The organism is Amycolatopsis lexingtonensis, assembly GCF_014873755.1.
Lineage (GTDB): Bacteria > Actinomycetota > Actinomycetes > Mycobacteriales > Pseudonocardiaceae > Amycolatopsis > Amycolatopsis lexingtonensis.
In genome coordinates, this window is sequence record NZ_JADBEG010000001.1 from 9,358,494 (window position 1) to 9,819,866 (window position 461,373).

Here is a 461,373-nt window from a genome sequence, read left to right on the forward strand (position 1 = left end):
AGTCATTCAAGACGTCGGCTTGCGGGCCGCGAGACTAGCCAGACCCCTCGGGGCCGCCCGGCCCGCGCGGCGCGGGCACCACGAACGCGATCACCCCGGCCACCAGCCCGACGAGCACGGAAAGGTGCGCGGCGGCCGGCACGGCGCTGATCAGGAACAGCCGCAGCGACCCCGAGATCAGCAGGCGCCACATCCTCGGGCTCATGATCAACAAGTACCCGGTGCCCGCCGCCGCGAACCCGGCGTCACCGTCACGATCAGGTGTAGAGGACCGGGTCGCCCCAGCCGAGTTCGGGCAGGCCGTTGGACAGCCCGCCGGCCATGCGCGCGCCCGCGAGCATCGGGTGGACCGTCGTGTCGGTGCGGTAGGCCACGAGCCGCAGCCGCAGCACTTCGGAGACGTCGGCGGTCAGCTGCGCCGGGGAGCCGAGCTTCACCGTGGCGCCCGGGTGGGCGACGCCGTCGAGGAAGACCTCGAAGTAGCCGGTCTGCTGGGAATCGCTCGCGTCGTCGAGGACGCCGACCGTCGTTTCGAACTTCCGGTACTTCCGCCCGAGGGTGTATTCGATGACGCCGCGGGGTTCGCTGCAGAACATCGAACAGCGGTAGGCGATGCCGTTGCCGTAGTGCGTGCCGTCGATGCCGACCGCGCCCAGCCGGACGTCCGGCCCCTTCGACACCGGCTTCAATTCGGTGGTCAGCAACAGTTTCCGGCCCCGCGCCAGCGGGACGAACGAGGTGCCGACGAACACCCCGGGCTCGCCGTCGGGCCCGGGGTGCTCGGCCTGTCCCGTGATCGCCCGCACCAGGCTCCGCACCCCCGGGTCGTCGACGTGGAACTGCTGGATCCGGTAGTGCGACGCCGAATACGGGGTCAGGAAGCCGGGGATCTCCTCGATCGCCCGGCCCGGCAGCACGACCGGCAGGATCCGCGCGGTGTACTCGTCGATGTCGCTGCTGAGCTGGTTGCGCAGGATGGCCCCCTCGAACTGGGAACCCCAGCCGATCTGCGGCGGCTCTTCGCCGTCGAGCCGCCGCCGGTACACCGGCGAGGCGATCGCCAGGGTGAAGTCGGCCTGCTGGAGCTGGCGCGCCGCCCACTTCGCCCAGTCGATGCGGTACCCGTCGGCCCACTGGTCCAGGTGCACTTCGAGACCGACGTGCCGGTGCAGGAACTCGGCGAACCGGCGCACGAGTGTCTTGTGGTTCTCGTCGTCGTGCGAGTACGACACGAAAACCCGGGGGCGGCGCGTCACCATCGTTCTCCGTCCGCTCGGGGGCGCCACCAGAGTCGGTGTCCCGTGAGTTCCCGTTACGCCCGCCGGGCGCGGGCCTCGCCGACGACGACCGGGTCGAGGTCCGGGTGGATCTCGTCGGCCTGGGCCCAGAACCCGGCCGCCTCCTCGGGCTCACCACGGGCCGCCGCCACGTTGCCCAGGCCCGCGTACGCGCGCGCGGCTTCGTGGGCGCTGTCGCAGGCTTCCGCCCGCGCGGCCGCTTCGCGGTAGGCCGCGGCCGCGAGGTCGTGCTCGCCGGTGTGGAAGCGGGCCCAGCCCAGGCAGTTCAGCGCCATCGTGGCGTCGAAGTCGAGGTCGAGCGCGTCGAACACGGCCAGCGTGCCGGTCACGAGCTCCGCGGCTTCGGCCGCCTCGCCGAGCGCGACGAGCACCAGCGCGATGCCGCGGTTCGTGATGGCGGCGTTGCGCTCGTTGCCCGTCTGCTCGTAGAACTCCAGCGCCGCCCGGAAACCCGCCAGCGCGGCGGCGTGGTCCCCGCGGTAGTGCACGGCCCAGGCGTGGTGCGCGAGCGCGGTCGCCTCGCCGTGGCGGTCGCCGATCGCGCGGTACTCCCGCAGGGCTTCGCGGTAGCACTCCGACGCCCCGTCGAGGTCGCCGCGGTCGACCAGCGCGACGCCGAGGTTGGCCGTCGTGGTCGCCAGCGCCCACCGGTCGCCCGCCGCCTCGGCCGCCGCGCGGGCCCAGCGGTGCGTCGCGATCCACGGGTCCCACAGCTTCGCCAGGAAGAAGTAGCCGCGCAGGAAGAACGCGAGCTGCCAGCACCGGTCGTGTTCGCCCCGCTCGCCGGCCCGGCGGCACAGCGCCACCAGGTTCGGCCACTCGGCGCGGAACCACGCGACGCCGTCGAGCGGGGCCGGCTCGGGGAGGTCGGCGGGGTAGCCGATCTCCGGGCGGTAGCGCTGCGGGGCCAGCTCCCGGTCGGCCCGCTCCGCCTCGCGGACGGCGAACGCGGCGAGCCTGCCGAACGCCCGCTCCCGCTCGCCGTCGGGCAGCGGGGTGCCGGCGGCGAACGCGCGCAGGAGGTCGTGGAAGCCGTAGCGGTCGGTCGCGGGCTGGGTGACCAGGTACGCGTCGTGCAGCCGGTCGAGCAGCCGGTCGGTCTCCCGCGGCGGCAGGCCGGCCAGCGCGCTCGCCGCGCGCACGTCGAGGTCGCTGCCCGGGTGCAGGGCCAGCAGCCCGAACAGCCGGGCCTCGGCGGTGCTGAGCTGCCGGGCAGACAGCCGGAAGGCCGCGGACAGGCTGCGTTCGCCGTCGTCGAGCTCGCCGAGCCGGCCGGCCTCGCCCGCCAGCCGCCGGTCGAGCTCGGCCAGGTCCCACGCCGGGTGCGCGCGCAGCCGGGCCGCGGCGATCCGGATGGCCAGCGGCAGCCGGCCGCACCGGTCCGCGACGCGGGCCGCGTCCTCCTCGCCGGCCCCGGTCAGCGCGGAAACCAGTTCCGCCGCGGCGCCGGCGGGCAGGACGTCGAGCGAGACGTGCCGGGCGTCGTCGAGCGCGCTCAGCCGCGACCGGGCGGTGACGAGCACCCGGCACTTCGGCTCGGCGGGCAGCAGCGGGCGGACCTGGGCGGCGCTGCCCGCGTTGTCGAGCACGAGCAGCAGGCTCCGGCCGCGCAGCCGGGAGCGGTAGACGGCGGCGCGGTCGTCGGGGTCGGCCGGGATCCGCTCCGCGGGCACGCCGAGCACGCGCAGCAGGCGGTCGTGCACCGCGGCGGCCGGCACCGGGGCGTCGGCGTGGCCGTGGAGGTCGACGAACAGGCACCCGTCCGCGAACGCCGCTTCGAGGCGGTGGGCGCAGCGGACCGCGAGCGCCGTCTTGCCGACGCCGCCCATGCCGGACACGACGCAGACACCGGCTTCGGCCTCCAGCGCGTCGCGGACCGCCCGCAGTTCGGCGGCCCGGCCGGTGAAGTCCGCGGTCGCCGGCGGCAACCCCGACGGGCGGACGTCGGGCCGGGTGCGCCGGCGGGCCGGTTCGCGCGGCAGCAGCGCGGTGAGCACCCCCGGCGCGCCGAGTTCGGCTTCGCACAGGGCGGCCAGTGCCGCGTTGGGCGCGGTGAGCCCGGTTTCGACCTTGCTCAGGTAGCCCTTGCTGTAGTGGACGCGGTCCGCCAGTTCCGTGAGGGAGAGGCCGGCGGCGCGGCGCAGGCGGCGCAGCTCGGCGCCGAACGTCGCTCGTTCGCTCATCAGCACCCACCCTCGTCGAAGGACAAGTATGGCCGTGGTGACGGTGCCGGGACACCGTCCGGGAAGGCCGGCCGGGGCGATCGCCCCGGCCGGCTCGTGGTCGTGTCGCATGCCGGCCTCAGCCGAACACGACGGTCAGCAGGGCCAGGACGAGCCCGATGGCGTGGGTCTGCATCGCTACCGCACCTCCTTTCCGTACGCGGCGACCACCGGGGTGAGCTGCTGCGGCGCGGTGGTGGGGGCCGGCTGGTGGCCCAGCGCGATCCCGGCCACCAGTGCCGCCGCGGTCAGCCGGAAAGCCAGCCGCAGGAGCAGCGAAAACGAACAGACGACCTTCATTTCGACTCCTTCGACTGGGCGTGCCGGGGCGCCACTCGGGCACCCGGGAACACCCCGTGGTCTTGTGGTTTTTCGCCGCGGAATCGGTGCGGCCCATGCAGAATGCGGCCGCCGGGAACGGTCGGACAAGGAGTTTCCCGTTTCCGCTAACGAGGGGAAAGGAAACCCCGGGATAACGATCCGTTCGTCCTGTCATGATCGACTGGACACCGGCCGCAGCGGTGACGATTATTGATCCCCGTGCGTGGAGCGGGCAGGGGAGGAACGGTGGACCTCAGTGCGGCTGACGTGGTCGGAGAGCTGAAGATTCTCCGCAAGGGGAGGGCAATTTTCACCACACCGCTCGGCGATCGGGTCGGCCCGGCGTTGCGCACCACATGTGGCATTTTGGAAGATGACGACACCGTGGAGATGCGGCGTAAACTCACGAATCGCTTGCGCCCGCTCGTCGAGACCCTGCCGGAAGACCTGAAGATCGCGCTGCTGGCGGCGTTCGCGCTGGACGAAGCCGCTCGGAAGCCGTTCTACCAGGAACGGGTGCACTGGGCCGCGGCCACGCTGGACCGGGACGACCGCACCGTCCGGCGGCGCATCGACGACGGCATCGAGCAGATCGCGGCAATGGCGGTGGCGGCGGCCCGGCCGCACTCGCCGTCCCCCTACCCGAGCCGCAGTTGGCACACCGAAGAACTGCGCGTCTCACTGGCACTCGACCAGCCGGTGGCGGAGGTGTTCGAAATCCGCCGGGTGGTCGCGGACGCCGACGAAATCAGTGAACTGGATCTCGCGCTGACGCTCACCACGACCGCCAATTCCGGCGCATCCGTGAGTGCTTCGGATCTCGAGGTCGACGTGTTCCACGGCGGTGTGCTCACCAAGCGCGAGATGGAGTCGAGCGACCGGGTCGGACTCGCGTTGCGATTGCCGGCGCCGTTGCGGCGCGGGCAGCGGCACGAGATCGCGCTGCGGTTCCGGGCGCGCTTGCGGGAACCGCATTACGTGTGCGTCCCGCGGCACCCGTGCGAGTTGTTCGACCTGCACGTGCGGTTCCGGGATCAGGTGCCGGAGCGGATCGTGATGCTGGAGAAGGCGTTCCAGAACGACACACGCGACCGGTTCCCGCGGGGAACGCCCCTGCTCGCCGACGACGCCGGTGAGGTGCACGTCCAGTTCCGGCACCTGGCACCGGGCTTCGCCTACGGCATCCGCTGGCAGCCCGGCGCCGAACCGGGCCGTGAGTGAGAACGGTTTTCCCACTCACGACCCGCGGGTCAGCCGGTCGGGGCCAGGGACGTCGGCACCTCGCCCGGCACGCCGAGCAGCTTCGCCTCGCCGAGGTTCAGGTAGTTGCCGGAATCGCCGCACGAGCCGGACTTGACCGGCTGCCAGCCGATCTTCAGCCGCAGGACGCCGGTGACGTCGAGGTCGATCGCCGTGGGCTTGTTCAGTTCCAGCACCGTCGTCTGCAGCTTGCGGCCGTCGCCGAAGACCTCGAGCTGCACCTTCAGGCCGGAGTCCGCGGAGTTGTCGTCGAGGCCGGCGGTGGCGGTGAACTTCCGGTAGCCCTTGGAGATGTTGTACTCGGCCGAGTCCGCCTCCGAGCACTCCTGGACGCCGGTGCCGACCGTGTGCAGGTACGGCTTGCCCCCGATGTTGCCGGTCTCGTGGCTGCGGTCGAAGGACCCCTCGACCGGGGTCAGCTCGCTCAGGTACTGCTCGACCGTCGGATTCCCGGCGCCGGCCGGGACCGCGGACGCGGACGAGGTGGCGGTGGTGCTCGCCGGGTCGGCGGCGGACGCGGTCACCGTCGCGGTGGGCGGCGCCTGCGTGATCGTCACCGGCGCGGGCGCCGCCGCCGGGGTGCCGCCGGAACTCGCCAGCGCCACCGTCGTGACGCCGGCGGCGGCCAGCACCGCCGCCGCGGCCGTGACGGGGATCCACTTCTTCCGCTTCTTCGGGGGTGGGCTGTACAACTGCTCGCCGAACATGTCGTCTCCGATCGGGAAGGGCGACGGGGCCGCGTGGCTCCGCGCGGTTTCGGTGGGCGGGGGCCGGTCCAGCCGCGGCCCGACGGGCGCCCCGACGAGGTCCGGCAGCATCGCGGTGAGCACGGTCGCGACCTGGCCCGCCCGCGGCCGCAGCGACGGCTCGACGGCGAGCAGCAGGCGCAGCAGGTCCCACAGCGGGGCCGGGATCTCCCCGGGCCGTCCCGGGCCTTCGCCCGCGTCGCGGACGAACCCGCCGGCGAACGGGGCGACCCCGCAGTACAGCTCGTAGAGCACGACGCCCAGCGAGTAGAGGTCGGCCGCCGGTCCCGGCCGCTCGCCGCGCACGACCTCGGGCGCCGCGTACTTCGACGCGGTCGCCAGCGACGTGTGCGTCCGCCGCGGGGCCAGGAACGCGACGCCGGTGTCGGTCAGCTTCGGCACCCGCACCGCGCCGGTGTCGTCCAGCAGCACGTTGGACGGCTTGACGTCGCCGTGCACGACCCCGGCGTCGTGCAGCACCTGCAGCGCCGCCGCGATCCCGGCGCCGATCCGGGCGATCTCGGCAGGCAGCAGCGGCCCCGACGCGCTCAGCCGGTCGCGCAGCGAACCACCGGGCACCCGGTCCAGGACCAGCGCGACGATGTCGCCCTCGACGACCAGGTCGTGCAGGGTCACCAGGTGTTCGTGCGCCAGGCCCACGAGCGGGGACTGGCTGCGCAGGAACCGCTCGACGGCGTCGGCGTCCCCGGTCACGCTCGCGTCGAGGAGCTTGACGGCGTACTCCCGGCCGCCGGGATCGGTGCCGGAGAAGACTTCGCCCGCCGGTCCGCGCCCGAGGAGCGGTCCGAGGCGGTAGCGATCGGCCAGCTGACGTTCCATGGTTATTCGCCTTTCTCGCGGCCCGGCCAGATCAGCCGTTCGACGGTGAAGAGCGCGGAGACGAGCGGCTGGGGGAGCCGCACGACGCGCTTCGCGGCCTGTGCCTTGGCCGACAGTTCGGTGGCCGCGCCCAGCGCTTCGACGATGTCGCGCGCGGCGCCGTCGACCAGCTCGGTCGCCCGCGCGCGCGGGCCGCGGCCGCTCAGCGCGAGGGCGATCCCGAGGTCGAGCCGGCTCTCGATGGTTTCCGGGTGGGTCCGCCCCAGCAGCCGGATCTGCGGCTCGAGGATGTCCTCGAGCAGTTCGGCCTGCCGCCCGAATTCGCGCAGCTGGGCGTGCGCCAGCCCCATGCCGTGCCGGATCCGGTAGCGCAGCGCGTGGTCCGCGCCGAGCACGCGCAGCACGACCTGCTCGGTCGCGGACAGCACGGCGAGCGCCCGCTTGGGCTGGCCGAGCGCCAGCAGGGCGCGGTCGGCGAACACGGTCGCGGTCAAGGTGAGCGGGTTCTCGGAGCCGTACCGCTTCGCGTAGTTCTTCTCGAGCTCCCGCAGCTCGGCCGCCGAGCGCTCCCAGCCGGCCGGGGTGGCGCGCAGGTCGCGCAGGTCGAGCGCGAGCATCGCGTCGGCGCGTACGAGTTCGGCCTCGACGCAGCGGGCGTGCCGCTCCCGGCCGGTCGCGTGGTACTCCGCGACGACGTCGCCGGCGACCTCCCGCGCCCGGCGGGGCCGGCCGGCCAACTGGAGGCTGCGCGCGTACTCGAGCCGGGTGGCCGGGGCGAGCTCGTCGCGGACCGGGCCCGGCGGCGCGTCCCGCAGCTCCGCGAGCAGGGGCTCGAGGAGGGCGACGGCGTCCCGCGGCCGCCCGCGCAGCCGCCGGGCGAGCGCGACGGCGAGCGCGGCCCGGTACCGCTCCTCGCCCTCGGCCGGGAGGTCGCCGCCGTGCCGCGCCCAGAACGTCCGGTCGGCTTCGGCGTAGTCGCCCTGGCAATCGAGGGCCTGGGCTTCGGCCAGCCCGGCGGCGTACCGCTCGGCCTCGTCGCCGGCCAGCGCCCGCGCGGCCCGCGCGTGGTCGACGGCTTCCGCGTAGAGCCCGCAGGCGAGCTCGGCCCGCGCCCCCGCGGCGAAGTCCGCCGAAGTGGCTTCGCCGGTCGCGAGGATGACCGCGTGGACCTCGCCGGCCGTGGCCGGGTCGCCTTGGGCCTCGTACGCCGCGGCCACCGGCCGGAGCAGCCGGACCCGGTGGCCGGGCGCGTGCTCGGCCAGCGCGCGGGCGTGCTGGAGCAGGTAGTCGCGGTCGCCGGGGAGCCGGCCGAGGAGCGCCTCGGCTGCCCGCTCGGCGAGCCCGGCCGGGGCGGGTTCGATCCGGGCGACCTCGACGACCAGGGCCTGCAGCCGTAGTTCGCCGTCGGCCGGGGTGGCGATACCCCGCGTGACGAGCTCGTCCACGGCCGCGGTCAGTTCCGGCGCGCCGACCGGGCCGAACACCGCGCAGGCCAGGTTCGCCGGGAACGGCACCGGCGCCAGCACCGTGCCCAGCCGGACGACGTCGCGGGCCAGCGGGCTCAGCCCGGCGAGCAGGTCGCGGACCGCCTGCGGCGCGGTGTCCGGCAGCGCGGCGAGCACGTCGTCGGTCAGTGGTCCCGGCCGGTGCCGGACCGCGAAGGCGGTGGCCCGCAGGGTGACCGGGTGCCCGCCGCAGCGGTCGGCGAAGCGGAGCACGGCCGCGCGTTCGGCGTCGTCGCCGGGGACCCGGAACTCCGAGAACAGCCGCAGGCCCTCCTCCGGGGTGAGGCCGGTGAGGTTGACGGTCGCCGCGTCCCACGGCGCGTGCCCGAACCGGCTGGTGATCAGCGTGTGCACCCGCTCGCTCGGCAGGAGCAGCCGGTCGAGGACGGCGGGCGGCAGGCCGGCCGGGACGTCGTCGACGAGCACCAGCACCCGCTCGCCCGCCGCGTCGATCCGGTCGGCGAGCAGCTCGCGCAGGCGGTCGAGGTCCAGCCCGGAGACGTCCGTGCCGAGGCGGTCCGCGGCGGACTTGGCCAGGGCGAGCGGGAACTGGGCGAGGAAGTCGTCCGGTTCGAGGTGCCCGAACGGGCCGAGCCGGACCACCCCGCCGCCGAACGCGTCGTGGAACAGGTAGGCGTACTGCTCGGCCAGCGCCGTCTTGCCGGCCCCCGGCAGGCCGCGCAGCACGGCGACCGGCCGTGAATACGGTGTCGCGCCGGGGAAAGCGGCCGCGTGCAGCGCGCTGTGGACGGCCCACAGTTCCGGGTACCGGCCGACGAGCCGGGGCGGCGGCCGCCGTCCGGGCGGGGTCGCCGCACCGGCGGGCGCGCCGAGCGGGACGGCGGCGCGCTCGACCTTCCGCCGCACCCGGCCGACGAGCGCCGGGAGCGCTTCGGCGGTCACCGGGCCGGTGAAGAACTTCGCGTCCGCCAGCTCGACCGGCGCGAGGTGGTCGGTTCCCGGTTCCGGGTTGATCACCAGCACGCGGTCGGCGGGGTCGCCGTGGCGCCGCGCGGCGACGAACGCGGCCGTCAATTCCCACTGGCACGCGTACCGCGTCGGCAGAATCCGCGAATAGTAGGCGAGCAGCACGCGCGAGCCGGCGATCGCGTCCGCGAGTTCACGGGTGATCGGCTCGAATACGCCGATCCCGGCGTCGCGGAACACGCGAAGCCCGTCGGCGCGCAGCGCGTCTTCGATCCGGTCGACCGCCGTCGCGCTGCCGGCGTCGGCACGGGTGAAACACAGGAACACGTCGAATCGGTCCGCCGTGCGGGTGCCGGACAGACCGGGATCGGGATCCGTCATCGGGGAACTCTCTCCGGTGGCGTCGGGGGACGGCATTCAGTGGGTGATCATGAGGGGGTCCTGGAGGTCGGCGGCGGTACGGGCGGTGGATCGGCAGACGACCCGATTTCGCTACCGCTCTTCGCGCGCGGGCAGGAATTGTCAAGAATTTGACCGGAAGTCCGGTGGTGTCCGGCGGGGCCGCCGACCAGGCGGTTTCTGGTTAACGGACAACTTGTGGACAAGAAGTGCGGCCGTGCAACGCCCCTGTTCAGCACCTCGATAACCGATTGTTCGGAGTGCGAATCGTAGGAGCGACAGCCGTGACACTTCTGGTCATCCTGCTCGTCGTCGTGGCGGGCGTCTACCTGTGGTCGGCGATGACCACCTGTTCGCTGACCGGTTTCGCGCCGGCCGCCACGGTGGTCAGCCAGGTCACGGGACCGGGCGCGCACGCCGACTTCGCGGCGGCGCTCGGCGCGGTGCCCGGCGTGCGGGTGCTCGAACGGGCCGACGACGCCGTGCTGGTGTCCGCGATGCCGGTGCCCGGCTCGCTGCAGCGCGGGCTGGGGCTGTTCGCCGTCGCCCGGCGCACCGAGGACGACGGCGTCGTCCTGCTCGGCCGCGGCCGCCTGCCGGTGGCGCCCGGGCTCGAAGCCGCGCTGCGGCAACTGGAACGTGACGTGCGGATGCGGGTCTTCGAAGACCCGCGGTCCGGCGGCGATCGATGACGCCCCTGGTGGCGGACGCGAGGAGGGACCCGTGGAAACCATGATCTCGGCGCCGGCGGCGCCGGAGGCAGTGGACGGCTATTCCGTGCCGGCGGACTTGCCGCGGCCGGAGGGCAAGCTGGGGAAGGAGGAGCTCGACCCCGTCGTCGCGGCCGCGCGGGCCGGCGACCCGGACGCCGTGCAGACGCTGCTGCGGCTGGTCAAGCCGACGGTCGTGCGCTACTGCCGCGCGCGGATCGGCGGGCGGGACCTGTCCTACCTCTCCGCCGACGACGTCGCGCAGGAGGTGTGCCTGGCCGTGCTGAAGGTGCTGCCCGGGTACCAGGACCGCGGGGGCTCGTTCCTGTACCTGGTGCGGGCCATCGCCGCGAACAAGGTCGCCGACGCCTTCCGGTCGGTGGCGCGGGACCGGTCGAAGCCGGTGCCGGAGCTGCCGGACCGGCCGCTCGGCGGGAACGAGCCCGAGAGCCACGTCCTGGACCTCGACCTCGGGGCCCGGCTGGGCAAGCTGCTCGCGCTGCTGCCGCCGCTGCACCAGGAGATCCTGTCGATGCGGATCGTCGTCGGGCTGTCGGCGAACGAGACTGCGGACGCGCTGGGCATCTCGCCGGGCAACGTCCGGATCACGCAGTACCGCGCGCTGACCAAGCTGCGCGGCATGATCGCCGACCGCGGGCTCTGAGCGCTACTCCAGCCATTCGGTGACGAAGTGGTCGCTTTCGTGGATGTGCACGGCCTCGTAGACACCGGGGCCGAGCACCGCGAACTTGTGCGGGGTGCCGGCCGGGACGACGAGCACGTCCCCGGCGCCGCCGTCGCGCTGCTCGTCGCCGATCGTGAACCGGGCGCGGCCGCGGATGATGACGAACGTCTCGACGTACGGGTGCCGGTGCAGGCGCGGCCCGGAGCCGACGACGTCCGTGCTCTCGCGGATCACCGAGATCCCGGACCCGACGTCGCGTCCTTCGAAGTTCTCGCTGTCGCTCACCGGTCCAGGGTAGCCCCGGCGCTCAGCCCGCGACGGCTTTGCGCAGCTGGTTCAGCGCCCGGTGCTGGGCGACGCGCACCGCGCCCGGCGTCGACCCGACCACCGCCGCCGTCTCCTCCGCGGAGAGGCCGACGGCCACGCGCAGCACCAGGATTTCGCGCTGCTTCTCCGGCAGGACCTGAAGCAGCTTCGCCATGCGCTCGCCGAGTTCCCGCCGCAGCGCGTGGTGCTCGGGATCCAGCGTCGCGTCGCCCTCGTCCGGCAGTTCGGCGACCGGCTCGGCCCGCCGCCGGGCGGCCGCCTTGCGCGCGGCCTCGACGTGGTGGCGGGCGATCCCGCAGACGAAGATCGGGAAGGGCCGCTCCGGCGGCCGGGCGGGCAGTGCCTTCAGCACCGCGAGGCAGACGTCCTGCACGACGTCGTCGGGATCCTGCCCGGTGCCGAGCCGGGCGCGGCAGTAGCGCACCACGAGCGGCCGCGCGGCGGCCAGCAACCGCTCCGGGGCCGCCGTCTCGCGGGCAGCGCCGATCGCCATGACTTCTTCTCCCCGTCGCCCGTGCCGGCGGAACGCGCACCGGCACCGGGGACTACCCGTTTTCCCCGCGCTCGGACCCGGGTGCGGGGAATTCCCCGCTCTGTCCGGGAAAACCGGGACGGGGGCGGTGATCCCTCGATCAAGTCGCCGGATGACCATCGACGAACCCTCGCGGCGATGTCTTGAATGAGTCATTCAGGACCTCCGAAGACCTGAATGACTCATTCAAGACCTTTGCCGAGCGGGTCGTGGTCGCGCCGGGGCTAGGGCTCCTGCTGCCGGAAGGCGTCCAGCACGCGACGCTCCCTTTTGGTCGGCCGTCCCGCCCCGCGGTCCCGGCGGGCGACCGGGATCGCCGTCTCCGGGGGCGGTTTCGGCGTGCGGTCCACGTAACACGTCACCGCGTCCGGGGCGCCGACGCGCTTCTGGATCACGCGGACGACGTCGAGGACCTTGGTCGTGCCGCCGATGCGCAGGCGCACTTCGTCGCCGGGGACGACGGTCGTCGCGGGCTTGGCGGGCTTGTCGTTGACGCGCACGTGCCCGCCGCGGCACGCCGCCGCGGCGTCCGGGCGGGTCTTCGTCAGCCGGACCGCCCAGAGCCAGCGGTCCACACGGGTCGACTCCACAGTCGTCCATCATGGCCCATTCAGCGGAACCCTCGCGCAACCCGGGGATGTTACCGGTGGGTATATGTCGACTTGTCTGCACCGCTGAGTTATAACCTGTTCTAATATACCTCAACGGTGAGGACTATCACATGCGTGACGAATCCATGTGGAGTACAGCTTCTGGGGCAGTTTCCCGCCGTCTATTCATTGCAGGAACCGGTTCTATCTTGGCGGGCGCCGCGCTGGCCGGTCGAGCCGGTGCCGCGACCCGGGCCAAGGCCGCCATCTCCGACGGCGCGAACGTTTCCGTGCTGGTGATCGGCACCGGCTACGGCGGCTCGGTCGCCGCGCTCCGGCTCGCGGAAGCCGGCGTCGACGTGCACATGGTCGAGATGGGCATGGCCTGGGACACCCCCGGCTCGGACGGCAAGATCTTCGCCAACACGACCAGCCCCGACCAGCGCTCGTACTGGTTGCGCACCAAGACGAAGCAGCCGCTGTCCAACTTCCTCGGGTTCCCCATCGACAAGGACATCCCGCGCTACACCGGGATCCTCGACGCCGAAGAGTTCAGCGGCATCACCGTCTACCAGGGCCGCGGGGTCGGCGGCGGCTCGCTCGTCAACGGCGGCATGGCCGTCACGCCCAAGCGGGAGAACTTCGGCGCGATCCTCCCGACGGTGAACGCGGACGAGATGTACAACACCTACTACCCGCGCGCCAACGCCGGGCTCGGCGTCGCCACCGTGCGCCCGGCCTGGTTCGACACCACCGACTGCTACCAGTACGCCCGCGTGGGCCGCAAACAGGCGCAGCGGTCCGGGTTCCCGTTCGTGTTCGTGCCCGACGTGTACGACTGGAACTACATGGAGCAGGAAGCCGCCGGCACCGTGCCGAAGTCGGCGCTGGCCGGGGAAATCCTGTACGGCAACAACTACGGCAAGAAATCCCTGCAGAAGACCTACCTCCCGCGGATCGCCGCGACCGGCCGCGTCACCATTTCCCCGCTGCACCGCGTGACGCAGGTGGTGCCCGCGTCCGGCGGCGGCTACACGGTGACGATCGAGCAGCTGACCACCGAGGGCGCGGTGTCCACCATCAAGACCGTGACGGCGGCCAAGGTGTTCTTCGCCGCCGGCAGCGTCGGGACGAGCAAGCTGCTGGTGAAGCTGAAGGCGACCGGCGCGCTGCCCAACCTCAACGGCGAAGTCGGCAAGGGCTGGGGCGACAACGGGAACGTGATGTGCGGGCGCGCCAACCACATCTGGGACCCGACCGGCAGCCTCCAGTCGTCCATCCCGTGCGGCGGCATCGACAACTGGGCCGCCGGCGGTGCCTTCGCGGAGGTCGCGCCGCTGCCGACCGGGATCGAGACGTGGGCGTCGTTCTACCTGTCGATCACGAAGAACCCGAACCGGGCGCAGTTCACCTGGAACCCCACCACGCGCGCGGTCGAGCTGAACTGGCAGACGGCGTGGAAGCAGCCGGCGATCGACATGGCGAAGACCATCTTCGACAAGATCAACGCGACCGAGGGGACGATCTACCGCACCGACCTCTTCGGCGTGTACAAGATCTGGGGCGACCATCTCACCTACCACCCGCTCGGCGGGGCGGTGCTCGGCAAGGCGACCGACAACTACGGCAGGCTCGCCGGCTACCCGGGCCTGTACGCGATCGACGGTTCCCTGATCCCTGGCAACACCAGCGTCAACCCGTTCGTCACGATCACGGCCTTGGCCGAGCGCAACATCGAAAAGATCATCGCCACCGACTTCTGACCCGGAGGTCGTGAGGGGCCGAAGCGCCCCTCACGACCGGTGGGACGGCAGGACGCAGACGACGTCGAGGCCCAGGACGTGGTTCAGGCGGCCGAAGGCCAGCCACGCGCCCAGGCTCATGCTCAGCTCGACGATCTCTTTCTGGCTGTAGCAAGCGGCCATCCGCTTCCAGAAGTCGTCGTCCAGGTTGTGGTGGTCCAGGGTGTACCGCTCGGCGTACTCCGCCGCGAGCCGTGTGCGCTCGTCGAAGCGGTCCGTCGTGCGCCACTCGAGAACCGCGTCGGCGAACTCCTCCTCGACCTTCACGCCGTCGCGCTCGGTCCGCCAGTCCAAGCAGAAGACGCAGCCGTTGATCTGCGCGATCCGCAGCCGCGCGGCCTCGAACTCCCGCAGCCCCAGCGTGGTGTGCTCGTACACCGCCAGCGAGAACTGCGAAGCGGCGATCCCGATGCCGGGCACCATCTCGCCCCACACGTAGCCGATCGGGTCTTTGCCCTCGGGGATGTCGATGTTCACGAGCGCCTCCTTCCGAGCTTGCCGGCTGCCGGGCGCAGCGGGACGTCGAGTGCGTCGTACAGGCCGGGTTCCGCCGCGGCCAGCCAGTCGATGGCGCCGACGAGCCGGCCGACGGCGGTCGCATTGCCGCCCGCGGAACGGTTTTCGCCCTCGTCGTTCGCCTCGACGGTGACTTCGATGCGCGGCCGGCCTTCGATGATCACGCGGTGGGCGCCGTCCCCGCTCGGCGGTGTCGGCCAGTCCGGCGCGCACGACGGGTGGATCCGCGTCACGTGCTCGATGACGATCCGCGGTTCGCCGTCGACGATGCCCTGCACTTCGAACCGCACCGCGCCCTGCGTGCCCTTTTCGAAGTCACCCATTGTCCGCGTGGAAACGGTTTCCTCGAGCGGCCGCCGGTCGAGCGTCTCGCGCAGTTCGTCCACCTCGACGCCGAGGCCGCGCGCGATCAGCCGGACCTGCCCGCCCCACACCATCGACGGCACGCCGGTCATCAGCATCGGCGGGTCGTAGTCCATCGGCTGGCCCATGCCGACCAGGTACCGGACCGAATCGGGCTGCTCGTAGGTCGAGTAGTCGAAGATCTCCTGGCAGCGGATGCCGTCGACGTCCGTGCCGAGCCCGCTGATCAGCAGCGGCAGCACGTCGTTGCCCCAGCCGGGGTCGACGCCGGAGACGAACAGCGAGCCGCCGCCCTCCTTGATCGCGGCGAGGACCGGGTCGCGCAGCTCCGGCGGCGCGTTGCGCTGGTCGTAGAGCGGGTAGAGCGCCGGGGTCACGACGACCGCGCCCGTCCCGACCGCCCGGACGATGTCGGCGAGCGCGTCGTCGAACCGCACGTCGCCCGAAGCGGCGTAGACGATCGCCCGCGGCCCCGCGGCCAGCACGGCGTCGATGTCATCGGTCGCGGCGACGCCGAGGTCCCCGACACCGGCCAGCGCGCCCGCGTCCTTGCCGACCTTCGCCGGGTCGTGGACGAGCACCGCGGTCAGCTCCAACGCCGGATGGGCGTCGACGGCCCGGATTGCCGCACGGCCGACGTTGCCCGTGCCCCACACCACTGTGGCGATCATTCGCCCGAGTTTTCGCCGGTTCGCGCGAGTGCGGGAAGGGATTCGTTCCGGCCAGCGGACCGGCGGGACGTTGGTAGCATGCAGTTCGTCCGGACGTCGTATCGGAGGGCCCCGCGATGACGATCGACCCGAAACCCCGCAGCCGCACGGTGACCGACGGGATCGAGGCCGCGCCCGCGCGCGGCATGCTCCGCGCCGTCGGGATGGGGGACGGCGACTGGCGCAAGCCGATCATCGGCGTCGCCAGTTCGTGGAACGAGATCACGCCGTGCAACCTGTCGCTGGACCGGCTCGCGCAGGCGTCGAAGGAAGGCGTGCACGCGGCCGGCGGCTACCCGCTGCAGTTCGGCACGATCTCCGTCTCCGACGGCATCTCCATGGGCCACGACGGCATGCACTTCTCGCTGGTTTCGCGCGAGGTCATCGCCGACTCCGTCGAGACGGTCATGCAGGCCGAGCGGCTCGACGGCTCGATCCTCCTAGCAGGCTGCGACAAGTCGCTGCCGGGCATGCTGATGGCCGCGGCGCGCCTCGACCTGGCGTCGGTGTTCCTCTACGCGGGCACCATCGCCCCCGGCTGGGTGAAGCTGACCGACGGCACCGAGAAGGACGTCAGCATCATCGACGCCTTCGAGGCGGTCGGCGCGTGCCGGGCGGGCCGGCTGGGAACCGCCGACCTGGACCGCATCGAACGCGCCATCTGCCCCGGTGAGGGTGCTTGCGGCGGCATGTACACGGCGAACACGATGGCGTCGGCGGCCGAGGCGATGGGGATGAGCATGCCGGGCTCGGCCGCGCCGCCGTCCGCGGACCGCCGCCGGGACCACTACGCGCACCTTTCGGGTGAAGCCGTGGTCGGGCTGCTCGAACGCGGCATCACCGCGCGCGACATCCTTACGCGGGAGGCGTTCGAGAACGCCATCACCGTCGTGATGGCGCTCGGCGGCTCGACCAACGCCGTGCTGCACCTGCTGGCCATCGCGCACGAGGCGAAGGTCGAGCTGACCCTCGACGACTTCAACCGCGTCGGCGACCGCGTCCCGCACCTGGGCGACCTGAAGCCGTTCGGGAAGTACGTCATGCAGGACATCGACCGCCACGGCGGCATCCCCGTGCTGATGAAGGCGTTGCTGGACGAGGGGCTGATCCACGGCGACGCGCTGACCGTCACCGGCAAGACGGTCGCGGAGAACCTCGCCGAGCTGGACCCCGACCCGATCGACGGCGAAGTCCTGCGCCGGCTGGACAACCCGCTGCACCCGACCGGCGGCATCACCATCCTGCGCGGCTCGCTCGCGCCCGAGGGCGCGGTCGTGAAGTCCGCGGGTTTCGACACCGCGAACTTCGAGGGCCCGGCGCGCGTGTTCGAACGCGAGCAGGAGGCGATGGCGGCGCTGAACGAGGGCCGGATCGAGGCGGGCGACGTCGTCGTCATCCGCTACGAGGGTCCCAAGGGTGGCCCGGGCATGCGGGAGATGCTCGCGATCACCGCGGCGATCAAGGGTGCCGGCCTCGGCCGCGACGTGCTCCTGCTGACCGACGGCCGGTTCTCCGGCGGCACCACGGGCCTGTGCATCGGCCACGTCGCCCCGGAGGCGGTCGACGGCGGCCCGATCGCGTTCGTCCGCACCGGCGACCGGATCGCCGTCGACATCAAGGCGCGCAGCATCGACCTGCTGGTCGACGCGGCCGAGCTGGCGGCCCGCCGTCAGGGCTGGGAGCCGTTGCCGAACAAGTTCCCGGAAGGCGTGCTCGGCAAGTACGTCAAGCTGGTCAAGTCGTCGTCGGACGGCGCCGTCACGAGCTGAACGAGGGCGCGCTTGTCGACCTTGCCGACCTCGGTGAGCGGCAGCGCGCCGACGAAGTCCACGCCGGCCGGGACGTAGTGCTCCTGGCCGAACGCCGCCCGCGCGTGCGCCCGGACCTCCTCGGCGCCGACCGGCCGGGTGGCCACGACGACGGCGTGCAGCAGCTGCCCGTCCGGGCCGGGGACGCCGAAGACGGCCGCGCTCGTGATCGCCGGGTGCGCCGCGATGGCGTGCTCGACGACGGTCGTGGGGACCTTCGTGCCGTGCTCGCCGACCACGACGACGTCGTCCGCGCGGTCGAGCAGGTACAGGTAGCCCTCGTCGTCGAAGCGGCCGAGGTCGCCGGTGCGCAGCCAGCCGGCGTCGACGTCCGGGCCGCCGAGGTAACCGTCCATCATGGACAGTCCGCGCACTTCGACCTCGCCGTCGGCGGTGAGGCGGGCTTCCATGCCGGGCACGATCCGGCCGACCGAGCCCAGCCGGTCCGGGCGGTCGATCAGCTCGGCGGCGGAGATGCTCGCGATCATCGGGGCTTCGGTGAGGCCGTACCCCTGGCCGACGACCGGCCCGAACACGTCGAGGGCCTGCGCGAGCCGGTGCGGCGGCAGCGGCGCGGCCCCGAGGGAGAGCGAGCGGACGCTGGTGAGGTCGGTGTGCTCGCGCGCGGGGTGGTCGAGGACCGCCGCCAGCCGGGGCGGGGTCAGCGAGAGCGTGTCGATCCGGTGCTCCTGGATCGCGGCGAGGACCGCGCCGGCGTCGAAGCCGTCGTGCACCACGACGGTGTCGCGCCGCAGCAGCGCGCCGAGCACGGTGGCGTTGCCGGTCATGTGCGTCATCGGGGCGACGAGCAGCGTGCGGCCCGGGCCATCCGGCGACGGCGCGAAGATGTACGCCATGCCGTCGTAGATGCCGCTGTGGCGGATGAGCTTGGGGGTGCCGGTGGTGCCGCCGGTGGGGAAGAGGAGGCGGACGGTTTCCGGCGGGTCGAGCGGCTCGGGCTCGCCATCGAGGTCGTCGAGGGTGCGGACGTCTTCGCCGGGCCAGTGGTCCGGCCGGTCGGTGACGACGGTGGTCACGCCCGGGTAGCGCTGCCCGTCCGGCGCGGAGGCCGGGACCAGGAGGACGGTTGCGCCGCGCAGGAGGGCGGCGAGCTGGACGAGGACGGTCTCCGGCCGGTTGCGGAGGTCGACCGCGACGACCCCGGCCCCGCCGAGGCCCGCGTGCAGCCGCCGGAGGCGGTCGCGGGCCTGGTGGTAGGTCGTGACGCCGGTCTGGATGAACAGCGGACGGTCACCGCCGTCCTCGAGTGCGGCGAGGACCTTCGTCAGGAAGAAGCTCACCCGGGGACGGTACTCAGTCCTGGTAGGAGAGTTTTTCCAGCTCGGTGTCGAAGTCGAACCAGTCGCTCTCGCTGCCGGCCGGGGTGACGTCGTAGGTCCGGTCCAGGAAGGCGGCGATCTCCTTCGCGGGCGCCTCGAGCACGGCGGCGCCGTCGGGGGAGTTCAGTTCGACGACGACCAGCGCGGGGTCGCTGCCGGGCCCGATCCGGACGTCCCCGTCGCCGCAGCGGGCGAGCAGGCCGTCGGCCAGCAGATCGCGGCCGAACAGCCACCGGACCGCGCTCGGCCCGGCGTGCAGCACCACGGCGACCGCGTAGGGATCCCGGGTGTCGTACTCCAGCTCGGCGGGCACCGGCCGCGGCCCGGCCCCGAAGGTCCGCAGGGCGAAGTCGATGCGGGCGCTGGTCACGCTGTGCGGGTCGCTCATCGGACCGCCTTTGCTACTCGTCGGTTAACTTGGGCTCGTTCCCTGGATAACGCATAGTGAGTTCAACGCCCAGCGTTCCGAAAAACTTTCACACTTCGGGGTGATCAAGAAGTGTCGGAGGTCACTGGCGGCGTGGCCTAACGGGCAGTTCCTCACGCAGTGTGATGGGCCGGTGCTGTGGTGCCCTCGGGGTCTGAGCCCGCCAAGAACTTCGCGTCCCGAGCTTTCGGAGCCGCCCCGCCGCCGGATGGGTCGGCGCCCCCGAATTGGGCCTTCCGGGTGGGAAGGACCACTGCCCACCAGTCCGCGCCGCCGTGCGGCCGCGAACTCCTGTCGAGGCCGGAGGGCGTGGTGGGTGACGTGGAGGTTGCCGGACATGGGTGAGCGTGGACGGCTACGGCTGCATCCGGGCGAAACGCCGGCGCCCGCGCCGGGTGCCGAAGAACTGCTGCGGCGGGTGGCGGCGGGGGACGAGACGGCGTTCTCGTCGCTCTACGACATCGTCGCCGGTCCGGTGCTCGGGCTGGTGACGCGCGTGCTGCGCAACCACGCGCAAGCCGAGGAAGTGGCTCAGGAGGTGCTGGTGGAGGTGTGGCGCAAGGCCGCGAGGTACGTCCCGGAGCGCGGAAGCGCGCTTTCGTGGGTGCTGACGATCGCGCACCGCCGGGCCGTCGACCGCGTGCGCTCGCACCAGGCCGGGCTCGACCGGGAAGACCGGGCCGGGCGGATGGACGTGCGGCGGCCGTTCGACGAGGTCACCGAGTCCACTTTGGCCGGGCTGGACCAGCAGCGGGTGCGGCAGTGCCTGTCCGCGCTGACCGAGCTGCAGCGCGAGTCCATCGTGCTCGCGTACTACAACGGCTACACCTACCCCGAGGTCGCCGAGGTGCTGAAGGTGGCGCCGGGGACCGTGAAGACCCGGATCCGCGACGGCCTGATCCGGCTGCGTGACTGCCTGGGGGTGGACCGATGACCGCCGAGCTGCACACGCTGACCGGGGCCTACGCGCTCGACGCCGTGTCCGATGTGGACCGGGCCGAGTTCGAACGGCACCTCGGGGAGTGCTCCGCCTGCCGCCAGGAAGTCGAGGAACTGCGCGCGACCGGCGCCCGGCTCGGCGTGGCCGCCGAAGTGGCGGCGCCGCCGGAGCTGAAGCTGGTGGTGCTCGCCGACGTGGCCCGCACGCGCCAGCTGCCGCCGAGGGTGCCCGTCGTGCGCAAGCTCAGCCGCGCCAAGACGTGGCAGCTGCGCGTCGCGCTGTTCGGCGCCGCCGCGGCAGCTGTGGTGGCGGTGGTCGTGGCCGGCGTGCAGACCACCACCGTCCCGCAGCAGAAGGCCGATCCGGTGCTGGCCGCCCCGGACGCCACGGCGATCCAGAGCTCCGGCCAGGGCAGCGCGACGCTGGTGGTTTCCCGCAGCCGCAACCAGGCCGTGCTTCTCGCGTCCGGGCTGCCCGCCCTCGACGCGGCGCACGTCTACCAGGTGTGGCTGATCGGCAAGGGCGGCGCGCACTCGGCCGGCCTGATGCAGCCGGAGTCGCCGGACCGCATGCGGCCCATGGCGACCGCCTTGCCGGCGGGCGTCGACCGGATCGGGATCACCGTCGAGCCCGCGGGCGGTTCCGCCGGCCCGACGACACCGGCGGTCACCCGGATCGACCTGACGTGACCATTAGCGGATGAAATACGTCGAAGGGTTTTCGCATGGCAGTGATCCGGATCACCCGATCGAGTGCCAATCCGCTTTCCGAGTAGTTCCGAATCCCCGTCAAGAAGAAGTTCTAAGCTGATTGTAGGAGTGATTTTCGTGACCAAGCTTCGTGTCGCCGGAATCGGCTTCGCCGCTGTCGCCGCCCTTTCGCTGACCGCGTGCAGCAGCAGCGACACGGCTTCGTCGGGCAGCTCCAGCGCCCCGGCTCCGTCGTCGTCGATGGCCGCGCCGTCTTCCAGCATGGCCTCCGGTTCGAGCGATGGCGTGACGACCAACGCCGACGTGTTCGGTCCGGCGTGTTCCCAGCTGCCGCAGGGTTCCGCGCCCGGTTCGCTGGACTCGATGGGCCCGCAGCCGGTCGCCTCGGCCGCGTCGACGAACCCGTTGCTGACCAAGCTGGTGGCGGCGGTCAAGGCCACCAACCTGGTCGACACGCTCAACAGTGCTCCGGCGATCACGGTGTTCGCGCCGGCGGACCCGGCGTTCGCCGCGCTGGGTGACGCGAAGTTCAACGAGCTGGCGGGCAAGCCGGCCGAGCTGTCGCCGATCCTGCAGTACCACGTCGTGGGCAAGCGTTACGACGCCAAGGGGCTCGCGTCCGCGGGTTCGCTGGATTCGCTCAACGCCGCCGGCGGCCCGCTGAAGATCGAGGGCTCGGGCGAGAACATGACCGTCAACGGCGCGAAGATCCTGTGCGGCAACATCCCCACGAAGAACGCCACGGTCTTCGTGATCGACAAGGTGCTGACCCCGGGCACCAACAAGTAATTCAGGAATTCCGGCCCAGTGCCGGGCCGAGGCGTTCCGCGATGTCGGTGAGGATCTGCACGTAGTCTTCGTGGTCGAAGGTGAACGGCAGGGCGAAAGCCACCTCGTCGACTTCGCGGAACGCCTTGTGCGCGTGGAGCCGTTCGGCGATTTCCGCCGACGTTCCCACGAAATCGGGGGAGAAAAGCATCCGGGCCGGGCCCTGCGGTTCCGCCGTGCGCGGCAGCCGTTTCCGCGCGTATTCTTCGTATTTCGCGCGCTGCTCCGGCGTCGCGCTGTCGGTCGGGATCACGACCAGGCCCTGCGAGACCCGGGCGGCCTCGCCGTCCGGGTGGCAGGCCCGGAACGCCTTGATGTGCGCCAGCTGGATTTCCGCGAAGTCCGTGCTGTCGCCTTCGGCCTTGACCACGCTGCTGGTCAGGAAGTTCATCGCGTGCCGGCCGGCCCACTCGGCCGAGCGCAGGCTCGCGCCGCCGTACCACATGCGGTCGCCGAGTCCGGGCGCCTGCGGCTGGACGCGGTCGGAGAACACCTCGAACCCCTGCGTGCCGCTGAAGCCGGTGGCCGGCTTGCCGCGCACGAACCCGAGCAGCCGTTCCACCCGGTCGTAAGAGAAGTCTTCGACGTCGGCGGTGTCCGGGTAGAGGGCCTGCTTGACGTCGTCCCACCGCATCGGCGGCCCGACGCTGATCCCGGGGTTGAGCCGCCCGCCCGAGAGCAGGTCGACGGTGGCGAGGTCCTCGGCGAGGCGCAGCGGGTTCTCCCAGCCGAGCGGGATGACGGCGGTGCCGAGGTGAATCCGGCTGGTCCGCTGCGACGCGGCGGCGAGCACCGCGACCGGCGACGAGATGCCGTACTGCAGGTGGCGGTGCCGCACCCAGGCGCTGTCGAACCCGAGCCGCTCGCCCAGCTCGATGATCTCGAGGGTCGACTCGTGGCCCCGGCGCGGGTCGGCGGCGTCGAACAGGCCGATGGTCAGGAAGCCGAGCTTCCGCAGTGGTCGTGACACCCCGCCGATTCTGCTCCGGTGAGCCGGGGTGTCCCACCTGGTGGACTACCGCTCGCGCAGCCGGTCCAGGCCGTCGAGGACGAGGTCCAGGCCGAACTCGAACTCCGCCTGGTCGTCGCACCAGCCCAGCGTCGAATCCGGGTCGTCGTGGGCGATCTCGCTCAGCATGGCCACCAGGTTCGGCAGCTGCGCGACCACTTCCGCCGGGACCTCGGCCGACGCGCCCGGGCCGGGGTCGAACGGCTCCTGGCTGAACCCCAGCGCCCGGCTGCCGAGCGCGTGCAGCGCGTGGTGGATCCGGTCGTGCGAGAAGCCGCCTTCGCGCATCAAGGCGACCAGGCTGTCGTAGTACTTCAGCACCGCGAGGCTCGTCGACGACCGCGTCCCGAACAGCTCGGGGGCCCAGCGGTGGCGGAGGAACACCTCGCGGGCGGCGAGGATGCGCCGCCGGGCCGTCTGCTTCCAGTCCGGGCCGCTGTCCAGGCGGGCGACCGCCTCGTTGATCTCCTGGGCCACGACGTCGACGATCCCGTCGAGCACGTCTTCCTTCTTGGCCACGTGGTAGTAGAGCGACATCGCCTCGGCGCCGAGCTCGTCCGCGAGCCGGCGCATCGTCACCGCGGGCAGGCCGTGCTCGTCGGCGAGCGCGACAGCCGTGCGCAGGACGCGCTCCCGGCTCAGCGGGACGCGGGCTTCGGTGGACACGCCCAAGATCGTACAACGTAAGGCTCCCTTGACCCGTGCGCGGTTCCGGAGCTACCTTACGGCGTAAGACTTACAACGTAAGGGAGACGCGATGAAGGCCCTCGTCCAGCGTGTGTACGGCCCGCCCGACAGTCTGACCTGGGAAGACGTGCCCGATCCGGTACCGGCGGAAGGCGAGGTCCTGGTCCGGGTGCGCGCCACCTCGGTCAACCCGTACGACTGGCACTTCCTGAGAGGCGAGCCCTACGTGGCCCGCCTGATGACCGGCGGCTTCGGGCTCCGCCGCCCACCCGCCGGCGTCCTCGGCTGCGACCTGGCCGGCCGGGTCGAGACCGCCGGGACGCGGTTCGCGCCCGGCGACGACGTCTACGCGCTGCTGCCGCGCGGCGCCCACGCCGAGTACGTCTGCGTGCCCGAAGACCTGCTGGCGCCGATGCCGGCGAACCTGTCGCACGAGCAGGCCGCGACGATGCCGATGGCGGCCGTCACCGCGCTGCTCGCGCTGCGTGGTGTGACGCCGGGACAGCGGGTCCTCGTCAACGGCGCCTCCGGGGGTGTCGGCACCTTCGCCGTCCAGTTGGCCAAGGCGCTCGGCGCGCACGTCGACGCCGTGTGCGGCGCGGCCAACGCCAACCTGGTGCGCTCGCTCGGTGCCGGGCACGTCGTCGACTACCGGACCGGGGACTTCACGCGCGGCGGCCGCCGCTACGACTTCGTGCTGGACATCGCCGGCGGCCGGTCGGTGTTCGCCTGCCGTCGGATCCTCGAGCGCGGCGGCACGTTCGTCGCCGTCGGCGGCCCGGCCGGGCGCTGGCTGCAGCCCGCGGGGCACGTCTTCGCCGCGCTGGCCGCCGGTCCGTTCGCGCGACGGCGGGTCGTGCTCGCCGACGCGGTGGCCTGCCCGGACAAGCCGGCGGTCCTGGGCGAGCTGACCGCGTTCGCCGAGTCCGGCGCGCTCACGCCGGTCATCGACCGGACCTACCCGTTCGACGACCTGCGTGCCGCGTTCGCCTACCAGGAAGCCGGGCACACCAGGGGAAAGGTCGCCGTCAGTCTCGGAGCGCGGTGATCGCGCACGTGCGCCGCGCCGTCGAGACGCGCCCGGGTCAGCGGCTGGTGGCCTGCACCGCCGAGCCCGCGGAACGCTGACCGCGGGCCCGGCGGCCGCCGTCAGCCGTGGTGCGGGCAGTTGCCCCGGTAGTCCGAAATGGACAGGCTGGTGCCCGGGATCGGGCAGAGGAACTGCTCGTAGCGGGTGTCGTTGTCGATGAACCGCTTGAGCCAGGACAGCGTGTACTTCGCGATCGTCGTGTTCGACGAGTTGGGCGCGAAGTGGCTGGCGCCGCGCAGTTCGAGGTACGCCTTGTCCAAAGTGGACGAAAGGCTGGTGTAGAACGGGATCGAGTGCGTCGCCACCGGCGCGATGGTGTCCGCCTCGGCCCCGACGACCAGGGTCGGCACGCTTACCGTCGACCAGGTCTTCGTCAGGTTCCAGGCGGTCAGCGGGACGGCGGCCTGCAACGACGGCCGGGAGCGCGCCGCTTCGAGCGTGCCGCCGCCGCCCATCGAGTGCCCGACGACGCCGAGCCTGCTGCTGTCGATGCGGGACCGGACCGCGCTCTGCTGGGTGAGGTAGTCGAGCGAGGCCAGCAGCTGCCTGCCCCGGCTGTCGGGCTGGTCGCTGGTGGTGAGGGTGTCGATGGTGAACACCACGAAGCCCTGGGACGCCAGGCGCGGGCCCAGCCAGGCCATGCTCGACTGCGTGGCGGTGAAGCCGGGCGCGATCGAGACCGCGCCGAACGTGCCGGCGGTCGTGCTCGTCGGGTAGTAGATGGTGCCGCCGCCGAAGCCGGTGACGGCCAGCCTCGAAACGGTGATGGTGCTGGTCGCGAAGCTGCCCCGGCCGGCCTCGATGCTGGCCGTGGTCGGGTCGGGCCCGCGTTCGTAGGGGTTGTCGGCGGCGGGTGCCGGCGAGGCGACCGCGGTGGTCACCGCCAGCGCGGCGGCGATGACCCCGGCGGCCTTGGCGCGCCACGGGCGGCGGCGGGAAATTTTCTCACCCGGGCCTGACGACGTCGGCGGGCTGGTGAGTACGGACATGGATCGCTCTCTTTCCCCGGGCAGGCGAAAGCGGGCCCGGAAACGGACGGGCGGACCGATGGAACCGTTGCACGGCAACGAAGAGCGTGCCGCGAGCCGGGTGCGGGGTAACCGCTTTCCGGTCGCCTTATGAAACACTTCGGCCAAATGTTCCACAACGGCCGAACGGGTGAGTGGTTGACGGACTGGGCGGTCGCTCAGTGAGTCGGACCGGCCCGCACTCACGCACGTGACAAAAAGTTGAGCGCTCGACCCAGCCGCCCGTGCGGGGTCAGGTCAGCGCAGCCGATCGGGCCGCCCGCATGTCATGAACGAGTCGTTCATGACGTCCGGCGCCGGGGTCCCGGCAAAGTCACGCGGCCGGGCCACTCTGCCGCCGGTGACCCGCTCACCCGACGTCTTGAATGACTCATTCAGGTCTTCGGAGGTCCTGAATGAGTCATTCAAGACGCTGGCGCACCGCTGCGGGCTGCACCAACGCGACCTTGCCGGGGCCCTGACGTCCGGCGCGGTGAACGACTCGTTCATGACGTGCGGGGTGGTGGCTCAGCGGGCGGCGCCCGGCTCCAAAGCGCCGCGGACGAGCGTGTCCAGCAGGGTCGTCGCCACGGTCAGCTCCACCGTGCGCGCGGCCAGCACGTCCGAGTACAGGAACGACTCGCCGAGCCGCACCACCGCGAACGCCAGGTCCGGCAGCCCGACCAGCGGCGTCAGCCCGGCCGCCTCGGCGTCGGCGCGGAACAGCTCCACGTGCTGGTCGACCAGTGCCGGCTGGACCGCCCCGCGCGGGTCGGTCAGCACCCGCAGCGCGACCGTCGACTCCGCCTCGAACAGCTTGCGCATGCCGTCGTTGGCCGCGACCTGGCGGCGGTACTCCTCCATGACCCACAGGCAGCGCAACCGGCCCTCCGGCGTGCGGACCGCGTCGCCGTGGGTGGCGCGCCAGCCGTCGAGCGACCGCTGCCAGGTGCGGTCGGACAGCAGGCGCAGCCCCGCGCCCATGAGGTCCTCGCGGTTGCCGACGCGGCGGAAGAACGTGGTGCGCGAGATCCCCAGTTCGGTCGCCATCCGGCCGAGGTCGAGGCGGGTGCCGGCGAACAGCAGCCGCGCGGCGTGCCGGACGATGTCGTCGGTCGAGACGGTCACCGGGCCCACCCTATCCCGCAGGTCGCCGCCGGTTACCTTGAAGTGCGCGGCGCCCCTTCGGTTAGCTTGGTTTCGTGCGCGTAGACATCTGGTCCGATCTCGTCTGTCCCTGGTGCTATCTCGGCAAACGCCGCTTCGAGCAGGCGGTCGCCGAACTCGGCGTCGACGTCGAGGTGGTGCACCACTCGTTCCAGCTCGACCCGTCGTTCCCGCGCGGGACTTCGCGGCCGACGCGTGAGGTGCTGGCCGAAAAGTACGGCCGCACACTGGAAGAAGCCGACGCGATGGAAGCGCAGATGGAAGAGCGCGCGGCCGCCGACGGTCTCGAGTACCACCTCGACGGCGTCCACATGGGCAACACCGTCGACGGCCACCGCCTGGTCCACCTCGCCGCCGACCGCGGCCTGGCCGACGCCGTCGTCGACCGGTTCTACCGGGCGCACTTCACCGAGCGCCGGTCGCTGTTCGACCGCGATTCGCTGGTGGAGCTGGCCGCCGAAGCGGGACTCGACGCCGAGGAGGCGCGGGCCGTGCTCGAATCCGACGCCTACGAAGCCGAAGTCGCGGCGGACGGCGAGCAGGCCCGCGCGCTCGGCGCGTCCGGCGTCCCGTTCTTCGTGGTCGACCAGCGCTTCGGCGTCTCCGGCGCCCAGTCGGCCGAGGTGTTCGCGCAGGTGCTGACGCGCGCGGCGGAGGTCAGCGGCGCCGCCGCCGGGTGAACCGCGACCGGTCGGTGGCGACCCCGGCCAGGTGCAGGGCGACGCACAGCAACCCGGCGGTGGTCAGCGTCCCGGTCGTGACGACCGGGCCGAGCCCGAACCCGGCCAGCTCCATCAGCAGGGCGAGCCCGAAGAGCACGGCGGCGAGAATGGCGAGCATGACGGCCTCGTTTCGGTGGGGATGACGCCGAATGGTCCATGCCATTGCGGCGTTCGCGGTGCCGGTGGTCCCGGCCCGCCGGCCAGTAATGCCCCGGCTCCCGCGCGCTGAAACAGAAACCGCCGCTGGGGGCGCCCCCCGTTTTCCACGCTACCGGCAGGCACCGACAATTCCGCCGGGGGAACCGGGCCGGACCCCGTCAGGACGGGGGAGCCGCCGTGCTGGAGCGCAGGACCAGTTCCGTCGGGACGCTCACCGGTTCCCCCGCCTCCGCCCCCGTCTCGATCTCCGTCAGCAACGCCGCCACCGCGTGCCGGCCGACCGCTTCGAACGACTGGCGGATCGTCGTCAGTGGGGGCCAGAAGTGCGCCGACTCCTCCATGTCGTCGAAGCCGACCACGCTCACCTCGCCCGGCACCGACCGGCCCGCCTCGTGCAGCGCCCGCAGCAGGCCCAGTGCCATCTGGTCGTTCGCCGCGAACACCGCCGTCACCGCCGGGTCGGCCGCCAGGGTCAAGCCCGCCTCGTACCCCGACGAAGGCGACCAGTCGCCGGTCAGCACCGGGGGGACGGGAGCGCCCGCGAGCTCCAATGTGGACTGCCAGGACTTCCGGCGCCGTTCGGCCGAATAGGACTGCGGCGGCCCCGCGATGTGCCACACCGTGGCGTGCCCCAGCGAAAGCAGGTGCCGGGTCGCCGTCGCGGCGCCGTCGGCCTGGTCGGTGTCGACGACCGGGTAGTCGTAGCGCGCGCTCGAGTCGATCACGACCACCGGGAGCCCGTGCGGCAGCTCGATTTCGCTCTGGTCGAGCTGGTGCTGCTCGATCAGGATGATCACGCCGTCGACCGCCTGCTCGTTCAGCTTGCTGAACGCGCCCGTCACCTCACCCTGCGTCGGCCGCGTCACCGGCATCAGGATGATCGAGAACCCCTGCGCGACGACGGCCGCCGCGATCGCGTCGAGGGTGCGGCTGTTGCCGAACGTCGGGAGCGCCGAGATGATCACGCCGATGCTGCGGAACTTGCCGTTGCGCAGCGCGCGGGCCGCGCTGTTGGGCCGGTAGCCGATCCGGCGCATCGCCGCGAGGACGCGTTCGCGGGTCGCGTCGTCCACATTGGTCTTGCCGTTCGCGACCCGGGACACCGTCTGGCCGGAGACCCCAGCCTCGCGCGCAACGTCCGCCATCGACGGTCCACGACGGGGGGATGCAGCCGGCACGGGTGTCTCCTCGGAAGCGATCTGGACATGTTTACGTCAACACGTTACCCTTCGGCGCGGAAATGTTGACGTAAACATCGGTACGAAAATCCGGAGGGACGATGACGTCCACAGCGGCACCGCCCGTCGCGGCACCGGCTCGCCCGGCGCCGTCGGCCCGCCGTCGGCGGCGCAACTGGCGTGGCTGGCTCTTCGTCGCCCCCTTCATGCTGGTGTTCGCGCTGACGTTCATCGCGCCGGTCGTCTACGCCTTCGTCCTCAGCCTCTTCCGCGACCAGGCCTTCTTCGGCGGCACGGTCTTCGTGGGCGCCGACAACTACGCGCAGGTGCTCGCCGACCCGAAGTTCTGGGAGTCCTTCCAGCGGGTGCTGGTGTTCCTCGCCGTGCAGGTGCCGATCATGCTGCTGCTCGCGCTGGTCGCGGCGCTGGCGATCGACAGCGCCCGGCTGCACGCCGCCGGGTTCTTCCGGATCGTGATCTTCCTGCCGTACGCGGTGCCCGCCGTGGTCGCCGCGCTGATGTGGGGCTTCATCTACGGCGACCACTTCGGACTCGCCGCGGACCTCAACCACCTGCTGGGCACCGACGCCGTGAAGCCGCTCTCCCAGAACTGGCTGCTCACCTCGATCGGCAACGTCGTGACCTGGGAGTTCGTCGGCTACAACATGCTCATCTTCTACTCGGCGCTGAAGGTGATCCCCAAGGAGCTGTTCGAAGCCGCCGCGATCGACGGCGCCGGGACGTTCCGCACGATCTTCTCCGTCAAGCTCCCCGCGATCCGCGGTGCCATCGTGATCGCGACGATCTTCTCGATCATCGGCAGCTTCCAGCTGTTCAACGAGCCGAACATCATGCGCAACCTGGTGCCGAACGTGATCGGCACGTTCTACACGCCGAACATGTACGCCTACAACCTCTCCTTCGCCGGCCAGCAGTACAACTACTCCGCCACGGTCGCGATCGTGATGGGCGTGATCACCGCGGTCATCGCCTACGTCGTGCAGCTGCGCGGGACCCGGAAGGGGATGTGACGTGGCGACGTTTTCGCTGACGCGGCCCAAGAAGTCGCGCACGCTCACCGCCGTCATGGCGCTGTACCTGCTCTACACCCTGGTTCCGCTGGCGTGGCTGGTGATCAACGCGACCAAGACGCAGGCGGCCCTGTTCTCGACCTCGGGCCTGTCCTTCGGCGGCCCGTTCGCGCTCTTCGACAACATCGCCCAGACGTTCACCTACAACAACGGGATCTTCTTCCGCTGGCTGGGGAACACGCTCTTGTACGTCGTGGTCGGCGCCGGCGGCGCGACGATCCTCGCCACCGCCGCGGGGTACGGGCTGGCCAAGTACCGCTTCCCCGGCCGCCGCGCGGTGTTCGCCGTCGTGCTCGGCGCGGTGGCCGTGCCCGCCACCGCGCTCGCCGTGCCGACGTTCCTGATGTTCAGCAAGCTCGGCCTGACCAACACCCCGCTGGCCATCATCATCCCGTCGCTGATCAGCCCGTTCGGCCTCTACCTGATCTGGGTCTACGCCGCCGACGCCATCCCCGACGAGCTGCTGGAAGCGGCGCGGATCGACGGCGCGGGCGAGTTCCGGATCTTCCTCACCGTGACGCTGCGCCAGCTGGTGCCCGGGATCGTCACCGTCGCGCTGTTCACCATGGTGCAGACGTGGAACAACTACTTCCTGCCGCTGATCATGCTGAGCGAGCCCAAGTGGTACCCGCTGACCGTCGGGCTCAACCAGTGGAGCGCGCAGGCGAACGGCGCCGGCGCGCAGCCGATCTTCAACCTCGTGCTCACCGGATCACTGCTCACCATCATCCCCCTCGTCCTCGCTTTCCTGCTCATGCAACGGTTCTGGCAATCCGGGCTGAGCGCGGGCAGCGTCAAGCAATAAAGCCGTCACACCGTCGTGAAGGGACACTCGATGTCACGCATCCGCAGTCGCGCCAAGGCGTTCGCAGCCGTGGTGCTGGCCGCCGCACTGGCGGCCGGTTGCTCCTCCGGGAGCTCGTCCGGACCCGCCGCCGCCACCGGCACCCAGGACTCCGTCGACGCCGCGCTCAAGGCGGGCGGGGAGATCACCTACTGGAGCTGGACGCCGTCGGCCAAGGACCAGGTCGCCGCGTTCCAGAAGGAATACCCGAACGTCAAGGTGAACTACGTCAACGCCGGCACGAACAAGGACGAGTACACCAAGCTGCAGAACGCGATCAAGGCGGGCTCCGGCGCGCCGGACGTCGCGCAGATCGAGTACTACGCCCTCCCGCAGTTCGCGCTGACCGATTCACTCGCCGACCTGAACCAGTTCGGCTTCGGCTCGTTCGAAAAGGACTACAGCGCCTCGACGTGGGCGCAAGTCAAGAACGGCAACGGGATCTACGGCCTGCCGCAGGACTCCGGCCCGATGGCGCTGTTCTACAACAAGGAAGTCTTCGACAAGAACGCCATCGCCGTGCCGAAGACGTGGGACGAGTACGTCGCCGCGGCGAAGAAGCTGCACGCCGCCGACCCCACGAAGTACATCACCTCGGACACCGGTGACCCGGGCTTCGTGCTGAGCATGATCTGGCAGGCGGGCGGGCGCCCCTTCGCCGTCGACGGCCGGAACGTGAAGGTCAACCTCGCCGACGCGGGCACCAAGAAGTGGACCGCGATGTGGGACCAGCTGATCCAGGGCAAGCAGCTCGCCCCGGTCAAGGAGTGGTCCGACGACTGGTTTCGCGCCCTCGGCGACGGCACCATCTCCTCGCTGGTCACCGGCGCCTGGATGCCGGGCAACTTCATCTCCTCGGTGCCCGGCGGGGCAGGCAAGTGGGCGGTCGCGCCGATGCCGACCTACGACGGCAAGCCGGTGACCTCGGAAAACGGTGGTAGCACGCAGTCGGTGCTCAAACAGAGCAAGAACCCGGCGCTGGCCGCGGGCTTCGTGCGCTGGCTCAACCACGCCGGCGGCGTCCAGCCGTTCATCAAGAGCGGTGGCTTCCCGTCCACGACGGCCGACCTGACCTCGCCCGCGTTCGTCGACGAGGCCGTGCCGTACTTCGGCGGCCAGAAGATCAACGAGGTGCTGACCCAGGCGTCGAAGGACGTCGCCCCGGGCTGGACCTACCTGCCGTACCAGACCTACGCCAACAGCGTCTTCAGTGACACCGCGGGCAAGGCCTACCTGAACGGCACCGGTCTCGACGCCGGGCTGGCGGCCTGGCAGCAGGCCATCGTGGACTACGGCAACCAGCAGGGCTTCACGGTCAGCGCCGGATGACCGTCCACATCGAAGGCGACGCGGGCCGGGTCATCGGTCCGGTCCCGCGCCGCCTCTTCGGCTCTTTCGTCGAGCACATGGGCCGGTCCGTGTACACCGGGTTGTACGAACCCGGGCACTCCACTGCGGACGATCGCGGCTTCCGCGGCGACGTCCTGGAGCTGGTGCGGGAACTCGGGCCGACGGTCGTCCGGTACCCCGGCGGCAACTTCGTCTCCGGCTACCGCTGGGAGGACGGCGTCGGCCCGGACCGGCCCGCCCGGCTCGACCCGGCCTGGCACAGCGTCGAGTCCAACCGCTTCGGCCTGCACGAATTCGTCGCGTGGGCCGAAGCCGCGGGTACCGAGGTGATGTACGCGGTCAACCTCGGTACCCGCGGCATCCAGGAAGCCGCCGACGTCCTGGAGTACTGCAACCACGCAGGCGGCACGGAACTGAGCGAGCGGCGGCGCGCGAACGGTGCCAACCGCCCGTTCGGCTTCAAGCTGTGGTGCCTGGGCAACGAAATGGACGGTCCGTGGCAGATCGGCCACAAGACCGCCGACGAGTACGGCCGCCTGGCCGCCGAGACCGCGCGGCTCATGCGGATGATCGACCCGGGGGTCGAACTCGTCGTCGCGGGCAGCTCGCACGCGGACATGCCGACGTTCGGCGAGTGGGAGCGCACGGTGCTGCGCCACACCGCCGGGCTCGTCGACCACATCTCGCTGCACGCCTACTACCAGGAGCTGCACGGCGACACCGACAGCTACCTGGCCAGCGGCGCCGCGCTCGACGCCTACATCGGCACGGTGGCGGGGATCATCGACGAGCTCGGGCTCGACGTCGGGATCAGCGTCGACGAGTGGAACGTCTGGGACCTGCGCCGCTGGAACGAGGTCGACCAGGCGCGGCTGGCCGAAGGCGGCTGGCGGGAGCACCCGCGGATCATCGAGGACGACTACACCGTCACCGACGCGGTCGTCGTCGGGTCGCTGCTGAGTTCGCTGCTGCGCAACGTCGACCGCGTGTCGATGGCGAACCAGGCGCAGCTGGTGAACGTCATCGCGCCGATCCGCACCGAGCCCGGCGGCCCGGCCTGGCGGCAGTCGACGTTCCACCCGTTCCAGCGGGTCGCCGCGCTGGCCGGCGGGGTGAGCCTGCGCCTGGCCGTCGAGGGCCCGCGGCTGCGCACCGCGCAGCACGGCGAAGTCGACCTCGTCGACGTCGCCGCGACGGTCGAAGAATCCGGGCGGGGCGCGGTGTTCCTGACCAACCGCGCCACGGCGTCGCCGACCGAGGTCCGCCTCCGGCTCCGCGGCGCCCGGTTCGGCGTCTACGCCGCCGAAACCCTGACCGCGCCCGCCGGCGAAACCCGGCACGCCGTCAACACCGCCGTCTCGCAACCGGTCCGGCCGGTGCCGCTCCCCGGCACCGCCGTGACGTCCGACCCAGGGGGGACCACCATCACCGTGACACTGCCACCCTTGTCCTGGACCGTGCTCCAGCTGAGCCCGGAGGCGGGCCGGCATGCCTGAGTTCGCCATCGGGGACACCGACTTCCTGCTGGACGGCCGTCCGTTCCGGATCCTTTCCGGTGCCCTGCACTACTTCCGGGTGCACCCGGACCTGTGGGCCGACCGGATCGACAAGGCCCGGCGGATGGGCCTCAACACCATCGAGACGTACGTGCCGTGGAACGCGCACGCCCCCGAGCCCGGCGTCTTCGACCTCACCGGCGGGCTCGACCTGGACCGCTTCCTGCGTCTCGTGGCCGACGCGGGGATGTACGCGATCGTCCGGCCCGGCCCGTACATCTGCGCCGAGTGGGACAACGGCGGCCTGCCGGCATGGCTGTTCCGCGACCCGGCGGTCGGGGTGCGGCGGTTCGAGCCGCGGTACCTCGCCGCCGTGCGCGAATACCTGACCCGCGTCTACGAAGTCGTGGTGCCGCACCAGATCGACCGCGGCGGACCGGTGCTGCTGGTCCAGGTCGAGAACGAGTACGGCGCGTTCGGCGACGACAAGCGCTACCTGAAAGCGCTCGCCGAGCACACGCGCGCGTCGGGGATCACCGTGCCGCTGACCACAGTGGACCAGCCGACGCCGGAGATGCTCGAAGCGGGCAGCCTGGACGGTTTGCACCGCACGGCTTCCTTCGGTTCCGGCGCGCGGGAGCGGCTGGCGATCCTGCGGGCGCACCAGCCGACCGGGCCGCTGATGTGCAGCGAGTTCTGGAACGGCTGGTTCGACAACTGGGGCGCGCACCACCACACGACTTCGGCCGCGGACTCGGCGGCCGAGCTCGACGCGCTGCTCGCGGCCGGCGCGTCGGTCAACCTGTACATGTTCCACGGCGGCACGAACTTCGGGTTCACCAACGGTGCCAACGACAAGGGCGTCTACCAGCCGATCGTGACGTCCTACGACTACGACGCGCCGCTGGACGAAGCCGGTGACCCGACGCCGAAGTACCACGCCTTCCGCGACGTGATCGCCCGCTACCACAAGGTGCCCGACAGCGTCCCGCCGCCGGCGCGCCCGGCGCCGACCCCGCACGGCGTGCTGCGCGACCCGGTCCGGCTGCTCGACGCGCCGGACCGGTGGGGCACCTGGGAATTCCACGAGGAACTGCCCGCGTTCGACGACCTGACCCCGATGCCGCAGCTGGCCTTGCTGCGCTGCGCCGTCGAGGGGGACACCCCCGGCGTGCTGACCTTCGGCGAGGTGCGCGACCGCGCGATGGTGTTCTTCGACGGCGACCCGGTCGGCACGCTCACGCGGGAGCACCACGACCGCGCGATCGCGCTGCCGCGGGCGGCGGGCGAGCTGCTGGTGCTGGTCGAGGACCAGGGCCGCGTCGACTACGGGCCGCGGATCGGCGAGGCCAAGGGGATCGTCGGCGGCGCGGAGCTGCACGGCGAGCCGCTGACCGGCTGGGACGTGCTGCCGCTCGACCTGACCGAGGTGCCCACCCTGCGGCCGTCGACGAGGACCGTCGTGTCCGGCCCGGTGGCCGGGCCGGTCCTGCTGCGCGCCGACATCGATGTCGGCGCGCCCGCCGACCTCTTCCTCGACACCGGGGAGTGGGGCAAGGGCCTGGCGTGGTTCAACGGCTTCCCGCTCGGCCGGTACTGGCGGCGCGGGCCGCAGCGGACGTTGTACGTGCCGCGCCCGGTGGTCCGGGCCGGCGGCAACGAACTCGTCGTGCTCGAACTGGGCACGATGCTCGACCCGGCGGCCCGGTTCGCGCCGCGGCCGTTGCTGGGCCACACGGAGGCCTGAGTAGTCCCCACCGCACCGAAGGGCAGTTCGACGATGAACCGCAAGCGTTTGCTCACCGTCCTTTGTGTACCCGTCGTGGCGGCCGGGATCGCCGCCGCCCCGGCGGCCGCGGCCACCGCGGTCACGGTGAAGCCCGATCCGACGTACCGGCAGCAGCCGTTCGACGGCTGGGGCGCGAGCCTGGCCTGGATGGCCGAAGCGACCGGCGGCTACCCCGACTCGATCCGGAACCGGCTGGCCGACCTGGTCTTCGGCGCCGACGGGCTGAACCTGAACATCGCCCGGTTCAACGTCGGCGGCGGCAACGCCCCCGACGTCCCGCCGTACCTGCGCGCGGGTGGCGCCGTCCCGGGCTGGTGGAAGGCGCCGGCCGGCACCACCCGCGCCGACAAGGACTGGTGGACCCCCGGTGACCCGGCCGAGTTCGACGCCGCCGCGGACCCGAACCAGCGCTGGTGGGTCGACAGGATCAAGAACCGCGTCACGAAGTGGGAGGCGTTCAGCAACTCGCCGCCCTACTTCCAGACCGTCTCCGGGTACGTCTCGGGTGGCTTCAACGCCACCGACGAGCAGCTGCGCCCGGACAAGATCGGCGACTTCACCGCGTACCTGGCCCACGTCGTGCGCACGCTCGAACGCGCGCACGGCATCGAGTTCTCGTCGGTGAACCCGCTGAACGAGCCGAACACGAACTACTGGAAGACGACCCTCGGGGCCGACGGCAACCCGACCGGCGGGCGGCAGGAAGGCGCGCACATCGGGCCGTCGGTCCAGTCGCAGCTGATCCCCGCGATGGCGGCGGCGCTGGCCGGGTCGAAGACGATCGTCTCCGCGCCCGACGAGACCAACCCGGACATCTTCGCCGCGGACTGGGCCGGCTGGTCGGCCGCGGCCCGCGCGGCGGCGGGACGGCTCAACGTGCACACCTACGGCACCGGCAACCGGCCGGTCCCGCGCGACCTGGCGAAGGGCGCCTCGAAGCCGTTGTGGATGAGTGAGGTCGGCGGCAGCTGGCTGGACCGGCAGGACTTCACGTCCATGGACCCCGGGCTCGGGATGGCCAAGCAGATCACCGACGACCTCCGCCTGCTCGAGCCGAGCGCGTGGGTGAGCTGGCAGCCGATCGAGGACTACAACAACATGAAGCCCGGCGGCGAGTCCGCGGCCGGGATGAACTGGGGCGAGATCCAGGTCCCGTTCGACTGCCCGGCTTCCGCCACGCCGCAGACGTGCCAGATCCGGACCAACACGAAGTTCAATACGATGCGGAACTTCACCCATTACATCCGGCCCGGTGACCGGCTGGTCGGCGTGGACGACACCGCGTCGACGGCCGCGATGCGCGGCGAGGACCTGGCGACGGTCGTGCACACCAACGCGAGCACCGACGAGCAGGACGTCACCCTCGACCTGTCCGGGTTCCGGAACATCCGGCGGGGCGCTTCGGTGACGCCGGTCATCACCGACGTCACGGGCGCACTGAAGCGGGGCAAGGCGGTCAAGGTGACCTCGGCGCACGCCACGCTGCGGGTGCCCGCGCGCTCGGTCACGAGCTTCCTGGTCGACGGCGTCTCCGCGACGGCGGCCGGCACCGGCCTCGGCTCCGGCAAGCCGTTCGCGTTCACCGGCGTGCAGAGCGGCAAGTCGCTCTCGGCGGAGAACGGGGCACTGCTGCAGCGCACGACCGACGCTTCGGCGCCGGCGCAGCGCTGGACCCTCACCGACCGCACCGGCCGCTACGGCAGCCGCGACCGCTTCACCATCACCAACGCGGGCACCGGCCAGGTCCTGAGCACCTCCGGCGGCGCGGTGGCGCTGGCCCCGGCGGGAACCTGCGACGCGGCCGCCCAGTGGACACTGTCCACCACGGGCGACGGCACCTGGACGTTCGTCAACGCGGCGACCGGGCAGCTGCTCGACGTCACCGGCGAGTCCCGCGCGGACGGCGCGCCGATCGGCCTGTACCGGCCGACCAACGGGCCGAACCAGCGCTGGCAGGCGGTGGCCCGCTGACCTCCGGCAACCCCAATGTGGCGTTGGTTGCGTCAGACGCACCGAACGCCACATTGGGTGCGTAGGACGCACCGAACGCCACATTGGGGTGCTTCGGGCGGACTTGCGCCTGCGCAGAATGGCCGGCACCTCGTGGTCGATCTGCGGGCCCGTCTGATCGGGCAGCGGCTCGGTCTCGGGGCTCGCGTCGCCGGTGCACAGCCAGTCCGCCTGCTCGCGCGACGTCAACTTCCCGGGCTACCCGGCGCGGCCCTCGCCAAACCGGGCGCGCTGGGCCGGTAGAGTTCACCCGGACCCGTTGAAACGCCAGCGGTGGTCTTGGTTGACGCTGCTGGCGAGCCCATCCCCGTGCTCGCCGCTCGACGCATGGGAGGGGTGGGCCTTGCCGACCACTGGCGACGGCATGGCGGAGCGGGTCGACGAGCTGAACGCCGTACTGGCCGATCTCGTCGGGGTCCTCGAATCGGTGTCCGACACACCCGGGCTGCTCGACGCGGTCTGCGGCGAGGCGGTCCGGGTGGTGCCGGACGCGGACCTGGCCAGCATCATGGTGGTCCGCGACGGCGTGACGCAGACCGCGGCCTTCACCGACGAGCGCGCCCGGCGCATCGACGACGTGCAGTACGCCGCGGGCGACGGCCCCGGCTTGCTCGCAGCGCTGACGGGCGAGGTCGTGCGGGTGTCGGTCGGCGAAACGGGCGAGCGGTGGCCCGAGTTCGTGGCCGCGGCGAAGGAAATCGGCGTGGGCAGTTACCTGGCGGTCCCGCTGCGCGTGGACGACAACCTGGTCGGCGCGGTCACACTGTTCGGGTTCGGCGCGCACGGCTACCACGAGTTCGACACGAAGGTGCTGCGCCTGTTCATGTTGTGCGTGGAAACGGTCCTGCGCCTGACCCGCCGCTACCGCGAAGCCCGGCGCCTCGCCGACGAGCTGCGCAACGCGATGGAGACGCGCGCGGTGATCGAGCAGGCGAAGGGCATGCTGATGCTGATCCACCGGGTCAGCGAAGACGCGGCGATGCAACGGCTGATCACGGAGTCCCAGCACACGAACATCAAGCTCCGCGACGTCGCGGCCCGCTTCACGCGGAGGATGAGCTCGGCCGACGGCGGCCCGCCGCGCTCCTGAACAACGTCCCGAGACCGTTCTGGACCGGCTCTTCACCGAGCCGGTCCAGGGCGTCCCAGACGGTGACGGCGGTGGCGGTCAGGACCGGTTTGCCGAGCCGCGTCTCCAGCTCGCCGAGCAGTGGCGTGGTGTGCAGGGCGGTTTCGGGCACGAGCACGACCTGCGCTTCCTCGTGATCGGCGGCTTCGGTCAGTTCGGTGATCCGTGCCGGGCCCCAAGTGGCGATCGTGCGGTCCGAACCGGCGTCGGCCGAGACGGCGTGCACCGTCGTCACGCCCGCTTCGGCGAGGAACGCGGCGAAGCTCGCGGTCAGGTCCGGGTGGTAGACGGAGGCGAGCGCGACGCGGCCGACGTCCAGCCGCTCTAGCGCGGCGAGGTAGGCGAGTGAGGTGCTGCTCGCCGGGACACCGAGGTGTCCGGCGAGGGCCGTGGCCTGGGCGCGGGCGCCGTCGAGGCCGTGGGTGAAGCTGCAGCTGGAGCAGGCCCAGCTCACGACGTCGGGCGCGGCCGGGAAGTGGTCGGCGGCCTGGGTGAGGCGCTCGGGCGCGCCGATTTCCCGCACGGCCGCGGCCGTGCCCGGTTCGCCGTCCGCACCCCACTCGGGGTAGGCGAAAGCGAGGCCGATGGCCGGGTCGAGGCGGCGGCACAGCTCGGCGAAGTCGGCTTCGCCGCAGTCGCGGGTCGGGTACAGCAGTCCGAGGTCCATGCCTCCCGGCTACCCGGATTTCGCGGACGGCCGCCGGTGCAGCAGGTCGAACCGCGACCACATGGCCTCGGCCGCCTCGATCGACTCGCTCGTGCGGACCGGGTCGACCGCCGCCAGCTGGGCGACGATCGCCTGGGCCAGCGCCATGCCCGCGGTCAGCGACGGGAAGAACGTCACGCCCTCCGCGGGCACCATCAGCACGTGCTCGGCCGCGTCCGCGAGCGCCGGGCTGGCGGCGTCCGTGATGGCGAAGACGCGCGCGCCGCGGCTCTTGGCCTCGTTCGCCGCCAGGACCGTGCTCTCGTAGAGGCGCCAGAAGCTGATCGCCACCAGCACGTCGTCGCCCGTCAGCTTCGCGGTCTGGTTGGCGAGTTCGGCGTCGCCCGCCGTCACCGCGTGCACGTCGTAACCGGCCAGGCGCGCGTTGTGCGCCATCGCGATCCCGACCGCCGCGTAGCTGCCGTCGGCGATGACCAGCGTCCGCCGCGCGGCCCCGATCGCCTGGGCGACCTCGCGCAGCACGTCCTCGTCGAACCGGCGGTTCAGCAGGGCCAGGCTGTCGAGGTCGCGGCGCAGGGACGCCGAGCCCGGCGAGCCGACGCCGCGGTGCTCCTCGGCGACCTGCGGCGCGCTCAGCGACGACATGTACCGCGCCCGCAGCTCCTGCTGCAGCGCCGGCCACCCGGCGAAGCCCAGCGCCTGCGCCGTGCGCGTCACGGTCGCGACGTTGACGCCGGCGATCTGCGCCAGCTCGGCCGTCGAGCCGAACGACGCGCGCCGGGGCTGGGAGACCAGCGCCTCCAGCACCGCGGCCGACTTCGGCCGCAGCCCCCGCGCGGGCAGCCGGTCCCGCAGCCACGCCTCGAAACCGTCGTCCGTCTCCGCCACTTCGGCGCCTCCCTCGTCCGCGTAGACCGTAACGCAGCGATGTCGCCTTGCAACAAACATTGCAAAATGCTGAAAACGCAGTATACGTTGTCCGCACTCCCCGGCGCCCGGACACGGAAGGCGTTCCCCATGACCCTGCTCGCGCGACTGGATCGGCTCCCGCTGAGCCGGCCCCACTACAAACTGCTGCTCATCGGCGGGCTCGGCTACACCTTCGACGGCATGGACTCGGCGGTCGTCGCCTTCCTGCTGCCCAGCGCCAAGGCGGCGTGGGGTCTCGACAACGGCCAGCTCGGCCTGATCGGCTCCGCGACGCCGTTCGGCTTCCTCTTCGGCGCGATCGCGGCCGGCCTGCTCGGCGACCGCATCGGCCGCAAGAAGGTCATGATGTACGCGCTGGCGTTCTACGCGCTGTTCTCCGTCATCGCGTCCTTCTCGCCCAACTACGAAGTCTTCCTGGGCGCCCGGGTCCTGGCCGGCGCCGGCGCCGGCGCGGAAAGCGCGATCATCGCGCCGTTCCTGTCCGAGTTCGTCCCGGCCAAACGGCGCGGCTGGTTCGTCGGCGCGCTCGCCGGGTTCTTCTCCTTCGGGTTCGTGGCGGCCGCGCTGATCGGGCGGTTCGTGGTGCCGTCGTTCGACGAAGGCTGGCGCGTCGCGCAGCTCGTCACCGCGCTGCCGATCGTGATGCTGCTGTGGTGGCGCCGATCCCTGCCCGAGTCGCCGCGGTTCCTGCTCGCGCAAGGACGTTCGGCCGAAGCCGAGACCGTCGTCGCCAAGATCGAACGCGACGTCGAGCGGGCGACCGGCACGGTCCTGCCGCCGGTGCCCCCGGCCGACGCGCAGCCCGCGACCGAAACGCCGAAGGTCAACCTGCTCAGTGCGCTGAAGTTCCTGTGGAGCCCCGCGATGCGGCGCCGGACGGCGGTGATCTGGACCGTCTGGTTCGTGATCACGTTCTCCTACTACGGTTTCTTCTCGTGGATCCCGACGCTGCTCGTGGAGCGCGGCATCACGGTGACCAAGAGCTTCGAGTTCTCGATCATCATCTATCTGGCCCAGGTGCCCGGGTACTTCTCGGCCGCGTGGCTGTCCGAACGGCTCGACCGCAAGCACACGATCGCGCTGTACCTGGCGGGTTCGGCCGTGAGCGCGTTCTGGCTGAGCCAGACGAGTGCACCGTGGTCGATCACCCTCGCCGGCGCGGTGCTGTCGTTCTTCCTCAACGGCACCTACGCCGGGGTGTACTCCTACACGCCCGAGGTGTTCCCGACCTGGATCCGCGCCAGCGGCACCGGCCTGTCCAGCGCGTTCGGCCGGGTCGGCAGCATCCTGGCGCCGACGATCATCGGCCTGTCCGCGGCGAGCCTCGGCTTCGCCGGCGTCTTCGGCCTGACGACGGCGGTGCTGGCGGCCGGCGTGCTCTGCGTGCTCGTCTTCGGCCTGTCCACCGCGGGCCGCTCCCTGGAAGAACTGACCGAACACGGCGCCCCGAAGGCGGTCGCGAAGGAGATGACGAAGTGAGTTTGTCCACTGTGGAGGAACGGGTGCGCGCCGAGCTGGGCGTGCGGCTGTTCACGGTGCTGGCCTGGCTCCCGGAGCAGCGGGCGCTGCGCCGGGTGCACAGCAGTCATCCCGCGGAGTACCCGGTGGGCGGCGAGAAGACGGTGGAGGTCGCGGCCGGCTGGCTCGACCGCTGCATCACCGCGCGCGAGCCGTACTTCGGCCCGGACCGCGCGGCGGTGCGCGAGGTCTTCGCCGACCACGAGCTGATCGAATCCCTCGGCTGCGGCTCGATCATCAACGTCCCGGTGGTGTCCGGCGACCGCACGCTCGGGGTGCTGAACATCCTCGACGCGGAAGGCGCGTACGACGAGAAGTCGGTCGCGGTGGCGGAATCCCTGGCGCCGCTCGCGGTGCCGGCCCTGCTGGAGGTGTCCCGGTGAACCTGGTGCTGCGCAACGCCCGCCTGCTCGACCCGCTGTCGGGCGAGTACACCGAAGGCGACCTGCGGTGCGATTCCGGCCGCATCGTCGAGACGGGTCCGGGCCTCTCCGCCCCCGGCGTGCGGTCGATCGACGTCCGCGGCGCGGTCGTGCTGCCGGGCCTGGTGGACGCGCACGTCCACGTCACAGCGTCGACGGCCGACCTGGGCTCGCTCCCGTCGACGTCACCGTCCTATGTGGCCGCGCACAGCGCCCGCACGATGAGCCGCATGCTGGACCGCGGCTTCACGACGGTCCGCGACGCGTCGGGCGCCGACTACGGCTTGGCGGACGCCCAGTCGGAAGGCCTGTTCCGCGGCCCCCGCCTGCTGTTCTGCGGCCGGGCCCTGAGCCAGACGGGCGGCCACGGCGACAGCCGCACCCGGGGAGCCAACGCGAAGGACGACCACCCCTGCTGCGCGGGCCTCGGCCGCGTGGCCGACGGCGTGGACGCGGTCCGCGCGGCCGCCCGCGACGAGCTGCGCAAGGGCGCCCACCACATCAAGGTGATGGCCTCGGGCGGCGTGGCTTCCCCGACCGACCGCATCGACTCGACCCAGTATTCGGCCGACGAGCTGAGCGCGATCGTCGAGGAGGCGTCGGCGGCGAACCGGTACGTCGCCGCGCACGCGTACACGGCCCGAGCGGTCAACCGCGCATTGGAGCTGGGCGTCCGGTCGATCGAGCACGGGAACCTGCTGGACGACCGGAGTGTCTCGCTGTTCCTGTCCCAGGACGCGTACCTCGTGCCGACGCTGGTGACGTACTGGGCGCTGAAGGAGGAGGGCCGCGAGCACGGCCTCCCGGAGTCGAGCTGGCGCAAGGTGGACGACGTCCTGGGCGCGGGGCTGGCCGCGCTGGAGCGGGCCGCGCGTGGCGGGGTGAAGATCGTTTACGGGACCGACCTGCTGGGCGGGATGCACCGGCACCAGAACCACGAGTTTCGGCTGCGGGGGGAGGTCCAGACGCCGTTGGAGGTCATCCGTTCGGCGACTTCGACGGCGGCGAATTTGGTCAATCTGACGGGGGAGATCGGCACGCTGGCGGTGGGGGCGCACGCGGACCTGCTGGTGGTGGCGGGGGATCCGCTGGAGGATGTCGGGGTTTTGGCGGAGCCGGGGAACTTCAGTTACATCGTGCAGGGCGGGGAGGTGGTCGGGGGGACCACCGCCTGACGTCCGGGTTCGGTGGTGCCCCGGTGTTTTGCCGGGGCACCCGCCGTACTACGTCAGCAGCGCCACCATTCCTCGAGCAGTTCCTCTTCGAGGTCGGGGAAGTCCTCGAACAGTTCGTCTTCGAGGTAGGGGATGGCCAAGGGGTGGTTCAACTCTTGCTCCTGCATGGTTCTGGAAATCGCGAAAGATGAATCAAGATACTCGAAGTTGACTGGGGAACCACGGTGCCAGCCACCAGGCTGACGGCTGTTCACTCAAGCACTACTCCGGGTAACAGCCGCGCACGCGTGAGCGGCTTGCGGCGTGAATAATGCCCACGATCGGGGCCCGTTGCAAGCTTGTGACAGCGGTTCACTCGTTAGTGGCGGCGTGGCCTGCCATTTCGCGGCGGACACGCCATCGCGACCGTCCGCTCATCTCCCTTGCGTGCGTCCGGGATGAGCCCGTCGACGTCCACCGTGACCTCGTCCAGCCGCGCCTGCAGCCGGTCGGCCTTGAGGTCCCGCCCGCGCCCCCGGTAGAACGCGATCGCCTCCGTCCACGCCTCGATCGCTTCGTGCGGATTGTGCAGCCCGCACAGGATTTCGCCCAACGTCTCGAGGGCCCGCGCCTGCCCACTTGCCGTATGCCCTCGCCGAGCTTGATCGACGGCGTCCCAGGCCAGCCGCAGCGATTCGCGGGCGCGGCCTTCCGTGTGCGCCAGCCGGGCGCGGACGGTGCAGAGCTTCATCGACGCCGTCAGGTCTTCGCGGTCTTCGAGGTTGGCCAGCGCCTGGCGGCAGTGCATGTGGGCGAGTTCCGGCTGCCGCTCGTGCGTGTGCAGGGAGGCCAAGGCCGTATGCGTCGCGATCAATCCCATCGTGTCCCCGAGCACAGTTCGGGCGTGCAGGGCGCGCTGGTAGTGCGGGAGGGCCTGCGCGTGCTGGTCGAGGTCCGCGAACGTGTCGCCGAGGTAGTGCTCGGCGATGCCTTCCCGGACCGGGTCGCCCGACCGGCGCGCCAGGTCGATGCACCACCGGTACAGGCTGATCGCCTCAGCGTGCTCGCCGCGGCGGTGGTGCAGGCGGCCGAGGTTGATCTTGACCGTGAGAATTCCGACGGTTTCGTCGTACTCCGTTGCGATTTCCAATGCCCGGTCGAGGTAGTGGCGGGCTTTCTCGCAGTCGCCGAGCGCCAGGTGGCGTTCCCCGAGGTCGTTGAGGGACGACGCCTCCGCGACGACGTTCCCCGTGGCGCGGGCCGCCCGGATGGCCACCTGCAACCCCTGCGTGATGGCCGACGTGCAGCCGTGGCGCTCCCAGCTGTCGGTCAGCAGGTGGGGGAGCACGATCGCGTGGTCGAGCAGGCCCCGGCGTTCGCATTCGCCGATCAACGCGGACAGGTTGTCGCGCTCGCGCAGGGCCCAGCGCACCGCGGCCGTGGCGGTGCCGAACGTGAGGGGCACGATTCCGGGCTCGGCCGGGAGCATCGGCGGGCGGCCGCGGTACGGGTGCGCGATCAGGTGGGCGCGCAACGCGGTCTGCAAGTAGTGCGAAGCCAGCCGGCGCAGCGGGCCCGGGTCGTCGTCCGGGATCAGGGTCCGCGCATACCGGTGGAAGATGTCGGGCACGCGGTAGCGATCGGGTTCGCCGGGCTGGTCGACGAGGTGCCACGCGACCAGGTTCTCCAGGGCCCGGCGGGTGGCTTCCGCCGGGTGCTCGCTGGCGGACAGCAGCGTGCCGACGTGGATTTCGGTGCCGGGGTGGTGCCCGAAGAGGCGGAAGACGTCCTGGGCGGTCGGGTCGAGCGCCTGGTACGACCCGGAAAACGTGGTGCGGAGGCCGGCGTCGTGCCCGTCGTCGCCGATGCTCAGCAGGGTTTCCGGATCGCGCAGCTGGTCGAGCATGGTGTCGAGGCTGACGCCGGCCCGCTCGGCGGCTCGCTGGGCCAGCAAGGTCAAGGCCAGCGGGAGGCCGTCGCCGAGCACCGTCAGCGCCCGCGCCGCCTCGGGCTCCTCCTCGGCGCGGCCCCGCATCCGCTTGCTGAGCAACGCGAACGACTGTTCCTCGTCGAGGTGGCCGAGCTTCGTGGTGGGGATGTCGTGGCGGCGGGCCAGCGCGGCGAGCGAGTTGCGCGAAGTGAGCAGCACCGTGCACGACTCGAGGACGTCGACGAGCTCGTCGACCTGGTCCGAGCCGCCCGCGTTGTCGAGGATGACGAGCATCGGGCTTCGGCGGGCGAGTAGTGAACGCAGCGTCGTCGCGCGGGCCGTGGCGCTGACCAGGTGGTCGACCGGGTAGTCGAGCGCGGTGAGCGTCAGGTCGACGACCTCGTCGGTCGTCCGTGCCGGTCCCGGGCCGAAGCCCCGCAGGTCGACGCAGACGATGCCGCCGGGGAAGTGGCCGGCCGAGCGGTGGGCCCAGTGCGCGGCGAGGGCCGTCTTGCCGATGCCCGGCAGCCCGCTGACGATGGCCGCGTGCGCGTGGCCGGTACCAGGCGAGAGCAGGTGCCGGTCCAGCGCGGCCAGTGCGTCGGCGCGGCCGACGAACCCGGGGAGGTGCCGCGGCAGCCCGACGCGGATCGCGCCGGCGGGCTCCGGGGTGGGCGGCGGCGCGGGTTTCGCCTTCGCGCCCGGGTAGCGCGTTCGCAGGTGTACGTGGTGCTCCTGCAGGTCCACGGCCGCGTCCCGGTCGCCGGCCGCCGAGAATTCCTTGAGCACCGCTTCGACGTAGCTACGTGCCTCGTGGGACTGGTCCAGCGCGTAGAGGGCGGTGGTCCGGAGCTTCACGAAGGTCAGCTCGCCCGCGTAGGGGTGGGGGACTTCGCTCAGCTGCTCGAGCGCCTCGCCGGGCCGGCCGGTCGTCAGCAGTTCGGCGGCGAGGAAACCGTGCGCCGGCGCCCAGTGCGCGGCCATCGTGTGCCGCCGCCAATTCCGCGCGGGTTCGGTGGTGAGGCCGGCGAGCGGTTCGTCGCGCCACAGCGCGAGGGCCGCACGCGCGATCTCGCAGGCGTTTTCGTGATCGCCGCCGACGCTGGACCGCCGCGCGCGGTGCATTTCGTCGGTGAACCGCCGGAAATCCACGAGATCGGGAGCGATATCGAGGAGGTAGCCACCGTTCAACGCGCGGACCGAAGGTGGTTCGTCGGTCTCTTCGAGGCTGTGCCGAAGTCGCGTGATCGCTTTGTACAACGCTTCTTTGGGATTGACCGGTGGTGCTCCGTCGCTCCATGCCCAGTTCAGCAAGTGGCCCTGCGAGAACCGCTTTCCCGGGTCGGTGAGCAGCGCGCCGAGCAGGTGACGCGCTTGCCGGGACCCCCAGTCCTCGGTCAGCTTCCCGTGCATCCGCACTGTTGTCTGCCCGAGAATTCCGTACGCGATCTCCATTCTCCGTTCCTTTCCCCTCTCCTCTCGCCAGCCTTGCATCGTTTTGGTTAATCGGCGACGACGGGCCGATAACGATCGATTGTGTCGGCTAAGTGGCCACGGTTTGTCCGGGCTTTGTCCGTCGCGTGGGAAGTCCCCCGGGAGTACCGGCCCGGAAGCTCTCGTCGTGGCACACACCGCGACGACGGCGAGGGGATGCGAGATGACGGGATTGTGGGTACGAGGGCCGGTCGGACTGGACGCCGGGGCGCGTGTCACCCGGCCGCGGTGCCGGGTGGTGCTGGTCGTGGTCCCTTCGGTGACCGCCGGCACGCGGCTGGTCGAGCTGGTTTCCCTGCTGGAACCGGATTTGCGCGTCCAGGTGGTCTACACCGTGCCGCACACCACGGAACGCTGGCCGGGGGCCGAAGAGTTCGTCCGCGGCCTGCACGGCCTGGTGCTGCCGTGGGAGCAGGCGCTCGCCCACCGGTTCGACCTGGTCCTGGCGGCGAGCCCTCGCCAGCTGGCCGAGGTGCACGGGCCCGTCCTCCTGGTCGGGCACGGCGCCGGGCCGGTGTCCCGCCGGTTCAGCCGGAAAGCGGGCCAGGCCACCGAACCCACCACGGGGTTCGACCGCGAGCTGCTGACCTTCCGCGGGCGCGTGCTGCCGTCGGTGCTCGGCCTGGGCACCGACGCCGAGGCGGACCTGGTGCGCGAGCGATGTCCCGAGGCATTGCCGAACGCCGTGGTGGCCGGGGACATCTGCTACGACCGGATGCGGGCGAGCCGGCACCGGCGCGACGCCTACCGCGCCGCGCTGGGGGTGCCGCCGGACCGGCGGCTCGTCGTGATCAGCACGACGTGGTTCACCGATTCGGCGTTCGGCAGGCTGCCGCGGCTGTACCGGGACGTGGTGGACGCGCTGCCGTCCGACGAGTTCACCGTCGCCGCGATCCTGCACCCGCTCGTGTGGGCGGTCCACGGACGGCGTCAGGTCAGCGCGTGGCTCTCCGACGCGGTGGCGCGAGGCCTGCTGCTGATCCCGCCGGAATCCGGGTGGCAGGCGACGATGCTCGCCGCCGACTGGGTGATCGGCGACCACGGTTCGACGACGGGCTACGCGGCGGCGATGGGCTGCCCGGTGACCTACGTGTCGATGCCGGCCGGGCAGCCGCGGGAGGGGAGCGTCGCGGCCGCGGTCCGCACGCACGCGTTGCCGCTGACCTGGGGACGGCCGCTGCCCGAGCAGCTCGATTCCGCGCGGGAACGCGTGGCCGAACTCGCCGCGGCGGCCACCGGCGCGATCACGTCCCGGCCGGACCGCGCGGCGGAAATCCTGCGGGCGGCGATGTACCGGCTGCTCGAGCTTTCGGCTCCCGCCTCGCCCGCCGTGCCCCCGCTGGTGCCGGCCCCGTGCCCGCTGCCGGCGTGGTCGGCGTGACCGGCCCGGGGGTGTGGCCGGTGCGGGTCCGGCTGGCGCGGTCGAGCGTCGCGCTCCTGGTGGCCGACGCCCGTGCGGCCGCCGAGGCCTGGCTCGGGTGCGCCGACGTCGTCCTGACCGGTGTCCACGGTTCGCGTGGTGCGGCGGCGGCCGCGATCCGTCGCGCGACCGGCCGCTACCCGGGCGCCGCCGTGGCACTGGGCTGGTCCGGCGACGGGGTGGTGGTCGCCGGGACGCGGTCAGCCGTCGTCGGCGAGTTCCCCGGCCCGCGGATCGCCGAGCTCGGCGTACAGCCGCCGGGCTTCGGCGCGGTGCTCGCGGGCGTGCTCGAGGTCGTCGTGCCGGGCCTCCAGCTCGGCGAGCGCGGCGAGGATTTCGGCGGTGTAGAACGGCGAATCGAGCGGGCGGATCACTTCCAGCGCGTCGAGTAGCCGGGTCCGGGCTTCTTCGGGACGGCCGTGGCGCTCGAGCAGCCGGGCGAGCGCCGTGACGACCCGGGCGTGCTGGTTGGCGTCACCGAGCTCTGCCATCGCCGTGGCGGCCACCGTGAGCTCCGCGGTGGCCTCCTCGTCCCGGTTCAGCTCGAGGAACAGCTCACCGCGCCGCCGGCGGGCGAGGGCCACCCCGCGCGGCAGGGCGATCTCCGTGTGCAGCTCGGCGCTGCGCTCGTACAGCTCGAGTGCGCGCTCGAAATCGCCTTCGCGCCGGGCCGCGGCGGCGAGCCGGGACACGGCGGTCGCCCGGGTCGGCCCGTGGTTCTCGCGTTCGCCGATCTCGAGCGCCACGGCGTTGTGGGCGGCCGCCTCGGTGAACCGGCCCAGCTGTTCCAGCGCGTACCCGAGCTGGCTGTGCAGTCGCGCTTCGACCAGCGGCTGACCGCACCGCCGGGTCGCGGCGATGCCCACGGCGGTGAGCGCGAGGAAGGGCTCGTAGTCGCGGTTGTAGAGGAAGTACCCCCAGGACGCCTCGCACAGCTGCCAGACCTCGGTGTCCCAGCCCCGCGCCGCGGCTTCGCGGACCACCGCCCGGATGACCTGCTGGTCGCGGCGCCACCAGTGGATCGCCTGGTCGCGGTCGGCGAAGGTCGCGGTGGCCTGCCCGGGGAGCGGGGCGAACCGCGGCCGGAACGGGTGGATGAGCTCGTCCGCGGTCACCGCGCGGTCGGTGTACCAGCGGACGTACGAGCGCAGTGCCGCCATCCGCTGGGGTTCCGGCGTTTCGCGTTCGCACCGGGCACGGGCGTCTTCGCGGACCACGTCGTGCTGGCTGACGACGTCGTCGTGCTCACTCAGCAGGTTGGCCTCGACCAGTTCGTCGGTCAGGCCGTCGAGGCTCTCGACCGGGGTGGCGAGGACGTGCGCCAGCGCGTCGAGGGCGACGTGCTCGCCGGGCAGCAGACCGCAGAGGCGGTAGAGCTCGGCCGCGGCCGGGGACAAGGAGTCGTACGACGCTTCGAACACCTTTCGCGTGCTTTCCCCCGCCGGCACGTGGCGGACTTCCCGGGCGAGGCTTCGTTCCGGGCGCGTGCGCAGGCGGGCCCCGACAACCGCGATGCGCAGCGGAAGACCGCCGCAGGCGCGCAGAAGGTCCGCGGCGGCGGCCGGATCGGCGTCGAGGCGCCCGTGCCCGGCGCGGACGTCGAGCAGGGCGCGGGCGTCCCGGTCGGCCAGCGGTTCGACCGGGACGATGTCCGCGCCGTCCAGGCTGAGGCCGCTGAGCTGGGTGCGGCTGGTGACGAGGACGAACGCCGTGGGCGCGGCCGGCAGCAGGGCGCGGACCTGCCCCGCGAAGACGACGTTGTCCAGCAGGAGTGCCAGCGAGTGCTCGCTGGTGAAGGCACGGAACAACGCGGCGCGCTGACCGGTCTGGGCGGGGATGTCTTCCGCCGGGACCCCGAGCGCGGTGAGGAAGCCGTGGAGCGCGATGTCGGGCGACTCCGGGCTTTCGTCGTCCGACGCGAAACTCGCGTAGAGGACACCGTCGGGGAAGGCGTCGCGGCGGGTGGTGAGCCAGTGGACGGCGAGCGCCGTTTTCCCGACTCCGCCGACACCGGTCAAGACGGCGATCCGCGGGTGTTCACGGCGGTGCCGCCGCAGGGAATCGAGCTGGGCGAGTTCGCGGTCCCGCCCGACCATCCCGGGTGGCGGTGGTGGCAGCTGGATCGGTCTCGGCCGAGCGGTGTGGTGGTAGCGTGCCGTGCGGCGCTTCTGCCCCGGACGCGTCATGGTCCCCCTCCCCGATGCCCGACCTTCCGGTCTACCGGGTTTGCGGCCGTGGCGGGAGGGCAGTGTGGGCAGGTACACACCACTGTGTGCTATTGCTTTCCCCCACGCGGGCGCATCGGGACGCGGTGGTGTTGCAGCAAGCGATAGATCTTGCCGTAGGAGACGCCGTGTGCGTCCGCGAGTGCGCGGACGGTTGCGCCGTCTAGGTAATCGGCGATGACTTCGTCGGCGTCGAGCTCACGTTTGATGCCGCGGCCGGTTTTGGGCAGGTCGGCGCCGTTCTGCCGCAGCAGAACCCCGGTCCAGCTCAGCGAGAGGTGGTAACGGCGGGCGATTTGCGTGACGGTCGCGCCGTTTTCCCAGTCCCGCACCATCCGGCGATTGCGTTCGCGCCGGACGGCGTCCCGGGCGGGCTTTTCCGGCGTGTCCATGCGTGCTCCCGTGACAGTCGCGTGCGTGGTGCTCGGTTCCCGCGATTGTCCCGCGTACCCGGCCTCGAATCGAGCTGCAACCGAGCGGTTCTCGTGCAGGTGCACGTGTGCTGCGCATGGGTTCAGTTTCGGCGTCGCAACGCCAGAACGTCGATCGATCAGTCGGGGAATTTCCGGCGACGCTCCACAATGGACTGCGTGAGGGCCGGCGGGCGGTGCCGCCGGCCCCCGTTGCCGGTTACCAGTTCCGCACGGCCGGTGCGTAGCCCGCCGGCTTGTCGCCCACCTTCAAACCAGGGCTCACGATCCAGTTCTGGTACTCCGGCGTGAACATCCGGTACACCGACGCCGGTGCCGCCGCGCTCGCCTCGTCCAGGAGCTTCCGCTGCTCCGCCGGGATCTCGAAGTCCAGTGCGGCCATGCTCTTGCCCAGCTGTTCCGCACTGCTCGCGCCCACGATCGCCGACGCGATGCCGGGCTGGGTCGCCACCCAGTTGATCGCCACCTGGGCCATCGTCACGCCCAGCCGGCCCGCCACCTCCTCCAGGGGCTTCAGCAGCTGCCAATCGCGTTCGGTCCACGGGGTGTCCGTGTCGCTGAACCGGCCCGAGCCGCCGTCGCGGTACTTGCCCGTCAGGAAGCCGCCCGCCAGGGGGCTCCATGCCGTGATGCCGAGGCCCAGCTGCTGCCCCATGGGGACGTGTTCGGTCTCGATCTCGCGCTGCACCAGGGAATACGGCAGCTGGAGGTTGATCATCGGCGCGAGCGAGTGCGCCTCGGCGTACGTCTGGGCGCGGGCCGCGTACCAGCTCGGGACGTCGGACAGGCCCGGGTAGCGGATCTTGCCCGCGCGGACGAGGTCGTCGAACGTGCGCACGACCTCCTCCACCGGGGTGAGGCGGTCCCACGTGTGCAGCAGGAACACGTCGACGTAGTCGGTGCCCAGCCGGCGCAGGGACGCCTCGAGGGCGCGGATCATGTGCTTGCGCCCGTTGCCGCCCGCGTTGGGGTCGGCCGGGTCGACGGTGTTGGTGAACTTGGTGGTCAAGACCACCCGGTCGCGGGCGCCCGTTTCGGCGATCAGCTTGCCGAGGATCGTTTCGCTTTCGCCGGCGGTGTAGAAGTCCGCCGTGTCGACGAAGTTGCCGCCCTCGTCGAGGTACTTGCGGAAGATCGGGCGGACTTCGTCCTCGGTCTTCCCGTAGGCGGCGTGGAACCCGCCGGTGCCGAAGTTCATCGTGCCGAGGGCGAGCCTGCTGACGCGCAGGCCCGAACGGCCGAGGAGGTAGTACTGGTCGAGAGGCATGGAAAGTGCTCCTGTGACACGGGAAAATCGTTGACCTCTCCACCGTGCTCCGGAGATTTTGGACCCGCAAGTCCACTAGTGGTGGCCGCCACCCGGCGGCACCACGAAGCTCACCGTCTTGCTGTCGAGCACCTTGTGCGTGGGGTCGGCGAGCCCGATCCAGACCTTGTGCGGGCCCGGCGGCAGCGCCTGGATGATGAGCGGTTCGCCGCTGGCGTCCGCCCAGTGCCACGGCGCGTCGTCGACGACGAGCGCTGGTGGCGGCTGCGAGGCGAGCGGGACGACCGGCGCCGGGGACCAGCCGGCCGGGGCGGCGGGCTGTGCGGCCGGGGCCGGGGGCGGTGTCGCGCTCGCCGAACAGGCGGCGGCGAGCGCGACGACGGCGGTCAGGACGGCTCCGCGGATCAAGTGCGTCATGCGTTCGACGCTAGGTTTTCAAGATCTTCTTCGCGTCCGTCGGGCGACGTCGTTGCCGTGCGTCGCCGGGCAGGCGCCCCCGATGCGGTGGGGTCGGCCGCATCGGGGGCGCGTGGACTCAGCGGCAGCGGTAGCTCGCCGCCGTGGCGGGGTCACCGTGGCCGGTGTAGCGCGAAACACGCGGGTACGCGCACAGGTCGCGGGTCGCCGTGCCGTCCGCGGTCGCCGCCGCGAGCGTCGCCGGGGCCTTGCCGTGCTCGACCCAGTCGACCAGCGCGCCCAGCGGGTTCGACGGCTGCGGGCCGAGGCCGCCGCCGCAGTGCTCGACGCCTGGCGCCAGGAACAGCCGGTAGAAGTCGTTCACCCGCTGCGAACCGCCCATCGCCCGCTCGACCTGCTGGCGGTAGTACAGCGTGCCGCCGGGCGGGATGAGCTGGTCGGCCGTGCCGACGTAGGTCAGCAGCTTGCCGCCGGAGCGGCGGAACGCCGACAGGTCAGGGTTCGCGGTGCCGATGACGCTGTCGTACTCGCGCACCGACTGCCGGAACAGGTCGGTGTACTGCGGGTACGTCAGCTTCGAGGTGTCGAAGCCCGGCTGCTTCTCCAGGAACGACTGCACCCACAGGACGGCCACGATGAAGCCGGGCGCGGTCAGCGTGCCGTCGGGACCGGGCTGCGTGCCCGCGACCCACGTGTAGTCCGCGCCCTTCGGGAGCCCGGCCCACAGCTTGCGGCCGTGCTCGTCGGTCGGCCCGGCCCAGATCTTGCGCATGACCTCGGCGTCGGCCGCGGTCACGGTGAACTCCTTGCCGTCGCAGACGACCTTCTTGCCGATCAGCCGGCGCGGGTCGTAGCCGCACTCGTCCGGGCGGTCGATGATGCCGTTGGTGACGCCGTCGCGCGCGTCGCACGCCTGGACGGCGGCCTTCTGGAACGCCGAAAGCACGCAGTTGCTGGGGAAGTCGTGTTCGTTGTTCATCACGACCTGCGGCCAGAGCGTCGCGACCGCGAACTGCGTCCACTGCACGGCCGGGGCGTTCGCGAGGATGCCGTCGAAGTCGTCGGCGTAGTTCTGGGCCTCGGAGTAGCCCTGGCGGCCGCCGGTCGAGCAGCCGGTCCAGTACGAGTACGTGATCGGCCGCTGGTAGTGGCGTTCCGTGACGGCCTTGCCGACCACGGCCTCTTCGTGCGCCGAACGGGTGGCGAAGTTCGTCAGCAGGGTCTGGTTCACCTTGCCGCCGGCGGTCAGCGCCCACGAGGTGTCCAGTCCGTTGTCGGACACGCCCGCGTTCGTGGTGACCGCGCTGTAGCCGTCCTTGACCGCCTGGACGAACGGCGCGCCGAACTCGCCGGCGGCGTAGGCGCTGCCGCCGAGGGCCTGGAGGCGCCCGGTCCAGCCGGTCTCGGGCAGCCCGACGACGACCTTGACGTGGTCGCCGCCGTCGTGGGTGAGGGTGACGGTGATCTGGCAGAAGGCGGGCGCGTCGGTCTTGCGCTCCGCCGTCACCGACTCGATCTTCGCGCCCGGCGGGGCGGGCACCGCGACGGCGGCGCAGGCCGGCACCGCCGATGCCGAGGCGGCCGGTGCGAGCTGCGTGACGGTGGTCAGCAGGAGCGGCACGGCGGCCGCGAGGAGTATGCGTCTCATCGGTCTCTCTGATCGCTTGCGTCTTTTCCCCGGGAAAGCTAGGCGCGCGGCCGCCGGCGCCGCGCCCGTCGGGTGACGCTGTCGATGTACGTCACTCGGCTGTGAACTGCGGAAACATGCTTTGGGTAAGGTCGGTTCCATGGTGCTGCGCGGACGGGAAACCGAGCTGAAGGAGCTGGGCGAGCTCGTCGACGGCCCGGAAGACCGGGCAGGGGTGCTCATCCGCGGTGAAGCGGGCATCGGCAAGTCCGCGCTGGTGACCGAGACGGCGGCCGCGGCGTCGGTCGCCGGGCTGCGGGTGCTGCGCACGACCGGCGCCGAGGGCGAGCAGAACCTCGCGTACGCCGGGCTGCACCAGCTGCTGTACCCCGTTCGCGCCGGCGCGGCCGAGCTGCCTGCGCCGCAGCGGGACGCGCTGCGGACGGCGCTGGGGCTGGCGGACGGAACCGAGCCGAGCGCCTACCTGGTCGGGCTCGCGGCGCTGACGCTGCTGGCCGAGGAGGCCGCGGCGAAGCCGTTGCTGCTGGTCGCGGAGGACGCGCAGTGGCTCGACCGCGCGAGCGCGGACGTGCTCGCGTTCGTCGCGCGGCGTATCGAAACCGAGCCGATCGTCCTGGTCGCCACGCTCCGCGACGGCGCGGAGTCCCCGCTGCTCGGCGCGGGCCTGGCGCCGATGCCGCTCGACCGGCTGGCGGCCGACGCGGCGGCGGAGCTGCTGGATTCGGTGGCCCCGCGGCTGGCGCCGGCGGTCCGGACCCGCCTGCTGGCGGAGGCGGCGGGACTCCCGCTGGCACTGACGGAGCTGCCCGCGGCGGCGGTGGATCTGGACGGGCTGGACCCGGTGCTGCCGTTGACGGAACGGTTGGAGCGCACGTTCACGGCCCGGGTTTCGGCGTTGCCCGCGGCTACGCAGACGGCGTTGCTGGTGGCGGCGCTGAACGAGACGACTTCGCTGGCAGAGACCCTCACGGCGGCAGCGATGCTCTTGGAGCTGACCGGCGCCGAACCCGAAATCCTCGCTCCCGCCGTCGAAGCCCGGCTCATCGAGCTTTCCGCCGACGTTCTCACCTTCCGCCACCCGCTCATGCGGTCCGCCATCCCCGCCGCCGCCAATGCGATCGAGCGGCGCAAAGCCCACCTCGCCCTCGTCGAAGCACTCCGGGACCAGCCGGACCGGCGCGCCTGGCACCAGGCCGCCGCCACCGCCGGGCCGGATGAAGCCGTTGCCGGGGAGCTCGAGCGCACCGCCGAGCGGGCGCGGTACCGGGGTGGGGCCGCCGCCGCCATCGCCGCGCTCGAACAGGCCGCACGGCTCAGCTGTGAGGCCGGGCCGCGCGCCGATCGGCTGCTCAAGGCGGCCGAGCTGGCCGTCGACTCTGGGCGGCGGGAGACCGCCGAACGCCTGGTGCGCGACGCCCGGCCCGCCGACGCCCGGCGCCGGGCCACCGCGAGCCGGCTGCTAAGCGAGTTCGAAGACGGCGTGCGCGAAGATCCCGCCCGCGTCGCCGAGCTGGCCGGGGTCGCCCGCGCTGTCGCGGCCGACGGGCAGCACGACGCCGCCATGCGGATCCTCTGGAGCGCCGCCATGCGCTGCTTCTGGACCGAGCCCGGACCCCAGGCGCGCCAGGCCTTGCTCGACGTCGCCGACCTGCTTCCCGTCCCGGACGACGACCCGCGGATCGTGGCCGTCACCGCGTACGTCGCTCCCTTCGAGCGTGGCGAAGCCGTCCTGAAGCACCTGCGTGCGCTGGCCGCCCGCACCGGCGCCGATCCGGAGGTCGACCGGTACCTCGGCAGTGCCGCGCTCCAGGTCGGCGCCTTCGACCTGGCCGCCCGGTTCTCCGCGGCCGCCGCACCCGGGCTCCGCGCGCAGGGACGGCTCGGGCTGCTGCCGCGCGCGCTCGCCGTGCTCGCGTGGAGCCGCGTCCGGCTCGGGGACCTGGCCGGCGCCGTGCCGGCCGCGGCGGAGGCGGCCCGGTTCGCGCAGGAGACCGGGCAGCCGTTCATGGGCGGGCTGGCCACCGCCGTCCAGGCCGAGATCGCCGCGCTGCGCGGTGACCACCGGCAGGCCGGGGCGCTGGCCGCCGAGGCCGAACGCGCCGGGCTCGCCGCCGGGGCACGGCCGGTGCTCGCCACCGTCCAGCTCGCGCGCGGGCTCACGAACCTGAGCGAGGGCCGTTTCGAAGACGCCTTCGCCGACCTGCGGCGGCTGCTCGATCCCGCCGACCCCGCCTACCAGCTGGCGTTGCGCGCGTACTGCGTCGCCGAACTGACCGAAGCCGCCGTCCGGGCCGGGCAGACCGACGCGATGCGGGACATCTTGGCCGAGCTGGAGTGCCTCGAAACGCCGTCGCCCGCGCTGCACGTCGGGCTGCGGTACGCGCGCGCCGTGCTCGACCCGTCCGACGCTCGGTTCGCCGAAGCGCTGCAGGCCGACTTGGCCGGCTGGCCCGCCGAACGCGGCCGCGTCCACCTGGCGTTCGGCGAGTGGCTGCGGCGGCAGCGGCGGGTCGTCGAATCGCGGACGCACCTGCGCACCGCCCGCGAGACGTTCGACGCCCTCGGCATGACGGCCTGGGCCGAGCGGGCCCGGCGCGAGCTGCGCAGCGCGGGCGAGTCGAGCCCGAACCGCGGCCCGGACGCCCGGGACAAGCTCACCCCGCACGAGCTGAGCATCGCGCAGCTGGCCGCGGAGGGGCTGACGAACCGGGAGATCGGGCAGCGGCTGTACCTTTCGCACCGGACCGTCGGCACGCACCTGCACCGGATCTTCCCCAAGCTCGGCGTGAGCTCCCGCGCCGACCTCGCCGGGATGCTGAAGACCCTGGAAGGGTGACTTACACCCGCTGCGTCACCTGACGGGCGCGAAGTTCACCGGGCACTCCTTAACGTCGTGAAAGTCCCACGGTCTTTCGCACAGGAGTCAAGATGATCAGCAGGAGAAGGTTCGGGCAGGCGTTCGCGGCCGGGCTCGCGGCGACGTCCTTGGCGGCCTGCTCGTCCCCGGCCGCCCCCGCCGCCCCCGCCGCGGCCACGCCCCCCGACCTGCGGGCCGGGTCCGGCGAGCACACTTCGCTCGGCGAGGTGAAGCACGCCGACGCCGGGGTGCTGAACATGGCGTACTACGAGTCCGGCCCGGCGACCGGGCAGCCGGTGGTGCTGCTGCACGGCTGGCCGTACGACCCGTACAGCTACGTCGACGTCGCGCCGATCCTGGCCGCCGCCGGCTACCGGGTGATCATCCCGTTCCTGCGCGGCTACGGCCCGACGGTGTTCAAGTCCGCGGCGACGGTCCGCAACGGCCAGCAGACGGCCGTGGCGCTCGACGTCGTCGCGCTGCTGGACGCGCTCAAGATCGACAAGGCCGTCTTCGGCGGCTACGACTGGGGCGGCCGGACCGTCGACATCATCGCCGCGCTGTGGCCGGAGCGCTGCAAGTCGATCGTCGCGGTGAGCGGGTACATCGTCACCAACCTGGCGGCGAACCAGAAACCCCTGGCGCCGCAAGCGGAACTCGGCTGGTGGTACCAGTACTACTTCGCGACCGAGCGCGGCCGCGCCGGCTACGCGGCCAACCGCCACGACTTCAACAAGCTGATCTGGAAGACCGCGTCCCCCGCCTGGCACTTCGACGACGCGACGTACGACCGCAGCGCGGCGGCGTTCGACAACCCCGACCACGTCGCCATCGTCATCCACAACTACCGCTGGCGCCTGAGCCTCGCCCCGGGCGAGCCGCAATACGAGGCGTACGAACAGAAACTGGCCGCGGGCGCGACCATCGGCGTCCCGTCGATCACGATCGGCAGCGACTTCGACGGCGCGGCCAAGGACGGCGCGGCGTACCGCGCGAAGTTCACGGGGAAGTACGAACACCGCGTCTTCGACGGCATCGGGCACAACGTGCCGCAGGAAGCGCCGAAACCGTTCGCTCAGGCGATCATGGATGCCGACCGGATGTGACGCCATCAGCGATTGAGGACGTTCCACAGTTCATTGCCCAAAACAGAGCTGACGAACAGCACTCCGGCGGCGTTGAAGAGCCGCAAGGCGTCAGCCCGCCGCCGGTGACCGGACGCGAAGAGGGCGACCAGTCCGGAGCACGCGACGAGAAAGAGCAGCAGAGCGGCATACAGCGCACCGATCCACGTGAGCACGGCGATTCCTCCCGCGTTCACGCGGGAGGCGGCAGCGCCGCGTTCGTGCGGGCGTCGAACTGCCTGCCGAGCCGACGCAGCTTGCGCTGGACCCGTACGCCGAACATCGAGGCGCGCCCGCAGGCGGCTGCGGCTTCGGCCCAGGTTAGGGTGTCGTCGGCGGCCCAGGTCTGAGCCACCTCCAGTTCGTCCCGCCGGAGCTGGGCGAGGACCCGGCCGACGCGCTCGTCGAAAGCACCGAGCCGACGTTCCACCACGACGTCCGGTGGCACTGATGTCGAGCCGCCGACCGGCTTGTTCGACTGTGCGTGGAATTCGGCGGTCTGCTCGAGCGAGCTGACGCGCCGGCCTCTGAACGGGGCATCAGTCAGCAGCCGCTCGCGTTGCATCGACAGCTGTGCGCCCCGGCGTAGTTCGTCGGCTGTCGTGGAGTCGTCGTGGCCCAAGTCCGCGAACAAAATGGCGTCACCGACGTGGTCGATCGTCTTGGCGTTCGGTTTCCGCCCCAGCCAGTCCGCGGCGAACACCGCGACAAGCGAGCGGCTCACGTCCGGCGAGTCGTGCATGATCGACCAGCGCGTTGCCCGCGCCGCGCGGGTCACGCTCCCGGCGGCTCGGATCGCTTGCTCCGGCGCTTCGTCGGTGCGAAGGCGCGCGACTCGCTTCCAATGGACCAGGAGATTGGACAACGCGTGCGTGGACCAATCGGATCGGCAACCGGGCCGCGGAGCGCCCGAGCCGTGGTCAAGCGGTTCGATCGGGACGAGGACGCGGAGAACGCGGTCGTCCGACAGGACGTTGGAGGCACGGAGGTCGTGGTGGGTCCCGACGCCGGCGTACCGGGCGAGCTGGGCGGGCACCGACAACCAGAACGGTCCTCGGTACCGGTCGAGCACCAGCCGGGTTGCTCGTCGAATCAGGTCCGCCGCGTCGGCTTCGGAAAGGCCGAGCGGGTCGTCGGCGGGGGTCTCCGGCGACACCGGGACGTTGCCCGCGCCGGGCCGGCAGCGGCAGACTCGTCCCAGCAGGCGCGGCATGAGCTGCCAAAACGCGGTGCCGGATTCGCCGTTCTCGGTTCGCATGTGCCTGGGTCCTCGTCGCGTCGCAGGGTGCCTACACCTTCTAGCCGCGTCAGGGACTTCGATTGACAAAGTTTTTCGGCTGGGGGCGTGAGCACCGCCCACGCCCCCAGCCTACTCAGCGCGTCGCGCGGTGGATGACGTCGACGACCGAGTCGGGAGCCGCGGTCGCGATCGCGTGCGGGGAGTCCACTTCGGTGATCGACGCGTGTGCGCGCCGGGCCTCGAAGCGTTCCGCCGCCGGCGGGATCGCATTGTCATGCGTCGCCACGAGCGCGTACTTCCGGATGCCCGCCGGCGCCGTGGCGAGGATCTTCTCGTCGAACGCCGCCGCCAGGATCGGGCGCTGGCCCGCCGCGGCGACGGCGGTGTCCAGAGCCGGCAGGCCCGCGGCGAACAGCGAGGGGTAGCTCGCCGCGTTCACGAACAGCTCCGGGCCGACCGTGTGCGTCGTCGACGGGCCGATCAGCGAGCCCGGGAACTGGGCGTTCAGCTGACCCGCCGTCTCACCCGCCTCCGGGATGAACGCCGCCGCGTAGACCAGCGCCTTCACCTCCCGCGTCGAGCCCGCCAGCTCGCTGATCAGCAAGCCGCCGTAGGAGTGCCCGACGAGGATCTTGGGTCCCGGCACGGAATCCAGGACTCCTTGCAGTGAGGCCACATCCGCCGCGACGCCGCGCAGCGGGACCGCCGGCACGAGCACCGGGTAGTGCTCGGCCAGCAGCCGGTGGGTCACCGGAGCCCACGCCGACGCGTCCTCGAACGCGCCGTGGACCAGCACGACCGTCGGCTTCGGGTGCGACGTCACGGCGGCGCCGGGGGTGGCGGCGGTGAGCACGCCCGCCCCGACGACCGCCGCGACGCCCAGTGCACCGAGAGCGCGCTTCATCACGCGACCGTCGCGTCGAGGGTGACCTCGATGTTGCCGCGCGTCGCCTTCGAGTACGGGCACACCTGGTGCGCGCCGTTGACGAGCTCGTCGGCGGTGGCCTGGTCGATGCCCGTCGCCTCCAGGTGCAGCACGGCGCTGAGCTTGAACTCGCCCGCCTCGGTGTCGTGGTGGAGGGTGACCTCCGCGACCACGGCGAGGTCGTTCAGCGGCACCTTCTTCATGCCCGCGACCCGGCGCACCGCGCCGACGAAGCAGGACGCCCAGCCGGCCGCGAACAGCTGCTCCGGGTTGGTGCCGTCGCCCGCGCCGCCGAAGGCCTTCGGGACGGCGAGGGTGACGTCGAGCGCGCCGTCGTCGGAGGTCGCGCGGCCGCCGTTGCGGCCCTCCGCGGTGGAGGTGGCGACGGCGGTGTAGGTCACTTCGGACATGGTGTTCCTTTCAGCGGGTGACGTCACCACGCTAGGAATCCGGGCACCCCGGCGGCGACCGTCGCGCGACGTCACCCGTGTAAGTCGCCGTTTTCCAGCCGCAGCCACCGATCCGTGCCGATCGCTTGCAGGAACCGTTCGTCGTGGCTGACGACGACGAACGCGCCCCGGAACGCCGTCAGCGCGCTCTCCAGCTGCCCGGTGCTGAGCAGGTCGAGGTTGTTCGTCGGCTCGTCGAGCAGCAGCAGCTGCGGCGCCGGTTCGGCGAACAGGACGCAGGCCAGCGTGGCGCGCAGCCGTTCGCCGCCGGAGAGCGCGCCGACCGGTAGCTGCACGCGGGAGCCGCGGAACAGGAAGCGCGCCAACAGGTTCATCCGCTGGGCCGTCGGCAACGCCGGTGCGGCGGCGGCCAGGTTCTCCGCCACCGAGCGGTCGTCGTCCAGCAGGTCGAGCCGCTGCGAGAGGAACGCGATCCGGCCGTCGGCGCGGGACACCGAACCGCCGTCGGGCTCGAGGTCGCCCCGCAGGATCCGCAGCAGGGTGGACTTCCCGGCGCCGTTGGGGCCGGTGAGCGCGATCCGCTCGGGGCCGCGGATCGCCAGGTCGACGCCGTCGCCGAAGAGATCGCGTACCCGCAGGCCCTCGCCGAGGAACAGCGTCCGGCCCGCCGGGACCACCGTCTGCGGCAGCTCCAGGCTGATCTTCTGCTCGGTGCGCAGTTCGCGCTCGGCCTGGTCGAGCTTGGCCTTCGCGGCGCCGACGCGCGCCGCGTGCGTGCCCTCCGCCTTGGCCGCCGACTCCTGGGCGTTGCGCTTCATGGTGCCGGCGAAGATCTTGGGCAGCCCGGCGTTGCCGAGGTTGCGCGACGCGGTGCTCGCCCGGCGCGCGGCCCGTTCCCGCGCCTGCTGCATCTCCCGCTTCTCGCGTTTGACTTCCTGTTCGGCACTGCGGATGTTCTTCTCGGCGACTTCGCGCGCGGCTTGGACGGCGTGCTCGTACTCGGTGAAGTTCCCGCCGTGGAACCGGATTTCGCCGCGGTGGAGCTCGGCGATCCGGTCCATCCGGTCGAGCAGCGCGCGGTCGTGGCTGACCAGGAGCAGGCAGCCGGACCAGTCGTCGAGCACGCTGTACAACTTGTGGCGCGCGACCAGGTCGAGGTTGTTCGTGGGTTCGTCGAGCAGCAGTACGTCGGGCCGCTTCAGCAGTTGCGCGGCCAGGCCGAGCGAGACGATCTGGCCGCCGGACAGCGTGCTCAGCGACCGGTCGAGGGTGACGTCGAGGCCGAGCCGGTCGAGCTGGGCGCGGGTGCGTTCCTCGATGTCCCAATCGGTGCCGATGGTGGTGAAGTGCTCCTCGGCGGCGTCTCCGGCTTCGACGGCGGCGATGGCGCGCAGAACCGGGGCGACACCGAGGACTTCGGCGACGGACGGCTCGCCGGACAACGGTAGGTCCTGCGGCAGGTAACCGAGGACGCCGTCGGCGGCGACACTGCCCGCCGACGGTCGCAGCACCCCGGCGACGAGCTTCAGCAGCGTCGTCTTGCCGGACCCGTTCGGCGCGACGAGCCCGGTGCGGCCGGCGGGGAAGGTGGCGGAGAGGTGATCGAAGACGGGAGTGTCGTCCGGCCAGGAAAAGGACAGGCCGGACAGGACGATTTCGGACACGGTGAAGACCTCGATGTGGTGCGGGGAAAAGGTGGTCGACGAAAGCGGCCCGCACCGGCTCTTGCCGGGGGCCTGCGTGCTCCGGAGCTATCCGGAGATGTCGACGTCACCTGCCACGACTGATCCTTTCGATCTTCACTTCGAAGATAGCAGGGGCGGCCCGGTGCGCTCAGGCGAGCTCGGCCGAGACGACCGCGGGCAGCGCGCGGAGCTGCTCGAGCAGCGCTTCGATCTCGTCGCCGCCGAGCAGGGCGGCGCAGACCATGCTGCTTTCGCGGACGCCGTCCTTGATGTCGACGGTCAGCTCGTGGACCAGCGTGCCGTCGAGGGCGCGGACGAGGGCGGGGATTTCTTCGGCACCGCCGGTGAAGTAGGTGGCGATGCGGCGCCGCAGCAGCATGGCCGGGCGGGTGGCGAAAGTGGTGGGACTGGACATGGCGTGATCTCCACGGGGGAAGTGCGGATGGGATCGGGGCCAGGTCCCGAAAGAGGTGCCGCGGGAATCCGCGATCGCCAAGGCTGCGCGCCGGCGACCTGGGTTCAGCCGGCGCGCCGGACTACGAGTCGCGAGGACGAGATCAGGCGCTGCACGGCGACAGGCTAACACGCCCTCGGTCCGCCCGGGCAAGCCGCGACCGGGTGAGGTGTGACGTCCGCCGGTCAGTGCCCTCCGGCGGCAGGGCTGGTTCGGTTTGGCTCGGCGCGTGGCTCGGCGCAGCTCTGCGGCTTGGTTCGCCGCGGCAGCAAAGGTCTTGAATGAGTCATTCAGGACCTCCGGCGCCCTGAATGACTCATTCAAGACACCGCGCGCGGGCGGGTCAGCTCGCCCGGATCACTCCCAGCCCCAGCGGCGTGATCTCGTGGATCTGCGACTTCCCCGACCGCGCGCTCGTGATCAACCCGCTCGCCCGCAGCACCGACGCGTGCTGGCTCGCGGTAGCCAGCGAAATCCCCGTCAACTCCGCCAGCTCGCTCGTGTTGCACCGCGTGATCGCGACCGTCATCAGCACCCGCGCCCGCGTGTGCCCGAGCAGCGCCGCCAGCGACGGGCCCGGCTCGGCGTCGCTGTCGAAGCGCGTGTGGCTGATCGAGTACACCAGCACCGGGGGCAGGCCCGGGTCCTTGTACGTCGTCGGCATGCCGTGCGCGAAGAACGTCGGGATCAGGCGCAGGCCGCGGCCGTCGAGGTGGAGTTCCTGCTCGATCGGGAAGCGCACCCGCAGCACCGGTGGGGTCCACGTGATGTCCGGGTGCAACGTCGACAGCAGCAGCTGCGGGCCGCCTCGATCCAGGCTCGACTGCAGACGGCGGCGGTCGCGGGCGACCGCGCGGCGCACCGACGGCCAGTCCGGGGCCACGCACTGGCGGTAGTAGTCGTGCAGGGCCGTGCCCAGGCGCCGCAGTTCGCGGGGTTCGCCCTCGGCGAGGCGCCGCAGCCACGGGGGGACGCGGGTGCCCTGCGCCGCCAGCTCGGCGACGTCGGCGGCCAGCACCGGCGACGGCGTTTCGAGGACCGTCGAGACGCCTTCGCCGATGGTGCGGGCGCCGGCCGGGGTCAGGAAATCGGGGCAGTAACCGTATGGGGGGACCGCCGACATGAGGAGCCGGCCGGACTCGGGGACTGCGGAGCGTGACCCCCGGCGCCAGCGGCCGAACAGCGGCTCGCCTTCCGGGCGCCGGATCCGGTAGCTGCTCATCAGCAGTTCCCACATCGGGTCGGCGTCCTCGGCGATGGTCACCCTCGCCAGGTCCGCTTCCGTGAAGTGAATTTTCAACAACGCCGACCGCTCCTCTCACGGCTGAGGATAGCCCTGGTGGAGCGGGTTTTCGCTGGCACGGGCCCGACGTCACAGAGGTTCCGGAATTCGGGTCCCGAGTGGACGTTTCGGGCTGGCGCGAAACGTTTTCAACCCGGTTGACGCTGCTCGCGCGCCGCTGGCACGTTCGGCTCGACGGAGAGTGCCTTCACCCAGCCGGGGGATGCAGTGGTGACGATCTGAACACTTTCCGTCACTGGGGCTGAACTTTACTGGGGAAGGCGGACGCCCGCATGACGAACGACGTACGCAGAGCGCGGATCCTCCGGCGCGCCGGAGGCCGCCGATGACGGTCGACGAAGTCTCCTACCGCGCAGCTCCGGTGCGGACCCGGCCGGCGCCCGTGCTGACGCTCCCGGCCTTCACGGACCTGAAGTACCGGCTGCTCGGCCCGGTTTCCGCGGTCGGCGTCGACGGGCCCGCCCGGCTCGGCGGCCCGAAGCAGCGGACCGTCCTGGCCGCCTTGCTGCTCAACGCCAACCAGGTCGTCTCCGAAGACCAGCTGATCGAGCTGCTGTGGGAAGACCGCCCGCCGGCGAGCGCGCGCGGGCAGCTGCAGGTGCGCGTCTGGGAGCTGCGCAAGCTGCTCGGCCGCGAGGTGATCGTGCGCCGCGAACCCGGGTACCTGATCGAGGTCGGGCCCGGCGAACTGGACACCGAGCTCTTCGACGACGTCGCCAAGGACGCCCGGCGGCTCATCGAGGGCGGCGAACCGCGCCGGGGCGTCGAGCGCCTGCGCGCGGTACTGGAACTCTGGCAGGGACCGCCGCTGGGCGGGGTCACCGACGTCCTCGTGCGGCGCAGCGGCCAGATCCTGGCCGAGCAGCGGATGACCGCGCTCGAGGTGCTCTTCGACGCCGAGCTCGCCACCGGACGGCACACGCACGTGGTGCGGGAACTGCGCCATTTCGTCGACGAATACCCCTTCGGCGAACGGCTGCAGGAACAGCTGATGCTCGCGCTGCAGCGGTCCGGGCGGACGCCGGAGGCGCTGGAGGTCTACACCGCGACCCGCGAACGCCTCGACGCCGAGCTGGGCGTCGAGCCCGGGGAGCGGCTGCGGGCGATGCACCTGCAGGTCCTCAAGGGCGAGGGCGACGAGCCGCCCGAAGCACCGCCCGCCGCGCCGGTGGACGAGGTAGTCGTGCCGGCGCGGCCCGCCGAGCTGCCCCGGGACGTGCGGGGCTTCGCCGGGCGGACCGAGCAGCTGGCACAGCTGGACCGGCAGCTCGCCGCGCGGGCCGGCGCCTACGCGTCGGACGTCTGGATCGTGCACGGCATCCCCGGCGTCGGGAAGACCGCGCTCGCGCTGCACTGGGCCCACCGCGTCCGCGAGCGGTTCCCGGACGGGCAGCTGTACGTGAACCTGCGCGGGTTCGACGCCGACCGCGAGCCGATGGAGCCGGCGGTCGCGCTGGCCCAGCTGCTGCGCGCGCTCGGCGCCGACCCGCGGCGGATCCCCGAGGAGGTCGACGCGCAGGCCGGGCTCTACCGCTCGCTGCTCGCCGAACGCCAGGTGCTGCTGGTGCTCGACAACGCCCGCGACGCCGAGCAGGTGCTGCCGCTGCTGCCGCCGACCGGGACCGTGCTGATCACCAGCCGCCACCGGCTCGGCAGGCTGGTCGCCGAGTTCGGCGCGTTCTCGCTCGGCCTCGGCGCGCTCACCGAGTCCGACTCGCGGGCGCTGCTCGGCGGCGTGCTCGGCGAAGGCCGGGTGGCGGCGGAGCCCGCGGCGGCCGGGGAACTGGCCGCGCTGTGCGGGCACCTGCCGCTGGCGCTGCGGATCGCGGCCGCGAACATCGCGACCGGCCCGGACACCACGGTCGCCGCGATGGCCGCGGACCTCGCCAAGGGCGACCGGCTCAAGCAGCTCGTCGTGGACGGGTCCGACGAAAGCGCCGTGACGCGGGCGTTCGCCGTCTCCTACGAGGCGCTCGCCCCGGAGCTGCGGCGGCTGTTCCGGCTGCTCGGCCTGGCTTCGTGCCCCGACTTCACCGCCCGGGGCGCCGCGGCGCTCACCGGTGACCCGGTCGACACGGTGGCGCGGCAGCTGCGGCTGCTGGCCGCGGCGCACCTGGTCGAGCAGCACGTCGCCGGCCGCTACCGGTTGCACGACCTGCTGCGGGCGTACGCGCTGCGCCAGGCCGGCGCGTACGAAGGCCCGGCCTCGCGGGCCAAGGCGTGGCGCCGGTTCGTCGAGCTGTACCTCTCCGGCGCGGACGCGGCGGAGCGGATCTTCGGCAGGCGCCACGACCCTCGGCTGCCGCGCGAACCCGCGGTGGTGCCGGCGAACCCCATCTCCTTCGCCGACTCCGCCGAGGCCGCGGCCTGGCTCGACGCCGAGCACGAGAACCTCTGCGCGGTCGTCACGCAGGCGGTGACCGACGGGCCGTACCCGATCGCCTGGTACCTCGCCGACTCCGTGCGCTCGGCGTTCTACCACCGGGGACGGCGGGTCGAGTGGGTCGACATCGCGACCACGGTCCTGGCCGCCGCGCGCCGCCTCGACGTCCCGGCGGTCGAAGCGGTCACGGCGCAGAGCATCGGGCTGGCGTTCGTCCACCGGGAACGGCACGAGCAGGCCGTCGAGTGGATGACCGAAGCGCTGCGCGTGTTCGAGCGCGTCGACTGGCCCGAGGGCAAGGCCGCCGCGCTCAACGCGTCCGCCATCTCGCTGCGGGTGGCCGGCCGGTTCGAGGAGGCGGCGTCGCAGTTCGAGCTGGCGCTGGAGCTGCAGCGCCAGTGCGGCTACCGGCTGGGCCAGGTCAGCGTGCTCAACAACCTGGCCTCGGTGCACCGGCAGCGCTGCCTGCTCGACGCGGCCCGCGCGTGCCTCGACGAGGCACTGGAACTCGCCGTCGCCGAGGGCTACCAGCTCGGTGAAGCGGTGGTGCTCGTCGGGATCGGGGTTGTCCAGCGGCTGCAGGGTGACCTGCCGGGCGCGCGGCGGTCGCTGACCCGGGCGTTCGACCTGCACAAGGCGCATTCCCACCCGTACGGCCAGGGGTCGGCGCTGTGCGGGCTGAGCCTGGTGTCGATCGACCTCGGCGAGTTCGAGCAGGGCCGCGCGCAAGCCGTGCAGGGACTGGAGATCGCCCGTCAGGAACAGAACCGCGAGACCGAGGTCGGCGCGCTCAACGCGCTGGCCAGGGCGGAGGCGGCGCTGGGGGAGACCTGCTCGGCGGTCCGCCACCAGCGGGAAGCGGTCGCGGTGGCCCGGCACTGGGGTTCGCCGTGGCACGTCGCGGAAGCGCTGAGCGGCATGGCGTCGGTCCACGGCGCGCGCGGCGACCACGAGGAGGTCCTGCTGGTCGGGGCGGAAGCGCTCGAGCTGGCCCGCGGCGGCGGCCTGCGGCTGATCGAGGTGCGCTGCCTGCTGGAGCTGGCCCGGGCGCACGCGGGTCAGGGGCGGCGCGAAGAGGCGCGCCGGCTCTGCCAGGAGGGGCTCGCGCACGCGACCGGGCTGCCGACGCTCCAGACCCGCGCCCGCGAGGTGCTGTCCCGGCTCTGACCCGCCGTGAAGGCCTCCTTCCCGGTCATAAAAGCCGGTAAGGAGGCCTTCACGGCTTTGGGGAAGCGGATTGGAAGTGGCCGCGCTTAGCGTCCGGTTCGTCCTTGCAGGCGAGAGAACTTCGGAGCTTTGATGAGATGGGGAAGAGCCATCGCCGCGGTCGGTGCCGTGGTGGCGCTCGCGGTGTCGGGGGTCGCCTCACCGGCCGCCGCCGGTGAGACGAAGTACGTCGGCGAGCTGGCGCTCACCGAGACCGGGGTGGTCCGCGGGACCGCGGCCACCGACCTGGTGACGTTCAAGGGCGTGCCCTACGCCGCCCCGCCGGTCGGGTCGCTGCGCTGGCGGGCGCCGCAGGCCGCGAAGGCGTGGGACGGCGTCCTCGACGCCACGAACTTCCGCAGCCAGTGCGCGCAGCTCGGCGGGCTCGGCGGGATCATCGAGTCCTACGAGGAGAACTGCCTCTACCTCAACGTCTTCGCGCCGAAGACGTCCGGGATCAAGCCGGTCGTCGTGTGGTTCTACGGCGGCGGTTTCCAGAACGGCACCAGCGCCACCTACGACGCCGCCCGCCTGGCCGTGCAGGGTGACGTCGTGGTCGTCACCGTCAACTACCGGGTCGGCGTGCTGGGCTTCCTCGCGCTGCCGTCCCTCGACGGCGAGACGCCCGGCGTGCAGTCCGGCAACTTCGGCATCCAGGACCAGCGCGCGTCGCTGAAGTGGGTGCAGCGCAACATCGCCGGCTTCGGCGGCAACCCCGGCAACGTCACCATCGGCGGCCAGTCCGCCGGCGCCGGCGCCGCGTGCATCCACCTCGCTTCGCCCGCCTCGGCCGGGCTGTTCCAGCGCGCGATCGGCGAGACCTACAGCTGCGGCTCCCCGCTGCTCAGCAAGGACGCCGCCGAGACCATGGGCACGACCGTGGCCACGCAGTTCGGCTGCGCCGACACCGCCGCGGCCGCGAACTGCTTGCGCGGCAAGACCGACGTCAAGGCGCTGATGCAGGCGTGGCCGCCGCTGCCGCAGGGGCCCGTGGTGGGCGGCAGTGAACAGCCGCTGCAGCCGATCGACGCGTTCCGGCAGGGCAAGTTCAACCGCGTGCCGATGCTGTGGGGCAACAACCGCGACGAGATGCGGATGATCGTCAGCATCCAGTACGACGCCTCGGGCAACCCCGTCACCGCCGAGTCCTACCCGCAGATCATCCGGAACACCTTCGGCGTGGACGCCGACCGCGTCCTGGCGAAGTACCCCGCGTCCGCCTACCCGACGCCGGGTCTGGCGCTGTCGCAGGTGCTCAGCGACGCCGGTGACGACCAGCTCGCCACCTGCCAGCACGTCACGGCGTACCGGGCCGCGATCGCCGGGCAGGCCAAGCTGTTCGTCTACCAGTTCTCCGACCGCACGGCGCCGCCGGTGGTCGACATCCCCGGCTTCGACGAGGGTGCCGAGCACGGCGCGGAACTGAACTACCTGTTCCCGAAGTTCACCGGCGCGACGCTGAACGCGGCGCAGCAAGCGCTCTCCGACCAGATGGTCAAGTACTGGTCGACGTTCGCCCGCACCGGCGACCCGAACGCCTCGGGCCTGCCCGCGTGGCCGCGGTTCAGCACGGGAACGGCGCGTGACGCGCTGTCGCTGGACCTCGCGTCCGCCGGTGGCAACCAGAAGATCGACCTGGCGACGCGCAGCCAGTGCGACTTCTGGGCGACCGTGCCGCCTCCGCCGGGCGCCTGAAACCGGTGGTACCGAAGGGGACTGTCCGCGAGGGCAGTCCCCTTCTTCGTGCCCGCGGGACACCACGGACCGCGTCGCTTCCGTCGCCGCCGGTGACTTTCAGGGCCGGGGAAGCCGGTGGAAGCGAAGCAGAAGCCGGTCCTTCTAACTTTCCCAGGTACCGCAAGAAAAACCGTGAGGAGGGTCCATGCCGGACGGGATCGCGATCGTCGGCCTGTCCTGCCGGCTGCCCTCGGCCGGGGACCCCGCCGGGTTCTGGGCCCTGCTCCGCGAAGGCCGCAGCGCGATCGGGGAACCGCCCGCCGGCCGCGCCACCTCCCCGGGCGCGCCGCCGGCGGCGTACCTCGATCGCGTCGCGGACTTCGACCCGGCGTTCTTCGGGATCTCGCCGCGGGAGGCCGCCGCGATCGATCCGCAGCAGCGGCTGATGCTCGAACTCGCTTGGGAGGCCGTGGAAAACGCCGGTCTCGTGCCGGGGCCGCGGACCGGCGTCTTCCTCGGCGCCGCGTCCGACGACTACGCCACCCTCCTCGACCGCGCGGGTGCGGACGCCGTCACCCGGCACTCCATGGCCGGGGTCCGCCGCGGCCTGATCGCCAACCGCGTCTCCTACGCGCTCGGCCTGCGCGGGCCCAGCTTCACCGTCGACTCCGGACAGTCGTCGTCGCTGGTCGCGGTGCACCAGGCGGTGGAAAGCCTGCGCCGCGGGGAATGCGCGGTCGCACTGGCCGGCGGGGTGCACCTCAACCTCGTGCCCGAGAACGCGCTCCTCGCCGAGCGCTTCGGCGGGCTGTCGCCCGACGGCACCGCCCACGTCTTCGACGCGCGGGCCAACGGGTTCGTGCGCGGTGAAGGCGGCGCGGCCGTCGTCCTCAAGCCCCTCGAGCAGGCCCTCGCCGACGGTGACCTGGTGCACGCGGTGATCCTCGGCGGCGCGGTCGGCAACGACGGCGGTGGGGCCGGGCTCACCGCGCCGGACGCCGACGGGCAGGCCGAAGTCCTGCGGCGGGCCTACGAAGGTCTCGACCCGCGGGCGGTCCAGTACGTCGAGCTGCACGGCACCGGCACCGCGGCGGGCGACCCGGTCGAAGCCGCCGCGCTGGGCCGAGTCCTCGGCCGCCCGGACGCACCGCTGGCCGTCGGGTCCGCGAAGGCGAACGTCGGCCACACCGACGCGGCGGCCGGGATCACCGGGCTGGTCAAGGTGGTCCTCGCGCTGCGGCACCGGGAACTGCCGCCCACTCCGGGGTTCGAGTCCTCGGCGATCCCGCTGGCGGAACTGGGTTTGCGGGTCCAGACGTCGTTGTCGGACTGGCCCGAACCCGGCCGCCCGCTCGTGGCCGGGGTGTCGTCGTTCGGCATGGGCGGGACCAACTGCCACATCGTCGTGCAGGAGCCGCCCGCGCGGGAGGAAGCGGCCCCGGACGTCCCGCACGCGTTGCCGTTCCTGCTCTCGGCCCGCACGCCGGAAGCGTTGCGGGAGCAAGCGGCCCGGGTACAGAAAATGTCCGAAGTGGACATCGTCGACATCGCGTTTTCCCTCGCTACCACCCGCAAGCACCACGAACACCGGGCGGTCGTCGTCGGCCGTGACCGCGCGGCGCTCGCGAGTGGCCTGCGCACCCTTTCCGGCGGTGGCAGCGCCCACGAGATCGTCCGAGGCCGGGTCGCGGAGCGGGGCGCGCTCGCGTTCCTGTTCAGCGGGCAGGGCAGCCAGCGCGCCGGGATGGGCCGGGAGCTGGCCGAAGCCTTCCCGGCGTTCGCCGACGCCTTCGCCGCGACCTGCTCGGCGTTCGACGGGTTGCTCGACCGGCCGCTGGCCGAAGTCGTCCTCGAAGACGCCGTCGACCGGACGGAGTACACCCAGGCCGGGCTGTTCGCCTTCGAAGTGGCGCTGTTCCGGCTGTTCGAGGCCGCGGGGGTGCGGCCGGACTTCGTCGCCGGGCATTCGGTCGGCGAGCTGGCCGCCGCGCACGTCGCCGGGGTGTTCTCGTTGGCCGACGCGGCCCGGCTCGTCGCCGCCCGCGGCGCGCTCATGCAGGCTCTGCCCCTCGGGGGCGCGATGGTCGCGGTGGCCGCGGGCGAAGCCGACGTCCGGCCGCTGCTGGACGAGCGCGTTTCGCTCGCCGCGGTGAACGGGCCGTCGGCCGTCGTGCTGTCCGGTGACGAAGATGCCGTCCTCGCCGCCGCGGCGGAACTGGCCGCGCGTGGGCACCGCACCAAGCGGCTCACCGTCAGCCACGCCTTCCACTCCGCCCGGATCGAACCGATGCTGGCGGAATTCGCACGGGTCGCGAGTGGACTGTCCTATGCGGACGCGGCGATCCCGGTGGTCTCGAACGTCACCGGCCGGCTCGCGACGGCCGAGCTGGGCACGCCCGAGTACTGGGTCCGGCACGCGCGCGAGGCCGTGCGCTTCGCCGACGGCGTCCGGACGCTCGAAGCCGCCGGAGTCACGGACTTCGTCGAGATCGGCCCGGCCGGGGTGCTGACCGAGCAGGTCCGCGCGACCGTCGCGGACGCCGCCGTCGTCCCGGCCCAGCGCGGCGCCCGGTCCGAGACCGCCGCGCTGCTGCGGGCGCTGGCCGCCTTGCACGTCACCGGCCGCGAGGTGGCGTGGGCGGCGATCTTCGCGCCCTGGCACGGCAACCGCGTCGAGCTGCCGACGTACCCCTTCCAGCGCGCGAGCTACTGGCTGCCGGACCGGCGGGACATCCTGACCGCCGGCCCGGTTCCCGAGCGGGTCCCCGACGGCGGAACCGGGGACCCGCTCGTTCCACTCGACCTGGTCCGCGCCGAGGTCGCGGCCGTGCTGGAGTACGCGTCCGCGGCCGACGTCGACCCCGCGCGGAACTTCCGCGACCTCGGCGTCGACTCGCTGACCGGCCTCGAGCTGCGCGACCGGCTCGCCGAGGCGACCGGCCGCGCGCTGCCGGCGACGCTGCTGTTCGAGCACCCGACCCCCGCGGCGGTGGCCGCGCACCTGGCCGGTGCCGCCGAGGCCGAGGACGGCTTCGCGGCCGCGAAGCCGTCTTCGGACGAGCCCATCGCCATCGTCGCGATGGCCTGCCGGTTCCCCGGTGACGTCCGCACGCCCGAAGACCTCTGGGAGCTGGTCGCTTCGGGGCGGGACGCGGTGTCCGCGCCGCCCGCGGACCGCGGCTGGGACAGTGACGCCGTCCGCGCGGGCGGCTTCCTCACCGGCGCGGCCGAATTCGACCCGGCGTTCTTCGGCATCAGCCCGCGCGAGGCCCTCGCGATGGACCCGCAGCAGCGGCTGGTGCTGCAGGCGGCGTGGGAGGCCTACGAACGCGCGGGCATCCGCCCGGAGACCGTCCGCGGTCACCGCGACGGCGTCTTCCTCGGCGCGACCTCGCACGAATACGGCCCGCGGCTGCACGAAGCCGAGGACGGCCACCTGCTGACCGGGACGACGCCGAGCCTGATCTCCGGCCGTGTCGCGCACGTCTTCGGGCTCGAAGGCCCGGCGATCACCGTGGACACGGCGTGCTCGTCTTCGCTGGTGGCGCTGCACCTGGCGGTGCGGTCGCTGCGCGCGGGCGAATGCGGACTGGCGCTCGCGGGCGGGGTCACGGTGCTGTCCGGGCCGGGGATGTTCGTCGAGTTCGCCAAGCAGGGCGGCCTGTCCGCCGACGGCCGCTGCCGGGCGTTCTCGGCCGACGCGGGCGGCACCGGCTGGGCGGAAGGCGCCGGCGTGGTGCTGCTGGAGCGGCTGTCCGACGCGCGGCGCCACGGCCACCCGGTCCTGGCACTGGTCCGCGGCACGGCGGTGAACTCCGACGGCGCGTCCAACGGCCTGACCGCCCCGAGCGGCCCGGCCCAGCGCCGGGTGATCCGCGCGGCACTGGCGGACGCGGGGCTGGCGGCGTCCGATGTGGACGTCGTCGAGGCACACGGGACGGGCACGGTACTGGGCGACCCGATCGAGGCTTCGGCGGTGCTGGCCACCTACGGTCAGGATCGTGCCGAGCCGGTGCTGCTCGGGTCGTTGAAGTCGAACATCGGCCACGCCCAGGCGGCGGCCGGGATCGGCGGCGTGCTCAAGCTGGTGCTGGCCATGCGGCACGGGGTCGTGCCGCAGACGCTGCACGTCGGCGAGCCCACGCCGCACGTGGACTGGACCTCGGGTTCGGTCCGGCTGGCGACGGAGCCGGTCGCTTGGCCCGCGGGGAAGCGGGTCAGGCGAGCGGCTGTGTCGTCGTTCGGCATCAGCGGCACGAACGCCCACGCGGTCCTGGAGGCGGCCCCCGAGGAGCGCCCCAATGTGGCGTTGGTTGCGTCTGACGCACCGAACGCCACATTGGGTGCGCTGGACGCACCGAACGCCACATTGGGGCGCTCGGGCTCGGCCTGGGTGCTCAGCGCGAAGACCCCGGACGCGCTGCGGCGGCAGGCCCGGGAACTGCGGGAGCACCTCCTCACGCACCCCGACCTGCCGCTCGACGGCGTGGCGGCCACCCTCGCCGCCCGCACTCGCTTCGAGTATCGCGCCGGGGTCGTCAGCGGTGATCTCGACGCGCTCGAAGCGCTGGCCGAGCACGGGACCGGTGCGGTCCGGGTGCCGAGCGGCAAGCTCGCCTTCCTCTGCACCGGCCAAGGTTCCCAGCGCGCCCGCATGGCCGAGCCGCTGTACGACGCCGACCCGGTCTTCGCCGCCGCCCTCGACGAGGTCTTCGCCGCCCTCGACCCGCACCTGGACCGTCCACTCAAGACGGTCGTCTTCGCCGACGACACCACCCTCCTCGACCGCACCGCCTACACCCAGCCCGCGCTCTTCGCCGTCGAAGTCGCGCTGTTCCGGCTGTTCGCGCACCACGGCGTCCGGCCGGACTTCGTCGCCGGACATTCGATCGGCGAACTCGCCGCCGCGCACGTGGCCGGGATCCTCGACCTCGCCGACGCGGCCCGGCTCGTCGCCGCCCGGGGTGCGCTGATGGACGCCCTGCCCGCCGGCGGGGTGATGGCCGCCATCGAAGCGACCGAAGACGAGATCCGTCCTTTCGCGGTCGCCTTGGCCGCGGTCAACGGCCCGATGGCCGTTGTCGTCGCGGGGGACGAAACCGCCGTCGCGGCGGTCGAAACGCACTTCTCCGCGCAGGGACGGCGGACCCGGCGGCTCACCGTCAGCCACGCCTTCCACTCCCCGGCCATGGACGGCATGCTCGACGCCTTCCGCGAGGTCGCCGAGTCGGTCACGTACCACCCGGCGCGCATCCCGCTGGTCGTCGACGGCGACCCCGGCACCGCGGACTTCTGGGTCCGGCACGTCCGTGACACCGTCCGCTTCGCCGACACCGTCGCGCGGCTGGCCGAAGCCGGCGTCACCACCTTCGCCGAACTCGGCCCCGACGCCGTGCTGACCGCGATGGGCCGGGACTGCCTGCCCGACGGGACTTTCCTCCCGACCCTGCGTGCCGGGCGGGTCGACGTCCACGCGACTCTGGCTGTGCTCGGCGGCAGTGTTCCCGCTCAGTCCACAGTAGACCTGCCGACGTATCCCTTCGAGCGGCAGCGGTTCTGGCTGCCGCCACGCTCACTGCGTGCCGACGCCGCGGCCGCGGGCCTCACCCCGACCGGCCACCCGCTGCTCGGCGGCGGCGCCGAGGTCGCCGGTACCGACGGGGTCCTGTTCACCGGCCTCCTCTCGGTCCGCACCCAGCCGTGGCTGGCCGACCACGTCGTGCTCGGCGCGAACCTCCTGCCGGGTAGCGCTTTCGTGGAACTCGCGCTGCTCGCCGCCGGGCAGGCGGGCTGCGACCGGCTCGACGAGCTCGTCCAGGAAACGCCGTTGGTCCTGCCCGCGGACGGCCGTGTTCAGCTCCAGGTTTCGCTCGGTGCGCCCGACGAGACCGGGCGCCGGGCGGTGGCCGTCTCGTCGCGGCCCGACCAGCCGTCGGTGACCGCGGGCTGGACCCGCAACGCCGCCGGGTATGTCTCCACCGGCGGGGCCGTGCCCGCGCCGGAACCGGTCTGGCCGCCGGAGGGCGCCGAGCCGGTCGGCCTCGACGGCCGGTACGACCGCATCGCCGACGCGGGCTTCGGTTACGGGCCCGAATTCCGGTGCCTGCGCGCGGTCTGGCGGCGGGGCGAGGAGCTGTTCGCCGAGGTTGCGCTACCGGAGCACCGCGTCGCCGAGGCCGCGGACTACGGCCTGCACCCCGCGCTCCTCGACGGCGCGTTGCACGTCGTCGCGTTCGGTGACCCCGAAGGCGTCGAGGCGGGCCGGATCCCGTTCTCCTGGCACGACGTCCGCCTGCACGCCACCGGTGCGAGCACGATCCGCGTCCGGTACACCGCGGCGGGCGGAATGTCTATCGTGGACACTTCGGGTGCTCCCGTCGCCGAGGTCGGCGCGCTGGTCCTGCGGCCCGTCGCCTCGGACCAGCTGACGGCCACCGTCTCCCGCGACGACCTCTACCGCGTCGCGTGGACGCCGGTCCCCGCCCCGGCCACGACGGCCACCTGCCTGCGCACCACCGGCCTCGACCTGACCGGCGAGGTCCCCGACTTCGTGGCGGTGCGGCCCGAACCCGGCACAAGCGCGGTGCCGGACCGGGTTCGCGCCGCCACGAACCACGCGCTCGGCCTGATCCGCGGCTGGCTCGCCGACCCTCGGTTCGAAAGCGCGCAGCTCGTCTTCGTGACCAGCGAACTCGCCCACGCCGGCGTGCGCGGGCTGGTCCGTTCGGCCCAGACCGAGCACCCCGGCCGGTTCGTGCTCCTGGACACCGACACCGACCTGACGCCGTCGGAAATCGCTGCCGCCGCGGCCACCGGCGAGCCGGAACTGGCGTACCGCGACGGTGTCGTGCTCGTCCCGCGGCTGGCCCGGGCCACGGTGCCGGATGCTTTCCCGGCACCGCCCGCCACCGTCCTCGTCACCGGCGCGACCGGTGGTCTCGGCCGCGCGCTGGCCCGGCGGCTCGCCGGGCAGGGCGTCGGGCACCTGCTGCTCGTCAGCCGCCGCGGTCCCGCCGCCGGGGGTGCCGAAGAGCTGGTGGCCGAGCTGGAAGCGCTCGGTCCGAAGGTGACCCTCGCCGCTTGCGACGTCGCCGACCGCGACGCGCTGGCCGCGTTGCTGGCCGAACACGCGGTGACCGCGGTCGTCCACGCCGCCGGCGTCCTCGCCGACGGTCCGATCGAGACACTCACCGCGAAGCAGCTCGACGATGTACTGCGTGCGAAGGTCGACGCGGCCTGGAACCTGCACGAGCTGACCGGCGACCTGACCGAATTCGTGGTGTTCTCCTCGGTTTCCGGGCTGCTCGGCACGGCGGGCCAGGCGAACTACGCGGCCGCCAACGCCTTCCTCGACGCGCTCGCCGCGCACCGGCGTGCCGAAGGGCTCCCGGCCACCGCGCTGGCGTGGGGCCTGTGGGAGACGGCCGACGGCATGGGCGGCGGGCTCGCTGCCGCCGACCGCACCCGGATGTCCCGCGCCGGCGTGGGCACTTTATCCACTGTAGACGCACTCGACCTGTTCGACACCGCCCGCGGCGCCGGAGACGCACTGCTGGTGCCGCTGCGGATCGACGAAGCCGGGTTGCGTGCCGCGGGCGCGGTGCCGTCGCTGCTGCGGGGCGTCGTCCGCCCGCGGGCCGGCCGGGCCGCCACCCCGGCCGCGGTGACCGCCGACGGGCTCGCCGGCGTCGTCCGCGCCGAGGTCGCGGCCGTGCTCGGGCTGGGGAACCCGGCCGCGGTGGAGCCGGGCCGCGCGTTCAAGGAGATCGGCTTCGACTCGCTCACCTCGGTCGAGCTGCGCAACCGCCTGGCCACCGCGACCGGCCTGCGGCTGCCCGCCACGCTCCTGTTCGACCACCCGACCCCGGCCGCGGTGATCGACCGCCTGCACGCGGAACTGGCCGGCACCGGCGAAGCCGCGGAGACCGCCGCGCCGGCCGCCGTCGCGGGCGACCCGATCGTCATCGTCGGGATGGCCTGCCGCTTCCCCGGCGGCGTGACCAGCCCCGACGAGCTGTGGCAGCTGGTCGTCGAAGGCCGGGACGCGATCAGCGAGTTCCCGGTCGACCGCGGCTGGGATACCGAGGCGCTGTACGACGCCGACCCCGACCGCCCCGGCCGCACGTACACCACGCGCGGCGGGTTCCTGCACGACGCGGGCCAGTTCGACGCCGAGTTCTTCGGCATCAGCCCGCGCGAGGCCACGGCGATGGATCCGCAGCAGCGCCTCCTGCTCGAAACCTCCTGGGAGGCCTTCGAAAACGCCGGGATCGACCCGCTGGGCCTGCGCGGCAGCCGGACCGGCGTCTTCGCGGGCGCGATGTACCACGACTACACCGCGCGCCTGGCCCCGCTGCCCGAGGAAGCCGAAGGCTACTCGTTCACCGGCGGTTCCGGCAGCGTCGTTTCCGGCCGCGTCGCTTACACCTTCGGTTTCGAAGGCCCGGCCGTCACGGTCGACACCGCGTGTTCGTCCTCGCTGGTCGCGCTGCACCTCGCCGCGCAGGCCCTGCGGCAGGGCGAATGCGGGCTGGCGCTCGCGGGCGGCGTCGCGGTGATGGCGACGCCGGGCTCGTTCGTGGAGTTCAGCCGCCAGCGCGCGCTCGCCCCGGACGGCCGCTGCAAGCCGTTCGCGGCCGCCGCCGACGGCACCGCCTGGGCCGAGGGCGCCGGGATGCTGCTGCTGGAGCGCCTGTCCGATGCCCGCCGCAACGGGCACCCCGTGCTCGCCGTCCTGCGCGGGTCCGCGATCAACTCCGACGGTGCTTCGAACGGCCTCACCGCCCCGAACGGGCCGTCGCAGCAACGCGTGATCCGCGCCGCGCTCGCGACTGCGGGCCTGACCCCGTCCGATGTGGACACCGTCGAGGCGCACGGCACAGGCACCCCGCTCGGCGACCCGATCGAGGCGCAGGCCCTCCTCGAAACGTACGGCCAGGGCCGGGAAACGCCGTTGTGGCTGGGCTCGCTCAAGTCGAACGTCGGGCACACGCAGGCCGCCGCCGGGGTCGGCGCGGTCGTCAAGATGGTGCAGGCCATGCGGCACGGCGTCCTGCCGGCGACGCTGCACGTCGACGAGCCGTCGCCGCACGTCGACTGGACGGCGGGCGCGGTCGAGCTGCTCACCGAGAACCGCGCCTGGCCCGAGATCACCCGCCCGCGCCGCGCGGCGGTGTCGTCGTTCGGCATCAGCGGCACGAACGCCCACGTCATCCTCGAGGCCCCGGAGCGCCCCAATGTGGCGTTCGGTGCGTCAGACGCACCCAATGCGGCGTTCGGTGCGTTGGATGCACCCAACGCCACATTGGGGCGCTTGGTCCCGTGGGTGCTCTCTGCCCGGAGTGAGGCCGCGCTGCGTGAGCAGGCACGTCGGCTGCTCCCGCTGGCGGACGGTGATCCCGCTGCGGTTGCGCGGGCGCTGCTCAAGCGGTCGGCGTTCGACCACCGTGCCGTCGTCACCGGCGACTTGAAAGCCGGGCTGACCGCGCTGGCCGAGCGCGGCAGCGGTGCCGGTGTGGCCCGCCCGAACCGCCGGGTCGTGTTCGTCTTCCCGGGGCAGGGTTCGCAGTGGGCCGGAATGGGACAGGAGCTGCTCGCGGCCGAGCCCGTGTTCGCCGAGCGGATGGCCGAATGCGCCACCGCCCTGAAATCCTTTGTGGACTGGAACCTCCTGGAAGTCCTCGACGACGCCGAAGCGCTGCAGCGGGTCGACGTGGTCCAGCCCGCGCTGTGGGCGATGATGGTGTCGCTCGCCGCCGTCTGGCGGGCGCACGGGGCCGAACCCGCCGCCGTCGTGGGGCACTCGCAGGGGGAGATCGCCGCCGCCGTCGTCGCGGGCGGACTGTCCCTTGAAGACGGTGCCCGTGTGGTCGCGTTGCGCAGCAAGGCGTTGCTGGCGCTGTCCGGACGCGGCGGCATGGTGTCCGTGGCCGCTCCGGCGGACCGGACGCGGGAACTGATCGCCCCGTGGCCCGGGCTCGCGGTCGCCGTGGTCAACGGCGGCGCCTCGACCGTGGTGTCCGGCGACGCCGACGCGCTCGAGGAGCTTCTGGCCTCGGACATCCCGGCCAAGCGGATCGCCGTCGACTACGCCTCCCACTCGGCGCACGTCGAAGGCCTCGAAGACGAGCTGGCCCGCGTGCTGGCCCCCGTACGGCCGCGGTCGGGCGAGATCCCGTTCCACTCCACCGTGACCGGCGAACTCGCCGACACCGCCGACCTCGATGCCGGGTACTGGTACCGGAACCTGCGCCGACCGGTCGAATTCGCGCGGACCACCGAAAAGCTCGTCGAAGCGGGCCACGACGTCTTCATCGAGTGCAGCCCGCACCCGGTCCTCGTCAGCGCCCTCGCCGAGACCACCACCGCGCTCGGCACGCTCAAGCGCAACGACGGCGGCCCGGTCCGCGTGCTCGCCGCGCTCGGCGAGGCGCACGTCCACGGCGTGCCGGTCGACTGGGCGCTGCCCGAGGGCACCCGCGCCGCCCTGCCCACCTACCCCTTCCAGCGCGAACGGTTCTGGCTCGACGCGACCGAAGCCCAGGCGGGCGTCGACGGGCTCGGGCTCGACGCGGGCGGGCATCCGCTGCTGGCCGCGTCGGCCCGGCTCGCCGACCCGGACGTCCGGCTGTTCACCGGACGGCTGTCGCTGGCGGCGATGCCGTGGCTCGCCGACCACGCCGTCCTCGATACGCCGCTGCTGCCCGGCACCGCGTTCCTCGACCTCGCCCTGCACGCGGCTCGCGAAACCGGGGCCGCCGTGGTGGATCTGACCGTCGAGGCGCCGCTCGTGCTGCCGCGGCACGGCGCCGTGCTCGTCCAGGTGACCGTCAGCGAAGACGCCGTGAAGATCTTCGCCCGCACCGAAGACGGGTCCTGGACCCGGCACGCGTCGGGCACGCTCGCGCCGGTCACTGCCGGGGTCCGGCCGCCGCTGACCTGGCCACCCGCCGGGACCGAGCTCGACGTCGAGAAGTTCTACGTCGCCGCGGCCGAAGACGGCTTCGACTACGGCCCCGCGTTCCAAGGCCTGGCCAGGGCTTGGCAGTCCGGTGACGACGTCTACGCCGAGATCAGCCCGGCCGAGCCCGGCGCCTTCGTGGTGCACCCGGCGCTTCTCGACGCCGCGGCCCAGGCCGTCCGGCTCGGGGACTTCTTCGCCGACGACGCTCCCCGTCTGCCGTTCGCGTGGTCCGGGGTCACCGCCCACGCGTCCGGGGCGCGGGCGCTGCGGGCCCGGCTCTCCCCGGCCGGCCCCGACGCCGTGTCGCTCGTGGTCGACGACGAGGACGGCCGCCCGGTGCTCACCGCGGAAGCGCTTACCCTGCGCCCGTTTTCGCCCGCCCAGCTCGCAGCCGGTTCGGACTCGCTGTACCGGCTCGCGTGGCAGCCGATCGATCTCGGCGCACCGGCGGAGGGCGACGTCGTGGTGTCCGTAGAGACCGGCGACGTCCGTGAAGTCCTCTTGCGACACCTGGATCTCGTGCGCGAATGGCTGGACCGGGCCGAGGACGGCCGGCTCGTGGTGCTGACCCGCGGCGCCACCGAGGACGATCTCGCCGGTGCCGCGCTGTGGGGCCTCTTGCGGTCGGCGCAGGCGGAGCACCCGGGCCGGATCGTGCTGGCCGACGTCGACGACGACCCGCGTTCGCTGGACGCCCTGCCCGCCGCGCTCGGGACCGGCGAGGGCCAGCTCGCCCTGCGGGCCGGCGCCGCGTACGTCCCGGCGCTCGCCCGGGCGGACGTCCGCGCCGCCACCGGCCCGCTGCTCGACGCAGATGGCACGGTGCTCGTTACCGGGGCGCTCGGCACGCTCGGGCGGCTCGTCGCGCGGCACCTCGTGCTCGCCCACGGCGCCCGCCACCTGCTGCTGCTCAGCCGGCGCGGGATGGCCGCCGAGGGCGCGGCCGAGCTCGTCGCCGAGCTGGCCGAGCTGGGCGCGGCCGCCGAAGTCGTCGCCGCGGACGCCGCCGACCGGGCCCGGCTCGCCGAGGTGCTCGCCGCCGTCCCGGCCGAGCGCCCGCTGACGTCGGTGGTGCACGCCGCCGGTGTCCTGGCCGACGCGACCTTCACCGCGCTCACCGCCGAGCAGCTCGACACCGTGCTGCGGCCGAAGATCGACGCGGCCCGGCACCTGCACGAGCTGACCGAAGGCCTCGCACTACGCAGTTTCGTCCTGTTCTCGTCGGTCGCGGGCACCCTCGGCACGGCGGGGCAGGCGAACTACGCGGCCGCGAACGCCTACCTCGACGCGCTCGCCCGCCACCGCCGTGCACGCGGGCTGCCCGCGTTGTCCCTGGGCTGGGGCCTGTGGGCCGAGACGAGCACGATGACCGGCGGGCTGGACCGCACCGACCTGGGCCGGCTGGGCCGCACGGGCGTGCGGCCGCTGTCGAACCGGCAGGGCCTCGACCTGTTCGACGCGGCCTGGGCGGCCGGGGACGCGGTCCTGTACCCGGTCCGGCTGGAGACGTCGGCGGCCCGGCTCGGCGAGGTACCGCCATTGCTGCGCGGGCTCGTCCGCACGACGGCCACGCCGGCGAAAACTCGGGTCGACCTGGCCGACGTGCCCGCGGCCGAGCTGCCGAAGGTGCTGCTCGACCTGGTCCGCGGCGAGGTCGCCGCGGTGCTCGGGCACCAGGGGACGGCCGCGATCGACCCCGCCCAGCCGTTCGCCGAGATCGGGTTCGACTCGCTGACCGCGGTCGAGCTTCGCAACCGGCTCACCGCCGCGACCGGGGTGCGGCTGCCCGCGACGCTGGTGTTCGACCACCCGACGCCGTCGGCCGTCGCCGCGCATCTCGAAGCCGGGCTGGTCACCGAGCCGGCCCGCCCGGTGGCGCTCGACCACGTCGACCGCCTCGAGAGCGCGCTCGCCGACGTCGACGAGTCCGTGCTGGCCACGGTCATGGCTCGGCTCGACGCCCTCGGCGCGCGGCTGCGGCGGCCCGACCCCGAACCCGACGACCCGGCGCAGCACCTGCGCACCGCTTCGGCCGACGAACTACTCGACTTCATCTCCAAGGAGCTGGGCAACCATGGCTGAGCACGACGACCGCGTGCTGGAGAACCTCCGCTGGGTCACCCTCGAACTGCACCAGGCCCGCGAGAAGCTGCGCGCCGCCGAGGAGCCGATCGCCGTCGTCGGCACCGGCTGCCGGTACCCCGGCGGCGTCACGACGCCCGAGGACCTCTGGCGGCTGCTCGACGGCGGCGTCGACGCCATCACCGAGTTCCCCGGCGATCGCGGCTGGGACGTCGAAAGCCTGCACCGGCCGGACGAACCGGGGCACTCCAGCACCCGGCACGGCGGGTTCCTCGCCGAGCCGGGCGCGTTCGACGCCGGGTTCTTCGGCATGTCCCCGGCCGCGGCCGAGGTCACCGACCCGCAGCACCGGCTCCTGCTCGAACTGTCCTGGGAGGCCATCGAGCGCGCCGGCATCGACCCGCGGTCGCTGCGCGGCAGCCGGACCGGCGTGTTCGCCGGGACGATGTACGCCGACTACGGCACCGGCGCGGCCGACGCCGACCTCGCCGGCCGCGTGCTGATGGGCACGTCCGGCTCGCTGGCCTCGGGCCGGATCGCCTACACCTTCGGTTTCGAGGGCCCGGCGCTGACGCTGGACACCGCCTGCTCGTCGTCGCTGGTCGCGGTGCACCTGGCGGTGCAGGCGCTGCGCCGCGGCGAGTGCACGCTCGCGCTCGCGGGCGGGGCGACGGTGCTCGCGACGCCGTCGGTGTTCGTCGAATTCTCGCGCCAGCGCGGGCTTTCCGCCGACGGGCGCTGTAAGGCGTTCGGCGCTGGTGCCGACGGCACCGGCTTCGCCGAGGGCGCCGGAGTCCTGTTGCTGGAACGGCTTTCCGACGCGCGCCGCCTCGGGCACCCGGTGCTGGCCGTGGTGCGCGGCTCGGCGGTGAACTCCGACGGCGCGTCCAACGGGCTGACCGCGCCGAACGGTCCCGCGCAGCAGCGGGTCATCGCCCAGGCCCTCGCCGACGCGCGGCTCACGCCGTCCGATGTGGACGCCGTCGAGGCGCACGGGACCGGCACCGCGCTGGGCGACCCGATCGAGGCGCAGGCGGTGCTCGCGGCGTACGGGAAGGATCGTGCGGAGCCGCTGTGGCTCGGGTCGGTCAAGTCGAACCTCGGCCACACCCAGGCCGCGGCCGGCGTCGCCGGGCTGCTGAAGATGATCCTGGCGCTGCGGCACGGCGTGCTCCCGAAGACGCTGCACGCCGACGAGCCGTCGCCGCACGTGGACTGGACGGCGGGGGCGGTTTCGTTGCTGACGTCGCCTCAGCCGTGGCCCGCCGGGGACCGGCCGCGCCGGGCCGGCGTGTCGTCGTTCGGGGTCAGCGGGACCAACGCGCACGTGATCCTGGAAGAGGCGCCCGCGGCGGAACCGGCGGCCCCTTCTCCTGACGTCCCCATGGCGCCGTGGGTGTTGTCCGCCCGGAGCGCCTCGGCGTTGCGCGGTCAGGCTGCACGGCTGCTGTCCATAGTGGACGAGAAACCGCTCGACGTCGCTCATTCGCTGCTGACTTCGCGCAGCCGGTTCGAGCACCGCGCGGTCGTGCTCGGCTCCGATCGTCGTCGCGGGCTGGCGGCGCTGGCCGCGGGTGAAGAGGCGTCCACTGTGGTCACCGGAATCGCAGATGCCGGTCCGGACGCGGTGTTCGTCTTCCCCGGCCAGGGTTCGCAGTGGGCCGGGATGGGCTGCGAGCTGCTGGAAACGTCGCCGGTGTTCGCCGCCCGGCTCGCCGAGTGCGCGGCCGCGCTGCTGCCGTTCACCGACTTCGACCTGCTGCGCGTGCTGCGCCGCGGGGACGAGCTGGACCGCGTCGACGTCGTCCAGCCCGCGCTGTGGGCCGTGATGGTGTCGCTGGCGGCGCTGTGGCAAGCCCACGGTGTCCGGCCCGCGGCGGTTCTCGGGCACAGCCAGGGCGAGATCGCGGCCGCCTGCGTCGCGGGCGCACTGTCCCTTTCGGACGGTGCGCGCGTGGTGGCGCTGCGCAGCCGGGCGCTGGCCGTGTTGTCGGGTCAGGGCGGCATGGTTTCGGTCCGGCTGCCGCTCGCCGAGGTCGAAGAACTCTTGACGCCGGGCCTTTCGATCGCCGCGGTCAACGGGGCCGCGTCGGTCGTCGTGTCCGGCGAACCGTCCGCATTGGACGAACTCGTCGAGAAGTGCGGTGAGTTCGCGAAGCGGATCCCGGTGGACTACGCGTCCCACTCCGCGCAGGTCGACTCGCTGCGGGAGCGGCTGCTCGCCGACCTCGCGCCGATCCGGCCGTGCCCGGCCGAGGTCCCGTTCGTCTCGACGGTGACCGCGTCGGTGTTCGACACCACCGGGCTGGACGCGGAGTACTGGTTCACGAACCTGCGCCAGCCGGTGCTGTTCGACCCGGCGCTGCGGGCCGCGCTGGCCGAGGGCTGGAGCGCGTTCGTCGAGCTCAGCCCGCACCCGGTGCTCACGCTGGGGATGCAGCAGACGGCGCCGGGCGCGGTCGTCGCCGGTGCGCTGCGCCGCGGCGACGGCGGCCTCGGCCGGGTCCGGCTGGCACTGGCCGAGCTGGCCGTCCGCGGCATCGACGTCGACTGGGGCTTGCCCGCCGGACGCCGGATCGACCTGCCCACGTACGCGTTCGACCACCGCACCTACTGGCTCACCTCCCAGGCGGCACTTTCACGTGAAAGTGACACGGAGGAACCCACTCCGGATCACTTTCACGTGAAAGTGGCGGGTTTGAGCGGGGCTGAGCAGCGGCGGACGCTGGTGAAGCTGGTGCGCTCCGCCGCGGCGGCTGTGCTCGGTCATGGCTCGGGCGACGACGTCGAGCCGGCCGGGTCGTTCCGCGAACTGGGCTTCGACTCGGCGGCGGGCGTCCAGCTGCGCAACCGCCTCGCCGCGGCGACCGGGCTGGAGCTGCCGGTGACGGTGGTGTTCGACCACCCGACCGCCGCCGCGCTGGCCGACTACCTGCTGGCCGAGCTGTCGGGCACGCCGTCGGAGGGCCTCGACCGCCACCTCGACGCGCTCGAGTCCGGCCTGCGCGACCTCGACGGCGCCGCGCGGGCGCACGTGCTGACCCGGCTCCGGACGCTCGTCGCGGCCGGGCCGGACACCGGCACGGAGCTGTCGGGCGCCACCGCCGACGAGATGTTCGCGCTGCTCGACGAAGAACTGGGTGCCGCCAAGTGACGAACGAACAGAAGCTCCTCGACTACCTCAAGCGCGCCACCGGCGACCTGCGCGAGGCCCGTGGCCGGGTCCGCGAACTCGAGGACCGCGCGCACGAGCCGATCGCCGTCGTCGGGATGAGCTGCCGGTACCCCGGCGGCGTCACCTCGCCCGAGGAGCTGTGGGCGCTGGTCGACGAGGGCCGCGACGCCGTCAGCGAGTTCCCCGAGGACCGTGGCTGGGACCTTTCGAAGCTCTACGACCCGTCGTTGGCGCCCGGCACGAGTTACGTCCGGCACGGCGGTTTCCTCGACGACGTCGCCGGGTTCGACGCCGCGCTGTTCGACCTCAGTCCGCGCGAAGCCACGGCGATGGACCCGCAGCAGCGCCTGCTGCTCGAAGCCGCGTGGGAGGCGTTCGAGCGGGCCGGTATCGCGCCGGATTCCGTGCGGGGCAGCCGGACCGGCGTGTTCGCCGGCACCAACGGCCAGGACTACGGGCCCCGGCTGCACGAAGCTCCCGCCGACGTCGAAGGGCACCTGCTGACCGGGCTCGCCGCGAGTGTCCTTTCCGGACGGATCGCTTACGCGTTCGGCCTCGAAGGCCCGGCGCTCACGGTGGACACGGCGTGTTCGGCATCGCTGGTCGCGGTGCACCTGGCGATCCGGTCGCTGCGGGCGGGGGAGAGCACGCTCGCGCTGGCGGCCGGCGTGTCGGTGATGAGCACGCCCGGCGGGTTCGTCGAGTTCAGCCGTCAGCGCGGGCTCGCCCCGGACGGCCGCTGCAAGTCCTTCGGCGCCGGCGCGGACGGCACCGGCTGGGCCGAGGGCGTCGGCGTCCTCGTGCTGGAACGCCTGTCGGACGCCGAGGCCAACGGCCACACCGTGCTGGCCGTGCTGGCGGGCTCGGCGGTCAACTCCGACGGCGCGTCCAACGGCCTCACCGCGCCCAGCGGTCCCGCGCAGCAGCGGGTCATCCGGGCGGCGCTGGCCGACGCGCGGCTCGTGCCGTCCGATGTGGACGCGGTCGAGGCGCACGGCACCGGCACCGTGCTCGGCGACCCGATCGAGGCGGGGGCACTGCTCGCGACCTACGGCCAGGACCGGGCGACGCCGCTGTGGCTGGGGTCGCTGAAGTCCAACATCGGGCACGCCCAGGCCGCGGCCGGGATCGGCGGGATCATCAAGACGGTCCTCGCCCTCCGCGCGGGGAAGCTCCCTCGCACGCTGCACGCGGACGAGCGCTCGCCGCACGTCGACTGGACGTCCGGTTCGGTCTCGCTGCTCACGTCGCCTCAGCCGTGGCCCGCGGGGGACCGCCCGCGCCGGGCCGGGGTTTCGTCGTTCGGGGTCAGCGGGACGAACGCGCACGTCATCGTCGAGGAGCGCCCCAAAGTGGCGTTCGGTGCGTCCAGCGCACCCAATGTGGCGTTCGGTGCGTCTGACGCAACCAACGCCACATTGGGGCGCTTGGGGCCGTGGCTGCTGTCGGGCAAGTCGGTCGAGGGGCTGCGGGCGCAGGCCGTCAAGCTGAGCGAGGTCGAACCGAGCGTCGACGTCGCGTTTTCGCTGGCCACGACCCGCGCGCAGCTCGAGCACCGAGCCGTGGTCGTGGGTGACCTGAGCGCCGGGCTGGCCGCGCTGGCCGAGGGGCTGCCCGCCGCCGGGCTCGTCCAGGGCCAGGCCCGTGCCGAGACCAAGCTCGCCTTCCTCTGCACCGGCCAGGGCGCCCAGCGGCCGGGCATGGGCCGCGAGCTGTACGCCGCCTTCCCGGTGTTCGCCGCCGCGTTCGACGCCGTCTGCGCGGAGATCGACGCGCGCTGGGACGGCGCGCCGCCGCTCAAGGACGTCGTCTTCGCCGAGGTCGACACGCTGCTCGACCGCACCGACTACGCGCAGGCCGGGCTGTTCGCGGTCGAGGTCGCGCTGGCCCGGCTCGTCGAGTCGTGGGGCATCCGGCCGGACGTCGTGGCCGGTCACTCGCTCGGCGAGATCACCGCCGCCCACCTGGCCGGGGTGCTCTCGCTCGCCGACGCGGCGACGCTGGTCGCCGCCCGCGGCCGGCTGATGGCGGCGGTGCCCGCGGGCGGGGCCATGGCCGCGATCGAGGCAAGTGAAGCCGAACTCACGCTGACGCCGGACGTCGACCTCGCCGCCGTCAACGGTCCCTCGGCCGTCGTCGTCTCCGGCCCGGAAGACGCCGTCGCGGAAGTCGTGGCGCACTGGGCCGCGCAGGGCCGCCGGACCCGGCGGCTCACGACGAGCCACGCGTTCCACTCCGCCGCGATGGACCCGGTCCTCGAACCGCTGGCGGAGACCGCGCGGGCACTGGACTTCCGGCCGTCGCTCGTGCCGCTGGTGTCCACCCGCACCGGGCAGGTCGCCGACGTGTCCACTGTGGAACACTGGGTCGCCCAGGTCCGGGAGCCGGTCCGGTTCGCCGACGCCGTCGAGACCCTGGCCGGCCAGGAGGTCACGGCCTACCTGGAACTCGGCCCCGACGGCGTGCTCACCGCGATCGCGCGCGGCCTCATCGACGCCGTGACCGCGGTCGCGCTGCGCCCGGACCGCGACGAGGCGGCCACCCTGCTGACGGCGGTCGCGACGCTGCACACCCACGGCGTCCCGGTCGACTGGGCCGCGTTCTTCGCCGGTGCGCGGCGCACCGACCTCCCGACCTACGCCTTCCAGCACGAGCGCTACTGGCTCACCGCGGACGGCCGCGCCCCGGCTCGCGTCCGCCCGGAAGTGCCCGTGCGGGGCGGAAACCTGACCGACCTGGTCCGCGCGCAGGCCGCCGCGGTGCTGGGCCACGCCGAGCCGCTCGACGCCGACCGCGCGTTCGCCGACCTCGGCTTCGACTCGCTGACCGCCGTGGAACTCAGCTCCCGGCTGGGCACGGCGACCGGGCTGACGCTGCCCGCCACGCTCGTCTTCGACCAGCCGACCCCGGCCGCGCTCGCCGCGTGGCTCGCGGGCGAGACGGCCACCGGAGCCGTCACCGCGCACGCCGGTTCGGCCGACCCGATCGTCGTCGTCGGCATGGGCTGCCGCTACCCGGGCGGCGTCGCGTCCCCGGCCCAGTTGTGGGACCTCGTGCTCGGCGGCACCGACGCGATCAGCGCGTTCCCCGCGGATCGCGGCTGGGACGTCGACGGGCTGCACGATCCGGAACCCGGACGGCCGGGCAAGACCTACGTCCGGCACGGCGGTTTCCTCGACGACGCCGCCGGGTTCGACGCCGCGTTCTTCGGGCTCAGCCCCCGCGAAGCCCTGGCGATGGACCCGCAGCAGCGGCTGCTGCTCGAAGTCGCCTGGGAGACGTTCGAGCACGCGGGCATCGACCCGCGCGCGGTCCGGGGCGACGCCGTCGGCGTGTTCGCCGGGACCGCGTCCCAGGACTACGGCCCGCCGCTGCACGAGGCCCCCGAGCAGGTCGGCGGCAACCTCGGCACCGGTACCGCGGCCAGCGTCCTTTCCGGACGGATCGCCTACACCTTCGGCTTCGAGGGCCCGACCCTGACGGTCGACACGGCTTGTTCGTCCTCTTTGGTCGCGCTGCACCTCGCGGCGCAGTCGCTGCGTGCGGGCGAATGCACGCTCGCCCTCGCCGGCGGCGTCACGGTCATGTCCAGCCCCGGCGCGTTCGTCGAGTTCAGCCGGCAGCGCGGGCTCGCCCCGGACGGCCGGATCAAGTCCTTTTCGGACGCCGCGGACGGCACGGCCTGGGCCGAGGGGGCCGGGATGCTGCTGCTGGAACGCCTTTCGGACGCGCGACGGCTCGGGCACCCGGTGCTGGCCGTGGTCGCCGGGTCGGCGGTGAACTCCGACGGCGCGTCCAACGGCTTGACCGCGCCGAACGGGCCATCGCAGCAGCGGGTGATCCGGCAGGCGCTGGCCAACGCCGGACTGTCCGCTTCGGACGTCGATGCCGTCGAGGCCCACGGCACCGGCACGGTGCTGGGTGACCCGATCGAGGCGCAGGCCGTCCTCGCCACCTACGGCCAGGACCGGCCGTCGCCGCTGTGGCTGGGGTCGCTGAAGTCCAACATCGGGCACGCGCAGGCCGCGTCCGGCGTCGGCGGCATCATCAAGATGATCGAGGCGATGCGCCACGGCGTCCTGCCGCGGACGCTGCACCTCGACACACCGTCGTCCAAAGTGGATTGGACGGCGGGTGCGGTCGCGCTGCTGACCGACACCACGCCGTGGCCGGAGACCGACGTCCGGCGCGCCGCCGTTTCGTCGTTCGGCGTCAGCGGCACGAACGCCCACGTGATCCTCGAACAACCGTTGGACGTTCCCCTCCCGGCCGAGTCCGCCGGACCGGCGCCGTGGTTGCTGTCGGCGCGCACCGAAACGGCGTTGCGTGCGCAGGCCGAACGCTTGCTCTCGGTCGACGCCGACCCGGTGGAAGTCGCGCGGGTTCTCGCTTCCGGGCGGACGGCGTTCGCGCACCGCGCGGTTGTCATGCCGGAGGACCGCGCCGCCGGACTTGCTGCGGTCCGCGACGGCCGGGGCGCGATCACCGGGGTCGCCGAACACGGCCGGACGGCGTTCCTGTTCACCGGCCAGGGTTCCCAGCGGGCCGGGATGGGCCGCGAGCTGTACGAGACGTACCCGGTGTTCGCGGCCGCGTTCGACGCCGCGTGTCCCGACCCACGGGTGCGGGAGGTCGTCTTCTCGGGCGGCCCCGAACTCGACGGCACCGAGTACGCGCAGCAGGGCATCTTCGCGGTCGAGGTTGCGCTGGTGCGGCTTCTCGAGACGTGGGGTGTCCGGCCGGACGCCGTGCTGGGCCACTCGGTCGGTGAGATCGCCGCCGCCCACGTCGCCGGGATCTTGACGCTCGAAGACGCGGTCACGCTGGTCGCGGCGCGGGGGCGGTTGATGCAGGCGCTGCCCGAAGGCGGGGTGATGATCGCGGTGCAGGCGTCCGAAGAGGACGTTCTGCCGCTGCCGGACGGCGTGTCGCTGGCCGCGGTCAACGGTCCGGACGCGGTCGTGCTGTCCGGGGAAGCGGCCGCGGTCGCGGAGGTGGCCGCGCGGTTCGCCAAGACCAAGCGGCTCGCCACGAGCCACGCGTTCCACTCGCCGCTGATTGCACCGATGCTGCCGGACTTCCGCGCGACACTGGAAACGCTTTCCCTCGCCGCGCCGGAGTTGCCGTTCATCCCCACCGGTGGGACCGGCCCGGAAACGGCGGATTACTGGGTCGGGCAAGTCGAAGCCACCGTCCGGTTCGCCGACGGGGTCGAGGCCTTGCGTGCCGACGGCGTCACGACGTTCGTCGAGATCGGGCCGGATGCCGTGCTGTCGGCGTTGGTCGAGGGTGCGGTGCCGGTGCTGCGCGCGGCCCGGTCCGAACCGGAGACGCTGCTCACCGCGCTGGCCCGCTTGCACGTCCGTGGCGTAAGTCCACAGTGGACGTCAGTGCTCGGTTCGGCGACCACGCGGGTCGACCTCCCGACGTACCCGTTTGAGCGCGAGCGCTACTGGCTCGCCCCGGGGACACCTCCGGCGGCCGACCCGGCGGGTGCCCGGTTCTGGGCCGCCGTCCGCGACGGCGACGGCACCGGGCTGGCCGAAACCCTCGGCGTCGAGCGCTCCAAAGTGGACGCCGTGCTGCCCGCGCTGGCCCGCTGGCGCGGCGAGGCCGACGGCGGCACCACGGACTGGCGCTACCGCGTGGTCTGGCAGCCGGTCGACACCGCGGCCGCGCTCGAGGGCTGGTGGCTCGCGGTCGTCCCCGAAGGCAGCGACGTGCGGCTACCGGAAGGCGTCACGGTGCTGGAGGTGCCCGCCGGGATCGGCCGCGCGGACCTCGCGGCCCGGCTGCCGGAGACCGACGGCGTGCTGTCGTACCTCACCGACGCCGCCGACGTCCTCGTGCTCGTCCAGGCGCTCGGGGACGCGGGCCGGGAAGCGCCGTTGTGGTGCGTCACGCGCAACGCCGTCCAGGTCGAGCCGGGCGAACCGGTGGACCCCGCCGCGGCCGGGATCTGGGGGCTCGGCCGCGTCGTGGGGCTCGAGCACCCGCGCCGCTGGGGCGGGTGCGTCGACCTCGGCGGCGACGCCGACCTGGTCCTCGGCGGGCTCGAAGACCAGATCGCGGTCCGGCCGTCCGGGGTGTTCGGCCGACGGCTCGTGCGGGCGACCGGGCGGAAGGTCCGCGAGTGGCGCCCGCGCGGCACGGTGCTGATCACCGGCGGCACCGGCGCGCTCGGCGGCCACGTGGCCCGGCGCCTGGCGGCTGACGGCGCCGAGCACCTGGTGCTGACCGGCCGTCGCGGCGTGGCCGCACCCGGGCTCGTCGAGGACCTGACCGCGCTCGGCGCACGGGTGACGGTCCGGGCGTGCGACGTCGCCGACCGGGACGCGCTGGCCGCGCTGCTGGCCGAGTTCCCGCCGTCCGCGGTGCTCCACGCCGCCGGTGCGGCCGACCCCGAGTACCTGGCCGACACGTCCGTGGCCGAGTTCGAGCGGGTCCGCTCGGCGAAGGTGCGGGGCGCGGCCCACCTCGACGAGCTGCTCGGCGACACCCCGCTCGACGCGTTCGTGCTGTTCTCGTCGATCGCGGCCACCTGGGGCAGCGGCGGCCAGGGCGCGTACTCCGCGGCGAACGCGGCGCTCGACGGCGTCGCCGAATCGCGCCGGGCCCGCGGCCTGACCGCGACGTCGATCGCCTGGGGCCCGTGGGCCGGCCCGGGCCTGGCCGAGGGCGAGGCCGGCGTCCAGATGGCGCGCCGCGGGGTGCCCGGCCTGCCGCCCGAGCGAGCGGTCGCGGAGCTGATCGCGGCGGTGGAGCGGGACGAGCCGTCGGTCGTCGTCGCGGACGTCGACTGGACGCGGTTCGTGCCGGCGTTCACCGCCCAGCGCCCGAGCCCCCTGCTCGGCGAGCTGCCGGAAGTCCGCGAGGTGCTAGCGCTCGAGCCGGCGTCCGGCGGCGCGGTCGCGGAGATCCTCGGCACCGCCGCGGGCCCCGAGCTGGACCGGCTGCTGCTCGACATCGTGCGCGGCGAGATCGCCGTGGTGCTCGGGCACGCGACCCCGGAGTCGGTCGACGTCCGCCAGCCGCTGCGCGACCTCGGCCTCGACTCGCTGGCGTCGGTCGAGCTGCGCAACGGCCTGTCCCGCGCGACCGGGCTCAGCCTGCCCAGCACGCTGGTCTTCGACCATCCCACGGCGGAGGCGCTGGCCGCGCACCTGCGCACCCGCGTCGAGCCGGCGACCGACGGTCTCGCCGAGGAGCTGGACCGCCTCGAAGCCGGCCTCACGTCGGCGGGCGCGGAGGACCGCGGCCGGGCTTTGGCCCGGCTGGAGGTGCTGCTCGCCCAGTGGCGCGAGGACCGCGAGTCGATCGCGGAGCGCCTGGACTCGGCCGACGACGACGAGATGTTCCGGCTGCTCGACACCGAATTCGGCATCTCGTGACGGCCGCACCGACCGGCTGCCCCGCCGCCGCGCGCCGACGCGTCCTGAATGAGTCATTCAGGGCGCTGGAGGTCCTGAATGACTCATTCAAGACCGCTGCGGGCGCTTGGTTCCGAGGGCGTTCGGCAGGCGTGGCGTCCCCGAGTCGGCTCGCCCGCCGCTGTCCCGCTGCCGCCGCGGCTGTCCTGAATGAGTCATTCAGGGCGCTGGAGGTCCTGAATGACTCATTCAAGACGTCCGGCCGGCCGCATCCCCCGACCCCCTGTTTCCCGAGGACCACCCATGTCGAGTGAAGACAAGCTCCGCTACTTCCTCAAGCGCGTGACGGCCGACCTGCACGACGTCCGCGCGCGGCTTCGCGAGGCCGAGGAGAAGGCGGGCGAGCCGATCGCGATCGTCGGCACCGCCTGCCGGTATCCCGGTGGGGCGAACACGCCCGAACGGCTGTGGGAGCTGGTCGCCGCGGGGACCGACGCGATCGCCGGCTTCCCCGCCGACCGCGGCTGGGACACCGCGCGGCTCTACCGGCCCGGGGACCCGCAGCCCGGGCACAGCTACGTCCGCGAGGGCGGGTTCCTGCCGGAAGCCGCGGACTTCGACCCCGAGTTCTTCGGGATCTCGCCGCGCGAAGCCGTCGCGATGGACCCGCAGCAGCGGCTGCTGCTCGAAGTCGCGCACGAGGCGTTCGAGCGCGCCGGCCTGCCGGTCGACGGGCTGCGCGGCAGCCGCACCGGCGTGTTCGTCGGGGGCATGGCCCAGATCTCGGGGCCGTCCGAAGAGCAGATCGAAGCCCTGTCCGGCTACCTCCTGACCGGCAGCGCGGCCAGCGTCTTCTCCGGCCGGATCGCCTACACCTTCGGTCTCGAAGGCCCGGCGGTCACCGTGGACACGGCGTGCTCGTCGTCGCTCGTCGCGATGCACCTCGCCGCGCAGGCGTTGCGCGCGGGCGAGTGTTCCCTCGCCCTCGCCGGCGGGGTCACCGTGATGACCACGCCCGAGGGATTCGTCGAGTTCAGCCAGCAGAGCGGGCTCGCCACCGACGGTCGTTGCAAGGCCTTCGCCGAAGCCGCCGACGGCACCGCGTGGGGCGAGGGCGCCGGGATGCTCGTGCTGGAACGGCTTTCCGACGCCCGCCGCCACGGCCACCCGGTGCTCGCGGTGCTGCGCGGCTCCGCGGTCAACTCCGACGGCGCGTCGAACGGCCTCACCGCCCCGAACGGGCCGTCGCAGCAGCGGGTGATCCGGGCAGCGCTGGCGAACGCGCGACTGGCACCATCCGATGTGGACGTCGTCGAGGCGCACGGCACCGGCACGACTCTGGGTGACCCGATCGAGGCCGAGGCGCTGCTGGCGACGTACGGCCAGGACCGGGACCGTCCACTGTGGCTGGGATCGCTGAAGTCCAACATCGGGCACACACAGGCCGCCGCCGGAGTCGGCGGCGTGATCAAGATGATCGAAGCGATGCGCCACGGCGTCCTGCCCCGGACGTTGCACGTCGACGCGCCGTCGTCGCATGTGGACTGGGCGGCCGGGCACGTCCGGCTGCTCACCGAAGCCGTGCCGTGGCCGGAGACCGGTGCGCCGCGGCGGGCCGGGGTGTCGTCGTTCGGGGTCAGTGGCACCAACGCGCACGTGATCATCGAGGCGGTCCCGGCCGAGGCGGACGAGCCGTCGTCGCCGCTGCCCGTGGTGCCGTGGGTGCTGTCGGCCAAGACCGGCCCGGCACTGCGCGACCTCGCATGGGCGTTGCGTTCCTGCGCGGACGACCCGGTCGACGTCGGCCGCGCGCTGGCCACCACGCGGTCGGTGCGCGAACACCGGTCCGTCGTCCTCGACGCCGCCGGACTCGACGCCGTCGCCGACGGTGTGAGCGAGCCCGCCAACCCGGGTGACGTCGTCTTCGTTTTCCCGGGACAGGGTTCGCAGTGGACCGGGATGGGCCGGGAACTCCTCGACGCCTCACCGGTGTTCGCCGCGCGGATGGCCGAGTGCGCCACCGCCTTGTCGCCTTTCGTGGATTGGGACTTGCTGGAGGCCCTCGACGGCGATCTGGAGCGGGTCGACGTCGTGCAGCCGGTGCTGTGGGCGGTGATGGTCTCGCTGGCCGAGGTCTGGCGCTCATACGGCGTCGAGCCTGCAGCCGTGGTGGGTCATTCGCAGGGTGAGATCGCCGCTGCGGTTGTCGCAGGCGGACTGTCCCTTGAGGACGGTGCGCGCGTGGTCGCCCTCCGGAGCAAGGCGATCCTGCGACTGTCCGGACTCGGTGGAATGGTGTCGCTGGCCACGTCGGTGGAGCTGGCCCGTGAGCTGATCGCGCCGTGGGGCGGGCGGATCTCGGTTGCCGCGGTGAACGGCCCGTCGTCGGTCGTGGTGTCCGGTGAGACCGCCGCGCTCGATGAGCTGCTGGCTTCGGTGGACGTGCGGGCGCGGCGGATCGCCGTCGATTACGCGTCTCACTCGGCGCAGGTCGAGTTGCTGGCCGAAGAGCTGGCGTCCGTGCTCGCCGAGGTGAAGCCGCGTTCGGGCCGGATCCCGTTCGTCTCCGCGGTGACCGGGGAAGTCCTGGATACGGCCGGGCTGGACGCGGCCTATTGGTACCGCAACTTGCGGGAACCCGTCCGGTTCGACCAGGCCGTCTCGACCCTGCTCGGTCTGCGGGCGACCGTCTTCGTCGAGTGCAGTGCCCACCCGGTGCTCACCGTCGGCGTCGAGGAGACCATCGACCAGGCCGGGGTGGCCGCCGCCGCGGTCGGCACCCTGCGTCGTGGCGACGGCGGCCTGACCAGGCTCTTCACCTCGCTGGGCGAGGCGTTCGCCCGCGGCGCCGACGTCGACTGGGCCGGGCTGTTCGCCGGTACCGGCACCCGCCGCGTCACCCTGCCCACCTACCCGTTCCAGCGCGACCGCTACTGGTCCGAGCCCGCGGCCCCGCGCCGCCGCACGGCCCTCGACGACCTGCGTTACGAGGTCACCTGGCGGCTCGTCCCCGCTGACAAGTCCACTGTGGATGGCATCTGGGTCGTGTGCGGTCCGGACGACGATCTCGCCGACCGCATCGCCCAGGGCCTCACCCGGCACGGCGCCGAGGTGATCCGCACGACCGAACTCGGTGACACCACTGGTGTTCGAGGCGTCATCGCCGTCGCCCCGGCCGGGCGGACTCCGAGCCACCCGGACGTTCCCGCCGGATTCGCCGCCGCGCTGGCACTGGTTCAAGCCGACGTTCCCTTGTGGATAGTCACCCGCGGCGCGGTCTCGACCGGTGCCGCCGACCCGGTCACCGACCCCGAGCAGGCCCTCGTCTGGGGCCTCGGCCAGGTCGTCCGCCAGGAGCAGCCGAGCCGCTGGGGCGGCGTCGCCGACCTGACCGCCGACGCGGACGACGCCACCGTCGACCTGTTCCTCGGCGCGCTGACCGGCCCCGAAGACGAACTCGCCGTCCGGCCCGACGGTGTCTTCGCCCGCAGGCTGACCCGCCCCGCCGCCACGACCGCCCGGCGCACCTGGCGCCCGGACGGCACCACGCTGATCACCGGCGGCACGGGTGCGCTCGGCGCCCACGTCGCCCGCCGGCTGGCCGCCCAGGGCGCTCCGCACCTGCTGCTCGTCAGCCGCAGCGGCCGCGACGCCGAAGGGGCCGCGGACCTGGAAGCCGAACTGACCGGCCTTGGTGCGCGGGTCACCGTCGCCGCGTGCGACGCCGCCGACCGCGACGCGCTCGGTGCGCTGCTCGGCGCCCTGCCCACGGACGCGCCGCTGCGCGCGGTGGTCCACACCGCCGCCGTGCTCGACGACGCCGTCCTCGACGAACTCACCCTCGACCAGGCTGCCCGCGTGCTGCGGGTCAAGGCCGAGGCGGCGATCGCGCTGCACGAGCTGACCCGGGACCTGGACCTCGACGCGTTCGTGCTGTTCTCGTCCCTCGCCGGCACCTACGGCGGCGCCGGTCAAGGGAACTACGCGCCGGGAAACGCTTTCCTCGACGCGTTCGCGCGCTACCGCCGCGGCCTCGGGCTGCCCGCGACGTCGATCGGCTGGGGGCACTGGGCGGGCGGCGGCATGGCCGACGGCGGCCTCGAGACGCGGCTGCGGCAGCGCGGGGTCCCGCCGATGCCGCCGGAGCTGGCCCTCGACGGCCTGCAGCGCGTCCTCGACCTCGACGACACGGCCGTCGTCGTCGCCGACGTCGACTGGACGGCCGCGCAGGACCCCGGCCGGCTGCTCGCCGACCTGCTCCCGCGTACCGGCAACGAGACCGTCGAACCCGGCTTGGCGGGCCTGGCGCCGGCGGAGCGGGACCGGCGGCTGCTCGAGATCGTGCGCACGCAGATCGCCGCCGTGCTCGGGTTCGCCGAGCCGGACCGGATCGACCCGGCCCGCGCCCTGCGTGACCTCGGGTTCGACTCGCTGACCGCGGTGGAGCTGCGCAACAAGCTCGGCGCCGCGGTCGGCCTGAAGCTGCCCGCCACGCTCGTCTTCGACCACCCGAGCCCGGCCGCGCTGGTCAGCCACCTCGCGTCGCACTTCGGTGCCGCGGTGACGAGCGCGGACGTCGTCGAGCGCGGTGCGGCCGACGAGCCGATCGCGATCGTGGCGATGAGCTGCCGGTTCCCCGGTGGTGTCGGTTCGCCGGAAGACCTGTGGGAACTCCTGGCCGCCGGCCGGGACACGGTCGCGCCGTTCCCGGCCGACCGCGGCTGGGACGTCGACGCCGTGTACGACCCCGATCCCGAGACCCCGGGCCGGTCCTACGTCCGGCATGGGTCCTTTGTGGACGACGTGACCGGCTTCGACGCCGCGTTCTTCGGGATCAGCCCGCGCGAGGCCCTCGCGATGGACCCGCAGCAGCGGATGCTCCTGGAGACGGCGTGGGAGGCGTTCGAACGCGCCGGGATCGACCCGGCGTCGTTGCGCGGCAGCCGGGTCGGCGTGTTCGCCGGCACCAACGGCCAGGACTACAGCACCCTGCTGATGAACGCCCGCGACCAGGTCGAGGGCTACCTCGGGACCGGCAGTTCGGCGAGCGTCTTCTCCGGCCGCGTCGCGTACGCGCTGGGGCTGGAGGGCCCGGCGGTCACCGTGGACACGGCGTGTTCGTCGTCGCTGGTGGCGCTGCACCTGGCGGCGCAGGCACTGCGTTCGGGCGAGTGCTCGCTGGCGCTGGCCGGCGGGGTGACGGTGATGTCCACGCCGATCGGGTTCGTCGAGTTCTCACGGCAGCGCGGCCTGGCCGCCGACGGCCGCTGCAAGCCGTTCGCGGCGGCCGCCGACGGCACGGCGTGGGGCGAAGGCGCCGGAATCCTGCTGGTGGAACGGCTTTCCGACGCCCAGCGGCTCGGCCACCCCGTGCTCGCCGTGCTGCGCGGTTCCGCGGTGAACTCCGACGGCGCGTCGAACGGCCTGACCGCGCCGAACGGGCCGTCGCAGCAGCGGGTGATCCGGGCGGCACTGGCTGCCGCGGGCCTGACAGCGTCCGATGTGGACGCCGTCGAGGCGCATGGGACCGGCACCCGGCTGGGAGACCCCATTGAGGCACAGGCACTTCTGGCTACCTATGGACAAGATCGGGCGAAGCCGGTGTGGCTCGGTTCGGTGAAGTCGAACCTCGGGCACACGCAGGCTGCCGCCGGGGTTGCCGGGGTGATCAAGGTCGTCGAGGCGCTGCGGAACGGGATGCTGCCGCGGACGTTGCACGTCGATTCGCCGTCGTCCCAAGTGGACTGGTCGGCCGGTTCGGTGCGGCTGCTGACCGAGTCCGTTGCCTGGCCCGCCGGGGATCGGGTGCGGCGGGCGGGGGTTTCGTCGTTCGGGATCAGTGGGACCAACGCGCACATCGTGCTGGAGGAGTCTCCCGTTGCGGCGGCGCCGGCCGAGACGTTCTCCGGGAGCGTGGTGCCGTGGCTGGTTTCCGCGCGAACCGAGGAGGGGTTGCGGGCGCAGGCCGGTCGGCTGCTGGAATTCCTCGAGACCGGGCCTGCTCTCGTCGGGACCGCGCGGACGCTGGCCACGGGCCGGGCGTCGCTCGAGTGCCGTGCCGTCGTGCTCGCCGCCGATCTCGACGGGTTCCGTCGTGGGCTGACCGGGCTTGCCGAGGGACGCACTGTCGCTGAGGTGGTCCGGCCCGGACTGGGCGGCAAGGTCGCTTTCCTGTTCTCCGGTCAGGGTTCGCAGCGCGTCGGGATGGGGCAGGAGCTGTATGCGGCTTTCCCCGTCTACGCGGCCGCTTTCGATGCGGTGTGCGAGTTGTTGGATCCGCGGCTTCGGGATTTCCTCGGCTCGTCCGAGACCGAGTTCGCGCAGCAGGGCATCTTCGCGGTGGAAGTGGCGTTGTTCCGGCTCCTGGAGTCGTGGGGTGTCCGGCCGGATGCTGTAGTCGGGCATTCGGTGGGGGAGATCGCGGCGGCGCACGTCGCCGGGATTCTGTCTTTGGAAGACGCTTGCGCGCTGGTCTCGGCGCGGGGTCGGCTGATGCAGGCGTTGCCTTCGGGTGGCGCGATGATCGCGGTCCAGGCGTCCGAAGTGGACATCGAGCTGCCTTCCGGTGTTTCCCTGGCGGCGGTGAACGGGCGGGATTCGGTGGTGCTGTCCGGTGTGGAATCCTCGGTGACCGAGTATGCGGCGAAGTTTGCGAAGACGAAGCGGCTTAAAACGAGTCACGCGTTCCATTCGGCGTTGATGGAGCCGATGCTGGCGGAGTTCGCGGCGGCGATCGACGGTCTCGTGTGCGCTGAGCCGTCGATTCCTTTTGTGTCCACTGTGGATGAGTCTGTGCCTTCGCCGGAGTACTGGGTGCGGCAGGTGCGGGAGCCGGTCCGGTTCGCCGATGCTGTCGAGCGGCTGCGGGCTTCGGGTGTCACCGGGTTCGTCGAGCTGGGTCCGGACGCCGTGCTGACGCCGATGGTCGAAGGGGCGATCCCCACCCTCGCCGCCGGGCGGCTGGAAGAGGCCGGTGTCCTGGCCGCGGTGGCGCACCTCGCCGTCGACTGGGCGCGGGTGCTCGGCCCCGGTCCGGTGCGCACGGACCTGCCGACGTACGCGTTCCAGCACGAGCGGTTCTGGCTGGACGCGGCCGACGAACCCGATGCGCTCAGGCACCCCCTGCTCAGCGCGGCGGTGGAGCTGCCTGAATCCGGCGGCCACGTGCTGACCGGTGTTCTGTCGACGCGGAAGTCGCCGTGGCTGGCCGGCCACGCGGTGCACGGCACGGTCATCCTGCCTGGCACGGCGTTCGTCGAGCTTGCCCTCCGTGCGGGCGCCGAGGCCGGGTGCGAAACCTTGGAGGAGCTGACGATCGCGGCGCCGTTGACGCTGACGGAACCGGCCCGCGTCCAGGTGACGATCGGCGCGGCCGACTCCGGCCGGAGGACGGTGACCGTCCATTCGCAACGCGACTCCGGCGAGTGGACGCGGCACGCGACCGGCGTCCTGTCCGACGCGGCGGTGGTGGCTGAGGACCTCGGCGAGTGGCCGCCTGATGCGTCCGAAGTGGACGTAACGGACCTGTACCAGGGCTTCGAGGACCGCGGGTTTGCTTATGGACCGTCGTTCCGGGGCCTGCGGGCGGCGTGGGTCCACGAGGATTCGGTGTTCGCCGAGGTGGCGTTGCCCGCTGCTGACCACGACGCGGCGGGCCGGTTCGGCCTGCATCCGGCTCTGCTGGACGCCGCGTTGCACGGCTTGGGGCTGGGCGGCCTCCTCCCCGACGACGGCCAGGGTCGCCTCCCGTTCACGTGGTCCGGTGTGGCCCGCCACAGCTCGGGTGCGGCGTCGCTTCGCGTTCGGTTGACGCCGATCGAGCCGGGCACGGTTTCGCTGACCGTCGCCGATGGCGAGGGTCGGCCGGTCCTCACAGTGGCATCGCTGGTGCTGCGTCCGGTGCTTCCGCAGGTCAGTGACGCGATGTTCCGGCTGGAGTGGCGTGAAGCCGAGCCGGGTGCTGCCGCGGTTTCGTCGGTGTTCCTGCCGGTCGAGGCCGGTGACGTCCGCACGACGACGGCTCAGGTGCTCGCGGCGATCCGGTCGTGGCTGTCGGACGATCGCGACGGCGAGCTGGTGTTCGTGACCCGCGGAGCAGTGGCAGCAGCCGACGGCGACGAGGTGCCGAACCCCGCCGCGGCGGCGGCTTGGGGCCTGGTCCGCGTGGCGCGCTCGGAACACCCGGGCCGGTTCCGCCTGGTGGACCTGGACGACGGTTCGCCGGCGCCGCTGCTGCCGGAGGGCGAGCCGGAACTGGCGGTGCGGGCGGGCCGAATCCTGGTGCCCCGCATCGCACGCGGCACGGCGGGCGGGCTCGAGCTGCCGCAGGGTGACTGGCAGCTGGAGGTGACGGAGCCAGGCACGGTGGACGGCATCGCGGCCAGCTCTGAACAGGCGGCACCGCTCGGCCCAGGCGAAGTGCGCGTAGCCGTCCGGGCCGCGGGGATCAACTTCCGCGACCTCCTCAACGTCCTGGGCCGCTACCCCGGCGGCCCCGTCCCCCTCGGCCAGGAAGCCGCGGGCGTCGTCACCGACACCGGCGAAGGCGTCACGCTCGCCCCCGGCGACCGCGTCTTCGGACTCTTCCCCGGCACCTTCGCCGCCCACGCGACCACCGACCACCGCCTCCTCAAGCCGGTCCCCGCCGGCTGGACGTTCGCGCAAGCCGCGACCACGCCCGTCGCCTTCCTCACCGCCTACTACGGGCTCGTCGAGCTGGCCGAACTCAAGCCCGGTGAGTCCGTGCTCGTCCACGCGGCCGCCGGTGGGGTCGGGATGGCCGCCGTTCAGCTCGCGCGGTACCTCGGGGCCGAGGTGTACGGCACCGCGAGCCCCGGCAAGCACGCCGCCGTCGATATCGATCCCGCCCACCTCGCCTCCTCGCGCACCCTCGAGTTCGCCGAGCGCTTCCCCCGCGTGGACGTTGTCCTCAACTCGCTGACCGGGGAGTTCATCGACGCCTCCCAGAAGCTCCTCGCCGACGGCGGCCGGTTCCTCGAGATGGGCAAGACCGACCTCCGCGAGGCGCCCGGCTACCGGGCCTTCGACCTCGCCGAAGCCGGGGCTGATCGGCTCGGACGGATGTTCACCGAGGTCCTCGACCTCTTCGCGGCCGGTCACCTGCGGCCGCTGCCGGTGCGGGCGTGGGACATCCGGCACGCACCGGACGCCCTGCGCTACCTGAGCCAGGCCAAGCACGTCGGGAAGCTCGCCCTGACCGTCCCGCGGGCCCTCGATCCGGACGGCACCGTCCTGATCACCGGCGGCACCGGCGCGCTCGGGGCCGCGCTGGCCCGGCACCTCGTCCGCAACGGCGCGAAGCACGTCGTCCTCGCGAGCCGACGGGGGATCGAGGCGCCCGGGGCCAAGGAACTCGAAGCCGAGCTGCCCGAGGTGACGGTCGCCACCTGCGACGTCGCTGATCGGGAGGCCGTGGCCGAGCTGGTCAAGAGGCTGCCGCTCACCGCGGTCGTGCACGCCGCCGGGGTGCTGGCCGACGCCACCGTCGACCGGCTCACAGAGGACGATCTCGCCGAAGTCCTGGCGCCCAAGGCCGACGGGGCGCGGCACCTGCACGAGCTGACCCGCGACGCCGACCTCGCCGCCTTCGTGCTGTTCTCCTCGGTCTCCGGGCTCGCGGGCACCGCCGGGCAGGGCGCGTACGCGGCTGCCAACGCCTATCTCGACGCGCTGGCCGCACACCGCCGGGCCGAAGGGCTACCGGGTACGTCGATCGCTTGGGGTGCTTGGGAAACCGGGATGGCCGGTGAACTCACCGAAGCCGACCGGGCCCGGATGAGCCGGTCCGGATTGCTGCCGCTGTCCACTGAGGACGGGATGGGGCTCTTCGACGCGGCGGTCGGGGACGCGGCGAGCCTGCTCGTCCCGATGAGGCTCGACCCGGCGGCCCTGCGCGGCGACGACGTCCCGGCGCTGCTGCGCGGGCTCGTCCGGGCTCGGCCGCAGCGCCCGGCGGCGCCTTCCGACGCCGCCGGGCTGGTGCGGCGGCTGGGCGGGCGGACGCCGGCCGAGCAGGACGGGATCGTGCTCGACCTGGTGCGTGAGGCGATGGCCGCCGTGCTCGGGCACGCCGACGCCACCGGCGTCGACCCCGGGCGCGGGTTCCTGGAGGTCGGCTTCGACTCGCTGACCGCGGTCGAGCTGCGCAACCGGCTCGCCACCGCGACCGGGCTGCGGCTGCCCTCGACGCTGGTGTTCGACCACGCTTCACCCGCCGAGCTCGCGGCACACCTGCGCGGCGAACTCACCGGCACCGAGCCGGACGCGGACCGGCTGCTGTCCGAAGTGGACAGCCTGGAAACGCGCCTGCTGGCCGCCGAATTGGACGACGCCGCGCGGGCGGCCGTGCACGGCAGGCTCCAGACGTTGCTGGCCAAGTGGTCCGGCACCGCGGGAGCCGCCACCGTCCCGGACAGCCTCGCCACGGCGTCCGCGGACGACCTCTTCGACTTCATCGACAACGCACTGGGGAGCTGACGGTGTCCAACGAGGACCGGCTGGTCGAGTACCTCCGGCGGGTGACCGCCGAACTGCAGCAGACGCGCACGCGCCTGCAGGAGGTCGAGTCCGGCGAACCCGAGCCGATCGCCGTCGTCGGCATGAGCTGCCGGTACCCCGGCGGCGTGGCGTCGCCCGACGACCTGTGGGACCTCGTGCGGGACGGCCGCGACGCCGTCGCGCCGTTCCCCGCCGACCGCGGCTGGGACTTGGCCGCACTGTCCGATCCGGACGGTCGCGGTACCAGCCACGCGAACGCCGGCGGCTTCCTCGACGACGTCGCCGGGTTCGACGCGGACTTCTTCGGCATCTCGCCGCGGGCCGCGCTCGCGATGGACCCGCAGCAGCGGCTCCTGCTGGAGTCGGCGTGGGCGCTGTTCGAGGACGCCGGGGTCGACCCGGCGGCCCTGCGCGGCGGCCGCACCGGCGTGTTCGTCGGCGCGTCCTCTTCCGGCTACGGTAGTGGCTGGTCGGTCGCCCCCGAGGGCCTCGAAGGTCACCTGCTGACCGGCAACGCGGGAAGCGTGATCTCCGGCCGGCTCGCCTACCAGTTCGGCTTGGAGGGTCCGGCCGTCACCGTCGACACGGCGTGCTCGTCGTCGCTGGTCGCGTTGCACCTCGCCGCACAGGCCCTGCGTGCGGGTGAGTGTTCGCTCGCGCTCGCCGGCGGTGTCATGGTGCTGGCCTCGCCGACGCTGTTCGTCGAGTTCAGCCGCCAGCGCGGGCTGGCCGCGGACGGGCGCTGCAAGTCCTTCGCCGCCGCCGCGGACGGCACCGGCTGGGCCGAAGGCGTCGGCCTGCTCCTGCTGGAGCGGCTGTCCGACGCCCGCCGCAACGGCCACGAAGTCCTCGCCGTCGTCCGCGGTTCCGCGGTCAACCAGGACGGCGCGAGCAGCGGCCTCACCGCCCCCAACGGTCCTTCGCAGCAGCGGGTGATCCGCGACGCGCTGGCCGGGGCCCGGCTCGCGCCGTCCGATGTGGACGCGGTCGAAGCGCACGGCACCGGGACCCGGCTCGGTGACCCGATCGAGGCGCAGGCCGTGCTGGCCACCTACGGCCGCGACCGGCCGCACCCGCTGTGGCTGGGCTCGCTGAAGTCGAACATCGGGCACGCCCAGTCCGCCGCCGGGGTGGGCGGCGTGATCAAGATGATCCAGGCCCTGCGCCACGGCGTGCTGCCGAAGACCCTGCACGTCGACGAGCCGACGCCGCACGTCGACTGGGCGGCGGGGAACGTCCGGCTGCTCACCGAGACCCAGCCGTGGCCCGAGACCGGGCGGCCGCGCCGCGCGGGGGTGTCGTCGTTCGGGATGAGCGGCACGAACGCCCACGTGATCCTGGAGCAAGCCCCGGACGCCGTACCGGCCGCGCTGACAACCCTGCCGGTCACGCCGGTGCTGTTGTCCGCGCGGACCGCGTCCGCCTTGCGCGAGCAGGCCACACAACTGTCCACCGTGGATGTCGAGCTGTCCGAGCTGGCGGCCGCGCTGGCCACCCGCGGCGGACTGGACCACCGCGCCGCCGTCGTCGCTGCGGACCGGGACGCGATGCTGACCGCATTGCGCGAGTTCGACGTCATCCAGGGCGAACCCGGCGGCAAGACCGCGTTCCTGTTCACCGGGCAGGGGTCGCAGCGGGCCGGGATGGGCCGTGAGCTGTACGAGGCTTTCCCCGCCTACGCAACCGCGTTCGACGCCGTGTGCGCCCACCTCGACCCGCGCGTGCGGGAACTGTCGGGGTCGGCGGAGACCGAACTCGCCCAGCAGGCCATCTTTGCGCTGGAAGTCGCGTTGTACCGCCTGTTGAAGTCGTGGGGCGTGCGGCCCGACCTGCTCCTCGGGCACTCGGTCGGCGAGATCGCGGCCGCGCACGTCGCCGGCGTGCTCACGCTCGAAGACGCCTGTGCGCTCGTCACGGCGCGGGGCCGGTTGATGCAGTCCCTGCCGGAAGGCGGCGCGATGATCGCCGTCCAGGCATCCGAAAAGGACATTCAGCTGCCGGAGGGTGTTTCGCTGGCCGCGGTGAACGGCCCGGACTCGGTTGTGCTGTCCGGGGAAGAAACCGCGGTCACCGAGTACGCGGCGAAGTTCGCGAAGACCAAGCGGCTCAAGACCAGTCACGCCTTCCACTCGGCGCTGATGGAGCCGATGCTCGCCGAGTTCCGCACGGTCCTCGACCGGCTCTCGTTCGCCACACCGGCGATCCCGCTGGTGTCCACTGTGGAGCAGGACGCGGCGTGGGACGCGGACTACTGGGTCCGCCAGGTGCGGCAGCCGGTCCGGTTCCACGACGGCGTCGAGCGGCTGCGCGCCCAGGGCGTCACCGTCTTCGCCGAGCTGGGCCCGGCCGCGGTCCTCGCCCCGCTCACCGACGGTGCCGTCCCGCTGCTGCGCGCCGACCGGCCCGAGGCCGCCACGCTGATCCGCGGCCTGAGCACCCTGCACGTCCGCGGGACCGCCGTCGACTGGCCGGCGTTCTTCGGCGGCGCGCGGCGCCTCCCGCTGCCGCACTACCCCTTCGAGCACACGCGGTTCTGGCTGGACGCACCCGCCGCGACCGGCGACGTCACCGCCGCCGGGCTCACCCACCCCGACCACCCGCTGCTCGGGGCCGCGCTGGCGCTGGCCGACGGCGACGGTTTCCTGTGCACCGGCCTGCTTTCGCCGCGTTCGCACCCGTGGCTCGCCGATCACGTGGTGCTCGGTTCGACGCTGGTGCCGGGGACGGCGTTCGTGGAGCTCGCCCTGCGCGCGGCCGAGCAGGCCGGGTGCGACGGCATCGGCGAGCTCACCCTCGAAACGCCGCTGACCCTCCCGGACGCCGGCGTCGAGATCCAGATCACCGTCAGCGCCACCCGCGCCCTGCGGATCTACTCGCGCCCGGCGGGCGCGGCGTTCGACGAACCCTGGACCCGGCACGCGTCCGGCACGCTGACCAGTGGAAACCGGCTCGCCGCCGTCGCGGCCGAGTGGCCGCCCGCGGACGCCGAACCTGTCGACGTCGACGACCTCTACGCCCGGTTCGGCGATCGCGGGTTCGGCTACGGCCCGGCGTTCCAGGGCCTGCGCGCGGCCTGGCGGCGTGGCGGCGACGTCTTCGCCGAGGTGGCACTGCCGCTGGACAACGCGGGGAAGTTCGCGCTGCACCCGGCGTTGCTCGACAGCGCGCTGCACGCGATGGCGCTGGGCGTCCTCCCGGACACCGGCGCGGGCCGCGTGCCGTTCAGCTGGACCGGCGTGACGGTGTCCGGCCGCGGCCGCTCGGCCCTGCGGGTCCGGCTTTCGGCCACTGGCCCCGAGACGATCACGCTGGTGGCGACCGACGAAGCCGGGGAACCGGTCGTCGCGGTCGAGGCGCTGACCGTGCGGCCGGTGGCGGTGCCGCGGCAGTCGCTGTTCGCCCTCGATTGGCCGCAGCTGCCGCCGGGTGGCACGGCCGAGGACATCCGGCCGGTGTTCCTGACCGTCGACGCCGGTACGGATCCCGCCGCGGTGCACGCGGCCACCGCGCGGGTGCTCGCCGAGCTACAGGACTGGCTCGCCGCGGACCCCGCGCCCGACGAGCGCCTGGTCGTCGTGACGCGGGGCGAGGGCACCGACCTCGCGGGCGCGGCCGTGGGCGGTCTGGTCCGGGCCGCGCAGGCCGAGCACCCCGACCGGTTCCTGCTGGTGGAAACTGATGACGTCGAAGGGCTCACCCGGTTCCCGGCCGGGGAACCGCAGTTCGCGGTCCGCAACGGCCGGGTGTTCGTGCCTCGCCTGACCCGCGCCGCCGCTCCGGCGGCCGAGTTTCCCTCCTGGGACACGGTTCTCATCACGGGTGGCACCGGCGCGCTCGGCACCGCGCTCGCCCGGCACCTCCTCGAACGCGGGGTCGGCCGGGTCGTCGTCGCCGGTCGCCGTGGTCCGGACGCACCCGGGGCGGCGGCTCTCACTGGGCTGGGTGCCGAGGTCGTGGCCTGCGACTTCACCGACCGGGATGCCGTTTCGGCGCTGCTCGGCTCGCTGCCCGGCCTCGACGCGGTGGTGCACGCGGCCGGGGTGCTCGACGACGGCATCCTCACTTCGCTTACGCCGGAACGCTTCGAGGCCGTGCTGCGGCCGAAGGTGGATGCGGCTTGGCTGCTGCACGAACTCGCTCCGGACGCGCACCTCGTCCTGTTCTCCTCGGTGGCCGGTGTTTTCGGCGCGGCCGGGCAGGCGAACTACGCCGCCGCCAACGCCTACCTGGACGCACTGGCCGAGCACCGGAGGTCCGCGGGGCTGCCGGGCACTTCGATGGCGTGGGGTGCCTGGGAAACCGGCATGGCCGACGGACGTGACGGACTGTCCATCGAGGACGGTCTCGCGTTGTTCGACGCCGCACTGGCGGCGGACCGGGCGGTCAGCCTGCCCGTGCAGCTTGATCTCGCCGCCTTCCGCGGTGGGCCGGTGCCGGCGTTGCTGCGCGGCCTCGTCCGCACCCCGGCCCGCCGGGCCCGACCGGTTTCGTCGTTCGGTGACCGGCTGGCCGCCGCGCCCGCGGCCGAGCGCGAGACGCTGCTGCTGGACCTGGTCCGGACCGAAGCCGCGGCCGTGCTCGGGCACGAACCGGGCGCGCGCGTGGCCGCCACGCGCGCGTTCAGCGACCTCGGCTTCGACTCGCTGACCGCGGTCGAGCTGCGCAACCGGCTCGCCGAGGCGACCGGGCTCCGGCTGTCCTCGACGCTGGTCTTCGACCACCCCGGCGCCGACGCGCTGGCCGCGTACCTCGGTGCGGAGCTGCTGGGCACCTCGGTGTCCGAGGTCGCGGCGACCGTCGTCCGGGCCGACGAGCCCATCGCGATCGTGGGCATGAGCTGCCGGTACCCCGGTGGCGTCGGCTCGCCGGACGACCTGTGGCAGCTGGTCGCCCAGGGCCGGGACGGCATCGGGGAGTTCCCGGGCGACCGCGGCTGGAGCGTCGAACACAGCACCGAACCGGAGCGCCCGGGCACGACCTACACCCGCGAGGGCGGCTTCCTCTACGACGCCGCGGAGTTCGACGCGGCGCTCTTCGGGATCTCGCCGCGCGAGGCCGTGGCGATGGACCCGCAGCAGCGGTTGCTGCTGGAGACGTCGTGGGAAGCGTTCGAGCACGCGGGTATCGCGCCGGATGCGCTGCGCGGCAGCCGGACCGGCGTCTTCGCGGGCCTGATGTACCACGACTACGGCGCCCGGCTGACGACCGCGCCGGCGGACGTCGAGGGCTTCCTCGGCATCGGCAACTCCGGCAGTGTCCTTTCCGGACGTGTCGCCTACTCGTTCGGCCTGGAAGGCCCGGCGGTCACCGTGGACACGGCGTGTTCGTCGTCGCTGGTGGCCCTGCACCTGGCCGCGCAGGCGCTGCGGTCGGGTGAGTGCTCGCTGGCGCTGGCCGGTGGTGTCACGGTGATGGCGACCCCGGCGACGTTCGTCGAGTTCTCCCGCCAGCGCGGACTCGCGGCCGACGGGCGGTGCAAGTCGTTCGCCGCCGCGGCCGACGGCACCGGGTGGGGCGAAGGCGCCGGCGTGCTCGTCTTGGAACGCCTGTCCGACGCCCGGCGCAACGGGCACCGGGTGCTCGCCGTGGTCCGCGGCTCGGCAGTCAACTCCGATGGCGCTTCGAACGGCCTGACCGCGCCGAACGGGCCGTCGCAGCAGCGGGTGATCCGGGCGGCACTGGCGACTGCGGGGCTGACGCCGTCCGATGTGGACGCCGTCGAGGCGCACGGAACCGGTACCCGCCTTGGTGACCCCATCGAGGCGCAGGCGGTGCTGGCCACCTACGGGCGGGACCGGGCGGAGCCGTTGTGGCTCGGGTCGATCAAGTCGAACATCGGGCACACGCAGGCGGCCGCGGGGGTCGCCGGGGTGATCAAGATGGTGCAGGCCCTCCGGCACGGGATGCTGCCGAAGACGCTGCACGTCGACGAGCCGACCCCGCACGTCGAGTGGACCGACGGTGACGTCCGGCTGCTCACGGATTCCGTCCCGTGGCCCGCATCCGGCCGCGTGCGGCGCGCCGGGGTGTCGTCGTTCGGGATCAGCGGCACGAACGCGCACGTGATCCTGGAGGAGTACCCCAATGTGGCGTTGGGTGCGTCAGACGCACCGAACGCCACATTGGGTGCGTCCAGCGCACCCAACGCCACATTGGGGCGCTTGGGGCTGGCCGTGCCGTGGGTGCTCTCGGCCAAGTCGCCGTCCGCTCTTCGTGAGCAGGCACGGCGGTTGCTCGCGGCGCCGGAACAGCCGGTGGCTGCCGTCGGTAGGACATTGGCTACCGGGCGCGCGACGCTGGACCACCGCGCCGCCGTCGTCGGAGCGGACCGGGGCGAGCTGCTGCGTGGCCTCGAAGCCGTGGCGGCGGGATCGTCCGCACCGGGCACCTATGTCGGACAGGCTGCGAGTGGCAAGCTCGCGTTCCTGTTCACCGGCCAGGGTTCGCAGCGGCCGGGGATGGGTCGCGAGCTGTACGAGACGTTCCCGGTGTACGCGGCGGCGTTCGACGCGGCTTGTGCGTACCTGGATCCGCGGGTCAAGGAACTTTCGGGCGCGCCGGACACCGATCTTGCCCAGCAAGGCATCTTCGCGCTCGAAGTCGCACTGTTCCGCCTGCTGGAGTCGTGGGGTGTCCGGCCGGACGTCGTGATCGGGCACTCGGTGGGGGAGATCGCGGCCGCGCATGTGGCCGGGGTGTTGAGCCTGGAAGATGCGGCCACGCTGGTTGCCGCGCGGGGGCGGTTGATGCAGGCGCTGCCTGAGGGTGGCGTGATGATCGCGGTTCAGGCGTCCGAAAAGGACATCGAGCTGCCGGATGGTGTTTCGCTGGCGGCGGTGAATGGGCCGGATTCGGTGGTGCTGTCCGGTGAGGAAGCCGCGGTGGTCGAGTACGCGGCGAAGTTTGAAACGACCAAGCGGCTCAACACGAGTCACGCGTTCCACTCCGCCTTGATGGAGCCGATGCTCGACGAGTTCGCGGCCGCGATCGACGGGCTCACCGTCGCCGAGCCGGTCATCCCGTGGGTGTCCACTGTGGAAAGTGGCCCGGACTATTGGGTCCGTCAGGTCCGGGAGTGTGTGCGCTTCGCCGACGCGGTCGCGGCCACGGACGCGGGGACGTTCGTCGAGATCGGTCCGGACGCCGTGTTGAGCGCCATGGTCGATGGTGCCATTCCGGTGCTGCGCAACGGTCACGGCGAAGTGCGGACCACGATGGCCGCCCTCGCGCGGCTGCACGTGCAGGGGGTTTCGCCCCGGTGGTCGGCGGTGTTCGGCGAGTCGACGCCGGTCGATCTGCCCGCCTACGCCTTCGAGCACACCCGCTACTGGCTCGACGCGGGTCCCGCCGCCGGTGACGTGACCGCGCTCGGGCAGTCCGCACCCGGCCACCCGCTGCTGGGAGCGGCCGTCGAGCTGCCGGACGCGGGGACGGTGTTCACCGGCTCGCTGTCGGCCCGCACCACGCCGTGGCTGGCCGAGCACGAGGTCCTGGGCACGCCGTTGCTGCCGGGCGCGGCGTTCGCCGAACTGGCGTTGCGTGCGGGCGCGGAACTGGGCTGCCCGGTCGTCGAGGAACTGACGCTGGGCGCGCCGCTCGTCCTGCGCGGCGATGTCGCCCTGCGGGTGACGGTCGGCGCTGATCGCGGGGTCACCATCCACTCGCGACCGTCCGATGCGGACACTTGGACACTGCACGCCACCGGCAAGGTGAGCGCCGCGGCCCCCGAAGCGGAAGACCTCACCGAGTGGCCACCCGAGGGAGCGGTGGCCGTGGACGACCTCTACGACCGCGCTGCCGAGCAGGGCTTCGGTTACGGCCCCGCTTTCCAGGGTTTGCGAGCCGCCTGGCGCGACGGCGAGACGGTGTACGCCGAGGTCGCACTGCCGGAGGGCTACGCATCGGAGGAGTACGGACTCCACCCGGCCCTGCTCGACGCCGCCCTGCACGGACTCGGTCTCGGCGGCTTCGTCGACGGCCCGCACCTGCCGTTCTCCTGGACGGGCGTCTCCCTGACGGCGTCCGGCGCGGCCGCTCTGCGCGTGCGCGTCCGGCGTGCGGGCCAGGACGCGGTCGCGCTGACCCTCGCCGACGAGACCGGCCGGGCGGTGGCGAGCGTCCGTTCGCTCGCGCTGCGCCCGGTGTCCGCGGCGCAGGTCACGCCCGCGCAGTCGGTGTACCGCCTCGACTGGGTTCCGGCCGACGTCATCGAGCCGACGCCTGTCGTCGCCGTCGAGTGGGAATCCTGCGGGCTGGCCGACGCCGTGACGAACGCCCTCGAGCTGGTGCGGAACTGGCTCGCCGACGAGCGGTCCGCCACGGCCCGCCTGGTTGTCGTCACCCGGGGTGCCGTGGCGACGCGGCCGGGGGAGGACGTCACCGACCTCACCGCCGCCGCGGCTCGTGGCCTGCTGCGGACCGCGCAGCAGGAGCACCCGGGCCGGTTCGTGCTGGCCGATCTCGGGCCGGACGACGACCTCCCCGCGTTGCCCGACGAGCCGGAAGCCGCCGTCCGGGACGGCCGCGTCCTCGTGCCGCGGCTGGCTCGCGCCGAGGCCGCCGGTGAGCCCGTGACGATCGCCGAGCCAGACGGGACCGTCCTGATCACCGGCGGTACCGGCGCGCTCGGCGCGGCCGTCGCGCGGCGGCTCGCGGCGCAGGGGGCAGGGCACCTCGTGCTCACTTCGCGCCGCGGTCTCGACGCCCCGGGGGCGAAGGACCTCGTGGCCGAACTGGAAGCCGGCGGTGCCAAGGTCACCGTCGCCGCGTGCGACGTCGCCGACCGCGACGCGCTGGCCGAGCTGGTGCGAGAACTGCCGCCGACCGCGGTCGTGCACGCCGCCGGCGTCCTCGACGACGGCCTCCTCGACGCCCAGGACGCGGCCCGCCTCGCCGCCGTGCTCGGCCCGAAGGCCGACGCCGCCCGGCACCTGCACGAGCTGGTCCCCGACGCGCACCTGGTGCTCTTCTCCTCGGTCGCCGGCGCGTTCGGCAGCGCGGGGCAGGCCGGGTACGCGGCCGCGAACGCCTACCTCGACGCGCTCGCCGCCCACCGCGCGGCGCACGGGCTGCCCGGCCGGGCGCTTGCCTGGGGCCCGTGGCTCGACGGTGGCATGGCCGCCGAACTCGCCGCGGCCGAGCGCCGCCGCATCGAACGCAGTGGCCTGCGCCCGATCGACACCGAAACCGGGCTGGCCCTGTTCGACACGGCGTTCGCCCACGCCGAACCCGTGCTGTGGCCGGTGCTGCTCGACCACGCGGGCCTGCGCGCCCAGGGCGAGCACCTCCCGGCGATCCTGCGCGGGCTCGTCCGGGTGCCGGTCCGGCGGGCCGCCTCGGCGCCGCGCACGGAGAACCTGCTCGAAGTCGTCCGCGCGGAGGCCTCGGCCGTGCTCGGGCACGCGTCGGCTGCCGCGGTCGAACCCGGCCAGGCGTTCTCCGACCTGGGGTTCGACTCGCTGACCGCGGTCGAGCTGCGCAACCGGCTCGACACCGTCACCGGGCTCCGGCTCGCCGCGACCGTCGTGTTCGACTACGCCACCCCCGCCGCGCTGGCGGCACACCTCGAAGCCGAGCTGACCGGCGAACGCGCCGACACCTCGGCCCCGGTGCTCGCCGCCGTCGACGAGCCGATCGCGATCGTCGGCATGAGCTGCCGCTACCCCGGCGGCATCGCCTCGCCGGACGACCTCTGGCGGCTGGTCCTCGACGGCCGCGACGGCATCGGGGAGTTCCCGGCCGACCGCGGCTGGGACGTCGACTACGACCCCGACCCCGAGCGCACGGGCACGACCTACACCCGCGAGGGCGGTTTCCTCTACGACGCGGCGGAATTCGACGCGGCGTTCTTCGGGATCAGCCCCCGCGAGGCGCTTGCGATGGACCCGCAGCAGCGGCTGCTGCTGGAGACGTCGTGGGAGGCGTTCGAGAGCGCCGGGATCGACCCGGGTGTGCTGCGCGGCAGCCGCACCGGGGTGTTCGCCGGCCAGATGTACCACGACTACGGCGCCCGCTTGACGAGCGTGCCCGAGGGCGTCGAAGGGTTCGTCGGCATCGGCAACTCCGGCAGTGTCCTTTCCGGACGCGTGGCCTACTCCTTCGGGCTCGAAGGCCCGGCGGTCACCGTGGACACGGCGTGCTCGTCGTCGCTGGTCACCCTGCACCTCGCCGCGCAGGCGCTGCGTTCCGGGGAGTGCTCGCTCGCGCTGGCCGGCGGTGTCACGGTGATGGCGACCCCGGCGACGTTCGTCGAGTTCAGCCGTCAGCGCGGGCTGGCGCCCGACGGCCGCTGCAAGCCGTTCGCGGCGGCCGCCGACGGCACCGGCTGGTCGGAGGGTGTCGGCGTGCTCGTCCTGGAACGCCTGTCCGACGCCCGGCGCAACGGCCACCGGGTGCTCGCCGTCGTCCGCGGTTCCGCGGTCAACTCCGATGGCGCGTCGAACGGTCTGACCGCGCCGAACGGGCCGTCGCAGCAGCGCGTGATCCGGGCCGCGCTGGCGGCCGCGGGACTCGAACCGTCCGATGTGGACGTCGTCGAGGCGCACGGAACCGGGACCCGGCTCGGGGATCCCATCGAGGCCCAAGCGGTGCTCGCCACTTACGGGCAGGATCGGGAAACGCCGTTGTGGCTCGGCTCGATCAAGTCCAACCTCGGGCACACCCAAGCCGCCGCGGGCGTCGCGGGCGTGATCAAGATGGTCCAGGCTCTTCGCCACGGCGTGCTGCCGAAGACGCTGCACGTCGACGAGCCGACCCCGCACGTCGACTGGACCACCGGTGCCGTCCGGCTGCTCACCGAGCCGGTCGAGGGGCCGGTCCGGCGCGCCGCGGTGTCGTCGTTCGGGATCAGCGGCACCAACGCCCACGTCATCCTCGAAGCCGCTCCGGCGCCCGCCGAGGCGGCCGTCCCGGCGCACCCGTGCCCGCCCGTCGTGCTCACCGCCAAGTCGCCGGCCGCCCTGCGCGCCCAGGCGACGCGGCTGCGGGCGCACCTGGCCGGCCACCCGCTCCCGGCAGTGGCGCATGCGCTGGTCACCACGCGGACGCAGCACGCCCACCGCGCCGTCGTCGTCGGGGACGTCCCGGCCGGGCTGGCCGCGCTCGGCCGCGGCGAACCCGGCGTCGTCACCGGTTCCGTGGTGCCGGACGGCCGGACCGCGTTCCTCTTCACCGGCCAGGGTTCGCAGCGGCCGGGAATGGGCCGTGAGCTGTACGACGCGTTCCCGGTGTACGCGGCGGCGTTCGACGCGGTCTGCGCGTACCTGGACCCGCGGGTCGAGGAACTTCCGGGCGCGGCAGACACCGATCTCGCCCAGCAGGGCATCTTCGCGCTCGAGGTGGCGTTGTTCCGCCTGCTGGAGTCGTGGGGCGTTCACCCGGACGTCGTCGTGGGGCATTCGGTGGGGGAGATCGCGGCGGCACACGTCGCCGGGATTCTCACCTTGGAAGACGCGGCCACGCTGGTCGCGGCGCGGGGCCGGTTGATGCAGGCATTGCCCGAGGGTGGCGTGATGATCGCGGTCCAGGCGTCCGAAAAGGACATTCAACTGCCGGATGGTGTGTCGCTGGCCGCGGTGAACGGCCCGGACTCGGTCGTGCTCTCCGGCGAGGAAGCCGCGGTCACCGAGTACGCGGCGAAGTTCGAGAAGACCAAGCGGCTCAACACGAGTCACGCGTTCCACTCCGCACTGATGGAGCCGATGCTCGACGAGTTCCGCGCAATCGTCGAGGGACTGGCTTTCGCTGAGCCGGTGATCCCGATCGTGTCCACAGTGGAGGAGGGCGATCCAGCCACGGCCGAGCACTGGGTCCGTCAGGTCCGCGAGCCGGTCCGGTTCCACGACGCCCTGCGCGCCACCGGTGCCACGGACTTCCTGGAGCTGGGGCCGGACGGCGTGCTGTCCGCGCTGGTCGACGACGGCGAGGCCGTCCCGGCGATGCGGGCCGGTCATCCGGAGGTGGAAACCCTGCTCACGGCGCTGGCCCGGCGGTACGTCCGGGGTGGCGCGGTCGACTGGGTCGCCGGCTTCGGGCCCGGTGGCGGGCACGTCGACCTGCCGTCGTACGCCTTCCAGCGCGAGCGGTTCTGGCTGGCCGCCGCGCCGTCCGGCGACGTCACCTCGGCGGGCCTGGCCGCGACCGGCCACCCGCTGCTGGCAGCGGTCGTGCCGCTGGCGGAGGAGGACGGCGTCCTCGGCACGGCGCGGCTCTCGCCGCGGACGCACCCGTGGCTGGCCGACCACACCGTCGGCGGGACCACGCTGCTGCCGGGCACCGCGCTGCTGGAACTCGTCCTGCGGACCGCGGCCGAAGCCGGCTGCGACGTCGTCACGGAACTGACCCTGGAAGCGCCGCTCGTGCTGCCGGACCAGGGGGTTCAGGTGCAGGTCACGGTCGGCGCCCCCGATGCCGGGGCGCGGCCGGTGCGGGTCCACGCCCGCCGGGACGCCACCGAGCCGTGGACCCGGCACGCCGAAGGCACGGTCACCGAAGGCGCGAAACCGTTGGTGGCTTTGACGGAGTGGCCGCCCGCCGGGGCCGAGCCGGTCGCGGTCGACGACGTCTACCCGCGGTTCGCCGACGCCGGATTCGGCTACGGGCCGGCGTTCCAGGGCCTGCGGGCCGCTTGGGCGCGTGACGAAGAACTGTTCGCGGAGGTCGGGCTGTCCGACGTCCCGGCGGGGTTCCTGCTGCACCCGGCGCTGTTCGACGCGGCCCTGCACGCGGCGGCGCTGCGCGGCGACGGCACGGCTCAGCTGCCCTTCGCGTGGACCGGCGTGCACCTCGCGGCGACCGGGGCCACGAGCCTGCGGGTCCGGCTGACCCCGGTGCCCGAAGGGTTCGCGCTCGCGCTGGCCGACGGGACGGGCGCGCCGGTGGGCGTCGTCGACGCGCTGGCCCTGCGGCCGTTCTCGGCCGAAGGACTCGGCGTGCGTGACGCGATGTTCCGCGTCGACTGGGTCCCGGCCACCGGCACGCCGCTCACGCGTTGTGCGGTGCTCGGCGATGACCCCGACCTGGTCGCCGCGCTGGAGCGGTCCGGTGTCGAAGTCGTGGCGCAGGATTCGGCCGAAGTGGCGTACCTGCCCGTGCCGCGGGGTGCGGGTGCGGTTCCGGACGTGGTGCGGGAGATCGTCACGAGCGTGCTGGCCACCGTGCGGGAGTGGGTGGCCGGGGACGGGCCGCGGCTGGTCGTCGTGACCCGGGGCGCGGTCGCCACGCGGCCCGGCGAGGACGTGCCGGACCTGGCCGCGGCCGCGGTGTGGGGCCTGCTGCGGTCCGCGCAGGCCGAGCACCCGGACCGGTTCGCGCTGCTCGACCTCGACGGCCCGGCCGCCGTGCCGGTCCTGACCGAGGAACCGCAGGCGGCGGTCCGCGAAGGCGCTCTCCTGGTGCCGCGGCTGGCCCGGGTCCGTCCGACGGACGGTGCGGCCCCGGCGGTCGCGGGGAAGGTGCTGGTCACCGGCGGGACGGGGGCGCTCGGCGCGGCCGTCGCCCGCCACCTGGCCACGCGGGGTGCCGGGCACCTGGTGCTGGTCAGCCGCCGCGGCGAGGCCGCGCCGGGAGCGGCCGAACTGGCCGCTGACCTGCGCGCACTCGGCGCGGACGTCACGCTCGCCGCGTGCGACCTCGCCGACCGGGACGCGGTGGCCGCGCTGCTCGCCGAGCATCCGGTCACGGCGGTGGTGCACGCCGCCGGCGTGCTCGCGGACGGCGTCGTCGAGACCCTCACGCCGAAGCAGGTCGAGACCGTGCTGCAGGCCAAGGCCGACGCCGCCTGGCACCTGCACGAACTGGCCGGCGACGTCACCGAGTTCGTGCTGTTCTCCTCGGCCGCGGGCACCCTCGGCACGCCGGGGCAGGCCAACTACGCGGCCGCGAACGCGTTCCTCGACGCGCTCGCCGCCCACCGCCGCGCGGCGGGCCGGCCCGCGCAGTCCCTCGCTTGGGGGCTGTGGGCCGGCGGCATGGGCGACGGCGAACGCCGGGGCGGCGTCACCGCACTGTCCACTGAGGACGGACTTGCGCTGTTCGACGCGGCCCGCGCGGACGGCTCGGCGACGCTGGTCCCGATGCGGCTCGACCTCACCGTGCGGGGCGAAGTGCCCGCGCTGCTGCGGGGTCTCGTCCGGCCCCCGGCCAGGACAGCCGCACCCGCGCAGCTGCGGGAACGGCTGGCCGCGGTGCCTGCGGCCGGGCGGCTCGACGTGCTCGTCGGGTTCGTCCGCGCCCAGGTGGCGGCCGTGCTCGGGCACGCCGACCCGGACGCCGTCCCGGCCCGGCAGGCGTTCCGCGACCTCGGCTTCGACTCGCTCACCGCGGTCGAGCTGCGCAACCGGATCGGCGCCGAAACCGGCCTGCGGCTGCCGCCGACGCTGGTGTTCAGCTACCCGGACGCGACCGCGCTCGCCACGCACCTGGAAGCCGAGCTGCACGTCGAACCCGACCTCGCCGCCGTGCTCGCGGCGATCCCGGTGGACCGGCTGCGCGAAGCCGGGCTGCTCGACGCGCTGCTGCGGCTGGCCGGCCCGGACACCGGGCCCGCCGAACCCGCCGAAGCCTCGATCGACGCCATGGACGTGGACGACCTCGTCTCCCTGGCCCTCGATCTTCCCTGACCAGAACGAAACCGCGGAGACCGACCACCATGGCCACAGCACCGGACAAGATCGTCGAAGCCCTGCGCGCGTCGCTCAAGGAGAGCGACCGGCTGCGGGAACTCAACCGGCGGCTCGAAGCGGCGGCGGGCGAGCCGATCGCCGTCATCGGGATGAGCTGCCGCTACCCCGGCGGCGCCGGGTCCCCCGAGGAACTTTGGGACCTCGTCGCCCGCGGCGGCGACGCCGTCACCGGCTTCCCCGCCCGCCGCGGCTGGGACCTCGAGGGGCTCTACGACCCGGACCCGGACGAGCCGGGCAAGGTCTACACCCGCGAAGGCGGTTTCCTGCACGACGCCGACCACTTCGACCCGGCGTTCTTCGGGATCAGCCCGCGCGACGCCCTCGCCATCGACCCGCAGCAGCGGCTGCTGCTGGAGGTGTCGCACGAGGCGTTCGAGCGGGCCGGGCTGACCGCGGACGCGCTGCGCGGCAGCCGCACCGGCGTGTTCGCCGGCGTGATGTACAACGACTACGCGGGCCGGATGTACCAGGTCCCGGAGGGCTTCGAGGGCCTGCTCGGCAACGGCAGCGCGGGCAGCGTCGCCTCCGGGCGGCTCGCCTACACCTTCGGGCTCGAAGGGCCCGCGGTCACCGTCGACACGGCGTGCTCGTCGTCCCTCGTCGCCGTCCACCTCGCCGCGCAAGCCCTGCGGCAGGGGGATTGCAGCCTCGCGCTCGCCGGGGGTGTGGCCGTGATGGCGACGCCGTCCGCGCTGATCGAGTTCAGCCGGCAGCGGGCTCTCGCACCGGACGGCCGCTGCAAGGCGTTCGCGGCGGCCGCCGACGGCACCAGCTGGGCCGAGGGTGCCGGAGTCCTGCTCCTGGAACGGCTTTCCGACGCCGAGCGGCTCGGCCACCCGATCCTGGCCGTCGTCCGCGGTACCGCGGTGAACCAGGACGGCGCGTCCAACGGCATGACCGCGCCCAACGGCCTCGCGCAGCAGCGCGTGATCCGCGCGGCGCTGGTCAACGCGGGACTCACGGCGTCCGAAGTGGACGCCGTCGAGGCGCACGGCACCGGGACGTCCCTGGGTGACCCGATCGAAGCCGAGGCGCTGCTGGCGACGTACGGCCAGGACCGGGAGCGGCCGCTGTGGCTGGGGTCGCTGAAGTCGAACATCGGGCACACGCAGGCCGCCGCCGGGGTCGGCGGGATGATCAAGATGATCCAGGCGATGCGGCACGGCGTGCTGCCGAAGACGCTGCACGTCGACGCGCCGTCGCCGCACGTCGACTGGACGGCCGGGGCGGTCGAGCTGCTCACCGAGCCGGTGGCGTGGCCGGAGACCGGCGCGGTCCGGCGAGCGGGTGTCTCGTCGTTCGGCGTGAGCGGTACGAACGCGCACGTCATCCTGGAGTCGCCAAAGCGCCCCAATGTGGCGTTGGGTGCATCTGACGCACCGAACGCCACATTGGGTGCGCTGGACGCACCGAACGCCACATTGGGGCGCTTGGTGCCTTGGGTGCTCTCCGCGCGCAGTGAACCGGCGTTGCGGGCGCAGGCGCGGAACTTGCTGAGCCTGGTGGACGGCGACCCGGCCGCTGTCGGGGCCGCGCTCGTGCGGACGCGGCAGGTGTACGAGCACCGGGCCGTCGTCGCCGGGGACCTGCGGGCCGGGCTGACCGAGCTGGCCGAGCAGGGCGTCGGGGCCGAAGTCGCGCGGGGGACGCGGCGGGCCGTGTTCGTCTTCCCCGGGCAGGGTTCGCAGTGGGCGGGGATGGGGCGCGAGCTGCTGGCCACCGAACCGGTGTTCGCCGCCCGGATGGCGGAGTGCGCGGCCGCCTTGAAGCCTTTTGTGGATTGGGACCTGTTCGACGTCCTCGACGGTGACCTCGAACGCGTCGACGTCGTGCAGCCCGCCCTGTGGGCCGTGATGGTTTCGCTCGCCGAAGTCTGGCGCTCTCAAGGCGTCGAGCCCGCCGCCGTGATCGGGCACTCCCAGGGAGAGATCGCGGCCGCGGTGGTCGCGGGTGGACTGTCGCTTGAGGACGGTGCCCGCGTCGTTGCGCTGCGGAGCAAGGCGATCCTGCGGTTGTCGGGTCTCGGGGGCATGGTGTCGCTCACCGTTCCCGTGGAGCGCGCGCGTGAGCTGATCGCGCCGTGGGACGAGCAGCTGTCGATCGCCGCGGTCAACGGGCCGTCCTCGGTGGTGGTCTCCGGTGACGCGGGCGCCCTCGACGAGCTGCTGGCCCAGGACCTCCCGGCCAAGCGGATCGCCGTCGACTACGCGTCCCACTCCGCCCACGTCGAGGCCATCGAGGCCGAGCTGCTCGAAGTGCTGGCCCCGATCCGCCCGCGCACCGGCGAGGTCCCGTTCCACTCCACCGTCACCGGCGAACTGCTCGACACCGCCGCGCTCGACGCCGCCTACTGGTACCGCAACCTGCGTCAGACCGTCCACTTCGACCGGACCGTGCGCGGCTTCGGCGGCAAGCCGGTGTTCGTCGAGTGCAGCCCGCACCCGGTGCTCGTCCCCGGCCTCGACGAAGCGGGCGTCGGCACCCTCCGCCGCGGCGACGGCGGCCGCGTCCGGCTGCTCACCTCGCTCGGCACCGCCTTCGGCCACGGCGTCGACGTCGACTGGGCGCGCGAGTTCGACGGCGTCGACGCGACCGGCGTCGAGCTGCCCACCTACCCGTTCCAGCGCACGCCGTTCTGGCTCGACGCCCCGGCGGTCACCGGCGACGTCGCCGGGCTCGGCTCGGCCGGGCACCCGCTGCTCGGCGCGGTCGTCGCGCTCGCCGACGGGGACGGCTACCTCTTCACCGGCCGGCTTTCGGTGCGGTCGCACCCGTGGCTGGCCGACCACGTCGTCCGCGGCTCGGTCGTGCTGCCCGGCACCGCGCTGCTCGAACTCGCCGCGCGAGCCGCGCAGGAGACCGGTACCCGGGTCGTCGAGGACCTCGTCATGGAGGCGCCGCTGGTGCTGCCCGAGCAGGGCGCCCTCGAGGTCCAGGTCTCGGTCGGCGCGCCCGACGGCACCGGACGGCGCCCGGTCGGCGTCTTCAGCCGGGCCGGCGACGACGGCTGGGCCCGGCACGCGAGCGGCGTGCTCGGCGGCCCCGAACCGGCGGGCACGGACCTGCTGACCTGGCCGCCCACCGGCGCCGAAGCCCTCGACGTCGACGGCCTCCACGACCGGTTCGCCGCCCAGGGCTTCGCCTACGGCCCGGCGTTCCGCGGGCTGCGCGCGGCCTGGCAGCTCGGTGAAGAGATCTACGCCGAAGTCGCGCTCCCGGCCGACCTCGCGCCCGAGGCGGCCCGGTTCGGGCTGCACCCCGCCCTGCTCGACTCGGCCCTGCAGGCCGCGGCCCTCGGTGGCGGCGAGCGAGCGCTGATGCCGTTCGCGTGGTCCGGTGCGGTTCTGCGTTCGGGCGGTCCGGCCACCCTGCGCGTCCGGCTCCGGCCCGCCGGTGACGACGCCGTGGCCCTCGACATCGCGGACGGCGCCGGGATCGCCGTGGCCACCGTGTCGTCCCTGGTCCTGCGGCCCCTCGCCGCACAGCAACTCGTCGCCGACTCGCTGTTCCGTCCGGAGTGGACGCCGGTCGCGGTGCCGTCCGATGTGGACGCCGACCTGACGCTGGTGCACGTCACCGGCGATCCGGCCGACGTCGGCGGGAGCGTCCGGCGCGTCCTGGCCGATGCGCTCGAGACGATCCAGGCGAACCTGGACGGCGACGGCCGCCTGGTGTTCGTCACCCGGGGTGCGACGACCGGGGAAGACCCCGCGGCCGCGGCCGTCTGGGGGCTGGTCCGCTCGGTCCGCGCCGAGCACCCGGACCGGTTCCTGCTCGCGGACACCGACACCGACGACGTCAGCCCGCTCCTCGCCGTGCTCGCCGCGGGGGAGGAGCCCGAGGCCGCCTTGCGTGACGGCGTGGTTCTCGTGCCGCGGCTGGTCCGCGCCGAGCAGCCGGACGCCGAGGCCGTCCCCGCCTTCGACGTCAGCGGCACGGTCCTGATCACCGGCGGTACCGGCGCGCTCGGCTCGCTGCTGGCCCGGCACCTGGTCACCGCGTACGGTGCCCGCCACCTGCTGCTGACCAGCCGCACCGGCGCGGTGAACCCCGACCTCGATGACCTCGACGCGGACGTCCGAATCGTCCAATGCGACGTCGCCGACCGCGCCCAGCTCGCCGCAGTCCTGGCGGACGAGCACGTCACCGCCGTCGTGCACGCCGCGGGCGCGCTCGCCGACGGCGTCGTGGAATCGCTGACCACGGCGGACTTCGAAAAGGTCCTGCGGCCCAAGGTCGATGCTGCCCTCGCCCTGGACGACCTCGTCGACGCCCCGGCGTTCGTGCTGTTCTCCTCGGCGACCGGCACGCTCGGCAGCGCCGGGCAGGCCGCCTACGCCGCCGCGAACGCGGTCCTCGACGCCCTCGCGCGGCGACGGCCGGGCGCGCAGTCGCTGGCCTGGGGCCTGTGGGCGCGCAGCGGCGGCATGACCGGCGCGATGACCGACCTCGACCGGCGGCGGATGACCCGCGCCGGCTTCCCGCCGCTGGCCGACGAACAGGGCCTCGCGCTGTTCGACACCGCCCGCACGCTGGCCGACGCGGTGCTCGTGCCGGTCAAGCTGAACGTCGCCGCGCTGCGCGACCAGCCGGTGCCGCCGGTGCTGCACAAGCTGGTCCCCGCGCGGGCGGCCGCGGTCGACCCCGGCCTGCGGTCGAGGCTGGCGGGCCTCGACGACGCCGGGCGCGAGCGCCTGCTGACCGAGATCGTCCGCACGCAGGTGGCCGTGGTGCTCGGCCACGCCGATGTGTCCACTGTGGATACCTCGATGGCGTTCCGGGACCTGGGGTTCGACTCGCTGACCGCGGTCGACCTGCGTAACCGGCTCTCGGCCGCGACCGGGCTGCGGCTGCCGGCCGCGCTCGTGTTCGACCACCCGACGCCGGCCGCGCTCGCCGCGTTCCTGCGGACCGAACTCGGCGGCGCCTCGGCCGTTCGTGAGACGGCCGCCGTGGCCACAGAGTCGTCTTCGGACGAGCCGATCGCGATCGTCGGGATGAGCTGCCGGTTCCCCGGCGGGGTGACCTCGCCGGAGGACCTTTGGCGGCTGCTGGACGACGGCGTCGACGCCATCGGCGAGTTCCCGGCCGATCGCGGCTGGGACGTCGAGGCGCTGTACGACCCCGAGCCCCAGCCCGGCAAGACCTACGTCCGCGCGGGCGGGTTCCTCGACGGCGCCGCCGACTTCGACCCCGGGTTCTTCGGCATCTCGCCGCGGGAAGCCCTCGCCATGGACCCGCAGCACCGCCTGCTGCTGGAAGCGGCGTGGGAGGCGTTCGAGCGGGCCGGCATCGACCCCGGCACGCTGCGCGGCAGCCGCACCGGCGTGTTCGCCGGGCTGATGTACCACGACTACGGCCCCCTCCTGTCCGACGGCGCCGACGACGTCGAGGGCTTCCTCGGCGTCGGCAACTCCGGCAGTGTCGCCTCGGGCCGGATCGCCTACACGTTCGGCCTCGAAGGCCCGGCGGTCACGGTCGACACGGCGTGCTCGTCGTCGCTGGTCGGGCTGCACCTGGCCGTCCAGTCCCTGCGTTCGGGCGAGTGCACGATGGCGCTGGCGGGCGGTGCGACCGTGATGGCCACGCCCGGCACGTTCGTCGAGTTCTCGCACCAGCGCGGGCTTTCGCGGGACGGGCGCTGCAAGGCGTTCTCGGCCGACGCGGACGGTGCCGGCTGGGCCGAGGGCGTCGGCATGCTTTTGGTGGAAAGGCTTTCCGACGCGCGGCGGCTCGGGCACCCGGTGCTCGCGGTCGTGCGCGGGACCGCGGTGAACCAGGACGGCGCGTCCAACGGGCTCACCGCGCCCAACGGTCCTTCGCAGCAGCGCGTGATCCGGGCCGCGCTGGCGAACGCGGGCCTGCGGCCGTCCGATGTGGACGTCGTCGAGGCGCACGGGACCGGGACGTCCCTGGGTGACCCGATCGAAGCCGACGCGCTGCTGGCGACGTACGGCCAGGACCGCGCGCACCCGTTGCTGCTCGGGTCGGTCAAGTCGAACATCGGCCACGCGCAGGCCGCCGCCGGGGTCGCCGGCGTCGTCAAGATGGTGCTCGCGCTCGGCCACGACACGGTGCCGCGCACCCTGCACGCGTCGACGCCGACCCCGCACGTCGACTGGTCGTCCGGCGCGATCCGGCTCCTCGCGGAGCCCGAACCGTGGCCGTCGACGGGCCGGCCGCGGCGGGCGGCGGTGTCGTCGTTCGGGATCAGCGGGACCAACGCGCACGTGATCCTCGAAGCGGCTCCCGCGGTGGAGCAGGCTGCGGTCGAGCGGGTGGTGCCGCCGGTGGTGCCGTGGGTGTTCTCGGCCCGGTCCGCGGAAGCGGTGCGGGCCCAGGCCGCGCTTGTCGACGGCGACCCGCTGGACGTCGGGTTCTCCCTGGTCACCACCCGGGCGCTGTTCGAGCACCGCACGGTCGTCCTCGACGGCGACGCGATCACCGGGGTGGCCCGGCCGGGGCGCCGGGTGGTGTTCGTGTTCCCGGGGCAGGGTTCTCAGTGGACCGGGATGGGCCGGGAGCTGCTCGGTTCGTCGCCGGTGTTCGCGGCGCGGATGGCCGAGTGCGCGGCGGCGCTGGAGCCCTTTGTGGACTGGAAGCTCCTGGACGCGCTCGACGGTGATCTGGAGCGGGTCGACGTCGTGCAGCCGGTGCTGTGGGCGGTGATGGTCTCGCTGGCCGAGGTCTGGCGCTCATACGGCGTCGAACCCGACGCGGTCGTGGGGCACTCACAGGGTGAGATCGCGGCTGCGGTGGTCGCGGGTGGACTGTCTCTTGAGGACGGTGCACGCGTGGTCGCGCTGCGGAGCAAGGCGATCCTGCGGCTGTCGGGCCTGGGCGGCATGGTGTCGTTGGCCGCGCCGGTCGAGCGCGCTCGTGAGCTGATCGCGCCATGGGACGGGCGGATTTCGGTGGCGGCGGTGAACGGCCCGTCGTCGGTCGTGGTGTCGGGTGAGGCGTCGGCGCTCGACGAGTTGCTGGCTTCGGCGGACGTGCGGGCGCGGCGGATCGCTGTTGATTACGCGTCGCACTCGGCGCAGGTCGAGATGCTGGCGGATGAGCTGATGTCGGTGCTGGCCGAGGTGAAGCCGCGGTCCGGGCGAATCCCGTTCGTGTCCGCGGTGACGGGTGAGGTGCTGGACACCGCCGGGCTGGACGCGGCCTACTGGTACCGCAACCTGCGTGAACCCGTCCGGTTCGACCAGGCCATCGGCGGGTTGCTGGATTCGGGGCACACGGCGTTCGTCGAATGCAGCGCGCACCCGGTGCTGACGGCGGGCGTCGAGGAGACGGCCGACGCTCGAGAGGTGGTGGCCACCGGCACCCTGCGCCGGGACGACGGCGGTGCCGACCGCCTCGCGCGGTCCCTCGCCGAAGCGTTCGTGGCCGGGGTCCCGGTCGACTGGACGGTCGTGTTCCGCGGGACCGGCGCGGCCCGGGTCGAGCTGTCGACTTATCCGTTCCGGCACCGGCGGTTCTGGCCGAGCGAGGCGGAACCGCGCTCGGCGAACCCGGTCGACGACCGGTTCTGGGACGCGCTGGAGCGCGCGGACCTGAGCGAACTCGGCGTCGGCGAGGAGCAGCGCGAAGCCCTGGACTCGGTGCTGCCGGTCCTGTCGTCCTGGCGGCGGCGCAGCCAGGAGAAGTCCACTGTGGACGGATGGCGGTACCGCGTCACCTGGCGTCCCCTGAGGCCCGCCGCGGCCAAGCTCACCGGCCGGTGGCTGCTGGTGGTTCCTGAGGACGGCGCCGATCCGCTCGAAACGTCCTTGGCGGCGCAGGGGGCCGACGTAGCACGGCTCGTCGTCGACCCCGCCGCCGACCGTGCGACGCTCGCGGGACTGCTCGGCGAACACCAGGACGTCACCGGAGTCCTTTCCCTGCTGGCCGCCGCGACCGGGCGGCACCCGGCCTACCCCGCCGTCCCGCTGGCGCACGCCGCCACCGTCACCCTCGTCCAGGCACTCGGGGACGCCGGTGTCGAGGCGCCGCTCTGGGTCGCCACCCGGGGCGCGCTGAGCACCGGCCCGGCCGACCCCGCCGTCGATCCGGAGCAGGCCCTGGTCTGGGGGCTCGGCCCGGTCGTCGGCCAGGAGCACCCCGGCCGCTGGGGTGGCCTGATCGACCTGCCGGCCACAGGGGACGCCGGCGACCGGGTCGCCGCCGTGCTGGCCGCGCCGGCCGGGGAAGACCAGCTGGCCGTCCGGGCGTCCGGCGTCCTGGCCCGGCGGCTGGCCCACGCCACCGACGGCGGGACCGCGAAGGCGTGGCGGCCGAGGGGAACCGTGCTCGTCACCGGCGGCACCGGGGCGCTCGGCGCGCACGTCGCCCGGTGGCTCGCCCGCGGTGGTGCCGAACACGTCATCCTCACCGGACGCCGGGGCCTCGACGCTCCCGGTGCCCCCGAGCTGGTGGCCGAACTGGAACGACACTGCCGGGTCACGGTGTCCACTGTGGACCTCGCGGACCGGGCGGCGCTCGCGGCGCTGCTGGCCGACGTCCCGCTGACCGCCGTCGTCCACACCGCCGCCGCGCTCGACGACGCCCTCCTCGAGCAGCTCACCCTCGACCAGGTCGAGCACGTCCTGCGGGTCAAGGCCGAAGCCGCGGTCAACCTCCACGAGCTGACGCACGACCGCGACCTCGACGCCTTCGTCCTGTTCTCCTCCTTCGGCGGCATGTTCGGCGCCGCGGGTCAGGGGAACTACGCCCCCGGCAACGCCTTCGTCGACGCCCTCGCGCGCCGGCGGCGGGCCGAGGGGCTGCCCGCGACCGCCGTCGTCTGGGGGCACTGGGCCGCGGGTGGCATGGCCACCGGCGCCGTCGAGGAGCGCATGCTCTCCCGCGGGGTCCCGGCGATGGACCCGGACCTGGCGATCGCGGCACTGCAGCGTGTGCTCGACCACGACGAGACCAGCGCCGTCGTCGTCGACATCGACTGGGCCCGCGTCGTCGCGGTGTCGGGGACGCCGAGCCCGCTGTTCCGCGAGATCCCCGAGGTCCGGCGGCTCGTCGCCGAGGCGGCCCCGGAAGCGGCGACCGACTTCCTCGGCGTCGTCCGCGCGCAGGTCGCGGCCGTGCTCGGCTACGACTCCGGCGCGGACGTCGACGCCGACCGGGCGTTCCGCGACCTCGGCTTCGACTCGGTGACGGCCATCGAACTGCGCAACCGTCTCCAGGCGGCCACCGGCCGGCGGCTGCCCGCGACCCTCGTCTTCGACTACCCGAACCCCGAAGCGCTGGCACGGCACCTCGGCGGCGGGGCGGAGACCGCCGCTCCCGTCACCGCGGCGAAGACGGACGAGCCCCTCGCGATCGTCGCCATGAGCTGCCGGTTCCCCGGCGGCGTCGGCTCGCCCGACGACCTGTGGCGGATGCTCGACGCGGGCGGCGAAGGCATCTCCGGGTTCCCCGCCGACCGCGGCTGGGACCTCGCTGGGCTCTTCGACCCCGACCCGGACGCCCCCGGCAAGACGTACGTCCGGGAAGGCGGCTTCCTCGACGACGTCGCCGACTTCGACCCCGCGTTCTTCGGGATCAGCCCGCGCGAAGCCCTCGCGATGGACCCGCAGCAGCGGCTGCTGCTGGAGACGTCGTGGGAGGCGTTCGAAAGCGCCGGCATCACCCCGGCCGGCCTGCGCGGCAGCCGGACCGGCGTGTTCGTCGGCGCCAGCACGTCGTCCTACGGCGCCGGGCTGGCCGAACCGCCGGAAGGGACCGAAGGGCACCTGCTCACCGGCACTTCGATGAGCGTCACCGCCGGCCGGCTCGCCTACACCTACGGCACCGAAGGCCCGGCCGTCACCCTCGACACGGCGTGCTCGTCGTCGCTGGTGGCGCTGCACATGGCGGGGCAGTCCCTGCGCAGCGGGGAAAGCGACCTCGCCATCGCCGGCGGCGTGACCGTGATGGCGTCCCCGGCGCCATTTGTGCTGTTCAGCCGCCAGCGCGGGCTCGCGAAGGACGGCCGCTGCAAGGCGTTCTCCGCCGACGCCGACGGGATGGGCATGGCCGAGGGCATCGGCATGGTCGTCCTGGAACGGCTGTCCGACGCGCGGCGCAACGGACACCCGGTGCTCGCGGTCATCCGTGGCTCGGCAGTCAACTCCGACGGCGCGTCGAACGGCCTCACCGCACCGAACGGTCCTTCGCAGCAGCGGGTGATCCGTGCGGCGCTGGCGAACGCGGGCCTGGCACCGTCCGATGTGGACGCCGTCGAGGCACACGGCACCGGCACCTCGCTGGGCGACCCGATCGAAGCGCAGGCGCTCCTGGCCACGTACGGGCAAGACCGGGAACAGCCGCTGTGGCTGGGCAGCGTCAAGTCGAACATCGGCCACACGCAGGCCGCCTCCGGCGTCGCGGGCGTGATCAAGATGGTCATGGCCCTGCGTCACGGCGTCCTGCCGCGCACGCTGCACGCGGATGAGCGCTCGACGCACATCGACTGGACGGCGGGCTCGGTCGAGCTGCTCACCGAACCGCGGCCGTGGGCGCCGGGCGGGAAGCCGCGCCGCGCCGGGGTGTCCTCCTTCGGCGTCAGCGGCACCAACGCGCACCTGATCCTGGAGGAGCCGGAGCGCCCCAATGTGGCGTTGGTTGCGTTGAATGATGCTGCGGCGCGGAGCGCCTCGGTTGAGGGTGGTGGTGGGGGCATGGATGGAGCACCGAACGCCACATTGGGTGCGCTGGACGCACCGAACGCCACATTGGGGCGCTTGGGGGGCGCCGTGCCGTGGGTGCTCTCGGCCCGGACCACTGAGGCGCTGCGGGAGCAGGCCGCGAACTTGCTGGTTCGAGTGGGTGAACAGAACCCGGCCGACGTCGGGTTCTCGCTGGCGACGACACGGTCGAAGTTCGCTCACCGGGCCGTCGTCGTCGGCCGGGACGCCGCCGAACTCCTGGACCGCCTGGCGAAGCTGGCCGGGCACGGCGTCGTGGAAGGCGTGGCCGGGACGCCCGGCAAGGTCGTGTTCGTCTTCCCCGGCCAGGGTTCCCAGTGGACCGGCATGGCCGCCGAGCTGCTGGACGCGTCCCCGGTGTTCGCCGCGCGGATGGCGGAGTGCGCGGCCGCGCTGACGTCCTATGTGGACTTCGCGCTGCTGGACGTCGTCCGCGCGGGCGAGCCGATCGAGCGGGTCGACGTCGTGCAGCCCGTGCTGTGGGCGATCCTCGTGTCGCTCGCCGCCGTCTGGGAGTCGCTCGGTGTCCGGCCCGCTGCGGTGCTCGGGCACAGCCAGGGCGAGATCGCCGCGGCCGTGGTCGCCGGGGGACTGTCCATCGAGGACGGTGCCCGGGTGGTCGCCCTGCGCAGCCAGGCCATCCGCGAGCTGGCCGGGCAGGGCGGGATGGTCTCCGTCGCGCTCGGCGCCGACGCCGTGCGCGCCCGGCTGGCGGACTATGCGGACCTCTCGGTCGCCGCGGTGAACGGGCCCGGGGCGGTCGTGGTGTCCGGCGGGGCGGATGAACTGACCCGCTTCCAGGACGCCTGCGCCGCCGACGGCGTGCGGGTCCGGCGGATCCCGGTGGACTACGCCTCGCACTCGGCCCACGTGGCCCGCATCGAGGACCGGCTGGCCGAGCTGCTGGCGCCGGTGACCCCCGTGGCCGGCCGGGTGCCGTTCTTCTCGACGGTGACCGGTGCGCCGGTCGACACGAGCACGCTCGACGCGTCCTACTGGTACCGCAACCTGCGCCAGACCGTGGAGTTCGAGCAGGCCACGCGGGCGCTGCTGGACGCCGGGCACGGCGTGTTCGTCGAATGCAGCCCGCACCCGGTGCTGACGACGGCGATCGGCGAGACGGCGGAGCACGCCGAACGCCCGGTCGTCACCGGCGGCACCCTCCGGCGCGACGCGGGCGGCGCCGACCGCGTCCTGCTGTCGGCGGCCGAGCTGTACGTCCAGGGCGTGCCGGTCGACTGGGCCGGGGTCTTCACCGGCGCCCGCTGCGTCGAGCTGCCGGTGTACCCGTTCCAGCACCAGCGGTTCTGGCTGGACTTCCAGCTGCCCGGTGCGGCGAAGGCGGAAGACGCCGGGTTCTGGTCCGCGGTGGACGCGGGCGACCCGGCCGGGCTGGCCGCGGTGCTGGGTGCCGATTCCGAGGCGGTCGCCTCGGTGCTGCCCGCGCTGGCGCGCTGGCGGGCCGACCGCGCGGAAGAGTCCGCTGTGGACTCGATGCGCTACACCGTCGAGTGGGAACCGGCCGCCGAGCCGGTCGCGGGCGGGCCGGGCCGCTGGCTCGTCGTCGCCCCGGACGACGGCGACCCGCTCATCGCGGAGTTCACCAGGCAGGGCCACGACGTCGTCGTCACCGCGCCCGGCGGGGAGCTGGCCGGCGAGTTCACCGGCGTGGTCTCGCTGCTCGCCGCCGACCGGTCCGAACTGCGGCCGGGGGTCACGGCGGGGCTCGTCGCGAACCTCGTGCTGTCCCAGAAGCTGACCGAAGCCGGGATCACCGCACCCCTGTGGTGCGTGACCCGCGGTGCCGTGCGCGTCTCGGCCACCGACCTGCCGCCGGACCCGGTGCAGGCCCAGACCTGGGGCTTCGGCCGTGTGGTCGGCCTCGAACAGCCGCAGCGCTGGGGTGGCCTGGTCGACCTGCCCGCCGAACCGGACGAAATCGCCCTCCGGCGCGGCCTCGCCACCATCACCGGCGACGGCGGAGAAGACCAGGTCGCCGTCCGTGCCGACGGAATCTTCGGCCGGCGGCTGGTCCGCGCGGCGAAGCCCGCCGCCGTGCCGGCGCCGTGGCGGCCGCGCGGCACCGTCCTGGTCACCGGCGCGACCGGTGCGCTCGGCCCGGTGATCGCCCGCAAGCTCGCCGCGGATGGGGCCGAACACCTCGTGCTCACCAGCCGCCGGGGGAACGCGGCGGCCGGGATGGCCGAGCTGGCCGCGGAACTCGAGGGCGCCGGGGTCGGCGTCACCGTCGCGGCCTGCGACGTCGCCGACCGGGACGCACTGGCGAACCTCGTCGAGAAGACCGAGGCCGACCACGGGCCGATCCGGGCGGTGGTGCACGCCGCCGCGCTGATCCGGCTCACCGCGCTGGCCGAGTCCACTGTGGAGGAATTCGCCGACGTCCTCGCGGCGAAGGTCGCCGGGGCCGCCCACCTCGACGAACTGTTCGCCGACCGCGACCTGGACGCGTTCGTGCTCTTCTCCTCGATCGCCGGGGTCTGGGGCAGCGGTGACCACGGCGCCTACGCGGCGGGGTCGGCCTACCTGGACGCGCTCGCCGAGCGGCGACGGGCGGGCGGCCGCACGGCGACGTCGATCGCCTGGGGCGTGTGGGACGCCCGGCACGTACTCGACGACGGCGTCGTGGTCGAGGACCTGATGGACCTCAACCCGGAGTGGCACGGCCTGTCCCCGATGGCGACGGCGGCCGGCATGCGCGGGATGCAGCGGGCGCTCGACCTCGACGACACCTTCGTCGCGGTCGCCGACGTCGACTGGGCGCGGTTCACCGCCGCGTTCACCTCGGCGCGGCCGAGCCCGCTGCTCGGCGGGATCGAGGACGTCCGGCGCCTGCTCGCCGCGGAAGCGGAGGCCGACGCGGCCGCTACTCCGGCGATGGAAGCGTTTCGGGAGCGGCTGCTGGCAATGTCGGTCGTCGAGCGGCAACGGACCGTGCTGGAGCTGGTCCGGGGCATGGCGGCGACCGTGCTCGGGCACGATTCGCCGTCGGCGCTCGACCCGGCCCAAGCGTTCCAGGAGCTCGGGTTCGACTCGCTCACCGCGGTCGACCTGCGCAACCGGCTCGCGACGGCCACCGGGCTGCGGCTGCCCGCCACGCTCGTCTTCGACCACCCGAGCGCCCAGGCTCTCGCCGCGCACGTCCTCGCCGAGCTCCTGCCCGGCGACGCGGGCGCGGGCCTGGCCGAGCTCGACCGGCTGGAGGCGGCGCTCGCGGCCGGTGCCGCCGACGGCCCGGCGCGCACCGAGCTGACCCTGCGGCTGACGACGCTGCTGAGCCGGCTGAACACCGCGGAAGCGGCGCCCGGGGACCGCGACCTCGGGACGGCGACCGACGACGAGCTGTTCGACGTCCTCGACGGCCTGCGCACCCCCTGACCTTCGCACCTAGGAGCACCACCATGGACACCCCCGAAGAGAAGCTGCGGGAGTACCTCCGCTGGGCCACCACCGACCTGCGCGACACCCGCAAGCGGCTGGCCGACCTCGAAGACCGGACGCACGAGCCGATCGCCGTCGTCGGCACCGGCTGCCGGTACCCGGGTGGCGTCCGCTCGGCCGCCGACCTGTGGCGGCTGGTCCACGAAGGCGGCGACGCCATCGGGGAGTTCCCCGCCGAGCGCGGCTGGGACGTCGAGGCGCTCTACGACCCCGACCCCGACAGCCAGGGCACGACGTACGCGCGTGGCGGCGGCTTCTACCGTGACGCCGGGAAGTTCGACGCGGGCTTCTTTTCGATCAGCCCGCGCGAGGCGCTCGCGATGGACCCGCAGCAGCGGCTGCTCCTCGAGATCGGCTGGGAGGCCTTCGAAAGCGCGGGCATCGACCCGGCGTCGGTGCGCGGCGAGCAAGCGGGGGTGTTCGTCGGCGGCGGGTTCTCCGACTACGGCGGCGCGATGCAGTCCGCGCCCGAAGGCGTCGAAGGCCACCTGGTGACGGGCAAGGCGGGCAGTGTCCTTTCCGGACGGATCGCCTACACCCTCGGCCTGGAGGGACCGGCGGTCACGGTCGACACGGCGTGCTCGTCGTCGCTGGTGGCATTGCACCTCGCCGTGCAGGCCCTGCGGCGCGGGGAGTGCACGATGGCGCTCGCCGGCGGCGTGACGATCATGTCGACCCCGGCCGTGCTGATCGAGTTCAGCCGCCAGCGCGGGGTCGCCCCGGACGGGCGCTGCAAGGCGTTCGCCGGCGCGGCCGACGGCATGGGCCTGGCCGAGGGCGCGGGCGTGGTGCTGCTGGAACGGCTTTCGGACGCGGTCGCGAAGGGCCGGACCGTGCTCGCGGTGATCCGCGGCTCGGCGATCAACCAAGACGGCGCGTCCAACGGCCTGTCCGCGCCGAGCGGCCCCGCCCAGCGGCGCGTGATCCGGCAGGCATTGGCGGACGCGCGGCTCACGCCGGCCGAGATCGACGTCGTCGAGGCGCACGGCACCGGCACCGAGCTGGGCGACCCGATCGAGGCGCAGGCGCTGCTGGCGACGTACGGCCAGTCCCGCTCGGGCGCGCCGTTGTGGCTGGGCAGCGTGAAGTCGAACATCGGGCACGCGCAGGCGGCGTCCGGGGTCGCCGGCGTCATCAAGATGGTCGAGGCACTGCGGCACGGGGAACTGCCGAAGACGCTGCACGTCGACGAGCCGTCGCCGCACATCGACTGGGACTCCGGTGCGGTGTCGCTGCTGACCGAGGCCCGGGAGTGGCCGGCTTCCGACCGCCCGCGCCGTGCGGCGGTCTCGTCGTTCGGGGTGAGCGGCACGAACGCCCACGTCATCCTGGAGGAGTACCCCAATGTGGCGTTGGGTGCGTCAGACGCACCCAATGTGGCGTTCGGTGCGTCCAGCGCACCCAACGCCACATTGGGGCGCTTGGGGAGCGTGGTGCCGTGGGTGGTGACCGCCAAGACCGGGAGTGCGCTGCGGGCGCGGGCGGCGCAGCTCGCGGAGGTGGCCGGGGAGCCCGCCGACGTCGGGTTTTCGCTGGCCACCACCCGGACCGTGCTGGAGCACCGCGCCGTCGTCCTCGGGGACGGGGACGAGCTGCGGCGCGGGCTGGCCGCGCTGGCCGCGGGTGAGCCGGACCCGGCGGTCGTCGAGGGGACGCCGTCGGGTGGGGGCGGGGTCGTCTTCGTCTTCCCCGGCCAGGGCTCGCAGTGGGCCGGGATGGGGCAGGAACTCCTCGAGACCGAACCGGTGTTCGCGGCCCGGATGCGCGAGTGCGCGGACGCCCTCGCGTCCCATGTGGACTGGAAGCTCTTCGACGTCCTTTCCGACGAAGCCGCGTTGCAGCGCGTGGACGTCGTGCAGCCCGCGCTGTGGGCGGTGATGGTTTCGCTGGCCGCGGTGTGGCGCGCCCACGGCGTCGAACCGGCGGCCGTGCTCGGGCACAGCCAGGGCGAGATCGCGGCGGCGTGCGTCGCCGGTGCACTGTCTATTGAGGACGCCGCCATGGTCGTCGCGGTGCGCAGCCGTGAGCTGCTGCGCCTGGCCGGCGGGGGCGGCATGGTCTCGGTGGCGCAGCCGGTCGCCGCGGTGACCGCGCGGATCGAGGGCACCGGGCTGGCGATCGCCGCCGCGAACGGGGCGAACTCCGTCGTCGTCTCCGGGCCGGCCGACGCGCTCGAGCAGCTCTTGGCCGGGTGTGCGGCCGACGGCGTGCGCGCCCGGCGGATCCCCGTGGACTACGCGTCGCACTCCGAGCAGGTCGAAGCCATCGAGGAACGGCTGCTCGAAGTGCTCGCGCCGGTGCGGCCGCGGGCCGGTGAGCTGCCGTTCTACTCGACCGTCACCGGCCGCCCGGCCGATCCCACCCAGCTCGACGCCGGCTACTGGTACTGCAACCTCCGCCAGACCGTCGAGTTCGAGCAGGCCACCCGCAAGCTGCTCGACGACGGCCACGGCGTCTTCGTCGAGTGCAGCCCGCACCCGGTGCTGGCCACCGCCGTGCAGGAGACGGCGGAGGACGCGGGCCGCGAGGTCGTCGCGGTCGGCTCGCTCCGCCGGGACGACGGTGGCCGCGCGCGGCTGCTGCGGTCGATCGCCGAGGCGTTCGTGCGGGGCGTCCCCGCCGACTGGGCGTCGGCGTTCGAAGGCGCGGACACCGTCCCGCTGCCGACCTACCCGTTCGACGGCGACCACTACTGGCTCCCGGCCACCGCCGCGGCCGCGGACCTCGGTTCGGCAGGACTGGCGGCGGCGGGCCACCCGCTCCTCGGCGCGGCGGTCGAGCTGCCCGACGACGGCGGATTCCTGTTCACCGGACGGCTCTCCACGCGGTCGCACCCGTGGCTGGCCGAGCACGCCGTGCACGGCACGGTCCTGCTCGTGGGCACGGCGTTCGTCGAACTCGCTCTGCACGCGGCCGCGGAAGCGGGCTGCGCGGAAGTGGAAGAGCTGGCCCTCGAAGCGCCGCTCGTGCTGCCGTCCGAGGGTGCGGTGCTGATCCGGCTCACCGTCGGCGCGGCCGGCGACGACGGCCGCCGGGCCCTGGCGCTGCACTCACGACCGGAAGACGACCTGCTCGGCGAATGGACGCGGCACGCCGCCGGGTTCGCCGCACCGGGCACCGCCGTCCCGGCCACCGGGCTCGCGTCGTGGCCCCCGGCGGACGCCGAACCGGTGCCGCTCGACGACGTCTACGGGCGCGCGGCCGAGCGCGGGTTCGCCTACGGGCCGGTGTTCCAGGGCCTGCGGGCGGTCTGGCGCCGCGGCGACGAGGTGTTCGCCGAAGTGGCGCTGCCGCGGGAACACCACGGCGAGGCCGCGCGGTTCGGCGTGCACCCGGCGTTGCTCGACGCCGCCCTGCACGCCGTCGCGCTCGGCTCGTTGAACACCGAGGGCACCGGGCGGCTGCCGTTCTCGTGGGCCGGGGTCCGGCTGCACGCGACGGGTGCGACGGCGCTGCGCGTGCGGCTCACGCCGTCCGGCACGGAGACGCTGACCGTCGAGGTCGCCGACGAAGCCGGGTCGCCGGTCGCGGTGATCGACGCGCTCACCTCGCGGCCCGTCGCACCCGGCCAGGTGCGGGCCGCCCGGCGGTCCGGCCCGCTGTTCCGCGTCGACTGGGTGCCCGGCGTGCCCGGCGCCCCGGTGGACGCCGAGTTCGTCCCGGTGCCCCACGGCGATGTCCGCGAGGTATTGGGTGCCGTGCTGAGCCGGATCAAGTCCGATTTGGACAGTGACCGGCGGCTGGTGTTCGTCACTTCCGGTGCGAACACCGACGATCCCGTCGCCGCGGCCGTCTGGGGACTCGTGCGCTCGGCGCAGGCCGAGCACCCGGACCGGTTCGTCCTCCTCGACCTGGAACACCCGGGTGACCCGGTGCCCGCCGAGCTGCCCGCGGACGAGAACCAGCTGTCGGTCCGAAGTGGACAGATCTTCGTGCCGCGCCTGGCGCCGGTGGCCGCCGAACCGGCCGAACCCCCGGCCTTCGACGGCAGCGTGCTGATCACCGGCGGCACGGGCACGCTCGGCCGCCTGGTCGCCGGGCACCTCGTGCGGAACGGGACGAAGCGGCTGGTGCTGGTGAGCCGTCGCGGGTACGCCGCGCCGGGCGCCGCCGACGTCGTCTCCGGCCTGACCGCGCTGGGTGCGGAGGTGACCGTCGTGGCGTGCGACGTCGCCGACCGCGCCCGCCTCGCCGAAGTCCTCGACGACATCCCCGACCTCGCCGCCGTGGTGCACACCGCGGGCGCGCTGGCCGACGGCGTCGTCGAAACCCTGACCCCGGAACGGATCGACGCCGTGCTGCGCGCCAAAGTGGACACCGCGCGGCACCTCCACGAGCTGGTCCCCGACACGCACCTGGTGCTGTTCTCCTCGGCCGCGGGCACGTTCGGCACGCCGGGACAGGGCAACTACGCGGCGGCCAACGCCTACCTCGACGCGCTGGCCCGGCACCGGCGGGCGCACGGGCTGCCCGGGCAGTCGCTCGCCTGGGGCCTGTGGGCGGACACCAGCGAGCTGACCGGAACCCTCGGCTCGACCGGAATGGACCGGTTGCGCCGCATCGGATCCCGCGCGTTCACGGTCGAGGACGGCCTGGCCGCGTTCGACCTCGCGCTGGCGTCCGGCGAGCCGGTGGTGGTGCCGGTGCAGCTCGACCTGCGCGTGCGCGGGGACCAGGGAGTGCCGCCGTTGCTGCGCGGGCTGGTCCGGGCGCCGCTGCGGCGGACCGCGGCCGTCGACACCTCGGTGCGCGCCCAGCTGGCCGGGCTCGCGCCGGAGGAACGCGACCGGGTGCTGCTCACGCTCGTGCGTGCCCAGGCGGCCGCGGTGCTCGGGCACGCCGGCCCGGGGGCGGTCGAGCCGGGCCGCGGGTTCCTCGACCTCGGGTTCGACTCGCTCACCGCGGTCGAGCTGCGCAACCGCCTGCAGGCCGCGACGGGCTTGCGGCTGCCCGCGACGCTCGTGTTCGACCACCCGACGGCGACGGCACTCGCGCGGTTCCTCGCCGAGCGGCTCGGCGCGGACGCCGGCCCGGCGCTCGCCCCCGCACTGGCCGAACTCGGCCGCCTCGAAACCGTGCTGGCGCCGTTCACCGGCGAGGCCCGCGAGGCGATCACGGTGCGGCTCAAGGAACTGCTCTCCCGCTGGAGCGCCGAGCCCGACGCCGGCCCGGCCGCCGACATCGACGCGGCCACGGACGACGAGCTGTTCGGCGTCCTCGACGAGCTGCGCACCCCCTGACCACCCCTCCCTGGAGCCATCGGATGTCGAACGAACAGAAGCTGCGCGACTACCTCAAGCAGGCCGCCAAGGACCTGCGCGAGGCCCGCGGCCGGGTGCACGAACTCGAGGAGCGCGACCGCGAGCCGATCGCGATCGTCGGGATGAGCTGCCGGTACCCCGGCGGCGTCACCTCGCCCGACGAGCTGTGGCGGCTGGTCGCCGACGGCACCGACGCCATCTCGGCGTTCCCGGACGACCGCGGCTGGACCGCCGACGACGTCTACGACCCCGACCCCGAGACGCCCGGCAAGTCGTACGTGCGCGAGGGCGGGTTCATGTCCGCCCCCGCCGACTTCGACCCCGGCTTCTTCGACATCAGCCCGCGCGAAGCCCTCGCGATGGACCCGCAGCACCGGCTGCTGCTGGAGACGTCGTGGGAGGCCTTCGAACGCGCGGGGATCGACCCGGCTTCGGTACGCGGGCACAAGATCGGCGTCTACGCCGGCGTGATGTACCAGGACTACGCCGCGCGCCTGACGTCCGTGCCCGAGATCGTCGAGGGCTACCTCGGCAGCGGCAACGCGGGCAGCGTGGCTTCCGGGCGCGTGGCGTACACCTTTGGCTTCGAAGGCCCGGCGATCACCGTCGACACCGCGTGTTCGTCCTCTTTGGTCGCGCTGCACCTCGCCGTCCAATCGCTGCGCCGCGGCGAAACCACGATGGCGCTGGCGGGCGGGGTCACGATGATCGTGACGCCCGCCGGGTTCATCGAGTTCAGCCGCCAGCGCGGCCTCGCGCCGGACGGCCGCTGCAAGTCGTTCGCCGGTGCGGCGGACGGCACCGCGTGGGCCGAAGGCGTCGGGATGCTTTTGGTGGAACGGCTTTCCGACGCGCGGCGGCTCGGGCACCCGGTGCTCGCCGTGGTCCGCGGCACCGCCGTCAACCAGGACGGCGCCAGCAGCGGGCTGTCCGCGCCGAACGGGCCCGCGCAGCAGCGCGTCATCCGCGCCGCGCTCGCCGACGCCGCCCTGACGTCCGACCTCGTCGACGCCGTGGAAGCGCACGGCACCGGCACCGTGCTCGGCGACCCGATCGAGGCGCAGGCCGTGCTGGCCACCTACGGCGCCGAGCGGCCCGCCGACCGGCCGCTGCTGCTCGGTTCGTTCAAGTCGAACGTCGGCCACACGCAGGCCGCCGCCGGGGTCGGCGGCGTCATCAAGATGGTCGAGGCGATGCGGCACGGCGTCCTGCCGAAGACCCTGCACGTCGACGAGCCGACGCCGCACGTCGACTGGGCGGCGGGCGCGGTCGAGCTGCTCACCGAGGCGAAGGATTGGCCGGAGACGGGCCGCCCGCGCCGGGCCGGGGTGTCGTCGTTCGGCGTCAGCGGCACCAACACCCACGTCATCCTGGAAGAGGCGCCGGCGGATGAGGCCCCGGAATCCGGGGTGGCGCCCGCGGTGCTGCCGTTCGTCCTTTCCGGACGGACCGACGCCGCCCTGCGTGCTCAGGCCGCGCGACTTCTCGACGTCGACGCGGATCCCGTCGACCTGGCCGCGTCGCTGGCGGTGCACCGGGCACACTTCGGCGAACGGGCGGTCGTGCTCGGGGACCTCGGCACGGGCTTGCGCGCGCTCGTCGCCGGGGAACCCGCGGCGGAGGTGGTGCGGGACGCCGTCACCGGGGGTGAAGTCGCGTTCCTCTTCTCCGGCCAGGGTTCCCAGCGCGCCGGGATGGGCCGGGAGCTGTACGGGACGTACCCGGTGTACGCGGCGGCGTTCGACGAGATCTGCGCGGGCTTCGATCCCCGTGTGCGCGAGCTGGTCCTCGACGGTGGCGCGGACCTCGACCGCACCGAGTACGCCCAGGCCGCGTTGTTCGCCGTCGAAGTGGCGCTGTACCGGCTGATCGAGTCGTGGGGTGTCCGCCCGGCCGCCCTGCTCGGGCACTCGATCGGCGAGATCGCCGCCGCCCACGTGGCCGGGGTGTTCTCGCTGGCGGACGCGCAGACGCTCGTCACGGCCCGCGGCCGGCTGATGCAGTCGCTGCCGGACGGCGGGGTGATGGCCGCCGTCCGTGCGAGCGAGGAAGAGGTCCGCGCGGCGCTGCGCGAGGGCGTCTCGATCGCGGCGGTCAACGGGCCGCGATCGGTGGTGCTCTCCGGCGAGGCCGACGCCGTCGCCGAAGTCGCGGCCGGGTTCGGGAAGGCCAAGGCGCTCACCACGAGCCACGCGTTCCACTCCGCGTTGATGGATCCGATGCTGGGTGATTTCCGCGCGGCCATCGAGGGGATCGCGTTCCGCGAGCCGCGGATCCCGCTGATCTCCGACGTCACCGGCGCGCTCGCCACCCCGGGCCTGCTCACCAGCCCGGACTACTGGGTGCGGCACGTGCGCGAGACCGTCCGTTTCGCCGACGGCGTCACGGCCCTGCACACCGAGGGCGTCCGGACGTTCCTCGAGCTGGGCCCGGACGGCGTGCTCAGCGCGCTGGCCCAGGACTGCCTGCCCGGGGACGCGGCCGCCGTCACGGTCCTGCGTGCCGGACGGCCGGAGGTCCGCTCGGTCGTCGCCGCGCTCGCCCGGCTCCACGCGCGGGGTGTCACCCCCGACTGGCGCGCCTACTTCGCGGGCAGCGGCGCCCGCCGTGTCGACTTGCCGACTTACCCGTTCCAGCGGACGCGCTACTGGCTGGAGGCCACCGGGTCCGGCGGGTTCGTCGAACTCGCCGCGAAGCCGGAACCGCCCACCGGCGCACTGGCCGCCCGGCTGGCCGGCGCCCCGGCGCACGAGCGGCTCCGGGTGCTGACCGACCTGGTCCGCGGGCAGGCCGCGGTCGTGCTCGGCCACTCCTCCGCCGACGAGATCCGCGCGGACCGGCCGTTCAAGGAGCTGGGCTTCGACTCGCTCACCGCCGTCGAGCTGCGGACGCTGCTGGCCACCGCGCTCGGCCGCGAGCTGCCCGCCACGCTCGTCTTCGACCACCCGACGCCGTCGGCGCTGGCCGCGTTCCTCGACGGCGAGGCGGTCGCGACGGCGGAAACCGTGGTGGCGCACGACGAACCGATCGCCATCATCGGGATGAGCTGCCGCTACCCGGGCGGGATCGGCTCGGCCGACGACCTGTGGCGGCTGGTCGCTTCCGGCACCGACGCCATCTCGCCGTTCCCCGCCGACCGCGGCTGGGACATCGACGCGATCTTCGACCCGGACCTGTCGCGGCCGGGCACCACGTACTCGATCGAAGGCGGGTTCGTCGACGGCGCCGCCGAGTTCGACGCCGCGTTCTTCGGCATTTCGCCGCGCGAGGCGCTGGCCATGGACCCGCAACAACGGCTGCTGCTGGAAGCGTCCTGGGAGGCGTTCGAGCACGCCGGCGTCGACCCCACGGCGTTGCGCGGGGCGAAGGTCGGCGTGTTCGCCGGTACTTCGGCGCAGGACTACAGCTCGCTGCTGGCCACCATCCCGGCCGAGGCCGAGGGGTACGTCGGCACCGGCACCGCGTCGAGCGTCGTCTCCGGCCGGATCGCCTACACCTTCGGCTTCGAGGGGCCCGCGCTCACGGTGGACACGGCGTGCTCGTCGTCGCTGGTGGCGCTGCACCTGGCCGCGCAGGCGCTGCGCTCCGGCGAGTGCTCGATGGCGCTGGCGGGCGGGGTGACCGTGATGTCCACCCCGGCCGGGTTCATCGAGTTCAGCCGGCAGCGCGGGCTCGCCCCGGACGGCCGCTGCAAGTCCTTCGCGGCGGCCGCCGACGGTGTCGGCTGGTCGGAAGGCGCCGGCGTGCTGCTGGTCGAGCGACTCTCGGATGCTCTGCGTCTCGGTCATGAAGTCCTCGCCGTGGTCCGCGGGTCCGCGGTCAACCAGGACGGCGCGTCGAACGGCCTGACCGCGCCGAACGGGCCCGCGCAGCAGCGGGTCATCCGGGCCGCGCTGGCTTCCGCGTCGCTGGCACCGTCCGATGTGGACGTCGTCGAGGCGCACGGCACCGGCACGGTGCTCGGCGACCCGATCGAGGCGCAGGCCGTGCTGGCGACCTACGGCCAGGACCGCCCGGAGCCGCTCCTGCTGGGCTCGCTCAAGTCGAACATCGGCCACACCCAGGCCGCGGCGGGCGTCGCGGGCGTGATCAAGGTCGTGCAGGCGATGCGGCACGGTTTGCTACCCGCGACGCTGCACGTCGACGAGCCTTCGCCGCACGTCGACTGGGCGGCCGGGTCGGTCGAGCTGCTCACCGAAGCCCGGCCGTGGCCCGTTTCCGACCGGGTCCGGCGGGCGGGGGTGTCGTCGTTCGGGGTGAGCGGGACGAACGCGCACGTGATCTTGGAGGAGCCCCCGGTCGTCGAGCCGCGGGGAGCGGAAGCCCGGCCGGTGCTGCCGTTCGTGGTCTCCGGGCGGGATGCCGAGGGCCTGCGGGCGCAGGCGGCGAAACTGCTGGCTGCCGATCTTCCGTTCGCTGATGCAGCTTGGACGTTGGCGACCGGGCGGGCGGCTCTGGAGCACCGTGCCGCGGTCGTCGCCGCCGATCGAGACGAGCTGCTTGAGGGGTTGGGGGCGCTCGCGGAAGGGCGGGCGCACCGGTGCGTCGTGCAGGGGACGCCGGTGAGCGGGCGAGTCGCGTTCCTGTTCACCGGCCAGGGTTCGCAGCGGGAGGGGATGGGCCGGGAGCTGTACGAAACCTTCCCGGTGTACGCGGCGGCGTTCGACGCGGCTTGTGCGTACCTGGATCCGCGGGTCAGGGAACTCTCGGGTGCGCCGGACACCGATCTCGCGCAGCAGGGCATCTTCGCGGTGGAAGTGGCGTTGTTCCGCCTGCTGGAGTCGTGGGGGATCCGTCCCGATGTCGTCGTGGGCCACTCGGTGGGGGAGATCGCGGCGGCTCACGTGGCCGGGGTGCTGAGTCTGGAAGACGCGGCCACGCTGGTTGCCGCACGGGGGCGGTTGATGCAGGCGCTGCCCGAGGGCGGCGTGATGATCGCGGTTCAGGCGTCCGAAAAGGACATCGAGCTGCCGGAAGGTGTCTCTCTGGCGGCGGTGAATGGGCCGGACTCGGTGGTGCTCTCCGGCGAGGAAGCCGCGGTCACCGAGTATGCGGCCAAGTTTGAGAAGACCAAGCGGCTCAATACCAGCCACGCGTTCCATTCGGCGTTGATGGAGCCGATGCTGGCCGAGTTCGCGGCCGCGATCGATGGGCTCACTGTCGCTGAGCCGGTCATTCCGTGGGTGTCCACTGTGGAAGGTGACGGGCCGGACTACTGGGTCCGTCAGGTGCGGGAGTGTGTTCGGTTCGCCGACGCGGTTGCGGCCACGGACGCGCGAACGTTTGTCGAGATCGGTCCGGACGCCGTGCTGAGCGCCATGGTCGACGGTGCCATTCCGGTGCTGCGCAACGGTCACGGCGACTTGCGGACCACGCTGACCGCCCTCACGCGGCTGCACGTCCGCGGCGTGACCCCGGACTGGACGCGCGTGCTGCCCGGTGGCCGCAAAGCCGACCTGCCGACGCAGGCGTTCCGGCGCGACCGGTTCTGGGTCGAGCCTTCGTGGAACGCGGGAGACGTCACCGCCGCCGGGCTGGCCGCCGCGGACCACCCGCTGCTCGGCGCGGCCGTCGACCTGCCCGGCACCGGCGGGTGCGTGCTCACCGGCTCGCTGTCGGTCAAGACGCACCCCTGGCTGGCCGACCACGCCGTGCAGGGCACCGTGCTGCTGCCCGGCACCGCGTTCGTCGAACTCGCCCTGCGTGCCGCGGACGAGGTGGGCTGCGCGGCGATCGAGGAACTCACCCTCGCCGCCCCGCTGATCCTGCCGCCGAAGGGCGCGGTCCGGGTCCAGGTCGCCGTCGGCGCGGCGGACGACGACGGCAAGCGGCCGATCACCGTGCACTCGGCCACCGGCGACGACGACCAGGCGTGGCGCCTGCACGCCACCGGCACCCTCGCGCCCGACGCCCCGGCACCGGGCAGCCTGACGACGTGGCCGCCCGAAGGCGCCACGGAAATCGACGTCACCGGGCTCTACGACGGCTTGCAGGACAACGGCTTCGGCTACGGTCCGGCGTTCCAGGGCCTGCGGGCGGCCTGGTCGCTCGACGGCGCCGTCTACGCCGAAGTCGCCCTGCCAGATGGCCAGCAGGACGCCGCCGGGCGGTTCGGGCTGCACCCGGCGTTGCTCGACGCCGCACTGCACGCCGTCGGGCTCGGCGACTTCGTCACCGCGAAGGGCCAGGGGCACCTGCCGTTCTCGTGGAACGGCGTGGCGCTGCGGACGTCCGGGGCGGCGAGCCTGCGGGTGCGGCTGGCGCCGGCCGGGCCGGACACGATCAGCCTGACCGTCGCCGACGGCCAGGGCCGCCCGGTCGCCTCGGCGGAATCCCTGCTGCTGCGGGCGATCTCCGCGGCGGGCATCGAAGCGCGGGCCGAATACCACCGGTCCCTGTTCCGCCTCGACTGGGCGCCCGCCGCCACCGGGGCCGTGCCCGCGGCCACCTGCGCGGTCCTCGGCGACCCCGCACTCGCGGCGGCGCTGCGCAGCGCCGGAGCGGTCGTCAAGATCGGTGACGAGCCGGCGGACTTCACGTTCTTGCCGGTCACCGGGGACGACGTCCACCGCGTCACCGCCGAAGTCCTCGAGACAGTGCGGAACTGGTCCACGGGACGGCTGGTCTTCGTGACCCGGGGTGCCGAGCGGGACGTCGCCCTCGCGGCCGCGTGGGGTCTCGTGCGCACCGCCCAGGCCGAAAACCCGGACCGCTTCACCCTCCTGGACCTCGACGGCGACCTCGACGGCCGGGCGATCCTCGCCGCGCTCGCGGGCGGGGAACCGCAGGTGCTGCTGCGGGACGGGGAAACCCTCGCACCCCGCCTGGCCCGCGTCCCGGCGGGTGAAGCGACCCCGCGGGAGTGGCACCCCGACGGCACCGTGCTCATCACCGGCGGCACCGGCACCCTCGGCGGCCTGCTCGCCCGGCACCTCGCCGGAAAGGGCGTCCGGCACCTCGTGCTCGCGGGCCGTCGCGGACCGGACACTCCGGGTATCGCCGACCTGGTGTCCGAATTGGACAGCTTAGGAGCGACGGCGACCGTCGTGGCGTGCGACGCCGCCGATCGTGACGCCTTGGAAGCACTCTTGGCCGGGATCCCCGCCGAGCACCCGCTGACCGCGGTCGTGCACACCGCCGGCGTCCTCGACGACGGCGTCGTGGCCTCGCTGACCCCGGAGCGGTTCGCGACCGTGCTGCGGCCCAAGGCGGACGCCGCCCGGCACCTGCACGAGCTGACCGAGCACCTCGACCTGGCCGCGTTCGTGCTGTTCTCCTCCGCCGCCAGCACGCTCGGCAACGCCGGGCAGGCCAACTACGCCGCCGCCAACGCCGTGCTGGACGCGCTGGCCCGCCACCGGCACGCCCGCGGCCTGCCCGCGACGTCGCTGGCCTGGGGCCTGTGGGAGCAGTCGAGCGGCCTGCTCGGCGAGCTCACCGACGTCGACAAGCGCCGGATGAACCGCGGCGGCTTCGGCGCGCTGGCCACGTCCGACGCGCTCGCGCTGTTCGACACGGCGCTCGGCCTCGGCGAACCGATGCTGCTCCCGATGGAGCTGGACCTCGCGGCGATGCGGCAGCGGATCGGCAGCGGCCCGGTGCCCCCGCTGTTCCGCGGTCTCATTCGCGGCGCGCGCCGCCCGTCGGCCGCGCCGGAGGAAGGCGCGCTGGCCGCCCGGCTGGCCGAGGTGCCCGCCGAGGAGCAGGAAGCCGTCCTGCTCGACCTGGTGCGGACGCAGGTCGCGGCCGTGCTCGGGCACGCGTCCGCGGACGCCGTCGACCCGGAACGCGGGTTCGGCGACTTCGGGTTCGACTCCCTCAGCGCCGTCGAGCTGCGCAACAACCTGGCCGCCGCGACCGGCCTCCGGCTGCCCGCGACGCTGATCTTCGACTACCCGGACCCGCGGGTTCTCACCGGCTTCCTCCTCACGGAACTGGGCCGGGGCGACGCGGAAGCGGCCGATCCGGCACTCACCGCGTTGGCCCAGCTCGAAGCGGGTCTGGCCGCCGACGAACCGGCGGAAGCGACGCGGATGGCGCTTAGAACCCGTTTGGAAGTGCTGCTTGCCACCCTCTATCCGCGGACCGGTGCGGCGGCGGGCGAACGCCTCGACACCGCCACGGACGAGGAGCTGTTCGCCCTGATCGACCAGGACTTCGAAGTTCGCTAGCGGCCGCCCGCCGACCCCACGATCCACCGAGGAGACGCCCGGAATGGCGAACGAAGACACCCTCCGCGACTACCTGAAGCGGGCCACGGCCGACTTGCAGCAGGCCCGGCAGCGGCTCGGCGCGACGCGCTCGCAGCTGGCCGAGCTCGAAGCGCAGGCCAGGGAGCCGATCGCCATCATCGGGATGAGCTGCCGCTACCCCGGCGGCGTCGGCGATCCCGACGGGTTGTGGGACCTGGTCGACGCCGGCCGCGAAGGCATCGGGCCGTTCCCGGAGGACCGCGGCTGGGACCTGGGGAAGCTCTACGACCCGGACCCCGACCAGCCCGGCACGTACTACGTGACCGAAAGCGGTTTCCTGCGCGAGGCCGCGGACTTCGACCCGGCGTTCTTCGGCATCTCGCCGCGTGACGCCCTCGCCATGGACCCGCAGCAGCGGCTGCTGCTGGAGCTGTCCTGGGAAGCCATCGAGGCGGCCGGGCTGGCCCCGGCGGCGCTGCGGGGCAGCAAGACCAGCGTCTTCGCCGGCGTGATGTACAACGACTACGCCGCCCGGCTGCAGCCGGTGCCCGACGGGTTCGAAGGGTTCATCGGCAACGGCAGCGCGGGCAGCATCGCGTCCGGCCGCGTCGCCTACACGTTCGGCCTGGAGGGCCCGGCGCTCACCATCGACACGGCGTGCTCGTCGTCGCTGGTGGCACTGCACCTGGCCGCGACCGCGCTACGCCGCGGCGAGTGCTCGCTGGCGCTGGCCGGCGGCGTGACCGTGATGTCCACCCCGACCGCGTTCATCGAGTTCAGCCGGGCCCGCGGGCTCGCCCCGGACGGCCGCTGCAAGTCCTTCGCCGCGTCCGCCGACGGCACCAGCTGGGGCGAGGGCGCCGGGATGCTCCTGGTGGAACGGCTGTCCGACGCCCGGCGCCTCGGGCACCCGGTGCTGGCCGTGGTCCGCGGGACGGCGGTCAACCAGGACGGCGCGTCCAACGGCCTCACCGCGCCCAACGGTCCCGCGCAGCAGCGGGTCATCCTCGACGCGCTGGCCGCCGCCGGGCTCTCGCCGTCCGAAGTGGACGCCGTGGAAGCGCACGGCACCGGCACCGTGCTCGGCGACCCGATCGAAGCGCAGGCGGTGCTGGCCACCTACGGCCAGGACCGCAAGGAACCGCTCTACCTCGGGTCGCTGAAGTCGAACATCGGGCACAGCCAGGCCGCGGCCGGCGTCGGCGGCGTGATCAAGATGGTCCAGGCCATGCGGCACGGCGTGCTGCCGAAGACGCTGCACGTCGACGAGCCGAACCCGCGCGTGGACTGGACCGCGGGCGACGTCGAGCTGCTCACCGAGGCCAGGCCGTGGCCGGAAACCGGGCGGCCGCGGCGCGCGGGCGTGTCGTCGTTCGGGGTCAGCGGCACGAACACGCACGTCGTGCTCGAACTGCCGGAAGAGACCGACCGCGGCGAACGGACCACGCCGCCGGTGCTGCCGCTGCTGATCTCGGCGCGGACCCCGGAAGCGCTCGCCGCCCAGGCGCAAGCGCTTTCGGACCACCTCGGCGAGGTGTCCCTTGTGGACGCTGCCTTCACCACCACGACCCGCGCGCGGCACCCGCACCGCGCCGTCGTGCTCGGCCGCGACCGCGAGGAACTCCTGGCCGGGCTGGCGGACCTCGCCACCGCCGTCACGGACACCGCGGCGCCGGGCAAGACCGCGTTCCTCTTCTCCGGGCAGGGCGCCCAGTACGCGGGCATGGCGACCGAGCTGCACCAGGCGTACCCGGTGTTCGCCGCCGCCCTCGACGCGGCGCTGGCCGAGCTGGACCCCGCCGTGCGCGGAGCGGTGTTCGACGGCGACCGCCTGGACGACACCGAATTCACCCAGCCCGCGCTGTTCGCCGTCGAGGTCGCGCTGTTCCGGCTGCTCGAAGCCTGGGGCGTGCGGCCGGACTTCCTGCTCGGGCACTCGATCGGCGAGATCGCGGCCGCGCACGTCTCCGGCGTCCTCTCGCTGGCCGACGCGGCCACGCTGGTCACCGCCCGCGGCCGGCTGATGCAGGCCCTGCCCGCGGGCGGCGTGATGATCGCGGTCGAGGCCGCGGAGAGCGAAATCGCTCCGACGCTGCCCGACGACGTCGCGATCGGCGCCGTCAATGGGCCGGGCGCCGTGGTGCTCTCCGGCCCGGCCGACGCCGTCACGGCCGTCGCCGCGGCCTGGGCCGAAAAGGGCCGCAAGACCAGCGAACTCGCCACCAGCCACGCGTTCCACTCGCCGCTGATGGCGCCGATGACCGCGGAGTTCCGGGCCGCGCTCGCCGGGCTCGCCTTCGGGACGCCGTCGATCCCGATCGTCTCGACGGTGACCGGGAAGCCGATCGCCGACGAGTTCGCCGACCCGGACTACTGGGTCACGCACGTGCTGGCCACCGTCCGATTCGCCGATGGCGTCGCCGCCCTGCAGGAGGCGGGCGTGACGACGTACGTCGAGGTCGGGCCGGGCGGCCGGCTGGCGGCGCTCGTGCCGGAGGCGGCCGTCGGCGTCGCCACCCTGCGGCCCGAGCGGCCGGAACCCCTGACCTTCGCGACCGCGGTCGCCCGGCTGCACACGCGCGGCCGCGAACCGGACTGGGCCGCGGTGTTCGAGGGCACGGGCGCGCGGCGGATCCCGCTGCCGACGTACGCCTTCCAGCGCGAGCGCTATTGGCTGGAGGCGAAGGAAACCGCCGGTGACGTGGCTTCGGTCGGCCTGGGGGCGACCGAACACCCGTTGCTCGGCGCCGCGGTGTCGCTCGCCGGGGGTGACGGCTTCCTGTTCACGGGCGTGCTGTCCCGGCGGGCGCACCCGTGGCTGGCCGACCACGCCGTGCTCGGCACGGTGCTGCTGCCGGGCACCGCGATGCTGGAACTGGCGTTGCGGGCGGGGGAGCAGGCGGGCTGCGGGCGCGTCGAGGAGCTGACGCTGGAAGCCCCGCTCGTCCTCGGCGACGACGGCGTCCAGGTGCAGCTTGCGGTCGGGGCGCCGGACGGCGAGGGCCGCCGGAGCGTCGGCCTGCACTCGCGCCCGGACGGCGCCGCGTTCGACGAACCGTGGGTGCGGCACGCCACCGGGTTCCTGGCGCCGGGAACGGCCGCGCCGGGGCCGGACTTGAGCGAGTGGCCGCCGTCGGGTGCGGAACCCGTTTCGGTGGCGGGGATCTACGACGCCGTCGAGTCCGCTGGATTCCACTATGGACCGGCGTTCCGCGGGCTGCGCGCGGCTTGGCGCCGGGGCGACGAGGTGTTCGCCGAAGTCGCGCTCGACGCCGAGTACGGCCCCGAACGCTTCGGCGTCCACCCGGCGCTGCTGGACGCGACCCTGCACGCGGCGGGCCTGGCCACGCCGGACGCGACGCCGGAAGGACGGCTCCCGTTCGCGTGGACCGACGTCTCGCTGTTCGCCGCGGGCGCCGCCGAGGTCCGCGTCCGGCTGGTCCCGGCGGGCACCGGCGCGGTGTCGCTGACGCTGGCCGACCCGGCCGGAAAACCGGTCGCCACCATCGGTTCACTGGTCTCGCGGCCGGTGTCGGCCGACGGCCTGGACACCGCCCGCAGCCTGCGGGACGCACTGTTCACTTTGGACTGGCAGCCCGCGCCGCCCGGGGACTTCTCCGGTCCGATCGAGGTCGCCCAGCTTCCTGCCGGCACCGGTCCGGTGCCTTCCCAGGTCCGTGAGGTCAGCGCCGCGACCCTGGTACTGCTGCAGGACTGGCTCGCGGGCTCGTCGGAAGCCCGGCTCGTGTTCGTGACGCGGGGTGCCGTCGCCGAGGAGCCCGACCTCGCCGCGGCCGCGGCCTGGGGGCTCGTGCGGGCCGCGCAGTCGGAGAACCCCGGCCGGTTCGTGCTGCTCGACATCGACACAGACGTGGTTCCCGACGACGTCCTCGCGGCGGCGGCCGCCACCGGGGAACCCCAGCTTTCGCTCCGCGACGGAGAACTGCGGATGCTGCGCCTGGTGCGCCTGGTGCGCCCGGCGGAGTCCGATGTGGACGCGCCCGTGCTCGACGGCACCGTGCTGATCACCGGCGGTCTCGGCAGTATCGGCGCGCTTACCGCCAGGCACCTGGCCTCGCGGGGTGTCCGCCGGTTGGTGCTGACCGGACGCCGCGGGCCGGACACCCCTGGCGCTGCCGAGCTGGTCTCGGAACTCGCCGCCTCGGGTGCCGAGGCCGTCGTGGTCGCGTGTGACGTCGCCGACCGGGATGCGCTTTCCACGATGCTGGCGGACATCCCGGACCTGTGTGCCGTGGTGCACGCGGCGGGTGTGCTCGACGACGGCGTCGTGGAATCCCTGACGCCCGAACGGTTCGAGGCGGTCTTCCGGCCCAAGGTGGACGCCGCCTGGGCGTTGCACGAGCTGACCGAAGACCGGCCGCTGTCCGCGTTCGTCGTGTTCTCCTCCGCCGCGGGTGTCATGGGTGGCGCGGGGCAGGGCAACTACGCCGCGGCCAACGCGTTCCTCGACGCGCTGATGACCCGGCGCCGGGCCGCGGGTCTGCCGGGCACCGCGATGGCGTGGGGCGCCTGGGCCCATGGCATGGCCGCCGACCTCGCCGACGCCGACCTGCGCCGGATGAGCCGCGGCGGCATGATCCCGCTGTCCACAGTAGACGGGCTGGCGCTGTTCGACGCGGCGCTGGCTTCGCCGGCTCCGGTGCACCTGCTGAGCCGGCTGGACCTCGCCGTGCTCGGCAGGCAGGCCGCGTCCGGGATGCTGCCGTGGCTGCTGCGCGGCCTCGTCCGGACGCCGATGCGGCGAGCGGGCGAGGCCGTCGACACCGGGCTCGCGCAGCGGCTCGCCGGACTGGCCGAGCCGGAACGCCGGGAGGTCCTCGCCGACGTCGTCAGCACGCACGTCGCGGCCGTGCTCGGGCACGGCTCGACGGCCGCGGTCGACCTCGACGGCGCGTTCAAGGACCTCGGCTTCGACTCGCTGACCGCGGTCGAGCTGCGCAACCGCGTCGGCGGCGCGACCGGCCTGCGGCTGTCCGCGACGCTGATCTTCGACTACCCGAGCCCGGCCGCGCTGGTCGAGCACCTGGTCACCGAGCTGGGCGGGGCAGCCGCGCCGGTCACCCCGGTGACGACGGCGGCCCCGGCCGACGAACCACTGGCCATCATCGGGATGAGCTGCCGCTACCCCGGCGGCGTCAGCTCGCCGGAAGAGTTCTGGGAGCTGATCGCGGACGGCCGCGACGGCGTTTCGGGCTTCCCCACCGACCGCGGCTGGGACCTGCCCGAGACCGACTTCGTGCCCGAAGGCGGTTTCCTCTACGACGCCGACCGCTTCGACCCGGAGTTCTTCGGCATCTCGCCGCGCGAAGCCATGGCGATCGACCCGCAGCACCGGCTGCTGCTGGAGACGGCGTGGGAGTCCTTCGAGCGCGCGGGCATCGACCCCGGCTCGGTCAAGGGCAGCCGGACCGGCGTGTTCGCCGGGCTGATGTACCACGACTACGTCTCGCGGCTCACCGCCGTGCCGGACGACCTGGCGGGCTACCTCGGCAACGGCAGCGCGGGCAGCGTCGCTTCCGGGCGCGTGGCCTACACGTTCGGGCTGGAAGGGCCCGCGGTCACGATCGACACGGCGTGCTCGTCGTCGCTGGTGGCGCTGCACCTGGCCGCGCAGTCGCTGCGCTCGGGCGAGTGCACGATGGCGCTGGTCGGCGGCGTGACGGTGATGTTCACCCCGACCGCGTTCCTCGAGTTCAGCCGCCAGGGCGGACTGTCGGGCAACGGGCGGTGCAAGTCCTTCGCCGCGTCCGCCGACGGCACCGGCTGGGCCGAAGGCGCGGGAATGCTGCTGGTGGAACGAATTTCCGACGCGAGACGGCTCGGTCACCCGATCCTGGCGGTGGTCCGCGGGACGGCGGTCAACCAGGACGGCGCGTCGAACGGGCTTACCGCGCCGAACGGCCCGGCCCAGCAGCGCGTGATCCGCGCCGCGCTGGCCGGGGCCCGGCTGCGGCCGTCCGATGTGGACGCCGTCGAAGCGCACGGCACCGGTACTTCGCTGGGCGACCCGATCGAGGCGCAGGCGTTGCTGGCCACCTACGGGCAGGAGCGCTCGGAGCCGTTGTGGCTGGGCAGCGTCAAGTCGAACATCGGGCACACGCAGGCCGCGGCGGGCGTCGCGGGCGTGATCAAGATGGTCCAGGCCATGAAGCACGGCGTGCTGCCGGCGACGCTGCACGTCGACGAGCCGTCGCCGCACGTCGACTGGTCGTCGGGCGCGGTCTCACTGCTCACCGAAGCGCGCCCCTGGCCCGAAACCGGCCGCCCGCGCCGGGCGGCGGTCTCGTCGTTCGGGGTCAGCGGTACCAACGCCCACGTAATCCTGGAGGCCCCGGAGCACCCCAATGTGGCGTTGGTTGCGTCTGACGCACCGAACGCCACATTGGGTGCGCTGGACGCACCGAACGCCACATTGGGGCGCTTGGTGCCGTGGGTGCTGTCCGGGCGGAGCGCGGGGGCGCTGCGGGGGCAGGCCGAGGCGCTCGCCGGAGTGGCGGGGGAGCCCCTGGACATCGGGTGGTCGCTGGCCACCACGCGGGCGGCCTTCGACCACCGGGCCGTCGTGCTCGGACGGGATCTCGCGGACTTCGCCGCCGGGCTCGAAGGGGCCCAGGTGGTGCGCGGTACGGCGGCCCGGCCCGGCAAGGTCGTGTTCGTCTTCCCGGGCCAGGGATCGCAGTGGCCGGGGATGGCCGTCGAACTGCTGGACTCGTCGCCGGTCTTCGCCGAACGGCTGGCCGAGTGCGCGGCCGCGCTGTCATCCTTTGTGGACTTCTCGGTCGTGGACGTGCTGCGCGAGAACCGCGACCTCGGCCGCGTCGACGTCGTGCAGCCGGTGCTGTTCGCCGTGCTGGTCTCGCTGGCCGCGGTGTGGCGGGCCCACGGGGTCGAGCCCGCCGCCGTCGTCGGGCACTCGCAGGGGGAGATCGCCGCCGCGGTCGTCGCGGGTGCATTGTCCCTTGAGGACGGTGCCCGGGTGGTCGCGTTGCGCAGCAAGGAGATCCTGGCACTCGGTGGTGACGGCGGGATGGCGTCGGTCGCCCTGTCCGCCGAGGCGGCGGCGAAGCGGCTGGCCGACTGGGGCGGCGAACTGTCGCTCGCGGCGGTCAACGGCCCGGCCTCGGTCGTGGTGTCCGGCGACGCGGGCCTGCTGGCCGAGTTCGTCGCGGGCTGCGCGGCCGACGACGTGCGCGCCAAGCTGATCCCGGTCGACTACGCGTCGCACTCCGCGCACGTCGACCGCATCCACGACCGGCTGCTGGAGGTGCTGGCGCCGATCACGCCGCGCACCGCGGACATCCCGTTCTGCTCGACCGTCACCGGCGAGTTCCTCGACACCGCCGTGCTGGACGCGGCCTACTGGGCTCGGAACCTGCGCGAGACCGTCGACTTCGCCGGCGCGACGAAGCGGCTGCTGGCCGACGGCTACGGCGTCTTCGTCGAGTGCAGCCCGCACCCGGTGCTCACCATGGCGATCGAGGAGACGGCGGAGCGGACGGTCGTCGCCGTCGGCACCCTGCGGCGCGAGGACGGCGGCCCCACCCGGCTGCTGACGTCGCTCGCCGAGGCGTGGGTCCGCGGCGTGCGCGTCGACTGGACCGCGGCCCTCGACGGCGGCCGTCGCGTCGACCTGCCGACGTATGCGTTCCAGCGCGACCGCTACTGGCTCGAATCCCCGGCGGGCGCCGGCGACGTCAGCTCGGCCGGCCTGGCGACGGCGGACCACCCGCTGCTCGGCGCGGTCGTCCCGCTGCCGGAGTCCGGCGGGCTGGTGTGCACCGGCGCGTTGTCGCTGCGCACGCACCCGTGGCTGGCCGACCACAGCCTGCTCGGGACGGTCCTGGTCCCCGGCACGGCGCTGGTCGAGCTGGCGCTGCAGGCGGGGGCGCACGCCGGCCGTCCGGTGCTGGACGAGCTGACCCTGGAGGCGCCGATCGTGCTGCCGCCGGTGGGCGGCATCCAGGTGCAGGTGGTGGTCGGCGCGTCCGGCGAGGTGACCGTCCACTCGCGACCGGCGGGTTCCGAAGACCCGTGGAACCGCAACGCTTCCGGTGTCCTCGGCACGAGCCCGGTCCCGGGGCTTCCCCTGACCGAGTGGCCGCCCTCGGGTGCCACCGTCGTCGAGCTGGACGGCGCGTACGCGGCGCTGGCCGAGCGCGGCTTCGGCTATGGCCCGGCGTTCCAGGGACTGCGTGCGGTCTGGCGCCGGGACGAGGAGGTCTTCGCCGAGGTCGCGATCGACGACGCCGGCCGCTTCGGCCTGCACCCGGCGCTGCTCGACGCGGCCCTGCACGCCCGCATGGTGGCGGGCGACGGCGACGGCGGCGCGCAGATGCCGTTCGCGTGGACCGATGTCGTGCTGCACGCGGTCGGCGCTTCGGCGATCCGCGTCCGGCTGACCCCGGACGGGCACCTCGACCTCGCCGACCCGACCGGCGCCCCGGTGGCGACGATCGGCTCGCTGGCCACGCGCCCGGTCTCGACGGTGACCGCGGGCCGCGACCCGCTGTTCCACGTGCGCTGGACGCCGGTCGGCGCACCCCCTTCGGCCGGACCCGCGGAGCTGTTCGAGGTCCCGGCGGGCGACGTGCACGAAGTCACGGCGTCGACGCTGGCCAAGCTGCAGGGGGAGTCCGGCCGCCTGGTGATCGTCACGCGGGGCGCGGTGGCGGCCCGGCCGGGCGAAGATGTGCCCGACCTGGCGGCGGCCGCGGTGTGGGGCCTGGTGCGGTCCGCGCAGACGGAGCAGCCGGGCCGGTTCGTGCTGATCGACGCCGAGGCGGACACCCCGCGCGAGCTGCTCGACCGGCTCGCGGCGGGCGAGGAACCCCAGGTCGCGGTGCGGAACGGGCAGGTTCTCGCACCGCGCCTGGCCCGCCTCGCGGTCGACACCGAGGCGCAGGACTCCGGATTCGACCCGGCCGGGACCGTGCTCATCACCGGGGGTACCGGGCTTCTCGGCAGCCTCGTCGCGCGGCACGTCGCCGCGGCCGGGGCCGGGCACATCGTGCTCACCAGCCGCCGGGCCGCCGGACGGTCCGAGCAGCTCGTCGCGGACCTGACCGCCGCCGGGGCGCGGGTCACCGTCGCCGAGTGCGACGCCGCCGACCGGGACGCGCTCGCCGCGGTCCTGAACGACATCCCCGCCGAATTCCCGCTCCGGACCGTCGTCCACGCCGCCGGTGTGCTCGACGACGGGCTGCTCGACGGTCTCACCCCCGAGCGTCTCAGCGCCGTGCTGAGGCCCAAGGCCGACGCGGCCCGGAACCTCCACGAGCTGACCCACGACCTCACCGATTTCGTCCTCTTCTCCTCGGCCGCCGGGATCCTCGGCAACGCGGGCCAGGCCGGGTACGCCGCGGCCAACGCCTACCTGGACGCCCTCGCCGCCCACCGGCACGCGAACGGGCTCCCGGCCAAGTCCCTGGCCTGGGGGCTCTGGGACGAAGCCAGCGACCTCACCCGCCAGCTTGGCACCGAAGGCCGCGAGAAGGTGAGCCGCGCCGGGCTGCGGCCACTGTCCACAGAGGAAGGATTACGGCTCTTCGACACCGCCCGGACGACGGCGGAAGCCGTCCTGGTCCCGATGCACCTCGACGTCGCCGCGCTCCGGCGGCAGTTCGGGACCGGGGGCGTGCCACCGCTGCTGCGGGGGCTCGTGCGGCTCGCCGCCCGCAAGGCCGCCTCGGAAGCCGTATCGGTCGAGGGCCTCACCGGGGACGCGCTCCGGGACGTCGTCCTGACGCAGGTGGCCGGCGTGCTCGGGTTCGCCGGGCCGGACGCGATCCCGGCCGGTGTCGGCTTCCCCGAAATGGGCTTCGACTCGCTCACCGCCGTCGAGCTGCGCAACCGGCTGATCGGGCTCACCGGGCTCCGGCTGCCCGCCACGCTCGTCTTCGACCACCCCACGCCGGACGCGCTGGTCGAGTTCCTCAGCGGCGAGCTGGTGCCCGTGGCACAAGAAGCGTCCACTGAGGACACAGTGCCGGAGGAGGAGACCGGTTCCATCCAGATCCTTTACCGGAAGGCCTGCGACGAAGGCAAGATCGCCGAAGCCGTCGAGTTCATCAAGGCGGCTTCGCGCCTGCGCCCGTCGTTCGAGCGCCTCGACGACCTGAAGCAGCTGTCGGAACCGGTCCGCCTCGCCCGCGGCGACACGACCCCCGCCCTGCTCTGCTTCGCCGCGCCCGTCGCGATCACCGGCGCCCAGCAGTACGCGCGGTTCGCCGCCGGGTTCCGGGGGGAGCGCGAGCTGACCATGATCCCGGCGCCGGGGTTCCGGCCCGGCGAACTGCTGCCCGCCACCGTGGAAGCGACCGTCGAACTGCAGGCCGAACTGGTCTGGAACGCCGCCGGTGGCACGCCGTTCGTGCTGCTCGGTCACTCCTCCGGCGGCTGGCTGGCGCACGCCGTCGCCACGCACCTGGAGCAGCTCGGCTCGCCGCCGGAAGGCATCGTGCTGATGGACACCTACGTGCCGCAGAGCGGGCAGATCGACCGGTTCAAGAGCACCTTCGTCACCAGCGCCCAGGACCGCGAGGAGGAAGCCGGCGGCATCGACGACCGCAAGCTGACCGGCATGGGCTGCTACTTCCGCGTGTTCGCCGACTGGACCCCGGCGGACACCGCCGTGCCGACGTTGTTCGTGCGCGCCACCGAATCCCTCCAGTCGGTGAGCGGAGAACAAAGCGAAGGCGACGCCTGGCGGCCGACCTGGACCCCGGACCACGTCGGCGTGGACGTGCCCGGCAACCACTGGTCGATGATGGAAAACCACGCCACGACGACCGCCGACGCCGTCCGCGCCTGGCTCGAGAACCTCTGAAACCCAAGAGAAGGAACAAGATGACCGACTTCGTCATGCCGCAGATCGACCCGGCGCTGCTGCCCCCGTCCGTCCGTTATGGACTGTCGGACACGCTGCCGTGGCTGGGCCGGATGCGCGCGGCCAACCCGGTGCTGCGCGACCCGTTCGGCATGCACCACGTGTTCACCTACGCCGAGGTGCAGCAGGCGCTGGCCGACCCCGGCACGTTCTCCAGCGACCCGTCGCACGTGATGCCGCAGGCCGCCGCGGAGCTGTCCGCCGGCATGCTCGCGGTGATGGACCCGCCCGCGCACACCAAGGTCCGCCGGATCGCCAGCGCGGCGTTCACCCCGAAGCGCGTCAAGGACCTCAACGACCGCATCGCGCAGATCGCCGAGGAGCTGCTCGACGCCGTCCCCGGTGACGAGTTCGACTTCGTCACGGCGTTCTCGCAGTACCTGCCGCTGGTCGTGGTGTCGGAGCTGCTCGGCATCCCGAAGACCGACCTGCCGCAGTTCATCGCCTGGACCGAGGCGCTGCTGCAGGTCACCGTGCCGAACCCGAACGACGCCGCCGAGATGGACGCCGCCATGCAGGCGGCCATGTTCGGCCCGCTCGTCCAGATGCAGCAGTACATGGCCGGCCTCTGCGCCGAGCTGCGCGCGAACCCGCGCGACGGCTTCATCAGCGACCTGCTCCAGGCCGAAGTGGACGGTGAGCGGCTCGCCGACCACGAAGCCGTCAACCTCGCCATCCAGCTGCTGCAGGCCGGGCACATCACCTCGGCCTCGGTGCTGGCGAACTTCGTGCTGCGGCTGGGCGAGCACCCCGGCGTCGAGGCGCGCCTGCGCACCGACCCGGCGCTGATCCCGGCCGCGGTCGACGAGGCACTGCGGTTCACCCCGCCGGTGCCGCGCCTGCAGCGGTTCACCACCACCGACACCGAACTCGGCGGCGTCGCCATCCCGGCGAAGAGCATGGTCTTCCTGTCGCTGCTGTCGGCCAACCACGACGAGAAGGTGTTCGCGAACCCGGACGCGTTCGACATCGACCGCGGCGCCGCCCGCAACCTCACCTTCGGCCACGGCATCCACTACTGCTTCGGCGCGGCGCTGGCCAAGACCGAGGCGAAGTTCGGCATCGAAGCCCTGCTGCGCCGCTACTCTTCGATCGAGGTCCTGACCGACGAGCCGGTCGAGTTCTACGAAAGCGAGCTGTTCACGCCGAAGAGCGTCCGCGTCCGGGTGCGGCGGGCGTGACCAGCACACTGTCCACTGAGGACGTCCCGTCGGCGCGGTTCGGCCCGGGCGAGCAGCTCGCCTGGCTGCGGCGCAAGCGGGAGGACGGCGGGGTGCACGTCGACGCGTCCGGCGCGCACCACGTCTTCGCCCACGCCGACGTCGAGCGCGTCACCAAGGACCCGGCGACGTTCTCCAGCAACCCGGCGCGGGTGCTGCCCGAGGGCGTGCCGAACCTGACCGAGGGGATGATGCTCGTCGCCGACCCGCCGCAGCACGGCAAGCTGCGGCGGCTGGCGGCGCAGGCGTTCACCCCGCGGAAGATGCGCGATCTCGGCCCGCGCGTGACCGAGATCGCGGTGGACCTGCTCGACCGGGCGCCGTCGGGCGGCTTCGACGCGGTCGAGCACTTCACGGTCGAGCTGCCCGCGACGATGATCGCCGAGCTGTTCGGCATCCCGGCCGCCGACGCGGGCGCGTTCCGGTCGCTGGTCGAGCAGATCATGGCCATCGAACCACCGGACCTCACCGACGAAGCGGCCGTGCGGGCGGCGGCGGACAACGCGCTGGGCGGCCCGTTCCTGGAGCTGATGGGCTACCTGCTCCAGCTGTGCGCGCGCCGGCGCGCCGAACCGGAGCCCGGGCTGATTTCCGACCTGGTGCGCGCGCGGCTGGACGGCGAGCAGCTGGCCGACCCCGAGGTGGCGAGCCTGGCCGTGCAGATCCTGCAGGCCGGGCACCTCACCACCGCCGCCGTGCTCGGTCACGCCCTCGTGCTGCTGGCCGAGCACCCCGAAGCGCAGGCCGCGCTGCGGGCCGACCGGGCGCTGATCCCGGGCGCGATCGAAGAAGTGCTGCGGTGCCGGCCGCCGTCCACCCGGCTGCAGCGTTACACCACAGTGGACACCGAGGTCGCCGGGCACGTGATCCCGGCGGGCGCGGTCGTCGTGCCGTGGATGCTTTCGGCGAACCACGACGACGCCGTGTTCGCCGACCCGGACGTGTTCGACATCCGCCGCAGCCCGAACCGCCACCTGACGTTCGGGCACGGCATCCACTTCTGCCTCGGCGCGATGCTCGCGCGCGTCGAGCTGACCGGTGCGCTGAACGCGCTGTTCGACCACCTTCCGATGTGGACGGTCGACGGCGTCGTCGAGTACCAGGAATCCCATCTGCTGTTCGGACCGAAGCGGGTCCCGCTGGTCGTCAGTATCACCCCCAACACCCCCACCGATCGGAGAGACCTCCCGTGACCGAAACCCTCGACCCCGCCACCGAGGCGCCGTCGTTCCCGCTGCCGCGCGGCAAGTGCCCGTACCACCCGCCCGCCGCGTACGGCGAACTCCACGAGAAGGCACCGCTGTCGAAGGTGAAGCTGGTCGACGGCAAGCAGGCCTGGGTCGTCACCGGCTACGCGGAAGCCCGCGCGCTGCTGTCGGACCCGCGGCTCTCGGCCGCCCGCTCGCACCCCGACTTCCCGAACAACGCCAAGATCATGCCCGGCACCGGCATGCCGCAGCCGGTGCCCGAGGGCGACGCGCTGACGTTCGCGCAGCTCGACGACCCGGAGCACAACGCCCAGCGCAAGCTGGTGATCCCGAGCTTCACGCTGCGCCAGGCCAAGGCGATGCGCCCGAAGATCCAGAAGATCGTCGACGAGCTGATCGACGGCATGCTGGCCGACGGCCCGGGCGCGGACCTCGTTTCGGCGTTCGCGGTGCCGTTCCCGTCGCTGATGATGGCGGAGCTGTTCGGCGTGCCGGAGGAGGACCGCGCGGTCTACACCGAGCACGTCCAGTACCTGGCGACCCGGCCGGACATGATGGTGCCGGCGATCTACACGCTGTCCGACTTCTACACCAAGCTCTTCGAGCGCAAGCGCGCCGAGCCGGCCGAAGACCTGGCCACACACATGGTCACCAGCTTCGACGAGCGGCCCGACGAGATCGGCTTCCAGCAGCTGCTCAACTCGGCGATGCTGGTCACGGTGTCGGGCAACGAATCCACGATGACGATGATCTCCCTCGGCGCGTTCGCGGTGCTGGACAACCCGGCGCAGGCCGACGTCCTGCGCGCCGACCCGGCGGGTGCGGCACCGCGCGCGGTGGAGGAGCTGCTGCGCTACATCTCGGCGGGCGACATCATCTCGCGCCTGGCCACCGAGGACATCGAGGTCGGCGGCCAGACCATCCACGCGGGCGAGGGCGTCATCCTCGCGACGCCGGCGGTCAACCGCGACCCCGAGGCGTTCCCGGCGCCGCACGAGCTCGACCTGCGCCGCGACCACAAGACGCACCTGACCTTCGGCCACGGCCCGCACCAGTGCGTCGCGATGAACTTCGCGACGGCCGCGCTCGAGGTCGTCTTCTCGACGCTGTTCACCCGGCTCCCCGGCCTGCGGCTGGCCGTCCCCGCCGAGGAGGTGCCGCCGGGCGGGCTGGGCGTCTACCGCGTCGCCGAGCTCCCGGTCACGTGGTGACCGCGGACCGCTGGTTCCGCCGGTTCCACGAGGCACCGGCGGCGAAGGCGCGGCTGGTGTGCCTGCCGCACGCGGGCGGCTCGGCGTCGTTCTACTTCCCCGTGTCGCGGGCGCTCGCCCCGGACGTCGAAGTCCTCGCGGTGCAGTACCCGGGGCGGCAGGACCGCCGGAAGGAGCCCTTCGTCCCCACCGTCGAAGGGCTCGCCGACGAGATCGCCGCCCTCCTGCGCGGGCTCGGCGAGCGGCCGCTGGCGCTGTTCGGGCACAGCATGGGCGCGATGGTGGCGTACGAGGTGACGCGACGGCTGGAGGACTCGGGCCCGGCGCCGGTGGCGCTGTTCGTCTCCGGCCGCCGCGCGCCCGACCGCTACCGTGACGACCGCGTCCACACCCGCTCCGACGAGGGGGTGCTGGCCGAGGTGCGCCGCCTCAGCGGCACGGAAGCCGGTCTCCTCGGCGACGACGAGGTGGTGCGGATGATCTTGCCGGTGCTGCGCAACGACTACCGCGCGGTGGAGACCTACCGGCACCCGCCGGGCGTCCGGCTCGCGACGCCGGTGGTGGCGTTCACCGGCACCGAGGACCCGGTGGCGTCGGTCGACGAGGTCGCGGCGTGGGCGGAGCACACCACGGGTGGCTTCGAACTGGTCCCGCTGCCCGGCGGGCACTTCTTCCTCACCCGCCACCAGGACGTCCTGCTGCGGACGATGAGCGAGCGGCTGAGCCGGGTCCCCGCCCGGTAGCGGACCGCGGGGTGCGGGTGGTCCGCACCCCGCGGTCTACCCGGAGTAGCACGGTTGCGACGTCCGGGCTAATTCCGGCCGGATCGGTCACACCGGACCCCCTCCGGTCGATGTGCCCGGCGGGGATCCTCACCGCGAGTGTGGGGACGGGACACATCTGGGGGGATGACTCGTGCTGCTTTCGTTGCGATCGCGCGGCCGGATCGCCTTGGCCACCGCGATCACGGCGGCGTTCGCGCTGCTCGTACCGGGCGTCGCGCACGCGGCGCCACCGTCCAACGACGACTTCGACCAGGCGACGGCGATCACCGCGTTGCCGTTCACCGCGCAGCAGGACACGAGCGAGGCCACCCGGGCGGTCGACGACCCGTCGTGGTGCCAGTCGTCCGACGTCCGGGCGTCCGTCTGGTTCCGGTACACGGCCACCGCGGACGGGTACCTGCGCGCCTCGACCAAGGGCAGCGACCCCGAGATGATCCTCGCGGTCCACACCGGAACGCGTGGCGCGCTCCGCGGCGTCGACAACGGCTGCGGCATCGGCGCGGACGCGACATTCCTGGCGAAGGCCGGAACCACGTACTCCATCATGATCTCCGGCTACGACGTGCCGGGCGGAGCGCTGTCGCTCTCGTTGGCCTCGGTGCCGCCCGCGGCCAACGACGACTACGCGAACGCGCAGCCCGTGCCGTCGCTGCCGTTCTCCGCGCAGCCGGACTTCTCGGTCGCCTCCTACGAAGCCGACGAGCCGGAGTCGACCTGCCAGTTCGAGGGCAACCTCGTCCCCTCGGTCTGGTACGCCTACACGAACACCGGGGAGGCGAAGTCGGTCACCGCGCGGACCACGGGGGATGGAGCCGTGTCGGTCTACACCGGCAACAGCCTGCCGGAGCTGAAGCAGGTCGCCTGCAAGAACGACTCGTTCGGGCCGCCCACCGCGTTCCGCGCCGCCACCGGCACGACCTACTACGTCCGCGTGACCGGTCCGTCCCAGACTTACAACCCGACCACGCTCTTCCTGGACGACGCGCCGGCGCTGGACCCGTCGATCTCCCAGTCGCCGTCGTACCCGACGGTCTACGACAACGTCTCGTTCTCCGCGGAGTCCTGGAACGACATCGACAAGCCGATGACCGTCTCCTGGGACTTCGGTGACGGCGCCACCGCCCCGGCGACCACCGGGTCCGTGTCCCATCACTACGCCAACGACGGCACGTACCCCGTCACCCTCCACGCGACCTCGCCGGACGGCCGCACGGCCACGAAGACGACGCAGGTCACGGTGACCACCCACGATGTCGGGATCGCCAAGTTCACCGTGCCCACCGCGGCCCGCGCCGGGGAAAGCAAGCCCATCTCGGTCGACGTGAGCAACACCCGGTACACCGAAACGGCGACGGTCGTGCTGTCCAGGAACGACGGGCCGTACTGGCGGGAGATCGCCACGCTCACCCTGACCGTGCCCGCGCGCTCCACTAAGACCGTGCGGTTCCCGTTCGCCTACACCTTCACCCCCGACGACGCGGTCGACGGCAAGGTCACCTTCCGCGCCGAGCTGAAGCTGGACTACCCGCTGCGCGACGCCCGGCTGTCGGACAACGAAGTGATCGCCATCGCCACGACCGTCAAACCGAGCGGCACGCGCATCGCCGCCGTCTGAACACTGGGGGGAACAAGATGAGGCACACCGCTTTCCGGCGCCTGCTGGTCGCCGGGCTCGCCGTCGCGGCCGCGCTGGTGGCACCCGCCACCGCGCACGCCGACGTCGCATCGAACGACGATTTCGACACCGCCACCGCTGTCACCGCACTGCCCTTCCAAGTGACCCAGGACTTCGGGGAAGCGACGAAGAGCGCCGACGACCCGACCTCGTGCTACTCCTCGTTCGCGACGAGCGTCTGGTACGACTACACCGCGTCCGCCGACGGGTTCGTCCGGGCGCTGCCCACGGGCGCGAACCAGCTGCCGTTCATCGCCGTCTACACCGGCGGGCGCGGGGCGCTGACCCAGGTGCCCGGCGCCTGCGCGCAGTGGAACAACGGGCCGTCGGTGACGTTCCCGGTCACCGCCGGGCAGACGTACCACATCATGGTGTTCAAGCCGTACGCCGGCGTCGGCCAGGTGGCCACGCTGGCCCTTTCCAGTGTCCCGAGGGAGGCGAACGACGACTTCGCGGCGGCCGCCGAGGCCACGCTGCCCGGGACGTTCTCGGGTGACCTGTCGCGGTCCACGAGCGAGCCGGGCGAGGTGACGGCGAGCTGTGATCCCGAGGCCGACCACTCGGTGTGGTACCGGTACACCCCGGACCGCACCCGGTCGATCAGCGTGGAGCGGCGGGCCCGCTGGTCGGCGTCGGTCGCGGTGTACCGCGGCCCGGAGCTGTCCGAAGTGGACTGTGCGGGGGAGCTGGACAGCACCAAGCGCGTGGTCTTCACGGCCACGGCGGGGCAGCAGTACTGGCTCCGGGTGGGCACCGACGCCGACTTCGCGTCCTGGTACGACATCCGGCTGACGACCGCGCCGGCGCTGACGCCCAACGTGTACCTCTACTCCGGCGTGAAGTCGGTGTTCGACGACATCCAGATGTCGCCGAACGCGGGCGACAGCCTCGGCCGCCCGCTGGTCAGCGGCGAGCTGAAGTTCGGTGACGGCACGTCGGTGGCGCTCACGTCGAACGCCTCGCTGACGCACCGCTACGCCGCCGACGGCGACTACCGCCTGGAGATCAGCGCGACGACCGACGACGGGCGCTCGGGGACCGGCAGCCAGGTCGTGCACGTCGAGACGCACGACGTCACGCTGACCGGGCTGTCGCTGCCCGCGCAGGCCCGCGCGGGGCAGACCAAGCCGGTCAAGGTGTCGGTGGTGAACAACCGCTACGACGAGCGGGTCGTCGTCTCGCTGCGCCGGAAGGGTGAGAGCGGGTACTTCGAGGAGGTCGGGCAGCTGACGCAGTGGGTGCCCGCGGGCAGCCGCGTGGAGTTCCCGTTCGCCTACAGCTACACGGCGGCCGACGCCGCGGCGGGGCAGGCGGAGTTCGAGGTGACGGCGAACCTCGACGGCCGCTACGACGGCGACAGCCACCCGGTGGACAACCGGCTGACCGGGGTGACCGCGGTCCGCGCGAGCTGACACGGCCCGCCCCGGTCTCAAGCGCCCCAAGGCGGCCTTCGGTGCGTGAGACGCACCGAAGGCCGCCTTGGGTGCGTCTGACGCACCCAAGGCCACATTGGGGCGCTCGGGCGCGGGGACCACGGTCTGTGCTCGGGCGGCCCTGAGTCCACTTTCGCCTCGGCGGGACGCGCTCGTCCCGCCAAGACGGAAAATCACCTACCCCGCACGGGATCCCGTGCGTTCTTCGACTCGATCTCACCCTCCGCAAGGGTAAAAAGACGTGCGGTGGAAGTTCACCCTGTGTAGCTGATGCGTACGGGGGAAACGGCTCGCGTTCCTTGACAGCACCGGCCCGGCCGGGGTTATGTCACCGCCTGAATTCCGCGGAAAAGGAACCGGAAATCGTTCTCGGGCCACCGGTACGAATCGAGCCACGCCACCGATGAAAGAAGACATACGTCGTTCCACCCCCTCCTGGAATCCGGGCGCCTGGGGGTTGCGCACCAAGATCTCCGTTGTGCTCCTGCTGCCCGTCCTGGTCGCCTTGCTACTGGCCGGGGCCCGGGTGCAGGGCGAGCTCGCCCAGGCCGGCGAGCTCAGCGCCGTACGCGATCAAATGCCCGTCGTGCAAGGGATTTCCGAACTGGCCGGGCTCGTCGACGACGAGATGATCCATGACGGCGCCGCCGCGCAGACCGCCGCCGTCGACGGGAAAGCCGCGTCGGTCCGCCGGGACGCCGCATTTTCGCAGCTCACCCCGCAACTGGCGCGCACATTGGAAGATCAGCTCGGGAAATTGGCCGACCTGCGCCAGCTGGACGGTTCCGCGGGCGCGAAAACCACCGCCTACCACGACTTCACGGTCGCGCTCAGCGAAGTGATCTCGGGCGTCGTCGGCCAAGCCGGAAATGCCGATCTCGGCGCGTCGGCGAGCCTCAGCGCGGGATTGGTGCAGCTGAGGACCGTGCTCGCCGTCCAGGAAGCGGTGGCGGGCGGCGGCGCCGCCGCGGTGGCCGAGCGTGCCGCGGCCGAAGAAGCCGTGCTCATCGGGCAGATCCGGCGGGTGCTGCCGGCCGGTGCGGCGGCCGCCCGGTTCGCCGCGGCCACCAGCCAGGGTGCCGGCGGCCCCGCGGCGAAGCGCGCGGTGCTCGGCACCGTACTGGCCGAGCAGGTGAAAACGCTTTCGGACGCGGTCGGCGCGCAGACCGACCTCGCCCGCTCGGACGCACTGCGCGACGCCGCACTCGTGCTCGCGGCGCTGCTCGGCGCCCTCGCCATCGCGCTCGCCGTCGCACGATCGGTGGTGGCCCCGATCCGGCGGCTGCACGCGGCCGCGCTCGACACCGCGCGCCGCCGGCTGCCCGGCACCATCGAGCGGATCCGGGAGGGCGAGGACGTCGACTGGCGCGCGACCCCGCCGCTCCCGGTCGACTCGGAGGAGGAGGTCGGCCAGCTCGCCCGCGCCTTCGACGACATGCACCGGCAGGCCGTCCGGCTCGCCGTCGGCGAGCAGGCCGAGATGCGGATCCAGGTCAGCGAGATGTTCATGACGCTGTCGCGGCGCAGCCAGTCGCTGGTGGAGCTGCAGCTTTCGGTGATCGAGGACCTCGAAGCCGACGAGCAAGACCCGCAGCGGCTGGCCGAGCTGTTCCAGATCGACCACATCGCCACCCGGCTGCGGCGCAACGGCGAGAACCTGCAGGTCCTCGCCGGCGGCCGGCCGGTCCGGCGGGAAACCGGCCCGGTCGCCACGGTCGAGCTGCTGCGGGCGGCGACGTCGGAGGTCAAGGACTACCAGCGCATCACCCTCGGCAACGCGCCGCGCGGCTCGGTGCAGGCCGAAGCCGCGGCCGACGTCGTGCACATCCTCGCGGAGCTGCTGGAGAACGCGATCCGGTCGTCGCCGCCGGACGAGCAGGTCGTGCTCACCGCCGACCGCGGCTTCGACGGCGGCGTGCTGGTCGAGGTCGTCGACACCGGCCTCGGCATGAGCCGCGAAGACCTGGAAGCGGCCAACGCCCGGCTGGCCGCCGGCGCGTCGGTGAGCCCGGAGACCACCCGCCGGATGGGCCTGTTCGTGGTGAGCAGGCTGGCCGCCTCGCACGGGATCACCGTCCGGCTGCGGCCGACGACCACGCGGACCGCGAGCGCCGGCATCACCGCCAGCGTGCACGTCCCCGGCGCGCTGGTGCTGGTCGAGCTGCCGGCGCGGCCCGGCGCGCTCGCGCTGCCCCCGGGCGGGGTCAACGGCAACGCGCGGCACGAGCTCGAACCCCGGTGGCCCGCCGAAGAACCCGGTCCCGCGCCGATGGCGAACCCGCCGACCCCGATCTTCGACCAGATGGTGTCGCACTGGTTCGCCGATGACCCGCCGAAAGCGGCGCGGCCGGACGGCTGGGCGAGTCCCGCCGACCAGGTGCGGCAGGCCGCGGAAGCCGCGGTCGGGACCGTCGGCGAAGCCGGGATCACCGACTCGGGCCTGCCGGAGCGGCAGCCCGGGGCCCAGCTGGCACCGGGCTCGGCCGCCCCGCGCCGGCCGCAGCAGGCGGACCAGTCCTTCCGCGACCCCGCCGCGGTGCGGAACAACCTTTCCCGGCACTACAGCGGCATGCGCGCGGCCCGCCACCGGGTCGCGGCCGAGCCGGACGCGGAGCAGCGATGAGTACCCGGCAGGAAGGAATGGAAGTGACCGACGGGTCCCGGAACTGGCTGGTGTCGGCGTTCACCCAGGAGGTGCCCGGGGTGGCGCACGCCGCGCTCGTCTCGGCGGACGGCCTGCTCGTGGCGGCGAACGAAACCCTGCCGCGTGACCGCGGCGACCAGCTCTCGGCGATCGCGTCCGGGCTCTCCAGCCTCGCGCTCGGCACGGCCGACCTGTTCACCGCGGGCCGGGTCGTGCAGTCGGTGATCGAGATGGAGCAGGGTTTCCTGCTGCTGATGAACGTCGGCGACGGCTCCAACCTGGTGGTGCTGGCCAACCCGGGCTGCGACATCGGCCTGGTGGGCTACGAGATGACGCTGCTCGTGGACCGGGTCGGGAAGGTGGTCGAGACCCCGGCGCGGCCGGCGGCCTCCCCGGGGGCGGCCCGGTGACCGACGGCCGGCGACGCGAGGGCGGGCGGCACACGGCGTCGCTGGCCCGGCCCTACGCCTGGACCGCCGGCCGCACGCGGCCGAAGGTCGACCTGGCGGTGGAAGCCCTCGTCGAGACGACGGCGGAGGGGCGCACGGCGTCCTTCAGCCCGACCAACCCCCTGGCCGCGGTGACGCAGCTGTGCCGGCAGAAGCGTTCGGTGGCCGAGGTCGCGGCCCACCTCGGCGTGCCGCTCGGGGTGGCGCGGGTGCTTCTCGGCGACCTGCTCAGCGCCGGCCAGGTGTCCATCCGCGACACGCTCACCGCGGACGCCTCCTGGGACGAACGCAACGACCTGCTCGAAAGGGTCCTCAGTGGACTACGTGCACTCTGACAAACTGATCACCTCGGCCAAGATCGTCGTCGCGGGCGGCTTCGGAGCGGGCAAGACGACGTTCGTCGGCGCCGTCTCGGAAATCGACCCGCTGCGCACCGAAGCGATGATGACGACGGCGGCGGTCGGCGTCGACCGGACCGAAGCGGTGCCGGGGAAGGTCGCGACGACGGTCGCGATGGACTTCGGCAGGCTCACCCTCGCCGACGACCTCATCCTCTACGTCTTCGGCACCCCGGGCCAGCACCGGTTCTGGTTCATGTGGGACGACCTGGTCTGCGGCGCGGTGGCCGCGATCGTCCTGGTCGACACCCGCCGCCTGGCGGACTCGTTCGCGTCGATCGACTTCTTCGAGTCGCGCGGCCTGCCGTTCCTGGTGGCCATCAACCAGTTCGAGGACACCCGTCAGCACGCGCCCGCGCAGGTGCGTGAAGCCCTCAAGGTCCCGCCGGCGGTGGAGGTCGTCACCTGCGACGCGCGTTCCCCGGAGTCCACGAAGCGGACCCTCATCGCCGCCGCCGAGCACGCGCTCGCCGAACACCACTCACCGCGATCGCGGAAAGCCTGACAGGAGCGGGAAAATGCCGATGGACCACAACGATTTCGCGATGGGGCACTGGCTCGTGGTGCTCGCCTACCTGACGTCGGTGGTGGGATGCGCCCTCGGGCTCGCCTGCACGCTGCAGGCGCGCTCCACCGACCACCCGCGCGTCCGGCTGGCGTGGCTGGGGCTCGCGGCGCTGTCCATCGGCGGCGTCGGCATCTGGGTCATGCACTTCATCGCGATGCTCGGCTTTTCGACGCCGGGCCTGCCGGTGCGCTACGACATCCTCCGCACGGCGGTGTCGGCGATCGTTTCGATAGTGGCGGTGTTCTGCGGCCTGCTGGTGTTCGGCGTCCGGAGCCGGTCCGCCTGGCGCCGCCTGCTGCTGGGCGGCCTGCTGACCGGGCTCGCGGTGGCGGTGATGCACTACACCGGCATGTGGGCGGTGCAGATCAAGGGGACGATCGGCTACGACCCGGTGCTGGTGGTGCTGTCGGTGATCATCGCGGTGGTCGCGGCCACGGCGGCCCTGTGGTTCACGGTCGGCCTCGACAAGCTGCTGCCCCGCCTGGCGGCGGGCCTGGTGATGGGCGCGGCGGTGACGGGCATGCACTTCACCGGCATGGCGGCGGTCCGCCTCCACCTCGACCCGGCGGCCCCGGACCCGTCCGGCACGGAGGTGTTCTCGTTCCTGTTCCCGGTGTTCGTGCTGGCGGCGCTGGCGATGGCGGTGCCGATCTGCGCGGTGCTGATGGCGACGTCCAGTTCGGAGGCACCCCGGCACACGACAGTCGGTTCCTGAGTGGTCTTGAATGAGTCATTCAGGTCTTCGGAGGTCCTGAATGACTCATTCAAGACCTCTGGGGCGGGGCCGCGTCAGTCCGTGGGGACCGGGAACCGGTCCGCGCTGAAGTGCACCAGGATCGCCGTCGCCGTCGCGCAGACCTCGTCGCCCGCGCGCAGCGTGCCCGACGCGTGCAGCTTCCGCCCGTCACGGCGGACGAGGCGCCCCTCGGCGACGAGCGGGACCGCGTACGGCGTGCCCCGGTGGTAGTCGACCGTCAGCGACGCCGTCATCCCCGGGTACCCCGCCGCCGCCGTGGCGCGGCCGAGGACGTGGTCGAGGACCGCTGCCACCCAGCCGCCGTGGACCCGGCCGGGCGGGCCTTCGTGCGCGGCGCCGAGCAGCACCTCGGCCCGCACCGACTCCGGGCCGACCGCCACCCAGGACAGCGGCGGGGCCAGCGGGTTCCCGGGTCCTTCCAGGGGGTTGTTGACGCTCAGGTGCCCGCCGCCTTCGAGGGCGGCCAGCAGCAACGGCGGCGCCTCCCCGGCCGCGCGCAGGGCCGCGGTCACCGCCTCGACCCGGCGCGCCGCGGCGGCCAGGTCGGCTTCGTCGTCGCGCACGCGCACCGAGGCTTCGATCAGCTCGCGGATCCGGGTGCCGAGCAGGGCACGCCCGGGCGGAACGCCGTCGACCACCGGGAAGGTCATCGCACCCCCTGAAACTAGAACGTGTTTCAGGTTACCAGGTCGGGCGGGCGGTGACGCCGCCGTCGACGACGAGGTCGTGGCCGGTGACGAAGGACGCCAGCGGGGACGCCAGGAAGACGCACGCGTTGCCGACGTCGGCCGGGGTGCCCAAGCGGCCCAGCGGGGCGGCGCGGTGCCACCGGCCGACGCCGTCCGGCCAGTCGCGCGCGAGTCCGGGCCGGTCGATCAGGCCGGGGGACACCGTGTTGACCCGGATCCCGCGCGGCCCGTACTCTAGCGCCGCGCCGCGCGCGTGCATGACCAGCGCCGCCTTCGCCGAGCTGTAGTGGACGTGGCCCGGCGCGGGCTGCCGGGCCTCGATCGACGCGACGTGCGTGACGCTGCCGCCGTCGCCCATCAGCCGCGCCGCGGCCTGGGTGCAGGAGAACGCGCTGGTCAGGGTCGCGTCCAGCATCGCCCGCCAGCGCTCGGCCGTGAGGTCTTCGAGGGGTTCGACCGGCTGGACGCCGGCGTTGTTGACCAGCGCGTCGAGCCGCCCGCCCCACTCCGCGACGGCGTCGAGCAGGGCGTGGCAGGCGGCGTCGTCGGTGAGTTCGGCGGCGAACGCGCGGGCCCGCCCGCCGGCGGCTTCGATCGCTCCGACGACGTCGTCGGCGGCGCCCGGACGCCGGTGGTGCACGGCCACCGCGCTGCCCGCCGCGGCGAACCGGAGCGCGATCCCGCGCCCGATGCCGCCCGCCGCGCCGGTGACGCAGGTGATCGTGCCGCCGAGGTCGAGTGTGCTGGTCACGGCTCCGATCGTAGAACCGCACCCGGTTCCGTCGTACCTTGTGGGACATGGCCAAGACCCGGAAGTTCGCCGAACTGCTGCAGACCCAGATCAGCCACGAGTTCACCGCCGCCCAGCAGTACATCGCGCTCGCCGTCTGGCTGGACTCGCGCGACCTGCCGCGGCTGGCCAAGCGCTTCTACCGGCAGGCGATCGAGGAGCGCAACCACGCGCTGGCGATGGTGCGGTACCTGCTCGACCGCGACCACCCGGTGGCCATCCCGGGCACCGGCGACGTCCGGAACGACTTCTCGAGCGTGCACGAGGTGATCGAGCTGGCCCTGGCGCAGGAACGCGCGGTCACGACGGACATCGAGGCGATGGCGAAGGCCGCGCGCGCCGAGGAGGACTACCTCGGCGAGCAGTTCGTGGGCTGGTTCCTCAAGGAACAGGTGGAGGAGGTCGCCCAGATGGCGACGCTGCTGACGGTCGTCGAGCGGGCGGGCGACAACCTGTTCGAGGTCGAGAACCACCTGTACCGCGAGTCGGCGACGGAGATCGAGGACACCCCGGACATGCCCCCGGTGGCGGGCGGCAAGCTCTGACGCTGCACGGGTTCTCGCCCGCGCCGCCTGCGTGACGCCGAGGCGGGTCGCGCGGGCGGTCTTCCGGGCGCCGGTCCGCAGCGTTGCGCCGGCGTCTTGAATGACTCATTCAGGACCTCCGAAGACCTGAATGAGTCATTCAAGACGTGGGGCGAGCGGGTCACCGGCGGCGGAGTGGCCTGGCCGTGCGACGTCCGGCCGATCCCGAGGCGGCGGCGGGAGCGGCATCCCCCCGGGCGATGCCGCTCCCGCCGTCCCCTCACCGGCAGAAGGAAACTTCCGGGAACCCGGGCCGGTCGAGCAGCGGCCGCGGCACGCCCCGCAGGTGCTGGTCGAAGAACGCGGCGACGTACGCCCGGGTGATGGCCTGCGCACGCAAGCCGCCCGTCGTGGCGCCGATGTCGACCCCCAGCTCGTCCGCCACCAGGCCGACGTCGGTGAAGGACGCGTGCTGCGTGCCCGCCACCTCCGCCCAGCGCTTCCAGCCGGTCAGCTGCGCCCAGTCCCGCTCCCACGGCTCGTTGCCCGGCGCGCACGCGGTGGCCGCCAGCTGGTGGCTCACGAACATGAACGGCCGGTCCAGGCCGGGCGCGGTGAGCGGGACCTCGGTGGTGCCGTCGATGTCCATCCCGGCCTTGACCCGCGCGTCGGCGACCATCGTGGGCAGGGCACTCGCGCCGCCGATGGAGTGCCCGGCCATGCCGATCCTCGACGCGTCGATCAGCGACGCCCACTTCGAGCGCGCCAGCGAATCCAGCACGAACGACACGTCGGCGGCCCGGCCGAGCACCAGCTTCCGCCAGAAATCGCTGTCGTGCGGGACTTCGCACGACGCGCACCCGGCGAACCGCCCGCCGGGCATGCTCTGCCCGCTGTTTTCGTAGGTGTGGCCGATCACCGCGACCGCGTACCCGTGGCTCGCCAGGTCCTCGGCGAGCGCGGAGAGCGTGGCGCGCGGCTTGGTGTAGCCGGGCGACAGGACGACCAGCGGCAGGTGCCTGCCACCCGGCCGGGCGTCGGCCACCGAGTTCGTCACCATCGTCGTGAGCAGGTCCGGCGGCACGTCCAGGCCGCTGCCCGTCAGCAGCGCCGCGGATTCTTCCGCGGTCAGGTACCGCGTCTTCGGGCCGTCCGGCGACGCCGCCGGGTAGAACAGCGAGACCATCAGCTCGCGGTAGGGCACCGACGGCACCCACGGGTCGGGCCGCGAAGTGTCCTTGAGGTACACCGAAGTGCTGCCCACCGGCCGGTCTCCGGTCGGCGCGGGCAGGTACGGCGTCGACGTCCGGGCGAAGCTCACCTCCGGATATTGCGCGGACGGCTGTGCCAGCAACGGCTGGGGTTCGCCGCGCAGGTGCTCGTCGAAGAACGCCCGGACGTACGCCGCCGTGACGGCCTGGGTGCGCGCGGCCGGTGTCGTCGCGCCGAAGTCGAGACCGAGCTGTTCGCCGACGAGGCCGAGGTCGGTGAACGACGGGTGCGCCGTCCCGGCGACGGTGAGCCGGCGCTTCCAGCCCGCCGGCCGGTCCGGTTGCCGGGTACCCGATCCGGTGCCCAGGTGCAGGAACGGCCGGTCGAGCGCGGGCGCGGTGCCGTCGAGGTCGAAGCCGGCCTTGACCCGCGCGTCGATCGTGTTCGCGTCCCCGCCGATCCGGGCCGGGTCGATCAGCGCCGCCCACTTCGAGCGGAGCAGCGAATCCAGCACCGACGGAACGTCCGCGCCGCGGTCGGCCACGACGACCACGGTGCCGTGGCTGGCCAGGTCTTCGGCGAGTGACGTCAGTTCCGCACCGGAGGACAGGACGACCAGGGGCAGGTGCCGCCCGGCCGGGGGCGCGCCGACGAAGGCGTCGGTGCGGACCGTGGTGAGCACCGACGGCCGGATCGCGGTGATCCCGGCTTCGTCGAGGGCGGCTTTCGCCTCCGCTTCGGTCATGAACTGCTTCCGCGCGCCGCGCGCCGAAGCCGCCGGGTAGTAGAGGTCGGCCAGTGGCAGGGAAGTCGTGCCCACCGGCCGGTCGCCGGTCGGCCTCGCCAGCGCGAGCGCCGGTTCGGCCGAAGCGGCGGGCGCGGCCAAGGTGAACGCGAGCGTGGTGATCACCATGAGGTTCTTCATCCGATGAAGGTCACTTCCGGGTAGGCGGGCGACGGCGCGGCCAGCAGCGGCTGCGGACGACAGCGCAGGTTCCGGTCGAAGAAAGCGCTTACGTAGGTCCGGGTGACGGCCAAGGCGCGGTTCGCGTCGATCGACGCGCCGAGGTCGACGCCCAGCTGCGCGGCGAGCACCCCGAGGTCGGTGAACGACTGGTGCACCGTGCCGGACACCATGAGCCAGCGCTTCCACCCGGTGAGGTGCGTCCAGTCGGTTTCCCAGTCGTCGTACGGACCCGGCTGCCCCGGCGTGTAGTCGTCCATGCTGCCCAGGAACAGGAACGGCCGGGACAGCCCGGACGACGGCAGCGGCACGTGGATGCTGCCGTCGATGTCGGCCCCGGCGCGGATCCGCGCGTCGGCCAGCATCGCCTGCGTCGTGGCCGCGCCGCCGGCGGAGTGGCCGGTCATGCCGATCCGCGCGGGATCGATGAGCGCGCCCCACTTCTTCGAGCGCAGCAGCTCGTCGAGCACGAACGACACGTCCTTCGACCGCACCTGCGTGAACTTCTCCCAGAACCCCGGCTGGTCGTCGACTTCGCAGGCGGCGCAGCCGGTGACGTGACCGTCGGGGAAGGTGGTCGCGCGGTTTTCGTAGGTGTGGTCGATCGCCGCGACGGCGTACCCGCGGCTGGCGAGGTCTTCGGCCAGCGCGGTGAGCGTCGCGCGGGGCTGGGTCCAGCCCGGGGACAGCACGACGAGCGGCAGGCCGTGCCACCTCCCGGCCGGTTTCGCGTCGACGACGGCGTTCGTCCGGACGGTACTCAGGATGTCCAGCGGCAGCCCCGGGATGTTCTCCCGTTCGAGGTTGCGCTCGGACTCCAGCGGCGTCATGTACTGCTTCGCCGGCCCGTTCGCCGAAGCCGCGGGGTAGAAGAGGGAGACCATCAGTTCCCGGTAGGGCACCGACGGCACCCACGGATCGGGCCGCGAGTGGTCCACAACGGACAGTGTGGTCACGCCGACGGGCTCGTGGCCGGTCGGGCGGGGCAGGTACGGCGTGGTGCTCGCCGAGGCGGGCGCCGCGGACAGCGTCAGGGTCAAGGCGGTGGCTACCGCGAGAGTGCGCATGATTCCCCCAGGAACCGGCTCAGGAAAGGTGGCGGACGCGACGGAAGCAGAACCAGGTGAGCAGGGCCGTCATGGCGAGGTAGAGCGCGAGTTCGAGCCACTGCAACGGCCAGAACCGGGAACCGGGCTGGTAGGTCAGGCGCTGCTGGTAGCCGTGCTGGCCGAGCTGGGACATGCACGCTTCCATGGAGCCGCGTTCCGGCGGGCCCTGGCCCGGCCGCGGGGCGCAGCTCTGCACGAAGTCCGGTAGCGGGCTGGCCACGTTGCCGTTCGCGTCCACGGTTTCGTTCGCCAGCACCCACGCGCCGGCCGGGTTCCGGGTGCCGATCTCCAGGATCCCGTGGGTGTCGTCGCCGGTGATGTTCGTGATGTCCTCGCCGACGATCGCGACCGTCATCGTCTGCGGCGGCAGCAGGTACGGCCGCACGAAGCTCGGCACCAGGAGCAGCACGCCGGCGAGCACGACGAGCGTGACGGCCATCGCGGCCACCGTCCGCTTCAGCAGCATCCCGACCGCGACGCCGAGCGCGAGGGCGAACGCCGCGTACCCGATCGGGACGATGCCGCGCGCGCCGAACACCACCGGCGCGATGCGCGAGAGCATCCCGCGATCGGTCTGCGTGGCCGCGAGCGCGTCGATCGGGCTCGCCCACCACGACACCGCCCAGCCGAGCAGGCCGGCCGCGACCATCGCGACGAGCAGGCCGAAGCCGAGCTTGGTGGTGAGCCAGCGCTTGCGCGTGACGGTCTGGTTCCACACCAGGCTGTGCGTGCCGCTTTCCAGTTCGCGCGTGATCATCGGGACGCCCCAGAACACGCCGATCGCCGCGGGCAGCAGGTAGAGCACCAGGATCGTCCCGGCGAAGAGGGTGTCCTGGTCGGAGAAGTTCGTGCGCCCGACCAGGTCCGGGCCGGTGATCGCGAGCACCACGCCGATCACGAGCAGCACGGCGAACACGGACAGCGCGGGGACGCGGAACTGGCGCCAGGTCAGCCAGGTCATCGCAGGACCTCCAGTGCGGGACGGGCGGCGGCGGGGTTGCTCATGTACTCGAGGACGAGGTCTTCGAGGCCGATCTGCGCGACCGTCCACACGGGATCGAGGATCGGCGCCTCGGTGCGGATGAGCACGGTGGTCTGCCGGTCGGTGTGCTTCGCGGAGACGACGTGCTGGTCCGCGGGCAGCGTTTCGACGTCCCGCCGCGGCCCGGAGAGCCGGTGGTGCGTGGCCAGCAGTTCCTCGACCTCGCCGATCACCCGGACCTGCGAATCGACGAGCACGATGAGGTGGTCGCAGACCCGTTCGAGGTCGTTGACCAGGTGCGAGGACATCACGACGGACAGCTCGTGCTCGGCCACCGCCTCCATGAGGTCCTGCAGGAACTCCCGCCGCGCCAAGGGATCCAGCGCGGCGACCGGTTCGTCGAGCAGCAGCAGCTCGGGCCGCTTGGCGATGCCGATCGTCAGCGCCAGCTGTGCGCGCTGGCCACCGGACAGCTTCCCGGCGTGCTGCTTCGGGTCGAGCCCCAGCCGTTCGATCCGCTTCTCGGCGAGCGCGGTGTCCCACCGCGGGTTGAGGTGCGCACCGAGCCGCAGGTGCTCTTCGATGCTCAGCCCGCTGTAGACCGGCGTGTTCTGGGCGACGTAACCGACTTTCGCCAGCTGGTCGGGCCCGCTGCCGGGCACCCCGCCGCACACCTCGATCGTGCCGGTCGTGGGTTCGAGCATGCCGGACGCGATGTTGAGCAGCGTCGACTTGCCCGCCCCGTTCGGCCCGACCAGCCCGGTCACGTGGCCGGGCTCGATTTCCAGGGTGCAGCCGGACAACGCCCAGGTGCGCTTGTACTTCTTGCCCAGACCCTGGGCACGCAGGACGCTCACGCTATTTCCTCTCTGGCGGAGTCGCGAAACGTGGACATCAACAGGGCCTCGATGCTCTCTTCGTCGAGACCGGCCTTGCGCGCCTTGCCCAGCCAGCGGCGCAGGTCCTGCCGCAGCGGCCCGAGCACGGCGAACGACGCACCGCCGTTCAGCGTCGCGGTGACGAACGTGCCGACGCCGGGCCGGGCCGAGACGAGCCCGTCGTGCTCCAGTTCGCGGTAGGCCTTCAGCACGGTGTTGGGGTTGATCGCGAGGGAAGCGACCACGTCTTTGACCTTCGGGAGCTGGTCCCCTTCGTTGAGCAGGCCGAGGCGCAGCGCGTGCCGCACCTGCTGGACCAGCTGCTGGTACGGCGACAAGCCGGACCTCGCGTCCAGGTGGAACTCGATCATCGGCAACTCCATTTATCTAGTTGCCTAGTACTATAGACATGGAGCACAAGTCCGCGCCACAGATCTTTTCCGCCGGGGGTGGGCGGGCGCCGCGGCAGTCCGCAGGGTTGCGCCAGCGTCTTGAATGACTCATTCAGGACCTCCGAAGACCTGAATGAGTCATTCAAGACGTCGGGCGAGCGGGGCACCGGCCTGCGCCGAGCGGGAACCCTCCCCGGCGGTTCTGCGAACAACTCACGGGCGAGCTGATCTTTTTCGGCCGCCCGGCCAACCTCCCCACCCCCTCAGCCGTCTGGGGAGGTGATCGTTTCCGTTCTTCGAAAGGACTTTCTGTGCGTCGTCTCACTGGGGGAGGCTTCGTGCGCGGCTTGGTGGTCGCGCTCGGGGTCTCGCTGGCCGTACCCGCGGTGGCTTCGGCCTCGGCCGACAGCGTTCCCACACCGCGGCTGAGCTGGACCGACTGCCAGGACGGGTTCCAGTGCGCCACCGCTTCGGTGCCGCTCGACTACGACCGTCCGGCCGGCGCGAAGATCGACCTCGCGCTCATCAAGGAACCCGCCACCGATCCCGCGCACAAGATCGGCACGCTGTTCGTCAACTTCGGCGGCCCGGGCGCGTCCGGCCTGCAGCGGCTGCGCGAGCGCGGCAAGTGGCCGTGGCTGTTCTCCGACCAGCTGCGCGCCCGATTCGACGTCGTGTCGTGGGACCCGCGCGGCATCGGCGCCAGCACCGCCGTGCGCTGCTTCGACACCCTCGCCGAGCAGGAGTCGTTCTTCGGGTCTTTCCCGGAAATGCCCGGCGACCCGAGCGGCAACGCGGCCTTCTACGCCAAGTCCAAGGAGCTGGCCGACCGCTGTTCGGCCAAGGCGGGCCCGATCCTCGAGCACGTCTCGACGGCCAACACCGCGCGGGACCTGGAGATGCTGCGCCGCGCCGTCGGCGACCCGAAGCTGACCTACCACGGGATTTCCTACGGCACCCAGCTCGGTGCCACGTACGCGAACCTGTTCCCGGACCGGATCCGCGCGATGGTCTTCGACGGCACCATGGACTTCGCGGGCAACGCGACCGGCCACGACGGTGCGGGCAAGACCGTCCCGCTGGACACCCGCCAGGACGTCGCCACCGGGATTTCGCAGACGTTCGACCAGTTCCTGCGCCTGTGCACCGAAGCGGGCCCGAACTGCGCGTTCTCTTCCGGCGACTCGAAGGCGAAGTGGGCGGCGCTGACCGCACGCGCGAAGCAGGCACCGATCACTGTGGACGGTGCGACGTGGACGTACTCGGGCATCATCAACGCGGCCGCCGACCTGTCGGACTCGCGGGGCTGGCCGGACATCGCTTCGCTGCTGCAGCGCCTTTATGACGCGCCGAGCACGGCGGCGGCCGCGTTCAAGGCGGGCGAGCCGTACACCTCGAACCGGACCGAGGCGTTCAACGCCATCCAGTGCTCCGACAGCGACGTCCCGACCGACCCGGCGATCTACAGCCGGTACGCCGAATCCGAGGACCAGCGCGTCCCGTACTTCGGCCGGATCGGTGTGCTGGACATGATGAGCTGCGCGTTCTGGCAGGCGAAGGACACCGACCGGTTCACCGGCCCGTGGAACCGCCCGACGTCGGCGGAGATCCTGGTGCTCAACAACCGGTACGACCCGTCGACGCCGCTGGCCGGGGCCCGGGACGGCGCCGCGGAACTGGCGCGCGCCCGGGTGTTCGTGACCGAGGGGTACGGGCACTCGTCGATGTACGTGCCGAGCACGTGCACCGAGCAGGTCAAGCGGGACTACCTGATTTCGGGGACGTTCCCGGCCGCTGGCAAGACCTGCGCGGTCGACGCGAGCCCGTTCGCGGGCTGAGGCGGGCGGGCCTCGCCGGCGACGGTGAGGCCCGCTGCCACGAACGCGTCGCGCGGGTGCTGCACCGAGGCCAGCGACAGGATGTCGCGGCCGAACAGCGCCTGCGTCAGCCACACCGCGAGCACGCGGACCTTGCGTTCCCAGGTCGGCACGGCGAGCACGTGGTAGCCGCGGTGCATCAGCCACGCCGCCAGTCCGGTGATCACCAGCCGCCGGTACTGGAAGATCCCGCGGCCCAGCCCGAGCGTCGCGATCGCGCCGAGGCTGTGGTGGACGTAGTCGCGGGGTTCCCGGCCACGCAGCACCGCGATGATGTTGCGCGCCAGCAGCTTTCCCTGCCGGTAGGCGTGCTGGGCGTTGGGCACGGTCCGCGCGCCCGGCACGGGCGAGGCGAGGTCGGGCACGGCGGCGTCGTCCCCGGCGGCCCAGGCGTCCGCGACGCCCTCGACCCGCAGATCCGGCCGGACGACGACGTAACCACGCTCGTCGACGGGGAGGTCGGTGTGCCGGCCGATGACGGGGTTGGCGCCGTTGCCCGCGGTCCAGACGATCAGCCCGGCGTCGAACTCTTCGCCGGTCGAAAGCACTACGTGGCCGTCCTGCGCCGACGTCACCAGCGTGTCCAGGTGGACGTGCGCGCCCCGCCGCGTCAGCTCCCGCACGACCCAGCGTCCCGGCCGGTCGGTGACCTCGGGCAGGATGCGGCCCGACGCCTCGACCAGGTGGAAGCGCAGTTCGTCGCGGTGCAGTTCCGGGTAGCGCTTCAGCAGCGCCGTCGCGAGCGACAGCAGTTCGCCGAAGCCCTCGACGCCCGAGAAGCCACCGCCGACGAAGGCGACGGTGAGCAGCTTCCGCCGTTCCGGCCCGGCCGGCAGCGCGGCGGCCCGGTCGAACGAGGTCAGCAGCCGGTCCCGGATCGCGACGGCCTCTTCGACGTGCTTGAGCCCGATCGCCTGCTCGGCGATGCCCGGCACGGGCAGGGTCCGGGTGACGGCCCCGGCGGTGACGACGATGGTGTCGTAGCCGAGTTCGAAGGGCTCGCCGTCGGCGGGCCGCACCCTGACCGCGTGGTGCGCGTGGTCGATGGCGGTGACCTTCCCGGCGATGACCCGGGTCCGCCGCAGGTGCCGCCGCAGCGCCACGGCGGCGTGCCGCGCCTCGACCGACCCGGCGACGACCTCGGGCAGGAACGGCTGGTAGGTCAGGTAGGGCCGGGGGTCGACGAGGGTGACTTCGGCCTCGCCGCGCCGCAGCTTCTTTTCCAGCTTCCACGCGGTGTAGAAGCCCGCGTACCCGCCGCCGACGATCAGGATCCGGCGCATCTCGTCCTCTTTTCTCGCTCACCCCAAGGACGAGGTGGTGGCGGCGGACGTGACCGCGATCCGCGTCACAACGGATGCGAGGGCAGGCCGATCGTGGGCCAGGTGGTCGGCGTGGTCGTGCCGAGCACGTCCCGCCGTCCACGACGGCCGGTCAGTGCCTGGCCGCGCTCGGCGACGTTCGAGGCTCGGGGGAGAACCAGCGGGCCGATGGGGTCCTCCGGCGGGGTGTTTTCGTCCATGGCGGGTACACGCCTGGCGACCCCGATCGGTTGAGCCCGGCTTGACACGGGGCCCTGCCGTCTCGCACTATGCGAACAAGTGTTCGATGATTCTGGGTTCGCCTGTGGCTTCCTCACGCGGGTGTCTCCGGTGCGAGTACGTGGTGCTGGAGGTGGGTGGCGTGGCGGTGCCGGAGGCGCTGGCGGGGATCCCGGGGGTCCGCACGGCGGCGCAGCTGGGCGAGCCGGACCCGGCCGGGCAGCTGCCGGTGCTGCCCGCGCTGGCCCACCTCCTGCCCGGCGGCGTCCTGCGCCGCGGCACCACGGTGTCGGTGCGCGGCGCGACGTCACTGGTACTGGCCCTGCTCGCGGCGGCGACCCGCGACGGCTCCTGGGCGGCGGTCACCGGCCTGCCGGAGCTGGGCCTGGCCGCGGCCGCGGAACTCGGCGTCGACCTGGAGCGCGTCGCACTGGTGCCGCACCCCGGCGCGGAGTCGGTGGCCGTCGTGTCGGCGCTGGTGGACGGCTTCGACCTGGTGGTCCTCGGCCGCTCGCTGACGGGCAGCGTGCGCCCGCAGCTGGCCCGGCGCCTGGCCGGCCGAGTCCGCAACCGCGGCTCGGTCCTGCTGACGGCCGGCTCGTGGCCGGACGCGGACCTGGAGCTGACCGTGTCGGACCGCCGCTGGCACGGCTTGAGCGCGGACGGCCACGGCCACCTGAGGTACCGCGAAGTCCTGGCGACAAGCCGAGGCCGCGGCGCGGCGGCCCGCCCCCGTTCGGTACCGATGCACCTGCCCGGCCCGGGCGGCGAGCTGGAGACGGCGGCGAGACCCGACGCCCCGGTTTTCCCCGCGCGCGTGGGGTGAGTGTCCGTGTGGTGGCGGGCGTTGTCATGCCCTGGTGAGTTGCCGGCTCGGTGTTCGGCAGGGCGGCTGGGCGAGCCCCCGCCCAGCGCTCGGCAGTCCGGTCCAAAGGTCTTGAATGAGTCATTCAGGACCTCCGAGGACCTGAATGACTCATTCAAGACGCTCGTCCTCGCCGCCATGCTGTCAACGAACCTCGGACGCGCGACACCGGCCACTGAAGGCCTCCGATGACCGACGCGCCCCGGCTCCTGGTCCTCTGGTGCCCGGACTGGCCGGTCGTCGCCGCCGGAGCAGCCGCCGGTACTCCGCCCACCTCTCCCGCTGCCGTCTTCTCCGCCAACCGGGTCGTCGCCTGCTCCGCGGCCGCGCGCGGCAGCGGGGTCGGGCGGGGGATGCGCCGGCGGGATGCGCAGTCCCGCTGTCCCGGGCTCGTCGTGCACCAGCACGACCCGGACCGTGACGCGCGGCTCTTCGAACCCGTCGCCGCCGCCGTCGAGAGCCAGGCCGTCGGGGTCGAGGTCGTCCGGCCCGGGCTCGTGGCCGTGCCCGTCAACGGCGCCGCCGGGTACTTCGGTGGGGAAGCCGCGCTCGCCGAGCTGCTCATCGACGAAGTCGCCGCGCGGGCCGGGGTCGAGTGCCAGGTCGGGATCGCCGACGGGCTCTTCGCCGCGACCCTCGCCGCCCGCCGGTCGGCGCTCGTGCCGCGCGGGGAGGCCGAAAAGTTCCTCGCGCCGCTCGCGATCACCGAGCTGGACCAGCCGGGCGACGATCGCGGCGAGCTGGTCGCGGTGCTGCGACGGCTCGGGCTGCGCACCCTCGGCGCGTTCGCCGCGCTCGCCGAACGGGACGTCGCGGGCCGGTTTCCGAAGGACGCCATCACCGCCCACCGGCTCGCGCGCGGTCTGTCCGAGCGCCCGCCCCTGCGCCGCGCGCTGCCGCCGGACCTGTCGGTCACCGAGACCTTCGAGCACCCGCTCGCCCGGATCGACGAAGCCGCGTTCGTCGCGAAGACGCTCGGCGAACGCTTCTTCGCCGGGCTCGCCCGCCACGGCCTCGCCTGCACCCGGCTGGCCGTCGTCGCGATCACCGAAGCCGGGGAGGAACGCGTCCGCGTCTGGCGCTGCGCCGAACCGCTGACCGCCCGCGCGACGGCCGACCGTGTGCGCTGGCAGTGCGAAGGCTGGCTCAACGCCCGCGACCGGCCCACCGCCGGCATCGTCCGGCTGCGCCTCGACCCCGAAGAAGTCGTCGGCGGGCAGGCACTGCAGCTGCAGTTCGGTTCGCTGGGCCGCGCCGCCGACGCCGCCGAGCGCGCCGGCCGCGCCCTGGTCCGCATCCAGGGCCTGCTGGGCCCGGACGCGGTCGTCACCCCCCTCCTCGACGGCGGCCGCGGCCCGGCCGAGCGCGTCCGCCTCGTCCCGTGGGGCGAACCCCGCACCCCGGCCACGGCCGACCAGCCTTGGCCGGGCCGCCTCCCCGCCCCCTCACCCACGCACGTGCCACCCCACCCACCCCCGGCAACGGTCCTGGACGCGACAGGTACCCCGGTCCGCTGCACCGAGCGCGGCGAACTGAGCCGGCCCCTGGCAACGGTCACCGTCACCGACGGCCCCCACCCCGTCCTCGGCTCGGCGGGCCCCTGGATCGTCCACCACCGCGGCGCCCGCCTCGCCCGCGTCCAGGTGATCCTGGAAACCGACGACGGCGACGTCGCCCTGCTGCTCAAGGTCACGATCGGCGATGATCCACAATGGACAATCGAGGGCTGTTACGACTAGTGTCGCGCGTCCGATGTTCGTCGACAGCGGCCCGGCGTGCGCCCCAATGTGGCGTTGGTTGCGTCTGACGCACCGAACGCCACATTGGGTGCGCTGGACGCACCGAACGCCACATTGGGGTGCTCGTCCCGAGCGTCAACCAACTTTCGACGCGTGACACCAGTTCCGTTCGCCGGTTCGGGTCACAAGTGGCCGCTCGGCGAGCGGAGAACCCGTCGCTTGGTGATCATGCTCCGGTGCCCTGCCACCCGTCCACGGAGGACGTCCGATGACATTCGCCCTTCCCGAACAGCTCCGCCGCGACCGGCCGGCAGGGCTGGACACTGTGCGGGCCGCGATCGCGGACCTCACCTCCGGCCGGCCGGTGGTCGTGGTCGACGACGAGGACCGGGAGAACGAGGGTGACCTGGTCATGGCGGCCGAGCACGCGACGCCGCACGCGCTCGCCTTCTACATGCGGCACACCAGCGGCCTGATCTGCGCGCCGATGCCGCCGGAGATCGCCGACCGGTTGCGCCTGGGGCCGATGGTGGCGGACAACGAAGACCCCGCCGGCACGGCGTACACGGTGTCCGTGGACGCGGCCGACGGCATCGAGTCCGGGATTTCGGCGGCCGACCGCGCCCGCACGCTGCGGGTGCTCGCGGATCCCGCGACGACGGCCGGCCTGGTGCGCCGGCCCGGGCACGTCTTCCCGCTGCGCGCGAGAGCGGGTGGCCTCGCCGAGCGGCGCGGCCACACCGAGGCCGCGGTGGAGCTCATGCGCCTGTGCGGCCTCGCGCCCGTCGCGGTGATCAGCGAGGTGTGCAACGAAGACGGGAGCGTCGCCCGGCTGCCCGAGCTGCGGGCGTTCGCCGACCGGCACTGGCTGAAGGTCGTCTCCATCGAGCAGATCTCCGCGTTCGGCTGATGCTCGCCGCGACCGTCTTCGACCTCGACGAAACCCTGGCCGACAGTGCCGGGGCCTGGAACCGCGTCCTCGGCGCCGTCGCGGCCCGCCACGGCCACGCGTGGACGAACCGGGACTGGGCAGCGATCCAGGGCACCAGCACCGGCTACTGGGGCGCCTACCTCGCCGGCCGCTGCCCGGATCTCACGCCGGAGGACGCCGTGGCCGGGTGCGTCGACGGCATGGTCGCCGAGATCGGCCGCGGCGGGTGCGGGCCGCTGCCGGGGGCGGCCCGCCTCGTCGCCACGGCCGCCGGGCTCGGCCGGGTCGGCCTGGCGTCGGCGTCGCCGCGGCGCTACGTCGAAGCGGCGGCCACGGCGTTCGGGTTCACCCCCTGGCTCGACGCGCTGGTGACGGGCGAGGACGTCTCGCGCGGCAAGCCCGCGCCGGACCCGTACCTGCTCGCCGCGCGGCGCCTCGGCGTGGCCCCGGCGCGCTGCGTCGCGGTCGAGGACTCCGGGTCCGGCATCCGCTCGGCCCACGCCGCCGGGATGGTCGTGCTCGCCGTTCCCAACGCCGCGACCGCGCTCGACCTCGACGTGCTGCGCCTCGCCGACCACCAGGCGGCCGACACGCACATCGCCGCGAAAACCCTGTCTTCCCTTGCCTGGCGCGCCGTCGTGTGACGACGGCGACTCCGCCACGGTCCACAGTTGACACCTCGCCCCCACCGGCTCAGGATCGACCCCGGTAGTCGAACTCGTGTTCGAACGGTATTCGCTGGCTTCCCCTCAGTGAACTTTCCTTGTGGGAGCTGGCTTTGGCGTTCAACAACCCCGGCGTGCCGTGGTCCGAAGTGGAACGGATCGCTTCCGGGCGGCCGCCCGTGCCCGGGGACGGCAATGATGCCCCGGCGTGGTCGCGCAAGCGCGAAGGGTACGGCGGGGCGCCGGCCGATCTGCGGGCGCGGCGGCGGCGTGACGACGCCGGGGACCGGATCCGCGCGCCCTACGCCGAGCTGCACGTGCACTCCAACTTCAGCTTCCTCGACGGCGCGAGCCACCCCGAGACCCTCGTCGAGGAGGCCGCGCGGCTGGAGCTGGACGCGCTCGTGCTCACCGATCACGACGGCGTCTACGGTGCCGTCCGCTTCAACGACGCCGCCCGGGAGCTCGGGGTGCGCGTCGGGTTCGGGGCCGAGCTTTCGCTCGATCTGCCCGCGCCGCAAGCCGGTGAACCGGACCCGAAGGGGACGCACCTGCTGGTGATCGCCCGGCAGCAGGACGGGTACCACCGGCTGTGCCGCGTCATCTCGCGCGCCCAGCTCGCCGGTGGGGCGAAGGGGCGGCCCGTTTACGACTTCGACGAGCTGGCCGACGAGCTGGCCGGGCACGTCGTCGTGCTCACCGGCTGCCGGAAGGGCGCGGTCCGGCAGGCGCTCGCCCGCAACGGGGCCGCCGCCGCGTACGCCGAGCTCGCGCGGCTCGTCGACCGGTTCGGGCGGCAGCACGTCGCCGTCGAGCTGATCGACCACCGGCTGCCGCTCGACGACGCGGCCAACGACCTGCTCGACGGGATGGCGCGGGAGCTGCGGCTGCCGACCGTCGTGTCCAACAACGTGCACTACGCCCGGCCCGAAGACGCCGTCGTGGCGGACATGGTCGCCGCGGTGCGGGCGCGCCGGTCGGCCGAGGACCTCGAGGGGTGGCGGCCGCCGTCGGGGCAGGCGTTCCTGCGGTCGGGGATGGAGCAGCGGCGCCGGTTCGAGCGGCGCTACCCCGGCGCCGTCGGGCGGGCCGCCGTGCTCGGCGTCGAAGTGGCGTTCGACCTGCGGCTGGTCGCCCCCGACCTGCCGCCGTTCCCGGTGCCGCCCGGGCACGACGAGATGTCCTACCTGCGTGAGCTGACGCGCGCGGGCGCGGCGGAGCGCTACGGCCCGCGCGAGGCGAACCCCAAGGCCTACGCCCAGCTCGACCACGAGCTCGCCGTCATCGAGGACCTCGGCTTCCCCGGCTACTTCCTCGTCGTCTGGGACATCGTCCGGTTCTGCAAGGAGGCGAACATCCTTTGCCAGGGCCGGGGTTCGGCCGCGAACTCCGCGGTCTGCTACGCGCTCGGGATCTGCCACGCCGACCCGGTCAAGTGGAACCTGCTGTTCGAGCGCTTCCTCGCCCCGGAACGCGACGGGCCGCCGGACATCGACATCGACATCGAGTCCGACCGGCGCGAGGAAGCCATCCAGTACGTCTACGCCAAGCACGGCCGCTTCCACGCCGCGCAGGTCGCCAACGTCATCACCTACCGGGCGCCCTCGGCTATCCGCGACGCCGCCAAGGCGCTCGGGCACAGCCCCGGGCAGCAGGACGCCTTCAGCAAGCTGGTCGATCGCTGGGGCGGGGTCGCCGCCACCAAGCAGCAGACGGACGGCACGATCCCGGCCGACGTCCTCGACCTGGCCGCGCGGATCGAGGACTTCCCGCGCCACCTCGGCATCCACTCCGGTGGCATGGTGCTGTCGAAGCAGCCGGTGTCCGAAGTGGTCCCGGTCGAGTGGGCGGCCATGGCCGATCGCAGCGTGCTGCAGTGGGACAAGGACGACTGCGCCGCCGCCGGGCTGGTCAAGTTCGACCTGCTCGGCCTCGGCATGCTTTCCGCGCTGCACTACACGATCGACCTCGTCGCCGAGCACCACGGATCCACAGTGGACCTCGGAAAACTCGACCTGGCCGATCCGGCCGTCTACGACATGCTCTGCGAAGCCGACGCGATCGGCGTCTTCCAGGTCGAATCCCGGGCCCAGCTGGCCACCCTGCCGCGGCTGCGGCCGCGGGAGTTCTACGACCTCGTCGTCGAAGTCGCGCTGATCCGGCCCGGCCCGATCCAAGGTGGCTCGGTGCACCCCTACATCCGGCGCCGCCGCAGCGAGGAGCGGTGGCAGCACGCGCACCCGCTGCTGGCGTCCAGTTTGGACCGCACGCTCGGCGTTCCCCTGTTCCAGGAACAGGTGATGCAGATGGCGGTCGACGTCGCTTCGTTCACCCCGGCGGAAGCCGACAAGCTGCGCCGGGCCATGGGCGCCAAGCGGTCGAGCGCGAAGATGAAAGCACTGATGGCGCGGTTCTTCGCGGGGTGTGAAGCCAACGGGATCGACCGCGAGCTCGCCGCCCGGATCTTCGAGCAGATCCACGCCTTTTCCGGCTACGGCTTCCCCGAAGCGCACTCGATGTCGTTCGCGCTGCTGGTGTACGCGAGCGCGTGGGTCAAGCGCTACTACCCGGCCGCGTTCTGCGCCGGGCTGCTGCGCGCGCAGCCGATGGGCTTCTACAGCCCGCAATCGCTGGTCGCCGACGCCCGCCGGCACGGCGTCCACGTCCGCGAACCGGACATCAACGCCAGTCTCGTCCACGCCACGCTCGAACCCGACCCGGAAAGCACCGGCGGCGTCGCGCTGCGCCTCGGCCTCGCCAGGGTGCGCCACCTCGGCGACGAGCCGGCCGCGGCGATCGTCGCCGAGCGTGAGGCCGGCGGGCCGTACGACGGCGTCGGCGAGCTCACCCGCCGCGTCCGGCTGAAGAAGAACGCCGTCGAAGCCCTCGCCACCGCGGGCGCGTTCGGCGGCGACCGGCGGCAGGACCTGTGGGCCGCCGGCGCGGCGGCGGCCACCCGGCCCGGGCACCTGCCCGGTCTCGCGCCGGGGCTCGACGCGCCCGCGCTGCCGGGCCTGACGCGGCTGGAGATCACCGCCGCGGACCTCTGGGCCACCGGGGTTTCCCCGGACAGCCACCCGGTGGAGTACCTGCGCGAGCTGCTCGACGCGCGTGGCGCGATCACCACCGCCGAGCTCGCGCGCGTGCGGGACGGCACCCGGGTCTGGGTCGGCGGCGCGGTCACCCACCGCCAGCGCCCCGCGACCGCGGGCGGCATCACCTTCCTCAACCTCGAGGACGAAACGGGCATGGCGAACGTCCTCGTTTCGCCGGGACTGTGGCGACGGCAGCGGCTGGTCGCCCGCACCAGCGCCGCGCTGCTGGTCCGCGGGCGCGCCCAAGCGGCCGAAGGGGTCGTCACGCTCGTCGCCGACCGGCTCGAAAGCGTCGATCTCTCGATGCGCGCGGGGCCGTCACGGGACTTTCGTTGACTTGCGGGCCGCGCGGTGGTTCTCTCTCTGAGAGCGCTCTCAGCCATCCGTTCGCGCCCGACGAGAGGATGGACTTCCCATGACAGCACGACGTCTGCGCTGGGCAGCGTGGCCGGTGATCGCGGTGCTCGCCGCGGCGGTGCCCGCCGCCGAAGCCGCCGAACCACCCGGAGCGACGGTCACCGTCGACGTCCGGGCGGGACTGGCGACCGTGCCGGACACCGGGATCGGCGTCAACCACGCGGTGTGGGACAGCCAGCTGGGGACCGACGCCGTTGCCGATCTGCTCGGCGGCGCCGGTGTGCGGATGCTGCGGTACCCCGGCGGGTCCTACGGCGACATCTACCACTGGAAGGACAACACCGCGCCCGGTGGTTACGTCGCGCCCGGCACCGATTTCGACACCTTCATGGGCGGCGTCCGGCGGACCGGCGCCCAGCCGATCGTCATCGCGAACTACGGCACCGGCTCGCCGCAGGAGGCGGCGGACTGGGTGCGGTACGCCAACGTCGAAAAGGGTTACGGCGTCAAGTACTGGGAGATCGGCAACGAGAACTACGGCAACGGCCACTACGGGTCCGCCTGGGAAGCCGACGACCACGCCGACAAGAGCCCGGCCGCGTATGCGAACGAAGTCGTGGCCTACGCCGACGCGATGAAGGCCGCCGATCCCGCGGTGAAGATCGGCGCGGTGCTGACCACCCCGGCGAACTGGCCGGACGGCATCGTCGGCGAGGGCGACACCGGGACGTGGAACCAGACCGTGCTGTCGATCGCCGGCCCGCACGTCGACTTCGTGATCCTGCACTGGTACCCCGGCGGCTCGACGGCCGCGGAGGCGCTCACGAAGACCGAGCAGGTGGGCGACATGATCTACCTGGCCCGCGAGCAGATCGCGCGGTACGCGGGCCGTCCGCTGGGCATCGCGATGACCGAGACGAACACGCCGGTGGGCATGAACACCCAGCCCGGCGCGCTGTTCGCCGCCGACGCCTACAGCGCGTTGCTCGCCAACGGAGTGTTCACAGTGGACTGGTGGAACACGCACAACGGGGGGACCAAACTGTCCACTGTGGCCGGTTACCCGGACTACGCCGACTTCGGGCTGCTGTCCAGTGCGACCTGTCTCGCGGACGGCTGCGAACCGGCGTTCAACACCCCGTTCGCGCCCTACTACGGGTTGAAGGTGCTGAGCGGTTTCGCGCGTCCCGGCGACCAGTTCGTCCGGGCGGGTGCGGACGACCCGCTCGTCAGCGCGCACGCCGTCCGCCGTGCGAACGGTGACTTGGCGGTGCTGCTGATCAACAAGGATCCCGACGCGGCGCGCGCGGTGACGCTCGACTACACCGGTTACACGCCGGCCGCGGGCACGCCGCAGGTGTCGACGTTCACCAACGGGGCGACGTCGATCGCCACCGCCCCTTCGGGTTCGGCCGGCGCGCAGACGCTGCCGCCGTATTCGCTGACGACGGTGGTCCTGCACCCGGTTGCTCCCTCGGCCGGTCCGGGCGCACCGGGTCAGCCGACCGGCACGGCGACCGACCGCACGGCGACGATCACCTGGCCCGCGGCGACCCCGGCCGGCCACCCGATCGCGAAGTACGAGGTGTACGCGGGCGGCCAGCTGTGGGGCGAGACGGCCGCGACGTCGTTCACGGCCCGAAACCTGGTGCCGGGCAGCCGGTACCAGGTGAACGTGCTGGCCCGCGACACGGCGGGCAACGTGTCATGGGCGTCCCCGCCGGTGACGGTGACGACGGGCGCGCCCGCCGCGAGCAGCTGCACGGTCCGGCTGACGGACGTGAACGACTGGGCGAGCGGCTTCGTGGGCGGCATCCACGTGACGGCGGCGGACGTGACAGGCGACTGGACGCTGGCGTTCACCTGGCCCACCGCGCGGCAGCGGGTGACGAGCGGCTGGAACGGAACGTGGACCCAGACGGGCAGCACGGTGACGGTGACGTCGGCGGCCGCGGTGACGTCGGGAACCGATGTGGGGTTCGTGGCGGACTACGGCGGGCCGAACATCCTGCCGGTGGCGTTCACGCTCAACGGAACCCTTTGCTCGGTGGCGTGACGATCCTGCGGTCAGTCCGCGTTCGCCAGGTGGGCGAGGGCTGACCGCAGCGCCCGCCGCGTCTTGCCGTCCAAGCCTTCCAGCAACCCGTCCTCCACCACCCGGATCGCGTCCCGCGCCGCCGCGTGGCGCCGGAGGCCGAGGGGGGTCAGGCGGACGACCCGGGCCCGGCGGTCCGCGGGGTCCGGGTCGCGGCTGACCAGTCCCTCCGCGACCAAGCCGTCCAGCAACGCGATCAGCCGCGTCTTGTCGTAGTGGATCTGCTGCGCCAGGACCAGCTGGCTCGGCGCCGATCCGCGGGCCAGTGCCGACAGCACCACGTACTGCCACATCGAGAGCCCGTGCCCGGCCAGCACGGGCTGCTCGGCCTCGGCCAGGCGGCGGCCCGCCCACGCGCAGAGGGCTCCGAGATCGTCGTCCTCGTTCACCGGCCGGATTTTACGCGTGGACAAATGATACGCAGCTGCGTACGGTTTACGTCATGACAGTATTCCGGCCGGGCCGTGCCGAAACGCGCACGACCTCCATCGCCGCTTCACCCGAACGTGTCCTCGGCTACCTGGCCGACGCGCGCCACCTGCCCGAATGGGCGCCGGGGTTCGCGCCCGCCGTCGAACATGACCACGACGACATCTGGCGCGTCCCGGCCGAGGACGGGCCGCGGCTGGTCGCGGTCAAGGTCGCGCGGGAGCACGGGGTCGTCGACTTCGTCAGCGCCGAAGCGCCGAACCTCGGCCTGTTCACCCGCGTCGTGCCCAATCTGACCGGCGCCGAGCTGATCTTCAGCCTGTTCTTCCCCGAGGACGCCGACCCGGCCGCGGTCGAGGCGCAGCTGGCGGTCCTCGACGAGGAGCTGCGGACCGTGCGAGAGCGCGTCGAACGTTAGGGCACCCGGCGGAACGCGGGCGGCAGCCGCAGCTCGGTGACCTCGCCGTCGGCGTCCACCGCGACGTCCAGGGTGCCGCCCGCCAGCGGAAGTCCCTCCACCCGCAGGGCCCCGACCGGACTGGGCCGGGGTGGGGAGAGGGTCACCGTGCCCGCCGGGACGTCGACGTCCAGGCCGAGGAACGCGATCAGCAGGCTGACCGCGGCCGCCGCCGACCAGGCTTGGGGGCGGCACGACGCCGGGTACGCGAGCGGGGTGGACGTCTCCGCGAGACCGTAGCCCGCGAACAGCTCCGGCAGCCGGTAGCCGAACGCCGGTGCGGCCGAAAGCAGTTGCGCGCCAAGGGAAGCCGCATGGTCTGACTGGCCGGAGCGCTGGAGCCCGCGGACGACGATCGCCGTGTCGTGGGGCCAGATCGAGCCGCAGTGGTAGCTCAACGGCGAATAGCCGCCCGCCGACGCGCTCATCGTGCGCAGGCCGAATCCCGGCGCCAGGACGGGATCCAGCAGCAGGGCCCCGAGGGAAGCGCTTTCGGCGTCGGACAGCAGCCCGGTGCCGAGCAGGTGCCCGATGTTGCTGGTCAGGGTGTCCACCGGCCGCTTGTCGCCGTCCAGGGCCAGCGCCGGGTGGTGACCGTCCGGAGTGGACACCCAGAACTTCTCCCGGAACCGCGTGCGCAGCGCGGCGGCCCACTCGGAAAGACCGGGCGCGGGCTCGCCCAACGCGGTCAGCAGCGAAGCCGCGCGCACGGCCGCTTCGTGCTGGTACGCCTGGACTTCGGCCAGCGCGATCGGTGGTTTGGCCTGTTCGCCGCCGAAGAAGCGGACGGCGTCGCCGGAGTCCTTCCAGCCCTGGTTGGCCAGGCCGCGGCCGCTTTCGTCGCGGTACTCGGCGAACCCGTCGCCGTCGGAGTCGGCGGCGCCGGTGATCCACTCGAGGGCGAACCGCAGCGTCGGCAGCAGGTCGCGGACCTCGTCCTCGGGCAGGCCCCAGCGCCAGGCGTCGTGCAGCAGGCAGACCCACAACGCGGTCGCGTCGACCGTCCCGTAGTACTCGGCGGGCAGCGACGCGTCGTGGGTTTCGATCGGGTCCCGGCGCCGCTCGTGCAGGATCTTGCCCGGCGCTTCGCCGGTCGCCGGGTCGTGCCGGGTGCCCTGGGCGCGGGCGAGCGTCCGGAGCGTCCCGCCCGCGAGTTCCACCGAGAGCGGCAACGCGAGCCGCGCGGCCCACAGGCTGTCGCGGCCGAACAGCGTGAGGAACCACGGCGCGCCGGCGCCGGCGAACGCGTCGCCGGGGTGGTCGCGTTCGGCGAGCAGGAGCCCATCGAGGTCGTCGAGCGCGCGGTCCAGCAGCGCGGTGAACCGGCGGTCGTCGGCGCGCACCCGCGGGCGCGGCAACCCGGGGCCGCCCGGTGTGAACAGCGCCCGCTCGTCGGAAACCCGCAGTGACCAGCGCAGGGTGGCCGTCCCTTCGACGGTCCAGCGCAGCCGGAGCCGCGGCCCGTCGACGACGATTTCGGCGCCCTCGGCCGTCACTTCGGAGACCGCCGAGGACGCTGCCCACCGGCTGCCCGCGGGCGTGACGGGGGAGCGCTGCCGTCCCGACTTGATCTCGTCGATCGGCGCGAAATCGGCCGCCAGCACCACTTCCACGACGTGACGCCGGCTCGCGGCGGCCGTCGAGACCAGCGAAAGCTCCTCGGTCATCCCGGCCGCGGTGACCGTGCGGTCGCGCCGCAGCCAGACGGTCGGGTCGGGGCCGGGGTCGCCGAGCCGGCGCAGCAGCCCGGTGAACCGGGCCCGGCCGGCGGCCGGCTCGTCGCCGCCGATGGCCTCGGGTTCGTCGCCGTCCACCGTCACGACGGCTTCGCTGAGCAGCCGGAGGTCGCCGTGCAGGAGTCCTTGCGTGCCGCCGCGGATCTGCCCGTCCCGGCCGGACAGGACGACGGTCGGCGCGCGCAGGGCGATCGCGAGGTCGTGGAGCAGGGGTTGGAGGTCGGCCATGGCTACGATTGGATCGATCAAACGAAGGAATGTCAACTGGATCAGAGGTCTTGACAGCTCAGCGCCACGGGTTCAGAGTTGCCCGCAGTTGAACGTTCAAAACGGAGGCGAAATGGGACGGCCCACGCTGAACTCGGTGGCCGAGGCGGCCGCGGTGTCGCGGCAGACCGTGTCCAACGTGATCAACTCGCCCGAGGTGGTCAGCCCGGAAACGCGCGAACGCGTGCTGGCCGCCATCGAGCGGCTCGGCTACCGCCCGAACACCGCCGCCCGCCAGATGCGCACCACGCGCTCGCAGATCATCGGGCTGTGCATCCCGCCGTCGGGCAACGGCGTCAGCGGCGTCGTCCTGGACCAGTTCCTGCACTCGCTGACCGCGACCGCCGAACGCTACGACCACCGGATCATGCTGTTCACCGCGGCCGACGACGAGGCCGAGACCCGCGCCTACGCCGACCTGATCGCTTCGGTCGGCATCGACGGGTTCGTGCTCACCAACACCCACCACGACGACCTGCGGACCCGCTGGCTGCTCGAACGCGAGCTGCCGTTCGTCACCTTCGGCCGCCCGTGGGGCGCGGAGGACACCCACCCGTGGGTCGACGTCGACGGCGCCGCGGGTACGCGGCTGGCCACCGACCACCTGGTCCGCCAGGGCCACCGGCGGATCGCGTTCGTCGGCTGGCCGGAGGGCTCCGGCAGCGGCGACGACCGCCGCGCGGGCTGGGCGGCGGGACTCGCGGCGGCCGGGCTGGGCGAAGGTCCGCAGGCGGCGGTGTACGACGGGGTCGAGGGCGGCAGGTCGGCCGCCGCCCGGCTGCTGGACGCCGGGGGCGGCGGCTCACCCACCGCGTTCGTCTGTGCCAGCGACTCCCTCGCCCTCGGGGTCACCGCCGAACTGCGGGAGCGCGGCATCCGGCCCGGTGCCGATGCCGCCGTCATCGGCTTCGACGACACCCCGACCGCCGCCGTTCTCGGGCTGAGCAGCGTCGCGCAGCCCATCGCCGACGTCGCCGCCGAATGCGTCCGGCAGCTGCGGACCATCCTGCGCGGCCAGGCCGAACCCGCGACCACCCTCTTCACCCCGCACCTCGTGCTGCGCACCACCTGAGTCCCCGCGCGATCAAGGAGGATCGATGCTTCCCCGCCGAACTGTGGCCGCCTTCGCGGCGGCCGGCCTGCTGCTCCCGCTTTCCGCCTGCGGCAGCGGCTTCGACGACTCGTCCCAGCCCGCCACCCAGCAGTCCGGGCCCGCCACGCTCAAGGTGATGATCGCCGCGAGCGGCGGTGCCGAGCTCAAGGCCATGCAGGACGCCGCCGCGGCGTGGGGCTCCGGGGGTTCGAAGGCCGAGGTCGTCTCCGCCAACGACCTCGCGCAGCAGCTCAGCCAGGGCTTCGCGGCGGGCAGCCCGCCGGACGTCTTCGCCGTCGACGCCACCAAGTTCCAGGGCTACGCCGACCAAATGCTCCCGTACGGCGACGGACTGTCCTACCAGGACGACATCTACCCGACCCTGCGCACGACGTTCACCAAGGACGGCAAGCTCTACTGCGCTCCCAAGGACTTCTCGACCCTCGCGCTCGCGATCAACACCGACGACTGGGCCGCGGCCGGGCTGACCGACAACGACGTCCCCAAGACGTGGGACCAGCTGAAGGCCTTGGCGCAGAAGCTGACCACCGGCGGCCGCACCGGGCTGGTCTTCAACGACACCCGTGACCGGATCGGCGCCTTCCAGGTCCAGGCCGGCGGTTGGGCAGTCGACGCCGACCAGAAGCAGGCCACTGCCGACACCCCGCAGAACCTCCAGGCCTTGACCTACGTCCGTGACCTGCTCGCCTCCGGGGTGGCCAAGTACCCGAAGCAGATCGGTGCCGGCGACTCCGGCGAGGCGTTCGGCCAGCACAAGGCGTCGATGAGCATCGACGGCAACTGGATGGTCGGCGGCATGAAGAAGGACTACCCGGACGTCAAGTACCGCGTGGTCGCGCTGCCCGCCGGTCCGGCCGGGCCCGGGACGCTGTCGTTCACGCAGTGCTGGGGCATCGCCGCCAAGAGCAAGTTCCAGGAGCAGGCCAAGCAACTGGTCGACTCGTTCATGCAGCCGCAGCAGCAGCTCGCCTTCGCCGAAGCCTTCGGCGTGATCCCGTCGCGGCAGTCCGTGCGGGCGCAGTACGAGCAGAAGTTCCCCGCGCAGGCGGCCTTCGTCGCCGGTGCCGACCACGCGCACGGGCCCGTCACACTGACCAAAATGGACCCCGTGCTGACCGACTTCGACGCCCAGCTGCAGCAGCTGCCGGGCGCCGACCCGAAGCGGATCCTGCAGCAGCTGCAGCAGAACACCGCGGCCGCGCTGGGGCAGTGACGCCATGGGCACGCTGCTCGCCACGCCGGTGACCCCGGGTGCCGCACCCCCGCGCGGCACCCGGGGCCGCCGCCGCCCCCTCCGGCACGACGGCCGGGCCGGCTGGCTCTTCCTCGCCCCGACGCTGATCGTGCTCGGCCTGTTCATGGTGCTGCCGATCCTGATGGCGCTCTGGGTGAGCGTCAGCGACTGGACCGGCAACGGCAGCCCGTTCTCTTCGCGCGTGAACTTCGTCGGCGGGGACAACTACGCCGCGCTGCTCACCGAACCCGGGCTGACCCGGCAGAACTTCGCCACCAGCGTCCGCAACAACGGCTACTTCGTGCTGTTCGTCGTGCCCCTGCAGACGGCGCTGGCGTTGTTCCTCGCGCTGCTCCTGCACCGGAAGAAGCTGAAGGGACGCCAGTTCTTCCGCACCGCGTTCTACTTCCCGACCGTGACCAGCTCGGTCGCGATCTCCGTCGTGTTCCTCTTCCTGTTTTCCAGCACCGGCACGGTGAACGCCGCGCTGAAACTGTTCGGAGTGGACGGACCGAGCTGGTTCGCCGACCCGCGCGGGATCTTCCACCTCGCGCTCGGCGACCCCGCGAGCCCGCCGTCGGGGCTGGCCGGGCACGGCTTCCTCGGACTGTCCTGGTGGGACTGGCTCTCCGGTCCGAGCGTGGCGATGTGCTCGATCATCGTGCTCGTCGTCTGGACCTCCACCGGCGGCTTCATGCTGATGTTCTACGCGGCGCTGCAGAACCTGCCGCCGTCGGTCGACGAGGCCGCGCTGATCGACGGCGCGACGTCGTGGCAACGCTTTTGGCGCGTCACGCTGCCGCAACTGCGCCCGACGCTGTTCCTCGTGCTGACCCTCGGCCTGATCGGCACCTGGCAGGTCTTCGACCAGGTGTACGTGCTCAGCCGCGGCAACCCGGCCAACACCACGCTGACGCCCGCCTACCTGTCGTACTCGTCGTCGTTCATCGGCCACCAGTGGGGCCAGGGCGCGGCGATCGCGTTCCTCCTCTTCCTCGTGATCGTGGCCTTCACGCTGGTGCAGCGCTGGGCCCTGCGGGAGCGCCGGTGAAGCGCCGGCTCGGGTACGCGGTGCTGCTGCTGGTCGCGGCGCTGTACATCTACCCCTTCCTCATCCAGCTCGCGACGGCGTTCAAGACCGACGCCGACGCCACCGCGCACCCGCTCCTGCCGTGGCCGCAGCAGTGGTCGGCGAGTGTCTTCCGGACGCTCGCCGAGCAGGACTTCCCGCGCTGGGCGGCGAACTCGGTGTTCGTGTCGGTGACGATCACCGTCGGCCGGGTGGTGTTCGACTCCCTGGCCGGGTATGCCTTGTCCCGGCTGCGGTTCCGCGGCCGGAACGCGGTCTTCGGGGCCGTGCTGGCGGTCATCGCCGTGCCGAGCGTGGTGCTGCTGATCCCGAAGTTCCTGGTGCTCAACCAGCTCGGCATGTACGACAGCTACACGGGCATGATCATCCCGCTGCTGGTCGACGGCACCGGCGTGTTCATCATGAAGCAGTTCTTCGACACCGTTCCGGTGAGTGTCGAAGAGGCCGCGCGCATCGATGGCGCGAGTCCATTTCGGACGTTCCGGTCGGTGGTGCTGCCGATGTCGAAACCGGCGCTGATCACCGTGACCATCCTGTCGTTCCAAGGATCCTGGAACGAGCTGCCGCACTACATCGTCTCGCGGCAGGACCCGGCGCTGAACACGCTGACCAGCGGCGTGGCGAGCCTGGTGTCCGGCGAACTGGGCCAGGGCAACCAGTTCCCGCTGAAGCTCGCCGCGGCGCTGCTGATGACGCTGCCGGTGGCGATCGTCTACTTCGTGTTCTCGCGCCGGTTCACCCAGGGCAGCTACGAAGGAGCCGACAAGTAGCTCAGCGGATCAGCTCGTCGGCGACCCACCGCACGACGCCGTCCGGGTACGGGTTCGCCAACCCCAGCACGATGTGCCCGAACCCGGCGCCGGCCGCTTCTTCGATCTTTTCCCGCGTGGCGGCGGGCTTGTCGTAGTCGACCGGCAGGAAGATCGAGCGGGTGATCTCCGCCGGGTCGCGGCCGATGTCCGCGCAGTAGCGGTCGAGCAGCTTGCTGCGGCCGACGAGGTCGTCGATGTCGCCGCCGCCGGGGATGTTCCACTGGTCGGCGTGCTCGGCGACCACCCGCAGCGTCGCGCTCGCCCGGCCGCCGATCATGATCGGCGGGTGCGGCCGCTGCACCGGCTTCGGGTTGCCGAACGCGCCCTTGAGCTTGACGTGCTCACCGTCGAAGTCGAACGGTTTCTCTTCCGTCCACAAGCGACGGATGACCGTGCACGCTTCGGCGAGCGCGGCGACGGCGTCGTCCTGGGAGTGGTAGGGCAGGCCGTGGCCGTCGTATTCGCGCCGCGCCAGCGGGTGGCTGGGCCGCGACCCGGCGCCGATGCCGAAGTCGAGGCGCCCGCCGGACACGATGTCCACTGTGGTCGCGATCTTCGCCAGCACCGCCGGCGGCCGGAAGCGGTTGCTGGTGACCAGCAGGCCGAGCCGGATCCGCTCGGTCTGCGCGGCCAGCGCCGAAAGCAGCGTCCAGCCCTCGAAGATCGGGCCGTCCGGGTCGCCGCCGATCGGCATCAGGTGGTCGAACAGCCAGGCGTGCTCGATTTCGGGGATCTCGTCGGCTTCGCGCCAGACGCGCTGGATCTCGTCGTAGCCGACGTTCATCGGCGCGGTCAGGATGCCGAAGCTGGTCATCAACGCCTCCGGAGGGACGGGTCGAGCAGGGCGGGCGGGGTGTCGAACTTCTCGTGCGCGGCCAGGTCGACGCCGGGCGCGACGACGGCGTCGATCTCGTCGAGGACGTCGGCGGGCAGCACGGTGTCGGCCGCCGCGAGCTGCGACTCCAGGTGGCCGAGGGTGCGCGGGCCGATCAGCGCGCTGGTCACGCCCGGGTGCGCGGTCACGAAGCCGAGCGACAGCTGAATCAGCGAAAGATCCGCCTGGCCGGCGATCTTGACGAGCTTCTCGACGGCGTCGAGCCGGGCCTGGTTGGCCGGGTCCGTGAGGTCGAAGCGCTGGGGCAGGACCGCCGAGCGGCTGGTCGTGATCTCCTGCCCGGCGCGGACCGCGCCCGAGAGCCAGCCCGACGCGAGCGGGCTCCAGGCGAGCACGCCGAGGCCGTACTCCTGCGTCACCGGCAGGACGTGCGCTTCGATGCCGCGCTGCAGGATCGAGTAGCTGGGCTGCTCGGTGACGTACCGGCTCAGGCGGTTTTCCCGCGCGGCCCACTGGGCCTGCACGATCCGGTACGCGGGGAACGTCGACGAGCCGAAGTAGCGGATCTTGCCCGCGCGCTGGAGGTCGGTCAGCGCGGAAAGCGCTTCCTCGTCGCTCGTGGCGGGGTCCCAGCGGTGCATCTGGTACAGGTCGACGTGGTCGACGTCGAGCCGGCGCAGGCTGTCTTCGAGGGCCTTGAAGATCCAGCGGCGCGAGGTGCCGCGGTGGTTGCGCTCCTCACCCATCGGCATGGCGGCCTTGGTGGCGAGCACGAGGTCGTCGCGGCGGTTCTTGATCGCCCGGCCGACCATGACCTCCGACTCGCCCTGGCCGTACATGTCGGCGGTGTCGATCAGGTTGATGCCGCCCTCGAGGGCGGCGTCGACGATGGCGGTGGCTTCGTCCTGGGTGGTGCGCCCGATCGCGCCGAAGTTCATCGCGCCGAGGGCGAGGGTGCTGACCTGGACGCCGGTGCGGCCCAGGGTGCGGTACTGCATTTCGGGTTCCTCCGTGGAATGATGGCAAGCGGAACGTTGCTCCGCTAACCATACGGAGCAATGTTCCGTTTAGCAACCCGGGAGGTGTGATGGGCAGGCCCAAGCGTGCCGACGCGCAGCGCAACGAGAAGACGCTGCTGGACGCGGCGGCCGCCGTCTTCGTCGCGTCCGGGGTGAACGCGCCGGTGCGGGACATCGCGGCGAAGGCCGGCGTCGGGATGGGCACGATCTACCGCCACTTCCCGACCCGGTCGGACCTGATCATCGCGGTCTACCGGCACCAGGTGGAGGCCTGCGCCGAAGCGGGTCCCGCGCTGCTGTCTTCGGCCGCGTCGCCGCACGCGGCGCTGGCGGAGTGGATCGACCTGTTCGTCGACTTCCTGGTGACCAAGCACGGGCTGGCGGGCGTCCTGCAGGGCGACGGCTTCGCCGCGCTGCACGCGTACTTCCTCGACCGCCTGGTCCCGGTGTGCGCCGAGCTGCTCGAAGCCGCCGGGCTGACCGCGAAGGTGCGGCCGCTGGAGCTGATGCGCGGGGTGGGCAACCTGTGCATCGGCGCGGAGGACGGCAACCCGGACTACGACGCGCGCCGGCTGGTCGGGCTGCTCATCGCGGGGCTGCGCGCGTGACGGTCGAGCAGCTCACGACCGACCCGTACCCACTGCTGGCCCGGCTCCGCGCGACCGAGCCGGTGTCCTGGCGGCCGGAGCTGAACGGCTGGCTCGTCACACGGCACGACCTCGCGCTGCACGTCATGCGCGACGCGGCCACCTTCACCGTGGACGACCCGCGCTTCTCGACCGCCCGGGTCGTCGGCCCGTCGATGCTCTCGCTCGACGCGGCCGAGCACACCCGGCACCGGACGCCGTTCGCCCGGCACTTCCGGCCGCGGGAGATCGAGGACCGGTTCGCCGGATTCGTCCGGGCCGAATGCGCCCGGCTCGTCGACGGGTTCGCCGCGGCCGGGAGCGCGGAGCTGCGGCGGGAACTGGCCGGCCCGCTGTCGGTCGCGGTGGTGGCCCACGCGCTGGGCCTGGACGGCACCGACACGGCGCGGGTGCTGGCCTGGTACGACGCGATCGTGTCCACAGTGGACGACATCTCGGCGGGCCGCCCGCCGGGTTCCGGGGGCGCGGAAGCGTTCGGTGAGCTGCGCGCGCACATCGAGGGTGCGGTCGGCCGGCGCTCGCTGCTGACCGAGGCGGCGTCGGCGCTGGAGCTGCCGGCGGTGGTGTCGAACGCGGCGGTGCTGATGTTCGGCGGCATCGAGACGACCGAGGGCATGATCGCGAACCTCCTGCGGCACCTGCTGCGCGAGCCGTCGCCGTTGGATCGCGCCCTCCTCCCGGCCGCCATCGAGGAGTCCCTGCGCCTGGAACCCGCGGCGGCGGTCGTCGACCGCTACGCGACCCGCGACGTTTCGCTGGCCGGCGCGTCGATCGCCCGGGGTGACCTCGTGACGGTCTCGCTCACGGCCGCCAACCGCGACCCGGCGGTGTTCGAGAACCCGGATGTATTTGATCCGAACCGCCCGGACCTGCGCAAACAGCTGGCGTTCGCGCACGGCCCGCACTTCTGCCTCGGCGCCGACCTCGCGCGCCTGGAGGCGCGGATCGCCGTCGAGACGGTGCTCGACCGGCTGCCCGACATCACGTTGGCGTCGGACGTGGCGCCGTCGGGACTGGTGTTCCGCAAACCCGCGGCTGTGGAGGCCCGGTGGCTGCCATCATGACGGCATGACTGCGTGGCGGGAGTTCGAAGCGGCGGAACCGGAGTTCGCGGAGCGCGTGCGGAGGCTGTTCGACGCGCACAAGCACAAGACGATCGCGACGCTGCGGGCTGACGGTTCGCCGCGGATTTCGGGGATCGAGACGGTTTTCGCGGACGGGGAGCTGACGTTCGGGTCGATGCCGAAGGCGCGTAAGGGTGCGGACCTGGTGCGGGACCCGCGGTTCGCATTGCACAGCGCGACGGTCGATCCGGTCGAGGGCGCGGAGGCGGAGTGGCCGGGGGAGGCGAAGATTTCGGGCCGGGCGGTGACGGGGGACGGGGAGGCGTTCCGGGCTGAGATCGCGGAGGTCGTGCACACGCATTTGAACGCGGCGGCGACGTTGCTGGTGGTGGAGTGGTGGACGCCGGCGGGTGGGCTGCGGAAGGTCGAGCGCGAGTGAGGTGAGTGATGGGCCGGCAAAGTCGGGTCGGTGCGGTCCGCAGCGGTGCGCCAGCGTCTTGAATGACTCATTCAGTCGTTGGTGTCCCTGGCGGGACGTCCGTGCTGGGGTGAAAATCGTGTCTGGTCGCCTGCGTGACGTCGTGTGTCCTTGGCGCTGGGTCAAGGCCGTCATTCAGTCTGACGCTGGGAGTCGTTGAGGGTCCTGCATTGTTGCTTCGAGCACGCGAGCCCGGCTTTGGCTCACATCCCTGGCTCCCCGGGTGACCGCCGTTGTCGCTGATGCGAGACCGAAGCGAGGTGAGTCGTGGAAGAGGTGGACGAACTCGACCAGATCATCGAACGCGTGGCCGGGGTGGATCTGGGCAAGGCCGGTCTGGTCGCGTGTGTGCGGGTGCCCTCGGACCGGCCGGGCCGACGCCAGCAGGAGGTCCGCTCCTATGACACGTTTTCCCGGTCGTTGCTGGAACTGGCGGACTGGTTGCGGGCCGAGCGGGTGACCCTGGTGGCGATGGAGGCCACCAGTTCCTACTGGAAGCCGGTGTTCTACCTGCTGGAAGCCGAAGGGTTCGACTGCTGGCTGCTCAACCCCAAGCACGTCAAGCATCTGCCCGGCCGCCCGAAGACCGACACCCTGGACGCGGTCTGGCTGGCCAAGGTCGTCGAGCGCGGGATGTGCCGGCCCAGCCTGGTCCATCCCGCCCCGATCCGGCAGCTGCGGGATCTGACCCGGTATCGCCGCACCCTGATCCAGGACCGGACCCGGGAGAAGCAACGGCTGGAGAAACTGCTGGAAGACGCCCAGATCAAACTCTCCAGCGTGATCAGCGACATCCTGGGTGTCTCCGGCCGGGAGATGCTGGAGGCCATGATCGGCGGGCAACGGAACCCGCGGGTGCTGGCGCAGCTGGCCAGGACCCGGATGCGCACCAAGATCGGGGTACTGGAAGAGGCGCTGACCGGGCATTTCACCGACCACCATGCGTTCCTGACCCGCACGATGATCGACCGGATCGACCGGATCAGCGCCGATGTCGAGAAGGTCAACGCCGCGATCGAGGAGGCGATGGCTCCCTTTCGCGCCGCCGCGCAGCGGCTGGATGAGATTACCGGGATCGGGATCATCTCCGCCCAGGAACTGATCGCCGAGATCGGGGTCGACATGACCCGGTTCCCCAGCCCGGGGCATCTGGTCTCGTGGGCCAAATTCGCCCCGATCGCGCATCAGTCCGCCGCTACCACCGGCTACGGCTCCACCGGCAAAGGCAACCCGTGGCTGGCCGGGACCCTGGGCGAAGTCGTGGCCGGTCTCTCTCGCACCCGCACCTTCCTCGGGGAACGCTACCGGCGTCTGGTGCGCCGCCGCGGCAAGAAACGCGCCATCACCGCCGTCGGCAACTCCGTCCTCAAGATCATCTGGCATCTGCTGTCCGACCCCGGAGCCCGTTACCAGGACCTCGGCCAGGGCTACTACGCCGACCGGTACACCACGCAACGTCGCCGCCGCACCCTCATCCGTGACCTCGAACGCCTCACCGGCCAGCACGTCACCCTGCGACCTCACGCCGCCTAGCCCACCACCCGGGCCCAGGTCCAGGCCCCGGCTCCGCTGCGCTGCGCCGGGGGCGCTACCGCGCGCCCACGGTCACCTCGATTTACGAGCCAGGACCTCCGAAGACCTGAATGAGTCATTCAAGACGTGGGGCGAGCGGGTCACTGGCGGCGGAGTGGCCTGGCCGCGCGACTTTGCCCGCTGCCGTGGCATCTCACTGCACCCTGCGCTGCGATCTTAAGTCAACTGCTTGACTTAACGTCAAACCTTCTCCATCCTCGAAACCAGGGGACATTCACCAACGAGGAGCCCGTGATGACGCCGACCCACACCGACCCGCTGCCGCGCTTCCCGTTCGAAACCCGGACCGCCCTGGAACCCCCATCCGAATGGGCCGAGTTCCGCGACAAGTGCCCCATCGCCCACGTCGCCCTCGCCAGTGGCGACCAAGCGACCCTCATCACCCGCTACGACGACGTCAAAACCGTCCTCTCCGACCCCCGCTTCACCCGCCCGACGCCCGCCGACAACGCCGCGCGGGTCGCCGACACCGAATCGGGCGGGGTGTTCAACTCCGAGATGGCCACCGTGCTGCCGCAGCACGGGGAAGCCCATCTCACCTGGCGGCGGACGCTCGGGAAGTGGTTCACCGCCAAGCGGATGAACGCGCTGCGGCCCGGGATGGCCGCGATGGCCGAGCAGCTCATCGACGACCTGGTCGCCAAGGGCGCGCCCGGGGACCTCAAGGCGGGGGTCGCCTTCCCGCTGCCCGTCTGGGTCATCTGCGACATGCTCGGCGTCCCCGACGCCGACCGGGACCGGTTCGCGCACTGGTCCGACGTCATGCTCAGCATGACCCGGTACACCCAGGCCGAGTTCGACGCCGCGCAGCTGGAATTCGGGCAGTACATGGGCGGGCTCATCGCCGGCAAGCGGGCCGAGCCGGGGGAAGACATCCTGAGCGCGCTGCTGCCCGAAGGGTGGCCGGACCCGATGCTCATCGCCACCGGGATCGGGCTGCTCATCGCCGGGCACGAGACGACCGCGAACATGATCGCCAAGATGGTGGCGATGCTGCTGGCCGACCGGAGCCGGTGGGAGGCGCTGCTCGCCGATCCGGCGCTCGTGCGCACCGCTGTCGAGGAATCGCTGCGGCTGGACGCCAACGCCGGGGTCGGCATGCTGCGCTACCTCGGCGAAGACTTCGAGGTCGGCGGGACCGTGCTGCCGCGCGGCACCACCGCGATGTGCAGCATGGCCGCGGCCAACCGGGACGAGCGCGCGTTCGCCGGCGCCGCCGAGATGGACCTCGGCCGCAGCCCGAACCCGCACCTCGCCTTCGGGGCCGGCGCGCACGCCTGCCTCGGGCAGCCGCTGGCGCGCACCGAGCTGCAGGTCGTCCTGGAAGTGCTGCTGCGCAAGCTGCCTTCGCTCGAGCTGGCCGTCCCGGCGGACGAACTGCGCCGGGTCGAAGGGCTCGCCGTCGGTGGCCTGCGGGAACTGCCCGTCCGCTGGTGACCGACCGGGCGCAGGCGACGCGGGAGCTGATCCTGACGGCGGCCGAACGGCTGTACGCCGAGCACGGCGTGCTCGCCGTGTCCAACCGGCAGATCAGCGAGGCCGCCGGGCAGGGCAACAACACCGCGGTCGGCTACCACTTCGGCACCCGCGCCGATCTGGTGCGCGCCATCGCCCGACGGCACTCCGTCCGGGTCGAGGAGCTCCGCCGGGACATGCTGGCGGAGCTGGGCACCCGCGCCGGGCTGCGGGACTGGGTCCGCTGCCTGGTGCACCCGTCGACCGAGTACCTGGCGACGGCGGGGCCGCCCAGCTGGTTCGCCCGGTTCACCGCGCAGGTGATGACCGAGCCGTCGCTGCGGGCGGTCGTCGCGGCGGAGACGCTGACGTCGCCGTCGCTGGCGCGGACCGTCGAGGGCCTGGCCCGGTGCCTGCCCGAGCTGCCGCCCGACGTCCGCGCCGAACGCAACGCCATGACCCGGCAGCTGCTGATCCACACCATGGCCGAGCGCGAACGCGCGCTCGCCGAAGGCGGCGACACCCCGAGAGCCACCTGGCGCGAGGCCGCCACGGGACTGACCGACGCACTGGTCGGCCTGTGGCTCGCGCCCGTCACGAACCACCCGAGGGAAAGGAACGGCCGTGAAGGTCACCGTTGACGAAGAAAAGTGCTGCGGCGCCGGAACTTGCGTGCTGCTCGCGCCGGACGTGTTCGACCAGCGCGAGGACGACGGGATCGTCGTCCTGCTCGAGGAGCGCCCCGGCGAGGAGCACCACAAGATCGTCCGGGAGGCGGCCAGCGTGTGCCCCGGCGTCGCGATCTCGGTCAGCGAGGACGCGTGAACGTCCTCGTCGTCGGGGCGTCCGCCGCGGGACTCGCCACGGTGGAAGCCCTGCGCCGCAAGGGGTTCGAGGGCGGGGTGACCGTGCTGGGTGCCGAAGCGCACCTGCCCTACGACCGGCCGCCACTGTCCAAACAGGTCCTGGCCGGATCCTGGGAACCCGAGCGGGCCCGGCTGCGCACCCCGGAAGCGCTTTCCGCCCTGGCCGCGGACTTCGTGCTGGGTGATCCGGCGGTCAAGCTCGACGCCGGCGAGCGGACCGTCCACACGCTGAGCGGGCTGGAGCTGACCGCGGACGCGATCGTGCTGGCCACCGGCCTGCGCCCGCGCACCTTGCCCGGACAAGGCGGCCTGGCGGGCGTCCACGTGCTGCGCACCCTCGACGACGCGCTGGCCCTGCGCGCGGATCTCGCGCCGGGCAAGCGAGTGGTCGTCGTGGGGGACGGCGTCCTCGGCACCGAAATCGCGGCCACCCTGTGCGGCCTCGACGTCGAGGTCACGCTGGCCGGTCCGCAGGCCGCGCCGCTGGCGTACCAGTTCGGCCCGCTCGTCGCCGGGGTGCTCGGCGCGCTGCACGCCGGGCGGGGCGTCCGGCTGCGGCTCGGTGCCGCGGTCACCGGGCTGACCGAGGTGGCCGGGCGGGTCGCCGGGGTGCGGCTCGGGACCGGCGAGGTGCTGCCCGCCGACGTCGTCGTGGTGGCGTTCGGCGCCGCGCCGGCGACGGAGTGGCTGGCGGGCAGCGGTGTGCTGTGCGACAACGGCGTGGTGTGCGACTCCCGGTGCCGCGCCGCCGAAGGGATCTACGCGGCGGGCGACGTCGCCCGCTGGCACCACGAGCAGCTCGACGTCCTGCTGCGGCTGGAAAACCGGACCAACGCCACCGAGCAGGCGATCGCGGTCGCCGGCAACGTCCTCGGCGAGGACCGCCCGTACACGCCGGTGCCGTACTTCTGGACGAACCAGTTCGACGCCCGGATCCACGTGCACGGCACCCCGGTCGCGGACGCCGAAGTGTCCATTGTGGAAGGTGATCCGGCGGAGGGCCGGTTCGTGGCCCGCTACCACCGAGGTGGAACGGTCATCGGCGTGCTCGGCTGGAACATGCCGAAGCAGGCCCGGCTGCGGCGGCAGGAAATCGACGGCGCGGTCCTCGCCGGGCGGGCCTGAACCGGAAAACCCGCCATCCGCCGGTTGACGCAGCCGCGGTGACGGCCGATCCTTGTTCGCGTTAACACCGCGTGGGAAGGACCGGCCATGGCGAGGAAGAGAGCGCTTTCCCGGATCCTCGGCGTGCTGGTGGCCGCGGCATTGCCGCTGCTGCCCGCCACACCGGCCGAGGCCGCGGTGGCCGCGGTGAAGATCGGGGACACGCAGCTCGACCCGGCGGCGCTGTACTTCGTCTCCTACGACGGGCTGGTGAACAACGACTCCTTCCAGCAGAGCGGCATCTTCAGCTACGCCGGCTACCAGTACGCGGCCTGGTACACCGCGGACCGCAGTGCCATGCTCGCTCGGCGCGCGGGGTTCACCGGTGCGTGGCAGGCCCTCGTGCTGCCGCACAAGCTCACCGTCGACGACTCGCACAACGTGATCTCCATGGGTGTCTCGCCCGAGGACGGCCGCCTGCACGTGGCCATGGACACCCACGGCAACCAGGTCTACTACACCGGATCCGAGCCGGGCCTGCTCTCGGCACCGGCCTCGCGCGCGTGGACGGCGGCGGCGTTCGGGCCGGTGCAGCGCACGCTGGACGGCGTCGACCTCGGCGCGATCACCTACCCGCAGTTCGTCGTGACCCCGGAACGGAAGCTGCAGCTCAGCTACCGGACCGGCGGGTCCGGCAACGGCGTGAACGAGCTCGCCGAATACGGCGGTGGCGGCTGGCGCAAGCTCGGGAAGTGGACGTCGGCGACCGGCTCGTGGACCTCCGGCAACGGCGTGACCAGCACGACCCGCAACATGTACCTGCACGGCCTGACCTACGGGCCCGGCGGGCGGCTGCACGCGGCGTTCACCTGGCGCGAAGGCAACACCGGCGTGCTGTGCAACGCCGGTGGCCTGGCCAACCACGACACCGGGTACGTCTACAGCGACGACCGCGGCCGGAGCTGGCGGACCAGCTCCGGCGCGGCCGTCGCGACGCCGGTGTCGGTGAGCACGCCCGGCACGGTCGTCGACCCGCTCGGCGTCGACCACGGCCTGATGAACCAGGAGAGCCAGGCCGTCGACGCCGCCGGGCAGCCGCACGTCGTGATCAGCTACGTGCCCGGCCGGTTCACCCAGTGCGTCACGGACTATTCTGCGCAGCGCAAGCAGTACGGCCGCACGTTCTTCCTCAGCCGGGCGGCCGACGGCGGCTGGACGAAACGCGAGGTGCCGGTGGCGCCGGAATCGACCCAGCGCACGAAGCTCGTGTTCGACCGCGCCGACAACGCCTACCTGGTGATGCCGTACGGCCGGATCGTCGCGGCGACGAAGGCGAGCGGGTGGACCGACTGGAAGACGGTGTACACCCCGGATCTGCGCGCCTTCGGCGAAGTCGACGTCGACGACTCCCGGCTGGCCACCGATGGCGTGATTTCCGTTATGTACCAGCAAACGTCGACGGGGACGACGCCGTCGCCGATCCGGGTGGCCGACTTCCGGCTGGGCTGAGGCTCACTCCACGGTGACCGACTTGGCCAGGTTGCGCGGCTTGTCGATGTCGTAGCCCAGGCTGAGCGCGGCGTGGTAGGCGAGCAGCTGCAACGGGATCGTCAGCAGGATCGGGTCGAGCTCCGGCTCGGTCTTGGGCACCACGATCCGCGGCACGTCGAGTTCGCCGAAGTCGACGTCCTCGTGCGTCACGGCCAGCACGGCCCCGCCGCGCGCCTTGATCTGCTGCACGGCGGCCAGGTTGCGCCCGGTCAGCTCGTCCGAGGGCACGATCGCGACGGTCGGGAGCGCCGTGTCGATCAGGGCGAGCGGGCCGTGCTTGAGCTCGGACGTCTGGTACGCCTCGGCGTGGCGGTAGGAGATCTCCTTGAACTTCTGCGCGCCCTCCCGCGCCACCGGGTAACCCCGGACGCGGCCGACGAAGAACAGGCTGTTCGCGGTGGCGACTTCCTTGGCGTGCTCGGCGATGCGCGGCCCGTCGTCCAGAATGGACTTGATCTGGCCGGGCATGGCGCGTAGCGCGTCGATGATCCGCTGTCCGTCCGAATTGGACAGATCGCGGACGCGGCCGAGGGCCAGCGCGATCAGCGCGAAGCCGATCGCCATGTTGGTCAGCGCCTTGGTCGAGGCGACCGCGATCTCCGGGCCGGCGTGCAGGTACACGCCGCCGTCGCAGGCGCGGGCGATGGTCGAACCGACGACGTTGACCAGGCCGACCACGCGGCCGCCCTTGCGCTTGATCTCTTCGACGGCGAAGGCGGTGTCGATCGTCTCACCGGACTGGCTGACCGCGATGTAGAGGGTGTCGGCCTCGATGATCGGGTTGCGGTAGCGGAACTCCGACGCGGCCTCGGCGTCGGCGGGGATCCTCGCCAGCTCCTCGATCATCGTCGCGCCGACCTGGCCGGCGTAGTAGGCGGACCCGCACCCGAGGATCTTCACGCGGCTGAACCCGCGCAGCTCCCGCGGCGTCAGGTTGAGCCCGTCCAGGCGTGCGACGCCGAAGCGGTCGTCGAGCCGGCCGCGGATGATCCGCTCCACGGATTCGGGCTGCTCCTGGATTTCCTTGGCCATGTAGTGCGGGTAGCCGCCCAGGTCGAGGTCTTCGGCGGCGATGTCGATCTCGGTGGCGGGCTTGGTGGTGTCGCTCTCGTCGACGGTGAAGGTCCGGTAGCCGGTGGCGAAGACGGTCGCGAACTCGCCGTCGTCGAGGTGCGCGACCTGCGAGGTGTGCCGCACCAGCGCGGCGAGGTCGCTGGCGACGAACATCTCCCGCTCGCCGACGCCGATGATCAGCGGCGACCCGTTGCGCGCGATGACCAGCCGGTCCGGGTGCGCACTGTCGGTGACGGCGATCGCATAGGTGCCGGTGATCCGCGAAACCGCTTCGACGACGGCGTCTTCGAGGGTGTCGGCGCCCGAGCGGGCGATCAGGTGGGCGAGGACCTCGGTGTCGGTTTCGGAGGTGAGGGTGACCCCGGCGTCGGCGAGCTGCGCGCGCAGGGCGTCGGCGTTGTCGATGATCCCGTTGTGGACGACGCAGATGCGGCCGTCCTCGGAGGTGTGCGGGTGGGCGTTGGCCTCGGAGGCGGGCCCGTGGGTGGCCCACCGCGTGTGCCCGATGCCGACCTTCCCGGTCAGCCGCTTGGGCAGCGCGGCGGCGAGGTTGCGCACCCGCCCGACGACCCGGTGCACCTGGGCGGTGCCCTTGGCGCCGAGCACGGCGATCCCGGCCGAGTCGTAGCCGCGGTACTCCAGCCGCGTCAGGCCTTCGAGCAGGATGGGGGCGGCGTTCTGGCCGCCGATGTAGCCGACGATTCCGCACATGGGCGAACCTCTTCTAGCCGTAGACGATGCGGCGCAGCTGCCGCTCGGACAACGCGGGCGCGGCGACGAGGCGCCCGCGGAGCTCGGCGGCGATGAGCGGGAAGATCTCGGGGTTCTTCCGCCCTTCGGCCTGCAGCTCGGTGTGCCGCCGCCGGACGTAGGCCTCGGTGGGCGTCCGGTAGAAGGCGAGGACGTCGTCGACGACCCGCGCGGCGACCCCGGGCGGAAGCCCGGTGGACGCGGCGACGCGTTCGACGATCTCGGTGTCCGGCACGTCGGCCATCATGCACTGAGCGCGGGGCGAAACCCAAATTCTTGCCCGAAATCGGGCAAGTTCAAATGGTTGGACAGTTTCGGGCGCCGGGTCGAAGGTTGAGAGCGTGCGCCAAGAAGACATCTGGGACGTCGAGACGGCCGAGCGCTACGACACCCCGGGCCGGGGCGTCTTCGCGGCCGAGGTCGTGGAGCCCGCCGTGGCCCGGCTCGCCGCGCTGGCCGGGGGCGGCCGGGTCCTGGAGTTCGCGATCGGCACCGGCCGCGTGGCCGTCCCGCTCGCGGCGCGCGGGATCTCCGTCACCGGCATCGAACTGTCCCGCCCGATGCTCGCCAAGCTGCACGAGAAGGCGGACATCCCCGTGGTCGTCGGCGACATGGCGACCGCCACGGCCCCGGGCCGCTACTCGCTGGTCTACCTGGTCTACAACACGATCGGGAACCTGCTCACCCAGGACGAGCAGGTCGAGTGCTTCCGCAACGCCGCCCGCCACCTGGATCCCGGCGGCCGGTTCGTGATCGAGCTGGGCGTGCCGGAGCTCCGGCGGCTCCCGCCGGGCCAGGACGCCGTCGTCTTCGGCGCCGAGTCCGGGTACCTCGGCGTGGACACCTACGACACCGTGCGCCAGCACCTGGTGTCGCACCACTTCAGGTTCGGCGACGGTCGCGAGGCGCGGCTGGGCCGGTGCCCGCAGCGCTACATCTGGCCGGCCGAGCTCGACCTCATGGGGCGGCTGGCGGGCTTCGAGCTGGAGTCCCGGCACGCGGACTGGGCGGGAGCCGAGTTCACGGCGAAGTCGCCGTCGCACGTCTCGGTGTACCGGCTGCCCGGCCGCTGATCAGGCGGCCTCCACCAGGGGGAGCCGCACGGTCGCGTGCGGGAGGACGCCGCGCCTGACCAGTTCCGCCTTGGCCGCCGTGGTGCCCGGCCCGGCGTGCATGACGGCGTCGACCAGCGGGTTGAGCGCGTACTGGGTCCGGCGAGCCGACTCCAGGTCCCCGGCGCGGGCCGCGCGGATGAGGTCCGCGGTGCGGTCCGGCACCACGTTGCCGACCACGCTGACCAGGCCCGCCGCCCCGCACGCGAGGTACGGGAGGTTCAGCTCGTCGATGCCGCAGTAGTACGCCAGTGACGTGCGGGCCATGACGGTCATCGCCTCGAACAGGTCGCCCTTCGCGTCCTTCACCGCGCGGATCCGGGGATGGCCGGCGAGCTCGATCAGGGTCTCCGGCGTCATCGCGATGCCCGCCCGCGCGGGGACGTCGTAGAGCATCACCGGCAGCTCGGTGGCGTCGGCGACGGCGAGGCAGTGGGCGCGCACGCCCGCCTGCGTGGGCCGCGAGTAGTAGGGGCAGACGAGCAGCAGCCCGTCCGCGCCGGCCGCCTCGGCTTCACGGGCGCGGCGGACGCTCGCGGCCGTGTCGTAGGTGCCGACGCCGGCGATCACCGTGGCGCGGCCGCCGGTGCGGGCCACCACGCTCCGGACGAGCCCGGCGGACTCGGCCGCGCTCAACGTCGGGGATTCGCCGGTGGTCCCGCCGACGACCAGGCCGTCGGCCCCGCCGGCCAGCAGGTGGTCGACGAGCCGGGTGAGGCCGGGTTCGCTGAGCGCCCCGCCGGGCTCCATCGGGGTGACCATCGCGACGAGGTTGGTGCCGAAGTCCGTCATGGCGTCGACCCTGCCCGCGGTGACTGGTGCGGTCCAGCGATGCTTTTTTGCCGGTACTGCGTAGCCTGGCTTAATGATCGAAGTCGGTGCGCTGCGGGCGTTGCGTGCGGTGGCGGCCCTCGGGACGCTCGCCAAGGCGGCCGAGGAGCTGGGGTTCACGGCGTCGGCGGTGTCGCAGCAGATCAAGCGGCTGGAACGGCAGGTGGGCGTGCCGGTGCTGGCGCCGGCCGGCCGCGGGGTCGTGCTGACCCCGGCCGGCCAGGCGGTCATCGACTCGGCGCCCGAGGTGTTCCAGGCGCTGGAGCGCTGCGCCGAAGCGGCCCGCTCGGTGTCGGACGGCGCGCCCCGCGGCACGCTGCGCGTCGCGGCCTTCTCGACCGGCATCCGCGGCCTGCTCGCGCCGGCCCTGGGGCGGTTGTCACAGCGCTGCCCGGAGTTGCGCCTGGACATCACCGAGCAGGACCCCGACCAGGCCCTGCGCGCCGTCGACGCGGGCACGGCCGACCTCGCCCTGGTCCACGACGCCGACGGCTTGCCGGCCCCGCTCCCGCCGTCCCTGGCGCGACGCCATGTGCACACCGACGTCGGCGACGTGGTGCTGAGTCGCAGCCATCCGTTGGCGGGTGTCGATCGGCCGCTCGACGCGGAGCTGACCGGCCACGCTTGGGTGACCAGTCCGCCGGGAACCGTGTGCCACCAATGGTTCCGGCGGTTGTTCGCGGGCGCGGCGGAGGAGCCGGACGTTCGGCACCTGGTCGACGACTTCGCGACTCAGCTGTCACTGGTGGCGACCGGTGAGGTGATCGCGTTGATTCCGCGGCTGGCTCGGCCGCCGTTGGGGGAGGGGTTGGTTTCGCTGCCGTTGCGGCGGCCGCCGAAGCGGGAGGTGCACGCGGCTTGGCGGCGGAGCGCGGACACCAGCCCGGCGATCCGGGCGGTGCTCGCGGAACTCGGCTAGGCTCGGCCACGGACGGGTGCGGCGTCGGAACGCCCGTTCGGCGGACTCCTTTGGCGCACCAGCCGATGGAGTGCGCCTTGATCACGTTCGCCGGGATGAGCCTGCCGGTCACCAGCCTCGACCGCTCGCTCCCCTTCTACGAATCCCTCGGGTTCGCCACCGAAATCCGTAATGGCCGGTTTGCCTTGCTGCGCCTGGATACCGGCACGCTCGGCCTGCTCGAACTGGGTGCGGCCGTCGAGCGGGAGAGCCGCAAGCTGCGGGCGTTCGTCCAGGTCGAGCTGCTCACCGACGACCTCGACGAGCTGTACGCGGACTTCGTGGCCCGCGGGGTCCCGGTGCTCGGGCCGCCGCGGGACCGGGGGTTCGAGCGGCAGCTCCAGCTGCGGGATCCGGACGGGTTCACGGTCGAGTTCGCCGACCACAGCCCGCGTTAGGGTCGGAGCACCCGGACCAAAGGTCTTGAATGAGTCATTCAGGACCTCCGAAGACCTGAATGACTCATTCAAGACGTTCGCACTCACCGCCGTGCTGTCACCGAACCTCGGACGCGCGACACTAGCTGTGCGCGGTGATCGCCGCTTCGGCGCTCGGGAAGGTCGGGAAGAACGTCCCGAGCCCGATCAACCCGAACGTCCGGCTGAGCCGCGCCGGGACCGCGACCAGCGCGAGCGCCGCCCCGGCCGCTTCCGCGACGTTGCGGGCCGCGATGAGGGCGGAAATGCCGCTGGAGTCGCAGAACGTGACTTCGGCCAGGTCCACCACCAGCAGCTGGCCGCGTTCCAACGGCGCCGCGTCGATCTCGGCGCGCAGGCGGGGTGAGGTGGCCACGTCGAGCTCGCCGCCGATCGTGACGACCGGGCCTGTTCCGGTGGTCCGGGTGGTGGTCGAGAACAAGGTCACGGTGGATCGCCTCCGGGGAGCGGGACGCTCAGTGCGAGCAGTGCGGTGTCGTCGTCGACGCCGTCGCCGAAGCCCGCGAGCAGTTCGGTCACGGCCGTGACGACCGCCGGTGCGGTGGTGGGTGCCAGGCCGGTCAGGTGCGTCCGCAGCCGCTCTTCGCTGTAGCGGGTGCGGCCGTTCGTGCGGGCTTCGGTCAGCCCGTCGCTGTAGAGCAGCAGGGTGTCGCCCGGCGCCAGGCGCACGTCCACGGTGGTGAAGCGGGCGTCGGGCAGCGCGCCGACCAGCTGGCCGCCCGGTTCGGGGAGGAACTCGGACGTCCCGTCGGCGCGGATCAGCAGCGCCGGCGGGTGGCCGCCGGTGGCCAGGGTGACCGCCGCACCGCCGTCGTCGGGCCGCACGCGGCCGTGCACGACGGTGCAGTAGCGCGGATCGGCGCCGCGGTACTCGCGGTGGAGCACGGTGTTCAGGGACGTCAGCGCGCTGGCCGGGTCCGGGGCGTACACCGCCGCCGCGCGCAGGGTGTAGCGCGCCATCGACGTCACCACGGCCGCCGCGGCGCCCTTCCCGGAGACGTCGCCGAGGAAGAACCCCCACGTGTCGCCGGTCAGCGGGAACAGGTCGTAGAAGTCGCCGCCGACCTCGTCCGCCGACGCGGGGTGGTAGTAGGCCGCGACCTCCATGCCGGGCACCTCGGCCAACGCCGGCGGGAGCAGGGTCTGCTGCAGCGTCCGCGCCAGCCGCTGGACCCGGTCGCGTTCCTGCTCGGCGGCTTCCCGCGCCCGCAGCAGCTCCTGCTCGTAGGCGCGCCGGTCCCGCGCGTCGAAGACGGTGGTCCGGATCAGCTGCGGCTGCCCGTCGACGCCGGTCTTGACCGTCGAGGTCACCAGCACCGGCAGCCGCGCGCCGGCCGCGGTCTTCAGCTCGAACGCGACCCCGCCGAGCTCGCCTTGCATGCGCAGCAGCGGCGCGAAGTGCGTCTCGTGGTAGATCCGGCCGCCGACGGTCAGCAGGTCGGCGAACCGGAGCCGCCCGACGACGTCGTCGCGCTCGCGGCCGAGCCAGCCGAGCAGCGTGGCGTTGATCTTCGCGATCGTGCCGTCGAGCAACGTCGAGAGGTACCCGCAGGGCGCGTGCTCGTAGAGGTCGTCCGCGCTGTCTTCCAGCAACGCCGAGAACGCCGGACCGGCCTGGTCGCCGGTTTCGCACATCACGGTCCGCCCACGAACGCCGTGATCGCGGCGGCGGTGGCCTCCGGCGCGCTGAGCTGCGGGCAGTGCCCGGTCGCGTCCAGCGTCACCAGCTCGCTGCCCGCGATCCGCTCGTGCGTGAACCGCCCGACCGCCCGCGGCGCGATGGCGTCGTGGGCGCACTGGACGACCAGCGTCGGCACGGAGACCTTCGCCAGGTCGGCGCGGTTGTCGGAGAGGAAGGTCGCCCTGGCGAACACCCGCGCGATCTCGGGATCGGTGCGGCAGAAGCTGTTCGTCAGCTCCTCGCCGAGCTCCGGGCGCTCCGGGTTGCCCATGATCACCGGCGCCATCGCCGCCGACCAGCCCAGGTAGTTGGACTCGAGCGCCTCGAGCAGCTCGTCGATGTCCGCGCGGCTGAACCCGCCCCGGTAGTCGCCGTCGTCGAGGTAGCACGGCGAGGGCGTGAGCAGCACCAGCTTCGCGAACCGGTCCGGTTCCCGGTTGGCGGCCAGCACCGCGATCATCGCGCTGACCGAGTGCCCGACCAGGACGACGTCCCGCAGGTCGAGCTCGTGGCAGATCGTCAGCACGTCCTCGGCGTAGCCGTCGAGACCGCGGTAGCGCTCCTCGGTCCACGCCGAGGTGTCCGAGCGGCCCGACCCGGTGTGGTCGAACAGCACCACGCGGTACCGCTCGCCGAGTGGCGGCACCACGAGGCGCCAGAGGTTTTGGTCGCACCCGAACCCGTGCGCGAGCAGGAGGGTGGTCCCGTCGTCACGACCGGTGACGACCACGTTGTTCCGGCGGCGCACGCTCACCGGCCCATCCTCCCACCAGCGCGGGGGAACCGGCTGGTCAACGCGCCAGGGCGGCGTCCCGGGTCGCCGTGACGGCCAGGGTCTCGTGCAGACCGGTGAGCTCCAGAGTGCGGGCGACGACGCTGTGCTCGGGCGCGACGACCCGTACCCGGGTGCCGTTGCCGGCGCCGCGGCGGGCTTCGAGCAGGGCCGTGATGCCGATGGAAGCGAGGAACGAGACTCCGGTCAGGTCGATCACGAGCAGTTCGGGCGGGTCGGCGAGCGCTTCGGTGATGCCGTCGCTCAGGACGGACGCGCTGAGCAGGTCGACTTCGCCGGACACCGTCAGGACCGTCGCATCGCCGACGCGCTCCTGCGTCACGGTCACCAGGTCCTGGGGCCGGAGCCGATTGCCGTCCGCGGTCACCTGAAGCCCTCCCTCTGCCGATTTCTCTCCGGATGGGTCATACCCGCAGCCGGCACCGGGGAAACCTCGACCTCCGGCGGGAGCGATCTGTGTCTCGCGCGCGCGACCAGGTGTAACGAATCACCCGGTCGGCCGATAGCCCGATCGTGTCCGGGCGTAGCCCGGCCTTCACGAACGGACTTCCCGATGCGACGCCTGTCCCTCGCCGCCGCCCTCGCGGCCGGCACCTTCGCCCTCGCCGCCTGCTCCGGCACCTCCGGCACCGTGGAACCGGCCGCCGGTTCCTCCTCCGCGGCCGCCGCGGCGCCCAGTTCCACCGCGCCGCCGGCGCTCGAGGCCGCCAAGGTCGGTTCCGCCGTGACCGAGGCCGCCAAGCAGGCCTCCTCGGTGCGCGTCAAGGGCACCATGGCGAGCGAGGGCAACATCAACCTGGACCTGCAGCTCAACCAGGACAGCGCGAGCGGCACCGTGGTCAAGGACGGCATCGAGATCCCCGTCCTGCGCGTCGGCGACAAGTACTACTTCCGCTTCACCGACTCGCTGATCAAGGAAGCCGGCATCCCGGCCTCGGTCGGCAAGAAGCTCAGCGGTAAGTGGGTCCCGTCCACGGCCAAGATCGGCGCCGGCATCGGCGACGCCTTCAAGGTGTTCCTCGACTACAAGTCGTTCACCGACAACACCGTCGGCGAGCTGGCGTCGTCGACCTTCACCGGCGGCGAGCCCACCACGCTCGGCGGCGTCCCGGCGTTGAACTTCACCAGTCCGGACGGCGTCGCCACGGTCGCCGCCGACGCGCCGCACTACCTGCTGCGCATGCAGGACCCCAAGAGCGGCGCCATCGAATTCAGCGACTGGAACAAGCCCACCACCGTCCAGGCGCCCCCGGCCTCGGAGATCTACTCCGGTCCCGGCGCCTGAACCCGGACCGGGACGCCGCCGCGGACCGTGCCCAGGTCGGTCAGTGCCACGTTCTCGAGGCCGTTGCCCGGGCCGCCGTCGCTGGTGACCGCCAGCGCGAGGGTGTTGCGGCCGTGGGGGTCGAGGACGCCGGTCGGCAGCACGAACGTGTGCTGCGGGCTGACGTCCGCGACGTACTGCCCGAGGTTCCACCCGTTGAGGAAGATCAGCGCCCGGTAGCGGCCACCCGAGCGCGGGACCGCCGGGTCGCCGATGGTCAGGCCCAGTGAAGCGTCGTGCCCCTTCGGCACGGCGAGGGTGAAGTCCGTGCGGTACCACGTGGTCCCGGGGGCCGCGGTGGCGGCGGGGACCTGGCCCGCCGCCCACCCCGCGTCGGAGTGGCGGGGCAGGGTCCAGCCGGCCAGCTCGCCGTCGAGGCCGCCGTTGTTCAGCGGGCCCCGCACCGGATCCGGGACGCCGCCGCGGATCTTCCACGCGACGCCGGCGAGCGACGCCGAGATCAGCCCGCGGCCTTCCTTGTGGGCGTCGTTGACGCCGCCGTCCTCGTTGTGCCCGTTGTTCCGCACCATCACCGACAGGACGTGGTCGCCGTCGCCGCGCAGGTCGGCGGGCACGGTGAAGGTCGCGGTGCCGGTCGTCGGCGGGGCGGCGAGCGCGCTGGGCAGCACGTGCTGGCCGAGATAGCGCCCGTCCAGCCACGCCTGCAGCATCCCGGCGCCGCCTCCGCCGTAGCCGAGGCTCAGCGACTCCGGGACCGCGCCGCCGAAGTGCCCGCGGTACCAGACGTCGCCGGTGTGGAAGCCGTAGTCGTCCGCGGTGAGTGCCGGTTTGTCCACAGTGGTCCAGGCCGTGTCGTCGTAGGCGGCCGCGGCCTCGGGCGAGCCCGGGGCCTGCTTCCAGCCGGTCAGCGCGGGCAGCTTCACCGCGTCCGGGCCGGGGAGCTGTGCCGTCGCCAGCAGGCTCGACGACGACGTCCGCCGCGCCGGGACCGGCCGTCCATTCCACGAGACCCGCGTGCCCGGGCCCCACACTTCGAGGTCGCCGGCCTGGGCGGTGTCGCCGGTCAGCGCGAGCACGTTCCCGTCGAGGCGGGCCGTCCGCAGCAACGCCGGTCCGCGGACCAGGGCGGGACCCTGCCGCCAGAACGTGTCCGCGGTGGCGTCGTCGGCGAGCAGCAGGGTGACCGGTGGCCGGCCGGCGCCGGACACCCGGACCCGGGCCAGTCCGTTGTGGACGTAGTTCAGCCGCAGGTCGCCGCGCGCCGCGTCCCAAGTGGACGTGACGTCGCCCGCCAGCACCTCGACCTTCGGTTCCTGGGCGTAGCGCAGCGTCGTTTCGCCGTCCTCGCCCGGACGTCCGTGCAGCAGCGCCGTTCCGCCGGTGGCGGTCATGATCTCCGATGTCGAGTACACCAGGTGCTGGCCCGCCAGCTCGAAGTTCGCCACCAGCTGCTTGGCGTCCTGACCGCGCACCCGCAGCGTGCCCGCCTGAGGCACCGTGTAGGAACCGTCCGGTGTGGACAGCGGGAAGGTGAACACGTCGTCCGTGGTGTTCTTCGAGGGGTTGTGCATCGGCACGTAGAAGTGCGTCAGCGTGTCCGGGTTGACGTTGTGGTACACCTTCACCGCGGCCGACGACGGCGTGACGGCCGCCGCCTTGTCCTGCTTGGTGATCGGCGGCACGGCCTGCAGGAAGTAGCCCAGTTCCTTCATCGTGGACGCCTTGGGCCGCAGCTGCCGGGCTTCGTCGATGGCCGCGCCGTAGTCGTAGGAGCTGTAGACCACCGGCGCCGGCAGCCAGCCCCACGACGTGCCGCCGAAGGTCATGTAGAAGTTCTGGACGGTGAGCCCGTTCGCGATGTTGGTGCCGTAGAAGACGCGCTCGTAGCCCGGCCCCTGGCGGACGGCGGTGCACGGGTAGGTGCCGTTGCTGCCCCAGTAGTCGAACCAGCCGCCGCCGAACTCGGCGGTGAAGCCGGGGGTGTTCGGGGACGCGCTCGCGCCGCCCTTCGCCCCGCCCGGACCGTACAAACCCCAGTCCGGCGCGGTGTTCGGCGAGCCGGGCGTCGCGTCGGGGCGGCAGGTGCCGCCGGGGTAGGTGTCCCACGCGTAGAGGTCGACCTTGCCGGGCAGGGTCCCCGGCACGCCGGAGTCCGGCGGCACCCAGATCCCGTTGCGGCCCTTGTCGTTGTGGAAGATCGGGACGGTGATGCCGTCCGCGCGCACCTTGTCGTAGAGGTGGGCGATGTAGTTGCGCTGGCTCTCGCCGGTGGCGGCCAGCTCGTTCTCGATCTGGTAGAGGATCACCGGGCCGCGGCCGTCGACGTACTGGTGCCGCGCGATGACGCGGTCGATCGCGGTCAGCCACTCGTCGGCCGCGGCGAGGTAGTCGGGGGCATCGCTGCGGGCGGTGCCCGCCTGGGTGGTCAGCCAGCCGGGGAAGCCGCCGCCGGTGACCTCGGCGTTGATGTACGGGCCGGGTCGCGCGATCACGTGGAGCCCCGCCTCCCGGGCGAGGTCGAGCACCTTGTCCATGTCCCGGACGCCGGTGAAGTCGTACACCCCCGGCGCGGGGGAGTGGTAGTTCCAGTCGAAGTAGATCGACACGGCGGTGTAACCGGTCGCCTTCATCTTCTGCAGCACGTCACGCCACAGATCCGGGCTGGGCAGCCGGAACGGGTGGAACTCCCCGGACCAGACGAACTCCCGCCGCCCGTCGAGCAGCATCGAATACTTGTCGAAGGTGATCCGGTGCTTCGGCGCGGCCGTGGCGGCGGGCGCGGTGCTCAGCCCGGCCGCCGTGGCGAGGACGAGGAACAGGGTGAGCAGACGGCGCATCGTCAGTGCCTTCCGGGACGCAGGAACCGCGCGAGCGGCAAGCGGGCATCGGCGACGGCGCCCGCCACCAGCGCGGCGAACCGCTCGGCGCCGTACCGGCTGAGGTGGGTCGCGTCGTCGACGCCGTCGTGCGCGAGGGTCAGGTAGAGCGGCCAAGAACCGGCTTCCCCCAGGCTTTCGAGGAGCGCCTGGCTGCGGGCGGTCAGGTCGAGCAGCGGGATCCCTTCCTGCCGGGCGACGTCCCGCATGACGGCGGGCAGGTCGACGCCCAGGTTGTTGACCACGAGGCCGAGCGGGGTGAGCTTCCCGTCCGCGCCGAACCGGTGCCGCACGGGTGGCGTGACGAGCACCGCGGCCCCGCCCTGCCGCCGGACGCCGTCGACGAGGGTGGCGAGGTTGGCCCGGTAGTCGGCTTCGGTCGTCTGCTTGTCGTTGTGCGCCAGCTGGATCAGCGCGGTGTCGCCGGGCCGGATCATCGGGCGGACGCGCGGGAAGTAGCGGGGATCGGCGAGGTAGCTGACCGTGCCGGCGCCGGACTGGGCGTAGTTCCGCACGCTCGGCCCGGCGCGGAAGAACGCCGGCAGCGCCTGGGCCCAGCCGTTCTTCGGCGGGTTCGCCCAGTCCGCGGCGGTGGAGTCGCTGAGGACGAAGACCCGCGGGGCCCGCGGCCGGGGTGTCACCGCGATCCGGGCCGGCCGCGGCGCCGAGCCGGTGAGCCGGACCTGAAGCCCGGCCGTCCCCGGGCCCTCCTCGCCGCTCGGCATGGCCTCCGGCGTGCGCACCTCGACGGTGACCGAGCGCCGCCCGGCCGGCCCCGGCGCCAGCGCGATCCGCCGGGCCTCGACGTCGATCCCGGTGCCGTCGGCCAGGAGCGCGTCGATCTCGTAGTCGCCCGGGGGTACGTCGAAGGAACACGAGCCCGGGCACACCGTCCAGTGCGGTGCGGCGGCCGCGGGCGACGCGCCCAAAGCGAGTGCGGCGGCCAGCAGCGGGGCCAGTACCTTCACGGCGCCTCCTCCGGGGCGATGGCCAGCAGCGCGATGATCGCCAGGTTCCGCTGGGCGAAGTCGTTGGTCGCGAAGCCGCCGGGGATCTCCGTCACCGGGCTCGCCACCGCGGTGCCGCCGACTCGTTCCGCGGGCGGCCACGGCTTCCCGGCGGGATCGCTCGTGAACTGCTCCCAGCCGCGCCGGCGCAGGCTCGCGTCACCGAGCTGCTCGCCCGCCCACGCCGTGACGCGCGAGTAGATCGTCTTGAACAGTCCCGGGTTGAAGTCGCGGCCGTAGCGGGCGATCTTCTCCGCCGCCGGGGCCTGGGCGTACCGGGCGAAGTCCAGGTAGGTCCGGCGGAACTCCGGGACGTCGGCCAGATCCAGGGCCTCCCACAGGATCTGCTCGCCGAGGAACGCCATCGCGAGGTTGTAGCCGCCGTCGAAGTCGCCCTTGCCGAAGTTCACCAGGTGGCCGGTCGCCGGGTCGAAGCCGATCGCGCCGCCCGCCTCGCCGGTGAACAGCCCGGCGGGGAACGCGGCGATGTCCCGCATGCCGGTGACGATCCGGTCGCGCCAGCGGACGTCGCCGGTGCGTTCCCATTCGGCCAGCCAGTTGCTCACCAGCGCGTACCAGTCCGGCCCGATCCGCAGCCGGGCGGGCGCGATCGTCTGGGGCGGCAGGACTTCGCGCAGCGGGTCGACCGTGCGCAACGTCTCGTCGGCCTGGAGCGACGACCGGATGAGCTCGCCCAACAACTCGTCGGCGGTGAGGTAGTAGGAGAAGCGTTTCGTGAACGACTCGCCGACCCTCGCTTCCTTGGCGCCGTCGCCCCAGTGCACGACAGCGTGGCGCGAGCCGAGCCCGGCGAACCGCCCGGCGTGGTGGGTGTCCACTTCGGACACGTGCCGGGTCATCGCGTGCGCGAGCCGGAAGGTCCGCGGGTCGCCCGAACGCAGGAAGGCGTACCAGAGCAGGGCGTCGGTGCCGAGTTCGGCGTTGTCCCAGGCGTACCCGCCGACGTCGTAACGCCACTCGTGGCGGTCGGCGTCGTAGGTGTGCATGACGTCGCCGTGGTGCCAGAACCCGGCCCATTCGCGCTCTTCGACTTGATCGGCGTAGAAAGCGATTTCCCGCGCGATCCCGTCTTCCAGGGCGGCGCGGGCGGGTGTGCTGCGATCGGGGAGGCTCCAGTGGCCGAACACCCCGGCCGCGTGGTAGGTCTCGGGCCGCGCGACGAGCTGTGGTGGCGCGGTCAACGCCGTCGAGAACGCCGGGATCGCGTCCCGGGACGGCGTGGCTTCCAGCGCCCACAACCGCAGCTCCGTGGACCGCACCATGCCCTGCGGCGTTGCGAAACCGGCTTGGACGTCTTCGTAGGACAGGTCGAGACCGTGCGCGACGGTGTCGTAGGTGCGCAGGTCCATCGCGGGCCCCAGCGGGGAGTACGACCAGAGCGTCACCGACGCCGTGTCCGTGGCGGCCCCGCGGATGTCGAGCGAACGCGGGGCGCGCTGCCAGAAGTCGCGCAGCCCGAAGCCGAGGCCGCCGCCGGTCCCGCCGACGTAGCCGAAGCCGGACGCGCGGTCGCCGCGGCCGGCGTGCCGCAGCCAGCTTCCTCCGGAGCCGGTGCGCTTCCAGACGGCGAAGTGCCGGGCGGACTCCTGGACCAGCGTGAAGTCGTTCCACAGCGCGAGGTTCCGGTAGCCGTCCCGGACCTGCCGGCCCCACTCCGCGAGCGGCGGGGTGGCGGTACCGGCCGTCTGCGCTGCCCGGACCGCCGCGCCGGGGTCGCGGCGCAGTCCGGTGAGCACCCGCACGGGTTCGCCCCACACGCCGCTCGTGGCGGTGCCGAAGCGGACGTGCCGGTCGTGGGCTTCACCGGTCAGCGGAACCGAAAACCGCAGGCCCAGCCCGCGGACGAAGACGTGGTTCTCGTCGGCGTCCCACCGGAAGCTGTGCACGACACGCACGGAGCCGCCGGTGGTGAGGGAGATCCGCATCGACCACGGGAGCATCGTGCGGGGGCCGAGCCGGTAGCGGCCGGTCAGCTTCACCACCGCGCGCACGGGCCCCGATTGCTCGACTTCGGCGCGTTCGACGATGCCGGTCCCGTCCTCGCGGTGCGGTGTCCCGGTTTCGTCGTCCGGCCGGTCCTGGACCCGGAGCACGAGTTCGCCGTCCTTCGCGACGATCCGGCCCGCGCGGGAGATCGACGGCACGGCGACCGGTCCGGCCGTCGCGATCTTCACTTCGATCGTTCCGTCGGACAGGACGATCTCGCGGGGTGACCGGTGTACCGCAACCGGTTCCGGTGGTGTCGCGGGCGTTCCCGGGCCGAGCCGGAAGGCTTCCGCCGCCGACGTCACGGCGTGGCCGCTCCACTTCACCGAGCCGTCCGGCCAGTACGCCAGTGGCCAGGACTGCAGGGGAACCGGGACGCCGTCGGCGGTGTGCAGGGCCAGCGGGGTGGTCCTGGCCAGCGTTCCCCGTGGCCACGGCACGCCGAAGGTGCAGTCCGCGGGAGCCGCCGGCTTGCCGTCGAGCCAGTGCAGCGGGACGTCCGGATCGGCGGCCCGCGCGGTGGCCGGGCGGGCGACGGCCGTGGCGGCCAGCGCGGAGACGCCGCCGAGGAAGCCGCGCCGGGTGAGCGGGAACTGCGGGGACATCTTCGGCCTCCGGTCAGCTCGCGACCGCTGTGGTCGAGCCGATTCAAGCCACGCGCGTCCGGGGTTGTCAACCTCCGGAACCCGATCAGTCCAATACCTGAGTAAGCGCTTTCTCCGAAAACCGGCGGTGCTCGGATCCGGCGTCGCGTGCTAGCGTGGGAGCGCTCCCAGATCGAACTGTCCTGTCGAGCTGCACTCCAGGAGGTCGGTATGAAGTGGCGTTTTCTCCGCGCGGCCGTGGCCGGCCTGCTGCTGGCCGCCTGCGCTGTCGTGGCTCCCGCCCCGGCAGGCGCGGCCGAGCCCACGCGGGTCATGGCGCTGGGTGACTCCATCACGGGGTCGCCCGGGTGCTGGCGGGCGCTGCTGTGGCGGCACCTCCAGGAGACCGGGCACACCGACGTCGACTTCGTCGGCACGCTGCCGCCCCAGGGCTGCGGGTTCACCTACGACGGCGAGAACGAAGGCCACGGCGGCTTCCTCGCCACCGGCATCGCCCGCGACAACCAGCTGCCCGGCTGGCTGTCTTCGACGCACCCGGACGTCGTCCTGATGCACCTGGGCACCAACGACGTGTGGAACGGCATCGCCGCGAGCACGATCCTCGACGCCTTCACCACGCTGCTCGGCCAGATGCGGGCGAGCAACCCGGCGACCAAGCTGATCGTCGCGAAGATCATCCCGATGAACCCGTCGAACTGCGCGGCCTGCGCCCAGCGCGTGGTCGACCTGAACGCCGCCATCCCGGGCTGGGCCGCCGCGCACAGCACGGCCGCGTCGCCGATCACCGTGGTCGACCAGTGGACCGGGTTCGACACCGCGGCGGACACGACCGACGGCGTCCACCCCAACGGCACCACCGGCATCGCGAAGATGGAAAGCAAGTGGTACCCCGCGCTGGTCGCGGCGCTGAGCCCGGGCACGCCGGCCGCCACCGGGCTGCACGTCGACGGCACCCGCGTCCTGGAGGCGAACGGCGCCGCGTTCGTGATGCGCGGGGTCAACCACCCGTACGCCTGGTACACCAGCCAGAACAGCGCGTTCGCGAACATCAAGTCGTTCGGAGCCAACACCGTCCGAGTCGTGCTCGGCAGCGGCAAGCGGTGGGGCCCGACCTCGGCGGCCGAGGTCACGAACATCATCGCGCTGTGCAAGCAGTCCCGGCTGATCTGCGTCCTGGAAGTGCACGACACCACCGGGTACGGCGAGGAAAGTGCGGCGGCGAGCCTGGACCAGGCGGCGGACTACTGGATCGGCATCGCGAACGCGTTGAAGGGCCAGGAAAACTACGTCGTCATCAACCTCGGCAACGAGCCGTTCGGCAACAACCAGCAGGTCAGCGCCACCTGGGCGAGCGCGACTTCGAGCGCCATCACCCGGCTCCGCGGTGCCGGGTTGCAGCACCTGATCATGGCCGACGCGCCGATGTGGGGCCAGGACTGGCAGAACATCATGCGGGACAACGCCGCTTCGGTGCTCAGCGCCGATCCGCAGCACAACACGGTGTTCTCGATCCACATGTACGGCGTCTACGACACCGCGGCCGAGATCACCGCCTACTTCGACGCGTTCCGCACCGCCGGGCTGCCGCTGGTGGTCGGCGAATTCGGCAACAGGCACAGCGACGGGGACCCGGACGAGGACACGATCATGGCCCAGGCGCAGGCTCGCGGCCTCGGCTACCTCGGCTGGTCGTGGAGCGGCAACGGCAGCGACGTCGCCTACCTCGACATGACCAACGGCTTCGACCCGGCGAGCCTGACCGCGTGGGGCGAGCGCTTCCTCAACGGGACCGACGGCGTCCGGCAGACATCGAAGGAAGCGACGATCTACGGTTGGGGCACCGCGGACACGCAGGCGCCGACGACGCCGGGCACCCCGGCCGTCTCGGGCGTGACGTCTTCGGGTGTCACGCTGAGCTGGACGGCCTCGACGGACAACGTCGGCGTCACCGGCTACGACGTCTTGCGCGCGCCCGGTGCGTCCGGTGGCACCTTCGCGGTGGTCGGTTCGAGCGGGACGACGACGTTCACCGACAGCGGCCTGGCCGCCTCGAGCACGTACCGCTACCAGGTGCGGGCCAAGGACGCCGCGGGCAACACTTCGGCCGCGTCCGGGGCCGCGACGGCGACGACCGCCGCGGGCGGGGGCACCGGCGCGTGCAAGGTCGCCTACTCGGCACCCGGCTGGGGCGGCGGTAACGGGTTCACCGCTTCGGTGACCATCACCAACACCGGCACGAGCACGGTCACCGGCTGGACGCTGGCCTTCACCTTCACCGCGGGCCAGAAGGTGACGCTGCCCGGCTGGGGCGCGACGTTCACGCAGTCCGGTGGCGCGGTGACCGCGACGAACCTGGACTGGAACGGCACCCTGGCGCCGAACGCCTCGACCGGCATCGGCTTCAACGGCACCTACAGCGGGACCAACCCCGCGCCGGTGTCCTTCGCCTTGAACGGGAGCACTTGCACGATCGGCTGATCGAGTCTACTTCGGACTTCGGACGGAGAAGGTCATGTCCTTGCGCACATCCGCATTCGGCCGGCTGCTGGCCGTGGGCTTGCTGGCGGCCGGCCTCACCCCGGCCCCCGCGGTGGCGGCGGCTGCACCGCAGACCGACCGGCTGAACCGCGGGGTGATCAGCGTCCACACCGCCGCGGGCAACCGGGTCGGCTGGCGGCTGCTCGCCGCCGACCCGGCCGGGGTGGCGTTCGCCGTCTACCGCGACGGCACCCGCGTGACCACGACCCCCGCCGGCGGGCCGACCGGCTACCTGGACGCCGGTGCGCCCGCCGGCGCGAAGTACACCGTGCACGCGGTGGTCGGCGGGGTCGAGCAAGCATCGGCGTTCGCCGCAGAGGAGTCGCTGACGCTCGACAGCACGGCCGCGGCGAGCACCCGCGACGTGCCGATCCAGGTCCCGGCCGGCGGCACGACGCCGTCGGGCGAGAGCTACACCTACAGCGCGAACGACGCGAGCGTCGGCGACCTCGACGGCGACGGGCAGTACGAGTTCGTCGTGAAGTGGGATCCCAGCAACGCCAAGGACAATTCGCAGTCCGGCTACACCGGCAACGTCTACGTCGACGCCTACCGGCTGGACGGCACGCGCCTGTGGCGGATCGACCTGGGCCGCAACATCCGCGCGGGCGCGCACTACACGCAGTTCCAGGTCTTCGACTACGACGGCGACGGCAAGGCCGAAGTCGCGATGAAGACGGCGGACGGCACGCGCTCGGGCACCGGCCAGGTCATCGGCAACGCGAGCGCGGACTACCGCAATTCCAGCGGCTATGTTCTTTCGGGTCCGGAGTTCCTGACGGTGTTCAACGGCCAGACGGGCGCGGCGGCGGCCACGGTGAACTACGACCCGCCGCGCGGCACGGTGTCGTCGTGGGGCGACAGCTACGGCAACCGCGTCGACCGGTTCCTGGCGGGCACGGCGTACCTGGACGGCTCGCACCCGAGCCTGATCATGAGCCGCGGCTACTACACGCGCACGGTGATCGCGGCCTGGGACTTCCGCGGTGGCGCGCTGACCGAGCGCTGGAAGTTCGACTCGAACACGGCCGGCTCGCAGTACACCGGCCAGGGCAACCACCAGCTGGCGATCGCCGACGTCGACGCGGACGGGCGCGACGAGATCGTCTTCGGCGCGATGGCGATCGACGACACCGGCGGTCCACTGTGGAACACCCGCCTCGGCCACGGCGACGCGATGCACGTCGGCGACCTGATCCCGGGCCGGCCGGGTCTGGAAGAGTTCAAAGTGGACGAAGACACGTCGAAGCCGGGCGCGTGGATGGCCGACGCGAAGACCGGGCAGATCCTGTGGCAGCTCCCGTGCGGCTGCGACAACGGCCGCGGCGTGTCGGACGACATCTGGGCGGGCAGCCCGGGCGCCGAGTCCTGGTCGTCCGGCGTGGCGGGGCTGCTGAACACGAGCGGCCAGAACATCGGGCGCAAGCCGTCGTCGACCAACTTCGTCATCTGGTGGGACGGTGACGCCCAGCGCGAACTGCTGGACGGCACCCACATCGACAAGTACGGCACGAGCGCGGACACGCGCCTGCTGACGGCGTCCGGCGTGCATGCGAACAACGGCACGAAGAACACACCGGCGTTGCAGGCGGATCTGTTCGGGGACTGGCGGGAGGAGGTCGTCTGGGCGACTTCGGACAACCGGGCGTTGCGGATTTATTCGACCACGGATCCGACGAGCATTTCGCGGGTGTCGTTGATGCAGGACCGGCAGTACCGGGAGGCGGTGGCTTGGCAGAACACCGCGTACAACCAGCCGCCGCATCCGAAGGTCAATCCGGCGTGACACATGGGGCAGGATGACCACCGTGGTGGAGATCAGCTTCCTGACCGAATCCGACCGGGCCCGCTGGGAAGAACTCGCCCGCGGCAAGGACACCCACTTCGCCGTCGAGCGTGGTGACGGTGACTACGAACGCACCTGGCGGCGCCTGCTCGGCGACGACCGCGTTCACGGGATCGCCGCCCGGCTGGACGGCGCGATCGTCGGTGTCGCGCACTACCTGTTCCACGCCAGTGTCTGGTACGCCGGGAAGTGCTACCTGGCGGACCTCTTCGTGGACCCGGCCGTCCGGCGCCGGGGTGTCGCGACGGCGATGATCGACTGGGTGGCTCGGGAAGCCGAACAGCGCGGCTTCCCGAGCCTGTACTGGAACACCCTCGCCGACGCCCCGGCCCGCGCGCTCTACGACAAGGTGGGCATGTACCACGACGGGTTCATCCACTACAGCTACCGGCGCGGTTGATCCAGGCCGAGGTGCTCGCGCAGGGTCGTGCCCGTGTACTCCGTGCGGAACGAGCCGCGCTCCTGCAGCAGCGGAACCACCGTGTCGGCGAACTCGTCCAGGCCGCCCGGGGTCACGTGCGGGACGAGGATGAACCCGTCGCTCGCGTCGGCCTGCACCAGCTCGTCGATCGCGTCGGCGACCGTCGTCGGGGAACCGATGAACGTCTGGCGGGCGGTGACCTCGATGATCAGCTCGCGGATCGACAGGTTCTTCGCCTCCGCCAGCTGCCGCCACTCGCGCGCCGTGGCCAGCGGGTCGCGGTACATCCGGACGCTCGCGCGGCCGCGGGCGATCGTGTGGTCGCCGAGGACCGGGTCGGACTCGGGGAGCGGGCCGTCCGGGTCGTAGCCGCTCAGGTCGGTGTTCCACAGCTGCTCGAGGAACTTGATCGCGGTCTGCCCGCTGACCTGCTGCCGCCGGACGACGTGGGCGCGTTCGTGGGCGTCGGCGTCGGTGTCGCCGAGGACGAACGTCGCCGCGGGCAGGATCACCAGCTGCTCCGGGGTCCGGCCGTACTTCGCGAGCCTGCCCTTGACGTCGGAGTAGAACGCCTGACCGGCTTCGAGGGTGCCGTAGCGGCTGAAGATCGCGTCGGCGGTCGCCGCGGCGAACTCGCGGCCCTCCTCCGAATCGCCGGCCTGGATGATCACCGGGCGGCCCTGGGGGCTGCGCGGCACCGGGAACCGGCCTTCGATGTCGAAGTGCGCGTCGTGGTGGGCGAACGCGCCCGCGGCCGGGTCCCGCAGGAACACGCCGCTGCCGGCGTCGGCGGCGATCTCGTCGCCGCGCCAGGAATCGAACAGCTCCCACGCCGTGCGCAGGAACGTCTCCGCGCGCTCGTAGCGCTGGTCCTGCGGGAGGAACCCGCCGCGGCGGAAGTTCTCGCCGGTGAAGGCGTCCCACGACGTCACGACGTTCCAGGCCGCGCGCCCGGCCGAGAGGTGGTCCAGCGAGGCGAACTGGCGGGCGACCTCGAACGGCTCGTTGAACGTCGAGTTGATCGTGCCGGCCAGCCCGAGCCGCTCGGTGACCGCCGCCAGCGCGGACAGCACGGTGAACGTGTCCGGGCGGCCGACGACGTCGAGGTCGTAGATCTCCCCGTTCTGCTCGCGCAGCCGCAGGCCCTCGGCCAGGAAGAAGAAGTCGAACTTCGCGCGCTCGGCGGTCTGCGCGAGCTTGACGAACGAGCTGAACTCGATGTGGCTGCCCGCCTCCGGGTCGCTCCACACGGTCGTGTTGTTGACGCCGGGGAAGTGCGCCGCGAGGTGGATCTGCTTGCGGGTCATCTCGGGCCTCTCAGACGGCGGCGTAGCGGTTGGCCGGGCGGGCAAGGCCGAGCAGCCCGCGCAGGGTGCTCGCCTCGTACCCGGTGCGGAAGGCCCCGCGGCCCCGCAGCTCGGGCACCAGTCCCCGGGTGATGGCGGTCAGGTCGTGCGGCACCGCGCCCGGCCGCAGCCGGAAGCCGGACAGGCCCGCGCCCTGCCAGTCGAGCAGGAGGTCCGCGAGCCCGGCCGGGGTCCCGGTGAAGACGTGCGCGTCGGAGGTGTACTCCTCGCCGGCCAGCTCGTCGAGCCGCGCCTTGCGGTCCTTGGCCGCCTGCTCGGTCTCCCCGAGGAACACGACGACGTCGCCGAAGACGTGCAGCGTCTCGGCGCCGCGGCCGGCGAGGTCCTGCTCGTCGCGCACCTCGGCGACGATCGACGCGGCCTGCGCGCGGTGCGCCGGCGTCACGTAGACGACGTCGGCCGAGCGGGCCGCGAGCCGGTACGGGACGGCGGCGTGGGCCAGCGCGGTGACCGGCGGCTGGCCCTGCGGCGGCCGCGGCGTGATCGACGGGCCCTTGACGGAGAACCAGCGGCCCTCGAAGTCGATGTAGTGCAGCTTCTCCCGGTCGACGAACCGGCCGGTCGCGACGTCGCGGATCTCGGCGTCGTCCTCCCAGCTGTCCCACAGCCGGCGCAGCACCTCGACGTAGTCCGCGGCCTCGTCGAACAGGTCGCGCAGCGGGCTCGGCCGGCCCGGCTCGGCGGCGTCCTCGAGCCGGAACTCGCCGAACTCGCGGCGCCCGAAGTGCCGGTTGTCCTCGGCGCGCCCGGCGACCTGCACGCGGACACCCGCGCGGCCGCCGCTGACGTAGTCGAGCGTGGCGATCGCCTTGGACAGGTGAAACGGCTCGGTGTGCGTGACGACGGCGGTCGGCACCAGCCCGATGTGCGAGGTCAACGGCGCGACGCGGGCGGCGATCAGCACCGCGTCGAGCCGTCCCTGGACGATGCCGTCCCGCTCGCCCGGCCGGTCGAGCGGGTGCACGGTCTGCAGGGCGAGGGAGTCTTCCAGGGTGACGAAGTCCAGCTGGCCGGCCTCGGCTTCGCGGACCACGTCGGTCCAGTAGCCCGCGGTGAGCAGCTCGCCGGGCCGCGCCCCCGGCTCCCGCCAGGCGGCGGGGTGCCACCCGGCCCCGTCCAGCGCTACGGCGATCCGTGGTCCTGTCATCCCGGCTTCCCTTCTCTCGGCCCGTACCCGCAGTCTGCGCCGGTTCCCGCGGGGTGGGGTGGCGTGGCCAGTGGCTGGGACGAGCCGGGGGCCGGGGAATAAACCACGGGGTCAGCCGACCTCGGTCAGCTTCCCGGTGGCGACGTCGAAGACGAACCCGCGCACGGATGGACTTCTTGAACTCGTCGTCGGTGAAGGTGAGCATGCCGCAGTCGGTGTGGTGGATGAGGATGATCTCCTCGGTGCCGAGCAGCCGCTGGCTGATGGCGAGCGAGCGGATCTCGTCCTCGGTGACGACGCCGCCGGCGTTGCGGATGACGTGCGCTTCGCCTTCTCGCAGGCCGAGCACGCCGCAGACGTTGATGCGGGCGTCCATGCAGGCGAGCACGGCGACGTGCTTGGCGGGAGGCAGCGGCCGGGTGAAGTCGCCCACGCAACCGTGCCCACCACCTGGACCGTCCACAAAGGACCTCGGTTCCGCTCCGTGGACATCCTGGCCGCCCCTCACGCCGATCCCGACAATCCCCGCATGACGAGCGACGAGACGGCCTACGACCGGACCCGCGTGGCGCAGTGGCGGGACGGGCGGGCCCGGATGCCCGGCCTCAACCGGCGAGACCTCCTGCGGCTGACCGCGGCCGGCGGCCTCGCCCTGGCCGCGGGCACGGCCGTGCCGGCGGTGGCCGCCGCCGAGGGTGGGCCGATCGTGAAGCCGTTGCCGCCGGAGCTGTTCGACGTCTACGGCAGCAACGCCGAGACCCGCTGGGAATCGATGCGCGACCAGGGCTACCTCACCCCGGTCGACCGGTTCTTCGTCCGCGACCACACCTCGACGCCCGTGCTCGACGCCGCCACCTGGCGGCTGAAGCTCTTCGGCTCGGGCCTGCGCGGCGCGCCGACGGCCGCGGCGCCGATCGAGCTGTCCTACCGCGAGCTGCGTGCCCTGCCCGAGGAAACGATCACCGCGTTCGTCGAATGCACCGGCAACGGCCGCAGCTTCTTCGGCAGCCAGCAGGGGCAGGCCGTCAGCGGGACGGCGTGGAAGCTGGGCGCGGTCGGGGTGGCGCGCTGGCGCGGCGTCCGGCTCGCGACGGTGCTCGCGCGGGCCGGGCTGACCCGCGACGCCGTCGACGTCCTGCCGGAGGGACTCGACCCGGACTACGTCGCGGCGGGGGTGAACCTCGGCAAGGTGCGGCGGCCGCTGCCGGTGGGCAAGGCGCTGCAGGACACCTTGCTGGCCTACGAGATGAACGGGCAGCCGCTGCCGCCCGACCACGGTTTCCCGGTGCGGCTCGTGGTGCCGTCGTGGGCCGGGATCGCGTCGATCAAGTGGCTCGGCCGGATCGAGGTCTCCGCGACGCCGCTGGTGTCGCCGTGGAACACGCAGTTCTACCGGCTGCTGGGCCCGGACTACCCCGCCGAGGGCACGCTCGTCACCGAACAGGTGGTCAAAAGCGCGTTCGAACTCCCGTGGGGCGCGACCCTCGCGGCCGGGCAGCGGCAGGTGCTGCGCGGCCGGTCCTGGTCGGGCCACGGCCGGATCCGCCGGGTCGAGGTCAGCACGGACGGCGTCGCGTGGCAGCCCGCGAGACCGGTCGGCGCGGCGCTCGACCGCGGCTGGCTGCGGTGGGAGTTCCCGTGGCGGCCCCGCACGGCCGGGCCGTACACCCTGCGGGCGCGCGCCACCGACGTCACCGGCGCGCGGCAGCCCGACGTCACGCCGTACAACACGCAGGGCTACCTGTTCGGCGCGGTCGTCCGGCACCCCGTGACGGTGGCCTAGCGGTGGGTTTCCATGGCCGCCTCCTTCCTGCCGCGCTTCGACGGTAGGAAGGAACGGCGGGAAGAAAGCTCACCGGTGCAGTGAAAAAATCCCCGGCAACGCCCCTTGACAACCGTGCCCGGCCGAACGAGCCCGCGCGTTCAGCGGATGCGGCGGGCCCGTTCCGAGGCAATTCCGCACCACCACTGGCCCCGCGGCACGGCGCGTTGTTCCCTGGGGGCGGGAGGGCGTGCGATGCGACGGGTGAGCGCGGGACGGCGAGCGGGCTGGCTGCTGCGGACGAACCGCGTGCTGGGCGCCCGGTCGCGGTACCGCCGGCTCCCCGCTTTCGCCGCGGATTTCGACGCCGACGGCGTGACCCCGCCGGTGTCCGTGAGCACGCTGTCCCGCTGGGAGAACCGCGTCACGACGGTGCCGGGCGCGGCGGTGCGGCGCTACGAACGGATGCTCGGCCTGCGTCCCGGGCTCCTCGTCGCGGCCAACGACACCGTCGCGCGCTACCTCACGCCGCCGGCCCAGGCCGTCCCGCCGTGGGCGCGGCACCGGCGGCCGAACCCGGGGGCGCCGCTGGACGAACTGGTCGACCTGGCTGTGACCGAAGCCGTTCTCGGCAGCGAGGAATGGGATCGCCTGACCGAGCTCCTCGCCGGCCGGCCGCAGCTGATCCTGAGTCCCGCGTCGACCTGGCAGCGGCTGTCGGAACGGCTGCTGACCGAGATGTGCATCGCGGACGGCGTTTCGTGGATGCGCCGCGCCGAGGCGTTCCACCGGCTCATCGTGCACCCGGTCGGCCAGCGGGCGGCGATGGCCGCGGCCGCCGCCGCGGCGGCGGACACCTCCGCGCAGAGCCTGATCGGCACCCTCGGCGTGTTCAGCGCGAGCGCCCACCCCGCCGCGAGCTCGTCGGTCGTGCGGCACCTCACCGACCCGCTGACCGACCGGACCTTCTACGGGGCCCTGCTGACCAGCGCCAAGAAGCTGCGGTTCGGGCACTTCGACGACCGGCAGGCGGCGTCGCTGCTGCCGATCCTGTGCGCGCTCGTGGCGGCCGGCGGTGGCGAGCGGACGCCGCTGGCGGCCCGGTTGCTGCAGCTGCTTCCCCGCGAGCTGCGGGCGAAGGTCCCGGGCCGGGTCTGGACCGCGGCGATGGCCGCGCTGTGGCCGGCGGCGGCGCCGGTCGCGGACCGGCTGGCCGCCGAGACCCTGGCCGCGATCGAGGAGCCGCCGCCCGACCCGCTGCTCGCGGTGTTCATCGACGAAATGCTCGACGACCCCGTGTTCGACGTGCGGCTCTGCACGATGTTCCTGCTCTACGCGACCCCGTACCGGGCACCGCTGGCGCACGCGCTCGCCCGCGAGCTGACCGCCACCCTCCGCCGGCGCGGTCACCCCGACCGGGTCGAGCGGCTGCTCGACGCACTGCGCGTCCTCGGCGGCGAGCAGGAACGGCGCCTCATCGAGGCGATGGTGCTCTCCGACCAGCTCGGCGTCGCGGTGCGCGATTCCGCCGCGTACGCGCTGGGCCACGTGGGCGGCGTCAGCCCCGACGCCTTCTACCGCCGGGCGTTCGCCCGCTACGCCGAGAACGCCCGCCACGACGACAGCGCGCGTTCGGTGTCGGTGCTCGACCGGCTGGTGTACTGCATGGGGATCGGCGACCGCCACGCCCTCCTCGGCGAAGTCGTCAGCCGCCCCGAACTCCCGGCTCGCGTCCGCACGGCGGCCAGCTGGTGGACCGGGCTGCCGGGCTACATCAGGGAGAGCGCGGCCCGCTAGTCCGGCTCACGTGTCCGTCTCGTCCGGCTCCGAGTCGGGATCGGGATCGGTCGGAAGTTCGCCACTCGGTTGGTCGTTGATGAACGGGTCGCGCTCGATCCATTTCTTCCCTTCCGCCGCGATGCCTTCCAAGATGTGCAACGTGTGGGAGAAGCCGGCGGCGTCGCGGCCCATTTTCGCCAGGGATTGAGGGTCCTTTTGGCCCGGCGCCACCTTGTCCCCGGTCGCAGCCGGGTCGGTCACCCGGATGTTCCGCGAAGGGCCGTTCATGAGGGTCAATTCGAGTATGGAACTGAGGTCGTCCGTGGTGACGACGTGGACGGAGGAGACCGCGTCGAAGCGGTAGTTATTGCGCTCTTGGCTTTTGCGCTTGGCGTACTCGAAATCCATTTCCACGCTGACTTCGCGCACGCCTTCCTGGGTGATCAGGAAGATCCGGATGTCGTACTTCGAGTACCGCCAAGGACCGTTGGGGTCACGCGCTCCCTTGTAGTCGCTGCCGGGGGCTTGCAGGAACGCGTGGGTGAGGACGTCGCGCCAGGCGAGCCCGTAGTGCTTCAGTGTGTCGTCGAGTACGATGATCTTGTCCGCCGTGAGCCACTTCTCCATCTGGGTCTCGTTCGGCCGGGTCGATTTCAGTTTCCGTACCCAGCGGTCGTACTCGGCCTGCCGGTCGCTCATCGTCTTGTCGTGGTCCAGCTCGCCCTCTTTGATCCGGCGGCGTTCATTGAGGATGCGTGACCAGCCCGCGCCGGCGACCCAGGTGCCGACCACGGCCACGAAGGTCGCTGCCGCGTTGGGCAGGATCTCCACCCGCAAGGCCGCCGAAACGACGTATGCGGAAAGACCCGCGAAAGCGATTCCGGACACCACACAGCGGGCTTTCATCGCCGCGGTGACCCGGTACCGGTCACGGTACCGGTGCAGCGTTCCCGCGGTCCAGCGGGCGACTGCGTCCCTGGTCAGGTAGCGGATGAGCCAGTTGACGCGTCTGGCGAAGAGCAGCTTCTCGCGGTAGAGGCCGACGACCTCGTCGCGCAGTGCGGCGCGGAAGCCTTCGGTGTCGTTCAGCCACTTCCTCAGTTTCACGTCTTCGGGCCGGTACTTGATGAAGTAGCGGTGGAACGATTCGTCCACGTCGTGGGCGAATATCGAGTCCAGTCCCGGGTCGGATCCTCGTCTGCTGCGATGTCTGCGTTCTTCGGCTGAGAGCCGTTCTCGCCGGTATCCCCAATCGAGGCCGTGCTTGGCCGTGACGTAGGCCGCGGCGGTGGCGAGCAAGCAGGCGAAGATCGGCAGTGGCTGGGAAGTCAGGATGGTTGTTTTGACCAAGTACCCGATGGCGGGTCCGCTCGCCAGTGTGCCGATGGTGGCACGGGCGCAGTCCGCCAGCGTGACGGTGCTCGGAGCCGGACGGCGAGCTCGCGGCGGGATGGGCTCGGGCTGGAAATAGGCCCAGACAGTTTTCTGCCGCTCGTCGGCGAACCGCATTTTCTCGGCGTTCTGCCGGGTTTCCACCCAGAAGCTGTCCCTCAGGCTGCCGGTCAGGACGAGGTCGAGGTGCCGCACGATCATCTCGCGGTGGTCGGCAGGCAGCTTCTCCAGTTCTTTGAGCGCGTGGCCGGGGTCGCTGCCGGTCTTGCTGAAGTACTCGAGGAGCTCGCACACGGCGTTCAGCGATTGCGTCCAGTCGTCGACCGGCAAGCCGGCGCACGTGATCGGCATAGTGGCCAGCTGTTTGCGCTCGTCGGGGGTCAAGTCGCGGTAGGAGCGTTTGCTGAGCATGGCGAGCACCCAGTGGAACTCGACCTCGGCGCTGTCGTAGCCGCGTGCCTTCGCTTCCTGGATCAGCCGGCGGGCCTCGGACGGGACGCCGTCCCGGAGGTAGGCGAGCCCGACCCGGTACTTCTCTTCCGGCGAAGCGTCGTGGTGCAGCTGGTAGACGGTCGAGTTGTGGACTTCGTTGGCCTGGATGCCGACTTGCGACCCGGTGGCGGTGTTCTCCGTCTTCGGTTTTTCATCGGTCACGACAATCCTTTCGCCGCCACTATGAGGGCCGCGATCTTCGCGGCGGGCCCGGCGAGGTCCCCGAGGAGTCCGCCGAGCCGCTTGAGCGCCAGCACGAACTTCTGCTTGCCCTCGCGAGTGGTGGCCTCGAGTGCTTCGTCGGCGATGTCGAGCTCGCTGCGGGCGGCCTGATAAGTGGCGTCGTCGAGCCGGCCAAAGGAGTGTTCTTGGGAGACATCGGCTCGCAGCTCGGCCAGTGCGGTACCGAAGTCGACCGGGCCATCCCCACTCGGGGAGTTGTTCTGCTGCACGGTGCTGCCGGTGACGGTGTGGGCCTGGATCCCGATCTGACCGAAACCGATGTTTCGGGCCGTGCCGCTGTCGTTCGACTCGGTGGTGTCGTCCATCGCGCTGGGCTCCTGTTCCTTGATCAGATCACGGGCGAGCTGAACGGCGAAGGCGGCCGCGTTCGCCGCCGCCGTGGGTTGCCACTTCCGGTCTGCTTCGGTGGTCTTGCTGCCATCAGCCGGATCGCTGATCCCGCGCACGATCGCGATGGGTGCGCCGTTCAGGTGGCCGGCCTGTGCCACGCCCGCTGCTTCCATCTCGATCGCCAGCGCGTCGTTGAAGTGTTCGCGGATCCAGCGCCGTTCCGCTGACAAGCGTGAGTTGTGGACGACCTCGCCGGCCGCGATGGCACCGAAATGGACCTCGGTGCCGGGTAAAACGTCCCGGGCCCAGCGGCCCGTCCGCGCCACGTGCTGCGCGAGCTGGCTCAGCTCGTGTGCGGTCTCCCAGACCCGCGGCCGGGCTTTCAGCCCGTCGTCCTCGCTGGTGGCGCCGTGGTAGGCGTAGACGTGGGTCGCGACCACGACGTCGCCCAGTGGCGTGTCCCACAACGCCCCGGCGACACCGACGAAGATGAGCGCCACGGGGGAGAAGTGCTGTATCGCGCGCTCGGCGAGGACCGCGGCGGGCTGGGTTCCCTTGCCGGTGAGGCTGAGCGCGACCCGGCAGGAGGTGCCCCGGATCGTCCCGACCTCGAACCGGGTGCCCCGGCTGTGCTTGAGCACTTCCGTGCCGGTCAGCCGCGCGTGGACTGCTTTGTATTCTTCGTTCAGGGCGGTGAGCATCACCACCAGGTCGTCGGTCATGGGTTTCCCTTCGTGGTGGTTGCCGGGATGGGCCGGACGAGTGGCGGGTACAGCGTGGTCCGGTCGCCGGCCTTGAACAGGCGGGCCGGCCGGCCCCGGCCGACCCGGCGCTCGGCGCCGACGGGCACGATGAAGTCGTTCACCGCCTGGACCTTCCGGTAGAAGTTCCGCAGATCGAGTTCCACGCCCCACACCGCTTCGTAGACCTGCTGCAGCTCGTTGATGGTGAAGGTGGTGGCGCAAAACGCGGTGGCGAGCGCGGACGACTCGAGTTTCGAGCGTGCTCGTTCCAGCCCGTCGTCGAGGATGTCCCGGTGGTCGAACGCGAGCTCGGCGCGTCCGGCGAGGATCTCGGTCACCGGTGTCCACGAAGCTCGCGCCGCGTCGGTGCCCGCGAGCGGCTCCGGAAGACCCGGAGCGATGGCGAGGTAGGCGACGGAGACGACCCGCCCCCTGGGGTCGCGGTCGGGGGCGCCGTAGGCACCCAGCTGCTCCAGGTGCAGCCGCGACGCGTCGAGGTCGGCCTCCTCGCGAAGCTCGCGGTGTGCGGCGGCGAGCACGTCTTCCCGGTCGTGCTCGAGAAAGCCGCCCGGAAGGGCGAGCGAGCCGCGGAAAGGGTCGACTCCTCGTTCGATCAAAAGCACGTGCAGGGCCGACTCGCGCAGCGTGAAGATCACCAGGTCGACGGCGAGCAGCACGGGCGGAGGGGTCCAATCTTCGTCTGGCATGCGATCGACAGTAATTACTGTCATATCGACAGTAAAGATGCGTTCGGCGTAACGCTGTGTGGCAACCGGAGTCCGGTCCGCACATATAGTTTTGACTTTGACTATCTGGTGCGCCCGCGTTAGGCTGCGCCCTGTGCAGGACGTGACCGCCACCGAGCTGGACTTCTGGTCCTTCGTGGCGCTGGCGAACCGGCGGCTGGCGGAGGAGTACGGCTTCCGGCACCAGCTCGCCACCGAGGTGCTGCTGACCCTCAACCGTGCCTCCGACCTGGTCACCTACGACCTCGAGGCCGCCGTGCACCGGCCGCGCGGGCGGTCGTGGTCGGCCTTCCGGCTGCTGTTCGTCGTCTGGCTGGCCGGCCCGCTGGAGCCGAAGAGCGCCGCGCGGCTGACCGGGATGAGCCGGGCGGCCGTGTCGAACCTGGCCAAGGTGCTGGTCGCGGACGGCCTGCTCGACCGCACCCCGGACGAGCATGACGGCCGCTCGGTCCGGCTCTCGCTGACCGCGGCGGGGCACGACGAGATGGTTTCGGTGTTCCAGGAGCACAACGAGCGCGAATTCGGCTGGACGGACGCGCTCACCGAGACCGAACAGCGCATCCTCGTGATGCTGCTGGGCAAGCTGATCACCAGCCGCGCGGGGATCGACACGCGCAGCCGCAGTTAGTAAATATGTGAACTAAATCGGCCGAGGAGGCGACCATGGGGTACTACCGCCGTGCGGGCACCATCCCGCCGAAGCGCCATACGCAGCACCGCACGCCGGAGGGCGGGCTCTACTACGAGGAGCTGATGGGCGAGGAGGGGTTCTCGTCGGACTCGTCGTTGCTCTACCACCGCGGGGTGCCGTCGGCGATCGTCGACGCGACGCCGTGGGAGCTGCCGGACCAGTCGCTGACCGAGAACCGGCCGCTTATCCCGCGGCACCTGAAGCTGCACGAGCTTTTCCCCGGTCAGGATTGGAAAAGCGCCGACGTCGTGACCGGGCGGCGGCTGGTGCTGGGCAACGGCGACGTGCGGATCTCCTACGTCGCGGCGGGGGAGACGTCGCCGTTGTACCGCAACGCCGTCGGCGACGAATGCGTGTACGTCGAGTCCGGTGAAGCGCGGGTCGAGACGGTGTTCGGTGTGCTGGAGGCGCGTCAGGGCGACTACGTGATCCTGCCGCGCGCGACCACGCACCGCTGGGTCCCGACCGGGGACGAGCCGTTGCGCGCGTACGTCGTCGAGGCGAATTCGCACATCACGCCGCCGAAGCGGTACCTGTCGAAGTTCGGGCAGCTGCTGGAGCATGCGCCGTACTGCGAGCGCGACCTGCACGGGCCCGAGGAGCCGTTGCTGGCCGAGGGCGAGGACGTCGAGGTGCTGGTGAAGCACCGCGGCTCGCGAGGCATCACCGGGACCCGGTACGTCTACCCCACGCACCCGTTCGACGTCGTCGGCTGGGACGGGTTCCTGTACCCGTACACGTTCAACATCGCCGATTTCGAGCCGATCACCGGCCGGGTGCACCAGCCGCCGCCGGTGCACCAGGTGTTCGAGGGGTACAACTTCGTCATCTGCAACTTCGTGCCGCGCAAGGTCGACTACCACCCGCTGGCGGTGCCGGTGCCGTACTACCACTCCAATGTGGACTCCGACGAGGTGATGTTCTACTGCGGCGGGAACTACGAGGCACGCAAGGGATCCGGCATCGGGCAGGGGTCGATCAGCCTGCACCCGGGTGGCCACAGCCACGGCCCGCAGCCCGGTGCGGTCGAGCGGTCGATCGGCGCGGAGTTCTTCGACGAGCTGGCTGTCATGGTCGACACGTTCCGCCCGCTGGAACTCGGCGAGGGCGGGCTGGCGAGCGAGGACCCGGGCTACGCGTGGACGTGGTCGGGACGGGGGCCGTCTTGATTCCCGCGCTGTTCACCGGTTTGTGCGACGACGCCGCCGTGTTCCCGCCCGGCCTGGCGCCGCTGCCCGACGCCGTCGCCGCGCACGACGGGTACTCGGCGGCCTGGTACACCGACCTGGTCGGGCCGCTGGTGGTCGCCGCCCCGGCGCTCGGCGAGCTGGCCGGCGTGCTCGGTGCCCGCGAGACGCCGTTGCCGCTCGCGGTGACGCTGCCGGGCGGTCCCGCGCAGCTGCCCGGCGTGCTGGCCGCGGTCCCGCGGCTGCCCGTCGACCTGCAGGCCCTCGAAATCGCGGTGCCGGACGGCATGGGACCGGACGAGGTGCTCGACGAGGTGTCCGCCGCGACCGCGCCGGTGTACGTCGAGATCCCGCGCGACGAGCGGCGCGGGCCGCTGCTGCGGGCGCTCGCGGGCACCGGTCACCGGGCGAAGTTCCGGACCGGCGGCGTGCGCGCCGAGCTCTACCCCGACGAGGCCGAGCTGGCGGGCGCGATCCGGGCCGCCGTCGCCGCCGGCGTCCCGTTCAAGGCGACGGCCGGCCTGCACCACGCCCTGCGCAACACCGACCCGGACACCGGCTTCGAGCAGCACGGCTTCCTCAACCTGCTGCTCGCGGCTGCGGACCCGGACCGCGCGGAGGCCCTCCTCGCCGAGCGCGACGGCCCGGCGGTCGCGGCGCTCGTGCGCGACCTGCCCGCCGGCGTCCGCGCGCGGTTCACGTCGTTCGGCACGTGCAGCATCACCGACCCCCTGACCGAACTGGCCGAGCTCGGCCTGCTGCCCCGAGGAGAGGCATGACCACGATCGAGATCCCGGCGGACTCCCCGTTCGGGACCGACAACCTGCCCTACGGCGTGTTCTCGCCCGCCGGCGGCGCGCCGCGCGTCGGCGTCCGCGTCGGCGACTCCGTGCTCGACCTGGCCCGCGCGCTGGGCGACGACGTGTTCGCGGCGCCGACGCTGAACCCGTTCATGGCGCAGGGCTACGACCGCTGGGTGGCGGTCCGTTCGCAGCTGACCTCGCTCGTGACCGGCGAGGTCCCGGACGACGCCGTGCACGCGCTCGCCGACGTCACCCTGCACCTGCCGATCGAGGTCGCGGACTACGTCGACTTCTACGCGTCGGAACACCACGCGTCGAACGTCGGCCGGCTGTTCCGGCCGGACGCGGAACCGCTGCTGCCCAACTGGAAGCACCTCCCGGTCGGCTACCACGGCCGCTCGGGCACGGTCCTGGTCTCGGGCACGGACATCGTCCGCCCCAGCGGCCAGCGCAAAGCCGACCCGGCGCCGGTGTTCGGCCCGAGCACGCGCCTGGACATCGAAGCCGAGCTGGGTTTCGTGGTCGGCACGGGCACCCCGCTGAACACCCCGATCCCCCCGGACGACTTCGCCCGCCACGTCTTCGGCGCGGTGCTGCTCAACGACTGGTCCGCCCGCGACATCCAGGCCTGGGAGTACGTGCCGCTGGGCCCGAACCTCGGCAAGAGCTTCGCGACGTCGATTTCGGCGTGGGTCGTCCCGCTCCTGGCCTTGGAAGCCGCGCGCGTCCCGCTGCCCGGCCAGGCCCCGGAGCCGCTGCCGTACCTGCGGGAGAGCCAGCCGTGGGGCCTCGACGTCGAGCTGGTCGTCGAGTGGAACGGCGAGGAGGTCAGCCGCCCGCCCTACCGCGAGATGTACTGGTCGCCGGCCCAGATGCTGGCCCACCTGACGGTGAACGGCGCTTCCGCCCGCACTGGTGACCTGTACGGGTCGGGGACGATCTCGGGCCCGGAGAAGCACCAGCGCGGCGCGTTCCTGGAGCTGAGCTGGGGCGGTGCCGAGCCGCTGACGGTCAAGGGCGAGCAGCGCTCGTTCCTGCTGGACGGCGACGAAGTGGTGATCACGGCCACGGCTCCGGGCGCGAGCGGCGGCCGCATCGCGTTCGGCGAGGTCCGGGGCCGCATCCTCCCGGCGGGGCTCAGCTAGGCGGGAGGACGCGGGCGATCACCTCGCTCATCAGCTCGACGGTGCACGTTCGCGCGGTTTCCGCGGTCAGGAACCGCAAGTGCCCGTAGGCGGAGCCGAGCCAGCTCCCGCGGGGTGACTGCGCCCGCCGGTCGAACCGGATGGCGACGGTCCGGCCGGCATCGGCCCCGGTCGCTGCCCGGCGACCGGCGGCTCATTCGAAGAACTTGAGGCTCCACCCGGTGTCGGTGGTCGCGCCGGGGACGTTGGCCCGCCGGTACGTCGTCGATCCCCACCAGCAGAACGTTCCCGTGTACCAGAACCGGTTGGCCCACGAATACGGCGTGCCCTTCGCGACCGCGTGGAACATCAGCGGGAACTTCGGCCCGGCGGGCGGGCTGGTCGCGATGTCGCCGTTCAGCAGGACAAAACTGTTGTGCCCCGGTCCGTTGACGTAGAGCGTCGGGTCCCAGCCGGTCATCATCGTGGTGCGGTTCGAGCCGAAGAGGCAGCCGTTGGACTTGTACCAGTCCCACACGTAGGTCGGGTCGCCGCCCGCGCGCAGGCGTAGCTCGGCGATGCAGTACTGGTCGCTCCAGCTGCCGTTGGCCGAATAGACGATGTGCAGCTGGCCGTTCGGGTCCTTGATCGCTTCCGGTGCTTCGTTGATGTACGGGTTCCCGACGACCCGTTCCCAGCTTTCCCGCGGCTGGGAAATGACGTACCGCGCCCCCGTCGGCGTCGTCGGGCTGCTCATTCTGGCGATATAGAGGTTCTGCTCGACGTTCGTGTCGCCGGCCCAGCCCGACCAGACGAACCACCGCTGGCCGCCGAAGGTGAACAGGGTGCCGTCGATGGCCCACTTGCCGTCGGGGAGCGCGAGCTGGGTCTCTGTCGTGTAGCCGCTGTCGGCGACGGCCGAGCTGATCACGTAAATCCGGTGCGCCGCACCGGTTCCGGCGGTGAAGTAGACGTAGAACCGGCCGCCGTCGGTGACGATCTCCGGGGCCCACACCTCGCCGAGGCCGCGGGTGTCCGACCAGATCCGCCGCGCGGTGGCCGTGGCCAGGCCGTCGGGGGACGCGGCCTGGCGCACCACGATCCCGCCGCCGGACGACTGGACGGCGACGTAGGTGGAGCCGATCCGCAGCACGCTGGGATCGGCCGCGCGCAGGGCGGTCTGCCCGGCCTCCGCGGTCCCGGAGGTCACGGCGGCGAACAGGGCGAGCACGAGAACGAGGCGGCGGAACACCATGACCACATCCCTGGGTCGATCCACGGGGGAACCGACAGCAGGATCACCTGTGATCGGGTGTGGCCGGTAGAGCTTGCTCGATCAAGCCGGGCAAAATTGGTCTGAACCGGTGAGTCAGCAGTAGACGTTTCCGCAGACGGCGATGATGAACGCGGTGGCGGAAAGCGTTTCCGTGGCGCTGCCCTGGGTGAGCGTGACCGAGACGGTCACCGTGTCGTCGCCGGTCAGCCCGTCGACCCGGCAGCCGGCGGTCGTGGTGCAGAGCCCGGGCGCGGTCTGGTAGCCGGCGGGGACGTGCCAGGTGTACGTCGTGCCCGCGGGCGCCCCGCCGACGGCGAACCCGGCCGAGTACGGGCCCTGGTACTTGGCGCTGTTGCGGCAGTTCCCGTTGTAGGACCCGACTGGCCCCGGCGAGATCTGGCACCCGTAGGTCTCGCCCCCGAGCGCCGCGGCCGGCCCGGCGGTCACCACGCCCATTCCCGCCGCCAGCACGATCGTCGAGACCAGAGCGGGAATCTTGCGCATGGCATTACCTCCGTGACGGGGTGCTCCCTCAGTGCGACGACCGACGATACCCAGCCCGATCCGGCCGCAGGTAGCACCGGACGAGTGCGGGGAATTCCGCCGCCACCCGCCCGGGCGGGCGTTGCGCCGTGATCGGGGGGCGGGAGATCGTGAACGACCCTTTCATCGCGTCCAGCGACAGGGCCCCGGCAAAGTCGGATCAGCACGGCCGATCCGGCTGCCCGCACGTCATGAACGGGTCGTTCACCTCACCAGACGACCTGAACGAGTCGTTCACGACATCACGGCCGGGATCCCGGCAAAGTCACGCGGCCGGGCCACCCTGCCGCCGGTGACCCGCTCGCTCCACGTCTTGAATGACTCATTCAGGTCTTCGGAGGTCCTGAATGACTCATTCAAGACGCTGGCGCACCGCTGCAGGCTGCACCGACGCGATTTTGCCGGAGCCATCGCGTCCAGCGAGGTGAACGACTCGTTCATGACGTCCCGGACGGGTTTCGGCGAGTCACGTGGCTTCCGCCGCCGCGGCGGGGTTCACGGCTGAGGTGTTCGGCCCGCCAGCCGGATGACGGCGGACGCGCGGCCGACCGTCGTAGCGCCGGCCGTGGCGACCACGTTCACGCGCACCGTGCCGTCGTCGTGTTTCTCGCGGACCTTGCCCGACAGCGTGATCGAGGCACCCGCCTCGTCGTCCGGGACGACGACGGGCCGGAGGAACCGGGTGGTGAACTCGATGATCGCGCGCGGGTCGCCCGCCCAGGCGGTGAGCACCGTGCCGGTCAGCGCCATGGTCAGCATGCCGTGGGCGATCACGCCGGGGAGGCCGGCCTCGGCGGCGGCCCGCTCGTTCCAGTGGATCGGGTTGAAGTCGCCCGAGGCACCGGCGTAGCGCACGAGGTCGGCGCGCCGCACCCGCACCTCGCGGGCGGGCAGCGCGTCGCCGACCGACACCGATTCGTGGGTCCTGGGGGTCATGCCGCGTCCTCCGATCGTTCGTCCGCGAGCCGGAACACCAGCAGCGCGGTGGCGGTCAGCACCGGCTCGCCCTCGACAGTGGCGACGTCGTAGCGCACGGACAGGAGTTCGACGCCGCCGCGGGTGCCGATGTCGGTGATCGACGCGGTGACGGTCACCCGCTCGCCGGCGACCAGCGGCCTGCGGTAGGTGAAGGACTGGTCCCCGTGCACCATCCGGGTGCGGTCGAGACCGAGATCGGGATCGGCGGCGAGCACTTCGAACGCGCTCTGCAGGAAGAGGGCCGGAAACGTCGGCGGTGCGATGACCTCCGCCGTCGCCACCCGGTACGCGGGATCCGGATCACCGATCGCGTCGGCGAACTCCCTGATTTTTTGCCGGTCGATCGAAAAAGCATGATCGGGCGCGTAGCTGCGCCCGATTGCCTGGGGGTTCAGCGCCATGACGGCAGCGTAGTGCCGTTTCGGGTGGCGGAAGAAGAAATCGCCGTCCGTGCGTGGCCGCCGCACTGACGCAAGTTAGGAACGCATGCCTTCGGTGTGCTCCCCTCAGGACGGTGCTCCCCGAGAGCAAGCTCGAAGTTGGCGGCCCGACGGGCCTGTGCCACGTTGGGTCGAGGGTGTCGAACCCAAATTCGGAGATTTCACCAAGGCGGGGGGCCTGATGTCGAGATCCGTGCTGGTCACCGGCGGGAACCGGGGAATCGGTCTCGCCATTGCCCGGGAAATGGCCGACGGTGGTGACTCCGTCGCGGTGACCTACCGTTCCGGAAAGCCTCCGGAGGGTGTTTTCGGCGTCGAATGCGATGTCACCAGCAAAGCGCAGGTGGAGGCCGCGTTCCGGGAGATCGAAAAGGAACAGGGCCCGGTCGAGGTCTTGATCTCCAATGCCGGGATCACCCGGGACAAGCTGGTTCCACTGATGAAAGAGGAAGATTTTCTCGCGGTTCTCGACACCAATCTGACCGCCGCCTTCCGGGTGAGCAAGCAGGCGCTGCGCGGCATGACCCGCAAGCGCGCGGGCCGGATCGTCTTCGTCTCCTCGGTGGTCGCCTTCACCGGCCAGCCGGGGCAGGCCAACTACGGCGCGTCGAAGGCCGGATTGGTCGGCCTCGCCCGGACGCTCGCCCGCGAGTTCGCCCGCTGGAACATCACGGTGAACGTGGTCGCACCCGGTCTCGTCGAGACGGACATGACCGCCGGGCTGAGCGACGCCGTCCGGGCGGACTCCCTGGCGAAGATCCCGCTGGCCCGGACGGCGGCCCCGGAAGAGGTCGCCAAGCTCGTCCGGTTCCTCGCCGGTCCGGACGCCGGCTACGTCACCGGTGCGGTCGTCCCCGTCGACGGCGGCCTGAGCATGGGTCTTTAGGGAGTCACCATGGGAATTCTCGAGGGAAAACGGATCCTGGTCACCGGCGTGCTCACGAACGCCTCGATCGCCTTCCACGTGGCGAAGATCGCGCAGCAGGAGGGCGCGACGGTCGTGCTCACCGCGTACCCCAGGGCGGCGCTGACCGAGCGCATCGCCAAGCGGCTGCCGTCCGGCCGGGACAACCCGCCGCCGGTCGTCGAGCTCGACGTCACCGACCCCGAGCAGCTGCGGGCACTCGAAGGCAGGCTCCGCGAGCACGTGGACGGGCTGGACGGCGTCGTGCACGCGATCGGGGCCGCGCCGGCGACGGCGCTCGGCGGCAATTTCCTCAAGACACCGTGGGAAGACGTCGCGACCGCGGTGCACACGTCGACGTACTCGCTGATGTCGCTCACCACGGCCTGCCTGCCGCTGCTGGAGACCGGCGGTTCGGTGGTGGGGCTGGACTTCGACGCCACGCAGGCCTGGCCGGTCTACGACTGGATGGGCGTGGCCAAGGCGGGGCTCGAGTCGTGCGCGCGGTACCTGTGCCGGTACCTGGGCCCGAACGGCATCCGCGTCAACCTGGTCGCGGCGGGTCCGCTCGAGACGGTCGCGGCCACCGGCATCCCGGGGTTCCACGACGTCGCCGCGTCGTGGACGAAGCAGGCCCCGCTGGGCTGGGACATCGGTGACCCGGTGCCCGCCGCGCGGGCGTGCGTGGCGCTGCTGTCCGACTGGTTCCCGGGCACCACCGGGGAAATCGTGCACGTGGACGGCGGTGTGCACGCCGTGGGCGGCGCGCACTGAACCGGTCCGGGAACAAGGGAGAGGACGGAATGTCCACCAGGGAAGAGATCGCGGCGTTCGTCAAATCCGTGCTCGAGGGATTTCTCGACGAGGACATCGAAGGCGCCGTCGGCTGGGACACGCCGATCGGCGAAGGCGGATTGGGGGTCGAGTCGATCGGCCTCCTCGAAATCGTGGTGCACCTGGAACGGGAGTACGACGTCAGCCTTTCCGACGAGCTGATCGAGCGGATGGTCACGGCCACGTTCGGCGGGCTGGTCGACGAGGTGCGCGCGCTCGTCCAGGACGCCCGGGAAAGCGAAAGGCGCGTGGCCTGATGGTGACCACGGGGGATATCAGGAAGATCTTGGTCGACGGCCGGACGCTGGCCGGCGTCGAAGAGCTGGCGGACGACACCGAACTGGTCGTCGATTCCTTTTCGCTGGCCTGGCTGCAGCACAGCCTGCGTTCCGACCACGGGATCGAGCTGGACCTGCGCGAGGTCCGCGCGGAGTACTTCTCGTCGCTGACGCGGATCCGGGACTACGTCAACGACCTGGCCGCCGCGCGCGGGCAGAGCTGAGGAGACCGCCATGGTCGCCGGCAGCGACGTCGTCATCACCGGGTACGGGGTGTTCACCGCCTTCGGCTTCGGTGAGCAAGCCCTGCTCGACGGGGTTTTCCAGGGCAGGCACGGGTTCGGCCCGGTGCGCCGGTTCGACACCGGCCGGTTCCGGTGCGACACGGCCGCCACCTACACGGGCGCGGGCCCCGGATATCCGGGCATGCACGCGGAATCCTTCTCGCCGCCGCGGCAGCGCGAGGTCCTCACGGCCTGCTCGTCGGCCGCGATCGCCATGTCCGGGCTCGAACCTTCGAAGATCGGCGGCGCGATCGTCGGGAGCCAGGGAGACTACACGCCCATCACCGCGTTCTGGCGCGGGGACGGCGAACCGGTCGCCGACAGCCTGCCGGGCCACCTCTCGCACGCGCTGGCCGACCGGCTCGGGCTCGGGCCGTACCGGTCGACGTTCGTCAACGCGTGCGTCGCCTCTGCGGACGCGATCATCCACGCCGCCCGGCTGATCCGGGCGGGCCGGGTGGACGCGCTGCTGTGCGCGGGCGCGTACCTGGTCGAGGAGGAGTTGTTCGCGAAGTTCGACTCGGCGCGGGCGTTCGCCAAGGACGGGATCGTGCGGCCCTTCGCCAAGGACCGCACGGGCTTGCTGCTGGGGGACGGCGTGGCCGGCCTCGTCCTCGAATCGGGACGCAGCGCACGGGCCCGCGGGGCCGAGGTGCTGGCCCGGGTCGCCGGGTGGGGCATCACGTCGGACGCGTTCCACGTCAGCCGCCCGCACCCGCAGGGCCGGGGCACCGCCGACGCCTTCCGGGCGGCCCTGCGCACCGCGAAGCTCGACGCCGACCGGATCGACTACGTCAACGTCCACGGCACCGGGACGGCGTCGAACGACACCGCCGAGACCGCCGCGCTGCACGACGTGCTGGGCGCCAGGGCCCCCAAGGTGGCCGTGAGCTCGACCAAGAGCACGACCGGGCACCCGCTCGAGGGGGCCGGCGCGGTCGAGGCCGTGATCACCCTGCTCGCCCTGCGGCACGGCACGGTCCCGCCCACGGCGAACTTCACCACGCCGGATCCGGCGTGCGACCTGGACTACGTGACCGACGTTCCGCGTGAGGTGGGGATGGACTACGCCGTGAGCTTGAACTCCGCGTTCGGCGGGGTCAACACCGCGATCGTGCTGGAGCGCCGATGAGCGCGCCTGCCGTGGAGACCACCGCGCACCGGCTCGTCGCCGCAGCGTTCCTCGCACCCGCGGGCACCGGCCCGGACGGGGCGGCGGGCGAACCGGTGAAGCTGCCGAAGGTGCCGGGGTTCGTGGAGTCGAGCTTCAGCCCGCTGGTCCGGGCCGTGGTCGCGCAGTGCTTGGCCGGTGTCACCGGCGGCGAGCCCCTCGGTGCCGAGGGCGCGCGGACCGCGCTCGTGCTCGCCACGACCTTCGGGGACGCGGCGACCGCCGACCTCGGCAGCAAGCTGCTCGCGGCCGGCCAGGTCGCGAACCCGCTGCTGTTCTACCAATCCGTACCCACCACGATCCTCGGGGTCGTCGCGCGCGACTTCGGGATCACCGGGCCGACGATGTGCTTCTCCGCCCGGCACGACCTGCGCGGCGAGGCACTGGACCTGGTGGACCTGCTGCTGGCCGACGGCGAAGTCGACCAGGTGCTGCTGGTCGGCGCCGACCTCGGCGCCGACGCGCGGGCCCGCCGAGTCGCCGAGGAGCTGGCGCCGCTGCCGCTGGCCCAGGCCGACACGGCGGTGGCCTTCCTGTTCCGCCGGGGCGGGCAATTGTCCGAGACGGCGCATTCCATAGTGGACGGTGGGAAGCGGCCCGAGTTCGGCGCGCTGGCCGGGCTGGTCGAGCTGTACGCGGCCGCGGTGGCCGCGACGAACCGGATCCTGTCGGTCCCGCTGGAGACGGCGTGGGGACGTCGTTCGCTGGATCTGCTGCTGGACAACGAAACCGGGGGAGTCGAACAACCATGACAGGGGACAGCCGGACACCGGCCAGGCTCGACGGCCTGCTCGCCGCGGCCGCGAAGGCGCATCCGTCGCGGCCGGCGCTGGTCGACGGCGACCGCACCTGGACCTACGCCGAGCTCGACGCGGCCGTCGACGACCTGGCGCGGGAGCTCGAGCTGACCGGGGTGCGCCCGGGCGACCGGATCGGCGTCTTCGCCGCGAAGTCGGCCGAAGCGGTCCTCGGCATCCATGCGGGCCTGCGGGCGGGTGCCGTGGTGGCCCCGCTCGACGTCCGCGGCCCGGTCGCCCGGACCCGCCGGATGCGGGAGCAGGCCGGGTTCTCCCTGCTGCTCACCACGCCGTCGGTGCTCGGCGCCGCCCGTTCGGTGGCTGGGACGGACGACGAGCTGGGCGAACTCGGCCACGGCCTCGGCTGGCTGTGCTGCGAACCCGCCCCGCCGGCCGCGACCGCCACCGAAGGCGGGTACGTCCTGTTCACCTCGGGCAGCACCGGCTGGCCCAAAGGCGTCTTGCTCTCGCACGAGAACGTCGCCCACTTCGCGACCTGGGCGGCCGACGAGGTCGGCTTGAAGCCCACGGACCGCGTCGGCTCGCAGGCGGCGCTGACGTTCGACCTGTCCACCTTCGACCTGTTCAGCACCGCCGCCGCGGGAGCGTGCGCCGTCCTGATGCCCGAGCGCATCAAGGCCTTCCCCCGCGACGTGGCCGGCTGGCTCACCGACAACGCGGTGACCGTGCTGTACGCCGTTCCGTCCCTGTACCAGGAACTGCTCGAGCGAGGCGGCGTCCGCGACGGACTCCCGACCGCGCTGCGCGCCCTGCTCTACGCGGGCGAGCCCTTCTCGCCGCACGCGCTGGAGCAGTACCTCAAGCTTCTGGACGGCAAGCCCGCGTACAACCTCTACGGACCGACCGAGACGAACGTCTGCACGTTCACCCGGGTGCCGCCGGACTGGACGGCGGAGCGGGAACTCACCGTCGGCGCGGCCATTCCGGGCGACGTCGTGGACGTGTTCGACGAGTCCGGCCGGCCCACCGACGGCGACGGCGAGATCTGTGTGGCGGGCGCGACCGTGTTCCAGGGCTACCTGGAGGCGGGCGAGCTGCGCGACCCGACGCGGCGGCTGCGGTTCCGCGACGGGATCGTGCGCCGGGCCTACCTCACCGGTGACCTCGGCTCCCGCGCCCCCGGCGGCCGGATCCGGCTGCGCGGCCGGCGCGACGTCCAGGTCAAGCGGCGCGGGTACCGCATCGACCTCGGCGAGCTCGAGAGCGTCGCCGCCGAACTGGCCGGCATCGGCGCGGTCGCCGCCGTGCAGAAGCCCGGCGGCGAGATCTGGGTGTACGCCGCCGGTTCCGCCGCGGACTCCGACGTCCTGCGCCACCTCGGCGGGCACCTGCCGGCCTACATGCTTCCCGACCGGGTCGTCCGGCTGGACGCGTTGCCGGTCAACGACCGCGGAAAGACCGACCGGCTGGCGCTCGCCGCGGCGCCGCCGCCCGAACTCCCCACCGGGGACGAGACGAGGGGATCACGATGAGCCTTCCCGAAGACTTCGAAGACATTCTCGGCGCGGCCCACGAGATCGGGCCCAAGCTCGCCGCGCTCGCCCCGGACGTCGATGCGCGGACCGGCGACATCGGGGAAACCTACGACCTCCTGCGCGAGGCCGGGTTCCTGAAGCTGGTGGTGCCGAAGCGGTACGGCGGCGCCGGGCTCGGGTTCGAGCACTACTGGCAGGTCCTGGCCGCCCTCGCCGCCTACAACGGGCCCGCGGCGCTCGGTCTCAACATGCACAACGCCGTCATCGGGAGCATGTGCGACGCCGCGGACGCCCCGCTGCCGCCGATGGCCGAGAACTTCCGCACCTGGTTCTTCGACGAGATCGTCGACGGCGGCAAGATGTTCGCCTCCGCCTCTTCGGAGGTGGGCAGCGGCGCGAAGCTGATGGGCCTGCGCACCACCTACCGGCCCACGGAGGACGGCAGCGGGTACGTCATCAGCGGCAAGAAGGCGTTCGTCTCGCTCGCGCGCGTCGCCGACTACTACGCCGTGCCGGCCCGGCCCGAGGGGAGCACGGACCCGGGCAAGATCTCGCACTTCCTGGTGGCGCGCGAGGACGACGGCGTCAAGTTCGGCGAGATCTACGAAATGAGCGCGATGTACGGCACGAGCACGGCGGGCATGTCGCTCGACGACGTCGTGGTGCCGGCCGGGCGCCTGTTCCTCGGCATCGAAGGGATGTCGCTGCCGAAGATCATCCGCGAGCCGCACTGGATGATCGCCGGCTACACCGGGGCGTACCTGGGCATCTGTGAGGCCATCGTCCGGTTCGTCGTGGACGCGATGGCCGCGGCGCCCGGCCGCGCGGACTCGGCGGTGGTCCAGCGCAACCTCGGCTGGATGTCGGCCCGGCTGGCCGCCGCCCGCGCGCTGGTGTTCGACGCGGGCCGGTCGATCGACGCGGACCGGGGCAGCATCGAGGCCAACGCCCGGGTGCACGCCGCGAAGTACGTCGTCGGCGAGCTGGGGCCCGACCTCATCCGCGAGGCCGTTTCGCTGTGCGGGTCCGCGGCCGTGAGCCGGGGGAAGGCGCTGGAACGGCTGATCCGGGAGGTCCAGTACTGCGGCGTGATGCCGGCGAAACCCGACGAGTGCCTGGAGTATGTCGGCAAGGCGGCCCTCGGGGTCAACCTCTACGAGGAAGGCGCGTTTTCATGGTGAAGCCCAGTTTCACGTTCAAGCCGCGGTTCTACGAGATCGACGGCCAAGGCGTCATGTTCAACATGTGGTACCTCGGCTACGTCGACGAGGCGATCGACGTCTTCTTCGTCGACCAGGGCCTGCCCTACGCCGAATGGCGCGACCTGGGTTTCGACGTGCACGTGGTGCACGCGGAGCTCGACTGGAGCGCCGGCGTGCGGGCCCGCGACTTCACCGAAATCCTGGTCAGCACGTCCCGGATCGGCGGCAAGAGCTTCACCCTGGACTTCGCCTTCCGGCGCAACGGGGAGATCGCCTGCACCGGGTGCATCGTCTACGCCGTGGTCTCCACCGACGGGCACGGCACCATCCCGCTTCCCGGCCGCCTGGTCGAAGCGCTCGGCGAAGTCCAGTCCCTGCGGGGCTGACGCGCCTTCCAACCACCATCCAGAAAGGCCGGGGGAAATGCCGGAGCTGACACTCGAAGACCACAGCCGGATCAAGAAGATCGTCTGCGGGGTGCTGGAGGTCGACCCCGACGGGCTGACCGACACCGACGGTTTCGAAGACCACGGGATCGACTCGGTCAAGGCCATCGAGATCATCACCATCCTCGAGGACGAGCTGGACATCACGATCGACCTGGCCGAGCTCGAACGGATCACGAACCTCGAGCGCGTGTACGAGATCGTCGCCACGGCGCGATGACCGGGCCGGAACGCGTCGTCGTCACCGGGCGCGGCGTGGTCTCCAGCATCGGCACCGGGATGGGCGAGTTCACCGAGGGCCTCCGGGCGGGGCGCTGCGCGGCCGGCCCGCTCACGGCGTTCGACACGACGGGGTTCGACCACGCGAACGCCTGCGAGGTAACGGATTTCGTGCCGGAACGCTGGATCACCGGGACGGCCGAGCTGGGCCGGGCGAGCCGGTTCGCCGTCGCGGCCGCCCGGATGGCGGTGGCGGAGGCCGGGCTGACCGACGCGGACCTGCGGGACCGCCGCGGCCACATCGGCGTCGGCACGACCAACGGCGAGGGCCCGGACCTCGACCGGCTCAGTGCCCAGTCGGTCGAGGGCGGCCTCGCGGCGATGGACCCGGCGCTGGCGGGGCGGGTCGGCGCGGACCGGCTCGCCGCCGCTGTCGCCGGCGAGTTCGGGCTGTGGGACGTGGAGACGGTGGCGTTCACGACCGCCTGCGCGGCCGGCAACTACGCGATCGGGGCCGGGTTCGACGCGATCCGGGCCGGGGACGCGGACTTCGCGCTCACCGGCGGGACGGACGCGGTCTGCCGGCAGTCCTTCGCGTCGTTCTACCGGCTCGGCATCATCGCGCCGGACCGCTGCCGCCCCTTCGACGCCGACCGCGCGGGCATCCTCACCGGCGAGGGTTCGGGGATGCTGCTGCTGGAGAGCCTGACCTCCGCCCGCGCCCGCGGCGCGCACGTCTTCGCGGAGATCCTCGGGTACGGCATGAACTGCGACGCCGAGCACCCGACGCAACCGGACGCCGCCGGCGTCGAGGCGTGCATCGAACTGGCGCTGCGCGACGCCGGCGTGCGCACCGGGGACGTCGATCTCGTCTCCGCGCACGGCACCGGGACCAAGTCCAACGACGTCACCGAAGCACAGGCGATCCGGGCCGTCTACGGCGACCGGCCACCCCGGACGGTCGGGTGGAAGTCCATGCTGGGGCACACGATGGGCGCGGCGGCCGCCCTCAGCGCGGTCGCCTGCACGGTGGTGCTCACCGAGGGGTTCATCCCGCCGACGGTCAACCACCGCCGGACGGACCCGGACTGCGGGATCGACTGCGTGCCCAACCGGTCGGTGCCCGCCGACGTGCGCGTGGTGCAGAACAACAGCTTCGCGTTCAACGGCAACAACATGATCGTCGTCCTGGCCCGACCCGAGGAGCGGCCGTGATCGTCACCGACTGGGCCGCGATCTCGCCGTTCGGTGTGTCCACAGCGGACTTTTCCGCCGGTGTCCTGGCCGGCGCGCCCGACGGGCCCCGGACGGTCCCGGGCTTCGACCCCCGCGAGCTGCTCGGCAAGCAGGCGTCCCTCAGCATGACGCGGTCCGCCGCCCTCGCCGCGGCGACGTGCGCGCGCCTGGCCGCCGAGGACGACGTCCCGGCGCGCACCGGGCTGGTGCTGGCGACGACGACCGGCAGCGTGCAGAGCATCCTCGACGTCACCCGCATCTCGCTGACCGGCAAGAAGCCCTACCGCATCCCGCCGTCCACCATCCTCGGCGCGGCCATCAACAGCGCCGCGGGGCAGACCGCGATCCGCCACGCGCTGAAGGGACCCAACACGACGCTGGCGGCGGGACGGCCCTCGGGCCTCGTCGCCCTCGGCTACGCGCGGCGCCTGCTCGACGCGGGCCGTGCGGACACCGTCATCGCCGGCGGCGTCGAGGAGGATTCCGAAGCCAGGACGTGCATCGACCAGCTGTGCGGCGGCAAGGCGCCACTGGTCGAAGGCTGTGCGATGGTCCGGCTGGCGCGGACCGGCCCTGGACTCGCCGAGGTCGTCGCCGTCGCGTCGCTCTTCGCCGCGGACGGCGACTTCGGGACCGCCGTGCGCCGCGCGGTGCGGCGGGTGCTCGCGCCCGGCACCCCGGTGTGGGCCGCCCTCACCTCCGGCACGACCGGTGACCCGGAGTTCACGGTCGTCGCCGACTCGTGCCGCCCGGACGTCATGTTCCCGCCGCTGACCGAGACCCTCGGCGAGGCCCACGCCGTGTCCGCGACCTTCCAGCTGGCCGCCGTGCTGAGCCACGCCGCGGCCGCCCCCGCCGCCGGTCGGCTCGCCCTGCTGACCTCGGTGGACCCCGGCGGCGCGGTGGCCGCCGCGCTCCTGCGCCTGGGTGCGGGCCGATGACCGTGGTGCTGGTGCACGGCCTCGAGGGCAGCCGGCAGGACTGGACGGAGATATCGGAGCTGCTCGCGCCGGACTTCCGGCTGGTCGCGCCGGACCTGCCGTGGCAGGCGGGCAACGACTACACGTGGCGGGCCGGTGGTACGCCGGGGCAGTGGCTGGACCGGGCGCTTTCGGCTGTGCCGGGACCGATCGACGCCGTCGTGGGGCACTCGTTCGGGGCCAACGCCACGCTGGAACTCCTCAGCACGGGCCGCCGGTTCGAGCGGGTCGCCCTGCTGGCCCCGCTCTACCAGCCGGCCGGCCTCCCGGTCGACGAATCCCTGCGGCAGGAGACGCGCGAGGCGCTCGCTTCGGCTGTCCGCACGGGGCTGCGGTTGAAGCTGCGGAGCAGGGCGCTTCGGCCGGACCTGGTGGGGGACATGCAGCGCAAGCTGGTCGACCACGTGCTGCCGCGGGCGTTTCCGTCGTTCTTCGAGTACCTGTGCGCTACCCGGGAGCTTGATCTGTCCGGTGTGGACACTCGGACGCTGGTCCTTGCCGGTACCAGGGACGTCTCCCTGCCGCCGGCTGGCGCCCGCGCTCTCGGTGAAGCGATGCCCGCGGCTTCTATCCGCTTGCGTGGCCATTACACGCACTTCTGTCATCAGGAGCAGGCGGCGGAGGTCGCCACGGAGCTGGCCGAGTTCCTCCGCGTCCCGGTGGGTCGCGAGTGACAAGCCTGCGGTGCCAGGGTCCGAGTCCGGTTCCAAGCGCCCCAATGTGGCGTTGGGTGCGTCTGACGCACCGAACGCCACATTGGGTGCGTCTGACGCACCGAACGCCACATTGGGGGAGTCAGGCCGCGTTTCGCAGCCGTCCCGGCTGACGCAGTGCCTCGCCGATCTCGTGCAGCAGCAGCTCGACCATCGGCACCGTGGCCGTGCGTCCGACGAGGCCGATCCGGAAGGCCTCCTGCTCCGGGTACGGCGTCAGCCCGCCGGCGACCATGATCCCGGCCGTACGGGTGAGGTGCTCCCGGATGGCGTCCGCGCGCGGATCGCGCACGACCACGACCAGGTTCGCGGCACATTCCTCCGAGGCCGACAGACGCAGGCCGAGCCGGCGAAGTCCGGCGCGGCATTCGGCGGCCAAAGCGGCGCGCCGGGAAATCCACGCGTCGGCGCCGGTTTCGCGGATGCGGTGCACGCTGGCGGCCAGCACGCGCACCAGGCTGGTCGGCATGGTCACCGGGGTCGGTTCCCACTCCGGGCTCTCCGCCGCGGCCTCGTCCCACGTGCGCAGGTCGAAGTACCAGCTCGGGGGCCGGCACGAGCGGCTGAGCACCCGCTCGCGGCCGCCGTCGGCCAGTGCCACCACGCCGAGGCCCGCCGCGCCGCCGAGGCCCTTCTGCGACGCCGTGACGAGCGCGTCGATCCCCATGCCCGCCATGTCGATCCGCTCGCCGCCCGCCGCGGCGATGGCGTCGACCAGGAGCACCGCACCCGCGGCGTGGGCCACCTCGGCCAGCTCCGCCACCGGGTGGCGGACCGCGGTCGAGGTCTCCACGTGCGTCACCAGCACGCCGTGGCAGTCGCGGACCAGGTCGGCCACCCAGCGCGGGTTGACCGGCCGGCCCGGCTCGACCGCGGCGATCCGCACCTCGAGCCCGTGGGCCCGGGCCATCGCCGCCAGCCGGCGGCCGAAGTAGCCGGATTCGACGACCACCACCCGCTGGCCCGGCTCGAACAGGTTGAACAGCGCCGCGTCGAGCGCGGCCGAGCCGGAACCGGGCAGCAGGTAGGTCCGCCGCGCGCCGAGCAGCGCGGTCAGATCGTCGAGCACCTGCCGCAGCTGGGGAACCCAGCCGGGACCGTAGTGCGGCTGGACCGGCTCGCCGAGCACCAGCTCGTCGTCCGGATCCGGGCGGCACGGCCCGGGGATCATCAGATGCGCCATCACGCCGCCCGGCGGAGGTCCGGTGTGGACAGTCGGGCCGCCACCCCGGTCAGCAGGTCCCACAGGCGTTCGACGTCCGCGCGGGTGGTGCGGATGTTGCCGATCGACACGCGGATGACGTAGCCGTCGCGCAGCACCGCGTGGGACAGGAACGCCTTGCCGGACGCGTTGATCTCGTCGACGATCGCCGCGTTGAGCGCATCGAGGTCGGGCACCCCCGCCGGCTCGTACCGCAGGCACAGCAACGGGTACCGCGAACCGACCGGGCTGCGCCAGTCCGGGTGGCCGTCGACGTGTGCCCGCAGCCACTGCGCCTGCTGCACGCTTTCCTCGAGCCGCGCGGCGAGCCCGGCCCGGCCGAACGTCCGGATCACCCACCACAGCTTCAGTGCCCGGAAACTGCGGCCGAGCTGCGGCGAGAGGTCCATGTAGTCGACGATTTCGTCGTCCTGGTGCGAAGTCAGGTACTCGGGCACGAGCCGGAACGTGCCGGCCAGCGCGCCACGACGGCGGCAGTGCAGGACCGTCGCCTCCATCGGGACGTACAGGCACTTGTGCGGGTTGACCACCAGGGAATCCGCGGGCGCCAGGTCCTCCACCCGGCCGGCGAGCGAGGGCGCCAGCCGCCAGAACCCGCCGAACGCGGCGTCGACGTGCAGCCAGACGCCGTGCTCGGCGCACACCCGCGCGATCGGCCGCACCGGGTCGGCCGCGCCGACGGACGTGGTGCCGACGGTCGCGACGACCGCGACCGGCACCCGGCCGGCCGCGCGGTCCTGCCGGATCGCCTCGTCGAGCAGGTCGGGGCGCAGCCGGTACTCCGCGTCGGCGGGCAGCCGCACCACGTTCGCCTGCCCGATGCCCAGCGTGATCGCCGCCTTCTCCACCGAGCTGTGCGCCTGGTCGGAGGTGTAGACGCGGAGCACGGTGCCCGGTGGGACGCCGTTGACCCGCACGTCGTCGCCGAGCGCGGCGTCCCGGGCGGCGGCGAGGGCGTACAGCGTGGCGAGCGACGCGCCGTTGACCAGGACGCTGTCGGCCTCGGCCGGGTAGCCGACCAGTTCGGCGACCCAGCCGAGCACCACCCGTTCCAGCGCGGACGCCGCGGGGCCGCTCTTCCACAGCATCGCGTTCACGTTCATCGCCGCGGTCAGCGTTTCGGCCAGGACACCGGGAAAGCTCGCGCTGTTCGCGAAGTACGCGTGGAACGACGGGTGGTTCCAGTGCACGACGTGCGGCAGCACCCGATCCCGGGTGTCGGCCAGCACCGCGGCGAAGTCCTCGCCCGTCTCCGGGAGCTCGGCCCGCAGCGACGCCATCAGCTCACTGCTCGACCGGGGCACCGTGACCGGCACCGACCGGACCGACTCGAAGTGCTCGCGGATCAGCGCCAGCACGTCGTGGCCGTACCGTTCGAATTCGGCCGGCGGCCAGTCGCCGACCGGCTCAGACATTCGCCGCCTCGTCTTCGAACAGGTCGGTCACCTGGCCGTCGTGGTCGGTGGGCCGGTCGTCCCAGTCCCAGCCGCCCGCGACCGAAAGCGTCGCGCCCGAGACGTAGTCGGCACGATCGGACACCAGGTAGGCCACGGCCTCGGCGATGTCCTCCCCGGTGCCGAGCCGGCCGGCGGGCACCCGCTGCGCCATCCACCCCGCCTGTTCCGGCGGCAGGTGCCCGTTGTCGATCAGCCCCGGCGCGACGCAGTTCACGGTGATGCCGTGGCGCGCTTCCTCGGTGGCGAGCGACCGGGTCAGCACGGCCACCCCGGTCTTCGCCACCGCGTACGCGGCGATGTTCGGGGCCCCGCGCACCAGCACGGTGGGGCTGAGGCCGAGGGTGATGACCCGGCCGAACCGGGCCTTCCGCATGCCGGGCAACGCCGCCAGCGTCGTGTAGAAGACCGAGTTCAGGTTGCTGGCCATGACGGCGTCCCAGCGCTGCGGCGAGGTCGCGCCGACCGGGCTCAGCGTGAACTCGCCGACGTTGTTGACGAGAACCGTGGTGGGCGCGCCGAAGTGCGCTTCGGTCGCCCGCACCAGATCCCGCGCCTGATCGGCGTCGCACACGTCGGCCCGCAGCGCGACGGCGTCCCCGCCCGCGGCCAGCAGCGCCGCCACGAGTTCCTCGGCGGCCGCGGCGTTCGCGCGGTAGTTCACCGCGACCCGGAAGCCGTCGGCGGCGAGCCGTTCGCACAGCGACCGGCCAATGCCCCGCGCGCCGCCGGTCACCAAGGCCACCCGGGATTCGCTCGACATGGCTCAGCTCACCCGCGCTCGTGGTCGTCGTGGTCGGTCATCTGCTCCGCCTCCGTCGTCGGGTTGGTGGCCTCGAAGTACGCCTGCAGCAGCGAGGTGCCCTCCGGCACGAAACGGGTGCACACCAGGACGTGGTGGCGGCGGTTGCGCGACTGCGCCGCCAGCAGCCGTCCCGCGGCTTCGTGCGCCGCGTCCGGCAGCCCGCCGCGGCGGCGGAGGGGCTTGACGCGCCGGCGCAGGTCACGCAGGCGGTCGAGCATCTGTTCGTGGTCGGTGTTCAGCGACCCGGAAAAGCCGGGGCTGGTGAACGGCGGCGCCATCGACGGCCGGATGATCCGCTCGTAGAGCTCCTTCGGGAAGTCGGCGGCGTAGCGCATGGTCGCCGTCGCGGCGTCGTAGAGCATCCGCAGCTCGTCGAAGAGCGCCGCCAGCTCGGCCCAGCGGCCGGAGTCGAGCGCGGCCGTGGCGTCTTCGAGCAGGCTGTTCATCGCGGTGAGGTGCAGGTGGAACAGCTGGTGGCCGATCTTCCACCGGCGCACGGCGGTGTCGAGTCCCGGCACCGCGTGGCTCGGGGAAGTCATGCCGCCGCCTCTTCCTCGCCGGACCGGTGCAGGGCGTGCCAGCGCTCCAGCGTGGCGTGCAGGACGACCACGCACCCGGCGACGATGTCGTAGCGCTCCTCGGCGGTCAGCTCGGTCGAGTCCAGGTCGGCGAGCACGCCGCGCTGGACGTCCAGGCAGGTCTTGGACCACCGGACCAGATCCTCGCCGTCGCGGACGAGCCGGAAGTAGCTGTCGTATTCGGTGCTGCTCGACGCGCCGGAAACCCGGTCCGGGATGCGGCCGCCGGCCGGCAGCGACACCGGCCGGACCAGACCGTAGTCCGGTTCGGGGGTCTGCTCCGCCGGTTTCTGCACACGAACATCCTGTTCTCCCTCGCCCGGCGAGCGCATCTCCGCCGTTGCGGTCGAATCGGATAGATTGCCGGCATGGGCGATTCGGGCGGAGAACGGCAGAGCACGCACGCACTGCGGCTGGAAAAGGAGCTGAGCCGGTACCAGGAAAGGCTGCGGGAATTGTTCGGGGTTGGCGCCGCTTACCGCGTGCTCGACATCGGGTGCGGCGCGGGCGCGACGACCCGGGACGCGGCGCGGTCGGCGCCGGAGGGCAGCGTGCACGGCGTCGACGTGGCCGCGCCGGTGATCGAGACCGCCCGGCGGCTGGCGGCGGAAGAAGGCGTCCCGAACGCCACTTTCGAGCAGGCCGACGCGCAGTCGCACCCGTTTCCCCCGGCGCACTTCGACCTCGCCATCAGCCGGTTCGGCACGATGTTCTTCGCCGACCCGGTGGCCGCGTTCACCAACATCGGCCGGGCGCTGCGGCCCGGCGCGCGATTGGTTCAGCTGGTCTGGCAGGACGCGGATCGCCAGGAGTGGGCCGAGTGGGCCGACGCGATCAAACCGCCGTCCGACGGCACCACTTCACTGGACGGCTCGCCGTTTTCGCTCGGCGATCCCCGGAATTTCCACGAAATCCTCACCGCCGCCGGATTCACCGGAATCGAAGTGACCGAGCTGAGCGAACCGATCGACTACGGAACGCAGGCGGAGGCCTACGACTTCGTGCTCGGTATGTCCCGCGATCTATTCGAGGAACTGGAACCGGCGGAGGTGCCGGCCGCGCACGACCGGCTGCGCGCGGTGCTGGCCGCGCACGACACCGGCGACGGCGTGTGGTTCGGCTCCCGCGCCTGGTTCGTCACCGCCCACCGCTAGCCGGCGGCCGGTGCGGGTTCCGGCTCGGCGTCGGGCGCCGGGACGGCGAGGGCCTTCCGCCCGGCGACGCTGACGACGATGCCGAGGCCGGCCACGGCCGTGGCGAAGCCGAACGTCGCGGGGACCCCGGACCAGTCGAGCAGCACGCCGCTCACGGCCGTGCCGACCGCCGTGCCCACGCTCGCCGCGCTGCCGGCGGCGGCGAACGCCGTGTTGAGCGCCGAGCGCCCGACCAGCGACGAGATCAGGGCGCTCGCCGTGACCAGCACCGGGGAGAGGCCGATGCCCGCGAGGAGGATGCACCCGGCCAGCACGGCGACGCTGTCGGCGAAGATCAGCGGAACCGAGCCCGCGCACAGCAGCGTCGTCACCGCGACCAGCAGCCGTGGCCGCGACCACGACCACTTGCGCGCCCCGTAACCGGCTCCGGCAAGCGCGCTGCCCACGGTGATCAGCGCCAGCAGCACGCCGGCGAAACCCGGTGCGCCGTGCGCCCTGGCGAAGGCGATCACCGCGGGCTCCAGCGCGCTGGCGTACGTGCCGACGACGAAGTACACGGCGGCGACCACCCACATCCCGCCCTGGCGCAGGATCCGGCCGCCGATCGCGGTGCCGCGGGGACTCGGCGGCGGCGCGGTCCGCCGCTGGGCGGCGAGGGCCAGGCCGCCCGCCGTCACCAGCGCCGCGGCGCCGAACACGCCCGCGCCGCGCCACACCTGGGTCGCCAGCGCCACGGCCACCAGCGGCCCGACGACGTAGATGAGTTCGTCCAGCACCGCTTCCAGCGCGTACGCCGACTGCAGCGCGTCGGGTGACCCGGCGGCCACCGCCCAGCGGGCGCGGACGAACGACCCGTAGGGCACGGTCGCGAGACCGGCGACCACGGCCGCGGTGAAGTACGTCCACCCCGGCGCGCCCCAGCTGACCGTGGCCACCAGCGCGACGAGCGCCGTCACGTGCACCACCGTCGACACGAGGATGACCGGCCGCTGGCCCCACCGGTCGGCCTGCCGGGCGGTCAGCAGGTAGCCGACCGACTCGGCGCCGCCGAGGACCCCCGACACCGCGCCCGCCAGCGCGTACGAGCCGGTGAGCGCGGAGACCAGCATCAGGCACGCGATGGCCCGCATGGCCATCGGCACCCGGGCGACGAAGCATGCGGCGGCGAACTTGGCCGCGTGCGGGGTCGCGAGGACGGAACGGTAAACGCCGAGGGACACGGTCTCGACTCCTTGCCTCAGTCGCAGGCCGCGTAGTACTCCTGTAGCAGCTTGCGCAACGTCGGATCGGTCCGGGCTTCGTCCAGCAGTTCGGGCGGCGGCGTCCGGGTCGGGTGGATGTCCTCGGCCACCTTGGTCAGCAACGCCGGCAGGTTTTTCTCGATCAGCTGCGGCCAGAACGTCGGGGTGTACCAGTCGCATTCGTAGCCGGTGGCCAGCAGGTGCGTGGTCGTCGTCGCGACGATCTCTTCGCGGGTCGCGGTCTGGATCGGCTTTCGCAAGGGGCGGAAGGCATCCAGGTCCAGCTCGGGGGCGTCACCGAGGAGGCGCCTCGCCATTTCCTTGGCCAGCAGCGGGGACAGGTGCAGGCCGTCGCGGTAGGTCCCGGTCATCATCCACAACCCGTCGAGTCCCGCTTCGCCGAGCAGCGGGAAGCCGTCGAGCGCGATCGGCCGGTTGCCGACCTGGATCTTGAGGACGTCGGCGCCGTAGAGGTCGCGGCGGACCTGGCGGTGGACGCAGTCGAGCAGGAAGTGGACGTCCCGGACGACGGGGGTGTCGACCGGGGTCGCGGAGATGATGTTGGTGGCGCCGACGTAGACCTCGCCGGTGGCGCGCGGGACGACGTGCAGCCCGCAGGCGAAGGCCCGGTTGGGCGTCCGGATGACGCTGCGCGGGCCGCTCTTGTCCGGGGGACGCAGCAGCACCGACAGGCCGTAGCCGCTCACGAGCGGCGGTACCTGCGCGGCGATCTCCGGCACGGTGTCGAGGACGTCCTGGGACCGGGCGCCGGCGGCGAGCACGACGTGCGCGGCGGACAGCTCCGTTCCCGAGTCCAGGACGACCCCGGTCGCGCGGCCGCCGTCGTGCACCACGCGGGCCGCCTGCTCGGCGATGACCGTGCCGCCGGCCCGCAGAAAAGCGCGCTGCAGCTGGGAAAGGAGGGCCGCGGCGTTGACCGCGTGCTCGCCCGGGATGAACATGGCCCGCAACGGGCGCGCGCCGGGATCGGGGTCGAGCCAATCGATTTCCCCGGGATCCACGTCCTCGTGGGGTTCCTCGTAGCGCCGCAGTTCCGCCCGCATCGCGGAATAGTTCGCGTCATCGATCCCCGGAACGCCGATGGCGTTGAGGATTACGACGGTTCCGTCGGCGGTGTGTACGTTTTCCGTAGAATCATCGGCGAGTTCGGCGGCCCATTCCGGCCAGAGTTTCGCCGCTCGGACGTCGAGATCGAGCTTGGCCCGGCCGTGGTCGCTGCTGACCAGGGTTTCGGTGATTTCGCCGAAACAGCCCAGCATCGCGCCGGCCGCGGCCGAGGCGGCGAACGGCCGGTGGGGCTCGCCGAGCAGGGCGACGCGCACGCCCCGCCGGGCCAGCACCAACGCCAAGGACTGACCGAGCGCACCGTTCCCGACGACAATGGCATCAAAGGACCGGGTGGCCGCTACCGCTGCATTCATGTCACTCCCCTCGAGGTTCACCCGACACTGGCACGACCGCGCGGAATGATTCACCTCCCGGCGTGCCCGTTCCGTGATTCACGTCGCAGAGCAATCCAGAAGGCGCGACGGCTTACCGCCCGGCGCGACTCTGAATCGCGTAATCGCAAGACCGCCGATCACCATTGAGGAGCTATCATGCAGGAAATCACGAAGGTCATCGCCGCTTCCGCCGACGCCGCCGTCGAGGCCGCCGGTGTCCTGGAGCTCCAGTTCGACGAGCACACCGCCGAGGCGCTCGCGTTCGGTGGCAAGACCGGCGTCTGATTCGAGGTCTTCCGTGGTGGTGCCGTGCCTCCCGTGCGGCACCACCACGACCGGCCGCTACCGGCCCACGGGTGCCGGGCGCTCGCCGGTCACCTCCCGCGGCGGGGCTTCGAGCAGGTGCCGGCCGAGGAGACTCACGACGATTCCCGCGCCGGTCGTCACCGTGGTGAACAAGAACGCCCAGGTGATCCCGTGGCTGTCGATCAGGGCGCCGCTCACCGCCGCGCCGGCCGCGATGCCCAGGCCGGTCGCGCTGCCCGTGACGGCGAACCCGGTGTTGAGCGCCGACCGGGCGACCAGGGACGAGACCAGGGTGGCGGCCGTGACCGTCACCGGCGCGATCCCGAGCCCGGCCACGAACGCGCACCCGAGCATCACGCCGATGTCGCCGGCGAACACCGGCGGGACCGTGCAGGCGCAGAGCAGCGTCGTCACCGCCACCAGCAGGCGCGGCTGGGACCACGACCACTTGCGGGCCCCGAAGCCGATCCCGGCGAGCATGCTGGCCACGGTGAGCGACGCCAGCAGCACGCCGGCGAGGCCCGGCGCGCCGTGCCCGTCGGCGAAGGCGATCATCGCGGGGTCCAGGGCGCCGACGTAGGTGCCGAGGAAGAAGCACACCGAGGCGACCACCCACATCCCGCCGACGCGCAGGATCTGGTCGGTGACGGACCCGGCGTGGGGGCCGGGCGCGGGCTCGGTCCGCCGCTGGGACGCGAGCGCGAGACCGCCCGCCGAGACCAGGACGGCCGCCGCGAGCAGCGCGCTGCCCGGCCAGACGCGGGTCGCGAGGGCCACCGCCAGCAGCGGCCCGACGATGTAGAAGATCTCGTCGAAGACGGCCTCCATCGCGTAGGCCGTCCGCAGGTCGTCGGGCGACTCGGCGGCCGCCGCCCAGCGGGCGCGGACGAACGACCCGTACGGCGCGGTCGCGAGCCCGGCCACCACCGCCGCCGTGAAGTACGTCCAGGCGGGCAGTTCCGAGCTGACCGCCGCGACGAGCGAGACGAGGGCCACGACGTGCACGGCCAGCGAGCCGAGGACGACCGGCCGCTGGCCCCACCGGTCGGCCTGGCGGGCGAGCACCAGCACGCCGGCCGACTCCGCGACACCGAGGACGCCCGAGACGGCACCGGCCATTGTGTACGAACCGGTCGTTTCCGAGATCAGCAAGAGGCACGCCACGGCCCGCATGCCGGTCGGCAGCCGAGCGACGAGGCTCGCGGAGAAGAACCCGCGCACCCGCGGGATCGCGAGGACCGCGCGGTAGGCGCCGAGGGACACGGCCGGTCACTTCCCGTCGGTGGTCAGGCGGCGCAGGCCGCGTAGTACTCCTGCAGCAGCTTGCGCAGCGTCGGGTCGGTCCGCGCGACGTCCAGCAGCTCGGGCGGCGGGGTCAAGGTCGGGTGGATCTCCTCGGCCGCCTGGGTCAGGATCCCGGGCAGGTTCTTCTCCAGGAACTGCGGCCAGAACGTCGGGGTGTACCAGTCGTACTCGTACCCGGTGGCGAGCACGTGCGTGGCGGTCGTCGCGACGATCTCTTCGCGGGTCGCCGTCTGGATCGGCTGCCGCAGCGGACGGAACCGGTCCAGGTCCAGTGCGGGGGTCTCGCCGAGGATGCGCGCGGCCATTTCCTTGGCCAGCAGCGGGGAGAGGTGCAGGCCGTCGCGGTAGGTGCCGGTCATCATCCACAGTCCGGCGAGGCCGGCTTCGCCGAGCAGCGGGAAGCCGTCGAGGGCGACCGGGCGGTTGCCGACCTGGATCTTGAGGATGTCGGCGCCGTAGAGGTCGCGGCGGACCTGGCGGTGGACGCAGTCCAGCAGGAAGTGGACGTCGCCGAGCACCGGCGTGTCGACCGGCGTCGCGGAGATGATGTTGGTCGCGCCGACGTAGACCTCGCCGGTGGCGCGCGGGACGACGTGCAGGCCGCAGGCGAACGCCCGGTTCGGGGTCCGGATGACGCTGCGCGGGCCGCTCTTGTCGGGTGGCCGCAGCAGGACCGACAGGCCGTACCCGCTGACCAGTGGCGGTACCTGCGCGGCGATCTCCGGCACGGTTTCGAGGACGTCCTGGGACCGGGCGCCGGCGGCGAGCACGACGTGCGCGGCCGACAGCGTGGTGCCGGAGTCCAGGACGACGCCGGTCGCCTTGCCTTCGGCGTGCACCACGCGGGCCGCCTGCTCGGCGATGACCGTGCCGCCGGCGCGGACGAAAGCCCGCTGCAGCTGGACGAGGAGCGCGGCGGAGTTCACCGCGTGCTCGCCCGGGATGAACATGGCCCGCAACGGCCGCGCCCCGGGATCCGGGTCGAGCCAATCGATTTCCGCCGGGTCGACGTCCTCGTGCGGCTCGTCGTAGCGCCGCAGTTCTTCACGTATCGCCGTGTAGTTCGCGTCATCGATTCCCGGAACGCCGATGGCGTTGAGGATTACGACGGTTCCGTCGGCACTGTGTACGTTTTCCGCAGTATCGTCGGCGAGTTCGGCGGCCCATTCCGGCCAGAGTTTCGCCGCTTGGACGTCGAGATCGAGCTTGGCCCGGCCGTGGTCGCTGCTCACCAGTGCTTCGGTCACTTCGCCGAAGCAGCCGAGCATCGCGCCGGCGGCCGTCGAGGCGGCGAACGGCCGGTGGGGCTCCCCGAGCAGGGCGACGTCAACGCCGCGCCGGGCCAGGACGAGCGCCAGAGATTGCCCGAGTGCGCCGTTGCCGACGACGACAACATCAAAAGTCCGCGCGGCTCCTGTCACATCGTTCATGTCGCTCCCCGGTCCGGCCCGAGCCCCTCGGCTCATTTCGGTCCCACAGTGCTCCCTCGGCCGGAATGGTTCACCTCCCGGCGTGCCCCGGCGTTCCGGGATACGGGTCGAAGAGCACTGCGGAAGTGGCGCCGTCGGCCGGTGAGGTCGATTCTGGGCGTCGCAGTCGAGGAGTTCCAGTACAAAAAATGGAGGAAAAAATGCCGGAGATCACCACCGTCATCGCCGTTTCCGTCGACGCCGCCCTCGAGGCCGCCGGTGTCGAGGACCTGAAGCTCGACGAGTACACCGCGAAGGCGCTCGCGTTCGGCAAGACCGGAGCCTGATTCGAGGGTTCGCCCGTGGCGGTGCCGCGTCCGCTCGCGGCACGCGGCACCTCCACGTCCCAGCACGGCCTGAGGAGCGAGAGCCATGACCGTCGCGCCGCCGAAGGACGACCGCACCGGCCCCCCGGTGCTGCTCGAGGGCACGATCCGCGACCGGACGCCGGAACGGACCTGGGAGCTCGTGCGCCCGCGGCTGCGGGACTACGGCATCACCAGGGTGGCCGAACTGACCGGCCTCGACACCATCGGCATGCCGGTCTACATGGCCGTCCGGCCGCTGGGGCACACCTTGGGCGTCAGCCAGGGCAAGGGCGCGACACCGTTGCTGGCCAAGGTTTCGGCGGTCATGGAGGCCATCGAATACCAGATCTGCGAACAGTTCCAGCCCACCGGCACCGTCGTCGCGACCGCCGCCGAGCTCGGCCTGCCGTACGCGACGACCGAAATCACCCCGCTCCGGCAGTCCCTCGTCTCGGACCGCTTCCCGCTGCAGTGGGTGCCCGCGACCCTCCTCCACGACGCGACGCCGTCTTACGTGCCGCTGCACGCGATCGCGCTGGACGGGATCAGCGACGACCGGTGGCGCCCGCGCACGCTGTTCAGCACCACCAACGGGCTCGCGAGCGGGAACACCCTCGCCGAAGCCACCGTCCACGCGCTCCTGGAAGTCGTGGAGCGGTTTTCCTGCGCGGCCATGGCGAAAACGCCCATCCGCCGGCGCAACGTCGTCGACCTGGACAGCCTGCCCGCGTGCTGGAGCAAGGACCTCATCGACCGGATGCGCGCCGACGACTTCTGGGTCGAAGTCGTGGAATGCTCGGCGGTGCCGGGCACGTCGACCTTCGCCGTCTACGTGTGGCGCGCGGACATGCCGAGCCTGTACGCCGGATCGGGCTGCCACGTGCTCCCGGAGCTCGCGCTGCAGCGGGCGCTGACGGAGGCGGTGCAGAGCCGGATGTCGGTGATCAGCGGGATGCGCGAGGACATCGGGAAGGTCGGCTACCGCGGCGTCCGCAACCCGATCGACCCGCCTGCCGTCGAACCGAACCGGACCTGGGCGGACGTCACGCCGGGCCTCGCCGACCCGGCCACGCCGTCGGCGCGGCTCGTCGAGTGGCTGACCGGCCAGGTGACCGCGAGATCCGGGCGCCCGGTGCTCCGGGTCGACCTCACACCGCCCGGCGAGGTCTTCGCGGTCTGCAAGGTCGTGGTGCCCGGCCTGCCCGAACTGCACCACGAGGCGAACGAAGAGCTGCCGCGCCCGGCCCCCGAAACGGAGGTGGCGCGGCCATGACCGTCCACGTGTTCGCCGGTCCTTCGCTGACCGGCTCGGCGGTGCTGGACCTGGACGGCGTCTGCTGGCACCCGCCGGTCGCGCACGGCGACCTCTACCGCGTCCGCACGGCGCCCGGCGACAGCGTCCTGATCGTCGACGGGCTGTACCAGCACACGGCACCCGCGCGGAACAAGGAGATCCTCGAACTCCACACCCGCGGCATCCCGGTCTACGGGGCGGCCAGCATCGGCGCCCTGCGCGCGTGCGAACACCTCGGGCACGGCATGGCGGGGCTGGGGACGGTGTTCGGGTGGTACCGGGACGGCCGGCTGTTCTCCGACGCCGACGTCGCGCTCATGCACGGCGACGCGGACGTCGGCTACCGGGCTTTCACCCACGCGCTGGTGAGCGTCCTCAGCGTCACCGACCGGCTGGTGGCAGCGGGCCGGCTCGGCGAACCGGCCGCCGAGTCCATTGTGGAGGTCGCGCGCTCGGTGCACTTCGGCTCCCGCACGGACGCGGTCCTGATCGCGGCGGCCGACCGCGCCGGCGGGCTGGGCGACCCGATGCGCACGGTCCTCGCCGAACTTGACCCGGCCCGGCTGGGCGACATCAAGCGCCTCGACGCCGAGCACGCCGTCCGGGAAGTCCTGGCGGGAACCGCGCCGGACCCGCTGGCGGACGCGGTCGCCGTCCCGGACCTCACCGACATGCGCGAGTGGCGCCTCCTGCACACGCCGGCCACGGCCGACCCCGAGGGGCCGACGATGCTGCAAGTGCTGACGTACGCGCAGCTGTTCCGGCCGGACTACCCCGAGCTGCACACGCGGTACGTGTTCGGCAGGCTGAAGCCGGAATACCCGGGGCTCCGGGACACCGACGCGGCGCCGGACTGGCTGAGCGCGTTGCCGAGGGACGAACTCGTCGCCCGCGGCGTGCTGAGCGAAGCCGAGGCCGGGCGGTTTTCCCCGGCGGAGCTGCTGGAACGGGTGCTCGTGCGCACGTTCCGGTTGCGCTCGGGCCGGCTGGTGTACGAGCAGTTCCCGGCCGAGCTGACGCCGGAGCTGACCGCGCTGGCCACGGAATGCGGCGCGGTGCTCGAGCTTAACGAGCACGCCCAGCGGCGCAATCCGGCTTACCACCCGGAGGACCTGCCGGAGCGGCTGATCGACTCCGCGTTCACGGCGCTGTGGGCGGTCGAAGACCTGTCGATCCACGCCCTCGACCGCGGCTTCCGTACGGTGGAGGAGTTTCGTGAGCAGGCGCGCCCGTTCTTCATCGCCGCGCGCGCCGCGGTGGCGATGAAGACCCCCGCCTGACGCCGAGTTCTGGCAATGCCAGGCGGCCAGGCCACTCCGCCGCCGCAGACTGGCTCGCGCGACGTCTTGAATGAGTCATTCAGGTCTTCGGAGGTCCTGAATGACTCATTCAAGACGTTCGGCGCGGGGCGGGTGACCTTGCGACTGCCGCCCGGCCCCCGACCGTCCACATCGGAAAACCCCCTCCACCGCACTGCGAGCGAAGGGGGTTTTCCGATGATGGCCTTCAGTGGTGATGGTGGTGGTCGTCGTGTTCGACCTCCACCTCCAGCTCGGTGGCGTACTCGATGGTCCGCTCCCGGGCACAGTACGTAGACACGAAATCGGCCAGCAGCGGCTCTTCGTTCTCGCGCAGGCTCTTGTGCAGTTCGATACTGCGCCACGGGTACATCATGATCACTTCGGCGGGCTTCGCCTCGCGCTGGAAGAACTGCGCGTGCCCGCTCCAGCCCGCGTCACCGTGCGCGCCGGGGCCCACGATGTCGTCCATTTCCTGCATCAGCTGCAGCGCCTTGTCCGCGAACTCCTCCTTGAGGAACCACGTCTCGATAACGGTGACCATTCCACTCACTCCTGTCATTCGCTGTGCTGTTCACTCAGTACCCGCGGCCGCCACGCGCGGATCGCGGTGGACGCGCTGGCCGCGGCGAGCACCGCGGCCACGCCGAGGATCGGGAACACCGCACCGCCGGTGAGGTCGAAGAGGTAGAAGGCGAGGACCGGCCCCACCACGAAGCCGGCGTCGGTGAACATCCCGAAGATGCCCCACGCCGTGCCGGTGCCGCCGCAGTACTGGCGGATGCCTTCCCTGGCGACCAGGTAGATGTAGGACTGGGCGGCCATGAACACCGTGATCGCGAACAGCCCCACAGGGAGCACGGCCACCGCGGCCAGCAGGAAGCAGGACCCGGCCAGCGCGGCGAAGCCCAGGCCGACCAGGCCCGGCCGCCGCCACCGCTCGGGCAGCCGCGCCAGGAGCGGGTTGGCGACGGCGAACGCCACCATGCCCGCCGTCAGCACCCACGCCGACCGGCCGGTCGTGTCCACGTTCGCCTGCTCCAGGCTGAGCGGGACGAGGGGTTCCATCGCCGCCCAGAGCACGTTCGCGACCAGGTCGATCAGGCCGAACAGGGCGACCGCGGGCAGGATCCGCCGCAGCCCGATCGACGGCGCCGCCGGGGTATCCGGCGCGGCGGGGTCCTCGCTCGCCCGGCGGGGGAGCACCCGCCAGGCGACCACCGCGTTCACCAGCGTCAAGCAGGCCGCGGCGGCCAGCACCGCGGGGTAGCCGGCGAACGGGTGGACCAGGCCGACGACGAAGGGTCCCGCCGCGAAGCTCAGGAGCGCGGCAGTGCCCAGCTTCGCGTAGCCGCGTGCCGGATCACGGCCGTACTCCGCCGAAATCGCCGTCACCGCGCCGTACAGCGCGGGGCTGATGATCCCGTCGGCGGCACCCCAGAGCAGCCGGCCGAGGATCGCCGGGAACGCCGTTTCCGCCTGGACGACCAGCAGGATGCCGACCACGGCCAGCACCAGCCCGAGCGTGCCGGCCGAGCGCAGGCCCCACGCGTCCGCGAGCCAGCCGCCGAGTGGCTGCGCGACGATCTTCGCCACGGCGAACCCGGCGACGAACACCGCGAGCCCAGTCGAATCGAGTCCCAGCCGCGCGGAAAGCTGCGGCAGGAACGGAAGCACGGCCATGTAGCCGATGTTGATGCCGATCAGGGTGGTGAGCAGGACCGCGAGGTGCGCCGAGTACCCCCACCTGCGGTCCGGGCCGGTCATGCCGCCGCCACCTTCCCCGCGATGTACTCGTGCATCCGCCCGTCCATCCGTTCGAGGGCCGCCACCAGGTCCGGGCGCGGCTCGGGCAGGTAGACCACCGCCCGGAGCTCGGTGCCGCGGAAGCCGTGGCGTTGCTTGTATTCGAAGTTGCAGCGCCCGGGGTCGAGGACCGCGGCGCCGTTCGCCAGCGCGTAGCGGACCGACTCGTACATGAGGAACGCGTACGTGTTCAGCTCGCCGAGCTTGTCGTAGTCGAGGCCGGCCATGGTCAGCGCGAGCCGGCCCCGGTACAGGAAGCAGTAGAACGCGCCGGCCATCCGGCCCTCGTGCTCCGCGACGAGCAGCACGGCGCCCGGGACCGACGTCAGGCTGTCGAAGATGTCCGGCCCGTAGAGCTCGTCGCCGTGCGCCACCGAGGTGTCGACCGCCAGCTCGGTGAAGTCCTCGAGGTAGGGGAGCATCTCGTCGCCGGTGAGCGCGCGCAACTGAAGGCCGCTCTCCACACCCCGCCGCCACTGCCGGAGCAGCTCGCGGCGCACCTTGCCGCGCATCCCGTCGAGGAAGTCCGCCCCTTGTTCGCCCAGCGGGGACTCGTACTTCTTGTCCAGCAGCACCGCGGCGTCGAACGGGCGCACCGCGGCCCACGCGTCGACGTCGTCCGGCGTGAGGTTGCCGAAGACGAGCGCCTCGGCGCCCCAGGCCCTGGTCTGCGCCAGGCCGAGGTCGATCGCGCGGGCGATGTATTCGGGCGAGCTGCCGCCGGCGCCGCCGTGTTCGCCGTAGAGCGTGGACGAATAGACCACCGGGCCGGTCCAGACCGGCGGGATTTCCGCTTCGTCTTCGTAGCCCCGCCACGTCGGCGAGTGGTCCACGAGGTAGAAGGGCACCAGTTCGGCGGCGGGCCCGCCCTCGAGCGTCAAATGCCGGAATGCCCGCACCTGTTCGGTGCGCACCTTTTCCCACGCGCGCGCCCAGCCGACCGTTCTGGAGAAGTACGGTCCGTCGAAGAGCTCGGCGGGTACCGAGCTCGCGGAATCCACCCAGCGCGCTACGACGGGGTCATTCATGGGCACCCAACACCTTCCAGCCCCGGGAAAATCACATTCCGACACATTTTCGCCCGGAAGTCTTTACCGGTGCATCTCCGGGAATGCGTTGCCTATATGTCCGCGGTCTCGATGTCGCAATCGGCGGGAAATCGCAGCTGCAGCGGTTCACTGGACGGGAATTCGGGGTGCAGGACCCCGGCGACGTGACCGGCGACCTGCTCGCCGGTCAGCCAGTGCGGCTTGGCGGGCTCCGCCGGCGGCCAGTGGCGGGTGACGATCGGCGTCAGGATCGCCACCTCGTGGATGCGCACGGGGGAGCCGGTGAGCTCCGCGGCGAACGTGCGCAGCAGCATGGTCAGCGCGGCGTCGGCCACCGAAACGGGACCGGAGAACGGAACCGGCCGGAACGCGGCGATCCCGTTGAGGGCCACGTAGGTTCCGCGCAGCACGGGCAAAAACGCTTGCGCTACCAGGAAATGCGCGGTCAGGTTATCGTCGATGAGCCGCTGCCAGACGGGGAACGCGATCTCGGTGAGCGGTGGCCCTTCCCACCAGCCGCCGAGGGACGCGACGACCCCGTCCACGCGGCCGACGCTGGCGACGACCCGGTCGCGCACCCCGAGCACGCCGGCGGGGTCGCCGACGTCACCGGTCAAGGTGTGCAGCCGGGCGCGGTCGGCCTCGGGCAGCGCGGAACGCAAGCGCGCCAACCGTTCCGATGATCGGGACGGCACGGTCACCGTGGCGCCGAGCCGCAGCAGTTCCCGCGTCACGGCTTCCCCGACGACCCCGGCCCCGCCGGCGACGACGTACGAACCACCCCGGAGGTCCACGGCTCAGGATTCCAGCCGGCGCCGCACCACTTCGCTCGCGTTCTTCCCCGGCACGCCGAACACCCCGCCGCCGGGACGCGTGCCCGAGCCGCAGAGGAAGAGGCCGGGAACGGGCGTGTGGTGGTCGGCGAACCCGGCGACCGGGCGGCCCGCGAACACGTCCAGGGGCGACATCGCGCCGTGGTAGAGGTTTCCGCCGGGCAGGCCGAGTTCGCGCTCGAGATCGAGCGGGCTGAACACCTTGCGGTCGAGGACGGCGGCGCCGAGCCCCGGCAGGTACTGCTCCACGAACTCGAGCGTGCGGTCGGCGAAGGACTCCCGGATGTCGTCCCAGGTGGTGCCGCTCAGCGTGTAGGGGACGTACTGCACGAACATGCTCATCACGTGCTTGCCGGGCGGCGCGAGGCCGGGGTCGAGCACGCTCGGGAACGTGCACTCCACGTGCGGTTCGAGCGGCGGGCGGCCCCGTTTGGCCTCGGCGCGGATCCGGTCCAGGTGGTCCATGGTCGGCGCGATCAGCATCGTCCCCCGGTAGTCCGGGTCGTCGAGCCCGCGCACCCGCGGCAGGTGGTCGAGCGCCAGGTGGATCTTCGCGGCGACGCCCTCGTAGTCACGCCCGGCGATGACGTGCCGGTAGCCGGCAGGCACGGCGTCGGCATCCAGGAGCCGCAGGAAAGTCGTCCGCGGGTCGGCCGCCGAGACGATCGCCCGCCCGCGGAGCACCCGCCCGTCGCCCAGCTCGACGGCCCGCGCGCCTTCGCCGTCGACCTGGATCCGCGTCACCGGCTGCCCGGTGATGACCTCGCCGCGGTATTCCCGGCACGCGGCGGCCAGCGCCTGCGTGATGCTGCCCATGCCGCCCTTGACCTGCCCCCACGAGGGCCGGCCCGAGTCGGTCGAGCCGAGCTGGTGGTAGAGCAGGAGGTACGCGGTGCCGGGGTCGGACGGGCCGCCGTCGTAGCCGACCGTCCCGTCGGTGCTCAGCGTGACCTTCAGCTCGTCGGACTCGAAGAAGTCGTCGAGCAGGTCCCGCGCGCTGCCGAACAGGGCGAGCGTGAGCCGGCGGAGGTCCTGGTCGGGCAGCTCGGCCGCGGCGGCGAGTGCGGCCTTCAGCGCGGGAACGTCGTCGAACAGCGGGGTCCGGGACGCCCCGGTCAGGTACGGCTCGACGAACTTCCCGAGCCGCTGCATCGTCTGCCCGTACTCGACGTAGGCCTGCGCGTCGCGGCGCGAAAAGCGGGCGATCTGCGCGGCGTTGAAGTCGTCGTCGGAGCCCAGCGCGAGCGTGCGCCCGTCCGGGAACAGCGCCGTCACCGCCAGGTCGCGGGGAATGAGCTCCAAGCCGTGCTTGGCGAGGCTGAGGTCGTCGACGATCTCCCGGCGGAACAGCGCGGTCGCCAGGCTCGCGGTCGAGAACCGGTAGCCGGGGAACAGTTCGTCGGTGACGCAGGCGCCACCGACGGTGTGCCGCCGCTCGACGACCGCGACCCGGTGGCCCGCCTGCGCGAGGTAGGCCGCGCACACCAGGCCGTTGTGCCCGGCTCCCACGATCACCGCGTCGTACGACTCGTCTTCCAGCTCGGAGTTGCTCACGGTCGCGAATTCCCCCATCGAAGCCGACAGTCGTGCGAAGCCAGTTGCCGTTCGAATTGTCGCGGTCGCGTTCCGCGGATCGCATCTTTGAGCTTGCCGGTACGTCCTGTCACGACGCGCTCCGCGTCAGGCCGACGTCGGCGAATTCCCGGACGCTTCCCCGGCGTCGCAACGGAATTTCCCCGGCCGCGCCGTCCTCGCGCAGAATTTCGAGGCGCGGCGTCGCGATCCGGCCCTGGCCGAGCGCCACGCCGGCGTTAGAGGAACCCTGACCTCACGGCTGGACGGCCGACGTGATCGCCTCGGTGACGGCGGCGATCGCCACCGGCGCGATACCGGGGAGCCGGGCGACGAAAACCCGGCGGATCTCGGGCGGCGCGCCTTCGACCCGCAAGGCGATCACGCCGGGCGGCGCGACCGGCGCTAAGCCTTCCGGCATCGTGGTCACGCCGAAACCGCGGGCGACCAGGTGCAGTTTCGTCAGCCAGTCCCGGGCGTGGTGGACGACGCGCGGCCGTCCCGGCAGGCCCGGCCAGACGCCGAGCTGCGGCTCCGTCTTCGACGCGGGCGTGGCGATCCAGGGCACGTCGGCCAGCTCGTCGACGTGCACGGACGTCCGGCCGGCGAACGCGCCGGTGGCCGCCGCGGCCACGACCAGCCCGACGTCCTGGACGGTCGTGACGTGCAGGCGGGGTGACTCTCCGTCCGGTGCCCGGTGCGGCGGGCGGGAGGTGAGCAGGGCCAGGTCGAGGGAACCGGAGCGCAGCGCGCGAACCAGGCCGGGGGTGGTGCCTTCCCGGGTGGTGACGAGGACCTGGGGCGCGGTCGCGGTGAGCCGGGCAAGCGCGGCGGGCAGGATCACCGGTCCCGCACTGGGAACCGTGCCGAGCCGGACCGGCTCTACCCGGGGCGCCTCACCGGCCAGGTCGCCCGCGGCCGCGTCGACCGAAGCCAGGATCGTGCGGGCGTGGCGCAGCAACGTCAGCCCGCGGCGGGTCAGCCGCACCCCGTCGGTCCGCCGCTCGAACAGCGTCGCACCTGCATCGCGTTCGAGCGCGGCGGCCTGGCGCGAAACCGCGGACTGCGTGTAGCCCAGCTGCGCGGCGGCCGCGGTGAAGCTGCCGCATTCGGCGATCCGGCACAGCACCCGGAGGCTGGCGGTCGAGACGTCCATGCCGACCACGCATACCAGAGATGCCGGATCAGCGCTTCCCGCATGCCCTTCCCGTGCTTAGCGTGGCGAAGGACGACACAGAAAGGTTTTCCATGCGTGCAGCGACGTTGACGGCGTTCGGTTCCCCACTCGTGGTGGGCGAGGTACCCGATCCGGAAGCCGGTACCGGCGAGGTGCTGGTCGAGGTCTTGGCGACCGGCGTGCCGCCTTACGCGGCCGAAGTGTTCGGCGGTGAGCGGCGCTATCCGCTGGAGCCCCCGGTGGTGCCGGGCGTCGGGGGCATCGGCCGGGTGGCGTGGGTGGGGCCGGACGCGACCAAGCTGAAGGTGGGCGACCTGGTCTGGTGCGATTCGACGGTCCGGGCCCGCGACGACGCCCTGACCCCCGACATCACGCTGCAGGGCTGGAGCTCCCGGGGCGAGGGCGGCGCCCGGCTGTCCCGCTACCTGCACGACGGCCCCTTCGCCGAACTCATGCGGGTCCCCACCGAGAACGCGTACCGCCTCCCGCCCGGAGCGGAGGCCGCGCGCTGGTCCGCGCTCGGCGTGCACACGATTCCCTACGGCGGCCTGCTGGCCGGCCGGCTCGAGGCGGGGGAGACGGTGCTCATCAGCGGCGCGACCGGCAACCTCGGCAGCAGCGCGGTGGCCGTCGCGCTCGCGATGGGCGCCGGCCACGTGGTGGCGCCGGGGCGCAACCGGGCCGTCCTCGACCTGCTCGCCGACCGCTTCGGCCCGCGGCTGACCCCGGTGGAGCTCACCGGAGACGAGGACGCCGACCGCACCGCGATGACCGCGGCCGCCGACGGCCCCATCGACCTGGTCCTCGACCTGCTGCCACCCCGCGCCCCCAGCACAGCGGCCCGCGCGGCGGCGATGACCGTGAGGGAGTACGGCCGCGTGGTCCTGATGGGCGGCGTCGGCATGCTGGGCGGCGCGGACTTCGCGTTGCCCTACCCGTGGATCATGCGCAATTCGGTGACTGTCCGCGGCCAGTGGATGTACCCGCGCACCGCGAACACGGGCATGATCCGGCTCGTGGCGACGGGAGCACTGGACCTCGCCCCCGAGCGCGTCACCCGCTTCGACCTCGACCAGGTCAACGAGGCGATCACCTGGGCGGCGGCACACGGTGGCCCGTTCGACCGCACTGTCCTGGTGCCAGGAGCCTGATCAGGCTCGACCCGTCCCTTCACGGGCGAAGTACGGTTCCGCCGCTTCCAGCCGCGGTACCGGGATGCCCAGCCGTCGTGCTTCGGCCAGGGTGTCCCGGCAGACCTCGCGCGGCTCCTCGGCATCGGGGTCCGAATGCGCCGCGAAATTCACGCGCACGGGCGCGAAATGCGCAGTCAGCCAAGCGAGCACGGGGGCCATCAGCCAGGTGGGCGGCCGGAACAGCAGCAGACCGCCCCGATGACGTCGCAGGTCGACGCCGCGCGCCTGGAGAAGCGGCAGCAGCTCGCGGCCGGCCAGGAGCGCTTCGCGGAAGTCGCTCGTCGACCCGGCCAGGTCGGACAGCGAGCCCAGCCGCACGCCCTGCGTGAACAGGGCGGCATTCGACACGAAATGGACCCACAGCCAGCCGCGGAAGTCGGGCTGTTCCTTGAGCCGGAACCCGGCCTCGCGAAACACCTTGCGCACGGCCAGTTCCCGGTCGGTCGGGGGCCGGCCGGGGGCGCCGAAGACGACCGGCCGCAGCAGCATCGCCCCGCGCAGCGCGCCGTCCGCGCCGAAACCGCCACCGGCCTGGGGAAAACCCCAGGCGACCTGGTCGACCGGGAGCGCGCCGATCGCGGCCGGCGGCTCGGTCCAGATGTTGCCGAAGACCAGCACCGTGGCCCGGCCGACCCGCGGTGCCAGGAAGGCCGTCGCTTCCGGGAGGCGGTGGTGCGGCACGCTGAGCACGATCAGGTCGAAGTCGTGGTCCGGTGCCAGCTCCTCGCGGTAGCGCACCGGCCACTTCTCGACGACGCGCCGCCCCCACACCCCGCGCCGCGTATCGAACAGGTCGAGCTCCACCGCGTCGCCGTACGTCGCCGCGCGGCCCGGCCGGACGTAGAACTCGACGTCGTGTCCCGCCTGGTGCAGGGCCCAGCCGTAGACCGTGGCGATCACGCCTCGGCCGAACATCAGGATCTTCACGCTGCCCCCTCGTGGGGTACGATCGAACTGGAGATCATCTCCACTTCTAAAATATGGAGGTCATCTCCATTTGTCAACGCGAGGGAGCGCATGACCGCCGACAAGCCGCTGCGGGCCGACGCCCAGCGCAACCGCGACATCCTGATCGCCAAGGCGCGTGAGGTCTTCGACGCCGGCGGCTTCTTCGACCTGCGCTTCGACGACTTCGCCGCCCTGGCCGGGGTGGGCACCGGCACGCTGTACCGCCACTTCCCCACCCGCGAGGCCCTGGCCGAGGCGGTTTACCGCGGGGAAGTCACCGCGCTGTGCGAGCGCGCCCGCCGGCTCCAGGCGACGCTGCCCGCGGCGGAGGCGTTGACGACCTTCCTGCGCGACATGGTCGACCACATAGCCGCCCACGAGGGCCTGGCCCGGACGCTGGCCACGCTCATGGCCGATCGTTCGGGCGCCCTCGCCGAGGGCAGCCAGGCGCTGGAGCAGGCGGTCACCGACCTGGTGGCCGCCGCCGTGCGGGACGGCGCCGTGCGCGAAGACGCGAACGCCGGCGCCGTGATGATGGCGCTGCACGGCATCGGCGCCGCCCACGACCGCCCGGATTGGCGGGCCGAGGCCGACGGTCTCATCACGCTCGTGCTGGACGGGCTGAGCCGGCCGCCAAGCAAGCCCGGATGAACCCTAAGCCCGACGGTGCCGCAGCGGCCGTCAGGTCAGGCGCGCCGCAGGCTTGGCGGCCGCGCGGACCGTCGGGCGCCGGCGCAGGGCCCACTCGGCCACGACGAGGTTGATCACCCAGCCCGCCGCCATCAGCATCGCCCGGGTGAACTCGCCGGGCGCGCCCACCAGCAGGGCCCACGGGACGTGCGTCAGCACCTGCGTTCCCGCGCCCAGCCCGATCGCGTACCCGCGGGTCATCCAGACCCGGTGCCGGCGAACGTCGCGCCGGCGGATCGCGAGCGTGGCCAGGACGATCGACACGGCCATCGCCGTGCCGAAGAACAACCGGAACACGGTGAGGAGGTCGCCGTCGCCCGGCGGGAGGTCGGAGAACAGCGTCATCCACAGGCCGGACAGGGCCGCGACCAGCCCGCAGGGAACCAGCAGCCGCCCGGACACGCGGTGCCAGCGGCGCCGGCGCAGCGACGGCACGAACTGAAACGCTCCCAGGACACAGAAAAGGCTCGCGCCGAAGATGTGCAGCACGACAGGCAGCGGCATGGCGAAGAACCGCGCGTTGTCCGCGGTGACCCGCGCGCCACCCGCCAGTTCGGCGACGCGCGCGGAACCGGCGGCCACCGGCACCGCACTGAGCAGCAGCAGGCCCGCCGGGACAAGCCACTCCGGTCTTTTCTTGTGCGGCAAGGGAAAACCCCTCTCGGATGTCATGCGTGGACGTCTTCGCCCAGCATGACGGCCGGCGGGTGACGGCTCATCGGCACAAGGGCCGGAACTCGCCCGGCCTTAAGTACGGCCCGGCTCTAGTACTTTCGGCGCGGCTCGGGCGCGTTGCGGACGCGGCGGGTTTCGTAAGCCCAGATGGCGATCTCGACGCGGTTGCGGGCACCGAGCTTCGCCATCAGGCTCGCGATGTGGGTCTTGACCGTGCTCAGCGTGATGTAGAGCTCCTCGGTGATCTCGCGGTTGGTCCGCCCGCGCGCCACGCTGAGCAGGACCTGTTCCTCACGGTCGGTGAGCGGTTCGACGGGCTGGCTCGGCGCGCCGGAGCCGGTCCCCGCGAAGGCGTCGAGCAGCCGTGCGGTGACGCTGGGCGCGATCAGGGCGTCGCCGGTCGCGGCGGCGTGGACGGCCTGGGCGAGCAGCTGCGCGCCCGCGTTCTTGAGCAGGAACCCGCGGGCGCCCGCCCGCAACGCCGCGTAGACGTACTCGTCGAGGTCGAACGTGGTGATGACGACGACGGCGAGCGGATCCTCGACGCCGGGGCCGGCCAGGCGGCGGGTGGCCTCGATGCCGTCGGTGCCGGGCATGCGGATGTCGAACAGGCACACGTCGGGGCGCAGCCGCCGCGCCAGCTCGACGGCCGCCTCCCCGTCGGCCGCCTCGCCGACGACCTCGATCTCCGGCTGGGCGTTGAGGATCATCGTCAGGCCGGTGCGGACGATCTCCTGGTCGTCGGCGACGAGCACGCGGATGCTCATGCCGTCGCCCCGCCACGGGGCAGGACGGCGGTCACGGTCCAGCCTCGCCCCGGGTTCGGGCCCGCTTCGCAGGTCCCGCCGAGCAGGCCGGCCCGCTCGATCATCCCGGCGAGCCCGTAGCCGGGGGACGCCGCCGGGCGCACGAGGCCGGGCTCTCCGTCGTCGCTCACGCGCAGCCGCACCGACGTGTCGTCGGTGGTGACCCGGACCTCGATCCGGGTCACGTGCCGGGCGTGGCGCCGGGCGTTCGTCACCGATTCCTGGGCGAGGCGGTAAACCGCGCTCCCGATCGACGGCGGGAGGTCGTCGAGGTCCCCAGAGACCGTCACGTCGACGGACGGGCGGGTCCGGCTCGCGAGCTTCCCGAGATCGGTGATCCGCGGGTTCGGGGCGAGGTCGGCCGGCTCGTCGCGGCGCAGGACGCGGACCATGGTGCGCATCTCGTCGAGGGCGCGCGCGGCTTCGGCTTCGATCAGCTCCAGCGCTTCGGCGGCGGCTTCCGGCTGCGACGGCATCATCGCGAGACCGGCCTGCGCGCGGATCGCCATCGCCGAGACGTGGTGGGCGACCGTGTCGTGCAGGTCCCGGGCCAGCCGTTCCCGCTCGAGCAGCTTGGCCTGGTCCAGCTCCCGCAGCCGCGCCCGGGCCCGGTAGCGGAGCGCCGCGGCCAGCGTGACGGTCGCGAACAGCACGACCAGCCCGCCCAGCGCGTCGGCGACGCTCTGCTGCCCGAGAACGACCGACAGGCCGGTCTCAGGCAGCACGATCCCCAGCCCGAGCACGATCTCGCGCCCGGCCCCCCACCGCGCCAGCGAATACGGCAAGAGCAGCAGGCCGGCCGTCGCATACGCCGAGGGGGCGGCACCGCCGGTCAGCAGCATGGTCACCGACGTGGTGCCGAACGCGGCAAGGAACGCCGGGAACGGCCTGGTCCGGCGCCACAGCAGGGTCGGCAGCAGTGCGGCGACGACGACCACGGACAGGACCCGCCACGGCATGTCCGGCCGGAACAGGCCCTCGGCCACCACGGCCGGCCCGAGCACCCCCAGCAGCGCCCAGTCACGCCACACCCGCGACGGCGGATCGGGCGGCCGGGGTTCGTCCCACAGGGAGCGGAGCACAGCGTTCACCCGCTGATGATACGAAAGGACCGGCCGGCCCAGATCGCCCGAAAGTACGACCGGGCCGAGAGGTGAGGGTCGCTCCCGGCGTCGGATCAGCGGCGGCCCGGGGTGTTGTAGTTCGGGGCGTTAGTGGTGATCGTGATGTCGTGCGGGTGGCTCTCGCGCAGCCCGGCCGCGGTGATCCGCACCAGCTGGGCCTGCTGCAGTTCACCGATCGTGCGGGCGCCGACGAAGCCCATGCCGGCCCGGAGGCCGCCATTGAGCTGGTACACGACGTCGGCCACCGGGCCGCGGAAGGAGGTCCGGCCTTCGATGCCCTGCGGCACGAGGTTTTCCTCCGACAGCACGTCGCCTTGGAAGTAGCGGTCCTTCGAGAACGACTTCTTGCCGTTGCGGGACTGCATGGCGCCGAGCGAACCCATGCCGCGGTAGGTCTTGTACTGCTCGCCGTCGATGTACACGAGTTCTCCCGGTGCTTCCCCGGTGCCGGCGAGGAGACTCCCGAGCATCACCGTGTCCGCGCCGGACGCGATCGCCTTGGCGATGTCGCCGGAGTACTGGATCCCGCCGTCCCCGATCACCGGCACGCCGGCCGGGGCACACGCGAGCGCGGCCTCGTAGATCGCGCTGATCTGCGGCACGCCGACCCCCGCGACCACGCGGGTCGTGCAGATCGAGCCGGGGCCCACGCCGACCTTCACGCCGTCGGCGCCCGCGTCGATCAGCGCCTGCGCCCCGGCGCGCGTCGCGACGTTGCCCCCGACCACGTCGACCCGGTCGGTGAAAAGGCGCTTCGCCGCGGCGACCGCGGCCAGCACGTCGTCCTGGTGGCCGTGGGCCGTGTCGATCATGATGACGTCGACGCCGGCGTCCACCAGCAGCTTCGCCCGGTTGAGGCCGTCCTCGCCGACGCCGACCGCCGCCGCCACCAGCAGCCGCCCCGCCGCGTCACGGGCGGCGTCGGGGAACTGCTCGTTCTTCGCGAAGTCCTTGACGGTGATCAGCCCGACGAGCCGGCCGCCGTCCTCGACGATCGGCAGCTTCTCGACCTTGTTCTGCCGAAGCAGCCGCAAGGCTTCCTCCGGCGTCACGCCGACCGGGGCGGTGATGAGCGGGGCCTTGGTCATGACCTCGGCGACCGGGCGCCGCAGATCCATCTCGAACCGCATGTCGCGGTTGGAGACGATGCCGACCAGCTTGCCGTCGTCGTCCACCACCGGCACGCCGGAAATGCGGTACCGCGCGCACAACGCGTCGACGTCGGCCAGCGTCTGATCCGGGCGGCACGTGACCGGATCGGTCACCATTCCCGCTTCGGAACGCTTCACGGTTTCCACTTGGCGCGCCTGCGCATCCGCCGGGAGATTTCGGTGCAGAACACCGATTCCGCCCTGCCGCGCCATGGCGATCGCCATCTTGGCTTCGGTGACCGTGTCCATCGCGGCCGAGACGAGCGGCAGCTTGAGGGTGACGTTCTTGGACAGTCGCGCGGTGGTGTCGACCTGGCTGGGAATCACGTCGGATTCCGCGGGCAGCAGCAGCACGTCGTCGAAGGTGAGGCCGAGAGAGGTGAACTTCGCCGGAAGGGGTTCTTCGCTGACCATGTGCTCGCGTGCGCCTTTCGCTGTTGACGTGGACCCGGCTCAGTGTAGGAGAGGGCGGTGACCTGGAGCGACGTGCCGCTGCGTGCCCGGATTCACCTGTTCGGCCGTACCCGTGTGGCGGTCGACCTCGGTGAGTTCACGGTCACGTTGCCGGGGGTGGGGGATCTTGTGCTGCGTGCAAGCGTGCGTCGAACGACGCTTGGGAGTGAATGCCGACCGGGTGCGGGTGCCGAACCTCGCACCCGGTCAGGATTCCGCCCGTTCCTTGCGAACCCAGCGCCCTACGCGGCAACGCTTCGGCGCCTCGAGTCGGTTGGGGGCTCGCGCCGTGATCATCCGGAAGAGACTCAGAGGTGCCTGGCATTCCGATGCCAGGGCTAGCTCATCGACGTCGGTCTCGGCCTTGAGGAGCTCGATAGCGCGTGGCAGTAGCGAAGGCCGCTCGAGCAGCGGCATCGGGCCCGGCTCCCGGCGTCGCCAGCCTCGGTTCGACACCGTTGTCGTCGCGTTGCGGTAGTAGTCGTCCTTGGCTGGGTTGAGGATGATGATCGGCCGCAGCGGCGTATCGAACAAGTAAGCGTCGACGCCGGCGTTGCCGGGTGGGCTGAGTCTTCGCGGTCATCGACTCCCAAGACGCGATCACCTGCGGCCACAAAGGACTAGCCACGACTTCGGGTGACATCCACACGCGGATCTCCGCGGTCCTCGCCGCGGGCCGGCGCAGCGCTCGACCGGCGAGATGGTCGCAGGACGCCGCTGACTGTACCGACCAGGGGTGACGTACGAGGACAGCGTCAGATGACGCTCGCGGGGGCTGCCCCGGCAGGCCTACCTTCCGGGTATGCGCCACCGGGCAGCCGTGATCGGACCGCGGAACGAGGTCTCCACCCCGTGCCGGTTCACCGTACGACGAGCAGAGGCCACCCGGTAGATGGCCGCGCACCAGGCCGCCTGAAACCCCTGCACCACCACCGAGGAGACCCGAAGATGTCCAAGATCCACCTGCGCCAGGTGACCACCGCCACCCCGGAGCAGTTCCTGGCCGCACTGACCGACTTCGGCCCGGAGCGCGCGAAGCTCTTCGGCCGCAGCGCGACCGACTACCTGCAGGTGCACGGCCAGGGCCCCGGCCACGCCGACGTCACCGAAGGATCCGGCGGTGTCTGGGAGCGCCTGAGCTACGACTGGTCCGATCCGGCCCGGGTCGTGATGAAGACCACCGACTCCAACACCTGGGGCGGCGCGTCGGGCCACACCTACACCTTCACCCGGCTGGCGGACGGGACGACGCAGATCGACGCCGTGGTGGTACGGGAAGGCAAGAACCTCAAGGGCAGGCTGCTCGGCGGCCTGCTGGGGCTGCTGGGCAAGCGCGTCCTCGGCGGGGAACTGGGCAAGACCGCCAAGGCCGTCGAGGCGCGGAACGCAGGAGGCCACGACGACGCCTGACGGTCACGATGTGCCGACGCACGCTGAGAGGCACTGTCGGGTCGCCCCGGCGTCATAGGCCGCCCTGTCGCGGAAGTTCGCATGCCGGAGGCGTGGGCACGCGCGAAGTCGAGGCTGGTGTGTCCGCGGTGGCGACTCCGCCGAACACAGTCTACAAAGCACTCAACGTCATAGAGAGCCAATGCTTGGCGAAAATTCTCGATTCCGCGCTCTTTGTCGTCGGCCTTCAAGGCGGCGCGTCCGAGGGCCTCGAACGCGCGCCCCACCTGCAGCCGTACGCCTGAGGCCTGTGCCATGTCGAGCGCGAGACCCGCGAGGTTGTTCAGGTTCTCGGCCTGCCAGCCGCGGTCATCGCCGAACGCTTTCTCGGCGCGGGTCAGGTAGGTGTGCGCTAGCCGGTAATTCTCCGCGGCGTGGATGCGAGCTTGCTGACCCACAACGTGGCCAAGCTGGTCGAGCTGCCGCCGGCGGTCCAGTCGAAGCTGTGGACCCCCGCGCCGGAGAGGTGCCGTATCCGGTGATGGTGTGGACCGGAGATCTGACGGGTGCGTTCCTGGACTCCGCGGTGAACCACCGGCTGTATCCGCTGTTCCACCTGATTGCCCACTCCGGCCTGCGTCGAGGCGAGGGGCACGGCCAGCGTCGCACCAGATCGTGCAGTACGGGTGGGAGACGGTGCAGAGCAAGTCCAAGACTCCGTCCTCGGAGGGCGTTGTTGTCCTCGATCCGAAAATCTGCTGGTGCTGCGCGCCCACCTGGCGCGTCAGGACGCAGCAAAGGCCCGGCTCGCTGACGACCGGGTTGAGAACGACCTGCTCTTCACTGAGCCCGACGGCAGCCCGTTGCACCCGGCCGACGTGGCCGAGGAGTTCGCGCGGCTGATCAGGCGGGCCGGGGCCATCCCGAGGAAGGCTCTGCACCCGGCGCGCGCTCGCGGGAGACCACAAAGGACACTGCCCAACCGGACGGAAAGCTTCCAGATACCACAAAACCCCAGGCCGAAGAGAATCAGACCTGGGGAGTGGGGGTGCGCCATCAGGGACTCGAACCCCGAACCCGCTGGTTAAGAGCCAGCTGCTCTGCCAATTGAGCTAATGGCGCCGGTGTCTGCCGGAGGTTTCCCTCGGCGACGTGGAAAAGATTAGCACCCCGTTCAGAGCCCGTTTCAGGGGGGTCCCCTCAACCGGGTTCGGGCATTGCCGCCACGGTGTCGGGGCTGGTCGGGCACACTGTAGTCGGACATCGACGGCGAAACGGGCGGGTGGGCATGCGGGGTATGAAGGCGCGGCTGCTGGTGGCCGCTGGGGTGATCGGGCTCACCGTGGCCGGGTGCAGCGCGCCTCCTTCGGGTGAACCGCCCAAGGAGACGTCGTCGGCGAGTGCGCCCAAGCCCACGCCGAAGCCCACCGTTCTCACCCTCACGCCCGCGAAGGACGCCAAGGACGTCGCGCCCGGGGAGCCGGTGAGTGTGAGCGTTGCCGAGGGGAAGGTCGGCGAGGTGACGCTGACCGGGGCCGATGGGAAGGTCGTCGCCGGGAAGGCGCGGGCCGACGGTTCCGGGTGGGACTCCGCCGAGCCGCTCGGGTACAACAAGACCTACAAGCTGACCGCGACGGCGATCGGCGGTGATGGGAAGACCGTCAAGTCGGAGTCGAGCTTCAGCACCGCGAAGCCCGCTCGGCAGCTGGGCGTCTCGGTGAACCTCGTCGAGGGGGAGACCGTCGGGGTCGGGATGCCGCTGATCTTCACCTTCACCGGGAACGTCGCCGACAAGGCCGCGGCCGAGAAGGCGCTCAAGATCACCGCGGAGCCGGCCACCGAGGGCGCGTTCCGCTGGTCCGGCGACAAGCAGGTCACCTGGCGGCCGAAGGACTACTGGAAGAGCGGCACCAAGATCAAGGTGGACGCCGCCGTCTACGGCAAGCCGCTCGGCAACGGCAGCTACGGCCGGGAGGACAAGAGCGTGAGCGGCACGGTCGGGGACAAGCTCGTCGCCGTCGCCGACGGCGGGACCCACCAGATGACGGTCACGATCAACGACCAGGTGGTCAAGACCATGCCGACGTCCATGGGCAAGCCCGGGCACAACACGCCGGCCGGGACCTACACCGTCATGAGCGAGCACACCGGCTACACCATGGACTCCGGCACCTACGGCGTGCCCGAGGACGCGCCCGGCGGGTACCGCACCTTCGTCCAGTTCGCGGTGCGCCTGTCCTACAGCGGCATCTTCTACCACTCCGCGCCCTGGTCGGTCCGGCAGCAGGGGCACAGCAACGTCAGCCACGGCTGCCTGAACCTGTCGACCGAGAACACGAAGTGGCTGATGGACACGTCCAAGAAGGGCGACATCGTCACCGTCCAGAACAGCGGCGGCCCGAAGCTGGAGCCGACCGACGGCTGGAGCGTGTGGCAGCTGTCCTGGGACGAGTGGCGCACCGCCGGCAACTAGCCGTCCTTGGCCGAGGTGCGGACCAGCTCCCGCGCCTCGGCCTCGCTCGACACCGCGGGTCCCGAACCCCAGAGCGGCTTGTTCGCCGTCTCGCGGCTGAAGAACACCGCGACCGCGCCGATCGCGCCCGCCGCCATCAGGTACCAGGCCGGCCAGAAGTCGTGGCCGGTCGCGGAGATCAGCGACTGCATCACCAGCGGGGTCGTGCCGCCGAAGAGCGACACCGAGATGTTGAACGCGATCGACAGCGCGCCGTACCGGATCGCCGTCGGGAACAGCGCCGGCAGCGCCGAAGGCATCGACACCTCGAAGCAGAGCAGCAGCAGGCCGAGACCCATCAGCCCGAGGAACGTCAGGACGAGGCCGCCGTCGTGCACCAGCAGCATCAGCGGCCAGGACAGCACGAGGAACCCGAGGCAGCCCGCCATCATCACGGGCTTGCGGCCGACGTGGTCGGTGATCCGGCCGCCGACCATGATGATGAGCATCATCACCACCATGACGACGATGATCAGCAGCAGCCCGTGGGTGGCGTCGAGGTGCAGCTGCTCGGACAGGTACGTCGGCATGTACGACAGCAGCATGTAGTCGGTGACGTTGAACACGAGCACCAGGCCGACGCAGATGAGCAGCGCGGGCCAGTACTCGGTGAACATCTTCCAGAACGGCTCGCCGGAGCGGCCGCGTTTCTCGGCTTCCTCGGCGTGCTTCTGGAACGCCGGGGTTTCCTCGAGCTTGAGGCGCATGTAGAGGCCGATGATGCCGAGCGGGCCGGCGACGAGGAACGGGATCCGCCAGCCCCAGTCGAGCAGCGTCTCGTGCGGCACCCACGCCTTCATGCCGGTGACGACGGACGCGCCGAGCACGTACCCGGACAGCGTGCCGAACTCGAGCCAGGAGCCCATGAAGCCGCGGCGTTTGTCGGGGGAGTACTCGGCGATGAACGTCGTCGCGCCGCCGTACTCGCCGCCGGTGGAGAAGCCCTGCACCATGCGGGCGAGGACGAGCAGGATCGGTGACAAGACGCCGATGGAGGAGTAGGACGGGATCAGCCCGATGCAGAGGGTGCCGATCGCCATCATGATCATGGTGACGGCGAGGACCTTCTGCCGTCCGATGCGGTCGCCGAGCGGCCCGAACACGAGTCCGCCGAGGGGGCGCATGAGGAACGCGGCGGTGAAGGCCCCGAAGGTGCCGATCAGCCGGACGCCGGGCGAGACCGTGGGCGGGAAGAACACCTCGGCGATGGTGTCGGCGATGTAGGCGTAGACGCCGAAGTCGAACCACTCCATGGCGTTGCCGAGCGCGGCGGCTCCCACCGCCCGCTTGAGCAGGGATCGGTCGACGACGGTGATGTCCTCGTACCGCAGTTTCTTCCGGTTGCGCAGCTTCGGCCGTGAACTTTCCACCAGAACACGGTGCACCCGGGCACCGGCTCGCGCATGCTGAGCCACCTGGTCGTGAGGGTTGCCACCGTCGGGTGAAGGCCGGTTGCACCCCTGTGATCTGCGACACTGCCCGCTCGCGCATCCGAGGGGGATCCGATGGCGGCGATCGTGGAATCCGAGGCGCCGGTCGAGCGAAGACTGCCGGCGCCGCTGTGGTGGACGGTGCTGTCCGGCGCCTTGCTGCTCGTGGTGCTCGCCGGTTACACGGTCTGGGCGGGTGTCTGGGCGAAGGCCGGTGTCTACCTGGAGGACTTCCGGGTTTACGTGGCCGCCGGCCAGGCGTTGCGGGACGGGGCGCCGCTCTACGAGCCCGGGGTGGCGCACCTGCCGACGATCGCGGGGACGTTGAAGTACCCGCCGTTCGCCGCCGAGGTCTTCCTGCCGATGACGGTGGTGCCGAAGCTGCTGTTGCCGTTGACGGCCGTTCTGGTGAACCTGTTTTCGCTGCTGGTGGTGGTCTGGGTGGCGCTGGGCCGGCAGGGGTACGCGGCCGATCACGGCCGCGTGGCGGCGACCGCGGCCTTGACCGCGCTGGCGTTGCCGATGCAGCCGGTGCTGCTGAACTTCACCGTCGGCCAGGTGAATCTCGTGCTGCTAATGCTGGTTCTGGTGGATTTGACGGGCCGGGACCGCTGGTGGACCGGTGCGGGGGTGGGGCTGGCGGCGGGGATCAAGCTGATGCCGGTGATCTTCGTGGTCTACCTGCTGGTGGCGCGCCGGTTCCGGGCGGCGGCGGTGGCGGTGGGCGCGTTCGGCCTGACGGTGCTCGCGGGTTTCGCCGCGGTGCCGGGCGAAGCCGCGAAGTTCTGGGCGGCGAACCTGGCCGATCCGTCCCGGGTCACCGGCAGCAGTGACGCGATGGCGTCGGAAAACCAGTCGATCCGGGGCGCGATGGCGCGCTTGCTGGGCATAGCGGACGTCCCAGGCGTGATCTGGATCCCGGTGGCAGCAGTTGTCGCACTGGCCGCGTTGTGGATCGCGGTGCGGGCGCACCGAGCGGGCCGCGAACTGCTGGCGGTCAGCGTGGTCGGCGTCCTGATGGTCCTGGCAACTCCCTGGACCTGGACGCACTACTGGGTCTGGTTCGTGCCGTTCTTCGTAATGGCGGCATGCGGCGCCCTCCGCGCCCGCTCGTGGTGGCCGGCCGCGATCCTCACCGCAACCTACCTACTGCTCTTCCCGTGGCAGGTGGGAACAGGCCGCAACGACATCCCACTGGTAGGCCTGGTCGTCCTCCCACAAAACCACCCACCGCTAGCCCAGGCGGCAGCCCACACCCTCTACGTAGCCCTGGCCTTCGCCCTGCTCCTGCTCGCAGCGCTACACCCCACCTGGCTCGACCCCACCGCAAGCCGGCAACGCAACGCAACCACGCGGGACGGGGGTCCGGGGGCAAGCCCCCGGCGGGGGCGTGGGGGTTCGACCCCCACAAAAAGGCGAAACCCCGGCATCGGGGAGGGCCCGCAAGGGCCCGACCAAGCCGGGGCAATGGGGTGAGCGACGGGTTTCGAACCCGCGACCTCCTGGACCACAACCAGGTGCTCTACCAGCTGAGCTACGCCCACCATCAGCGAGGGAACCGCGTGCGATCACCTCGTTGGCTGTAATCGTAGCGGGTGCCCTCGCGGGGTCCGCAGGGGGTTACCTTTGGTGCTGTTCCTGCACTTCAGCGGCTGCGGCTTTGGCTTCGTCGCTGGTGGGGCCCGGCTGGGGGACGAAGGCGACGCGCCGGTAGTAGTCGAGTTCGCCGATGGATTCCTTGATGTCGGCGAGGGCGCGGTGGGCGAGGCCTTTTTCCGGCTTGGCGTAGTAGATGCGCGGGTACCAGCGGCGGACGAGTTCCTTCACCGAGGAGACGTCGACCATGCGGTAGTGCAGGTGGGCGTCGAGGGCCGGCATGTCGCGGGCGATGAAGCCGCGGTCGGTGGCGATGGAGTTGCCGGCGAGCGGCGCGGTGCCCGGTTCGGGGACGTGCTCGCGGATGTAGTCGAGGACGCGCCGTTCGGCTTCTTCGAGGGTGACGCTGGAGGCGCGGACCTCTTCGGTGAGGCCGGAGTGGGCGTGCATCTCGCGGACGACGTCGGGCATCCCGGCGAGTTTTTCCTCGTCGGCGTGGATGACGATGTCGACTCCGTCGCCGAGCACGTTGAGTTCCGCGTCGGTGACGAGGGCGGCGATTTCGATCAACGCTTCTTTGCCGAGGTCGAGCCCCGTCATTTCGCAGTCGATCCAGACTAGGCGGTCGGTCACCTGGTGACCCTAACCCGACACGGGGACATGAGTGGCGTTACCTGCGCGTACGGCGCGTTACGCTCCCGGTGTGGTGCAGGACACACGATCGGGGAGTTGCGAGTGACGGAGCAGGGGTCGCCGGCGAGCGAGATCGCCGCTGGTTACGCGAGTGAAGGCGCCGCGCTGGAGCTGGGCGCGGTGGTGATCGACGGGGCGGCCGACGCCGCGGCCGCGGTGCGCCTTCCGCTGGCGACGCTGAACCGGCACGGGCTGGTCGCGGGGGCGACCGGGACGGGCAAGACGAAGACGTTGCAGCTGATCTCCGAGCAGTTGTCGGCGGCGGGGGTGCCGGTGGTGCTCGCGGACGTGAAGGGTGACCTGTCGGGCCTGGCCGCGGCCGGGGAGCCGAACGACAAGGTCGCGAAGCGCGCGCAGGAGCTGGGTGACGACTGGGCGGGGACGGCGTTCCCGGTGCAGTTCCTTTCGCTGGGCACCGGCGGGAAGGGCTCGCCGATCCGGGCGACGATCACGAGTTTCGGGCCGGTGCTGCTGTCGAAGGTGCTCGGCCTGAACGAGACGCAGGAGTCGACGCTCGGGCTGATCTTCCACTGGGCGGACCAGCGTGGTCTCGCGTTGCTGGACACAAAGGATCTCCGGTCGGTGATCACGCACCTGACCAGCGACGAGGGCAAGGAGGACCTCAAGGGCATCGGCGGGGTGTCGGCGGCGACGGCCGGGGTGATCCTGCGGTCCTTGTCGAACCTCGAAGCGCAGGGCGGGGAAGACTTCTTCGGCGAGCCCGAGCTGGACGTCCACGACCTGATGCGCGACCGCGACGGCAAGGGTGTCGTGACGCTGCTGGAGCTGGACAACCTGCAGGCGAAGCCGGCGCTGTTCTCGACGTTCCTGATGTGGCTGCTGGCCGAGCTGTTCGAGGAACTGCCCGAGGAAGGCGATCTCGACCAGCCGAAGCTGGTCTTCTTCTTCGACGAAGCACACCTGCTGTTCAACGACGCGTCGAAGGCGTTCCTCGAGCGCATCGAGCAGACCGTGAAGCTGATCCGGTCGAAGGGCGTCGGCGTGTTCTTCTGCACGCAGTTGCCGACGGACATCCCGAACAACGTGCTTTCGCAGCTCGGCGCCCGGATCCAGCACGCGTTGCGCGCGTTCACGCCGGACGACCAGGCGGCGCTGGCCAAGACGGTCAAGACGTACCCGAAGACGAAGTTCTACGAACTCGACACGGCGTTGACGTCGCTGGGCATCGGCGAGGCGATCGTCACGGTGCTGTCGGAGCGGGGCGCGCCGACGCCGGTGGCGTGGACGCGGCTGCGCGCGCCGCGATCGAAGATGGGCTCGATCGGCGAGGAGGCCGTGGCCGCGGCCGTCGCGTCGTCGGATCTGCACGCGAAGTACGGCGAGACGATCGACCGGGAGTCGGCTTACGAGAAGCTGGCCGCGAAGGTCGCCGCGCCCGCTCCCGAAGCTGCCCCGGACGCGCCGCCTCCGCCGGCCGAGAAGGAGAAGGACGATCCGGGGTTCATCGAGTCGGCGATGAAGAACCCGGCCGTGAAGTCGTTCATGCGGTCCGCGGCCAGCGCGCTGGGCCGGGAGATCACGCGCGGGCTGTTCGGCAACCGGCGGCGCTGAAAAACCTGACGTCACCTGTCAGGTATCCCTGCGAAGCTGGCTCCACCACCGAGACAGGGAGAGCCATGACCAGCACCGCCACCGCGTCGTTCGTCCTCGACAAGTGGGAGCCGCAGGCGACCGACGAGGCCGGCGGCACCGAGTTCGCCCGGGTGGCCATCGCCAAGACGTTCACCGGCGCGGTCGAGGGGACCAGCACCGTCGAGATGCTCTCGGCGTCCAACGCGACTTCGCGCGCGTACGTCGCCTTCGAACGTCTCGCGGTCACGGTCGACGGCCGCGAGGGCGGCTTCGTGCTGCACCACACCGCCGACGATTCGGGGCTGACGCTCAAGATCCTCGCCGGCTCGGGCTTCGGCGAGCTGACCGGGATCTCCGGCTCGGCGAACATCGAGATGGACGCCGAGCAGAACCACACCTTCACGCTCACCTACGAGCTGTAGCCGACGCGAAGGCCGTTTCGAGAGCCCCCGATTGACTCTCGAAACGGCCTTCGCCGCTCCCCGCTCCCCGAAGCGGGTGGGACGGACCGCCCCGACAACGGCCCGTCCGCGTCCTAGTTGTTCACGATCTGGTCGACGATCTTCTTGGCGTCGTTGATCGGGATGGCGAAGCCGATCCCGACGCTGCCCGCGGAGCCGTTGGCCGAGGCCGTCGGGCTGTAGAGCGCCGAGTTGATGCCGATGACGTTGCCCTGGGCGTCGACCAGCGCGCCGCCCGAGTTGCCCTGGTTGATCGAGGCGTCCGTCTGGATCGCGGTGTAGCTGGGAGAGTTCTCGGCCTGGTTCGACGTGCGGCTGAACGGCGACTGCTGTTGCTGCTGGCCCTGACCGATGTCCGACAGATTGCGGTTGAGCGCGCTGACGATGCCGGTGGTGACGGTGTTCTGCAGCCCGCCCGGCGAACCGATCGCGACGACCGACTGGCCGACGACCAGCTTGCTCGAGTCGCCCAAGGTCGCCGCCTTCAACCCGCTCGCGTTCTTGGCCTGGACCACCGCGATGTCCGCCTTGGTGTCCGCCCCGACCACGCTGGCCTGGTACTTCTTGCCGTCGGACGTCGTGATCACGACGTTCTGAGCGCCGTCGACGACGTGCGCGTTCGTCAGGATCCGGCCGTCCGAAGTCAGGATGACGCCGGAACCGATGGCCTCGCCCTGGTCGGTGGTCACGTTGATCTGGACGACGCTCGGCGTCACCTTCGCCGCGACGCCGCTGACGTCGCCGGTGGTCGAGTTCGCGACCGTCTGCCCGCTCGCGGCCGGCGTGCTGACCGACGTCGTGGTGCCGTCCGCCGAGTTCGTGGTGAGCCCGACGATCGCGGCGCCGCCGACCCCGCCGACCAGCGCGGCGCCAAGAGCGGTCGCGCTCACGATCAGCGCGACGCGGCCGCCCTTGCGCGGCTTGGTCTTCAGCGCCGTGGGCGCCTGCCCCGGCTGCTGGAGCGGCGGCTGCGGGGTGAACAGAGGGTTCGGCGCGGCCTGGTGCTGGTAGCCGTACTGCTGCTGCGCGTACGGCCCGTACTGCGGGGTGCTCTGGTGCGGCTGGTGCCCACCGGGTGAGGCGGGGCCGGGCCGACTCTCGTTCTCGGTCATGGGACCAGATTCGCGCCCGTGCTTGTGAACAGCCTGTGGAAATACCTCAGGCTTTGCTGAGAAGAATCAGCTGAGAAATCTCAGGCGGTTCTCAGTCGAAGAACGTCGGCACGTCCAGTGCGCCTCCCGCGGCTTCGAACTCGTCGTGCACCGCCTTCCGCAGCTCGGCGTCGCCGAGGTAGTCGGCGGCGGTGAGGGCCAAGCCGAGCGCGCCGTCGCGGACCCCGGCGTCCCCGGTGGCCGAGCCGGCCGAGGCCGCGAATTCCTTGGTGTGCAAGGCGACCGTCGGGCCCGACACGGCGAGCATCGGGTGCAGCGCGGGCATGCGGTACGACAGGTTGCCGAGGTCCGTGGAGCCGGTGAGCGACTCCGGCACGATGCCCGGCGGCAGCGGCTTGCGGCCGGTACCCAGCTGGTTGGCCGTCCAGCGCCCGGCGAGCGCGGTGTTGAACCGGATCGGCAGGTACGCGGCCTGCGCGTCCCAGATCAGTTCGACGCCGCAGCCGGTCATCGCCGCCGCGCCTTCCGCGATCGACGTCATCCGGGCGGCGAGGTCGCGCAGTGTTTCCGGGTTTTGCGAGCGGAGGTAGAACAACAGCGCGGCCCGCGCCGGGATGACGTTCGGCCGGGCTCCGCCGTCGGAGAACACGCCGTGGACGCGGTCGCTCTGCGGGAGTTGCTGCCGCAGAGCCGAAACGCCCTGGTAGGCGGCGACCGCGGCGTCGAGCGCGTTGCGGCCCATGAAGGGTTGGGCCGACGCGTGCGCGCCCACGCCGTGGAAGACCATCTCCAGCTGGCGGCGGCCGAGGAACGGGTGCAGCGCGATGTCGTGGCTGAACGGGTGCAGCATGATCACCGCGTCGACGTCGTCGAACACGCCCGCGCGGGCCAGGATCTCCTTGCCGCCCCCGCCTTCTTCCGCGGGCGTGCCGATCAGGCTGACCCGGCCGCCGAGCCGCTCGGCGACGGTGGCGGCGCCGAGGAACCCGCCCGCCGCGGTCGTGCAGATGACGTTGTGGCCGCAGGCGTGGCCGAGCCCGGGCAGCGCGTCGTACTCGGCGAGGACGGCGATGTGCGGACCGTCCCGCTCCGGCGTGCTGACGCGCAGCGCGGTGTCGAGCCCGCCGACCCCGACGGTCGCTTCGTGGCCGTGGCGCTTCAGGAGGTCCGCGAGCGCCCGCACCGACCGGTGCTCGGCGAACCCCTCCTCGGGGTGCGCGTGCAGATCTTGGCTCAACGCCACCAGATCGGGTGAACTGCGCTCGACCGCGGCCGTCACCTCGGCCCGCGTCGCCTCGTCCGCGCCGGCGTGCGGCGAGGACAGCGGTTCGGCGGCCGCGACGGCGTCGGCGGTGGCCTCGACCAGGGAACGCAGGTAGCTGTCGTCGGGCGGGACGGGCTCGTGGTGGGTCATGGGGCGATGCTAACCGCCGGGTCCGACAATCCGCGGTGCTCAGCCCAGCCGGCCCGCCACGATCTGCGTGACGCCGGCGTACTGCTCGGTGATCCCCGTGAAGCCGCGGGCGCGCAGGCTCGCCGCGATTTCGCCGCGGTCGAACATCTTCTGCCCGCTCACGGCTCCGCCGGCCGAGTCGAGCAGGCGCGCGGGCTGCCAGTCGCGGCGGGCGCTGGTCAGCAGGACGATCCGGCCGCCGGGTTTCAGCACGCGCGCGAAGGAATCCAGCGCGGCTTCCGGTTCGGCGAACATGTGGAGGGCGGCGAAGCAGCAGACACCGTCCACTGTGGACTCCTTCAGTGGCGGGCGCACCGCGTCGGCGCGCAGGTAGGCGACGCTGTCCGGACCGCCCTCGGCGACGGCTTTGGCGAGCATCGTGCGGGCGCCGTCGAGCCCGATCGCGAGCCCGCCGGTGCCGACGGCCGCGCCGAACGCGCGCGTGAAGCGGCCGGTGCCGCAGGCGACGTCGAGCGCGGTGTGCCCGGGTTCGAGGCCGAGGAGCTTCGTGGCGAGGCGGACCTCGCTGGCCATGCTCGGCCCGAGCGGGCCCTTGAGCGCGCGGCCGAGGGCGGGGCGCCAGTACCGCTCGTAGACCTGCGGGAGCAGCGTCGTGCGCATCAGGCGCTGGGTGAGCCCGGTCGGCGGGCCGGCCTGGTCCGCGGCGCCGAGCACGTCGAGGTAGCCGTCGCGGGTCTCCGCCGGGGTCTCGAGCAGGGCGTTCAGCCGCTCGAGGGCGGCGGTTCGGCTGGTCGGCATGGCTTCTCCCCGGGTTCGAATACCGGCAGTATGTCAAATCTCGGGTACTCGATCGGGTGAACCATGCCGGGCTCAGGCGTTCGAGCCCCCGGAATTGTCGGTGGTCCTTCCTAGCGTCGGTGGCGAGGTTCCCGATCCGAGGAGGACAGATGACCACAGCCATGGTGGACAGCGAGATCACGGTGCACGGCGAGTTCGACCTGGCCGCGGCGGCCCGCTTCTTGACCGGCTTCGGCCCGGCCGGGCAGCCGGCGGCGGAGGCGGGCGCGCTCCGCGTGGCCTTCCCGCTCGAAGGCGCGTGGATGCCGGTGGGAGCGGTGCTGCGGCAGAGATCGCCCGGTGAGGTGGCGGTCGAGGTGCACGCCCCGCCCGAGCACGTGGCCGCGGTCGTGGCCCAGGTGCGGCGGATGTGCTCGCTGGACGTCGACGGCACGGCTTTCCCGGCCGCCGGCGCCCGCGACCCGGTGGTGTCCCTGCTGCAGCAGCTGCACCCGGGCCTGCGGCCGGTGTTGTTCGCCTCGCCGTACGAAGCGGCGTGCTGGGCGGTGCTCAGCCACCGGGTGTGGATGACCCAGGCGGTCCGGCTGCGCCGTCGCCTGACCGAACGCCACGGCACGGAGGTCGACGTCGGCGGCAGCCCGCTGACCTCGTTCCCGGCCCCGGAGGTGCTGGCGAAGCTGGAGTTCATGCCGGGCCTGTCGGGCCAGAAGATGCAGCGTTTGAGGGGTATCGCCGAGGCGGCGGCCGCGGGAGCGCTGGACGCGGCGGCGTTGCGGGCGATGTCCGCCGACGATGCCCTGGAGCAGCTGCGGCTCCTCCCGGGCATCGGCCGGTTCAGCGCGGAGCTGATCCTGATCCGCGGCGCGGGCCACCCGGACATCTTTCCCCAGGACGAAGGCCGCCTCCACGAGATCATGCGCGACGCGTACCACCTGCCGGAGGCGGGAGTGCCGGAGCTGGCGGAGATCGCGGAGGCCTGGGCCCCGTTCCGGAGCTGGGTGTCGTTCCTGTTCCGCGTCGAAGGCGAGGCTCGCCTGAGGGAGTCCCGATGACCTGAGTCACCCGAGTGGAGAACCCCAGTTGCGTTCGCCGATCTTGAGCGCCCGCGCTCGTTCGCCGCTGTTCTCGGGCCGGATCCGCTGGGCCAGGCACTGCCGGTGCACGACGACGGTGCAGCTGCCCGGGCCGTTGTTGCTGCGCGCGTCGAGGACAAGGGCGTCGCCACCGGGACTCAGCGTGGTGCGCTCGCCGCAGAATCCGCTGGACCACCGCGTCGACCCGCGCACCCACCGGCGGGAAGAGCGCGAGCAGTTCCTCGTGGCTGCTCGTGTGCGAGGAGAACAGCTCGACCCGCTGACCGGGCATCAGCGCGAAGCTCTTCGTCTCGAACCGGTCCATCGCCCTCCCTCGACCACGACCAGATCCGGCGGAAAGGAGACCATCACGACCCACTACCGGAGCCCGCGAAACCGCCATCGGCGGGGACTCACCGTAGCCAGATGTCGCCTGTGGTGAGGTATCCGGGTGAGCTTGCCCGTTCCTCTCGCGTTCGGCAGCACCGCCGGTGACGCCCTGTCAGCCCTCCGGACGGCCGCCGCCGACACCTCGTCGGCCGGTTCGCTGCTCGAACAGGCCCAGGCGCCCGCGGTGATCACCCTGGTCGCCGGCGGCCTGGCGCTGCTGGTCGTCCTGGTCGGCGGCAGGCCGTGGCGGCTGGTGCGCAACGTCGTCACGATCGTGCACGAGGCCGGGCACGCGCTGGCCGCGGTGCTCGTCGGGCGGCGGCTGCAGGGCATCAAGCTGCACTCGGACACCTCGGGCGTCACCGTGTCGCGCGGGAAGCCCGAGGGGCCGGGCATGGCGTTCACCGCGATGGCCGGGTACCTGGCGCCGTCGGTGCTGGGGCTGCTGTTCGCCAGCTTGCTCGGCAACGACCTGGTCGGCACCGTGCTCGTGCTGATCGCGCTGCTGCTGCTCGGCGTCCTGGTGATGGTGCGCAACGCCTACGGGGTGTTCACCGTCGTCGCCAGTGCCGTGGTGCTCGCGCTCGTCGCGTTCGTCGCGCCGGTCGAGGTGCAGGCGCCGTTCAGCTACCTGGTGACCTGGTTCCTGCTGTTCGGTGGGGTGCGGCCGGTGGCCGAGCTGCAGACCAAGCGCCGTCGCGGCCAGGCGCGGGACTCCGACGCCGACCAGCTGGGCCGGCTCACCGCGGTGCCACCGGTGCTGTGGGTGCTGGTCTTCGCGGTGGCGACGGCCAGCTGCCTGATTGCCGGCGGGCTGTGGCTCCTGGAGCCCGTGGCCACCTGAGCGAGCCCATGCGGCAAACTGGTCTCTCGCTGGTCCGCGCGGAGGGAGACGAACGATGGACGAGGTCGCCAAGGCCGTGGAGGAGTGCGCACGGGCGGCGAAGCTGGCCGCGCCGTCGCTCGCCGCCGCTTCCGCCGAGGCCGTCGACGCCGCGCTGACCGGGATGGCCGAGCGGCTGCTCGCGCACCGCGAGGAGATCCTCGAGGCGAACCAGGCCGACGTCGAACGCGCGAAGGCCGAGGGGATGAGCGCCGGTCTGCTCGACCGGCTCACCATCACCCCGGACCGTCTCACCGGCATGGCCGAGCAGCTGCGGCTGCTCGCCGGCGCGCCGCACCAGGAGCGCTCGGTCGAGGTGTCCACGCTGGACGGCGGGCTGCGGCTGGTCGAGCGACGGCGGCCGGTGGGCGTCATCGGCGCGAACTACGAGGCGCGGCCGAACGTGACCGTCGACGTGGCGTCGCAGCTGGTGAAGTCGCGCAACGCCGGCGTCCTGCGCACGGGCTCGGCCGCGCTCGGCTCGGCGCAGCGGCTGCGTGAGGTCGTCATCGCGCCCGCGCTCACCGAGGCGGGCATCGACGCCGACTGCGTCCAGCTGGTGCCGCGGGTGGAGCGCGAGGCGGCGTCCGCGCTGGTCCGGCTGCCGAACCTGGTGCCGCTGGTGATCCTGCGCGGCAGCGGCGACAGCACCCGGGCGCTGGCCACCGAGGCGGCGGTCCACGGCGTGCGCACGCTCGCCCACGCCGACGGCGGCGGCGTGCTGTACGTCGACCGCGGCGCGGACGTCACCAAGGCGCGTGACCTGGTCTACAACAGCCTCGACCGGCTCGGGGTCTGCAACCGGCTGAACCTGCTGCTGATCCACGAGGCCATCCACGACGAGGTCTGGCCGGCGATCTCCGACGCGCTGGCCGAGCGGGGCGTCACGCCGTCGCTGGCCCCGCACGAGCACGCCATCGGCTACGAGTGGGCACTGGACTCCGACCGGGAGGCGACCGTCACGGTGGCCAATGTCGGCGCGCTCGCCGACGCGGTCGGCATCGCCAACGAGCAGACCTCGGGCCTGGCGGCGGGCATCGCCACCGAGGACGAGTCGGCCGCCGACGCCTTCTTCGACGGCTACACCGGCACCGGCGTCTTCTGGAACGCCCCGACCCGCCTCCTCGACGGCTTCAAGCTGCTCGCGGTCCCGGAGACCGGCATCAACCTGGACAAGGTGCCCGGCCCTCGCGGTCCGGTGACGTACACGGACCTCTACGTCCGCCAGTACGCGGTCCTGCCGGCCTAGGCGATGCTCCTTCCGGTCGAAGCGACGGACGTCCGGCGGGTCGACCTGATCCGCGTCGAGGGTGACCGCGAGTGGGAACTCTGGACGACCGTTCCCGGGCCCGTCCTCGAGTCGGCGACGGGTGCGGACGCGACGGCGCTCGTCAAGCTCGTCGCCGACCTCCCGGACGCCGGGATGATGCGGTGCTACCACCCGGTGTACGCGCTCAGGGCGCACGGCGCGGAAGGCGTCCTCTTCGAGATCGCCTTCTGCTTCCGCTGCCACAACGCGCTCGGGTTCGCCGGAGGTGCCCAGACCACGCTCGAAGGGTTCGACCCGGATTCACCGGCCGGGCAGGAGCTGCTCGGCCGGTTCCGGGCCGCGGACCCTAACGCGGCGGCAGGTCCGCCAGCTTCTTCAGCTCCTTGACGGTTTCGGTCACGTTGGTCAGGAGTTCCGTCCGGTCGTCCTGGTCGGTGGAGTGGCGGTAGATGGCGGTCGGGCCGTCGCTGATCGCGATCGCCGCGACCAGGCGGCCTTCGGGGTCGCGGGTGAGTCCGGTGGTCACCGACACCTCCCGGCCGACCGTGTCGACCGTGGTGAGCGTCCGTTCCTTGTACCAGCCTCGCGTGGTCATGTTCCGCAGCTCCGGGGGATGGGCTCGACAGGGATACGTCGTAGGACGCCCGGACGGCCGAAGGCGTTACGGCATACTGGGCCGGGTGATCTCCCGGCCGCACGTTCTGCTGTCCGCCGCGCAGTCGCTCGACGGCTACCTCGACGACACCTCGCCCGAGCGGCTCGTCCTGTCCACTGAGGACGATTTCGCCGTCGTGGACCGGTTGCGGGCCGAGGCGGACGCGATCTTCGTCGGGGCCGGGACGGTGCGGGCCGACAACCCGCGGCTGCTCGTCCGGTCGCCCGAGCTGCGGCGGCAACGGCTCGAACAGGGAAAACCCGAGCAGCCGGTCAAAGTCACCGTGACCACCCGCGGGCTCGACCCGGACGCGCGGTTTTTCACCGTGGGGGACAGCGAAAAGATCGTCTACGCCCCACCGGGTGCGGCCGACGAGCTGAAGGGCGTCGCCACCGTCGTGGACGCCGGGAGCCCGCCCGACTTCGGCCGTGTCCTCGACGACCTCGGGCAGCGCGGCATCCGGAAGCTGCTGGTCGAAGGCGGCGGCGGGATCCACACCCGCTTCCTCACCGAAGGACTCGCCGACGAGCTGCGGCTCGCGATCGCGCCGTTCTTCGTGGGGCAGCCGGGCGCGCCGCGGTTCGTCGGGCCCGGCCTCTACCCGCGGCCGCTCACCCTGACCAGCGCCCGGGAACTGCAGGGGATGGCGATCCTCGAGTACCGCGCCGCGGCCGAGCCGGACGGGGCGGACGTCCGGCGGCTTAAGGAAGCGATCGCGCTCGCCGCGGAGTGCCCGCCCAGCCACACGTTCCGGGTCGGGGCCGTGATCACCGATGCCGGGGGCGAGGTCATCGCCACCGGGCACTCCGGCGAGGGTGATCCGACGAACCACGCCGAAGAAGCCGCCCTCGCCAAGTGCGCCGGCGACCCGCGCCTGGCCGGGGCGACCATGTACAGCTCACTGGAACCGTGCAGCAACCGGAGCTCACACCCGCGTAGTTGCACTCAGCTGATCCTCGACGCCGGGATCCCGCGCGTCGTGTTCGCGTGGCGCGAGCCGCCGGTCTTCGTCGACGCCCGGGGCACCGAGCTGCTGCGGGAAGCCGGGCGGCACGTGGTCGAGGTTCCCGCGCTGACCCCGGAGGTCCAGCGCGAGAACACCCACCTCGAATTCTGAACCGCGACGGCCTCAGCAGGCGCCGTTGTCCGCCCAGACGCCCCACTCGCCGGTGGTGCCGGGCTCCTCGCCCTGCGTCCACCACTTGGCCGTCCACTTGTGGCCGTTGTGCGAGACGGCGTCGTCCTTGACGTAGACCTTCGTCCGGTCCCACTCCGCCGCGGTGCAGGAGCCGCCGCCCGGGGTGGTCGGGGTCGTCGTCGCGGTCGGGGTCGTCTGCGGCGGCGTCGCGCCGGCGAAGCGGACGCTGAACTTCGTGAAGTCCCAGTCGTTCTGCGGGACGTTGCTGCAGACACCGTTGTCGGTGGTCCCGACGCAGGCGCGGTCGCGGTTGACCGACCAGAACGTGAAGCGGCCGAGGCCGTGGCTGGTCGCGTAGTCGTACACCGTCTGGAAGTCCGCCGTGTAGAACATCTCGGCCGCGTCCGATTTGCCGTTCATGCCTGAGAAGCCCTCGTGCGAGTAGGCCGTCGCGCTGTCCCACCCCATGTGTGAGGTCAGCAGGCCGTGGAACGCCTCCAGTGCCGACACCTGCGACGAGCCGCCGTTGAAGCCGCCGTCGAACGGCATGATCGAGAAGTTGTTGGGCGCGAAGCCGATCGACTTCGCCTGGTCGAGCAGCTGCGTGCCGAACCAGCCGGTGCCGGCCGCGGTGCCCGGCATGGTCACCGACACGAACAGGCCGGGGTTGTTGGCCTGCAACGTCTTCGCCGCGCCGAGCTCGTTCGCGATGGCCGCGGTGTTCTCGTACTCGGGCTCTTCGAGGTCGAAGTCGATGGCCTTGAGCGAGTACTTGGTGATGACCTGCTGGTACGCGTCGGCCGTCGCGGCCACGGTGCCGCAGGTCTGGCCGAGCTTCGTGCCGCCGTAGCCGCCGACGGACACCGAGACGTCGCCGCCCGCGCCGCGGATCCGCGAGATCACGTTCGCGACGGTGGTGTCGGAGGAGACCGCGTTGGTGCCGTCCCAGGTCGGGCTGCAGCCGCCGCCGTTGGGCGCCAGGATGAACGCCAGCTGGAACGCCTTGAGCCCGGTCGCGTTCATCACGGTGATCGGGTCCGGCGGGTTGTTGCTCACGGGCATCAGGTAGGGCGCGGCGGCGTACCAGTTGTTGCTCAACGCCGCGGTGGCCGACGGCGCACCGAGCACGAGGCTCACGGCGGTGGCGGCGAAAGTGGCGGCGGCGAGCCCGATTGCGGCCAGTCTGCTCCTGCGCATGATCTGTCCTCCCGGTGGGGATCGAGGGTTGACAAACTATTGGACTAGACCATTGATGAAGTCAAGACGCGAAGGTCGGATAGGGGTAATCGGCGGGCGATAAGCGCCGGAATATCCGATATTGGCCCCAGGAAAGGCAGCGTGCGGGTGAGATCACGCGGCGAAGGGCCCGGATAGTAAGGCGGTGCGCGGATTCGCGCGCGTTCGGACGCGGTTCAGTGCGCACTCGTCCGGCGACGCTGCCCGCGAGTCCGTTGCCGCGGCGATGAAGCCGCGCGCGGTTTCAGCCCGCGGGGAGCGACACGACCACCACCAAGCCGCCCTCCGGCCGCGCCGTCGCCACGACCTCGCCGCCGTGTGCGTGCGCCACCGAGCGCACGATCGACAACCCCAGCCCGGCGCCCTCCGCGGCCACCCGGGCTCGCCGGTGGAACGGGTCGAACAGCGCCGGCACCTCCGCGGGCGGGATCACCGGCCCGCTGTTCGCCACCGTCAGCTCCACCCGCCCCGGCGCCGACCGGGTCGACACGCGCACCCAGCCGCCCGGCACGTTGTGGCGTATCCCGTTCTCCACCAGGTTGTGCGCCAGCCGTTCCAGCATCAGCGCGTCGCCGAGCGCCGTCGCCTCGCCGAGATCCGAAAAAGCCTCCGGGGGCACCACGTGCGCGACCACCGCCGCCAGGTCCACCGGGCACCGCTCGGTCAGCGCGCTCTCCGACCGGGCCAGCAGCAGCAACCCGCTGATCAGCTTCTCGTGCCGCGCGTTGATCTCCAGCAGCTTTTCCCCGAGCTGCTGGACGTCGTCGGACGCCGTACGGCGGTGCATCGCCACCTCGACCAGCGACCGGTTCAGCGTCAACGGCGTGCGCAGCTCGTGCGAGGCGTTCGCGACGAACCGGCGCTGCGCGTCGAACGACCGGTCGAGCCGCTCGACCATCACGTCGAACGCGTCGGCGAGGGTCTTCACCTCGTCGTCCGGGCCGCGCAGCGCGATGCGCTCGTGGCCGCCGGGGTCGGCCGCCGCCGCGATGCCGCGCGCCGTGTCCGTCACCTTGCGCAGCGGGGCCAGTGCGCGGCCCGCCACCAGCCAGCCCAGCCCGGCCGCCAGCACGGCCACGGCCCCGAGCGCGATCGCGCCCTGCGTCAGCAGCGACGTCGCCGCCGCCGCGCGGACCTGCCGTGCCTGCTCGTCGAGGGACTCCGGCGAAGGCAGCATCGGCAGGCCCGCCGGCGCGACACCCGTGATGAACGTGACCCGCCGCCCGACCTGCTGCGTGAACAGCAGGTACGTCACGCCCAGCAGCACGCCGCCCGCCAGCAGGAACAGGCCGCCGTACAGCACGGTCAGCCGCAGCCGGAGGCTCACCGGAGCCGGTAGCCGACCCCGGTGACCGTCTCCACCAGCGGCGGGTCACCGAGCTTGCGGCGCAACTTGAGGATGGTGAGCCGGACGGCGCCGGTGAACGGGTCCGCGTGCTCGTCCCACGCCTTTTCCAGCAGGTGTTCCGCGGACACGGCGGCGCCGTCCGCCCGCAGCAGCTCGGCGAGCACGGCGAACTCCTTTTTGGACAGTGGCAGGTAGCGCCCGTCGCGGAACACCTCGTGCCGCGCCGGGTCGAGCGTGACGCCGGAGCGGCGCAGGACCGGCGGCGCGGCCGGGCGGCAGCGGCGGCCCAGCGACTGGATGCGCGCGGCCAGCTCGGGGAACGCGAACGGCTTCGTCAGGTAGTCGTCGGCGCCGAGGGACAGCCCGGCGACGCGGTCGGTGACCTCCACGGCCGCGGTGAGCATCAGCACCCGGGTCGCCGCTCCGGACGCGACCACCCGGCGGCAGACGTCGTCGCCGTGCACGACCGGCAGGTCCCGGTCGAGCACGACGACGTCGTAGTCGTGCACGGCGATCCGGTCGAGCGCGGCGCCGCCGTCGTGGGCGACGTCGACCGCGTGCGACTCGTCGCGCAGCCACTCCGCGATCGCGTCCGCGAGCATCGGCTCGTCCTCCGCCACCAGCACCCGCATGTCCCGATGATCGCCGCGCGGGTGTTTCCTCGCCGTTAGCACCGGTAGAGGGTGTCCGCGCCGCCGATCCGCACCGGCCCGTCGCCCGGGCCGGATCGGCCGCCGCCGTACGCGGCCGGGTCGACGGCCGTGCAGTGCTGGTCGATCCAGCGCCGCCGTTCGTCTTGGACGGGACTACGCGCGGGCATGCCCTGCGCGGTACCCGCGCTGCTCAGCACGTACCGCAGCTTGCCTTCCGCGAGCCACCGGTCGAGCTGCGCGATCGACGGCGCGTCGTCGCGGCCGCCGAAACCGCCCATGCCGATCACGGTCGCGTCCGAGTCGATGAGGAACGGCGCGACCGCGCTCGCCTCGGCGTTCACCGCGAGGGTGATCTCGGTGCCGTCGCGGCGGGCGTAGTCGAGGATGCGGCGTTGTTCGGCGGACAGCGTGGCGGTGCCGTCGCCGCCCCCGGCGACCATCAGCCGGGGCTTCGGGCCGGGGCCGCCAGGCCGACCAGGGCCGCCGGGTCCACCGGGTCCACCGGGGCCGCCAGTCCCGGGGGGCCCGCCGGGGCCGTTAGGGCCACCGGACATGATCGGTCCGCCGGGAGCGCCCGGTCCCGTGGCGGGTCCGGCGGCGGGCAACGTCCCGGCCGACGTGCTCTGCGCCGCCGCGTACGACCACACGGCCGGGGTGAGCAACAGCGGGACCAGCGCGGCGGCGAGCGTCCACCGGTCGCGCGCGACGAGCAGGCCCGCGATCGCGGCGACGGCCGTGCCGAGCACCGCCCACCGCGTCCAGCCGTGGAACGACGTGTCGCGCGAGGTCAGGACGAACGCCCAGGCCGCGGTCAGCGCGATGGCGAGCGGGAGCAGCGTCCGCCGGTGCCGCCGCCACAGCAGCGCCAGCCCGGCGGCGGCGACCGCGGCGACGGCGGGGGCCAGCGCCGTCGTGTAGTACGGGTGCCAGATGCCGCCGGCGAAACTGAACACCGCGGTCGTCACCACCAGCCAGCCGCCCCACAGCAGCCAACCGGCGTCGCGCCACCGGCGGCCGATGACGATCAGGACGAGCAGGCAGAGCGGCAGCAGCCACGAGATCTGCCCGCCGACGAGGTCGTTGAACATCCGCCCCGGCCCGGGGTCGCCGCCGAAGGACGACGTCGTCTGCTGGCCGTTGCGCATGATCATCATGCCGCCGCCCTCACCGTTGCCGGAGAGGCGGCCGAAGCCGTTGTAGCCGAAGACGAGGTCCCACGCGGAACCGTCCGCGCTGCCGCCCATGTACGGCTTGGCGCCGGGCCACCAGTCGTACAGCGCGATCCACCAGAACGACGACACGACCAGCACGACACCGGCGCCGAGGACGTCGAGCAGCCGCCGCTTGAGCGGCCCGGACGTCCCGGCGAGGTACGCGGCGACCAGGGCGGGCACGACGATCCACGCCTGCAGCATCTTGGTCAGGAAGCCGCACCCGACGAAGAAAGCGCACCAGAACAGCCACTTCCGCCCGTCTTCGAGCGCCCGCGTGAGCGCGTACGCGGCGGCGACCAGGAACAGGACGAGCAGCGTGTCGGGGTTGTTGTCCCGGTTGATGATCACGGTCACCGGCGTGAGCGCGAGGATCGCCGCGGCCAGCAGGGCGACGTTCTCCCCGGCCCACCGCCGGACCGTCCGGTGCAGCAGGAAGACCGCCGCGACGCCTTCGAGCACCTGGGGCAGCAGCAGCGCCCAACCGTGGAAACCGAAGACGAGCACGGAAAGCGCTTGCGGCCACAACGCCAGTGGCGGCTTGTCGACCGTCACGACGCCGTACGGGTCGAAGGAGCCGAAGAGGAAGTTCGTGAAGCCGCTCGTCATCGACTTCGCGGCGGCCGAGTAGTAGGTGTTGCCGAGCTGGCCGTCGCCGATCTTCCAGGCGTAGAGGACGGCGGCGCCGAGGCAGACGAGGGGAAGCACCCAGGAGCGGGTCTTCGGGGGAGCGGCGGTGATCATGCCGCCCACCCAACTCCGGCCCGCGTTTCCCGGGCGTTTCCGGTCAGCTGTTGTCGTTCAGGAAGTCGTAGTCCTTGCACTCACCGGCGTGGTACCGGTCGTCTTCTTTCCAGTACCGGCAGAACTTGAATCCGATGCGGGTCTCGGGGAGGTTGTAGACGCCGCCGTCGGCCGCGCTCCTGGTGACGCAGTTGCCGTTGCCGCCGACGTGCATGCTGTAGAGGATGTAGCCGTTGTCCGGAGTGCCCTTGTAGACGTCGATGATGACGCCGCGGCCGTCGGCATCGGTGTCGCAGATGTGGACGCGGTCGCCTTCCTCGGTGAACACGCCTTCGCCGCTCCAGCCGGTCACGTCACCGAAAGCGTCGCCGGTGTGCATGTGCTTCGTGTGGTCGGCGGCCGAGGCCGGCGACGCGCACGAGAGCACGGCGATCAGTGCCGCGGCGGCTACGCCGAGTACCTTCTTCAAGTCTTCGTCCTTCCTCGATGGGGAAGGGGAAGCGTAGCCGTCGCGGCTTGCAGTTCACTTGCCGTCACTCCGCCTCGAGGTCGCCCTCCAGCGACAGGTAGACCTCACGCATGCGGGCCAGCAGCTCCGGGTCCGGTTCCTCCCACAGCCCGCGGTCCGCCGCTTCGTTGAGCCGCTCCACAATCCCCCGCAGCGCCCACGGGTTGGCCTGGCGCAGGAACTCCTGGGTCACCTCGTCCAGCACGTACGACTCGGTCAGCTTCTCGTACATCCAGTCGCCGACGACGCCGGCCGTCGCGTCGAAGCCGAACAGGTAGTCCACTGTGGCCGCCAGCTCGAACGCGCCCTTGTAGCCGTGCCGGCGCATCGCCGCCAGCCAGCGGGGGTTCACCACGCGGGCGCGGAACACCCGGGCGGTCTCCTCGCCGAGCGTCCGCGTGCGGACCGCGTCCGGGGACGTGCTGTCGCCCACGTAGGACGCCGGGGCCGCGCCCGTCAGCGCGCGGACCGTCGCGATCATGCCGCCGTGGTACTGGAAGTAGTCGTCCGAGTCGGCGATGTCGTGCTCGCGCGTGTCCGTGTTCTTCGCCGCGACGACGATCCGCTTGTACGAGCTTTCCATGTCCTCGCGCGCCGGGCGGCCGTCGAGGTCGCGGCCGTAGGCGAAGCCGCCCCACACCGCGTACACCTCCGCCAGGTCCTTGTCGTCGCGCCAGTTGCCGGAGTCCATCAGCGGCAGCAGGCCCGCGCCGTACGCGCCCGGCTTCGAGCCGAAGATGCGGGTGGTCGCCCGCCGGGAATCGCCGTGCACGGCCAGGTCCGCGGAAACGTGGTCACGGACGAAGTTCTGGTCCGCGGGTTCGTCCAATCCGGCCACCAGCCGCACCGCGTCGTCCAGCATCGTGATCACGTGCGGGAACGCGTCGCGGAAGAAGCCGCTGATCCGGATCGTGACGTCGATGCGCGGGCGGCCGAGTTCGGCCAGCGGGATCGCTTCGATGCCCGTCACGCGCCGCGAGGCCTCGTCCCACACCGGCTGGACACCCAGCAGCGCCAGGACTTCCGCGGCGTCGTCGCCGGAGGTCCGCATGGCCGACGTGCCCCACACCGAAAGCCCGACCGAGCGCGGCCAGTCGCCGGTGTCCTCGCGGTAGCGCTTCAGCAGCGAATCCGCCAGCGCCTGCCCGGTCTCCCAGGCGAGCCGGCTCGGGATCGCCTTCGGGTCGACGGTGTAGAAGTTCCGCCCGGTCGGCAGCACGTTCACCAGCCCGCGCAACGGCGAGCCGCTCGGCCCGGCCGGGATGTAGCCGCCGTCGAGGGCGTGCAGCACCGAGTCGAGTTCCGCGGTCGTGCCCGCCAGTCGCGGGACGATCTCCTCCGCCGCAAAGGAAAGCACTCGCGCGACTTGGGCGTCCGGCGCCACCGAGGCGACCGCGGTGGCGTCCCAGCCGCGCATTTCCATCGTCTGGACGAGTTCCCGCGCCGTCTTCTCGACCGCGTCCACTTCGGACATCGGCGCGTCTTCCTTCAGGCCCAGCGCGGTCCGCAGGCCCGGCACGGCCCCTTGCTTGCCGCCCCACATCTGGGACGCGCGCAGCATCGCCAGCACCAGGTTGACCCGCGCCTCGCCGGTCGGCGCCGCACCCAGGATGTGGAGCCCGTCGCGGATCTGCGCGTCCTTGACCTCGCAGAGCCAGCCGTCGATGTGCAGCAGGAAGTCGTCGAATTCCGCGTCGTGCGGCCGTTCCTCGACGCCGAGGTCGTGGTCCAGCTTCGCGGCCTGGATCAACGTCCAGATCTGGGCGCGGATCGCGGGCAGCTTCGCCGGGTCCATCGCCGCGATGTTCGCGTGTTCGTCGAGGAGCTGCTCCAGCCGCGCCATGTCGCCGTAGGACTCCGCGCGCGCCATCGGCGGGATCAGGTGGTCGACGATCGTCGCGTGCGCCCGCCGCTTCGCCTGCGCGCCCTCGCCCGGGTCGTTGATCAGGAACGGGTACACCAGCGGCAGGTTCCCGAGCACGGCGTCCGGCGCGCACGACGCCGACAGCCCGGCCGTCTTGCCCGGCAGCCACTCCAGCGACCCGTGCTTGCCCAGGTGGACGACGGCGTGCGCGCCGAACTCCTCCTCCAGCCAGCGGTACGCCGCCAGGTAGTGGTGGCTCGGCGGCAGGTCCGGGTTGTGGTAGATCGCGACGGGGTTCTCGCCGAACCCACGCGGCGGCTGGATCATGATGATGACGTTGCCGCTCTGCAGCGAAGCCAGGACGATGTCGCCGTTGTCGACATACAGCTCGCCCGGCGCCGGACCCCAGTGTTCTTCCACCCCCGAACGCAGTTCCGCGGGCAGGGCGTCGAACCACGAGCGGTAGCGCGCGGCCGGGACGCGGATCGGGTTCCCGGACAGCTGTTCCTCGGTCAGCCACTCCGGGTCCTGGCCGCCGGCGGCGATCAGCGCGTGGATCAGCGCGTCGCCGTCCGGCTGGTCGGTGCCGGTCGGGTCGACGCCCGGGAAGGCGTCCGGGCCCAGGTCGTAGCCCTGTTCGCGCATCCGCCGCAGCAGCTCGATCGCCGACGCCGGAGTGTCCAGCCCGACCGCGTTGCCGACGCGGGAGTGCTTGGTCGGGTACGCGGACAGCATGAGCGCGATGCGCCGCTCCGCGGGAGGCGTGTGCCGCAGCCGGGCGTGCGCCAGCGCGATGCGGGCGACGCGGGACGCGCGCTCGGCGTCCGGGACGTACCGGGGGAGGCCGTCTTCGTCGAGCTCCTTGAACGAGAACGGCACGGTGATCAGCCGTCCGTCGAACTCCGGGACGGCCATCTGGTTGCCGGCGTCGAGCGGGGAGAGGCCGTCGTCGTTGGCCGCCCACGTCTCGCGGTCGCTGGTCAGGCACAGCGCCTGCAGGATCGGGACGTCGAGCGCGGCCATCTCGGCGACGTCCCAGGCCTCGTCGTCCCCGCCCGCGCCCACCTCGGACGGCCGCGTGCCGCCCGCCGCGAGCACCGTGACCAGCAGCGCGTCCACGGACGCCAGCTCGGCCATCATCTCCGGCGCGCGCGTACGCAGCGAAGCGGTGTAGATCGGCAACGCGCGCCCGCCTGCGGCCTCGATCTCGTCGGCGAGGGTGTGGACGAACTGCGTGTTCCCGGACAGGTGGTGCGCCCGGTAGTACAGGATCCCGATCACCGGGCCCTCGGCGCGCGAAGGCCGCTCGAGGATGCCCCAATCGGGTTGACGAGCGGGCGGCTCGAAGCCGTCGCCGGTGAGCAGGAGCGTGTCGGAGAGGAACCGGTGCAGCTGGGTGAGGTTCGCCGGGCCGCCCTGCGCGAGGTACGCGTGGGCCTCGGCCGCGATGCCCGCCGGGACGGTCGAGAGCTTCATCAGCTCGGCGTCCGGCGTCTGCTCCCCGCCCAGCACGACGACGTGCGCGCCCGAGGCCAGCAGCGTGTCGAGGCCTTCCTGCCACGTCCGCGGGGTCCCGAGGATGCGGACGACCACGATGCGCACGTCCTCGAGCAGGCCCGGCAGCTCGGCGACGTCGATCCGGGCGGGGTTCGCCAGGCGGAACTCGCCCTCGGCGGAACGCGCGCTGAGCAGGTCGGTGTCCGAAGTGGACAGAAGCAGGATCACGAGGTTCCTCCTCGGGGTCCGCGCCCCGGGTAGACGGTCGCGCCGGCGGGAGTTCCTGGCTCCCGGGGATCCGGTGACAGTGGCGGGACCGCCCCGGACTCTCACCGGGTTCCTCCACCTGCCGACGCGTGGGTATCGCCCTCACTCTCCGGTGCGGCCGACCCGGCGTCAAGGTGACGTGCGTGGCTCAGAGCCGCTTGGCCGCCCGGAAGGCCTTGGCGTAGGTCCCGGACCCGTCGATCAGCGAGACGCCGCCGGCGTCCCCGAACGTCGGCCCGTTGGCGACCTTCCGGCTGGAGAGCACGCGGTGGTGCCCGTCGCTGTCGATGCCCAGGTAGATGCCCGTGTGCGACACCTGCGACCCGAGCTGCGGCTCGAGGTTGAAGAACAGCACGTCGCCCGGCTGGAGGGTGCTGAAGTCCGTCGCCTGCTTCTTCTCGTCGTGGATCACTTCGGTGCCCGGGCCCAGCTCGGACAGCGCCCACGCCCGCCGCGGCAGGCCCGGGCCCTTCGTGTTCGTCCCGAGCAGCGGGTAGCCCGACCGGTAGCCGTACACCATCCGCACGAACCCGGAGCAGTCCAGCGACCTCGCCCGCGCCGGCTCCGCCGCCTCGTGGACGCCGCCCGGGAAGTCCCAGCCGATGCCGAGGTAGTCGTAGAAGTCCGACTTCTCCAGCCGCCCCTCGGCGCTGTCCGGGCCGAAGTTGGCGTCCCCCGCCACGCGCAGCTTCTTCACGACCTGGTCGGCCGCGCCGTCGGTGTACTGCAGGGCGATGGCCAGGACGTCCGGGTCCGTGTCGCCCACGGCCTTCGGCAGCCAGTCGGCGAACCACTTCTCCTTCTCCGCGCCCGCCCGCCAGGCCTGCGGCGCGAGCCGGATCCACGCCGTCGTCGTGATGCCCACCTTGGTGAACTTCGGCTCGGTGAAGGTCCGCGACCGGCCGGTCAGCATGACCGTGCGGGAGCCGTCGGTGAAGGACGCGAGCTGGGCGCCGGCCGCGTCGCGCACGATCGTCCGGGCCGGGTGGTCCAGCCGGTCGTAGGTGTAGCCGCCGGTGACGGCGGCGCCCGAGGGCGCGGCCGACGCCGAGATGGCCGTGATGTCAGGCCGGTCCTGCGTGGCGACGTAGACCGCCGCCGCGCCGGAGACGCCGATGACCGCGGCGAGGACGCCGATCCGGACCGCTTTGCGCATGGTCACCTCACACCGTCGGGACCAGGCCGACCAGCACGCCGCTGATCAGGATCGCGTAGCTGGCCAGGCTGACGCCGCCGGTGGCGAGCATCGTCGCCACCGGCTTCTGCCGGACCAGCTGGTAGGCGACCAGGCCGGGCACCACGAACCCCAGCGTCTGGTGCACGAACAGCAGCGGGAAGTCGGCCTGGAGGAAGATGAGCAACGTCGTCTGGAGCACGACGCCGAGCAGCACGACCGCGGCGAACAGCCGCTTGCCGTAGAGGATGACCATGCGCTGCAACGCCTTCGTGCCGCCGAAGGTCAGCGCCGTCATCAGGACGATGATCGCCGCGCGCCGGTAGTCCTCGACCATCGTCAGCGCGATCCAGCCGGGCGTGATCATCCCGCCGGGGGAGAGGTTCGTCGTCAGGTAGCAGACCAGCGACAGCAGCAGGCCGATGGCGAGCCCGACGGTGGCGACCTCGGGGGCGAGGGACGTGGTGAGCATCAGGCGACCGGTTCCAGTTTCGCGAGTTCCTCGATGAGCAGTTCTCCCTGGCCGTGGATGTTGCCGATGGCGATCAGCGACGCCTGCCGCTCGACGCCGCCGACGATCCCGCGCAGCAGTTCCCGCGGCGAGCGCGAGCCACCGAGGTCGACGACGCGGTCCTGCCACTCGCTGGGGATCGCGACGCGGGCGCTGCGCGTCGGCTCGCCGATCAGCACCACCCGTTCCGGCGCGATGCGGGGGATCAGCGCGCCCATCTGGCCGTTGCGCTCGACGCGGTCCGGGCGGCAGTTGATGATCACGTGCAGCGGGTCGGAGATCGCACCTTGCGCGCGGAGCTGGTCGATGTTCATCAACGTCGATTCGGGGTCGTTCGCCGCGAAGACGTTGGCGAAGCGGAGTTGGCGGCGCCCGGCGCGGTACCGGTGGACCTGCAGTACGCCCGGGTCCGGCGGCGCGGCCCACATGCCCTCCAGCGCCAGCTGCCGGTTGACGCCGAGCAGGTCCGCGACGGCCAGCGCGATCGCGACGTTCTCCTTGAAGGTGATCCAGCCGAAGCCGCGCATCTCCTCGTCGGACACGGTTTCGGGGTCGACCGCGATGAGCTCGCAGTCCCGCTTGGCGGCCTCCTCCTGGAGGATGTGCAGCCGGTCCTTTTCCGCGGTCAGGCAGATCCCGCCGACCGGCATCGACCGCGACAGCGACCGCGCGACGTCGTCCAGGGTCGGTCCCATCTCGGCGAGGTGGTCCTCGCGGACGTTGCACAGCACGCCGATGGTCGAGCGGATCAGCTTGCTCTGGTTGATCTCCTGCAGGTCCGGCATCACGGCCATGCACTCGATGACCAGCGCGTCCGGCCGGTACGCGGCGGCACGGCGGACGATGCCGATCTGCTCGACGACGTTGGCGATGCCGAACTTGCGGTAGACCGGCTCCTCGCTGCCGTCGGGGTGGATGAACCGGGCCGCGGTGCCGGTGGTCTTCGCCGTCGTCACCAGCCCGCCGCCCCGCAGGGCGCCCGCGCACAGCCGGGTGATGGACGACTTGCCGCGGATGCCGTTGACGAGCACGCGCGTCGGGATGCTGTGCAGGTGCCGGTAGTGCTGGCGCTGTTCGGCGATCCCGGCGGTCAGCATCGCCGCCGACGCCAGGACCAGCACGACGTAGAGGAACGTCACGTCAGACCCCGACCCCGTCCAGCCAGCTCAGGTAGTCGCTCTTGGCCCGCTCGGGCGGGGGTTCGACCTCGATGCGCTGGATCAGCTCGGTCTCGTCGGTCGCCGCGCCCGCCGGCCGCCGGGCTTCGCCGAGCCGGACCTTGCCTTCGGTCAGCGCCTGCCGGCAGATCTCGACGCAGGAGGCGATGGTGCCGATCTCGTCCTGCCGCTGGGGGTAGACGACGGCGCCGGTGTCGCCGCCGGCGATCCGCCGGGCTTCCGCGCCGACCCGCCGCAGCGGCCGCACGACCACCAGGAAGTGCCAGGCGAACAGCATCAGCGCGACGACGGCGGTGAGCAGGGCGGCGACCCGCGCGCCCGAGCGCACGGTGTTGTCGGCGAGCCCCAGCGAACCGATCGGTTGCTCGGCGACGACGACCCACTTCAGCGAAGCCGCATTGCCCTTGTCGGCCAGGCGCTGCGCCGCCACGAGCGCCGACGGCGTCGTTTCACGGGCGTCCTTGCCGGCTTGCGCCGCGTCGACGCTCTTGATCAGCGCCGGGTCGGAAAGCGCGGCGAAGGCGAGGTAGCCCTCGGTGTCGGCGATGGTGCGCTTGCCCTCGTCGACGACGCGGACGCGGCCGCCCGCCGGGCCGAGCAGCGCGGCCATCCGCGGCACGTCGTACTCGCCGACCAGGACGTTCTTCGAGTCCGGCAGCGGCGTGAAGGCGTAGACGACCGGGACGCGGCCGCTGGTGTTGTGCTGGCGCAGGCCTTCGCCCTCGGGCAGCTTGCCGGGGTCGCGCAGGGCCTCGCGCCCGGCCTGCAGCACCACCGCGCCCTGCTCGTCGGCGACGTAGACGCTGCGGAACCGGCTTTCGGTGCCGGCGAGCTGGTCGAGCATGCCGCGCAACCGGTCCGGCTCCTTGCCCTTGCCGAGCCGCGCGACGGACTGCAGGTCGGTCAGGCCTTCGGCGAGGCTGCGCCGCAGCGTGTCCGCCGAGCGCGTGACGCGGACGCCGTGCTCGGACAGCGTCGTCGCCGAGACCTCGGCGTGCTGCCGCCCGAGCGTCGCGGCGACCGCGCCCGACCAGCCGAGCAGCGCGAGCGCGACGAACACGATGACGAGCTGGGCGGACAGGAACGGGCGGACCGGCTTCGCGGGCTTGCGGCGGCGGAGCTTGCAGCGGTACCGCTCCACCGCGGTCGTCAGGCGGTTGACCTCGCGGATCCGCGACTGCCGGACGGGCTTGCCGAGCGAGCCAGCCGCGACGGCGAGCGCGTCGGTGCGCAGGCGGCGGATCGGCGCGACGACCGTGCGCCGCAGCAGGACGAACCCGGCGACGGCGAGGGCGAGCAGCGCGGCGGCGGGGATCAGGCCGGGCCAGCGGACCGGCACGGCGTCGACCGGGACCCGGCTGAACGAGACGACGGACAGGCCGAGGCTGCCGCCGGTGCCGGACGGCGAGACCGGGGCGTAGGAGACGACGGCGGCGCGCTTGCCCGCCGGGTCGGTTCCGCCGGTGAGCACGCCGGCCTGCCCCGCGGCGGCCGCGGTCGACGCGCGGGCGAGCAGGTCCTGGGCGGGCCGGTCGGTCGCGGCGACGTCGGTGCCGTGCGTGTGCAGCACCGCGCCGTCCGCGGTGACCAGGCGGACCTGCTCCTGGTTCTTCTCGTCCAGGTCGCCGCCGATGCCGCGCAACGCGGTCGAGACGACGAGGAGCTTGCCGGCACGGGTCCCGGTCAGCGGGAGCGCGGTGAGCACGAGCGGGGTGTCGCCGGGGCGGGCCACCGCGCGGACGGTGAGGTTCGCGACGGGGACCCCGCGCAGCGTCTCCACCGGCACCGGCTCGCCGCGCGTGGCCACCACCTTCTGCGACGCCTGGTCGTAGACGGCGGTGCCGCGCCAGTCGTCGTAGGTTTCGCCCAGGCGGGTGAGGAGCGCGGCGTCGTCGGCGGTGTCGAACACCCCGGAGCCGGCCGCGACCTGCAGATCACCGGCGGCGGCCGTCGCCGACGTCGCGACGCTCTGCGCGAGCCCGGCGGTGGTCCGCTGCCGGCTCGCGGCGACCTCGTCGGAGACCCGGCCGGACTGGTCGTCGGCGCGGATCAGGGAAAGCGGGCCCGCGGTGGACAGGTAGAGCGCGGTGAAAGCGGCGATGAGCAGCAGCAACGCGAAGGTGGTCGCGGACGCGACGCCCACGCCGCGCGGGAAGCCCGCCTCCGGGATCTGCGCGCGCAACCGGGCGGCGCGATCGTCGTGCGGTTTTGGCCGGTTCACCTGGTCTCCCCAGGGCCTTTCGGTCGAGCGACCCCGGAAGTCACCGGCCACCAGGGGCCGCGAGCGGAAGATCCACTCTTTCGGGTCACGTGAAGGTCTCGAAGTTGTCAGCGGTGACGGTACAACTCCCCCTATCGTGGGACAAACGGCGGCTGGGTGTGACGGCTGGATGGAGTCAGTACACTCCGTGTGGTGATCAGCCGGCCTCGGACGTTGCTCAGCGTGGTCGGCGTGGTCGTCGCGCTGGGGCTGGCCCTGACGTTGGTACTGGTCCTCGGCGACGAGAAGCCGCCACCGCCCGCGCCGGAGGCCGGTTTGGATTCCCTGGTAACGAAGTTCACCTCCGGGCTGTCCGCGGACCAGGAGTACCGCTCACCGAAATCCGACGAACGTCGTACGGCGGCCACCGGGTTCGCCGCCGTCCTGGACCGCCGGGGCACCGCGGACTTCGAGCGGCTCGGCTTTTCGGTGCGCGACGGCGTCGACCCGGCGACCGGGCGGCCGTACACGATCGCGGTGAACGAGACCGGCACCGACCGGGCGTGGGGGATGTACGTCATCGACCGGTCGGCGCCGCCGTCGCTCGTGGTCGAGGTGCCGCACCCGGCGTTCGACCTGCGCACGGAACTCTTCGGCGTCGACCTGTTCCGGCGGGTGCCGGGCGCGGTGCTGCTGGTGGCGGGCGCGCACCGCAAGGCGGACGACAGCCACGCCGACGTCGCCCACGAAACGGATTCGGTGTTCCACGTCGTGGCCACCGCGCTCGCGGGACGCGGGCTGGCGCAGGTCCAGCTGCACGGCTTCCACGACCAGAACCTGCCCTCGACCGACATCGTGCTCTCGCCGGGCGCCACGGTCGCCGGCGACGCGGCCCGGCGCGCGGCCGACCGGCTGACGGCCGACGGGTTCGCCGTGTGCCGCGCCTGGGAAGAGCGGTGCAAGGGCCTGGAAGGCACGACGAACGTCCAGGGCAAGATGGCCGCCTCGGACGACACGGTGTTCCTGCACGTGGAGATGAGCCGGACCGTCCGGGAGTCGCCGGAACGGCGCGCGGACGTCGTCCGGGCGCTGACGGAAGCCGATCTCGCGAAACCCTGACACTTTTTTTCGACCGCGACGGGTGATTGACATCACATGCCCGCGCCGTAAAGTGCGGGTGCCGGTCGTTCTCGCATTCCACGGTATCGCCGGAATGGGGTCATGGGGGCTCGCAGCGCGACCGGCGGCAATTCCGATCTCTATTCGGGGAGGCTCCTGGTGCGTCGGAAAAAGAAGGCGATGGCGATCGCGCTGGCGGCCGGAATGGCGTTCCCCGTTCCCGCGGCCGCCGTGGCCGCACCGGCACCGGCCCGGAGCGCGGACGGCCAGTCGGTCACGCTCATCACCGGCGACCGCGTGCGGGTGCTGCCCGGCGCCCGCGGGCCGGCCGCGGTCGTGGTCGAGCCCGGAGCGGGCCGCGGCGGGATCGGCTTCCTGCGCGAGACGAGCACCGGCGGGCGTCCGGGCGACGTCACCGTGGTGCCCGCGGACGCGCTGCCGCTGCTGGCCGCCGGGCGGCTCGACCCGCGCCTGTTCGACGTCTCCGAGCTGCTGCGCCAGCACCTGGCCGACCCCGAGCCCGGCCTGCCGCTGATCATGACCTACGCCGCCGGGGCCCGGCCGGCCGCGGCGGCCGCCACCGCCGTCCGGGACCTGCCCAGCGTGCGGGGCGCGGCGCTGCGCCAGGACCGGCGGCGCGGCACGGAGTTCTGGACGTGGCTCACCGCTTCGCCGGGCACGCTGCGGCCCGGGATCGGCAAGGTGTGGCTGGACGGCCTGGCCACCCCGGCCCTCGACGTCAGCGTGCCGCAGATCGGCGCCCCGGCCGCCTGGCAGGCCGGCTACACCGGCAGCGGCGTCACCGTCGGCCTGCTCGACACCGGCGTCAAGGCCGACCACCCGGACCTGGCGGGCAAGGTCGTGGCCGCCAAGGACTTCACCGGGACCCGGCCGGACGCGAGCGACGACCTCGGCCACGGCACGCACGTCGCGGGCATCATCGCCGGCACCGGCGCCGCCTCCGGCGGCCGCTACCGCGGGGTGGCGCCGGACGCGAAGCTGATCAGCGGCAAGGTCTGCGTCGCCTACGGCTGCCCGGAGTCGGCGGTGATCGCCGGGATGGAGTGGCTCGCGCCGCAGGTTCCGGTGGTCAACCTCAGCCTCGGCGGTGACGCGACCGACGGCACGGATCCGTTGTCCCAGGCGGTGAACGCGCTCACCGCGCAGTACGGCACGCTCTTCGTCGCTCCTGCGGGCAACGACCGGACGCTCGACCTGCCCGAACCCCTGCCGGTCGTGGCGCCCGCCGCAGCCGACGCCGCGCTCGCGGTCGGCAGCGTGTCCGCGGCCGACGTCACCAGCCCGTTCTCCAACCGCGGGCCCCGCCTCGGCGACTACGCGGTCAAGCCCGACCTGTCCGCGCCCGGCGAAGGTATCGTCTCGGCACGGGCCGCGGGCACCCGCGACGGGGACGCGGCGCCGGTCGACGCCGACTACGCCCGGCTGTCCGGCACGTCGATGGCGGCGCCGCACGTCGCCGGCGTGGCCGCGCTGCTGCGGCAGGAGCACCCGGACTGGACCGCCGGCCGGCTCAAGCCCACGCTGACGAGCACCGCGCAGCCCACCGGCGACGTCCCCGGGCAGGGCGCGGGCCGGGTGGACGCGGCCCGCGCGGTCACCCAGCGGGTCACCGCCACCACCGGGAGCCTGAGCTACGGCTTCTTCGCCTGGCCGCACACCACGCCGTCGACGAAGACCGTGACCTACCGCAACGACGGGGACGCGGCGGTCACCCTCGCGCTCACCAGTTCCGACGCGCTCGTCACGCCGGCCGCGCCCACCGTGGTGGTCCCGGCCCACGGCACCGCCGACGTCGGCGTCACCCTCCGGCCCACGGCGGCGGCGACCGGCCCGCACAGCGGCAGGCTGAGCGCCACGGCGCCGGGAATCGCGGTGCAGACCGCGTTCGGCGCCGCCCTCGAGCGGGAGAGCTACGACGTCACCGTCCGGCTGATCGACCGGAACGGCGGGCCCGGCGCGGGGATCGCGAAGCTCGTCAGCACGACGACCGGGGAAGCGTTCGGCGTCCGGCCGATCGGGTCCGACGGCGTGGCCGTGGTCCGGGTGCCCAAGGGCACCTACGACCTCAACGCCTTCGACGTGGCCGGCCAGGCGGTGACCCTGCTGTCGAAGCCCGGGGTCGCGATCACCGGCGGCACGGCGTTCACCCTGGACGCCCGCACGGGCAAGCCGGTGCGCGCGGTGGTCGACCACCCGGACGCGCACCTGCAGTCGGGCGAGCTCGGCCTGGTCTCGGGGAACCCGGCCGGCGACCGCACCAGCACGCTCGCCTGGCTCGTCCAGCCGGGCAACGAGCTGTTCGCGGCCGGCTCCGGCGACCGGGTCACCGACCACACCTACGCGCTGTTCTTCCGGGCCACGCTGGCCGCCCGCGAGCCGGGCGCCGATCCGGCCGGGTACGTCTACCAGCTGGCGCTGCTCGAACGTGGCCGCGTACCCGCCGACCCGGTGTTCCGGGTGCGGGACAAGGACCTCGCCGTGGTCGACGCCCGCTACCGGACCCAGGGCGGCGTGACGGACGGCCTGCGCGTCGACTACGCGTCGTTCGGTTTCCCGGGCGCCGACAGCGGCGCGTACCAGATCCTGCCGCACACACTGCCCAGCCGGCGGACCGAGTACTACACGCCCGGGCCGGTGAGCTGGCAGCACATCCTCGCGGTGTACCCGCCGGAACTGACCGACTCGGAGAACCAGTTCTCCTACCGGACCTACCGGCCCGGCGCCCAGCGCGCCGACTGGAACAGCGGCCCGGTCGGGCCCGCGTTCGGCGCGCCGCGGGACGGCTGGGGCGTGCTGCGCGCCGGCGACCAGCTCACCTACGCGATCCCGATCGTCTCGGGCAGCGACCCGGAGCAGTACAGCGCGCCACCGGTGGGCCTGTCCGGCACGGCGACGCTGTCGCGCGGCGGGGCGGTGCTGGGTACGACGGCCGACCCGGCGTTCGGCGCGTTCACCGTGCCCGACGGAAGCGGCCCGCTCACCCTGCGGTCCGAGGCGACGCGCAGCGTGCCGTGGTCGGTGCTCGGCACCCACGTCGACGTGGCGTGGACGTTCCGCGACACCGGCCCGGCCGTCCCGCCGCCGCTCATGGTGGTCCGGGCGCAGGGCGCGCTCGACGACGACAGCCGGGCCCCGGCGGGCCGGCCGTTCCTGCTCTCCCTGACCGCGCAGCGGCAGCCGGGCGCGGGGGCGTTCCGCCTCGCGGACCTGCGGGTCGAGACCTCCGCCGACGACGGCGTGACGTGGGCGGACGCGCACGCCGTCCGACTCGGCGACGGCGGCCTGGCCCTGGTGCGCAACCCGGCGGGCGACAGCTTCGTCTCGCTGCGCATCACGGCCCGCGACACCGAAGGGAACAGCGTCACCCAGACCGTGCTCAGGGCGTACCGGACAACGTCAGCAGGGTGACGACGGCGAGCGGGACGGCGAAGGCGGCGGTGGTCAGCAGCCGGAGGACCCGGCGGTGGGCCAGCCACTCGCCGTCCCAGCCGCCTTCGGTGTCGTAGCGCGTGTTCGCCGTGGTCATCAGCGCCCGGCCGAGCCCGAACCCGGCGCCCGCGGCCAGCGCGGCGGGCAGCGGGGCGGTGAGCGCCACGGCCACCGCGGCGACGTACGGCAGGCCGCTGGGCAGGTAGGTGCGCACGCCGGTGCCCATCTCGAACCCGAACTGCAGCGGGCCGAGGTGCCGGCCCAGCCGGAAGACGGTGTCGGGCACCAGCCGCCGGTTCTCCGGCAGCCGGAACGACCACACGCCGGTCTCCCGCAGCAGCACGGCCACGAGCGCCGCGGCCACCACGCCCCAGCGGACGGCCACGGGCAAGGGCGCGCGCAGCAGTGAACCCGCCACCACGAGCACCAGTGCGGTGAGGGCGCCCCCGCAGACGAGTCCCGCGCAGAACGCCAGTGTCGGTGTGCCCCGCCAGACCGGCGAGCTCAGCACGGAGGCCGAGTTCCGGCTTCAAACGGAGCCGCTGGTGGCGAAGCCGGCGGCCGCGCACAGGACGAGCCACGCGCTCGGCAGCAGCCAGCCCGGCGGCGCGAGCACTGCCGCGCCGGCCACGCCCATCGCGGCGGCCACCAGCCCGGCGGCGACGGTCAGCGGGTGCCAGCGGCGCCGGTGCAGCGCCGCGGTCAGAGCTCGGCCCGGCAGATGGTCAGGTACGTCTGCCCGGTGCTGCCGTCGCCCCAGAACGTCGAGAACCCGTCCGAACAGCGGTAGACGCGCTTGTCCGGCGTCGTCCACCGCCACGCGTTCTTGGCGATCGTCTGGCCGCAGGTGTTGGACAGCGGCTGGTGGTCGACCTGCACGCCGTTCTCGTTCCAGGTGCCGTACTTGTGCCAGCCCGCTTCGCAGTAGGTGCTGCCGCGCCAGTAGCCGCCGAAGCAGGCGGCATAGGTGTTGACGTAGGCGCCGCTGGTGTCGAGCAGCTCCGGGTAGCCGGTGGCGTAGGCGTCGTGGCAGTCGTTGCGGTCCCAGCCCTGCATGCCGTTCGGGCCGACTTCGGCGTTCGCCCGCCGCAGGCGCGACAGGCCGGACCAGTCGAGCGCGGTCGCGCCGATCGTCAGCACGCCGAGCGCCAGCGCCCGCAGGAACGTCCGGCGGGTCCCGGCCCCGGGCAGCTTCGTACCCGCGCGCGTGGGCACGGCTTCCGGGCCGGGCCGGTCAAGCTCCGGAATCCGCGCCAGCTCGAGTGCCACCGACATCGCCTCCTGCCTTCGGACCGGCCCAGCCGGCCAGGGTGGTGTCCACGTCGCCGGCGCGGACGGGGAGCTGGAGCCGCCGGACGCGGCCGGTGCCGTCGGTCAGCATCAGCACCGGCGGCGCGAGGTGCGAGATCGAACGCCACGCCTCGGCGTCGGAGAGCACTGGCAGGCCGCGGGCCAGGCCCTGCCACACCGACGCCGGTTCGTGGGTCAGCAGGGCCGTGCCGGCGTCGAGCTCGGCCAGCCGGTCGACCACGGTCAGGCAGAGCGGGCAGCCGGAGTCGACGGCCGCCACGACCCGGCTCGCGAACCGCGGCCCGAGGTCGACGTCCGGCGGCGCGGCCACGAAGCCGTCGGACGTCCGGGTGACGATCCCGCGCAGCAGCCGCACCTCGCGCAGCACCGCCGCGAGGCCGAAGAAGAGCACGGCGATCGCCGCCCAGGTGATCAGCAGGACCGCGGTCGAGGTCGTCATCGGCGCTGCCACCCGACGTCGATTTCGTCGAGCCAGTCGAGCCGCTCCCGGTCGGTCGTCGCCGTCGAGTCCGCGAGGTGGACCTCGGCCACGCCGGCCGGGCAGCCCAGCACGAACGACCGGGTGTTCGTCTGCCACACCTCGCCGTGCTTCGTGCGCGCGCCCGCGTGCGCCGGGAGCAGCGCGGCGGCCTCGCGCGGAGCCGGGATGGACAGCGAGCCGTGGTCGCGGACCACGACGACCAGGTGTTCGCCGGCCGGGTCGAGCAGGGTGGCCGGCCGGGGCGTGACGACCATGCCGTCGACGCGGTCCTCGATGTTCAGGGAGCCGAACAGGCCGAGCACGCGGTCGCGGTGCGGCGCCGGGCCGGCGTACACCGTCATCAGCTCGTGGTAGTCGCCGAGCAGGGTGGCCACGGACGACTGCCCGTCGGCCGCCTCGGCCACGACGACCTCCCGGCCGTGCACGAGCAGGCGTTCGCGGGTGCGGGCCGGCGCGACGCGGGTGCAGGCGAAGTCGTGGTAGCCGCGCGACCCGATCTGGAAGCCGGTGCCGTACGAGCCGCCGACGAAGCGGATGCCGGCGACCACGTGGGAAACCGGAGCTCGCGCGGAAAGGCCGACCGTCACGCGGCCGCCGCCCGGCGCCGTCAACCGCAGTGTCTGGTTCCCCATCGGACCTCCGCTTCGGCGGGTATTCCGTCTCGTGAGACTAACCGACGATTTCGGCCGGGGTCACGATTGTTCGGCCAACGGGCGGTGCGGCTGCCGCCAAATGGCTACGGCAATTTTGTCAGCGAATACCGTGGGACCCGTGAGCATTTTCTGGTCGGCGGTCATGACCGTTTTGTCCGCGGCCGGCGCGATTTTTCTGCTCGCGGCCGGATTCGGGCACGTCGTGCGTCACCGTGAACACCGCGCGGTGCTGCGGGCGCACCGCCTGCTGCCCCCGGTGTTCGCCCCGCTGACGACGGGCGCGGAGGTCCTGATCGGCACCGCCGTGCTGCTGGCTCTGCTCGCGGCCCCGGCGGCCGCCGCACCCGCCCTGCTCGCGCAGGCCGGGCTCTACACCGCCTTCGCCGGGTACGCGGGCGTGCTGCGCGTGCGACGGCCGGGCGTGCCGTGCGGCTGCTTCGGCAGCGAGGTCGTGTCCTGGGCCGTGGTGGCGAGAGCGGCCGTGCTCGCCGCCGCCGGTGCCGCCTGCGCGGCCCTCGGGGCGGCGAGCCCGCTGTGCGTGGCGGCCGGCGCGGTCCTCGCCATGGCGGCCCACCTGCTCCGCCGCTGACGGCTCAGGCGGAGCGTTCTCCCAGGCGGGGGAACGGTTTCGTGGAGAACAGGACCTCCACCGAGACCTCGAAGAACTCCGCGATCCGCAGCGCCAGGTAGAGGCTCGGGCTGTACTCGCCGCGCTCCAGGTAGCCGATCGTCTGGTAGTGCACGCCGAGGGCGTCCGCGAGCTGGCGCCGCGAGATCGACCGCTCGGCGCGCAGCATCGCGATCCGGTTGTAGACGACCTCACTCATCACTGAACCTTATTCTGGTAAGGACGGCGCCACGGACCGCAGCTTGCCCACCTACGGTGACCCTTGCGCCGGCCGACGGCTGAATAAGGTTCACTACCCCACACGCTGCATGGCCTTCTCCCGCCGTTCGGCCACCGAGGAACCCGCTTCGCGCCGCGCCATGCGGCGGAGCAGGACCGGAGCCAGTGCCAATCCGATCACGGCCCACGCGAGGAGCACGGCGAGGGTCGGCAACGGCCGCCACGACTGGCCGATCTCGACGACCACCGCGGTGTCCGGCAGCAGCGCCGAGCGCATGCCGAGGCCCAGCCAGTACATCGGGAACACCTGCGCGATGCCCTGCACCCAGCTCGGCAGCGCGGTGACCGGGTAGAAGATCCCCGAGATCGCGCCCAGGCCCATGATCGGCAGCGTGATCAGCGCGATCGAGCGCGGGCTGTTGGTGAGCGACCCCAGCGCGGCCCCGAGCGGCAGGGTCGCGACCAGCCCGAGCGCCAGCACCCACACCAGATGCAGGTACGACCAGCCGCCGTCCGGGGCCAGCGAGTCGAACAGGAACAGGCACGGGACCAGCACCAGTAGGATCGAGGTGACCTGCGCGACCGCGACCGCCACCGTCTTCCCGACCAGGTAGCCGAGCATGCCGTTCGGTGTCGCTTTCGCGCGCAGCAGCGTGCCGTCCTCGCGGTCGATGGCGAGGTAGCCCGCCGTGCTGTTCAAGCCGTTGAACACGATCCCGGCGCCGAGCACGCCGGGCACGGTGGCCGCGCCGAGCGAGAACCCGGTGCCGGGCAGGGTCGCGTTGCGCATGAAGAACAGCGCGCCGAGGAAGAGCGCGACGAAGACCAGCTGGCCGACGACGTCGTCCCGGTTGGTCCAGGTCTGCTTGAACTCGATCCAGCCGCGCGCCAGGCCGGTGCGCAACGCGGCGCTCTTGGCGTTCATCGCGCACCCGCTTCCTGGAGGCCGAGCTCCGTTTCGCCGCCGGTCTCGGCGCGGTGGACCAGCGTCATGTAGGTGTCTTCCAGCGACGCCCGCCGGACCTCGAGGTCCGCGACCGCCTCGCCGTGCTGCTTGAACAGGTCGTACACGTACTTCGTCGCTTCGGTCGTCGAGTGCACGAAGCGCTGGTCACCGACGCTCCACCGGACCTCGGCCTCGCCGGAGATCCGCCGGCTCAGCTCGTCGGCCGAGCCGTCGGCGATGATCCGGCCGCCGTTGAGGATGAGGATCCGGTCGGCCAGTTTTTCGGCCTCGTCGAGGTCGTGCGTGGTGAGCAGGATCGTGGTGTCGAGCTCGTCGGAGAGCCGGTGCACCAGGTCGTGGAACTCACGGCGCGCCTCGGGGTCGAAGCCCGCGGTCGGCTCGTCGAGGAACAGCAGCTCGGGCCGCCCGACGATGCCGATCGCGACGTCGAGCCGCCGCCGCTGCCCACCGGAGAGCTGCTTGAGCTTCTTGTGCGCGTGCTCGGTGAGCCCGACCGCCCCGATCAGCTCGTCGACGTCCCACGGCCGCGGCATCGACGGCGTCGAGTACGGCGCGTAGTACCGGCCGAGGTGCCCGAGCAGTTCGCGGACGCGCCACTTCCCGTGGTCACGCCAGGACTGGAGCACGACCCCCAGCCGCGCCCGCCAGTCCTCCCCGCCGTGCGCCGGGTCGGTGCCCAGCACGCTCACCTCGCCCGCCGACCGCATCCGGAAGCCTTCGAGGATCTCGATCGTGGTCGTCTTGCCCGCGCCGTTGGGTCCGAGCAGGCAGACGACTTCGCCGCGGTAGGCCTCGAATTCGACCCCGTGGAGCACGTCGTTCGCCCCGTAGCGCATGCGTAGCCTGCGCACTTGGACGACCGGATCCGCCGGATCTCTCATCGCGCGTCACCCCCATCTGACTGATGCGATCGAATGTAGCACACCTACTACATTTGATCAGAGTCCTGCTTCGCTCGGCCTCCACGGCGGCCGGGCCTCGTGTCTTGAATGAGTCATTCAGGACCTCCAGCGCCCTGAATGACTCATTCAAGACACCACCGCGCCCCTGACCTGCGCCTCTCCGGCCGCTGAAAAGTTTCTCCCCCGGCCGGGAACTTGACCGGCGGTCATCCGGTTCGCTCGGCATGGGTACTTGGCTGGGGCTCGCGCTCCCGGGCGGCGTCGTGATCCTGCTGGTCATGGCCGCCATCGAACTGCGGCCGCGCAAGGACGGCTCGCGCTTCAAGGCTCGGCTGTCCGCGACCTACATCGAGTAGACGACCGCGTTCCTCTACGGCACCAAGCGGCGTGAGCTGGAACACCGGGAAACCATGTCGATGCTCGTCGAGCAGGACGCCGAAGGGGCGCCTCCGTGGCGTGACGTGGACTTGGACGCCGGGATCGCCAGGATCAAGCCCCGTTCGGACCCGCCGGGGCCGGAAAACGGCCAGCTACAGTGACCCCATGCCGACCCCAGCACGCGTGCGAGCCGACGCGTGCCCTGGTGTTTTCGCACCGCACGACGCCGCCGACGGGCCACTCGCGCGGGTGCGGCTGCCCGGCGGCACGATTTCCGCGGCGCGGCTGCGTGCGCTGGCCGACGCCGCCGAGGCGTGCGGTGACGGCGACCTCCACCTCACCTCGCGCGGCAACGTCCAGCTGCGCGGGGTCACCCGGCCCGGTCTCGCGGAGCGCCTGACCGACGCCGGCCTGCTGCCGTCGCCGTCTCACGAGCGGGTCCGGAACGTCCTCGCGTCGCCGCTGAGCGGGCTGCGCGGCGGGCTCGCCGACGTCCGGGGCCTGGCCGCGGCGCTCGACCTTGCGCTGTGCGCGGCACCCGAGCTGGCCGGGCTGCCCGGGCGGTTCCTCTTCGCCTTCGACGACGGACGCGGGGACGTCGCCGGGGAAGGCGCCGACGTCTGCTGGCGCGCGACCGGCCCGGACGAGGGCACGCTGCTGCTCGCGGGCGGCGACACCGGGCGCCGGGTGGCGCGCGCGGACGCCGTCGCCGCGTTGATCGACGTCGCGCTCGAGTTCGGCCGCGTGCGCGGGACCGCCTGGCGCGTCGCCGAACTCGACGACCCGGCCTGGCGTGGGACGCCCGTGCCGCGGGCCGGCGTCGAGGTCCCGGCCGGGCTGATCGAGCGGGACGACGGCGGCCTCGCCGCGGGTGTCGTGCCGCGGTTCGGGCAGCTCTCGGCCGGGCAGGCGCGCGCGTTGGCGGAGTTCGGAACGGCGCTGGTCACGCCGTGGAAGTCCGTGGTGCTGCCGGACGTGCCCGCGGATGTCTTCGAGCGGCTGGGCTTCGGTGCGGAAGCCCTGGGCACCACCGCCTGCATCGGCCGGCCCGGCTGCGCGAAGTCGCGCGCCGACGTGCGCGCCGACGCGGTGTTCCAGCCCGGCCTGCGCGCGCACTTTTCGGGCTGCGAACGGCGGTGCGGCAAGCCGTCGCAGTCCCATGTGGACGTTGTCGCCGAAGCGGACGGATATCGGGTCGACGGCCGTTGGGTGCCGCTCGACGAGGTGAAGGGAATGCTGTGATCGACTACCTGCGGGACGGTGCCGAGATCTACCGGCACTCGTTCGCCACGATCCGCGAAGAGGCGGACCTGGCGATCCTGCCCGACGACGTGGCCGGGCTGGCGGTCCGGATGATCCACGCCTGCGGCATGGTCGATCTGGTCGACGACCTGCGCTACACCCTCGACGTCGTGGAGTCGGGCCGGGCCGCGCTCGAAGCCGGCGCTCCGGTCCTGTGCGACGCGCAGATGATCGCCAGCGGCATCACGCGCCGTCGCCTGCCCGCGGCCAACGAAGTCCTCTGCACCCTGTCCGACCCGAGCGTGCCCGGGCTCGCCGAGCGAATGGGCACCACGCGCTCGGCGGCGGCCCTGGAACTGTGGCGCGACAAGCTGCCCGGCTCGGTCGTGGCGATCGGCAACGCGCCGACGGCGTTGTTCCGCCTCCTGGAGATGCTCGACGAAGGTGTCGGCGCGCCCGCGGCGATCATCGGCGTGCCGGTCGGGTTCGTCGGCGCCGTGGAGTCCAAAGTGGAGCTGGCGAAGCGCGCCCCGGCCCCGTACCTGGTGGTGCACGGCAGGCGCGGCGGCAGCGCGATGGCCGTCGCGGCGATCAACGCACTGGCGAGCGCCGAAGAATGAGCCTCGGCAAGCTGTACGGCGTCGGCCTCGGCCCCGGCGACCCGGAACTGATGACGGTCAAGGCGGCGCGGCTCATTTCGGAAGCCTCGGTGATCGCCTACCACAGCGCGCGCCACGGCCGCAGCATCGCGCGGTCGGTCGCCGAGCCGTACCTGCGCGAGGGGCAGATCGAGGAGAAGCTCGTCTACCCGGTCACCACGGAGACGACCGACCACCCGGGCGGCTACGAGGGTGCGATCGCGGACTTCTACGAGCTGAGCGCGAAACGGCTCGCGGAGCACCTCGACGCCGGGCGTGACGTCGTCCTGCTCTGCGAAGGCGACCCGTTCTTCTACGGCTCGTACATGTACATGCACGAACGGCTCGCCGGCCGGTTCGAGGCGATCGTCGTGCCCGGCGTTACGTCGGTGAGCGCGGCGTCCTCGGTGCTCGGCCGCCCGCTCGTCCAGCGCGACGAGGTCCTGACGGTGCTCCCGGGCACCCTCCCGGCCCCGGAACTGGCCCGCCGCCTGGCCGACACCGACGCGGCGGCCGTCCTGAAGCTCGGCCGGACCTTCAACTCGGTGCGCGAGGCGTTCGCGGAGGCGGGGAAGCTCGACGACGCCGTCTTCGTCGAGCGCGCGACGTGGGGACAGCAGCGAATCGAGCCCCTCGGCGAGGTCGACCCCGCTTCGGTGCCGTACTTCTCCTTGGCGCTGCTGCCCTCGCCCGCCTACGCGTCACGCCAGTCGCCTCCTGTTGCTCCGGCGGAGGCCGCGTCCGGTGGCGAGGTCGTGGTGGTCGGCCTCGGGCCCGCAGGTCCGGAGTGGCTGACCCCGGAGGCGGCTTCCGAGCTGGCCGAGGTCGAGCACATCGTGGGCTACGGCCCGTATGTCGCGCGGGTGCCGCAAAAGGCCGGGCAGCAGCGGCACGCGTCGGGCAACCGGGTCGAAGCCGACCGCGCCCGCGAGGCTCTCTCCCTCGCCGCTGACGGTGCCCGGGTGGCGGTCGTTTCCTCGGGCGACCCGGGCGTGTTCGCGATGGCGTCGGCTGTCTTGGAGCAGGTGGCCGCGGGCCACGGCACCGGGGTGAAGGTCCGCATCGTCCCGGGCGTGACGGCGGCCCAGGCGGCGGCGTCCCGGGTGGGCGCGCCGCTGGGGCACGACTATTGCGTGCTTTCGCTGTCGGATCGCTTGAAGCCGTGGGAGATCATCGAGAAGCGCCTGGACGCGGCGGGCGCGGCGGATCTGGTGCTGGCGCTGTACAACCCGGCTTCGCGTACTCGGACGACTCAGCTGTCCGACGCCCGGGACGTCCTGCTCCGCCACCGCGCGCCGTCGACTCCCGTCGTGGTCGCGCGGGATGTGGGCGGCCCGGAGGAAGACATCCGGATCACGACGCTGGGCGACCTCGACCCGTCCACTGTGGACATGCGCTGCCTGCTGATCGTGGGGTCCAGCCGCACCCGGGCGGAAGACGGTGTCGTCTGGACCCCACGCAGCTACTAGCCGAGGCCGGTCAGGAACGCGGCTCCGTTCGGGGTGCCGATGCCCGTGACGTCGTCGTAGCCGTCACGGACGTGGATCGTCAGCACGGCGTCGGCGTCCAGCGAACGCAGGCTCGCCGCCGAGTACCCGGCTGACGCGTCGACCGAGTTGTTGTAGTTGACGCGGGCGACCGCCATCGGCGACGGCGGCTGCTTGACGTCGTGGAACGCCGAGCTGCCCGCCCGCCCGTACAGCAGCGGGTTGGCGAAGCCGAACTCGTGGCCCGCCCGCTGCTGCGCCAGCGCGACGAACGCGGCGAACAGCGGTGACGCCAAGCTCGTGCCGCCGATGCGGTACTCGCTGTACTTCGCCGTGCCGTCCGGGAACGCCTGCGTCTGCCCGACCAGGAAACCGGTGTTCGGGTCGGCCAGCGCGGCCACGTCCGGCACCGCGCGCATCGGCTGCGGGCGCGCGCCGTTCGCCGTCGCGATCGCGTTCGGCACGACTCCGGCCTGGTACGCGGGCTGGGTGAACAGCCGGCTCGTGCCGCCACCGGCGCCGCCGAAGAACTCGCCCGGCGGGGTGGGCACCCACGCACCGTTGGTCAGCACCGACCGCCCGGTCTCCCAGCCGGTCTCGAACAGGTACTCGCCGTTCTTGCCGACGCCGAGCGACGTCCCGCCGACCGCGGTCACCCACGGGCTGACCGCGGGCCAGTCCGGCGTCGCGTTCGGGTAGTTCGCCGCGACGCCGCCGGTCTCGTCGGCGTTGTCCCCGCTGGAGAAGTAGACGCCGATCCCGGTCGCCGCCGCCTCGATGAGCGTGTCGTTGAACGGCTTGACGTAGCCGGTCGGCAGCAGCTCGGTCGAGAACCCGTAGGAGTTCGTCACGATCGAGGCCAGGTGCTGGTCGACGACGTGGTTCATCGCCGCGTCGAGGTCCTGGTAGTTGTTCGGCGAACCGACGTAGACGATGTTCGCGCCCGGCGCGATGCTGTGCACCGCCTCGACGTCGAGGGTCTCCTCGCCGTACCAGCCCTGCGGGTCCTGCTTCGGGTTCTGCGGCCTGCCGTACACGCCCGGCGCCGCCACCTGGGTGAACTGGTTGCCGGACAGCTGCGGCAGGCCGTGCAGGCGGGAGTAGGTGTTGACGTCGGAGAGGATCGTCGGCGACGCGTAGGCGTCGATGATCGCCACGGTCTGGCCGGCGCCGTTGGTGCCGGCGGCGATGGCCTGCTGGACGCCGTACGCGCTCTGCAGCTGCGCGGGCGTGTAGCCGCACGGCGCCCACGGGTTCGGGTGCCCGTAGGCGTCCGGCACCTTGACGCCGTCCGGGGTGAGCGTGGTCGCGGTGGTCTTCTCGCCGTAGTAGGCCGAGCACGGCGGCGCGTTGACGAACGCGGGGGACGGCGACGCGGCCGGGCCGGCGGACGGCTGCAGCAGCGCGAACGACTCGTCGAGCCCGACGACCGCGCTGACGCTCGACGGGAGGCCGGCGGGCAGCGACAGGTCCTGCTCGGGCGCGCGCAGCGTCTTGCCGGCGACCTTGTACTCGCCGAAGCTCGTGCCGAACGCCGCCGCGGCCTGCGCGACCGTCCCTTCGGCCTGCACGTACCGGTGGTTGCCCGGGGTGTAGCCGACGTCGAAGCCGGCCTTGCGCAGCCACTGTTGCACCGCGCCCACGTCGTTCTGCGACGGCGCGAACCGCTGCCGGAACTGCGCGGCGGTGAGGTACCGGCCGTAGGCGGCGGAGCCCGGCGTCGAGACGCTGTTCGCCGCGGCGGCCGCGTCGCCGCTCCAGCCGAGGTAAACGCGAAACGCCACATTGTCCGCCGAATTCGCCGCCCCGGTACGGGCGGATGATTTCGCCCAGGCCGGGACGCTGCCCGGCAACGGGGTCCGGTCGCTGGCCGCGGCGGCCCCGACCAGGAGACCGGCGGCCGTTACGGCCGTTGCGGCCAGCGCGATCAGCCGGATCACGGGTCTGCGCATCACTGCTCCTCCTCGGGGAAGTCACCCCTGCGACGGTGGAGGGGCGAGGAGAAAGCTAGTTCCGGGAATGGGAACTGACCAGTTTCGTGATCGAGTCGATGCGGGTAATGGATATTTCGGGCGGTGTATTTTTTCACCTATTGTTTTGTGCCACTCAGGGTAGAGCGACGGCCGGTGCGCACACCCGGACGGCGGTACCGAAGACCGCCGTCCGGCTCAGCGCGTCGGGTCCTTGCCGTTCGGCTGCCGCGGCCCCGGACCCGGCGACCACCAGCCCGGCACCGTCTTCTCCCCGTGCACCACCGTCGGCGCGATGCCTTCCGTGAACGGCTCGATCTGCAGCAGCTGACCCCACGACTGGCTCGGTTGCCCGATCAGGTAGCTCGGGACCTCCGGCTCCTCGGCCAGCTCCTCCAGCCACCCGATCGGCCCGCCGTTCGTCGACGACGCCCAGTTCGCCTCGTCGGCCAGGCCGCCCGCCGTGATGCGGTAGGCCGGGACCTGGGAGATGCCGTCGTGGGACGTCACCGGCTGGACGCACGGGTACACGAACGACGCCGGCCAGTCCACGTACACCGGCTTCGAGCCGATGCGGTCGGTCAGCGTCGTGAACGTCGGGACGCGCGGGGCGGACGCCGCGATCCAGCCGTCCTCGGTGAGGTCGTTGTCGACGATGTTGATGCGGACCGCGTCCGTCTCCGGGGGGAGGTCGCGCAGGTTGATGCGGGTGTCGTTCCAGCCGCCGGTACCCGCGCCCGGGGGCAGCATGAACTGGCTGCGGACGATCTTCACGCCGTCCGGGGTGTTGTGGCCGTAGTCGAGGCTGACCGACGTCGGGCGGCGGGCCGCGCCCGCGGTCGCCACCACGACCTGGCCGTCCGCCGGCTTCTCCGTCAGCGCGTACCAGTCGCTGCGCAGCCGTCCGGCGCGCGTTTCCGGGTCGAGGAAGCTCGACCACATCGGGACCTTCTCCGGGGTGAACCCGTGCGGCGGCTCGGCCAGCGGGTCCTTGTCGTCGACCGGGCGGGTGTGGAAGCCGGTCTGGACGCGGCCGTTGTCCTGGTCCGGGTTCGGCAGCGGCGAGTTCTCCTGCGGCTTCTCCGCGACGGTCCGCTGCTCGGACTGCGTGTGCAGGATGCTCGTCGCCGCGTCGCGCTCGACCATCACGTGGTCGGAAAGGTTGCAGCTCTTGCCGAACAGGTGCCCGACGTTCGCCGCGCCCAGGCTGTAGCTGCCGGCCTGGTTGTGGATCGCCCACGCCATCGTGACGAACTCGCCCGCCGCCACCAGGCCGCAGACCACCACCAGCGAAAGGGACCCGAGCCGCAGCGCGCGCAACCGGCCTTCCTGGGGCTGAGCGGGCAGGCCCGGCCGGTGCGCGCGGACGTTCTCGACGAACGCGTACACCCCGGCGATCGCCGCCGCCACCAGCAGGATCGTGGACAGGCCGATGCCGCCGATCGACGGCGCCACGTTCGTCCACTGGACGCCGAGGCGCGAGACGAACCAGTACGTGTTCGGCCCGGTCGCGGCCAGCGCCGCGACGACCAGCAGCCCGGCCAGGAAGGCCGCGCGGTTGCGTTTGGACCGCAGCACCGTCGAACTGGTCGCGAGCGCGGTCAGCGCCGCCATCGACGCGCCGACCGCGGCGAACGCGCCGAAGTGGTGCGTCCACTTCGTCGGCGTCAGGGCCAGCAGCAGGAAGAACAACGCCGTGGTGCCGATCAGCCGGCGCGCCGGGCCGAGCGACGCGCCCTGGATGCGGCCGCGGCGCAGCAGCATCACCAGGCAGGTGGCCGTGCACAGCACCACCAGCAGCACCGGGAAGCGGCGCGGCGCCGAGCCGTCGGGGAGGCTCTCGAACAGCAGCTGGTAGCGCGCGAGCTCCTGGAACCACGAGAGGTTCGGGCCGACCTGGGTGCGGATCCGGGTGGCCTCCTGCACGGTCGCGAACGTCTGGTCGGCGAACACCACGACCAGCACGAGCAGCCCGGCCGCGGCGACCGGCGCCAGCACCGGGAGCCAGCCGCTCTCGTTCGCGCGCTGGCGCACCAGCTTGAACAGCGGCCGCGCGGCGACCAGGAACGGCGCCACCGCGATCAGCCCGGTCGGCGTCGCGGCCAGGGTGAACCCGGCCGCGGTCAGGCCGAGGCACAGCGGCAGCAGCCGCCGTGTGACCAGCGTGCGTTCGACCGCGCAGATCGCCAGCAGCGAGCCGAGCGCGGCCACCGGTTCCGGCCGGACGCCGTTGTTGTAGGGCATCCACCAGATCAGGAACACCGTCGCGGCGGCCCAGCTGGCCGGGCGGCTGGTGCGGATCTGGGTGCCCAGGCGCGGCATCACCTCACGGCTGATCAGCAGCCAGCTGAGCACGCCGAGCAGGAACGACGGCAGCCGGATCCACGGCGGCACCGTGCTGACGTGCGTCATCAGCTCGAAGACGTGGTAGAACCAGCCGAACGGCGCCTCGGCGACGCCGAACCAGCGGTGGTAGTTCGTCAGGTAGCCGGTCGATTCGGTGACCCGGGCCATGGTGAGGATGTAGCCGTCGTCCGAAGTCACCGGCCCGATGAAGACCCACGCGCCGAGCGCGGCGATCACCGTGGCGTCGCGCAGCGTCAGCCGCCACCAGCCGACCGGCGCCCAGCGCGGGGCGCGGCGCGCGAAGCCGGAGTCACGGCGCCAGACCGCGATCATGCAGCCGATCAGCGACAGCACGGCGACCACGCCGACGACGATCTTCAGCGCGGTCGGCGACGTCTGGTAGCGCGTGTCCGGCACGACCGAGACGTGCAGGCCGGCGATCGGGTCCTTGCTCGAGTTGATCGAGGAGTAGATGCCGACGACCCGCGGGCGGACGTCCCCTTCGGCGTGGAAGATCGGCGTCCCGGCCACGGCGAGGGTCATCTGCGTCGCGTCGACGTCGAGCTCGACGTCGCACTTCTCGGCGGGCAGCGGCTGCTGGGCGATCTGCTGGCCCTGGCTGGAGGCGAACAGCACGCCGTTGTCCACGCGCAGCTGCAGGCCGACGCCCTTGCCGGCGTTCGGGTCGGTGCGCCCGTCCGGCACGGTGGCGAAGAGCAGGCCCGGGCCGTTGGTGCGGGCGTCGACCGAGCGGATCGCCGCGCACGGCAGTTCGGCGCGCAGGTCCTGCGCCCAGTACCCGGTCAAGGGCGCGTTGACGGAGCGGGTGTCGCTGCCGGTGGGCCAGACGACCTCCGCCGTGTCCTGCACCACCGGCAGGAAGGGGAAAGCCAGCGCGCACAAGGCCGAGAGCAACCCCAGCGCTACGGCAATCAGACGCATCGGCGCAACGCTAACGGGTCAGCGGTCGGCGGCTGACGCAGCCCCCGGATCACGCGGGGTGAACCGCCCGTGGTGGACCGCCTCGGTCAGGGGACGGCGGTTGCGCCAGCCGTGGCGTTCCAGGTCCGGCACGGTCTCGAGCCGGCTCACCGGGCCGACGCAGAGCCACGCCACCGGCCGGACGCCGTCCGGGATGCCGAGCAGCTCGCTCAGGAACGGCTCCCGGTAGAAGCTCACCCAGCCGACGCCGAGGCCTTCCGCGGTGGCGGCGAGCCAGAGGTTCTGGATCGCCAGGCACACCGAGTAGAGGCCGGCGTCGGCGATGGCGTGCCTGCCGAGGACGTCGGGCGCGCCGCGGGCCGGGTCGTAGGTGACGACGACGCCGAGGCTCGACTCGAGGATGCCCTCGATCTTGATGTTCGCGAAGGTGCTCGCGCGGTCTTCGGTGAGCTGCGCGGCGAACACCTCCCGCTCTTCGTGGACGTGCTTCGCGAACGTCTCGCGCGTCGGGTGGTCGTCGACCAGCACGAAGTCCCATGGCTGGGTGAGCCCGACGCTGGGCGCGGCGTGCGCGGCTTCGAGGACCCTCGTCAGGGTCGCTTCGGGGATGGGTGCGCCGGTGAACTCGCCGCGGACGTCCCGGCGCTTGCGCAGGACTTCGTAGAACTCTTCGATCATCGGTGCAGTACCCAATCGACGGCTTCGGGGACGGTGGCGGCGGTCTCGGTCACCGGGCGGGGCGGGCGCCGGACGACCAGGACGGGCTTGCGCAGCTCCCGGGCCGCGGTCAGCTTCGCGCTGGTCTGGGCGCCGCCGGAGTCCTTGGTGACCAGGACGTCCACGCGGCCGAGCAGTTCGCGCTCGGCGGCCACCTCGTACGGCCCGCGGGCCAGGATCAGCTCGTGGTGGCGCGGCAGCGGAGGCTCGGGCGGGTCGACGCAGCGGATCAGGAACCACAGGTCGTCGAGGTGCGCGAAGGCGGGCAGCCCCTGGCGGCCGCTGGTGAGGAACACGCGGTTCCCCAGCTCGGGGAGCTTGCGGGCGGCGTCGGCGAGGTCGTCCGCCCAGTGCCAGACGTCCTCGGGGCCCGGCTGCCAGCCCGGGCGGGCGAGCCGCAGGAGGGGCGTGCCGGTCAGTTCGGCCGCCTTCGCCGCGTTGGCGCCGATGCGCTCGGCGAAGGGGTGCGTGGCATCGACGACGGCTTCAATGTCGTTCTCGCGGAGCCAGGTCGCGAGCCCTTCGGGACCACCGAAGCCGCCTACGCGCACTTCGCCGGCCGGCAGCCGCGGCCGCGCGACGCGTCCGGCCAGCGAAGAGACGACCCGGACTTCGCGCGCTGTGAGGTCTTCGGCGAGTTTCCGGGCTTCGCCGGTGCCGCCGAGGATGAGGATCACCGGGGACGTCCGTACCCGACGGCCTCGCGCCACCGGTCGAGGGTCCGCAGGTTGGCGAGGGTTTCCGCCCAGGTCAGCTCGGGTGCCTGCCGGTCGCCGACGTGCGCGGCGACGTGGTCCGCTTCGCGCGCGAAGACGCCTTGGGTCGCTTCGACCTCGATGACCTCTGGCTCGCCGCCGGCCGGGGTCAGGATGATCTGCGACGTGCCCGGCGTCCGCAGCGGGTGGATCCACGCGGGCCGCGGGATGTGGAGGTGCCCGCGCGAGCCGTACACGCGGATGCCGTCTTCGCGGGTCAGCCGGATGCCGCACGAGATCGTCGCGAGGATGTCGCCGGGCAGCCGCAGCAGGCCGGTCGCGTACTCGTCGACGCCGTCCGCGCTCAGCCGGGCCATCCCGCTGACCTCGGTCGGCTCCACCACGGCTTCGCCGGTCGCGGCCTGGGCGACCAGCCGGGCCAGCGAGGTGCAGTAGCAGCCGACGTCGAGGATCCCGCCCCCGCCGAGCGCCGGATCACTGAGCCGGGCCGTTTCCTCGGGGTTGCTGTCGAAGGAGAAGGTGGTGTCGACCGCGCGGACCTCGCCGATCGCACCGGCCGCGATCAGCTCGGCCAGCCGCCGGGTCTGCGGGTGCAGCCGGTACATGAACCCTTCCATGAGGAAGACGTCGTGCTTCCGCGCGGCGGCGATGACCTCTTCGGCGTCGGCCGCGGTGATGGTCAGCGGCTTCTCGCACAGCACGTGCTTGCCCGCTTCGGCGGCGGCGATCGCCCACTCCTTGTGCAGGGCGTGCGGTGTCGAGACGTAGACGGCGTCGACGTCCGGGTCGGCGAGCAGGTCTTCGTAGCTGCCGTACGCCTTCGGGATGTCGAACCGCGCGGCGAAGTCCCGCGCCCGGCCGGCGTCGCGCGCGCCGACGGCGGCCAGCGTGCCGTGCTTGCTTTCGTCGACACCCGCGGCGAAGTGGCCGGCGATCGTCCCGGCGGCCAGCAGGCCCCAGCGCAGTTCCGTCACAACGACTCCGGTTGGTCGGCCCGGTCCCGGGCACTCGAATAGAGGAAGCTGTCGGGAAAGTTCGTGGCGGCGAGCACCCGCCCGACGAAGATGGTGGCCGCACGGGTCATCCCGGCTTCGCGGACGAGGGCGGGGAGGTCGCCGAGCACCCCGCGCACGACGGTTTCCCCGGGCTGGGTCGCGAGCGCGACGACGGCGACCGGGCAGTCGTCGCCGTAGTGCGGGATCAGTTCGGCGGCCACCCGCTCGACGTGGTTGATCGCGAGGTGCAGCGCGAGAGTTGCTCCGGTGGCGGCGAAGGCGGCGAGGGTTTCGCCCGGCGGCATCTTCGTGGAGCGCGCTTGGACCCGCGTGATGACCAGGCTCTGCCCGATTTCGGGCACGGTGAGTTCGCGCTGCAGCACGGCGGCCGACGCGGCGAAGGCGGGCACGCCGGGGACGACTTCGTACGGCACGTTTTCCACGTCGAGCCGCCGCATCTGCTCGGCGACGGCGCTGTAGAGCGACGGGTCACCGGAGGTCAGCCGCGCGACCTCGTGCCCGGCGCGGTGGGCCGCCACCATCCGCGCGACGATCTGCTCGAGGCTGAGGTTCGCCGTGTCGACGAGTTCGGCTTCGGGTGGGCAGTAGGCGAGGAGGTCGGTGGGGGTCATGCTGCCCGGGTAGAGGCAGACCCCGCAGCGGGCGAGGAGGTCGCGCCCCCGCACGGTGATGAGGTCGGCGGCCCCCGGCCCGGCCCCGATGAAGTGCACGGTCATCGGCTGCTCCACTGCGTCACGACCCGGGCCGGTGTCCAGCCGGTGAAACCGCCCAGCGGGGCCGCTCGCTCGACCCCGATCCGCACCAGCTCGCCGCCGTGCTCCGCATATGCCCGCGCCAGCACCTGTTCCGCCTCCACCGTCACCCCGTGCGCCACCACCCGGGCCCCGGTGGCCACACATGTCTCGAGCACTCCTGCCACCGTCACCCCGCCGCCGATGAACACCGCGTCCGGGGCGGGCAACGCGCTCAGCACCTCCGGTGCCTCTCCCGTCACCACCTCCAGCTCCGGTACTCCCAGGTCCACCGCGTTGCGGCCGATCCGCTCCGCTCGTTCCGCGTCCCGCTCGATCGCGACCGCCCGGTTCAGCCCGTGCAGCCGCGACCACTCGATGCCGACGCTGCCCGCGCCCGCGCCGACGTCCCACAGCAGCTCGCCGGGGCTCGGCGCGAGCCTCGACAGGGCCGAAACCCGCAGGTCGCGCTTCGTCAGCTGGCCGTCGTGGGCGTACACGTCGTCCGGGATGCCGATCAGGGGCAGCGCCGGGCCCACGCACTCCAGCGCGAACACCGTCAGCGGGCCGGGTTCGCCCGCCCAGCCGTCGGTGATGCGCTCCTCCGGCCCGCCCAGGTTCTCCAGCGCGAACAGCTCGCTCTCGCCATACCCCCGCACGGTGAGGAGGGAGCGCAAAGCCGTCGCGTCGGCACCCAGGACGAGCACCCGCCGCCGCGGGGCCAGCACCCGGGCGACGCGAGCCGACGAGCGGCCGACGAGCGTCACCACCTCGGTCTCTTCGGCGGACCAGCCCAGCCGGGCCCTGGCCAGTGTCACCGACGAGAGCGCGGGGAACGCGTCGACCTCGTATCCATGTGCCACGAGCGTAGTGCCGACCCCCGACAAAAACGGATCGCCGCTGGCCAGGACGCAGATCCGCTGTCCTTCGTGCTCCGCGATGAACGCGTCGAGCGCGGGCAGCAACGGCGACGGCCAAGGGACGCCGTCGACCTCCGGCGGCAGGTAGTCGAGCTGCCTCGGCGCACCCAGCACGACGTCGGCGCCGAGGACGAGTGCTTGGGCTTGCTCCGACAGGCCGGACCACCCGTCAGCTCCGATCCCCACCACCGTCAACCGTGATTTTTCGCGCACGATTTCCCACCCTAAGCGAGGCGGCCGCTGTGCGATGATCGGCCGGTCGCCGACCTGGAGGAGTGCTGTTGAAGCCCTACCCGTTCACCGCCGTAGTCGGGTTGCCGGACCTGCGTCTCGCCCTGGTCCTGTCCTCGATCTCGCCCGCCGTCGGCGGGGTGCTGGTGCGCGGCGAAAAGGGCACCGCGAAGTCGACCATGGTCCGCGCGCTCGCGGGCCTGCTGCCGGGCGTCGACGTCGTCGACGGCTGCCGCTTCTCCTGCGATCCCGCCGCCCCCGACCCGCTCTGCCCGGACGGCCCGCACGAAGGCGCCGCGGGCCACCGCCGGCCCGCGAAGCTGGTCGAGCTGCCGGTCGGCGCGGCCGAAGACCGCGTGATCGGTTCGCTGCACCTCGAACGCGCGCTGGCCGAAGGCGTCACGGACTTCCAGCCCGGCCTGCTGGCCGCCGCGCACCGCGGGCTGCTCTACGTCGACGAGGTCAACCTGCTGCACGACCACCTCGTCGACACCCTGCTCGACGCCGCCGCGATGGGCCGAGCGACCGTCGAACGCGAGGGCGTCTCCGTCTCGCACGCGGCGCGGTTCGTGCTGATCGGCACCATGAACCCGGAGGAGGGCGAGCTGCGGCCGCAGCTGCTGGACCGGTTCGGGCTGACCGTCGAGGTCGCCTCCAGCCGCGATCCCGAGCAGCGCGTCGAGGTCGTCCGGCGGCGCCTCGCCTACGAAGCCGATCCCGACGGTTTCGCCGCGCAGTACGCCGACGAAGACGCCCGGCTCGCCGAGGAAATCGAGTCGGCGCAGAAGCTTTTGCCCGCCGTGAAGCTCCCGGACGACGCCCTGCGCCAGATCGCCGAAGTCTGCGCGTCCTTCGAGGTGGACGGCATGCGCGCGGACATCGTGACCGCCCGCACCGCGGTCGCGCACGCGGCCTGGGCCGGGCGCGACGAGGTGACCACCGAAGACGTCCGCGTCGCCGCGCGGCTCGCGCTGCCGCACCGGCGCCGCCGCAACCCGTTCGACGCGCCCGGGATCTCGGAAGAGCAGCTGGAGCAGGCACTTCAGGACGCGCAGCCGCCCGAGCCCGGCCCCGAAGACGACGGCCCCGGCTCGGGTTCGACGCCGGACGAGGCCCCGCAGGAGGTTCCATCGGGCGACGCGCCGCAGGGCCAGCAGCCCCAGCAGCAGCAGAACGGTGGACAGCAGAAGACCGTCGGTGCCGGGGAAACGTTCAAGGCCAAGGTTTTCCGCGTCAAGGGCATGGGCGAAGGCGAGCGCGGACGGCGGTCGCGCGCGATCACCGACAGCGGGCGCACCATCGGCGTCCAGCCCCCAAGCGTCCGCGACGGGCGGCCGCACCTGGTCGCGACCGTCAAAGCCGCGGCACCGCACCAGAAAGCCCGCGGCCGCGACGGCGCCGCGCTGAAGCTGCGTCCCGAAGACCTGCGGTACGCGCTCAGGGAAGGCCGCGAAGGCAACCTCGTGCTGTTCTGCGTCGACGCGTCCGGCTCGATGGGCGCCAAGGCCCGCATGCGCGAGGTCAAGACCGCGGTGCTGTCGCTGCTGCTCGACGCCTACCAGCGCCGCGACAAGGTCGGGCTGGTGACCTTCCGGGGCGCCGAAGCCGAGCTCGCGCTGCCGCCGACGATCAGCGTCGACGCCGCCGCGGCCCGCCTCGAAGGCCTGCCCACCGGCGGCCGGACGCCGCTCGCCGAAGGGCTCCTGGAGGCCGCGCGGGTGCTGCGCGTCGAGGAGATCCGCGATCCGCGGCGCCGCCCGCTGCTCGTCGTCGTCACCGACGGCCGCGCCACCAGCGGCCCGGACGCCGTCGCGCGCGCCCAGGCCGCGGCCGGGCTCCTGGCCGGGGTCACGGCGGTCGTGATGGACTGCGAGAGCGGCAAGATGCACCTCGGCCTGGCCGCCGATCTGGCCGCGCACCTCGGCGCCGAACACGTTCCCCTCGCCGACGTCGCCGCCGAATCGCTGGCGAGCGCCGTCCGCGCCCGGACCGGAAGGGCCGCCTGATGCCGCAGGGCAAACCGGAAACCGTCCCGAACGACGGGCTGACCACCCGCCAGCGCCGCAACCGGCCGCTGCTCGCCGTGCACACCGGCGAGATGAAGGGCAAGTCGACCGCCGCGTTCGGGATGGCGCTGCGGGCGTGGAACCAGGGCTGGTCGATCGGCGTGTTCCAGTTCGTCAAGTCGGCGAAGTGGCGCGTCGGCGAGGAAGCGGCGTTCCGCGCGCTGGGCAAGCTGCACGACGACACCGGCGAAGGCGGGCCGGTCGAGTGGCACAAGATGGGCGAGGGCTGGAGCTGGGCGCGCAAGTCCGGCACCGAAGACGACCACGCGTCGAACGCGCGTGAGGGCTGGGCGGAGATCAAGCGCCGCCTCGCCGCCGAAGCGCACGACTTCTACGTCCTCGACGAGTTCTCCTACCTGCTCAAGTGGGGCTGGCTGGAGGTCGACGACGTCGTGTCCACCCTGGTCTCGCGGCCGGGGCACCAGCACGTCGTCATCACCGGCCGGTACGCGCCGCCGGAGCTCGTCGAAGCCGCCGACCTGGTGGCCGAGATGACCAAGGTCAAGCACCCGATGGACGCCGGCCAGAAGGGCCAGCGGGGGATCGAGTGGTAGCGCGCGTGGTGATCGCCGCGCCCGGCTCCGGGCACGGCAAGACCACCATCGCCGCCGGGCTGATGGCGGCGCTGCGCGCGGCCGGGCACCGGGTGTCCGGGCACAAGGTCGGGCCGGACTTCATCGACCCGAGCTACCACGCGCTCGCCACCGGCCGGCCCGCGCGCAACCTCGACCCCTTCCTGCAGGGTGAGGACCGGCTGATCCCGTTGCTGCGCCACGGTTCCGCCGGTGCCGACCTCGCCGTGATCGAGGGCGTGATGGGCCTGTTCGACGGGGCGCTCGGCACCGAGGGGTACGCCTCGACCGCGCACGTCGCCCGGCTGCTCGACGCGCCGGTCGTGCTCGTCGTCGACGCTTCGGCCGCCTCGCGCAGCGTCGCCGCGACCGTGCTCGGCTTCGCCCACTACGACAACCGCGTGCGGCTCGCCGGCGTCATCCTCAACAAGCTCGGCTCGCAGCGGCACCTCGACGAGATCGCTTCCGCGCTGGAAGCGACCGGCGTCCCGCTCCTGGGCGCGCTGTACCGCAACGAGGAGATCCACGCGCCGAGCCGGCACCTCGGGCTCGTCCCGGCGGCGGAACGGGCCGCGGAAGCCCAGCACGTGCTGCCCGCGCTCGCCGCGTGGGTCACCGAAGGCGTCGACCTCGAAGCAATCGTCCGGATCGCCTCCGGCGCGCCGCGGCTTTCCGCGCCGCCGTGGGAACCGTCCGGTGTGGACGGTCCGTGCGTGACGGTCGCGGCCGCCGGCGGCGCGGCGTTCACCTTCCGCTACACCGAGAACGTCGAGCTGCTCGCCGCGTGCGGGGTCGACGTCGTGGACGTCGACCCGCTGCGCGACGAAGCACTGCCCGAGGGGTGCGCCGGGCTGTACTTCGGCGGCGGCTTCCCCGAGGTGCACGCAGCCGAGCTGTCGGCGAACACGGCGTTGCGCGCGCAGGTCGCTACGGCGATCGAGCGCGGGATGCCGGTCAGCGCCGAATGCGCCGGGCTCCTTTACCTGTGCCAGTCCCTGGACGGCCTCCCGATGGTCGGTGCGGTGCCCGCGGACGCGAAGATGACCGCCCGCGGCAAGCTCGGCTACCGGCGCGCGGTGGCCGTGGAGGACAACCTCCTGGCCGCGGCCGGGCAGCGCGTCACCGGGCACGAGTTCCACCGCACCGAGGTGACGCCTTCGCACGGCGCTACGGCGGCCTGGGGCTGGGACCGGCAGCTGGACGGCTTCGCTTCGCCGACGCTGCACGCGTCCTACCTGCACGTCCACTGGGCCGGCTACCCCGAGCTGGCCCACCGGTTCGCCGCGCGGGTCCGGGCCCATGCCTGACTACGACCTCCACCACCACGGCGACCGCGAAGTCGGGCCGGGGCTGGTGGACCTCGCGGTGAACGTCCGCCTCCCGCGGCCGCCCGCGTGGCTGCGCGACGAGCTGGTGTCCGCTTTGGACTCCCTCGCGGCTTATCCCTCCTCGCTCGAAGCCACGGCGGCGGTGGCCGCGCGGCACGGTCGTGCGGTCGACGAAGTCCTGGTCACCGCGGGGGCGGCGGAGGCGTTCACGCTGCTGGCGTCGGCGCTGAAGCCGCGCCGAGCCGTCGTCGTGCACCCGCAGTTCACCGAGCCCGAGGCCGCGCTGCGGGCCGCCGGGCACGATGTCGAGCGGGTCGTCCTGTCCGAAGCGGACGGTTTCGTCCTCGACCCGGCGCTGGTCCCGGCCGACGCGGACCTGGTGCTCGTCGGCAACCCGACCAACCCGACTTCGGTGCTGCACCCCGCTTCCGCGCTGCTGGCGCTGACGCGGCCCGGGCGGCTGCTCGTGGTGGACGAGGCGTTCCTGGACGCCGTTCCCGGCGAAGGGGAAAGCCTGGCCGCCGGGCATCCCGGCGTCATCGTGCTGCGCAGCCTGACGAAGACGTGGGGCCTGGCCGGGCTGCGAGCGGGGTACGTGCTCGCCGAACCCGAGGTCGTCGAGCGGCTGCGGGCGGTCCAGGTGCCGTGGTCGGTGTCCACCTTGGCCGCCGTCGCGACGGTGGCGTGCTGCCGCCCCTCCTCGTTGGAAGAAGCCGAGAAGCTGGCGGTAGCCGCGGAGGACGACCGCGAGTATCTGGTGTCCGGCCTGGCCGCGGCGGGCGTGCCGGTGCTGGGCGAGCCGCGCGGCCCGTTCGTGCTCGTGCGGATCCCGGACGGGGCCGCGGTGCGGGACCGGCTGCGCGACGGCGGCTACGCGGTCCGGCGCGGCGACACCTTCCCCGGCCTCGGCCCGGACCACCTGCGGCTCGCCGTGCGCGACCGCGCGACGACGGACGCGTTCCTGAAGGCGTTGGAAGAAGTCCGCTAAACACCGACAGGGGGCTGTCGCCACCACCGCCCACAGTGGGCGGAGCCGGGAAACGCCCGGCGTGGCAGCGAAAGGAACCCCATGCCCCGATTCAACGACGTCGCCTGGTTCGAGATCGGCGCCACCGACCCGGCGGCCGCCGAACGGTTCTACGGCGACGTCTTCGGGTGGAAGGCCGTGCAGGACGAGTCGGCGAGTCCCGATCCGGCCTACCGGGTCATCGACACCGGCGGCTCGCGCGGCGGCCTGGCCACCGGAACCGAGGACTACGCGATCTTCACCGTGCTCGTCGAGGACGTCGCCGCCGCGTGCGAGCGCGTGGAAGCCGCCGGGGGCAAGGTGAAGCGGCCGCCGGTCGTCAACCCCGTCGGCGTCACCTTCGCGCACCTGCTCGATCCCGCGGGCAATCATTTTTCCGTGTTCACCCCGCCAAAGTGAGCTGTTCGACGACGCCGTAAGGGATGTCGAGGTCCTCGCGCCGCAACGGGCGGAGCGGGGGCACCTCGGCGGTCGCGGTGAGCGACGTGATGCGGTCGGTGCGGAAGACGCGGACCTCCTCGCGCAGCCGGCACCAGGCGACCAGGTACCAGTGGTCGGGCTTGCCGACGTAGCCGAGCGGCTCGATTTCCCGTCGTGTGACGGCTCCTTCCCGGTCGGCGTACCCGATCCGCAGGACGCGGCGGGTGCCGAGCACGTGCGGCGGCAGCGGTGGCGGGCTGGCCGCGTCCCCGAGCAGGTGGACGCGGGCGGCGAGGTCCTGCGCCGCGGCGGCGTCGTCCGTTCGCATGGCGGCGACGAGCTTGCGCAACGCCGACCCGGCCTCGGCGCGGAACGGCGTGCCCTCCAGCCGGCGCAGGGCGAGCGCCATCGCGACGGCTTCTCCCGGCGTCAGGTTGACCGGCGGCAGCGTGTGCGACCGGTCGAGGCAGTACCCGCCGGTGCGGCCGGGTTCGGCGTAGATCGGCACGCCGGACTGCTGGAGCGCGCCGATGTCCCGCTCCACGGTGCGCGCGCTGACCTCGAACTTGCCCGCGAGCCAGCGCGCGCTCCGTGGCCGGGGCGCGACGGCGCGAAGCTCCTCGACGAGGGCGTACAGACGGTCGGTGCGGTTCACGCGGCCGACTTTAGGGGTGGGGTACGACAGTTTTCAGGCGAGCGCGAGCAGCGCGGTGGCGACGGCGGCTTCGACCCCGGCGCCGAGAACGTCCCCAGTGACGCCGCCAAGCCGCTTCGTACAGCGTTTGAGGAGGACGGCGGTGACGGCGTAGGCGAGAACGACCGCGAGCGGGCCGCGCCACCACGGGAGTCCGGGGAGCAGGGTGGCGAGTGCGGCGGCGGCCAGGCCGACGGCGACAGCTGCGGTGCGGGGGACCGAGCCCGCGACGGTGGCGCCGAGCCCTTCCGGCCGGGCGGACGGGACACCGCGCGCGCAGGACATCGAGAGCGTGCCGCGGCCGATGACGACGGCGGCGACCGCTTGGTAGGGATCGGTGAGCGCGCCGACTTGGACCAGGAGGACCAGGACGAGGGTCGCGACGCCGGTCGGGCCAGAGTCGCCGCGGCGCATGACGTCGAGGGCCTTCGCGCGGTCGTAGGAGGCGCCGAGCCCGTCGGCGGTGTCGGCGAGGCCGTCGAGGTGCAGGCCGCGGCTGCCGAGCGCGACGGCACCGATGGCGAGGGCGGCGGTGGCGACGTTCGGGAGGTGGAGCGCTTGTCCGGCGGCGACGATCAGCCCGGCGGCGAGCGCGAGGGGGAGCGCGGCGAGGGGCGCGAGGAGCATGGCGCCCCCGGCCGTGCGGCGGTCGATGACGTGGGGCGCCGGGACCGGGACGGTGGTGAGGGTCCCGACGGCCATCCGCGCGGCGTCACCCCAGCGGCTCACGAGCGCCCCGCAGCCGACGCCATGAACGGGTCGTTCACCGCGCCGGACGGCAGGGTCCCGGCAGCGTCGGGTCGGTGCGGTCCGCAGCGGTGCGCCAGTGTCTTGAATGAGTCATTCAGGACGTCCGAAGACCTGAATGAGTCATTCAAGACGTGGGGCGAGCGGGTTACCGGCGGCGGAGTGGCTTGGCCGCGCGACTTTGCCGGAGCCCCGGCGCCGGACGGCGTGAAAGGGTCGTTCACGACGTCCGGCGAGGCGGTGCTCACGCCAGGTCCGCCAGCAGGCCCATGTCCGCCAGGATCGCGCGGGCCGCCCGCAGGGCCGGGACCGCCTGCACCGCGCCGCTGCCCTCGCCCAGCCGCAGGCCGAAGTCCAGGATCGGCTCCAGGCCCAGCGCCTTCAGCGCGAACGCCTGCGAGGGCTCCGTCGACCGGTGGCCGGCCAGCCACCACCGCTCCGCGCCCGGCGCGATGTCCCGCGCGACCAGGGCCGCCGCGCCGGAGAACACGCCGTCCAGCAGGACCGGGATTCCCCTTACCGCCGCTTCGACCAGGAAGCCCGACGTCGCCGCCAGGCACGCGCTGCCCAGCGCCGTCAGGCGGTCGAACGGGTCCTCGACGCGGCCCGAGACCCGCGACAACGCCGCCGCCACCGCCGAAGTCTTCCGCGACAGGCCCGCCGCGTCGACGCCCGTGCCCGTGCCGACCACCTCCGCCGCCGGCAGGCCCAGCGAGGCCGCGACCACCGCCGCGCACACCGCCGTGTTGCCGATCCCCATGTCGCCCGGGATCAGCAGGTCCGCGTCGCCCTCTTCGCCGGCGATCGCGCGGCCGGCCTCGAACGCCGCCCGTGCTTCGCCCGGGGCCAGGGCGTCCTCGACGTCGATCGAGCCCGAACCGCGGCGGATCTTGTGCGCCGTGACCGAGGCCGGAACGTCGGCGCCGTCCCAGTCGACGCCGAGGTCGGCCACCCGCACCTGCGCGCCGACCTGCGCGGCCAGCACGTTCACGCCGCTCTTGCCGGCCAGGAACACCCGGACCATCGCCGCGGTGACCTCGCGCGGGTACGCCGAGAGCGCCGAGACGCCGTGGTCGCCCGCGAAGACCACCACGCGGACGTCGTCGAGCGGGCGCGGCGGCACGCTGCCGTGCGCCGCGGACAGCCACGCCGCCAGCTCTTCCAGCTTGCCGAGCGCGCCGAGCGGTTTGACCAGGCCGTCGAGCCGCTCCAGGGCGGCGGCGCGGGCGGCGGGGTCGGGCACGGGTACGTCGAACACGGGCGCCTCCAGCTAAAGGTCGAGCGCCCGGCCCGCGACGACCAGCACGACCCGGTCGGCGTCGGCGGACACCCGGTTGTTGAGTGCGCCCAGCACATCACGGAACAGCCGTCCCGACGACGTTGCGGGCACCACACCGCTGCCGACCTCGTTGCTGACCGCGACCACCGGCACCCGCGCCGCGGCCCACGCGGCGAGGAAGTCTTCGAGCCGGTCGTCCAGCCGGTGCTCCCAGCCGGGCTTCTGCCGCCACGCGCCGACGTCGTCGAGCACGCGGGAGAGCCAGGTGCCGAGGCAGTCGATGAGCAGCGGCTCGGTGGCCGTGCGCAGGGTCCCGGCGAGGTCGGTGGTCTCCACGGTCTTCCAGTGCGCCGGCCGCCGCGCCTGGTGCGCGGCCACCCGCGCGGCCCATTCGGGGTCGTCGTCGCCGGCGGGCAGGCCGGGCGCGACGTAGACGAGGTGCGGGTAGTGGGCCACGAGCCGCTCGGCGTGCCGCGACTTCCCCGAGCGGACGCCACCGAGGACCAGCACCTTGCCTTCGTCGCGGCCGTACCGGCGTAGTGCGCGCGCCAGGGTCTCGAGGTACCCGGCGAGCCGGTGGGTCAGCTTGGTCATACCCGGCATTGTGGTGCACGCGCTACCGTGCGCCACGTGCCACTCCGTCTAGGGACAACCGCTGCCGGACTCGTCACCGGATACGGTGCCGACGCTCTGTTCGGTGACCCCCGGCAGGGGCACCCCGTCGCCCTGTTCGGGAGTGCCGCCGCCCGGCTGGAACACCGTCTGTGGGCGGACTCGAAGCCGCGCGGAGCGGTGTACGCGGGGTTGTGCACCTTCGCCGCCGTAGGACTGGGCGTCGCGCTTCAGACGGCTTCACGGCGAAGCCCCTTCGCGCGCTTCGTGCTGACAGCGGCGGCCACCTGGGTGGTGCTCGGCGGACGCGGTCTCGCGGCCGAAGGCGCCGAAATGGCCAGACTGCTCGAAGCGGGCGAAGTGCCCGAAGCGCGTAAGCGGCTCTCGCACCTCTGCGCGCGCGACGCGACGACGCTCGACGCCGCCGAGCTGACCCGCGCGGCCACCGAGTCGATCGCCGAGAACACCTCGGACGCCGTGGTCGCGCCGCTGTTCTGGGGTGCGGTCGCGGGGCTGCCGGGGCTGCTCGGGTACCGGGCGCTCAACACGCTCGACGCCATGGTCGGCTACCGGTCCGCGCGCCACCGGAACTTCGGCTGGGCCGCGGCGCGGGCCGACGACCTGGTCAACCTGGTTCCCTCCCGGCTCGGCGCGGCGCTCACGGTGGTGTGTGCGGGCGGCCGGGCGCGGGAGTCCTGGCGGGTCTGGCGCCGCGACGGCGGGCAGCACCCCAGCCCGAACGCGGGCCAGGTCGAGGCGGCCTTCGCGGGCGCGCTGGACATCCGCCTCGGCGGGACGAACAGCTACGGCGGCGAGGTCGAGACCCGCCCCCGGCTGGGGGAGGGCCGCGATCCGGAGCCGGTCGACCTGCGGCGGGCGGTGCGCTTGTCGCGGTGGGTCGGGCTGGCCGTACTGGTCGTCGCCGCGGGGGTGGCCCGGTGAGCGGCCTGCTCGTCGCCGGGACGACGTCGGACGCCGGGAAGAGCCTGGTCACCGCGGGGATCTGCCGGTGGCTCGCGCGCCGCGGGGTCCGCGTGGCTCCCTTCAAGGCGCAGAACATGTCGAACAACTCGATGGTCTGCGGCGACGGCGCCGAGATCGGCCGGGCCCAGTGGGTGCAGGCGCGCGCCGCCGGGGTCGAGCCCGAGGCGGCCATGAACCCCGTGCTGCTCAAGCCCGGGAGCGACCGGCGCAGTCACGTCGTCGCGCTCGGGAAGCCGTTCGGCACCCTCGAAGCGGGCGAGTACGCCACCGGCCGGGCCGGGCTCGCGGAGATCGCCTTCGGTGCGTACGAGGACCTCAGCGCCCGCTACGACGTCGTCGTCTGCGAGGGCGCCGGCAGCCCGGCGGAGATCAACCTCCGCGGCGGCGACTACGTCAACATGGGGCTCGCGCGGCGGTTCGGCCTGCCGGTCCTGGTCGTCGGCGACATCGACCGCGGCGGCGTGCTGGCCGCGATGTTCGGCACCCTCGCGCTGCTCTCGGCCGAGGACCAGGTGCTCGTCGCGGGCTGGGTGGTCAACAAGTTCCGCGGCGACGTCGGCCTGCTGCGCCCGGGCCTGGACAGCCTCGAGAAGGTCACCGGACGGCCCGTGCTGGGCGTGCTGCCCTGGCTCGACCGCGTGTGGATCGACTCGGAGGACGCGCTGGCGGCCGCGGGCTGGCGCCGGGAGGCCCACGGTGGCGGCCTGCGCGTGGCCGTCGTCCGGTTCCCGCGCGCGTCCAACGCCACCGACGTCGACGCGCTCGCCGCCGAGCCCGGGGTGACCGTCACGCTGACCGCCGATCCGGACGTGGTGATGGCCGCGGACGTCGTCGTGCTGCCCGGTTCGCGCGCCACCGTCGACGACCTCGCCTGGCTGCGCGACCGCGGCCTCGGCACGGCGGTGGCGGCCCGCGCCGCGGCCGGGCGGCCGGTGCTCGGCATCTGCGGCGGGTACCAGATGCTCGCCGAGTCCATTGTGGACGACGTCGAATCCGGCGCCGGTTCGGTTCCCGGCCTCGGGCTGCTGCCGACGCGGGTGGCGTTCGCCGCGGAGAAGGTCCTGGCCCGCCCGGCGGGCGAGTGGCGCGGAAACCCGGTGCGCGCTTACGAAATCCACCACGGCACGGTCACCGCGGCCGCGTCCGATGAGTCCTTTTTGGACGGCCTGCGCGCGGGTTCGGTCTGGGGCACGATGTGGCACGGCGCCTTCGAGAACGACAGCTTCCGGCGCGCGTGGCTCACCGAAGCGGCGGCCCAGGCGGGTGTCGAGTGGACAGCCGCGCCCGGCGCGCCCGGTTTCGGGGAACTGCGCGAGGAAATGCTCGACAAGCTGGCCGACGCCGTCGACGAGCACCTGGACACCGCGATGCTGCTCGCGTTGCTGGAACAGGGCGCGCCGGCGGGACTCCCGTTCGTCCCGCCCGGCGCTCCCTAGTCAGGCGGCGACGGCGGTCTTCTTGTTCAGCGCCTTCTCCGCGAAGGCGCCGAAAGCCAGGCCCAGCGCCAGCCACAGCGTCACCTGCGTGCCGACCGACGCCGTGCGGAAGCTCCACAGCGTCGACGCCGGGAAGTCCGCCGGGACCTCGTCGACCACCGGCATCAGCCAGGCCACCACGCCGATCACGACGAGGTAGCCCGCCGCGGCGAGGAGGAAGCCGTTCCAGGCGCCGAAGCGGTCGGCCAGCTTGCGGCCGAACACCGTGGCGAAGATGCCCGCGAGCAGGGACACCGCGACGAACCCGAAGTACAGCTCGGTGCGCGAGCCGATCGTGCCCGGCTGGCCCACCGCGGGCGGGTTGGCCGGGTACTTCAGGAACGGCACCAGGAACACCACGGCGAACGCGCCCGCGGTGAGCAGCAGCGCCGTCACCCTCGGCCGGAGGTTGCCGAGCCGGCCTTGGGCGAACGCGAAGGCGAGCGAGAGCAGGCCGCCGATCGCAACGCCGTAGACGAGGACGCCGGTCAGCAGCCCGAGGGTGCTCTGGATGTCCCGGGGGACGAGCTCCTCTTCGTGCTCTTCGGCGGGGGCGGGCTCGGCGCCCGCGCCGTGCGAGTGGGAATGGCCGCCGGACTCTTCGAGGCCGATGGCGGTGTTCACCGACGGCTCACCGAAGGCGTAGGCGAACCCGAACGCGAGCACACCGGCGATCAGGCCCGCGAGCATGCCGCGGACCAGCAGGGTCTTCATCATGGGAGTACGTGCCCGCCGATCAGTGGCAGGGGAAGGCCAGCAGGTGCCGGCCGTCGTGCACGAACTCGTGGACGTACATGTTCGCGAACACCGCGGTCGCGCCCTGCTCGGCGCTGACGAAGTACAGCGCGATCAGCGCCAGGAGCACCACGAACACCGCCCAGGGCACGATCTCACGGATCGGGATGCGGATCGGGAGCGGAACGGCGGGAACTGCCGGGTGGGACATGGGCGTGGCCTCCTCGGGCTTTCGCGGCCTCATCGGGGTCGGTCACGAGGGTCCGGGTCTGGCTTCCCCCTGGCGGGGGTCACAGTGGCGCGACCGCGCGGACTTGCACCGCGTTCCGGAATCTCCTCGTCTGGCCGGTTGAGCGTAGGTCCGCCGTTCGGGGCGAGTCAATGTGACAATGCCGCGGTGACTCGAATGGTGGCGGCCCTCGATGTGGGCGGGACGACGATCAAGGCGGCGTTGCTCGACGAGCAGCTGCGGCCGCAGGCGGCCCTGCGGGCGGAGACGGCGCGCAGTGCGGACGGGACGGCGCTGGCGGCGCAGGTCGTCGACATCGTGGCCGCGCTGGCGGAGCAGGCGGGCACCGGGCGGCCCGCCGCCGTCGGCGTCGTGGTGCCCGGGATCGTCGACGAGGAGACCCGGATCTGCCACTTCTCCGCGAACCTCGACTGGCGCGAGGTGCACTTCGGCGAGCTCCTGGAAGGACGGCTCGGGCTGCCGGTGGCGTTCGGGCACGACGTCACCGCGGGCGGCATCGCCGAGTTCCGGGTCGGCGCGGGGCAGGGCGCGACGAACGCGGCGTTCATCCCGGTCGGCACCGGGATCGCGGCCGCGCTGCTGCTCGACGGCCGGATCCACCGCGCGCACGGGCAGGCGGGCGAGGTCGGCCACATCGACGTCGGCCACCCCGGCAAGTGCGGTTGCGGCGCGACCGGCTGCCTGGAGGCGATCTCGTCGGCGGCGTCGATCGCGCGCCGCTACACCGAGCGCACCGGCCGCCCGGCCGACGGTGCCCGCGAAGTGGTGGAGCTGGCCCGCGGCGGCGACGAGGTCGCGGTCGCCGTGGTCCAGGACGCCCTCGACGGCCTCGGCCACGGCATCCGGACGCTGCTGACGCTGCTCGGCCCGGAGGTGATCGTCCTGGGCGGCGGCCTGTTCACCGCGGCCGACTACGTGCTGGAGCCGGTGCGCGAGTGGCTGGCGGCGCACCTGACGTTCCAGAAGATGCCGGAGCTGCGGATCGCGAAGCTGGGCGACGAAGCCGGCCGCCTCGGCGCCGGCCTGCTCGCGTTCGACCTCCTGGACGCCTGAGCCGCGCCAAGTCCGTGAATGCCACATCGAGGGACCAAGTGTCCGTGAATGTGGCATTCACGGACTTCACGCCAGGAGGACGTCGACCCCGGCCGCTTCGAACGCCGCGATGTGGCCGGGGTCCGCGCCCGAGTCCGTGATCAGCCGGTCGACCGCCGCCGTGTCGCAGATGCGGGCGAACGCGTGGCCGCCCAGTTTGCCGCTGTCCGCGATCACCACCACGTGCCGCGCGCGCGAAGCCATCAGCCGGTTGATGCTCGCCTCGCCTTCGTGGTGGGCGTACGCGCCGCGCTCGGCGTCGAACGCGTCCACGCCGAGGAACACCAGGTCGAGGGTGATCTGGTCGAGGAACAGGCTCGCCAGTGGCCCGGTCAGCTCGAAGGAGTGCTGCCGGGCGACGCCGCCGGTCACCACGATCTTGATGTGCGGGCGCACCGCCAGCTCGTGGGCGATGTTGAGCGCGTTGGTCACCACCGTCAGCGCCGGCGAGCCGTCCCGGCCCGGCGGTTCCGGGCGCAGCGCGATCGCGCGGGCGACCTGGGTGCTCGTCGTGCCGCCGTTGAGCCCGATCACCATGCCGCGTTCGGCCAGCCGGGCGGCGGCGGCGCTGATGCGCTGCTTTTCGGGGGCGTTGCGCGCGGCTTTGTGCCGCAGCGGCAGGTCGTAGGCGACGTTGCTGGCCACCGCGCCGCCCCGCGTGCGGGTCAGCAGCTGGCGGCCGGCCAGGTGGTCCAGATCGCGCCGGATCGTCGCGGCGGAGACGTCGAGCTCTTCCGCGGAGGCCTCGACGTCGATCTTTTCCCGCTGCCCCACCATGTCCAGCAGTGCGCTGAGCCGTTCGTGCCGGTCCAAGCCCATCCCTCCGCAGCACCTTCCCAATCTGCAAAGGTACTACGCGGAAGCGAAAACGCGGGCCCCGAACGGGGCCCGCGTTCCCTTGCCTAGCGGATCAGAACCACCACTGGGACTTGCCGCCCGCGATGAAGTCCCACAGCTGCAGCCGCGTGCCGTTGCCGCCCACCGAACCCTCGGCGGTCAGGTAGCGCGGGCTGGCCGGGGTCTGCTGGCGCAGGTAGCCCTCGGGGATCTCGGCGAGCGTCCACCACTGGTTCTTGCCACCGGCCTGGAAGTCCCAGAGCTGGATCTTGGTGCCGTTCTTGCCGATCGAGTTCGCGTCGGCGTCCAGGTACCGGCCGCTCTGGTAGTTCTGGAACCGGTAGTAGCCCTCCGGGTTCTGGGTCAGCCACCACGCCTGGTTGGCGGCGGTGTCGTTGCAGTCCCAGAGCTGCACCTTGGTGCCGTTGGCGTTGATGGTGTTCAGGTCGGCGTCCCAGCAGCGGCCGAAGGCCACGGACTCGATGATGTACGGGCCCGGGTCGACGGCCGCGGCGGCCATCGTGTTCGTCGACTTCTTCTGCTGGACGCCGGCCACCTTCGCCGGGCGCAGCTTGAGCTGGCCGAGCGACGTGACCGCGGTGCCCTTGCCGTCGGCGGGCGCGGCACCGGCCTGCGGCACGGCGACCAGGCCGAGCAGGCCCGCGGTCGCGGCGACCGTCACCATCAGGCGCTTCATCTTCGTCATCGTTCCCCTTTTCGGATCATTCGGTGTGCTGACGACGAAGGCGCGCGGCAACCGGCGCCGGGCCGTCGTGGCCCGGCGCCGGAAACGTGCCGGCGAATCCCCCTCGTCGAGACCGCGAACCCCCGAAAGCGGTCTCTGGAGCCATCATTCAGGGCCCGTCGGCCCCCGTCGAGAAGATTTCCCGGAGAGGCAAAAACGCAGGTCAGGTTTGTAACGGAACGAGATCTTCACCCGATGGAGGAGCAAAGACCCGGGGGAATCGTGCGCATCGAACTGACGTTGCCGGACCTCGTCCGCGTCGGCCTCGCCGCCGCGGCCGACCCGATGGGTGAGCTGGCCGCGAGCCTGCAGGTCCTGCAGCGCCGCGACGGCGGCCGGAACGCGGCTTCGGCGGCGTTCAACCGGTGGCGTTACCGGGTTTGGCAGGGCCTGCCGGACTCCGCGGCGGTGCTGATGTGGCTTTGCCGCCCGGACGCGCCGATCCCGGAGTTCCTGGTGCCCGCGGCGGGCCGCTACGACCTCGAGACGGGTCTCGCGGCGGTGCTGAAGGCGGACTCGGTGAGCCTCAAGGCCGCGCTGCGCACCGCACCGATCGACCGCGACCTGCCGCCCTGGGCAGCGGCCTTCGCCGACGGCGACACCGCCGGCCTGCCCCGGCTGGTCCAGGCCATGCAGGACTACCACGACCTGGCGCTCGCGCCGGGCTGGGACATGCTGTGCGCCCAGGTGGACGCGGACCTCGGCATGCGCACGCAGGTGCTGCTCCACGGCGGCGTCGACGCGCTGCTGACCGGCCTGCGCCCCAAGGTCCGCTGGACGGCACCGGTCCTGGAGACCGACGACGGGCTCCCGAGCACGCTCCCGTCGGAAGGCACGGGCCTGCTGCTGGTCCCGACGTACTTTTCGGTGGCGCCGTCGCTGGTTCCGCCGCTGCCGGGCGGCGTTCCCCGGCTGCTCTACCCGTGCGTCCGGCACGCGGCGCACACCGCGGGAGTCGACCGCGCGGCCCGGAAGACCCCGGGCAACGCGCTGGCGGACCTGCTGGGCCCGACCCGAGCGGCGGCACTGACGATCCTGGCGGTCGGCTGCTCGACCTCGGAACTGGCGGCCCGGCTGGGGGTCACGCCGTCGGCGGTCAGCAAGCACACGACGGTGCTGCGGCGCGCGGGGCTGATCATCACGCACCGGGAGCGGAATACGGTGCTGCATTCTTTGACGCCGCTGGGAAGCGCTCTCTTGGATCGGTGAAGGCCGGTCGCGCGCGGTCCCACTCGCTCGCCAAAGGTCTTGAATGACTCATTCAGGTCACCGGAGGTCCTGAATGACTCATTCAGGACCATTGCCGCGCGGTCTCGGCGGCCGCGGTGGAGCGGAAGGCCGCCCCGCGGTGACGTCGAGGCGCCAGGTCCCTCAGCCGAGGGAGGCGGTCGCCGCCACCAACTCCGCCAAAGCCTCCCGGGAAAGCTCCCCGAAACCGCGTTCGTTCGACGGCTCCACCCACCGCGCGAAACCCGTCGTGAAAGCCAGACCGCCCACCTCCGCGGCCAGGCTCGCCGCCGGTTCCCCGACTCCGCGCTCCCGCAACGCCCCGGCCATCGCGGCCGTCAGCTTCGCGCGCTTCAGCAGTTCACGCTCCCGCAGGTCACTGTGCCCCGCGACCACTGCCTTCACCTTCCGCGCCCACTCGCGCCGCTCGGGCCCGAACACCTCGCCGGTCGCCGCGAGCGCGGCCGAGATCGCCTCGATCGGCGTCGCCTCGGCCGGCGCCGAAGCGATCGCGTCAGAAAACAGGCGGGTCAGGATTTCCTGCCCCGCGAACAGCACTTCGCGCTTGTCGGCGAAGTGGCGGAAGAACGTGCGCTTGGTCAGGCCGGCGCGCTCGGTGATCTCGGCGACGGTGACGCTCTCGTAGCCGCGGTCGAGGAACTCCGCCACCGCGGCGCGCATCAGCCGCTCGCGCGTGTTCGGCTCCCAGCGGCTCATGCGTCCAGCTTAGGTGATGGCACCCGGTGTCATCACGGTGCTATGGTGATGGCACCAAGTGTCATCACTGTGCGGAGGTCGTCATGCGTGTTTTCGTCACCGGTGCGTCCGGCTGGATCGGCTCGGCGCTCGTGCCCGAGCTCGTCGGCGCGGGCCACGAGGTCGTCGGACTGGCCCGGTCGGACGCTTCGGCGGCCGCGGTGGAGTCGAGGGGCGCGGACGTGCTCCGCGGCGACCTGACCGACCTCGAACTGCTGAACAAGGCCGCGGAGCGCGCCGACGCCGTCGTCCACCTCGCCTTCGGGCACGACTTCAGCCGGATCGCGGACGCGATCGAGACCGACGCGCGTGCGGTCGAGGCAATGGGTGCGGCGCTGGCCGGGAAGCGTTTCGTGCTCGCGTCGGGGACGCCCGTCGTGCCCGGGCGCGCGTCAGTGGAGGACGACAACCCGGACGGCGCCGGGCCGGTCGCGGGCCGCACCGAAATCGCCCGCTCGGTCGTCGCCCTGGCCGGCCGCGGGGTGCGGTCGTCGGTCGTCCGGCTGCCGCGGTCGGTGCACGGCGAAGGCGACCGGCACGGCTTCGTCAGCCGGCTGATCGGCCTGGACCGCGAGAAGGGCGTCTCCGCGTACGTCGGCGACGGGACGCAGCGCTGGCCCGCGGTGCACGTCCTGGACGCCGCGCACCTGTTCCGGCTCGCGCTGGAGCAGGCGCAGCCGGGCGCGGTGCTGCACGCGGTCGGCGACGAAGGCGTGGCGATCCGCGACCTCGCCGCGGTGATCGGTGACCGGCTGGGCCTGGCGCCCACGTCGGTGCCGGCCGAGGAGCTGGGTTTCCTGGGCCTGATCCTGTCGGTCGACCAGCCGGCGAGCAGCACGCGCACGCAGGAGCTGCTCGGCTGGCGGCCGACGCGACCGGGCCTACTCGAAGACGTCGAGAAGGGGCACTACTTCGGCTGAGCAGTGGGACAGCGCCGGCGGAGGTGGCGACAGTGACACCTCCGCCGGCGCCGGGTTCTACGCGATCGGCCGGTCCGTCGGCGCGATCGGGGCGGGCAGGAAGTCCCGCCCGGTCAGGAAGGCGTCGACGCCGGCCGCGGCGCTGCGGCCCTCCGCGATCGCCCACACGATCAGGGACTGGCCGCGGCCCATGTCGCCGGCCACGAACACGTTGTCCAGGCTGGTCTTGAACGCCTTGTCGCGGACCACGTTGCCGCGCCCGTCCAGCTCGACGCCCAGGTCTTCGAGCAGGCCCTGCTTCTGCGGGCCGAGGAAGCCCATGGCCAGCAGGACGAGCTGCGCGGGCAGCTCTCGCTCCGTGCCTTCGACGGGGACGAACTTGCCGCCCTCGTTGCGCACCTCGACCAGCTTCAGCGCCCGCACGCGACCAGCCGAGTCACCCAGGAACTCCTGCGTGTTCACCGCGTACAGCCGCTCGCCGCCCTCTTCGTGCGCCGAGGACACCCGGTAGATCATCGGGTACGTCGGCCACGGGTGGGCGTCCGACCGGGTCTCCGGCGGCTTGGGCATGATCTCCAGCTGCGTCACGGACTTCGCGCCCTGGCGGTGCGACGTCCCGACGCAGTCCGCGCCGGTGTCGCCGCCGCCGATCACGACCACGTCCAGGCCCGAAGCGTCGAACGGCGACTTCTCCAGCTCGCCCGAGGCGACCCGGTTGGCCGGCGGCAGGAACTCCATGGCCTGGTGGATGCCGTCGAGCTCGCGGCCGGGGATCGGCAGGTCGCGCCAGTCGGTCGCGCCGCCGGCGAGCACCACGGCGTCGTGGGCCAGCAGCTCCGCCACCGGCAGGTCGACGCCGACGTTGACCGACGCCCGGAACTCCGTGCCCTCGGCCTCCATCTGCTTGAGCCGGCGGTCGAGGCGCGACTTCTCCATCTTGAACTCGGGGATGCCGTAGCGCAGCAGCCCGCCGATCTTGTCGGCCCGCTCGTAGACCACGACGCTGTGGCCCGCGCGCGTGAGCTGCTGCGCCGCGGCGAGACCCGACGGGCCGGAGCCCACGACCGCGACCTTCTTGCCCGTACGAACCGGCGGCACCTCGGGCGTGATCCAGCCTTCTTCGAAGGCGCGGTCGACGATGGAGATCTCGACGCGCTTGATGGTCACCGGGTCGTCGTTGATCCCGAGCACGCAAGCGGTTTCGCACGGCGCCGGGCACAGCGTGCCGGTGAACTCCGGGAAGTTGTTCGTCGCGTGCAGCCGCTCGATGGCCTGGCGCCAGTCGTCCCGCCACACCAGCGTGTTCCACTCGGGGATGAGGTTCCCGAGCGGACAGCCCTGGTGGCAGAACGGGATGCCGCAGTCCATGCAGCGGCCGGCCTGCTTCTCCAGCTTCGTCGTCGCGAAGTCTTCGTAGACCTCCCGCCAGTCCATCAGCCGGAGGTCGACGGGACGGCGCTTGGGTTCTTCGCGCGTGGTGGTCAGAAAGCCCTTGGGGTCAGCCATGTGCGGCCTCCATGATCGCCTCGTTCACGTCGCGCCCGTCACGCTCGGCCTGCACCTGCGCCGCGAGCACGCGCTTGTAGTCCTTCGGCATGACCTTCCCGAAGCGGTCGACGCCCGCGTCCCAGTCGGCCAGCAGTTCCCGCGCGACCGCGGATTCCGTTTCGTCGTAGTGCTTTTCCAGCGTCTCGCGCAGGAAGTCCGCGTCCTCGGAGTCGAGCGGGTCGAGGTCGACCATCTCCGGGTTGACGCGGTGCGCGGGCAGGTCCAGCACGTAAGCGATGCCGCCGGACATGCCGGCCGCGAAGTTGCGCCCGATCGGGCCGAGCACGACCATCCGGCCGCCGGTCATGTACTCGCCGCCGTGGTCGCCGACGCCTTCGACGACGGCCAGCGCGCCCGAGTTGCGCACGCAGAACCGCTCGCCGACCTTGCCGCGGATGAAGATCTCGCCGCTGGTGGCGCCGTAGCCGATCACGTTGCCGGCGATGATCTGCTCCTCGGCGACGTAGGTCGCCTCCTTCGGCGGCCGCACGATCAGCCGGCCGCCGGAGAGGCCCTTGCCGACGTAGTCGTTGCCGTCGCCGATCAGCCGCAGCGTGATGCCCTTCGGCACGAACGCGCCGAACGACTGGCCCGCGGTGCCGGTGAAGGTGACGTCGATGGTGTCGTCGGGCAGGCCTTCGCCGCCCCACCGCTTGGTCAGCTCGGAGCCGAGCATGGTGCCGACGGTCCGGTTCACGTTGCGGACGGGCAGCTCCAGCCGCACCTTGTCACCGGAGTTCAACGCGCCTTCGGCCAGCTGGATCAGCGTGTTGTCGAGCGCCTTCTCCAGCCCGTGGTCCTGCAGCGTCTGCTGCAGGCGCAGGCCCGCCGGGGCCAGCTCGGGCACGTGGAAGATCGGCGACAGGTCCAGCCCGGCGGCCTTCCAGTGGTCGATCGCCTTGCGCTTGTCGAGGAACTCGGCGTGCCCGACCGCCTCGGCGATCGACCGGAAACCGAGCTCCGCCAGGTACTCGCGCACTTCCTGGGCGATGAACTCGAAGAAGTTGACGACGTATTCGGCCTTGCCGCTGAACTTCTCGCGCAGCTTCGGGTTCTGCGTCGCGACGCCGACCGGACACGTGTCGAGGTGGCAGACGCGCATCATGATGCAGCCCGACACCACCAGCGGCGCGGTCGCGAAGCCGAACTCCTCGGCGCCGAGCAGCGCCGCCACGATGACGTCCCGGCCGGTCTTGAGCTGGCCGTCGGTCTGCACCACGATCCGGTCGCGCAGCCGGTTGGCCAGCAGCGTCTGCTGCGTCTCGGCCAGGCCCAGTTCCCACGGGCCACCGGCGTGCTTGATCGACGACAGCGGCGACGCGCCCGTCCCGCCGTCGTGGCCGGAGATGAGCACGACGTCGGCGTGCGCCTTCGACACGCCCGCCGCGACCGTGCCGACGCCGACCTCGGACACGAGCTTCACGTGGATGCGCGCGTTCGGGTTGGCGTTCTTGAGGTCGTGGATCAGCTGCGCCAGGTCCTCGATCGAGTAGATGTCGTGGTGCGGCGGCGGCGAAATCAAGCCGACGCCCGGCGTCGAGAACCGCGTCTTCGCGATCCACGGGTACACCTTCGCGCCGGGCAGCTGTCCGCCCTCGCCGGGCTTCGCGCCCTGCGCCATCTTGATCTGGATGTCGTCGGCGTTGACGAGGTACTCGCTCGTGACGCCGAACCGGCCGGACGCGACCTGCTTCACGGCGCTGCGCCGCTCCGGGTCGTACAGCCGCTCCGCGTCTTCGCCGCCCTCACCGGTGTTCGACTTGCCGCCGAGGCGGTTCATCGCGATGGCGAGGGTCTGGTGCATCTCCATCGAGATCGAGCCGTAGGAGATGGCGCCGGTGGCGAACCGCTTGACGATCTCCGAGACCGGCTCGACCTCCTCGATCGGCACCGGTGCGCGCTTGCCGTACTTGAAGTCGAACAGCCCGCGCAGCGTCAGCAGCTTCTCGGCCTGGTCGTCGACGGCCTTCGTGTACTCCTTGAAGATCTCGTACTTCCCGGACCGCGTGGAGTGCTGGAGCTTGAAGACGGTCTGCGGGTTGAACAGGTGCGGCTCGCCCTCTCGGCGCCACTGGTAGTCCGCGCCCGTTTCGAGCTCGCGGTGCGACGCCCGGACGCCGTCGGCCGGGAACGCGTACTTGTGCCGCTTCGCGACCTCGTCGGCGAGGGTCTCGAAGCCGACACCGCCGAGGCGGGAGGTCGTGCCGGTGAAGCAGTTGTCGATGACCTCTTCGCCGAGCCCGATGGCCTCGAAGATCTGCGCGCCGGTGTAGGACGCGACGGTCGAGACGCCCATCTTGGACATCGTCTTGCGGACGCCCTTGCCGAGCGCCTTGATCAGGTTCTGCGTCGCTTCCTTCGGCGTCACGCCCGGGATCAGGCCCTGGTGGGCCATCTCCTCGACGGTCGCCATCGCCAGATACGGGTTCACCGCGGCGACGCCGTAGCCGATCAGCAGCGCGATGTGGTGCACCTCGCGCGCGTCCCCGGCCTCGACGATGAGGCCGACCTGCGTGCGCGTCTTCTCGCGGACGAGGTGGTGGTGCACCGCGCCGGTCAGCAGCAGCGAGGGGATCGGGGCGTGGTTCTCGTCGACCCCGCGGTCGGACAGCACGATCAGCCGCGCGCCGTCCTCGATCGCCTCGGACACCTCGGCGCGGATCTCGTCGAGCCGCTTGACCAGCGCGTCGCCGCCGCCGTGGACGTTGTAGCGGCCGAGCACCGTGACGGCCTGGAACTCGGGCAGGTCGCCGTCGTCGTTGACGTGCACGAGCTTGGCGAGCTGGTCGTTGTCGAGCACCGGGAACGGCAGCACGATCCGGCGGCAGCTCGACGCGTCGCCGGTCAGCAGGTTCGGCTCGGCGCCGATCTGCGTGCCGAGCGCGGTGACGAGCTCCTCGCGGATGGCGTCCAGCGGCGGGTTCGTCACCTGGGCGAACAGCTGGATGAAGTAGTCGAAGATCAGCCGCGGCCGGCTGGACAGCGTCGCGATCGGCGAGTCGTTGCCCATCGAGCCGATCGGCTCCGCGCCGGTGCGGGCCATCGGCTCGAGGATGGCTTCGAGCTCTTCCTCGGTGTAGCCGAACGCCTGCTGGCGGCGGACGAGCGCGGCGTGCAGCGGGACCTCGCGGTCGCGCTCGGGCAGGTCGTCCAGGTGCAGGAGACCGGCCTCGACCCACTCGTCATACGGGTGCGCGGTGGCCAGCTCGGTCTTGATCTCCTCGTCCTCGATGATCCGGCCCTCGGCGGTGTCCACGAGGAACATCCGGCCGGGCTCGAGGCGTCCCTTCCGGACGATCGTCGCCGGGTCGATGTCGAGCACGCCGACCTCGGAGGCCAGCACGACGAGGCCGTCGTCGGTCACCCAGTACCGGCCGGGGCGCAGGCCGTTGCGGTCGAGGACCGCGCCGATCTGGGAGCCGTCGGTGAAGGCGACCAGCGCCGGGCCGTCCCACGGTTCCATCAGCGTGGAGTGGAACTCGTAGAAGGCGCGCCGGGCCGGGTCCATCTCCTGGTGGTTCTCCCAGGCCTCCGGGATCATCATCAGGACCGAGTGGGGCAGCGAGCGGCCGCCGAGGTGGAGCAGCTCCAGCACCTCGTCGAACGACGCCGAGTCGCTGGCGCCCCGGGTGATCACCGGGTAGATCCGCTTGAGGTCGCCCGGGACCAGGTCGGTCTCGAGCAGCGCCTCGCGGGCGTCCATCCAGTTGCGGTTGCCGCGCAGGGTGTTGATCTCGCCGTTGTGCGCGACGTACCGGTACGGGTGCGCCAGCGGCCACGACGGGAAGGTGTTGGTGGAGAAGCGGGAGTGCACCAGGCCGATGGCGCTGGTGACGCGCTCGTCGGTGAGGTCGGCGAAGAAGCGCTCGACCTGCGGCTCGGTGAGCATTCCTTTGTAGACGATCGTGCGCGAGGACAGCGACGGGAAGTACACGTCGTCCTCGACGAGCTCGTGCTCGGCGCGCTTGCGGACGCAGAAGGCGCTGCGCTCGATGTGCAGCGGGTCCGAGTGCTCCGGCTTCGGGCGGCGCGCGGTGAGGAACAGCTGCGTGAAGTGCGGCATGGTCTCGGCCGCGGTCGGCCCGCAGTGCTCGGTGTGCACCGGCAGCTCGCGCCAGCCGAGGACGCGCATGTCCTCTTCCGCGGCGATGCGCTCGATGGTCGTCATGGCCCGGCCGCGGCGTTTTTCGTCCTGCGGCAGGAAAGCGGTGCCGACGGCGTAGGTGCCCGGCTCGGGCAGCTCGAAGTCGACGACTTCGCGGTAGAACTCGTCCGGAACCTGGATGAGCAGTCCCGCGCCGTCCCCGGTGTCCGGTTCGGCACCCCGCGCCCCGCGGTGTTCCAGGTTGCGCAACGCGACCAGGGCTTTGGCGACGATCGCATGATCTCGCCGCCCGGTCAGGTCGGCGACGAACGCGACACCGCAGGCGTCGTGTTCGTAGTCGCTCCGGTAGAGGCCCTCGGCCTCGGCGTTGCTGAACTGCTCCCCGGACGGGGGCAGGGAATTGGCACGGTGGGTCACGGCTGGCCGCCTCCCAAGGCGTTGGCGCGACCGGTACTCACTCCATCGTGTGGTTCGAGCTGAACCGGTTAACGAAGTGGTCCGGTACCGCGATGGTCAGTCGAGAACAGATGCTGTTGTCGAAGTGCAAGATGCCGCGTGGCGCCGGCCGGGCGGCGATGCTCGGAAACCGGACGTGGGCATCTGGGAGGCCGCACAACACTGGGCAGCCGAACATGTCGGGTGCTGCGTGCGCGCACAGACCGGCCACTGTGGTGGGGGCCGGCCGGGGCGCGCGGTGTTACTCCCGGGTTCGCCGGGTCTTATGACGATAGTGTGAATTCGCTGTTATCGACATACGTCGTTGCCCCCGGGTGGGAAATGCCACGCTTACGTTGACGGGCCAGGGGGTAGTCCCATATGCCGGGCTGTCGCTCCCGAATGACGGTTCGAGACGCTTCTGACCTGCGAAAACGTCTGTCCCAAGTGGTCTGGGGCACGTGCCGGGGCGCCGCGGCGGGGTGGGAAGCTGGGGGCATGACGGACTCCGCCGATGACTGATCGTTATCTCTCCGTGGCTCGATCCGGGGTCCACGAGATCGAGATCAAGCGCTCCCGGTTCCTCTGCGCGCTCGCCCCGGTGACGTCGGAGGAGGCCGCGCGCGAGTTCATCGCGGGCCGCCGTCGCGCCGAACCGGGGGCACGACACCACTGCCACGCCTTCGTTCTCGGCCCCGACGGCCGGACGCAGCGCTCGAGCGACGACGGCGAACCGGCCGGTACCGCGGGTACCCCGATGCTGGAAGTGCTGCGCCGCCGGGAGGTCACGGACGCGGTCGCGGTGGTGACGCGCTACTTCGGCGGGGTGCTGCTGGGCGCGGGGGGATTGATTCGCGCGTACGGACAGTCCGTTTCGGAGGCACTGGAAGTTGTTGGTGTACTAGAACACCGGCGTCTCGCGTTGGTGGAAGTGGCGGTGAGCTACGACCGCGCGGGCCGGCTGGAGAACGACTTGCGCGCGTCGCCGTACTTGCTCCACGCGACTCGCTTCGACGAGCGGGCGCGGTTCGAGATCGGGCTGGCGCCGGGGGAGGCGCCCGCGTTCGAGAGCTGGCTGGCGGACTTGACGAACGGCGAAGCGACGACGACCGCGCTCGGCGACCACTGGGCGACCCAAGGCTGAGCGGCCGCCGAGTGGTCCACCGCCCCTGACTGGTCCGGTCCGCGGATCGCTTGGCGCACAACGAACTTTCGGTGCTTCCGCCGGAGGGTCCCGCCGTGGCACCATGTCCTGCCACCGAGTTCCGGTACCACTTCGATCCCCTCGACGTTGTCAGCGCGGCACCCGCCGATCTGACAACGTTGTCACGACGCCCGACAACGTTGTCGCCCGGCGGAAAGCGTGCGACAAGGAGAGGAAGGGTTCCATGTCCGGACCACTCCCGAGGATGCGCAGACGGGTGCGCGCGGCTTTGCTCGCGGCCGCGCTCGTCGGTGCGGGGCTCGCCGCGACACCCGCCGACGGCGCCACGTTAGCCCTTACGCAGTACGTGAATCCCTTCATCGGCACCGACAACAGCAACTCGCCCAACCCGGTGCCCGGCGGCGCCGGCGGCAGCACCTACCCGGGTGCCACCGTGCCGTTCGGGATGGTGCAGTTCAGCCCGGACACCCCGACCGCGTCGCCGTCCGGGTACCGGTACAGCGACACGAGCATCGAAGAATTCAGCCTCACCCACTTCAACGGCGCCGGCTGCCCCAACAACGAAGACCTCGGCCTGCTGCCGATCACCGGCGCCATCGGCACTTCGCCGGGCACCGGCTGGACCGGGTACGCCGGGCGCTACACCAAGGCGAACGAATCGGCCGCGCCCGGTTACTACAAGAACAAGCTCGACAACTACAACACCACCGTCGAGCTTTCGGCGACCAAGCGGTCCGGCTCGATGAGGCTGACCTACCCGAACACGACGTCCGCGCGGCTGCTCGTCAACACCGGCCGCAGCGCCACCGGCAACCGCAACGGGTCGATCTCCATCAGCGGCAGCCAGCTCACCGGTTCGGTGACCGGCGGCGGTTTCTGCGGTTCTTCCAAGACCTACCAGATCTTCTACGTGATCCAGTTCGACCGCGCGCCCAGCGGGTTCGGCACCTGGCTCGGCGGCACCGTGAGCGCGGGATCCGCGAGCACCAGCGGCACGAACTCCGGCGGGTACGTCACCTTCGACACCTCCAGCAACACCACGGTGCAGGCGAAGGTCGGCATCTCGTTCGTCAGCCTGGCCAACGCGCAGGCGAACCTCGCCGCGGAGAACCCCGGCTTCGACTTCGCCGGCGTCCGCGGCGCGGCCGACACGAGCTGGAACGACGTCCTCAACCGCGTGCAGGTGACCGGCGGCGCGGCCGCGGACCTGCAGAAGTTCTACACGGCGCTGTACCACGTCTTCCAGAACCCGAACATCGCGAGCGACACCAACGGCCAGTACCGCGGGTTCGACCAGGCGATCCACGCGGCGTCCCACACCGTCTACCAGAACTACTCCGGCTGGGACATCTACCGGTCGTGGGCCGCGCTGATCGGGCTGCTCGCCCCGAACGAGGCCAGCGACATCGCGAAGTCCATGGTGCTGGACGGCCAGCAGGGCGGCCTGCTGCCCAAATGGTCGCACAACAGCAACGAGCACTTCGTGATGACCGGTGACCCCGGGCCGATCATCGTGGGCAGCATGTACGCCTTCGGGGTCCGCGGCTTCGACACCGCGGCGGCGTTGACGTTGATGGACAAGAGTTCCAACGGCGGCACCGCGCAGGGCCAGGCGATCCGCGGCCGGGAAAGCGGCTACCTCAGCCGGCACTACATCTACGAAGACCCGTCGGACTCGCTCGAATACTCGGCGTCGGACTTCGCGATCGCGCAATTCGCGAAGGCGGTCGGCGACACGGCGAAGTACAGCACGTACATGCAGCGTGCCCAGTGGTGGCAGAACGTGTTCGGCACCGACTCGGGCTACGTCCAGCCGCGCGGCAGCGACGGGAACTGGGCGTGGCCGGTCGTGCCGTCGAGCGACAGCGGGTACACCGAGGGCAACCCGTCGCAGTACACCTGGATGGTGCCCTACAACTACCAGGGCGTGATCAACCTGATGGGCGGCCGCCAGACCGCCGTCCAGCGGCTGGACCACCACTTCACCCAGCTCAACGGCGGCCTCACCCAGCCGTACTTCTACATCGGCAACGAGCCGGAGCACGGCGTGCCGTGGGCGTACGACTACGCGGCCCACCCGCAGGGCGCCAGCTCGGCGGTGCGGCGCGTGATGAACGAGTCGTTCACCACCGGCGCGGGCGGCCTGCCCGGCAACGACGACCTCGGCGCGACGTCGGCGTGGTACGTCTTCGCGGCGCTGGGCATGTACCCGGCGACGCCGGGCGCGGACGTCCTGGCCCTGCACGGCCCGCTGTTCCCGTCGGTCTCGATCGTGCGCCCGAGCGGGACGATCCAGATCACCGGCTCCGGCGCGGGCCAGGGCGCGCAGTACGTGCAGAGCCTGAGCGTCAACGGGACCGCGACGACCAAGTCGTGGATCCGCTACGGCGACATCGCGGGCGCGTCGAGCCTGAGCTACACGATGGGCTCGTCGCCGAGCAGCTGGGGCACGAGCACCGCGGACGTCCCGCCGTCGTACAACGACGGGTTCACGCCGCCGCCGGCCGCGCCGGAGCTGGGCACGAACCTGGCGCAGGGCAAGGCGGCGACCGGCTCGGCGACCTGCAACTCGGCCGAGACCGCGGACAAGGCCGTCGACGGCAGCCTGGCGAACAACAGCAAGTTCTGCAGCACGGCCGCGACGAAGTTCCTCCAGGTCGACCTCGGGTCGGCGCAGAACGTGTCCTCGTTCGTCGTCAAGCACGCCGGCCTCGGCGGGGAGACGACCGGCTGGAACACCGGCGCCTTCACGATCCAGACGTCGACCGACGGCAGTACGTGGACGACGGTCGCGAACGTGTCGGGGTCGCGGGCCAGCCGCACTTATCACCCGATCACGACGCGGTCGGCCCGGTACGTGAAGCTGAACCTCACCACGCCGGCGAACGACGGCAACGGCGCGGCCCGGATCTACGAGTTCGAGGTCTACCGCTGACCCACCGGTCGTGAGTGCTGAGTCGGGTTAGAACCCGACTCAGCACTCACGACCACGGGACCACTCTTCGCGGGTGATGGCGTACTCGACCTCGCCGTGTTCGCTGCCCGGGGCCCGCTCGTGCTCGGGGAACTCCTCGAAGTACGCGCGGACGAACGTCATCCCCAGTTTCTCCATCACGCGCCGCGAGCGTTCGTTCACCTTCATGGTGGACGCCGTCACGCGGGTGACCCCCAGTTCGGTGAACCCCTTCGCGAGCAGCGCCGCCGAGCCCTCGGTGCCGTAGCCGCGGCCCCAGGCCTTGCGGTGCAGCCGGTACCCCAGCTCGGGCTCGTCCGGCGGGTCTTGCGGGCGCGGGCGGAAGTGGAACCACCCCAGGAAATCGCCGGTCCGCTTCTCGATCGCCGCCCAGAACCCGTAACCGGGGAAACGCTCGTAGTAACCGAGGAACGCGGGGAGATCCTTTTCGGTGATCTCCGTGCGGTCGGCCGGCAGGCCCCCATTGAGGTACTTCATCACGTCCGCGTCGTCGTAGAGCTCGAAGAGCGCGTCCGCGTCGTTCTCGGTGAACCGGCGGAGGATCAGCCGCTCGGTTTCGAGGAATACGTGCATCGGGTGATGCTGGCAGTGACCCCAGTGCGTGGCAACGAAATTACGCGGCCATGGCGAGGACCTCGCCGAGTGCCGACGCCCCGGCCTCGGTCAGCAGCGCGGGCACGCGGTCGCCGCACTTGCCGGGGTGTGCGGGTGCGATCAGGCCGAGCCGCGCGAGGCGGTGCACGGTGGACTGGTCGCAGCAGCTCAGGCCGTCGATGAACAGGTCGGGCTCGCAGCTGCAGCTGATCTCGGCGTGGCCCCCGGCCACGGCTCTCAACGTGGCCCGCTCACGATGGTTCAATGCGGTGATCATGGCGGCGCCTCCTTCCCGTCGTGCCCATTAGACGCCTCACCACCGACAGTTTCCGCCTCTCAGCGTGCGAACCCGGGTATTTCAGGGGTGCACGTAGGGGTGGCGTGTCGCGGATTTCCGGGTGATCCCCGGATACCCCTAAGCGAGCGGTTCAAGCGTCGTCTTGCGCAGGTGGCGGAAAACGATCGACGTGCGGAACCCGACGATCTCCCGGCGCAGTGCCAGCCGGTCGGTGAGGAAAGCGTGCAGCGCGTCGATGTCCGGTGTGGTGACCTCGATCAGGAAATCGTCACTGCCCGCGGTCACGTACACCGAGAGCACTTCCGGCAGTTCGGCGATCGACCGCTGGAAGGAGTCGATGACGGCCCGGCTCAGCGGCCGCACCTGCGCCGTGACGAGCGCTCGGACGCCGCGGTTGAGGCTCGCCAGGTCGATGTCGGCGTGGTAGCCGCGGATGACGCCGCGCTCACGCAGCAGCCGGATGCGCTCGAGGCACGTCGAGGGGGCGATGCCGACCTTGCGGGCGATGTCCCGGTTGGTCTGCCGCGCGTCTTCCTGCAGGTGCCGCACGATCGCCGAATCAAGTTCGTCGAGCACCGTGACCTCCCCGTCGAAAACGAATTTCGTTCGGTGCGACGTCCGCACCGCCGACGATCACTCTAACTTCGGCGGACATGACCGCACATGAGCACCTCGTCGCCCGCCGGGGCCGTCGATCCGGCATCACCACGATGGTCGCGATCCATTCGACCGCGCTCGGCCCCGCCGTCGGCGGCTGCCGCTTCAAGCCCTACGCCACGTTCGAAGAAGCCGTCGGCGACGTCTTGCGCCTGTCGGCGGCCATGACGGCGAAGTGCGCCGTCGCCGGGCTCGCGTTCGGCGGCGGCAAGAGCGTCATCGCGCCGGAGGTCGGGCGCGTGCTCTCGCCCGAGGAACGCCGGGCCGTCCTGCTCGACCACGCCGACCTGATCGCCGAGTTCGGCGGCGCGTACCGGGCCGGGCCGGACGTGGGCACCGGCCCGGCCGACATGCTGGTGCTCCGGGAGTCCTCCCCGTACGCGTTCTGCACGCCCGAGTCCGCGGGCGGAACCGGTTCCTCCAGCGGCCCCACCGCCGTCGGCGTGCTCGCCGCGCTCCGGGCGGCCGGACCGGCGGACCTGACCGGGCGCCGGGTGGTGATCAGCGGCTACGGCTCCGTGGGCGCGCACCTCGCGGCGAGCCTGCGGGCGGCCGGCGCCGACGTGGTCGTCTCCGACATCGACCCCGCCAAGCGCGCCGGCGCCGAGAAGAGCGGCTTGACCTGGGCCGAGCCGGAGAAAGCGCTCACCCTGACCGCCGACGTGGTGATCCCGGCCGCGGTCGGCGGCGTGCTGAGCCCCGAGACGGTGGCCCGGCTCGACACCCCGCTCGTCGTCGGGCCCGCCAACAACCAGCTCACCGACGACGCCGTCGCCGACGACCTGGCCGCGCGCGGCGTCCTCTGGATCCCCGACTACGTGGCGAGTGCCGGAGGGATCCTCTACACGCTCTCCCGCGAAGCGGAGGGCCTGGATCACGAGGCCGCGCTCGCCCGCGTCGAGACGATCGAGCAGACCGTGACCGACCTGCTGAGCGCCGCGAAGGCCAACGCGACCACCCCGCTCTACGAGGCGGCCGCGCTGGCCGAGCGTCGGCTCACTTCTGGTGCGGCGCCACGTATTCCTTAGCCTCGGGCGCTTCGAACAGCGGCTTGACGTACTTGACGCCGCCCTCGGCCGAAGCGTCCGGGGTGGCCGCGTACACCTGGCGCGTCGCCGGCGTCCCCGGCTTGGAGAAGTCGAGCGCCGCGACCAGGTTGTCCGTGTTCGCCGACGTCGTCTGCTTCAGGGCCGCGGAGATGCCGTCGCGCGTGAGGTCCTTGTTCTCGCACGCCTTCTTCAGCACCGCGCCCCACACCTCACCGACGGCGTACCCGTAGGGGACACCGCCGTTCGGCGTCTCCTTGTACGCGGCCTTGTACTTCGCCGCGACGTCCTTGGCCTTGGGCAGGTCGGCCGAGAACGGGACGCTGCTCGCGACGACCGTGAGCTTGTCCAGCGCGCCCGCGGCGGGGCTCTTCAGCAGCGCCGGGTCGAACGTCGGGTTGTTGCCCAGCACCGGCACGTTCAGCCCGAGCGCCTTGTTCGCCGCGACCGCGGACCCGGTCTGCGCGGGCGTGGTGGTCAGCGCGATCAGCTTGACCCCGGCGCCCTTCAGCCCGGTGATGACGTTCGTGAGGTCGCTGTCGGTCGAGGTGATCTTCACTTCCTTGACCGTCAGGTTGTGCTTCTTCGCGTAGAACTGCGAGCCGCGCAGGCCGTTCTTGCCGTACTCGCCGTCGATGTAGACGTGCCCGATCGTGTCGCCGTCCTTCAGCAGTCCCTGCTCCTGCAGGTAGGACAGGCCGTCGATCATCTCCACGTCGTAGGTGGTGCCGACGATCATCACGTACGGGTTGTCGAGCAGCTCCGAGGACCACGACGCGGGCGCGGCGACGGCCTTGTCCGAAGCCAGGTTCTGCTTCAGCGCGGCCACCACCGGCGAGCCGAGCAGCTGCACGAACCCGAGCACCTTCGGCTCGATCTGCGGGTACAGCGTCTTCGCGGTGTCGGCCTTGTAGCCGTGGTCGACCTCTTCGAGCTTGACCTGCCGGCCGCAGACGCCGCCGGCGGCGTTGAAGTCCTTGGCCCACAGTTCGTTGCCCTGCGTGACGCCGAGGCCGAGGTTCTTGAACACGCCGGACTTGTCGGTCATCACGCCGAGCGTCACCTCGGTCGCCGTCACCCCCTTGCCGGTCTTGACGCCCGAGCTGTCGGAGCCCGACGAGCCCGAGTCGCCCGCTTTCGTGCTGCACGCCGAGAGGACGAGGACGGCCGCCAGCGCCGCCGCCAGGTGTGTGCGTTTCATGATTCCTCCGGGGGTTGACGGCGCTGGGTGAGCCGGCGGCCGATCGCGGCGAGCCCGCCCGGCTCGAACAGCACGACGAGGATGATCGCGGCGCCGTAGACGAACGAGCTGACCAGCACCGGGGTCAGCGCGCCGTCGCCGGTGCCGGAGAACCAGCCCAGGTCGGCCGAATACAGGGCGAGGACCTGCGGCAGCCCGTCGACGATGAGCGCGCCGACCAGCGCGCCGGGGACCGAGCCGAGGCCGCCGATGATGACCATCGCCAGGTAGGCGATGGACACGTTGATGCCGTAGGTGCCGAACTCGCTTTCGTCCGGCTTGAGGATGTCGAACCACAGCACGGTCATCGCGCCGGCCAGGCCGCCGTAGGCCGACGAGACCGCGAACGCGCCCGCCTTCGCGCGCAGGACGCTGACGCCCATCACCGCGGCCGCGGCTTCGTTGTCGCGCACCGCCCGCCACGAGCGTCCGACGCGGCCGCGGACGGCGCCTCGCGCGATCACGAACGCCAGCACGGTCAGCAGCAGGAACAGGTACCAGGTGCGCTCGGCCTGCCGGATCGGCACGCCGAGCAGGCTGATTTCGGGACCGTCGTTGGTGAACGGGAAGCCGAACAGCGAGAACGGCGCCGGCGCGCGCCCGGTCGACGTCCCGCCGGTGAACTCCTCGGCCGACTGTCCGAAGTAGAGGCCGAGGAACACCAGTGCGAGGGAGGCGACCCCGAGGTAGATGCCGCGCAGCCGGCCGGCGACCGGGGCGAAGGCCAGGCCCAGCAGGGCCGCGACGGCCACCGCGCCGAGCAGGGACAAGCCCGGGTCGAGGCCGAACCCGATCACGCGGTCGTCCCCGGTCGGCCCGGACAGCACGGTGTAGGCCGTGCCGCCGGCGAGCAGGAAGAAGGCGTGCGCCAGGGAAAGCTGCCCGGCCTGCCCGACCACCAGCGTCAGCCCGATCGCGCCGACCGCGCCGATCATCATGTACTGCCCGGCCTTCAGCCAGGCGGCGTCGAGGTAGAGCGGCAGGGCGAGCAGGACCACCAGCAGGGCCAGCCAGGCGATCGTGCGCACGAGCTTGGCCGGGTTCCGGCGGGGCCGCGGCGGTGCCTGCGGCTCGGCTGGGGCGTCCACTTCGGACACGGCGCTGTCAGACACGCGTTCGCTCCCTCGTGCCGAACAGCCCCGAGGGCCGCACCACCAGGACGACCAGCATCACCAGGAACACCGCGCTCTTGGAGAAGTCGAACGAGACGTACTGCGCGGACAGCGCTTCCACGAGACCGACGACCAAGCCGCCGACCACCGCGCCCGCCGTCGAGTCGAGCCCGCCGAGGATGGCCGCGGGGAACGCGGCCAGCGCGATCGAGTGCGTCCCGCGGGAAAGGCCGGCGCCGGAGAAGTCCTGCGTGGCGATGAACAGCACGGCCACGCCGGCCAGCAGCCCGGCGACCAGCCACGCGGTCGCCGTCACGCGGGAGCTGCGGATGCCCATCAGCGCGGCGGCTTCGCGGTTCTCCGCCTGCGCCCGCATGGCCACGCCCCAGTTCGAGTACTTGAAGGCCAGCCAGAACGCCGTGATCAGCACCGCGGCCACACCCAGTGCGACCAGGTGGGTGCGGAAGAGCGTGATCCCGCCGAGCTGGAACGGCTTCGCGTCCCAGGCGCCGCCGAGGAAGGGCAGCGTGACGCCGAGGCGGCGCACGATCTCCTCGGTGACGATCACGTCGACGCCGATGGTGAGCAGCGCCAGGCTGTTCGCGTCGGCGTGGCGGGACCGGGACAGCAGCAGTCGTTCCACGACCAGGCCGAGCAGCCCGGCCGAGACGATGCCGACCAGCGAAGCGCCGACCCAGCCGAGCGCGTCCCGCGTAACCACGACGAGGTAGCCGCCGAAGAGCACGAGCGAGCCGTGCGCGAAGTTGACCACTTCGGTGGCCTTGAAGATGATCACGAACCCCAGCGCGAGCAACGCGAACACCGCGCCCTTGCCGAGGCCGTTCACCACGAGCTGCAGGAATGTGTTCACGCCGCCTCCGTGCCCAGGTAGGCCTTGATGACGTCCGGGTCGGACTGGACTTCCGCGGGGGTGCCGTCGGCGATGCGGCGGCCGAAGTCGAGCACGGTGACCCGGTCGGCGATGCCCATCACCAGGCCCATGTCGTGCTCCACGAGCAGGATCGAGATGCCCAGCTCGGCGCGGATCCCGCTGATCGTGCCGGCCAGCTCTGCGGTTTCGGCCGCGTTCATCCCGGCCGCGGGCTCGTCGAGCAGGAGCAGCACCGGTTCGACGGCGAGCGCGCGGGCGAGGTCGACGCGCTTGACGACGCCGTAGGGGAGCGCGCCCACGGGTGCGTCGACGACCGCGCCGAGGCCGAGGAACGCGCAGATCTCCCGCGCGCGGGCGGCGTGCCGCCGTTCGGCGCGGACCGTCCACGGCAGCCGCAGCCCGATCTCGAGGAAGCCGCCGCGGGTCAGCGCGTGCCTGCCGAGCATGACGTTGTCCAGCACGGTCGAGCCGGCCGACAGCGCGGCGTTCTGGAACGACCGCCCGACGCCGAGGCGCGCGAGCTTGTGCGGCGCGAGCCCGGTGAGGTCGGTGTCGCCGAGCCGCACGCGGCCGGCGTTCGCCCGGTAGAGGCCGCTGATCACGTTGAAGCAGCTGGACTTCCCGGCGCCGTTCGGCCCGATCAGCGCGTGCAGCGAACCGGGGGCGACGGTGAAGCTGACCTCGTCCAGGGCCCGGATCCCGCCGAACCGCAGGGAGACGTCCTCGACGCGCAGTTCCGGCGGCGTCATCCGGCCCACCTCGACAGGGTCCGGCCGGCGAGCTGCTCGCGCGCGCGTTCCGCCTCGGCGTCGGCGGTCTCCTGCGACTCGGCGTGCCCGCCGAGGTAGAGCCGCTGGACGTCCTGGCTGGCGGCGAGCTCGGCCGCGGTCCCGGCCAGCGCCACCCGGCCGACCTCCAGCACCACGGCGTGGTCGGCGACGTTCAGCGCCATCACGGCGTTCTGCTCCACCAGCACCACCGCGGTGCCCTGCTCGTGGATCTCCCGGATGGTCCGGCCGATCTGCTCGACGATCTTCGGCGCGAGGCCCAGCGAGGGCTCGTCGAGCAGCAGCAGCTTCGGCGCGGACATCAGCGCGCGGCCGATCGCCAGCATCTGCTGCTCGCCGCCGGACAGCAGCCCGGCGCGCTGCTTGGCGCGTTCGGTGAGCACCGGGAACAGCTCGTCGACGCGCTTGCGGGCGGCGGTGCGCTCGGCCGCCGTGCGCGCCCCGATGCCGCCGGCGCGCAGGTTCTCCTCGACGGTCATCCGGGCGAAGACCTGCCGCCCTTCGGGCACGCCGACGACGCCGAGCCGGACGATCCGGGCGGGGTCGAGCTTGCCGAGCGCGTGCCCGGCGTAGCGGATTTCGCCGCCGTCGATCGCGCCCCGGTGCATGCGGAGGGTGCCCGAGACGGCTCTGAGAAGAGTGGACTTCCCGGCGCCGTTGCTGCCGAGCACGGCCAGCACGCCGTCGGCGGAAACGTCGAGGTCGATGCCGTGCAGGGCGGCCGTCGACCGGCCGTACCGCACCCGCAGGCCACGGACGGTCAGCACGGACTCACTCCAGGACGCAAGAGGCCTCCTCCACTCGTGTGACGTGAGTCACGATCAGTGGCGGTCATCCTGCGTTCACCCGGGGCCCTCGGACACCCCCACCTGGAGACCCCCTGTGCTACGAAACGGACACGGCGGACTCCGTGAGCGCCTCATCGGGACCTGACAGCGGCCCGGCTCGGCCGGCAACGGTGCGGCGGCTCCCTCGGCGGCTTCGCCGACGTCTTGAATGACTCATTCAGGTCTTCGGAGGTCCTGAATGACTCATTCAAGACGTCCCGGCACCGTCCCGGAGCGCGGCGAAGACCTCGGGGGAGGTGGTGCACTCGCCGAGGCGGACCGGCTTGCGGTCGCCGTGGAAGTCGCTGGACCCCGTGGTGAGCAGCCCGACTGAAGCGGCCACGTCACGCAGCCGGGCGCGGACCTCCGGAGGCTGCTCCGGATGGTCCACCTCGAGCCCGGCGAGCCCGGCCGCGGCCAGCGCTTCCAGCTGGGCGTCCGACACCGAAGCGCGGCGCTTCACCGACCGCGGGTGGGCCAGCACCGCGACCCCGCCCGCCGCGCGAACCAGGCCGATCGCGTCCACCGTGGCCAGGACGTGCTTCGGGACGTCGGCGCGGCCGCCGTCGGCGATCCAGTCCGAGGTGAAGGCGTCGGTGATGCCGACGGCGGCCAGCGCGGCGGCGATGTGCGGCCGGCCGAGCGGTGCGCCACCCGCGATTTCGCGGACTCGCGAGAGGGTGATCGGCGCGCCCAGCTCGCGGCAGCGCTCGACCATCCGCTCCCCGCGGCGGTCCCGGTCGGTGCGGATCAGCTCCAGCTCGGCCGCCAGCGCCGCGTGCCCGGGGTCGACGAACAGCCCGAGCAGGTGCACCTCGGCGTCGTCGAGGCGGCAGGAGATCTCGACGCCGGGGACGAGTTCGATGTCCGAGGCGGCGGAGGCTTCGGCCAAGCCCGCGAAGGTGTCGTGGTCGGTGAGGGCCAGCACCGTCAGGCCGGCTTCGGCGGCCAGCCGGGGCAGCTCCGACGGCGGCGTCGTCCCGTCGGAGGCCGTGCTGTGCGCGTGCAGGTCGATCGTCACCCGAGGGACGATCTCACAGCAGCCCGGCCTCGCTGGCCTTGCCGATCGCCTCGACCCGGTTGCGCGCGCCCAGCTTGTGCAGCGCCGACTGCAGGTACGTCTTCACCGTGTTGCGCGCCAGCCCCGTCGACTCCGCGATCTCCGGGTTCGTCTGGCCCTGCGCGGCCAGCCGCAGCACCTCGTACTCCCGGCGGGTCAGGCCGCTGCGGGCCAGCGCGTCCGACCGCTGCCCTTCGTCGGGCAGGATCCGCGGGTCGACGACGCGCTCGCCGCGCAGGACCCGCCGCAGCGCCGCCACGAGGTCGGTGCCGGCGACGTCCTTGAGCAGGCAGCCGTGCGCGCCCGAGTCCAGCGCGGCCAGCACGCCCTGGTGGTCGCCGTGGGCGGTGAACACCACGATCCGCGCGGCCGGGTGCACGTGCCGCAGCTCGGCGATCACCTCGGGCGCGAGCATGTCCGGCAGCCGCAGGTCGAGCAGGATGAGGTCGGGCCGCACCTGCGCGACGCGCTGGATCGCCGCCCGCCCGGACTCCGCCGAGCCGGCCACCCGCAGGCACGGGTCCGAGCGCAGCAGCAGCGTCACACCGTCGCGGACCACCGGGTGGTCGTCGACGACGAACACGGTCGCCGTCGTCACGGCCGCACCAGCGGCACCCACGCGCGCAGCGTGCAGCCGTCGTCTTCGTCGCGGACCAGGCTGACCCGGCCGCCGAGCCGCAGGGCGCGCCCGGCGAGCGTCCGCAGGCCGACGCCGGTGCCGGGGGCGGCAGGCGCGCCGGTGCCGTCGTCCGCGACGACCACCTGGACCCCGTCTTCGCTGGGCAGGAGGCTGACGATGACCGACGACGCCCGCGCGTGCTTCTCGACGTTGAGCAGCCCTTCGCGGACGGCGGACACCAGCAGCGCCGTCCGTTCGGCGTCCAGCGGCGGTACCGCCGCGAGCTGCACGAACCGCGCCGGGACGCCGCAGCGCGCCTGGAACGAGCGGCAGTGCTCGGCCAGCTCGACCGGCAGCGCCCGCTCCGGGCTGGACTCCGACAGCGCGAGCAGCGACTCCCGCAGCGCCCCGGCGGCCGCCGAGACGTCCCCTTCCAGCCGTTGCAGCCGGGCCGCGAGCGCCGGGTTGCCGTGCAGGTCCGCGGTCAGGTCGCGGACCTGGACGCCGATGGAGAACAGCAGCGCGCCGACGGAGTCGTGCAGCGCGCTCTGCATCCGCAGGCGTTCGCCGGCCACCGCGGCCGCGCGGTCCGTCTCGGCCACCCGTGCCAGGTGCAAGGCCGCCCCGGCCTGGGAGGCGACCTCCTCCATCCGCCGGACGGCGTCGTCGCCGAAGTCGGCGGGCTCGCGCATGGCGGCGTAGGCGATGGCGACGGTCTCGCCGCGCGCCACGATCGGGACGGCGAGCAGCGCGGCCAGGCCCTCGCCGCGCACCTGGGCGTCGAAGTGGTGGGTGATCGTCGGCGCGCTGACGTAGTCGGCGACGCGGACCGGCCGGCCCAGCGCCAGCACCCGGCCCCCGACGCCCTGGCCCGTCGACACCTCGAGGTCCTGCAGCGCGTCCGTGCGGTTGCCGGACATCCAGCGGATCACGGCCAGCCCCGGCTCGGTGAGCTCGCCGACGAAGCCGGCCTTCGCCCCGACCGCCTCCCGGATCAGGCGCGCGGTCCCGTGCAGCGCGGCGACGCGGTCGAGCGTGCCGAGCAGTTTTTCGCGCTCGCGCAGCAGCTCGCCCAGCACCGCGCTGTACTCGGCGACGTGCTCCTTTGCCGTCACGCGCCCACGATCGCACACGGACTGTGGTTTCGGACATACCCGGCTGGAGAGGTAAGCGGGCGCCCGGTCGACTTGAATGGGGGCGTGGAGATCCTCACCGACGCCGCCACGCTCGCGCTCTACACCACCGACGCGTCCAACTACCGGCACGTGCCGCGGGGAGTTGTGCTGCCGAAGACCGTCGACGACGTCGTCGCCGCGGTCGCCGAGGCCCGCGCCCGTGACCTGCCGGTGATCGCGCGCGGCGGCGGTACGAGCGTCGCCGGGAACGCGTGCGGGCCCGGGCTGGTGATCGACGCGTCCCGCCACCTCGGCGGGGTGCTCTCGCTCGACCCGGAGACCAGGCTCGCGCGAGTGCTGCCCGGCACGGTGCTCGACGACCTGCAGGCGGTCGCGGCGCCGCACGGGCTGCGGTTCGGGCCGGACCCGTCGACGCACAGCCGCTGCACGCTCGGCGGCATGATCGGCAACAACGCGTGCGGTTCGCACTCGGTGGCGTGGGGGCGCACGGTCGACGTCGTCCGCTCGCTGGAGGTGCTGCTCTACGACGGCACGCGGCTGCGCGTCGGGCCGGACGAGCCCACCGAGGGCCGGATCTTCGACGAGCTGCGCGCGCTGGTGCGCGACAACCTGGCGTTGCTGCGCAAGGAACTCTCGACGTGGCCGCGCCGCGTGTCCGGCTACGGGCTCGAACACCTGTTGCCGGAGAACGGGTTCGACGTCGCCAAGGCGCTCGTCGGGAGCGAGGGCACGTGCGTGACGATCCTGGAGGCGACCGTCTCGCTCGCCCGGCTCCCGGACCGGAAAGTGCTGGCCGTGCTGGGGTTCCCGTCCGACATCGCGGCGGCGGACGCGGTTCCGGCGATCCTGCCGTGGTCCCCGCTGACCGTCGAAGGCGTGGACGCCGAGCTGGTCGCGATGCTGCCGGGCCGGGCCGGCGACCTGCCGCCGGGCGGCGCGTGGCTGTTCGTCGAGCTGGCCGGGGAAGACCCGGCTTCGCGGGCTCGGGCCCTGGCGGCGTCCCTCGATCTGACGGGCTTCGCGATCGTCGACGACCCCGCCGCGCAACGTGGGCTGTGGCGCATCCGCGAAGAGGGCGCCGGGCTCGCGACGCGGCTCGCCGACGGCTCGGAAGCCTGGCCCGGCTGGGAGGACGCCGCCGTCCCGCCCGAGCGGCTCGGCGCGTACCTGCGCGAGTTCAAGGAACTCATGCGCGCGCACGGTCGGCGCAGCGTCGTCTACGGCCACTACGGCGAAGGCTGCCTGCACCTGCGGCTGGACTTCGACCTGCTGTCGGCGTCCGGCGTCGCGGACTTCCGGCGGTTCCTGGAAGAGGCCGCGGACCTCGTCGCCGCGCACGGCGGCTCGCTGTCCGGCGAGCACGGCGACGGCCAGGCGCGCTCCGAGCTGCTGTCCCGGATGTACAGCCCGGAGATGATGGACGTCTTCGCGCGGTTCAAGGCGATCTTCGACCCGGCCGGGCGGATGAACCCGGGCATCCTGGTGGCGCCGCGGGCGGTCGACGCGGACCTGCGCGTGCGGGCCACCTCGCCGTCCTTTGAGGACAGTGTGCTCCTCGGCTACCCGGAGGACCGGGCGAGTTTCGGGCAGGCGATGCGGCGCTGCGTCGGCGTCGGGAAGTGCCGCAACACCAGCGGTGGCGGGGTGATGTGCCCGAGCTATCGGGCCACCCGCGAGGAGCAGCACTCGACGCGCGGGCGCGCGCACCTGCTGGCCGAGATGATCAACGGCGAAGTGATCAAGGGCGGCTGGCGGTCGGCCGAAGTGCACGACGCGCTGGACTTGTGCCTGTCCTGCAAGGGATGCCTGTCGGACTGCCCGGTCGACGTCGACATGGCGACGTACAAGTCCGAGTTCCTGCACCAGCACTACCGCCGCCGGCTGCGTCCGGCGTCGCACTACTCGATGGGCTGGCTGCCGCTGTGGCTGCGGCTCAGCGCCCGGGCACCGCGGCTGGCCAACGCCGTCGGGCGGTCTCGCTTGGCGGGCTGGGTGAAACGGCTCGGCGGGATCGCGCCGGAACGCGATCTGCCGTCGTTCGCCGCTTCGCCGTTCACCAGTTCGCGGGCGGATCTGCGGCGCCGGGCTTCGGGCGAGCGCCGGGTCGTGCTGTGGCCGGATTCCTTCAACAACTACCTGACGCCGTCGGTGCTCGACGCCGCGTACGAGGTGCTCACCGCGGCGGGCTACGACGTCGTGCTCCCGGACCGCGGGGTCTGCTGTGGACTGACGTGGGTGTCGACCGGCCAGCTCGGCGTGGCCCGGCGCGTGCTGGACCGGACCCTGGCCGTGCTCGCGCCGTACCTGGAGGACGGCTACGAGGTGGCCGGGCTCGAACCGAGCTGCACGGCGCTGTTCCGCGGCGACCTGCCCGCGCTCATGCCCGGCGACGCGCGCGCGGAACTGCTGGCGTCGCGGACGTTCACCTTCGCGGAACTGCTGGAGCGGGCGCCGATCCCGTTCGCGGCACTGGACGTCGACGCCATCACGCAGGTGCATTGCCACCAGCACGCGGTCCTCGGCTTCGGCGCGGACGAGTCGGCGATGGCGGCCGCGGGCATCCGCAACAAGACGCTGGATTCGGGCTGTTGCGGCCTGGCGGGCAACTTCGGCTTCGAGCGCGGCCACTACGACGTCTCGAAGGCGGTGGCGGAGGACCGGATGCTCCCGGCGATCCGCGCGGCTTCGGAAGACACGGTGGTGGTGTCGGACGGCTTCAGCTGCCGGACGCAGATCGAGCAGGAGTCGGGCCGCCGTCCGGTGCACCTGGCGGAGCTACTTCGGCGCGCCTTGCCCTGAACCCCACCAAGCCGTCGCGAGCGCTTCCAGCGTCGGTTCCGGCGGTGCGGGCAGTTCCCTGAAGTACCACGGGAAGTTGCTGTAGACGTGCAGCAGCGCGTACGCCAGGCAACGGCGTTCGTCGATCGACTGCCCGTAGCCGTCGAGGAACCGGCGCAGGAGGTCGGCGTCGCCACTGGTCACGAACAGGCCCACCGCCACGAAGTCGTACTCCGCCGCGCCGCGCATCGCGGGTTCGAAGTCGAACAGTCCCGTGATGCGGCCGTTGTCGATCATCACGTGGTCGCGCATGAACTCGGTGTGCAGCGGCACGACCGGCGGCGTCCCGAGGTCGACGGCGTCGAGGAACGCCGGGATCCGCGCCACCCAGGCTTCGTCCAGCTTGGTCCGGCGGTGGTGCTCGACGACCTTCGCGCGTTGCCTCGCGACGAACTCGGACCAGTCCACGGGGGCCAGGCCCGCCAGCCGCGGGTCGTCGACCGCGTGGAACGTGGCCAGCAGTTCGCCCAGTTCGGGCATCAGCCGCCGCCTGTCCTCGGTGGACAGCGTCGGCCAGGCCTCCTTGAGGGTCCGGCCGGGCAGGCGTTCCATCAGCAGCCAGGCCCAGCCGTCGTGCTCGCCCGCGTCCTTCAGCGCCGGTGTCGGCAGGCTGCCGGGCAGCACCTCGAGCATCGTGCGTTCGGTGGTGATTTCGTCGCGGTACAGCGGCGGGTACAGCTTGAGGACCAGGTCGTCGCCGACGGCGTACACCGGCAGCGAACCCTCGGTGAACGGCACGACGTCGTCGCGCCCCAGCAGGCCGGTGACCGCGGGCAGCAGACCGGCGCGGGTGAGCGCCTCGAACTCGGCCTCGGTCGCCGCGGGCGGGAAGGGCACCATGACCCCGACGTTAGGGCGGGTGTCCAGCGGTTATTCGCTGCGCTCCAGCAGCGTCCGGGTCGCGGTGAGCACGAGCCGGCAGACCTCTTCGGGGTCGGCGCTGGCCAGCGGCTCCTTGCCGGAGATCTCGCGGACCAGCGCGATGCCCATCAGCCAGGCCAGCGCGAGGTCGGCGCGCAGCTCGGCGTCCGGGGCGTCGGTCAGCGTCGCCAGCACCCGCGCGTACTCCTCGCCGATCTCCTGCCGGATCGCGGCCGCGACGCCGTCGCTGCCCGACGAGCGCAGGTACGTCTCCAGCGTCCGGTTCCCCGCGCCGTCCGGCGCCAGCATGCTGCGCAAGGAAGCGCTGAAGAGCCGCTCGGGCGGCGTGGTGGCCAGCTGTTCGCGCCCGTTGCGCGCGATGACCGCCTCGAACAGCGCTTCCTTGCTGCCGAAGTAGCGGAAGAGCAGCGACTGGTTGACCCCGGCGAGCTTGGCGATGTCCCGCACGGTCGTCCGGTCGAAGCCGCGTTCGGCGAACAGCTTCGCGGCGGCGTCGAGCAACGCCAGCCGCGTCGCGGCCGCGTCCCGCTTCCGGCCGGGCTGTTCGCTCACCGGTGCAGGTTAACCGGCAAACCGGACGCGCGTGCGCCCGCCTCAAGCGCCCCAATGTGGCGTTGGTTGCGTCCAACGCACCGAACGCCACATTGGGTGCGTCCGACGCACCGAACGCCACATTGGGGCGCTCGGCCTGAGCCGCTAACCGGACGCGCGTGCGCCCGCCTACGTGCCGGTGAGCCGGAGCGCGGCGGCCGGGCAGGTCAGCTCGGCCTGCCGGACCGCGTCCTCCTCGCCCGCCGCCGGTTCTTCGGCGAGGAGGACGACCGTGCCGGTCTCCTCGTCCTGGTCGAACGTCCCCGGCGCGAGCAGCACGCACTGTCCGGAAGCGACACAGCTTTCGGTGTCGGCGGTGATCTTCATCGGTTCACCACTCCACCGGGACGCGGTCGACGCCGCCGGCCACGCGGTTGGTGCGGACCGGGATCTCGTCGATCCCGACCGCGAGCCGCAGGCCCGGGAAGCGGCGGAACAGCTTCGGGAACACCGTCCGCAGCTCGGTGCGGGCGAGGTTGGCGCCGATGCAGACGTGCGCGCCGGTGCCGAAGGCGAGGTGGACGTTCGGCGTCCGGTCCGGGTCGAACTCGTCGGGGTCGGCGAACACCGCCGCGTCGCGGTTGGCCGCGTCGCTGGAGATGAGGACGGCGTCGCCGCGGGCGATCCGGGTGCCCGCGATCTCGACGTCCTCGTGCGCGTACCGCAGGAGGCCGGTGCCGCTGGTGGCGGTCAGCCGCAGGATCTCCTCGACGGTCTGCGCGACCTGGCCTTCGGGGTCGGCGGCGAACCGGTCGCGGCGGGCGGTGTCGGTGAGCAGGAACAGCGTGCCCATCGCGATCCGCGTCGACGTCGTCTCGTGGCCGGCGAACAGCAGCCCGGCGCCCATCCGGGCGAGGTCGTCGTCGGTGAAGGTCGGGTCTTCGGCCTGGACGGCGACCATGTCGGAGATGACGTCCGGTTGCGGGTCCGCGCGCTTGGCCTCGGCCAGCTCTGTCATGTACGCCTTGAACTCGGTCATGGCGGCCTGCGCGTCCTCGCCGCCGTCCATCCGGGCGATCCGCTCGGACAGGCCGCGGAACTTCTCGCGGTCCTCGTAGGGCACGCCGAGCAGCTCGCAGATCACCAGCACGGGCAAGGGGAACGCGAGGAAGTCGGTGAGGTCGACCGGCGCGCCCGGGTCGGCGTCGCGGGCGGCCTGCAGGTCGTCGAGGCAGCGGTCGGTCAGCTCGGCGATCCGGTCGCCGAGGGCGCGCATGCGCGGCGCGGAGAAGGCGGGCGCCAGCATCCGGCGCATCCGCTTGTGCTCCCGCTCTTCGTTTTCGAAGTCCCCGCTCGGCCCGTCCTGCACCGCGGCGTAGGAGATCCGCGACGCCTGCTCCGGCGCCGGGTGCGAGCGCCCGAAGCGCCGGTCGCGGAAGACCTCCTTGGCCTCCTCGTAGGAGGTGATGAGCCAGGCGGGGTCGCCGGCCGGGGTGAGCACGCGGCTCACGGGCGTCTGCCGCCGGAGCGCCTCGTAGTCCGGGGCGATCTCGAGCGCGTTGCCGCGGGTGAAGGGGAGCCGAGGCGTTTGTTCGGTGGTGGTCATGCGTCGCTCCTGGGGTTCAGATCGGAAAGCCAGCGCAGTTCGGCGTCGAACCGCCCGAGCACGTGCCGCAGCGCGGCGCGGCTCCACGGATCGGCCTGCCCGGCGGCGAGCTCGGTCAGCCGTCGTTGCTCGGCGGTCAGCGCCCGTTCGCGGACTTCGAGCACCCGCGCCCGTTCTTCCGGGCGCAGCCACCCGAAGTTCCCGACGCGCGCCAGGAACTCCTCCTGGCTGAGCGCCAGCTCGGGCGGGAAGTCCGCGAGCAGGTCGTGCAGCAGCTCCCGCCCGACGTCGGTGATCGTGTAGACGTGCCGCGGCGGCTTGGCCTCCTGCTCCTCGGCACTGCGGCTCACCGCACCGGCGTCGACGAAGCGCCGAAGCGTGGGGTACAGCGAGTTGTTCGACAAGGTGTGCCCGGTCGACGCCTCCACGGCTTTGCGCAGCTCATAGCCGTGCATCGGTTCGCGGGCCAGCTTCGACAGCAGGAGGATCTCGATCCACACCTAGGTCACCGTAACCTAGTCTCCGGTGACCCGGCAATGGCTCACGGTGACATGTGGACGGAAACTTTCCGTTACCGCGGTGACTGGGTGTGGCCGGATCGGCGCTCGACGTGAGACCTCGACCTGTGTAGCGTTGTAAGCAGCTGCTTACAATCTGGAGCACGGGGGTTCCGCATGACAGTCACCCACACCGAGCCGCTCTCGTACCCCTTCAACGAGGAGGCGGGCCTCGACCTCAACGAGGCTTACGCGGCTGCTCGGGACGCCGAGGGCATGGTCCGGGTGAAGATGACCTACGGCGAGCCGGCGTGGCTGGCCACCCGGTACGCCGATGCCCGGCTCGTGCTGGGCGACCGCCGGTTTTCGCGGGCGATGGAGAAGGAGAAGGACGCGCCGCGGCGCATGCCCGTGCAGCGGGACGGCGGGATCCTGCAGATGGACCCGCCGGACCACACGCGGCTGCGGACGCTGGTCGCGAAGGCGTTCACCATGCGCCGCGTCGAGCTGCTGCGGCCGCGCGTCGCTTCGCTGGCTTCGGAGCTGATCGCGGACATGAAGGCGGCCGGGGCGCCCGCCGACCTCGTCGACGCCTACGCGCTGCCCATCCCGGTCGCGGTGATCTGCGAGCTGCTCGGCGTCCCGGTCGCCGACCGGCCCAAGTTCCGGGTGTGGAGCGACGCCGCGCTGTCCACCAGCGGGCTCACGCCCGAGGAGTTCGAGCGCAACCGCGAAGAGCTGCGCGACTACATGCGCGGGCTGATCGCCGAGCACCGCGAAGCGCCGCAGGACGACCTGATGACCGCGCTGATCGAAGCCCGCGACGTGCGCGACCGGCTGACCGAGCTGGAACTCGTCGACCTCTGCGTCGGCATCCTCGTCGCCGGGCACGAGACGACCGCGAGCCAGATCCCCAACTTCGTCTACGCGCTGCAGGGCCAGCACGAGCACTGGGACCGGCTGGTCGCCGACCCGGACCTGATCCCGGCCGCCGTCGAGGAGCTGCTGCGGTTCGTGCCGCTCGGTGCGGGCGCCGGGTTCGCCCGCTACGCCACCGAAGACGTCGAGGTCGGCGGGGTGCTCGTGCGCGCGGGGGAGCCGGTGCTGGTCGCGGTCGGCGCGGCCAACCGCGACGGCCTCCAGTTCGACGACGCCGAGAAGCTGCGCTTCGACCGCGGCGACAACCACCACCTCGGCTTCGGCCACGGCGTCCACCACTGCCTCGGCGCCCCGCTCGCCCGGCTGGAACTGCAGGAGGCGCTGCGCGCGTTGGTCACCGAAATGCCGGGCCTGCACCTCGCCGGCGATATCGTGTGGAAGACGCAGATGCTCGTCCGCGGACCGCGGTCGATGCCGATCGGATGGTGATGATGAGCTGGGACGTGCGGATCGACGAACAGACCTGCATCGGGTCGGGGATGTGCGCCGCCCTGATGCCGGAGGTGTTCGCGCTCGACGGCGCCGTGGCGCACACGGTGACGTCGTCGGTCGACGGCGACGAAACGGTGCTCGACGCCGCGGACTCGTGCCCGGCGATGGCGATCACGGTGACCGACGGCGGCCGCGAGATCGGCCCGCGGCCCTAGGTCCGGGGCAGACCTCGCGGTCGCCGGGCTAACCGTCCAACCGGGACCAGAACGCGGTCAGTGCACGCGCCACCGGGTGCGGGTCGGTCACCGGCCACCAGTGCCCGGTGCCGGGGAGTTCGGCGATCTCGGCACCGGCGGCCTCGGCCGCGGCCCGGTGCTGCGCGGGCGTTCCGCTGGCCTGGTCGACGTCGGCGAGGGCGACCAAGGCCAGGCCGGGCCGCTGTCGCGCCTTCGCGAGGTCACGGCCCGCGTCGGCCATCACCGGCTGGGCGGCCGACCGCAGGAGCGAGAGCACCGCCCGCCCCATTTCGTCGTCCATGCCGGCGGCCACGCGTTCCGCGACCGGGCCGGTCATCCCGAGCGCGGTGACGACCGCCAGCCGCTGCTCGAACGTGCCGCCGAAGATCTCCTTCACCGAGGCCTCGCCCGCCCCTTCCTGCTGCCACACCTGGGCCCGCGTGTGCCAGACGTAGTCCGGGGCGTAGAGGCCGAGTGCGTCCGATGCCCAGCTGCGGATCAGGTCCGGGCGGGTCATCGCGATCCGGACGACGTGCCCGCCGCCCCAGTCGTGGCCGACGAGGTCGACGGGCTCCTTGAACTGCTCCAGCCGCGCGGCGAGCCAATCGCGATAGCCCTCGACGGTGGCCGAGAAGCCCTCCGACGCTGGAACCCCGAAGCCGGGCGGGGACAACGTCACCGCGTCGTCCCGGCCGAGGGCGGCGATCAGCGGTCCCCACACGCCGGAGTTCTCCGGGTTGCCGTGCACGAGTACCAGGGGAACAGTCATTTCCACTCCTAACTTGCGTGCATGTACGCAAGTAAGTGTAGCAGCGGCCGGCACGGGCGACCACGGCCGGAAGCTACGGCGCGATGGCGAAGGCCGCGCGCACCGAGCGCGTGGCCTCCCGGATGAGAGTGGGGACGTTGCGCACCGGGGGCTGGGCGATGAGCTGCAGCCCGGTCCCGCGGACCAGGGCGACGACCAGCACGGCGGCCGCGGCCGGGTTCGCGTCGGGCCGGACGGACCCGTCGGCGACGCCCTGGCGGACCACGTTCGCCAGCAGCTGCCGGAAGTCGGCGTCCCGGCGGGCGAAGAGCGGAGCCAGCAGGGGGTCGGCCGCGATCGCCTCACCCCACAGCTGCAGGAACGCGCGCGCCGACGGTGTCCGCCGCACGACGTTGCGCAGGTACGCCTCGACGATCCGCACCAGGTGGTCCAGGCCGTCTCCCTGGTAGTCGGGGACGTCGAACCGCTGCGCCTCGTCGAGCAAGGCCTCGAGGAGCCGCTCCCGGCTGCCGAAGTGGTGGTAGACGATGCCGCGGCTGTACCCGGCGGCTTCCCCGACCTCGGCGAGCGTGACGGCCCGGGAGCCGCTGCGCGCGATGAGCGCCATCGCCGCGTCCAGCACGCGCCGCTCGGTCTCGGCGCGTCGTTGCTCCTGCGTTCGCCTGGCCGGCCGATCGGTCATGCGTCGTGCTCCCCTGACTGGCGTCCGTGATCACCGAAGTGTGCCAGGCGCCCCCGTTCGGTCACCACGGCCGTGATCAGGCCGAACGGAGTGACGTCGAACGCGGGGTTGAACACCTCGGTGCCCGGTGGCGTGACCGGCACCCCGGCGTACTCGGTGAGCTCGCGGGCGTCGCGTTCTTCGATGGTGATGCCCGCGCCGTCGGCGAGCTGCTCGTCCACAGTGGACGAAGGCGCGACCACGACGAACGGGATGCCGTGGTGGCGCGCGGCGATCGCCAGGCCGTAGGTGCCGATCTTGTTGGCGACGTCGCCGTTCGCGGCGATCCGGTCGGCGCCGACGAGCACGCAGTCGACCATCCCGCGTGCCATGGCGGCCGCGGCCGCGCCGTCGGGCTGGACGCGGTGGGGGACGCCGGCCTGCGCCAGCTCCCACGCCGTCAGCCGGGCGCCCTGGAGCAGCGGGCGCGTTTCGTCGACGAGCACCTCTTCGACGAGCCCGCGCTCGTGCAGGTGCCAGACGACCCCGAGCGCGCTGCCCCAGCCGACGGTCGCGAGGTGCCCGGCGTTGCAGTGGGTCAGCAGCCGCAACGGCCGTCGGGGACACTCGGCGAGCACGATTTCGGCGGCGTGCGCGGACGCGGTCTTGTTGAGTTCTTCGTCCTCGGTGAGCAGGGCCAGCGCCTCGGCGAGGACGGCGTCGGCGCCCTGATCGAGCCGGGTGAGCGCCCGCCGGACGCCCCAGGCGAGGTTGACGGCGGTCGGGCGCGCGTGCGCGATCAGCTCGGCGGCCGCCTCGACGTCGCCGCCCAGCCGGGCAGCCAGCGCGACCCCCAGTGCCCCGGCCGCCCCCAGCGCGGGCGCCCCGCGGACGGCGAGCCGCTTGATGGCGTCGACGAGCTCGCCGACGGTCCGCAGTTCGAGCAGCCGGTACTCGCCGGGCAGCGCCGTCTGGTCGATGATGACGATGGCGCCGTCCGCCCAGTCGATGGTCCTGCGCACGAGGCACCTCCCGCGAAATCCGGTTGCCGCGGCGGTGATGATGCGGCTGTGACCATTGAACGGCAGAACCTGCCCGGCCTGCACACGCCGCCGGGCTACCACCACGTGACGGTGAGCACGGCGACGCGCACGGTGTACCTGGCCGGCCAGTGCCCGCTCACCGCGGACGGCTCGGTGGTCGAGGGCGGCGTGCTCGCCCAGACCGACCAGGTGGTCGCCAACACGGCGGCCGCGCTGGAGTTCGCCGGCGCCGGGCCGGCCGACGTGGTGCGCACGGTGATCTACGTGGCGACCGACGACCGCGAGACCCTGTCGGCGGTGTGGGCGCGGCTCACGGCGTCCCGGATCGGTGCGGCCTTCAGCTCGGCGAGCACCTTGCTCGGTGTCGCCCGGCTGGGGTACCCGGGCCAGCTGGTGGAGCTGGACGTGACGGCCGCGCCAGCCTGAGGCCGCTCAGAGACCTGCCATCAGGTCCGTTTCCGTGATCCCCGGCCCCTGGCCCCACCGGATGAACCACTCCGTGCCGAAGGCGAACGCGAAGGCGTCGTCCGGCATCGCCAGCATGAACATCTCCTCGCTGATCTGACTGGGGTGCGCGCGCATCGCCGCTCGTTTGACGGAGGCGTACTTCGCCACGTCGACCGCCGCGGTGATTTCCGCTTCCGGCTTGCCGAACTCGACGTTTTCGGGCGGTTTCGGCGCCGCCTCCGGCGGCATCAGGCCCTGCTCGACCGCCGCTTCGAAGCCGCGCTGCATGAATTCGCGGTTGAACGTCGCCTGGAAGACGCGGCCGGTGCCGGCCAGCTCGGCGGCGCGCATGCCGACGCGGTGGACCTGGATGTGGTCCGGGTGGCCGTAGTCGCCGTTGTCGTCGTAGACCGTCAGGACGTCGGCCGACTCCTCGCGCAGGATCGCCGCGAGCTGCTCGGCCGCCTTTTCGACGTCGGCGCGCCAGAAGCACGACGGGTCGTCGTTCGTCGGCTCGCCCATCATCCCCGAGTCGCGGTAGCCGAGGAATTCGACGCGCTCGACGCCGAGGATCGCCGCGGCCGCGTGGGCCTCCTGGACCCGCCGGTCCTCGAGTTTTTCGCCCTCGGCCAGGAAGCCGTCGGGTACCTCGCCGACCTCGCCCTTGGTGGCGACGACGAGCACGACCCGGTGCCCGTCTTCGACGGCTTTGCGCATGACGCCCGCGGTGCGGAGGCACTCGTCGTCCGGGTGGGCGTGGAAGGTGACCAGTGTTGCCATGTCCGCGACGCTACCGAAAGGGTCCGACAAAAACCGCTCGGCGCCGTGCGGTTTTTGTCGGTGGTGGCCGCTAGCGTCCCCGATCGTGGCCGACGACGAGAAGAGCACGCTGCTGGCGTTCCTCCGCGCGCAGCGCGAAAGCGTCCTGGCGATCTTGGCCGGGCTGGAAGAGGAGGCGTTGACGAGGCCGGTGCTGCCGTCGGGCTGGACGGCGCTCGGCATGGTGGAGCACCTCGGGTGCGCCGAGCGGCACTGGTTCCAGGAGATCGTGACCGGCACGGCGGAGCCGCTGCCGTGGCCGGACGACCACCCGCCGCTGACCACGCCACGGAGTAAGGAGGCCGTCTTCGCCTTTTACCGCGACCAGTGCCGCCGGTCCGACGAGGTGTTCGCGGCGACACCGCTGTCCGCGCGCCCGCGAGCACGGCATCCAGGTCCGCTGGGCGAGGAGATCACCGACCTGCGCGGGGTGGTGCTGCACGTCATCGAGGAGACGGCCCGCCACGCCGGCCACCTCGACGTGGCGCGCGAGCTGCTCGACGGCCGCACCGGCTTGGGCCCGCGCTAGCCGGCTTGGTCAGTGGGGCACTGCCAGGTCGACCGCCCGAAGTACATCTGGGCGCATTCGCCGGGCCGCTGTCCGTGAACCTCGGGCGCGCTAGCCAGGCTGGTCGGCCGGGCACCACCAGGTCGACCGCCCGCCGACGGTGCCATGCGCCATTTCGGCACCGCAGCGCGGGCAGTGGTCGCCGGGCCGGCGGTGGCCGATGATCTCGCCGGTGTGCACGCCGCCGTGCTTGATCGCGGCGCGCAGCGCCTTCCGCAGTGCCTTGTGGAGATCGGTGAGCTCGTCGTCGTCCAGTTCACCAACCGGCCGCGCGGGGTTCAGCCCGGCTTGCCAGAGGGTCTCGTCGGCCAGCAGGTTCCCGATCCCGGCGACCACGGACTGGTCCAGCAGCCGCGCCTTGAGCGGCGCGCGCCCCTTCCCGACGCGCTCGCGGAAGTCCGGGCGCGAGATCTCCCCTGCGTCGGGCCCGAGCGCGTCGAGATCGGGGTCGAGCCGCACCCGGCTCAGCCGTCGGGTGTCGAACAGCCGCAGTTCTTCGCCGTCGGCGAAGGTGATCCCGAACCGGAACCACTCGGGTTTCTCGTCCCGGTCTCGCCGTCGCCGCGGCGGCCCGCTCTCACCGGCGAACCGCAGCTGTCCGGCCATCCCGAGGTGCAGCCCGAGCGTGGGGCCGGCCTTGCCGCGCCCGGTTTCGGTTTCACACCACAGGGTCTTCCCCCGCCGATGCGCTTCGGTGAGCTTCCCGCCCCGCAGCGCGGTGCGGATGTCCCCGGGCGCGTGCGGACGGCAGACCCAGTCGTCGTGGTCGTCGACGTCCCGGATCTTCCGCCCGAGCGCACCGGCGAGGACTTGGCGGGCGAGTTCCACTTCGGGCAGTTCCGGCACGCACCCCAGTCTGCCGAGTGCGGCGGGGGTTCGCAGAAGGAGATCGCCAGCTCGGCATCGCGTCCCGGGAAGGCTTCAGGACAGTTCGGCCGTGGCGGTCGTCTCCCAGGCGAAGCCGTCCGGGTCGGTGAACGGCTCGGCCGCGCCGCCGACCGCGAGGCGGTGCGAGCCCGTGCCGTCGGGGCTGACGCCGGCGTCCTTCGCCAAGGCCTTGCGCCGGTACAGCGCCAGCTTGACCGGGCTCGAACCGCTGTCGAACTCCACGTACATCCGGCCGAAGCTCTTGCCGACGGTGAGCCCGTGGTCGGTGTAGAACTTCTTGCTCGCCGCCACGTCGGCGACGCCCAGCAGGAGCACGACCTGGCCGAATTCGCGGGTGGCCGGGCCGGTGTTCTTCTTCGCCGACGTCGCGACCTTCCAGATCGTCCCGTCCGGCGACCGCACGACGGCGCCGTAGCCCCACATGGACTTCGCGGGCGCCTTGAGCGTCGTCGCGCCGGCCTCGACGGCCGTGCCGACCAGGGAATCGACGTCCGCGGGCTGGGCGACGACCAGGGAGAGGGTGAAGCCGCGGAAGCCGGTGGACGGCTCCTGCCCGGCACGGAAGCGCAGCGGGAGGTCGGGCCCGAAGGCGGCGGAGTGGAAGCGCTCGGCGGCCGTGGGGTCGGCCACCTCGAGGGTGATGGTGTCGATGTTCGTCATGCCGGTAACGCTAGGTCCGCCCCGCTGACCGGCGCTTCTCGATTCCTGACCGGTCCGCGCTAAACCATTCGGCCCAGTCGCGCGTGGTCGCCGTGACCCGGCACGGCACGAGAGGACGGCGATGGGGTTCGCGGAACAGCTGGACGAGATGGTCGAGCGGATCATCGACGAGGCGATCAAGTTCTACCTGGCCTCGCACGGCTTCCAGCTCAACATCCACGGCAACTACGAATGCTGGCCGGCCACCGACGGCCAGGAGATCACCCCGCCCGGCAGTCCTTCGCGGACGTCGGGCGGCCAGGTGCTCCGGAGCGGCATGCCCGGCTACTACGACGGCTTCGAGTACGGCTCCGGCCCCAACGCGGGCTCGCTGGTCTACGGCCACTTCGAGACGACCATCCGAGATCTGTTCCGCCCGTGGCGCACGATCCCCGACCCGGCGGCCTTCGACGACTACCTCGACCAGGTCCGCGACGCCGCCTGGTCCGTATCGCTGACCAGCGCCGCCGACCGGGTCAGCTCGGTCGGCAACGCCGCGCTGGACACCGTCGGCTACCTGCAGGAGAAGATCGGCGGCGAGAACATGCGCGGCGCCACGATCTTCGCGTTCGACCAGAACTTCTGCACGCCGCTGCCGACGGTGCTCCACGGCCAGTACGCCGTCGCGCTGCTCGCCGGCGTGACGCTGCTCGGCGAGAAGGAGATCTGGGCGAAGGCGCGGGAGGACGTCCACGCCATCGCCGAAAGATGCACGCGGCGATGAAGGACCGCGGCTCGGCCGTTGCCGACCTCGGCACGATCACCGCGTTGTTCGCGCTCGCCGCGGCGTTCCCGACGCCCGCGCAGCCGATCCTGGCCGGCGTCGGCGCGGCGCTCCCGGCGCTGGAGACGCTGCTCAACGCCGGTGACGAGCCGAACAAGCAGCCGGTCGAGTTCGCCGGCGGCACGCCTGACAAGGTCATCGCGAGCGCGGGGGAGGCACTGAAGACGCTGGCGCGGACGATCCGCGGCTGCGAGGACGACATCACGGGCAAGATCAAGGACGGCATGGAAACCGTCACGCGGCGAGCCGGGTCGTTCGCGATGCCGAAGCCGAAACTGCTCGAGGTCGTCGACGTCAGCGGGATCAAGGTGGACCTGGAGGTGCTGCACTTCCTCGCCACCGACACGCTGCCGCAAATCGAAAAGCAGATCAACGACGGCGCGGATCTCGTCTACTGGGGCTCGATGTGCGGCGCCGCGTGGTACCGGTCGTCCGACCTCGGGGTGTCCGACACGACGGACGGGCCGTTCCCGGCGTGGCAGGAACTGGCGGCGCTTGCCGGCAACCTGATGTCCGACCTCGCCTGGGAGGTCAAGGAGAGCGCGGTCCACCTGCAGCTCGCGGCCGACCGCCACGGCCGCACGGAGGCCGAGATCACGGAGTCCCTGCGCCGGCACGCCCGGAAGCTCGAAGGCTTCGCCGGCCACGACCCGATCGGCACGGCGACCCGGTGGCTGGACGAGCACCCGTGAAAAACCGGTGGACCGTGCCGCGAGGGGTTGGTAGCTTGCCGTCGAACCGTGATTTTGCCCGAGGAGGTGGGACCCGTGAACGCTGGATCGTTGTGGGTGCTCCCCTCGTTGTCACGGTCTGGCGGCTGACGCAGGGGCCGCCGGGAGCGCTGTGAAGAAGCACTCCCGAAAGGCATTCCCATGAATTCTCTGCATCCCGAACCCGCGGTGGTGATCACGCGGGTGGCGGAACACCAGTGGCACGCACTGTCGGACGACCGCGTGGTCGGCCGCGGCGAAGCGTCCCCGCGCCCCGACGGGCGGCTGTTCCTCAGCATCGACACGTGGCACGACGCGGAGTTCGCGCGCCTCGCGTCCGCGATGCTGCCCGCCCTGCCGAGGCCGCTGTACACCGTCGTCGACGAAGCCGACGAGGGCCTGAAATCCCAGTGGGAGCGCGCCGGTTTCACGACCCGGCGGCGTGAGTGGGAGTACGTCGTGCCCACTTCCCGGGGGACGGTTCCGTCCGATGTGACCATCGCGCCGGCGACGGACCAGGAGCTGCTGCGTTCGCTCGACGACGTCGTCCGCGCGGAGGTGTCCGCTTCGGTCGGGTGGTCTTCGATGCCCGCCGAGGTGCTGCCGCGTCCCGCTGGTGCCTGGGACCTGGCCAAGTACGTCGTGGCTTCGGAGCCCGGCGCCTATGTCGGCATGGTCCGGCTCGGACCGGTGCGGCGCCAGACCCGGATCGGGCTGATCGCGGTCCGCGCCGACCGCCGGCGTCGCGGGATCGGGCGGGCGTTGCTGACCTACGTGCTGGATTCCCTGTGCTGCAAGGGAATCGAGTCCGTTTCGTTCGAGGTCGACGAACGCAACCCGGCGGCGATCGCACTGGCCGACGGCGTGGGAGCGCGTCGAGTGGGCAGCACCGTCGAGCTGGTGGTGCGCTGATGGGCGGCAAGGGAGGGATCGAAGTCGAAGGCACGGTGCTGGAGTGCCTGCGTGACGCGACTTTCCGCGTGGAGCTGGAGAACGGGCACAAGGTGCTCGCGCACATCAGCGGGAAGATCCGGAAGAACTACATCAAGATCCTGCCGTTCGACCGGGTGCTGGTGGAGCTGAGCCCGTACGACCTCAACCGGGGGCGGATCCTGTTCCGGTACCGGAATTGACTCCCCGCCGTCGCCGGGCTCCGGCCTGGCGACGGCGCCCCCGGGGCGGTTCAGTGCATCCCTTCGACCACGCTCACGATGTGCTGCGGGTTGATCGTCCGCGGATTCCCGGGCTGCTTGAAACCCATCGGGAGGGTGATCAGCCCGCCGGTTTTGAGCGCGTTGTCGACGAGCTGCACGAGCTCGCGGAATTCCACGAGCACGCGGTAGGTGGTCCCGTTCGTCATTTCGACCTGGTTGAACGACATCGGCCGGTCCTTTCGTCGGTGATTCGACCGGACTAGGTCGGGCGACGCGGATGCGGTGTTACACGGGGAGCGCTGAAGTCAGTACTCGTTCTTGATGACGAAGTACGAGCCCCGGATCGTGCCCGCCAGCTTCGACTTCTGGCGCGCGAACTTGAACCCCGACAGCTCCGCCGGTACCTCCATCCCCTCCGAAAGCTTGAACCCGACCGCCCGCTTCCCGGAATCCTCGATCGTGTACATCACGTTCACCGACAGCCCGCTCTCGTAAAAGACGTAAGCCATCCGGATCCCCGCCACCTCGAACTCGGTCGCTTCGAGCGCGGGTGACGAAATCACGATCCCGCGCTCCTCGTCGAGAATCCGGTGCACCCACTCGACCGTCGACGGAACTTCGGCCGCGGGGGAAACCGTGAACACGTGGTCGTACTTGTTCTTGAAGTACCGGGCCTCGTTCGCGCGCAGGCCGGCGAGGGCGGCCGCGACCGGGGACGACTCCAGGCCGGTGGTCGAGACGGTGCCGAAGTCCACGGTGTGGGGCATGGCGAGCTCCTCCTGAGTCAGCGTATTCGCTGGTGACGAAGGTAGACCACGGGCGGGTCGACCGCATGGATCCCGAGTACCCCTAAACCGGCAGTGTTCGCCGCAGGAAATCCGTCGTCAGGTCCCAGGCCCGGGCCGCCGCGGCGGGGTGGTGGAACATCGGGGCCACGTGGTTGTGGAACGCGTGGCCGGCGTCCTCCTGCACGTGGATCTCCGCGCCCGGGTGTGCGGCCACCGCGGACTCCACCACCGCCACGTCCGAGCGCGGGATGTACGGGTCCTGGCCGCCGAAGTGGAACTGGATCGGGCACGTCACCCGGGAAAGCTCCCCGATCGACGCCGTCACCGTCGAGCCGTAGAACGACATCGCCGTGTCCGGGTCGCCTTCGGCCGCCGCCGCGAAGGCCAGGGAGCCGCCCAGGCAGAAGCCCAGCAGGCCCACGCCGCCCGTGACCTCGGGCCGGGAACGGAGGTGCGCCATCGTCTCCAGCACGTCCGCGAGTCCCAGCTCCGGGTCGAACGACGCGGCCACCTCCATCGACGCCGCGACGCCGGCTTCGTCGTGGGTCGACGACCAGCCCGGTGCCGTGCGGCGGAACAGTTCCGGGATCGCCACCACGTACCCCGCCGCCGCCAGGTCCGCGGCCACCGAGCGCAGGTAGTCGTCCAGGCCGAAGATCTCCTGGATCAGCACCAGGCCCGGGCCGCGGCCGGACGGCGGGTGCCACATCGGGAGGTCGTTCATCGCAGTGCCCTTTCCAGGATGTCGGCGACCAGGGCGGCCTGGTGGCCGTCCGGGTCGAGGTCGGGGTCGAACACCGTCAGCTCGAAGCCCGCCGCGCCCGGGCGCGCCAGCAGGTCGCGCAGTACCGAAACCAGCGTCGACGGGTCGAGCCCGCCGGGGTCGGGACTGTCCACTGCGGACACGTACGCCGGGTCGAGGACGTCGATGTCCACGTGGACCCAGAAACCGTCCGTGCCGGAAAACGCCGGTGGCACCGGAGCACCGGACATGAGCGCCTCCGACGTCACGTGGGTGATGCCCGCCGCCGCCAGCTGGGCCGACTCGGCGGAGCGCACGCCCAGCACCAGGACGTCCTCGTCGCGGACGTACGGCCGGAGCCCGTCCATGTCGGCGAGGTCGTCCGAGCCGCGGCCGGTCATGATCGCCAGGTCTTCGCCCGCCGCCGCGCCGACGTGCTCGGCGGCGGGCAGGTGGCGGAAGTCGTCGTGGCCGTCGAGGTAGGCGATGCCGTAGCGGCCGGACCGGCGCAGCGCCAGCATCGCGCCCAGCGAGATCGAGCAGTCGCCGCCCAGCACCACCGGGAAGCCGCCCCCGGCGCGGATCGACGCGATCCGGGCCGCGAGCGCGCGGGTGTAGGACGCGATCGCCGCCGCGTTGCGGACGCCGTCGCCCGGCTGCCAGGTGCCCACGTACCGCCCCGGCGTCACGACGCCGGCGTCCGAGGCGCCCAGCCGGTCCAGGATGCCCAGGTCGCGCAGCACTCCCGGCGTCTTGTAGCAGCCGGGCACCGCGCCCTCGGCCGGCGGGCGCAGGCCCAGGTTGGACGGAGCGTCGAGCAGCACCAGGTTCCCCACCGGGTCACCGTACTGGCTCTCGCGCCGGTCGCGTCCTAAGTTGGGAGACCGACCTAGGAGGCGCCGTGGCCGAACGCACCAAGTACATCCTGGACGAAGACGATCTCCCGACGCAGTGGTACAACGTCATCCCGGATCTGCCCGAGCCGCCCCCGCCGCCGCTGCACCCCGGCACGCGCGAGCCGGTCGGGCCGGACGACCTGGCGCCGCTCTTCCCGCAGGCGCTCATCGCCCAGGAAGTGACGACCGATCGCTATGTCGACATCCCGGAGGAGGTCCGGGAGGTCTACCGGCTCTGGCGTCCGTCGCCGCTGTTCCGCGCGCGCCGGCTGGAGAAGGCGCTCGGCACCCCGGCCCGGATCTACTACAAGTACGAAGGCGTCAGCCCGGTCGGCTCGCACAAGCCGAACACCGCGGTGCCGCAGGCGTTCTACAACGCGCAGGAGGGCGTCACCCGGCTGACCACCGAGACCGGCGCCGGCCAGTGGGGGAGCGCGCTCGCGTTCGCCTGCGCCCAGTACGGCCTCGAGTGCGAGGTCTGGCAGGTCCGGGCGTCCTACGACCAGAAGCCCTACCGCAGGCTGATGATGGAGACGTTCGGCGCGACCGTCCACCCCAGCCCGTCCGAGCTGACCGCGTCCGGGAAAGCCATCCTCGCCGAGCACCCGGACTCGACCGGCAGCCTCGGCATCGCGATCAGCGAGGCCGTCGAGCAGGCCGCCCAGGACCCGAACACGCGGTACGCGCTGGGCAGCGTGCTCAACCACGTGCTGCTGCACCAGACGATCATCGGCGAAGAGGCGCTGAAGCAGTTCGAGCTGGCCGGTGACACCCCGGACGTCCTCGTCGGCTGCACCGGCGGCGGCTCCAACTTCGGCGGGCTCGCCTTCCCGTTCCTGCGCGAAAAGCTGGCCGGCCGGATGGACCCGGTGATCCGCGCGGTCGAACCGGCCGCGTGCCCGTCGCTGACGCGCGGCAAGTACGCCTACGACTTCGGCGACACGGCCGGGCTCACGCCGCTGCTCAAGATGCACACGCTCGGCCACGACTTCATCCCGGACCCGATCCACGCGGGTGGCCTGCGCTACCACGGGATGTCGCCACTGATCTCGCACATCTACGAGCTGGGCCTGATCGAGGCGATCGCCATCGGGCAGCAGGAGTGCTTCGCGGCGGGCGTGCGGTTCGCGCGATCCGAGGGCATCATCCCGGCGCCAGAGCCGACGCACGCGCTCGCGGCGTGCATCCAGGAAGCGTTGCGGTGCAAGGAAACCGGTGAGGAGAAGGTCATCCTCACGGCGTTGTGCGGCCACGCGCACCTGGACTTGCCCGCCTACGGCGCTTACCTCGCCGGGGACATGGTGGACAACGAGCTGTCGGCAGCCACCCTCGAGGACTCGCTGACCACGCTGCCGTAGTCCGTGAATGCCACATTGAGGGACACTTGGTCCCTCAATGTGGCATTCACGGACTTGGTCAGAGCACGTCGGGGATTTCGGGGCGCGTGAGTTCGGCGCGCGGGGTGGCCAGGACGACGTGGTCGCGACCGGCGGCCTTCGCCTCGAAGACCGCGTCGTCCGCCGCCTGCAGCAGGATCGTGTAGTCCGTGGCGGTCTCCGGGTACACCGCCGCGCCGATCGACGCGGTCAGGCCGGAGATCACCTCGGGCTTGCCCGGGCGAATCACCGGGACCGCGACCTCGATGCGCGCGATCGCCGTCCGGATGCGGTCGGCGATCGCCACGATCTCCGCGCCCGTGGTGCCCGGGAGGAGGACCACGAACTCGTCGCCGCCGAAGCGGCCCACGTAGTCGCCGCCGCGGACCGAGCCCTGGATCGCCGCCGCGACCGCGCGGAGGACCTCGTCGCCCGCCAGGTGGCCGTTGCCGTCGTCGATGGCCTTGAAGTGGTCGATGTCGATCATCAGGACGCCCGCGGTCGAGGACAGCTCCGCCGCGCGGGCCAGTTCGTTGCGCGCCAGCTGGACCCAGAACTCCGGGGCGAGCAGCGCGGTCTTGGAGTCGGTGCGCGCCGCGGCCTGGAACTGCGGGAGCAGCAGGCCGATGTGCAGCGCCACCGGCGTCACCATGAGCACCGGCAGCAGCCACGGCCGGACCGTCATCACCAGCGCGATGCCGCAGCCGACGCCGACCGCGGCCAGCACGATCAGCACGTCGGACGGGTTGCCGAACGCCTGCCGCGGCGGCTTGCCCGGGTTGCTCATCAGGATCGCGAGGATCACCAGCACGTAGTTGAGCCCGAAGTACACAAGGCCGGACGCCAGCAGCGCCGTCATCCCGCCGAAGCCGTCCAAATAGGGGACGAACGGCGCGACATGACCGGTGCTCGCCCAAAGGACGGCACCTGCGGCGAAACAAGCGAGAATGACGGTGGCCGCGGAGAACACTTTCCGGTGAATCACGCCGCGCCGCTGGTAAACGCGCACCCAGGAATGGGCATAACTGACGATGATGACGAGCGTGGCCAGTGGCGGGGGCAGCAGGAGCAGCCCGGCGAAGATCCAGATCGACTGCAGGTGCATGTGCGGCCGGCCGTCGGCGGCCAGCTCGCGGATACGCTCGATGCGTTGCGCCGCTTCGAGGTGTACGACCTCACCGGCGAGGATCAGTCCACACCAGAGCATCGACTGGGCCGTGATCGGCACCAGCGCGGCGGTGGCGGTGACCACGACCAGCGCCAGCGCGTCGACGATGAGGACATAACCGAACACCGGAGTGGCCAGTTTCCACATCGCCCACGTACGGAGACCTGATCGTGGACGTTCTGAGCTGGGCTTTCGCCCTTGGGACCCGGACAATCCCACGAAACGCCCCTCTTCTCAGGACGGAACTCTTCGCGGAAATCGTCACTGTAATCGAATGAACGCGGTGTGTCACTAGGCCGGTCAGGCTACCGTCCGGTTACGCACCGTGCAAGATCCCTCACGAACAGGAGAGAACCATGTCGCACTTCCTGCCCGCGAACAACATCGTCCCGTCCCGTCGCCGCGCGCAGCGGCCGACCGACTGGACGCGGCAGCTCCCCACCGACTGGACCCGCGCGATCCCGACCGACTGGACCCCGCGGCAGCTGCCGACCGACTGGACCGCCCGCGAACTGCCCACCGACTGGACCGTCCGCGAGCTCCCGACGGATTGGACCCGCCCCGGCGTCTCGTCACCGCTGCCGCAGTGCCCGACCGACTGGACGCGGTCCTGATCCGCACCCGGTGACCGGCGACCGGGCCGGTCACCGGGGATCCGGTTGCGCCCGGCGCCACAGCGAAGCCGCGCCGAACGCCGCCAGCACGCCGATCGCGCCCGCGCCGGCGACCACTCCGTGCGGCGCCGCGCGTTCGGCCGCGAGCCCGGCCAGCACCACGCCCAGCCCCTGCGACACCCGCAGCGCCGTCAGCGCGAAGCCGAACGCCTGCGCGCGCTGGGTGTCCGGGGTCAGCTGGACGAACGTCGTGTTCGCGATCAGGTTGTACGAACTGGCCACACCCGACAGCGTCAGCAGCGTGAGCGTGCCCTCCAGGTTCGGCCGCAGCGCGCAGCCGAGCAGCGCCGCGCACGCGAGCACCGCCAGCGGCCCGAGCAGGCGGGCCCGCCGCGCGGGCGGGATCCGGGACAGCGCCGCCATCCCGAGCACGTTCCCCAGCGCGTAGGCCCCGAGCAGCAGACCGACCACGGCCGCGCCGCCCCCGAGTTCGGCGGCGTAGGGCGCGGCGATCGCCTCGCCCGCGATGTAGGTCCCCGACACGCAGCCCAGCGCCACCAGCGCGAGCCGCCGCCGGTCGCCGGTCACCACGGTCCAGCCCGCGCGGACGTGCCGCCACCAGAGGACGCCGGTGGATTCGCGGGGCGGTCGCGGGTGGACGCCGGTGACCAGGAACAGCGCCGACACCGCGAAGCTCGCCGCGTCCGCCAGCAGCGCGCCGCCGGTGCCGGTGGCCGCGACGAGCAGGCCGCCCAGCGCGAAGCCGGCGACCTGGCCCGCCTGCACCAGCATCATCAGCAATCCCATGCCTGGCACGAAGGTTTCGCCCGGCAGCACCTGCGGCAGCAGCGCCGCGCGCGCGGCGTTCCAGACCGGGTTGAACAGCTGGACGCCGACCAGCAGCGCCGCCACCGGCGGCAGCGGGAGGCCGGGCACCGCCATCACGGCCACCGCGACCGCGCGCAGGACGTCCGTCGCGACCATCACCGTCCGCGGCGGGTACCGGTCGGCCAGCCCGGACAGCAGCGGGCCGCCCACGAGGTCCGGCAGGAACGTCAGCGCGTACGTCAGCGCGGCCCAGCCCGGCGAAGCCGTGCGGTCGTACACCAGGATCGACAGCGCGACGCGCGCCAGCTGGTCACCGGTGACCGAGACCAGCTGGGCGGAGAACAGCGCCCGGAACTCGGTCACGCCGAGGACGTCCCGGAACCCGACCGCGCGTGCCGTCATGGACACCCAGGGTACCGTGACGAACGCTCAGCGTGAACGTCCGTTAGGAGGTCACTGCCCCTCGCCGCACGTGATTTTCGGCTGCGGGTTGTAGTGGACCGTCCGGGTCGAGCGGCTGACCTCACGGCCGGTGGCGGCGTCCTTGAGCACGCGGGTGTCGGTCGTGGTGAACCCGGGCGCGCCGTTGGACGCGTGGCAGTTCTCCTTCGGGCCCGGCTTGGGCTGCGGGTCGCTCGGGTTCGAACGGCCGCCGGGGATCGACTCGACGGTGTAGCGCTTGGTGCCCCACAGCTTCACGGTGATCGACGTCGGCGACCAGATCGCCTGGATCGCGATGCCGGTCGGCGAGTCGTTGGTGAACTTGAGGTCGATCACGCTGGACCCGTTGGGGTTCTGGAACACCGTCGCCTCGCGCGCGGCGGGGTAGCGGCTGATGTAGTAGCTGTGCTCCTTGTGCCCCGCGTCCTTCATGCCCGCGAAGTAGGACGCGTTGTACAGCGTGGTCGCGAACTGCGAGATGCCGCCGCCGACCTCGCGGCCCGGGGCGCCGTCCTTGATCACGCCCGCCTCGACGTAGCCCTGCGCCTTGCCGCGCGGGCCGGTGAACCCGTTGAGGCTGAAGGTTTCCCCCGGCTTGACGATGGCGCCGTTCACCTTCTGCGCGACGACGCGGATGTTGGTGCCGGAGTCGGGCGCGAAGCTCCCGGTGGTGAACTCGCCGACGACCTCCTTCACGCCCAGCTGGTTCGCCTGCTCGGTCGTCACCTTGGCCGGCGCGTCCTTGTAGATCGCCGGCACCTCGCGGCCGTCGGTCTTCTTGAGGACGTCGGGCAGCGGCTTGAGGCTCGGGTCCCAGTCGATCGTCCGGCCGTCGGTGGAGGGGTCGACCGTGGGCTTGCCGCCCTCGAAGATGATGGTCGCCTCCTTGCCCTCCTTCTCGGTGGACTTCAGCTGCGGCCCGGCCGCTTCGACGATCTTGGCGTTGTCGATCTTCGGGTTCAGCCCGCCGCCCTCGGCCGGCTCGAACGTGATCGCCGCGGCGATGGCCTCCGGCTTCACGGTGGCGTTCTTGCCTTCGCCCTTGACCACCAGCGGGCCCGACACGGCGGGGCGCGCGAACTGGTCCAAAGCGGCCTGGACGCCTTCAGGGGTGGTGCGGACCGGCGTGCTCGTCACCGGCAGCGCGAGCGTCTCGCCACGCGCCCAGTGCTCGACGACGGCGGCGCTCGCGGCCGGCACGTCGAGCTTCTGCCCGGCCTTCGGCGGCACGGCGACCGGGTTCGCGCCCTCGAACTTCACGGTGCCTTCGACGGGATCGCGGTCGACCTGGCCGCGCAGCTGCTCCAGCGCGGTGGTGAGCTTGGCGTCCTCGGCGTGGCTGACGACGCCGACCTCGCGGTCGGAGAACAGCGACGCCAAGCGCGTGAACGGGTTCAGCGGCTGCTCGCCGGCCTGGTCGAGGGTTCGCGGCCAGTCGAGCTTCAGCCCGGCGAGGGTCGGTGACAGCGTGCTCTGGACGTCGCCGGCCGTCACGGCCAGCGGACGGGTGAGCCGCGGTTCGATCCGGCCGCGCAGCTCCTGCTCGGCGGCGGCGCGGTCCATCCCGCCGACGTCGACGCCGGCCACGGTCACCCCGCGCGGCACGCTGCCCTGGCTGACCAGCAGGTCGACGCCGTAGGCGACGACGAGGAAACCGAACACCCCGCCCGCGATCCAGCCGGCTTTGCGCAGGTTGCGCTGCTTCGGGGGCGTGGCTTCCGGCTCGGGCCGGACGACCGGAAGGACGTCCGTCTGCTCACCGTGTGACTCGGGCCAGCGCGGTTCGTACGGCAACTCTCCACCCCTTCAACGCGGCACCGGATCGCGCCGGTGACGGGCTCAGCGTACGGGGCACCCGGACAAGCCGTACGACTCGCCCTAACGGGGGATGAACCGGTCACCGCGCGTCGGGTTCGGGGTTGTGGCCGGCCCGCGCCAGGAAGTCGAAGTCGCAGCCTTCGTCCGCCTGGGTGATGTGTTCGCTGTAGAGCGCGCCGTAGCCGCGTTCGAACCGCGGTGCCGGCGGTGTCCACTCCGCACGGCGCCGGTCCAGCTCCTCATCGGACACTTCGAGCCGCAGGACGCGCGCGGGAACGTCCAGGGTGATCAGGTCGCCGTCGCGGACCAGCGCGAGCGGGCCGCCCACGTGCGACTCCGGGGCGACGTGCAGCACGCAGGCGCCGTAGCTGGTGCCGCTCATCCGCGCGTCCGAAATCCGGACCATGTCGCGCACCCCGGCCGCGAGCAGGTGCTTCGGGATCGGCAGCATGCCGTACTCGGGCATGCCGGGGCCGCCGAGCGGACCCGAACCGCGCAGGACGAGCACGGCGTCCGCGGTGATCGCCGGGTCGTCGATCCGCTTCTTGAGATCGGCGTAGTTCTCGAACACCACGGCCGGGCCGGTGTGCGTGAGCAGGTGCGGCTCGGCCGCGATGTGCTTGATGACCGCACCCGACGGCGCCAGGTTGCCGTGCAGCACCGCGACCCCGCCTTCGGCCGCCACCGGGTTGTCCCGCGGCCGGATGACGTCGTCGTTGTGCACCTGCGCGGCGGCGAGGTTCTCGCCGAGCGTGCGGCCGGTGACGGTGGGACGGTCGGGGTGCAGCAGGTCGGTCAGCCGCGAGAGCAGGCCGGGCAGGCCGCCCGCGTAGTAGAAGTCCTCCATCAGCCAGTCGCCGCCGGGGCGGATGTTCGCCAGCACCGGCACGCGCCGCGCGATCGCGTCGAAGTCGGCCAGCGACACCGGGATCCCGCTGCGCCCGGCCATCGCGATCAGGTGGATCACGGCGTTGGTCGAGCCGCCCAGCGCCAGCACCGTGGTGATCGCGTCGGCGTAGGCGCGCTTGTCCAGCACCTGCGTGAGGGTCAGGTCCTCCCAGACCATGCCGACGATCCGCGCGCCGCTCGCCGCGGCCATCCGGTGGTGCGCCGAGTCGACGGCGGGGATCGACGCGGCGCCCGGCAGCGTCACGCCGAGCACCTCCGCGGCCGACGTCATCGTCGACGCCGTCCCCATCGTCATGCAGTGGCCCGGCGACCGCGCGAGACCACGCTCCAGTTCGGACATTTCGGCGTCGCCGATCAGCCCGGCGCGCTTGTCGTCCCAGTACTTCCACATGTCCGTGCCGCTGCCGAGGACCTCGTCGCGCCAGTGCCCGCGCAGCATCGGCCCGGCGGGCACGAAGATCGCGGGCAGCCCGGCGCTCGCCGCGCCCATCAGCAACGCCGGCGTCGTCTTGTCGCAGCCGCCCATCAGGACGGCGCCGTCGATCGGGTAGGACCGCAGGATCTCCTCGGTCTCCATGGCGAGGAGGTTGCGGTAGAGCATCGGCGTCGGCTTCTGGTACGTCTCCGACAGCGTCGCGACCGGGAACTCGAGCGGGAAGCCGCCGGCCTGCCAGACGCCGCGCTTGACCTGCTCGGCGCGCTCGCGCAGGTGCATGTGGCAGGGGTTGATGTCCGACCAGGTGTTGAGGATGCCGATGACCGGCTTGCCGAGGTGCTCTTCCGGGTTGTACCCCAGCTGGCGGCTGCGGGCGCGGTGGCTGAAATCGCGCAGTTCGCCGCCGCCGAACCAGCGGTGGCTGCGGAGTTCCTCGGGCGTCTTCATGCGATCCAGTATGGCATCTGATATATGATCTCGCGGGCCTGGTTGAATGGGGGCCGACACCAGCGAGGGAGTGCGCCATGACCGGGACGTTCAGCTTGCCGGCCTCGCGGACCGAAGTGGTCCTGGAGGAGATCCGGCGCGGCATCCTCACTCGCGAGCTGGTGCCCGGCCAGCCGCTGGTCGAAGCGGAGCTGGCCGCGCGCCTCGGCGTGTCCAAGACGCCGGTCCGCGAAGCGCTCAAGGTGCTCTCCAACTCCGGCCTGGTGACCTTCAGCCCGTACAAGGGCGCTTCCGTGGTCACGGTCGACGCCGAGCTGGCGAAGTCGGTCTACGACGTCCGGACGGTGCTCGAGCCGGAAGCCGTCCGGCGGACCGTGCAGCAACGCGACCCGGCCCTGCTCGAAGACGCGGCCGAGGCGCTGAAGGAGGCGTCGGCGGCGATCGCGGACAAGGACCAGGCCGCGCTCAGCCTGCTGAACCGCCGGTTCCACCGCGCCCTCTACCGCGGCTGCGGCAACCCGCTCATGGTCAGCATCCTCGACGACCTCAAGGACCGCGCGGCGCTGATCAGCGTCGTCGGCTGGGAAGCCAACCCCAGCTGGAAGAAGGAGTGGAACGAGCACAAGGCGGTGCTCGCGGCGGCCAAGAAGGGCGACGCCGACGGCGCCGCGGCCCTGCTGCGCGACCACATCGGCGGGTTCCTGGAACGGGTGCTCAAGGCCATCGGATGAGGCTCCTGCTGATCTCCGACACCCACCTGCCGGCCCGCGCCCGCGAGCTGCCCGCGCAGGTGTGGGACGAGGTCGCGGCCGCGGACGTCGTCGTGCACGCGGGCGACTGGGTCGAGGTCGCCTTGCTCGACGAGCTGGAAGCGCGCAGCGAGCGGCTGATCGGCGTCTACGGCAACAACGACGGCGCCGACCTGCGGGCACGGCTCCCCGAGATCGCCCGCGCGGACCTCGGCGGCGTGCGTTTCGCCGTGATCCACGAGACCGGCTCGAAGCAGGGCCGTGAGCAGCGGTGCGCCGCGCAGTTCCCGGACACGGACGTGCTCGTCTTCGGCCACAGCCACATCCCGTGGGACACGGTGGCGCCGTCCGGCCTGCGGCTGCTCAACCCCGGTTCGCCGACCGACCGGCGCCGCCAGCCGTTCTGCACGTACCAGACCGCGCGCGTCGAGAACGGCGCGCTGGTGGATGTCGAGCTGCATCAACTGCCTCCGAGGGGGTAGACAGGTCCCATGGATCCGGCATGGGCCTTGCGGGAGATCGCGTTCCAGCTCGAACGCGCGGGGGAACCGACCTACCGCGTCCGGGCGTTCCGGAACGCGGCCGCGACCGTCGACAAGACCGACGCTGCGCAGCTGGCCTCGATGGCGGAGAACGGCACGCTGACCTCGCTGCCCGGCATCGGGAAGGCGACCGCCGGGGTCATCGAGGACGCGCTGGCCGGGCGCGATCCGGCGTACCGCGCCAAGCTCGTCGAGAAGAAGCTGCCGGACGGCGAGCCGCTGCGGTCGGCGCTGCGCGGGGACTGCCACACCCATTCGGACTGGTCGGACGGCGGCAGCTCGATCGGTGACATGGCCGTCGCCGGGCGGGACCTCGGCCACGAGTGGATGGTGCTGACCGACCACTCGCCGCGGCTGACCGTCGCGAACGGGCTCTCACCGGACCGGCTGCGGACGCAGATGCAGATCGTCGCCAAGGCCAACGAGCTGATGGCGCCGTTCCGGCTGCTGCACGGCATCGAGGTCGACATCCTCGACGACGGGTCCCTCGACCAGGAGGACGAACTGCTGGGGCAGCTCGACTTCGTCGTCGCGAGCGTGCACTCGAAGCTGAAGATGCCGGCGAAGGACATGACCCGACGGATGGTCGCGGCGGTCCGGAACCCGCGCACGCGGGTGCTCGGGCACTGCACCGGCCGGCTGGTCGTCGGCCGCGGCCGTCCCGAGTCGGAGTTCGACGCCGAAGCCGTGTTCACCGCGTGCCGCGAGAACGGCGTCGCGGTCGAAATCAACTCGCGGCCGGAGCGGCTCGACCCGCCGATGCGCCTGCTGCGGCTGGCCGCGGAGCTCGGCTGCGACTTCACCATCGACAGCGACGCGCACGCGCCGGGCCAGCTCGACTGGCTGGGCTACGGCTGCGAGCGGGCGATCAAGGCGGGCATCGGCCCCGAGCGGATCCTCAACACCCGCACGGCCGACGAGCTGGTCAGCCGCTGATCTCGATGACCGGGTGCCGCGCCGGGTCGAGCCACCGCAGGAGCTCCGCCAGGTCCGCGCCGGCGATCGCGACGCAGCCCGCGGTCGGCTTCCCGTCGGTGACGTGCAGGAAGAACGCCGAGCCCGCGCCCGGCACGACCGGCGAGCGGTTGTAGTCGATGACGACGGCGTTGGCGTAGACCGGGCCCGCCTTGCCGAGGTTCTCGCCGGCGGCCTCGTCGAACGGGCACCTGCCGGGCGCGCACGCGAAGTGCGTGTTGTAGTGCGGGGAAGCGACGTCGGAAACCCACCAGTCCGAGGTGGTGACCTCACGGTAGGGCAGCCGGGTTTCGGCCGGTTCGGTGCCGAACGCCTCGGTGAGCGGCCAGACGCCGGCCGGCGTGCGAGACGTCGACTCGCTCGCCTGCCCGACGCCGTTCTTCCCGACGTGCGCGGGCACCGGCCCGTAGGCCTTCGTCCACTCGCTCCCGGTGCGCTGCCACGCCGTGAGCACGGCGGTGGTCGCACCCGGCGAGCCGGCGCGGACGGTGATCCGCTGCTCGGGCCCCGGCTGCTCCGGAGTGCCCGCGCCGCTGGTCAGCAGCGCGGCCGCGGCCAGCGTGACACCGAAGGATCTCCTGCGCATACCGGAGAGCCTAACGGTGCCACGCGGGCCGCGCCGGGCTCAGTTGATGGTGTAGGAGTCGCCGTAGACCTTCCACTTCAGCGGCGTGTGCAGGTCGAAGTTGCCCGCGTTGAGGAACACCAGCTGCTCGGTGTCGACGCGCGAGGTGTCGGCGTGCGCCTCTTCCTGCTTCATGATCACCTTGCGGGCGGCGAAGAACGCCTTGAGGTACGTCGCCTCGTCGCCGCCCTGCGCCGGGGTCTTCGCCTTCTTCATCGCGGCCTTGCGGATGCCGCCGAAGCTGTCGGAGCTGTCGCCGGGGCCGTGCATGACGATGGCGTCGTAGTAGGCGAACTGGCCGAGGTTGCTGAGGCCGTCGGACTTCCCCTGGCTCACGGCGGGGTTGAAGTAGACGCGGTCGCGCTCGTTGTTCTGCGCGGTCTGGAACGCGCTGGTGGCCGCGGCCTGCTTCCACGCGCTCTCAAAGGCCGAGCCGAGCCCGCTGTGCGAGTCGGTGCCGTTCACCTTGCGCAGCGCGGGAAGGAACTTCGCGAGCGGGTTGTCCGGCACGGAATTCGTGTAGGCCTCGACGAGTTCGAGCATGTCACCGGTGCCGGAGCAGAACCCGATGATGCCGGCGGTGTACCCGCGGCCGTCGCCGATGTCCTCGATGTACTTGTACTGCGCTTTCCAGTCCAGCGACGAGTTTTCCGCGCTGGAGACCAGCTTCATCGCGATCTCCTTCTTCGCCGGCGCCGACAGGTCACCGACGGCGCGGGCGGTCGCGCTGGTCAAGTTGGTCGTTTCGTTCGCGGCGATCGCGGGAGTGGTGATCACGAGGGCGGCCACGGAGGCCGCGCCGAGCGCGCCGACGAGAACCGGCCGCAACTTCTTGCTCATGGGAGGGAAACCCTTTCCGCGGGGTACGGGTGGTGGGTGGAGCTGCGGCGTAGCGACACGGTAGCGAAGAGTCAGCGGGGTTCACAAGAGGCGGAATTCGTTCATGTTCGTGAACGGTCCAGACCATCGGGAGGGGTCCGCAAAGGACGGTGTCCCGCGGTGTCTTGAATGACTCATTCAAGACCTCCGAAGACCTGAATGAGTCATTCAAGACGTCGGCGAAGCCGTCGCCGCGGGCGGAAACGCGGTCAGCGAACCCCGGCGAAAAGCCTGATCACGTCCGGCAGCACGCTCACCGGGATCGTCGGGTCGATCGCCCGCTGCACGCCCAAGCCGATGCCCAGACTGAGCAACGCCGTCGCGGCATCGTCAGCGGACATCGGGAGCGTGATCCCGAAGCGCTCGGCATACCCCGTCAACAGGCCGGCGATGGTCTCGCGGATCGCCTTGTCCCGCGCGGCCAGCTCGGCCCGCACGTGCGGATCGCGGCGGGCGTTGGTGGCGAACTCGACCTCCAGTGCCGTCCACGCCTCGTCGCCGATGCTGCGTTCGGCCCACGCCTGGAACGCCGTGAGCAGCCCTTCCATCCCCTCCGCACCGGCCAGCGCTTCGGCGACCAGTGCGACCTGCTCGTCGTGGATCCGGTCGAGCACCGCGAGGCAGAGCTCGTCCTTGCTGCGGAAGTTCGAGTACACCGCGCCCTTCGAGTAGCCGGCCTCGTCCGCGACCTTCTCCAGCGACGTCACCGAGTAGCCGTCGCGCAGGAAGAGCTGCTTGGCGGTGTCGATCAGCTGCTGCCGGGTGCGCGCCTGGCTTTCCGCGCGGGTGAGTCGGGCCATGCGTGCACTCTAGCGAGGTCCGGAATCGGGGTACCGTCAGTATCGAGATACTGTTAGTCTCCGAAAATGGACCAACGCCACTTCGAAGTCCTCGTCGTCGGAGCCGGGGCGTCGGGGCTGGGTGCCGCCATCCGCCTCGGTCAGGCCGGGGTCACCGACCTCGCCGTGCTGGAGAAGGCGGACGCGCTCGGCGGCACCTGGCGCGACAACACCTACCCGGGCTGCGCTTGCGACGTCCCCTCCGCGCTGTACTCGTATTCGTTCGCGCCGAACCCGGAGTGGACGCGCGCGTTCGCCGGGCAGCCGGAGATCCGGGCGTACCTGCGCGAGACGGCCGCGCGGTTCGGCGTCACGGAGAAGATCCGGTACGGCGTCGAGGTCACGCGCGCGCAGTGGAATCCGCAGGACTCTTTGTGGGAGCTGGAAACGACGGCCGGGCCGTACACCGCGCGGATCCTGGTCGCCGGCACCGGGCCGTGGCACGAGCCGAAGATCCCGGCCCTGCCCGGGCTCGCCGATTTTCCCGGTGAGGTCTTCCATTCCGCGCGCTGGAACCACGATTACGACCTGGCGGGCAAGCGCGTCGCGGTGATCGGCACCGGCGCGTCCGCGGTGCAGTTCGTGCCCGAGATCGTGCCGCGGGTGGCGGAGCTGCACCTGTTCCAGCGCACCGCGCAGTGGGTGCTGCCGAAGCCCGACCACCCCGTCCCCGGCGTCGAACGGTTCCTGCTGCGGCGGTTCCCGGCGCTGCAGCGGGCGTTGCGCAGTGCCGAATACGGCGCGATGGAGACGCTCGGGTTCGGCTTCCGGCACCCGTGGCTGCTGCGGCAGGTGCAGCGGATCGGGCTCGCGCACCTGCGGCTGACCGTGCGGGATCCGTTGCTGCGCAAGGCGTTGACGCCGGACTACACGCTCGGGTGCAAGCGGCTCCTGATGTCCAACACGTACTACCGTTCGCTCACCGCGTCCCATGTGGACGTTCACCCGACGGGTGTTTCGGCCGTGCGGGACGGTCGCGTGCTCGGCGCGGACGGCTCGTCGGCCGAGGTCGACGCGATCATCTTCGGCACCGGCTTCCACATCCTCGACATGCCGGTGTCGGCGCGCGTGTTCGACGGCGACGGCCGCAGCCTCGACGACCACTGGAAGGGCAGCCCACGGGCGTACCTCGGGACGACGGTCGCCGGCTTCCCCAACCTCTACCTGCTGCTGGGTCCGAGCCTCGGCACCGGGCACTCGTCGGCGTTCATGATCATGGAAGCCCAGCTGCGGCACGTGGTGGCGGCGGTGACCCGGACGTTGCGCTCGGGGTGGGCGTCGGTGTCGGTGCGCCCGGACGTCCAGGAGGCGTTCAACGCGGACGTCCAGGCGGCGCTGCCGGGCACGGTCTACCAGTCCGGCGGGTGTTCGAGCTACTACACGGACGTCAACGGGCGCAACAGTTTCAGCTGGCCGTTCTCGACGGGACGGCTGCGGTCGCAGGTGGGTGCGTTCGACGAGGCGGACTACGAAATCAGGAGGGCCCATGCGGTTCGGTGACGGCTACCCGGCGATCGACCCGCGCGGGGCGGTCGTCGCGATCACCGGCGGCGCGCGGGGGATCGGCCGCGCCACGGCGGCGGAGTTCGCCGCGCGCGGGGCCACGGTGTGCGTCGGCGACCTGGATACCGTGCCGATCGCCGACGCGCACAGCTTCCCGCTCGACGTCACCGTGCGCGACTCCTTCGACGCGTTCACCGCCGGGGTGATCGAGCGGTTCGGGCGGATCGACGTGCTGGTCAACAACGCCGGCGTGATGCCGCTCGGGGACTTCCTCGAGGAACCGGACGCCGTCGGCCGGACCACTTTGGCCGTCAATGTGCAAGGGCTGGTGCACGGCCTGCGCTCGGTGCTGCCGGGGATGATCGCGCGCGGGCGGGGGCACGTGGTGAACGTGGCGTCGATGGCGGGGAAGATCCCGCTGCCGGGCATGGCGGTGTACAACGCGAGCAAGTTCGCGGCGGTCGGCCTGACGGCGGCGGTCCGCCGCGAGTACGCGGCGACGGGGGTGAGCGTCAGCGCGGTGCTGCCCGGCGCGGTGCGGACCGAGCTGTCTTCGGGCGTGCGGCTCGGCGGCGCACTGCCCACAGTGGACCCGGAAGACGTGGCGAAGGCGATCGCGGGCACGCTGCGGACCCGCCGCGCGGAGACGGCGGTGCCGAGGTGGCTGGCTGGCTGGGACCTGCTGGCCGCGCTCACGCCGGAGCCGGTGATGAGGTGGGCCCGCGACTTGATCGGCGACGACCGAGCGCTGACGGAGCTGGACCCGGCGGGCAGGGCGGCTTACGTCGGCCGGGTCGCGGCGCAAGTCAAGTCGCAAGCCCGGTAGCGCGCGGGGTCAATCCCACTCCCAGACCATCCCGTACACCCCCGGCTGGGCGTCCAGCACCGCGATGTGGCTGGTCAGGCTCGGCCCCACCGGCAGCTCCCGCGACCGCTCCCCACCGGCCGAACCCTCGCGCGGGTGGTGGTAGCGGTAGCACCGCACCGGCACCGCCGCCGGGTCGAAAGCCGCCTGCAGCACGATCTGACGGGCCGGCGCGCGCACGCCGAACTGCAGGTAACTCGTCTCCGGCGGCGTCCCTTCGTACCCGAACTCGAAGTCGAACACGTACGTCTCGCCCGCGCGCAGCGGGTAGTCGAAGCGCAGCTCCACGGCCACCAGCTCGGACGCCGGGTCGCGGCGGACGCGGCCGGGGCGGCAGCAGTTCGTCGCGCGCAGCACCGGCTGGTGGCCGCCGCCGGTCTGGGGGCGGAAGAACGAGACCCAGCGGTCGACGCCGTCCTCGCGGCTGGTCACCACCAGTTCCGAGCGGACCGAACGCTCGGTGCGATCCGGGCCGAGCGTCGCGCGCTGGTGGACCGAAGCCAGCGCCAAGCGGGCGTTGCCGTCGAGGTCGATGCCGTCGCACGCGGCCAGCTCCGTCGGCTCGGAACCCAGTGCGCTCGCCAGGCTGACGCCGCCGGGCCACGGCGAACGCTCGCGGGGGCGCGCGGCCAACGTCGTCAACGCGTCCGCGGGCAGCCCGAGGCAGCCTTCCGCGACGCCGACCGCGTGCAGCGAGCGGTGCCCTTCCGGGTGACGACGGCCGCGGCGCCAGTAGCTCAGCGTCGCGAGGCTGACCTGGGCGCCGTGCGTGGCCATCCGGCGCTGCAGGGCTTCCAGGCTCAGGCCGCGGTGCCGGATCGCCGCGTCGAACGCCACGGCGAACGGTCCTTCGCGGACCGCGGTGGCGACGTCGGACGGCAGCGCTTCCATCGGGTAAGCATGAATTCTCGCGGAACAGCGCGCAACGAGGCCTGCCACCAAAGTAGGTGACAGGCCTCGCCGGGGGATCAACTGACCGTGAGCGCGGTGTCGTCCACGGCGAACGACGTCTGCAACGACTGGTCCTCGGTCCCGGCGAACTTCAGCGTCACCGTCTGCCCGGCGAACGACGACACGTCGATCGTCTTCTGGACGTACGCCGAGTTGCGGTCGAGGTTCGAGTACGTCGCCAGCGTCGTCGAGCCGAGGGAGACGACGAGCTTGTCGTACGCGACGTTCTCGGTCTCACCGGTCCACACGCGCAGCCAGAACGTCAGGCTCGCCCGGCAGTTCGCCGGGATCGTCACCGACTGCGAAAGCGTGTCGGTGTGCGCCGAACCCCAGCCGCCCAGCCACGAGTCGTAGCTGCCCGAGCGCGCCGGCGCCTGGCTGCCCCACTGGCCGATCGTGGTGTTCGGGTCGGTCCACGACGCCTGACCCGACTCGAAGCCCGGGTTCTGCACCTGCTGGCCGCTGCACCCGCCAGGGGGAGGTGTGGTGGTCGTCGGAGGCGGCGTCGTGGTGGTCGGCGGGGTGTCCGTGCACGTCGGATCGCCCGATTGCGCCGGCACGCTCACCGCGTTCCACGCCGCCTTCACGGTGTTGAACTCGGTGCAGCTGCCCGGGTACAGGTTCTTCGCGGCCTGCAGCGTCCACGTGCGGTACCGCAGGTAGCTGCTGCCGGACGTCTTCAGCTGCACGGCGCCGTGCATGATGTTGATCGCCTTGCGGATGCCGAGGCCGGTCACCGTCGTGTTGTTGCACGTCGAGCTGGTGGGCTGCCCGTTCGTCGGGTTGCTGCCCTCCGCGAGCAGGTAGAACCAGTGGTCGCCGGGCCCGGCCGCCTTGTGCACCTCCGCGTTCGGGATCGAGCTGGAGTAGCAGTTCGGGTCGCCGACCTTCGACGGGTCGTACATGTAGCGGATCGCGCCGGTGCCGACCAGGTTGACCTCCTCGCCGATCGCGTAGTCCGGCGGGTCGTACTGCGACGGCTCGTTCGCGTAGAACTCCGTCGCGGTGCCGAAGGTGTCGGCGATGAACTCCTGCGTGCCGCCGCCGGAGAAGCCGCCGGAGCCGGAGTAGTCGTCGATGCCGTGGCCCATTTCGTGGCCCAGGATGTCGAGCGAGCCGACCCATTCGCCGCTCGGGTTGTGCCCGAGGTTCACGTACGCCGGGCGCGAGTTGTAGTAGTACGCGTTTTCGTCGTCGAGGCCGACGCGGATCTTCCACGCGCCGCCGTTGCCGGTGAAGCCGTTGCGGCCCACCCATTCCGACAGCATCTTCTTTTCGGTCTGCGCGACGAACAACGCGTCCGCGCAGCCGGTTTCGATGTTCGTGCCGCTGCCGTTGCCCCAGCTGTCGTCCGGCCCGGTCAGGACAGCGTCGCTGCTGTAGTTGCGGCAGTCGAGGTTGGCGGTGTTCGGGTCGGCCATCGAGTACGTGCTGCCGGACTTCGTGGTGTCGAGCGCCAGCGGCGACGGGCCGTTCCACTTGCCGGTGCCGGTGCCCGCGGCGACGTGCTCCACGGTCCGCAGGACGCGGCCGTCGACCGCGTCGACGTAGACGCTCAGGCTGCTCGGCTCGCCGTGCTCGTCGGTGCCTTCGACGTTGCTTTCGTAGGCGAGCCGCCCGGCGCCGTCGGCGACCACGACGAGCTTGCCGCCGGGCAGGCTCTTCGGGCCGCTGACCTGCCGGCGCGCCACGGTTTCGGCCTGCTGCGCGGACAGCTTGGCGCCGTGGACGTCGAGGTCGCCGAGGGGTTGCTGCTGCGCCACGGACGTCGTTTTCACCGTCCCGGCCGCGTCGGTGGCGATGACCAGGTCGCCGCCGATCACGGGCAGGCCGTCGTAGGTGCGGTCGTAGACGACGTACGACAGCCCGCCGGCGGACCGCACGGCCCGCTGGACGAACTTGTCGTGCGCGCCGGTGAACAGTGCGGCGGGGCGGGCCGCGACCAGGCTCGCGGCGGCGCCGGTGGCGTTGGCCTGCGCCTGGGCGGCGGAAGGTGGCGGCTCGGGCGTGGGCTGGGCGGGCGCGGCGACGGCGATGCCGACCACCACCATGCCCGCCGCCGTGGCGCCGCCGAGCGCGGCGAACCGTTGCGGCAATCTCATGACGCTCCTTGGAAAACGCGATGGGGGAAGGGGAGAACCCGATCGACGCTAATCGCGGAGCAGGGGCGTCAGAAGATTCATCACAGCACCGGATTTTCACGCCCGGCACTGTGAAAGCGTGAAAACCTCAGAGCGTTTCGAAGCGAATGCCCGCCTTGACAAGACGGTCGATGAGCGCGTCGCCCATCGCGGTCGCGGTGGTCACCTGGCCCGCCGTTTCCGGGAGCTCGTCGGTCGCCAGGCACAACGCCGATTCCGCGAGCATCTTCGCCGTTTCGTCGTAGCCGGGATCGCCGCCGGACACCTCGGTGACGACCCGCGAGCCGCCGCCTTCGCCGATGAACCGCACCGAGAACCACGACCGCGCGCGACGCTCGGGGCTCGGCCCGTCGCCGGGCGCGAGCAGCCGTGACAGCGCCCGCCGCGCCGGTGGCACCTGCGCCGCGGCGAGCAGGGCACCAGCACCGGCCACGCCGCCGGCCAGCACCGGCAGGTGCTTGACCGCGGCGAAGTGCCGGTAGGTGAAGTCCGGGCCGTAGCGCTCGGACGCGGCCGCCGACCGGCGGACGACCTCGGGGTCGATGGTCGGCAGCGGCACCGCCCACCAGCCCGGTTCGGCGACCCGGTGCGGGCGCCCGAGCGGGGCACGGGCGAACCGGCCGGCGGGCCGCGGTTCGGCGGCCGCGCGCTCGCGAGCGACCCGGGCCCCGGCCGGCAGCCGGGACATGATGGTCAGCGCGCTGAGGAACGTGCCGCCGGACGGCATCCCGCCGGCCCGCACGTAGCCGTCGACCTGCAGCGGCACGCCTTCGGGCAGCTGCCGCACGGTGTACCGGACGCCGAGGTCGTGCGGGATCGAGTCGAACCCGCACGAGTGCACGAGCCGCGCCCCGGTCTCGCGGGCCCGCCGGTCGTGCGCCAGGTACATCCGGTCGACGAACTCGGGTTCGCCGGTGAGGTCGACGTAGTCGGTGCCCGCCTCGGCGCACGCCGCCACCAGCGGTTCGCCGTGCGTCAGGTACGGCCCGACGGTCGTGATGACCACTTTCGCCGATTCGGCTACGGCCCGCAGCGACGCGGGGTCGGCGGAGTCGGCGATCAGCAGGTCGAGAGTGGCGAACCGGTCGTCGATCGCCGCCAGGCGGTCCCGGACGGCTTCGAGCTTGCCGCGGTTGCGCCCGGCCAGCGCCCAGCGCAGGCCGGCGGGCGCGTGGCGGGCCAGGTACTCGGCGGTCAGCCCGCCGGTGAACCCGGTGGCACCGAACAGGACCACGTCGTGCGCGCGCATCGCTTCTCCTCCTCCGACGTCGGGCCCGCTCAGGTTACCCGCCGGTCACTTCGGGGCGCCGGGTGAAAGTACCGGCGAGTACAGTCCCCTCGAACGCGAGGAGGAAACCCGTGACCGAACGCTTCGGCAGCTATCAGAACGAGCTCTACCTGCAAGGACTCGGTGGTCAGCTGCCGCCGTGCTCGACCGACTCGACCAAGCTCGAGGCGTCGGCCCGTGAGCTCATGGCGCCCGGCCCGTTCTCCTACGTCGCCGGCGCGGCCGGGTCCGGCGCGACCGCGCGCGCCAACCGCGAGGCGTTCGACCGCTGGCGCATCGTGCCGCGGATGCTGACCGGCGCCACCGACCGCGACCTGGCGACGACGGTGCTCGGCACCCGGCTGCCGGCGCCGGTGGCCGTCGCGCCGGTCGGCGTCCAGTCGATCGTGCACCCGGACGCCGAGTCCGCGACCGCCCGCGCCGCCGCGTCGGTCGGGGTGCCGTTCATCCTGTCCACGGCGTCCTCGACCGGCATCGAAGACGTCGCCGCGGCCAACGGCGACGGCCCGCGCTGGTTCCAGCTGTACTGGCCGGGCGACAACGACGTCTGCGCGAGCCTGCTGACGCGGGCGAAGAACGCGGGTTACACGGCACTGGTCGTCACGCTCGACACGTGGACGCTGGCCTGGCGACCGTCCGATCTGGACCAGGCGTACCTGCCGTTCCTCAAGGGCGAGGGGTGCGCCGTCCCGTTCACCGACCCGGTGTTCCGCGGCCTGCTGGAGAAGACCCCGGAAGAGGACCCGAGCATGGCGATCCTGCGCTGGATCGGCATGCTCACCGGCACCGACCGGACGTGGGACCAGCTGCCGTTCCTGCGCGAGCACTGGGACGGCCCGATCGTCCTCAAAGGCATCCAGCACGTCGCCGACGCGCGCCGCGCGGCCGAGGCCGGCGTGGACGGCATCGTCGTGTCGAACCACGGCGGCCGCCAGGTCGACGGCGCGATCGGCGCGTTGGAGGCGCTGCCCGGCATCGTCGCGGCGGTCGGCGACCGGCTGGAAGTCCTCTTCGACTCGGGTATCCGCACCGGCGCGGACGTCCTCAAGGCGATCGCGCTGGGCGCGCGGGCGGTGCTGGTCGGCCGTCCGTGGGTCTACGGCCTCGCGCACGCGGGCGAGGACGGCGTCCGGCACGTGCTGCGGAGCCTGCTGGCGGACTTCGACCTGACCATGGGGTTGTCGGGCCACCGCAGCCTGGCGGACCTCGGCCCGGACTCGCTCCGGCGGAGCTGAGATAACGAATCGGGAAACCAGGGGACAACTGCGGACCCGGTCGCTACCGTTCGGTTCCCAATCGCGGGCCGTCGGGGGCGGCCGGCTCCCGTTTCCCTTTTCCCGTTGGGGGTTTTCCATGGCCGGAATCGCCATGCGCATCGGTGTCGTCTTCGCCGTCCTGGGCTTCGGCTCGCTCATCCTCGAGCAGTTCGACTACGAGTTCCGGCTGATCGCCTGGGCGTCGGACATGCAGCCGTGGTTCGGCATCGCCCTCGGCGTCGTCGGTCTCGCCCTGTGCGGCGTCTCGGCGCTGGCCGGCCGCGCCAAGGCCACGCCGCCGCAGCCCGCCACGCCGCAGCAGCAGTACCCGCAGCAGCCCGGCCAGCCCGGCTGACCCACTGTCCGCTGTCCGTGAAGGCCTCCTTACCGGCTTGATGCGCCGGTAAGGAGGCCTTCACGGCGTGCGCCCGGTCACGTGGGCGGGATATTGGGAGGCCCGGGTCGTCACGCACGGCTATCCTTGGGCCGAGCATGTCCACGCCATCCCCCTTCGCCGCCCTGCGGGCGCGCCTGCCCGAGCTGATGCCGCGCGACGAACAACGTCTGCGCCGCCGGCTCGACGGCGCCCGCAAAGCCCGTGACCGCGACGCCGCACTGGCGCAGATCTCCGCCGACATCGAAAAGGCCGAGCTGCGTGTGCAGTCGCGGCGCGAGAGCGTGCCCAAGATCGAATTCCCCGAAGAGCTGCCGGTCAGCAAGCTCCGGGGCGAGATCGCGGCCGCCATCGAGAAGCACCAGGTCGTGATCGTCGCGGGGGAGACCGGGTCGGGCAAGACCACCCAGCTGCCGAAGATCTGCCTCGAGCTGGGCCGCGGCATCCGCGGGCAGATCGGGCACACCCAGCCGCGACGGCTGGCCGCGCGCACGGTCGCCGACCGGATCGCCGGCGAGCTGAAGACCGAGCTCGGCGACGCCGTCGGCTACAAGGTCCGCTTCACCGACCAGTCCGGGCAGGACACGCTGGTCAAGCTGATGACCGACGGCATCCTGCTCGCCGAGATCCAGACCGACCGGTCGCTGCGCCAGTACGACACGCTCATCATCGACGAGGCCCACGAGCGCAGCCTCAACATCGACTTCATCCTCGGCTACCTCAAGCAGCTGTTGCCGCGCCGCCCCGACCTCAAGGTCATCATCACCTCGGCCACCATCGACCCGGAGCGCTTCTCCAAGCACTTCGACGACGCGCCGATCGTCGAGGTCTCCGGCCGGACGTACCCGGTCGAGGTGCGCTACCGGCCGCTCGTCGACCCCGACGATCCCGACGCCGACGACGAGCGCGACCAGACCCAGGGCATCCTCGACGCCGTCGAAGAGCTGTGCGCCGAGGGGCCCGGCGACATCCTCGTGTTCCTCTCCGGCGAGCGCGAAATCCGCGACACCGCGGACGTCCTGAACCGCGCGAACCTGCGCAACACCGAGGTTCTGCCGCTGTACGCGCGGCTCTCGGCGGCCGAGCAGCACCGCATCTTCCAGTCCCACACCGGGCGGCGCGTCGTGCTCGCGACGAACGTCGCCGAGACGTCGCTGACCGTGCCGGGCATCAAGTACGTCGTGGACCCGGGCACGGCGCGGATCTCCCGCTACAGCCACCGGACCAAGGTGCAGCGGCTGCCGATCGAGCCGGTGTCGCAGGCGTCGGCGAACCAGCGCAAGGGCCGCTGCGGCCGCACCTCCGACGGCATCTGCATCCGGCTCTACTCCGAAGAGGACTTCGAGGCGCGGCCCGAGTTCACCGACCCCGAGATCCTGCGGACCAACCTGGCGTCGGTCATCCTGCAGATGACCTCGCTGGGCCTCGGCGACATCGCCGCTTTCCCGTTCGTCGAGCCGCCGGACCGCCGCCAGGTCACCGACGGCATCGGCCTGCTGATGGAGCTCGGCGCGTTCTCGTCCGCCGGCGCCGACCGCAGCCTGACCGACATCGGCCGCAAGCTCGCGCAGCTGCCGGTCGACCCGCGGATGGGCCGGATGGTCCTGGAAGCCGCGAAGAACGGTTGCGTCCGCGAGGTCATGATCATCGCCGCCGCACTGTCCATCCAGGACCCGCGCGAGCGGCCGGCGGAGAAGCAGCAGGCGGCCGACGCCCAGCACGCGCGCTTCGCCGACCCGACGTCGGACTTCCTCGCCTACCTCAACCTCTGGGAATACGTCGCCGAGCAGCAGAAGGCGTTGTCCGGCAACCAGTTCCGCCGGATGTGCCGCACCGAGTACCTCAACTACCTGCGGTTGCGCGAGTGGCAGGACATCTTCAGCCAGCTCCGCCAGCTGGCCAAGCCGCTCGGCATCTCGCTGAACACGAACACCGCCCCGGTGGACCCGCAGCGCGTGCACACGTCGCTGATCGCCGGGCTGCTTTCGCACATCGGGCTCAAGGACCCCGCGAAGGGCGACTACCTGGGCGCGCGCGGCGCCCGCTTCGGCGTGTTCCCCGGCTCGGCGCTGTTCAAGAAGCAGCCGCGCTGGGTGATGTCGGCCGAGCTGGTCGAGACCTCGAGGCTGTGGGCGCGGGTCAACGCGCGCATCGAACCCGAGTGGGTCGAGCCGCTGGCCCAGCACGTCGTCAAGCGGAACTACTCCGAGCCGCACTGGGAACGCAAGCAGGGCGCGGTGATGGCGACGGAGAAGGTGACGCTCTACGGCGTCCCGCTGATCGCCGACCGCCGCGTCAACTACGGCCGGATCGACCCGGAAGTGTCGCGGGCGATGTTCATCCGGCACGCGCTGGTCGAGGGCGACTGGCAGACGCGCCACCACTTCTTCGCCGAGAACCGCGCGCTCCTGGAGGAGGTCGAGGACCTCGAGAACCGCGCGCGGCGGCGCGACATCCTCGTCGACGACCAGACGCTGTACGAGTTCTACGACGCCCGCGTCCCGGACGACGTCGTTTCGGTGCGGCACTTCGACAGCTGGTGGAAGAAGGCCCGGCACGAGCAGCCGGACCTGCTGTCGTTCGAGAAGTCCATGCTCATCAACGAGACCGCGGGCGGCGTGCGGGAGTCGGACTACCCCGACTCGTGGACCCACGGCACGCAGGTCTTCAAGCTGACCTACCAGTTCGAGCCGGGCGCGGACGCCGACGGCGTCACCGTGCACATCCCGCTGCCGGTGCTGAACCAGGTGACGCCGGACGGCTTCGACTGGCAGGTGCCGGGTCTCCGGTCGGAACTGGTCACCCAGCTGATCAAGTCGCTGCCGAAGGCGTTGCGGCGCAACTTCGTCCCGGCGCCGGACACGGCCCGCGATGTCCTTTCGCGAGTGTCCCCTTCGGACGGTTCGTTACTGGAGGTGCTCGGGCGCGAGCTCCGGGCGCTGCGCGGCATCACCGTGCCGTACGCGGACTGGGACCTTTCGTCGGTGCCCGAACACCTGAAGATGACGTTCCGGGTGGTCGACGAGCGCGGCAAGAAGGTGGCCGAGGGCAAGGACGTCGAGGAACTGCAGCGGCGGCTGGCCCCGAAGGTCCGCGCGACGATCTCCAAGGCGGCCAACACCCTGGAGAAGGCCGGCCTGACGAAACCGGCGTTCGGCTCGCTGCCGAAGGTGTTCGAGTCGACGCAGCGCGGCCACGACGTCAAGGCGTACCCGGCGCTGGTCGACGAGGGCGCGTCGGTCGCGGTGCGCATGCTGGACACCCCGGGCCAGCAGGCCCACGCGATGTGGGCGGGCACGCGGCGGATGCTGCGGCTGAACCTGAACTCGCCGATGAAGTTCATCACGAGGTCGCTGACGAACTCGTCGAAGCTGGTGCTGAACCGGAACCCGCACGGCAGCGTCGCGGCCCTGCTCGAGGACTGCGTCGACTGCGCGGTGGACGCCCTGATGACGGCCGGCGGTGGCCCCGCCTGGGACGAAACGGGCTTCGCGGTGCTGCTGGAGAAGGTCCGCGCGGGCCTGCACCCGGAAGTGCTCGCGGTGCTGACGGACGTCGAGAAGATCCTGCGCGCGGCGAACGACGTCGAGGTCCTGCTCCCGGCCACGCGCGGCCCCGCGGAGTCGCTCGCCGACATCCGCGCGCAGCTCGCCGCGCTGGTGTACCCGGGTTTTGTGACGGAGACGGGTGCTTCGCGGCTGCGGAACGTCGTGCGCTACCTGCAGGGCATCTCGCGCCGGCTGGAGAAGCTGCCGACGGAGCCGACGCGCGACCTGCAGCGGACCGCCGACGTCGCGTGGATCCAGGCCGAGTACGCCGACGCGCTGGGTTCACTGCCGCCGGGCACGTCGTCGCCGGCGTTGCGCGAGGTGCGGTGGATGATCGAGGAGCTGCGGGTTTCGTTCTTCGCGCAGACGTTGGGGACGGCGCACCCGGTGTCGCTGAAGCGGATCACGAAGGCGATCGACGACGCGCTGGCGTGACGTTCAGAGGAAGACGCGGGCGATGTCCAGCCACTTGTCCGCGTCTTCGCCGACCGCGGTGAGGCCGGTTTCGGCGCGGGTGCGGCGGTGGGTGACCCGCAGGCAGAAGTCGAGTGCGCTGCCCCGGATGCGCTGAGCGGCGGCTTCGGGGCCCCACGTCCAGAGTTCGCCACCGGGACCGGTGAGTTCGACGCGGAACTCCTCGGCCGGCATCGGCGCCTGCGCCGCGTAGAACGACAGCCCCCGGCCGGCCACGCCCAGTGCGGCCACGTGCCGGAGCCGCCCGGTCGGCCGCCGCTCGGCCCCGAACGCGTCGATGACGTCCTGTCCGTGCGCCCACGTTTCCATCAGCCGGAGCGGCACCATCAGCACCGCGGTCACCTGCGAACCGAACCAGGGGAACGCGTGGTCCAGCGGCACCTCGCCGAGCGCGGCCGCCAGAGCGGCCCGGCCGGTGCGCCAGCGTCCGAGCAGCACCGGGCGCGGTTCGGCCGCTCCTGCGGCGGCTTCGAGGTCGGCGTCCTTCGGCACGGCGTCGAAGGCAGCCGGACGGCGGATGGCGGTGAGCGCGTTCGCGTCGGCCGCGGCGAGGTGGGCGATCTGGTGCGCGACCGTCCAGCCCGCGGCCGGGGTGGGCCGGGACCAGCCGGCTTCCGCGGTCACGAGGGCGTCGAGTTCGTCGCCTTCGGCCACCAGGTCGGGCAGTGCGAGGTCACGCGGAACCGCGGAGAGGTCGAGCCCGTAGTCGATCATCGCTTTCAGGCTACCGAAAATCGGTTTGTCCGGCTCCGCACTTCCGTCGGTTGACCGGGTGCGGGGACCCGGGAAGCCTGATCCGGCTGAAGACCCTCCTGGGAAAGGACCTTCCGATGTCCTTGGGTGTTTCGTCCGCCAAGCGAAGAATCCTCGCCACCCTCACCGCGCTCGTGCTGCCGCTCACCATCGTGCTCGCGCCGGCCGCGCACGCCGCCGAGCCGCGGCACACCGTGCCGAACCCGTTGCTCAAGGAACGGTTCGCCGACGGAGACGAGGAGGACGTCGACAACCCGGCGTTGTCCGCGCTCTGCCAGAGCTACCTCGGCAAACCGAACCCGTACCGGCCGCTCGGGTCCAACCGCGACGTCATCGACGGCGACACCATCGTGCCGACCGGCAGCCAGACCGGGTGCAGCACCGCCCAGAACGAGACGACCATCGCCGTCAACCCCGAGAACCCGCGCAACATCGTCGCCGGGTCCAACGACTACCGGCTCTACAACACCCGCGAGTCCCGCAACGACTCCGGCGGCTTCGCCTACACCTCGTTCGACGGCGGCAAGACCTGGGCGAACGTCCAGCTCCCGCACCTGGACTTCCCGACCGGAGCGGCCGCGCCACTGTCCTACATGGACGCCGCGGGCGATCCGGCGATCGCGTTCGGACCGCACAACACCGTCTACTACGCGACGCTCGTGTTCAGCCGGGCCGCGGTGCCGGAGGAGCAGCAGCTCGCGAGCGGCATCGCCGTGTCGGTGTCGCACGACGGCGGGCGCAGCTTCGGCGACCCGGCGATCCTGCATCTCGACGGCGTCACCCCGGCCGGCACCCCGACGCCCGCGAACATCTTCAACGACAAGGAGTGGATCGCGGCCGACCCGGTGTCGGGTACGGTCTACGTCACCTGGACCCAGTTCACCTACGACGCCGCGGGCAACTTCGTCGAATCGCCGATCGTGCTCTCGAAATCCGGCGACTTCGGCCGGACGTGGTCCCCGATGCGCCGGGTTTCGCCTTCGCTGACCGGCTTCACGGGCGGCATCACGCCGTTCGGCAGCGGTTCGAACCCGGTGGTCACCCGCGACGGGACGCTGCAGATCGCCTACGAGACGTCGGTGTGCGCCACGGCCGCGTGCGATCGGCCGACCGACCACGACGCCGTCGTCGTGGCGACCTCGCGCGACGGCGGCCGGACCTTCCGGCACGCCGAAGTGGGCCTCGACTTCGACTTCCCGGTCGACGAAGACGTCGCCAACAACGCCCTGACCGGCGAGAACTTCCGGGTGAACAGCTTCCCGCAGCTCGCCTACGACCGCGCGACCGACCACCTGTGGGTGACCTGGGCCGACGACCGCAACGGCACCTACCGCGACGGCGAGTCGGTCAAGACGAACGGGGACGCGTTCCTCAGCGGCTCCGACGGGCAGCACGGCTGGTCGAAGCCGGTGAAGATCGGCACCGGCGCCGACGAGGTGTTCCCCGCCGTCGCGGCGCTGGCCGGGCGCGTGGCCGTCACCTTCTACACGCGCACCTACGACCCGGACGGCATCGGCTTGGACTACGCCTACGCCACCGGCTGGGGCGACGGCGCGGGCACGGCCCCGATCCGGCGGATCACGACGCAGACGTCGAACCCGCAGGTGCAGTTCGTGTCGTCCGGCGCGGTGACCGGGAAGGAGCTCCAGGGCGTGTTCATCGGCGACTACACCGCGGCCGCGGTCGGCGCCGACTTCCGCTTGTACCCGTGCTGGACCGACTTCCGCGGCAATCCGGGCCGGACCCTGCCGAACCAGGACGTCGTGACGCAGCCGCTCTCGATGTTCCCGTAGGCGAGCGAGCCGTGCCGGGATGACCGGCACGGCTCACTTCGCGTCGGCGTACGTGTCCACCGGGGCGATGTGCAGCGGGAACCGCACCGGGCAAGCCGGGCCGAAGAGCATGCGCGCCGCCTCCGCCACGCTGTCCGTGATGGCTGTGGTCACCTCCTCGGCCTGCTCTTCCGGGGTGTGGACGATGACCTCGTCGTGCTGGAAGAACACCAGGTGCGCGGGGGCCGGCAGGCGCTGCCGCAGCGTCGCCAGCATGACCGCTGTCATGTCGGCCGCGCTGGCCTGGACCACGAAGTTGCGCGTGAAGCGGCCCCAGCCGCGGGAGGCGCGGCGGGCCTTCAGTTCCGCCGCCTCGTCCGAAGCCAGGCCGCCGGTCAGCGCGCGCCACGCCGCCGAGGGGGCCGGCGACGTGCGGCCCAGCCGGGAGCGGACCCGCTCGCCGCGTTCGCCCGCCTGGGCGGCTCGCTCCACATAGGACACCGCGTCCGGGAACCGCTGGCGCAGCAACCCGAGCAGCGGGCCCGCTTCGCCGGACGTGCCGCCGTACATCGCCGACAGCATTGCGATCTTCGCGCGTGCCCGGTCGTCCCGGTCGTCGTCCGCGGCCGGGACCCAGCGCGCGCCCGAGAACAGTGCCTCGCCGAGCCGCGCGTACAGGTCGGTCGCCGCCGCGACGTCGGCCAGGCGCCGGTCGCCCGACAACGCCGTGAGCACCCGGGGCTCCAGCTGGGCGGCGTCGGCCACCACCAGCTTCCAGCCCGGGTCCGCCCGGACGCACGTGCGCAGCACCTTCGGGATCTGCAGCGCGCCGCCGCCCCGGCTGGCCCAGCGCCCGGACACCACGCCGCCCACGACGTAGTGCGGGCGGAACCGCCCGTCGGTGACCCATTCGTCGAGCCACGCCCACCCGTTCGCCGTGTACAGCCGCGAAAGCTCCTTGTACTCCAGCAGTGGCGCGACGGCCGGATGATCGATCCCGCGAAGCAGGTACTTCCGCGCCGCCGGCACCTCGATCCCTTCCCGCGCCAGCGCGCGGACCACGCTCGGCGGCGAGTCCGGGTTCACCGGCCGCCCGCCGAACGCTTCGCTGATCTTCGCCGCCAGCTCCACCAGTGCCTTCGGCCGCTCGCCGGGGCGCACCCGCGGACCGAGCCGGGAGACCAGCAGCGCCTCGTGCAGGTCGGCCCGCCAGGGCAGCCCGTCGGCCGACATCTCCGCCGCGGCCAGCGCGCTCGCCGACTCGGCCGCCAGCAGCAGCCGCATCCGGTCGGGGTGCTCGGTCGCGGCCACCCGCCGCTCCTGCTCGGCCAGCACGCGCCGGACCGCCGTGACGACCGTCACGCCCTCGGGCAGGGTCGGCACCCGTGTCTCGAACAGCGTCGGCTGCGCCAGCTCGACCGACGCCGAATCCGGGGGCGGTTCCTCGCCGTTCGCCCTGGCCCAGGCCGCGCGCAGGCTCCGCGGCTGCTCCTCCGCGCCCTCATACGCCAGCAGCAGCCCCTCCGCCAGCGCGACGTCGTAGCAGCGGCGCACCCGCACCCCGGCCGCGACGAGCACCGGGTACGTCGACTCCGCCGACGGGAACACCCACCGGGGCTCCAGCGACGCCTCCAGCTCCCGCGCCGACCTGGCGAAACCCGCTTCGTCCAGCCCCGTCAGCGTCGATGACGGCGTGTGCACGGTGAAGCTCCCGTCCTCCTCACGCCCCGCGATCACCTGCACGAAGACATTGTGCCGACCACCACCGACAGTTTCCGCGCGCTCGCGGGTGGTGCGTTCGGCCTACGGTTGGTTTACTCTCCAGTAGCTCCCATACCGCCGGTACGCCCGCCGTCGGCGTGGGCTCTCTTCCCCGCAGCAACGGAGGTGCCTGGATGAGCCTGGTCGAGCTCGCCACGCAGGTGGCGGACAAGGTGGCCGAGACGGCCCGCAGTGTCGACGTGATGCGGCGCGCGGGTCTCGTCCCCTTCCCGAGGCTCGACGAGGGGGTCCGGTCGCTGGTCGCGATCCGCAAGTTCGGGCCCTTCGCCGGCGCGAACCACATCTCCGCGCGCCGCGACCCGACCGCCGTCGGCATCGTCGACGAGCTCGGCCCGCTCACCTACAAGCAGCTCGACGACCAGTCGAACGCGCTGGCCAGGGCGTGGTCGGAGCGCGGCATCGAGGCGGGCCAGGTCGTCGCCGTGCTCTGCCGCGACCACCGCGGCCTGGTCCTCACGATGGCGGCGGCCGGCAAGCTCGGCGTCCGCCTGCTGCTGATGAACACCGGGTTCGCGAAGCCGCAGCTGGCCGACGTCGCCGAGCGCGAAGGCGTCACCGCGCTGGTGTACGACCAGGAGTTCACCGGGCTGCTCGACGCGATGCCCGCGGGCGTCGACCGCTACCTAGCCTGGGTCGACCCGGACAGCGACCTGGCCGACCGGACGGTGCCGGTGCTCAGCGAGATCATCGCCAGCACCGACGACCGGCCGTGGCCCGCCCCGGCCAAGCCGGGCGGTTTCGTCCTGCTGACCAGCGGTACGACCGGCACCCCGAAGGGCGCGCCGCGGCCGCACACCTCGGCGCTGGCGTCGGCGCAGTTCCTCGACCGGATCCCGCTGCGCTCGAACGAGGCCACCTACATGGGCGCGCCGCTGTTCCACGGCACCGGGCTCTCGCAGTTCATCCTGTCCTTCGCGCTCGGCTCGACGGTCGTGATGCGCCGCAAGTTCAACCCGGAGGAGGCGCTGCGCGGCGTCGCCGAGCACAAGTGCACCGCGCTCGTGCTGGTGCCGACGATGCTGCAGCGCATCGTCGACCTGCCGAAGGAGACCCGCGAGAAGTACGACACGTCGTCGCTGCGGATCATCTTCGTCGCCGGCTCGGCGCTGTCGCCGGACCTGGGCAACCGCGCGAACGAGGCGTTCGGGCCCGTGGTGCACAACCTGTACGGCTCGACCGAGGTCGCGGTGGCGACGGTCGCGACGCCGGAGGACTGGCGGAAGGCGCCGGGCACGGTCGGCCGCGCACCGGTCGGCTGCAAGGTGGCGCTGTACGACGAAAAGGGCCGCAAGATCACCGAGCCGAACGTGACCGGCCGGGTGTTCGTGGGCAGCGGCCTGAGCTTCGGCGGCTACACCGACGGCCGCCACAAGGAGATCATCGACGGCCTGCTGTCGAGCGGCGACGTCGGCCACTTCGACGAGGACGGGTTGCTCTTCATCGACGGCCGCGACGACGAAATGATCGTCTCCGGCGGCGAGAACGTGTTCCCGATCGAGGTGGAGAACCTCTTGGTGGAGCGGGAAGACGTGCTCGAGGCGGCGGTGATCGGCGTCGAGGACCCGGAGTTCGGCCAGCGGCTGAAGGCGTTCGTGGTGCTCGCCGACGGTGTTTCGCTGGACGCCGACGAGGTGCGGGACTACGTGAAGGCGAACCTGGCGCGGTACAAGGTGCCGCGGGACGTCGAGTTCCTGGACGAGCTGCCGCGGAACGCGACCGGGAAGGTGTTGCGCACCAAGCTTTCCTGACGCCGGGTCAGCGGCGGCGCCAGGCTTCGATCAGCTCGCGCAGGCGTTGCGCGGCGGCGCCGTCGCGGGCGAAGAGCACGGCCGTGAGGACGGCGAGCGCGGCCACGGCGACGATCGCGGCCGGCCACGTGATGCCGGTGTTGAGGAAGGTGGCGGCGACCGCGCCCAGGGACAGGGCGGTGCTCGGGCCGGGCCGTCCGCGTTTCCGGAGTGTCCAAGCCAGACCGGGCATCGCGACGGCCAGCCCGGCCACGAACCCGGCCCGGCGACGCCGGGTGGGGAGTGTGGCGATTTCGCCTGCCCATTCGGCGAGCCACCGCGACCGCGCGGATTTCGGGAGCAGCAGCGCGGCGAAGGCCAGCACGCGGGGCGGGCGGTCGAGGACTCCGGAGGCCAGGTCCGTCAGTTCCCGCCCGAGATCGGGCAGGTCGAGCCGGACGGCGATGGGAACCAGCGTCCGCAGCGTCTCGGCGGACTTGACGCGCCGCTTGGCGGGGTCGAGGTGCTGGATGGTGCGCAGGTTGTGCAGCCGGTCGGCCAGTTTCAGCCGCAGCACGGCGTCCGAAGCGGACGCCACGTCCTGGGTGGCTTCCAGGCGCTGCAGGCCGGCCAGCAGCGCGGCGACCGGCGCGCCGAACCCTCCGGGCGCGGGTGCGTCGTGCAGCAGCCCGGCACAGACGAGGTCCCGGCTGCCACGCTGCCCGGCCAGGATCGTGGCGACGGCGACGGGGTGCGTGAGGTAGGGGTCACCGCTCTTGCGCAGCTGCCCGCGGTGAGCCTCCGCGGCGAACCGGTAAGCCCCTTCGAGGAAGCGCACGTCTTCGGCCGGCAGGTACGCCGACACCGCGGTGGCCAGCTGATCGGGCAGTTCCACGTCACAGCCCTCCCTCGGTCAGCAACCGCCGCGCGCGGCCGCTCTGGTGCCGGTACGCGGCCTGGGAAAGCACCCGCCGCGCCTGCGCCGCGCCCTCCGCGGTGAGGCGGTACAGCCGCCGCCGGGGACGGCCCTCGGACTCGTGCACGGCGGGGTCTTCCCACTCGCTCGTCAGCCAGCCGGCACCCTCCAGCCGGGCCAGGATCTGGTACACCGTCCCGGACTTCAGCCCGACGGCGTGCATCAGGTCCAGCCCGTACCGCGCTTCGGCTGGGTCGGTGACCAGCTCGTCGAGGATCAGCGCGGTCTGCAGTGTCATCCTCGGCATACCTCTAATTCTACATAGCCCACGAACTGCGGAAACGGGTCCGAACGGGTCAATCCCGGGGGTTCCCGCAAGCCGTGGCCGCGCGGTCAGGCCGCCACTCCGCCGCCGGTAACCCGCTCGCCCCACGTCTTGAATGACTCATTCAGGTCTTCGGAGGTCCTGAATGACTCATTCAAGACACTGGCGCACCGCTGCGGACCGCACCGACCCGACTTTGCCGGGTCAATCCCAATCGATGCCGAAGACCCCGGGCCCGAAGTCCAGCGCCACGGCGTGCACCCCGTCGCCCCCGTCCAGCTTGAGCGGGCGGCGTGCCAGCGACCCCGTCGACCCGTTCCGCGAGTACTGCCAGCACCGCTCCGGCGCGGTGCCCGGCGCGAACCGGACCTCCAGCAGGTACTCCCGCACCGGGCGGCGGAACTCGCGGTAGTGGGTGTTGCGGCACTCCGGGTACGGCGGCCCGCCGTTCGTCAGCGTGTACTCGATCAAATGCGTCTCGCCGCGGTTGATCGGCTGGTCGAAGAGCAGCTCGGCGACGATCAGGCCGTGTGCCTCGTCGACCTCGGCGCGGCCCACCCGGCAGTTGCGGACCGCGTGCAGCTCCGGGGCGCCCGCCGCCGGGTCGTCCTGGGTGTACACCAGCAGCCAGCGGTCCTGGCCGTCCGAGACCGCCTGGAACACCGCTCGGGCGGTCACCGCGCGCTGGCCGCCGTCCGCGGCGATTTCGCACAGGTCGTGCAGCCCGACCAGTTTCAGCGGGTGCTGGCGCTCCAGCGCGTTCGGGGCGCCGACCTTGTCCAGCAACGGCTGCAGCACCTCGCGCGGGAACGACATCGGCTCCCCGCCCGCGTGGCGTTTCCCGGCGCCGCCGCGGGGGCGGGGCGGGGGCAGCAGGCCGAGCAGCGCGCCGGCCGGGACGTCGAGGATCTCTTCCAGGGTCCGGACCGCCGACAGCGAACTCTGCCGTTCGGGCTGGCGCTTGCCGGACTGCCAGTAACTGAGGGCGGTGACGCTGACGACGACCCCGCGGGCCCGCAGCCGGGCCTGGATCCGGTCGAGCGACAGCCCGCTCGTCGCGATGGCCGCACGCAGTTGCGTGGCGAACGCGGTGCGCCCGTTCTCGTCGCCCGCCGTGCTGCCCGCCATTGCCGATCCGCCCCGTGCCGTCCCCCGACGATCCCCGACACGGAGCACGTTAGCAGGATTGCCCACCCCCACCGCGCCCCTGATCGCCGGGCGGTCCGCTGGGGCGAACGGGCTAGTACTGGCAACTGTGAACCATTGCCCCCGCCAGGCCGGGCACGCTTACATGACTTGCCTGCGCCGGTGGTCCCGCCTCCCCCTCACGGATCACCCGGTGCGCGGGCCGAGAAGCCGTGGACAACGGCTCCGGTTCACCCGGCCGCGTTGTGCGACCGGCCGGTGTGGCCGCGCGATGACCGGTGGCCCGGCGACGCCCCCAGCGCCGGGCCACCGGTCTTATTACCAACGGGTAGCATCCGGTCCATGACGCTGCGGAAGAACATCCTGATCACCGGCGCCAGCAGCGGGTTGGGCGAGGGCATGGCCCGCCAGTTCGCGGCGAAGGGGCGCAACCTGGCCCTGTGCGCGCGGCGCACCGAGCGCCTCGAAAACCTCGCCAAGGAACTCGAGGCAGCCCACCCCGGGATCAAGGTCGTCACCCGCACCCTCGACGTCACCGAGCACGACCGCGTGTTCGCCGTCTTCGAGGAGTTCCGCGCCGAGCTGGGGTCCCTCGACCGGGTGATTGTGAACGCCGGGCTCGGGAAGGGGCAGCCGGTCGGCAAGGGCCGGTTCGACGCCAACCGCCAGACCCTCGAGGTCAACTTCGTCGCGGCCGCGGCCCAGATCGAAGCCGCCGCCGGGATCTTCCGGGAGCAGGGCGCGGGGCACCTGGCGGTGGTCTCGTCGTTCAGCGCCATCCGCGGGCTGCCGGGCAACCTCACCGCGTACGCCGCTTCGAAGGCCGGGATCTCGGCGTTCGTCGACGGCACCCGGCTCGAACTCAAGCGCAAGGGCATCACCGTCACCGACGTCCGCCCGGGCTACATCGAGTCGGAGATGAACGACCGGCTCGGTAAGAACCCGTTGCTCGCCAGGGCGGAGAGCGGCGCCCGGGCGCTGGTGAAGGCGATCGAAGCCGAGCCGCGGCGCGCGTACGTCCCGGCGTGGCCCTGGGTGCCGCTGAGCGTCGCCATGCGCGTCGTGCCCGCCTCGATCCTGCGGAAGTTCGCATGACCACCGTCGAGGTGCGCGAGGAGGACGCCTTCGACGTCGCCGCGGTGCACGCCTGGCTGACGGCCAAGGTCGACGGGCTCGGCAACGAGCCGCCGCGCGTGCGGCAGTTCCCCGGCGGCGCGTCGAACCTGACGTACCTGCTGACCTACCCGGACCGCGAGCTGATCCTGCGCCGGCCGCCCGCCGGGCACAAGGCGGCGTCGGCGCACGACATGCGGCGTGAGTACCGCGTCCAGCACGCGCTCGAGCCGGTGTTCCCGTACGTGCCGCGGATGCTGGCCTTCGGCGACGACGAGGGCGTGCTCGGCGGCGACTTCTACGTCATGGAGAAGCTCGAGGGCCTGATCCTGCGCGGCGATCTCCCGCCCGGTCTCGAAGTGCGCCCGGAGCAGGCGCGCGAGCTGTCCGGCAAGGTCGTGGACCGGCTGGTCGACCTGCACGCCGTCGACGTCGGGAAGGCCGGGCTGGCCGACCTCGGCAAGGGCGCGGGCTACGTCGAGCGCCAGATCCGCGGCTGGTCGGACCGGTACGTCGCGGCGCGCACGGACAACGTCGGCGACTTCGCCGAGGTGCGCTCGTGGCTGGCGGAGAACCAGCCCGCCGAAGTCAAGATCTGCTTGATCCACAACGACTACCGGCTCGACAACCTGGTGCTGGACGGCCCGGCGACGCTGAACATCACCGGCGTGCTCGACTGGGAGATGGCCACCCTCGGCGACCCGCTGATGGAGCTGGGCAGCATGCTGGCCTACTGGGTCCAGGCCGATGACGACGACGTCATGAAGGCGAGCCGCCGCCAGCCGACGCACCTGCCCGGGATGTTCACTCGCGAAGAGTTCGTGTCGCGCTACGCGGAGAAGACCGGCCTGGCCGTGGCCGACTGGCGGTTCTACGAGGTCTACGGCCTGTTCCGGCTCGCGGCGGTGCTGCAGCAGCTGTACCGCCGCTACCGCGAGGGCGCCACCCGCAACCCGGCGTTCAAGAACTTCTGGCAGTTCGTCGGCTACCTGGACTGGCGCTGCCGGGAAATCATCGCGAAGGGAAGCGTGTAGTGGGCGCGATCTACCTGGTCCGGCACGGTCAGGCCTCGTTCGGCGCGGCCGACTACGACGCCCTGTCGCCGCGCGGCTTCGAGCAGTCCACTGTGGTCGGTGCGGAGCTGCTGCGCCGCAACGTCTCTTTCAACCAGGTCCGGTCGGGTTCGCTCGCGCGGCAGCGGGACACCGCGGCGACGGCGCTGAAGGTGCTGGGCAGCGACGTCCCGGTGGTCGAGGACCCGCGCTGGAACGAGTACGACCACGTCGACATCGGGCTGCACCACGCGGGCGGCGCGCCGCAGGAGGATTCCCGGGCCTACCAAGGGGTTCTGGACGCGGCGCTGACCGCGTGGACGTCGGCGGGCCCCGACGGCCCGTGTGCCGAGACGTGGCCCGTGTTCCTCGCCCGCTGCCGCGAAGCGCTCGCGGACCTGGTGGCGTCCCTCGGCAAGGGGGAGAACGCGCTCGTCTTCACCTCCGGCGGCGTGATCGCCACGGTCTGCGGCCTGCTGATGGGCACGCCCGAAGCCGGGCTGCTGAAGCTCAACCGCGTCACGGTCAACGGCGGCATCACGAAGCTCGTTTCGGGCCGCGGCGGCGTAACCTTGTTGTCGTTCAACGAACACCCGCACTTCGAGGCCGAAGCGGCTTCGCTGCTCACCTACCGGTAGGAGACGTTCGATGCGGTTCGGCGAGGTCACGATCCACCCGGTGAACGGCCACGGCCCCGAAGACGTCGTGGTCGACGGCGAAGGCCGCGTCTACACCGGCGTCGACGACGGCCGCATCCTGCGCCTGTCCCCGGACGGCCGCCGCATCGACGTCCTCGCCGACACCGGCGGCCGTCCACTCGGGCTGGAGCTGTACGGCGAGGACGAGCTGCTGATCTGCGACGCCCGCGCCGGGCTGCTGGTGGTGCCGCTGTCCGGCGGAACGCCGTCGGTGCTGGCGACTTCCGCGCTGGGCCTGGACTTCGTGTTCTGCAACAACGCGGCGGTCGCGGCCGACGGGACCGTGTACTTCACGGACTCTTCCCGCCGCTTCGGCATCGACAACTGGCGCGACGACCTGATCGAGCAAACCGCGGGCGGCCGCCTGCTGCGGCGGTCGCCGGACGGCTCGATCGACTTGCTCCTGGACGGCCTCCAGTTCGCGAACGGGGTGGCCTTGGCGCCGGACGAGTCCTTTGTGGCCGTCGCGGAGACAGGCGCGTGCCGGGTGTCGCGAGTGTCCCTTTCGGGCGGTCGAGCGGACGTGCTGATCGATGGTCTGTGGGGCTTCCCGGACAACATCTCGACGGGCACGGACGGATTGATCTGGATCACGCAGGCGTCCCCGAAGGTGGCGGCACTGGACGTGGTCCGGCGGATGCCTGCGTTCGTACGGGCGGGAGTCCGGCGGCTGCCGACGTCGTTGCAGCCCAGCCCGGGCCGCGAGGTGGGCGTGCTGGGTGTCGCCGCCGACGGCAAGGTCGTGCGCGAGCTGCGCGGCGAGATCGACGGCTTCCACATGCTGGTGGGCGTCCGGGAGTGGCAGGGACAGCTGTACTTCGGCTCGCTGGAGGAGAACGCGATCGCGGTGACCGCCGCCGGGTGATCACCAGGGCACGGTCTCGCCGTGCCGGTCCAGGAACCGCAGTCCGGGCTTACCCGCCTGCGCCTCGAGAACGTCGACGACCAAGGGGATCGACTCCTCCGGTGACAGCGGTGCGTCCGGCCCGCCGAGGCGGGTGCGGTTGTGGCCCGGGTCGATCAGCAGCTTCGTGTGCCCGTCGCCGTCGAAGCGGGTCGCGTAGCTGCGCATCAGCTGGTTGAGTGCGGCCTTGCTGGCCTTGTACAGCTCGTACCCGGGTTCGGTGTTCAGCGTGATGCTGCCCTGCTCCGACGACATCACCGCGACCGTCCCGCCCGGGACGACCAGCTCGCGCAGGGCTTCCAGGACCCGCAGCGGGCTCAGCGCGTTGGTGACCATCACCTCGGTGAGCATGTCCGTCGGCACCTCGCCGATCGGGAGGTCGCCGCGATCGATGGCCGCGTTCACGAAGAGCAGGTCGAACCGCCGGTCGCTCAGCCGCGAGCGCAGGGCAGCCAGTTGGGTGGGATCGGTCATCTCCAGGGTCTCCACTCTCAGGCCGGGGGGAGTGTCGCCGCGGGTGGTGGCGGTGACGTCCCAGCCGCGGCGGGTCAGTTCGCGGGCCAGGACCAGGCCGAGGCCGCGGGAGGCGCCGATGACGAGTGCTTCGGGCACGGTGAGCCCCATTTGTCTAGACGCGACGTTGCGTCTAGACAATAGCACGCTATCGTGGCCGCATGCCCGCCCCGAACCAGCCGAGGGCCCGCTCCGGCAACCGGCGCGACGAGGCCGCGCGCCTCGCCGTGCTGCACGCCGCCGACGATCTGCTCGTCGAGCACGGGTTCGGGGGGCTGACCATCGAGGCGATCGCCCGCGAGGCCGGCGTCGCCAAGCAGACGATCTACCGCTGGTGGCCGTCGAAGGTCGAGATCCTGCTCGACACGCTCATCGAGGACGCGGCCAAGTGCGTGCCGGTGCCCGAAAAGGGACTCCGCGACTACCTCCACGCGTTCGCCCGCTTCCTCACCCGCGAGCCGGCGGGCAAGGTCATGCTGGCGCTCCTCGCCCAGGCCCAGCACGACCCGGCCACGGCGGCGAGCTTCGAGGAGCGCTACCTCGGCCCGCGCCGGGCGGCGGAACGCGACCTGATCACGCGTGCGATCGAGGCGGGGGAGATTTCACCGCGCCTCGGCCCCGATGCCTTGCTGGACGCGCTGTTCGGCCCGATCGTCTACAGTGCACTCACCGGTTCGGGTCAGGACCTGGCCGACGCGCTCGCCGACGAACTCCTCTAGCGCCCGACCCGAGCGCCCCAATGTGGCGTTGGTTGCGTCAGACGCACCCAATGTGGCGTTCGGTGCGTTCAACGCACCGAACGCCACATTGGGGCGCTTGAGCCGGGGACGACGGAAGCCGTGGCATCGGTGAAACTTGTCGAGCGGCTGCTCTAGCGGCCCGTCCAGCGCGGCTCGCGGCCCGCCGACCAGGCCGCGTAGAACTCCTTGTGGTCCTTCGCCGTCATCAGCAGCGCCTGCGTGATCGCTTCCAGCTCGATCGCGCTGCCCAGGTCCATGTCCAGTTCGCGGGTCAGCAGCACCTTCGTCGTCGCGTACGCCAGCGCCGGGCCGTCCGCGAGCCGGCGGGCCAGCGCCGACGCCGTCGAAGCCAGGTCCGCGTCCGGCACCACCTGGGAAGCCAGGCCGATTTCCAGCGCACGGGCCGCCGGGAGCTTGTCGCCCAGGATCAGCAGTTCCGTCGCGCGGCCGAGACCGACCAGGCGGGGGAGCAGGTACGCCGAACCCATGTCCGCGCCGGCCAAGCCGACCTTCGTGAACAGGAACGCGAACTTCGCCGACTCGGCCAGCAGGCGGAAGTCGCTCGCCAGCGCGATCACCGAACCCGCGCCCGCCGCGACGCCGTTGACCGCCGCGATCACCGGGATCGGGCACTCTCGCAGGGCCTTCACCACCGCGCCGGTCATGCGCGTGAACTCCAACAGCTCCGCCGTCTCGAACTTCTGCAGCTCGCCGATGATCTCCTCGACGTCGCCGCCGGAGCAGAAACCGCGGCCCTGGCCGGTGATCACCAGCACCCGGACGTCTTCGTGCTGCGGCAGCTCCAGTACCAGGTCGCGCAGGTCGGCGTAGACGTCGAAGGTCAGCGCGTTCAGCTTTTCGGGCCGGGTGAAGGTCACCGTGGCGACGCCGGCGTCCACAGTGAACTCGAAGTGCTCCCACTCCTTCGTCAGCGGTGCGGTCGCGCGGAACGGGCTCATCGTTGTATTCCTCCGCCGTCGAGTACGAGCGTCTGGCCGTTGATCGCGGCGGCTTCCGGCGCCGCCAGGAAGGAGACGGCGAACGCCACCTCCGAAGGTTCCAGCAGCCGGCCGAGCGGGGACGCCGCCGCCAGCGCCGCTTCGGCGTCGTCGGACGAGCGACCCGTGCGCTCCTGGATGCGCGCCACCGACGTCGCCGTCATGTCGGTGCGGACGAACGCCGGGCAGACCGCGTTCGCCGTGACGCCGGTCCCGGCCAGCTCCGCCGCCACCGCGCGCACGAGACCCAGCGCCGCGTGCTTCGACGCCGTGTAGGCGGCGGTGTAGCGGTAGCCGACGTGGGACGCCGTCGAAGCCACCGTGACGATCCGGCCGCGGTCGCGCTCGCGCATCCCCGGCAGCACCGCGCGGGTGCAGAGGAAGGCACCGGTCGCGTTGACTTCGAACTGGGCGCGCCAATCGTCCACAGTGGTCCGCGCGGCCGGGGCACTGGACGAGATCCCGGCGTTGTTGACCAGGACGTCGACCGGCCCCGCCGACGCGAAATAAGCCGTGACCGCTTCTTCGTCGGTGACGTCGCACTCGGCGCTGCCGGGCGCCAGCACGGTATCGCCGAGAGAGCGGAACCGGTCGGCGATCGCCGCGCCGATGCCGCGGGTGCCGCCGGTGACCACGACCAGGCGGCTCACGGGCGGGCCGCCAGTGCGCGCCGGTCGAGCTTTCCGTTGGCGGTACGGGGAAGTTCGGTCACGAACACCACCTCGCGGGGGTACTTGTGCTTGGCCAGGTGGGCTTTCGCGTGGTCCTTCAGCTCGTCGGCCGACACCGGCGCCCGCGCCACGACGTACGCGCGCGGCACGACCAGGCCGTCGACCTCGTGGCCGACGACCGCGCAGTCCACCACGGACTCGTGCCCCAGCAGGCAGTCCTCGATCTCGCCGGGCGCGACGAACACGCCGCCGACCTTGAGCAGCGCGTCGGCGCGGCCGTGGTGGCGGAAGAAGCCTTCGGACCGGCTGAAAAGGTCGCCGGTGGTCAGCGTGTCACCGTCGAACGTGCGCGCGGACTTCTCCGGATCGCCGAAGTACTCCAGCGCGATCGTCGGCCCGGTCACCCGCAACGGCCCGATTTCGCCGTCGGGCAACGGGTTTCCGAGCTCGTCGACGACTTCGGCGGTGTAGCCGGGGACGGCGGTGCCGAGCGTGCCGACCCGGGCCTGGCCCGGCCGGTTCGACAGGTAGATGTGGTACGCCTCGGACGAGCCGATCCCGTCCACCACCGGCACGCCGAAGGCCGCGTCCCACTTCCGGTGCAGCTCCGAGGGCAGCGCCTCGCCCGCCGACGTCGTCATCCGCAGGCAGCTCAGGTCCTGCTCCGCCGCGGCCGGGTGGGCGACCATCGCGCTCATCATGGTCGGTACGTTGACCAGCACCGTCGGCCGGTGCCGGGCGATCAGCTCGAAGATCAGGTCGGCCGTGCTGCGCTCGGGGAACGCGATCCCGGCGGCCCCGACGCCGAACGGGAACAACGCCACGAGGTCGCGTGCGTAGCCGAAGAACAGCTTGGGCACGGCGAGAACCCGGTCGTCCGCCCGCAGGCCGAGCACCTGCACGGCGTACCGTTCGAAGCTCTCCAGCGGACTGCGCAAGGTGTGGACGCACGCCTTGGGTGCGCCGGTGCTGCCCGTGGTGAACTTCCAGATCCCGATGTCGTCCAAAGTGGTCGGAGCCGCGGCCAAGTCAGGAGACGCGGCGTCGAGCAGCGCGCGAAACGACTGCTCGTCCGGGCGCAGTTCCGCCGCGGGCACGCCGAGCACCAGCAGGTTCCGCGCGCCGGCGGAGCGCAACGCGGGCAGTGTGACGGCGTCCGCGACCACGGCGACCGCCTCGGTGTACCCGAGGTAGTAGGCGTAGTCCTTGGGCTGCAGGAACGGATAGACCTCGGCGGTGACCGCGCCGATCTTCTGCGCGCCGTACCAGGTCGCGACGAACTCCGGGCCGTCGCTCAACGCCAGCAGCACTCGCTGTCCTTTTCGGACACCGGCGTCGCGTAGCACGTTCCCGGCGCGGTTGGCCAGCTCGGCCAGTTCGCCGTACGAGATCGAGCGATCCCCGGCGAGCAGGGCGACGCGCCCCGATGCCACGTGCCGGTCGAGGAAGTGCGTGGCGAGGTTGAACGGCTCACTCACGGGCCAGCTCCCGGATCGCTTCCACCAGCAGGTCGGTCAACGTCGAGAACGTCTCGGCGCCCTCTTCCGCCGTCGCTTCCGCGGGCTTGCCGCAGTACGCCTCGGACATCCCCATTTCCAGGAAGCCGCCATCGGACGGGGCCGAAGCGAGGCTCACGGGCACGTGCGGCAACGTCCGCATCACCGCCTGGTCCACCAGCTCGGGCCGGTCGGCCAGCACCAGCGACGTCTCGTACCGCCCGGCGTGGCACTCGCCGGACCGGAACTCCTCGGTCAGCCGCTGCGCGTGCCGCCGCCGGACCAGGTCGAGCAGCGCGGCGCGGCCGTCGTAGGCGAAGTTGAGGGTCTCCACCGCCCGTCGCAGCGTGACCAGGTGCGCGGGCTCGAAGTGGTTGTTGACCAGCAGGATCCGGCGGAACCGCTGGCCGATCAGCGCGGCGCCGATGTCCACCAGCAGCGCATGCAGCGTCTCTTCGCCGATGTGGACGCCGCCGGCGAACCCGGTCGCGAAGCGCGTGACGCCGTAGGGGACCTCGGGCAGGACCAGCACGTGGACCTCGTCGTCGGCCGCCAGCCGCTCGGCCGCGCGCTCGCACATGCCGCGCGAGATCAGCGGATCCGTGCCCAGGGGCGCGTGCGGACCGTGGGGCTCGACCGCGCCCACCGGGAGCAGGAGCACCGGGACGCGGTCGCCGTCCGGCAGGGCCGCGACCTGCCGCGAGGTGAGGTCCGCGAAGTACGTCACGCAAATCAAGCTACACCGCAGCGGCCTGAGGTGTATAGAGTTGCGCCCATGCCCGTCGACGCCTTCGAAACCGGTCCCCAGGACCTGGTCGTGACGTTGCTGGGCAGCTACGTGCACCCGCGCGAGAGCCGCCGGGTGTGGTCGGGCGGCCTGGTCGCGGTGCTCGCCGAGCTGGGCTTTTCCGACGGCGCCGCCCGCATCGCGCTGACCCGGCTGGTGCGCCGCGGCCTGCTCCAGCGCCACCGCGAAGGCCGCACCGTGCACTACTCGCTGACCCGGCGCAGCATCGCCCTGCTCGCCGACGGTGACCAGCGGATCTTCTCCCTCGGCCGCCGCGAGCGCGCCGCGGGCGAGTGGACCGTGCTGTGGCAGAGCATCCCGGAGAGCCGCCGCCAAGCCCGCGAGCGGCTGGTCCGGCGGCTGCGGTTCCTCGGCTTCGGGCCCTACCAGGACGGCACCTGGATCGCCCCGCACGACCGCGAGGCCGAGGTGCTCGCGCTGCTCGGCGAGCTCGACGTCGCCGAGCACGCCGGGCTGCTGCTCGGCCGCCCGTCGGCCGCGCTGGACGTCCGCCGGTTCGCCGGCCGGGCCTGGGACCTCGACGACCTGGCCGCGCGCTACACCGGGTTCGTCGAGCAGTTCGGCGGGTACGCGGGGAGCGAGCCCCCGGACGCCGAGGCGTTCGAAGTCCGCACCCGGCTGGTGCACACCTTCCGCGCGTTCCCGTCCCTGGACCCGGAACTGCCCGCCGACCTGGTGCCCGCACCGGATCGCCGGGCGGCCGCGGTCGAGTTGTTCCACGATCTGTACGCCGCGCTCGCGAAACCCGCGCAGCGCCACTTCGACGAGGTGACCCGAGGATGACCGAGCCCAGTTCCGCCACTCAGGAAGCCCTGAGCTACACCTCGTACCTCGCGCTGGACGAGGTGCTGGGCGCGCAGCGCCTGCGGTCCGACGAGCACGACGAACTGCTGTTCATCGTGATCCACCAAGTGTACGAGTTGTGGTTCAAGCAGATCCTGCACGAGGCGGAATTCCTGCAGCAGAACCTCGAAGCGGGCAACACCGCGCACTCGATCCGCACGCTGCGCCGGATCCTGACGATCCTCAAGGTCGCCGTCGCGCAGATCGACGTGCTGGAAACGATGACCCCCAGCCAGTTCACCAGCTTCCGCGCGCGTTTGGACGCTTCGAGCGGCTTCCAATCGGCCCAGTTCCGCGAGCTGGAAGCCGTGCTCGGACGGCGTGACGAGCGCGTCTTCGCGCATTACCCCGAAGGCGGGGAGCAGCGGAAACGCATTGCCGACGCGATGGCGCGGCCCTCGTTGTTCGACTCTTTTTTGGCGTATCTCAAGGCTTCTGGCTATTCCGTCGAGTGTGATCGAGACGTCACTCGACCGGTGGAGCCGTCTTCGGCCCTGCAGGCGATATTGCTGGACGTGTACAGCGACGACGGCGGACCGTCGGTCGTCGCGGAATGTCTGGTGGATCTCGACGAAGGGATGCAGGAGTGGCGCTACCGGCACGTGAAGATGGTCGAACGCACCATCGGCGACAAGACCGGAACGGGGGGATCTTCCGGCGCGACCTACCTGCGCACCACGCTTTTCCAGCCGATGTTCCCCGACCTCTGGGCAGTACGGAGCCGACTGTGACCACCCTCGACGACGTCCGCGCGGACCACAACACGCTGGCCGCGCACTACTCCCGGTTCGCGGTGGCCGATCGCCTGCTGCTGTCCGGGCATTCGCACCAGGCCTGGCCGGACGTCGCGGAGGAGGGCCTGCTGGAGTCCTTCGCGGACGCCGCCCGCGACGTCGACGCCAAGTGGGAGCGCGCCTTCGCGAAGGCCGACGAGCTGCGCGCCGGGTTCCGGCAGCTGCTCGGCGACCCGCACGGCGAATACGCGCTCGGCGCGAGCACCCACGACCTGGTGCTGCGGTTCCTGTCCGCGATGGAACTGCCGCGAAGACCTCGCCTGGTCACCACCGACGGCGAGTTCCACACCCTGCGCCGCCAGTTCGCGCGGCTCGAGGAAGAAGGCGTCGAGATCGTCCGGGTGCCGCTCGACCCGGTGGCCACGCTGGCCGAGCGCGTCGCCGGCGAGGTGAACGACGACACCGCCGCGGTGCTCGTCTCGGCCGTGCTGTTCGAGACGTCGCGGCTCGTGCCCGGGCTCGCGCACCTCGCCGACGCCTGTCGCAGCCGCTCGATCGAGCTCGTCGTCGACGCCTACCACGCGCTCGGCGTCGTGCCGTTCGCGTTGCACGACCTCGGGCTCACCAACGCCTGGGTGCTCGGCGGCGGCTACAAGTACCTGCAGCTCGGCGAGGGCAACTGCTTCCTGCGGCTGCCCGCGCACGCCCAGGAGCTGCGGCCGGTGATCACCGGCTGGTACGCCGAGTTCGGCGCGCTGGCCGACGAGCGCCACCCGGGTGCGGTCCCGTACGCCACCGGCGGCGACCGCTTCGCCGGCGCCACCTACGACCCGGCCAGTCACTACCGCGGCGTCCGGGTCCAGCGGTTCTTCGCCGAGCAGGGCCTGACGCCCGAGTTCCTGCGCGAGGTCTCGCAGCACCAGGTGGGCCTGCTCGCGTCGGTGTTCGACAAGCTCGCGCTGCCCGCGGACGTCGTCACGCGGGACCACGAGACGCCGCTCGACCGGATCGGCGGGTTCCTTTCGCTGCGCTGCGCCGACGCGGCCGGGCTGCAGGCCGCGCTGGCCGCGCAGGGTGTCCGCACCGACAGCAGGGGGTCCTACCTGCGCTTCGGCCCGGCACCGTACCTTTCGGACACCCAGCTCGAGACGGCGATGGCCACCCTCGGGTCGGTGGTCCGCGGCTGACCCCTGAGGTACCCCCTAACCCGGGGGTTACCGGTCCGTATCGCGGGACCTCCACTGGTCCGGCGGACGGCGGGGATCTAGGTTGATCCCGGGGAAATCGCACTCGGGCGGACGACCTCCGCCCCGCGCCCCTGGAAACCTTGGAGCGCGTCCCGGCCACGAACCGGGCGCGGGAGACAAAGGAGTCACCACCGTGACCGACGGAGTGTTCACCCGGGGCACCGGACACGAACAGGTCGTGTACTGCCACGACGAAGCCAGTGGCCTCAAGGCCATCATCGGCATCTACTCCACGGCGCTCGGCCCCGCATTGGGCGGGACGCGCTTCCACCCCTACGCCACCGAAGCGGACGCGCTCGACGACGTGCTCGCGCTGTCCAAGGGCATGGCCTACAAGAACGCGCTGGCCGGCCTCGACCTCGGCGGCGGCAAGGCCGTCATCATCGGCGACCCGAAGACGCTGAAGTCCGAAGCGCTGCTGCGCGCGTTCGGCCGGTTCGTGCAGTCGCTGGGCGGCCGCTACATCACGGCGTGCGACGTCGGCACGTACGTGCAGGACATGGACGTCGTGGCCCGCGAGTGCCGCTTCGTCACCGGCCGCTCGCCGGAGGACGGCGGCGCGGGCGACTCGTCGGTGCTCACCGCGTTCGGCGTCTACCAGGGCATGCGGGCCTCGGCCGAGCACCTCTGGGGCAGCCCGGACCTGGCGGGCAAGCGCGTCGGCGTGGCCGGCGTCGGCAAGGTCGGGCACATCCTGGTCGGGCACCTCGTGGCGGCCGGCGCGCAGGTGACGATCACCGACGTCTGGGAGCCGGCGATCGAGCGCACCCGGTCGATCTACCCGGACGTCCGGGTCGTGTCCGATGTGGACGCCCTGCTGCGCACCGAGCTGGACGTCTTCGCCCCGTGCGCTCTCGGCGGCGCGCTGAACGACGAGACGGTGGCGCTGCTGTCCGCCCAGGTCGTCTGCGGCGCGGCGAACAACCAGCTCGCGCACCCGGGCATCGACAAGCAGCTGGCCGACCGCGGCATCCTGTACGCGCCGGACTACCTGGTCAACGCCGGCGGCGTGATCCAGGTCGACGACGAGCGCCGCGGTTTCGACTTCGACCGCGCCAAGCGCAAGACGACCGCCATCTTCGACACGACGAAGGCCGTGTTCAAGCTGGCCGAGACCGAGGGCGTCCCCCCGGCGACGGCGGCGGACCGCCTCGCCGAGCGGCGCATGACGGAGATCGGCCGGCTGCGGTCCATCATGACCGGGTGAGTTCCACCCCTGAAGAGATCTTCGCGACGGCGGGCGTGCGGGGCTTCCTGCACGTCCGCCGTCTCGGTTCCCCCGCTTCCACCGGTGTCGGTGCCGATGCGCCGGTCGTGCTGGCGTCGGTGGTGAAGGTGCCGCTGGCGTACGAGTTCGCCCGGCAGGTCGCGGCCGGACTGCTCGACCCCACGGACCGGGTGCGCGCGTCCGCGGCGGACCGCCTGGGCGGTAGCGGCTCGGCGGGCTTCGCGGACGACGTCTCGTACAGCCTGCGCGACGCGGCCCGGCTGGCGCTTTCGGTGTCCGACAACACCGCGGCGGACCTGCTCTTCGACCGGGTGGGGGTGGCCAACGTCCGCTCGCTGCTGGCCGAACTGGGGCTGACGCGGACGACGATCATCGGACCGCCGCGGGATCTGCTGCGCACGATCATCGAGGACAACGAGGCCGGACGGCCGCTGCGGGCGTTGGACCCGTTGCGCACGTCGGCGAGTACGCCGCGGGAGATGACCGCATTGCTGGCGGCGATGTGGGGTGACCCGGCTGGGGATCAGGTCCGTGAGTGGATGGCGGCGCAGGTCAGCTGGCACCGGTTGACCGCGGGGTTTCCGCCGGAGGTCGCCGTGGTGGGCAAGACGGGCACGATGCCGGGGATCCGGAACGAGATCGGGGTGGCGACGTATCCGGACGGGGTTTCGTACGCGATCGCGGTGTTCACAGTGGGCGGGGCGGAGACGTTGCGCCGCCCGGACATCGACCGCGCGATCGGCGACGCGGCCCGGGCGGCGGTGGAGCAGCTGCGCGGGTCGTGAGTGTTTGGTCGGGTTCTGACCCGACCAAACACTCACGAGGCTTTTCACGTGCGCTCGTAGAACTCGTCCCACGGACGCGGGCCCTGCGCAGGCGGCACGATCCGCGACACTCCATCGCCCTCCAGCACCGCCGCCGCCAGCTCGGCCAGCTTCGGCGCCTGCGGGTGCGGGCTCGCCGGCGGCCATGCGAACGCCATCCGGGACCGCAGCACCTCGCCGTCCAGCGGCCGCCACACCACGCGGGGTTCCTTGCGCGGCCCCGGCTCGAACGCGACACCGTGACCTGCCAGCACCAGGCCCAGCGCGAACTCCGGGTTTCGCGCATGACGGATGGCCGACGGGCGGAAGCCGTGGTCCCAGCAGGTGCGCAGGAGGGCGTCGTAGCTGCCCGGGGCCGCCGCGCGGGGTGCGTGGACCAGGCCTTCGCCGGCGAGGTCGGCCAGCGCCAGCGAAGTGCGGCGGGCCAGCGGTGAATCGCGGGGGAGGACCACGCCCAGCGGGGTGTCGAGCACCGGGCCCAGCTCCAGGTCGACCACGTCGACCGGCAGCTGCAGGAGGCCCGCGTCCAGCGACCGCTCGGCGAGCAGCCGGGTCTGCTCCGCCGTCGTCAGCTCCTGCAGGTCGAGCCGGACCGTCGGGTGCCGCGCGGCGAACGCCGTCAGGATCGCGGCGAGGACCGGGCCGGGAAGCTCCGGAGGCACCCCCGCGCGCACCGCGTCCAGCTCGCCGCGCTCGGCCTTCGCGACCAGCGACGTCATCCGGTCCCACCGGGCGAGCAGGTCGCGGGCTTCGGCGCGCAGGACTTCGCCCGCTTCGGTGAGCGTGACGCGGCGGCCGCGGTCGAACAGCTTCGCGCCCAGCTCGGCTTCGAGCCGCTTGACGCGCTGGCTCAACGGCGGCTGCGCGATCCCGAGCCGCTCCGCCGCGCGGCCGAAGTGGAGTTCGTCGGCGACGACGAGGAAGTACCGCAGCGAACGGAGGTGGTCCACGCTGCGACGATAGCCGTTCCCATATCGACATGCCGACGGATCGATCTTGGACAGCGGACGGCGGTTCGTGGTCGGGTGTCCGGTATGGACATGGGATTCACGAGGCGCGGGCTGTTCGGCGCGGGAGCCGCGGCGGCGGCCGTCCTGGCGGGCGCCGGACCGGTGGCCGCGAGCACCGGCCCGTCGCAACTGACGGTGCGGTGGTGGGGGAACAACGGCTGGGAAATCCGGGCCGGGGCGAAGACGATCCTTGTCGACCCGTGGCTGACGCGGTTCAAGACCGGGACCTACACCCCGGCCGGCGCGGACCCGAAGACGCCGCTGTCGGTGAACCGCGCGCTGATCGACGGCGTCCTCGACCGCGGTGACCTGCGGGCGGACCACATCCTCGTCACGCACGGCCACTACGACCACCTCACCGACGTCCCCTACCTGGCCAAACGCACCGGCGCGACGGTCATCGGCACCGAGACCCATTTGAGTCTCATGGCCGCGCTCGGCGCACCGGAGGACCAGCTGGCGGTCGCGTCCGGTGGCGAGGACCTGACGTTCGACGGCTACTCGATCCGCGTCCTGCGGTCGCTGCATTCGGCTACCGGCGACCGAGCCCGGGTGCCGTTCCCGGGGTCGCGGCCCTTGTCCCGCCGCGACCGGCCGCGCGTGATCGAAGACTTGGTGGAGGGCGGCACGCTGGCCTACCAGGTGACCGGCGCCGGCGCGAGCGTGCTGAACTTCGGCGGCTCGAACTACATCGAGTCCGAACTCGCGGGCCTCCGCCCGGACGTGGTCTGCCTCCCGGCGGGCGGCGCGAAGGTGACGCAGTACGTCCCGCGCCTGCTGCGCGCCCTGGGCAACCCGCGGTACGTGGCCGCGACCCACTGGGACGACTTCGACCTGCCGCTCGGCCAGGTCAAGGACGCCGGCGGGCTGGAACCCCTGCGCACCGCCGTCGCGGCGGCGAGCCCGGCCAGCCGGTTCGTGGTCCTCGACCACCTGGGCGAGTTCACCCCGTAGACACGCCGAAGGCCCCCACCGATCGAGGTGGGGGCCTTCGCCGGAGGTCTCAGCCGCTCTTGCGGCGGAACGTCCGCTTGTTCGCCGCCGGGCCGTGGGCGTGCTGGTTCTTGCCGCCGCCGTTCTCGTGGGAAGCGCCGGAGCGGGCGTGGGCCTGCTTGCGTTCCAGCGCCTCGCGGAACTTGCGCTTGACGTCGTCCTCCTCGCCGCTGGGCGACGGGGTCGGTTCACTCATGACTACCTCCGAAAACGACGACGTGTGACCGCTCCAGCCTGTCAGCCGCGCACCCGCTTGGCGAGTCGATTTCAGCGTTTCGGGGAGGGAACCCCGCCGAACTGCACCGACTTGCGCGTCAGCGGGCGGCCGCAGTGGTCGCAGAGCAGGATCGGCTGCAGCCTGTTGCCGCACTCGACGTGGTGCAGCGTGATGTCCGGCTCCTGCCCGGTCACCTCGAAGCCCCGCGACCACTCGGCGATGAACGCCAGCGCGGGGAAGAACGCCAGGCCCTTCGCGGTCAGCCGGTAGTCGCGCGCGTCCGTGCGGGTGGCGGCCGTGCCGGTGCGCAGCACGCCCACCTCGACGAGCTTGCTCAGCCGGCCCGAGAGCACGCTCGGCCCGATCCCCAGCTCGCGCTCGAACTCCGAGAAGTGCCGGCAGCCGAGCAGCGCCGACACCAGCAGCCCGGTCGACCAGCGGTCGCCGAGCAGCTCCATCGTGTCGGGGAAGAACATCATCGGGTCGCCGGCCAGTGACTCGGCGTCCTTGCGGCGGAAGCGCTTGGACGCCGTCGCCGCCGCGACGCCGGTGCTGTCGAGGCGCTCGGCCCGCACGTCACGGGCGTCGACCCGGCGTCCGCAGGCCGCGCACCCGAGCGGCGCTGATGTAGCCAGCTCGCAGTCGAGGTGGATCAGCGTCGGCAGCACCTCGCGGCGGCCTTCGACCCACTCGCGCTCCCACGCCCAGATCGAGATCAGCAGCGGCCACAGCTCCAGGCCGCGCTCGGTGAGCCGGTACTCGTGCCGCGTGCGGCGCGCGTCGCGGTAGGGGACGCGCGTGAGCATGCCCGCCTCGACCATGTCCCGCAGCCGCCCCGACAGCGCGGTCGGCGAAATGCCCAAGCGCAGCCGCAGCTCTTCGTAGCGCCGGAAGCGCAGGAACAGGCTCTGCAGGATGAGCAGCGTCCACTGGTCGCCGACCAGTTCCAGTGCTCTGCGGAGCGGATCCCCCGCCGGCCGGACACGGTGTGCGGTCGCCTCGGTCACCGTCTTCCCCCTCATTCTCTGCGGCCTCAGCGTAACACCTGACTACACCAAAAGAAGCCTATTGACACCTGGGTACACAAATCATAGTCTCATCCCCATCAGCCAGCGCGGTGAGCCCGACAGCCAGGGAGCAGTCCGATGACCAGCACCTCCGAACAGCCGCTGATGGTGGCCCGGACGGCGGACGCGGCCGAGGAGCCCAACCCCTACCTGCTCGGCGTCTACGCCCCGGTCGGCACCGAGATCGACGCCGAAGACCTGCAGGTCATCGGCGAGATCCCGAAAGACCTCAACGGCGTCTACCTGCGCAACGGCCCGAACCCGCGGTTCGCCCCGGAAGGCCGCTACCACTGGTTCGACGGCGACGGCATGATCCACGCCGTCCACCTGGAGAACGGCAAGGCCCGCTACCGCAACCGCTGGGTCCGCACCAAGGCCTTCGAGGCCGAGTCCGCGGCCGGCAAGGCGCTCTGGACCGGCGTCATGGAGAACCCGAAGGGCAACCCCTTCGGCAACGCGCACGGCCTCGGCCTCAAGGACAACGCCAACACCGACGTCGTCTTCCACCGCGGCCGGATCCTCGCCACCTGGTACCTGTGCGGCTCGCCGTACGCGGTCGACCCGCTCTCCCTGGAGACGCTGGGCGCCGAAGACTTCCTCGGCACGCTGGTCGGGGACATGATGGCCCACCCCAAGGTGGACGAGGCGACCGGCGAGCTGTTCTGGTTCGACTACGGCCCGCGCCCGCCGTACCTGCGCTACGGCGTGATCAGCGCGGACGGCAAGGTCGTGAACACCACCGAGATCGAGCTGCCCGGCCCGCGCCTGCCGCACGACATGGCCATCACCGAGCACTACGCGGTGCTGATGGACCTGCCGCTGGTCCAGGACGCCCACGCGGCGAAGCTGGGCCGCCACAAGCTGCACTTCGACCGCTCGATGCCGAGCCGTTTCGGTGTCATGCCACGCTACGGGAACGGTAGCCAGATCCGCTGGTTCGAAGCGAGCCCGTGCTACATCTACCACGTCGTCAACGCCTGGGAGCAGGGCAACGAGGTCGTCCTCGACGTCTGCCGCGTGCAGAGGCCGGCCCCGCGGGCCGACGCGCACACGCCGCTCGCGAAGATGCTCTCCTACCTGCGCCTGGACGCCCAGCTGCACCGCTACCGCTTCGACCTGCGGACCGGCGCGTGCCACGAAGAGGCGCTCGACGACGCCAACACCGAGTTCCCGACCGTCGACGCCCGCGGCGTCGGCAGGCGGAACCGGTACTCCTACGCGGTGCACATCTCGCCCGAGTCGACGCTGAAGTTCGACGGGCTGGTGCGCTACGACAATCTTGCCGGCGCCAAGACCGAATACCGGTTCGGTCCCGGCCGGTGGGGCAGTGAGGCTCCGTTCGCACCCCGCGAAGGAGCGGCCGCCGATTCGGCGGACGGTCATCTGGTGACGTTCGTGCAGGACGAGCGCGAGGGACGCTCGGAACTGGACATCTTCGACGCCGCCGATCTCGCTGCCGGACCCGTGGCCAGGGTCCTGTTGCCCCAGCGGGTTCCGCTCGGTTTTCACGCGACCTGGGTCCGGGCGGACCAGCTGGAAAACCTCCGTTCATGAGATGCCATCGAGAGGGTCGCGCCCGGGACTTCCGGGCGCGGGGATGGTGGAGTGCGGAGACGATCGACCAGCTCGTGAAGGAGCGGGTCAGTGCCGACCCGGAGGGTCTCGTGCTGGTCGATCCACCGAACACCACCGCACTGGTCGGACGCGACCCGGTGCGGTGGACCTGGAACCGGCTCGACGAACGCGTCGACGTCCTGGCCGCGTTCCTGCTCGCCAGAGGGGTGCGAGCAGGTGACGTCGTGGCCGTGCAGCTGCCGAACTGCTCGGCCCTGGTCCAGGCGTTCCTCGCGATCGTGCGGATCGGTGCGGTGGTCACGCCGTTCCCGGTGTCCTACCGGGAGCACGAGATGGGTCCGATGTGCCGGCGCACCGGAGCTGTCGCCGTGGTGACCGCCACCAGATACGGCGAGCACGAGCTCGCCGGGGCGGCCCTTGGGCTAATCGGCGCTGCGGCGCCGTCGGTCCGGTTCGTCGTCGCCCGGGGGGACGACGAACCGGCCGGCGCCCTGGCCTGGCCCGAAAACCCACTGTCCGAAGTGGAGAAGTCCACTCTGGACGAGTACTTGTCGACACTCGACACCGACGTCAACGACTGCGTGACGATCTGCTGGACGTCCGGCACCGAAGCCGAACCGAAAGCGGTTCCGCGCTGCCACGGCGACTGGCTCGCGACGGCCGGCGGCTGCGTCCAGGCCGCGGGGATCACGCGGGAAGACGTCCTGCTGTCGCCGTTCCCGATGACGAACATGGCCGGCATCGGCGGGATGTTCCTGCCCTGGCTGCTGACCGGCGCCGTGTTCGTCCCGCACCACCCGTTCGACCTGCCGGTGTTCCTGGGCCAGCTCGCGGCCGAACGCGTGACGTACACGCTCGCGCCGCCGGCGTTGCTCACCATGCTGCTGCACAACGAGAAGATACTGTCCGGAGTGGACATTTCGAACGTGCGCAAGATCGGCTCCGGCTCGGCGCCGCTGTCGCCGTGGCTCGTGCGCACCTGGGCCGAGCGGTACGGCATCGACATCATCAACTTCTTCGGCTCCAACGAAGGCACCGCGCTGCTGTCCGGTCCGGTGGACATCCCGGACCCCGATCAGCGCGCGAGCTACTTCCCGAACTACGCCTCGGACGTCACGTGGTCGACGCCGGTCGCCGGCTGGACGTCGGTGCGGCTGCACGACCCGGTCACCGGCGAGCAGGTCACCGAACCGGGGCGGCCCGGCGAGCTGCACATCGCCGGGCCGACGGTGTTCGCCGGCTACCTGACTTCGATGGGCGAACCGCTCGACACGTCGTCGTTCGACGAAGACGGGCACTTCCGCACCGGCGACGTCTTCGAGATCGACGGCGGGCGCGGGGAGTTCCTGCGGTACGTCGACCGGACGAAGGACCTGGTCATCCGCGGCGGGATGAACATCTCGCCGGCCGAGGTCGAGGGCCTGCTGGCCGGGCACCCGGACGTCGCGGACGTCGGCGTGATCGGCGTGCCGGACGACGTCATGGGGGAGCGGGTGTGCGCGGTCGTCGTGCCGGGCGAGCGCAAGCCGTCGCTCGACGACCTGGTCGCGTACCTGCGCGAGCGGAAGGTGGCCGCGTTCAAGCTGCCGGAACGGCTCGAGTACGCCGACGCCTTGCCCCGCAACCCGGTGGGGAAGATCCTGAAGCGGAAGCTGCGGGAAAGTCTGGAGTGAGGCCATGACGGTGTTCGTGCTGGGCGGGGCGCAGAGCGACTTCGCGCGCAACTTCGCCAAGGAGGGGCGCGGGATCCTCGAGCTGTTTGCCGAGGTCGTGCCCGCCGCCCTCGCGGACGCCGGGGTCGCGCCCGAAGACGTCGAGGTCGCGCACGTCGGGAACCTCGCGGCCGAGCTGTTCACCGGCCAGGCCCAGCTCGGCGGGCTGCTGGTGGCCGCGGTGCCGGAACTGGACGGGGTGCCGTCGACCCGGCACGAAGCCGCGTGCGCGTCCGGCAGCACCGCCGTGCTCGCCGCGTGCGCGGACATCGAGGCGGGCCGTTACGACGTCGCGCTGGTCGCCGGGGTCGAGCTGATGCGCAACGTCGACGGGCAGCGCGCGGCCGAGCACCTCGGGTCCGCCGCGTGGGCCGGGCACGAAGCCGTCGGCGCGAAGTTCCCGTGGCCCGCGTTGTTCGCCGAGGTCGCTTCCGGGTACGACGAGCGGTACGGGCTCGACCCCGAGCACCTCGGGCAGTTCGCCGCGCACGCTTTCGACCGCGCGGCAAGAAATCCGCTCGCCCAGGCCCGCGACTGGCGCTTCCCGGCCGGTGCCTTCGGCGCCGACGACGACCTCAACCCGGTGATCGAGGGCCGCCTGCGCAAGCAGGACTGCGGCCGGATCACCGACGGCGCCGCGGCGGTCGTGCTGGCCTCGCCCGCGTTCGCCGAACGGCTCGGCGGCGGCTTCCCGCGCATCGCGGGCTTCGGGCACCGCACGGCCCACATCGGCCTGGCCGAGAAGCTTTCCGCCGGGGGCGAGTACCTGTTCCCGCACCTGCGCGGCGCGGTCGTCGACGCCTACGAGCGCGCGGGGGTGCCCGGCCCGGACGCGCTCGACGTCGTCGAGCTGCACGACTGCTTCACCATCACCGGGCTGGTGGCGCTGGAGCACCTGGGCGCGGCGCCGCCCGGCGACGGCGGCCGGTTCATCGCCGAGGGCGGCCTCGACGCGGCCGGCATCAACCCGGGCGGCGGCCTGATCGGGCTCGGCCACCCGGTCGGCGCCACCGGCGTCCGGATGCTGCACGACGTTTCCCGGCAGGTGACCGGGAAAGCGGGCGAGACGCAGGTCGAGGGCGCGCGGACGGCGTTGACGCTCAACGTCGGCGGCTCGTTCACCACGGTCGTGACGATGGTGGTCACCGCATGAGACTCTCGGTGTCGCTGGGGCTCTGGCAGGACCGGCCGCCGGAGGAGGCGCTGGAGACCGCGCGCGCCGCCGAGGCCGCCGGGTACCCGGAGCTGTGGATCGGCGAGATGGCGACGTGGGACGCGTTCGCGCTGGGGACCGCGATCGGCGCGGCGACGTCTTCGCTTTCGCTGACGTTCGGGCCACTCGCGGTCACCGTGCGGGACCCGGCGACGATCGCCATGGGCGTCGCGTCGGTGGCGGCGTTGACGGGCCGCCCGACGGGCGTCGCGCTGGGGACGTCCAGCGACGTCGTGGTGCGCGGCTGGCACGGCCGGTCCCGTTCGCGCGCGGCCACCGCGCTGGAGGAGTCGGCGATCGCCGTCCGGCAGCTGGTTTCCGGCGAGAAGTCCACTGTGGATGGTTCGGTGGTGGGGTCGCAGGGGTACCGGTTGCGTTTGGCCGCCCCGAAATCGCCGTTGACGATCGCCGCGTTCGGCCCGCGGGCCCTCGACGTCGCCGCGCGGCACGCGGACCGGATGGTGGTCAACCTGGTCAGCCCGGCGGCCGCGGCGACGCTCGTGCGCGGCCTGCGGGAGGCGGCATCACGGGCGGGGGTCGAGGCGCCGCCGGTGGCCGCGTGGGTCGTCGGGGCGGTGGACCCGGACGCGGCGTCGCTCGAACAGCTGCGTCGCGGCGTGGTCGGGTACCTCGCGGCACCGGGCTACGCGGACATGTTCCGCGCGGCCGGGTTCGGTGCGCTGGTCGACTTCGCGCGCACCCGGCCGCACCCGCGTGAGCTGCTGGCCGCGGTGCCGGCCGAGGCCATCGCCGTGGTCGGGCTGCTGGGATCGCGCGCGGAAGTTGCCGCGAAGGCCGCCGAGTACGCGGCGGCGGGGATCGACGAGCTGGCGATCGTGCCCGCGACCAGCGACGACGACCCCGGTGGCGCGAAAACCCTGGAGGCGTGTCGATCCGCGGTGCGCCCGTTCGACGCGTAGGCATGAGCGAACCGACGCACACCGAGAACCTCGACCGGACCGGGTCCGCGGCGTTGCCGTGGAGCAGGGCGCGCGACCTTCTCGCGACCCAGACCCCGCACGAAAACCTGACGTTCTTCGTCGGGACCATCCGCCCCGACGGCCGCCCGCACGCCGCCGGCGTCGGCGCGATCTGGGTGGACGACGCGCTGTACTTCAAGGGCGGGCCGGGCACGCGCCGGTCCCGCAACCTCGCGGCGAACCCGGCGTGCACGGTGTCGGTGCGGCTGAACGGGCTGGACCTGACGATGGAGGGCGAGGCCCACCGCGTCACCGACGAGCCGACGCTGGAGAAGGTCGCGGCGGTCTTCCGCGAGGGCGGCTGGCCGGCGACGGTGGTCGGTGATGGGCTGACGGCACCGTTCACGGCGCCGAGCGCGGGGCCGCCGCCGTGGCACCTGTACGTGCTCACGCTGCACCGCGCGATCGGCGTCGCCGGCGCGGAGCCCCACGGTGCGAGCCGCTGGGACTTCACCCGCTGACCGCCGGGCCCGGGACGAGCGCCCCAATGTGGCGTTCGGTGCGTCAGACGCACCCAATGTGGCGTTCGGTGCGTTGGACGCACCCAACGCCACATTGGGGCGCATCGGCGGACTCTTCAGCGCGCCGGAGGTAGCGAGGCTCGGCGGGCCGCGAGCGCCGCGATGATGCGGGGGAGGCCCGCCGGGTGGAGCGGGTCGATGCCCGTCAGATCACGGACCTTCCGCAGGCGGTAGTCGACCGTGTTCGGGTGGACGTGCAGGCGGGTCGCCGCGCGGCGGCGGTTCGTGTCCAGCTCCAGGTACGCCGACAGCGTTTCCACCAGCTCCGGGTGCGCCTCCAGCGGGGCGAGCACCGCGGCCAGGCGGTCGCGCGCCGCGCCCGGGCGGGTCAGCTGGTACTCCACCAGGACGTCGTCGAGGCGGTACAGGCCCGGCTCGCGGCCGAACCAGCGCAGCACGTCCAGCACCTCGGCCGTCCGCCCGGCCACCACCCGGACCTCCGGCGGCGTCGCCGTCTCGGCCGCCGCCAGCACGTCGACGCCCGCCGCGCGCCCCGCCGCGTCGAGCACCGCGTGCCAGCCCGCTATCTCCGTCAGGCGGCCGGCCAGTGGCAGCAGGACCAGCCCGCCCGGGCCGTCCAGGGACGCCAGGACGCCGTCGCCGCAGGCGTGCTCGAACGCCGCGAGGAAGCGGCGCAGCTTGCGGCGGACCGCGATCTCCGCGTCCACCCCCGGCGACGCCTCGTCGGCGTGCGGCCCCAGCTCGACGCTCAGCACCAGGTACCGCGCCGGCAGCGCGATCCCGGCGCTGCGGGCGACGACGTCGACCGGGCCACCGTCGGCCAGCACCGACAGCAGCGTGCGCCGCGCCGTGTGCTCCTGGCCGACCTTCGTGCGCAGTTCCTCGAGGTAGCCCCGGGTGACCGCGGCGGTGACCGCGCCGACCCACGCCAGCACGCGGTCGGCCACTTCGAGCAGGTCGGCGACGTCTTCGCCGCCCGCTTCGGCCGACCCGACGGCGAAGATCTCCCGCGCGCCGACGTGGTAGGCGTTCAGCACGGCTTCCAGCGGGAAGCCCTCCTCGGCCCGCCGCACCGCGGACGCGCCGATCTGCCGCAGCTCGGCGTCGTTCAGCTCGCGGTCCTCGCGCAGGCTCCGCGCGAACGCCCGCACGGCCTGCCGGGTGATGCCCGCGATGTCGCCGGCCAGCTCCTCCACCGGCAGCCGCCGGTAGTCCGCGACCTCGGCCTGGATGCGCGCCAGCACCCGCGTGATCAGCTCGGGCTCGTCCCGGGTGAGCCGCTCGTGCACGCGCTGCCCGCCGAGGGTCAGGTCCGCGCCGGTTTTGTGCTCCGTCACAACCGTTCCCCTCGTTCTCTGCCCGGATTCCCAGTCATTCCGGCCACCCGCGGTGCCGATGGTGTCACGGAGACCAGCCATCGGCACAACGTCAAGGAGGACGGCGTGCGAGTGAGGACTACGGCGTTCATCACGATCTTGGTCACCGCGCTGACGTTCACGACGGCGGGCACCGCGGCCGCCGCAAGCGGGGAGTACGTGGCACTCGGGGACTCGGCCGCGGCCGGCCCGCTGATCCTGCCCCCGGACCTCTCGTCCCTGGGTTGCCTCCGGTCGCTCGCGGACTACCCGCACGTCGCCGCGTCGCAGCTCGGCGTCCCGCTCAAGGACGTGACGTGCTCCGGGGCGACGACCGCGGACATATACGCGCCGCAGTCGACGGAGACCGGCCCGGTCCCGCCGCAGCTGGACGCGCTCAGCGCCGCCACCGAGACGGTCACCGTGACGATCGGCGGCAACGACGTCGGCCTGGTCGGCGCCGCGACCAGCTGCATCAACCTGCTCCCCGGCATCAACCCGGACTGCGTCGACCGGTACACCGCCGGCGGCCACGACCAGCTCGCCGAGCGGATCGCCGCGTTCGAACCGACGTGGGGCGCGCTGCTCGACGCCATCCACGCGCACGCCCCGAACGCGGCCGTCTTCGTCGCCGGCTACGGCACTTACCTGCCGCACAACGGGTGCTGGCCGATCGCGCCACTGACCCCGCGCGACGCGAACTACATCCAGGGCAGCATCGACAAGACGAACGCCGCACTGGCCCGTCAGGCGGCCGCGCACGACGCGCGGTACGTCGACGTCCGGACGGCCTCGATCGGGCACGACGTCTGCAAGCTGCCCGGCGTGAAGTGGTTCGAGAGCGTGATCCCGACCGCGGTCGCGGCGCCGCTGCACCCCAACGCCACCGGCATGCGCCACATCGGCGCCCTGGTGGCCGCGACGATCGGCTGAGCCGGTCAGCCCACCCGGGTCAGGCGCGGCCGGTGCGTGGTGACCTCCGCCGGACGGCGGGGCGCTGGCACCCGCACCGGCACCGGCCGGACCCGGGCCAGGACCCCGGCGACGACGGCCACCGCGAGCACCCCCGCGGCCACTGCCGACGCCGCGTCGAACGTCAGCTCGCCCGCACGCCCGAGCACGAAGCCCGAATCCAGCGCCCACGCCACCGCCGCGACCCCGATCGCGGCGGTGGCCGTGCTGCGGAACGCCGTGCCGAGGACCACCAACCCCAACGTCACCAGCGCGTACCACGGGAACCGGGTCGCGCCGGCCACGTCCGCCAGCACCACCGCGACGACCGCGGCCCCGCACCCGAACGGGAACCCGAAGCCACCACTCATGCCCCCAGCAGCAGGGTTCCGGCAAAGTCGCGGCGGCTCACTCGGCGGCGGCTTCGCTGACGTCTTGAATGAGTCATTCAGGTCTTCGGAGGTCCTGAATGACTCATTCAAGACACCGCGGACCCACCCGAACGGGAACCCGAAGCCACCACTCATGCCCCCATTAGGACCCGCCGGGGCAGGCCAAAGGATGAGCCAGGACACATTCCCTACACCCCGGCCCCGGATCTTGACGCGCTATTGACCCGTCACGCGCCCGATCGCGTCGGCGATCTCCGGCCAGACCGCGCGCGGCAGGTTGTGGCCCATGCCCGGGATGACGAGCAGCTCCGCGCCCGGGATCGCCGCCGCCGTCGCCTTGCCGCCGCTGACGTTGATCAGCGGGTCCGCGTCGCCGTGGATGACCAGCGCGGGCAGCCGCACGTCGCGCAGGCCGGCGGCGCGGTCGCCGGAGGCCACCACCGCGGCCGCGTGGCGGAGCGTGCCGACCGGGTGGCGGGCGCGGTCGTAGTGCAGCGTGGCCTTGGCCAGCAGGAACGCCTCGTCGTCCGGGTAGCCGGGGGAGCCGAGCCGACGGTAGCCCTCGACGCTGTCGGCCAGCGCCTGCTCGCGAGTCGACGCCGGCGGCCGCGCCAGCAGCCCGAGCGCCCACGGCTCGGCCTGGCCGACGGTCGGGTCGCCGGTGGTCGACATGATGGACGTGACGGACCGCAGCCGGTCCGGGTGGTCGATGGCCAGCTGCTGCACGATCATCCCGCCCATCGACGCCCCGACGACGTGCGCGCGGCCGATGCCCAGCGCGTCGAACAGCCCGACGGCGTCGTCGGCCAGGTCGGACAGCAGGTACGGCGCGGTCGCCAGGTCGCCCGCGGCGAGCGCGGCCAGGTCCGGCGCGGGCAGGTGGTCGAGCCAGGTGGAGAGCCCGACGTCCCGGTTGTCGTAGCGCACGACGAAGAACCCGCGGCCGGCCAGCAGCTCGCAGAAACCGTCCTCCCAGGTGATCATCTGGGCGCCCAGGCCCATCACCAGGACCAGCGGCGGGGCCGCCGGGTCGCCGAAGGTGTCGTACTCGAGCTCGAGACCGTTGGCCTGTGCGCGTGCCATTCCCCGATCCTGCCGTACCCGTTCGAAGATGGCACCGGCACGGGCGGTGCGGTTACCGTTACGCCCCATGCCTCCTTCATCTTCGGGCACGGGCCAGCGCCCCCGGTCGCGGGCCGCGGCGGGTCTGCCGGCACTCACGGCCGACCGCATCATCGCCGCGGCCACGGCACTGACCGCGGAGCGCGGCCTCGACAACTGGACGTTGCGCGAGCTCGCCCGCGCGGTCGAGGCCTACCCGGCGGTGATCTACCACCACGTCGGCGACCGCGACGCCGTGGTGAACGCCGTCGTCGACCGGGTCGTCGGCCTGCTGGAGCTGCCCGACGAGGGGCTGCCGTGGGCCGAGTGGTTCACCGAGCTGCTGGCCGGCCTGCGCGCCCTGCTGCGGACCTACCCGGGCTGCGCGCGGCGGCTCGCGCTCTTCGGCCCGTCGGTCCAGGCGGCCACGCGCAGCATCGACGCCGGCATCGGCGTGCTGCTGCGGGCGGGGTTCGGCCGGGAGAGCGTGCTGGCCTACAACCTGCTGGTGATGACCGCGTGCCAGTTCGTCGCGATGGAGGACGACCGCGACGGCGCGCTCGCCCTGCGGATCGACAACACCGAGGAGTACGCGACCTACCGCGAGCGGGCCGACCTGCCGGGGATGGCGGAGCTGGGCAACGCGATGCACGACCTGATGGGCGATCCCGACCTCGCCGCGGGCTACTACGCCCAGCTCTACGACTACGCGGTCGGCCGCTGCCTCGACGGCCTCGCCCACCGCCTGGACGAACTGCGCGAAGCGGACAGCCGAGGCTGACAGCGACTTGACAGTGCCCCGGCGTACCGTGGACGTGCGTCGGTGGTTCGCCCATCGACCCGGAGCCCCTGGCGCCCTCCTCCCCCTCGTGGCGTCGGGGGCTCCGGTCTATTCGCGACCGCCCTGGCGCGGGGCCGGCGGCACGGCCCGGATCGCCGGGAAGACCTCGCCGACGAGGGTGACGAGCGACTTCGACAGCAGCAGGTGCACCTGGTCCCGCGTCAGCGACCCGCGCACGAGCCATTCCCGCCCGGACGCCTTCACCATCCCGCCGAACGCGCGCACGAGCGCGTTCAGCTCGGGCCCGTGGTCGCTTTCGCTGGACAGCCCGACGGCTTCGAGCACGCGGTCGGCGGATTCGCGGTCGGCTTCCTCGAGGATCCGTTCCACTTCGAGATCGCGCCCGATGCCCTCGGGCGCGATCGCGGCCAGCCACATCCGCTCCTGGCTGGTGACCATGTCGAGGAACCACTCGATGGCGACGTCGGCGCGCAGTTCGAGCGGCCCGTCCGGGAGGATCTCGACGGCCAGCCGCGGCACGGTCAGCGCGCGGCGGATGATTTCCAGGTACAGCTCGCGTTTCGTGCCGAAGTAGTGGTTGATCAGCCCGCGCGCGACGCCCGCCGCCGCGGCGATGTCCGAAGTGGACACTTCGGAGTACGGACGTTCACCGAACAGCCGCGCGGCGCAGGCGTAGATCTGTTCCTTCCGCTCGTCCGGTTCCAGTCTTCGCCATCTCGGCGCCGGCTCGGTGGTCATGGCCCCATCGTCGCACGGCGGGTTGGGCCGGGCAGCCCGGTCCGCACGATGCCGGACGCGGTGCCACGATCGGGGCACGGTCAGTCCGGGAGCGTGATCGGGGCGAGGTCGTCGAAGACGTCTCCCGGGCCCGGGTTCACCGGATCGGTGCTGCCGCCGAAGTGGTGCAGCACGCCCCACACCGCGTTCAGCGCCGTCTGCACCGCGCCTTCGGCCCAGCCCGCCGTCCAAGAGACGTCGTCGCCGGCCAGGAAGAGGCCGCGGTGCCGCGGCTGGAGCGAATCCTGCACGAAGTGCGTGAACAGCCGGTGCTGGTAGCGGTAGTGGCCGGGCAGGTTGGCCTTGAACGCGCCCATGAAGTGCGGTTCCGCCTCCCACGACACGGTCACCGGGTCGCCGATGATGTGCCGCCGGACGTCGACGCCGGGGTAGATCTCGCGCAGCGATTGCAGCATCACCTCGACGCGTTCGGACACCGAAAGCGGCAGCCACTTCAGCGAGTCGTCGGCCCACGTGTAGGACAGGCAGATGACTGCCGGCGCCGCGGGGTCGTCGCCGAGCAGGTAGGTGCCGCGCGGCATCCGGTCGGTGAGCGTCATGCTCATCGTGTCGCGCCCGGTCGCCGGGTCGCGGTCCAGCCAGAACGGGCGGTCGACCGGCACGAACACCTTCGATGACGCCATGTAGTGCGTGCGCTCGATCGCCGTCCAGTGGTCGATCGGGAACAGCTCCGCGTCGCATTCGATCTTGGACAGCAGCATCCAACTCTGCGCGGTGAACACCGCCGCGGGGAACGTCCGGATGTGGCCCTCGGTGTCGGTCACCGTGATGTTGTTCGGCGCGGTGCGGTGCAGCCGCGCGACACCCGGCTGCGGCCGTCCACCGTGGAGCGAGCTCAGGCTCGTGCCCGCCGGCCAGAAAGCGATCTCTTCCGGCGCGTGCTCCCAAAGCCGCAGCGGCAGCTGCCTGCTGCCGCCGACGATGCTGCGGTGCTCGTCGTCGGCGCCGGTGTAGACCACGCGCAGGATTTCCAGGATGGAGTTCGGGAAGTCGGTGTCCCAGCCGCCGGTGCCGAAGCCGACCTGGCCGAAGATCTCGCGGTGGCGGAAGGAGGCGAACGCGGGCGAGTCGCAGAGGAAGCCGTAGAACGTCTGGTTGTCCAGCCGCGGCACGAGCTCGTTCCACAGCCGCTTGATCGTCTTCGCGTCGCGGTCGCGGATCGCCGTCTGCATCTCGGCGAAGGACGCGTGCTCGGCGAGCGTCCGGTCCCAGGCCGCGGCGACTTCGGCGTAGACGGCGGGCAGGTCCGCGGGCGTCCGGGCGTAGTGGCTCTGTCCTTTCAGGTCCACGACGGTGCTCGGCGTCCCGGGTGCCAGCGGGTTCGGGAACGGCGTCGTCTCGAGCCCGACCTTGTCGATGTAGTGGTACAGCGCGGTCGACGCGGGCGGGAAGCGCATCGCGCCCATCTCCGCGACGACGTCGTCGGGGCAGCCGGGGAAGCGCACGGTCCGCAGCCGCCCGCCGAGCTCGTCGATCTCGTAGACCACCGGCCGCAGGCCCAGTTTCATCAGTTCGTAGGCGGTGACGATGCCGGACAGGCCGCCGCCGATCACCGCGACTTCGGTGCCGTACCGCTCCGCCGGGACCGAGCCGAGCCCGGCCGGGTGGGCGAGGTAGTCGTCGTAGGCGAACGGGAAGTCGGGGCCGAACATCGTGATCGGGCGGCCCGGCGGTTCTTCGTGGTGGATCGCGGTCGGGACGGCGGAGGTCATGCGGTGGTTCCCCGGTACAGTTCGGGCCGTCGGTCGGCCAGGTGGGTGTTTTCCAGGCGGGACGCGGCGAGCGCTTCTCGCGTGACATCGGCGTGGACCAGCTCCGGCCCGGATCCGGCGCGCGCCAGGACTTCCCCGGTCGGGGCGGCCACGCAGGAGCGGCCGCAGTAGGTCAGCTCCCGCTCGGTGTCGCAGCGGTTCGCGTAGGCGACGAACAGCTGGCTTTCGTAGGCCCGCGCGGGCACGAGCGTGTCGGCGACCAGTTCGTACGGCGTCATCAGCGCGGTCGGCACGACCAGCAATTCCGTGCCGGCCAGCGCGTGCGCCCGGACCAGTTCCGGGAATTCGACGTCGTAGCAGATCAGCAGCCCGATCCGGAGGCCGCCGAGCTCGGCCTGCACCACGGCTTCGCCGCCGGGGGTGAACCAAGCCTTGTCGAGGTCGCCGAACAGGTGCGTCTTGCGGTAGTTCGCGAGCCGCCGCCCGGTCGCGTCGACGAGCTGGACGCTGTTGTAGACGTGCTCGCCGTCGGATTCCGGGTAGCCGTAGGCGATCGCGACGCCGGTTTCCCGTGCCAGCGCGGACAATCGCTGTGCGGTGGGCCCGTCGGCGGGCTCGGCGAGTTCGTGCGTGCGCGCGCCGATGTGGTAGCCGGTGGTGCCCATCTCGGCCGTGACGACGAGGTCGGCGTCGGTGCCGGCGAGCACCTCCGGGAGAGCGTCGAACGGGCCCTGGTGGATCGCGACCCTCATGCCAGCCTCGACTTCCGGATGCCGTAACCGAAGTAGAGGACCAGGCCGAGCGCCATCCAGCCGCCGAAGACGACCCAGGTGGCGCCGTCGAGGCTGAGCATCATGTACGCGCAGCACAGCACGCCCAGGACCGGCGTCACCGGCGAGAACGGCACGCGGAACGAGCGCGGCCGGTCCGGCTGACGGCGGCGCAGCAGCAGGACGGCGACGTTCACCAGCCCGAACGCGAACAGCGTGCCGATGCTGGTCGCGTCGGCCAGCTTGCCCAGCGGGATGAACGCCGCCAGCACGGCCACGAAGCCCGAAACCACCAGGGTGTTGACCCGCGGCGAGCCGCTCTTGGTGTCTACTTTGGACAACACGCCCGGCACCAGGCCGTCGCGGGACATCGCGAACAGGATGCGCGTCTGTCCGTAGAGGACGGTGAGCACCACGCTGGAGATGGCCACGATCGCCCCGACCGCCAGCAGCGCGGCCCAGAGCGGGTTGTCCGACACGACGCCGAGGACATGCGACAGCGCGGCTTCCTGGCCGTCGAACCGCTGCCACGGCAGCGCGCCGACCGCGGCCACCGCGACCAGGCAGTAGAGCACGGTGACGATGCCGAGCGAGAGCAGGATCGCGCGCGGCAGGTCGCGCTGCGGGTTCTTCGCCTCCTCGCCGGCGGTCGAGGCGGCGTCGAACCCGATGTAGGAGAAGAAGAGCTTGGCCCCGCCGGCACTCAGCCCGGCCAGCCCGAGCGGCAGGAACGGCGTGAAGTTCTTCGCCCGCACCGCGGTGAACGCGATCGCGCAGAACAGCACCAGCGTGCCGATCTTGACCACGACCATGACCGCGTTGGCCCGCGCGCTCTCCTTCGCGCCGGACAGCAGCAGGAGCATCGCGAGGACCACGACGGCGATGGCGGGTACGTTGACGATCCCGCCCGAGCCCGGCGGCTGGCTCAGCGCGTCCGGGATGGTGAAGCCGAACACCAGCCGCAGCAGCTCGTTGACGTACTGGCCCCAGCCGACGGCAACCGATGCCACCGAGACGCCGTATTCGAGGATCAGGCACCAGCCGCAGACCCAGGCGACGAGCTCGCCGAGGGTGGCGTAGGCGTAGGAGTACGACGAACCCGACAGCGGGATCATGCCGGCGAGCTCGGCGTAGGACAGCGCCGAGAAGAGCGCGGTGATCCCGGCGAGCACGAACGAGAGCACCACCGCCGGCCCGGCCACCGGGACGGCTTCGCCGA

General features: G+C 72.2%; 352 protein-coding genes, 2 tRNA genes, 5 pseudogenes and 1 riboswitch (1 of these 360 cut by a window edge). Of the genes and pseudogenes, 170 read left to right on the forward strand and 189 right to left on the reverse strand.

The genetic code is table 11. From position 1 onward, the window contains the following. Positions 1-34: 34 nt before the first annotated feature. From H4696_RS43745 to H4696_RS43760, 4 genes are all read right to left on the reverse strand, one after another. Positions 35-205, reverse strand: coding sequence for a hypothetical protein (locus tag H4696_RS43745; protein WP_158104289.1), 171 nt, complete (start codon positions 203-205; stop codon positions 35-37). Positions 206-257: 52 nt separating this feature from the next. Continuing rightward, entirely contained in the window at positions 258-1,256 is a 999-nt protein-coding gene (locus H4696_RS43750) for an SEFIR domain-containing protein (protein WP_249026939.1), read from the reverse strand. Positions 1,257-1,312: 56 nt separating this feature from the next. Continuing rightward, the gene (locus H4696_RS43755) at positions 1,313-3,481 is read right to left on the reverse strand and encodes an ATP-binding protein (RefSeq protein WP_086858488.1); all 2,169 of its coding nucleotides are present in this window, start codon (positions 3,479-3,481) and stop codon (positions 1,313-1,315) included. A 177-nt stretch (positions 3,482-3,658) separates the two neighbouring features. Further along, positions 3,659-3,820, reverse strand: coding sequence for a hypothetical protein (locus H4696_RS43760; protein ID WP_158104288.1), 162 nt, complete (start codon positions 3,818-3,820; stop codon positions 3,659-3,661). Between the two features lie 240 nt (positions 3,821-4,060). On the opposite strand from H4696_RS43760, the gene H4696_RS43765 reads away from it, so the two are divergent. Continuing rightward, positions 4,061-5,062: a hypothetical protein gene (locus H4696_RS43765; RefSeq protein ID WP_249026940.1), complete on the forward strand. Its 1,002-nt coding sequence runs from the start codon at positions 4,061-4,063 to the stop codon at positions 5,060-5,062. A gap of 29 nt (positions 5,063-5,091) precedes the next feature. Here the strand turns inward: H4696_RS43765 and H4696_RS43770 are convergent, their stop codons facing one another. After that, complete coding sequence (locus H4696_RS43770) at positions 5,092-6,687, reverse strand: protein kinase domain-containing protein (protein WP_086858460.1); 1,596 nt, start codon at positions 6,685-6,687, stop codon at positions 5,092-5,094. A 2-nt stretch (positions 6,688-6,689) separates the two neighbouring features. Beyond that, on the reverse strand, positions 6,690-9,500 hold the full coding sequence (locus H4696_RS43775; protein ID WP_086858459.1) for a toll/interleukin-1 receptor domain-containing protein: 2,811 nt from the start codon (positions 9,498-9,500) through the stop codon (positions 6,690-6,692). Positions 9,501-9,802: 302 nt separating this feature from the next. Here H4696_RS43775 and H4696_RS43780 point away from each other — a divergent pair, with 302 nt between their 5' ends. After that, on the forward strand, positions 9,803-10,210 hold the full coding sequence (locus H4696_RS43780) for a hypothetical protein (protein ID WP_086858458.1): 408 nt from the start codon (positions 9,803-9,805) through the stop codon (positions 10,208-10,210). Between the two features lie 40 nt (positions 10,211-10,250). Then, entirely contained in the window at positions 10,251-10,892 is a 642-nt protein-coding gene (gene shbA / locus H4696_RS43785; protein ID WP_169734923.1) for an RNA polymerase sigma factor ShbA, read from the forward strand. A 3-nt stretch (positions 10,893-10,895) separates the two neighbouring features. On the opposite strand, the gene H4696_RS43790 is transcribed toward shbA, so the two are convergent. The 3 genes and pseudogenes from H4696_RS43790 to H4696_RS43800 form a co-directional block, all read right to left on the reverse strand. Further along, positions 10,896-11,198 carry a cupin domain-containing protein gene (locus tag H4696_RS43790; RefSeq protein ID WP_086858456.1) on the reverse strand — a complete coding sequence of 101 codons (303 nt, stop codon included), beginning with the start codon at positions 11,196-11,198 and terminating at the stop codon, positions 10,896-10,898. Between the two features lie 22 nt (positions 11,199-11,220). Continuing rightward, positions 11,221-11,825, reverse strand: a pseudogene (locus H4696_RS43795) (sigma-70 family RNA polymerase sigma factor). Between the two features lie 171 nt (positions 11,826-11,996). After that, complete coding sequence (locus H4696_RS43800; RefSeq protein WP_086858454.1) at positions 11,997-12,347, reverse strand: RNA-binding S4 domain-containing protein; 351 nt, start codon at positions 12,345-12,347, stop codon at positions 11,997-11,999. A 224-nt stretch (positions 12,348-12,571) separates the two neighbouring features. On the opposite strand from H4696_RS43800, the gene H4696_RS43805 reads away from it, so the two are divergent. Next, the gene (locus H4696_RS43805; RefSeq protein ID WP_086858453.1) at positions 12,572-14,125 is read left to right on the forward strand and encodes a GMC oxidoreductase; all 1,554 of its coding nucleotides are present in this window, start codon (positions 12,572-12,574) and stop codon (positions 14,123-14,125) included. Between the two features lie 30 nt (positions 14,126-14,155). Here H4696_RS43805 and H4696_RS43810 read toward each other — a convergent pair whose 3' ends face one another. Together H4696_RS43810 and H4696_RS43815 are read right to left on the reverse strand one after the other, a co-directional pair. Continuing rightward, positions 14,156-14,641, reverse strand: coding sequence for a carboxymuconolactone decarboxylase family protein (locus H4696_RS43810; RefSeq protein WP_086858452.1), 486 nt, complete (start codon positions 14,639-14,641; stop codon positions 14,156-14,158). Next, positions 14,638-15,714, reverse strand: a complete 1,077-nt coding sequence (locus H4696_RS43815; RefSeq protein WP_086858451.1) for an NAD(P)H-dependent amine dehydrogenase family protein — start codon at positions 15,712-15,714, stop codon at positions 14,638-14,640. Before H4696_RS43815 ends, H4696_RS43810 begins: the two co-directional genes overlap by 4 nt. A 116-nt stretch (positions 15,715-15,830) precedes the next feature. Between H4696_RS43815 and ilvD the strand changes: the two genes are divergently transcribed. Next, positions 15,831-17,522 (forward strand): dihydroxy-acid dehydratase, encoded by a 1,692-nt coding sequence (gene ilvD, locus H4696_RS43820; RefSeq protein WP_086858450.1) that lies wholly within the window; start codon positions 15,831-15,833, stop codon positions 17,520-17,522. Here the strand turns inward: ilvD and H4696_RS43825 are convergent. Beyond that, positions 17,423-18,862, reverse strand: coding sequence for an AMP-binding protein (locus H4696_RS43825; protein ID WP_192782855.1), 1,440 nt, complete (start codon positions 18,860-18,862; stop codon positions 17,423-17,425). The two genes, ilvD and H4696_RS43825, sit on opposite strands and share 100 nt — an antisense overlap. A gap of 13 nt (positions 18,863-18,875) precedes the next feature. After that, positions 18,876-19,289, reverse strand: a complete 414-nt coding sequence (locus H4696_RS43830; protein ID WP_086865678.1) for an SsgA family sporulation/cell division regulator — start codon at positions 19,287-19,289, stop codon at positions 18,876-18,878. Positions 19,290-19,665: 376 nt separating this feature from the next. Here H4696_RS43830 and sigK point away from each other — a divergent pair, with 376 nt between their 5' ends. The 3 genes from sigK (at position 19,666) to H4696_RS43845 (ending at position 21,767) form a co-directional block, all read left to right on the forward strand. After that, the gene (gene sigK / locus H4696_RS43835) at positions 19,666-20,262 is read left to right on the forward strand and encodes an ECF RNA polymerase sigma factor SigK (RefSeq protein ID WP_086865679.1); all 597 of its coding nucleotides are present in this window, start codon (positions 19,666-19,668) and stop codon (positions 20,260-20,262) included. Then, complete coding sequence (locus H4696_RS43840; protein ID WP_192782856.1) at positions 20,259-20,957, forward strand: anti-sigma factor; 699 nt, start codon at positions 20,259-20,261, stop codon at positions 20,955-20,957. The genes sigK and H4696_RS43840 overlap by 4 nt, the downstream gene beginning before the upstream one ends. A gap of 138 nt (positions 20,958-21,095) precedes the next feature. Continuing rightward, positions 21,096-21,767 (forward strand): fasciclin domain-containing protein, encoded by a 672-nt coding sequence (locus H4696_RS43845; protein WP_086856992.1) that lies wholly within the window; start codon positions 21,096-21,098, stop codon positions 21,765-21,767. 1 nt (position 21,768) lies between these two features. Here the strand turns inward: H4696_RS43845 and H4696_RS43850 are convergent, their stop codons facing one another. Together H4696_RS43850 and H4696_RS43855 are read right to left on the reverse strand one after the other, a co-directional pair. Next, positions 21,769-22,776 carry an LLM class flavin-dependent oxidoreductase gene (locus H4696_RS43850; protein ID WP_086856987.1) on the reverse strand — a complete coding sequence of 336 codons (1,008 nt, stop codon included), beginning with the start codon at positions 22,774-22,776 and terminating at the stop codon, positions 21,769-21,771. A gap of 45 nt (positions 22,777-22,821) precedes the next feature. Next, positions 22,822-23,481, reverse strand: a complete 660-nt coding sequence (locus H4696_RS43855; protein ID WP_086856986.1) for a TetR/AcrR family transcriptional regulator C-terminal domain-containing protein — start codon at positions 23,479-23,481, stop codon at positions 22,822-22,824. A 91-nt stretch (positions 23,482-23,572) separates the two neighbouring features. On the opposite strand from H4696_RS43855, the gene H4696_RS43860 reads away from it, so the two are divergent. Further along, positions 23,573-24,550, forward strand: a complete 978-nt coding sequence (locus H4696_RS43860; RefSeq protein WP_086856985.1) for an NAD(P)-dependent alcohol dehydrogenase — start codon at positions 23,573-23,575, stop codon at positions 24,548-24,550. Positions 24,551-24,651: 101 nt separating this feature from the next. On the opposite strand, the gene bdeA is transcribed toward H4696_RS43860, so the two are convergent. Together bdeA and H4696_RS43870 are read right to left on the reverse strand one after the other, a co-directional pair. After that, a complete protein-coding gene (gene bdeA / locus H4696_RS43865; RefSeq protein WP_086856984.1) occupies positions 24,652-25,581 on the reverse strand; it encodes a bis(hydroxyethyl) terephthalate hydrolase in 930 nt (309 codons plus the stop codon). A gap of 546 nt (positions 25,582-26,127) precedes the next feature. After that, complete coding sequence (locus tag H4696_RS43870; RefSeq protein WP_086856991.1) at positions 26,128-26,727, reverse strand: QsdR family transcriptional regulator; 600 nt, start codon at positions 26,725-26,727, stop codon at positions 26,128-26,130. An 86-nt stretch (positions 26,728-26,813) separates the two neighbouring features. On the opposite strand from H4696_RS43870, the gene H4696_RS43875 reads away from it, so the two are divergent. Beyond that, positions 26,814-27,446, forward strand: a complete 633-nt coding sequence (locus H4696_RS43875) for a DsbA family oxidoreductase (RefSeq protein WP_086856990.1) — start codon at positions 26,814-26,816, stop codon at positions 27,444-27,446. Here H4696_RS43875 and H4696_RS43880 read toward each other — a convergent pair. Both H4696_RS43880 and H4696_RS43885 read right to left on the reverse strand, forming a co-directional pair. Then, positions 27,424-27,606 (reverse strand): hypothetical protein, encoded by a 183-nt coding sequence (locus tag H4696_RS43880; protein ID WP_086856983.1) that lies wholly within the window; start codon positions 27,604-27,606, stop codon positions 27,424-27,426. The genes H4696_RS43875 and H4696_RS43880 overlap by 23 nt on opposite strands. 199 nt (positions 27,607-27,805) lie before the next feature. Further along, a complete protein-coding gene (locus H4696_RS43885) occupies positions 27,806-28,792 on the reverse strand; it encodes a LacI family DNA-binding transcriptional regulator (RefSeq protein WP_211299614.1) in 987 nt (328 codons plus the stop codon). A 134-nt stretch (positions 28,793-28,926) separates the two neighbouring features. Here H4696_RS43885 and H4696_RS43890 point away from each other — a divergent pair, with 134 nt between their 5' ends. From H4696_RS43890 to H4696_RS43920, 7 genes are all read left to right on the forward strand, one after another. After that, entirely contained in the window at positions 28,927-29,856 is a 930-nt protein-coding gene (locus H4696_RS43890) for a carbohydrate ABC transporter permease (protein WP_169734843.1), read from the forward strand. Between the two features lies 1 nt (position 29,857). Continuing rightward, complete coding sequence (locus H4696_RS43895; RefSeq protein ID WP_086856981.1) at positions 29,858-30,721, forward strand: carbohydrate ABC transporter permease; 864 nt, start codon at positions 29,858-29,860, stop codon at positions 30,719-30,721. A gap of 30 nt (positions 30,722-30,751) precedes the next feature. Then, positions 30,752-32,089, forward strand: coding sequence for an ABC transporter substrate-binding protein (locus H4696_RS43900; protein WP_192782858.1), 1,338 nt, complete (start codon positions 30,752-30,754; stop codon positions 32,087-32,089). Then, complete coding sequence (locus H4696_RS43905) at positions 32,086-33,606, forward strand: alpha-N-arabinofuranosidase (protein ID WP_086856980.1); 1,521 nt, start codon at positions 32,086-32,088, stop codon at positions 33,604-33,606. Before H4696_RS43900 ends, H4696_RS43905 begins: the two co-directional genes overlap by 4 nt. Continuing rightward, positions 33,599-35,353 (forward strand): glycoside hydrolase family 35 protein, encoded by a 1,755-nt coding sequence (locus H4696_RS43910; RefSeq protein ID WP_086856979.1) that lies wholly within the window; start codon positions 33,599-33,601, stop codon positions 35,351-35,353. Before H4696_RS43905 ends, H4696_RS43910 begins: the two co-directional genes overlap by 8 nt. Positions 35,354-35,386: 33 nt before the next feature. Beyond that, the gene (locus H4696_RS43915) at positions 35,387-37,366 is read left to right on the forward strand and encodes an RICIN domain-containing protein (RefSeq protein ID WP_086856978.1); all 1,980 of its coding nucleotides are present in this window, start codon (positions 35,387-35,389) and stop codon (positions 37,364-37,366) included. 403 nt (positions 37,367-37,769) lie between these two features. Beyond that, positions 37,770-38,495 carry an ANTAR domain-containing response regulator gene (locus H4696_RS43920; RefSeq protein ID WP_169734844.1) on the forward strand — a complete coding sequence of 242 codons (726 nt, stop codon included), beginning with the start codon at positions 37,770-37,772 and terminating at the stop codon, positions 38,493-38,495. On the opposite strand, the gene H4696_RS43925 is transcribed toward H4696_RS43920, so the two are convergent. Then, a complete protein-coding gene (locus H4696_RS43925) occupies positions 38,449-39,201 on the reverse strand; it encodes a maleate cis-trans isomerase family protein (protein ID WP_086856976.1) in 753 nt (250 codons plus the stop codon). The genes H4696_RS43920 and H4696_RS43925 overlap by 47 nt on opposite strands. Positions 39,202-39,210: 9 nt before the next feature. Beyond that, positions 39,211-40,089 carry a MurR/RpiR family transcriptional regulator gene (locus tag H4696_RS43930; protein ID WP_086856975.1) on the reverse strand — a complete coding sequence of 293 codons (879 nt, stop codon included), beginning with the start codon at positions 40,087-40,089 and terminating at the stop codon, positions 39,211-39,213. Between the two features lie 129 nt (positions 40,090-40,218). On the opposite strand from H4696_RS43930, the gene H4696_RS43935 reads away from it, so the two are divergent. From H4696_RS43935 to H4696_RS43945, 3 genes are read left to right on the forward strand one after another with little or no spacing between them, the layout of a single operon-like run. After that, positions 40,219-41,610 carry an MFS transporter gene (locus tag H4696_RS43935; protein ID WP_086856974.1) on the forward strand — a complete coding sequence of 464 codons (1,392 nt, stop codon included), beginning with the start codon at positions 40,219-40,221 and terminating at the stop codon, positions 41,608-41,610. Continuing rightward, positions 41,607-42,032 (forward strand): GAF domain-containing protein, encoded by a 426-nt coding sequence (locus H4696_RS43940; protein WP_086856973.1) that lies wholly within the window; start codon positions 41,607-41,609, stop codon positions 42,030-42,032. The genes H4696_RS43935 and H4696_RS43940 overlap by 4 nt, the downstream gene beginning before the upstream one ends. After that, positions 42,029-43,246 carry a metal-dependent hydrolase family protein gene (locus tag H4696_RS43945; protein WP_169734842.1) on the forward strand — a complete coding sequence of 406 codons (1,218 nt, stop codon included), beginning with the start codon at positions 42,029-42,031 and terminating at the stop codon, positions 43,244-43,246. Before H4696_RS43940 ends, H4696_RS43945 begins: the two co-directional genes overlap by 4 nt. Before the next feature lie 358 nt (positions 43,247-43,604). Here the strand turns inward: H4696_RS43945 and H4696_RS43950 are convergent, their stop codons facing one another. Beyond that, positions 43,605-46,610 carry an AfsR/SARP family transcriptional regulator gene (locus tag H4696_RS43950; protein ID WP_158104269.1) on the reverse strand — a complete coding sequence of 1,002 codons (3,006 nt, stop codon included), beginning with the start codon at positions 46,608-46,610 and terminating at the stop codon, positions 43,605-43,607. Positions 46,611-46,812: 202 nt separating this feature from the next. On the opposite strand from H4696_RS43950, the gene H4696_RS43955 reads away from it, so the two are divergent. After that, complete coding sequence (locus H4696_RS43955; RefSeq protein WP_086856970.1) at positions 46,813-48,030, forward strand: hypothetical protein; 1,218 nt, start codon at positions 46,813-46,815, stop codon at positions 48,028-48,030. A gap of 239 nt (positions 48,031-48,269) precedes the next feature. Here the strand turns inward: H4696_RS43955 and H4696_RS43960 are convergent, their stop codons facing one another. The 5 genes from H4696_RS43960 to H4696_RS43980 form a co-directional block, all read right to left on the reverse strand. Continuing rightward, complete coding sequence (locus tag H4696_RS43960; RefSeq protein WP_086858628.1) at positions 48,270-50,255, reverse strand: tetratricopeptide repeat protein; 1,986 nt, start codon at positions 50,253-50,255, stop codon at positions 48,270-48,272. Positions 50,256-50,344: 89 nt separating this feature from the next. After that, positions 50,345-50,686 carry a helix-turn-helix domain-containing protein gene (locus H4696_RS43965; RefSeq protein ID WP_086858627.1) on the reverse strand — a complete coding sequence of 114 codons (342 nt, stop codon included), beginning with the start codon at positions 50,684-50,686 and terminating at the stop codon, positions 50,345-50,347. Positions 50,687-50,924: 238 nt separating this feature from the next. Further along, complete coding sequence (locus H4696_RS43970) at positions 50,925-51,992, reverse strand: aldo/keto reductase (protein ID WP_192782859.1); 1,068 nt, start codon at positions 51,990-51,992, stop codon at positions 50,925-50,927. Between the two features lie 75 nt (positions 51,993-52,067). Further along, complete coding sequence (locus H4696_RS43975) at positions 52,068-52,409, reverse strand: DUF6130 family protein (RefSeq protein WP_225955983.1); 342 nt, start codon at positions 52,407-52,409, stop codon at positions 52,068-52,070. 118 nt (positions 52,410-52,527) lie between these two features. After that, a complete protein-coding gene (locus tag H4696_RS43980; RefSeq protein ID WP_192782860.1) occupies positions 52,528-54,057 on the reverse strand; it encodes a tannase/feruloyl esterase family alpha/beta hydrolase in 1,530 nt (509 codons plus the stop codon). A gap of 139 nt (positions 54,058-54,196) precedes the next feature. On the opposite strand from H4696_RS43980, the gene H4696_RS43985 reads away from it, so the two are divergent. Beyond that, positions 54,197-56,893, forward strand: a complete 2,697-nt coding sequence (locus tag H4696_RS43985; RefSeq protein ID WP_086859243.1) for an ATP-binding protein — start codon at positions 54,197-54,199, stop codon at positions 56,891-56,893. Positions 56,894-56,985: 92 nt separating this feature from the next. After that, a complete protein-coding gene (locus H4696_RS43990; RefSeq protein ID WP_086859245.1) occupies positions 56,986-58,020 on the forward strand; it encodes an alpha/beta fold hydrolase in 1,035 nt (344 codons plus the stop codon). 5 nt (positions 58,021-58,025) lie between these two features. Here the strand turns inward: H4696_RS43990 and H4696_RS43995 are convergent, their stop codons facing one another. The 7 genes from H4696_RS43995 to H4696_RS44025 form a co-directional block, all read right to left on the reverse strand. Next, positions 58,026-58,214, reverse strand: a complete 189-nt coding sequence (locus H4696_RS43995) for a hypothetical protein (protein ID WP_086859247.1) — start codon at positions 58,212-58,214, stop codon at positions 58,026-58,028. A gap of 17 nt (positions 58,215-58,231) precedes the next feature. Next, a complete protein-coding gene (locus H4696_RS44000) occupies positions 58,232-59,296 on the reverse strand; it encodes a hypothetical protein (RefSeq protein WP_086859249.1) in 1,065 nt (354 codons plus the stop codon). Between the two features lie 115 nt (positions 59,297-59,411). Beyond that, positions 59,412-60,182: an alpha/beta fold hydrolase gene (locus H4696_RS44005; RefSeq protein WP_086859251.1), complete on the reverse strand. Its 771-nt coding sequence runs from the start codon at positions 60,180-60,182 to the stop codon at positions 59,412-59,414. Next, entirely contained in the window at positions 60,182-60,613 is a 432-nt protein-coding gene (locus H4696_RS44010; protein WP_086859253.1) for an organic hydroperoxide resistance protein, read from the reverse strand. The genes H4696_RS44005 and H4696_RS44010 overlap by 1 nt, the downstream gene beginning before the upstream one ends. Before the next feature lie 71 nt (positions 60,614-60,684). Continuing rightward, on the reverse strand, positions 60,685-62,277 hold the full coding sequence (locus H4696_RS44015) for an ABC-F family ATP-binding cassette domain-containing protein (RefSeq protein ID WP_086859254.1): 1,593 nt from the start codon (positions 62,275-62,277) through the stop codon (positions 60,685-60,687). Positions 62,278-62,446: 169 nt separating this feature from the next. Then, a complete protein-coding gene (locus tag H4696_RS44020; RefSeq protein ID WP_086859256.1) occupies positions 62,447-62,713 on the reverse strand; it encodes a hypothetical protein in 267 nt (88 codons plus the stop codon). A gap of 382 nt (positions 62,714-63,095) precedes the next feature. Continuing rightward, on the reverse strand, positions 63,096-64,016 hold the full coding sequence (locus tag H4696_RS44025; RefSeq protein ID WP_249026973.1) for an ArsR/SmtB family transcription factor: 921 nt from the start codon (positions 64,014-64,016) through the stop codon (positions 63,096-63,098). A gap of 364 nt (positions 64,017-64,380) precedes the next feature. Here H4696_RS44025 and H4696_RS44030 point away from each other — a divergent pair, with 364 nt between their 5' ends. From H4696_RS44030 to H4696_RS44145, 22 genes and pseudogenes are all read left to right on the forward strand, one after another. After that, positions 64,381-67,605, forward strand: coding sequence for an AfsR/SARP family transcriptional regulator (locus tag H4696_RS44030; protein WP_086859259.1), 3,225 nt, complete (start codon positions 64,381-64,383; stop codon positions 67,603-67,605). Positions 67,606-67,737: 132 nt separating this feature from the next. Next, on the forward strand, positions 67,738-69,339 hold the full coding sequence (locus tag H4696_RS44035) for a carboxylesterase/lipase family protein (RefSeq protein ID WP_086859260.1): 1,602 nt from the start codon (positions 67,738-67,740) through the stop codon (positions 69,337-69,339). A gap of 187 nt (positions 69,340-69,526) precedes the next feature. Continuing rightward, positions 69,527-82,366, forward strand: coding sequence for a type I polyketide synthase (locus H4696_RS44040; protein ID WP_192782861.1), 12,840 nt, complete (start codon positions 69,527-69,529; stop codon positions 82,364-82,366). Beyond that, a complete protein-coding gene (locus H4696_RS44045; protein WP_192782862.1) occupies positions 82,359-85,520 on the forward strand; it encodes a type I polyketide synthase in 3,162 nt (1,053 codons plus the stop codon). Before H4696_RS44040 ends, H4696_RS44045 begins: the two co-directional genes overlap by 8 nt. 2 nt (positions 85,521-85,522) lie before the next feature. Beyond that, positions 85,523-92,695 (forward strand): annotated as a pseudogene (locus H4696_RS44050) (type I polyketide synthase); the annotation flags it as partial. Positions 92,696-93,181: 486 nt separating this feature from the next. Beyond that, positions 93,182-103,408, forward strand: coding sequence for an SDR family NAD(P)-dependent oxidoreductase (locus H4696_RS44055; RefSeq protein ID WP_476693092.1), 10,227 nt, complete (start codon positions 93,182-93,184; stop codon positions 103,406-103,408). An 8-nt stretch (positions 103,409-103,416) separates the two neighbouring features. Continuing rightward, positions 103,417-117,823, forward strand: a pseudogene (locus tag H4696_RS44060) (SDR family NAD(P)-dependent oxidoreductase); the annotation flags it as partial. Between the two features lie 286 nt (positions 117,824-118,109). Further along, positions 118,110-132,191: a type I polyketide synthase gene (locus tag H4696_RS44075; RefSeq protein ID WP_420831576.1), complete on the forward strand. Its 14,082-nt coding sequence runs from the start codon at positions 118,110-118,112 to the stop codon at positions 132,189-132,191. 44 nt (positions 132,192-132,235) lie between these two features. After that, positions 132,236-137,494, forward strand: a complete 5,259-nt coding sequence (locus tag H4696_RS44080) for a type I polyketide synthase (protein WP_420831577.1) — start codon at positions 132,236-132,238, stop codon at positions 137,492-137,494. Next, positions 137,491-145,686 (forward strand): type I polyketide synthase, encoded by an 8,196-nt coding sequence (locus H4696_RS44085; RefSeq protein ID WP_420831578.1) that lies wholly within the window; start codon positions 137,491-137,493, stop codon positions 145,684-145,686. The genes H4696_RS44080 and H4696_RS44085 overlap by 4 nt, the downstream gene beginning before the upstream one ends. Before the next feature lie 43 nt (positions 145,687-145,729). Next, positions 145,730-156,553: an SDR family NAD(P)-dependent oxidoreductase gene (locus H4696_RS44090; protein ID WP_192782867.1), complete on the forward strand. Its 10,824-nt coding sequence runs from the start codon at positions 145,730-145,732 to the stop codon at positions 156,551-156,553. A gap of 20 nt (positions 156,554-156,573) precedes the next feature. Next, positions 156,574-157,794, forward strand: a complete 1,221-nt coding sequence (locus H4696_RS44095) for a cytochrome P450 (protein ID WP_086863982.1) — start codon at positions 156,574-156,576, stop codon at positions 157,792-157,794. Beyond that, on the forward strand, positions 157,791-159,026 hold the full coding sequence (locus H4696_RS44100; RefSeq protein WP_158104403.1) for a cytochrome P450: 1,236 nt from the start codon (positions 157,791-157,793) through the stop codon (positions 159,024-159,026). The genes H4696_RS44095 and H4696_RS44100 overlap by 4 nt, the downstream gene beginning before the upstream one ends. Further along, a complete protein-coding gene (locus H4696_RS51375; protein WP_086863980.1) occupies positions 159,023-160,252 on the forward strand; it encodes a cytochrome P450 in 1,230 nt (409 codons plus the stop codon). Before H4696_RS44100 ends, H4696_RS51375 begins: the two co-directional genes overlap by 4 nt. Continuing rightward, positions 160,249-160,995: a thioesterase II family protein gene (locus H4696_RS44110; RefSeq protein WP_211299793.1), complete on the forward strand. Its 747-nt coding sequence runs from the start codon at positions 160,249-160,251 to the stop codon at positions 160,993-160,995. Before H4696_RS51375 ends, H4696_RS44110 begins: the two co-directional genes overlap by 4 nt. 172 nt (positions 160,996-161,167) lie before the next feature. After that, a complete protein-coding gene (locus H4696_RS44115; protein ID WP_086863978.1) occupies positions 161,168-162,652 on the forward strand; it encodes a PKD domain-containing protein in 1,485 nt (494 codons plus the stop codon). Positions 162,653-162,669: 17 nt separating this feature from the next. Further along, entirely contained in the window at positions 162,670-164,124 is a 1,455-nt protein-coding gene (locus tag H4696_RS44120) for a hypothetical protein (RefSeq protein ID WP_086863977.1), read from the forward strand. Between the two features lie 478 nt (positions 164,125-164,602). Then, positions 164,603-166,768, forward strand: a complete 2,166-nt coding sequence (locus H4696_RS44125) for an ATP-binding protein (protein ID WP_192782868.1) — start codon at positions 164,603-164,605, stop codon at positions 166,766-166,768. Continuing rightward, positions 166,765-167,199 carry a roadblock/LC7 domain-containing protein gene (locus H4696_RS44130; RefSeq protein ID WP_169735101.1) on the forward strand — a complete coding sequence of 145 codons (435 nt, stop codon included), beginning with the start codon at positions 166,765-166,767 and terminating at the stop codon, positions 167,197-167,199. Before H4696_RS44125 ends, H4696_RS44130 begins: the two co-directional genes overlap by 4 nt. Beyond that, positions 167,196-167,573: a DUF742 domain-containing protein gene (locus H4696_RS44135; RefSeq protein WP_086863219.1), complete on the forward strand. Its 378-nt coding sequence runs from the start codon at positions 167,196-167,198 to the stop codon at positions 167,571-167,573. Before H4696_RS44130 ends, H4696_RS44135 begins: the two co-directional genes overlap by 4 nt. Continuing rightward, entirely contained in the window at positions 167,554-168,141 is a 588-nt protein-coding gene (locus H4696_RS44140; RefSeq protein ID WP_192782869.1) for a GTP-binding protein, read from the forward strand. Before H4696_RS44135 ends, H4696_RS44140 begins: the two co-directional genes overlap by 20 nt. A 19-nt stretch (positions 168,142-168,160) precedes the next feature. Then, positions 168,161-168,919: an MHYT domain-containing protein gene (locus H4696_RS44145; RefSeq protein WP_169735100.1), complete on the forward strand. Its 759-nt coding sequence runs from the start codon at positions 168,161-168,163 to the stop codon at positions 168,917-168,919. A 74-nt stretch (positions 168,920-168,993) separates the two neighbouring features. Here H4696_RS44145 and H4696_RS44150 read toward each other — a convergent pair whose 3' ends face one another. Together H4696_RS44150 and H4696_RS44155 are read right to left on the reverse strand one after the other, a co-directional pair. Continuing rightward, positions 168,994-169,611: a PaaI family thioesterase gene (locus tag H4696_RS44150; RefSeq protein ID WP_086863217.1), complete on the reverse strand. Its 618-nt coding sequence runs from the start codon at positions 169,609-169,611 to the stop codon at positions 168,994-168,996. 31 nt (positions 169,612-169,642) lie between these two features. Beyond that, complete coding sequence (locus H4696_RS44155) at positions 169,643-170,401, reverse strand: SDR family NAD(P)-dependent oxidoreductase (RefSeq protein WP_169735099.1); 759 nt, start codon at positions 170,399-170,401, stop codon at positions 169,643-169,645. A gap of 47 nt (positions 170,402-170,448) precedes the next feature. Between H4696_RS44155 and H4696_RS44160 the strand changes: the two genes are divergently transcribed. After that, on the forward strand, positions 170,449-170,985 hold the full coding sequence (locus H4696_RS44160; protein ID WP_086863215.1) for a ferritin: 537 nt from the start codon (positions 170,449-170,451) through the stop codon (positions 170,983-170,985). A gap of 259 nt (positions 170,986-171,244) precedes the next feature. Here H4696_RS44160 and H4696_RS44165 read toward each other — a convergent pair whose 3' ends face one another. The 5 genes from H4696_RS44165 to H4696_RS44185 are packed head-to-tail and all read right to left on the reverse strand — an operon-like array spanning position 171,245 to position 176,480. Next, positions 171,245-173,101, reverse strand: a complete 1,857-nt coding sequence (locus H4696_RS44165; protein WP_086863214.1) for an alpha/beta hydrolase — start codon at positions 173,099-173,101, stop codon at positions 171,245-171,247. Beyond that, positions 173,098-174,207: an alpha/beta hydrolase family protein gene (locus H4696_RS44170; RefSeq protein WP_086863213.1), complete on the reverse strand. Its 1,110-nt coding sequence runs from the start codon at positions 174,205-174,207 to the stop codon at positions 173,098-173,100. Before H4696_RS44170 ends, H4696_RS44165 begins: the two co-directional genes overlap by 4 nt. 19 nt (positions 174,208-174,226) lie before the next feature. Next, on the reverse strand, positions 174,227-175,210 hold the full coding sequence (locus H4696_RS44175) for an ABC transporter permease subunit (RefSeq protein WP_086863212.1): 984 nt from the start codon (positions 175,208-175,210) through the stop codon (positions 174,227-174,229). Continuing rightward, positions 175,207-176,088 carry an ABC transporter ATP-binding protein gene (locus H4696_RS44180; RefSeq protein WP_086863211.1) on the reverse strand — a complete coding sequence of 294 codons (882 nt, stop codon included), beginning with the start codon at positions 176,086-176,088 and terminating at the stop codon, positions 175,207-175,209. The genes H4696_RS44175 and H4696_RS44180 overlap by 4 nt, the downstream gene beginning before the upstream one ends. Next, entirely contained in the window at positions 176,085-176,480 is a 396-nt protein-coding gene (locus tag H4696_RS44185) for a GntR family transcriptional regulator (RefSeq protein ID WP_169735098.1), read from the reverse strand. The genes H4696_RS44180 and H4696_RS44185 overlap by 4 nt, the downstream gene beginning before the upstream one ends. 359 nt (positions 176,481-176,839) lie before the next feature. Here H4696_RS44185 and H4696_RS44190 point away from each other — a divergent pair, with 359 nt between their 5' ends. After that, a complete protein-coding gene (locus tag H4696_RS44190) occupies positions 176,840-178,339 on the forward strand; it encodes an alpha/beta hydrolase (RefSeq protein WP_086863209.1) in 1,500 nt (499 codons plus the stop codon). Here H4696_RS44190 and H4696_RS44195 read toward each other — a convergent pair. Together H4696_RS44195 and H4696_RS44200 are read right to left on the reverse strand one after the other, a co-directional pair. Continuing rightward, positions 178,267-179,661 carry an NAD(P)/FAD-dependent oxidoreductase gene (locus H4696_RS44195; RefSeq protein WP_086863208.1) on the reverse strand — a complete coding sequence of 465 codons (1,395 nt, stop codon included), beginning with the start codon at positions 179,659-179,661 and terminating at the stop codon, positions 178,267-178,269. The two genes, H4696_RS44190 and H4696_RS44195, sit on opposite strands and share 73 nt — an antisense overlap. A 65-nt stretch (positions 179,662-179,726) precedes the next feature. Beyond that, positions 179,727-179,900 carry a hypothetical protein gene (locus H4696_RS44200; RefSeq protein WP_158104382.1) on the reverse strand — a complete coding sequence of 58 codons (174 nt, stop codon included), beginning with the start codon at positions 179,898-179,900 and terminating at the stop codon, positions 179,727-179,729. Between the two features lie 161 nt (positions 179,901-180,061). On the opposite strand from H4696_RS44200, the gene H4696_RS44205 reads away from it, so the two are divergent. The 6 genes from H4696_RS44205 (at position 180,062) to H4696_RS44230 (ending at position 189,627) form a co-directional block, all read left to right on the forward strand. Beyond that, a complete protein-coding gene (locus H4696_RS44205) occupies positions 180,062-180,745 on the forward strand; it encodes a hypothetical protein (protein WP_086863220.1) in 684 nt (227 codons plus the stop codon). A gap of 227 nt (positions 180,746-180,972) precedes the next feature. Continuing rightward, the gene (locus H4696_RS44210) at positions 180,973-182,523 is read left to right on the forward strand and encodes a DNA polymerase Y family protein (protein ID WP_192782870.1); all 1,551 of its coding nucleotides are present in this window, start codon (positions 180,973-180,975) and stop codon (positions 182,521-182,523) included. Positions 182,524-182,791: 268 nt separating this feature from the next. Continuing rightward, a complete protein-coding gene (ribB, locus tag H4696_RS44215; RefSeq protein ID WP_086863583.1) occupies positions 182,792-183,433 on the forward strand; it encodes a 3,4-dihydroxy-2-butanone-4-phosphate synthase in 642 nt (213 codons plus the stop codon). Beyond that, positions 183,433-184,098, forward strand: a complete 666-nt coding sequence (locus H4696_RS44220) for an HAD family hydrolase (RefSeq protein ID WP_086863584.1) — start codon at positions 183,433-183,435, stop codon at positions 184,096-184,098. Before ribB ends, H4696_RS44220 begins: the two co-directional genes overlap by 1 nt. A 134-nt stretch (positions 184,099-184,232) precedes the next feature. Further along, positions 184,233-187,550 (forward strand): error-prone DNA polymerase, encoded by a 3,318-nt coding sequence (locus H4696_RS44225; RefSeq protein WP_086863585.1) that lies wholly within the window; start codon positions 184,233-184,235, stop codon positions 187,548-187,550. A 79-nt stretch (positions 187,551-187,629) separates the two neighbouring features. Continuing rightward, complete coding sequence (locus H4696_RS44230; protein WP_192782871.1) at positions 187,630-189,627, forward strand: cellulose binding domain-containing protein; 1,998 nt, start codon at positions 187,630-187,632, stop codon at positions 189,625-189,627. Between the two features lie 11 nt (positions 189,628-189,638). Here H4696_RS44230 and H4696_RS44235 read toward each other — a convergent pair whose 3' ends face one another. After that, entirely contained in the window at positions 189,639-190,055 is a 417-nt protein-coding gene (locus tag H4696_RS44235) for a MarR family winged helix-turn-helix transcriptional regulator (protein WP_086863587.1), read from the reverse strand. 53 nt (positions 190,056-190,108) lie between these two features. Between H4696_RS44235 and H4696_RS44240 the strand changes: the two genes are divergently transcribed. Continuing rightward, on the forward strand, positions 190,109-190,513 hold the full coding sequence (locus tag H4696_RS44240; protein ID WP_086863588.1) for a hypothetical protein: 405 nt from the start codon (positions 190,109-190,111) through the stop codon (positions 190,511-190,513). Here H4696_RS44240 and H4696_RS44245 read toward each other — a convergent pair. Continuing rightward, complete coding sequence (locus tag H4696_RS44245; protein WP_086863589.1) at positions 190,510-192,516, reverse strand: glycogen debranching N-terminal domain-containing protein; 2,007 nt, start codon at positions 192,514-192,516, stop codon at positions 190,510-190,512. The two genes, H4696_RS44240 and H4696_RS44245, sit on opposite strands and share 4 nt — an antisense overlap. Before the next feature lie 112 nt (positions 192,517-192,628). Here H4696_RS44245 and H4696_RS44250 point away from each other — a divergent pair, with 112 nt between their 5' ends. From H4696_RS44250 to H4696_RS44265, 4 genes are read left to right on the forward strand one after another with little or no spacing between them, the layout of a single operon-like run. Next, a complete protein-coding gene (locus H4696_RS44250; RefSeq protein ID WP_086863590.1) occupies positions 192,629-193,627 on the forward strand; it encodes a LacI family DNA-binding transcriptional regulator in 999 nt (332 codons plus the stop codon). A 25-nt stretch (positions 193,628-193,652) separates the two neighbouring features. After that, positions 193,653-194,882, forward strand: coding sequence for a sugar ABC transporter substrate-binding protein (locus H4696_RS44255; protein ID WP_086863591.1), 1,230 nt, complete (start codon positions 193,653-193,655; stop codon positions 194,880-194,882). Positions 194,883-194,886: 4 nt separating this feature from the next. Continuing rightward, complete coding sequence (locus H4696_RS44260; RefSeq protein ID WP_086863592.1) at positions 194,887-195,954, forward strand: carbohydrate ABC transporter permease; 1,068 nt, start codon at positions 194,887-194,889, stop codon at positions 195,952-195,954. Beyond that, the gene (locus H4696_RS44265) at positions 195,951-196,763 is read left to right on the forward strand and encodes a carbohydrate ABC transporter permease (RefSeq protein ID WP_249027166.1); all 813 of its coding nucleotides are present in this window, start codon (positions 195,951-195,953) and stop codon (positions 196,761-196,763) included. Before H4696_RS44260 ends, H4696_RS44265 begins: the two co-directional genes overlap by 4 nt. Before the next feature lies 1 nt (position 196,764). On the opposite strand, the gene H4696_RS44270 is transcribed toward H4696_RS44265, so the two are convergent. Both H4696_RS44270 and H4696_RS44275 read right to left on the reverse strand, forming a co-directional pair. Further along, positions 196,765-197,619, reverse strand: a complete 855-nt coding sequence (locus H4696_RS44270; protein ID WP_086863594.1) for an LLM class flavin-dependent oxidoreductase — start codon at positions 197,617-197,619, stop codon at positions 196,765-196,767. Further along, positions 197,619-198,638: an aldo/keto reductase gene (locus H4696_RS44275; RefSeq protein ID WP_086863595.1), complete on the reverse strand. Its 1,020-nt coding sequence runs from the start codon at positions 198,636-198,638 to the stop codon at positions 197,619-197,621. The genes H4696_RS44270 and H4696_RS44275 overlap by 1 nt, the downstream gene beginning before the upstream one ends. 89 nt (positions 198,639-198,727) lie before the next feature. Here H4696_RS44275 and H4696_RS44280 point away from each other — a divergent pair, with 89 nt between their 5' ends. The 9 genes from H4696_RS44280 to H4696_RS44320 all read left to right on the forward strand — a co-directional run bounded on the left by H4696_RS44280 (position 198,728) and on the right by H4696_RS44320 (position 207,375). After that, a complete protein-coding gene (locus tag H4696_RS44280) occupies positions 198,728-199,267 on the forward strand; it encodes a TetR/AcrR family transcriptional regulator (RefSeq protein WP_086863596.1) in 540 nt (179 codons plus the stop codon). Next, positions 199,264-200,370, forward strand: a complete 1,107-nt coding sequence (locus tag H4696_RS51380; protein WP_086863597.1) for a cytochrome P450 — start codon at positions 199,264-199,266, stop codon at positions 200,368-200,370. Before H4696_RS44280 ends, H4696_RS51380 begins: the two co-directional genes overlap by 4 nt. A gap of 4 nt (positions 200,371-200,374) precedes the next feature. Further along, positions 200,375-200,809 carry a pyridoxamine 5'-phosphate oxidase family protein gene (locus tag H4696_RS44290; protein WP_086863598.1) on the forward strand — a complete coding sequence of 145 codons (435 nt, stop codon included), beginning with the start codon at positions 200,375-200,377 and terminating at the stop codon, positions 200,807-200,809. A gap of 315 nt (positions 200,810-201,124) precedes the next feature. Further along, entirely contained in the window at positions 201,125-202,381 is a 1,257-nt protein-coding gene (locus H4696_RS44295; RefSeq protein ID WP_338078659.1) for an IS110 family RNA-guided transposase, read from the forward strand. Between the two features lie 294 nt (positions 202,382-202,675). Continuing rightward, entirely contained in the window at positions 202,676-203,878 is a 1,203-nt protein-coding gene (locus H4696_RS44300; protein WP_192782872.1) for a cytochrome P450, read from the forward strand. After that, positions 203,875-204,537, forward strand: coding sequence for a TetR/AcrR family transcriptional regulator (locus H4696_RS44305; RefSeq protein ID WP_086861069.1), 663 nt, complete (start codon positions 203,875-203,877; stop codon positions 204,535-204,537). The genes H4696_RS44300 and H4696_RS44305 overlap by 4 nt, the downstream gene beginning before the upstream one ends. Beyond that, complete coding sequence (locus H4696_RS44310) at positions 204,521-204,721, forward strand: ferredoxin (RefSeq protein ID WP_086861071.1); 201 nt, start codon at positions 204,521-204,523, stop codon at positions 204,719-204,721. Before H4696_RS44305 ends, H4696_RS44310 begins: the two co-directional genes overlap by 17 nt. Further along, on the forward strand, positions 204,718-205,887 hold the full coding sequence (locus H4696_RS44315; protein ID WP_086861074.1) for an NAD(P)/FAD-dependent oxidoreductase: 1,170 nt from the start codon (positions 204,718-204,720) through the stop codon (positions 205,885-205,887). The genes H4696_RS44310 and H4696_RS44315 overlap by 4 nt, the downstream gene beginning before the upstream one ends. Positions 205,888-205,974: 87 nt before the next feature. Next, positions 205,975-207,375: a BNR repeat-containing protein gene (locus H4696_RS44320; RefSeq protein WP_192782873.1), complete on the forward strand. Its 1,401-nt coding sequence runs from the start codon at positions 205,975-205,977 to the stop codon at positions 207,373-207,375. Between the two features lie 3 nt (positions 207,376-207,378). On the opposite strand, the gene glmS is transcribed toward H4696_RS44320, so the two are convergent. Both glmS and H4696_RS44330 read right to left on the reverse strand, forming a co-directional pair. Further along, positions 207,379-209,202 (reverse strand): glutamine--fructose-6-phosphate transaminase (isomerizing), encoded by a 1,824-nt coding sequence (gene glmS / locus H4696_RS44325; RefSeq protein ID WP_192782874.1) that lies wholly within the window; start codon positions 209,200-209,202, stop codon positions 207,379-207,381. Between the two features lie 13 nt (positions 209,203-209,215). Next, positions 209,216-209,488, reverse strand: a complete 273-nt coding sequence (locus H4696_RS44330; RefSeq protein WP_086864105.1) for a hypothetical protein — start codon at positions 209,486-209,488, stop codon at positions 209,216-209,218. A 94-nt stretch (positions 209,489-209,582) separates the two neighbouring features. On the opposite strand from H4696_RS44330, the gene H4696_RS44335 reads away from it, so the two are divergent. Beyond that, positions 209,583-210,314, forward strand: coding sequence for a class I SAM-dependent DNA methyltransferase (locus tag H4696_RS44335; RefSeq protein ID WP_086864106.1), 732 nt, complete (start codon positions 209,583-209,585; stop codon positions 210,312-210,314). Here the strand turns inward: H4696_RS44335 and dapA are convergent, their stop codons facing one another. Further along, positions 210,315-211,145 (reverse strand): 4-hydroxy-tetrahydrodipicolinate synthase, encoded by an 831-nt coding sequence (dapA, locus tag H4696_RS44340; protein ID WP_086864107.1) that lies wholly within the window; start codon positions 211,143-211,145, stop codon positions 210,315-210,317. Between the two features lie 73 nt (positions 211,146-211,218). Between dapA and H4696_RS44345 the strand changes: the two genes are divergently transcribed. Next, the gene (locus tag H4696_RS44345) at positions 211,219-212,103 is read left to right on the forward strand and encodes a LysR family transcriptional regulator (protein WP_086864108.1); all 885 of its coding nucleotides are present in this window, start codon (positions 211,219-211,221) and stop codon (positions 212,101-212,103) included. A gap of 77 nt (positions 212,104-212,180) precedes the next feature. Beyond that, positions 212,181-212,540 (forward strand): VOC family protein, encoded by a 360-nt coding sequence (locus tag H4696_RS44350; RefSeq protein ID WP_158104409.1) that lies wholly within the window; start codon positions 212,181-212,183, stop codon positions 212,538-212,540. Between the two features lie 121 nt (positions 212,541-212,661). On the opposite strand, the gene H4696_RS44355 is transcribed toward H4696_RS44350, so the two are convergent. The 4 genes from H4696_RS44355 to H4696_RS44370 are packed head-to-tail and all read right to left on the reverse strand — an operon-like array spanning position 212,662 to position 215,420. Continuing rightward, entirely contained in the window at positions 212,662-213,006 is a 345-nt protein-coding gene (locus tag H4696_RS44355) for an STAS domain-containing protein (RefSeq protein WP_086864110.1), read from the reverse strand. Then, the gene (locus tag H4696_RS44360) at positions 213,003-214,214 is read right to left on the reverse strand and encodes a PP2C family protein-serine/threonine phosphatase (RefSeq protein WP_192782875.1); all 1,212 of its coding nucleotides are present in this window, start codon (positions 214,212-214,214) and stop codon (positions 213,003-213,005) included. Before H4696_RS44360 ends, H4696_RS44355 begins: the two co-directional genes overlap by 4 nt. Beyond that, positions 214,214-215,014 carry an alpha/beta fold hydrolase gene (locus tag H4696_RS44365; RefSeq protein WP_086864111.1) on the reverse strand — a complete coding sequence of 267 codons (801 nt, stop codon included), beginning with the start codon at positions 215,012-215,014 and terminating at the stop codon, positions 214,214-214,216. Before H4696_RS44365 ends, H4696_RS44360 begins: the two co-directional genes overlap by 1 nt. A 37-nt stretch (positions 215,015-215,051) precedes the next feature. Further along, positions 215,052-215,420 (reverse strand): STAS domain-containing protein, encoded by a 369-nt coding sequence (locus H4696_RS44370; RefSeq protein ID WP_249027190.1) that lies wholly within the window; start codon positions 215,418-215,420, stop codon positions 215,052-215,054. A gap of 186 nt (positions 215,421-215,606) precedes the next feature. On the opposite strand from H4696_RS44370, the gene H4696_RS44375 reads away from it, so the two are divergent. Further along, the gene (locus H4696_RS44375) at positions 215,607-216,338 is read left to right on the forward strand and encodes a hypothetical protein (protein ID WP_086864113.1); all 732 of its coding nucleotides are present in this window, start codon (positions 215,607-215,609) and stop codon (positions 216,336-216,338) included. Here H4696_RS44375 and H4696_RS44380 read toward each other — a convergent pair. From H4696_RS44380 to H4696_RS44390, 3 genes are read right to left on the reverse strand one after another with little or no spacing between them, the layout of a single operon-like run. Beyond that, the gene (locus tag H4696_RS44380; protein ID WP_086864114.1) at positions 216,317-219,175 is read right to left on the reverse strand and encodes a beta-galactosidase; all 2,859 of its coding nucleotides are present in this window, start codon (positions 219,173-219,175) and stop codon (positions 216,317-216,319) included. The two genes, H4696_RS44375 and H4696_RS44380, sit on opposite strands and share 22 nt — an antisense overlap. A 2-nt stretch (positions 219,176-219,177) precedes the next feature. Beyond that, entirely contained in the window at positions 219,178-220,182 is a 1,005-nt protein-coding gene (locus tag H4696_RS44385) for a GDSL-type esterase/lipase family protein (RefSeq protein WP_086864115.1), read from the reverse strand. Next, positions 220,179-222,833 carry an exo-rhamnogalacturonan lyase family protein gene (locus H4696_RS44390; protein ID WP_086864116.1) on the reverse strand — a complete coding sequence of 885 codons (2,655 nt, stop codon included), beginning with the start codon at positions 222,831-222,833 and terminating at the stop codon, positions 220,179-220,181. Before H4696_RS44390 ends, H4696_RS44385 begins: the two co-directional genes overlap by 4 nt. Before the next feature lie 210 nt (positions 222,834-223,043). On the opposite strand from H4696_RS44390, the gene H4696_RS44395 reads away from it, so the two are divergent. The 3 genes from H4696_RS44395 to H4696_RS44405 are packed head-to-tail and all read left to right on the forward strand — an operon-like array spanning position 223,044 to position 227,617. Next, positions 223,044-225,311 (forward strand): cellulase family glycosylhydrolase, encoded by a 2,268-nt coding sequence (locus tag H4696_RS44395; protein WP_086864117.1) that lies wholly within the window; start codon positions 223,044-223,046, stop codon positions 225,309-225,311. A 34-nt stretch (positions 225,312-225,345) separates the two neighbouring features. After that, positions 225,346-227,157, forward strand: coding sequence for a rhamnogalacturonan lyase (locus tag H4696_RS44400; protein WP_086864118.1), 1,812 nt, complete (start codon positions 225,346-225,348; stop codon positions 227,155-227,157). Between the two features lie 13 nt (positions 227,158-227,170). Beyond that, positions 227,171-227,617 carry a GNAT family N-acetyltransferase gene (locus H4696_RS44405; protein WP_086864119.1) on the forward strand — a complete coding sequence of 149 codons (447 nt, stop codon included), beginning with the start codon at positions 227,171-227,173 and terminating at the stop codon, positions 227,615-227,617. On the opposite strand, the gene H4696_RS44410 is transcribed toward H4696_RS44405, so the two are convergent. From H4696_RS44410 to H4696_RS44420, 3 genes and pseudogenes are all read right to left on the reverse strand, one after another. Next, the gene (locus tag H4696_RS44410; RefSeq protein WP_192782876.1) at positions 227,602-228,945 is read right to left on the reverse strand and encodes an NtaA/DmoA family FMN-dependent monooxygenase; all 1,344 of its coding nucleotides are present in this window, start codon (positions 228,943-228,945) and stop codon (positions 227,602-227,604) included. The two genes, H4696_RS44405 and H4696_RS44410, sit on opposite strands and share 16 nt — an antisense overlap. A 10-nt stretch (positions 228,946-228,955) precedes the next feature. Next, entirely contained in the window at positions 228,956-230,152 is a 1,197-nt protein-coding gene (locus H4696_RS44415; protein ID WP_192782877.1) for an LLM class flavin-dependent oxidoreductase, read from the reverse strand. A gap of 145 nt (positions 230,153-230,297) precedes the next feature. Beyond that, positions 230,298-230,567: pseudogene (locus tag H4696_RS44420) on the reverse strand (beta-class carbonic anhydrase); the annotation flags it as partial. 114 nt (positions 230,568-230,681) lie between these two features. Between H4696_RS44420 and H4696_RS44425 the strand changes: the two are divergent. Together H4696_RS44425 and H4696_RS44430 are read left to right on the forward strand one after the other, a co-directional pair. Beyond that, complete coding sequence (locus H4696_RS44425; protein WP_086863811.1) at positions 230,682-231,935, forward strand: sulfite oxidase; 1,254 nt, start codon at positions 230,682-230,684, stop codon at positions 231,933-231,935. Positions 231,936-232,169: 234 nt separating this feature from the next. After that, a complete protein-coding gene (locus tag H4696_RS44430) occupies positions 232,170-233,711 on the forward strand; it encodes a hypothetical protein (RefSeq protein WP_143265330.1) in 1,542 nt (513 codons plus the stop codon). Between the two features lie 6 nt (positions 233,712-233,717). Here the strand turns inward: H4696_RS44430 and H4696_RS44435 are convergent, their stop codons facing one another. Genes H4696_RS44435 through H4696_RS44445 form a run of 3 tightly spaced genes read right to left on the reverse strand, consistent with a single transcriptional unit; the run spans position 233,718 to position 237,600 of the window. Beyond that, the gene (locus tag H4696_RS44435) at positions 233,718-235,739 is read right to left on the reverse strand and encodes a hypothetical protein (RefSeq protein WP_086863813.1); all 2,022 of its coding nucleotides are present in this window, start codon (positions 235,737-235,739) and stop codon (positions 233,718-233,720) included. Further along, positions 235,736-236,872, reverse strand: a complete 1,137-nt coding sequence (locus H4696_RS44440; protein ID WP_086863814.1) for a 5'-methylthioadenosine/S-adenosylhomocysteine nucleosidase family protein — start codon at positions 236,870-236,872, stop codon at positions 235,736-235,738. Before H4696_RS44440 ends, H4696_RS44435 begins: the two co-directional genes overlap by 4 nt. Beyond that, entirely contained in the window at positions 236,869-237,600 is a 732-nt protein-coding gene (locus H4696_RS44445; RefSeq protein ID WP_086863815.1) for an NUDIX hydrolase, read from the reverse strand. Before H4696_RS44445 ends, H4696_RS44440 begins: the two co-directional genes overlap by 4 nt. Positions 237,601-237,733: 133 nt before the next feature. Between H4696_RS44445 and H4696_RS44450 the strand changes: the two genes are divergently transcribed. Genes H4696_RS44450 through fahA form a run of 4 tightly spaced genes read left to right on the forward strand, consistent with a single transcriptional unit; the run spans position 237,734 to position 241,465 of the window. Then, a complete protein-coding gene (locus tag H4696_RS44450; protein ID WP_192782878.1) occupies positions 237,734-238,267 on the forward strand; it encodes a MarR family winged helix-turn-helix transcriptional regulator in 534 nt (177 codons plus the stop codon). 35 nt (positions 238,268-238,302) lie between these two features. Then, the gene (locus H4696_RS44455) at positions 238,303-239,499 is read left to right on the forward strand and encodes a homogentisate 1,2-dioxygenase (RefSeq protein ID WP_086863816.1); all 1,197 of its coding nucleotides are present in this window, start codon (positions 238,303-238,305) and stop codon (positions 239,497-239,499) included. Beyond that, entirely contained in the window at positions 239,469-240,296 is an 828-nt protein-coding gene (locus H4696_RS44460) for a hypothetical protein (RefSeq protein WP_192782879.1), read from the forward strand. The genes H4696_RS44455 and H4696_RS44460 overlap by 31 nt, the downstream gene beginning before the upstream one ends. Next, complete coding sequence (gene fahA / locus H4696_RS44465; RefSeq protein WP_086863817.1) at positions 240,293-241,465, forward strand: fumarylacetoacetase; 1,173 nt, start codon at positions 240,293-240,295, stop codon at positions 241,463-241,465. Before H4696_RS44460 ends, fahA begins: the two co-directional genes overlap by 4 nt. Before the next feature lie 193 nt (positions 241,466-241,658). Here the strand turns inward: fahA and H4696_RS44470 are convergent, their stop codons facing one another. From H4696_RS44470 to H4696_RS44485, 4 genes are all read right to left on the reverse strand, one after another. Next, positions 241,659-242,699 (reverse strand): glycoside hydrolase family 43 protein, encoded by a 1,041-nt coding sequence (locus tag H4696_RS44470; protein WP_086863818.1) that lies wholly within the window; start codon positions 242,697-242,699, stop codon positions 241,659-241,661. 114 nt (positions 242,700-242,813) lie between these two features. Continuing rightward, positions 242,814-243,224: a hypothetical protein gene (locus H4696_RS44475; protein ID WP_086863819.1), complete on the reverse strand. Its 411-nt coding sequence runs from the start codon at positions 243,222-243,224 to the stop codon at positions 242,814-242,816. A gap of 534 nt (positions 243,225-243,758) precedes the next feature. Then, on the reverse strand, positions 243,759-244,199 hold the full coding sequence (locus tag H4696_RS44480) for a MaoC family dehydratase (RefSeq protein WP_086860798.1): 441 nt from the start codon (positions 244,197-244,199) through the stop codon (positions 243,759-243,761). Beyond that, positions 244,196-244,642 (reverse strand): FAS1-like dehydratase domain-containing protein, encoded by a 447-nt coding sequence (locus H4696_RS44485; protein ID WP_086860810.1) that lies wholly within the window; start codon positions 244,640-244,642, stop codon positions 244,196-244,198. The genes H4696_RS44480 and H4696_RS44485 overlap by 4 nt, the downstream gene beginning before the upstream one ends. Before the next feature lie 220 nt (positions 244,643-244,862). Here H4696_RS44485 and fabG point away from each other — a divergent pair, with 220 nt between their 5' ends. From fabG to H4696_RS44550, 13 genes are read left to right on the forward strand one after another with little or no spacing between them, the layout of a single operon-like run. Further along, positions 244,863-245,567, forward strand: a complete 705-nt coding sequence (fabG, locus tag H4696_RS44490) for a 3-oxoacyl-ACP reductase FabG (protein ID WP_086860800.1) — start codon at positions 244,863-244,865, stop codon at positions 245,565-245,567. Between the two features lie 9 nt (positions 245,568-245,576). After that, a complete protein-coding gene (gene fabI / locus H4696_RS44495; protein ID WP_086860802.1) occupies positions 245,577-246,359 on the forward strand; it encodes an enoyl-ACP reductase FabI in 783 nt (260 codons plus the stop codon). A 29-nt stretch (positions 246,360-246,388) separates the two neighbouring features. Next, positions 246,389-246,676 (forward strand): acyl carrier protein, encoded by a 288-nt coding sequence (locus H4696_RS44500; protein WP_086860804.1) that lies wholly within the window; start codon positions 246,389-246,391, stop codon positions 246,674-246,676. Beyond that, positions 246,676-246,921, forward strand: a complete 246-nt coding sequence (locus H4696_RS44505) for a hypothetical protein (RefSeq protein ID WP_086860806.1) — start codon at positions 246,676-246,678, stop codon at positions 246,919-246,921. Before H4696_RS44500 ends, H4696_RS44505 begins: the two co-directional genes overlap by 1 nt. 10 nt (positions 246,922-246,931) lie before the next feature. Beyond that, positions 246,932-248,113: a beta-ketoacyl-[acyl-carrier-protein] synthase family protein gene (locus H4696_RS44510; protein WP_086860808.1), complete on the forward strand. Its 1,182-nt coding sequence runs from the start codon at positions 246,932-246,934 to the stop codon at positions 248,111-248,113. Then, positions 248,110-248,904: a ketosynthase gene (locus H4696_RS44515; RefSeq protein WP_192782880.1), complete on the forward strand. Its 795-nt coding sequence runs from the start codon at positions 248,110-248,112 to the stop codon at positions 248,902-248,904. Before H4696_RS44510 ends, H4696_RS44515 begins: the two co-directional genes overlap by 4 nt. Continuing rightward, positions 248,901-250,442, forward strand: coding sequence for an AMP-binding protein (locus tag H4696_RS44520; protein WP_192782881.1), 1,542 nt, complete (start codon positions 248,901-248,903; stop codon positions 250,440-250,442). The genes H4696_RS44515 and H4696_RS44520 overlap by 4 nt, the downstream gene beginning before the upstream one ends. Next, the gene (locus H4696_RS44525; RefSeq protein ID WP_086865204.1) at positions 250,439-251,626 is read left to right on the forward strand and encodes an acyl-CoA dehydrogenase family protein; all 1,188 of its coding nucleotides are present in this window, start codon (positions 250,439-250,441) and stop codon (positions 251,624-251,626) included. Before H4696_RS44520 ends, H4696_RS44525 begins: the two co-directional genes overlap by 4 nt. Further along, positions 251,620-252,033 carry an acyl-CoA thioesterase gene (locus H4696_RS44530; protein WP_086865203.1) on the forward strand — a complete coding sequence of 138 codons (414 nt, stop codon included), beginning with the start codon at positions 251,620-251,622 and terminating at the stop codon, positions 252,031-252,033. Before H4696_RS44525 ends, H4696_RS44530 begins: the two co-directional genes overlap by 7 nt. 37 nt (positions 252,034-252,070) lie before the next feature. Continuing rightward, entirely contained in the window at positions 252,071-252,313 is a 243-nt protein-coding gene (locus H4696_RS44535; RefSeq protein ID WP_086865202.1) for an acyl carrier protein, read from the forward strand. Next, positions 252,310-253,527, forward strand: coding sequence for a beta-ketoacyl-[acyl-carrier-protein] synthase family protein (locus H4696_RS44540; protein WP_086865201.1), 1,218 nt, complete (start codon positions 252,310-252,312; stop codon positions 253,525-253,527). Before H4696_RS44535 ends, H4696_RS44540 begins: the two co-directional genes overlap by 4 nt. After that, positions 253,524-254,489: a beta-ketoacyl synthase N-terminal-like domain-containing protein gene (locus H4696_RS44545; protein WP_086865200.1), complete on the forward strand. Its 966-nt coding sequence runs from the start codon at positions 253,524-253,526 to the stop codon at positions 254,487-254,489. Before H4696_RS44540 ends, H4696_RS44545 begins: the two co-directional genes overlap by 4 nt. Next, positions 254,486-255,202 carry an alpha/beta fold hydrolase gene (locus tag H4696_RS44550; protein WP_086865199.1) on the forward strand — a complete coding sequence of 239 codons (717 nt, stop codon included), beginning with the start codon at positions 254,486-254,488 and terminating at the stop codon, positions 255,200-255,202. Before H4696_RS44545 ends, H4696_RS44550 begins: the two co-directional genes overlap by 4 nt. Before the next feature lie 121 nt (positions 255,203-255,323). On the opposite strand, the gene H4696_RS44555 is transcribed toward H4696_RS44550, so the two are convergent. Genes H4696_RS44555 through H4696_RS44575 form a run of 5 tightly spaced genes read right to left on the reverse strand, consistent with a single transcriptional unit; the run spans position 255,324 to position 259,596 of the window. Next, entirely contained in the window at positions 255,324-256,424 is a 1,101-nt protein-coding gene (locus H4696_RS44555) for a pyridoxal-phosphate-dependent aminotransferase family protein (RefSeq protein ID WP_192782882.1), read from the reverse strand. Beyond that, entirely contained in the window at positions 256,424-257,878 is a 1,455-nt protein-coding gene (locus H4696_RS44560) for a pyridoxal phosphate-dependent decarboxylase family protein (RefSeq protein ID WP_086858367.1), read from the reverse strand. Before H4696_RS44560 ends, H4696_RS44555 begins: the two co-directional genes overlap by 1 nt. Beyond that, positions 257,871-258,680 carry an SDR family oxidoreductase gene (locus H4696_RS44565; RefSeq protein WP_086858368.1) on the reverse strand — a complete coding sequence of 270 codons (810 nt, stop codon included), beginning with the start codon at positions 258,678-258,680 and terminating at the stop codon, positions 257,871-257,873. The genes H4696_RS44560 and H4696_RS44565 overlap by 8 nt, the downstream gene beginning before the upstream one ends. Positions 258,681-258,688: 8 nt before the next feature. Beyond that, positions 258,689-259,261 carry a hypothetical protein gene (locus tag H4696_RS44570; protein ID WP_086858369.1) on the reverse strand — a complete coding sequence of 191 codons (573 nt, stop codon included), beginning with the start codon at positions 259,259-259,261 and terminating at the stop codon, positions 258,689-258,691. Further along, the gene (locus H4696_RS44575) at positions 259,258-259,596 is read right to left on the reverse strand and encodes a hypothetical protein (RefSeq protein WP_086858370.1); all 339 of its coding nucleotides are present in this window, start codon (positions 259,594-259,596) and stop codon (positions 259,258-259,260) included. The genes H4696_RS44570 and H4696_RS44575 overlap by 4 nt, the downstream gene beginning before the upstream one ends. 72 nt (positions 259,597-259,668) lie before the next feature. On the opposite strand from H4696_RS44575, the gene H4696_RS44580 reads away from it, so the two are divergent. Then, on the forward strand, positions 259,669-260,454 hold the full coding sequence (locus H4696_RS44580; protein ID WP_086858371.1) for a class I SAM-dependent methyltransferase: 786 nt from the start codon (positions 259,669-259,671) through the stop codon (positions 260,452-260,454). Here the strand turns inward: H4696_RS44580 and H4696_RS51385 are convergent. Both H4696_RS51385 and H4696_RS44590 read right to left on the reverse strand, forming a co-directional pair. Beyond that, complete coding sequence (locus H4696_RS51385; protein WP_086858372.1) at positions 260,451-261,674, reverse strand: MFS transporter; 1,224 nt, start codon at positions 261,672-261,674, stop codon at positions 260,451-260,453. The genes H4696_RS44580 and H4696_RS51385 overlap by 4 nt on opposite strands. A 17-nt stretch (positions 261,675-261,691) precedes the next feature. Beyond that, complete coding sequence (locus H4696_RS44590; protein WP_086858373.1) at positions 261,692-263,137, reverse strand: NAD(P)/FAD-dependent oxidoreductase; 1,446 nt, start codon at positions 263,135-263,137, stop codon at positions 261,692-261,694. A gap of 177 nt (positions 263,138-263,314) precedes the next feature. Between H4696_RS44590 and H4696_RS50980 the strand changes: the two genes are divergently transcribed. Further along, positions 263,315-263,443, forward strand: a complete 129-nt coding sequence (locus tag H4696_RS50980) for a hypothetical protein (protein WP_264086336.1) — start codon at positions 263,315-263,317, stop codon at positions 263,441-263,443. A gap of 57 nt (positions 263,444-263,500) precedes the next feature. Here the strand turns inward: H4696_RS50980 and H4696_RS44595 are convergent, their stop codons facing one another. Together H4696_RS44595 and H4696_RS44600 are read right to left on the reverse strand one after the other, a co-directional pair. Beyond that, on the reverse strand, positions 263,501-264,727 hold the full coding sequence (locus H4696_RS44595; RefSeq protein ID WP_086858374.1) for an MFS transporter: 1,227 nt from the start codon (positions 264,725-264,727) through the stop codon (positions 263,501-263,503). Positions 264,728-264,750: 23 nt separating this feature from the next. After that, a complete protein-coding gene (locus H4696_RS44600) occupies positions 264,751-266,199 on the reverse strand; it encodes an NAD(P)/FAD-dependent oxidoreductase (protein ID WP_086858375.1) in 1,449 nt (482 codons plus the stop codon). 200 nt (positions 266,200-266,399) lie between these two features. Here H4696_RS44600 and H4696_RS50985 point away from each other — a divergent pair, with 200 nt between their 5' ends. The 3 genes from H4696_RS50985 (at position 266,400) to H4696_RS44610 (ending at position 269,120) form a co-directional block, all read left to right on the forward strand. Further along, positions 266,400-266,525, forward strand: coding sequence for a hypothetical protein (locus H4696_RS50985; RefSeq protein WP_264086337.1), 126 nt, complete (start codon positions 266,400-266,402; stop codon positions 266,523-266,525). An 85-nt stretch (positions 266,526-266,610) separates the two neighbouring features. Further along, positions 266,611-267,819 (forward strand): YcaO-like family protein, encoded by a 1,209-nt coding sequence (locus H4696_RS44605; protein ID WP_086858376.1) that lies wholly within the window; start codon positions 266,611-266,613, stop codon positions 267,817-267,819. Continuing rightward, complete coding sequence (locus H4696_RS44610; protein WP_086858377.1) at positions 267,816-269,120, forward strand: TfuA-like protein; 1,305 nt, start codon at positions 267,816-267,818, stop codon at positions 269,118-269,120. Before H4696_RS44605 ends, H4696_RS44610 begins: the two co-directional genes overlap by 4 nt. A 226-nt stretch (positions 269,121-269,346) precedes the next feature. On the opposite strand, the gene H4696_RS44615 is transcribed toward H4696_RS44610, so the two are convergent. From H4696_RS44615 to H4696_RS44645, 7 genes are all read right to left on the reverse strand, one after another. Beyond that, positions 269,347-269,682 (reverse strand): hypothetical protein, encoded by a 336-nt coding sequence (locus H4696_RS44615; protein WP_225955986.1) that lies wholly within the window; start codon positions 269,680-269,682, stop codon positions 269,347-269,349. Positions 269,683-269,696: 14 nt separating this feature from the next. Beyond that, complete coding sequence (locus H4696_RS44620; protein WP_086858379.1) at positions 269,697-270,905, reverse strand: MFS transporter; 1,209 nt, start codon at positions 270,903-270,905, stop codon at positions 269,697-269,699. Then, positions 270,902-271,972, reverse strand: coding sequence for a GNAT family N-acetyltransferase (locus tag H4696_RS44625; RefSeq protein WP_086858380.1), 1,071 nt, complete (start codon positions 271,970-271,972; stop codon positions 270,902-270,904). The genes H4696_RS44620 and H4696_RS44625 overlap by 4 nt, the downstream gene beginning before the upstream one ends. A gap of 92 nt (positions 271,973-272,064) precedes the next feature. After that, entirely contained in the window at positions 272,065-272,787 is a 723-nt protein-coding gene (locus H4696_RS44630) for an SDR family oxidoreductase (RefSeq protein WP_086858381.1), read from the reverse strand. 3 nt (positions 272,788-272,790) lie between these two features. Next, positions 272,791-274,398 (reverse strand): phytoene desaturase family protein, encoded by a 1,608-nt coding sequence (locus H4696_RS44635; protein ID WP_086858382.1) that lies wholly within the window; start codon positions 274,396-274,398, stop codon positions 272,791-272,793. 91 nt (positions 274,399-274,489) lie between these two features. Next, a complete protein-coding gene (locus H4696_RS44640; RefSeq protein WP_158104283.1) occupies positions 274,490-274,630 on the reverse strand; it encodes a hypothetical protein in 141 nt (46 codons plus the stop codon). Positions 274,631-274,654: 24 nt separating this feature from the next. Further along, a complete protein-coding gene (locus tag H4696_RS44645; protein WP_192782883.1) occupies positions 274,655-275,554 on the reverse strand; it encodes a LysR family transcriptional regulator in 900 nt (299 codons plus the stop codon). Between the two features lie 92 nt (positions 275,555-275,646). Here H4696_RS44645 and H4696_RS44650 point away from each other — a divergent pair, with 92 nt between their 5' ends. Then, the gene (locus H4696_RS44650) at positions 275,647-276,726 is read left to right on the forward strand and encodes an alcohol dehydrogenase catalytic domain-containing protein (RefSeq protein ID WP_192782884.1); all 1,080 of its coding nucleotides are present in this window, start codon (positions 275,647-275,649) and stop codon (positions 276,724-276,726) included. On the opposite strand, the gene H4696_RS44655 is transcribed toward H4696_RS44650, so the two are convergent. Next, positions 276,727-277,695 carry a ketopantoate reductase family protein gene (locus H4696_RS44655; RefSeq protein WP_086863422.1) on the reverse strand — a complete coding sequence of 323 codons (969 nt, stop codon included), beginning with the start codon at positions 277,693-277,695 and terminating at the stop codon, positions 276,727-276,729. A 90-nt stretch (positions 277,696-277,785) separates the two neighbouring features. Between H4696_RS44655 and H4696_RS44660 the strand changes: the two genes are divergently transcribed. Then, a complete protein-coding gene (locus H4696_RS44660) occupies positions 277,786-278,367 on the forward strand; it encodes a TetR/AcrR family transcriptional regulator (RefSeq protein ID WP_086863423.1) in 582 nt (193 codons plus the stop codon). Positions 278,368-278,397: 30 nt separating this feature from the next. Here H4696_RS44660 and H4696_RS44665 read toward each other — a convergent pair whose 3' ends face one another. The 5 genes from H4696_RS44665 to H4696_RS44685 all read right to left on the reverse strand — a co-directional run bounded on the left by H4696_RS44665 (position 278,398) and on the right by H4696_RS44685 (position 283,149). Continuing rightward, positions 278,398-279,054: a DUF2306 domain-containing protein gene (locus tag H4696_RS44665; RefSeq protein WP_086863424.1), complete on the reverse strand. Its 657-nt coding sequence runs from the start codon at positions 279,052-279,054 to the stop codon at positions 278,398-278,400. A 116-nt stretch (positions 279,055-279,170) separates the two neighbouring features. Next, a complete protein-coding gene (locus tag H4696_RS44670) occupies positions 279,171-279,848 on the reverse strand; it encodes a response regulator (RefSeq protein WP_086863425.1) in 678 nt (225 codons plus the stop codon). Further along, the gene (locus tag H4696_RS44675; protein ID WP_086863426.1) at positions 279,845-280,978 is read right to left on the reverse strand and encodes a sensor histidine kinase; all 1,134 of its coding nucleotides are present in this window, start codon (positions 280,976-280,978) and stop codon (positions 279,845-279,847) included. Before H4696_RS44675 ends, H4696_RS44670 begins: the two co-directional genes overlap by 4 nt. Positions 280,979-281,064: 86 nt before the next feature. Beyond that, complete coding sequence (gene guaB / locus H4696_RS44680; protein WP_086863427.1) at positions 281,065-282,576, reverse strand: IMP dehydrogenase; 1,512 nt, start codon at positions 282,574-282,576, stop codon at positions 281,065-281,067. Between the two features lie 246 nt (positions 282,577-282,822). Next, complete coding sequence (locus H4696_RS44685) at positions 282,823-283,149, reverse strand: hypothetical protein (protein WP_192782885.1); 327 nt, start codon at positions 283,147-283,149, stop codon at positions 282,823-282,825. A gap of 414 nt (positions 283,150-283,563) precedes the next feature. Here H4696_RS44685 and H4696_RS44690 point away from each other — a divergent pair, with 414 nt between their 5' ends. Next, on the forward strand, positions 283,564-284,025 hold the full coding sequence (locus tag H4696_RS44690; RefSeq protein ID WP_086863428.1) for a hypothetical protein: 462 nt from the start codon (positions 283,564-283,566) through the stop codon (positions 284,023-284,025). A 1,028-nt stretch (positions 284,026-285,053) separates the two neighbouring features. On the opposite strand, the gene H4696_RS44695 is transcribed toward H4696_RS44690, so the two are convergent. After that, positions 285,054-285,126: transfer RNA gene (locus H4696_RS44695), tRNA-Lys, on the reverse strand. A 166-nt stretch (positions 285,127-285,292) separates the two neighbouring features. Here H4696_RS44695 and H4696_RS44700 point away from each other — a divergent pair. Next, on the forward strand, positions 285,293-286,477 hold the full coding sequence (locus H4696_RS44700; RefSeq protein WP_158104392.1) for a L,D-transpeptidase family protein: 1,185 nt from the start codon (positions 285,293-285,295) through the stop codon (positions 286,475-286,477). Here H4696_RS44700 and proP read toward each other — a convergent pair. Continuing rightward, the gene (gene proP, locus H4696_RS44705; protein WP_169735110.1) at positions 286,474-287,886 is read right to left on the reverse strand and encodes a glycine betaine/L-proline transporter ProP; all 1,413 of its coding nucleotides are present in this window, start codon (positions 287,884-287,886) and stop codon (positions 286,474-286,476) included. The two genes, H4696_RS44700 and proP, sit on opposite strands and share 4 nt — an antisense overlap. A gap of 135 nt (positions 287,887-288,021) precedes the next feature. Between proP and H4696_RS44710 the strand changes: the two genes are divergently transcribed. Continuing rightward, positions 288,022-289,422 (forward strand): glycosyltransferase 87 family protein, encoded by a 1,401-nt coding sequence (locus H4696_RS44710; RefSeq protein ID WP_192782886.1) that lies wholly within the window; start codon positions 288,022-288,024, stop codon positions 289,420-289,422. Here H4696_RS44710 and H4696_RS44715 read toward each other — a convergent pair. Both H4696_RS44715 and orn read right to left on the reverse strand, forming a co-directional pair. Further along, a tRNA-His gene (locus H4696_RS44715) sits at positions 289,415-289,490 on the reverse strand. The two genes, H4696_RS44710 and H4696_RS44715, sit on opposite strands and share 8 nt — an antisense overlap. Before the next feature lie 76 nt (positions 289,491-289,566). Beyond that, on the reverse strand, positions 289,567-290,175 hold the full coding sequence (gene orn, locus H4696_RS44720; RefSeq protein WP_086857780.1) for an oligoribonuclease: 609 nt from the start codon (positions 290,173-290,175) through the stop codon (positions 289,567-289,569). 102 nt (positions 290,176-290,277) lie between these two features. On the opposite strand from orn, the gene H4696_RS44725 reads away from it, so the two are divergent. Further along, complete coding sequence (locus tag H4696_RS44725) at positions 290,278-291,807, forward strand: helicase HerA-like domain-containing protein (RefSeq protein WP_086857781.1); 1,530 nt, start codon at positions 290,278-290,280, stop codon at positions 291,805-291,807. Between the two features lie 65 nt (positions 291,808-291,872). Further along, positions 291,873-292,250 (forward strand): DUF3224 domain-containing protein, encoded by a 378-nt coding sequence (locus tag H4696_RS44730; protein ID WP_086857782.1) that lies wholly within the window; start codon positions 291,873-291,875, stop codon positions 292,248-292,250. Positions 292,251-292,363: 113 nt separating this feature from the next. Here the strand turns inward: H4696_RS44730 and H4696_RS44735 are convergent, their stop codons facing one another. The 3 genes from H4696_RS44735 to H4696_RS44745 all read right to left on the reverse strand — a co-directional run bounded on the left by H4696_RS44735 (position 292,364) and on the right by H4696_RS44745 (position 295,613). Further along, positions 292,364-293,401 (reverse strand): S1C family serine protease, encoded by a 1,038-nt coding sequence (locus H4696_RS44735; RefSeq protein WP_086857783.1) that lies wholly within the window; start codon positions 293,399-293,401, stop codon positions 292,364-292,366. Positions 293,402-293,492: 91 nt separating this feature from the next. After that, the gene (locus H4696_RS44740) at positions 293,493-294,815 is read right to left on the reverse strand and encodes a M20 family metallopeptidase (protein WP_086857784.1); all 1,323 of its coding nucleotides are present in this window, start codon (positions 294,813-294,815) and stop codon (positions 293,493-293,495) included. 39 nt (positions 294,816-294,854) lie between these two features. Continuing rightward, positions 294,855-295,613 carry a class I SAM-dependent methyltransferase gene (locus tag H4696_RS44745; protein WP_086857785.1) on the reverse strand — a complete coding sequence of 253 codons (759 nt, stop codon included), beginning with the start codon at positions 295,611-295,613 and terminating at the stop codon, positions 294,855-294,857. Positions 295,614-295,762: 149 nt separating this feature from the next. On the opposite strand from H4696_RS44745, the gene H4696_RS44750 reads away from it, so the two are divergent. After that, positions 295,763-296,665: a DNA-3-methyladenine glycosylase family protein gene (locus tag H4696_RS44750; protein ID WP_086857786.1), complete on the forward strand. Its 903-nt coding sequence runs from the start codon at positions 295,763-295,765 to the stop codon at positions 296,663-296,665. A gap of 6 nt (positions 296,666-296,671) precedes the next feature. Here H4696_RS44750 and H4696_RS44755 read toward each other — a convergent pair whose 3' ends face one another. Next, positions 296,672-296,899 carry a hypothetical protein gene (locus H4696_RS44755; RefSeq protein WP_211299636.1) on the reverse strand — a complete coding sequence of 76 codons (228 nt, stop codon included), beginning with the start codon at positions 296,897-296,899 and terminating at the stop codon, positions 296,672-296,674. Positions 296,900-297,137: 238 nt separating this feature from the next. Here H4696_RS44755 and H4696_RS44760 point away from each other — a divergent pair, with 238 nt between their 5' ends. The 3 genes from H4696_RS44760 to H4696_RS44770 are packed head-to-tail and all read left to right on the forward strand — an operon-like array spanning position 297,138 to position 299,616. Continuing rightward, a complete protein-coding gene (locus H4696_RS44760) occupies positions 297,138-297,920 on the forward strand; it encodes a M50 family metallopeptidase (RefSeq protein WP_086857787.1) in 783 nt (260 codons plus the stop codon). A gap of 55 nt (positions 297,921-297,975) precedes the next feature. Further along, positions 297,976-299,208: an aldehyde dehydrogenase family protein gene (locus H4696_RS44765; protein WP_086857788.1), complete on the forward strand. Its 1,233-nt coding sequence runs from the start codon at positions 297,976-297,978 to the stop codon at positions 299,206-299,208. Between the two features lie 3 nt (positions 299,209-299,211). Beyond that, complete coding sequence (locus H4696_RS44770; protein ID WP_086857789.1) at positions 299,212-299,616, forward strand: hypothetical protein; 405 nt, start codon at positions 299,212-299,214, stop codon at positions 299,614-299,616. Here H4696_RS44770 and H4696_RS44775 read toward each other — a convergent pair. Continuing rightward, a complete protein-coding gene (locus tag H4696_RS44775; protein WP_086857790.1) occupies positions 299,576-299,824 on the reverse strand; it encodes a hypothetical protein in 249 nt (82 codons plus the stop codon). The two genes, H4696_RS44770 and H4696_RS44775, sit on opposite strands and share 41 nt — an antisense overlap. Before the next feature lie 85 nt (positions 299,825-299,909). On the opposite strand from H4696_RS44775, the gene H4696_RS44780 reads away from it, so the two are divergent. Then, complete coding sequence (locus H4696_RS44780) at positions 299,910-301,001, forward strand: dihydrofolate reductase family protein (RefSeq protein ID WP_192782887.1); 1,092 nt, start codon at positions 299,910-299,912, stop codon at positions 300,999-301,001. Between the two features lie 12 nt (positions 301,002-301,013). Here H4696_RS44780 and H4696_RS44785 read toward each other — a convergent pair whose 3' ends face one another. The 10 genes from H4696_RS44785 to H4696_RS44830 form a co-directional block, all read right to left on the reverse strand. Continuing rightward, positions 301,014-302,219, reverse strand: coding sequence for a chitinase (locus tag H4696_RS44785; protein WP_086857792.1), 1,206 nt, complete (start codon positions 302,217-302,219; stop codon positions 301,014-301,016). 283 nt (positions 302,220-302,502) lie between these two features. Beyond that, a complete protein-coding gene (locus tag H4696_RS44790; RefSeq protein ID WP_086857793.1) occupies positions 302,503-303,585 on the reverse strand; it encodes a sensor histidine kinase in 1,083 nt (360 codons plus the stop codon). Beyond that, complete coding sequence (locus H4696_RS44795; protein ID WP_086857794.1) at positions 303,582-304,238, reverse strand: response regulator transcription factor; 657 nt, start codon at positions 304,236-304,238, stop codon at positions 303,582-303,584. Before H4696_RS44795 ends, H4696_RS44790 begins: the two co-directional genes overlap by 4 nt. 35 nt (positions 304,239-304,273) lie before the next feature. Beyond that, positions 304,274-306,214, reverse strand: a complete 1,941-nt coding sequence (locus H4696_RS44800) for an ArnT family glycosyltransferase (protein WP_086857823.1) — start codon at positions 306,212-306,214, stop codon at positions 304,274-304,276. 43 nt (positions 306,215-306,257) lie between these two features. Next, positions 306,258-306,683 (reverse strand): hypothetical protein, encoded by a 426-nt coding sequence (locus H4696_RS44805; protein WP_086857795.1) that lies wholly within the window; start codon positions 306,681-306,683, stop codon positions 306,258-306,260. 64 nt (positions 306,684-306,747) lie between these two features. After that, the gene (gene cobN, locus H4696_RS44810) at positions 306,748-310,311 is read right to left on the reverse strand and encodes a cobaltochelatase subunit CobN (RefSeq protein ID WP_086857796.1); all 3,564 of its coding nucleotides are present in this window, start codon (positions 310,309-310,311) and stop codon (positions 306,748-306,750) included. 31 nt (positions 310,312-310,342) lie between these two features. Continuing rightward, a riboswitch (cobalamin riboswitch) is annotated at positions 310,343-310,448 on the reverse strand. Positions 310,449-310,498: 50 nt separating this feature from the next. Continuing rightward, on the reverse strand, positions 310,499-311,506 hold the full coding sequence (locus H4696_RS44815) for an NlpC/P60 family protein (RefSeq protein WP_086857824.1): 1,008 nt from the start codon (positions 311,504-311,506) through the stop codon (positions 310,499-310,501). A gap of 7 nt (positions 311,507-311,513) precedes the next feature. After that, positions 311,514-311,996, reverse strand: coding sequence for a poly-gamma-glutamate biosynthesis protein PgsC/CapC (locus H4696_RS44820; protein ID WP_086857797.1), 483 nt, complete (start codon positions 311,994-311,996; stop codon positions 311,514-311,516). After that, positions 311,996-313,174 carry a poly-gamma-glutamate synthase PgsB gene (gene pgsB / locus H4696_RS44825; protein ID WP_086857798.1) on the reverse strand — a complete coding sequence of 393 codons (1,179 nt, stop codon included), beginning with the start codon at positions 313,172-313,174 and terminating at the stop codon, positions 311,996-311,998. Before pgsB ends, H4696_RS44820 begins: the two co-directional genes overlap by 1 nt. A gap of 1 nt (position 313,175) precedes the next feature. After that, positions 313,176-315,434 carry a HAMP domain-containing protein gene (locus H4696_RS44830; RefSeq protein WP_143264991.1) on the reverse strand — a complete coding sequence of 753 codons (2,259 nt, stop codon included), beginning with the start codon at positions 315,432-315,434 and terminating at the stop codon, positions 313,176-313,178. A gap of 192 nt (positions 315,435-315,626) precedes the next feature. Between H4696_RS44830 and H4696_RS44835 the strand changes: the two genes are divergently transcribed. Both H4696_RS44835 and H4696_RS44840 read left to right on the forward strand, forming a co-directional pair. Further along, complete coding sequence (locus tag H4696_RS44835) at positions 315,627-316,532, forward strand: hypothetical protein (RefSeq protein WP_249026898.1); 906 nt, start codon at positions 315,627-315,629, stop codon at positions 316,530-316,532. 159 nt (positions 316,533-316,691) lie between these two features. After that, positions 316,692-319,961, forward strand: coding sequence for a S8 family peptidase (locus tag H4696_RS44840; RefSeq protein ID WP_086857800.1), 3,270 nt, complete (start codon positions 316,692-316,694; stop codon positions 319,959-319,961). Here H4696_RS44840 and H4696_RS44845 read toward each other — a convergent pair. The 4 genes from H4696_RS44845 to H4696_RS44860 all read right to left on the reverse strand — a co-directional run bounded on the left by H4696_RS44845 (position 319,930) and on the right by H4696_RS44860 (position 322,406). Then, positions 319,930-320,493 (reverse strand): hypothetical protein, encoded by a 564-nt coding sequence (locus tag H4696_RS44845; RefSeq protein WP_086857801.1) that lies wholly within the window; start codon positions 320,491-320,493, stop codon positions 319,930-319,932. The genes H4696_RS44840 and H4696_RS44845 overlap by 32 nt on opposite strands. 191 nt (positions 320,494-320,684) lie before the next feature. Then, positions 320,685-321,251 (reverse strand): hypothetical protein, encoded by a 567-nt coding sequence (locus H4696_RS44850; RefSeq protein ID WP_086857803.1) that lies wholly within the window; start codon positions 321,249-321,251, stop codon positions 320,685-320,687. Further along, on the reverse strand, positions 321,217-321,732 hold the full coding sequence (locus tag H4696_RS44855; RefSeq protein WP_086857804.1) for a hypothetical protein: 516 nt from the start codon (positions 321,730-321,732) through the stop codon (positions 321,217-321,219). Before H4696_RS44855 ends, H4696_RS44850 begins: the two co-directional genes overlap by 35 nt. Beyond that, entirely contained in the window at positions 321,729-322,406 is a 678-nt protein-coding gene (locus H4696_RS44860; RefSeq protein WP_086857805.1) for a hypothetical protein, read from the reverse strand. The genes H4696_RS44855 and H4696_RS44860 overlap by 4 nt, the downstream gene beginning before the upstream one ends. A gap of 139 nt (positions 322,407-322,545) precedes the next feature. Between H4696_RS44860 and H4696_RS44865 the strand changes: the two genes are divergently transcribed. Continuing rightward, on the forward strand, positions 322,546-323,016 hold the full coding sequence (locus H4696_RS44865) for a MauE/DoxX family redox-associated membrane protein (RefSeq protein WP_086857806.1): 471 nt from the start codon (positions 322,546-322,548) through the stop codon (positions 323,014-323,016). 4 nt (positions 323,017-323,020) lie between these two features. Here H4696_RS44865 and H4696_RS44870 read toward each other — a convergent pair whose 3' ends face one another. The 3 genes from H4696_RS44870 to H4696_RS44880 all read right to left on the reverse strand — a co-directional run bounded on the left by H4696_RS44870 (position 323,021) and on the right by H4696_RS44880 (position 325,122). Continuing rightward, positions 323,021-323,254, reverse strand: coding sequence for a helix-turn-helix transcriptional regulator (locus tag H4696_RS44870; protein ID WP_086857807.1), 234 nt, complete (start codon positions 323,252-323,254; stop codon positions 323,021-323,023). 93 nt (positions 323,255-323,347) lie between these two features. Continuing rightward, positions 323,348-324,199 (reverse strand): ABC transporter permease, encoded by an 852-nt coding sequence (locus tag H4696_RS44875; protein ID WP_086857808.1) that lies wholly within the window; start codon positions 324,197-324,199, stop codon positions 323,348-323,350. Continuing rightward, on the reverse strand, positions 324,196-325,122 hold the full coding sequence (locus tag H4696_RS44880; protein WP_086857809.1) for an ABC transporter ATP-binding protein: 927 nt from the start codon (positions 325,120-325,122) through the stop codon (positions 324,196-324,198). Before H4696_RS44880 ends, H4696_RS44875 begins: the two co-directional genes overlap by 4 nt. Positions 325,123-325,367: 245 nt before the next feature. Between H4696_RS44880 and H4696_RS50990 the strand changes: the two genes are divergently transcribed. From H4696_RS50990 to H4696_RS44900, 5 genes and pseudogenes are all read left to right on the forward strand, one after another. Continuing rightward, positions 325,368-325,499: a hypothetical protein gene (locus H4696_RS50990; RefSeq protein WP_264086338.1), complete on the forward strand. Its 132-nt coding sequence runs from the start codon at positions 325,368-325,370 to the stop codon at positions 325,497-325,499. Positions 325,500-325,523: 24 nt separating this feature from the next. Further along, positions 325,524-325,682, forward strand: a pseudogene (locus tag H4696_RS50495) (DUF6191 domain-containing protein); the annotation flags it as partial. Between the two features lie 4 nt (positions 325,683-325,686). After that, on the forward strand, positions 325,687-326,763 hold the full coding sequence (locus tag H4696_RS44890; protein ID WP_086857810.1) for a precorrin-3B synthase: 1,077 nt from the start codon (positions 325,687-325,689) through the stop codon (positions 326,761-326,763). Then, positions 326,760-327,383, forward strand: a complete 624-nt coding sequence (locus H4696_RS44895) for a precorrin-8X methylmutase (RefSeq protein ID WP_086857811.1) — start codon at positions 326,760-326,762, stop codon at positions 327,381-327,383. The genes H4696_RS44890 and H4696_RS44895 overlap by 4 nt, the downstream gene beginning before the upstream one ends. Continuing rightward, the gene (locus H4696_RS44900; RefSeq protein WP_086857812.1) at positions 327,380-328,870 is read left to right on the forward strand and encodes a precorrin-2 C(20)-methyltransferase; all 1,491 of its coding nucleotides are present in this window, start codon (positions 327,380-327,382) and stop codon (positions 328,868-328,870) included. The genes H4696_RS44895 and H4696_RS44900 overlap by 4 nt, the downstream gene beginning before the upstream one ends. Here the strand turns inward: H4696_RS44900 and H4696_RS44905 are convergent. The 7 genes from H4696_RS44905 to cbiE form a co-directional block, all read right to left on the reverse strand. Beyond that, on the reverse strand, positions 328,867-330,840 hold the full coding sequence (locus H4696_RS44905; protein WP_086857813.1) for a S53 family peptidase: 1,974 nt from the start codon (positions 330,838-330,840) through the stop codon (positions 328,867-328,869). The genes H4696_RS44900 and H4696_RS44905 overlap by 4 nt on opposite strands. Positions 330,841-331,056: 216 nt before the next feature. After that, on the reverse strand, positions 331,057-334,146 hold the full coding sequence (locus H4696_RS44910; protein ID WP_086857814.1) for an arabinosyltransferase domain-containing protein: 3,090 nt from the start codon (positions 334,144-334,146) through the stop codon (positions 331,057-331,059). An 18-nt stretch (positions 334,147-334,164) separates the two neighbouring features. Beyond that, positions 334,165-334,824, reverse strand: a complete 660-nt coding sequence (gene bluB / locus H4696_RS44915) for a 5,6-dimethylbenzimidazole synthase (RefSeq protein ID WP_086857815.1) — start codon at positions 334,822-334,824, stop codon at positions 334,165-334,167. Then, on the reverse strand, positions 334,821-335,540 hold the full coding sequence (locus H4696_RS44920; protein ID WP_086857816.1) for a cobalt-precorrin-6A reductase: 720 nt from the start codon (positions 335,538-335,540) through the stop codon (positions 334,821-334,823). Before H4696_RS44920 ends, bluB begins: the two co-directional genes overlap by 4 nt. Continuing rightward, complete coding sequence (locus H4696_RS44925) at positions 335,537-336,553, reverse strand: Gfo/Idh/MocA family protein (RefSeq protein WP_086857817.1); 1,017 nt, start codon at positions 336,551-336,553, stop codon at positions 335,537-335,539. The genes H4696_RS44920 and H4696_RS44925 overlap by 4 nt, the downstream gene beginning before the upstream one ends. After that, entirely contained in the window at positions 336,550-337,311 is a 762-nt protein-coding gene (cobM, locus tag H4696_RS44930) for a precorrin-4 C(11)-methyltransferase (RefSeq protein WP_086857818.1), read from the reverse strand. The genes H4696_RS44925 and cobM overlap by 4 nt, the downstream gene beginning before the upstream one ends. Beyond that, positions 337,308-338,435, reverse strand: a complete 1,128-nt coding sequence (gene cbiE / locus H4696_RS44935; RefSeq protein WP_211299637.1) for a precorrin-6y C5,15-methyltransferase (decarboxylating) subunit CbiE — start codon at positions 338,433-338,435, stop codon at positions 337,308-337,310. Before cbiE ends, cobM begins: the two co-directional genes overlap by 4 nt. A gap of 92 nt (positions 338,436-338,527) precedes the next feature. On the opposite strand from cbiE, the gene H4696_RS44940 reads away from it, so the two are divergent. The 5 genes from H4696_RS44940 (at position 338,528) to H4696_RS44960 (ending at position 343,869) form a co-directional block, all read left to right on the forward strand. Then, complete coding sequence (locus H4696_RS44940) at positions 338,528-340,483, forward strand: putative cobaltochelatase (RefSeq protein ID WP_086857826.1); 1,956 nt, start codon at positions 338,528-338,530, stop codon at positions 340,481-340,483. Next, the gene (gene cobO, locus H4696_RS44945) at positions 340,483-341,097 is read left to right on the forward strand and encodes a cob(I)yrinic acid a,c-diamide adenosyltransferase (RefSeq protein WP_086857820.1); all 615 of its coding nucleotides are present in this window, start codon (positions 340,483-340,485) and stop codon (positions 341,095-341,097) included. Before H4696_RS44940 ends, cobO begins: the two co-directional genes overlap by 1 nt. Next, positions 341,091-342,422, forward strand: a complete 1,332-nt coding sequence (locus H4696_RS44950; protein WP_086857821.1) for a cobyrinic acid a,c-diamide synthase CobB — start codon at positions 341,091-341,093, stop codon at positions 342,420-342,422. The genes cobO and H4696_RS44950 overlap by 7 nt, the downstream gene beginning before the upstream one ends. Beyond that, positions 342,415-343,431, forward strand: a complete 1,017-nt coding sequence (cobC, locus tag H4696_RS44955) for an Rv2231c family histidinol phosphate aminotransferase CobC (RefSeq protein ID WP_192782889.1) — start codon at positions 342,415-342,417, stop codon at positions 343,429-343,431. The genes H4696_RS44950 and cobC overlap by 8 nt, the downstream gene beginning before the upstream one ends. An 81-nt stretch (positions 343,432-343,512) precedes the next feature. Beyond that, positions 343,513-343,869 (forward strand): VOC family protein, encoded by a 357-nt coding sequence (locus H4696_RS44960; protein ID WP_086862662.1) that lies wholly within the window; start codon positions 343,513-343,515, stop codon positions 343,867-343,869. Here H4696_RS44960 and H4696_RS44965 read toward each other — a convergent pair. The 4 genes from H4696_RS44965 to H4696_RS44980 form a co-directional block, all read right to left on the reverse strand. Next, positions 343,853-344,545 (reverse strand): helix-turn-helix transcriptional regulator, encoded by a 693-nt coding sequence (locus tag H4696_RS44965; RefSeq protein WP_169735077.1) that lies wholly within the window; start codon positions 344,543-344,545, stop codon positions 343,853-343,855. The two genes, H4696_RS44960 and H4696_RS44965, sit on opposite strands and share 17 nt — an antisense overlap. 33 nt (positions 344,546-344,578) lie before the next feature. After that, positions 344,579-345,286: an adenosylcobinamide-GDP ribazoletransferase gene (locus tag H4696_RS44970; RefSeq protein ID WP_086862663.1), complete on the reverse strand. Its 708-nt coding sequence runs from the start codon at positions 345,284-345,286 to the stop codon at positions 344,579-344,581. Positions 345,287-345,575: 289 nt separating this feature from the next. Continuing rightward, on the reverse strand, positions 345,576-346,589 hold the full coding sequence (cobT, locus tag H4696_RS44975) for a nicotinate-nucleotide--dimethylbenzimidazole phosphoribosyltransferase (RefSeq protein WP_086864377.1): 1,014 nt from the start codon (positions 346,587-346,589) through the stop codon (positions 345,576-345,578). A gap of 12 nt (positions 346,590-346,601) precedes the next feature. Then, positions 346,602-347,204: a bifunctional adenosylcobinamide kinase/adenosylcobinamide-phosphate guanylyltransferase gene (locus tag H4696_RS44980; RefSeq protein WP_086864378.1), complete on the reverse strand. Its 603-nt coding sequence runs from the start codon at positions 347,202-347,204 to the stop codon at positions 346,602-346,604. A gap of 36 nt (positions 347,205-347,240) precedes the next feature. Between H4696_RS44980 and H4696_RS44985 the strand changes: the two genes are divergently transcribed. Both H4696_RS44985 and H4696_RS44990 read left to right on the forward strand, forming a co-directional pair. Beyond that, entirely contained in the window at positions 347,241-348,164 is a 924-nt protein-coding gene (locus H4696_RS44985; RefSeq protein WP_086864388.1) for a cobalamin biosynthesis protein, read from the forward strand. Further along, positions 348,161-349,642, forward strand: coding sequence for a cobyric acid synthase (locus H4696_RS44990; RefSeq protein ID WP_086864379.1), 1,482 nt, complete (start codon positions 348,161-348,163; stop codon positions 349,640-349,642). The genes H4696_RS44985 and H4696_RS44990 overlap by 4 nt, the downstream gene beginning before the upstream one ends. Here H4696_RS44990 and H4696_RS44995 read toward each other — a convergent pair whose 3' ends face one another. Both H4696_RS44995 and H4696_RS45000 read right to left on the reverse strand, forming a co-directional pair. Next, the gene (locus tag H4696_RS44995) at positions 349,643-350,398 is read right to left on the reverse strand and encodes a CbtA family protein (protein ID WP_086864380.1); all 756 of its coding nucleotides are present in this window, start codon (positions 350,396-350,398) and stop codon (positions 349,643-349,645) included. It abuts the gene before it with no gap. 19 nt (positions 350,399-350,417) lie between these two features. Further along, complete coding sequence (locus H4696_RS45000) at positions 350,418-350,627, reverse strand: CbtB domain-containing protein (protein ID WP_086864381.1); 210 nt, start codon at positions 350,625-350,627, stop codon at positions 350,418-350,420. Positions 350,628-350,822: 195 nt separating this feature from the next. On the opposite strand from H4696_RS45000, the gene H4696_RS45005 reads away from it, so the two are divergent. Then, entirely contained in the window at positions 350,823-351,719 is an 897-nt protein-coding gene (locus tag H4696_RS45005) for an ROK family protein (RefSeq protein WP_086864382.1), read from the forward strand. A 66-nt stretch (positions 351,720-351,785) separates the two neighbouring features. Here the strand turns inward: H4696_RS45005 and H4696_RS45010 are convergent, their stop codons facing one another. Together H4696_RS45010 and H4696_RS45015 are read right to left on the reverse strand one after the other, a co-directional pair. After that, positions 351,786-352,571 carry a DeoR/GlpR family DNA-binding transcription regulator gene (locus tag H4696_RS45010; protein ID WP_086864389.1) on the reverse strand — a complete coding sequence of 262 codons (786 nt, stop codon included), beginning with the start codon at positions 352,569-352,571 and terminating at the stop codon, positions 351,786-351,788. A gap of 97 nt (positions 352,572-352,668) precedes the next feature. Continuing rightward, a complete protein-coding gene (locus H4696_RS45015) occupies positions 352,669-353,301 on the reverse strand; it encodes an RICIN domain-containing protein (protein ID WP_086864383.1) in 633 nt (210 codons plus the stop codon). Positions 353,302-353,535: 234 nt separating this feature from the next. Between H4696_RS45015 and H4696_RS45020 the strand changes: the two genes are divergently transcribed. Continuing rightward, a complete protein-coding gene (locus tag H4696_RS45020; protein ID WP_225955989.1) occupies positions 353,536-354,549 on the forward strand; it encodes an ArsR/SmtB family transcription factor in 1,014 nt (337 codons plus the stop codon). A gap of 162 nt (positions 354,550-354,711) precedes the next feature. On the opposite strand, the gene H4696_RS45025 is transcribed toward H4696_RS45020, so the two are convergent. Beyond that, positions 354,712-355,284, reverse strand: coding sequence for a TetR/AcrR family transcriptional regulator (locus H4696_RS45025; RefSeq protein ID WP_086864385.1), 573 nt, complete (start codon positions 355,282-355,284; stop codon positions 354,712-354,714). Between the two features lie 83 nt (positions 355,285-355,367). On the opposite strand from H4696_RS45025, the gene H4696_RS45030 reads away from it, so the two are divergent. Continuing rightward, positions 355,368-356,243, forward strand: coding sequence for an SDR family oxidoreductase (locus tag H4696_RS45030; RefSeq protein WP_086864386.1), 876 nt, complete (start codon positions 355,368-355,370; stop codon positions 356,241-356,243). 57 nt (positions 356,244-356,300) lie between these two features. On the opposite strand, the gene H4696_RS45035 is transcribed toward H4696_RS45030, so the two are convergent. Beyond that, entirely contained in the window at positions 356,301-357,749 is a 1,449-nt protein-coding gene (locus H4696_RS45035) for a glutamate synthase subunit beta (protein WP_086864387.1), read from the reverse strand. Continuing rightward, positions 357,742-362,313 carry a glutamate synthase large subunit gene (gene gltB, locus H4696_RS45040; protein ID WP_192782890.1) on the reverse strand — a complete coding sequence of 1,524 codons (4,572 nt, stop codon included), beginning with the start codon at positions 362,311-362,313 and terminating at the stop codon, positions 357,742-357,744. Before gltB ends, H4696_RS45035 begins: the two co-directional genes overlap by 8 nt. A 532-nt stretch (positions 362,314-362,845) precedes the next feature. On the opposite strand from gltB, the gene H4696_RS45045 reads away from it, so the two are divergent. Both H4696_RS45045 and H4696_RS45050 read left to right on the forward strand, forming a co-directional pair. Continuing rightward, positions 362,846-363,475, forward strand: a complete 630-nt coding sequence (locus tag H4696_RS45045) for a YigZ family protein (RefSeq protein ID WP_086865439.1) — start codon at positions 362,846-362,848, stop codon at positions 363,473-363,475. Between the two features lie 265 nt (positions 363,476-363,740). Continuing rightward, positions 363,741-366,431 carry a GH92 family glycosyl hydrolase gene (locus H4696_RS45050; protein WP_225955990.1) on the forward strand — a complete coding sequence of 897 codons (2,691 nt, stop codon included), beginning with the start codon at positions 363,741-363,743 and terminating at the stop codon, positions 366,429-366,431. Positions 366,432-366,470: 39 nt separating this feature from the next. Here H4696_RS45050 and H4696_RS45055 read toward each other — a convergent pair whose 3' ends face one another. The 3 genes from H4696_RS45055 to H4696_RS45065 form a co-directional block, all read right to left on the reverse strand. Further along, positions 366,471-367,043: a GNAT family N-acetyltransferase gene (locus H4696_RS45055; RefSeq protein ID WP_086862589.1), complete on the reverse strand. Its 573-nt coding sequence runs from the start codon at positions 367,041-367,043 to the stop codon at positions 366,471-366,473. A gap of 40 nt (positions 367,044-367,083) precedes the next feature. Continuing rightward, positions 367,084-367,341, reverse strand: coding sequence for a hypothetical protein (locus H4696_RS45060; protein WP_192782891.1), 258 nt, complete (start codon positions 367,339-367,341; stop codon positions 367,084-367,086). Positions 367,342-367,479: 138 nt separating this feature from the next. Continuing rightward, the gene (locus tag H4696_RS45065; RefSeq protein WP_086862591.1) at positions 367,480-367,938 is read right to left on the reverse strand and encodes an Lrp/AsnC family transcriptional regulator; all 459 of its coding nucleotides are present in this window, start codon (positions 367,936-367,938) and stop codon (positions 367,480-367,482) included. A gap of 77 nt (positions 367,939-368,015) precedes the next feature. Between H4696_RS45065 and H4696_RS45070 the strand changes: the two genes are divergently transcribed. Continuing rightward, positions 368,016-369,047, forward strand: coding sequence for a Glu/Leu/Phe/Val dehydrogenase dimerization domain-containing protein (locus tag H4696_RS45070; RefSeq protein ID WP_086862587.1), 1,032 nt, complete (start codon positions 368,016-368,018; stop codon positions 369,045-369,047). On the opposite strand, the gene H4696_RS45075 is transcribed toward H4696_RS45070, so the two are convergent. The 8 genes from H4696_RS45075 to H4696_RS45110 all read right to left on the reverse strand — a co-directional run bounded on the left by H4696_RS45075 (position 369,016) and on the right by H4696_RS45110 (position 376,718). Further along, positions 369,016-370,266 carry an ABC transporter substrate-binding protein gene (locus H4696_RS45075; RefSeq protein WP_086862586.1) on the reverse strand — a complete coding sequence of 417 codons (1,251 nt, stop codon included), beginning with the start codon at positions 370,264-370,266 and terminating at the stop codon, positions 369,016-369,018. The two genes, H4696_RS45070 and H4696_RS45075, sit on opposite strands and share 32 nt — an antisense overlap. Next, positions 370,263-371,417 carry a branched-chain amino acid ABC transporter permease gene (locus H4696_RS45080; RefSeq protein ID WP_420831543.1) on the reverse strand — a complete coding sequence of 385 codons (1,155 nt, stop codon included), beginning with the start codon at positions 371,415-371,417 and terminating at the stop codon, positions 370,263-370,265. The genes H4696_RS45075 and H4696_RS45080 overlap by 4 nt, the downstream gene beginning before the upstream one ends. Next, positions 371,410-372,288 (reverse strand): branched-chain amino acid ABC transporter permease, encoded by an 879-nt coding sequence (locus H4696_RS45085; RefSeq protein WP_086862584.1) that lies wholly within the window; start codon positions 372,286-372,288, stop codon positions 371,410-371,412. The genes H4696_RS45080 and H4696_RS45085 overlap by 8 nt, the downstream gene beginning before the upstream one ends. After that, entirely contained in the window at positions 372,285-373,058 is a 774-nt protein-coding gene (locus tag H4696_RS45090) for an ABC transporter ATP-binding protein (protein ID WP_192782892.1), read from the reverse strand. The genes H4696_RS45085 and H4696_RS45090 overlap by 4 nt, the downstream gene beginning before the upstream one ends. Next, entirely contained in the window at positions 373,055-373,864 is an 810-nt protein-coding gene (locus H4696_RS45095; protein ID WP_086862582.1) for an ABC transporter ATP-binding protein, read from the reverse strand. Before H4696_RS45095 ends, H4696_RS45090 begins: the two co-directional genes overlap by 4 nt. 268 nt (positions 373,865-374,132) lie before the next feature. Next, positions 374,133-374,945 carry a PHP domain-containing protein gene (locus H4696_RS45100; RefSeq protein ID WP_086862581.1) on the reverse strand — a complete coding sequence of 271 codons (813 nt, stop codon included), beginning with the start codon at positions 374,943-374,945 and terminating at the stop codon, positions 374,133-374,135. 13 nt (positions 374,946-374,958) lie between these two features. Next, positions 374,959-375,582, reverse strand: a complete 624-nt coding sequence (locus H4696_RS45105) for a response regulator (protein ID WP_086862590.1) — start codon at positions 375,580-375,582, stop codon at positions 374,959-374,961. After that, complete coding sequence (locus tag H4696_RS45110; protein WP_086862580.1) at positions 375,579-376,718, reverse strand: GAF domain-containing sensor histidine kinase; 1,140 nt, start codon at positions 376,716-376,718, stop codon at positions 375,579-375,581. The genes H4696_RS45105 and H4696_RS45110 overlap by 4 nt, the downstream gene beginning before the upstream one ends. 84 nt (positions 376,719-376,802) lie before the next feature. On the opposite strand from H4696_RS45110, the gene H4696_RS45115 reads away from it, so the two are divergent. Next, positions 376,803-379,538 (forward strand): FAD-binding and (Fe-S)-binding domain-containing protein, encoded by a 2,736-nt coding sequence (locus tag H4696_RS45115; protein WP_086862579.1) that lies wholly within the window; start codon positions 376,803-376,805, stop codon positions 379,536-379,538. Here the strand turns inward: H4696_RS45115 and H4696_RS45120 are convergent. The 5 genes from H4696_RS45120 to H4696_RS45140 form a co-directional block, all read right to left on the reverse strand. Then, positions 379,515-380,417: a phosphotransferase family protein gene (locus H4696_RS45120; protein WP_086862578.1), complete on the reverse strand. Its 903-nt coding sequence runs from the start codon at positions 380,415-380,417 to the stop codon at positions 379,515-379,517. The genes H4696_RS45115 and H4696_RS45120 overlap by 24 nt on opposite strands. 30 nt (positions 380,418-380,447) lie before the next feature. Continuing rightward, positions 380,448-381,011 carry a TetR/AcrR family transcriptional regulator gene (locus tag H4696_RS45125; RefSeq protein WP_086862577.1) on the reverse strand — a complete coding sequence of 188 codons (564 nt, stop codon included), beginning with the start codon at positions 381,009-381,011 and terminating at the stop codon, positions 380,448-380,450. A gap of 168 nt (positions 381,012-381,179) precedes the next feature. Next, the gene (locus H4696_RS45130) at positions 381,180-381,377 is read right to left on the reverse strand and encodes a ferredoxin (protein WP_086862576.1); all 198 of its coding nucleotides are present in this window, start codon (positions 381,375-381,377) and stop codon (positions 381,180-381,182) included. A gap of 4 nt (positions 381,378-381,381) precedes the next feature. Continuing rightward, entirely contained in the window at positions 381,382-382,596 is a 1,215-nt protein-coding gene (locus H4696_RS45135; protein ID WP_086862575.1) for a cytochrome P450, read from the reverse strand. Beyond that, complete coding sequence (locus tag H4696_RS45140) at positions 382,593-383,096, reverse strand: PadR family transcriptional regulator (protein ID WP_086862574.1); 504 nt, start codon at positions 383,094-383,096, stop codon at positions 382,593-382,595. Before H4696_RS45140 ends, H4696_RS45135 begins: the two co-directional genes overlap by 4 nt. A gap of 174 nt (positions 383,097-383,270) precedes the next feature. On the opposite strand from H4696_RS45140, the gene H4696_RS45145 reads away from it, so the two are divergent. Beyond that, a complete protein-coding gene (locus tag H4696_RS45145) occupies positions 383,271-384,461 on the forward strand; it encodes a cytochrome P450 (RefSeq protein ID WP_086862573.1) in 1,191 nt (396 codons plus the stop codon). A gap of 2 nt (positions 384,462-384,463) precedes the next feature. After that, positions 384,464-384,679 (forward strand): ferredoxin, encoded by a 216-nt coding sequence (locus H4696_RS45150; RefSeq protein ID WP_211299750.1) that lies wholly within the window; start codon positions 384,464-384,466, stop codon positions 384,677-384,679. Between the two features lie 28 nt (positions 384,680-384,707). Here the strand turns inward: H4696_RS45150 and H4696_RS45155 are convergent, their stop codons facing one another. The 3 genes from H4696_RS45155 to mtnA all read right to left on the reverse strand — a co-directional run bounded on the left by H4696_RS45155 (position 384,708) and on the right by mtnA (position 387,152). Beyond that, positions 384,708-385,469 carry an alpha/beta fold hydrolase gene (locus tag H4696_RS45155; protein WP_086862571.1) on the reverse strand — a complete coding sequence of 254 codons (762 nt, stop codon included), beginning with the start codon at positions 385,467-385,469 and terminating at the stop codon, positions 384,708-384,710. Positions 385,470-385,542: 73 nt separating this feature from the next. Continuing rightward, a complete protein-coding gene (locus H4696_RS45160; RefSeq protein ID WP_086862570.1) occupies positions 385,543-386,151 on the reverse strand; it encodes a TetR/AcrR family transcriptional regulator in 609 nt (202 codons plus the stop codon). Further along, a complete protein-coding gene (mtnA, locus tag H4696_RS45165) occupies positions 386,148-387,152 on the reverse strand; it encodes an S-methyl-5-thioribose-1-phosphate isomerase (RefSeq protein WP_086862569.1) in 1,005 nt (334 codons plus the stop codon). Before mtnA ends, H4696_RS45160 begins: the two co-directional genes overlap by 4 nt. A 48-nt stretch (positions 387,153-387,200) precedes the next feature. Here mtnA and H4696_RS45170 point away from each other — a divergent pair, with 48 nt between their 5' ends. Continuing rightward, positions 387,201-387,599 carry a RidA family protein gene (locus H4696_RS45170; RefSeq protein WP_086862568.1) on the forward strand — a complete coding sequence of 133 codons (399 nt, stop codon included), beginning with the start codon at positions 387,201-387,203 and terminating at the stop codon, positions 387,597-387,599. A 6-nt stretch (positions 387,600-387,605) separates the two neighbouring features. Here H4696_RS45170 and H4696_RS45175 read toward each other — a convergent pair whose 3' ends face one another. Then, positions 387,606-388,400: a PIG-L family deacetylase gene (locus H4696_RS45175; protein WP_086862567.1), complete on the reverse strand. Its 795-nt coding sequence runs from the start codon at positions 388,398-388,400 to the stop codon at positions 387,606-387,608. Between the two features lie 85 nt (positions 388,401-388,485). On the opposite strand from H4696_RS45175, the gene H4696_RS45180 reads away from it, so the two are divergent. Then, on the forward strand, positions 388,486-388,968 hold the full coding sequence (locus H4696_RS45180) for a DinB family protein (RefSeq protein ID WP_211299749.1): 483 nt from the start codon (positions 388,486-388,488) through the stop codon (positions 388,966-388,968). A gap of 90 nt (positions 388,969-389,058) precedes the next feature. Here H4696_RS45180 and H4696_RS45185 read toward each other — a convergent pair whose 3' ends face one another. Both H4696_RS45185 and H4696_RS45190 read right to left on the reverse strand, forming a co-directional pair. Further along, the gene (locus H4696_RS45185; protein WP_192782894.1) at positions 389,059-389,853 is read right to left on the reverse strand and encodes an Fpg/Nei family DNA glycosylase; all 795 of its coding nucleotides are present in this window, start codon (positions 389,851-389,853) and stop codon (positions 389,059-389,061) included. A 75-nt stretch (positions 389,854-389,928) separates the two neighbouring features. Beyond that, positions 389,929-390,555, reverse strand: coding sequence for a VOC family protein (locus H4696_RS45190; RefSeq protein ID WP_086862564.1), 627 nt, complete (start codon positions 390,553-390,555; stop codon positions 389,929-389,931). A 121-nt stretch (positions 390,556-390,676) separates the two neighbouring features. Between H4696_RS45190 and H4696_RS45195 the strand changes: the two genes are divergently transcribed. The 4 genes from H4696_RS45195 to infA all read left to right on the forward strand — a co-directional run bounded on the left by H4696_RS45195 (position 390,677) and on the right by infA (position 393,221). Beyond that, on the forward strand, positions 390,677-391,318 hold the full coding sequence (locus H4696_RS45195; protein ID WP_086862563.1) for a hypothetical protein: 642 nt from the start codon (positions 390,677-390,679) through the stop codon (positions 391,316-391,318). Then, entirely contained in the window at positions 391,303-392,070 is a 768-nt protein-coding gene (locus tag H4696_RS45200) for a hypothetical protein (protein WP_086862562.1), read from the forward strand. Before H4696_RS45195 ends, H4696_RS45200 begins: the two co-directional genes overlap by 16 nt. Before the next feature lie 180 nt (positions 392,071-392,250). Next, the gene (locus tag H4696_RS45205) at positions 392,251-393,000 is read left to right on the forward strand and encodes a GNAT family N-acetyltransferase (protein WP_086862561.1); all 750 of its coding nucleotides are present in this window, start codon (positions 392,251-392,253) and stop codon (positions 392,998-393,000) included. Beyond that, a complete protein-coding gene (gene infA, locus H4696_RS45210) occupies positions 393,000-393,221 on the forward strand; it encodes a translation initiation factor IF-1 (protein ID WP_086862560.1) in 222 nt (73 codons plus the stop codon). Before H4696_RS45205 ends, infA begins: the two co-directional genes overlap by 1 nt. A gap of 50 nt (positions 393,222-393,271) precedes the next feature. Here infA and H4696_RS45215 read toward each other — a convergent pair whose 3' ends face one another. The 4 genes from H4696_RS45215 to H4696_RS45230 all read right to left on the reverse strand — a co-directional run bounded on the left by H4696_RS45215 (position 393,272) and on the right by H4696_RS45230 (position 395,608). Beyond that, on the reverse strand, positions 393,272-393,469 hold the full coding sequence (locus tag H4696_RS45215) for a hypothetical protein (protein WP_086862559.1): 198 nt from the start codon (positions 393,467-393,469) through the stop codon (positions 393,272-393,274). Between the two features lie 78 nt (positions 393,470-393,547). After that, the gene (locus H4696_RS45220) at positions 393,548-394,009 is read right to left on the reverse strand and encodes a phage tail protein (RefSeq protein WP_086862558.1); all 462 of its coding nucleotides are present in this window, start codon (positions 394,007-394,009) and stop codon (positions 393,548-393,550) included. Positions 394,010-394,091: 82 nt separating this feature from the next. Beyond that, a complete protein-coding gene (locus tag H4696_RS45225; RefSeq protein ID WP_086862557.1) occupies positions 394,092-394,754 on the reverse strand; it encodes a dienelactone hydrolase family protein in 663 nt (220 codons plus the stop codon). After that, positions 394,751-395,608, reverse strand: a complete 858-nt coding sequence (locus H4696_RS45230; protein WP_086862556.1) for an arginase family protein — start codon at positions 395,606-395,608, stop codon at positions 394,751-394,753. Before H4696_RS45230 ends, H4696_RS45225 begins: the two co-directional genes overlap by 4 nt. A gap of 65 nt (positions 395,609-395,673) precedes the next feature. On the opposite strand from H4696_RS45230, the gene H4696_RS45235 reads away from it, so the two are divergent. Then, positions 395,674-397,026 carry a TrpB-like pyridoxal phosphate-dependent enzyme gene (locus tag H4696_RS45235; RefSeq protein ID WP_192782895.1) on the forward strand — a complete coding sequence of 451 codons (1,353 nt, stop codon included), beginning with the start codon at positions 395,674-395,676 and terminating at the stop codon, positions 397,024-397,026. 58 nt (positions 397,027-397,084) lie between these two features. Here H4696_RS45235 and H4696_RS45240 read toward each other — a convergent pair whose 3' ends face one another. Continuing rightward, entirely contained in the window at positions 397,085-398,359 is a 1,275-nt protein-coding gene (locus H4696_RS45240; RefSeq protein WP_086861562.1) for a GGDEF domain-containing protein, read from the reverse strand. 209 nt (positions 398,360-398,568) lie between these two features. On the opposite strand from H4696_RS45240, the gene H4696_RS45245 reads away from it, so the two are divergent. After that, the gene (locus H4696_RS45245; protein ID WP_086861563.1) at positions 398,569-398,826 is read left to right on the forward strand and encodes a hypothetical protein; all 258 of its coding nucleotides are present in this window, start codon (positions 398,569-398,571) and stop codon (positions 398,824-398,826) included. Positions 398,827-398,856: 30 nt separating this feature from the next. On the opposite strand, the gene H4696_RS45250 is transcribed toward H4696_RS45245, so the two are convergent. The 3 genes from H4696_RS45250 to araD all read right to left on the reverse strand — a co-directional run bounded on the left by H4696_RS45250 (position 398,857) and on the right by araD (position 403,705). Beyond that, a complete protein-coding gene (locus H4696_RS45250) occupies positions 398,857-400,056 on the reverse strand; it encodes an MFS transporter (protein WP_086861564.1) in 1,200 nt (399 codons plus the stop codon). Between the two features lie 51 nt (positions 400,057-400,107). Then, positions 400,108-401,889, reverse strand: coding sequence for a VanW family protein (locus H4696_RS45255; RefSeq protein WP_086861565.1), 1,782 nt, complete (start codon positions 401,887-401,889; stop codon positions 400,108-400,110). A gap of 103 nt (positions 401,890-401,992) precedes the next feature. Then, positions 401,993-403,705, reverse strand: coding sequence for an L-arabinonate dehydratase (gene araD, locus H4696_RS45260; protein ID WP_086861566.1), 1,713 nt, complete (start codon positions 403,703-403,705; stop codon positions 401,993-401,995). A gap of 77 nt (positions 403,706-403,782) precedes the next feature. Here araD and H4696_RS45265 point away from each other — a divergent pair, with 77 nt between their 5' ends. The 3 genes from H4696_RS45265 to H4696_RS45275 are packed head-to-tail and all read left to right on the forward strand — an operon-like array spanning position 403,783 to position 405,932. Then, a complete protein-coding gene (locus H4696_RS45265) occupies positions 403,783-404,436 on the forward strand; it encodes a GntR family transcriptional regulator (protein WP_086861567.1) in 654 nt (217 codons plus the stop codon). Beyond that, on the forward strand, positions 404,433-404,936 hold the full coding sequence (locus H4696_RS45270; protein WP_086861568.1) for a metallophosphoesterase family protein: 504 nt from the start codon (positions 404,433-404,435) through the stop codon (positions 404,934-404,936). Before H4696_RS45265 ends, H4696_RS45270 begins: the two co-directional genes overlap by 4 nt. 9 nt (positions 404,937-404,945) lie before the next feature. Next, a complete protein-coding gene (locus H4696_RS45275) occupies positions 404,946-405,932 on the forward strand; it encodes a PHP domain-containing protein (protein WP_086861569.1) in 987 nt (328 codons plus the stop codon). Here H4696_RS45275 and H4696_RS45280 read toward each other — a convergent pair. The 3 genes from H4696_RS45280 to H4696_RS45290 all read right to left on the reverse strand — a co-directional run bounded on the left by H4696_RS45280 (position 405,922) and on the right by H4696_RS45290 (position 408,275). Further along, positions 405,922-406,557, reverse strand: a complete 636-nt coding sequence (locus H4696_RS45280) for a L,D-transpeptidase family protein (protein ID WP_143265135.1) — start codon at positions 406,555-406,557, stop codon at positions 405,922-405,924. The two genes, H4696_RS45275 and H4696_RS45280, sit on opposite strands and share 11 nt — an antisense overlap. Positions 406,558-406,596: 39 nt before the next feature. Beyond that, positions 406,597-407,436: a chitosanase gene (locus H4696_RS45285; protein ID WP_086861570.1), complete on the reverse strand. Its 840-nt coding sequence runs from the start codon at positions 407,434-407,436 to the stop codon at positions 406,597-406,599. Positions 407,437-407,684: 248 nt separating this feature from the next. Next, on the reverse strand, positions 407,685-408,275 hold the full coding sequence (locus tag H4696_RS45290) for a TetR/AcrR family transcriptional regulator (protein ID WP_086861571.1): 591 nt from the start codon (positions 408,273-408,275) through the stop codon (positions 407,685-407,687). A gap of 66 nt (positions 408,276-408,341) precedes the next feature. Between H4696_RS45290 and H4696_RS45295 the strand changes: the two genes are divergently transcribed. Both H4696_RS45295 and H4696_RS45300 read left to right on the forward strand, forming a co-directional pair. Next, entirely contained in the window at positions 408,342-409,814 is a 1,473-nt protein-coding gene (locus H4696_RS45295) for a flavin-containing monooxygenase (RefSeq protein WP_086861572.1), read from the forward strand. Next, complete coding sequence (locus tag H4696_RS45300; RefSeq protein ID WP_086861573.1) at positions 409,801-410,643, forward strand: SDR family oxidoreductase; 843 nt, start codon at positions 409,801-409,803, stop codon at positions 410,641-410,643. The genes H4696_RS45295 and H4696_RS45300 overlap by 14 nt, the downstream gene beginning before the upstream one ends. 9 nt (positions 410,644-410,652) lie before the next feature. On the opposite strand, the gene H4696_RS45305 is transcribed toward H4696_RS45300, so the two are convergent. The 3 genes from H4696_RS45305 to H4696_RS45315 all read right to left on the reverse strand — a co-directional run bounded on the left by H4696_RS45305 (position 410,653) and on the right by H4696_RS45315 (position 415,023). Next, a complete protein-coding gene (locus tag H4696_RS45305) occupies positions 410,653-411,573 on the reverse strand; it encodes a hypothetical protein (RefSeq protein WP_086861574.1) in 921 nt (306 codons plus the stop codon). Between the two features lie 77 nt (positions 411,574-411,650). After that, positions 411,651-413,735 (reverse strand): M4 family metallopeptidase, encoded by a 2,085-nt coding sequence (locus tag H4696_RS45310; RefSeq protein WP_086861575.1) that lies wholly within the window; start codon positions 413,733-413,735, stop codon positions 411,651-411,653. A 127-nt stretch (positions 413,736-413,862) separates the two neighbouring features. Then, entirely contained in the window at positions 413,863-415,023 is a 1,161-nt protein-coding gene (locus tag H4696_RS45315) for a saccharopine dehydrogenase family protein (protein WP_086861576.1), read from the reverse strand. Between the two features lie 110 nt (positions 415,024-415,133). Between H4696_RS45315 and H4696_RS45320 the strand changes: the two genes are divergently transcribed. From H4696_RS45320 to hrpA, 3 genes are all read left to right on the forward strand, one after another. Next, positions 415,134-416,297 carry a lactate 2-monooxygenase gene (locus H4696_RS45320; protein ID WP_086861577.1) on the forward strand — a complete coding sequence of 388 codons (1,164 nt, stop codon included), beginning with the start codon at positions 415,134-415,136 and terminating at the stop codon, positions 416,295-416,297. Between the two features lie 118 nt (positions 416,298-416,415). Continuing rightward, a complete protein-coding gene (locus tag H4696_RS45325; RefSeq protein WP_086861578.1) occupies positions 416,416-416,673 on the forward strand; it encodes a hypothetical protein in 258 nt (85 codons plus the stop codon). A gap of 137 nt (positions 416,674-416,810) precedes the next feature. Next, complete coding sequence (gene hrpA / locus H4696_RS45330) at positions 416,811-420,695, forward strand: ATP-dependent RNA helicase HrpA (RefSeq protein WP_086861579.1); 3,885 nt, start codon at positions 416,811-416,813, stop codon at positions 420,693-420,695. Positions 420,696-420,698: 3 nt separating this feature from the next. On the opposite strand, the gene H4696_RS45335 is transcribed toward hrpA, so the two are convergent. After that, on the reverse strand, positions 420,699-421,448 hold the full coding sequence (locus H4696_RS45335; protein WP_192782896.1) for a maleylpyruvate isomerase family mycothiol-dependent enzyme: 750 nt from the start codon (positions 421,446-421,448) through the stop codon (positions 420,699-420,701). Positions 421,449-421,564: 116 nt separating this feature from the next. On the opposite strand from H4696_RS45335, the gene H4696_RS45340 reads away from it, so the two are divergent. Continuing rightward, the gene (locus tag H4696_RS45340; RefSeq protein ID WP_086858749.1) at positions 421,565-423,280 is read left to right on the forward strand and encodes a sialidase family protein; all 1,716 of its coding nucleotides are present in this window, start codon (positions 421,565-421,567) and stop codon (positions 423,278-423,280) included. A gap of 33 nt (positions 423,281-423,313) precedes the next feature. Here H4696_RS45340 and H4696_RS45345 read toward each other — a convergent pair whose 3' ends face one another. Then, on the reverse strand, positions 423,314-425,002 hold the full coding sequence (locus H4696_RS45345; RefSeq protein ID WP_086858750.1) for a bifunctional 3'-5' exonuclease/DNA polymerase: 1,689 nt from the start codon (positions 425,000-425,002) through the stop codon (positions 423,314-423,316). A gap of 152 nt (positions 425,003-425,154) precedes the next feature. Between H4696_RS45345 and H4696_RS45350 the strand changes: the two genes are divergently transcribed. Next, a complete protein-coding gene (locus H4696_RS45350) occupies positions 425,155-426,789 on the forward strand; it encodes an acyl-CoA synthetase (protein ID WP_192782897.1) in 1,635 nt (544 codons plus the stop codon). Positions 426,790-426,796: 7 nt separating this feature from the next. Here the strand turns inward: H4696_RS45350 and H4696_RS45355 are convergent, their stop codons facing one another. From H4696_RS45355 to H4696_RS45365, 3 genes are all read right to left on the reverse strand, one after another. Further along, on the reverse strand, positions 426,797-427,663 hold the full coding sequence (locus tag H4696_RS45355; protein WP_086858751.1) for an HD domain-containing protein: 867 nt from the start codon (positions 427,661-427,663) through the stop codon (positions 426,797-426,799). 1 nt (position 427,664) lies between these two features. Then, on the reverse strand, positions 427,665-427,991 hold the full coding sequence (locus H4696_RS45360; RefSeq protein WP_211299660.1) for a PadR family transcriptional regulator: 327 nt from the start codon (positions 427,989-427,991) through the stop codon (positions 427,665-427,667). Positions 427,992-428,213: 222 nt separating this feature from the next. Next, positions 428,214-429,137 (reverse strand): hypothetical protein, encoded by a 924-nt coding sequence (locus tag H4696_RS45365; protein ID WP_086858753.1) that lies wholly within the window; start codon positions 429,135-429,137, stop codon positions 428,214-428,216. Between the two features lie 360 nt (positions 429,138-429,497). Between H4696_RS45365 and H4696_RS45370 the strand changes: the two genes are divergently transcribed. From H4696_RS45370 to H4696_RS45385, 4 genes are read left to right on the forward strand one after another with little or no spacing between them, the layout of a single operon-like run. Next, a complete protein-coding gene (locus H4696_RS45370; protein WP_086858754.1) occupies positions 429,498-430,250 on the forward strand; it encodes an SDR family oxidoreductase in 753 nt (250 codons plus the stop codon). Further along, positions 430,247-431,302, forward strand: a complete 1,056-nt coding sequence (locus H4696_RS45375) for a phosphotransferase family protein (protein WP_086858755.1) — start codon at positions 430,247-430,249, stop codon at positions 431,300-431,302. Before H4696_RS45370 ends, H4696_RS45375 begins: the two co-directional genes overlap by 4 nt. Next, positions 431,302-431,958 carry a histidine phosphatase family protein gene (locus tag H4696_RS45380; RefSeq protein WP_086858756.1) on the forward strand — a complete coding sequence of 219 codons (657 nt, stop codon included), beginning with the start codon at positions 431,302-431,304 and terminating at the stop codon, positions 431,956-431,958. Before H4696_RS45375 ends, H4696_RS45380 begins: the two co-directional genes overlap by 1 nt. A gap of 10 nt (positions 431,959-431,968) precedes the next feature. After that, a complete protein-coding gene (locus H4696_RS45385; RefSeq protein WP_086858757.1) occupies positions 431,969-432,883 on the forward strand; it encodes an SMP-30/gluconolactonase/LRE family protein in 915 nt (304 codons plus the stop codon). Here the strand turns inward: H4696_RS45385 and H4696_RS45390 are convergent, their stop codons facing one another. Then, the gene (locus tag H4696_RS45390; protein ID WP_086858758.1) at positions 432,884-433,546 is read right to left on the reverse strand and encodes an SDR family NAD(P)-dependent oxidoreductase; all 663 of its coding nucleotides are present in this window, start codon (positions 433,544-433,546) and stop codon (positions 432,884-432,886) included. Positions 433,547-433,596: 50 nt separating this feature from the next. Between H4696_RS45390 and H4696_RS45395 the strand changes: the two genes are divergently transcribed. Further along, the gene (locus H4696_RS45395) at positions 433,597-434,154 is read left to right on the forward strand and encodes a TetR/AcrR family transcriptional regulator (protein WP_086858759.1); all 558 of its coding nucleotides are present in this window, start codon (positions 433,597-433,599) and stop codon (positions 434,152-434,154) included. A 152-nt stretch (positions 434,155-434,306) separates the two neighbouring features. On the opposite strand, the gene H4696_RS45400 is transcribed toward H4696_RS45395, so the two are convergent. From H4696_RS45400 to H4696_RS45415, 4 genes are read right to left on the reverse strand one after another with little or no spacing between them, the layout of a single operon-like run. Next, positions 434,307-435,134, reverse strand: a complete 828-nt coding sequence (locus H4696_RS45400) for an enoyl-CoA hydratase family protein (RefSeq protein WP_086858760.1) — start codon at positions 435,132-435,134, stop codon at positions 434,307-434,309. Continuing rightward, positions 435,131-435,823, reverse strand: a complete 693-nt coding sequence (locus tag H4696_RS45405) for an SDR family NAD(P)-dependent oxidoreductase (protein WP_086858761.1) — start codon at positions 435,821-435,823, stop codon at positions 435,131-435,133. The genes H4696_RS45400 and H4696_RS45405 overlap by 4 nt, the downstream gene beginning before the upstream one ends. Continuing rightward, positions 435,820-437,322, reverse strand: a complete 1,503-nt coding sequence (locus H4696_RS45410; protein WP_086858762.1) for a benzoate-CoA ligase family protein — start codon at positions 437,320-437,322, stop codon at positions 435,820-435,822. The genes H4696_RS45405 and H4696_RS45410 overlap by 4 nt, the downstream gene beginning before the upstream one ends. Then, the gene (locus H4696_RS45415) at positions 437,315-438,067 is read right to left on the reverse strand and encodes a creatininase family protein (protein ID WP_086858763.1); all 753 of its coding nucleotides are present in this window, start codon (positions 438,065-438,067) and stop codon (positions 437,315-437,317) included. The genes H4696_RS45410 and H4696_RS45415 overlap by 8 nt, the downstream gene beginning before the upstream one ends. 48 nt (positions 438,068-438,115) lie before the next feature. On the opposite strand from H4696_RS45415, the gene H4696_RS45420 reads away from it, so the two are divergent. The 5 genes from H4696_RS45420 to H4696_RS45440 all read left to right on the forward strand — a co-directional run bounded on the left by H4696_RS45420 (position 438,116) and on the right by H4696_RS45440 (position 442,985). After that, entirely contained in the window at positions 438,116-438,931 is an 816-nt protein-coding gene (locus H4696_RS45420; protein WP_086858764.1) for a PaaX family transcriptional regulator, read from the forward strand. After that, positions 438,928-439,722, forward strand: coding sequence for a tryptophan 2,3-dioxygenase (locus tag H4696_RS45425; protein ID WP_086858765.1), 795 nt, complete (start codon positions 438,928-438,930; stop codon positions 439,720-439,722). The genes H4696_RS45420 and H4696_RS45425 overlap by 4 nt, the downstream gene beginning before the upstream one ends. Then, positions 439,719-440,912, forward strand: coding sequence for a PLP-dependent aminotransferase family protein (locus H4696_RS45430; protein ID WP_086858766.1), 1,194 nt, complete (start codon positions 439,719-439,721; stop codon positions 440,910-440,912). The genes H4696_RS45425 and H4696_RS45430 overlap by 4 nt, the downstream gene beginning before the upstream one ends. Positions 440,913-441,105: 193 nt before the next feature. Continuing rightward, on the forward strand, positions 441,106-442,179 hold the full coding sequence (locus H4696_RS45435) for a Glu/Leu/Phe/Val dehydrogenase dimerization domain-containing protein (RefSeq protein WP_086858767.1): 1,074 nt from the start codon (positions 441,106-441,108) through the stop codon (positions 442,177-442,179). Continuing rightward, entirely contained in the window at positions 442,176-442,985 is an 810-nt protein-coding gene (locus tag H4696_RS45440; RefSeq protein WP_169734936.1) for a serine hydrolase, read from the forward strand. The genes H4696_RS45435 and H4696_RS45440 overlap by 4 nt, the downstream gene beginning before the upstream one ends. Before the next feature lie 44 nt (positions 442,986-443,029). Here the strand turns inward: H4696_RS45440 and H4696_RS45445 are convergent, their stop codons facing one another. Next, positions 443,030-443,974: a LysR substrate-binding domain-containing protein gene (locus H4696_RS45445; RefSeq protein ID WP_086858768.1), complete on the reverse strand. Its 945-nt coding sequence runs from the start codon at positions 443,972-443,974 to the stop codon at positions 443,030-443,032. 90 nt (positions 443,975-444,064) lie between these two features. Here H4696_RS45445 and H4696_RS45450 point away from each other — a divergent pair, with 90 nt between their 5' ends. Further along, on the forward strand, positions 444,065-444,988 hold the full coding sequence (locus H4696_RS45450) for an MBL fold metallo-hydrolase (RefSeq protein ID WP_225955992.1): 924 nt from the start codon (positions 444,065-444,067) through the stop codon (positions 444,986-444,988). 49 nt (positions 444,989-445,037) lie between these two features. On the opposite strand, the gene H4696_RS45455 is transcribed toward H4696_RS45450, so the two are convergent. Together H4696_RS45455 and H4696_RS45460 are read right to left on the reverse strand one after the other, a co-directional pair. Next, positions 445,038-445,223 (reverse strand): DUF5302 domain-containing protein, encoded by a 186-nt coding sequence (locus H4696_RS45455; RefSeq protein ID WP_086858770.1) that lies wholly within the window; start codon positions 445,221-445,223, stop codon positions 445,038-445,040. 71 nt (positions 445,224-445,294) lie between these two features. Continuing rightward, complete coding sequence (locus H4696_RS45460) at positions 445,295-446,251, reverse strand: winged helix-turn-helix transcriptional regulator (RefSeq protein ID WP_086858771.1); 957 nt, start codon at positions 446,249-446,251, stop codon at positions 445,295-445,297. A gap of 138 nt (positions 446,252-446,389) precedes the next feature. On the opposite strand from H4696_RS45460, the gene H4696_RS45465 reads away from it, so the two are divergent. From H4696_RS45465 to H4696_RS45485, 5 genes are all read left to right on the forward strand, one after another. Continuing rightward, on the forward strand, positions 446,390-447,865 hold the full coding sequence (locus H4696_RS45465; RefSeq protein WP_086858772.1) for a carotenoid oxygenase family protein: 1,476 nt from the start codon (positions 446,390-446,392) through the stop codon (positions 447,863-447,865). 110 nt (positions 447,866-447,975) lie between these two features. After that, positions 447,976-449,559, forward strand: coding sequence for a class I adenylate-forming enzyme family protein (locus H4696_RS45470; RefSeq protein WP_249026959.1), 1,584 nt, complete (start codon positions 447,976-447,978; stop codon positions 449,557-449,559). A 4-nt stretch (positions 449,560-449,563) separates the two neighbouring features. Beyond that, on the forward strand, positions 449,564-450,751 hold the full coding sequence (locus H4696_RS45475; protein WP_086858774.1) for an acetyl-CoA acetyltransferase: 1,188 nt from the start codon (positions 449,564-449,566) through the stop codon (positions 450,749-450,751). Further along, entirely contained in the window at positions 450,748-451,731 is a 984-nt protein-coding gene (locus H4696_RS45480) for an LLM class F420-dependent oxidoreductase (protein ID WP_086858775.1), read from the forward strand. Before H4696_RS45475 ends, H4696_RS45480 begins: the two co-directional genes overlap by 4 nt. Before the next feature lie 2 nt (positions 451,732-451,733). Then, the gene (locus H4696_RS45485) at positions 451,734-452,252 is read left to right on the forward strand and encodes a pyridoxamine 5'-phosphate oxidase family protein (protein ID WP_086858776.1); all 519 of its coding nucleotides are present in this window, start codon (positions 451,734-451,736) and stop codon (positions 452,250-452,252) included. 116 nt (positions 452,253-452,368) lie between these two features. On the opposite strand, the gene H4696_RS45490 is transcribed toward H4696_RS45485, so the two are convergent. Continuing rightward, positions 452,369-453,610, reverse strand: a complete 1,242-nt coding sequence (locus H4696_RS45490; RefSeq protein WP_086858777.1) for a PucR family transcriptional regulator — start codon at positions 453,608-453,610, stop codon at positions 452,369-452,371. Positions 453,611-453,721: 111 nt separating this feature from the next. Between H4696_RS45490 and H4696_RS45495 the strand changes: the two genes are divergently transcribed. Beyond that, positions 453,722-454,561, forward strand: a complete 840-nt coding sequence (locus H4696_RS45495) for an SGNH/GDSL hydrolase family protein (protein WP_086858778.1) — start codon at positions 453,722-453,724, stop codon at positions 454,559-454,561. A 5-nt stretch (positions 454,562-454,566) separates the two neighbouring features. Here the strand turns inward: H4696_RS45495 and H4696_RS45500 are convergent, their stop codons facing one another. Then, positions 454,567-454,950, reverse strand: a complete 384-nt coding sequence (locus H4696_RS45500) for a hypothetical protein (protein WP_086858779.1) — start codon at positions 454,948-454,950, stop codon at positions 454,567-454,569. 237 nt (positions 454,951-455,187) lie between these two features. Then, a complete protein-coding gene (locus tag H4696_RS45505; protein ID WP_086858780.1) occupies positions 455,188-456,054 on the reverse strand; it encodes an alpha/beta fold hydrolase in 867 nt (288 codons plus the stop codon). Between the two features lie 67 nt (positions 456,055-456,121). On the opposite strand from H4696_RS45505, the gene H4696_RS45510 reads away from it, so the two are divergent. After that, positions 456,122-456,853, forward strand: coding sequence for a TetR family transcriptional regulator (locus tag H4696_RS45510; protein WP_086858781.1), 732 nt, complete (start codon positions 456,122-456,124; stop codon positions 456,851-456,853). Positions 456,854-456,961: 108 nt separating this feature from the next. Here H4696_RS45510 and H4696_RS45515 read toward each other — a convergent pair whose 3' ends face one another. The 4 genes from H4696_RS45515 to H4696_RS45530 form a co-directional block, all read right to left on the reverse strand. Further along, positions 456,962-457,612 carry a TetR/AcrR family transcriptional regulator gene (locus H4696_RS45515; protein ID WP_086858782.1) on the reverse strand — a complete coding sequence of 217 codons (651 nt, stop codon included), beginning with the start codon at positions 457,610-457,612 and terminating at the stop codon, positions 456,962-456,964. Positions 457,613-457,692: 80 nt separating this feature from the next. Beyond that, positions 457,693-459,384, reverse strand: a complete 1,692-nt coding sequence (locus H4696_RS45520; RefSeq protein ID WP_086858783.1) for a flavin monoamine oxidase family protein — start codon at positions 459,382-459,384, stop codon at positions 457,693-457,695. After that, positions 459,381-460,136, reverse strand: coding sequence for a carbon-nitrogen hydrolase family protein (locus H4696_RS45525; RefSeq protein ID WP_086858784.1), 756 nt, complete (start codon positions 460,134-460,136; stop codon positions 459,381-459,383). The genes H4696_RS45520 and H4696_RS45525 overlap by 4 nt, the downstream gene beginning before the upstream one ends. Beyond that, positions 460,133-461,373, reverse strand: the 3' portion of a protein-coding gene (locus H4696_RS45530) for an amino acid permease (protein WP_086858785.1). It continues 151 nt past the right edge of the window; the window shows 1,241 of its 1,392 coding nt (coding positions 152-1,392); the start codon falls outside the window, past its right edge; its stop codon occupies positions 460,133-460,135. Before H4696_RS45530 ends, H4696_RS45525 begins: the two co-directional genes overlap by 4 nt.

Bases quoted from the DNA above. Each gene is read 5' to 3' on its own strand.
- H4696_RS45175 (WP_086862567.1), bottom strand. From the start codon at position 388,400: ATGGCAACACTGGTCACCTTCCACGCCCACCCGGACGACGAGTGCCTC.
- H4696_RS45155 (WP_086862571.1), bottom strand. From the start codon at position 385,469: ATGACTGTTCCCCTGGTACTCGTGCACGGCAACCCGGAGAACTCCGGC.
- H4696_RS43860 (WP_086856985.1), top strand. From the start codon at position 23,573: ATGAAGGCCCTCGTCCAGCGTGTGTACGGCCCGCCCGACAGTCTGACC.
- H4696_RS45285 (WP_086861570.1), bottom strand. From the start codon at position 407,436: ATGAGCAAGAAGTTGCGGCCGGTTCTCGTCGGCGCGCTCGGCGCGGCC.
- H4696_RS44880 (WP_086857809.1), bottom strand. From the start codon at position 325,122: ATGAGAGATCCGGCGGATCCGGTCGTCCAAGTGCGCAGGCTACGCATG.
- H4696_RS44645 (WP_192782883.1), bottom strand. From the start codon at position 275,554: ATGGACGTCTCGACCGCCAGCCTCCGGGTGCTGTGCCGGATCGCCGAA.
- H4696_RS44565 (WP_086858368.1), bottom strand. From the start codon at position 258,680: ATGTCGAGCGAATCCCGGGTGGCCTTGGTGACCGGCGGCGCGCGGGGC.
- H4696_RS44240 (WP_086863588.1), top strand. From the start codon at position 190,109: ATGACAGTATTCCGGCCGGGCCGTGCCGAAACGCGCACGACCTCCATC.
- H4696_RS45025 (WP_086864385.1), bottom strand. From the start codon at position 355,284: ATGAGCCGCTGGGAGCCGAACACGCGCGAGCGGCTGATGCGCGCCGCG.
- H4696_RS45070 (WP_086862587.1), top strand. From the start codon at position 368,016: ATGACCGCACATGAGCACCTCGTCGCCCGCCGGGGCCGTCGATCCGGC.
- H4696_RS45270 (WP_086861568.1), top strand. From the start codon at position 404,433: ATGAGGCTCCTGCTGATCTCCGACACCCACCTGCCGGCCCGCGCCCGC.
- H4696_RS44995 (WP_086864380.1), bottom strand. From the start codon at position 350,398: ATGATGAAGACCCTGCTGGTCCGCGGCATGCTCGCGGGCCTGATCGCC.
- H4696_RS43980 (WP_192782860.1), bottom strand. From the start codon at position 54,057: ATGAGACGCATACTCCTCGCGGCCGCCGTGCCGCTCCTGCTGACCACC.
- H4696_RS44250 (WP_086863590.1), top strand. From the start codon at position 192,629: ATGGGACGGCCCACGCTGAACTCGGTGGCCGAGGCGGCCGCGGTGTCG.
- H4696_RS44875 (WP_086857808.1), bottom strand. From the start codon at position 324,199: ATGAACGCCAAGAGCGCCGCGTTGCGCACCGGCCTGGCGCGCGGCTGG.
- H4696_RS45215 (WP_086862559.1), bottom strand. From the start codon at position 393,469: ATGTCGTTCAACCAGGTCGAAATGACGAACGGGACCACCTACCGCGTG.
- H4696_RS44035 (WP_086859260.1), top strand. From the start codon at position 67,738: ATGAGATGGGGAAGAGCCATCGCCGCGGTCGGTGCCGTGGTGGCGCTC.
- guaB (WP_086863427.1), bottom strand. From the start codon at position 282,576: ATGGTCAGCGAAGAACCCCTTCCGGCGAAGTTCACCTCTCTCGGCCTC.
- H4696_RS44175 (WP_086863212.1), bottom strand. From the start codon at position 175,210: ATGACCTGGCTGACCTGGCGCCAGTTCCGCGTCCCCGCGCTGTCCGTG.
- H4696_RS44410 (WP_192782876.1), bottom strand. From the start codon at position 228,945: ATGACCCGCAAGCAGATCCACCTCGCGGCGCACTTCCCCGGCGTCAAC.
- H4696_RS44580 (WP_086858371.1), top strand. From the start codon at position 259,669: ATGGGCGATTCGGGCGGAGAACGGCAGAGCACGCACGCACTGCGGCTG.
- H4696_RS44800 (WP_086857823.1), bottom strand. From the start codon at position 306,214: ATGATCACCGCCGCTCCCCCGAAGACCCGCTCCTGGGTGCTTCCCCTC.
- ribB (WP_086863583.1), top strand. From the start codon at position 182,792: ATGACATTCGCCCTTCCCGAACAGCTCCGCCGCGACCGGCCGGCAGGG.
- H4696_RS43890 (WP_169734843.1), top strand. From the start codon at position 28,927: ATGACGTCCACAGCGGCACCGCCCGTCGCGGCACCGGCTCGCCCGGCG.
- H4696_RS43775 (WP_086858459.1), bottom strand. From the start codon at position 9,500: ATGACGGATCCCGATCCCGGTCTGTCCGGCACCCGCACGGCGGACCGA.
- H4696_RS43975 (WP_225955983.1), bottom strand. From the start codon at position 52,409: ATGACGCACTTGATCCGCGGAGCCGTCCTGACCGCCGTCGTCGCGCTC.
- H4696_RS43990 (WP_086859245.1), top strand. From the start codon at position 56,986: ATGATCAGCAGGAGAAGGTTCGGGCAGGCGTTCGCGGCCGGGCTCGCG.
- H4696_RS44425 (WP_086863811.1), top strand. From the start codon at position 230,682: ATGACGAGCGACGAGACGGCCTACGACCGGACCCGCGTGGCGCAGTGG.
- cobM (WP_086857818.1), bottom strand. From the start codon at position 337,311: ATGACCGTGCACTTCATCGGGGCCGGGCCGGGGGCCGCCGACCTCATC.
- H4696_RS44970 (WP_086862663.1), bottom strand. From the start codon at position 345,286: ATGGCCGTCGGGACCCTCACCACCGTCCCGGTCCCGGCGCCCCACGTC.
- H4696_RS43840 (WP_192782856.1), top strand. From the start codon at position 20,259: ATGACCGCCGAGCTGCACACGCTGACCGGGGCCTACGCGCTCGACGCC.
- H4696_RS44560 (WP_086858367.1), bottom strand. From the start codon at position 257,878: ATGTCTGAGCCGGTCGGCGACTGGCCGCCGGCCGAATTCGAACGGTAC.
- H4696_RS43880 (WP_086856983.1), bottom strand. From the start codon at position 27,606: ATGCTCGCCATTCTCGCCGCCGTGCTCTTCGGGCTCGCCCTGCTGATG.
- H4696_RS44605 (WP_086858376.1), top strand. From the start codon at position 266,611: ATGACCGTCGCGCCGCCGAAGGACGACCGCACCGGCCCCCCGGTGCTG.
- H4696_RS44375 (WP_086864113.1), top strand. From the start codon at position 215,607: ATGCGACGCCTGTCCCTCGCCGCCGCCCTCGCGGCCGGCACCTTCGCC.
- H4696_RS45350 (WP_192782897.1), top strand. From the start codon at position 425,155: ATGAGCCTGGTCGAGCTCGCCACGCAGGTGGCGGACAAGGTGGCCGAG.
- H4696_RS44030 (WP_086859259.1), top strand. From the start codon at position 64,381: ATGACGGTCGACGAAGTCTCCTACCGCGCAGCTCCGGTGCGGACCCGG.
- H4696_RS43755 (WP_086858488.1), bottom strand. From the start codon at position 3,481: ATGAGCGAACGAGCGACGTTCGGCGCCGAGCTGCGCCGCCTGCGCCGC.
- H4696_RS44245 (WP_086863589.1), bottom strand. From the start codon at position 192,516: ATGGCCGACCTCCAACCCCTGCTCCACGACCTCGCGATCGCCCTGCGC.
- H4696_RS44905 (WP_086857813.1), bottom strand. From the start codon at position 330,840: ATGCGCAGACCCGTGATCCGGCTGATCGCGCTGGCCGCAACGGCCGTA.
- H4696_RS45130 (WP_086862576.1), bottom strand. From the start codon at position 381,377: ATGAAGATCACCGCCGACACCGAAAGCTGTGTCGCTTCCGGACAGTGC.
- H4696_RS45465 (WP_086858772.1), top strand. From the start codon at position 446,390: ATGACCAGCACCTCCGAACAGCCGCTGATGGTGGCCCGGACGGCGGAC.
- H4696_RS44745 (WP_086857785.1), bottom strand. From the start codon at position 295,613: ATGCCGACCAGCCGAACCGCCGCCCTCGAGCGGCTGAACGCCCTGCTC.
- H4696_RS44700 (WP_158104392.1), top strand. From the start codon at position 285,293: ATGCGGGGTATGAAGGCGCGGCTGCTGGTGGCCGCTGGGGTGATCGGG.
- H4696_RS44795 (WP_086857794.1), bottom strand. From the start codon at position 304,238: ATGCGGGTGCTGGTGGCGGAGGACGAGCCGATGCTCGCGGACGCGATC.
- H4696_RS44185 (WP_169735098.1), bottom strand. From the start codon at position 176,480: ATGATCGAGTTCCACCTGGACGCGAGGTCCGGCTTGTCGCCGTACCAG.
- H4696_RS44320 (WP_192782873.1), top strand. From the start codon at position 205,975: ATGGCGAGGAAGAGAGCGCTTTCCCGGATCCTCGGCGTGCTGGTGGCC.
- H4696_RS43830 (WP_086865678.1), bottom strand. From the start codon at position 19,289: ATGAGCGACCCGCACAGCGTGACCAGCGCCCGCATCGACTTCGCCCTG.
- H4696_RS44620 (WP_086858379.1), bottom strand. From the start codon at position 270,905: ATGACCGGCCCGGACCGCAGGTGGGGGTACTCGGCGCACCTCGCGGTC.
- H4696_RS44480 (WP_086860798.1), bottom strand. From the start codon at position 244,199: ATGACCCCCAGGACCCACGAATCGGTGTCGGTCGGCGACGCGCTGCCC.
- H4696_RS44170 (WP_086863213.1), bottom strand. From the start codon at position 174,207: ATGCGCACTCTCGCGGTAGCCACCGCCTTGACCCTGACGCTGTCCGCG.
- H4696_RS44855 (WP_086857804.1), bottom strand. From the start codon at position 321,732: ATGACGACCTCGACCGCGGTCCTGCTGATCACCTGGGCGGCGATCGCC.
- H4696_RS45370 (WP_086858754.1), top strand. From the start codon at position 429,498: ATGACGCTGCGGAAGAACATCCTGATCACCGGCGCCAGCAGCGGGTTG.
- H4696_RS44615 (WP_225955986.1), bottom strand. From the start codon at position 269,682: ATGGTCACCGTTATCGAGACGTGGTTCCTCAAGGAGGAGTTCGCGGAC.
- H4696_RS45160 (WP_086862570.1), bottom strand. From the start codon at position 386,151: ATGACCGATCGGCCGGCCAGGCGAACGCAGGAGCAACGACGCGCCGAG.
- H4696_RS45400 (WP_086858760.1), bottom strand. From the start codon at position 435,134: ATGAGCCCGTTCCGCGCGACCGCACCGCTGACGAAGGAGTGGGAGCAC.
- H4696_RS44195 (WP_086863208.1), bottom strand. From the start codon at position 179,661: ATGCGCCGGATCCTGATCGTCGGCGGCGGGTACGCGGGCTTCTACACC.
- H4696_RS44275 (WP_086863595.1), bottom strand. From the start codon at position 198,638: ATGCAGTACCGCACCCTGGGCCGCACCGGCGTCCAGGTCAGCACCCTC.
- H4696_RS45090 (WP_192782892.1), bottom strand. From the start codon at position 373,058: ATGACGCCGCCGGAACTGCGCGTCGAGGACGTCTCCCTGCGGTTCGGC.
- H4696_RS44120 (WP_086863977.1), top strand. From the start codon at position 162,670: ATGAGGCACACCGCTTTCCGGCGCCTGCTGGTCGCCGGGCTCGCCGTC.
- H4696_RS44165 (WP_086863214.1), bottom strand. From the start codon at position 173,101: ATGAAGAACCTCATGGTGATCACCACGCTCGCGTTCACCTTGGCCGCG.
- H4696_RS44470 (WP_086863818.1), bottom strand. From the start codon at position 242,699: ATGGTGTTCCGCCGCCTCGTTCTCGTGCTCGCCCTGTTCGCCGCCGTG.
- H4696_RS44380 (WP_086864114.1), bottom strand. From the start codon at position 219,175: ATGCGCCGTCTGCTCACCCTGTTCCTCGTCCTCGCCACGGCGGCCGGG.
- shbA (WP_169734923.1), top strand. From the start codon at position 10,251: ATGATCTCGGCGCCGGCGGCGCCGGAGGCAGTGGACGGCTATTCCGTG.
- fahA (WP_086863817.1), top strand. From the start codon at position 240,293: ATGACCACGATCGAGATCCCGGCGGACTCCCCGTTCGGGACCGACAAC.
- H4696_RS44740 (WP_086857784.1), bottom strand. From the start codon at position 294,815: ATGACCCACCACGAGCCCGTCCCGCCCGACGACAGCTACCTGCGTTCC.
- H4696_RS44440 (WP_086863814.1), bottom strand. From the start codon at position 236,872: ATGACCGACGACCTGGTGGTGATGCTCACCGCCCTGAACGAAGAATAC.
- H4696_RS44255 (WP_086863591.1), top strand. From the start codon at position 193,653: ATGCTTCCCCGCCGAACTGTGGCCGCCTTCGCGGCGGCCGGCCTGCTG.
- H4696_RS44520 (WP_192782881.1), top strand. From the start codon at position 248,901: ATGACAGGGGACAGCCGGACACCGGCCAGGCTCGACGGCCTGCTCGCC.
- H4696_RS45525 (WP_086858784.1), bottom strand. From the start codon at position 460,136: ATGAGGGTCGCGATCCACCAGGGCCCGTTCGACGCTCTCCCGGAGGTG.
- H4696_RS44400 (WP_086864118.1), top strand. From the start codon at position 225,346: ATGTCCTTGCGCACATCCGCATTCGGCCGGCTGCTGGCCGTGGGCTTG.
- H4696_RS43745 (WP_158104289.1), bottom strand. From the start codon at position 205: ATGAGCCCGAGGATGTGGCGCCTGCTGATCTCGGGGTCGCTGCGGCTG.
- H4696_RS44540 (WP_086865201.1), top strand. From the start codon at position 252,310: ATGACCGGGCCGGAACGCGTCGTCGTCACCGGGCGCGGCGTGGTCTCC.
- bdeA (WP_086856984.1), bottom strand. From the start codon at position 25,581: ATGTCCGTACTCACCAGCCCGCCGACGTCGTCAGGCCCGGGTGAGAAA.
- H4696_RS45375 (WP_086858755.1), top strand. From the start codon at position 430,247: ATGACCACCGTCGAGGTGCGCGAGGAGGACGCCTTCGACGTCGCCGCG.
- H4696_RS43950 (WP_158104269.1), bottom strand. From the start codon at position 46,610: ATGGAGATCGCGTACGGAATTCTCGGGCAGACAACAGTGCGGATGCAC.
- H4696_RS43760 (WP_158104288.1), bottom strand. From the start codon at position 3,820: ATGAAGGTCGTCTGTTCGTTTTCGCTGCTCCTGCGGCTGGCTTTCCGG.
- H4696_RS45385 (WP_086858757.1), top strand. From the start codon at position 431,969: ATGCGGTTCGGCGAGGTCACGATCCACCCGGTGAACGGCCACGGCCCC.
- H4696_RS44455 (WP_086863816.1), top strand. From the start codon at position 238,303: ATGGGGTACTACCGCCGTGCGGGCACCATCCCGCCGAAGCGCCATACG.
- H4696_RS45060 (WP_192782891.1), bottom strand. From the start codon at position 367,341: ATGATCACCGCATTGAACCATCGTGAGCGGGCCACGTTGAGAGCCGTG.
- H4696_RS44960 (WP_086862662.1), top strand. From the start codon at position 343,513: ATGCCCCGATTCAACGACGTCGCCTGGTTCGAGATCGGCGCCACCGAC.
- dapA (WP_086864107.1), bottom strand. From the start codon at position 211,145: ATGACGGACTTCGGCACCAACCTCGTCGCGATGGTCACCCCGATGGAG.
- cobO (WP_086857820.1), top strand. From the start codon at position 340,483: ATGCCGCAGGGCAAACCGGAAACCGTCCCGAACGACGGGCTGACCACC.
- H4696_RS44765 (WP_086857788.1), top strand. From the start codon at position 297,976: ATGGACGAGGTCGCCAAGGCCGTGGAGGAGTGCGCACGGGCGGCGAAG.
- H4696_RS45395 (WP_086858759.1), top strand. From the start codon at position 433,597: ATGCCCGCCCCGAACCAGCCGAGGGCCCGCTCCGGCAACCGGCGCGAC.
- H4696_RS44515 (WP_192782880.1), top strand. From the start codon at position 248,110: ATGAGCGCGCCTGCCGTGGAGACCACCGCGCACCGGCTCGTCGCCGCA.
- H4696_RS45365 (WP_086858753.1), bottom strand. From the start codon at position 429,137: ATGGCGGGCAGCACGGCGGGCGACGAGAACGGGCGCACCGCGTTCGCC.
- H4696_RS43935 (WP_086856974.1), top strand. From the start codon at position 40,219: ATGACCCTGCTCGCGCGACTGGATCGGCTCCCGCTGAGCCGGCCCCAC.
- H4696_RS45220 (WP_086862558.1), bottom strand. From the start codon at position 394,009: ATGCCCCACACCGTGGACTTCGGCACCGTCTCGACCACCGGCCTGGAG.
- H4696_RS44445 (WP_086863815.1), bottom strand. From the start codon at position 237,600: ATGCCAGACGAAGATTGGACCCCTCCGCCCGTGCTGCTCGCCGTCGAC.
- H4696_RS45505 (WP_086858780.1), bottom strand. From the start codon at position 456,054: ATGGCACGCGCACAGGCCAACGGTCTCGAGCTCGAGTACGACACCTTC.
- H4696_RS45475 (WP_086858774.1), top strand. From the start codon at position 449,564: ATGACGGTGTTCGTGCTGGGCGGGGCGCAGAGCGACTTCGCGCGCAAC.
- H4696_RS44395 (WP_086864117.1), top strand. From the start codon at position 223,044: ATGAAGTGGCGTTTTCTCCGCGCGGCCGTGGCCGGCCTGCTGCTGGCC.
- H4696_RS44390 (WP_086864116.1), bottom strand. From the start codon at position 222,833: ATGTCCCCGCAGTTCCCGCTCACCCGGCGCGGCTTCCTCGGCGGCGTC.
- H4696_RS44730 (WP_086857782.1), top strand. From the start codon at position 291,873: ATGACCAGCACCGCCACCGCGTCGTTCGTCCTCGACAAGTGGGAGCCG.
- H4696_RS44570 (WP_086858369.1), bottom strand. From the start codon at position 259,261: ATGACTTCCCCGAGCCACGCGGTGCCGGGACTCGACACCGCCGTGCGC.
- H4696_RS45015 (WP_086864383.1), bottom strand. From the start codon at position 353,301: ATGACGAAGATGAAGCGCCTGATGGTGACGGTCGCCGCGACCGCGGGC.
- H4696_RS45420 (WP_086858764.1), top strand. From the start codon at position 438,116: ATGCCCGTCGACGCCTTCGAAACCGGTCCCCAGGACCTGGTCGTGACG.
- H4696_RS43925 (WP_086856976.1), bottom strand. From the start codon at position 39,201: ATGGACCTCGGACTGCTGTACCCGACCCGCGACTGCGGCGAAGCCGAC.
- H4696_RS45120 (WP_086862578.1), bottom strand. From the start codon at position 380,417: ATGGTGCCCTTCCCGCCCGCGGCGACCGAGGCCGAGTTCGAGGCGCTC.
- infA (WP_086862560.1), top strand. From the start codon at position 393,000: ATGGGCGGCAAGGGAGGGATCGAAGTCGAAGGCACGGTGCTGGAGTGC.
- bluB (WP_086857815.1), bottom strand. From the start codon at position 334,824: ATGATCGAAGAGTTCTACGAAGTCCTGCGCAAGCGCCGGGACGTCCGC.
- H4696_RS44690 (WP_086863428.1), top strand. From the start codon at position 283,564: ATGTCCAAGATCCACCTGCGCCAGGTGACCACCGCCACCCCGGAGCAG.
- H4696_RS45205 (WP_086862561.1), top strand. From the start codon at position 392,251: ATGAATTCTCTGCATCCCGAACCCGCGGTGGTGATCACGCGGGTGGCG.
- H4696_RS43920 (WP_169734844.1), top strand. From the start codon at position 37,770: ATGGCGGAGCGGGTCGACGAGCTGAACGCCGTACTGGCCGATCTCGTC.
- H4696_RS44020 (WP_086859256.1), bottom strand. From the start codon at position 62,713: ATGTCCAGTCCCACCACTTTCGCCACCCGCCCGGCCATGCTGCTGCGG.
- H4696_RS45030 (WP_086864386.1), top strand. From the start codon at position 355,368: ATGCGTGTTTTCGTCACCGGTGCGTCCGGCTGGATCGGCTCGGCGCTC.
- H4696_RS50990 (WP_264086338.1), top strand. From the start codon at position 325,368: ATGGGTACTTGGCTGGGGCTCGCGCTCCCGGGCGGCGTCGTGATCCTG.
- H4696_RS45275 (WP_086861569.1), top strand. From the start codon at position 404,946: ATGGATCCGGCATGGGCCTTGCGGGAGATCGCGTTCCAGCTCGAACGC.
- H4696_RS44300 (WP_192782872.1), top strand. From the start codon at position 202,676: ATGACGCCGACCCACACCGACCCGCTGCCGCGCTTCCCGTTCGAAACC.
- H4696_RS45265 (WP_086861567.1), top strand. From the start codon at position 403,783: ATGACCGGGACGTTCAGCTTGCCGGCCTCGCGGACCGAAGTGGTCCTG.
- H4696_RS44635 (WP_086858382.1), bottom strand. From the start codon at position 274,398: ATGGGGGAATTCGCGACCGTGAGCAACTCCGAGCTGGAAGACGAGTCG.
- H4696_RS45340 (WP_086858749.1), top strand. From the start codon at position 421,565: ATGTCCTTGGGTGTTTCGTCCGCCAAGCGAAGAATCCTCGCCACCCTC.
- H4696_RS44735 (WP_086857783.1), bottom strand. From the start codon at position 293,401: ATGACCGAGAACGAGAGTCGGCCCGGCCCCGCCTCACCCGGTGGGCAC.
- H4696_RS44525 (WP_086865204.1), top strand. From the start codon at position 250,439: ATGAGCCTTCCCGAAGACTTCGAAGACATTCTCGGCGCGGCCCACGAG.
- H4696_RS43960 (WP_086858628.1), bottom strand. From the start codon at position 50,255: ATGACGCGTCCGGGGCAGAAGCGCCGCACGGCACGCTACCACCACACC.
- H4696_RS45480 (WP_086858775.1), top strand. From the start codon at position 450,748: ATGAGACTCTCGGTGTCGCTGGGGCTCTGGCAGGACCGGCCGCCGGAG.
- H4696_RS44260 (WP_086863592.1), top strand. From the start codon at position 194,887: ATGGGCACGCTGCTCGCCACGCCGGTGACCCCGGGTGCCGCACCCCCG.
- H4696_RS45450 (WP_225955992.1), top strand. From the start codon at position 444,065: ATGGGATTCACGAGGCGCGGGCTGTTCGGCGCGGGAGCCGCGGCGGCG.
- hrpA (WP_086861579.1), top strand. From the start codon at position 416,811: ATGTCCACGCCATCCCCCTTCGCCGCCCTGCGGGCGCGCCTGCCCGAG.
- H4696_RS44000 (WP_086859249.1), bottom strand. From the start codon at position 59,296: ATGCGAACCGAGAACGGCGAATCCGGCACCGCGTTTTGGCAGCTCATG.
- H4696_RS45045 (WP_086865439.1), top strand. From the start codon at position 362,846: ATGACTGATCGTTATCTCTCCGTGGCTCGATCCGGGGTCCACGAGATC.
- H4696_RS44270 (WP_086863594.1), bottom strand. From the start codon at position 197,619: ATGACCAGCTTCGGCATCCTGACCGCGCCGATGAACGTCGGCTACGAC.
- H4696_RS45335 (WP_192782896.1), bottom strand. From the start codon at position 421,448: ATGATCGACTACGGGCTCGACCTCTCCGCGGTTCCGCGTGACCTCGCA.
- H4696_RS45075 (WP_086862586.1), bottom strand. From the start codon at position 370,266: ATGAAACGCACACACCTGGCGGCGGCGCTGGCGGCCGTCCTCGTCCTC.
- H4696_RS45050 (WP_225955990.1), top strand. From the start codon at position 363,741: ATGCGCAGACGGGTGCGCGCGGCTTTGCTCGCGGCCGCGCTCGTCGGT.
- H4696_RS45510 (WP_086858781.1), top strand. From the start codon at position 456,122: ATGCCTCCTTCATCTTCGGGCACGGGCCAGCGCCCCCGGTCGCGGGCC.
- H4696_RS45195 (WP_086862563.1), top strand. From the start codon at position 390,677: ATGGGGTTCGCGGAACAGCTGGACGAGATGGTCGAGCGGATCATCGAC.
- H4696_RS45240 (WP_086861562.1), bottom strand. From the start codon at position 398,359: ATGTGGAAACTGGCCACTCCGGTGTTCGGTTATGTCCTCATCGTCGAC.
- H4696_RS45145 (WP_086862573.1), top strand. From the start codon at position 383,271: ATGACAGTCACCCACACCGAGCCGCTCTCGTACCCCTTCAACGAGGAG.
- H4696_RS43915 (WP_086856978.1), top strand. From the start codon at position 35,387: ATGAACCGCAAGCGTTTGCTCACCGTCCTTTGTGTACCCGTCGTGGCG.
- H4696_RS45325 (WP_086861578.1), top strand. From the start codon at position 416,416: ATGGCCGGAATCGCCATGCGCATCGGTGTCGTCTTCGCCGTCCTGGGC.
- fabI (WP_086860802.1), top strand. From the start codon at position 245,577: ATGGGAATTCTCGAGGGAAAACGGATCCTGGTCACCGGCGTGCTCACG.
- H4696_RS44900 (WP_086857812.1), top strand. From the start codon at position 327,380: ATGAGCCTCGGCAAGCTGTACGGCGTCGGCCTCGGCCCCGGCGACCCG.
- H4696_RS44505 (WP_086860806.1), top strand. From the start codon at position 246,676: ATGGTGACCACGGGGGATATCAGGAAGATCTTGGTCGACGGCCGGACG.
- H4696_RS44010 (WP_086859253.1), bottom strand. From the start codon at position 60,613: ATGTCCGAAGTGACCTACACCGCCGTCGCCACCTCCACCGCGGAGGGC.
- H4696_RS44660 (WP_086863423.1), top strand. From the start codon at position 277,786: ATGACCGCCGACAAGCCGCTGCGGGCCGACGCCCAGCGCAACCGCGAC.
- H4696_RS45035 (WP_086864387.1), bottom strand. From the start codon at position 357,749: ATGGCTGACCCCAAGGGCTTTCTGACCACCACGCGCGAAGAACCCAAG.
- H4696_RS44430 (WP_143265330.1), top strand. From the start codon at position 232,170: ATGCGACGGGTGAGCGCGGGACGGCGAGCGGGCTGGCTGCTGCGGACG.
- H4696_RS44160 (WP_086863215.1), top strand. From the start codon at position 170,449: ATGGCCAAGACCCGGAAGTTCGCCGAACTGCTGCAGACCCAGATCAGC.
- H4696_RS45005 (WP_086864382.1), top strand. From the start codon at position 350,823: ATGGTGGCGGCCCTCGATGTGGGCGGGACGACGATCAAGGCGGCGTTG.
- H4696_RS45020 (WP_225955989.1), top strand. From the start codon at position 353,536: ATGGAGGAGCAAAGACCCGGGGGAATCGTGCGCATCGAACTGACGTTG.
- H4696_RS45290 (WP_086861571.1), bottom strand. From the start codon at position 408,275: ATGGCCCGACTCACCCGCGCGGAAAGCCAGGCGCGCACCCGGCAGCAG.
- H4696_RS44200 (WP_158104382.1), bottom strand. From the start codon at position 179,900: ATGGACGAAAACACCCCGCCGGAGGACCCCATCGGCCCGCTGGTTCTC.
- H4696_RS44530 (WP_086865203.1), top strand. From the start codon at position 251,620: ATGGTGAAGCCCAGTTTCACGTTCAAGCCGCGGTTCTACGAGATCGAC.
- H4696_RS44345 (WP_086864108.1), top strand. From the start codon at position 211,219: ATGATCGAAGTCGGTGCGCTGCGGGCGTTGCGTGCGGTGGCGGCCCTC.
- H4696_RS45315 (WP_086861576.1), bottom strand. From the start codon at position 415,023: ATGCGCGCGCACGACGTGGTCCTGTTCGGTGCCACCGGGTTCACCGGC.
- H4696_RS45305 (WP_086861574.1), bottom strand. From the start codon at position 411,573: ATGGAAGCGCTGCCGTCCGACGTCGCCACCGCGGTCCGCGAAGGACCG.
- H4696_RS43770 (WP_086858460.1), bottom strand. From the start codon at position 6,687: ATGGAACGTCAGCTGGCCGATCGCTACCGCCTCGGACCGCTCCTCGGG.
- H4696_RS45280 (WP_143265135.1), bottom strand. From the start codon at position 406,557: ATGCGCAGGAGATCCTTCGGTGTCACGCTGGCCGCGGCCGCGCTGCTG.
- H4696_RS44775 (WP_086857790.1), bottom strand. From the start codon at position 299,824: ATGACCACGCGAGGCTGGTACAAGGAACGGACGCTCACCACGGTCGAC.
- H4696_RS44415 (WP_192782877.1), bottom strand. From the start codon at position 230,152: ATGACAGGACCACGGATCGCCGTAGCGCTGGACGGGGCCGGGTGGCAC.
- H4696_RS44500 (WP_086860804.1), top strand. From the start codon at position 246,389: ATGTCCACCAGGGAAGAGATCGCGGCGTTCGTCAAATCCGTGCTCGAG.
- H4696_RS45515 (WP_086858782.1), bottom strand. From the start codon at position 457,612: ATGACCACCGAGCCGGCGCCGAGATGGCGAAGACTGGAACCGGACGAG.
- H4696_RS45390 (WP_086858758.1), bottom strand. From the start codon at position 433,546: ATGGGGCTCACCGTGCCCGAAGCACTCGTCATCGGCGCCTCCCGCGGC.
- H4696_RS44330 (WP_086864105.1), bottom strand. From the start codon at position 209,488: ATGATGGCCGACGTGCCGGACACCGAGATCGTCGAACGCGTCGCCGCG.
- H4696_RS44860 (WP_086857805.1), bottom strand. From the start codon at position 322,406: ATGGGGAACCAGACACTGCGGTTGACGGCGCCGGGCGGCGGCCGCGTG.
- H4696_RS44600 (WP_086858375.1), bottom strand. From the start codon at position 266,199: ATGAACGATGTGACAGGAGCCGCGCGGACTTTTGATGTTGTCGTCGTC.
- H4696_RS45245 (WP_086861563.1), top strand. From the start codon at position 398,569: ATGTCGCACTTCCTGCCCGCGAACAACATCGTCCCGTCCCGTCGCCGC.
- H4696_RS45295 (WP_086861572.1), top strand. From the start codon at position 408,342: ATGGACCAACGCCACTTCGAAGTCCTCGTCGTCGGAGCCGGGGCGTCG.
- H4696_RS44870 (WP_086857807.1), bottom strand. From the start codon at position 323,254: ATGAGTGAGGTCGTCTACAACCGGATCGCGATGCTGCGCGCCGAGCGG.
- H4696_RS44095 (WP_086863982.1), top strand. From the start codon at position 156,574: ATGACCGACTTCGTCATGCCGCAGATCGACCCGGCGCTGCTGCCCCCG.
- H4696_RS50985 (WP_264086337.1), top strand. From the start codon at position 266,400: ATGCCGGAGATCACCACCGTCATCGCCGTTTCCGTCGACGCCGCCCTC.
- H4696_RS45200 (WP_086862562.1), top strand. From the start codon at position 391,303: ATGCACGCGGCGATGAAGGACCGCGGCTCGGCCGTTGCCGACCTCGGC.
- H4696_RS44485 (WP_086860810.1), bottom strand. From the start codon at position 244,642: ATGGCGCTGAACCCCCAGGCAATCGGGCGCAGCTACGCGCCCGATCAT.
- H4696_RS44150 (WP_086863217.1), bottom strand. From the start codon at position 169,611: ATGACCTTCCCGGTGGTCGACGGCGTTCCGCCCGGGCGTGCCCTGCTC.
- H4696_RS43970 (WP_192782859.1), bottom strand. From the start codon at position 51,992: ATGCCTCTCGACCAGTACTACCTCCTCGGCCGTTCGGGCCTGCGCGTC.
- H4696_RS45055 (WP_086862589.1), bottom strand. From the start codon at position 367,043: ATGCACGTATTCCTCGAAACCGAGCGGCTGATCCTCCGCCGGTTCACC.
- H4696_RS44820 (WP_086857797.1), bottom strand. From the start codon at position 311,996: ATGCTCACCACGTCCCTCGCCCCCGAGGTCGCCACCGTCGGGCTCGCC.
- H4696_RS44510 (WP_086860808.1), top strand. From the start codon at position 246,932: ATGGTCGCCGGCAGCGACGTCGTCATCACCGGGTACGGGGTGTTCACC.
- H4696_RS43905 (WP_086856980.1), top strand. From the start codon at position 32,086: ATGACCGTCCACATCGAAGGCGACGCGGGCCGGGTCATCGGTCCGGTC.
- H4696_RS44360 (WP_192782875.1), bottom strand. From the start codon at position 214,214: ATGTGCGAAACCGGCGACCAGGCCGGTCCGGCGTTCTCGGCGTTGCTG.
- H4696_RS44625 (WP_086858380.1), bottom strand. From the start codon at position 271,972: ATGAATGACCCCGTCGTAGCGCGCTGGGTGGATTCCGCGAGCTCGGTA.
- H4696_RS44750 (WP_086857786.1), top strand. From the start codon at position 295,763: ATGACCACAGCCATGGTGGACAGCGAGATCACGGTGCACGGCGAGTTC.
- H4696_RS44220 (WP_086863584.1), top strand. From the start codon at position 183,433: ATGCTCGCCGCGACCGTCTTCGACCTCGACGAAACCCTGGCCGACAGT.
- H4696_RS45310 (WP_086861575.1), bottom strand. From the start codon at position 413,735: ATGAGATTGCCGCAACGGTTCGCCGCGCTCGGCGGCGCCACGGCGGCG.
- H4696_RS44475 (WP_086863819.1), bottom strand. From the start codon at position 243,224: ATGCGCAAGATTCCCGCTCTGGTCTCGACGATCGTGCTGGCGGCGGGA.
- H4696_RS43955 (WP_086856970.1), top strand. From the start codon at position 46,813: ATGACGGGATTGTGGGTACGAGGGCCGGTCGGACTGGACGCCGGGGCG.
- H4696_RS45250 (WP_086861564.1), bottom strand. From the start codon at position 400,056: ATGACGGCACGCGCGGTCGGGTTCCGGGACGTCCTCGGCGTGACCGAG.
- H4696_RS45300 (WP_086861573.1), top strand. From the start codon at position 409,801: ATGCGGTTCGGTGACGGCTACCCGGCGATCGACCCGCGCGGGGCGGTC.
- H4696_RS45455 (WP_086858770.1), bottom strand. From the start codon at position 445,223: ATGAGTGAACCGACCCCGTCGCCCAGCGGCGAGGAGGACGACGTCAAG.
- H4696_RS44910 (WP_086857814.1), bottom strand. From the start codon at position 334,146: ATGCGTCTGATTGCCGTAGCGCTGGGGTTGCTCTCGGCCTTGTGCGCG.
- H4696_RS44710 (WP_192782886.1), top strand. From the start codon at position 288,022: ATGGCGGCGATCGTGGAATCCGAGGCGCCGGTCGAGCGAAGACTGCCG.
- H4696_RS43900 (WP_192782858.1), top strand. From the start codon at position 30,752: ATGTCACGCATCCGCAGTCGCGCCAAGGCGTTCGCAGCCGTGGTGCTG.
- H4696_RS50980 (WP_264086336.1), top strand. From the start codon at position 263,315: ATGCAGGAAATCACGAAGGTCATCGCCGCTTCCGCCGACGCCGCCGTC.
- H4696_RS44405 (WP_086864119.1), top strand. From the start codon at position 227,171: ATGACCACCGTGGTGGAGATCAGCTTCCTGACCGAATCCGACCGGGCC.
- glmS (WP_192782874.1), bottom strand. From the start codon at position 209,202: ATGTGCGGAATCGTCGGCTACATCGGCGGCCAGAACGCCGCCCCCATC.
- H4696_RS44610 (WP_086858377.1), top strand. From the start codon at position 267,816: ATGACCGTCCACGTGTTCGCCGGTCCTTCGCTGACCGGCTCGGCGGTG.
- H4696_RS44670 (WP_086863425.1), bottom strand. From the start codon at position 279,848: ATGAGCATCCGCGTGCTCGTCGCCGACGACCAGGAGATCGTCCGCACC.
- H4696_RS45485 (WP_086858776.1), top strand. From the start codon at position 451,734: ATGAGCGAACCGACGCACACCGAGAACCTCGACCGGACCGGGTCCGCG.
- araD (WP_086861566.1), bottom strand. From the start codon at position 403,705: ATGAAGACGCCCGAGGAACTCCGCAGCCACCGCTGGTTCGGCGGCGGC.
- H4696_RS44045 (WP_192782862.1), top strand. From the start codon at position 82,359: ATGGCTGAGCACGACGACCGCGTGCTGGAGAACCTCCGCTGGGTCACC.
- H4696_RS44590 (WP_086858373.1), bottom strand. From the start codon at position 263,137: ATGAATGCAGCGGTAGCGGCCACCCGGTCCTTTGATGCCATTGTCGTC.
- H4696_RS44980 (WP_086864378.1), bottom strand. From the start codon at position 347,204: ATGACCAAGCTGACCCACCGGCTCGCCGGGTACCTCGAGACCCTGGCG.
- H4696_RS44815 (WP_086857824.1), bottom strand. From the start codon at position 311,506: ATGCGCAAAGCGGTCCGGATCGGCGTCCTCGCCGCGGTCATCGGCGTC.
- H4696_RS44290 (WP_086863598.1), top strand. From the start codon at position 200,375: ATGACTGCGTGGCGGGAGTTCGAAGCGGCGGAACCGGAGTTCGCGGAG.
- H4696_RS43910 (WP_086856979.1), top strand. From the start codon at position 33,599: ATGCCTGAGTTCGCCATCGGGGACACCGACTTCCTGCTGGACGGCCGT.
- H4696_RS45000 (WP_086864381.1), bottom strand. From the start codon at position 350,627: ATGTCCCACCCGGCAGTTCCCGCCGTTCCGCTCCCGATCCGCATCCCG.
- cobC (WP_192782889.1), top strand. From the start codon at position 342,415: ATGCCTGACTACGACCTCCACCACCACGGCGACCGCGAAGTCGGGCCG.
- H4696_RS43985 (WP_086859243.1), top strand. From the start codon at position 54,197: ATGGTGCTGCGCGGACGGGAAACCGAGCTGAAGGAGCTGGGCGAGCTC.
- ilvD (WP_086858450.1), top strand. From the start codon at position 15,831: ATGACGATCGACCCGAAACCCCGCAGCCGCACGGTGACCGACGGGATC.
- H4696_RS44650 (WP_192782884.1), top strand. From the start codon at position 275,647: ATGCGTGCAGCGACGTTGACGGCGTTCGGTTCCCCACTCGTGGTGGGC.
- H4696_RS44280 (WP_086863596.1), top strand. From the start codon at position 198,728: ATGGGCAGGCCCAAGCGTGCCGACGCGCAGCGCAACGAGAAGACGCTG.
- H4696_RS43965 (WP_086858627.1), bottom strand. From the start codon at position 50,686: ATGGACACGCCGGAAAAGCCCGCCCGGGACGCCGTCCGGCGCGAACGC.
- H4696_RS45225 (WP_086862557.1), bottom strand. From the start codon at position 394,754: ATGAACGACCTCCCGATGTGGCACCCGCCGTCCGGCCGCGGCCCGGGC.
- H4696_RS44785 (WP_086857792.1), bottom strand. From the start codon at position 302,219: ATGCGCAGGAGCAGACTGGCCGCAATCGGGCTCGCCGCCGCCACTTTC.
- H4696_RS43885 (WP_211299614.1), bottom strand. From the start codon at position 28,792: ATGGCGGACGTTGCGCGCGAGGCTGGGGTCTCCGGCCAGACGGTGTCC.
- H4696_RS45500 (WP_086858779.1), bottom strand. From the start codon at position 454,950: ATGAGTGGTGGCTTCGGGTTCCCGTTCGGGTGCGGGGCCGCGGTCGTC.
- H4696_RS44090 (WP_192782867.1), top strand. From the start codon at position 145,730: ATGGCGAACGAAGACACCCTCCGCGACTACCTGAAGCGGGCCACGGCC.
- H4696_RS45190 (WP_086862564.1), bottom strand. From the start codon at position 390,555: ATGACGAACATCGACACCATCACCCTCGAGGTGGCCGACCCCACGGCC.
- H4696_RS44230 (WP_192782871.1), top strand. From the start codon at position 187,630: ATGACAGCACGACGTCTGCGCTGGGCAGCGTGGCCGGTGATCGCGGTG.
- H4696_RS44535 (WP_086865202.1), top strand. From the start codon at position 252,071: ATGCCGGAGCTGACACTCGAAGACCACAGCCGGATCAAGAAGATCGTC.
- H4696_RS44555 (WP_192782882.1), bottom strand. From the start codon at position 256,424: ATGGCGCATCTGATGATCCCCGGGCCGTGCCGCCCGGATCCGGACGAC.
- H4696_RS44145 (WP_169735100.1), top strand. From the start codon at position 168,161: ATGGACCACAACGATTTCGCGATGGGGCACTGGCTCGTGGTGCTCGCC.
- H4696_RS44040 (WP_192782861.1), top strand. From the start codon at position 69,527: ATGCCGGACGGGATCGCGATCGTCGGCCTGTCCTGCCGGCTGCCCTCG.
- sigK (WP_086865679.1), top strand. From the start codon at position 19,666: ATGGGTGAGCGTGGACGGCTACGGCTGCATCCGGGCGAAACGCCGGCG.
- H4696_RS45150 (WP_211299750.1), top strand. From the start codon at position 384,464: ATGAGCTGGGACGTGCGGATCGACGAACAGACCTGCATCGGGTCGGGG.
- H4696_RS44210 (WP_192782870.1), top strand. From the start codon at position 180,973: ATGACCGACGCGCCCCGGCTCCTGGTCCTCTGGTGCCCGGACTGGCCG.
- H4696_RS44890 (WP_086857810.1), top strand. From the start codon at position 325,687: ATGCCGACCCCAGCACGCGTGCGAGCCGACGCGTGCCCTGGTGTTTTC.
- H4696_RS44130 (WP_169735101.1), top strand. From the start codon at position 166,765: ATGAGTACCCGGCAGGAAGGAATGGAAGTGACCGACGGGTCCCGGAAC.
- H4696_RS45135 (WP_086862575.1), bottom strand. From the start codon at position 382,596: ATGACCACCACCGAACAAACGCCTCGGCTCCCCTTCACCCGCGGCAAC.
- H4696_RS44770 (WP_086857789.1), top strand. From the start codon at position 299,212: ATGCTCCTTCCGGTCGAAGCGACGGACGTCCGGCGGGTCGACCTGATC.
- H4696_RS45520 (WP_086858783.1), bottom strand. From the start codon at position 459,384: ATGACCTCCGCCGTCCCGACCGCGATCCACCACGAAGAACCGCCGGGC.
- H4696_RS45425 (WP_086858765.1), top strand. From the start codon at position 438,928: ATGACCGAGCCCAGTTCCGCCACTCAGGAAGCCCTGAGCTACACCTCG.
- H4696_RS44005 (WP_086859251.1), bottom strand. From the start codon at position 60,182: ATGAAGCGCGCTCTCGGTGCACTGGGCGTCGCGGCGGTCGTCGGGGCG.
- H4696_RS43815 (WP_086858451.1), bottom strand. From the start codon at position 15,714: ATGATCGCCACAGTGGTGTGGGGCACGGGCAACGTCGGCCGTGCGGCA.
- H4696_RS45360 (WP_211299660.1), bottom strand. From the start codon at position 427,991: ATGCCGAGGATGACACTGCAGACCGCGCTGATCCTCGACGAGCTGGTC.
- H4696_RS44550 (WP_086865199.1), top strand. From the start codon at position 254,486: ATGACCGTGGTGCTGGTGCACGGCCTCGAGGGCAGCCGGCAGGACTGG.
- fabG (WP_086860800.1), top strand. From the start codon at position 244,863: ATGTCGAGATCCGTGCTGGTCACCGGCGGGAACCGGGGAATCGGTCTC.